The following is a 433,591-nucleotide window of genomic DNA, read 5'->3' on the forward strand; positions in this document are numbered from 1 at the left end:
GGCGCCACGCCCGCGCTCCCGCTGAGGCCGTTCGCTCAGCGGGCATACCAGCGCTGAACGTGTTCGGGCAGCCACGGCATCGGATCGATGTCCAGCGCCCGCACTCCGTCCAGCGTGTCGCGCAGGGCGCGCTCGCCCGGCCCACCGGGCATGCGCAGGCCTTCGTCTTCCGGCAGCTGCACCGCCGCCCAGTCGTGCAGCCGGTCCAGGCGCAGTTCCCATGCGGCCCGCAACCATGCCCGCAGCGGGTAGCAGCGGTAGCCCTGGTCGTTCAACGCCTCGACGGCGATCAACAGTGCCTGGTTGGCACCGCGCACCCACTCTGTGTGCCCGCCGGCCTTGTCGTGCACCGTCATCGGCGCCGGCGCGCGGTGTGCCTTCAGCGGCGTGCGCAACCGGAGCTCCAGATCGCGGGCCTCGCGCTCGTTCTCGGCCTCCACCAACAGGCCCGCATCGAGATCGAAGAACTCGAACCAGCGCCGGTGCAGTGCAGTGATGCGCCCCAGCGGATCACGGGAGAAGCCGATCTTCGCGTAGTCCTCCCATGCGCAGGGGAAGACATAGGCAAAGACCCGGCCATCGGTACGGATATCCGCGTGCATGTGCGCAGGCTGCCTGTGCTGCAGCCCGGACGCAACCGGGCGTTACCGTGGGCGCGGCAGGCCTTCCTGCACCGCGGCCGTCAGGTCCGCAACGGCCGCAGGCCGCGCTTCGATGGTGCAGCTTCATGCAGCCGCAGCGGACTATCCTTGCCGATCGCCCCTGTCATCGGCCATTGCCATGCCGTCTCCTGCGCCTGCACACCTGCCGGTCTCATCGATCACGCTCGAAGCCGGCTCCTTGGCGGTGATCCACCAGCACCATGCCGACACCGCGCGCCAGCCGGCATCGCTGACCAAGCTGATGACGGCCTACGCCACCTATGCGTGCGTTGAAGGGCGCGGACGCTGCTGGGACGACGCCGTCACCATCGCCGCCGAGGATGTGCATGCCGTAGCCGATGATGAAACACGCATGGGCCTGGTCCCAGGCGAAACGATCACGCTGGCGCGCCTGCTGGAAGGGCTGATGGTCGTCTCCGGCAATGATGCCGCGCTGGCGATCGCGCGCCACCTGGACGGATCGCAGGCCGCATTCCTGCAGCGCATGAACCACCACGCGCACCAGCTCGGCCTGCGCAGCACCTGGTTCGCCAGCGTCTCTGGCATCACCACGCCGCATCACGCCTCCAGCGCGCGCGACATGGCGGTGCTGGCCGCCTGCCTGCTGAACGATCATCCGCAGATACTGGCGATCACCGCGCAGCGCGCGTTCGCGCATCGCAGCGTCAACCGCAGCAACCAGAACGCCCTGCTTGGCGAGGACGGCGTGGATGGACTGAAGACCGGCTATACCCGGGCCGCAGGCTTCTGCCTGGCGGCGACCGCCTGCCGGCCAGTACCTGGGCGGGAGCAGCCAGTGCGCCTGGTCACCGTGGTGCTGGGCTCCGGAAGCCGCGACGCGCGCGACGCGCTGGTGCGCGACCGCCTGGCCGCAGGATTCGCTGCACTGGCCACCGCCTGAGCGGCGGTGCGCCTCAGCGCCGCTTGACCGTGGCCACGATCAGCCGCTGCAGCTCGGCTTCGGCGTTGGCCTTGTCCAGCGCGCCTGCCATCACGCCCTCCGACAGGGTCTCGGCGGCGCCGAGGATGGCCCAGCGCCCCGCCAGCGGCACGGTGCCGTCGGCGGCGAACGGCCCCAGCCAGACCTGGCAGTTGTCGATGAAGTCCTGCTGGTAGCGCCGACGTACCTCATGGAGTTCCGGCGCGCCCACCAGCGCAGCGAGGATGCCCTGCACTTCACTGCCCTGGCTGAGGACGCAGTCGATGTAGCCGGAGGCGATGGCCGCCGCACGATCGGCCAGTTGTGCCCTGGCACGGCCGATACGCTCGTGGAAGACCACGGTCTGCCGCCCGTCATAGTCATCGTAGAGCGCCGCCAGCAGTCCGTTGCGGGTCACGAAGTGATCGTAGGCCACCGGCTTGGTCACACCGGCCGCCTCAGCCAGCCGCCCCAGCGTCAATGCGTCGGTGCCTTCTTCGCCGATCAGCGCCCAGGCCACGTCCAGCAACTGGCGGGCGCGTTGCTCGCGGGTCAATCGGCGGCGCGTGGGGGCGGCGTGGGCGGGCATCGGCGGAACATGGCGATCAGTGCGTCGGAGCGCCGATTTTACGGCCGATCGCCAACGCGGTCTGCAGATGCGCGTCAGCCGCACCGGTATCGGCGTCCAGCAGCAGATCGGACGACAGCACCGGCGCACCGCAGTAATCGAAGATGCCCCTGTCGATCTGGGTCTTCATCGCCGCAGCGTAGCCACGGCGTTCGACCATCTCCGCGCCGGCGCCGCCGAGGGCCACCAGGTGCACGCGCAGCCGCTGCAGCTTCTTCTGCACTTTGCCGTCGGCGCCATCCTGGTAGGCCCAGCCCTGGGTGAAGACGCGGTCGATCCATCCCTTCAGCACTGCCGGCAACGACCACCAGTACAGCGGATAGACCAGCACCAGCGCATCACTGGCATCCAGCCGAGCGTGCTCGGCCGCGACATCGGCAGGCACCGCGCCGGTGCCGCGGAACAATGCCTGGTCGTGGCGGTTGAAGCGCGGATCGAAGCCTTCGGCGATCAGGTCGGCGTAGGCCACGGTGTTACGGCTGTCGGCGCCGCAGATGGCGTCGCCGATGCGATGCGCGATCGCGTGGGTGAGTGAACCGGGTTCCGGGTGGGCAATGACAATCAGGCTGTGCATGAGGTGCTCCGCAATCAATACCTACCAATAGTAGGTAGAGGATCGCGGGATACCAGCGTCATGCGTGGGATGCTGTTTTCGTGTCCGCCGTATAGTGCGTCGGTTGCCCGAAGGAGGTTGGAGGATGCACGCACGCCTGTCTGCGCTGTTGCTGGCCCTGCTGTGGGCCGTGCCCGCATGGCCGGCCCTGGCCGGTGAACTGGGCCCGGCCGAATCGGCCGCCCTGCGCCAGGATGCGCAGGCGATGATGGCGGCATTCGCGCGCGGCGACACCGACCTCATCATCGCGCGCACCCATCCGAGCCTGAAGCAGCTGGCCGGAGGCGACGAGGCCTATGCACAGATGGCCCGCGACACGGTCAAGGCGCTGCGCAGGGCCGGGGTCAGCGTCATCAGCGATGAAGCCGGCGTACCGGGCCGCACCTACGCGGCCGGCGACGAAGAAGTCTGCTTCGTGCCGCGCCAGTCACTGCTGCGCGTCCGCGAAGCACCGATGCGCAGCACCTCGTTCCTGGTCGCCGTGCGCCGCACCGGTACAACGCAATGGCGCTACCTGGACGGCGCGGCGATGCTGGACAACCCGGCACTGCTGCGGCAGCTGCTGCCGGCGCTGGAGCCGGGCGTGCCGCTGCCCAGCGGTGGGATGGAAGCGCTGTAGCCGCAGGCGCGCGTCCCTTCACGCACGGGGTGGCTCCATTGCAGGCCTGGGCCTGCGTCAGCGGAACAGCGTGTTCAACGCCGCGCCCGAAGCCGCCTGCTGCAGGCCATCGAAGCGGCCGTCCTGCATGATCGGCTCGACGGCCTGCATCAGCCCACCCCATGCCGCGCGCGCCAGCGCACCGCCCAGGCTGATCCGGCGCACGCCGAGGTCGGCCATCTCCTGCAGGCGCAGCGGTGTCGGTCCCCCCACCAGCAGGTTCACCGGCGTCGAGCCCGCAGCGGCGACCACGGCACGGATCTGCTCGCGCGTGCTGATACCCGGGGCGTACAGCACATCGGCGCCGGCCTCGGCATAGGCGCGCAGGCGCCGCAGGGTGTCCTCCAGGTCGGGCACGCCAACGAAGAAATTCTCGGCGCGCCCGACCAGCAGCACGTCGGCCCCGGCACGGTCGATGGCCGCACGGGCGGCGCGCAGTCGCTCCACTGCCTGGTCGATCGGACGCAGCGGTGCATCGGCCACGCCGCTGGCATCCTCGATCGACAGCGCCGCGATACCGGTGTCGATGGCCGCCGCCACCGCCTCTTCCACTGCCTGCGGCGTTGCGCCGAAACCATCGCCGAAGTCGGCATTCAACGGCAGCGACGTCGCCGCCGCCATCAGGCGCAGATGGGCCAGCGTGGCCTGCAGCGAAACCGCGCCATCCGGCCGCCCTTCGCTCCAGGCACAGCCGGCGCTGGTGGTCGCCAGCGCCTGGAAGCCTTGCCGCTGCAGGTAGCGGGCGCTGCCCACGTCCCACGGATTGGGCAGCACGAAACAACCGCGCGCATGCAGCTGGCGGAAACTTGCGCGCTTGCGCTGGGTGTCGGCATCGAGCGGGGTCATGGCGGGCTCCTGGGCAGGCAGTCCTGCACCCTAGCCCGCCCCGCGGCGGCACTCAATCACGGCGTGGGCCAAGCTGCATGAGGTGATGCCGCCTGCTTATTGGACGCCGCCGGGTGCACTGCCCGAGCGTGCTTGCCTGCCCTACAGTGCCCCACGGAGCCCCGATGCACCCGGACCCGCAGCCCCTGATCGACGCCAGCGACGATGACGCCCGCTGGGCCGACCTGCTTTCGCCCGCGCGCCGTCGCCTGATCGCGTCGGCCGGGCTGGCCGCTGGCGGCCTGGCCAGCGCGTCGGCCGCCAGCGCGGCCCCGCGCAGTGACAGCGCCGCGAACACCACCGAACCGGGGCGCCCCGGATTCCGCGCCATCGTCCCGCCGCCGGCGAAGGGCCGCAGTCCCTGGGGGCTGGCCACGGCCAGCGAACCGACCCCGCGCCCGCCCAGCGTGCGCCCTGGCGAGGCCACGCTGCCCACGGCCCCGCGCGCCTACACCGACATCAAGAGCTACCACGCGCATATCTACTTCGACGAAGACAGCTTCGAGAAGGCCGCACTGCTGCGGCGCTGGGCCGCCGAACGCTTCCCGGTGGAACTGGGCAACTGGAACCTGGAGCCGCGCGGCCCGCACGTCACCCCGTCGTTCTATTTCGGCTTCACCAACGACCTGCTGCCGGTGCTGGTGCCGTGGCTGCAGCTCAACAGCCTGGGCCTGACCATCCTGATCCACCCCAACACCGGCGATGGCCGCGCCGATCATCTGTACTACGCGTTGTGGGTGAACCGCGCGCAGCCGGTGAATGCCTACAACTGGCCGGTACCCAGACCCGGCGAACGCGAGCCGCTGGAGGAAGTCTTCCCGAACGTGGTGCCGACCGTGCCGCTGGAGACGTGAGCGCGCAGATGCACCGTGGCGGGTGCGCACCGGACCTTGGGCTGCCCCTCGGTGGGTGCGTAGCGTGCTGCGCACCGAACTTCCTTCATCCACGCATGGCGTGGATCTACTGATCGGTGGTCTCATCCACGCATGGCGTGGATCTACCGCATCGCGGCCCATGGCGACATCAGTCTTCTCCCCGCCTGCCGCCATCGTCGGCCTACGTGCATGCATCCGCCACCTGCCCGGCGTTCAGCGCGCCTTGATCCGGCGCTCGGCATACGGCCGCAAGCCCTTCGGCGAATTTCAAACGATCGATTGAAACGCTGCAAACTTCGCCGAACTGGACAGCATCCGCCGGTTCCGCCAGACTGCCGCCCTTTCCCGTCTACCGGATCCCATGGCGAAGCTGCTGGTCCTGCACGGCCCCAACCTCAACCTGCTCGGTACCCGCGAGCCGGAGGTCTACGGCCACACCACGCTGGCCGACATCGACCAGGCCCTGGCGACCCAGGCTGCCTCCGCCGGGCACGCGGTGGAAAGCCTGCAGTCCAACGCCGAGCATGTCCTGGTGGACCGCGTGCAGGCCGCGCGCAACGACGGAACCGCGTTCATCCTGATCAACCCCGCCGCCTTCACCCACACCTCGGTGGCCCTGCGCGATGCGCTGGCGGCGGTGGCGGTGCCGTTCATCGAGATCCACCTGTCCAACCCGCATGCCCGCGAACCGTTCCGCCAGCACAGCTACTTCAGTGACAAGGCGGTGGGCGTGGTATGCGGCTTCGGTGCCGACAGCTACCGCTACGCGATGGACGCGGCGTTGCTGCGCGTATCCGCCACCTGATTGTCGACCCGGGCGCCCTCGGCGCTCTCCTCACCTAGATAGAAACCAAAGAGGCCCTCATGGATCTGCGCAAAATCAAGAAGCTGATCGACCTGCTGGAAGAGTCGAACCTGGCTGAAATCGAAATCAAGGAAGGCGAAGAGTCGGTGCGCCTGTCGCGCGCCCCGGTGGCCGGCTATGCCGCCCCGGTCGCCGCGCCGGTGTATGCCGCTCCGGCCGCCCCGGCGCCGCAGGCGATGCCGATGCAGTCGCCGACCGAAGCCTCCACCGGCGGCAGCGCCAAGCCGGGCCCGGCACTGCCGGAAGGCCACGTGCTGCGCTCGCCGATGGTCGGCACCTTCTACGCCTCGTCCGCCCCGGACAAGCCGGCCTTCGTCACCGTGGGCCAGCAGGTCAAGGAAGGCGAAACCCTGGCCATCATCGAAGCGATGAAGATGTTCAACCCGATCGAAGCCGACACGTCCGGCACCATCGTTGCCATCCTCGGCGAGAACGGCCAGCCGGTGGAATTCGACCAGCCGCTGTTCGTGATCGGCTGAGGGGCGCGCCATGCTCGACAAAGTCGTCATCGCCAACCGAGGGGAGATCGCGCTGCGCATCCTGCGCGCGTGCCATACCCTCGGCATCCGCACGGTGGCCGTGCACTCCACGGTCGACCGCAACCTCAAGCACGTGGCCATGGCCGACGAGTCGGTCTGCATCGGCCCGGCGCCGTCGCCGCAGAGCTACCTCAACATCCCGGCCCTGATCGCGGCAGCGGAAGTCACCGATGCCCAGGCCATCCACCCGGGCTACGGCTTCCTGTCGGAGAACGCCGACTTCGCCGAACGCGTGGAAGAATCCGGCTTCATCTTCATCGGCCCCAAGGCCGACACCATCCGCATGATGGGTGACAAGGTCGAAGCCATCCGCGCGATGAAGGCCGCGGGCGTACCGTGCGTGCCCGGCTCGGGCGGCCCGCTCGGCGAGGACATCGTCGCCAACACCAAGATCGCCCGCGAGATCGGTTACCCGGTCATCATCAAGGCGGCCGGCGGTGGCGGTGGTCGCGGCATGCGCGTGGTGCACGCCGAAGCCTCGCTGAAGACCTCGATCGAAACCACCAAGAGCGAGGCCAAGGCCGCGTTCGGCAATGGCGAGGTCTACATGGAGAAGTTCCTGGAGAATCCGCGCCACGTGGAAATCCAGGTGCTGGCCGACGGACAGGGCAATGCCATCCACCTCGGTGAGCGCGACTGCTCGATGCAGCGCCGCCACCAGAAGGTGGTGGAAGAGGCACCGGCGCCGGGCATCACCGCCGAGCAGCGCGAGCAGATCGGCAAGGTCTGCGTGGAAGCCTGCATCCGCATCGGCTACCGCGGCGCGGGCACGTTCGAGTTCCTGTACGAGGACGGCCGCTTCTACTTCATCGAGATGAACACCCGCATCCAGGTGGAACATCCGGTCACCGAAATGGTCACCGGCATCGACCTGGTGGCCGAGCAGCTGAAGATCGCCGCCGGCCAGAAGCTGTCGATCAAGCAGAGCGACGTGGTGCTGACCGGCCATGCCATCGAGTGCCGCATCAACGCCGAAGATGCTGAAACCTTCGTACCGAGCCCGGGCACCATCACCGGCTTCCATCCGCCGGGCGGCCCCGGCGTGCGCGTGGACACCCACATCTACAGTGGCTACCGCGTGCCGTCGAACTACGACTCGATGATCGGCAAGCTGATCGTGCACGGCCCGGACCGCGAAACCGCCATCGCCCGCATGCGGGTGGCACTGAGCGAGATGGTGGTCGACGGCATCAAGACCAACATCGCGCTGCAGCAGCGGATCATGCGCGACAAGGGCTTCCAGGCCGGTGGCCAGAACATCCACTACCTGGAAAAGCGCCTGGCCGAGCGCAAGAACAAGCCGATCGCACTGACCTGATCGGCAGCAGGGACTGGACACGGAAAGGGCGGGGATATCCCCGCCCTTTTCTGTTGCTGTGGAGCCGATGCCGCAAAGCACGGCCGGGCAGGGGCTGGGCCCTGCAGCGGGCGCGTCAGCGCTTGTCGGCCACGTCGGCCGGAATCTGCGAATGGGCCAGCGGCCGCACGCCATTGGGCGAGGTCGGATCGACGATCACCATGGTTTCGGTGGAACCATCCGGCCACACCACCTGGAAGGTGCTGCCGGCCGGCAATGAAGCGAACGGCATGCCGCTCTGCGCGCGATAGACCGCAGCCACCTGGCTGGCGCCGGCGCGGCGCACGTCTTCCTGCGCCTTCACCGTGGTCAGCTCCACCTTCGACAGGTGCCGGTAGCGATCCTCGTAGGTATCGATCATCAGCAGGCCGACCGCACCGGCCGAGTACGCCACGAACAGCGCCACCCAGAACCAGAACTTGGCCCCATGCAGGAATCGACGGTAATTCATCGCCCGTCCCTCTTTCCAACCAGTCGCTTGATCCATTCCTTCATTTTCCCAGCACCTTGCCGCGATACCGCAGCGTCATACACGAAATCCCGGAAATCCTGCGCCCCATCCTGCGAACAGATCCCTCCGTTCGCGCAAAAACTGTTGACCAGCACGCTGTCGGCCCCACACGGCAGACCGAGTTCGCAGGCCGCAAGCCGCCATGCAAGCTCGCTGAGCTGCTCGCCCGCCACCAGGCCATCCAGCGCGCGGTCACCCGCCGCACGTACGCCCATGGCCGGCGCGATGGCCATGTAGGCCTCCGGATCGCGCGAGGTGCGCACGCGCTCGACCAGGTCACGGCGGTACTCGGCGCTGTCGTGCAACGGCTCGCCCTCGGCGAACAGCGACGCTTCCGCGGCCAGGTTGCCCTGCGCGGCCGCCTTGCGGCGCTCGGCCAGCACCAGTGCCGCGCCCAGCTTGTCGCCCGGGACGAAACCGCCGCACCGCTGCGCCACGCGCTCGCGCGCCTCGATCATCGCCGGCGCCGCCGTCAGCCCCAGCCCGCTCAGCACGTTGTTGTCCAGGCGGTAACCGCCCGGGTCGAGCGCGTACTGGGCGCAATAGTCATAGACGCGGCTGAGCATCCAGCGCGCTTCGTGGTTGCCGGTGTCGGCCTGCACGCGCAGGCGCTGCGCGTAGGCATACAGGTCGCTGGCGTCTTCGATGTCGGCGCGAAGGTCCAGCGGCAGGCCCGACGGCAGCATGTTGCCGCGCTCGAAGGCCGCCAGCCGCCGCGCCAGCGCCTCGGGGACCACCGGCAGCGATGCGGCGCTGTCAGCACTGGCCACTGCGGTCGGCAGCTCCGGCGATGGCGATGCCACCGCCGCCGCATGGCCGCTGGCCCGGTACCCGGCCACGCCCAGCACGGCCACCGCCGGCAGCACGAGCAACCAGGTTTTCAGGGTCGGAGCCAGGGCCATCGGCGAGGTGAGCGTTCACGGCACGCAGCAAAGCGCCGAGTTTAGCAAGGCCCGGCAGGGCTGTCTGAACTGCCCCCGTTCATATCGAGGCGGCATCTCAGGCAATACGGAGACGCCCCGATGGTCTAGCATGGCCCCCTTTCCCGCGACTGTCCCCACCGCCATGCCGTTCCTGGAACTGACCCTGCGCTGCACCGAAGCCACCCAGCCCCGCTATGAGAATGCGCTGGAGGACGTCGGCGCCCTGGCCGTGACCCTGCTCGATGCCGAAGCCGACACCAGTAACGAACAGGCCATCCTCGAACCCGGCGTGGGTGAAACGCCGCTGTGGGACACCCTGGTGCTGAGCGCACTGTTCCCCGCCGACAGCAATGCGCTGTTGCTGCTGGCCGCCCTGGAATCGTTCGATCCGGAACTGGACTGGAGCAACGGCAGCTTCCGTGCCGTCGAGGATGAGGACTGGGAACGGGCCTGGCTTGACCAGTTCCAGCCGATGGATTTCGGCAGCCGGACCTGGATCGTGCCGTGGAACCATGAACTGCCGGACGCCGCGCAGGCCGCCGATGCTGCCGTGGTGCGGCTGGACCCGGGCCTGGCCTTCGGCTCGGGCACCCATCCGACCACCGCCCTGTGCCTGCGCTGGCTGGACCAGCTGGCCGTCGATGGCCTGCTGCAGGGACAGCGCGTGCTCGACTTCGGCTGTGGCTCGGGCATCCTCGCGCTGGCCGCGTTGAAGCTGGGTGCCGCCGAAGCGATCGGCGTGGACAACGACCCGCAGGCGCTGGTCGCCACCGCCGACAATGCCGAGCGCAACGGCGAGCAGGCCCGCATGCACGTGTACCTGCCGCAGGACGAACCGGTCGCCACCTACCCCATCGTGGTTGCCAACATCCTCGCCTCGGCACTGGACGCGCTGGCCGAGCTGCTGGCCGCGCGCGTTGCCGTCGGGGGCCGCATCGCCCTGTCGGGCATCCTGCAGAGCCAGGAAGGCGAACTGCTGCAGCGCTATGCCACATGGTTCGACGACCTGCAGGCCACCCAGGATGGCGACTGGATGCGTATCACCGGCGTGCGCCGGGCCTGATCATGATTGAATGACCGCTGGATCCGAGCCCGCACCCTGAGCATGTCCGAGCCGACCCCGCCGCGCCGTCCCCTGGCCACCTTCCTGCGCCCCGCGCCGGAAGGCGAGGCCGCACCTGAGACCGACGCGCGCACGCCCGAACCGGCAATGCATGACGTTGCGGCGCCGCCCCGCGACCCGGTCGATGCGCCCGTGCCGCCCAGGGCAGAGACACAACCGTTCGACGACGCCGTCATCGCCGACGAGGCGGTCGTGGTCGAACCCGTGGTGGCGGCCCCGGTGCCGCAGGCGGTGGCCAGCGATGCGCCAAGCTTCCTGGGCACGTCACGCCCCCGCGTACTCCCGGTGCCGCGCTGGCACTGGGGGCTGGTCGCCGCGCTGGCACTGCTGCTGATCCTGCAGAGCGTGCTGGCCGATCGTGACCGGCTGGCCGCCGACGCCGGCAACCGCGCCTGGCTCGGCGCACTGTGCGGCGTGCTGCGCTGCAGCCTGCCGGTGTGGCACGAGCCGACCGCGTTCACCATGACCAGCCGCGAGATCCGCCCCCTGCCCGGGCAGGCCGGTGTGCTGCAGGTGCAGGCCAGCATCCGCAACGATGCGCGCTGGGCACAGGCCTGGCCGGACCTGCGCCTGTCACTGTCCGATGCCGATGGCCGGGTGATCGGCAGCGGCGTGTTCACGCCCGCGCAGTACCTCGGCGAAAGCCCGGGCACGACCGTGCTGGAACCGGGCCAGAGCGCGCGCATCGCGTTCCGCGTGCAGGAGCCCGCCGCGTCCACCGTCGCATTCACCTTCGACTTCCTCTGACCAAGGTAGAGGCGACCAGCCGTGGCAGGTCGGGCACGCTCGCGCTAGACTGGCCGCCACCACCTCGTCCGGCCGCGCGCTCCGCGCGCACGGGCCAACCAGATCGGGAACCCCCTTGAACGCTGTCCTCTCTCGTCCTGACAACAGTCGTGGCGCTCCCCGGCCACCGCTGCGTGAACACGTCGCCCAGTCCGTACGCCGCTACCTGCGTGACCTCGATGGCTGCGACGCGGACGATGTCTACGAGATCGTGCTGCGCGAGATGGAAATCCCGCTGTTCGTGGAAGTGCTCAACCACTGCGAAGGCAACCAGAGCCGCGCCGCAGCGATGCTGGGCATCCACCGCGCGACCCTGCGCAAGAAGCTGAAGGAATACGGCATCAGCGCGTAAGCGCGCGGGTGGGCCGTGCCGGCCGCTGGTCGGCAACCCAATGAACGATGGCAGGTTGATGTTGCTGTTGCCGGCCAGCGGCCGGCACTACCGGTGCATCCACGCCATGCGTGGATGCATCCCCGGCGGATCCCCGGCCCGTCCAGTAGATCCACGCCATGCGTGGATGAAGCCCGGCGACGTCAGCCGCCGCCGCCCGCCTTCCAGTAATACCGCACCACGTGGAAGAACACCGGCGCGGCGAAGCACACCGAATCCAGCCGGTCGAGCATGCCGCCATGGCCCTCGATCATGTGCCCCCAGTCCTTGATGCCGCGATCGCGCTTGATCGCCGACATCACCAGGCCGCCCCAGAACCCCATCAGGTTGATCAGCAGCGACAGGCCGAACGCCTGCAGCGGGGTGAACGGGGTGATCCACCACAACGCCGCGCCCAGCGCGCTGGCGCTCAGCACGCCGCCCACGAAGCCTTCCACCGTCTTCGACGGCGACAGCTTCGGTGCGATCAGGTGCCGGCCCAGCAGCTTGCCCCAGATGTACTGCAGCACGTCCGAAGACTGCACCACGATCACCAGGAAGGCGAACAGCAGCACGTTGCGCGACGGGTCATGGCCGGGCACGTGCAGGTTCAGCAGCAGCGGCACATGCGAGATGCAGAACACGCAGATCATCAGCCCCCACTGCACCTTCGCCGTGCGCTCCAGATAGTGCGTGGTATCGCCGCCGATGGTCGACAGGATCGGCAGGAACAGGAACGCATAGACCGGAATCAGCAGCGTGTACATGCCATACCAGTCGATCCACACCAGGTAGTACTGCCACGGCAGCACGATGTAGAACGCGGCCAGCAGCGCGTAGTAGTCACCCGAGCGCGTCGGCGCCAGGGTGATGAATTCGCGCAGCGCGAACAGCGAAATGACCGCGAACAGTACGATCACCCCGGCACGACCGAAGAACAGCGCCAACCCGACCACGAGCGCCATCACCCACCAGGCACGGATGCGCGAGACCAGGTTGGCGATCACTGCACTGGGCCGCCCACGCTGGCGCCAGCGCAGGGTTTCGGCGACCAGCGTGGCCAGCACCAGCACCGCACCTACGCCGGCAAACAGCAGGCCGGTCTGCTGGCCGACACTCTGCGTTGCCAGATCGCCAGATACATCCAGCACGAAACTCATGCACGACCTCCATTCGGCGCCAGGTCCAGCAGCGCCTGCCTGCTGCGGGCCAGGAATGCGGCCTTGTCCTCGTCGGCCTGCAGCCGCAGCGGCGTGCCGAAGGTGGCCGTGCACAGCAGCGGCAGCGGCAGGAACCGGCCCTTGGGCATCACCCGCTTCAGGTTGTCGATCCACACCGGCACGAACTCCAGCTCCGGCCGTTGCCGCGCCAGGTGGTAGATGCCGCTCTTGAACGGCAGCAGCGGCTCATCGCCCACGTTGCGGGTGCCTTCCGGAAACAAGATCAGCGAGCAGTCTTCGTCCACCGCGTCACGCAGCGCCTGGAGCGGATCCTGCTGGCGATGGCCGGCCTCGCGCTCGACCAGCACGCCGTGGAACACCGCATCGATCAGGTAGCGGCGCAGGCCGTCGCGCTGCCAGTACTCGGCAGCAGCCACCGGGCGCACCTGGCGCCGCAACGCCGGTGGCATCGACGACCAGATCAGCACGAAATCACCATGGCTGGCGTGGTTGCCGTAGTACACGCGGCGCTCGCTGGACGGCGCACAGCCGATCCACAGGGCGCGTGCCCCGGTCACTACATGGATCGCGCCACTGCAGGCGCGTGCAATCAGTTCGGCGAACATCGGCCCCTCCGGTTCACGTCTGCGGCCACAACACGGCAATTAGCAGCAGTGCAAACTGCACGGCCGTCAGCAGGTACTGCCGCAACAGCAGGCGGCGCATGCCGGCCCAGCGCAGGTCCCACCCGCGCAGCGGCGCGTCGGGCGGTGCGCGGCGCAGGCCACTGTCGTGCAGCAGCTGGTCGGTACGGCGCGCAGCGGCTTCGCCGTCCAGGCCTTCATCGCGCAGCAGTTGTAGCAGGCCGGCGTCCAGCCCGACCCGCCATGCGTGGTAAGCCTGTGCGATGCCCGCGGCAATGCTGAGCAGCAACAGGCCGGCGGCGATCATCGCCAGCCCGGGTTCGACGCCCAGCAGCAGCAACGCTGCCAGCAGCAGCCCCAGCGACAGCGATGCCGGCCACCGTCCCTGGCGCAGCAACAACTGCATGGTCGCCAGATCGGGCACCGGGCTCATGCGCCGGCCCCCGCCGCAGCAGCAATGGCGCGCAGATGTGCCGGGCCCAGCACGATGCCGGGGCGTGCAGCGCGCACGATCGCCACCGCCCCTTCGGCATCGGCGGCACGCCCACTGCGGAGCAGCCAGGCGGCAACTCCGGCGGCACTGCGTGAGTAACCCAATGCGCAGCACACCAGCAGCGGCCCCTGTACCCGCAGTCGCTCAATGGCCTCGGCCGCCTCGCGCAACTGGTGCGGCGTGGGCACCACCAGGTCCAGCATCGGCACGCTGGCATACGCCGCGCCCGGCGCGCGGCAGGACAGCTCGGCACAGGCATCGACCACGCCCATCAGCGGTGCTGGCAACGCCGCGCAGGGAATGCGCCCCAGCCACACGCCGTCCGTCACCGGCACCGGCTGCGGCGCACGCCGCGTCCACAGCCGCGAATTGATCCAGGCCGCGCCCAGGTACGGCGCCAGCAGCCAGCGTGCCGCCATGCTCAGGCGGCCATCGGCGCGCTTCTGGAACACCGCCGTACCGAGCCCGGCATAGGCCAGCGCCACCAGCAGCAGCGACACCACCGGCCACAGCAGCCACAACGCCATGCCGCGCAGCAGGACCACAGGCACCAGCAGCACGGCGGCGCCCAGCAGGTACAGCACCGCCCATCGCCAGCGTCTGCCATCCCGCACGGTGCGCCAGGCGCGCAACGGTGGCGTGCCCTGCTCCGGCCACAGCCACACGCACAGCCAGCCGGCCAGCAGGCCGGTCGGGATATCGATGAAATGATGCTGGAACGTGGTCAGCACCGAAACGCCGATCAGCAGCGCCCACACGTGCAGAACCCAGCGCCACACGCCGTGCAGGTACTGCGCGAACTTCACCCACAGCACGATCAACAGCACGATGTGCAGCGACGGTGCCTGGTTGAACGGCTTGTCGAAGCCCAGCAGCACATCGAACAGCCAGCCGAACATACCGCCGATCTCCGGTCGTTCGAAGCTGAAGCGCAGCGGCCACAGCAGGAAGCAGCTCACGGCGATCAGCTGCGCACTGAACAGCCGCAACGCGTGCCGGTCCAGCTCCAGGCGCTGCCGGCACAGGAAGAACGAGATCGCGTAGAACAGGTCGATCGACCAGTACGGCACGATCGTCCACGGTACGAACGGAATGTGGGTTTCCCAGGCGAACGCCATGACCGGCAGCGTGGCGTGGCGGCCGGCCATCCAGTTGGCGAAGCCATAGCTGGCGAAGAAGAACGGACCCAGCAGCGCCAGCCACAACAGGGCGCGTCGCCAGGGGCGCCCCTCTGCGGCCAGTGGGGATGCGGCGAGCGTCGCCATCACGCGGTCCGGCGCGCCAGCGACACGGTGAAGATGCCGAAGTCGTCGATACGCTGCGCCACCTTCTCGAACCCGGCCAGGCGCACCAGCTCGTCCATCTCCTGCTGGGTACGGCGGCGCATCACCCAGGCCGCGCCACCGCGGTGGCTGGTCAACGCACGGGCGATGAATTCCAGCTGCGGGTGCCAGGGCTGGCCGGTATAGGCCAGGTAGCCGCCCACCGGAACGGTCGCGGCGATGCCCATCAGCGAGCGCAGCACAGCGTCGTTGTCGGGGAACAGTTCGTACAGGCCCGAGACCACCGCCAGCGTCGGCGCCGGATCGACCCTCGCCAGCTGTGCCGGATCGAACGCATCGCCCTGCTCGAAGCGTGCGATATCAGCCGCGCCCAGGCGCTCGATCAACGCCTGGCCCTGGGCCACGTTCAGATCGCTGAAGTCGCGCAGCACGATGCGGTCGGCGCGCTGCTCGCCCTGGCCCAGCGCTTCGAGCACATAGCGGCCATGGCCGGCGGCGACGTCCAGCACGCGCACCGGCGTGCCTTGCCCGCGCAGGCGCTGTGCAGCGTCGCGCAGCAGTTCCTGCAGGTGCTGGCCACGCACGCGAATGCCCCGCCAGCCGATCGCGTCCAGGTAGTTGCGGTCGATCATCCGCCCCAACGGGCCCTTGCCGCGTGCTTCGTCGCGGTAGATGTAATCCAGCGTGCTGCCCGAATCGAAACCGGTCTGCAGGCCCAGCGCGATGCCTTCGGACAACCGGCCACCGAAGCGCAGGCCACCGCGCACTACGCGCCAGCGCAGGTCGGCCAGGCTGTTGCGCTCCGGCGGCCAGGCCAGGATCTCGGACTCTTCGAAGGTCGGCCCGTGGCGGTGCGCATCGCGCCGTGACAGCTCGCGCAACGGTTCGGCGAAACGCGCCTGGATGAAGCTGCGGATGCGCGCCAGTGCCGGTGCGCGATCGCGTTCACCCAGCGTGTCGTGGAAGAAGCCCGGCAGGTGCACGCGCTCCTTGATCGGGCTGGACAGGCGCTCGTAGAAGCGGTCCTGCGGGCCGCGATGCACCACGAAGTCGGAACCGGACACCAGCAGCTGCACCGGCACGCTGATGGCCTGCGCATCGGCGACGATGCGGTCAGCCGCTTCGTACAGGCCCAGCAGCACGCGCACCGAGATCGGCCGGGTGATCAGCGGGTCGGTGCGATAGCTTTCCACCCGCGCCGGATCATGGGTCAGCCACTGCGGCTTGACGTAGCTGTTGACGAAGAAGTTGCCGCGCAGCTTCTGCATCAAGGCCAGGCCCGGGCGCGCGAACGGTACGTACAGCTTCACCTTGAACGCCGGCGAGGCCATCACCAGCGCGCGCAGGCGTGGGGCGTAGTCGTGCACCCAGGTCGCGGCGACCACCGCGCCCACGCTCTGCGCGATCACCACGATGTCTTCCACCGCGATACCGTGCTCGGCGCCGATGTGCGCGATGAAGCTGTCCAGGTCGCGCACCAGCGCCGGGAAGCCCGGTGCATCGCCACGCGCGCCCGGCGAGCGGCCATTGCCGCGTGCATCCCAGGCGAAGAAGGCGGTGTCGGGCAGGTCCAGCTCATCGACCAGGTGGGTGACCCGCCCGGAGTGCTCATGGCCGCGGTGCAGCAGCACGATGGCCCGGGTGGCCGGCGTTGCGGTGGAGCCCGCCCAGTACCGGTAGAACAGCGGTACCTGGTCGAAGCTGTGGAATTCCCGTTCCTGCGCCTGACGCATGCAATCTCCTGATTGTCTTTTTGTATCTGCTTGATTAATTCGGCGAAACCGCCGCTTCCCGCAGTCCGCGACGGACGCGGTTGATCATCGTCAGCACGCACAGCACCGCCAGGGCCGCGGCCACGCCGGTGACCGTCGTCGCGCCAACCCACTCGAACGCCAGCAGCAGGCCCAGCACACCGATCACGAAGGCGCGGTCGCTCTTGCCCATCGGGCCGTCATAGCGACGGCTGGCACCGACCATCAGCCCCAGCACACCGGCGTACTCGCTCAGCGCCGCCGCCCAGGCCAGCAGCCACAGCGCCTCGGTGCGCACGCCCGGCACGCTGAGCAGGCTCAGGTACAGCGCCGCGTCGGCAATCACATCGCACAGCTCGTTCAGATAGGCGCCCAGCCGCGACTGCTGGCCGAACTCGCGGGCCAGCATGCCGTCCACGGCGTTGAGCGCCATGCGCAGCAGCATCCACAGCGGCAGCAGCAGGTACAGCAGGGGCTGGGCCGGCGCGCAGCACCATACGGCGGCGGCCACCAGCAGCGAGACCACGGCGGCGGCCACGGTCACCGCGTTGGCGGTGATCCCCATGCGGTACAGGCCGCGTACGGCCGGACGCAACAGGTCCTGAAAACGTCCTTTCAATGCATAGATCGACACGATCCGAACCCGCTGATCCTTGGCAGTTCCGGCACAGCCTACCCGATTGGGGCAGCGCGCCCCATCGAATTGCTTGCGGACCGCCCCCCGGCCATGCGGTGCTGAAGCGGCCAGAGGGCCATCGGTGCAGGTCGATTTTCCCCATCAGCGCCCGCCACCGGCCCCCACCGCCTACAATATCGGCCCCGCTCCGCTGCCGATTCTGTCCCATGACTGCTGATCTGTTGCCCGTCCGCCGGGCCCTCCTCTCCGTTTCCGACAAGACCGGTCTGGTCGAGCTGGCCACCGCGCTGGCCGCACGCGGCGTGGAGCTGCTGTCCACCGGCGGCACCGCCAAGGCGATCCGCGATGCGGGCCTGGCCGTGAAGGACGTGGCCGAAGTCACCGGCTTCCCGGAAATGATGGACGGCCGGGTCAAGACCCTGCACCCGATGGTGCACGGCGGCCTGCTGGGCCGTTCGGGCCTGGATGACGCGGTGATGGCCGAACACGGCATCGGCGCCATCGACCTGCTGGTGCTGAACCTGTACCCGTTCGAATCGGTCACCGCCAAGGCCGACTGCACCCTGGCCGACGCAGTCGAGAACATCGACATCGGCGGCCCGGCGATGCTGCGCTCGGCGGCCAAGAACTTCGCCCGCGTGGCAGTGGCCACCGACCCGTCGCAGTACGCCGAGCTGCTGGCCTCGCTGGAGGCCAACAACGGCCAGCTGACGGCCGCCACCCGCTTCGCATTCTCGGTGGCCGCGTTCAACCGCGTCGCCCAGTACGATGCCGCGATCAGCAACTACCTGTCGGCAGTCACCGCCACCGACGCGGCCGTGCCGGCCCGTGCCGAGTACCCGGCGCAGATGAATTCCACCTTCGTGAAGGTGATGGACCTGCGCTACGGCGAGAACCCGCACCAGAGCGGCGCGTTCTACCGCGACCTGTACCCGGTGCCGGGCACGCTGGCCACCTTCCAGCAGCTGCAGGGCAAGGAGCTGAGCTACAACAACCTGGCCGATGCCGATGCGGCGTGGGAATGCGTGCGCCAGTTCGATGCGCCGGCCTGCGTCATCGTCAAGCACGCCAACCCGTGCGGCGTGGCCGTCGGTGCCGGCAACGGCGATGCCTACGAGCTGGCCTACGCGACCGACCCGACCAGCGCGTTCGGCGGCATCATCGCCTTCAACAAGCCGCTGGACGCGGCCACCGCCAAGGTGATCCTCGACCGCCAGTTCGTCGAAGTGCTGATCGCCCCGGACTACGAGCCGGCCGCGCTGGAATACGCGCAGAAGAAGGCCAACGTGCGCGTGCTGCGCATCCCGCACGGCGACGGCCTGAACAACTTCGACAGCAAGCGCGTCGGCTCGGGCCTGCTGCTGCAGTCGTCGGACAACCGCGGCATGACCCGCGACGAACTGAAGGTGGTCAGCAAGCTGGCGCCGACCGACAGGCAGTTCACCGACCTGCTGTTCGCCTGGAAGGTGGCCAAGTTCGTCAAGTCCAACGCGATCGTCTATGCCAAGGACAACCGCACCATCGGTGTCGGCGCCGGCCAGATGAGCCGCGTGTACTCGGCCCGCATCGCCGGCATCAAGGCCGCCGATGCGAACCTGGTGGTCGAGGGCTCGGTGATGGCTTCCGATGCGTTCTTCCCGTTCCGCGACGGCATCGATGCCGCCGCTGCCGCCGGCATCAAGGCGGTCATCCAGCCGGGCGGTTCGATGCGCGATGCCGAAGTGATCGCCGCCGCCGACGAACATGGCCTGGCCATGGTGTTCACCGGCGTGCGCCACTTCCGCCACTGATCCGCATCACGAAGCCGGGCTCTGCCCGGCTTTTCTCTTCCGTACCCGAGAACCCTGTCCCATGAAGATCCTCGTCATCGGCTCTGGCGGCCGCGAACACGCCCTGGCATGGAAGCTGGCCCAGTCCTCCCGTGTCACTGAAGTGATCGTGGCGCCCGGCAATGCCGGCACCGCCAGCGAAGGCAAGTGCCGCAACGTGGCGGTCAAGGTCACCGATATCGACGGCCTGCTGGCGCTGGCCCAGGCTGAAGGCGTGGCACTGACTGTGGTCGGCCCTGAAGTACCGCTGGTGGCCGGCGTGGTCGACCGCTTCCGCGCCGCCGGCCTGCGCATCTTCGGGCCGACCGCCGCCGCCGCGCAGCTGGAAGGCAGCAAGGCCTACGCCAAGGACTTCCTGGCACGCCACAACATCCCCACCGCGTTCTATGCCGTGCACACCGACGTGGACGCCGCGCTGACGTATGTACGCGAGAAGGGCGCACCGATCGTGGTCAAGGCCGATGGCCTGGCCGCTGGCAAGGGCGTGATCGTCGCGATGAGCCTGACCGAAGCCGAAGATGCAGTGCGTGACATGCTCTCCGGCAACGCGTTCGGCGATGCCGGCGCCCGCGTGGTCATCGAGGAATTCCTCGACGGCGAGGAAGCCAGCTTCATTTCGATGGTGGACGGCGTGCATGCATTGCCGATGGCCACCTCGCAGGACCACAAGCGCGTCGGCGACGGCGACACCGGCCCGAATACCGGCGGCATGGGCGCCTACTCGCCAGCCCCGGTGGTGACGCCGGAGGTGCATGCACGCGTGATGCGCGAGGTGGTGAATCCCACCGTGCAGGGCATGATCGCCGACGGGATTCCCTTCACCGGCTTCCTCTATGCCGGCCTGATGATCGACGCCAGCGGCGCACCGAAGGTGATCGAATTCAACGTGCGCTTCGGCGACCCGGAAACCCAGCCGGTGATGCTGCGCCTGCAGTCGGACCTGGTCGCACTGGTGGAAGCCGCCATCGATGGCCGGCTGGACCAGGTCGAAGCGCAGTGGGATGCGCGCCCGTCGCTGGGCGTGGTGCTGGCGGCCAGGCCGTACCCCGAAGCGCCGATCACCGGTGAGGTGATTTCCGGCCTGGACGACGTGCCGGCCAGTGCCAAGGTGTTCCATGCCGGTACGGCATTGGATGCGCAGGGCCAGGTGGTCAGTGCCGGCGGCCGCGTGCTGTGCGTGGCCGCACTGGGCGACAGCGTGCGCGACGCGCAGGCCAATGCCTATGCCGGCGTGGCCAAGGTGAGCTGGGCCAACGAGTTCCACCGCAACGACATTGGCTGGCGCGCGATCGCACGCGAAGAGTGACGACCGCGCCGCAGCCACGCAGGGCGTGGCTCTACTGACATTGGTAGATCCACGGCATGCATGGATGAGAACGCCACCGAAAAGAAAAGGCCCGGCAATGCCGGGCCTTTTCATTGCTTCAACGCCTCCCCGCCTTACGCGGTGAACAGCGCCTTCATCTTCTTCAGCGCGTTCGCTTCAACCTGGCGGATGCGCTCGGCCGACACGCCGTACTCGTCGGCCAGCTCCTGCAGCGTCACCTTGCTGTCGGCATCCAGCCAGCGGCGGCGGATGATGTCACGCGAACGTGCATCCAGTTCCGCCAGGCCTTCGCGCAGCAGCTGCATCTGGTTGTCTTCGCTGTCCTCGCGCTCGTAGGCCATCGACGGGTCTTCGTCATCGGCGACCAGGAACGCAGCCGGCGACGGCGGTGCGTGTTCGTTGTCCTCGTCGGTCGGCGCATCGAAACCGATATCGCGGCCGGACAGGCGCGACTCCATTTCCATGACCTCGCGCTCGGACACGTTCAGGTCCTTGGCCACCGCGCTCACTTCCGCTGCGTTCATCCAGCCCAGGCGCGTCTTCGACTTGCGCAGGTTGAAGAACAGCTTGCGCTGCGCCTTGGTGGTGGCGACCTTCACGATGCGCCAGTTCTTCAGGATGAACTCGTGCATCTCGGCACGGATCCAGTGCACCGCGAAGGAAACCAGGCGCACGCCCATGTCCGGGTCGAAGCGCTTGACCGCCTTCATCAGGCCGATGTTGCCTTCCTGGATCAGGTCGCCAAGGGCGAGGCCGTAGCCGTTGTAGCCGCGGGCCACGTGCACCACGAAGCGCAGGTGCGAATGCACCAGCTCGCGGGCGGCGTCCAGATCGTTGCCATCGCGGAAGCGACGGGCCAGGTCCTGTTCGTCATCGACCGACAGCACCGGGATCTGGTGCACGGCACCGATGTAGGCGTCCAGCGAACCGAGCGCACTGGGAATCGGGAGATTGTTTGCCACAAGGGCAGTAGAGGTGTTCTGGCTCATAGGCACCCATCTTAGCAGTCCGGGATTTGGACTGCTAAAGGAGGAAAAAGTTCCAGCATCCTATTGATGCAACACTGGTCCCAAACAGAGCCCTACCGTAGCGCGATTTGATGACAGTGGCGAGCACGCTTTTCGGGATTCACAATCCCTTGGAATTCAAGCAATTACCCGCCGTAAAGCGGCCGATTCCAGTCAAGCGGAGCTGAACGGGCCGTTCTGAAGGCCCATTCAGGCCCGGGGACGTTGCCCGGTGTTCAGGCCCAGCGGCCCGCCAACGCTCAGAGTGCCGAGCGCGGCGGCAGCGACCAGTCGATCGGGGCCTGGCCGTGGCGCTGCAGGTACTCGTTGGCCATCGAGAAATGACGACAGCCGAGGAAGCCCCGATGGGCCGACAGCGGCGACGGATGCGGCGACTTCAGCACGCGATGGCGGCGGGTGTCGATCACCTTGCCCTTCTGCTGCGCATAGGCACCCCAGAGCATGAACACCAGTCCTTCGCGCTCGCGGTTGAGCACATCCACCACGTGATCGGTGAAGCCTTCCCAGCCGCGGCCCTGGTGCGCGCCGGCCTTGCCCTCTTCCACCGTCAGCACGGCATTGAGCAGCAGCACGCCGCGCTGCGCCCACGGGATCAGGCAGCCGTGGTCCGGGCGCGGGATACCGAGATCGGTCTCGATCTCCTTGTAGATGTTCAGCAGCGATGGCGGCACCGGCACGCCGGGCGGTACCGAGAAACTCAGGCCATGGGCCTGGCCGCGCCCGTGGTACGGGTCCTGGCCGAGGATCACCACCTTCACCTGCTCGAACGGCGTGGCGTCGAACGCTGCGAAGATCTGCGGCCCGGGCGGGAACACCGCCGCGCCGCTGGCCTTGCGCTGGCGCAGGAAGGCCGACAGCTCGCGCATCTGCGGCTGCAACAGGTACTCGCCGACGTGCTGCTTCCAGCTCGGTTCCAGCTGGATCGTCGGGGTGTCGGTTACTTCATCGATCATCGCAACAAGGGTCCATCATTCAATCGGGCCAGGCGCAGCTGGAACAGCACCTTGGTGACCAGCAGCCGCTCTTCGATCGGCTTCAGCACCAGGTCGTTGGCACCGGACTGCAGCAGCCCGGTCTGGTTGTGGGGGTTGCCGTCGCCGGTCATCACCAGCACGGGCAGGCGGCGCTTGCCGTAGCCGAAGTCCACCCGCACGCGCTGCACCACGTCGCGGCCGCTCAGCTCGCCCTTCAGGGTGACGTCGGTCAGCACCAGGTCGATGCGGTGGCGGCTGCGGCCCAGCGACTCGGCAGTGAGCAGGGTGAATGCCTCCTCGGCGCTGACCACGTGCAGCACGTTCAACTGCTGGCGTTCCAGCATGCGCTTGGTCGCCTCGGCCACCACGCGGCTGTCCTCGATGTAGAGGATGGTCGCGCCGGGAATGGTCTGCGGCTGTACATAGCCCCGGATGAAGGTCGCCAGCGCTTCATGGCCGAGCGCTTTGTCGAAGTAGTCGGTGACGTACTCGGTGAAACGGCGCTGCTCCAGGTGCTGCTGGGCGTCGCCGGAGACCACGATCACCGGCACGTAGGCCTGGCCGGCCGCTTCGCGCACCATCCGCGCCAGCGCCAGGCCGTCGCCATCACGCAGGGTCAGCGAGGTCGTCACCAGGTCCACCGGGCCCTGCGCGAGCGCCTGCTGCGCGTCTTCGATGCTGTCGCAGCCGATCACCTCCACGCCCGGCAGGTCGCGCTGCAGGACGTCGGCGATCAGCTTGCGGACCAGCTTCGAACCATCGACCACCATCACCCGCGTCGCGGGCCCTTCAAGGTGCTTCAGCGCTTGCGGTTGCATGCCGGTCTCAGGTGTCGGTCGGGCGGGTCTGGCGGAGGAAGTGGCCGGTGACCAGCCAGGCGCCCAGCCAGCCCAGCAGCAGCGTGCCGAGCAGGACCAGGCCACCGTGCAGCAGGTCCAGGCCGTGCAGCACGAACGGGCTGCCATAGCTGCGCGAGAGTTCGGCCAGCGGCACGCGCAGCGCGGCACCGGCCGCCCCGATCAGGCCCAGCGCGACCGCGCCGGCGCCCAGCCCGTACCACGCGCCCAGGTACAGGAAGGGACGACGGATGAAGCCATCGCTGGCGCCCAGCAGCTGCAGCACGCCGATCTCCTCGCGACGGGCCTGGATGTCCAGGCGCACCGTGTTGCCGACCACCAGCGCGGCACCCACGCCGAGCAGCACCGACAGCACCTGCACCAGCCGCGCGCCGAACGCCAGCCAGGCATCCAGGCGCTGGCGCCACAGCGCATCGTGCTGCACCAGGTCGGCCTCGGGCAGGCTTTCCAGCGCGCGCGCCAGGCGTGCGTCGTCCTTGCCCTGGCCCGGGGTGATCACCAGCAGCGAGGGCAGCGGATTGTCGTTGAGTGCGTCGATCGCCTCACCGAGGCCGGCATCGCGCAGTTCCTGCAGGCCCTGCTCGGGCGTGCGCACGTTCACTTCGGCCACGTCGTCGCGGTCGCGCAGCTGGCCGGCCAGGCGCAGCGCGCCGGGTCCATCGACGTCGCCCTTCAGGAATACATTGATGTCGCGCGACTGCTGCACGCTGCCGGCGAACTGCTTGAGGTTGTCCAGCGCGATCGACAGGCCCAGCGGCAGGGCCAGCGCCAGCGCCATGACCATCACCGTGAGCAGGGTCGCCCACGGCTTGCGGCAGGCGCGGCCCAGGCTGAACACCACGCTGTGCACGTGGTGCTGGAACCAGACGCCCACGCGCGAGGGGGCGGCGGCTTCGCTGTTTTCGTTCTTCGCCATGGCTACTCCGCCAGGTCCTGCGGCGAGATGTCATCCACCAGCCGGCCGTGGTCGAGGATCAGCACGCGCTTGCGCATGCGGCGCAGCAGCGGCAGGTCGTGGCTGACCACCAGCACGCTGGTGCCGCGCGAGGGCAGCTCGGCGAACAGGGCCATGATCTCCGCCGCCAGGGTCGGGTCGAGGTTGCCGGTCGGCTCATCGGCCACCAGCAGCTTGGGCTCGCCGACGATCGCGCGGGCGATGCCGACCCGCTGCTGTTCGCCGGCCGACAGCTGGGACGGCAACGCCTTCTCGCGATGGCCCAGGCCCATCCGTTCGAGTACCGAGCGTACGCGCTTGCTGATGTCACCACGGCGGGTGCCGCGCAGGATCAGCGGCAGCGCGACGTTCTCGGCGATCGAGCGGTCCATCAGCAGCCGGTGGTCCTGGTAGACCGCCCCGACCGCGCGTCGGTGGCGGGGCACGTCGCCACCGCGCACCTTCAGCAGGTTGCGCTCGTCGAACACCACCGCGCCGCGGCTCGGCCGCTCGTCGAGATGGATCAACTTGAGCAGGGTGCTCTTGCCCGCACCGGAATGGCCGGTGACGAACAGCATCTCGCCTGGCGCAACCTCGAAGCTGACATCGGTCAGCGCCTCGTGGCCACCGGCGTACTGTTTGCTGACATTGTCGAAGCGCAGGACACTCATGCCCCGATTATGCAGGAGCGGCGCGACGTCGTGGAGACGGTCACACGATCGGTAGTGCCGGCCGCTGGCCGGCAACCCACATGGCTGCCGGCCAGCGGCCGGCACTACCGTTCAAAGCCACCCGACCAGCGGTCGGGTGCTACCCGCTGATCGGCAGCGCCGATCAGCTGCCCGACAGCATCCGGCGGATCTTGCGGCCGATGCGGGTCAGGAACGAGTCACCGGTGTCGGCGGCCGTGCGCACCGGCTTGGCCACCACCTGCACCGGGGTCACCGGGCTGGCGCCGTTGCCGGCGTTGGCCTGTACACCCTCGGCACCCTCGACCGGACGGCCGTGGCGACGGCGACGGCGCTTGCGCGGCTTGTGTTCGCCATCCACGGCGCCTTCCGGTGCGCCTTCGGCGCGCGGCGGGCGCGGCGGACGCGGGGCCGGAGCGGCGGCGCCTTCAGCACCGGCGACCGGGGCGGCAGCGCCCTGCTCGCCTTCCACGCGCGGCTTGCGCGGGCCGCGCGAACGGCGTTCGCCGCTGCGCTCACCGTCGCGACCACCGCGCCCCCGCCACTGCCGGAACGGCCGCCGTTGCGGCCACCGCCACGACGCTCTTCCTCGGCGGCGCGGGCTTCGCGCGCTTCGCGGAAGATCTGGCCGACGCTTTCGTTGTCGTCGCCTTCCTCGCCCGCCGCCGGGGCCGGACGTTCCGGGCGCGGCAGCGGCGTCATCAGTTCCTTGGTGACCGGTTCGGACGGAATCTTCTGCTCGATGTAGGCCTCGATGTCCGGCAGGCCCATGGCGTAGCGTTCGCAGGCGAAGCTGATCGCATCACCCTCTTCGCCCAGGCGCGCGGTGCGGCCGATGCGGTGCACGTAGTCTTCGGCGTCGAACGGCAGGTCGTAGTTGTAGACGTACTTGATGCCGTCGATGTGCAGGCCGCGCGCAGCCACGTCGGTAGCCACCAGGATTTCCAGCTGGCCCTTCTGGAAGCGGTTGAGCAGGCTCTCACGCTTCTTCTGCGGCACGTCGCCGGACAGCACGCCGACGCGGTAGCCGGCCTTTTCCAGCGAACGGGCGACGCGCTCGACGAACACCTTGGTATTGACGAACACCATGGTGCGCGCGCCTTCGCTGCGCGACAGCAGGCCCAGCAGCAGCGGGATCTTCTCGTCGTCGGCCGGGAAGTAGATGCGCTGGCGCACGCGCGCAGCGGTGATGGTCTCGGCTTCGACCACCAGCTTCTGCGGCTCGTTCATGTGCTCGTAGGCCAGCTCCAGCACGCGATGGCTGAGGGTGGCGCTGAACAGCAGGGTCTGGCGGATGGTGCGTTCCGGCATGCGGCGCAGCAGGAAGCGGATGTCCTTGATGAAGCCCAGATCGAACATGCGGTCGGCTTCGTCCAGCACGCAGATCTCGCAGGCGTGCAGCGACACCACCTTGTGCTGCTTGACGTAGTCGATCAGGCGGCCCGGGGTGGCGATGATCACGTCCACGCCCTGCTGCAGCAGCTCGCGCTGCTTGTCGTAATCCACGCCGCCGTAGACCAGCGCGAAACGCAGGCCCAGGTCGGAACCGAACTTCACCGCATCCTTGTGGATCTGGATGGCCAGTTCGCGGGTCGGGGCGAGGATCAGTGCGCGCGGGTCTTCCGGCTTGCGATCGGCCAGCGCCGGGCGGGTCAGCAGGCGGTTCACGACAGCGACCAGGAAGGCCAGGGTCTTGCCGGTGCCGGTCTGCGCCTGGTAGGCGACATCACCACCGGGCAGCGCGACCGGCAATGTCAGCGCCTGGATCGGGGTGCAGCGGGTGAATCCGGCTCCTTCAAGGCCGGCCTGCAGGGCCGGATGCAGCTCGAAGGAGGAGAAGGTCAAATCGGTCAGCGGTTTGTCGCTCATGAGTCCGTCTTGGTATGGCCGCCGGCCCGTGGGGCGGCTGGCACTTCATCGTCTAGGGGCACCGTCGCAAACTGCGGCCCCTGCGGCGGGTTGGCAGGCTGGGACCACCGGTCCGCGCGCCGCACAATGCCCCAGTTTAACGCACTCGGGCAGGCAAACCGGAATGGACGGTCTCACGACGCTAGGAGACGCACTGCCTTCACCCAGCCACACCGGACTTGAACGGCCCGGCCCGGGCCGCTGGTGTCGTTCACTGCCAGCCCCATCTACAGGAGGACAGTGAAATCCGACACATACCGGGCATCGAAGCGATCACGATACGCTGGGTTCCAGCTGGCGCCTGTCCCTGCCCTGCGATAGGGGTACACTGCTTCTACCGTGAGCGTCCAGGCATCCCGCCGAACGCACCGCGGCGGTCCGCCGCGAGGCAACGACGAGGGTCGCGCCACCGGGCATGGCCCAGTTCACCCACCTCCGGCATCGCCGGGTGCAATCCAAGACGAGAAACCAAGATGAGCGACAAGGTTGTACACGTCGGCGATGCCGACTTTGATAGCGCAGTGCTGAATTCCAAGGAACCGGTGCTGGTCGATTTCTGGGCCGAATGGTGTGGCCCGTGCAAGATGATCGCCCCGGCGCTGGACGAACTGGCCGATGCCTACCAGGGCCGCGCCAAGATCGCCAAGGTCAATGTCGACCACAACCGCGCGCTGGCCGCCAAGTACCACGTGCGTTCTATTCCGTACCTGGTCGTGTTCAAGGACGGCGAGAAGGTCGGCGAGCAGATCGGTGCGGTGGGCAAGGCCCAGCTGGCCTAAGCCTGCTGGACAAGGCCCTGGCCTGATCCTGCCGGTTCCCGGCAGCCGCCGAGCGCGGCTGCCGCGGGCGCCCCGCGCCCATGATGAATGCTGTTCCCGGCGACCCTTGCATGGCGCCGCAGGCCGATGATAGTGTCGGCATATCCGGCCGCGTTCGCGTGCCGCACCCTCTGGACGCAGTTCCTTCCAGACCCATTCCCAACGTTCGCCGCCCCAGCCGGGCGCTCGCACCTTCAAGCGAGGAATAACGCTCTTGTCCGATAACACTTCTGAAACCGGCAGCGCCGATGCGCCCGCCGAAAAGCGCGTGCGCAAGCCCCGCGTGAGCAAGGCCGCCGCCCCGGCAGCCGCCGAAACCAGCGCCGCTCCGGCGCAGCCGACCCTGCCGCTGGCCGCCGCGCCCGAAGCGCCGCTGCGGCTGCAGCCCCCGCGCCGAGCGCGCCCGCCGCCGAGGCCCCTGCCAGCAGTGGCGGTAGCGAAGGCAGCGAGGGTCGCGAATCCGGCCAGCCGCGCCAGCAGAACCACCAGGGGGGCGGCCAGAACCAGGGCCAGAACCCGTACAACCAGAACGGCCAGCAGGGTCAGCAGGGTCAGCAGGGCCAAGGGCAGGGCAACCGCCGCGACCGCTTCCGCAACCGCCGCGACCGTGACCGCAACAACCGCTTCCGCGACGATGGCCTGCCCAACGATGGCGGCGAGCAGCAGCCGTTCGTGCCGCGCCCGCATGCCAACGTGCCCGAGGGCTTCCCGGTCTACTCGCTGAGCGACCTCAAGCGCATGCCGGCGCAGAAGCTGCTGGAAATCGCCGAGCAGCTGCAGATCTCCGAAGGCGTGGCCCGTGCCCGCAAGCAGGACGTGATCTTCGCGCTGCTGAAGGTGCTGACCCGCCACGGCGACGGCGTCGCCGCCGACGGCGTGCTGGAAATCCTGCCGGACGGCTTCGGCTTCCTGCGCGCGGCCGAGGCCAGCTACCTGGCCGGCCCGGACGACACCTATATCTCGCCCAGCCAGATCCGCCGCTTCAACCTGCGCACCGGCGACCACATCTCCGGCCGCATCCGCTTCCCGAAGGACGGCGAGCGCTACTTCGCGCTGAACATCGTCGACACCATCAACGGCGAGCCGATCGAAGCGTCGAAGAACAAGGTGCTGTTCGAGAACCTGACCGCGCTGTTCCCGCGCCGCCGCTTCACCCTGGAGCGTGGCAACGGTTCGTCGGAAGACATCACCGGCCGCATCCTCGATCTGATGGCACCGCAGGGCAAGGGCCAGCGCTCGCTGATCGTGTCGCAGCCGAAGGCCGGCAAGACCATGATGATGCAGCAGGTCGCCACCGCCATCACCACCAACCATCCGGACGTGCACCTGATCGTGCTGCTGATCGACGAGCGCCCGGAAGAAGTGACCGAAATGCAGCGCACCGTGCGCGGCGAGGTCATCAGTTCGACCTTCGACGAGCCGGCCGCGCGCCACGTGCAGGTGGCCGAAATGGTCATCGAGCGCGCCAAGCGCCTGGTCGAGCACAAGAAGGACGTGGTGATCCTGCTCGACTCGATCACCCGCCTGGCCCGCGCCTACAACAACGTGGTGCCGAGCTCGGGCAAGGTGCTGACCGGTGGCGTGGACGCCAACGCCCTGCATCGCCCGAAGCGCTTCTTCGGTGCCGCGCGCAACGTGGAGGAAGGCGGCAGCCTGACCATCATCGCCACCGCGCTGGTCGATACCGGCTCGAAGATGGACGAGGTGATCTACGAAGAGTTCAAGGGCACCGGCAACAGCGAAGTGCACCTGAGCCGCCGCATCGCTGAAAAGCGCGTGTTCCCGGCCATCGACATCAACCGTTCCGGCACCCGCCGCGAAGACCTGCTGATCGAACCGGAACTGCTGCAGAAGATCTGGATCCTGCGCAAGCTGCTGCATCCGATGGATGAAATGGCCGCGATGGAGTTCCTGCTCGACAAGATGAAGAACACCAAGTCCAACGACGAGTTCTTCGGTTCGATGAAGCGCTGAGTCCCGGCACTGCGTCGGAAGAAACCTGCCGCTCGCTGCGGCAGGTTTTTTTTTGCCTGCAGGGCGACCCACTTCACTTTGCCGGCGCCGACTTTTGGCGATAATTCGACCACTACCCTGCCCGGCCCTGCGGGCATGGCCACCGATTCCCGCTGTCGCCCCTTCCGGAGAACCGGTCGGGTCCAGCCTCCTGCCGGATCCGCCGACGCATGCGCACGCTGTCCCCCCGCCTCAACCTGGGCAAGCTGATCCTCGCCCTGGCCCTGCTCAGCGCCATCATCGCGCTGGCCAACACCCTGCTGGCCAGCTACCGGGTGCAGCGCGACCAGCTGGTCGGCAATACCCTGGAAGCCAACCGTGTCTATGCCACCAAGCTGGCCGAGACCACCCAGAACTTCCTGTTGGCCGCGCAGCAGGAGCTGGCCTACGCCGCCACCCGGCTGGGCCAGGGCGATCTGGACCCGGCACAGGCGCAGGATGAAGCCAGCCGACTGCAGCTGCAGACCAACAGCTTCAACTCCTCGCTGGTCGTGGATGCGGATGGGCGGGTGATCGCCACCTCGCCGCAGACCCTGCAGCTGCAGGGCGAGGTGCTGCACAGTGTCGGCAACAACGCCGCGCTGGCGGCGCGCCAGCCGATGATCAGCGACCCGTACCAGTCGACCACCGGCAAGCTGCTGGTGTCACTGTCGCACCCGATCTTCGACCGCCAGGGTCGCTACCGCGGCTACGTCAGCGGCACCCTGTACCTGCGCCAGCGCAGCGCGCTGCATACGCTGCTGGGCAAGCACTATTACCGCGATGGCTCCTACCTGTACGTGGTCGATCGCCATGGCCGCCTGCTGTATCACGCCGACGGCAAGCGGGTCGGCGACTACGTGGTCGGCAACCCGGCGGTGAAGGCGGTGGTGCGCGGAGAACGCGGCGCCCAGCAGGTGCGCAACAACCTGGGCGTGTCGATGCTGGCCGGCTATGCGCCGGTGCCGGCCACCGGCTGGGGCATCATCGCCCAGCGCCCGACAGAGGCCACGTTGCAGCCGTTGTCGCGGTTGATGACCGCGGTGATCTGGAACGCGATTCCGCTCGGCCTGCTGTCGCTGCTGGTGACCTGGTGGTTCGCGCGCCGCATTTCGATGCCGCTGTGGCAGCTGGCGCGCAACGTGGAGGGCGGCGAGGACACCGGCAATGCGATCAACCATGTCAGCGGCATCCGTGCGTGGTACTTCGAGGTCGCCCAGCTCAAGCAGGCGGTGCTGCACAGTTTCAATGCGCTGCAGGACCGCATCGGCACGCTCAACCGCGCCAGCCGCACCGATCCGCTGACCGGCCTGCTCAATCGCCGCGGCCTGCAGCAGGCGCTGGAGGCGTTGCAGGTGCAGGGCATTCCGTTCGCGATCCTGGCGCTGGACATCGATCGCTTCAAATCGATCAACGACAGCCATGGCCACGACGTCGGCGACGCGGCCATCGTCCATATTGCCGACCAGATGCGCCGCTACTCGCGCGACAGCGACTTCCTCTGCCGCGCCGGTGGCGAGGAATTCCTGCTGCTGTTGCCGGGCATCAGTACGGACTCGGCGCGCCAGGCCGGCGAGCGCCTGCGCCAGCACATCGCCGATCATCCGTTCGAACCGGTCGGGACCATCACCGTGTCACTGGGCGTGGCCCACTTCCCCAGCTTCCATGTCGATGCCGAACAAGCGCTGCGGCTGGCTGACAAGGCGCTTTACATGGCCAAGGAACAGGGCCGCAACCGGGTAGTGGTCTACCCGTACGCAGACTGAGAAGCGGCCGGCCTGGCCGACCGCTTCACGCACGCCAGGCTCAGCGCTGGGCCAGCGGCGTCAGCAGGCGCAGGCCGCGCTGGGTGCCATCGACCATGTACACGCCGCCGGCCGGCAACAGATCACTGCCCGCCTGCTCGGCGGCATCCGGCTTGCGCCACGGTGCGTCCTGGCGCGGGCCGGGAATGAAGACACGCCAGCGGCCGTAGCGTTCCGGCTGGGCGTTGCCGTTGCTGCCGGTGTTGCCGTTCAGGGCGAAGTTCACCGGCACGCGCACGGTCCAGAAGTCCCGCGTACTGTCCTCGCCGGTGGTCGGCGGGACGAAGGTCCACTTGCGCGCGCTGCTGATGCTGGCCTTGGCGAGCTGGTCGCGCATCTTGGCCATGATCCGCTCCGGCGCGACCATGGTCATGTTTACCTGTTCGGCAATGACGTCGGCCACGGTCCCGTCGCGGGCCACCTTGACCAGCAGCAGCACGTCACCCTGACCGCCAATGCGGTAGACATCCTCGGGGTAGCGCGGTGGCGGCAGGCTCTTCCGGGTCACCGAATCGGTAGCCTTCGGATCATATTCACTGAAGTCGACACTGGTCATGCTGATCTGGTAATTGCCGTCCTCCTGCTCCTTGCCCCGCAGGCGCACCCGCAACGGGGCGTGGGCGGCCACCGGCTTGCCGTCCTGCAGCGTCGGCTCGAACTGCCAGCCGCGGATGGCACCTTCCACGAACGACACGATGCCTGGTGCCAGCATGGCCCGCTGGTCCAGGACCAGCGTGCGGACCGAACCATCGGCCGCCACCTCGATGCTGCCCGACAGCACCATGCTCATCTCGGCAGTGGCGCGCACCGCGCGCGCGTTCTGGGCCACGGCGTCGGCCGGCAGCAGGGGAGCACCGGCGGCGAACGCCAGGGCCAGGGCAAGGAACAAGGGGGAGCGCATCATTGCCGGATCCATGGTGATGAAGTGAACCCTGAGCGTACCGCAGTCCGAGCGGGACCGGCAGGCGGTCCACCGCGGGCGGTCCACGCCACGCCGTTCAGGCCAGGCGATGGGCCGCCGCGTAGGGCGGCGTATCCGGGTAGTCACCGTCGGCGAAGCGCGCCTGCAGGCCCTGCCACCAAGCGGGGTCGAACAGGTGCCGGTAGTGCTCCCGCACGGCCGCCAGTTCGCTGGCAGGCAGGCCCATGAACGGGCCGAAGCGCTCCGGGAACACATCGCGTGGACCGACATGGAACCAGGGCTCGTCGGCCATGGCGTCCTCCGGCGTACGTGGCTGCGGCCAGGCGCGGAACACGCAGTCGCTGACCAGGCACAACTCGTCATAGTCGTAGAACACGGCCCGGCCATGCCGGGATACGCCGAAGTTCTTCGGCAGCATGTCGCCGGGGAAGATGTTGTTGCGCGCCATGTCGGTGATCGCCTGCGCATAGTCGAGTACCGCCGCGCGCACGGCCTCGCCGCCCTGCTCGCGCAGGTACAGGTTCAATGGCCGGAAGCGGCGCTGTACGTAGCACAGTGTCACTTCCACCTCGTCGCCATCCACGCGCACGCTCTGCGCGCACTGCTGCAGCAGCTCTTCCAGCAAGGCCGGTGCGAAACGGTCACGCGGGAAGCGCAGGTGGCGATACGGCTGCGCATCGAGCAGGCGGCCGACGCGGTCGAGGTTGAACACCAGCGCGTACTTCTCTTCCACCTGCTGCCGCGACATCGCCTTGGGCCAGGCGAAGCGGTCGCGGATCAGCTTGAACACCAGCGGATAGCTGGGCAGGGTGAACACCGCCATGACCATGCCCGGCGTGCCCTCGGCATGCACCAGCCGCTCCTGCCGGTGCTCGTTGAAGTGGCGGAAGAAGGTGCGGTAACGCTCGGTCTTGCCCTGCTTGGCACGGCCCAGCACCGTGTAGAGTTCATCGATCGGCTTGCCCGGCAGCAGGCTGCGCAGGAATACCACCGCATCGCCGACCGTTGCGAGGTTGGCCTGGAAGTAGCTGCGCGAGACACCGAACAGGTGGGCGACGTCGCGACGCCGGGTCAGCACTGCATCGGCACGCAGGCCACGTTCATCGTTGACCAGTGCGATCACGCACGGCGAGAAGCGGTGCTCGCCGAACACCCGGCCGACCAGGTAGGCGCGGCGCTCCCGGTAGAACACGGTGTCGAGCAGCTCGATGCTGCGCACCGGTGTATCGCCCCAGTGCGCCAGATCATCCTGCAGGCGCACGGCGATGGCCGCCGCGCAGCGCAACTGGTGCGCATACGGAATGTCGAAACGGTAGTCGGCCAGCACGCGCTGCAGGGCCTCCACCGGCCGCGTCGGCGAGACGGCATAGGTATGCCGGGCGACCGGATGGGTGATCGCGTCGGATGGCTCGACATCGAAGGCGATGAACTCCAGCGCCGGATCCACGCCACGGATGGAAAACAGGCGCCGCGACAACGTGTTGTAGAACGTCTTGTACAGTTCGGCGTCGATCAGTCCCCGCAGCAGTGCGCTGTACTGCGCATGCACCTGCAGCCACAGCGCGCGCTCGCCGATCACATCGCCGGCGAGGCGGCGCAGTGCATCCATCTGCTCGGCGATGCACAGGTCATACAACGCGATGCGCTCGACCGCATCCTGGCGCGCGCCCGCCCAGTCACGCTGCTCGAAGCGCTGCCGTGCACGGGCGGTGATCGCCGCGAAGCGGGCATGGTACTGCTCGAAACCATCGCGGATGGCGCCGGCGATGCGCGGCGCCAGCTCGGCAGCGATGTCAGGCTCGGACATGCAGGGCTCACCCGGAAGGACCGGCTTCACCATACGCGGGCGTGTGCAATGGCGTCGAGTGCGAAGGTAGTGCCGGCCGCTGGCCGGCAGCACCTGGACGTCGATGGATCGATGCAGACGCCGGCCAGCGGCCGGCACTACCGGCTCAGATCGCCAGTTCGGCCTCCACGTCCTGCACCTTGCGCCGGGCCAATGCCAGGTTGGACTTGGTACGGTCCAGCACGATGTAGAAGAACAGACCCTTCTTCTTCGCCACCGGGCGCATGATGTGGTACGCCTTGCCCAGCGAGATCAGGATGTCTTCGATGCTGTCGTTGAGGTTCAGCGACGCGGCGGTCTTCATCTTGGCCCGGATCACTTCGGTGTTGCCGGCGGCAGCCACTTCCATATCCATGCCGGCACCGGCCTCGCCCAGCAGCATGCCGCTTTCGTAGTCGACCAGCGCCACGGCCTGCGCGCCGTCGATACCCATCAGTGCGTTCAACGATTCATTCAATCCAGCCACGTCGCACCCCTTGTCGAAGTTGGTTCGAGCCCCTCGTTCCCCTGCGGCCGGGCTCACGATCCGCCGAGTTCGGCCAGGATCGCCTGGCCACATTCCCTGCTCTGCCACAGCACCTGTCCGATCACGCTGCGCTGGTCGCAGGCCGCCATCAGCAGCAACGGCGCGCGCCCATCAGCCTGGATCGCCAGCATCAGCACCTTGCCGCCCACGGCTTCCAGCATCAGCGTCTGCAGATCACCCAGCACCAGTTCGCGCCCGACCGCCGCGGCCAGCGCCAGCATCGCGCTGGTCATCGCGGCCAGCCGTTCACCGCGCCCGTCGGCCCCGGCGCTGACCAGGGCGAAGCCATCAACGCTGGCCAGGACCACGGTCCGTACCCCTTCTACCCGCTGCTGCAGGTCCTGCAGCAGGGGTTGCAGGCGCTCACGCTGGCCGGCGTCGGGCAATACCGCCATCTGCCCGTCAGCCATGCGCAGCCACCAGTGCGTGCGCTTCCATTTCGCTCATCAGTACGTCCATCAGCAGCAGTCCCTGTTCCCGGTCACGGGCATCGATGGCCAGCAGCGGCAGTGGCTGGTCGTCCAGGCAGGCTCGGCTGGCCCAGTCATCCAGTGCCGCCTGCGGCGCCTGATCCAGGTGGGTGACCGCCACCACCAGTGCCAGTGACGATGCAAACGGCTGCAGCACCTGCAGGTAGTCCTCCAGCTCGCTGGCCAGGCCTGCGCGGCGCGCGTCCAGCAGCAGCACCGCGCCGCGCGCGCCCTGCAGCAGGATCGGCCACAGGAAGTCGAAGCGCTGCTGGCCAGGCGTTCCGTACAAACGCAGGCGCTCGCCGTTGGGAAGGTCGATGTCTGCGTAGTCCAGCGCGACGGTGGTGGAGGCCTTGTCGGCACCCAGGCGGTCACTGTTGGCCACGTCGGTATCGATCACTGCGCCCGCAGCGATGCTGCGCACCAGGGTCGACTTGCCGCTGCCCATGCCGCCCAGCACGACCACCTTGTGCTCACGCATTGCGCTCGCTCCCGCGCAGGTGCCGCCACAGGCGGGCAAGCAATCCACTGTCGGCGCGGCTGCCGTCGGTGGCCATCATCGGCGTCGCCAGGGCGGCCTGCAGCTGCGCGTAGCCGCACAGATAGGCGGCATGGATGAAGTCGCGCACTGCCGCCGCCGGCAGTTCCAGCAGCATCGCGCACTCTTCAACCGTGCACGCACGCTTGAGCAGCAGCGAGCACAGGCGGAAACCATCGTGGTCGTGTCCCAGCACGCGGAAATCCGGCCAGCGCAGCAGCTTCACCGAGGCACCGCGCAGGCGTTCATCCAGTGCCTGCCAATGGCGGCTGCGCTGCGCCCATTGCCACAACAGCGGCCGCAGTGGCTGGCGGGGCCGGTCACCGGCCAGCGCCTGCAGGCGCGCAGGGGTCAGCGCATCCAGCTGCAGGCGCTCGAACGCATCGGCCAGGCGCTCCACCAGCGCACTCGCCGGTTCCTGCAACAGCACCGCCTGGTCGTGCTCCAGATCCATCAGCAGCAAGGGCTCGCCTGCATCGCTCAACAGTGCCTGCCCTTGCCTCAAAGGCAGCCGCTCGCGCAGCAGGCGGGTGATGGCGTGCGCACCATCGGCCAGACGGATCGGTGCAGGTGCGTGCACGGCCAGGGGCTCCGCTGCCACCTGCATGCGACGCAGCGCGCGGCCGATGGCACCATCGTCGAGTACGTCCTGGTGTCCGTCACCGTCACGCAGCTGGCCGCCGATGTCCTCGATCCAGCACTGCAGGCGCGGCCGCTGCTGGCGCATGCGCTGCGCCGCGTTGCGCAACGCCGGGGTATCGCGGATGACCAGCAGGTCGCAGTCGTCCAGGTCCTGGCTGCGGCGGATCTGGCCATCCGGCAGTGCCGAGGCCACGCGCAGCCGTTGCAGCAGCGCCTGCTCGCCCTGGATGTCGGTTCCCACTACCAGCACGCGTGCCATCCGTGTTCCCCGAGTGACCACCTCCCCGGTGGTCTCGCGTCGCCAAGGCTAGGCCATTGCCGACGAAGGCCGTCGTGATCGACTGCTCAGATTGAGTGGGGTTGCAGCGGCGTGCTGATCGGTTCTGCGACGGCCATCGCGGGCAAGTTTCATGCCCCTTTGACGGCGTTCCGACGACCGACGGATGTCACGGTTTTATCGCCTGGGGTCAGATCCCTTTTGCCATCCAAAAGGGATCTGACCCCGGAGCCCAAAAAAGAAACCCGCGCCGAAGCGCGGGTTCCAGTGTCACCACCGAACGGCGATGGATCAGCCGCGCAGCTGCTCCAGCGCGGCATTGAAGGTCGCGCTCGGGCGCATCGCCTTGCTGGCCTTGGCCACGTCCGGACGGTAGTAGCCGCCGATGTCCACGGCCTTGCCCTGCACCGCGATCAGCTCTTCGACGATCTTCTGCTCGTTGTCGGTCAGCGCCTTGGCCAGCGGGGCGAAGCGCGCCTTCAGGGCGGCGTCTTCGTCCTGCGCGGCCAGGGCCTGGGCCCAGTACAGCGCGATGTAGAAGTGGCTGCCACGGTTGTCGATGCCGCCGAGCTTGCGCGACGGCGACTTGTCGTTGTCCAGGAACTGGCCGTTGGCTTCGTCCAGCGCCTTGGCCAGCACACGGGCGGCGGCGTTGTCGTAGCGGTTGCCCAGGTGTTCCAGCGACGCGGCCAGGGCCAGGAATTCACCCAGCGAATCCCAGCGCAGGTAGTCTTCCTCGACGAACTGCTGCACGTGCTTCGGGGCCGAACCACCGGCGCCGGTCTCGAACAGGCCGCCACCGGCCATCAGCGGCACGATCGACAGCATCTTGGCGCTGGTGCCCAGCTCCATGATCGGGAACAGGTCGGTCAGGTAGTCACGCAGCACGTTGCCGGTCACCGAGATGGTGTCCTCGCCCTTGCGGATGCGGTCCAGCGAGAACGCGGTGGCTTCCACCGGCGGCAGGATGCGGATGTCCAGACCGGCAGTGTCGTGGTCCTTCAGGTACTGCTCGACCTTGGCGATGACCTGCGCGTCGTGGGCACGGGCGGCATCCAGCCAGAACACGGCCGGGGTGCTGCTCAGGCGGGCGCGCTCGACGGCCAGCTTCACCCAGTCCTGGATCGGCGCGTCCTTGGTCTGGCACATGCGCCAGATGTCACCGGCTTCGACGGCATGCTCGAACACCACGGTGCCGGCATCGTCGGTGACCTTGACCACGCCGTCGGCGGTGATCTGGAAGGTCTTGTCGTGCGAGCCGTACTCTTCGGCCTTCTGCGCCATCAGGCCGACGTTCGGCACCGAACCCATGGTGGCCGGATCGAAGGCACCGTGCGCCTTGCAGTCGTCGATGACGGCCTGGTACACGCCGGCGTAGCAGCGGTCCGGAATGACGGCCTTGGTGTCCTGCAGCTTGCCTTCGGCATTCCACATCTTGCCGGAGTCGCGGATCATCGCCGGCATCGAGGCGTCGACGATGACGTCGCTCGGCACGTGCAGGTTGGTGATGCCCTTGTCCGAGTTGACCATGGCCAGCGCCGGGCGCTGCGCGTACTCGGCCTTCAGGTCGGATTCGATGGCGGCGCGGGTAGCCTCCGGCAGCGAAGGCAGGCGTGCGACCAGGTCACCGATGCCGTTGTTGGCATCGAAGCCGGCCTGCTTGATGGCGTCGGCGTGCTTGGCCAGCACATCCTTGTAGAACTCTTCGACGACCACGCCGAACATGATCGGGTCGGAGACCTTCATCATGGTCGCCTTCAGGTGCAGCGAGAACAGCACGCCCTGGGCCTTGGCATCGGCAATCTGCTCGCCGATGAACGCGGCCAGTGCCTTGCGGCTCATCACAGCGGCGTCGACGATCTCGCCGGCCTTGACCGCCGTCTTTTCCTTCAGCACGACGGTGCTGCCGTCGTTGCCGTGGAAGGTGATCTTCAGCGAACCGGCGTTGGCCAGGGTGGCCGACTTCTCGCTTCCGTAGAAATCACCGGCGGCCATGTGCGCGACGTGCGACTTCGAATCGGCCGACCAGGCACCCATGCGGTGCGGGTGCTTGCGCGCGTAGTTCTTCACCGACAGCGGTGCGCGGCGGTCGGAGTTGCCTTCGCGCAGCACCGGGTTCACCGCGCTGCCCTTGACCTTGTCATAGCGCGCCTTGTAGTCGCGCTGCTGGTCGTCGGCCGGGGTTTCCGGGTAGTCCGGCAGCGGATAGCCCTGGTCCTGCAGTTCCTTGATGGCCGCCTTCAGCTGCGGCACCGAGGCGGAGATGTTCGGCAGCTTGATGATGTTGGCGTGCGGGGTGGTCGCCAGCTGGCCAAGCTCGGCCAGGTCGTCACTGACCTTCTGCGCGTCGGCCAGCAGTTCCGGGAACTGCGACAGGATGCGGCCGGACAGCGAGATGTCACGGGTTTCCACCACGATGCCGGCAGTGGCGGTATAGGCGTCAACGATCGGCAGCAGCGACTGGGTGGCCAGGAACGGGGCTTCGTCGGTCAGCGTGTAGAGAATCTTGGACATGGGGGACTTGGACTCTGTAGCAGTGCTCAGGGGAAGGCCGGCGCCAGCGCCGGGCCACGTGCAACCGTGTCGCGCGCGGGGCCGGGCCCCACGCTTTCCCCCGTCGCCGTCAGGGTGGGCGCGCGACGGGGAAACCCCTGCATTGTCGCGTTTTCAGCCGCGCGGGGCAAAGCCGCGCCATACGCGGCGGTACTGCAACGCAGTGATTCATCGGCTCGGGCTTGCGCCGCCGCATGACATTCCCGGTAGATCCACGCCATGCGCGGGTGAGGCCTGGGCTCGGCGCAATAAAAAAGGACGCAGCCTCGCGGCTGCGTCCATCGTGAGCCCTGCCGGGAGAGAGTCGGCAGGACTTACTTGACCTCGAACTCCTGCGGCGTTCCGGCCGCCTTGCCATCGACCATGACCTCGGCGCGGTACTTGCCGACCGGCCAGCCCTTTGCATTCTTGAACGTGACGTTGGTGGTTTCAGCGCCGCTGGTGTTCAGCGCCGCGTTCTGCTCGCCTGCCACCTGGCCATCCTGGAACGTCAGCTTGGCACCGACGTTGACGTTGTTGGCGGCGCCGTCGGTCTTGACCGAGACGATGATGTCGTCCTTCGGCGAGAACAGTGCCGCCGGTGCAACCGACTTGTCTGCGGCTGCGGTCTTGCCGACAGTGACGGCCGATACGCTGACCGCAGCGGCTTCGGCCATCGGCGGCGGCGCGCCGGTCATCGGGGCCGGCGCTGCCGGCTCGGCCGGAGCAGTGGCCGCCGGGGCGGCGGTGCTGTCGGTCGACTCTTCCTTCTTCTTGCAGCCGACCAGGGCAACGCTGCCCAGCAGTGCGGCGATCAGGGCGGTCTGGAGCGGGGTGGTCTTGATCATTCGGGGTTCCTCCCAGGGATTGTCGGACGGCGGTCGATTGCCGGCTTACTTCGGCGGCAGTTTCAGGGTCTGGCCCGGGAAGATCTTGTCCGGGTCATCAAGCACATCGCGGTTGGCTTCGAAGATCTTCTTCCAGGCATTGGCGTCGCCCAGATGCTGCTTGGCGATCTTCGACAGCGAGTCCCCCTTCTGCACGGTGTAGGTGCCGCCACTGACAACGTCGGCGGTACTGTCCACCGAGGCGCTGACGCCGGAAAAGTCCGCCTTCGGTGCCTGTTCGGCGGTACTGTCGACGCTGCTGCTGACGCCGGAGAAATCGGCTTTCTTCTCGGTACTCATCCACAACTCCCGTCTGCATGACTACGTGGCTCGCACGGTGCCATGGCGGTTGTTAAATGGGGATGGTGCAGATGTGAAGCCGCCCCCGGGGGCGGCTGAACAATCGGGGGAATGGACGCCCGGTAGTGCCGGCCGCTGGCCGGCTGTGCCAGGGGAATCGGGCCCTGGCCGATTGCCGGCCCGCGGCCGGCACCACCCGTAACCGCCTGCGAACCATGGTAGTGCCGGCCGCTGGCCGGTGCTCGCCGGGCGCCTGGCCCGGCGCAACGAGTAACCGCCTGCGGCGGTTACTGCCGCAGCTCGCGGTAGGTCGCGGCCGGGGCGGTGATGCCCGGGCTGGCACGCCAGGGATTGATGTCCAGGCCACCGCGGCGGGTGTAGCGGGCCTCCACTTCCAGCCAGTGCGGCTGGCAGCGCGCGGACACCTCGCTGAAGATCCGCTCGACGCACTGCTCGTGGAACTCGGCGTGCTCGCGATAGCTGACCAGATAGCGCAGCAGGCCGGCGCGGTCGATCTTCGGCCCACGGTAACGCAGGCTGACCGTGGCCCAGTCCGGCTGGCCGGTGACCGGGCAGTTGGACTTCAGCAGCGCCGAAACCAGGGTCTCCTCCACCACCTCGCCCGCATCGGTGGTAAGGAAGTCGGACTGCGGCGGGCCGTAGCAGTCGATCTCCACGTCCAGCCCGTCGATGGATTCACCGAGCGGCGTCTCCCGCAGGCCCGGCAGGCCGAACTCGACCTGGACCGGCGCACCGGCACAGGCCGACAGATCCGCAACGATGCGCGAGCGCAGCGCCTCGGCGCTGTCGATGCGGGTGCTGTTGAGGGAGTTCAGGTACAGCTTGAACGACTTCGACTCGATCAACCGCGGCGAGGTGCAGGGCACCTGGACGGTGGCCACGGCCACCTGCGGCTTGCCGCGCGGGTCGAGCCAGCTCAGTTCGAACGCATGCCAGCGGTCGTGGCCGACGAACGGCAGCGCGGCATCATCGAGGCCGATCTCGGCACGGGCGCCGCTGCGCGGGATGGGAAACAGCAGGCCGGGGTCGTACTGCGACGGGTAACTGACCTCGCGACCGAGGCTGGAATCCTGGGGGGTGTTCATGGGCGCCATTGTATCGCGCGGAGGGCGGGCCTTCGGCCGGGCCAGCCAACGGCGGAGCCCCTCCGTGGTGGTTGTGTTGGATGGTCGCGAAAGGCGGTCTATCGGCTTGGCCGGGTGGGCAGGCGGGCCGGGGGACGCCGTAAACCCATCCCTGGGGGCTTGGCCGCGGCATCCATGCCGCGGACACCCCCGGCCCGCCTACCCACCCGCCCCCTGACAGTTCCCTGCGCGCGGCCACCACCACGGGAAAGATCAGAGAATCAAAATCCGATCCTTCGGACATTTGCGATGTCTGCCATCCACGCATGGCGTGGATCTACCGGCAAGCCACGGGATCGGGTCTGGAGGAAAGCCCCCTGAGTCAGGGGGCGGCCGCGAAGCGGCAGGGGTCTGGAAGCTGGTAAAGGGGGGCCCACGGTTCGCGCAGCGAACCGTGGGAGCGACAGCGCGCATGCGATGTCGCGTACCCAGGGCGCAGCCCTGCCGGAAACCCTCACCCCGCCGGGGTGCCTGCACCGTGCAGGTAATCCAGGCTTACCTGCAGCAGCGCCCTCAGCCCGACGTCCAGCGCCTTCTCATCCAGCAGGAATTTCGGCGAATGGTTGGCCGGCGCCGTCGCCGGATCGATACCTACGCTGGTGGACCCGACGAAGAAGAACATCCCCGGCACTTCCTTCGCGTACAGCGAGAAATCCTCCGCGCCCATCTGCAGCGGCGGCTCGTACACATTGTCCTTGCCCACCACCGCCTGCAGGCTCGGCAGCATCTTCGCGGTCAGCGCCGGGTCGTTCACCGTGGCCGGGTTGCCCTCCGATTCGTAGATGTCGGTCACCGCCTTGGCGCCATGCGCGGCTGCCGTGTGTTCGGCCACGTTGCGCAGGTCGGCGAAGATCTGCTGGCGCATGCCTTCGTCGAAGGTGCGGATGGTGCCGACCATCTCCACTTCATCGGGAATGATGTTGTAGCGGATGCCGCCGTTGATCGCGCCGAAGGTCAGCACGGCCGGCTGCTTGGACAGGTTGGCGCGGCGGCTGACGATGGTCTGCGCGGTCCCCACCAGGTCGGCGGTGGCGACGATCGGATCAACACCGTTCCACGGCGCCGAGCCGTGCGTCTGGCGGCCGATCACCTTGATGCCGAAACGGTCCGAGGCCGCCATCAACGGGCCGCCGCGCACGGCGATCTGCCCCGCCTGCACGCTGGAGAACACGTGCAGGCCGAACACCGCCTCCGGCCTGAAATCGGCAAACAGACCTTCCTTCAGCATGAGTGCGGCGCCACCCTCTTCCGGCGGCGGGGCCCCCTCTTCGGCCGGCTGGAAGATCAGCATCACCTGGCCCGGCAGGTCCTTCTTCATCGACACCAGCGCTTCGGCCACGCCGAGCAGGGTGGCGGTATGCGCATCATGGCCGCAGGCATGCATCACGCCCACGGTCTGCCCGCGGTACTGGTCGGTCGCCCTGGAAGCGAACGGCAGGCCGGTCTGCTCGGTCACCGGCAAGGCATCCATGTCCGCGCGCAACGCGATCTTCGGGCCGGGCTTGCCGCCTTCGATGATCGCCACCACGCCGTGGTGGGCAATGCCGGTCTTCGGCTTCAGGCCCATCGCACGCAGGCGCTTGGCCACCTCGGCCGAGGTGCGCGCCTCGCGGTTGGACAACTCCGGATGCTGGTGGAAATCGCGGCGCCATTCGACCACCTTGGCCTGCAGCCGCTGCGCGGCGGCGGTCACTTCCGGGCGCTGCCCGTCCTGGGCGTGGGCAAGGGCCGGCAGGGCCAGCAGCAGGGCGGACAGCAGCAGCGAACGGCGCATCACAATCTCCACGGCAGGGGGTTCCAGCTGAATGTAGGGCAACACCGCCGCCACGGGAACCTCCGCGGCCGGATCCGGTCTTAGCGCCCGTCCCATCCGTCATGCAGGAAACGTGATGTGGCACAGGTATGCTTTGCGCATTGCCCGCCGGGCTCCGCCCGGTCCAGCCCTCTTGGAGTCCTCGTAATGTCACGTGTTTGGAAGATCGTGCTGCTGGTCGTGGCAGTGCTGGTGCTGGCCGTGGTCGGCCTGCGCGTCATCGGCGGCGGCAAGGACAAGGCTGGAAAACCCGCTGCGGGCGCGCGCCAGGGCGGCGAAGACCCGGATGCCGGCCCGGTGCCGGTCACCGTGGTGGATGCCACGCGCCAGGACGTGCCGGTGTACGCCAGCGCGCTGGGCACGGTGACTGCGATGAACACCGTGACCGTCAGCCCGCAGGTCGGCGGCCAGCTGATGAGCCTGAATTTCCGCGAAGGCCAGGAAGTGAAGCAGGGCGACGTGCTGGCGGTGATCGATCCGCGCACCGCCCAGGCCAGCTACGACCAGGCCGCTGCGGCCAAGCGCCAGAACGAGGCGCTGCTGGCCACCGCGCGCTCCAACTACCAGCGCTCGAACGCACCGGAGTATCGCCAGTACGTCGCCAAGACCGATCTGGATACACAACGAAACCAAGTGGCACAGTACGAAAGCGCGGTGGCGGCCAACGAGGCCAGCATGCGCTCGGCGCAGGTGCAGCTGCAGTACACCAAGGTCACCGCACCGATCTCCGGCATCGCCGGCATCCGGGCGGTCGATGCCGGCAACGTGGTCAACGCCGGCACCGCACTTGTCACGCTGACCCAGATCCACCCGATCCACGTGCTGTTCAACCTGCCCGAACGCCAACTCGGCGACGTGCGCCAGGCACAGGCCGCCGGCACGGTGCCAGTGGCCGCACTGGACCGCGCCGATTCGCACGTGCTGTCCGGCGACGGCAAGCTCGATGTGGTCGACAACCTGATCAGCGCGGACAGCGGCACGTTCAAGGCGCGTGCCGTGTTCGACAATGCCGACAACGGCCTGTGGCCGGGGCAGTTCGTCAACGTGCGCATGCAGCTGCGCACGATCGCCAGCGGCGTGGTCATTCCTACCCAGGCGGTACTGCGGGGTCCGGACGGCGAGTACGTCTATGTCGTGCAGGGCGACAACACGGTGAAGATGCAGACCGTGCGCAGCGGCGTGGAAGTGGGCGACAGCCAGGTGCAGATCGCCGAAGGCCTGAAGGGCGGCGAGCGGGTGGTCAGTGAGGGCCAGTTCCGCCTGAAGCCGGGCAGCAAGGTCACCGCGCTGAAGCCGGGCGAGACCCCGGCCGCACCGACCGAGGCCGAACTGAAGGCGGCCGAACAGAAGAACGCGGGCGGCGGTGGCCGTCGCGGTGGTGGCCCGCGCTGAGCGCAGGCCACTGATCTCCCTCGCGCCGGCAGACCCGCCGGCGCCGACATTGAAGTGCCAGCAAGGATCAGTCCGTGGGCTTTTCGACGATCTTCATCCGCCGCCCGATCGCCACCTCGCTGTTGATGGCGGGCCTGTTGCTGCTGGGCATCCTGGGTTACCGCAAGCTGCCGGTGTCGGCGCTGCCGGAAATCGATGCACCCAGCCTGGTGGTCACCACCCAGTACCCCGGTGCCAATGCCACCACCATGGCTTCGCTGGTCACCACCCCGCTGGAGCGCCAGTTTGGGCAGATCTCCGGGCTGGAGCTGATGACCTCCGACTCGTCGGCCGGCTTGTCCACGATCATCCTGCAGTTCTCGATGGACCGCGACATCGACATCGCCGCGCAGGACGTGCAGGCGGCGATCCGCCAGGCCACCCTGCCCTCGTCGCTGCCCTACCAGCCGGTCTACAACCGGGTGAACCCGGCCGACGCGGCCATCGTCACCCTGAAACTGACCTCTGACACGCGCCCGCTGCGCGACGTCAACAATTACGCCGACTCCATCCTGGCCCAGCGCCTGTCGCAGGTGCAGGGCGTGGGCCTGGTGTCGATTGCCGGCAACGTGCGCCCGGCCGTGCGCATCCAGGTCAACCCGGCGCAGCTGTCGAACATGGGCCTGACCCTGGAGCAGCTGCGCAGTGCGCTGACCCAGGCCAACGTCAATGCGCCGAAGGGTTCGTTGAACGGCAAGACCCAGTCCTACAGCATCGGCACCAACGACCAGCTGGCCAGCGCCGCCGAATACCGCGACACCATCATCAGCTACAAGAACGGCCGCCCGGTACGGCTGTCGGACGTGGCCGAGGTGGTGGATGGCGTGGAGAACGACCAGCTCGCCGCCTGGGCCGATGGCAAGCCGGCGGTGCTGCTGGAAGTGCGGCGCCAGCCCGGTGCCAACATCGTGCAGACCGTCGAGCGCATCCGCGCGATCCTGCCGCAATTGCAGGGCGTGCTGCCGGCAGACGTGCACCTGGAGATCTTCAACGACCGCACCGAGACCATCCGCGCCTCGGTGCATGAAGTGCAGTTCACCCTGATCCTCACCATCGGCCTGGTGGTGGCGGTGATCTTCGTGTTCCTGCGCCGGCTGTGGGCCACGATCATTCCCTCGGTGGCGGTGCCGTTGTCGCTGGCCGGCACCTTTGCGGTGATGGCGTTCGCCGGCATGTCGCTGGACAACCTCTCGCTGATGGCGCTGGTGGTGGCCACCGGCTTCGTGGTCGACGATGCGATCGTGATGATCGAGAACATCGTGCGCTACATCGAGCAGGGCAAGAGCGGCAAGGAAGCGGCCGAGATCGGTGCGCGCCAGATCGGCTTCACCGTGCTGTCGCTGACCGTCTCGCTGGTCGCCGTGTTCCTGCCGCTGCTGCTGATGCCCGGCGTCACCGGCCGCCTGTTCCATGAGTTCGCCTGGGTGTTGAGCATCGCGGTGGTGCTGTCGATGCTGATCTCGCTGACGCTCACCCCGATGATGTGCGCCTACCTGCTCAAGCCCGACGCCCTGCCCGAAGGCGAGGACGCGCATGAGCGTGCAGCCGCGGCCGGCAAGCAGAACCTGTGGACGCGCACCGTCGGCCTGTACGAGCACAGCCTGGACTGGGTGCTGGGCCACCAGCGCCTGACCCTGGCCGTGGCCGGCGGCGCGCTGGTGCTGACCGTGCTGCTGTATGTGCTGATTCCCAAGGGCCTGCTGCCCGAACAGGACACCGGACTGATCACCGGCGTGGTGCAGGCCGACCAGAACATCGCCTTCCCGCAGATGGAACAGCGCACTCGGCAGGTCGCCGAAGCGCTGCGCCAGGATCCGGACGTGACCGGCGTGTCGGCGTTCATCGGTGCCGGCAGCATGAACCCCACGCTCAACCAGGGCCAGCTGTCGATCGTGCTGAAGGAGCGCAGCCAGCGCGACGGCCTGGAGCAGATCCTGCCGCGCCTGCAGAAGGCGGTGGCCGGAATCCCGGGCGTGGCGCTGTACCTGAAGCCGGTGCAGGACGTGACCCTGGATACCCGCGTGGCCGCCACCGAGTACCAGTACTCGCTGTCGGACGTGGATTCGGCAACGGTGGCCACCCAGGCCACGCGCCTGACCGAAGCGCTGCGCAAGCGCCCGGAACTGGCTGACGTCGACAACAACCTGTCCAACCAGGGCCGCGCCCTGGAGCTGAACATCGACCGCGACAAGGCCAGCGTGCTGGGCGTGCCGATGCAGACCATCGACGACACGCTCTACGATGCGTTCGGCCAGCGCCAGATTTCCACCATCTTCACCGAGCTCAACCAGTATCGCGTGGTGCTGGAAGTGGCGCCGGAGTTCCGCACCAGCACCGCGTTGATGGAGCAGCTGGCGGTGGCCTCCAACGGCGCCGGCGCGCTGACCGGCACCAACGCCACCAGCTTCGGCCAGGTCACCTCGTCCAACTCATCGACCGCCACCGGCATCGGCGCGCAGAACACCGGCATCACCGTCGGCGCCGGCAACATCATCCCGTTGTCTGCGCTGGCCGAAGGCAAGGTCAGCAGTGCGCCGCTGGTGGTCAGCCACCAACAGCAACTGCCGGCGGTGACCGTGTCGTTCAACGTGGCACCGGGCTATTCGCTGTCCGAAGCGGTGCGGGCGATCCAGGAAACCAAGGACAGCCTGGACATGCCCACCCACCTGCATGCCGAGTTCATCGGCAAGGCGGCTGAGTTCACCGGCAGCCAGACAGACGTGGTGTGGCTGCTGCTGGCCTCGCTGGTGGTGATCTACATCGTGCTGGGCGTGCTGTACGAGAGCTACATCCACCCGATCACGATCATCTCCACGCTGCCGCCGGCCGGTGTCGGCGCGCTGCTGGCGCTGATGGTGTGCGGCCTGAGCCTGTCGGTGGATGGCATCGTCGGCATCGTGCTGCTGATCGGCATCGTCAAGAAGAACGGCATCATGATGGTGGACTTCGCGATCGAGGCGCGTCGCGCCGGCGCCAACGCGCACGAAGCGATCCGCCGTGCCTGCCTGCTGCGCTTCCGCCCGATCATGATGACCACCGCCGCGGCCATGCTCGGCGCGCTGCCGCTGGCACTGGGCACCGGCATCGGCTCGGAGCTGCGCCGCCCGCTGGGCATCGCCATCGTCGGTGGCCTGCTGCTGTCGCAGCTGGTGACCCTGTACACCACCCCGGTGATCTACCTGTACATGGAGCGTTTCTCCGAGTGGCTGGCGCGCCGCCGCGAACAGCGCGCCCTGCGCGACGGGTCGCTGCAGGAGCCGCAGGCATGATCCACGCCCCGCTGCTGCGGGGGGCCGCGCGATGAACCTGTCCGGCCCCTTCATCCGTCGCCCGATCGGCACCGCGCTGCTGGCCATCGGCCTGTTCATGGTCGGCCTGATCTGCTACCTGCGGCTGGGCGTGTCGGCATTGCCGAACATCGAGATCCCGGTGATCTTCGTGCATGCCAGCCAGTCCGGCGCCGATGCGGCGACCATGGCGTCCACGGTCACCGCGCCGCTGGAACGCCACCTCGGCCAGCTGCCGGGCATCGACCGCATGCGCTCGTCGAGCTCGGAAGGCAGCTCGCTGGTGTTCATGATCTTCCAGAGCGGCCACAACATCGACTCGGCCGCGCTGGACGTGCAGACGGCGATCAACTCGGCCCAGGCCGACCTGCCCTCGGGCATGGGGTCGCCGATGTACCAGAAGGCGAACCCGAACGACGACCCGGTGATCGCCATCGCGTTGACCTCGCAGACGCAGTCGGCCGATGAGCTGTACAACGTCGCCGATTCGCTGCTGGCACAGCGCATCCGCCAGATCAGTGGCGTCGCCTCGGTCGACATCGCCGGCGCGTCGACGCCAGCGGTGCGCGTGGACGTCAACCTGCGCCTGATGAACGCGCTGGGCCTGACCGCCGATGACCTGCGCAATGCGGTGCGTGCGGCCAACGTGACCTCGCCCACCGGCTTCCTCAGCGACGGCAACACCACCACCGCGATCATCGCCAACGATTCGGTGGCGCGTGCGGCCGACTTCGCCGACCTGGTGGTCAAGACCCAAGGCGATGGCCGGGTGATCCGCCTCAAGGACGTCGCCAACGTCTACGACGGCCAGCAGGATGCCTACCAGGCCGCGTGGTTCGACCACAAGCCGGCGGTGGTGATGTACGTGTTCACCCGTGCCGGCGCCAACATCGTGGAGACCGTGGACCGGGTCAAGGCGCAGATCCCGACCCTGCGCGACTACCTGCAGCCAGGCACCACGATGACGCCGTACTTCGACCGTACGCCGACCATCCGTTCGTCGCTGCATGAAGTGCAGATCACCCTGCTGATCAGCTTGGCGATGGTGGTGCTGACGATGGCGCTGTTCCTGCGCCGGCTGGCACCGACGCTGATCGCCGCAGTGACCGTGCCGCTGTCGCTGGCCGGTGCCGCGCTGGTGATGTACGTGATGGGCTTCACCCTGAACAACCTGAGCCTGCTGGCGCTGGTGATCGCGATCGGCTTCGTGGTCGACGATGCGATCGTGGTGATCGAGAACATCATGCGCCATCTCGACGAGGGCATGCCGCGCATGCAGGCGGCGTTGACCGGTGCGCGCGAGATCGGCTTCACCATCGTCTCGATCACCGCCTCGCTGGTGGCGGTGTTCATTCCGCTGCTGTTCGCCAGCGGCATGATGGGTGCGTTCTTCCGCGAGTTCACCGTCACCCTGGTGGCGGCCATCGTGGTCTCGATGATCGTCTCGCTGACGTTGACCCCGGCACTGTGCAGCCGCTTCCTCAGTGCGCACGACCACAGCGCGCCGCCGTCGCGTTTCGGCCGCTGGCTGGACGCCGGCCACGAGCGCATGCTGCGCATCTACACCGTGTTCCTCGACTTCTCGCTGCGCCACGCGCTGCTGTTGTCGCTGACCCCGCTGATCCTGATCGGCGTCACCGTGTTCCTGTTCGGCGCAGTGAAGAAGGGCGCGTTCCCGCCGCAGGACACCGGCCTGATCTGGGGCCGTGCCAACTCCAGTGCCACGGTGTCCTTCGAGGACATGGTCGCCCGCCAGCGCCGCATCACCGACATGCTGATGGCCGACCCGGCGGTGAAAACGGTGGGCGTGCGCCTGGGCAGTGGCCGCCAGGGCTCCAGCGCGCAGTTCAACATCGAGCTGAAATCGCGCAAGGAAGGCCGCCGTGAAACCACCGCGCATGCCCTGGCACGGCTGAGTGCGAAGGCCGACCGCTACCCTGACCTGCAGCTGCGCCTGCGCGCGATCCAGGACCTGCCCAGCAACGATGGCGGCGGCGCCAGCCAGGGTGCGCAGTACCGCATTTCCCTGCAGGGCAACGACCTGGCCGCACTGCAGGAATGGCTGCCCAAACTGCAGGCGGAACTGAAGAAGAACCCGAAGCTGCGCGACGTCGGCACCGACGTGGACAATGCCGGCCTGCGCCAGAACATCCAGATCGATCGCGCCAAGGCCGCACGCCTGGGCATCACCGTGGGTGCCATTGACGGTGCGCTGTACGGCGCGTTCGGCCAGCGGCAGATCTCGACCATCTATTCGGACATCAACCAGTACAGCGTGGTGGTCAATGCGCTGCCCTCGCAGACCGCCACGCCGGCGGCACTGGACGAGGTCTACGTGCGTGCGCGCAACGGCGACATGGTGCCGATCACCGCGGTGGCCACCCAGATGCCCGGGCTGGCACCGTCGCAGATCACCCACGAGAACCAGTACACGACGATGGACCTGAGCTACAACCTGGCTCCCAACGTGAGCATGGGTGAGGCCAAGGCGATCATCGATGCCACCGTGGCCGGCATGCGCATGCCCGGTGACATCCGCCTGGCCGACGACGCCGGCTTCGGTTTCAACTCCGATCCCAGCGACATGCTGATCCTGGTACTGGCCGCGATCCTGACCGTGTACCTGGTGCTGGGCATGCTCTACGAGAGCCTGATCCACCCGGTCACCATCCTGTCGACGTTGCCTGCGGCCGGCGTCGGCGCGCTGCTGGCGCTGTTCGGCACCAACACCGAGCTGTCGGTGATCTCGATGATCGCGCTGGTGCTGCTGATCGGCATCGTCAAGAAGAACGCGATCATGATGATCGACTTCGCCCTGGTGGCGCAGCGCGAGCATGGGCTGGCGCCGCGCGACGCTGCACGCGAAGCCAGCATCGTCCGCTTCCGCCCGATCATGATGACCACGATGGTCGCGATCCTCGCCGCCGTGCCGCTGGCGATCGGCCTGGGCGAAGGATCCGAACTGCGCCGCCCGCTGGGCATCGCGATGATCGGCGGCCTGCTGTTCTCGCAGAGCCTGACCCTGCTCAGCACGCCGGCGCTGTACGTGATCTTCTCCTGCCTGGCCGAGCGCTGGCGCGCCCGTCGCGCACGCAAGCGCGAAGCGAAGCTGCTCAAGCGCGCGCAACGCGCATAGCTCTGGTAGCGCCGGCCGCTGGCCGGCTTTGCCGATGCACCGTGCAGTCAAGCTGCCGGCCAGCGGCCGGCACTACCGTGGGTGCGGACCGTTGGCGCGCACGTCGCGTGCGCAGGCGCTCGCAACGCGCATCGCTCTGGTAGAGCCGGCCGCTGGCCGGCTTTGCCGATGCACCGTGCGGCCAAGCTGCCGGCCAGCGGCCGGCACTACCGTGGGAACGGACTGAGTGCGGACCGCTGGCGCGCGCAACGCGCATCGCTCTGGTAGAGCCGGCCGCTGGCCGGCTTTGTCGATGCACCGAGCGGCCAAGCTGCCGGCCAGCGGGCGGCACTACCGTGGGTGCGGACTGGGTGCGGACCGTTGGCCCGCACGTCGCGTGCGCAGACGCGCGCAACGCACATCGCTTTGGTAGAGCCGGCCGCTGGCCGGCTTTGCCGATGCGCCGTGCGGCCAAGCTGCCGGCCAGCGGCCGGCACTACCGTGGGGGCGGACCGCTGGCCCGCACGTCGCGTTCGCAGGCGCGCGCAACGCGCATCGCTCTGGTAGAGCCGGCCGCTGGCCGGCTTTACCGATGCACTGCAGCCAAGCTGCCGGCCAGCGGCCGGCACTACCGTGGGTGCAGACTGGGTGTGAACCGGTGGCCCGCACGTCGCGTGCGCAGGCGCGCGCAACGCACATCGCTTTGGTAGAGCCGGCCGCTGGCCGGCTTTGCCGATGCACCGTGCAGCCAAGCTGCCGGCCAGCGGCCGGCACTACCGTGGGTGCAGACCGCTGGGCCGCACTCCATATTTCACGCGCAGGCCGCAATAATGGCGGCAGATCCGTCCACCGAGCCTGCATGCCTGCCCGACAATCCCGCCTCAGCCGCCTCTGGGCCCACGAAAAGGCCAGCTATGGCCTGCGCGTGTTCATCGCGCTGGCCACCGCGGTTGCTGTGTGCTGGCAGTTCGATGCACTGACTGCCCTGCCGGGCGTGTTCCTCGGCATCATCGCCAGTGCCATCGCGGAAACCGACGACAACTGGTGGGGCCGGACCAAGGCCGTGATGCTGTCGCTGCTGTGCTTCTGCCTCGCTGCGGCCTCGGTGATCTGGCTGTTCCCGTGGCCGTGGGTCTTCATCGGCGCGCTGGCACTGTCCACCTTCGGCCTGACCCTGCTTGGCGCGCTCGGCGAGCGCTACGCGTCCATTGCCCAGGCCACGGTGACACTGGCGATCTACACCATGATCGGCCTGGAGCAGCACGGTGCCAGCGACCTGCACAGTGCGCTGGACGCGGTCAGCCACCTGCTGGCCGGTGCGGTCTGGTACGGCCTGTTGTCGATCCTGTGGACCGCGCTGTTCGCCAACCGGCCGGTGCGTGAGCGCGTTGCGCGGCTGTACCAGGAACTGGGCCGCTACCTGCAACTGAAGGCCGCGCTGTTCGAACCGGTGCGCGAAGCCGACCTGCAACGCCGCCAGCTCGACCTGGCCGAACAGAACCGCCGTGTGGTCGGTGCGTTGAACGAGGCCAAGACCGCGATCCTGGCCCGCTTCGGCCGCTCCGGCCGACCGGGGGTGAATTCCGGCCTGTACCTGCGCCTGTACTACATGGCGCAGGATTTCCACGAGCGCGCCAGTTCTTCGCACTACCCCTATGGCGCGCTGGTGGACGCGTTCTTCCACAGCGACGTGCTGTACCGCTGCCAGCGCCTGCTCGACCTGCAGGGCCAGGCCTGCGCGCGCCTGGGCGAAGCGATCCGCCTGCGCCGCCCGTTCGTGTACGGCGAAAGCAACCAGCAGGCCGGGCGTGACCTGGCCGATGCGCTGGCCTACCTGCGCGACCAGCAGCGGCCGCAATGGCAGCGCCTGCTCGGTTCACTGGACCTGCTGGTGCACAACCTGCGCAGCATCGAACGGCGGCTGCTGGATGCCGAGCGTTCCGAAGCCAGCCTCGACAACGTCGACACCCGTCTGCGCGACAGCAACCCGCACACGTTGCGCGAGATGGGCGTGCGCATCCGCCAGCAGCTCACGCCCGGCTCGGTGCTGTTCCGCCATGGCCTGCGCATGGCGCTGGCGCTGATCGCCGGCTTTGCCGCGATCCGCCTGTTCAATGCGCAGAACGGCTCGTGGGTGCTGCTGACGATCGTGTTCGTGTGCCGGCCCAACTTCGGCGCCACCCGCCAGCGCTTGGCGCAGCGCATCGTCGGCACGCTGGCCGGCCTGGTGCTGACCTGGGCGCTGCTGCAGTTGTTCCCGCAACTGCACGTGCAGCTGCTGATCGCCCTGCTGTCGGCGCTGCTGTTCTTCTTCACCCGCACCGACCGCTACCTGGTGGCGTCGGCGGCCATCACGGTGATGGCCCTGACCTGCTTCAACCTGATCGGTGATGGCTTCGTGCTGATCGTGCCGCGCATGGTCGATACGGTGCTGGGCTGCGCGATCGCCGCAGCGGCGGCGTTCCTGATCCTGCCCGACTGGCAGGGCCGCCAGCTGCACCTGGTGCTGGCGCGCGTGCTGGACACCGCCGCCCGCTACCTGGATTCAGTGCTCGGCCAGTACCGCAGCGGCATGCGCGACGACCTTGCCTACCGCATCGCCCGGCGCGACATGCACAACGCCGATGCTGCGCTGTCCACCGCGCTGTCGAACATGCTGCGCGAGCCGGGCCATGTCCGCCGCAACCTGGACGCCGGCTTCCGTTTCCTGGCGCTGTCCAACACCCTGCTCGGTCATCTGTCGGCCCTGGGCGCGCATCGCGACCAGGTGGACAGCTATGCCGGCGATCCGCTGGCATTGGCGGCCGGTGAGCGCGTGCGCAAGGCACTGCAGCAGCTGGCCTCGGCGCTGGCCGCTCGGCAACCGGTCGCCGAAGATGACAACGACGCTGACCGCGCGGTGGCCGCAGAGCTGGAGCAGATCGAGGACGCGATGCCGCCGAAACTGCAGCTGATCCGTACGCAGATGGCACTGGTCCTGCGGATGCTGCCGAAGGTGCGGGCGGCGGCCAATGAGGCGGTAACCAGTCTGACCTGATCGCGGGCAGGAATGCTAGGCTGCGCCGGTCAAGGAGGTTCCATGTCCGGTCACAACCAGTTCGCCCTGCTGCGCCAGCGCCGCTTCCTGCCGTTCTTCGTGGTGCAGGCGCTCGGTGCGTTCAATGACAACGTGTACCGGCAGGCGATCATCAGCATGCTGCTGTTCATGGCCGTGCCGGAAGAAGAACTGGGGTTGTACGCCACCCTGGCGCCGGCCATCTTCATCCTGCCGTATTTCCTGTTCTCGGCACTGGCCGGGCAGATCGCCGACAAGCTGGAGAAATCGCGCCTGATCGTGATCACCACCACCATGGAGATCGTGATCATGTCGCTGGCGGCCACCGGCTTCCTCACCCAGAGCCTGCCGGTGCTGCTGGTCGCCCTGTTCTGCACCGGCATGCAGTCGACCCTGTTCGGCCCGGTGAAGTATTCGGTCCTGCCCTCGGTGCTCAGGCCCGAAGAGCTGACCGGCGGCAACGGCCTGGTCGAGATGGGCACCTCGATGTCGATCCTCTCCGGCATGATCGTCGGTGGCCTGGTGTTTACCGTGGCCGGCAGCCACGGCACGGTGGTGGCCGCGTGCGCGATCATCGCACTGGCGATCTGCGGCAACATCGCCGCGCGCCTGATCCCGAAGGTCGATGCCGGCGACCCTACCCTGAAGATCAACTGGAACCCGCTGCCGGAATCGCTGGCGGTGCTGCGCATGGCGCGCCAGCAGAAGGCCGTGCGCAACTCGATCCTGGGCGTGTCCTGGTTCTGGTTCGTCGGCACCGTACTGACCTCCCAGCTGCCGGCCTACGCGGTCACCAACCTGGGCGGCGAGCCGACCCTGTACATCTTCGCGCTGGCCCTGTTCTCGGTCGGCACCGGCGTCGGCTCGCTGCTGTGCGAAAAGCTGTCGGCCCGTACGGTGGAAATCGGCCTGGTGCCGCTGGGCGCGTTTGGCATGACCGCGTTCCTGCTCGACCTGTACTTCGCCCGCAGCGGCGAAGCGACCGTGCACGGGCTGACCATCGGGCCGTTCCTGCAGCAGCCCGGCAGCCTGCGCATCGTCATCGACCTGATCGGCATCGGCCTGTTCACCGGCATCTTCGTGGTACCCCTGTTCGCGCTGATCCAGAGCCGCACCCCGAAGGCGCAGATGTCGCGCGTGTTCGCGGCGTTGAACATCCAGAACTCGGGCTTCATCGTCGCTGCGGCGCTGCTGTCGCTGGCCGCGCACACGCTGCTGCACTGGACCATTCCGCAGCAGTTCCTGGCGCTGGCCATCGCCAACGCGCTGGTGGCGATCTACATCTTCACCATCGTCCCCGAATTCCTGATGCGCTTCCTCAGCTGGCTGATGGTGCGCACCCTGTACCGGCTGCGCCCGCACGGCATCGAGGCCAACGTGCCGGACGAAGGTGCCGCACTGCTGGTCTGCAACCACGTCAGCTACATGGACGCGCTGATCCTGTCGGCGACGATTCCGCGCCCGGTGCGCTTCGTCATGTACTACAAGATCTTCAACATCCCGGTGATGCGCTGGATCTTCCGGACTGCCAAGGCGATCCCGATTGCCGGGGCGCGCGAGGACCCGGCGCTGATGCAGCGCGCGTTCGACGAGATCGACGCTGCGCTGGCCGAGGGTGAGCTGGTATGCATCTTCCCGGAAGGTGCGCTGACCCGCGACGGAGAGATGGCGCCGTTCAAGTCCGGCGTCGAGAAGATCCTCGAGCGACGGCCGGTGCCGGTGGTGCCGATGGCCCTGCGTGGCATGTGGTCGAGCATGTGGAGCCGGCGCGACAGCCGGCTGGGCCGCATGCGGGTGCCGCGTCGTTTCCGCGCCACCGTCGAGGTGGTGGCGGCACCGGCCGTGGATGGCCACACCACCAGCGCCCCGGTGCTGGAGGCCCAGGTGCGGGCCCTGCGTGGTGATCACGCCTGATCGGCCGCGCGGCCGCCGGTAACCCTTGCAGGCAACAGCCCCATTCCCCCTGCCACGACGGCCTCTGTTTCATTGCAGGGGCCGTCAGACGCGCCCGGTCAAGGGCCATACACGGCAGTATCTGACTGTAACCGCATACATGCAGCGCAGGTTGAGGTAGATTACGCACCCACAGGGGGGAGGTTCGGCCAATGCACCAGGGCCGGCCACCAAGGAATGGAGTCTCGCTTTGAATCAACCGCCACCGCTCAGCCGTCCGGTCTACATCCCCAACCATCTGGTCTGGGCAATCCTGACGACGCTGTTCTGCTGCCTGCCGTTGGGCGTGGTGTCGATCGTCTACGCCTCCCAGGTCGATGGCCGCCGCGCGGCGGGCGACCTGCCGGGGGCCTACAGCGCGTCGCGCAAGGCGGGCTGGTGGGCGGTGGCTTCGGCCGTGGCCCTGCCGGTCCTGTTGTTGTTGTGGTTCGGGCTGTTCGGCGGCTTGGCCGTACTGGGCGCTCTTTCCGACCAATGATTCACCACCACCACCCATCAAGGAGCTTGAACCCATGAACACCGCCACTCCGCAGGTCCCGAACAACCTGGTCTGGGCCATCCTGAGCACCCTGTTCTGCTGCCTGCCGGCCGGCATCGTGTCGATCGTCTACGCCGCGCAGGTCAACGGCAAGCTGGCCGCTGGCGACATCGCCGGTGCCCAGGAATCCTCGGCCAAGGCCAAGAAGTGGGCCATCTGGTCGGCCATCGCCGCCGTCGTGGTCGGCGTGCTGTACGGCATCCTGATCGTCGCTCTCGGCGGCATGGGTGCGATGAGCAACAGCGGCTACTGATCCGCGTGGACGGATCCGGCGCCTGCGCCGGATCCGTTGCTGCATGTCCGCACTGCCCTCCCGATCCCGACTGGCCCGCTGGGCACCGCTGCTGGCCGCCACCGGACTGGCCGCCGGTGCCGCGCTGGTGCTGCGCAACGTCAATCCCTATGTCGCCGGCAATCCGTTGCCGAGCTGCCCGCTGTACGCGCTGACCGGCCTGTACTGCCCGGGCTGTGGCAGCACCCGCTGCCTGTATTCACTGGTCCACTTCGACCTGCCCGGCGCGATGGCGATGAACCCGCTGCTGGTCATCAGCCTGCCGTTCCTGTTGCTGATGCTGCTGAACACCGCCGGCATCCGCCCGCGCGTGCTCGACCCGTTGATGCGGGTACTGGCCAATCCCACGTTCTGGCTCTGGCTGCTGCCCGGGTATGCGCTGCTGCGCAACCTGCCGTGGGCACCGTTCACCGCACTGGCACCGGTCTAGGCTTCCAGCCAACGGCGCAGCCCCTCGTGGTGGGCGGCGTTTGTCGATCATGGGATTGGCCGGGCGGGTGGACTGCGCAGGGGTCGCTGCAAGTACGTCCATGTAAGCTCGGTCGCCGCATCCATGCGGCTCACGCCCCTGCGCAGCCCACCCGCCCGGCCACGGACAGTTTCCGTGCACGTCCACCACGGAAAAGAAAGAGAAGTTCAAAAGCGGAAGCGGATCGCTTCGCTACGCTCGCTCGGAGCCAAGCATGGCTCGGCTCTGGAGAACGTCCGTGCGCGGAAAACTGTCGAAGGCGGGGTGGGTCGGATGGCGGGGGTGTGAGCCGCATGGATGCGGCGACCAAGCCTCCATGGACGGATTCACGGCGTCCCCCGCCATCCGACCCACCCCGCCAACCCGCAGCAATCCAGCGGTTGCCGTTGCTGTTGCTCTGTTGCCTCTGCAGGTGCAGGGCTGCAAGCCCTGCCAAAACACCTACGTCACCCAGCCTGCAATCACCAGCAGGGCGAGAATCGCCAGCCACAGCAGCAGCATCCGCCACACCAGGCTCATCGCATCACGCAGGTCCGGCAGCCGCTGCCACACCGGCAACAGCCCGGCTTCGGTGTAATCGTGCGCATCCTCGCGCAGCTCGGCGTTGACGCTGGCCCGCGCCACCGCGCCCAGGAAACCGACGGTGCCCGCCAGGCGCTCGCCATGGGCCTGGCGCCACGCCTTCCACGCCGTATCGAAGTTGCCCACCAGCGCCATCGAGAACGCCATCAGCTGCGCTACCGGCCACTCGATCCAGCCCAGCAGGCGCTGCGCCAGTGCCAGCGGCTCCACCGGCACGCGTGCACGCATCGGGCTTTCCGCCATCAGCGCCAGCAAGCGGTAGCCCAACGCACCGGCCGGGCCCAGCAACAGGAACCAGAACAGCACCGCGAACCACCGCCGCAGCGCATTGAGCACGGTCGCCTCGACCAGCGATGGCACGTCCTCGCGCAGGCTGCCGCCGGCGGATTGCAGGTTGCGCACGGCCGCCTGCCGCGTCGCCGCGTCATCGGCATCGATGATGGCTTCGATATCGCGATCCAGGTCGCGCGGCCCCCAGCACCAGGCCAGCACTGCCACGCCCAGCAGCAGCGACGGCAGGCCGAACAGCACCCCGCGCAGCAGCCACGCCAGCAGCGCCATCAGCAACAGCGGCGGCAGCAGCGCCAGCGCCACACCGGCCGGTCCCTGCCATGCCTTGCCGCCGTGCGCGTCCAGCCAGCCCAGCCAGCGCCGGAAGCCGTCGAAACGGCGCAGCGAAGCGGCAGCGGCGGGGGCAACATGGCCCAGGGCCAGCGCCACCAGCACGGCGGCCAGAGTGGTGAACATGGCAGGTCTCCCTACGAAACAGAACGCTCGGCGCCGCTACCTTACCTGTCGCAGCGGCCGCCTCAGCGGTGAACCGGACTGTAACCCGGGCCGTGTTCAGGTGGCGGCAATACAGCGGCCACCACGGCCCGGCGGCAGCGTCGGCTCAGCCCTGCTGCTCGCGGTACCAGTGCTCGATGAGCCCACGCGAAATCGAGATCGGCGGCGACAGGCGGATCCCCTCGCCGTCATCCTCCACATCACGGGCCAGCGCAGCGCCAACTTCGTCGGCACTGAACCAGCGCGCATCCTCCAGCTCGCCATCCACGGTCGGCAGGTCGTCCAGTGCCTGCGCACGGAAGCCGACCATCAGCGCGCCGGGGAACGGCCATGGTTGCGATCCGAGATACTGGCAGGCGGTTACCCGCACCTTGCTCTCCTCGTGGACTTCGCGCACCACGGTCTGCTCGAAGGTCTCGCCGGGTTCGACGAAGCCGGCCAGGACCGAGTAACGACGCGGGGCCCAGTTCGACTGCCGGCCCAGCAACAACCGCCCCTGGTTTTCCACCGCGACAATCACGGCCGGATCCACGCGGGGGTAATGTTCGGTGGAACACTGCGCGCAACGGCCGACGAAGCCGCCCCGGGCGAATGCCACGGCACCGCCGCACACACCGCAGAAGCGGGTGCGCGAGTGCCAGTAGGACATGCCGCGGGCATAGCTGAAGGCGGTCGCGTCAGCCGTCGACCACAGCAAGGCCGCCTGGCGCAGATCAAGGCGTCTGGGTGCGCTCACCGTGACATTGGCGGCTTCGACCGAGAACCACGCCTGTTCCCCACGCAGGCCAAGGAAGATCGCAGCACCGGGGCCACCACCGATGTCGGCGCCGGTCAGCGCCAACGGCTGGTCATCATCGCCGGTGAAGGCGCTGCCGTCCTGATCGAGGACGAGGATGCGCGCGCCCGGCCACAGGCGCGCCAATGCATCGGCATCCTCGCGCAGGGCATCGGCGCGCTCCAGGGGTTCGCCAACGAAGGCAAAACCGGAAAGCGGCGAAGGAGTATTGGGCATCCGCCAAGCGTGCCGCCAATCGAGGCGGGTGGCAAGGTCGGCACTGTGCGCAGTTTGCCCGTGTGGTCCACAGGCGCGGTCGCGGGCACCGCGCATCCACGCGTGGCGTGGATCTGCTACATGCTGAAGCTGCTGCCGCAGCCGCAGGTGGTCTTCGCGTTCGGGTTGCGGATCACGAACTGCGCACCGGTCAGGCTCTCGGTGTAATCCACCTCGGCCCCCATCAGGTACTGCAGGCTCAGCGGGTCGACCAGCAGGGTCACCCCGCTGGTCTGCACCGCCAGGTCGTCCTCGGCACGGTTCTCATCGAACTCGAACCCGTACTGGAAGCCCGAACAGCCACCGCCCTCGATGTACACGCGCAGCGCCAGGTCGGGGTTGCCCTCTTCCTGGATCAGGGATTTGACCTTGGCGGCCGCCGACTCGGTGAAGTTCAGCGGACGCTCCAGTGACTGGTAATCGGGCGCGGCAACCGGGGTGGCGCCGGGCAGGGAGACTAGCGTACTCATGCTGCCAGCATGGGGGTGCCGGCGACGGCTTTCAAGCCATCGCCTCGGCCAGCTTGCGGCGCGCGGCGGTGTCGCCCTTGTCGCCCTTGGCCTCGTCGCCGTCCGGTGCCGGCAGCGCCGCGACCGGTGCGCTGGCATGGATCAGGCGGCCGTTCAGCTGAGCCCCCGCATTCATCTCCACCACCTGGTAATGGACATTGCCATTGACCCGGGCGCTCGGGGTCAGTTCGACCTTCTCGGTGGCATGCACGTCGCCGTCCAGGCGGCCACTGATGACCACCACCTGCGCGCGGATCTCGCCCTCGATCACGCCATGCTCGGCAACCGTCAGGGTTGCACCACTGGCGCCTTCGCTGGCAATCACCTTGCCGTGGATGCGGCCTTCCACATACAGCCCCCCACTGAATTCCACGTCACCGCGGATCACCACCTGGTTGCCGATCAGGGCATCCACCACCAGCTGGCCGTCACGGTTGGATTTGCTGCTTCCGAACATCTGCCTACTCCCCTTTGCTGGCCGGCGCACCGGCCTGTTTCCAGTCGAATACCTGGGTGGTACCCCCCATACCACTCCCCAATGTCACCCGCACGCGTTGCGGGGTGAAGTCAGCCGGCAGCATCACGCTGCCGGTGAGCTGCTGGAAGTACCGGAACGAGTAATCCTGTCCCGGCACCTTGCTGCGCTGGTGCAGATCATCCCAGCTGATCGTGGCCAGCTTGCCGTTCTTCACGCCTTCCACGGTGAAGCGCATCTGCCCCTGGCTGATGGCACCGCGGTTGAGGTTCTGGGTCAGCACGGCGGTGTACTGCCAGGTGCCGGCCGCCTCCGGGCTGAACTCGATCGAATGGGTGTTCAGGCCCTTGCGCTGGCTGGTCGAGCCGACCAGTCGCTCGTAGAAGGCGACATCGGCGCGCAGCCCGGCGATTTCCTCATCGCGTTCGGCCAGCGAGGACTGCACCTCGGTGTTGGCGGCGCGGCTGATGCGGTCGGAGGCTTCCAGCGTGGCCTGCTTCTGGCGCAGCTCGGTCAACTGCGCCTGCAGCGTCTCGGCACGCTTCTCGGCGGCCTGCAGGCGCTGGCCCTGGGCATCGCGCGGGGTGGCCATCCAGCAGCCGCCAAGCACCGCCAGCACCAGGCTGAGCAGCCAGATGCCGCCGATCACCAGCAGGCGGCGACGGTCGGCAGGGGGTTGCGGCGCGCCGGGCAGGCGGACCTGCACGCGCATGGGAGGACGGTTGGTCATGGGTGGTTTCCGGGGTATCGCGAGGGCGACACCGGTACGGCCCCTGTGGCAAACGACGGGTTAGTGTATGACAGGACCAGGGGGTTTCCTGTGCCCTGGCCGGCCACGGTCTGTGGCGTTCAGGCACGCCATCGTCGATAGTGTGGCCCCCTGCACAGTTCCGTCGCCGGAGCACCGCCATGACCGAAGCCCACCTGTTCGTGATCGGCATCCTGCTGGCCTGGCTGGCCGGAATCCGCGTCTACCTCACCGTGTTCGGCGTCGGCCTGGCCGGCCTGCTCGGCTGGGTCGAGCTGCCGCCCGCCCTGCAGGCCACCGAATCCTGGTGGGTGCTGGGCACGTCGGCAGCACTGGCCATCGCCGAGTTCTTCGCCGACAAGATTCCCGGCGTGGACTCGGTCTGGGACCTGGTGCAGACGCTCGCACGCGTGCCGGCCGGCGCGTTCCTCGCAGCGGCCACCCTGTCGCCGGACGGTCAGCTCGGCGCCGGCGCACTCGCCGCCGGTGCCGGCGTCGCCCTGGCCAGCCACGGCCTGAAGGCCGGCACCCGCGCCCTGCTCAACACCTCACCGGAACCGGCCAGCAACTGGGTGGCCTCCGCTGCCGAAGACACCGTGGTGGTCGGCGGGCTGGCACTGGCGTTGGCGCATCCGTGGATCGCCCTGGTGGTGGTGCTGGCCTGCAGCCTGGCCGGCGCACTGCTGGTGTGGCTGGTCTGGCGCGCACTGTGGAAGGGCGTGCGCTGGCTGGCGCGCGGTGCATCCGCATCAGCCCCCGGGCACACCGGCAGCGGCTGAGCACCGGGCTTGTCGCATAATGGACGCGAACACCAGGAGCACCGATGGCCGCAAACGAATCCCCCGCGGGCGCCCGCCCGGGACGCGCTGAAACCCCTCCGGCCGATCATTGGCAACGCTGGACGCCGGAGGTGGCGCCGCCTGCGGTTGCCGCACCGATGGCTGCGGCCCCGCCCACCGTGGCGGCCGATGTGCCTGCCCCGGTCAACGGCGCACCGCCGCCGCTGCCCGGTCCGATCACCGCGGCCGAAGCCGGCAACAACGATCTTGCCCCACCGTCATCGGACTCGCCCTACCGCGTGCTGATCGTCGAAGACGATCGTGCGCAGGCCCTGTTCGCGCAGAGCGTGCTGCACGGCGCCGGCATGCAGGCGATCGTGCACAGCGACGCCGATGGCGCGCTGCAGGCGATCAAGGAACACCGCCCCGACCTGATCCTGATGGATCTGCACCTGCCCGGGCTGGATGGCATGCGGCTGACCGCACTGATCCGCCAGCAGCCCGGCCTGCAGCTGCTGCCGATCGTGTTCCTCAGCGGTGATCCGGATCCGGAGCGCCAGTTCGAAGTACTCGACAGCGGCGCCGACGATTACCTGAGCAAGCCGATCCGGCCCCGCCACCTGATCGCCGCGGTGGCCAACCGCATCCGCCGCGCACGCGCCCAGGCGGCGACCCTGCCTGGTGCCAGCGGCGCACCGGCCACCAGCAATCCGGAAACCGGCCTGCCGACGCGCCATCACGTGCTGCAGCAGCTCAACACCGCACTTGCCCACCGCGACCGCGGCGGCGTGTTCTTCGTCGAAGTGGCCAGCGCGCTGGGCCTGCGCGAGCGCTATGGCTATGCCGCGTTTGAACGGCTGATGGTGCAGGCCGGGCAGCGCCTGGCCGAGGCCGGGCATCCGCACCTGCTGGCCCGCCTGAACGACAACAGCTTCCTGCTGCTGGCCCGCAACGCCGACGAGGACGCGCTGGAGGGCATCGCCGCTTCCCTGCGCGAGCAGCTGTCGGCACGCGCCTTCGTGATCCGCGACGACGAATCGGTGCACCTGCGCGGCGTGGTCGGCTATGCCCCCCTGTCACCGGGCTTCGAGGATGCCAACAGTGCGCTGGAGGCGGTCGAGCGCACCACCCTTCAGGCCCGCCTGCTCAGTGCCGGCGTGGCGGGCCATGTGCATCGCCAGGCGGTCACCGAACAGGAGCATCTGGCCCTGCTGGAAGGCCAGCTGGAACTGGCCTACCAGCCGATCGTCGCCGTCGTCGGTGGCAACACCGCGCAGTACCAGCTGCTGCTGCGCCTGCGCCAGGCCGATGGCACGGTGCTGGCCGCCGGCCAGGTGATCCCGGCGGCGGAAGCAGCGGGCCGCATCGCCGACCTCGACCAGCAGGTCATGGACCACGCGCTGGGGCTGCTGGATCTGTACCGGCACGCGACGCAGCCGCTGAACCTGTTCGTCTCGCAGTCGCTGCGCACCCTGCAGCGCGATGCCTTCGCCGACTGGCTGCTGGAATCGCTGCAGCAGCGCGACCTGCCCGGCGCTGCGCTGGTGATCGACGTGCGCTTGCCCGATGCGCTGATCCACACCGTGCCGCTGCAGCAGTTCTGCCAGCGCATGGCCAGTGCCGGGGTGCGCTTCTGCCTGAGCCAGTTCGAACCCGGCGGCGAGGCCGACGCCCTGCTGACCCAGCTGCCGCTGTCGTTCGTGCGCATGGCCGCGCGCTTCTCCAGCAGCCATTCCAACCCCGCCACGCGCGAGGAACTGCGCAAGGCGATCGAACAGGCGCATGCCGCCGGACTGAAGATCATCGGCCAGCAGATCGAGGATCCGCAGGCGGCCGCGGCGATGTGGGTCGGCGGCGTGGACTACATCCAGGGCAACATGGTGCAGTCGGCCGGCAGCGACCTGAACTTCGACTTCCACAACGCGGTGCTCTGACGTGCCGCTGTGGGGCGTGCTGCTGGTTGCCCTCGCTGCAGCCGCCCCGGCGCTGGTGGTGGGCCTGCGCCTGCGCGCGCGCGCCCAGGCACTGGCCCAGCTACGGCGCGCCCACGACGCGCTCGCCGCCGAGCGCGACCAGCTGCGCCGCACCACCGAACGCCAGGGCCAGCTGGAGCAGCAGCTGCTGCAGGCCAAGCAGGCCGCCGAAGCGGCTGCGCTGGCCAAGGGCGAGTTCCTGGCCACGATGAGCCACGAGATCCGCACCCCGCTCAATGGCATCCTGCCGATGCTGGAGCTGATCGCGCGCGGGCCGCTGGGCGAAGACCAGCGACAGATGCTGGCCACTGCCTCGGCCAGTTCGCAGCAGCTGCTGCGCATCGTCGACGACATCCTCGATTACTCACGGCTGGAGGCACAGGCGCTGGAACTGGAGATCACCAGTTTCAACCTGCGCGATCTGCTCGATGGCGTCGTCCAGCTGATGCAGCGCGCGGCCGATGCCAAGGGCCTGGCCCTGGCCCTGCAGCTTGATCCATCGGTGCGCCTGCCGGTGCGCGGCGACCCGGTACGCCTGCGCCAGGTCCTGAGCAACCTGCTGGCCAACGCGATCAAGTTCACCGCGCGCGGCCACGTGCAGCTGCGCGTGCTGCGCCTGGGCGAAGGCGCCGCACAGCACCAGCTGCGCTTCGAGGTCATCGATACCGGCATCGGCATCGATGAAGCCCTGCAGGCGCGCCTGTTCCAGTCCTTCAGCCAGGCCGACGCCTCGACCACCCGCATCTATGGCGGCACCGGCCTGGGCCTGGCCATCTGCAAACGCATCATCGACCTGATGCACGGCCGCATCGGCGTGCAGTCCACGCCCGGCCAGGGTGCTACGTTCTGGTTCGAGATTCCGCTGCTGAAGGTGCCGGGCGACCTGCCCGCGATGTCGCGGGCGCCGGCCCCGCTGCTGCTGTTCAGTGCCGACGCGCCGCTGCAGGCCCGCATCGGGCGCATCGCGGCCCACCATGGGCTGCAGGTACAGGTTCTGTCGCAGCTGGACGCCGTGGTCGAACGCCTGCGCGCGGCGCCACGGCCCGGACAACCGGCACCGGCCTGGCTGCTGGTCGATGCGCGCGCGCGCCGCAGCGGCGAGGCGAGGCTGCAGCAGGCACTGGCCGAGCGCGGTGACGACGACACACTGCAGGTGCTCTGGCTGCAGGATGACGCACCGGCGCAACGACCGCGCCAGCGCCAGCTGCCCGCGCACTTCGACGATGCCGCCGTGCATGCGCTGCTGGCTGCACCGGTCACCCCTGCGCGCCCCGCAGCACTGCTGGCCAACGCGGACGACGCGCAACCGGTGGCCTCGCTGCCGCCGCTGCATCTGCGCGTGCTGCTGGTGGAGGACAACACGGTCAACCGGATGGTGGCCGAGCAGCTGCTGCGCGTGTTCCAGTGCGAGGTCCGCAATGCGGCCGATGGCGAGCAGGCACTGCTTGCCCTACGCCAGGGTGACGTGGACGTCGTATTGATGGATTGCCAGATGCCGGTGCTGGATGGCTACGCCGCCACGCGCCACTGGCGTGCCGAAGAAGCAGAAACCGGCCGTGCGCGACTGCCGATCATCGCAATGACCGCCAACGCCATGGCCGGTGACCGCGAGCGCTGCCTGCAGGCGGGGATGGACGATTACCTGTCCAAGCCGATCGACCGCGCCACGCTGCACGCGCTGCTGCAGCGCTGGGGCCGCCGGAACGCGGCGTCGTTGCCGCTGCCTTCCATAGAGCCGGCGGCAGCGGCAGGCGCGGCTGCCAACGTTGCTGGCGACGGCCTGGAGCAGGCGCCCCAAGGCGATGACGGCCCGGTCGGCACGACGCCGCAACCGGTCCTCGACCGCGGGGTGCTGGACGAACTACGCGCGGTGATCGGCGACGCTGCGACCCAGATCGTTACGGTCTTTCTGGAAGATGCACCGGTCATGGTGCAGCAGCTGCAGCAGGCCGCGCAGGCCGGTGATGAGCCGCGCCTGCAGGCGCTCGCGCACAGCCTGAAATCATCGAGCGCGAACGTGGGCGCGCTGTCGCTGTCGGCGGTTGCGCAGCGGATCGAGCACGAAGCCCGGAGTGGCAGCCTGCAGCGCCCCGCGGTCGCGGTGGCGCTGCTGGTGGCCGAATTCGCCCGGGCACGGGTGGCGCTGACCGGCTACCTGGCACAGCATCGCGCCGGCCAGTCCAGCTGATTCACTCTTCCAGCTTGCTCAGCAGGTACTTCGGCTCACCGATGCGCTCGATCAGGTCGAGCTGCGTTTCCAGCCAGTCGATGTGCTCTTCTTCCGAATCGAGAATCTTCACGAACAGCTGGCGGCTGACGTAGTCGCCGACCGAATCGGCATGGGCGACGGCCTCGCGCAGGGTGACCACGCCATCGCGTTCCAGCGACAGGTCGCACTGCAGGATCTCGGTCGGGTTTTCGCCGATGCGCAGCTTGCCCAGCGCCTGGAAGTTCGGCAGGCCTTCGAGGAACAGGATGCGGTCGGCGAGCATGTCGGCATGCTTCATCTCGTCGATCGATTCCTTGTACTCGTGTTCGGCCAGTTCCTTGATGCCCCAGTTCTTCAGCATCTTGGCGTGCAGGAAGTACTGGTTGATCGCGGTCAACTCGTTGTAGAGGACCTTGTTGAGGAATTCGATGACCTTGGTGTCGCCCTTCATGGGGATGCTCCTGCACGCTGAAAACACAGGCACTTTAACGCCTTGCGTATCGGGGTGAAGGAACGCGAATCGTGCGCATTGGCCTGCGCGGCCGCGCGTGAAGGATGCGAAAGCGCGGCGTCATTGCGCCGCGAAAGAACCGCTCAGGCGACCTGTGCCAGGCCGAGGACCGGCAGCGGCAGGTCATGGGTCGCGCGCGCCTTGGCCAGCAGATCACCCGCCATGTCCAGGCAGGAACCGCAGGTGGCACCACATCCGGTACGCATGGTCAGTTCGGCCACCGTACTGACGCCATGGCTGGCGGCTTCGCGGATCTGGTGGTCGGTGACTCCGTTGCAGATGCAGACGTACACAGGCGGGAACCGGGCTGGCAGGCCAGGAGCGGCCTGTTGGCTATTCCAATGGAAACGAGAATGGTTGTCAATCAGAGACCTGAACCATTCTCGATACCGTTCAGGCTGTCAGCTCGCCGGACCGTCGCCGGTGGCCTTCTTCGGCCAATAGCCCCGGGTTCGGGGGCGCTTGCGCGGACGGTCGTGGCCGGCGGTGTGGCCGGGCATCCAGGCCTCGGCCGCACTCTTGGGCATGGCGGTGACGCCCGGCCCGGCCACCCCGCGCGCCAACGGCGCCAGGTGTCGCAATGCGCGCGCATAGACCCCGCGCTTGAACATCACCACGTGCTCCACCGGGTACCAGAAATCGACCCAGCGCCAGTGGTCGAACTCGGGCGAGTCGGTGTGGTCCAGCTTCACGTGGGATTCGTCGCCGGTCAGGCGCAGCAGGAACCAGACCTGCTTCTGGCCGATGCAGACCTGCCGCTCGTTGCGGCGGATGGCCCGCGCCGGCAGCTTGTAGCGCAGCCAGCCGGGTGTCGCCCCGAGCACTTCCACATGCTCAGGCAGCAGGCCGGTCTCTTCCTGCAGTTCACGATACATGGCCTCGACAGGCGTCTCGTCGGTATTCATGCCGCCCTGCGGGAACTGCCAACCGTCCCGGCGCACGCGTCGTGCCCAGAACACCTGGCCGTCCTGCCGCATCAGCACGATGCCGACGTTCGGTCGATAGCCGTCCGGATCGATCACGATGCGGACTCCTAAAAAATCTACTGGTCGGGACTATCCCACGCCGTCTGTCGGCCCACAAGCACGGCACAAAAGTGTTGACAGGGGCCATACACATCCGCAGAATAGCGGGCTCACCAAGGCTATGTAGCTCAGCCGGTTAGAGCACAGCACTCATAATGCTGGGGTCGGTGGTTCGAGTCCACCCATAGCCACCACGCTGAAATTCAAGTTGTTTTTCAGTGTGAAGAGTGAGAAAATAGTTGCACGTTTTGCCCCGTCGCCAAGCGGTAAGGCACCTGACTCTGACTCAGGCATTCGGTGGTTCGAATCCATCCGGGGCAGCCAAATTAAAAGCAAAAGGCCAGATCGAAAGATCTGGCCTTTTGCTTTTAACTTGGTCGCGCATTCCACCTTATCCCCGCGCCTGTCGGCGCACCCCCCTTGAACATCAAGGGGGCTCTCCTCCAGAGAGAGGCCCGGGGCGGATCCTTTTCCAAAGGAAAGGGCTCTGACCCCACCCCTTCCGAGATGCGCAACCATGGGTAGTGCCGGCCGCCGGCCGGCAACCCGGAAATGCATCCTCCCGAAACGACAAAAGCCCGGCCGAAGCCGGGCTTTTGCTTTTCCATCCAGCGGGCCCCCGAAGGGGCCCAACCAGGCGCGGTGGATCAGCGCTTGGAGAACTGGGTGGCGCGGCGGGCCTTGTGCAGACCGACCTTCTTACGCTCGACCTCACGGGCGTCGCGGGTCATGAAGCCAGCCTTGCGCAGCTCGGACTTCAGGCTTTCGTCGTACTCGACCAGCGCACGGGCGATGCCCAGACGGATCGCACCGGCCTGGCCGGTGGTGCCGCCGCCAGCGGCGGTGACCAGGATGTCGAAGCTTTCGGTGTTCTTGGTCAGCTCGAGCGGCTGGCGCACGATCATGCGCGCGGTCTCACGACCGAAGAACTCGTCCAGCGGACGGCCATTGACGGTGATGTTGCCCGAACCCTTGCGCAGGAACACGCGAGCGGTGGAGGACTTGCGGCGGCCAGTGCCGTAGTTTTGAGTGATAGCCATGATTAGATATCCAGAACCTGCGGCTGCTGTGCGGCGTGCGGATGCTCAGTGCCGGCGTAGACCTTGAGCTTGCGGTACATCTGGCGACCCAGCGGGCCCTTCGGCAGCATGCCCTTCACGGCGATCTCGATCACGCGCTCCGGGTGGCGCTCCAGCGCCTGGGCCAGGGATTCGGTCTTCAGGTTGCCGATGTAACCGGTGAAACGGTGATACATCTTGTCCTGCAGCTTCTTGCCGGTGACGGCAATCTTTTCTGCATTGATGACGACCAGGTAGTCGCCGGTATCAACGTGCGGGGTGTAGACCGGCTTGTGCTTGCCACGCAGACGGCGGGCCAGCTCGGTGGCGAGACGGCCCAGGGTCTTGCCCTCGGCGTCGACGAGGTACCAGTCGCGCTGGACGGTCTCGTTCTTGGCAGTGAAAGTGCTCATGAAGAACTCTAGGTTAGGTCGGGCTCATTGCGGCGAAGGACTCGCCGGAACTCTGCCACGCGTTGTGAAAGGTGAAGCGCAAGAGGCGGGATTGTACGCAGGTCACGCCCGCGATGCAAGCCGGCCCCGCCGCGGGTTGGCAGGGGGACGGGGCCGGGCGAGAATCGACCGGTCTTCCGTCCCGCCGCGTACCGCCATGACCGTGCTCCGCCAGACCACCCCGCTGGACCACCTGCTGACCGAGGCGCAGCGCGCCCTGGACACCGTGTTCGGCAACCCGCCGGCGGCCCGTCCCTACCCCGCCACGGACACCGGCGAGCCCGGCATGGATCGCGCCGAGCGCCGCCACGCGGCTGGCCTGATGCGGATCAACCACGTGGGCGAGGTCTGCGCGCAGGGCCTGTATTTCGGCCAGGCCGCCGTGGCCCGTGACCCGGCCACGCGTGACCACCTGCTGGAAGCGGCCCAGGAAGAAACCGACCACCTGGCCTGGTGCGCCACCCGGCTGGCCGAACTGGACAGCCGTCCCAGCCTGTTCAACCCCCTGTGGTACGCCGGCAGCTACACCATCGGCACCTTGGCCGGGCTGCGTGGCGACGGCTGGAACCTGGGCTTCGTGGTCGAGACCGAGCGCCAGGTGGAAGCCCATCTGGACGAGCACCTGGTCGACCTGCCGGCCGGCGACCTGCGCAGCCGCGCGGTCATCCAGGTGATGAAGGAAGACGAGGCGCGCCATGCGGAGCATGCCGAGCAGGCCGGCGCACGCCGCCTGCCGTTCCCGATCCCCGGCGCGATGGCCCTGGCCTCCAGGGTGATGAAGGCCATTGCCTACCGGCTGTAGCCGCGACACGCGGTCGGCTGTGACCGCCCGGTCGTGCCGGCCAGCCAGCGGCCGGGAGCACGACCGATCAGTTCGGCGAGACCAGCTTCAGGCCGATCACGCCGGCCACGATCAGTCCCACGCAGGCCAGGCGGGCCGGCGACGCACTGTCGTTGAACAGGTAGATGCCCAGCACCGCCACGCCCATGGCTCCGATGCCGGTCCAGATCGCGTAGGCGGTGCCGACCGGGATGCTCTTCATCGCCTGGCTCATCAGGTACAGGCTGATCAGGGCCGACACCACCGTGGCAACGGTGGGCAGGGGTTTGCTGAAACCTTCCGAGTACTTCATTCCGAGGGCGAAACCGATCTCGAACAGGCCGGCCAGCAGCAGGTAGATCCAGGGCATGGGTGGGGGCTCCTTACCTTTCTTGGGAAAACAAAACGGCCCGGTGTTTTCACACCGGGCCGTGGGTCGGTACATCACCGTGGAACAATATCGCAAGTGCGACACCAGTTCCACGGGGCGGGTCGTCCCGCCTGGGGCGGCGATGCCTGCAGGCATCGCGCATGGGGCTTACTCGGACAGGTTCCGGCCGTGGAACAGCTCTTCGATCTCGCGCTTGAGCAGCGCTTCGATCTTCATGCGCTCCTTGAACGACAGATTCTTGGCCTTTTCCTCGAACAGGTACTGATCCAGGTCGAAGTCCTTCAGGTGCATCTTCGTGTGGAAGATGTTCTCCTGGTAGACGTTGACGTCGAACATCTCGTAACGCGACTTGATGTTCTTGGCCAGGAAGTTCTGGATCGAGTTGATCTTGTGGTCGATGAAGTGCTTCTTGCCCTTCACATCGCGGGTGAAGCCACGGACGCGGTAGTCCATGATCACGATGTCCGACTCAAGGCTCTCGATCAGGTAGTTCAGGGCCTTCAGCGGGGAAATGACGCCACAGGTGGCTACGTCGATGTCCGCGCGGAACGTCGCGATGCCTTCCTGCGGATGGGTTTCCGGGTAGGTATGGACAGTGATGTGGCTCTTGTCCATGTGCGCGACCACCGCGTCGGAGATCAGCTCCTTGCCGGCCAGCTTCTTGTCGATCACCGGTTCTTCGGAGATCAGGATGGTCACCGAGGCACCCTGCGGGTCGTAGTCCTGGCGGGCCACGTTCAGGATGTTGGCACCGATGATCTCGGCGACATCGGTCAAGATTTGAGTCAGCCTGTCGGCGTTGTACTCTTCATCGATGTATTCAATGTAACGCTGACGCTCCTCTTCGGTGCGCGCGTAACACACGTCATAGATGTTGAAGCTCAGCGCCTTGGTGAGGTTGTTGAAACCCTGCAGCCTCAGGCGAGGCAACGGCTTGACCACGGCGGTCGATTCCTGTGTAAGAAGGGAAAGGGGGAATTATGGGGCAAACTGCCCCCGGGGGGAACGTGAAGACGCAAGAGTTCTGGCACACTGTTTGCCCTTAACAATTGCGCTGGTTAAGCTCCGCTATCGACCCCGTGAATCCGTTCATGCGCAGAGGGAGCGCCCCTATCGTGTCAACCGTGCGCCTAGCTAGCAGTCCACTGGCCCTGGATATCGCCACAATCGATCGTTTCCTGGCGCACAGCCACAGGCGGCGATATCCCACCCGTACCGACGTCTTCCGACCCGGTGACCCGGCGGGAACCCTGTATTACGTCATCAGCGGCTCGGTTTCGATCATGGCCGAGGAAGATGACGATCGCGAGCTTGTGCTGGGCTACTTCGGTGCCGGCGAGTTCGTCGGCGAGATGGGCCTGTTCGTCGAATCGGACCGCCGCGAGGTGATCCTGCGGACCCGCACCGCCTGCGAGCTGGCTGAAATCAGCTACGAGCGCCTGCATCAGCTGTTCCTCGGCCCGCTGTCGGCCGATGCCCCGCGCCTGCTGTACGCGCTGGGCCAGCAGATCTCCAAGCGCCTGCTCGACACCAGCCGCAAGGCCAGCCGACTGGCATTCCTGGACGTCACCGACCGGATCGTGCGCACCCTGCACGACCTGGCGCAGGAACCGGAAGCAATGAGCCACCCGCAGGGCAGCCAGCTGCGCGTCTCGCGCCAGGAACTGGCGCGTCTGGTCGGCTGCTCGCGCGAAATGGCCGGCCGCGTGCTGAAGAAGCTGCAGACCGACGGCCTGCTGCATGCCCGCGGCAAGACCGTGGTGCTGTACGGCACCCGTTGACCGTTGAGCCCCGGTGGGTGCGGACCTTGGTCCGCACTCCTTCGCGCGCTAGGCTCGGGACATGGAGCTGAGCAGCGAATTCTGGTGGTTCATCCTCATCGGCCTGGGCGCACAGCTGGTCGACGGTGCGCTGGGCATGGCCTTCGGCCTGGTGTCCTCGTCGGTGATGCTGAGCATGGGCCTGCCGCCGGCGCAGGTCAGCGCGAGCATCCACACCGCCGAAGTGTTCACCACTGGTGCCTCGGCTGTGTCGCACCTCGCAGCCGGAAATGTCGATAAACGCCTGTTCCTGCGCCTGGCCCTGCCTGGCGCGGTGGGCGGTGCCGTGGGCGCGTACGTGCTCACGCAGATTCCGGGCGAGATCATCCGGCCACTGATCTACCTGTACCTGCTGGTGCTGGCGATCATCATCCTGGCCCGCGCGGCCGGACGCTGGATGCCCGAGGGCGAGATCCGCCGGGTACCGGTGCTGGGCTTCTTCGCGGGCCTGCTCGACGCCAGCGGCGGTGGCGGCTGGGGGCCGATCGCCACGTCCACCCTGCTCGCCCGTGGTGGCCAGGCGCGTACCACGATCGGTACGGTCAATGCAGCGGAGTTCGTGGTCACGCTGACGGTGTCGGCGACCTTCCTGCTGTCGATGGGGGTGCAGCACCTGCAGATCGTCGCCGGCCTGCTGATCGGCGGCATGATGGCGGCGCCGGTGGCGGCGATCCTGGTCAAGCGGGTGCAAGAGCGCTGGGTGCTGGTGGCCGTCGGCGTGCTGGTGCTGGGGATCAGCCTGTTCCAGGTCGGGCACGCGGTGTACGGGTACCTGGGGCATTGAGCGTTTGCCGGCCAGCGGCCGGCACTACCGCGACGGAGGAGGGTAGTGCCGGCCGCTGGCCGGCAGATCCGTCATCGTGCGATGGGGTCAGGCCCCCGACGGGACCTGGCCCCGGGCTACGCCTTGTCGCCGCCCCGGTCCACGCAACCCCAGTTGAGGATGCGGGTGCCGGCCGGCAGCACGCGGCGGAAGAACGCCACCCGGCCCGGCTTCGGGTTCACCACCACCGGCGCCTTGGCCGCCAGCAGCAGCGGCAGGTCGGCGGTACTGTCGGAATAGGCGATATCGATGTCGCCATAGCCGCGCTCGCGCAGCATGCGCATCTTTTCTTCGTTGTGGCAGTGACGGGTCGGGCCGACGCCGCCCAGCCGCGGGCCGACCTCGGTGCCGATCACCGGCACGTCCTGGTGGGCCACGAAGGCCAGGATCGCGCGTGCCAGCTCCGGCGGCGCGCCGGTGGCGACCACCACGCGGTCGCCCTTGGCACGGTGCGCGGCGAACACCTCCAGCGCCTGCGGCAGCAGCTTGGCGCGCATCTGCGCCTGATTGCGCAGCACGTAGGCGTCGATCACCTTGTTGAAGTCGCGGGCACGGTGCAGGCCGAAGCTGCCGATCCACACATAGACCGAGATGCCCGCACGGCGGGTCGGCAGCATCGCCACCATCGGCCCGGCGATCGGCGTGACCAGCAGTGCCGCCAGCATGCGCAACGGGTTGCGCTTGATCAGCGAGGCGAACAGGTGGGTGCCCGAATCGCCGTCGTAGAGGGTGTGGTCGAAGTCGAAGACCACCAGCGGCGCATCCTCGCGCGGCGTTGGATAGTGCGTTGTCATGCCGCGAAGAATAGCTGACGCAGGCCCTCGCCCGGCTCTTCCACGCGCATGAAGGCCTCGCCGACCAGGAAGGCATGGATCCCGGCATCGCGCATCAGCGCGACATCCTGCGGGCCGAGGATGCCGCTCTCGGTGACCAGCAGGCGGTCACGCGGCACGGCCTGCTGCATGTCCAGCGTGGTCTGCAGCGACACCTCGAACGTGCGCAGGTTGCGGTTGTTGATGCCGATCATCGGCGCCGGCACCTGCAGGGCGCGCTCCAGTTCATCGATGTCGTGCACTTCCACCAGAACGTCCATGCCCAGCGACAACGCCAGTTCGGACAACGTGGCCAGCTGGGTGTCGTCCAGCGCGGCCACGATCAGCAGGATGCAGTCGGCGCCCAGCACGCGTGCCTCGTACACCTGGTAGGCGTCGATCACGAAGTCCTTGCGCAGCACCGGCAGCGTGCAGGCCTCGCGCGCCTGCTGCAGGTAGGCGTCGGCGCCCTGGAAGAAATCCACGTCGGTCAGCACCGACAGGCAGCTGGCACCGCCGAACTCGTAGCTGACGGCGATGTCGGCCGGGCGGAAGTCCGGGCGGATGACGCCCTTGGACGGGCTGGCCTTCTTCACCTCGGCGATCACCGCCGGGTCGCCGTTGGCCACCGCCGCCTGCAACGCGCGCACGAAGCCACGTACCGGCGGGGCGCTGGCCACGGCGGCCTGCAGCGCCTCGAGCGGGCGCTGGGCGCGGCGCTGGGCCACTTCTTCGGCCTTGCGGGCCAGGATCGTCTGCAGGATGTCGCTCATCGTCTTCGGGTCGGTGCGGGGGGCGGTGAGGACGGCCATTATCGGCCATCGACGGGGTCAGGCTGAACCGCGCGCTCAGGCAACCAGCGCGCGGGTGGTTTCCACGTACTGCTGCAGGCGCTGGCGGGCGCTGCCGTTGGCAATGGCGGCACGGGCGCGGGCCAGGCCATCGCCGATGTCGCTGGCCACGCCGGCCACGTACAGGGCGGCGCCGGCATTCAACGCAACGATGTCCAGCGCCGGGCCGGACGCATTGTCCAGCACGGCGCGCAGCATCTGGATGGACTGCTCCGGGCCGTCCACGCGCAGGTTGCGGCTGGCCGACATGGCGATGCCGAAGTCCTCCGGGTGGATCTCGTACTCACGCACCTTGCCGTCGCGCAGCTCGCCGACCAGGGTGCCGGCGCCCAGCGAGATCTCGTCCATGTTGTCGCGGCCCCAGACCACCATGGCGCGCTCGGTGCCCAGCTCGCGCAGCACGCGGGCCTGGATGCCCACCAGATCGGGATGGAACACGCCCATCAGTACCGACGGCGCGCTGGCCGGATTGGTCAGCGGGCCAAGGATGTTGAAGATGGTGCGCACGCCCATTTCGCGGCGTACCGGCGCGACCACCTTCATCGAGGGGTGATGGATCGGCGCGAACATGAAGCCGATGCCGGTCCGGTCGATGGCGGCGGCCACCTGGTCCGGCTGCAGTTCGATCACCGCGCCCAGCGCTTCCAGCGCGTCGGCACTGCCGGACTTGGAAGACACGCTGCGGTTGCCGTGCTTGGCCACGCGCGCACCGGCGGCAGCGGCCACGAACATCGAGCAGGTAGAGATGTTGAAGGTGTGCGAGCCATCGCCACCGGTACCGACGATATCAACCAGGTTGGAGGTATCGGCCACCGGCACTGGCCGGGCGAATTCACGCATCACGGTGGCCGCCGCGGCGATCTCGTCCACGGTCTCCTTCTTCACCCGCAGGCCGGTGAGGATCGCCGCGGTCATCATCGGCGACACGTCGCCGCGCATGATCTGCCGCATCAGGTCGACCATTTCGTCGAAGAAGATTTCGCGATGCTCGATGGTGCGATGCAGGGCTTCCTGGGGGGAGAAGCTCATGGGAATGCTCCTTGGATCAGGCCGCCGGGCGCTGCAGGAAATTGCGCAGCAGGGCGTGGCCGTGTTCGGTGAGGATGGATTCGGGGTGGAACTGCACGCCCTCCACCGGGAACTGGCGGTGGCGCAGGCCCATGATCTCTTCGATCGAGCCGTCCTGGTTCTCGGTCCAGGCGGTCACTTCCAGCACATCGGGCAGGCTGTTCTTGTCCACCACCAGCGAGTGGTAGCGGGTGGCCTGGTAGCGGTCGGGCAGGCCGGCGAACACGCCCTTGCCTTCATGGCGGATCGGCGAGGTCTTGCCGTGCATGATGTTGCCGGCACGGATGACGGTGCCGCCGTAGACCTGGCCGATGCCCTGGTGGCCCAGGCACACGCCGAGGATCGGCGTGGTCGGGCCCAGGCGCTGGATCAATTCCAGCGACACGCCCGCTTCGTTGGGCGTGCACGGGCCAGGCGAGATGACGATGCGCTCGGGTTTCTGCGCGGCGATCTCATCCACGCTCATCGCATCATTGCGCACCACCTTCACTTCGGCGCCCAGCGTCTGCAGGTACTGCACGAGGTTGTAGGTGAAGCTGTCGTAGTTGTCGATCATCCACAACATGGTCAGGTTCCGTCGCTTATCAGGAAAATGGCGTATACGTTTTCGGTGTAGGTGATGGGGCCGGCTTCAACGGATTCGGGCTCAGCGGGCGCAGGCGCCGAGGCGGGCGCGTAGCTGCCGGTCACAGAGATCCTGTCGAGATCCCCGCCGTCTTCGCCCGGCTGCGGCCATTGCCCGGCCTGGATGCCGTAGGCGAAGTTCGGCGCCACGTCGGAGATGCTGTACAGACCGCGCAGCCGCGTGCCGTAGGCCTTGGCCAGGCCCTGCGCGGACTGGCGGGTCTGGGCTGCGGCCTCGCCCTTGAGTTCGCGCCGCAACGCCGCTTCGCCCGAGTAGGTCGGCGCCATGCTGCTGACCTGCACGTTCTCGTTGGCCTTCAACGCACCCAGGACGTCCTGCATCGCCTTCACGCTGGCAAAGCTGGCGCGCAGCTGGCGCGACACGCGGGTACCGATGAAGACCTGCCGGTTCTGCTCGTAGCGCGTCGCCGGGCCGATCCGCAGGTTGTCCGCACGCACGCTGCCCTCCACCGCCTTGTGCTGCTTGAACAGCGCCAGCACGCGGGCCACGTTGCCCTGCACGCGGCGGCGCGCCGCATCGGCGTCCATGTCGGTCTCTTCGATGTTCAACTGCAGGCCGAACCGGTCCGGCATCACCGTCCGGGTGCCCTGCCCCTTCACCAGCAGGTGCGGCTGCGAAGGAATGGTATTGGCCTGCGCCCACGCAGACGGGGCCATCGTGGCCAGCAGCGACGACCACAGCAATGCGCTCAGCAGCTTCATGCGGTACTCCTTGTCTTGAATGGGAACAGCAGGAGGTGCCGCGGCGCAGGCCACGGCAGGGAAAGGCTCACAGGCCCTTGGCAGCCTGGGCGACGGCGCGGAACAGCGCGCGGCCCTTGTTCATCGTCTCGTCCCATTCCTTGTCCGGGTCCGAGTCGTAGACGATGCCGGCACCGGCCTGCACGTACAGGCGGCCGTCCTTGATCACCGCGGTGCGGATCGCGATCGCGGTATCGGCATCGCCATGCCAGCCGATGTAGCCGATGCTGCCGGCATAGACGTTGCGCTTGATCGGTTCCAGCTCGCGGATCACTTCCAGCGCGCGGATCTTCGGCGCGCCGCTGACCGTGCCGGCCGGGAAGGTGGCACGCAGCACGTCGGCATAGCTCAGCCCCGGCTGCAGCTGCCCGGTGACTTCGCTGACGATGTGCATGACGTGGCTGTAGCGTTCGATCACGAACTGCTCGCCCACTTCCACGGTGCCGGCCTTCGAGACGCGGCCAGCATCGTTGCGGCCGAGGTCGATCAGCATCAGGTGCTCGGCGCGTTCCTTCGGGTCGGCCAGCAGCTCGGCTTCCAGCGCCAGGTCCTGCTCGACGGTGGCACCGCGCGGACGGGTGCCGGCAATCGGCCGCACGGTGACTTCGCCATCCTGCAGACGCACCAGGATTTCCGGCGAGGAACCGACCACCTGCAGGTCGCCGACATCCAGGAAGTACATGTACGGCGACGGATTCAATGCACGCAGCGCACGGTACACATCCACCGGGCGCGCCTTGAACGGCACGCTCAGGCGCTGGCTCAGCACCACCTGGAAGATGTCACCGGCGCGGATGTATTCCTTGCTGCGCTGGACCGCATCGACGAAGCCTTCGCGGGTAAACCCGGAGACGAAATCCGATTCGTCCAGCACGTCGCTGTTGAGCGGGGCGGGATAGCCGGCACCCGGTGCACGCAGCTTCGCCGTCAGGGCATCCAGGCGCGCCTGCGCCTGTTCGAAGGCACCGTCGACGCGCGGGTCGGCGTGCACGATCAGGTACAGCCGGCCCTTCAGATTGTCGAACACCGCCAGCTCGTTGGAGTCCAGCAGCAGGATGTCCGGCGTGCCCAGTTCATCGCGGCCCGCTGGCGGGGCCAGGCGCGGTTCGATGTAGCCGATGCACTCGAAACCGAACCAGCCGACCAGGCCACCGGTGAAGCCCGGCAGGCCGTCCAGCTTCGGCACCGAGTGGGCGCTGCGCAGCGCCTCGACTTCGGCGAACGGGTCGGCCACCTCGCGGGTGTCAACCACCTGGCCGTCTTCGCGCACGGTCAGCGTGTGGCCATGGAAGGCGTAAACGCGCCGCGCCGGCAGCCCGATGATCGAGTAACGACCAAAGCGCTCGCCGCCTTCGACGGATTCAAACAGGTAGGTATTGGGGCCGTCGGCGAGCTTCAGATAGACCGAGAGCGGCGTGTCCAGGTCGGACAGCACTTCACGGACGACGGGAATATGGGTGTGGCCTTCAGCGGCCTGCTGCTGAAACTGAGCGTGCGAGTTCAAGACGACTTTCCTTCCGGGACACAGCGTTATGGGGGCGGACGACGGCAACGGGCCACCATCGCCACCAACGGCGTGCGGAAGAAAGGGTATGCGGGGTCGTCAGGCTGGACACCCCTTGACTGTATCGCAGCTTGGTCGGCAGGGGAACCCTGGGAAACTGAACCACGGGACGGGCGGGGTCGGCCACGGGAACTGACGACGCGGACCGGTAGAGTCGACTGTTGGTCGACTTGCGCGCGTCGCGCGGGGTTTTATGCCGTCGGAACGAAGAGCAGTCGACTGACAGTCGACTCTACCCCCTACCCATCTAACCCCTGCCCCGCCAGCAACGGGCAACCGACCGGCAGGTGCATCCGCACCCTGCCCGGCACGCACGCGATGCGGAACTGGCGCGCCTGCACCGGTTCGCCGTCCAGGTTGAGCGTCAGCGGCCGCTCGGCTTGCACCTGCAGCCACGGCAGCCTCGCGCGCGTGGCCAATTGTTCGAGCGCGGCCTGCGTGCCGGACTTCAGCATCTGGCCGAGGGTCGCGGTGACCTCCCCTTCCAGCTCTGGCAGCACGGTGACATCCAGCAGCCCGTCGTCGATCAGGGCCTGCGGGCACAGCTGCTGGCCACCGCCGGCCTGGCGGCCATTGCCGATGCCGAGCGCGATGAAGTCGCCTTCCCAAGCGAAATCCGGGCCGGACAGGCGCGCGGTGATCGGCTCGATGCGGCCCAGCTTGGCGATGCCGGTGATCACGTAGGCCAGCCCACCCAGCATCTTCTTCAAGCCGGCATCGGTCTCCACCGTCACCTGCGTGCCAAAGCCACCGCTGGCGAGATTGGCGCACCACCAGGGCGTGCCATCGGCGTCCACGCGCAGCAGGTCGATGGCATGCGGCGGTGCCTGGCCGATCAGGGCGAAGGCCTCCTGGGGCCCGGTCGGGATGCCGGCAGCCGTGGCGAAATCGTTGGCGGTCCCCATCGGGACCAGCGCCAGAGAAGGCAGCGCCTGCGCCGGTTCATCGCGATGGGCCAGGGTTTCGGCCACCGCACTGAGCGTGCCGTCGCCACCGGCGGCCACGATCACGTCCACGCCATGGTCGATGGCTTCGGCAACGTAGCGTTCGGCGTCGCCGTCTTCCCAGGTCACCCGTACGTCCAGCTGCACGCCCTGCCCGCGCCAGTGGCCGACGGCATCGCGCAGCTCCTCGTTGCCAGCGGATTTTCCATTGAGGATCAGGCGCCAGCGCGGGGTGGTCATGCAGAGCTTCCAGGAGAGGGGGGCACAGGCTAGCAATCGCGCGTTCGCTGCCAGTGAACGCCAACGCTTGGAAGCCGTAGATCCACGCCATGCGTGGTTGATGGTGCAGGGGAGCCGACGCGGCACCGCAACCGCGATGTCATGCAGATGTCATTGCCGGCCCGGAGAATGGAAGGCCATAGCAGGGACGACGGATGGAGGCAGGATCAGCCTCCCACGCATGCAGCGAAGCCACGCCCGTGATGGGCGTGGCTTTTTTTTGCCCGGCCGTAGATCCACGCCGTGCGTGGATGCACGTCACCCGTTGGCGAAATCGTGCAGCGCCTGGCCCTGCAGCCGGTACACGGTCCACTCGTCCTGCGGCTTCGCGCCGGCAGCGGTGTAGAACGCGATGGCCGGGGTGTTCCAGTCCAGCACCGACCACTCGAAGCGGCCGCAGCCTTCGGCCACGGCCTGGCGGGCGATGTACTTCAGCAGCGCCTTGCCAGCGCCCGCGCCACGCTTTTCCTGGCTGACATACAGGTCTTCCAGGTAGATGCCCTTGCGGCCCAGCCAGGTCGAGTAGTTGTAGAAATACACGGCGTAACCGATGGCCTCGCCACCGGCTTCGCAGATCAGGGCGCGCGCCGTGGCATCGGGTCCGAACAGGCTCTCGGCGATGCCGATCTCATCGGTCTGCACCGAGTGCTCGGCCTTCTCGTAAATGGCCAGCTCGCGGATGAAATGCAGGATCAGACCGGCATCGGCCACGGTGGCCGGGCGGATGTTCAACACGGCCACCGTGCTCATGGTTCAGCCCCGCGCCGCAGCAACGTTGGCGCGCATCTGCGCGATCACGTCCTGGTAGCTGGTCTTGGCATTGAAGATGGCCGAACCGGCGACGAAGGTATCGGCGCCAGCGGCAGCGATCTGGCCGATGTTGTCGGCCTTCACGCCACCGTCGATCTCCAGGCGGATGTCCTTGCCGCTGGCGTCGATCATCTTGCGCACGACCTTCAGCTTGTCCAGCGCCGAGGGGATGAAGGCCTGGCCGCCGAAGCCCGGGTTGACCGACATCAGCAGCACCAGGTCCAGGTCCTCCAGCACCCAGTCGAGGATGTCCACCGGCGTGGCCGGATTGAGCACGATGCCCGGCTTGCAGCCCAGCGAGCGGATCAGCTGGATGGTGCGGTGCACGTGGCGGCTCGCCTCCGGATGGAAGCTGATGTAGGTGGCACCGGCCTCGGCGAAGTCCGGGATGATGCGGTCCACCGGCTCGACCATCAGGTGCACGTCGATCGGTGCGGTCACGCCGTGCTTGCGCAGCGCCTGGCAGACCATCGGGCCGATGGTCAGGTTCGGCACGTAGTGGTTGTCCATCACGTCGAAGTGGACCCAGTCCGCGCCGGCGGCGAGGACGTTGTCGACTTCCTCGCCGAGGCGGGCGAAGTTGGCGGACAGGATGGAGGGGGCGATGAGGCAGTGGGACATGGCCGGGCCTTGCAACGAGGGGAAAGGGGTCAGCGCTTGCGCAGGGTCTTGATGCGGTCGTAGGCGGCATTGATCCGCCGCGACTTCTGCTCGGCCTGCTGCTGCAGCTCGGGGGCAGCGCCGCCAAGCTTGTCGGGGTGGTACTGGGAGATCAGCTTGCGGTAGGCGCGCTCGATCTCGGCATCGGTGGCCTCGGAGGTCAGCCCCAGCTCCCGGTACGGGTTCTCCTTGTTCAGGCGGAACCAGTCCGAGTCGAAGGCGTGGCCGATCAGCAGCCCCACCACGGCGCCGAACAGCGGATTGGGCCGGAACAGCAGGGCGCCGGCGATGAATCCGAGCAGTTTTCCGTACCAGCGCATGGCGCTCCGGGGTGGACCGACGAAATGGACGCTCATTTTACGTCACAGCGGGCCCGGACCGCTTTACACTAGGCCGCCCGCTGGTCAGCGGGCCCGCCGGGTCCGTTGGGCAGCAGCCGTATCGACAACGCCCCAGGAGTGCCCGTGCCAACCACGCTGTTGCAATCCGATCTCCCCGGCCTGCCCTTGCGCCATCGCGGCAAGGTGCGTGATGTGTTCGATATCCCGCGCGAGCGGCTGCCAGCCGGAACCCCGCCGGGCGATTACCTGCTGATGGTCGCCACCGATCGCCTGTCTGCGTTCGATGTGGTGCTGCCCGACCCGATCCCGGGCAAGGGCGAGATGCTCTGCCAGGTCTCCAACTTCTGGTTCGCCAAGACCGCGCACCTGATGCCCAACCACCTGACCGGCATCGACGTGGCCAGCGTGCTGCCCGAGGGCGTGGACCCGGCCCTGTACGCCCGGCGCGCGGTGGTCACCCGCAAGCTGAAGCCGGTGCCGGTGGAAGCGATCGCGCGCGGCTACCTGATCGGCAGCGGCTGGAAGGACTACCAGCGCACCGGCAAGGTCAGCGGCATCGACCTGCCCGATGGCTTGCGCCAGGCCGAGCAGCTGCCCGAGCCGATCTTCACCCCGTCGACCAAGGCCGCCGTCGGCGACCACGACGAGAACATCGATTTTGATGCGATGGTGAAGCAGGTCGGTGCGGAACTGGCCGAGCGCGTGCGCGACGCCACCCTGCGCATCTACAAGTTCGCCGCCGATTACGCCCGCGAACGCGGCATCCTCCTGGCCGACACCAAGTTCGAGTTCGGTACCGACGCCGATGGCCGCCTGTACATCATGGACGAGATGCTGACGCCGGATTCCTCGCGTTACTGGCCGGCCGACGAGTACGAAGTGGGCACCAGCCCGCCGAGCTACGACAAGCAGTTCGTGCGCGATTACCTGGAGACGCTGGACTGGGGCAAGACCGCCCCGGGCCCGACCATCCCGGCCGAGATCATCGAGCGCACCCGCGCCAAGTACGCCGAAGCGCTGCAGCGCCTGGCCGGGATCAGCGTCGACTGATCCCCTGCGCCCCCGGCCGGAAAGGCGGGGGGCGTTCTGAACGCGGTAGTGCCGGCCGCTGGCCGGCAACCTCAGCGAACACCTGCAGCCAGGCATGGCCTGGCTCTACTGCCGGTTACCCGGGGTAGTGCCCGCTGGCTAAGCAACCTCGCGAACTCGGCTATGCTCTGGAGCGCCGCACCAGCGGCCGGCACTACCGTTGTCCGAGGAAGCGACGCAGCATGCAGACATCCACCCAGCTTGCGCGGCCGATCGACCGCTATTTCGCCAGCTACTCCGACGACCACCGCAATGTGATCAACCAGCGCATCCACGTGGTGGCGGTGCCGGCGATCCTGTGGTCGGTGGTGGCCCTGCTGTGGTGCCTGCCACCGCTGATCACCTGGTTCCAGTACGGCATCTGGTCGGCGTTGGCGATGTTCAGTGCCTGGTGCTTCTACAACAAGCTGTCGCGCCCGCTGGGCATCGGCATGCTCATCCAGTTCTTCGTGTTCGGCTGCCTGTGCCGCCTGCTGGAGGCCGAGATCGGCCTGCAGGGGCTGCGCTGGCTGGCGGTAGGGGTGTTCGTGGTGGCCTGGATCGCGCAGTTCATCGGCCACAAGTTCGAGGGCCGCAAGCCCAGCTTCCTGACCGACCTGACCTACCTGCTGATCGGCCCGGCCTGGGTGATGGCCAAGCTCTACCGCAAGCTCGACTGGCGCTACTGACCTTGCGGTGGCCGATAGTGGCCTTCGTTTCCTGAACGGGCGGATTCCGTCACCCACGCTCCACGGCGGCCCTGCCAGCCTGCGGCAGTGACTCGCTCCCCACCTCTCGCCCGTTGGCGGCAGCCCCTGTGCGACAGGGCCTGCGGTCTCACTGCGCGGGCGTAGGGTGTCCCCCGAGGGCAAGCGGGGAGGAGCAACAGGAACGCGATGCTGCGCCGCGAAAAAATGAATCAGCGGACGTTACATGCAGTTGATCGCCGTTCGATGGGTTTCGGCGACATTTCGCAGCCTGTTATCCTCCCTGACCTGCTCGTGAATCATGGATTCCCTGCATGCTCCCCAGCCTGCCCCTGCTGCTGGCCCTGCCGTTCCTGATGGCAGCGGCCGTTGCGGCCTTCCCCCGTAGTTCGCGCTCCACTGCTGCCTGGCTGGCGGCACTGGCGCCGTTGGGCGGGCTGGCCATCCTCGGCTGGCTGACCCCGTCGGTGCTCGACGGCCAGGTGGTCCGCACGCTGGTGCCGTGGCTGCCGCAGATCGGCCTGGACTTCACGCTGCGCCTGGACGGGTTGGCCTGGATGTTCGCCGGGCTGGTGCTGGGCATCGGCGCGCTGGTGGTGCTATACGCACGCTACTACTTGAGCCAGCAGGACAACGCGCACCGCTTCTACTGCTACCTGCTGCTGTTCATGGGTGCCATGCTGGGCATGGTGCTGTCGGGCAACCTGCTGCTGATGATGATCTTCTGGGAAATGACCAGCATCAGCTCGTTCCTGCTGATCGGCTTCTGGTCGCACCGCCAGGACGCGCGCGAAGGCGCACGCATGGCGCTGGTGATCACCGGCGGCGGCGGCCTGGCCCTGCTCGGTGGCGTGCTGCTGATCGGCCGCATCGTCGGCAGCTTCGACCTGGACGTGGTGCTGGCCGCTGGCGAGCAGATCCGCGCCAGCGCACTCTATCCGTACGCACTGTTGCTGGTGCTGGCCGGCATCTTCACCAAGAGCGCGCAGTTCCCGTTCCACTTCTGGCTGCCACACGCGATGGCCGCGCCGACCCCGGTCTCGGCCTACCTGCACTCGGCCACCATGGTGAAGGCCGGCGTCTTCCTGCTGGCGCGCCTGCACCCGGTGCTGGCCGGCAGCGACCTGTTCTTCTACACGGTCAGCGGCATCGGCGCGCTCACGCTGCTGATCGGTGCCTGGAACGCGATCTTCCAGCACGACCTGAAGGGCCTGCTGGCCTATTCGACGATCTCGCACCTGGGCCTGATCACCCTGCTGTTCGGCCTGTCCACGCCGATGGCGGTAGTGGCCGGCGTGTTCCATATCCTCAATCACGCCACCTTCAAGGCCTCGCTGTTCATGGCGGCCGGCATCATCGACCACGAGACCGGTACCCGCGACATGCGCAAGCTGGGCGGGCTGCGCAGGCTGATGCCGTTCACCAGCGCGCTGGCGATCATCGCCTCGCTGGCGATGGCTGGCATCCCCCTGCTCAATGGCTTCCTGTCGAAGGAAATGCTGTTCGCCGAAGCGATCACGGCCGGGGGCCCGGGAATCATGCGCACGGCGGTGTCGATCGCTGCGTTGCTGGCTGGCGTATTCGGGGTGGCGTACAGCCTGCGCTTCGTGCACGACACCTTCTTCGGCCCCGGCCCGCACGACCTGGACCGCGTGCCCCACGAACCGCCGCGCTGGATGAAGGTGCCGGTGGAACTGCTGGTGGTGATCTGCGTCGCGGTGGGCGTGGCGCCGGCACTGACCGTAGCGCCGGTGCTGCACGCCGCTGCGGCCTCGATCCTCGGCGACGCCATGCCCGAGTACAGCCTGGCGGTATGGCACGGCTTCAACCTGCCGCTGGCGATGAGCGCGATCGGCGTGGTCGGCGGCGTGGCCCTGTACTTCGGCCTGCGCAAGCTGATCAACCTGCACGCCGTGACCAACGTCAGCACTGGCCGCAATGTGTTCCATGCGCAGCTGGACGCGATCTCCGCACTGGCCATGCGGCTGACCAACGGCATCGCCAACGGCAGCCTGCAGCGCATGCTGCTGGGCCTGGTGCTGGTGGCGATCGTGGCCGCCGCCGCGCCGTTCGTGGCCAACCCCGCCTCGCCGGACTGGACCAGGCCACAGCCGATCCCGCTGCTGGGCTGGGCGCTGTGGCTGGTGATGATGGCCTGCGCGGTGGCTACCCTGCGCATCTACAAGCAGCGCCTGCTGGCGGTGCTGCTGGTCGGCGGCGTCGGCCTGATGGTGGCGCTGACCTTCGTGTTCCTGTCCGCGCCCGACCTGGCCCTGACCCAGCTGCTGGTGGAGATGGTGACGCTGGTGCTGATGCTGCTGGGCATGAACTACCTGCCGGCGCAGTCCGGGCCGGAGCGGCCGCGCTGGCGCAAGCGCCGCGATGCGGTGATCGCGATCATCGCCGGTGCCGGGCTTGGCGCGCTGGCCTACTCCGCGATGACCCTGCCGCCGAACACCATGGCCGGCGAGCTGCTCGCCCGTGCGCTGCCCGAGGCCTACGGCCAGAACGTGGTCAACGTGATCCTGGTGGACTTCCGCGGCTTCGATACCTTCGGCGAGATCACCGTGTTCGGCATCGCCGCGCTGGTGGTGCATGCGCTGCTGCGGCGTACGCGGATGGCACCGGAGCAGATCATGCCCGGCCCGCCGATCAAGCTGCCGGTGCCGGCCGACCTGGCCCAGATCATGTTCCCGCTGACCCTGACCGTGTCGATCTTCCTGTTCCTGCGCGGCCACAACGCACCGGGCGGTGGCTTCATCGCCGGCTTGGTGCTGGCGGTGCCGCTGCTGATCCAGTACGTGATCCAGGGCACCGCGTCGGTGGAGTCGCGCTTCGGCTTCGACTACATCCGTTGCATCGGCATGGGCCTGCTGATCGCCCTGCTCAGCGGCAGCGCCTCGATGCTGTTCGGCGTGCCGTTCCTGACCAGCGGCCATCTCGACCTGCACCTGCCGCTGATCGGCGAGGTGCCGCTGGCCAGTGCGATTGGTTTTGACATCGGCGTCTACCTGGTGGTGTTCGGCGGCGCCATGCTGATGCTGTCGATGATGGGCACGATCAAGCCGTCGCGTACCCGCACTGCCCGCAAGGGCGAGATCGACTTGCAACGCCGTTCGGCACGCACCGGGGAGATGCACTGATGGAACTGGCCCTGGCCACCGCGATCGGCGTGCTGACCGCCATCGGCATCTACCTGCTGCTGCGTGCGCGCAGCTTCGATGTGATCCTCGGCATGACCTTCCTGTCCTATGCGACCAACCTGCTGATCTTCGCCGGTGGCCGGGTGGTGCTGGGCAAGGCGCCGGTGCTGCAGGAAGGCGTGGACAGCCACCTCGGCAACTACACCGACCCGCTGCCGCAGGCGCTGGTGCTGACCGCGATCGTGATCGCCTTCGCGATGACCGCGGTGAGCATCGTGCTGGCCATGCGCAGCCGCAGCGACAACCATAGCGACCATGTGGACGCCCACGAGCCGGACGACGACCTGCAGGATGAACGCGCGCCGCCGCGCCAGGGCGAGGACCGCGCATGAACCATCTGGTGATCCTGCCGATCCTGATTCCGCTGCTGGGTGCCGCACTGTCGCTGTTCGTCGAACACCGCCGCTATGGCCCCCGGGTGCAGCGCGCGGTGGCCTGGAGCGCGCTGTCGGCGCTGGCGCTGGCGGTGGGCCTGCTGTTTGCCACCACCGCCGGCGGCGAGATCAACGTCTACCTGCTCGGCGACTGGCCGTCGCGGCTGGGCATCGCACTGGTGGCCGACCGGCTGTCGGCCTGGATGCTGCTGACCACCCTGCTGCTGGCCATCCCCTGCCTGCTGCATGCCTGTTCCGGCTGGGACCGCCGCGCCCCGCACTTCCACGCGTTGTTCCAGTTCCAGCTGGTCGGCCTCAACGGGGCGTTCCTGACCGGCGACATCTTCAACCTGTTCGTGTTCTTCGAGGTGATGCTGATCGCCTCCTACGGCCTGCTGCTCAGCGGCGGTCGTGGCCTGCGCATGCGCATCGGCCTGCACTACGTGGTGTTCAACGTCACCGCCTCGACCCTGTTCCTGATCGCGCTGGGCCTGCTGTACGCCACCCTGGGTTCGCTGAACATGGCCGAGCTGTCGCAGCGCATCGCGCAGGTACCGCCGGCACAGCTGACGCTGGTGAAGGCGACGATGGGCCTGTTGCTGCTGGTGTTCTGCGCCAAGGCCGCGCTGATGCCGCTCTACCTGTGGCTGCCGGAAGCCTATTCGCGCGCGCCGGCGGCGGTCGCCGCGCTGTTTGCGATCATGACCAAGGTCGGCCTGTACTCGGTGCTGCGCATCCAGATGCTGTGGTTCGGCGATGACGCAGGCGCGGTGGCCGGCTATGGCCGCGACTGGCTGCTGTGGGCCGGCGTGGCGACGCTGGTGCTCGGTGGCCTGGGTGCACTGGCCGCGACCCGCCTGCGCGTCCTGATCTCGTACCTGGTGATCGTGTCGGCGGCCACGCTGTTCATCGCCTTCTCGGTGGGCACGCCGCAGGTACTCTCGGCGGGCCTGTACTACCTGCCGCACAGCAGCTTCGTCGCCGCCGCGCTGTTCCTGATCGCCGACCTGATCCGCCGTCGTCGCGGCGGTGCCAGCGACCGCAAGGAAGTGGTGGCGCCGATGCCGGGCAAGGAAACCCCAGCGGTGCTGTTCCTGATCGGGGCAGTGTCGGTGGCCGGCCTGCCGCCACTGTCCGGCTTCCTGGCCAAGGCCGCGCTGCTGGCCGGCATGCCGGCGCAGTACACCGGGCCGGTCTGGACCGCCGTGCTGGTCAGCAGCCTGCTGGTGATCATGGGCCTGACCCGCGGCGGCATTCGCCTGTTCTGGCGCGTGCCGCCGGTCGACCCGGAGGCACCGAAGCCGCGCAAGGCTCCCCTGCGCCGGGTGGAGCTCTACGCCGCCTGCCTGTTGCTGGCCTACGGCATCGGGATGACCCTGGCCGCTGCACCGTTGATGCGCTACACCGACGCCACCGCCGCACAGCTGCTGCAACCCAGCGAGTACGTGCAGCAGCTGCGCGCGACCACGCCGGAGATCCGCCAGCCATGACTGCCCAGCGCTCCCTGTTCCGCCGCCTGATCCCCTCGCCGATGCTCAGCATCATGGTGGTGGCGTTCTGGCTGCTGATGTCCGACAGCTTCACCCTCGGCCAGATCGTGCTGGGGCTTCTGCTGGGCGTGGTGGTGCCGCTGTTCGCCGCGCGCCTGGACCGCGAGTTCGCGCGCATCGGTACGCTGCGGCCGCTGCCCAAGCTGGTGTGCGTGACCCTGTGGGACATCCTGATGTCCAACATCCGCGTCGCCCTGCAGGTGCTGGGCCCGGAAAAGAACATCCACCCGGGTTTCATCTGGCTGCCGCTGGACATCGCCAACATCCACGGCATCGCCGCGCTGACCAGCATGATCACCCTGACCCCGGGCACGGTGTCGGCCGCGCTCAGCGACGACCGCAGGTTCCTGCTGGTGCACGTGCTGCACCTGGAGGACCCCCAGGACCTGATCGATACGATCAAGCGCCGTTACGAGGCGCCGTTGATGGAGATCTTCCCATGACCGGTTTTGAAGTCATCCAGACCACCCTGGTGGTGTGCATGCACGTGGTCGGCCTGGCCATGCTGCTGGCCACCTGGCGCCTGCTGCGCGGGCCGACCGTGCCCGACCGCATTCTCGCCCTGGACACCTTGTCGGTGACCGCGATCGCCGAGCTGATGCTGTTCGGCATGTACCTCAACTCGCCGATCTATTTCGAGGCGGCGCTGATCATCGCCATGCTCGGCTTCGGCAGCACCGTGGTGCTGAGCAAGTTCGTGCTGCGCCGGGACATCGTCGAATGATCACCGCGATCCAGATCGGCCTGTCGATCCTGCTGCTGTTCGGCTGCTTCTTCATCCTGGTCGGCGCATTGGGCCTGGTGAAGCTGTCCACCTTCTTCAAGCGCCTGCACGCGCCGACCAAGGCCAGCACGCTGGGCGTGGGCTGCGTGCTGGTGTGCTCGGTGTGCTACCACATCTTCCTCGGCCAGGACCCGCAACCGCGCGAACTGCTGATTACCGTGTTCCTGTTCATCACCGCACCGATCAGCGCGCACATGATGGCCAAGGCCGCGCTGTCGCTGCTGATGGAGACCCGCCCCAGCCTGCCCGGCAACGAGCGTGCCGCCGAAGAGCAGCTGCCGCCGCCGGAACCGGCGCGGGAAGAAGACACCCCGCAGAACCGGTAGTGCCGGCCGCTGGCCGGAAGTGGCAAGGGGTCCGTCAGAGGCGATGAGGTTGCTGGCCAGCGGCCGGCACTACCTCATGCCGCGCCTACCAGCAGCAGTTCCAGCACGAACCAGCCGACGAATGCGGCCAGCAGGATGCCGCCTTCGCTGCGGCTGATCTTCAGGTCGCCGCGCAGCATCGGGTACAGCACCAGCGCGAAGGCCAGCAGCGCCGGAAGTTCCAGGCGCACGAACGAGGCCGGCAACGCCAACGGCTGCAACAGCGCCATCGCGCCGACCACCAGCAGCAGGTTGACCACGCTGGAGCCCAGCACGTGGCCGAGCACCATGTCGCCGTGGCCGCGACGGGCGGCGGCGATCGCCGCGGCCACTTCCGGCAGCGCGGTGCCGATCGCTACCGGCAGCAGGCCGACCAGCAGCGGCGTCCAGCCCAGTGCGACCGCGAAATCGGCGGCGGCTCCGACCACCAGTCGTGCGCCCCAGTAGAGGGTCAGCGCAGCGATCAGCACCCGCAGCACGTTCAACGGCAGGCTGGTGCGGCTCAGGGCGGACTCGGCGATGGTGGCCTGCACCTCCTCGCTCTCGCTGCGGCCGCGGCGCAGCAGCAGCACCTGCATGACGATGAAGCCCGCCACCAGCACGCCGCCCTCCCAGCGCACCAGGCGGCCATCCAGCCCGAACAGGACCAACAGCACGCCGGCCACCAGCAGCGACCACCACAGCACGGTCTGCAGGCGCGCGCGCAGCAGCAGGGGCGCGGCGATGGCGGCCACGGCCAGGGTCAGGCCCAGGTTGACGATGCTGCTGCCGACCGCATTGCCCAGCGCCAGCTCTGGCTGGCCCACCGCCAGCGCCCGTGCGTTGACCGCCAGTTCCGGCAACGAGGTGGCCACCCCGAGCAGCAGCAATCCGGCGGTGAACGGGCTGGCCCCGAAACGCTGGGCCAGGCCGGACACGGCCTTGACGATGGAGTCCCCGCCCAGGGCCAGCAGCAGCAGGCCAAGCAGGAACCAGGCAATGGCAATGGCGATCATCGAGCACTCCCCCAGCAGTGGTGGCGCGATTCTACGCGTGGCCCGAGCGCATGGCTGGGCGGTGGATCAAGGATCAGCCACAGCCTTCGGCGTAATCGACCTGCGGGGTCTTGCCGACGCGCCAGGCACTGACCCGTCCATCAGCGCCGAGCGCGAAGTCGATGACCGCCCCGCCCTCCTGCGCCGGCCGCACGCGCAGGTGCTGCGCCTTCTCGTCGTACTTGTCAGGACCGACGTCCGCGCGCTCGGGGTACAGCACCTGCAGCTCGCCCAGGGTCATGCCGACCTTGCCGCCGCCCGGAGCGATGATCGCCGCGCTGCGCACGTCGTAGCGCACCAGCTTGCGTGCCTCGATCATCAGGCGAGGGTCTTCGGCGCCCTGCGGACGCAGGAAGTAGCAGCCGTCGTTGCTGTCGTCGGCCGGCAAGGGCTTGCCACTGGCGTCGCTGCCCAGTCCCTGCAGCGGCGTGCCGAAGCCGCTGCGGACCTCGGCGATGCCGGCGCCCAGCGCGGCGCCGCCGAAGCCATCCAGGCGCGCCGGGCTGTCCTTGCGGAGATCGTTCGCCGGGCGGGCCGCCAGGTCGGGATCGGTCGACTGGGCCGGCCCGGTCGCCGAGGCGGTTTCTGCCGGGGTGTCGCTGCCGCTGCCGGCGGCGCCCTGCTTGTCGGGGCCACCACTGCAGGCGGCAAGCGAAAGGAGCAACAGACCAGCAATCGGGAGGTGCTTCATCGGTGCGGTTCCCTGGCACGAAGGTAGCTGCACGCTAGCGCAGCGCGCGTGCAGGCGCTGCATTGTCATCGCCGTTTCATCGCCTTCGTTCAGGCTCGGCGTGCACCGACTTGGCTGTCCCTTCCATGCAACCGCGCAAGACCGATCTCGCCCGAACCGCGCTGCAGGCCCATCGCGCGCCGCTGGACATGCGCCAGCGCCGGTTGTTGATCCTGTGCGACGGCCAGCGCACCCTGGCCGACCTGACCGGCCTGATCGGCCAGGACGCGGCGGCCATGGTCATCCAGCTGGTGCAGGCCGGTTACCTGAGCACCGGGACCGCCGCCACAACCGCACCGCCACCACCCGCAGCCACGGCAGCCACGGCAGCACCGGCGCCCGCCACGCCGGCTGCGGCACCGGCTGCGGCACCGGCTGCACCCGCAACCGGCAGCGAACGCCGCCGCTCACTGGTGGCCGCGCGCATCTACGTGCTGGGGATCCTGGAGATGCAGCGCCACCCACAGGCAGCGGCCCTGTTCCGCGAACTGCAACAGGCCCGGGCCGAGAGCGATGTGCTGCAGGTACTGCAGTCTGCGATGCGGACGCTGCCCGGGCTGGCCTCGGAAGGCTATTGCCAGCGCGTGCGGCAACGCCTGCTGGAAGCGCTGCCGCTGGAGCATTGCGACGCGTTCGCCGAGGTCGCCTGAAGAAAAAGGGGACGGAGGGGATTAAGTCGTTTCAGGCACACGTGTGCTGATTGCGGCTTAATCCCCTCCGTCCCCTTTTTCGGGTCAGCGGAAGTTGTTGCGCAGGCCGTTCCAGCACTGCTGGTAATCGCCCTGGCGGTGACCGGCGGCCAGCGCCTGTGCGGTCGGGCGGATCACCGCGCGGGTTTCGAACATGAAGGCCATGGTGTCCTTGATCACATCGGCCTTCGACAGATCCGCATTGGACGCCTTGTCGAAGGTCGGTGCGTCCGGGCCGTGGCCGCTCATGCAGTTGTGCAGCGATGCCCCGCCCGGCACGAAGCCTTCGGCCTTGGCATCGTAGGCACCGTGCACCAGGCCCATGAACTCGCTGGCGATGTTGCGGTGGAACCACGGCGGGCGGAACGTGTTCTGCGCCACCAGCCAGCGCGGCGGGAAGATCGCAAAGTCCATGTTGCTGGTTCCCGGCGTGTCGCTGGGCGAATGCAGCACCAGGAAGATCGACGGATCCGGGTGGTCGTAGCTGATCGAGCCGATGGTGTTGAAGCGGCGCAGGTCGTAGCGGTACGGCGCGTAATTGCCGTGCCAGGCCACCACGTCCAGTGGAGAATGGTCGATCGGCGCACGCCACAGGCGGCCCTCGAACTTGGCGATCAGCTCGAAATCGCCATCCACATCCTCGAACGCGGCGTGCGGGGTTTCGAAGTCGCGCGGGTTGGCCAGGCCATTGGAACCGATCGGGCCAAGGTCGGGCAGCTTCAGCAGCGCACCGTAGTTCTCGCAGAGGTAGCCGCGGCTCGGCCCATCGGGCAGTTCAACGCGGAAGCGCACGCCGCGCGGGATCACCGCGATCTGCTGCGGCTCGATCTCGATCACGCCCAGTTCGGTCAGCAGGCGCAGCGCGCCCAGCTGCGGCACGATCAGCATCTCGCCATCGGCGTTGTAGAAGTAACGGCCGACCATGTCGCGGTTGGCAGCGTAGAGATGGATGCCTACACCGGCATGCGCGTCGGGCGAGCCGTTGCCGCCCATGGTGTACAGGCCCTCGACGAAGTCGGTCGGCAGTTCCGGCAGCGGCAGCGGGCTCCAGCGCAGCTGGTTCGGCGAAGCCGGCTGTGCGCCGAAATCGCACTGCAGTTGCGACTGCGCGAACGGGGTGAACTCGCCATGGGTTACCGCCGGACGGATCCGGTACAGCCAGCTGCGGCGGTTGCTTCCGCGCGGCGCGGTGAAGGCGGTGCCGGTCAGCTGTTCGGCGTACAGGCCGTGGGCCACCTTCTGCGGTGAGTTCTGCCCGACCGGCAGCGCGCCGGCGATGGCCTCGGTGGCGAACTCGTTGCCGAAACCGGACTGGTAGCCACGGGCGGTGATGGCGGGGGACATGGGGGCTCCAGAAATGGCCGGCCAGCGGCCGGCACAAGCATTCGGACAGGCACTGCCGGCGGGAAGCCGGCAGTGCCTGCAGACCTTACAGCACGCCGCGGCGGATCTGGTCGCGCTCGATGCTCTCGAACAGCGCGGTGAAGTTGCCTTCGCCGAAGCCTTCGTTGCCCTTGCGCTGGATGATCTCGAAGAAGATCGGGCCGATGCAGTTCTGGGTGAAGATCTGCAGCAGCTTGCGCTGGTGGGTTTCCGGATCGGCATCGATCAGGATCTTGTTCTTGGCCAGGCGCGCCACGTCTTCACCGTGGTTCGGCACGCGCTGGTCGATCACATCGAAGTAGGTTTCCGGCGTGTCGAGGAAATCCACGCCCTGCGCGCGCATCGCTTCGACGGTCTCGTAGATGTTCTCGGTGAAGCAGGCGATGTGCTGGATGCCCTCGCCCTTGTATGCGTCCAGGTACTCGTTGATCTGGCTCTTCGGGTCGGACGATTCGTTCAGCGGGATGCGCACGATGCCGTCCGGCGCGGTCATCGCCTTGGACACCAGGCCGGTCTTCAGGCCCTTGATGTCGAAGTAGCGGATCTCGCGGAAGTTGAACAGGCGTTCGTAGTAGTCCGACCACTGCTGCATGTTGCCGAAATACAGGTTGTGGGTCAGGTGGTCGATGAAGGTCAGGCCGAAGCCGAACGGGTGCAGGTCGGCACCGGCGATCGGCTCGTAGTCGCCGTCGTAGATGCTGCCGGCCGCGCCATAGCGGTCGACCAGGTACAGCATGCAGTCGCCGATGCCCTTGATGACCGGTGCGCTGACCGCCTTGCTGTCCGGCTTGAAGGCGATGGCTTCGGCGCCGTTGCCCAGGGCGGTCTGGTAGACCTCCTGGCCCGGCTTCTTGAAGCGGATGGCGAAGCCACAGGCACAGGGGCCGTGCTTTTCGGCGAAGTCGGCGGCGAACGAATCGGGGTCTTCATTGACCAGGAAGTTGACGTCGCCCTGGCGATAGACGGTAATCGGACGCTGCTTGTGCTTGAGCACCGCGCTGAAGCCCATCTTCCGGAAGTACGCGTGCAGCTCCTGGCCTCGGCCGGCGGGGGCGGCGAATTCGACGAACTCGAAGCCGTCGATGCCCATCGGGTTCTCGAAGGTGGTGACCTGCATGCCGGGGTTGGGATGCGAGGCGGTCGGGACTGCGGTATTCATGGCGTGGCTCCGAATCGGTACCGCATCGGTACAAACCAGGTGCGGGCAGGTTGGGACCCGGCGAGAATGCAGGGTCTGGACCCACCCCTTATAGTTACACTTGAAACCACCAGCAAGGTGCACCGCAACATGAGCCCCGCCGATCCCGCCTCGACCCGCCTGCGTGCCTCGCACGTCCTGCTCGACCTGGAACAGTTCCTGCCCTACCGGCTGAGCGTGCTGTCCAACCGGGTCAGCGGCAACATCGCCAAGCTATACGGCGATCGTTACGGTCTGGCGATTCCCGAATGGCGGGTCATCACCATCCTGGCGCTGTACCCGGGTTCCTCGGCCAGCGAGGTCTCCGACCGCACGGCAATGGACAAGGTGGCGGTCAGCCGCGCCGTGGCCCGCCTGCTGGAGCGCGGCTTCATCAAGCGCGAGACCCACGGCGACGACCGCCGCCGCTCGGTGCTGGCGCTGTCGGCGGCCGGCTTCGAGGTCTACGAGACCATCGCACCGATGGTGATCGAGATCACCCGCAAGCTGATGTCGGTGCTGAGCGAGGAGGAAGAGCAGGTGCTGGAGAAGCTGATACTGCGCCTGGCCGGCGAAGGCCTGGAGCGGATGGGCCAAGGGGTCTGAAAGAAAAAAGGGGACGGAGGGGATTAAGTCGCTTTGGGCACCAGGGCGCGGGTGCCGACCCTGGCCGGCAGCGGAACAGTGGCTGGGCGATTGTCGTCCGCCCCCCTTTGATCCGCCGGGACCCGCTCTTGTACGGGCTGTGGGCCGACCACAAGCGATGACATTGCACGCATTCACTTCCCGCGGAATCCGTCATGAAGTGTCGCCCTCGCCCGTCGGCATTTCCGCATTGGCCCGATACGACCCGTTTCCGCGAAGCTGGTGTATCGAAACGGGCTGATCCAATGAGTTCTCTTATTGGACTGTCGGTGCGTGCGGCCGGACGGTACGCGTTCAACGGGCATCAGCCCGGCCATCCACATCGAACGGCCCCGTCATGGATGACTCGCGTTCAACGTCGCCGCATGGCCAGGATTTGCTGGCCGATCTCAGAGAGCTGATCCGCGCAGCGCGCAGCAGGATGCACAGGTCCATCAACGCCGAGTTGACGCTGCTGTACTGGCGAATCGGTCGTCGCATCCATGTTGACCAGATGGCGGGGCAGCGTGCGCGTTACGGCGAGGCTCTCTTCACCCGGATCGCCAAGGCGCTGTCTGCCGAGTTCGGCACGTCCTTCGGTGAGAAGAGCCTGCGCCGGATGGTGCAGTTCTCCATCGCATTTGCAGACGAGCAGATTGTCGTATCGCTGATACGACAATTGAGCTGGACCCATTTCATCGCGCTGATCCCACTGGCGGATCCACTCAAGCGCGATTTCTATGCCCAGATGGCCGCCACCGAGGGCTGGAGTGTACGCACGCTGCGCCAGCGCATCGATTCGATGCTGTATGAGCGCACGGCACTCTCCAGCCAGCCAGAGCAGACCATCGCCGAAGAGTTGGCGGCACTGCGCGGCAACCAGCAGCTGTCTCCAGGGCTGGTACTGCGTGATCCCTACGTACTGGACTTTCTTGGCCTCAAGGACAGCTGGGACGAGCAGGACCTTGAAACCGCGATCCTTCGCGAGATGCAGGGCTTCCTGCTTGAACTTGGTACCGGCTTCAGTTTCGTCGCCCGCCAGAAGCGCATCCAGATCGACTGCGATGACTTCCACCTGGACCTGCTGTTCTACAACCGGCGCCTGCGAAGACTCATTGCCATCGAGTTGAAGATCGGCGAGTTCAAGCCGGCCTACAAGGGACAAATGGAACTCTATCTGCGCTGGCTGGACCGCTACGAACGTGAGGACGGCGAGCAGGCGCCGTTGGGCATCATCCTCTGTACAGGGAAGAAGGCGGGCCAGATTGAACTGCTGGAGCTGGATCGCTCAGGCATCCATGTTGCGGAGTACCTGACCACGCTGCCCTCCCGTGAGGTCCTGAAGCGAAGATTACAGACTGCCATGGAGCGGGCGCGGCAACAGCTGCAGACCGCGGCGCCCGGCCTCCCGTAGATCCACGCCACGCGCGGATGGCGTTCATGCTTCAGCTCAGGTGCTTGCGGCGGGCATGGATCCACGGCACCGCGAGCGCCGCGATGGCACCACCAGCGAAGCCCAGCGAAGCGGCCACCGTGGCTGCTTCGACCACCCCCGGCAGCGCCAGCGCCGCCGCCACCAACAGCAACGAAGGCAGGCCGACGAAGGTACCCAGGAAGAAGTGCCAGCGCGGCGACCAGGTGTTGAGCTGCAGCAGGCTGACCGGCTGCCAGGCGTCGGAGGCGGCGTCCTCGGCGATCTTCGCCACCGCCTTGGCCAGGTCCACCTCCGGCAGCGCGCGCCCCAGGCGGGCGGTCGCCAGCAGCTCGGCCACCGCCTCCACCGGCGGGAAGCTGGACGGCCACGCCACCGGCGCCGGCACGCCGTAGGCGGTAAGCAGCGGCACGCTCAACCACGGCGCCACCAGCGGACGCATGCGGCGGCGTCCGTGCACGCACCAGATCTGCGGCTGGCCGTGCGCGGTGACGCTGTACAGCGCCAGTTCGTTGGCCGGCGGGTAGCCGAGCATGGTCACCCGCGCTGCCAGGCTCTCCTGGCCCATCGCGCGCAGGAAGCCGGGGCGGCTGCGGCCTTCCTGCATCCACGCCAGGCCCAATGCGCCCACCAGATACGCCTCGGCGACGTCCTTGCTGCCGGCCGTGGCGCGCTCGTCACTGGCCAGGTACCAGGCCAGCGACTTGGGTTCGGCAACATCTTCCAGGCCCCAGCGGCTGTCATCGCCCAGTACGTGGCGCACCGGCAGTCGCGCGGGGGCGGTCTCGCCACGCTCGCCGGTCTGCAGGAAGGGCAGCACGCCCTGGATGAATGTGGACAGCTCGATCGCGCGCGCGCCATGGCCTTGCCATTCGGGCGGCAGCAACCCGGCCAGCTGGCCTTCGGCGGCCAGCGCATCAAGGCGCGCCTTCTGTTCGACCAGTTTCTGCACCGCGCCCTTCAGCACCACGTTGCCGGGCAGCGCGATCTGCGGCAGGCGGTGGCGTGGCGGTGCCAGGTCGACGCTGTCCTCGCCGGTACCGGCGTCATCCAGCAGGGCCTCCTGCGCGGGCAGGGTCACACCTTCGCCTGCCCCACCGTCGGCCAGCGCACCGGCAGGGTCGGGCAATCGTTCGGCGTGGTCGCTGTGCATGGGCGTTCCGGTAGGTTGCGTCGACGGGGCGTCGACTGAGGTCCTTGCCGGTAACGGCGTGCTCACGGTGAAGTTGAGACACGGATTCAGAGAGTGTGACGGGGCGCGCAGTAGATCCGCGCAAGGCGTGGATGCGCCTCAGTGCCGACCCACGGTCGACCCCTACCGCAGCTGCCGGCCAGCGGCCGGCACTACCCTACTCCGGTTTGTCCGGTGCCCACTGCTTGAGGAAGGCGTCCACCCGCGCGGGCTGGAAGGCTTCGCCCTTGCGCAGCTCAGCAGTGGCCTGCGACACCAGCAGGCCGCCATCGGCGTCCAGCACCAGCAGGTGCGGGTAGTCGCGCTCCATCACCGGGAACTGGGCAAGGAAGGCGCTGTTGGGCTGCTCGTCGCTGGCGTTGACCTTCACCCACACGTAGTGGGCATCGCGGAAGCGACGCAGGTCGCCGTTGCCTTCCACCACGTCGTCCAGCGCCCGGCAGCGCTCACAGGCGGCGTTGCCGACCTCGAGCAGGATGCGCTTCTTGCCGCGCTGGGCTTCCACCTTGGCGGTGGCCAGGTCATCGGCGGGGTCGCGCGCCGGGTCGAACTGCGCGCCGAGCCCGGCGATGGCGGCGATGTCCGCCGCCACCGGGGTATTGCCCGAGGCCACCGGTTCGCTGGGGTCAGCGACCGGTGGCTCGGTGGGGCGGGTATCCAGCGGCTGCGTGGGCTCGGCGGCGGCAGGCGGTTGCGATTGCGAACAGGCGCCGATCAGCGCCGCACAGACCACCACTACCGCAGTACCGAGCTTGCTACGCATGCCTTCTACCCTCTCATCATCATTTGACGCCGTGCATCAGCTTGTTGATCAGCGGGGCGATCAGGAACAGCACCACGCCGGAGCCGATCAGGGCCCAGAACCCGAAGGTATACCCCTTCAGGGCCGACTCGACCGTCATGCCGCCTTCACCACTGACCACGCCAGCGAAGATGCCCGACAGGTTGTTGCCGATGCCGGTGGACAGGAACCAGCCACCCATGCCGAAGCCGACCAGGCGCACCGGGGCCAGCTTGGTCACCATCGACAGGCCGATCGGCGACAGGCACAGCTCACCGACCGACTGGATGACGTAGACCATGAACAGGGTCCAGAACGGAATCTTGCCGTCCACGACCATCTGCGACAGGGCGAACATCAGCAGGGCGAAGGCGGCGCCGTTGAACAGCAGGCCCAGGCCGAACTTGCGCGGAATGGACGGATTGGCACGGCCCATGGCCACCCAGATCCAGGCGATGACCGGCGCCAGGGTGATGATCGCCACCGAGTTGACCGACTGGAACCATGCAGTGGGGAAGGTCCAGCTGCCGAACTGGCGGTTGACGATGTTCTCGGCCAGGAAGGTGAACGAGCTGCCGGCCTGTTCGAAGAACATCCAGAACATCACGTTGAAGGCGAAGATGATCAGCATGGCGATCACGCGGTCGCGCTGCACCTTGCCCTCGCGGACGCCCTCGACCAGCAGCAGCACGGCCAGGGCGGTGAACATCGCGCCCAGGATCCAGGCCAGCGCGGTGGCGCCGGTGGCCAGCAGGAAGTACGCCACCGGGATGGCGACCACGGCACCGGCGAGCACCATGATGATGCGGCCGAAGCCTTCAGCGCCGGCCGGCGGCGCGCCGATGCCCTTCAGGCCGGCACGACCGATGTAGAACCACACCAGCGAGATCAGCATGCCCACGCCCGAAGCGATGAACACGACCTTGTAGGACGGCATCGCATCGGTACCGAACACCTTGCGGGCCAGGTACTCGGTCAGCACCGGGGCGATCATCGCGCCGATGTTGATGCCCATGTAGAAGATGGTGAAGCCCGAGTCGCGGCGCTCGTCCTTCAGGCCGTACAGCTTGCCGACCATGGTCGAGATGTTCGGCTTGAACAGGCCGTTGCCGACGATGATCGTGGCCAGGCCTAGCTTGAAGATGTGCTCCTGCGGCAGCGAGATCATGAACAGGCCGGCGGCCATGATGATCGCGCCGGTCAGGATCGAGCGCTGGTAGCCCAGCACCCGGTCGGCCACGTAGCCACCGAAGATCGCCGCGGCGTACACCAGGGCCAGGTAGGCGCCATAGATGCGGCTGGCGTCGCCTTCACCGGCAGCGCTGCCGTTGTAGAACTGGGCGACGATGTACAGCACCAAGGCCCAGCGGATGCCATAGAACGCAAAGCGCTCCCAGAACTCGGTCATGAACAGCATCCACAACGGGCGCGGGTGGCCCAGCGTGGTCTTGAAGTCCGGCAGCGCCGGCTCTGGGGTGTTCGCAGTGGCGTTTAGGCTCATGCGGATTTCCTGGTTCGGTGGATGACGAGCACGTCCGCTGTGCAGTTGGAGCAACGCGCGAGGATCACCGACTTCTGGCGTTCACGTCAAATACACGCCGTTTGAGGCAGGTGCCGGCCTGCTCGCTGAACTTGCATCTGAAACGATCCAGCCAGCGGCCGGGACCAAGCTGAATGGGGATCAGTCCAGCGCTGAGGGGGGCGCGGCCTGCAGGCTGGTGCGTACCTGGAACAGTTCGGGGAAGAAGGTCAGCTCCAGCGCCTTGGCCAGGAAGCCCACGCCGGACGAGCCGCCGGTGCCGCGCTTGAAGCCGATCACCCGCATCACCGTGCGCATGTGCCGGAATCGCCACAGCTGGAAGGCGGTCTCCAGATCCACCAGGTCCTCGCACAGCGCGTATTCGCGCCAGTAGCGGTCGGTGTCCTGGTAGATGCGCTCGAAGACCGGCTGCAGGGCGTCGTCGGCCACATGCGGCTGGGTCCAGTCATGGGCCTCGTATACCGCCGGCACGGCATGACCGAAGCGCGCCAGGTACTTCAGGAACTCTTCGTACAGGCTCGGTGCCTCCAGTACGGTGCGCAGCTGCGCCTGCCCGGCCGGATCGTGCTCGAACACCTGCAGCATCTGCGCGTTCTTGTTGCCCAGCAGGAACTCGATGTAGCGGTACTGCAGCGACTGGAAGCCCGAGGACGGGCCCAGCACGTCGCGGAAGCCCATGTACTCGGACGGGGTCAGCGTTTCCAGCACCGACCATTGCTCGGTGAGCTGGCGCAGCACCTGCTTGCTGCGGGCCAGCACCTTGCGGCACTGCCACACCTCATCGCGCTGCAGGAAGCCGATCGCCGCACGCAGTTCGTGGCCCAGCAGCTTCAGCCACAGCTCCGAGGTCTGGTGCTGGATGATGAAGAGCATCTCGTCGTGATGCGGCGGACTGGACAACGGCTGCTGCGCGCTGAGCAGCTGGTCCAGCCGCAGGTAACCACCATAGGTCAGGCGGCCCTGCAGGTCGGTGTGGATGCCGGCTTCGAGATCGCGTTGGTTGTTGTCGACGGACATGGGTGCGGCCAGATCGGGGGCGGCAAGGGTAGCGCGTTGCCAGCCGCGCGGGCAGCCGCGCCGTCCATACCGGGGCGTGCGGTGCCCCGTGGAGCATTGGCCGATGCGGGGCCTGCGCGTGGAACCGATCGGGCCGTTGCGCCGGCGGTCAGCCAGAGGCGTATTCTGATGCTTTGCAGCAACGACTGAATACGTTGTTGTTATTGGCCCCCCACCCGCCGGCAGGGGTAAAACAGGGCGTTGCCGTGTTGCGGCGCAGGAAGGCTATTCCGTACGCGTTCCTTAACATGGCGATTCATATCATTTGTAACTTCTCTGTCGAAGGTGCAGTACGCAATGACGGTTGCCGCTGAATTCAAGATCGAATACCTGCAGTACCTGGACGCGGACGGCAAGCTCGTCCGCGATGACCTGCCCGCGTCGCTGCGCGACCCCAAGGTCCTGGTACCGCTGTTCAAGCAGATGCTGTTCGTACGCACGTTCGACAGCAAGTCCATCGCGCTGCAGCGCACCGGCAAGCTGGGCACCTATGCCGCCTGCCTGGGCCACGAAGCCGCGCACGTGGGCATCGGCGCGGCGATGCAGAAGGACGACGTGTTCGCGCCTTCGTACCGCGAGTATGGCGCGATGTTCATGCGGGGCGTGCGCCCGCACGACGTGCTGATGTACTGGGGCGGCGACGAACGCGGCAACGATTACGGCGGCAACGCGGCCAAGGACTTCCCGTTCTGCGTGCCGATTTCCACCCAGTGCCTGCATGCCGCCGGCGCCGCGCTGAAGTTCAAGCTCAACAAGGAACCCCAGATCGCCGTGGCCGTGTGTGGCGATGGCGGCAGCTCCAAGACCGACTTCTATGCGGCCCTGAATTCGGCCGGCGCCTACAAGCTCCCGCTGATCCTGTGCATCGTCAACAACGGCTGGGCCATCTCGGTCCCGCGTTCGGCCCAAACCGGTGCCGAGACGCTGGCACAGAAGGGCCTGGCCGGCGGCCTGCACTGCCTGCAGGTGGACGGCAACGACCTGATCGCCGTGCTGGCGGCGATGGAACAGGCGCGCGAGCGTGCTCTGGCCGGCGACGGTGGCACGGTGCTGGAACTGATGACCTACCGCCTGTCCGACCACACCACCGCCGACGACGCGCGCCGCTACCGCGACGACGCCGAAGTGAAGGATGCCTGGCAGCGCGAGCCGATGCTGCGCCTGCGCAAGTACCTGATCAACGCCGGTGTGTGGAGCGAAGAAGAGGAAACTGCTTGGGTCGCCGAGTGCGGCGCGCGCGTGGACGAGGAAGTGAACCTGTACCTCAATACGCCGGTGCAGCCAATCGAGGCGATGTTCGACTTCCTGTATGCCGATCCGCCGCCGGACCTGCTGGCCCAGCGTGCCCAGGCGATCGCCCTGGAGAAGCGCCATGGATGAGATCAAGAACAACGCGCCCGGCGCGCACACCAACGCCGCCGACAGCGCTGCTGTCGCGCGCGGAGATGACAGCATGACCACCACCCCGATCACCCTCATCGAAGCCATCACCCAGGCGCTGGCCTGGGAGCTGGAACATGACCCGTCGGTGCTGGTGCTGGGCGAAGACGTGGGCGTCAACGGCGGCGTGTTCCGCGCCACCGCCGGTCTGCAGCAGCGCTTCGGCTCGGACCGCATCCTCGACACCCCGCTGGACGAGACCACCATCGCCGGCCTGACCATCGGCCTGGCCGCACAGGGCATGAAGCCGGTGGCCGAAGCCCAGTTCGACGGCTTTATGTACCCGATGGTCGACCATATCGTCTGCCACGCCGCGCGCCTGCGCTACCGCACCCGTGGCCGCCTGCACTGCCCGATGGTGCTGCGCGTGCCGTGGGGCGGCGGCATCCGCGCGCCGGAACACCACAGCGAAGCCAACGAGGCGATCTTCACCAACGTGCCGGGCCTGCGCGTGGTGCTGCCGTCCTCGCCGCAGCGCGCCTACGGCCTGCTGCTGGCCGCGATCCGCGAACCGGATCCGGTGATCTACATGGAGCCCAAGCGCATCTACCGCCAGTACAAGGAAGTGGTCGTCAACGACGGCGAAGCCCTGCCGCTGGACGTCTGCTTCGTGCTGCGCGACGGCACCGACGTGACCCTGGTGACCTGGGGCGCGCAGGTGAAGGAAGCGCTGGAAGCGGCCGACAAGCTGGCCGGCGAAGGCATCAGTGCCGAAGTCATCGACGTGGCCACGCTGCGTCCGCTGGACTTCGCCACCATTGCCGAGTCGGTGGCCAAGACCGGCCGCTGCGTGATCGTGCAGGAGGCCCCGAAGACCGCGGGCTTCGGCGCCGAGATTGCCGCGCGCCTGGCCGAGGAATCGATCTACGACCTGCTGGCCCCGGTCGAGCGCGTCACTGGCTACGACACCCACATTCCGCTGTTCCGCCTGGAAATGAAGTACCTGCCGAGCGTCGAGCGGATCGTGGCTGCGGCCAAGCGCGCGGTGGCGGCCGGCTGACATGCGGGCCCGCCTTCTGGGGGCTTACCGCAGCCAGTATCCCAACCCGCTCCGGTTCCACACCGGCCAGATCGTCGAAGTAGGTGTCCGTGACGAGGAATGGCCGGCGTTTGCCTGGGTACGCACCAACGATGGGCGCGCTGGATGGGCGCCCATCGCCTGGTTGCAGCTGCTGGACGAGGGTCGCGCCGAAGCCCTGTGCGACTACGACGCCCGCGAGCTGGATGTGGAAAGCGGCGAGATGGTGAAGCTTCATCACGAACACGGCGGGTGGTGGTGGTCCGAGCGCGCCAATGGCGCGACGGGTTGGCTGCCGGCCCGCGAACTGGAACTGCTGGAAGAGAACTGCAAATGAGCCAGACCAAGAACTTCAACCTGCCCGACCTGGGCGAAGGCCTGCCGGACGCGACCATCGTCGAGTGGTTCGTCAAGGAAGGCGATGTGATCAAGCTGGACGAGCCGCTGGTCTCGATGGAGACCGCCAAGGCCGTGGTGGAAGTGCCCTCGCCGTTCTCCGGCAAGGTGCTGAAGCTGTCCGGCGGTGCCGGCGACATCATCCCGACCGGCTCGGTGCTGGCCAGCTTCGAGCTGGACCCGAACCTGCCGCAGCGCGCCGATGGCCAGGACACCGGCCACAGCCATGGCCACGCAGCACCGGCCGCGCCGGGCCGCACCGACCCCGCCGCCGCTGCCGGCTGCGGCCGCTCCGGTTGCCGCCGAGGACGCCAAGCCCGCCGCGGCCGAGCGTGATGACGCCGGCACCGTGGTCGGCGCCATGCAGAGCTCCAATGCCGTGCATGCCGAACAGGCGCTGGCCGTCGGTGGCGTCAAGGCCGTGCCGGCCGTGCGTGCGATGGCGCGCAAGCTGGGCGTGGACCTGAGCCGCGTGGCCGCCACCGGCACCGATGGCGCGGTGACCATGGCCGACGTCAAGCAGGCCGCCGCCAACGGCACCGCCAAGCTCGGCGCTGCTCCGGCGCCGGTTGCTGCCGCCGCGTATGCCGCGCCGGTCCCCGCGCAGGTGTCCGCCCCGGTGCAGAGCGAAGCCCGTACCCCGCTGTCTGCCGCCGGCAAGCCGATGCGCACCCAGCCGCCGGGCGTGGTCGCCAAGGGCCAGCCGGAACCGCTGAAGGGCGTGCGCCGCAACATGGCCCGCGTGATGGCCGATGCGCACAGCAAGGTCGTGCCGACCACGCTGAACGACGACGCCGACATCCACGCCTGGCTGCCCGGCAACGACGTCACCGCCCGCCTGGTGCGCGCCATCGTCGTTGCCGCACAGAAGGTGCCGGCGATGAACGCCTGGTTCGACGGCGAAGCACTGACCCGCACCCTGCACGCGCAGGTGGACATCGGCATCGCCGTGGACACCGACGACGGCTTGTTCGTGCCGGCCCTGCGCAATGCCGACATGCTCGATGCACGCGGCATCCGCGAAGGCGTCAACCGCCTGCGCGAGCAGGTGGAATCGCGTTCGATCGCGGCGTCGGAACTGAGTGGCTACACCATCTCGCTGTCCAACTTCGGCATGTTCGCCGGTCGTTACGCAACCCCGGTCGTCGTGCCGCCGTGCGTGGCCATCGTCGGTGCCGGCCGTGCCCGCCACCAGATGACCCCGGTGATGGGCGGCGTGGAAGCGCACAAGGTGATCCCGCTGTCGGTCACCTTCGACCACCGCGCAGCCACCGGCGGTGAAGCCGCCCGCTTCCTGCGCGCGATGATGGACGACCTGGCGCTGGCCAGCTGATCGGCCACCACCTGTGAAACACGAACGCCGGGCATTGCCCGGCGTTTTTTTATGCCCGCTCTGCAAACGCATGCGATCAATCGCGCGCGACCATGCCCTCGGCGCGGCTGTACACACGCAGGCGGTGCCCATCCGGGTCTGCCCCGACGAAAGTGTGGCCGAATTCCAATGTCACCGGCGCCTGCAGGATCTCCACGCCGAGTGCACGCCACGCATCGTGCAGCTGCTGCACGACCTCCGGGTTGGGCACAACCATCGCCAGTTCGGCGGCACCGGCCTGCGCGGACACCGGCGGTTGCACGTCATCGCGTTGCCACAGGCCGAGTGCGGCGCCATCGCCGAGCAGGAACAGGGCAAAGCCGGGCGACTGCTCCACCGGCGGCTTGCCGAGGATGCCGCTGTAGAAAGTGGCGCTGGCGGTAACGTCGCGCACGTACTGCAGTAGGGTGCTGGGCTTGAACATGGGGAAGCTCCGTTGTTGGGAGCGATCATGGTGGTACGGCCCTGCTGGCAGATTCTGTCAGCAGCGTCGAGCGTGCTCGACTGCTGCTCGCGAAGATCAAAGGCGGCCGAGCAAGCTCGACCCCTACCAGGAGCAAAGTGCGAAGGCCGCCCTCCCCCAGAGGCAGGAAGCTGAACGCAGAAGCAGTCGAGCGGGCCCGATGCTACGAACGATCCAGCCAGTCCGGCGCGATGCCCTGTGCCTTCTGCCAGCGCCGCAGCAGGGTGGCACGCGGCACCCGATAGTGCTCCTCCAGCACCCGCACCTGGCGGATGCGGTCCAGCCGGAAGTGGCGGAAATCCTCGCGGCGCTCACACCAGGCCGCCAGCATCGGCACTTCATCGAAGTAGCCCAGCGCGAACGGCCAGACGATCCGTTCGCTGCGCTGGCCCTGCGCGTCCTGGTAGCCGAACTGCAGGCGCTGCTGCGCACCCACGGCTTCGCGCACGGCCTGCAGGCGTGCAGCCGGCACCTTGGCCGCAGCACGCGATGGGCCAACGCGCAGGCCGCTGTCACGCAGGGCCTCGCGGCGCGCCACGGGCAATACGTGCGCGATGCGCGCCAGGGCGTCACGTGCAGCCTCGGCCAGCGCCGGCTCGGTGCGCGCCGCGACCCAACGCAGTCCCAGCACCAGCGCGTCGATCTCGGCCGGTGGCAGGGTCATCGGCGGCAGGGTATCGCTGGGGGCCAGCAGGTAACCGACGCCGGCCTCGCCGCGCAGGTCGGCGCCCTGCTCGCGCAGGGTTTCGATATCGCGGTACAGCGTGCGCAGGCTGATACCCAGCGCATCGGCCAGCGCCTGCCCCGCCACTGGTCGCCGATGGCGGCGCAGCAGCTGCTGCAGCTGGTTCAGGCGGAGCGCACGCGACATCAGCCGACCAGCGCGCGGGATGCCACCACGTGTTCGCCCGGATGCGGGGCCAGTGCGGCCTCGACCAGCGCCCGGGCGATCTCACCCGCCGGATTGATCCGCCATGACCGCGGCAGCACTGGTCCCAGCGCGCCCAGCACCGACAGCGCCCATCGCTCTCCGCGCCGGACTTCGTTGCGTTCGCCGCCGATCAAGCCCGGCCGGACCAGGGTCAAAGAGGCAAAACCCAGCGCACGCAGATCACGTTCCAGCTCGCCCTTGACCCGGCTGTAGAAGATCAGTGACTGCGGATTGGCACCGGCGGCGGAATTCAGTGCGAAGGCGCGGGCGCCCTCGGCCCGGGCAAGACGGGCAAACGCCATCGGGTAGCCGTGGTCGATGCGACGGAAGGCTTCCCGGCTGCCGGCCTGGGCCAGGGTACTGCCCAGCGCGCAGATCACCGCGTCCACGCGGGCCCACGCCGGTGCATCGGGCAGCGCATCGAACTGCAGCACCGGCGCGTGCAGCTTCGGATCACGCAGCGCCAGCGGCCGTCGGGTGGGCGCCACGACGGCGCGGCAGCGCGGGTCATCCAGCAACATCGGCAGGACCTGCCCACCGACCAGGCCGGTCGCCCCCAGCAGCATCACGCGCATCCCCACCTCCACTACGGCATCCTGTCGCCCATCCTAGCCGTTCAAGCCCTCGGCGGCCGCGCCGATATGCTGGAACCAGACCCTGCCAGCCCCAGGATTCGCTCGATGACGGACCAGCCCGATCCCCGCCCTGCACCCGGCACCGGCCTTGGGCCGCCGGCACGCGTGCGCGCGGCGGCGGACGACGGCCGGGGTGATCGTGTGGTGCTGCAGGGCGGCGGTGGCGTGGCGCTGCAGCAGCTGTTCGCCGGGGCCGACGCGCCGGAGCCCCTGCTGGCCGCGTTCGCCAACGGCATGGCCACCCTGCCCGGCGAACTGGGCGACATGGGTGACCGCCTGCAATCGGCGCAGGCCAGTGCCGATTGGCCGCGTTACGGGCGCGCGATGCGGCAGCTGATCGACAAGTACATCCGCACCATCGAGCAGCATTCCCCGGACGGGCAGCCGGAAAGCCTGCGCCTGTCCGAGCAGCTGCGGCTGCTGTTGGGCGGCGCGGTGGTGGCGCTGCTGCAGCATGACCCGGACCTGCGCGAGCAGGCACAGGCGCTGGCCGTGCGCCTGCGCCAGTGGCAACCGGGTACCGCCCTGGAGCCGATCGAGCAGGGGGTGCGCGAGCTTGGCCACCAGGTCGGCGTGCGCGCCGAGAGCTGGCAGGAGCAGCAGGCGCTGCTGCTGGAGCTGTTCGCGCTGCTGCTGGAGAACGTGAGCGAGCTGCTGGATGACCGCAGCTGGCTGCAGGGCCAGATCGCCGCAGTACAGCAACTGCTGGACGGGCCGTTGGAAGCCGAAGCGGTCGAGCGCACCCGCGCCGAACTGCGCGAAGTGATCTACAAGCAGGGCCTGCTGCGCCAGGGCATCGACGATTCGAAGGCGGCCATGCGCGGGTTGATGGGCGAGTTCATCGAGCGCATGGATGGCATGGCCACCAGTACCGGCGAATACCATGACCGCATCGGCAGCTACGCGCTGCAGCTGCGCGAGGCACGCAGCATCGCCGACCTCAACCAGCTGCTGCAGGACGTGATGCGCGACACCGGCAAGGTGCAGCAGCAGGCCGCACAGGCCCGCGATCATCTGGCCAACGCGCGGCTGGAGGTGGAACGTGCAGAGCAGCGCATTGCCGAGCTGGAGCAGGAGCTGCGGGCTGCGGGTGACCTGGCGCGCATCGATCCACTGACCCAGGCGCTGAACCGCCGTGGCCTGGATGAACTGCTGCAGCGCGAGCTGGCCCGTGCCGCACGCAACAACGCCCCCCTGGGCGTGGCGGTGATCGACCTGGACGATTTCCACCAGACCAACGATGCACACGGCCATGCCGGTGGCGACGCGCTGCTGCAGCACCTGGTGGCCGTGTGCAAGCTGCTGCTGCGGGCGACCGATGGCATCGCACGGCTGGGCGGCGACGAGTTCGTGCTGGTACTGCCGGAAACCCAGGCGGCCGACAGCATGGCCACCGTGCAGCGCCTGCAGCGCTCGCTGGCCCATCGCGTGCTGACTGTGCAGGACCGCCGCGTGCCGGTGCACTTCAGCGCCGGCCTGTCGCAATGGCAGCCCGGCGATGATGCCGAGGCCCTGCTGCGGCGTGCGGATGACGCGTTGTATGCGGCCAAGCGACAGGGCAAGAACCGCGTGCAGGCAGGGTGATCGTGGAATGGAGCCAGATCCCTTTCCCAACGGAAAAGGCATCTGACCCCGAGGGTCCACGGGCTTACTTACCGCGCAGCTTCTGGAAGCCGGTCACTGCCGCCAGCACGATGGCACCGGCGATGATGCCCACCACCATGTTGCCGACCGCACTGACCAGCCAGCCCCACTGGCCCTGGCCGCCCAGCGCCTGCACCGCGTGGTGCAGCGCCGGCACGTTGTGGACCAGGATGCCGCCGCCGACCAGGAACATGGCGATGGTGCCGGCCACCGACAGGAACTTCATCAGCCACGGTGCCGAGGCCACCAGACCACGACCGAAGGCGGCGATGGCGCCGCCTTTGCGCGACAGGTACAGGCCGACGTCGTCGAGCTTGACGATGCCGGCCACCAGTCCGTAGACGAACACCGTCATCGCCAGCGCCACCACGGCCAGGGTGATCACCTGGTTGGTGAACGGAGCGGTGGCGACCACGCCCAGGGTCAGCACGATGATCTCGGCCGACAGGATGAAGTCGGTGCGGATCGCGCCCTTCACCTTGTCCTTCTCCCACGCGACCATGTCCACCTGCGCGTCGGCCAGCGCCTTGCGCCGCTCGGCCAGGCGCTCGGCATCGTCCTCGGAGGAATGCAGCAAACGATGCGCCAGCTTCTCCACGCCCTCAAAGCACAGGAAAGCACCGCCGATCATCATCAGCGGCACGATCAGCGGCACGTTCCAGCCACGGCCGTGCAGCCAGGCTTCCAGCGCACTGATCGCCAGTGCCGCCGGCACCAGGATCACCTTGTTGAGCAGCGAGCCCTTGGCCACCGCCCACACCACCGGCAGTTCGCGGTTGGCATTGACCCCGGTGACCTGCTGCGCGTTCAGCGCCAGATCGTCGCCGAGCACGCCGGCGGTCTTTTTCGCCGCGACCTTGGTCAGGACCGAGACATCGTCGAGCAGGGTGGCGATATCGTCGAGCAGGGCGAACAGGCTGGCACCGGCCATGGAGCGTCCAAGAAAGGGGATGAGCGGATTCTGACCGATCCGGTCTGGACTGCGGAAGACGCCGGATTCACCGCGTGCCCACCGCCGCCCGGCGACACTGGGAAACCCGGTAGTACCGGCCGCTGGCCGGCCGCCGCACAGTTTCGGACATTGCCGGCCAACGGCTGGCGCTACCTGTCTTCGTCGCATGGGAGTTCCGCTTGAGCAATCCGTCCGCCGCCAATGGCAATCCCCCGCTGGTCAAAGGCATGAACCGGCGCAGCCAGATCCTGCGCCTGCTGATGCGCTATCGCCACTCGGGCGTGTTCTCGGGCATGAACCTAGATGCGGCAAGCAGCCAGGCCGACGTGCCCGCCGACGGCAATCCGGAGCAGTTCGTCAGCGACCTGGAAGCCCTGGGGCCGACCTTCGTCAAGCTGGGCCAGATGCTGTCCACGCGGCCGGACATGGTGCCGGTGGAGTTCGCCACAGCGCTGGAGCGCATGCAGGAGAAGGTGGCGCCGATCCCCGTCGAGCGCATCCACGCGATCATCGAGCAGGAACTGGGCGTAGGGGTGAACAAGCTGTTTGCCTCGTTCGATCCCGAGCCGTTGGGCTGTGCGTCGATCGCGCAGGTGCATCGCGCGGTGCTGCACGATGGCCGCCAGGTGGCGGTGAAAGTGCAGAAGCCCGAAGTGGCCGCGCAGCTGCGCTCGGACCTGGAGGCACTGCGCAGCTTCGCGCTGGCCGCCGACCACCTGACCCAGGTGGGCCGCCGCGTGCGGTTGCGCGACTGGCTCAACGAGTTCGCCAAGACCCTGATGCAGGAGCTGGATTACCACGCCGAGGCCGAGAACCTGGCGCGCTTCGGACGGCACCTGCGGCCGTTCCGCCGGCTGTGGGTGCCGCAGCCGGTCTGGGACTACAGCAGCCAGCGCGTGCTGACGATGGAGCTTGCCACCGGCGTGCGCGTGGATGCGATCTCCGGCGTACGCCGCACCGAGCAGGACATGGACCCGTTGGCGGCCGCGCTGATCCGCGGCTACCTGGACCAGATCTTCGTGCATGGCGAGATCCATGCAGACCCGCACCCGGGCAACCTGCGGGTGATGCCCGATGGCCGGCTGGCGATCTTCGACCTGGGCATGGTCGCGCACATGCCACCGCGCCTGCGCGAGCGTCTGCTGAAGATCCTGTTCGCGGCGGTCGACGGCCGTGGCGAGGAAGTGGCCGATGACCTGATCAGCATCAGCACGCGGCTGGAGGCCTTCGATGAAGAGCGCTACCTGCGCGAAACCGGCCAGCTGATCGCGCGCTATGCGGCCAGTGGCAGCTTCTCCGAAGGCCGCGTGGTGCTGGACATGGTGCGCATCGCCACGGCCTGCGGCCTGCGCACCCCGCCGGAATTGAGCCTGCTGGGCAAAGCACTGCTCAACCTGGAAACGGTGTGCCGGCTGCTGGCACCGGAGCTGGATACCCGCCGCATCGTCGAGCGCCAGCTGCAGCACGTGATGCGCGCGCGCCTGAAGAAGTCGCTGTCCGCGGCCAACATCGCCAGCGAAGCGATGGAAATGCAGCAGCTGCTGCGCGATGGCCCCCGCAAGCTGTCGGACATCATGGCGCTGCTGGCCGAGAACCGCCTGCAGATGAAGGTGACCGGGCTGGAAGAATCACGGCTGATGGAAAACCTGCAGAAGATCGCCAACCGTGTGGCGGCCGGCATCATCAGCGCAGCACTGATCATGGCCGCCGCGCTGATGATGAAGATCGACACGGGCTGGCACCTGTTCGGCTATCCCCTCATCGCGCTGGTGCTGCTGATGATCGGCGTGGTGCTGGGCCTGGGCATCGTGACCAGTGCATTGCTGTTTGATCGTCGTGCACGCGCACGCGAGGAGCGCGGGCACCGCTAGTGCATTAGCGAAACAGCCGTATTCATGCGCTTTTTAATGCAATCCAACGCAGCATTTCACGCTCGTTTTACCTTGTGAGCGCCATTGCGCGCGCGTCATTTCAACAAACATTTCAGTCAGGTTCGTGCATGCACTATCGGGTCATCGGCCTGTCATCTGCATGTGCTTGCGGCAGCGCCGGTCGGATGGACACGCGTCGGTACGACGTCCATCACCACCACCCCGTCACTGCCGAAGCTGCCTATGCTCTGGATACTGCTGCTGTCGTTGTTGCTGCTGTGCTGGTTGTTCCTCGCCTCCGACCGGTGGGTGTGGTGGAAGGCCGGTGCGTTTTCGCTGCTGCTGCTCCTGCTCAGCGCGTGGTGGCTGATCGACAAGCTGTCCGGTGACGGGCTCAACGCCGCCACCCTGTACCACCTCGGCGCCGACATGGAAGGCGCCGGTATCGCAGACTTCAAGGGCTACATCGCCGGCTTCGTGGTGCTTGCGCTGGTCTCGCTGCTGCCGCTGTTTGCCACGCGGGTGAAGCGCTGGCGCCGGCCGGGCCACGGTGGCGGCTGGTTTGCCGGCTTCGCCGTTGTCTGGATCGCAACGATCCTGATCAGCCCACTGGCCCGCGATGGCCAGCGCCTCTACCAGCAGCTGCGCCCGGTCGATTTCGCCCGCATCGCCCCCGAGTACCAGGTGCCGACGCAGCCGCTGCAGCACCCGCGCAACATCGTCTGGATCTACGGTGAAAGCCTGGAACGCACCTACCTGGACGAAGCCGTGTTTCCCGGGCTGATGCCCAACCTCAACCGCCTCGCCAGCCAGTCGCTGGATGTGCGGGGCCTGGCCTCGGCCGAAGGCAGTGGCTGGACCATCGCCGGCCTGGTCTCATCGATGTGCGGCGTGCCGCTGACCACTTCGCAGGGCGATGAAAACAGCATGGACCGCATGGGCAGTTTCCTGCCCAAGGCGGTGTGCCTGGGCGACTACCTGAAGCAACAGGGCTACACCAACCATTATCTGGGCGGCGCCAACGGCCAGTTCGCCGGCAAGGGCCAGTTCCTGGCCAGCCATGGCTTCGACGAAGTGCATGACCTGGCGTGGTTCAAGCAGCAGAAGAAGATCGGCCGCATCCACTATTCGGCTTGGGGCGTGCACGACGACGTGCTGCTCGATACCGCCTACCAGCGCTTCGAGCAGCTCTCGCGTGCCGGTTCGCCGTTCATGCTCACCACGCTGACCATGGACACCCACCATCCGGCGGGGCACCTGCCGGTGTCGTGCAAGGGCGAGCGCTACCAGAGCGGCTACGGCAACATCGGCCTGCTCAATGCACTCAAGTGCACCGACCGGCTGATCTCGCAGCTGGTCGAGCGCATCCAGGCCAGTCCGTATGGCAAGGACACGCTGATCGTGATCGCCTCCGACCACCTGGCGATGCCCAACGACCTCAGCCACGTGCTGGCCAAGCAGAAGCGCGAGAACCTGCTGCTGTTCCTCGGCGAGGGCGTGGCGCCGCACCAGCTGGCGGTGGACGACGGTTCGACGCTGGATTCCGGCGCCACCCTGCTCAGCCTGCTGGACCCGAAACTGCGGACCATGGGCTTTGGCCGCTCGCTGCTGGATGAAACGCGCGCGCCGAGTGCCAGCGTGGCCGCGCGCCGCGACGGCGGCCGCGACTACCCGCAGTACCTGGCGTTCGCCCGTTCGCTGTGGCTGGGCGAACCGACCCGCGAACTGAAGATCGATGGCGATGACCAGGTCGTGGTTGGCCTGCAGCACGTGCAGCCACCGGTGCTGCTGGAGTACGACAAGGACTGGGGGCTGAAGTCGGTATATCTGGAAAATACCTCGCGCCAGTTCGATGACGCGGATCCGGACAACACGCTGGCCTATGTTGATCGCTGCACCGCGTTCGAGGACGGCTCGGCCGACGGCGACTGGTGTGCGCTGCTCGTCAACCGCGACAACGGCATCAAGCTCTACCGCGACGACGACCTGCGCGGTGGCATCGCGGTGGATGCACCGCTGGATGCATTCCAGGGCCCGCGCCCGAGCGTGCGCCAGGCGCACATGATCACCCAGAAGGGGCGCCGCACCCGCGCCGGCCAGTACATGCTGCAGCTGGTGGCGAGCACGCGCCCGGATCGTGGCTTCTGGATCGAAGCGGTGTCCTCGCAGCGCAAGGTGGTGCTGGCCCAGCAGTGGGTGCAGCCTGATGCCAACGGCAAGATCAACGTCTCCTTCGGGCTGGACCACGAAGTGGATGATCTGGAAATCCGCGCGTGGCTGAACCATGCCGAGAAGCTGGCGGTGGATACGTTCGCCCTGGTGCCGTCGCGCAGCCGACCACGGGGGTAAGGGTTCCTGGCAGGGCTGCGCCCTGCACCCGCGGTAGTGCTTACCGCTGGCCTACACGCTCCGGACCCACCCCGCCCTCGACAGCGTTCCGCGATCTGCCGGATGCTCGTGGGGTCAGATCCGTTTTCCGGAGGCAAACGGATCTGACCCCAGCACACTGTTGCTGCTGAGCTTGTAGCTTACCAGCGGCCGGCACTACTGCGGATCGCGGGTGATGTGGATATCGGTCGGCGTCGACAACGGGATGTTCCGCTCGGCCAGGATCTGCAGCAGGCTGAAGTACAGATCGCTGCGGGTGGCATAGACCTGTCGCGGGCTGGCCACGTAGGCGAAGCTGTTGATGGTGATCTGGCCCCCGCCGATGCTGTCGATGTACACCGTCGGCGCGGGCTGCTTCAGCACATTGGTATGTGCGCCGTAGGCCTCCAGCAGCGCCTCGCGCAGGGAGCCGACATCGGTACTGGGCGGCACCGCGAACTGGATCTGGATGCGCCCCTGGTTGTTGCCCATCGTCATGTTGCGCACGGTCTTGGTGACCAGCTCGGAGTTGGGCACGATCAACGTCGACTTGTCGCCCACCTGGATCTCGGTCGAACGTAGGCTGATGCGGCGGATGTCGCCCTCCTGGTCGCCCAGCTTCACCCAATCACCGATCTTCACCGGCCGCTCGGCCAGCAGGATCAGGCCGGAGACGAAGTTCTGGGTGATCACCTGCAGGCCGAAACCAATACCCACCGACAGCGCGCTGACCAGCAACGCGAGCTTGCTCAGCTGCAGGCCCATGGCCGACAGCGCCCAGATCACCGCGATGATGATGCCCACGTAACGGGCAACGGTACTCACCGAATTGCGTGCGCCCAGGTCCAGCTCGGTCTTGGGCAGGTAGGTGTCGGTCAGCCAGCGCTGGACCAGCTGGGTGATGGCCAGGCCGGCCAGCAGCACCAGCACCGCCAGCACGATCCGCACCGGCTCCAGTTTCGTGCCACCGACATCGAATCCCGAGGTGAACAGCGAAAAGAAGCGCTCGACCACCGCACCGATGTTGCCGAACGGCGCCACCAGCGCCAGCAGTGCCAGCAGCACCACGATCGTGCGCAGCGCGGCCGACAGCAGCACGCCGGCCTGTTCCAGCCGCGACACGCTCAGGCCGGTGCTGAGCAGGATGGTCTGGCCGACCTTGCTGTCGGCGTTGAGCATCCAGGTGCTCAGGTCATCGACGAACTTGAACAGCAGGGTCGCGGCCAGCACCACGATGCTGCCGCCGATCAGCTGCTGGTTCACGAACTTGGCAAGATTCAGGTAGCCCAGCAGGGTCGCGACGATGGCCGCCACCACCGCGATGTTGCCCGCCACCCGCGCCAGCACCAGCCAGCTGCTGCGCCGCACCGGCGTACTTGCCCCGAGGCCGTCGGCCTGCGCCTCCAGCTTGGCTTCGGCCTCGGCGGTCTGCCGGCGGTGCAGGCGCGCCAGGGTCACCAGCATGGCCATGATCAGGCCGAGGTAGGTCAGGGCGATCAGGCCGTCCAGTGCCACGGTGGTGACGTCGCTGGTGCGCGTGGCCTGATCGAGCGCGACCAGCACCGTACTCAGCCAGGCCAGCGCCGCCGCGCCCCAGGCGTACTTGCGCAGCTTCAGCGCGGCAGTGTCATCCAGGTTCAACAGCCGCCATGACGGGCGCTTGGGCACCAGCATGCAGGCACTGAGCGCGGCAATGAAGGCCGCGCGGAAGGTGGCGGTCTCCAGGCCGTCCGCCACCACCTGCAACCGTGGCGCGATCGCATCGATGGCATCCAGTGCCGCCATCAGCACCACCACGGCATAACCCGGCAGCAGCGTGCCCACCAGCAACAGCCACATGGCCAGGCCGGAGCGGCGCAGGCGGCCGTCAGGGGCGCGCTCGGACGCGGCAAACCGCCGCCCCAGCGCGCGCAGCCACAGCCGCAGCGGGAACATCATCACCAGCGCAGCCAGCAGGCCCAGCAGCGGCGTGCCCCATCCATGGCTGCGGATGCCGGCGGCCAGCGCATCGCGTCCCTGCTGGGCCAACGGCGCAACGCGGGCGATATCGATCGGCAGGCGCTCGGCCACCTTGCTCCACAACGCCGGCGACAGCGGCGAGGCGACCTTCTGGCCCAGCTCTTCAGTACGTTGCGCGGTGCGCTGCTGCTCGATATCGGTGGCCAACTGCTGCGCGCGCACGGCAGTGGCCTTGGCCTGCACCACCGAAGCGGCCAGGCCGTCGCGCTGCTTGGTGAGGGTGCGCCGCTGCGCCGCCAGCTCCGGCGGCTCAGTGGCCCCCTCGGCCGGCGTGCCCAGCTGCACCAACTGCTCGTTGAGGCGGTCCAGCTGTGGCTGCAGTGCCTTTTCCAGCGCCTCGGCGTCGCGCCGTGCCTGCGAGGCATTCTCGGACAGCATCGCCAGTGTCTCGGTGGCTTCCGCATCGCCACGCTTGCGCTCGACGTCCTTCAGGCTCGCATCGATGTCCGCCAGCTGCTGCTTCGGCGTAGGGTCCTCATCCTGCGCCAGTACGGGTGCGGACAGCAGGAAGGCAGTGCACAGCAGCAGGACCCACCAGGGCCCCCGTGCACGGATCGATCGCAGGAAGAAAGACACGCCAGACACACCGGTTCGCGCGGACCACCGCGCCTGCGCGCGACTATACGGCAGAGGCGGTAAAGGACGGATGCGCGGCAGCAGCGGCCTCGGGCCGCTCGACCGCCCCATCGGCAGTCCTCAGTACTTCAGGCGCAGCTCTTCCACCGTCGGCTGTTGCAGCGCATACCAGTCCTGGAACTCCTCCTCGGTGATCTCATCGGGCGCATACACCGCCACCGGATGCCAGTCATGATCGGTCGGCAATGGCTGGCGCGGGCCGGCACGCAGGCTGTAGCTGACGCCCTCGTAGTCGACCAGGTCATCGACCTGCGGCCACTGTTCGCGCGCGAACGCGGATTCACTCTTCAACAGGATCACCTGGTACATCGGCACCTCCACCTCGGTTGGATCAGGGAAACACGGCGCTGGCGGCAGGATACCGCCGCGCCGGTGACAACGTGCACGCCGCCGGGGCGACGCAACGTTCTGGACGTGGCCATCGCCCCGGCTTCACCCGCCCATGGCAGGGCCATCGGCATCGTGGAGGCCCACCCCCGCCCCGACTGCCGATGACCGACCACCCGCCGCTGAAGACCGTCGCCGACCTCAAGCTGCCGCGCTACCTGGGCACCTGGTACGAGATCGCACGCCTGCCGATGCGCCACGAGCCGGAAGGCTGCACCGACGTATCGGCGCACTACACCCTGCTCGACAACGGCAATGTCGGCGTCACCAACCGCTGCCGCATGGATGGCGAGATCGAAGAAGCTACCGGCGAGGCCTGTGCCGTCGACAACGACAGCGCGCGGCTGGAGGTCAGCTTCCTGCCCAAGGGCCTGCGCTGGCTGCCGTTCGCCAAGGGCGACTACTGGGTGATCCAGGTCGCCCCGGACTACAGCGTGTCGCTGGTCGGCAGCCCGGACCGCAAATACCTGTGGCTGCTGGCGCGCGAGCCGCGCCTAGATGCGACCGTGCAGGACCATTATCTGGCCGCAGCGCGCCTGCAGGGCTTCGATCTGTCCGAACTGATCCAGCCCCCGCACACCGGCCACCCCACCGCCTGAGCACCTGTCGCATGGACCTGAAAAGTGGCTACCCCTGGTGGGCGGTGCGCAACGGGCTGCTGCAGGCCTTTCCCCCGCTGGAGCAGGATCTGCGCTGCGACGTGCTGGTGGTCGGTGGCGGCATCACCGGTGCGCTGATCGCCGACGCGCTGTCCCACCACGGCCACGAGGTGGCCGTGATCGAGCAGCGCGACATCGGCTGGGGCAGCACGGCCGCGAGCACCGCGCTGCTGCAGTACGAGATCGACACCCACCTGCTGGAACTGGCCCAGCGCTATGGCAACGATGCTGCCGCCCTGGCCTACCTGGCCTGTGCCGATGCAATCCCGGCACTGGGTGAAGTGGCGCGTGGGCTGAAGGACGTGGATTTCCGGCAGATGGACAGCCTGTACCTGGCCAGCCGGCGGCGCGACGTGCCGCGCCTGATGGCCGAGGGTGCTGCGCGCCGTGATATCGGACTGGACGCTCGCTGGCTGGACCGCGAAGCGCTGCGCGAACGCTTCGACGTGGATGCGGGCGGCGCCCTGCTGACCCGCCAGGCGGCCCGGGTCGACCCCTACCGCCTCACCTACGGCCTGCTCCAGCGGCTGCGTCGCCGCGGTGGCCACGTGCACGACCGTACCGTGCTGCATACGCTCAAGCCCAGCGCTCAGGGCGTAACCGCGATGACCGAGGCCGGCGCCACGGTCCGTGCCCGCCACGTGGTCCTGGCCATGGGCTACGCCAACCAGCGCTGGCTGGAACAGCGGGTCGCGCGCAACCGCAGCAGCTATGCCTTCATCACCGATCCGATCGATGCGGACGTACTGGGCCGGCTGCAGCGCACAATGGTGTGGGAGAGCGCACGCCCGTACCTGTACCTGCGCGTCACCGGTGACCGCCGCCTGCTGGTGGGTGGCCTGGACGACGCCATCGATATCCCGGCGCGGCGCGACCGGCGCGTGCAGCGCAAGGCCGACAAGCTGATGGATCAGCTCCTGCACTGGTTCCCGCGGCTGGACCCGGTGCCCGCCTTTTCCTGGGCCGGCACCTTCGCCGAAACCGCCGACGGCCTGCCCTTCTTCGGCCCGCACGCGCAGTGGGGGCCGCGGGTCCATTTCGCCATGGCCTACGGCGGCAACGGCATCACTTATTCGATGATCGGCGCCCAGCTGCTGCGGGCCCGGATCGAGCGGCGCAGGCATGCGCTGGAAGGGCTGTTCGGGTTCGGGCGGTTGTGACCTGCAGCCGGCCGCGGCCGGCTCTACCCCAATCCGGCGCCGACAGGCATCATTCAAGCAACCCCTGCTAGCGTCGGCCTGTACCGCCGCGTGTTGCGTGGCCACCTGTCCGCTGGAGCGCCGTCATGATCCGCCCCCTGACCCTGCTGCTGTGCCTGGCCCTGCCGGGAACCGTGCTGGCCCAGTCCGCCGCTGGCGCCACTGCGCCGCAGGCCGCTGGCCTGGACCTGACGCTGCCGCAGGCGCCGATGCGCTACCTCAACGACCCGGCCCTGCAGCAGGACCCGCCCGGCACCTATTACGGTGACAAGAGCGGGCCGCGCGTGCACGACGATGCGAAGATCGCCGACGTGACCGACGACAAGGTCAAGGTGTCCGGCAGCTTCACCACCGGCATCGGCTATTCGAAGAACGGTGGCAACAGCCACTACAACGCGGCCACGCTGAACCTGAGCAAGAACTACACCACCGATGAGGGCAAGACCCATGGGGTCAACCTCAACATCCACGTGAGTGAGGGCAAGGGCCCGGGCTTCTTCGGCCCGTATGGCGGCTACTACGGCCGCGGGCCGGGCTGGGATTACCCGCCGCCGTACGGCTGGTAAGCCCCGCGCCAGGCCTGGGCCGACCAAGGTCGGTTGCTACCGCTGCGTACGCTTGGCAGGTGTCGACCTTGCATGTGCCGGTGGGTGTTGACCTGGGTCGACACGCTCTGCATTCCGTGCCGGCCAGCGGCCGGCACCTTCCCGCGCGCGAATCAATCCAGCCAGCCATCGCGCTCGCTGTGCAGGATGCGGCCGTCGTAGCCGCTCAGGCGCACTTCCACCTTCTGGTTGCGGGCATTGCGGGCTTCCAGCGACCAGGTCGCCCCGTCGCGCTCCAGCGAATGGATCTCGCGCAGGCCATGCGCCTGTGCGCGTGCCAGTACCTGCTCGGTGGTCAGCAGCGTGCGGCCGCTGTGCTCATCGAAGATCTCGCCGGTCTTCGGGTCCACGTAGACCTCGCTGAAACGGCCATCGGCACGGCTCACGTCGGCCTCCCACAGGCCGTCATCGCGTTCGATCTCGTGGATCTGGGTGTAGCCGGCCTTGCGCAGGGTCTGTTCGACCTGGGCCATGCCCAGCGGTGCGGCCTGTGCGGCCGGTGCAAGGGCCAGCAGGGCAACGGTGGCGAGGGTGAGCGACTTCAGCATGGGGGTTCTCCTGTTCGTGTTCGTGGCCGGACCATCCCGGCAACGCCACGATGCATGCCACGGCTAACAGCGCCTTAGCCGTGGCTGTTAGCCGGCCGTTAGTCATCCGCGCCACACTCGCGCCTGTACCCCTCTTTCCTTACGTACCCGCATGCTCGCCACCCTGCCCCTGCTGCTGGCCCTGGCCAACGCCCCGACCGCCGCCGCGCCCGTGCAGGATCCGGCGCAGCAGGTCGCGCGTCGCGCCGTGCAGCAGGGCCGCTACGTGCCGCTGGAAAGCGTGGTGCGCGATGCGCTCAAGCGCTACCCGGGCCAGCTGCTGGAAGTGGAGCTGGACGACGGCGTCTACGAAGTGGAGATCCTGCGCGGCGACGGCGTGGTGGTGGAGCTGGACTATGATGCGCGCAGCGGAAAGCTGCTGAAGACGGAGCTCGACGACTGATGCGCATCCTGTTGGCCGAAGACGATGTCGCACTGGCACAACGATTGGTACCGCTGCTGGAGCAGGCTGGTTATGTGGTGGAGGTGGTTGCCGATGGTCGCCACGCCGAGGAGATCGGCCAGATCGAAGACCTGCAGGCGGCCATCGTCGACCTCGGCCTGCCCGGGCTGGATGGGCTGAGCGTGATCGAGCGCTGGCGCGGCAATGGCCGCAGCTTTCCGGTGCTGGTACTGACCGCGCGCGGGCGCTGGCACGACAAACTGGCCGGCTTCGACGCCGGTGCCGACGATTACCTCACCAAGCCATTCCAGGCCGACGAACTGGTGCTGCGCCTGCGCGCCCTGATCCGCCGCAGCCATGGCCACGCCAGCCCGCGCCTGCACTGCGGCCCGCTGCAGCTGGACGTCAATGCCGGCCGCTTTGAACTGGATGGGCAGGCGCTGCCCCTCAGCCCGCAGGAGTTCCGCCTGCTCAGCTATTTCATCCACCACAGTGGGCAGGTGATCGGCCGCGACCGCCTGGGCGAACAGGTGTTCGACGGCGGCCATGACCCGGACTCCAACGCACTGGACGTGCTGCTCGGACGGGTCCGCCGCAAGCTCGGCACCGACCTGATCCAGACCGTGCGCGGCCAGGGCTGGCGGCTGGCTGCGCCATGAAGCGGCAACCGTCGCTGCGACGGCGCCTGCTGCTGGCCGGCGGCGTCGGCCTGCTGCTGGTCTCGCTGCTGGCCAGCGCGCTGCTGGGCGAGCTGTTCAAGCGCAGCGCGCGCGACCGCCTCGACCACGAACTGCAGCAGGACATGCTGACCCTGCTGGCACAGGCCGAAGTGGATGCGGACGGGCAGCTGCGCCTGCGCCAAGAACCCAATGACGCACGCTTCCAGCGCGTGTTCTCCGGTGCCTACTGGCAGATCGCCGGTGCCGATGGCCGCGTGCTGCTGCAGTCACGCTCGCTGTGGGATGAAAGCCTACCGACGCCGGCTGCCGGCCCGGCCACGCGCAACCTGCCCGGACCGTTGCAGCAATCCCTGCGCGCACGCGTGCAGCAGGTGCGCCTGCCACGCGCCAGCGAACCGTTCGTAGCCGTGGTCGCCACCGATCGCAGCGCGCTGGATGCCGATGTCGCCGCGTTCCGCAAGCGCACCGCCATCGCCCTGGGCCTGCTGGTCGCGGCGTGGCTGGCGGTGCTGGGCAGCCAGGTGCGCTTCGGCCTGCGCCCGCTGCATCGCCTCGGTGCGCAGCTGGAACAGGTACGGCGCGGCGATGCGCAGCGCATCGATACGCAGGGACTGGGAGCGGAGGTCGCACCGCTGGGTGAAGAACTCAACGCGCTGCTGGACCACCAGCAGCGCATGGTCGCGCGTGCGCGCACCAGTGCACAGGATCTGGCGCATGCGCTGAAGACACCACTGAGCGTATTGGCCACCGAGGCCGACGGCGACGGTACGCACTGGCGCGCCACCGTGCGCGAGCAGAGCGCACGCATGCAGGCCAGCATCGACCGTTACCTGGCCGCCGGGCTGGCCGCCGACCATCGCCAGCGCACCGACGTGGCGGCCGTCGCACAGGCGCTGTGCCAATTGATGGCACGCGTGCATGGCGAGCGCAGCATTGCGTTCACGGCGGAAGGCATCGATCCGGCGTTGCAGTTCGCCGGTGCCAGTGCGGACCTGGAAGAGATGCTGGGCAACCTGTTGGACAACGCCGGGCGCTGGGCGCAACAGCAGGTCACTGTCGAAGCGGAAACCAGCGAAGGGCAGCTACGCATCGAAGTGCGCGACGACGGCCCCGGCCTGGCCGCAGACGCCCTGGAACAGGTCACCCAGCGCGGCGTGCGGCTGGATGAGCGCGAGGGCAGCAGCGGGTTGGGTCTGGCGATCGTGGGGGACATCGCAGCCAGTTATGGCGGGCGCTTGGCGCTGGAGAATGCACAGCCGGGATTGCGTGCAACGTTGTGGTTGCCGGTGGCGTGACGCAGCCAACCCAACGGTGGGTAGTGCCGGCCGCTGGCTAAACGAAGCTTACCAGCCAGCGGTAAGCTCTACCAGGCGGCAATCCGGCCGGTCGCCGTGCACCCGGTAGGCGTCGACATTGGCCGACCTCACGATGGGTAGTGCCGGCCGCTGGCCGGCAACCACGTGATCACCGGGAACGCCCTGCGGAAGCCGGCCAGCGGCCGGCTCTACCGAGCGCCAATCCGGCCGGTCGCCGTGCACCCGGTAGGCGTCGACATTGGCCGACCTCACGATGGGTAGTGCCGGCCGCTGGCCGGCAGCCACGTGATCACCGGGAACACCCTGCGGAAGCCGGCCAGCGGCCGGCTCTACCAAGCGTCAATCCGACCGGTCGCCGTACACCCGGTAGGCCTCGACATCGGCCAACCTCACGATGGGTAGTGCCGGCCGCTGGCCGGCAACCACGTGGTCACAGGGAACGCCCAGCGGAAGCCGGCCAGCGGCCGGCTCTACCAAGCGGCAACCGACCGGTCGCCGTGCACCCGGTAGGCGTCGACATTGGCCAACCTAGCGATGGGTAGTGCCGGCCGCTGGCCGGCAACCACGGGATCACCGGGAACGCCCTGCGGAAGCCGGCCAGCGGCCGGCTCTACTGAGCGGCAATCCGACCGGTCGCCGTGCACCGAGCATCAACGGTGATGCATCCACCAGCAATCAATCGCGTCCAACACGATGTGGATGATCAAACCGATGCCGAACAACCGCGTTTTCTTCGGCACGCACAGCCCGGCATAGACCGCAATCGCCGGTGCAGTGTGCAGCGGATGGAAACCGATGCTGCAACGGTTGGGCGCGTAGATCGGATCGGCCAGCAGGTGGTCCAGATCGATGATCCAGCCCAGCAGCATCAGCAGCCACGCTGAGGCAAAGCGCTTGCGCCAGAACAGCCATGCCAGCAGGGCTGGCACGGCGGCATGCAGGAACAGGTGGAAGATCGCGCGCGCGCTCATCGGCAACGGTGGCACCGGGCGGGTCCGGTGCCGTCCATCACACCAGCGGTTCGTCGGACAGGTAGGTGTAACCGGTCAGGCCGGCTTCCAGCGCGTCCGACAGCTCCTGCGCGCGTTCCGGCGACAGCTGCGCCTCGGCCACGCGCTGCGCATAGGTCGCACGCAGTTCGTCCAGGCGGTAACCCACGTAGTCCAGCATCACGTCGGTGGTATCGCCGCGGCGCTGCTGGGTGATGGCGTAGCCATCGGCATCGGCCAGCACTTCCACCGCGTCGGTATCGCCGAACAGGTTGTGGATGTCGCCCAGGATTTCCTGGTAGGCGCCGACCATGAAGAAGCCGATGCGGTAGCTCTCGCCCGGCTTCATCTTGTGCAGCGGCAGCGAGCTGTCCAGGCTCTCGTTCTCGACATAGGTTTCCACCATGCCGTCCGAGTCGCAGGTCATGTCGGCGATGATGCCGCGACGGTCCGGAGCTTCGTCCAAGCGCTCGATCGGTACGATCGGGAACACCTGGTCGATCGCCCACACGTCCGGAATCGATTCGAACACGCTGAAGTTGACGAAGTACTTGTCGACCAGTCGCTCGTTCAGTTCGTCCAGCACCGGGCGATGGCTCTTCTCGTCGTAGCTCAGGCGCGCACGCACGCCGTGGGCGATGGCGTAGAACAGGTCGTCGATGCGCGCACGCTGCGGCAGGTCGATCTGGCCCAGCGCGTAGCTGGCCAGGCCTTCGGCATGGAAATGCTGCGCCTCCTGGAACAGTTCCACCGCCGGGCGCACGTCCAGCTCGTCGTGGATCTCGCGCAGGTGGCGGATCGCGGCCGGCTCGTCGTCGTGCTGGTCCGGCACGCGGCCTTCCTGCGCTTCTTCCACTTCCGACACATTGGCGATCAGCACCGCGTGGTGCGCGGTCATTGCGCGGCCGCACTCGGTGACGATGCGCGGCGGGGTCAGGCCGAACTCTTCGCAGGCATTGGCCAGCGGCTGCACGATGTTGCTGGCGTAGGAATGCAGGCCGTAGTTGATCGAGCAGAAGCTGCGCGAACGGGTGCCTTCGTAATCCACGCCCAGGCCGCCGCCCACATCGACGTGGGTGATCTTCGCGCCCAGGCGCGACAGCTCCACGAAGTAGCGGGTGGCTTCGCGCATGCCGTTGGCGATGTCGCGCACGTTGGAGATCTGCGAGCCCATGTGGAAGTGCAGCAGGTTCAGGCAGTCGGCGTACTCGGTGTCACGCAGCGACTTCCACAGGTCCAGCAGCTGGCGCGGCGACAGGCCGAACTTGGCCTTGTCGCCACCGCTGTTCTGCCACTTGCCGGCGCCCAGCGAGGCCAGGCGCATGCGCACGCCCAGGCCCGGCTTCACGTCCAGCGCCTTGGACTCTTCCAGCACCAGCTTCAGCTCGGACGGCTTCTCGATGACGATGAAGGTCTGCAGGCCCAGCTTGCGGCCGATCAGGGCCAGGCGGATGTACTCGCGGTCCTTGTAACCGTTGCAGACGATCAGGCCACCCGGGCGCGACAGCGCCAGCACGGCCATCAGCTCGGGCTTGCTGCCCGCTTCCAGGCCGAAGCCTTCGCCGTGGTGGCTGGCCAGGGTGCCGGCCACGCCGCGGGTCTGGTTGACCTTGATCGGGTACACGGCGGTGTAGCCGCCGCTGTACTCCCAGTCCTGCTGGGCCTGGGCGAAGGCCGCCTGCAGCTTGCCCAGCCGCTGGCCGAGGATGTCCGGGAAGCGCACCAGCAGCGGCAGCTTGGCACCGGCCGCGCGCGCAGCGTCCACCACCTTGGGCAGCGATACCACCGGGCCGTCCGCCCCGGTCGGTCTCACCACCATGTGCCCGGCCTGATCCACGTCGAAGTAACCATCCGCCCAATGCGGGATCGAGTAGGTCTTGCGGGCTTGGTCGAGGGACCAATCGGTCATTTCAGTCGGCCTTGTTGGCAATAAAAGGGGGGGCATGATAACGCCTATATGCCCACAGGTTCGTTATCATGCGCGCCCGCGCCCGTGACAGGTTCCAACCTGAACGGGCCGATCCGTCCGGATGTGGCATCTGTGCCACGCGGCCCCGCCCGCCAGCCCGGCTCCACCCCTCCGAACAGGACCGTTTTCCCATGACTGACAGCAACAACTGGTACATCGAACACTTCGAGCGCACCGGCTCGGCCATCGGCTACCGCATCACCGGCAAGCTGGACGAGGTGCAGTCGCCGTTCCAGAAGATCGAAATCTTCCAGACCACCGACTGGGGCAACCTGATGACCATCGACGGGGCCATCATGCTGACCAGCAAGGACAATTTCTTCTACCACGAGATGATCAGCCACCCGGTGCTGTTCACCCACGCCGCGCCCAAGCGCGTGGTGATCATCGGTGGCGGCGACTGCGGCACCCTGCGCGAAGTGCTCAAGCACAGCGGCGTGGAGAGCGTGACCCAGTGCGATATCGACGAGCAGGTCACCGTGATGGCGCGCAAGCACTTCCCGGAACTGTGCGACTCCAACGATGACGCCCGCGCCGAGCTGCTGTTCGATGACGGCGTGGCCTACATGGCCAATTGCCCGGCCGGCAGCGTGGACGTGGTGATCGTCGATTCGACCGACCCGGTCGGCCCGGGCGAAGGCCTGTTCAACAAGGCCTTCTACGAGAGCTGCTTCAAGGCCCTGAAGGACGACGGCATCCTGGTGCAGCAGTCCGAGTCGCCGCTGATGCAGCTGGAATTGATCAACGAAATGCGCACCGAAATGGGCAAGGCCGGCTTCGGTTCGTTCAAGACCCTGCCGTTCCCGCAGCCGTGCTACCCCACTGGCTGGTGGAGCGTGACCATGGCGCGCAAGGGCGACAGCAGCTTCGACTTCCGCCAGGCCGACTCGGCCGCCAAGACCTTCAACACCCTGTACTACACCGCCGCACTGCACACCGGCGTGCTGGTGACTCCGCCGTTCGTGCAGGCGGCATTGAAGGGTTGATCCAAACAAAAACCCGCGCTGGCGACAGCGCGGGTTTTTTCATGTTCCGGTAGTGCCGGCCGCTGGCCGGCAACCTCATGTAACGATCAAAGCGCCCAGATCCCGGCGATCACCGCCACCACCAGGCCCCACTTGATCAGCTGGTAGGCCACCACGCTGCGCTCGCGCAGCGCCTTGGCCTTCAGGCGCACCTTGTAGACGCTGCCAAAGGCCTTGTTGACGCCGCCGGTCGGGTCACCCGGCAGGTTCGGCGATGCACCACCGGCCAGCAGCGTGGCCGCCACCGCGCGGTTGAACAGCCCCGGCAGGCCGAAGCGCAGCGGGCGGGCGATATCGCAGAACAGGATCACGCGGTCCTGCTGCGTCTCGTTGTGCGCATGGTGGATGTAGGTCTCGTCGAACATCATCCACTCGCCGTCGCGCCAGCTCTTCTTGATGCCGTCCACTTCGATGTAGCAAGCATCGTCGTTGGGCGTGCTCAGGCCCAGATGCAGGCGCAGCGAGCCGGCGAACGGGTCGCGGTGCGGGCGCAGCTCGCTGCCCGGTGGCAGCTGCGCGAACATCGCCGCACGCACGTCCGGGATCGACTCGATCAGCGCCGTGGTCTTCGGGCACAGCGTCTTGGCCGACGGGTGCGACGGGCCGTACCACTTCAGGTAGAAGCGCTTCCAGCCACGACGGAAGAACGAATTGAAGCCGGCATCGTTGAACGTGCTGGAGGCAGCGATCTTCTGCGCGTCGCGCAGCGCCAGCGCCTCGTCGCGGATCATCTGCCAGTTCTGGCGCAGCGGCTCCAGCTGCGGGAACTCCTTGCCCGGGTCCAGGAACGGCGTGGTCGGCACCTTCGAGAACATGTACATGACCACGTTGATCGGGGCCATGAAACTGGAATGGTCCAGCAGCTGGCGCGACCAGCGCGCGCGGACCTTGCCACGGAAGTGGATGTACAGCACGCAGGCCACGAACAGCGCTGCAATGACGATTTTGATGATCAAAGCACTTTCCTCCAGCCGCGGCCGGAACGGGAAACGGGGCGATGCACGGCCTGGCGGCCAGCACCGGTGGGGAACGCGGCAGGGGACGGGGACGTGCCGGAGGGGGGCGGCCGCCGATGTCGCGGATTAACAGCTTATGGTCGGCAGGGCGTGCGCCGGGGTCAAGCCGGACGTGCGTGGCGTTCAGCGCGCCGCCGATGAATGGGCTGGACGTGCGCCCAACTCATTGATCCAGCGGGGCAAACCTTATAAGTGAGACGGAATTGTCCGATTCTGCGTGACGAACTGTTCCAGCCACGACCCCGACATTTCTCTGACAAATCGTGGAATAGCGAACTGGCGAGTACTAAAATTAACGAAAACTTAGTAACTCCCTGTAACACCGGTTCGCTTGACGCATTGCGCCACCCACCGGGTCGTCCGAGACCCCGACATGTATCTTCCTGCCCTGCCCCCCTCCTCCTGCGCCGATGGCGCCACCTCCCCGCTGCTGCTCAAGCGCGGCGAGCGTTTCCTGGCCCCCGACGTCTACCGCACCTGCCTGGACGGGCGCGAGGCGGTCATCAAGGACTATTCCCGCTACCGCGGCACTCCCGTTTCGCTGATCGCGCGACTGATGGTGCGCCGTGAAGCACGCATGCTGCAGCGCCTCGGCGGCTGGAAGCATGCCCCCGCGCTGCTCGGCACCCTCGGTGGCCTGGCGCTGGGCATGGAGTTCATCCCCGGCCAGACCCTGAGCACCGCGCAGGCCGTCGGCAATGAAGTGTTCGAGCAGCTGCAGCACGCGCTCAGCCGCCTGCACGCCGCCGGCATCACCCACAACGACCTGCACGGCACCAACGTGGTGGTCAGCGGTGGCGTACCGGTGCTGCTGGACTTCACCTCGGCCTGGCGCGCGCCTCGCTGGCTGCGCCGCAATCCACTGAGCCGGCAGATGCGCCGCAGCGACATGAAGAACCTGCTGAAGATCCGCCAGCGCGTGACCGGCCAAGCGCCGAGTGCCGCGCAGGCCGCACTGGTGGCCGACCCGGGCTGGGTCGCCGCCGTGCGGCAGGGCTGGAAGCGGTTCTATAAGTGGGCCAAGCGCCGGTAAGCGCCGCGTCTTTCGGGCGCGATTGATCGCGCGATGGGATGGGATAACGTCGTTGGGGCTGGACGCCCCGACGGGGATGATGCCTCGGCGGCAGCGTGCGCCCGACCAGGTAGAGTCGACTGTTAGTCGACTGCTCTTCCTTCCGAAGCCGGAAAACCCCGCGCTACGCGCGCAAGTCGACTCTACCTCGTCGCATTCCGGCACCCCTGTCGTGTGCCGGCAGCCCGCGGCGCACTTACAACGCGTCAGCGTCCAACTCACCGGTACGGATGCGCACCACGCTGCCCAGGTCGTACACGAACACCTTGCCGTCGCCAATCTTGCCGGTGCCGGCGGCCTTCACGATGGCCTCGACCACCGCCTCCACCTGGTCATCGGTCACCGCCACTTCCAGCTTCACCTTCGGCAGGAAATCGACCACATACTCCGCGCCACGGTACAGCTCGGTGTGGCCCTTCTGGCGACCAAAGCCCTTCACTTCCGTCACCGTGATCCCGGTAACCCCACGCTCGGCCAGCGCTTCGCGCACGTCGTCGAGCTTGAACGGCTTGATCACCGCCATGACCATCTTCATCGTCTATCTCCTGTCTTCCGGCGTGGAGGATAGCGCCTGAACGCGGCCCGTGCGAAGCCGCTGCGGCCTGTCCGGGCAGTGGGTGCCAGCAGTATCCTTGTGCCCGAATGGCCTGCCCGCGCCGGATGCACGGGCCCACCCCCACGGAGCACCCCATGATCGACCTGAACCAAATCGATGACCTCGCCCGTCGCCTCAGCGACCTGGTGCCGCCGGGCCTGCGCGAATCGCGCGAGGAACTGCAGGCCACCTTCAAGAGCGCGCTGCAGGCCGGCCTGGCCAAGCTCGACCTGGTCACCCGCGAGGAGTTCGAAGTGCAGCGCGCGGTGCTGCTGAAAACCCGCGAAAAGCTGGATGCGCTGGAAACCGCCGTGCGCGAGCTGGAAGGGCGCGGCACCGCAGAATGAAAAAAGGAGGCGCACCGCGCCTCCCGTTTACAGAGTATTTCCCGGATGGGGCCTTGCAGCAAGGCCCACCGGGCGCCCTAGACTCGCCGGCCTGTCGATCCGGCAGCATAGAGAGGGGCAGCAGCGATGGCGCAGGACACCGAATGGACACCCGTTTCGCATGACACCTGCGGCCAGGTCGCCGGGCCGTTCTATCACGGCACCCGCGCTGATCTGGCGGTGGGCGAGTTGCTGAGTGCGGGCTTCAGGTCCAACTATCGCGACAGTGTGGTGATGAACCACATCTACTTCACCACGATTGCCAAGGGCGCCGGGCTGGCTGCGGAGATGGCCAAGGGTGAGGGGCGGCCGCGTGTGTATGTGGTCGAGCCGACCGGGCCGTTTGAAGACGATCCGAACGTGACCAACAAGAAGTTTCCCGGGAACCCGACGCGGTCGTATCGGAGTACGCAGCCGTTGCGGGTGGTGGGGGAGATTGTGGAGTGGGAGCTGTATGACGCGGAGTTCGTTCGGCAGTTGAAGGCGTTTGTTGCTTCGGGGAGTGGGGAGATCATCAATTGATGACCTACTGGCGTTGGGCGTCGCGCACCTCTTCATCGGCTTCATAGATGTCCAGCCCGAGCTAATGCTCCGCTGCCCCAAGACGAGCGTGGGTGTCGCCACTACGGTGATGGCGGCAGCGATATGTATTGGTTCGAAGAAGGGCAGAACCACATGTGGCCGAGAACCAAACACAGCGAGCTGACGGGAACGTACCTGGTGGACACGCTTGTGCCGGAGCCGATGGCTACCGCTGAGCCATTGAGCCTGTCAGTGTGGATGTTCGCTTCCGGCCAGAAGCGGACGCTGGGAAGTCTTGGTGGCTATCCACCCCAGACTGGTTGCTGATCCTCGCTAAGAAAGTGTTAAACGGCGGCATCTCATCCCGCTATTCCAAGTAATCAGTCGTTTGAGCTAATTACGCTAAGTGAGCAGTCACACAGCACAGAGTCCAAGCCCTTTCCGTATCGGCGGGGAATGGTAGAAGCCTTACCCAAAGGCTAAGAATTGATGCTATTAATCTTCCCTCGTTCGACACAACCTCCGACGCCTATAGATTCCATCACTGTTTTCGAGCGGTCATCTAAGCCACGGTCCTGAGATCTATAGTCAGGTTCATCGGGTTGATATTCAATTGACGCAGCCACCTCGAAGACGACAAGCTTATAGCAGGAAGAACTCACGGCGTGCATCGGTTAAATATTCAGGGAGATCCAATGACGAATAATCCTGCCGGCTCGACCTGGAAAAAGTGGGACTTGCACGTCCATACGCCTAACTCGCTGGTGCACAACTACCCCGGCGCCAACCCGGACGAAGCCTGGGAAGCATTTTTGACAGATCTTGAGGCCCTACCCGCAGAGTTCGCGGCTATTGTCATCAACGACTACATCTTCATCGATGGCTACGAGCGCGCGCGCAAGGCGAAGCTCGAGCAAGGACGGCTCAAAAACATCGACCTCCTGCTGCCCGTCATTGAACTGCGCTTGGATAAGTTCGCTGGGGTTGTCAAGAAAGAGAAAGACGGTACATATTCGCAGTCCGGCTGGAATCGCATCAACCTACACGTCATCTTCGATGCCATAGACCCAGCGATCATCCAGCAGCAGTTCCTCAACGCGTTGACCCCGAGCTACCATCTGATTCCCGACTCCACCACTTGGCAAGGCAAGTGGAAGGGCGTCATCACCCGGGAGAGCCTGACCGAGCTAGGAGAAATGATCGTCGACTCGGCTCCGGAAGGCAAAAAAGGCGACTACGCGCCGCATCTCCGGGAGGGATTCAACAATCTTTGCGTGAGCTTAGAGAAGGTCATCGACGCCCTCGACAAGCCCTACTTCGCCGGCAAGTTCCTGATCGCCGTCGGCAAGACCGAATGGGCTAACCTCAAGTGGGACGACCAGTCCATTGCCGAGAAGCGCAACATCATCAACCGGGCCGACTTGGTATTCACCGCAGCCGCCAACCCTGCGGAGTACCACGCGGCGCGCAAGAAACTCTCGGAGTCCAATGTGAAGGCTACCTTGCTCGACTGCTCGGACGCGCACGCACCGAGGGCGTCGGAGGACAAGGACCGCGTCGGCAACTGCTTCACTTGGATCAAGGCCGATGCAACCTTCGACGGCCTCATCCAAGCCATCACCGAATTCGAAGACCGCGTGTTCGTCGGCGATACGCCGCCCAAACGGCTGCTGGTCGAGGCCAACCGTACAAAATATGCCTCGAAGATCCGAATAAAGCGCAAGGCCGGCTCCACGCTGACCGATCCTTGGTTCAACGTAGACATGCCGCTGAGCCACGATCTTGTTGCCATCATCGGCAACAAAGGCAGCGGCAAGAGCGCCATGGCCGACATCGGCGCGCTTGCTGGCGACACCAAAAACTTCAAGAGCTTCTCTTTCCTTAAGGACACGCGCTTTCGCAATCCGAGGAACAAACTTGCGCAGCACTTCGTCGGCGCTCTGGACTGGCACGACGGCTCGGAGTCTGAGCGCCAGCTCGACCAAGACCCCTCTGAGACCAGTGTCGAGCGGGTGAAGTATCTGCCGCAGAGCTATCTCGAGACGCTTTGCAACGAGCTCGGCGACGGCGGCTCGGCCACATTCGACACGGAGTTACGCAAGATCATCTACACCCACGTCCCGGACGAGGCGCGCTTGGGTTACGCATCGATGGACGACCTGCTCGGCTTCAAGGTCGCCGAGATCGACAGTGCGCGCGAGCAGCTCGTCAAGGAAATCTCTAAGGCCAACGCCGAGATCTTGCAGACGGAGCGGCGCCTGACGCCAGAGTTCAAGCAGTCGCTGCAAGAGCAGCGCGATGCCAAGGTCGCCGAGCTGAACGCTCTCGATACCTCCAAGCCCGCTCCGGTTGAAGACCCGACAGCGTCAGACGCGACCCAGGAGGAGTCAAAGGCAGCTACTGACAAGATTCAATCACTCGAAGACGAGCTCAAAGGGCTTCGCGACGAGGAGAGGCTGCTCCGAGACAGGAAGGCTGCCGAGGCGAAACGGCAAGCGGTCCTGAGCCGGATCGCCCAAGCCATCGCGAACCACAAGAAGGCCCATGATCAGTTCGTCGCCGAGTTGGCCCCCATGCTCATCGAGGCAGGCACGGAAGCGATGGTGTCCGACGTGATCGAGTTAAGGATCGACACGTCGCTGATCGACGCGCTCGGAAAGACCATCAAGGAGACCATCGCGGCCATCGACGAAACTCTCACAAGCCAAGGGCCTACCGGGCTCATCAGACGGCGCGAGGCGGCCGAGGCCTCGATGGCAGAAATTAAGAGCAAGCTCGGCGAGAAACAGCGGCTATTCATTATCTACAAGGACCAAGTCGCCAACTGGGAGCTGGCCAAAGCGAATCTCATCGGCAGCAAGGACAAGACGCAGTCCATCGAATGGATCAAGGCAGAGATCGAGTCGCTAGCCGGCCTGCCCACCAAGCTGGCGGAACTGCGCGCCCGCCGCCTGGACTTGGCCAAGACCATTCACGAGCAGTTGGCCAAGACTGTTGAGGAATACCGCCGTCTGTATGGGCCAGTGCAGGAGTTCGTCAAGTCCGCCGCACAGATGGATATGCACCTGCCGCTGGACTTCGCTGTGCGCATCGAACAGTCGGACTTCCAAGACCAGTTCTTCCCCCGAATAAACCGCCAGTCGCGTGGCAGTTTTGCCGGCGTGGACGAGAGTAACCAGCTCATGCGCAGCCTGCTTAAGGAGGTCAATTTCGTTGACGTGGACTCCACGCTGAAATTCCTCGAGACTATCGACGACATGCTCCACTTCGACCGGCGCGAGTCCGGTGGCGGCCGCGAGACTAGAATCGCCGACCAGCTCCGCAGAGGCGGAGAGCCGCAGGACATCCTCGACTATCTTTACGGCATGAGCTATCTCGAGCCGAGGTACTCGCTCACGTTCGACGGTCAGGAGATCAGCCAACTATCGCCCGGCGAGCGCGGCCTGCTCTTGCTAGTCTTCTATCTCCTCGTGGACAAAGATGACATCCCGATCATCATCGACCAGCCAGAGGAGAATCTCGATAACCAGACCATTTTTAAGGTGCTTGTCAAGTGCATTAAGGCGGCCAAGCAGCGGCGCCAGGTTATTATGGTCACGCACAACCCAAACTTGGCTGTCGTCTGCGACGCAGAGCAAATCATTTACGCGACGTGTGACAAGTCGACTAATACGTTCAACTACATCTCTGGTGGTATCGAGTCTCCAGCAATCAAGAGCATAGTCGTTGAAGTGCTTGAGGGTACCGAGCCAGCCTTCAAGAACCGAAAGCGGAAGTACGGCCTTTGATGAAGACATGGCGCCACTCAAAGACTTTGAAGCCAACGAAATTGCTAACACTGAAGGGACGCTTCGGGTCGAGGACGGACGCTGGAGCTCTTAGTGCCTTTCTCTAGCGTCAGGGCGTCTGCTTTCAGTTGGCGTGCGCGCCGGCCTGTGCAAACGTCTGAGTTCGGATCCATAGACATTTACAAACCGAATAAATTGGGAGAGGTTGCGTCATGAATGTAGGCTTGACACTCACCTGCGGGACCTGCGACGGCGACACGGATTGCCGCATCGGATTTTCGAATCGCACGATTCAACCATTGCAGCTTGCCTGCCCCCACTGTCAGACGTTGATGGAAATCACGCTGGATATCAGTCAGGCACCCGGCTACAGCCTAACCTTCAAAAACGCGAGCAATAGAGAGGACCGGTCTTACCGTGGTCCATTCGACGGGCGCAATCCCTTCTTTGACTTGCACCTCGACTTCCCTGTGCGCAGCGGCAACTACGTCGCAGGCTTCACTCCCTTCCTCGTGGCCATAGATGCACTGCGTGGAGGCGATCTTGGCGATTCGCTACCGCTGATGATGAAATTCTCTGGGAAGATGAATTTACTCAATCAGCTGGCGATGCAAGACGATGATATCCGTCGCACCATTCGCCTTTACTTTGGCGCAAATAAGCAACTATTCAAACAGCGTGCATCGACGTTCCTAGATCACGACTTTGGACCATCTTTAGATTCTGGAACTATCGATGACGTCTTGTACAGCTATTTGTCCAGGATTTCCGCTTCGCTAATCGACATTGACAAGGATGCGGAATGGACTGAGCAGGCAATGCAGCGAATTGAAGCACTGGCTGAGGCTGGCCCTGATGCTTTTGATGCACTGCTGGCGCACCTTGATGAAACACAGTTCCTAAGCAACCTTCGTCGCGACTGCATCGGCCTGTACTGTCCGACCTACAGCGCCGAAATATCACTTCGGCCTGCTATTTTTCTGGATCTGGTCCAGGGTCCTGATGGTCCACTGGTATCCGGTCGGGTGTCGTCCAAGGAATTTGGCACATACAAGGATTTGTACAAGGATATGTGTGAAGTTTACTCCCGTCAGCTCAACTTGGTTGCCGCGCTGAATAACCTCGCACATCGCGGAGACTTCAACGCGTTCGCACCCAACGAGCAGGGCGCGACCTTGAGTTCGCTTGATAGGTTTGCAGACAAAGTCTTGTCAGATAAGTTCAAGTATCTTCCGGATAGTTGGGTGCCACTCGATCCGTCTGCGGTAGATATCGGGATCCGCAACGCGATCGCGCACAACACTGTTAGATACGATGAGGTGAATCAGATCATTAGCTACTTCCCTCACAAGGAGGGAGTCCGGCAAGATCAGGAAGAAATCATCTCCTACCTTGGTTTCATGCGCAAATTGCTGATCTTGTTTCGCGACGTTCACGCCGTACACCAGCTGGTCTGGCTCCTAGGCCATCACATTTACGCTTGGCGAGCACGCACAGGCGCAGGTGCGCGGCTGGGGTGAGAGTCGGGTACAAACTGTGTAGCTGAAGCCTCCCATCGCCGCAGATTGGACTGTCTCATGAGCGACTTTGAAGGGCTACTCGGCCAACGACGTTGGTTCATTCGCTGTATTAAGCCCCTTAGACTATCGTTGTGCGATAAAAGATCCGTGCCGGCATCGCTTCATCGATGACTTGGAGCGGCACCAGGAACCACTCACGCGGCCTCACGCGGTTGCACAGACCCAGCACGACGCGCACGCAGCCACGCATCGGTGGAGTATCTATGGGAGTGGCAGGGTTCCTAGTGGGGCGACGAGTGTGTGAATTGGGTGAGTGTCCGGGAGCTTGCGAACCGCCCTCATTTCCAAGCGAACGAGACTATTTGTTACACGGTTGAAGGCCGCTTCCAGCCAGAAGCGGACTCTCACAATACTTCAACCACGCCCAATCACCACGCAGCTTGGCCCTGAAAGAATTTTCGTGCCGTTCCCTACTTGAACATCTTCAACAAATCCCTGTCTTCATGCCGCTGCTCCCACGTGGAGAGAAAACAGAAGCTCACACCACTTCGCATGGCAGCCTTCTGAAACCCGGCCAGTTCCTCCTTCGTAACCGGGTACTCAACCGGATCAAAGTGCAGAATCCCCCACGGCTTGACGAAAGAGAACCCAGGCAGGAGTTCCGAGAAGATCGCCTTGAGCTGGGGCTGGAGGGTAGAAAAGTCCTTGATAGGGCCCGCGCGATTGCCAAGGGCATGACACTGGCGACGGATGGTCCTGTCTCCACCGACCAAGCGCGCAATAAAGTGGCCCTGATGCACTTGGACGTAGATCAGCTGGCGGCGAAAGATTCTCATCTTGCTCTCAACTCCGCACGCTCAATCATCGTCCAAGTGCAGCATACCCTTCCATCAATGCGCAGGCTGCGCCTTCAGCGCGCTTGAATCCCTTCGCAGCAGATACAACGCAACCAGGAACGGCCACAGCGAGTTGATCGACGAGAACACGCGCTGGGTCACCCCCCCTGCCCCCCTCCGGATCCGCTCCCACCACGTTCAACCAGAGATAGACGATGCCCGCGATGCTCACCATAGCAGTCACGGCGTACGCCCTTCGGTTGGCCGACCACGCGCTCAGTTCGATGTGCGACATCGCCGGTGCAATGATGTTGGCGATACCGATGGTGTAGAAGCCGTGCATCGGATGGCCCATGGGCCAGAGCCCGTTGGTCAGCATGGAAATGCCAAAGACCAACCAGCAGATTGCACCTACTGCAATGCGGCGACCGGACTCCCGCCATACCCCGATGGAGAACGCCACGAAGCCCATACCGGAGCCGATAGCCGCGATCCTGCCGCAGATGCTTGCGAGCGTTGGCGCCTGCAGCAGCTCGCTGGCGTGCTGTGCAAGCGGGTTGTAGCCCGGCGCAAACACGGCGGCAACGCTGGTCCAGAACAGGAACCACGGAAGCGGGACCAGACCCGCGCAGAGAAGCGGTCGGCTGCGGCGTGACAGGTGCAGTGGTCCTTGTCTGGCCTGCGCCAGTGAGTGGAATCCAGTCGAATGCTGCCGAACCTTCCTGCTGCGGCAGGACGATCTTCAGTGACTACAGCAGTAGTCAGATTGCGCGCGGTGCTCGGTAGGTTCAATAGGCAAGAAGGCACTTAAACCACCCAGCGGGTGTCGCAGCGGTTCGGTTGCAGGAGCGATCACACATGTCCGATGGGCGAGTGCTGTCGCATTTGCCGCGCCTTACATCTGTGACGGAAGGTTCTGACGACTCCGTTCCAGAAGTGCCGCTGCGCCTAGCATGCCAAGGCTCTCGCCCCTTTCCACGCTATGCGACAATGCCAAAAACGTCTCGGGTTTTGGCGGCATTGACCCCTACCCCTTGGCATTCTCAACTACGTCAGGCAACTCTGGTATCGCCACCGAAAACGGGTGGCCGGGCCTCGAAAACCCGAGCTATTAGGATGTTGTTTGCACTTGCCAGCCGGCATCGCCTTGCGTGGTGCCGGCTGGCATTCCGTCTGCCGGCTATGGCGGGCGGGGCGTGGGGGCCTTGTGCCCGCCGGTTTCTTCCTAATAGCCCGGTTTTCGAGCCACGCTCTGCCCGCCACCTTTATCGGTGGCGGCTTCTGCCTGCATGCACGGAGCCCGCCATGTCTACACCGCACTCCCCGCCCCCGCGGCCCATCGACGAAGCGCCCTCGGCCGCTGCGGCCCTGGCCCCCAACAGCCTCATCGCCATCCTGCACGCCATCGGCGCGGGCGCTGCGGCCGACGGCCAGCCCTGGCCCGAGCGGCACCATCTACGCAGCCGGCAGATGGCGTTGTCCGACGCCGACTGCGCGCTCACCGGCCAGCGCATCGTTCAGGAGATCCTGCTGGCGGCCGAGCGCACGCGCCAGAACGGCGAGCCGGAGCAGTACGTCGGCGACCGGGTGATGGAAGGGCTGGTGATGGCCGATCTGGCGCTGACCGCCTTCATTCACGAACGGATGCGACCCAAGGACTGAGCGCGCTTATGGCGCGGACCTTTCTGCCTGTGTGCGGGGTGACGAATGAAGATGCACGGCCTTGCCGCTGCGGTGGTGTGCATCGCGGTGATCGGCGCGATGTGGGTGGAGTGGCCCGAGCCCGCGGGCGAGCAGGTGTGGGCCTACCAGAAGCTGCAGCCGGCCGATTACCGCCTGCTGCACAGTGATGCACTCGGCTTCGTGAGCGCGAAAGCCCACGAGGGTTTTGAGCTGCACGCGCGCCATGCCGGGGCGACCTCGTTCGAGATCCGGTGCAAGGGCGTGCTGGTGATGGACGTGGAGAACGCGCCCTCGCGCGTGCTGATCCGCATGCCCGCCGATGCACGGTGGCGGGCGCCGGATATCGAACGGCTGCGTGTCAGCTTCGAGCGTTGGCTGGATCTGCACCAGAGCCAGGGGCGATTGCTGGTGGAAAGTGCGGGGCATTCGTGGGTTGAGGCACGGTTCGGGCGCTTCAATGGGCTGGTGCTTGATGAGCAGCGGTGTCTGTTTGGGGCCCCAGGCCGCCGCCAGCCCCATCCCACCAACTACCTCAGCGCTGAAGTGCCTTCGTAGGCTGAAGCTCACAGTTGCGCTGTGCGTGCACCGCAAGGGGCACGGCAACCGGTCAGGGGCCGAACCCAAGTGCCATTGCAACCACTTTTCCGTCCCGAACGTAGAAGCATATGTTCGATCCGCTTTCCGAGAATCCACAGGTGCGCTCGACCTTGAAGCTGCCCAGCGTTGCCTGCTCTGTGTCCCTCTGACCATACCCGCCTGCTGCGCTGGCGGCCTTGGACGCCGGGTCACCCATGGCAACGCCTTTCAGCTTCACGCCGCGCAAGCTCTCGGTCCTGCCTGCAGCGGGTTGCCCCGCGCTGATCGATGAAACGCGGATTTCATCGATGGTTCGGAATTCCGGAGCGATGTCAGGGTTGGAGGTGATCAGCACCTCCAAGCGGGTAGCGGGATCCAGGTACCTGCGCCGTATCAGTCCTGCGGCGTCCACGACCATCTCGCCACCACCATAGCGGCGCAGGACATCCCGCTCGCTGTAGACATGGGGCATGAACCCACCATCTCGGAAGGCTTTCGATACAAAGTCCACACGTGGACCTCCTGCGGGAAAGCCTGCAGCTGCAGGCAACATACCCAGCGCAATCAAGATGAGTCTGCGTGTCTTCATGACAACTTCGTTCATCCTTCTAAAGGAATGATCACAGGACATTCGTGACTCATGCGCGGATAGCCCATTCGTTCCGGAGACGTATCACCATTTCAGATCAAGCGGAATACTCTCCGCAACACAGATTTTCCGCAACGCGGCCTCCAGCTTGCTGCCGTTTTCCAACGTTTTCAGTGTCACTGCAATCCCACCAGTGATCCCAAGCTTCCTCTGTGCACTTTCGGAGAGAGACAGCTCAAGCTCCATGCGCCGCAGAGAGATATGCACCAGACCGCCATAGCAAGGCTCAAGACCTCCACCGACCTCGATATGGGCGTGCGCCATGCCCAACTCTTCGTCCTGGTCGTCATACGCCTTCGCGTTCTGCAATACCACGTAACGAGACGGATTCGTCGAGCTGTCGGCCAAGCCAACTACGATGCAGTAGTCATCTTCCTCTATGGAAACGACTTCGGCCGTGAATCTGTACATCCCCCGGGTACTCCCTATATGTGGAAAACTCAATGTCTACTCCGCCGCTGTCCTGGTGCCGCTCTCAGGTTGCCCGTCACTGACCATCCGACCGATGTTGCAGTCGCTCCAGCCGCCGCATCCGCTTTACTTCCTTGCCTATCACAGGGTCGGATCGCAGCTCGTTCAGCAGCATCTTCGCCCTGGGGCTGCGGGACTTCTTCAGGGCGAGCAGCAGTAGCACCCGCTTGAAGCCAGCGTTGGAATCACTCGCCAGCCTGATGACATCATCAATGACGGTGTCGTCGGCTGCAGCGGACAGGATGCCAGCGGTCAGATAATCGATCTGTGGCGGTAGCGCCAGCGTGTCACTTTCATAAATTTCAACCAGGCATGGCCACCACGTTCGCGCGCCGGGTGTGGCCAGGGCGCGCAGAATTCCCTCGCGCACGCGCTCTGGATACGGGATCAGTGCATGCGCGAGAAGCACACGCAGGGCCGCATCGTTGTCACCCTTCCAGCCCACAAGGTCCCATACGGAATCGACATTCATTCCGGACCCGCGAAGCTCCCGGACCAGTCCGGCCTCCGCTTCCGCGAGGATCCCGGCGGCTTTCATCCGTTGTGCCTCTCTTTCCTGCTCACGCCGTACGAACTCCGGATCGGACATCAGCCTGTCCATCAGCTGTGAGGCGGTGATGCGTTCGCTCATGCGTTGATCTCTCGAAAGAAGTAGCGGCCCAGCGGACGACGCCAGCACATCATTCCCACTGCGTTCTGCACGGATGCGAAGTTTCAATCGCTCTGATCGCTCTTGCGACTTCTTCGCGGGGACTTACTGCTGGCGACAGGACCATTGGGCCGAGATTGGATTCAATGGGCGCCGTTTTGTCCAGCGCATCATGCAGAAGAGGCAGCACTGGACGAGCTCGACACCCCAGCATCGCCAGCATCCTGGAGGCGTAGAACCGGCCCACATCCCCATCCATCTCCAACAGAGAGGCGATCTCTCGCACGCTGGAGAGACTGGCTTCATCAAGCTGTCGTTTCTCGAGACTCGACAGACATTCAAGTAAGGCTCTCATGGCCAAGGCCCTTCGATCCGCGTTCGGCTGTGCTTTCAGCTCGCGAACCGACAGCGCAACACGCCGATTCACATCCATGAGGTCAACATGGGCACCACAGCCCTTTTCTTCGTGGATGGCCAAGGTCGATGCAGAACCAAGCCCTGTCTCATGACCATCACCGTCGTCGCTAATCGCACTGACCGGGCCAACCAGGCCAAGCCCAACAGCGAGGGCAACGCATACAGCGGCGCGTATGGAACCGCTCCGCATCCGAGAATCGGCCCCGTACCGGATAACACTTAAGATAGATACAGGAACCATTGCCACTCCTCTTATCTCCCCTACTCCATGCCAGCCTTCCATCAGTGAACCTGCGCAGGCGCAACCCGGTTGCCCGACGTACCCCGGAATCGCGTAGGTTGAATCACCTGCGATCGCTCGCTCAGGTCCACAACGACATCGTCACCCGAGAACGTCAGCCGGAACCGGAGCGCGTTGATGTTTCCGATCTCGTTGTAGTCGAAGACAAAGGTGTTGCTGCTCTCCCATCTGCCACCTACTGCTACGGGCAGACCGAAATTTCCATTGCCTGACACGCGCGGAGTGCCATCCAACCCAACCGGCCGGGATGGCTCGTGGCGGCTGTTCAATTCAAGTTGGAGCTGCGCCACCTCTGCACCCGAGAACGTGAGCATCAGCGACTTCGCGCCAAGCGGGTTCTCCGACAGTACGTACCGCTTGCCTGACACCGTGCGTGCCAGTGGCGGCATGAACGATACCGGCGGGGGCGGTCTTGCCGCGTCGCTCACCGCGGCCGCCAACCGTGCCACCGCCGCCGGATTCTCCGGCAAGGGCTGGTCAGACGTGAGCGACGCAAGAATGAAGGCGCCAATATCGCCGGGTTCGAACGTCCCGCCGGTAAACACGACGACGATATTCTTCTCTGGACTTACGCTGATACGTTGGCCACCGCGGCCATTGGCCTCGAACAGCGACGGCTTCCTGTCCGGCTGCAGCCAAAGACCGTACCCGTACTGCTCGTCGCTACCTTCCAGCTGCGCCTGCGGTCGGACCGCAGCACGCATCCATGCTGCCGGGACGAGTTGCCGGCCTTCCCAACGGCCATCGTTCAACCAGAGGTAGCCCAGCTTCGCCATGTCCAGGGGCTCAAGGTGCAGATCGCCCCACCCATACGAAACCCCGTGGCTATCGGCTGGCCAGGCCGCATGGGTGATGCCGAGTGGGCCAAACAACTCGCGACGGGCGAAGTCAAACGCACTCTGGCCCGTCGCCTTGGTGATCGCCGCAGAGAGCAGATGCATGCCGCCGGAGCAGTATTCGAAATGGCTGCCGGGCGCGTCGCGCATCGGCAGGTCCAGCATGAACCGGCTCCAGTCGCTGCTCTGCCTCATCCGCGACAGCGTGATTTCGCCCTGGCTGGCATCGCAGTCCAACCCGGAGGACATCGTCATCAGATGCTCGAGTGTCACTCGCTTCTTCCGTTCGTCCAGATTCGCGATGCCCTGGGCGGCGAAGACCGACGTCAGCGGCTGGTGCAGTTCCAGCGCGTGCTTGCCGATCGCGATGCCCGCCAGCGTGGTGGTGACACTCTTCGTCACCGACGCAACATCGTGGTACTGCCCTTTCTGGAACGGCCAGAAATAGGCATCCACCACCACATAGCCGTTGCGGATGATGGTCAGGCTGTGGATGGGCGTCTGGTGCGCGCGCACGTAGTCGAAGGCGTTGGTCAGTACCTCCGAATCTATCCCTTGCGCTTCCGGGGAGGAGTGGCGCCATTCCTGGGTCGGCCAGTAGGGTTCCTGCGCCGCTGCATCGGGGATGCCTGCGTAGCCGGAGGCCACCACGGACATTACGCACGCAGCAACGAGTCGTATCGAATATCGCACGGGATCTCCTGGGCACTGACGGCGGAGGGCACTGCGTCGCGTTGTGGATCTGCCAGCCGCCGTAGAAGGGCACGGGGCCGGCCAGCGCCGATTCTGCCACGGTAGTGGGGTGAGTCCATGGCGGTGACTGGGCGCCATTCGCCCCGCCTGCGAGCCCATCCGTATTCTTTTGTGTTCGGCCGATGCTCGATCATCAAGGGCGGCGCCAACGTCACGGGCGGTCTGTACTGACCGAAACCGAGCCGTCCTGCCGCATGCGGACGTTTACGTATGCGTCTGGCGGCGGTATCCGGTCGATCGACGCCCCTGCGGGGAGAATGTCCCAACTGGTGATCGGGCCGCAGACTGTCCTATGCACCAAACGGCTGCTATCCAACCCTCGCTTGGCAAGCTCGGCCACAACTACTTCAGGCGGCTGGCGGTCGAAGCCCTTGTAGGCGGTGCACGTCTCTCCCGTCTGGTCAATGGGATACGTTGAACTCTCCACCTCATCCCGGCACCCCGGCAGGCCCATGGCGAGCGAGAGGGCCATCAGTACTCGAATGCACTGCATTTCAGCTCGCTCCTTTCCTTCACTGCCCTGTAGTACGCCTTGTCTGACGCAACACCTGCGAGACCGCCATCGCAGAGCCGCGCTGCACAGATCATTTGCCCTCGATGCGCACGCTGCACCCTTTGCAGGCAGAAATACCCCGAGACGCATTGCCGGCAAACCCCGATAGTCCCACGCAGATTACCTGCCGCACCATCAGGCGTCTTTCTGCAGGAATCCACACATGAGCCTGGCGCTGGTCCACAGCCGTGCCCGCGCCGGGGTCGATGCCCCGCTGGTGCGGGTGGAAGTGCACCTCTCTGGCGGCCTGCCTGCGACCCAGATTGTCGGACTGGCCGAGACCAGCGTGCGCGAATCCCGCGAGCGCGTGCGTGCCGCCCTGCTCTGTGCACGCTTCGACTTTCCGCAGCGGCGCATCACGCTCAACCTCGCGCCTGCCGACCTGCCCAAGGAAGGTGGGCGCTACGACCTGGCCATCGCGCTGGGCATTCTTGCCGCGAGTGGCCAGATCGATCCGCAGTCGCTGCTGCAGTACGAGTTCCTGGGTGAGCTTGGACTGACCGGCGAACTGCGGCCGGTGGCCGGAGCGCTGCCGGCCGCGATTGCGGCGGCAGACGCCGGGCGCATTCTGGTGGTGCCGCCAGGGAATGCCGCCGAGGCAGCTTTGGCCGAGCATGCCGATGTGCGGGTAGCGCGTACGTTGCTGGAGTGCTGTGCCGGGCTGGGCAATCCACGCCTGCTGCCACCCGTGGAGCGCGTGGACACGACGCCGTTGCCGCTACCCGATCTGGCCGACGTGCGCGGGCAGGCGCATGCGCGGCGCGCGTTGGAAGTGGCGGCCGCCGGTGGGCACCATCTGTTGTTGATCGGCAGCCCTGGCTGCGGCAAGACGCTGCTGGCCTCGCGCCTACCCAGCTTGTTGCCGGATACCGAAGAGACTGAGGCGCTGCAACTGGCCGCGATTGCGTCAGTGAGTGGCGAAGGGTTGGACCCAAGACGATGGCGGCAGCGGCCCTTCCGGGCACCGCACCACAGTGCCAGCGCGGCGGCGCTGGTGGGCGGCGGCAATCCACCCTGCCCCGGCGAGATCTCGCTGGCCCATCACGGTGTCCTTTTCCTCGATGAGCTCGTCCTTAGGTCGTCAAGTTGACTGACAACACGTCGGCTTCTGACGGGAAGAGGGAGTACTCACTGCGTTTCACATAGTCACCATGTGCGGGGTCCGTTTCCGACCAGAAGCAGACAGCCACCCCCTCCCTCATGAATACCCCTAGGCCGCAGCAGACCTCGGGCCCGCTGTGGCCAAAGGGTTTTGGGGCAGACTACGCCAGTTGCCTAAATTCCCTGGGTCAGGAAGTCCAGCCCGCCCCTTCCAGGACGCTTTAGATCACGTCAAGTTGATGCATCGTCCACGCAGAAAATCCCATGCATCGCGCCCAGCAGTGCTGCAACGCGCGGGTCTTCCATGCGGTAGATGATCGACCGCGATTCCCGTCGGGTCGCTACGAGCTTTCGTTGACGGAGTTCGGCCAGTTGCTGGGAGAGCGCCGGCTGTCGAATGCCGGTGGCTTCCTCCAGTCCGCCCACCGTCATTTCACCTTGCGCGAGCTGGCATAGCAGCAACAGGCGCGAGGGGGTGGCCATGAAGCGCAGCAACTCGGCCACTTCAGGCACGCGCTCCTTCATCGTGGCTAGGTCTGACGGGCTGAATGGGGGGCTGGTCACGGGTAAGGGCAACTTGGGCAGGTGATGTGATGCAAAGACCATGCGGGCACGCGTCCAATCTAGCATATTTCAATAGTTGCACATATTACGTAACTATGTAATTCTCAGGTCGCGAAGCCTCTTGGAGCCAGCCATGATCCCATCCGTAGCGGTAGACGCCCCCTTGGACCAGGCTGTGCGCCTGGTCAGCGATGCGCGTGCCGGCCTGCTTCCCTCACCTTCCGTGAAGACGTTCTTTGACCCTGCTACGTTCACTGCCAGCCACGTCGTACGCGATCCAACTTCTTCAGCGTGCGCCATCATCGACAGCGTCCTGGACTTCGACATGGCCGCAGGCCGCACGTCCACTTCCTCCGCATCGGCGTTGGTGGACTACGTGCGTGCCGAGCGCCTGCAGGTGCAGTGGTTGCTGGAAACCCACGCGCATGCCGACCACCTGTCCGCGGCTCCATGGCTGCAGGAGCAGGTGGGAGGCGCGCTGGCTATTGGCGAACACATCACCGCAGTCCAGGAAACCTTCGGCAAGCTCTTCAATGCCGGTACTGCATTCAAGCGGGATGGCAGCCAGTTCGATCACCTGTTCGCCGACGGTGCCTCCTTCCGCATCGGTAATCTGCAGGCGATGTCGCTGCACGTGCCAGGCCATACTCCCGCTTGTCTGGCGTACGTGATCGGCGACGCCGTATTTCCTGGCGACACGCTGTTCATGCCGGACTACGGCACTGCCCGATGCGACTTCCCAGGTGGCTCAGCGCGCCAGTTGTATCGCTCGATCCAGCGCCTGCTGTTCCTGCCCGACGCCGCTCGCGTATTCCTGTGCCACGACTACAAAGCCACCGGCCGGGACCATTTCGCATGGGAAACTACCATCGGTGCCGAAAGGGCAACAAACATGCATGTGCACGAGGGCGTGAGCGAAGCCATGTTTGTGGAACTGCGGGAGGCTCGTGATGCCACACTTCCGATGCCACGGCTGATCCTGCCGTCAGTGCAGGTCAACATGTGCGCCGGCCATCTGCCCGAGCCCGAGGAAAACGGCGTGCGATATCTCAAGCTGCCGGTGGACCTGCTATGACGCTCTCTCACCTGGCCTGGTATTGGCCGCTCGCTGGCGGTGCCATGATCGGAACAGCGGCCGGAGCCTATCTACTCCTTCTCGGGCGCGTTGCTGGCATCTCGGGACTGCTTGCCAAGACACTGGGCATGACGGGTGACGGCGGGCGCAGCGGTGCAGTCCTGTTTCTGGCAGGACTTGCCCTGGCGTCAGGCTTGGCATTGGCGGCCCGACCCATACCCCTGCCGGCGCTCTCCGCAAACGGAACTGTGGTGCTGGTGATCGCCGGACTGCTGGTGGGTTACGGAACTCGCCTTGGGGCTGGCTGTACCAGTGGGCACGGTGTCTGCGGCCTGGGCCGGGCATCGCCTCGGTCGGTGGTGGCGACCTGCGTGTTCATGCTCGTGGGCATGGCCACGGCAACCCTGGTACAGATTACGACCGGGGGCCCGGCATGATCCGTCTAGCCGCGTTCCTGTGCGGCGCACTCTTCGGATTGGGCCTGGTCGTATCCGATATGGCCAACCCAGCCCGCGTGCTTGCTTTCCTTGATGTGAGCGACGCCTGGGACCCCTCCCTGGCGCTGGTCATGCTGGGCGCACTGATCCCTTCCGGCGCAGCCTACCTGTGGATACGCGCCCGCAGAACGCCGCTGCTTGCCGTATCGCTGCACATTCCCGCCCATCGCATCATCGATCGGCGCCTGGTGATCGGTGCGGCGATATTCGGCCTGGGTTGGGGTCTGGCCGGACTATGTCCCGGCCCAGCCATCGCGTTGCTGGGAACCGGCCAGCCCTTCGCGATCATCTTCGCCACGGCAATGATCGCTGGCGTGCTCCTGCATGGCCTCATTCACCGCCCCACTGCAACTACGGGAAAACCATGAACCTCAAGCCACTCTCCGCCAGCCTCAAGGTGTCCGGCCAGCTCCTGCCAAAGGACATTGAAGCCCTGAAGGAGCAGGGCTTTGCGAGCGTGATCTGCAACCGCCCCGACGATGAACAGCCGGAGCAGCCCAGTCACCATGCGCTGCAGGCCGCCTGCCACCAGGCGGGCATGCAGTTTGCCTATCTTCCTGCGCTGCCTGGCGTCATTACCGATGATCAGGTGCATACCTTTGCCAGGTTGATCGAAGCGCTGCCAAGCCCTGTTGCCGCGTACTGCAGAACCGGCACCCGTGCTGCGATGCTTTGGGCGCTGTCGGAAGTCGTTCACAATGGAGCGGCGTTTGACCACGTCCTGTCTGTTGCTTCGGATGCAGGCTATGACCTTTCTTCCATCGCAGCACGGCTGCAGCAAGGCCCGGCGTCCGGCGACTGACACATGGAAGCGCTATCTCTGCTGCAGTTGGTTCTGGGCGGCCTGTCTGGCGTCCTGGTCGGCTTCGTCCTGGGCGTGGTCGGTGGGGGCGGATCCATCCTGGCGGTACCACTGATGCTCTACGTGGTCGGAGTGGGAGATCCGCATGTGGCTATCGGCACCAGCGCCCTGGCAGTAGCGGTCAATGCGGTGTCGAATCTGGTGATACATGCCCGTAGAGGGAACGTTCGATGGCCTTGTGCCTCGGTCTTCGCTCTGGCGGGGATCGCGGGCGCATACCTGGGTTCCAGCTTGGGCAAGGCGTTCGACGGCAGGAGCCTGTTGGCGCTGTTTGCTGTGGCTATGATCGTTGTCGGCATCGCCATGCTTCGCAGGCGCAACACGCCTGGACTCACGGACGCTCGGCTCGGCAGAGGCAACGCGCCCGCGCTGATTGGGCTGGGCACCACCGCCGGCGGGCTTTCTGGCTTCTTTGGCATTGGCGGAGGCTTTCTCATCGTGCCCGCACTGGTGGCCGCGACGGGCATGCCGATGATCGCCGCAGTCGGAAGCTCGCTCGTCGCCGTCGCCGCATTTGGCATGACCACCGCACTGAACAACGCGCGTACAGGTCTGGTCAACTGGAAGCTCGCGGCAGTTTTCGTCGTTGCCGGCGTGGCTGGCGGTATTGCAGGTGCAGCAACTTCGACGAAGCTGGCCAACTATCGTGGAGCTCTGAACACGGTATTTGCAGTACTGATCTTCATTACTGCCGCATACATGCTGTGGAAGGTGAGCTGACCGGATGTGCTCCAGACCACAGCCGAGCACTGATAGCCAGCGCAGCGCTTCAAAGGCTTTGATAGGAAGATACTACGAACGGTGGTCCACATCCTCCAGAGTCAAATAAGATGCGACGGCTCGAAGCGCCTCGCGATCAGCTTCGAAATCCATGGCCAATAGGCCGCGCTCCAACGCGATGCGGGCATGCGCCTGTGATGCGACTCTTGTCGCTTCATTCGAGGACCCTGCCAACGCTGCGAAGGCCTTCTGCAGCCGGATACTGACCTCCAGGGACGCGGCGGCATCCCTGGCAATCGGAGTGAACGCGTCCTCAAACATGTCGCGTACGTCGAGACACTGCACGTGCACGCGCGGATACAGCACCTCGCCTGTCGCAGCGTCCCCTCCGTGGCTGGACCATGCACAGAGCAGCCTGACACATGTCCCGATGACGTCGATGCAGGTCCCAGGGTCGTTCACCGCAGGTGACATGGCTCGCTGGGCAATTTCCGCAAGCACGACCAGCCCGAACCGTGGGTCATTTTCGATGGAGCGCGCGTCGCTAAAGGAAATGGCTGAGATCACTTTACTCTGTACTTCAGGAAGTAGATTTCCCTCGATGGCTATCAACGGACGGGTTGGGGTTGCGAACGTACCCGGCTGGCAGAGCAGATGAACGCGTAGATCATGTTCCTGCGCAATGGCGTTGATCCGCCCGACATCCACGTGTTCAACGTAGGCCACCTGATCGCCGACCAGCTGCACCGCCCCCTCTCCTACCCGAACCGCACTGGCTCCGCCGAGCGAAGGCTCCTCGGCGCGGCGCTTCATTGCCACTTGGGTCGCCCGCTCCACCAGATCGATGGTTTCGCCGACGCGGCCAAAGCGTGAGAACTGCTCGATAGCCCGGAGCAACGTCACTGTGATGACGATGATGACCGCGATAGTTGCCCCGAACAGTACAAGCCGGCCGCTATCTCCGTAGATGCCGGTGCTGAGCGCGATGAGGCCCACGATCGAGAACAGGAAGGCACCAATGAAGGTGGCCAGCGCACCTTGGGCCCGGGTGTCTTCGATCAGCAGGCGGGCCGCGCGCGGGGTGGCGCTGCTGGACGCGGACCCGTAGGCCGAGACCATGGTGGACAGCGAGAAGGTGGTGACCGTCAGCATCGACGCGGCAAGAATGCCAAGAATGTTGCCGACGGAATCTGCGCCGATCCGCGCGGCAAGGCCGACGGGAATGAGGAACTTCAGGAACGCGCCCGCCAACGCCGTGATGATGCCTAGGGCGCCATACAGGGTCGAACGGAACCACATCCGCTTTGTAACTTTGCTGGCTGCAAGCCTCAATCTGGTGAGCATGGGCTACTTCCTGGGAAGTTCGACCATCAATAGCACGGCCGGGCGCCGAGGCCACGTCAACGCAGGGTCATGCCCGACCCAAGGCAGATGCCGCTACTCCGGGCGGCATCTGTGTGCAGATTCTACGAGCGCACCTTGTCCAGGAACTGACGGTGGCGCTCGTATTGATCGAGCACATCGTGGATGAGTTGAACCTTGGTCCATCCCATGACGTCGTAGTCCTGCCCGCCCTCCCGCAGATAGACCTCCGCACGGTAATGACGGGTACCCTCGCTGACCGGCCGACGGGGATCCTGCAGGGCGAACGTCGGCGGCTCATAGGGCTGGGGCCGTACCGAGTAGAAGAAGTCCATCTCCTCGCCATGGCCAACCTGCAGCCACGCACGACCATCCTCCCCCTTGGAGACCTGGACCGGCAGATCCTGCTTGCGCAGCTCAGCCGCAACCTCTTCCAATGCTGGGATGACACGCTGCTCGATGAAGCCGGTCACCTCGATCTTCAACGGATTGTGCGCCAGCAGGCGCAGGCGCGCCCGCCAATCCTCGCTGGTACCCGGCAAGATACGTGCCTCGCGCAGGATCGAGCGCTTGGTTGCATCCAGATGCATGGCCTTCAGCAGTCCCCAGCACATCAGGATCATGACGATCGTAAATGGCAACGCACTGGCAATGGTGGCCGCCTGCAATGATTCCAAGCCGCCGGCCACCAGCAGGGCAATCGCAAGGCCGCCGACCAGCAGCGCCCAGAAGATCCGCTGCCAGACCGGCGATTCCTGCTCACCCTTCGAGGTAAGCATGTCGATTACCAGGGCACCGGAGTCCGCTGAGGTTACGAAGAACAGCGCAACCAGGATGACCGCCAGCGAAGAGGTCAGCATGGTCAGCGGCAGGTGCTCCAGAAACTCGAAGAGCGCCATCGAGCTGTCGGTTGAGACCGCCTGCACCAACTGCTGGATGCCCTCCGCCCGCACCATGTGCAACGCGGTGTTGCCGTAGATGGTCATCCAGAGGAATGTGAAGCCAAGCGGCACAAGCAACACCCCCACCACGAACTCACGGACGGTGCGTCCACGTGAGATGCGCGCGATGAACATGCCAACGAAGGGCGACCAGGCAATCCACCAGCCCCAGTAGAACAGCGTCCAGCCACCCAGCCAACCCGTGGGTTCGTAGGCATAAAGGTTGAAGGTCATCGAGAACAGCTGGGAAACGTACATGCCGGTGTTCTGCACCAGTGCCTGCATCAGGTGCACGGTGGGTCCACAGACCAGCACGAAGGCCAGCAACGCTGCCGCCAGGATCATGTTGAGCTCGGACAGCCTGCGTACGCCGCTGTCCAGGCCAGCCACGACCGAGCCGGTCGCCACCAGTGTGATGACGGTGATCAAGCCAACCTGGACGAGCGTACTGACCTCCAGGCCGAACAGGTAGTTCAGGCCGGCGTTGATCTGCATGACGCCCAGCCCCAGCGAGGTGGCCAGGCCGAAGATGGTACCCAGCGCGGCGAACGTGTCTACAGCATGCCCCAACGGGCCGTGGATACGATCGCCGATGAGCGGATACAGTGCGGATCGGACACGCAGCGGGAGATTGTGCCGGTAGGCAAAGTACGCCAGCGACAGCGCTACCACTGCGTAGATCGCCCATGCGTGGATGCCCCAGTGGAAGAAGGTGATGCGCATGGCCTGGCGGGCAGCTGCGGCCGACTCGGGCGAGCCGACCGGCGGCGTGGCGTAGTGCATGATGGGCTCGGCAACGCCGAAGAACATCAGACCGATGCCCATGCCGGCAGCGAACAACATGGCGAACCAGGAGCCGTAGCTGTAGTCCGGCGTACTGTGGTCAGGGCCGAGTTTGATGCGGCCGTAACTGCTGATGGCGACGCCGACGACGAAGACCAGGAAGCCGGTCACCGCAAGGATGGTGAACCAGCCTGCATCATTGGCAGCCCATGACTTGGCCGCGGTGAACCACCGCGTGGCTATATCGGGCGCGATGGCAGCAAGCGCCAGCAGCGCGATGACGATGGCTGCCGTGGGAATGAACACCTGCGGAAGGATCCGCTGGCGAACGGGGGGATGTTGCGGAGCCGTGCTCTGCATGGATACCTCCGTGTTGTTGGGTGAAGAAGCCTCTGGCTTGCGCGAGGCCGATCAGAAGTAGAAGCCGATGTTGAAGTTCAGCCGTGAATGCCAGCGGGAAGGACCTCCCTCGTCGATGCCGATACCATCACCACCGGCAAACCACATGTTGCGGCCAGCGATCCAGTCGACATAGGTGAGCATGATGCCTTTCTGCAGGCTGCAACCGGTCACGTTCTGCCACGAATCACGAAGGCCCGCGCGGTGCCCGACCGGGCGGGTCATGCTGAGGTTGTTATAGCAGGTGATGTCATCCAGCCAGCCCTTCTGGCCGAACGAATAGGCGATGTTGGCGCTTGGCACATCCGCCTGCGCTGCAACCTGGAAGGGGGATTGGAACGCCGACATTGCGATGCGATCTCCGGGCACGGCATACCGGTACCGCGCCCACTGCAACTGCGCGGTCCAACCATCGCGCTGCCACTGTGCGTGGAGGGCCGCGCCCTGATGACCGTAGTGACGCCGTGTCTGAGTGTTCTGCACCTTGCCAGCAAACGCTGATGCGCCCAGCAACAGCTCGCCGCCGCCCCAGGCGCGCGCGCGCTCCACGCGTGCATGCAGTCGTTGCCGCTCACGATACGGCAACGCCTCGGTCTGCGCGACATCAAAGGAGTAGCGATCATAGCGAGCCCCGGACCCGTATTCGTCTCCGGAGAACCAGCCGAGATGCCAGGTCGTGCTGCCGGTGCGGTGAATCACTACAAGGCCCGGATCGTAATCATCCTCAATGCCCAAGTAGTAGCCGGAGCCGAACCAGAAGCTCTGCGAAACGGTAGGGAGCAGCCCGAACGGGACTTGCTGGATACCTGCCTTGAGCTGGGTAGCATCGGAGAACTGCCAGCCCGCGTAGGCGTGATGCACGGCGTCGAAGCCATCGTACCAGCGGTATTGGGCAGAGAAGGAAAACGGTCCGGTTCCAGCGTCAAGGTCTGCACGCAGCAGTTCAAGCTGCAGGCGGCTGGTCGGCCCGTAGTCGAGCCAGCCATAGTTGAACCTGACGGCGCCTCCTGGATCAAAGTAAGGATCTCTATGGAGGTTATCCTCAGAAGCCTCTGCAGCCAGCGAAGTTCCCGCCAACGCGGCAGCGACAATGAAGGGAATTGATCTCACGGTTATGCGCCTTGCCTCCCTGATCTGCTACGGAAAGCGCTTGAGTCTAACGTCGATTCATCCAATGCCTCAAACTGGCGATCTCAAAGAATTCTTGGCGGGACCACAGCAATCACTCACGGCGCATCTTTAGTCCTCAGGTCCATATGCCACGTGAAAATCATGTGCAGTGAGAGAGTAGCTAACACGATAAACTTCTTAGTAGTCGATCCTGAGATTGAGCGACTCATAGTGGACATGGAGTGACACGCAATGTCATTTGAGAATAGGCTAGGGCCTCGACATCGGGGAAGAATTCATGACTATTGATATCAGCGGCCTTTCTGCCAAGGAACTTCGCTCACTGATTGCTCAGGCGGAGAAGCAGCAGTCCAAAGTGCTGTCACGCCCTAAGGCCACAGCGATGCGCGCCAAGATCAACAAGTACGTCAAGGATCATGGATACACGATAGAGGAACTCTACGGCGCTTCAGTGATCGTGCCCTCCGAAACCGCCAAGAAGCGAGGTGATCGGAGGCCTGCCAAATCGACAGTGCCCAAGATCGCTCCCAAGTACCGCAATCCTGCAGTGCGCGGCCAGACGTGGTCCGGTCGAGGGCGGCAACCGCGATGGATAGCCGAGCTGGTAGCAAGCGGAAAATCACTGAATGACTTCCTGATCAAGTAGTGATAGCGAGGTAGCCGCACACCGGTACCGCAGCAAGTCCTGAGAATCATTAGTCATCAGATCGAACAGGATGCTGGTGCGCGGAATGCCCTGCCAGGTAGGCGATCAAAGATTTCAGCTAGTCGCAGTTGATGTGACAGCGGGCGAACAGCAGGCGCTCCCCTTGCCTTTGGAGAGTGGGCTCAGGCAGCAATGATTGCAGTATCCACTTCTGGCCGACAGCTGCCGTCCGATCTGGCAGGATCCGATTCCTAGCGGGGATTCGACGCTGCCCGGGCCATGCGTGTGGCGTGCAACCGCTCCGGGCGTCAGGCAGCCCGATCAGCCCCATGCCGAGCGGGCCGCCGATGCGCGGGCTTACCTAACTTCCCCCGGACCATTCAGCCAACTCCATTGTGAGCATGACTCTTTGCACTGTCGTGCCCGGGTGCCTGGGCCTAGGGTTGCCGGCCGGCATCGGTTCCGTCGGCACTCGCCAATCCATTTTCCAGACGACCTGGCCCAGGGAAATCCATGCTGCCTGCACTCTTGCGCACCGCCTTGCTGACCGTTGCCCTGTCGGCATGGCTTCCAGCCCAGGCGCTTGCGGCCGGTTCTCTTAAGGAAGCCAACAGCAAGGCCAGGGCCTTCATCCAGCAGGCCATGCAGAAGCAGCGGATTCCGGGCCTCCAGCTGGCAGTGGTGCAAAACGGGAAAGTAGTGCTGCTGGAGAACTACGGGTTCGCCAATGTCGAGAACCGGGTGCCTGTTACCGGCAAGACGCTGTTCCCGATCAACTCGGCCACCAAGTCGTTCACCGGCGTAGCCATGATGCAACTGGTCCAGGACGGACGGGTGGATCTGGACGCCCCCTTGTCACGCTATTTGGACGATGTGCCCGCGACCTGGCGTGGGGTGCGGATCCGGCAGCTGCTGGGGCATACATCAGGCCTTCCGGAGATCATCGACTCGCAGGGGGCCTTTGGCGGTGCGACGGAGCCGGAGGCATGGAGCGCGGTCGAGGCTCGGCCTCTGGAGGTATCGCCAGGCGAACAGTTCTCGTACAACCAGACCAACTACGGCCTGCTGTCGCGGATCATCGTCAAGTTGAGCGGGCAACCATACGAGCGATTCGTGACGCAGCGACAGTTCGATGTGGCGGGCATGCCCTCTACCACGTTCGGTGACAGCTATGACCTGGTTGCCGGAGCCGCCACGATCTACAGCTGGTCGCCGCGGGGCTCGCTGGCACCGGACGATGGTGAGCGCCTGTCGCATTGGATTTATGAAATGCCCTACAGCCTGTGGGCGGGTGGCGGAATCCAGACGACGGCCGAAGAGCTGTCGCGCTGGATCATTGCGCTGTCGCAGGACCAGTTGATTGATGATGCACATGTCCAGCGCATGTGGCAGCAAGAGCCACTGAACAGCGGGGCGAAAAGCGATTGGGCCTTAGGCTGGCCGGTTTTGAAGGCTGATCGCCCGCGCCAGGTCGCAGGCATTGGCGGTGCCCGCGCGGCATTCGTCGTCTACCCGGATGAAGACTTGGCCGTGATCGTGCTGACCAATCTTGCCGGTGCGAACCCGCAGCGGTTTGTTCGACGCATCGGCGAGTTCTACCAGTCGCGGGCGAACGACTCCACCCATTGATGCCGACGAAGCTCCGGGACGACGTGTGCTTTCGGCACGAAGCGGACGTCCACACGCACACCTTCTGGCTGGCGCCAGGGGCGGCCGCCGCGAGAACAGGGACAGGTGTGCGGCCCTCGGTGTTCGGCTATCTTGAGAGTTCTTGCCAAAACCCTTCAAGCACAGACGCATGCAAGCGATTTCGAGGATTGTTCGAAACGGGCGGTGGCTCAACTACTTCGTATTGTCCGTCGTGTTCTTGGCTGCCGGCTGCAAGGGCGAGCATGTGCCGGCAAAGGATCTCGGGGCGGACCTCGATGAGGTGGCCGCAACACTGATACAGCAGCCGTTGCTCCACTCAACCTCGATCGCAGTCGTATATCGGGGCCAGGAATTCATCCGTCATCGCGGCAACATGGAAGCCGGCAGGCTGAGCCCTCCGACCGACGCGACCCTCTACGAAATCGGTTCGTTGAGCAAGACCATGGCAGGGACCCTGATGGCCAATGCCGTCCTGGAGCGCAGGCTGGGGCTGGACGACGATGTCCGGAAGTATCTGCACGGCAATTATCCGAACCTGCAGTACAAGGGCGACCCCATCCGCATCCGTCACCTGCTGTCGCATACGAGCGGTCTTCCGAACATGTTGCCGGAACGCGCGAACACGGTGCTCGCGGACTTCACCGATCAGCGTACGCCTCGTGAACTCAATGCCATTTACGCCGGCTATGGCAAGGCGGATTTCTTCAGGGACCTGCATGCCGTCGAGATTCACCAGGTGCCCGGAAAGGATTACGCCTACTCCAGTGCTGGAACCCAACTGGCGGCGCATATTCTGGAGACGGTTTACAAGAGCGACTATGAGTCGCTGTTACGCGAATTCTTCCGCGATTCCGCGGCAATGGCGGACCTCAGAATCAGGCTGGGCGATGCTGAGGCGCCCCGGCTTGCGGTCGGCTACCACAGTGACAACGCGGTACCGACCTCGCCCATGCCGGAGTTGCCTTGGGGAGCATCGGGGAACGTAAAGGCGACCGTTCCGGAAATGGTGAAGTTCCTCAAGTTCCAGCTGGCCGGTGGGCCCGTCGTGACGGAATCACACCGTACTCTTGTCGAATTCGATTCCGAGTTCAGCATCGGCTATTTCTGGAACATCGTCGGCGGCGACCGCTTGAAGGGCACCTACTATGCCCATCATGGTGGTGTGCCCCGCTCGCAGTGCTATATCTACATCATGCCGAAGTATGACCTTGGCATTTTCGTCATCACCAACCAGAGCGGCGACAAGACTGCCCACGCCATGGAGGCGGCGATCAATACACTGGTCGAGAGAATAGCCGCGCGAGATAACATCTCTAGCTAGGGCCTGTCACGTTCGCGTCCTGCGACTCGACTTGACCGAGGGATTGTGAATGACCGCTGCTGGCCAGAAGCAGACGTTATATTGTGCTGCAGAGGCGCGCCTGATTGACCTGGCGGCGTTACCGTGGCAGGGCCCAGGTCGTCATGGCAGCCAGCAACACAACCAAGATCGGCGGTGTACGCGCGAGGGCCAGTAGCCCGAACGCAACCAGCGCCATCGCGGCATCCCATCGGTCATGGATCGCACTCGTCCACACCGGGTTGTACAACGCAGCCAGCAGAATCCCGACCACCCCGGTGTTGACGCCAGCAATCGAAGCTTGCAAAGCCTTTCGGTGGCGCAGGGCCTCCCAGAACGGCAGCGCCCCCACGAGCACAAGAAAGGCTGGCAGGAAAATGACTGCCAACAGCACAAGGCCTCCAAGCCAGCCACCCAGCGGCCCCTTGGCCAGGGCTCCCAAGTACGCCGCGAAAGTGAAGAGAGGGCCTGGCACCGCCTGCGCCGCACCGTACCCAGCGAGCAGATCCGCAGTGGTCACCGTGCCGCTTTGGACAACCGCGGTCTGCAGCAACGGCAGTACGACATGGCCGCCGCCAAAGACCAAGGCACCAGCACGGTACGTCCCCTCCAACAGCACAGCCAACGGGGAGCCACTAGCCACCACCCACACAGGCAGCAGAACAAGCGGCAGCACCAACAGCATCAGCGCTACCGAGCCCGTTCTTCGCGAGACGGGATAGCTGCAAGCGAACTGGCCCTGGGCAGGCTCGATTTTCAGCGCCCAGCGACCGAGCAGGCCGCTGCAGATGATCACCACCATCTGGCCGAAGACCGAGGGCAGTGCTAGCGTCAATACGGCGGCGACAAGCGCCATCCCTGCCCGCAGGCGGTCCGGGCATAGGGTCCGGGCCATTCCCCATACAGCCTGCGCCACCACGGCAACTGCAACGATCTTCAGGCCATGCAGCCAACCGGATTCGAGGATGCCTTGGTATCGAGCAACGCCAAATCCGAACAGGATCATCAGTACGGCCGATGGCAGGGTAAAACCTGCCCAGGCGGCCAGCAGGCCAAGCCAGCCGGCGCGAGCCAAGCCCAGCGCCATCCCAACCTGGCTGCTGGCTGGGCCTGGCAGTAACTGGCACAAGGCCACCAGATCCGAGTAGCTACGGTCCGTCAGCCACCGGCGGCGCTCGACAAACTCGAGGCGGAAGTAGCTCAGATGGGCGATCGGGCCGCCGAACGAGGTCAGTCCCAGTCGTAGGAACACCAGGAAGACACGCCACGCACTTTCGCTTTTTGCGGGATGGAGCGTCGGCATGGGGCAGGATCTCCGGTTGTTCTCAAAGGCGGCCAGCCCGGCCCAGCACCCAGACTAGGTCGCCGGGCTTCCCCTGTGCTCGGCCACCAACTCTCCATCTTCCTTCCGGAATGGTCCGGGAAGCTTCGGCAGGATCCAGCACCAGTTCGGAAGGGCGGCACAGGCGCGTGCCATTATCGGTTTGCACGAAAGGACGATTGATGAGTATTGGGTGCGCCAGCATGGCATCAAGCAGCGCGTCGTCGCTCAGTGCCGCATCGCCCAGTGCCAGCTCGTCATAAGGAGTGCCCTTCTGCCGGAGGGCGTCGCGCACGCTCAAGCCCGCGGCCCTGATGAGGTCGACCAGGCGCGCGCGGCTGGGCGGGTGGGCCAGGTAGTCGATCACTTCCGGCTCGATCCCGGCGAAGCGGATCATCGCCAGGGTGTTGCGCGAGGTGCCGCACTTGGGGTTGTGGTAGATGACCGCGTTCACGCACTTTCCTCCTCGTTCAAAACAGTTTCCACCACCCCTGCAGCGGCCGCGAGCGCCGCCGCCTCGATGGCCCCCTTGCGCTCGCTGTAACGGTCCACCAGGTAGTCGGTGCGCCCACGTACCAGCAGGGTGAACTTGACCAGTTCCTCCATGACGTCCACCACGCGATCGTAGTACGCCGAGGGTTTCATTCGACCTTCGTCGTCGAACTCCTGCCAGGCCTTGGCGACCGAGGACTGGTTGGGGATCGTCACCATCCGCATCCACCGGCCGAGCACACGCAGCGCGTTGACGACGTTGAACGACTGCGAACCGCCGCAGACCTGCATCACGGCCAGCGTGCGGCCTTGGGTGGGGCGCACGCTGCCCTCTTCCAGTGGCAGCCAGTCGATCTGGTTCTTGAATACCGCGGTAAGGGTGCCATGGCGTTCCGGGCTGACCCACACGTGTCCCTCCGACCACAGCGAGGCCTGGCGCAGCTCCTGCACCTTTGGGTGGGTGGCTGGCACCGAGTCAAGCATCGGCAGCTCATGTGGATCGAACAGGCGGGTTTCCGCCCCGAGCTGTTCCAGCAGCCGCTGCGCCTCCAGCGCCAGCTTGCGACTGAACGACTGAGGTCGCAGCGACCCGTACAGGATCAGGATGCGCGGGCGGTGCGGCTGCGCGGCCGGGTCGTTGAGCTTGGTGGCCGTCGGGATGTCCAAGGCACCTGGGACCAAGTTGGGGATCTGCTGCACGGGGTTGTCCTACGGAATCGATTCTATTATTCTAGAATCATGGAACATAACGCTGCAACCCACGCTCTTGCTGCCTTGGGCCACGCCACCCGCCTGTCGATCTTCCGCCTGCTTGTACAGGCCGGCAGCGGCGGCAAGCTGGCCGGTGACATTGCCCAGACGCTCTGCTTGCCTGGTGCCACGCTCTCCTTCCACCTGAAGGAACTGTTGGCTGCGGGCCTGATCAGCGCCGAGCAACATGGTCGGACGATCTGCTACCGGGCCGAGTTCGAGGCGATGACCGCATTGGTGGCCTATCTCACGGAGAACTGTTGTGCCGACGAACAGGCCTGCGAACGACCCGTTGGCTGCTGACCAACCCACCTTAGAGATCGCTCAGATGACCCGTCGCGTCCTGTTCTTGTGTACCGGTAATTCCGCTCGCAGCGTGTTGGCCGAATCGACCCTGAAAAAGTGGGGCCAAGGCCGCTACGAGTCCTTCAGCGCCGGCAGCCAGCCGGCCGGCCGCGTCAACCCGTTTGCCATTGCTCAGTTGCAGCGCGAGGGTTTCCCGGTGGACGGCCTTCGCAGCAAGTCGTGGGACGAGTTCGCCGAAGCGGATGCCGCGCCGATGGATCTGATCGTCACCGTCTGCGACAGCGCGGCGGCCGAGGCATGCCCGGTAGTGTTCGGCGACTTTGTACGGGTGCACTGGGGCCTGTTCGATCCGGCCGGCGTTGAAGGCTCGGACGGACAGAAAGCCGAAGCGTTCGATCGCGCGCACCAGATCATCAAGGCGCGCCTGAAGGCGTTTCTGGAGATCTCAGACAGCGTCTGGGATGACAGCGAGGCCCTCAAGGCCCGGCTCGACCCGATCGCACAGATCAACTGACCGTCTTTCCGGAAATCCCCATGACCACTGATACCTCCCGCCTGTCCTTCCTGGACCGGTATCTCACGCTCTGGATCTTCGCCGCCATGGCGCTCGGCGTCGGCATGGGGGCGTTGTTCGAAGGTGTACCCAGCGCGTTGAACAGCCTCTCCATAGGGTCGACCAACATCCCGATCGCGATTGGTCTGATCCTGATGATGTATCCGCCGCTGGCCAAGGTGAAGTACGAGGAACTGCCGCGGGTCTTCGCCGACAAACGGGTACTGATGCTCTCGCTGCTGCAGAACTGGATCGTCGGTCCGTTCCTGATGTTCGGCCTGGCCGTGCTGTTCCTGCGCGATTACCCCGAGTACATGACCGGCCTGGTCCTGATCGGGCTGGCACGGTGCATCGCCATGGTGCTGGTCTGGAATCAGCTTGCCCGCGGTGACGGCCAGTACGTCGCCGGGCTGGTGGCATTCAACTCGATCTTCCAGATTGCGCTGTTCAGCGTCTATGCGTGGTTCTTCCTGTCCTGGTTGCCGCCGGTGTTCGGTCTGCAGGGCAGCGTCATCGATGTCAGTTTCTGGACCATCGCCGAGGCTGTTCTGATCTACCTTGGTATCCCGTTCCTGGCGGGCTTCCTCACCCGCCGATGGTTGAAGGCGCGCAAGGGCGTGCAATGGTATGAAGAGACGTTCCTGCCCGCCATCAGCCCGGTAACCCTCGCCGCACTGCTGTTTACCATCGTGGCGATGTTCAGCCTGAAGGGAGGCGATGTGCTGAGGATTCCGATGGACGCGGTACGCATCGCGATCCCGCTGACGTTGTACTTCATCATCCAGTTCGTCATCAGTTTCTTCATGGGCAAGCTGATCGCCAAAGACTACCCCCGCACCACCGCGATCGCGTTCACCGCAGCAGGCAACAACTTCGAACTGGCCATCGCCGTGGCGATCGCGGCGTTCGGGCTGGCTTCCCCGGTAGCCTTCGCGGCTGTTATCGGCCCGCTGGTGGAAGTGCCCGTGCTGATTCTGCTGGTCCACGTCGCCCTGCGCCTGGGCAAAAGCTACTTTCCTGCCGATGCACGGAGCCGCTGAATCGCCTAGGTGCTGCAGCATGAGGAAGTCCCGATGGACAGCGTCGATGTCGTGGTGATCGGAGGTGGCCAGGCGGGTCTTTCGGCTGGCTACTTCCTGCGTCGCAGCGGGCTGTCCTATGTGATTCTTGATGCCGAAACGTCACCTGGCGGGGCGTGGCAGCATGCGTGGAAATCCCTGCATCTGTTCTCGCCGGCGGGCTGGAGCTCGATTCCCGGTTGGCCGATGCCTGCTACCCGGGAACCGTGCCCGTCGCAGGCGGAAGTGCTCGACTACCTCGCGCGCTACGAGCATAAGTATGCGCTGCCCGTCATCCGTCCCGTGCAGGTGAAACGCATCAGCCGCTCGGGGAGCCGGCTGCGGGTGGAAGCAGATGACGGCCGGCAGTGGCAGACACGTGCAGTGATCAGCGCCACGGGTACGTGGCGGCATCCCTGCACGCCCGGATATGAAGGTCTGGACGCTTTCGGCGGCGTGCAGCTGCACTCGGCCCACTACAGCCATCCCGAACCCTTCGCCGGAATGCGCGTGGCCATCATCGGCAGCGGCAACTCAGGCGCACAGATTCTGGCCGAGGTCTCCAAGGTGGCCAAGACCACGTGGATCACCCAGCGGGCGCCAGCCTTCCTGGCCGACGATGTCGACGGGCGCGTTCTGTTCGCACGCGCAACCGAGAAGTGGAGGGCTCAGCAGGAAGGACGTGAGCCGGATATTCAGCGGGATGGTTTTGGCGACATCGTGATGGTGCCGCCGGTGGTGGACGCACGGCGCCGCGGTGTACTGGTCTCCATGCCGCCACCCGTCCGTTTCACCGCCACCGGCATGCAGTGGGCAGATGGCAGCGAACGCAACTTCGACGCGGTGATCTGGTGCACCGGCTTCCGGCCGGTATTGTCGCACCTGGAAGGACTGGGCATTGTCAACGCTCGTGGTCGGATCGACGTGGATGACACCCAGGTTCGGTCGGTCGCAGCGCCATCGGTTTGGCTGCTCGGCTATGGCGACTGGAATGGCGCAGCATCGGCCACGCTGATCGGGGTGACCCGATACGCGCGCGAGGCAGTAAGGCAGATCAGCGACTACATCGGGGAGGCTTCTCCGGTGTTATCTGGCGCGTGAGCCTCGGCGCCATTGCCCAGCGCCCGCACCTGCGATTGCAGGGCCATGCGGTCCAGCGCTTCAGGCTTAAGCGCCAACAGCAATCCGAGACGGTGCTGGAGCTGGTGAAGCGTGCTCAGGAACGCCTTATGGACCTGATCAGCACTGCCCTGCACTGCGGCCGGGTCGGGGATGCCCCAGTGGGCGGTAGCCGGGTGGCCCGGCCACACGGGACACGCTTCACCCGCGGCACGATCGCACACCGTTACGATGAGATCCATCTGCGGTGCTTCCGGACCTGCGAATGCATCCCACGGCTTGCTCGACAGTCCGGCAACGTCGAAGCCAATCTCCGAGAGCACCTGCAGGGCCACCGGATGAACTACGCCCTTGGGATGACTGCCCGCACTGTAAGCGCGGATACGTTCGCGCCCTAAATGGCTGGCCAGTGCTTCGGCAAGAATGCTGCGCGCCGAGTTGCCTGTGCAAAGGAACAGAACATTCAGGGGACGCATGTCATCGCAACCATTTATCTAGAATAATCGAAGTATTGCCTTGCCATATGTCAACTCGATGACTGCCGAAAAGGAAGCGGGCACCCCTCGGTGCCCGCTTCGCTCATCTGTTCAATGACCCGACGACCGTGTGGCGCCTGGCGTACGATGCTTTCCCAAGCGGTCTACCAAGGTCTCACTTGCATCGTTGAGACCGAACACCTCAACGGTCGCGCCGTGCTCGCGCAGCTTCATCACTACCCGGTCGAGCGCATCAACGGCGGTCACGTCCCAGAAGTGGGCGTCCTTCAGATCGATGATGACCTCCTTGGGGACATCCAGATAGTTGAAGCTACTCACGAACTGTCCAGAAGACGCAAAGAACACCTGCCCCTTCACAACGTAGACGCGCGAGTCGGTCTCGACCTGGGTGTCGTCGATGATCAGCATCTTGCCGACCTTGCGGGTGAAGAACACCGCCGACAGGATCACGCCTGTCAACACGCCTTTGGCGAGGTCGTGGGTAGCCACGGTCACGATGACCGTGCCAATCATCACGACCGAAGAGCTCTTGGGATGAATGGCCAGCTCGCGCAGCGAGCGCCAGCTGAAGGTGCCGATGCTGACCATGATCATCACTGCGACCAGTGCGGCCATTGGAATCTGACTCACCAGGTTTGACCCATAAACAACCAGAAGGAGCAAAACCACGCCGGCCACAAGGCACGAGAGACGGCCCCGGCCACCGGAAGTGATGTTGATCACCGACTGGCCGATCATTGCACAGCCTGCCATGCCCCCAAAGAAGCCCGTTACGGTGTTAGCCAAGCCTTGGCCCGCACATTCGCGATTCTTCTGGCTCGGGGTATCGGTCATGTCTTCGACGATCTGCGCGGTCATCAGCGATTCCAACAAGCCAACGACCGCCAAAGTCGCCGAAACCGGCAGCAGGATCTGGAGTGTTTCCCAGGTGAATGGCACATCCGGAATCAGGAACGACGGCAGGCTGTCAGGCAGCGCCCCCATGTCGCCTACGGTGCGTACCTGGAAGCCGAAATACATGGAAGCGGCCGTGAGAACCACGATCGCCACCAATGCCGAAGGAACGGCTTTGGTCAGCAGCGGCAGCAGGTAGATGATTGCCAGACCCACAGCACAGATCGCATACACCATCCACGGCATGCCGATGAGCTCGGGAAGCTGCGCCATGAAAATGAGAATCGCCAGTGCATTCACAAATCCGGTCACCACCGAGCGCGACACAAAGCGCATCAGCGAGCCCAACCGCAGGGCGCCGGCCAGCATCTGCAGGACGCCGGCCAGGATGGTGGCGGCAAACAGATACTGAATGCCGTGCTCGCGCACCAGCGTGACCATCACCAACGCCATGGCGCCGGTCGCAGCCGAGATCATGCCAGGGCGGCCACCGGCGATGGCGATGATGACGGCGATGCAGAACGAGGCATACAAACCTACCCTTGGGTCGACGCCGGCGATGATGGAAAACGCGATTGCCTCAGGAATCAGGGCTAGCGCAACGACAATGCCCGACAGCAGGTCACCACGGATGTTACCGAGCCATTGCTGGCGCAGGGGATAAATTGCAGACATAGAAAATGATCTCCGCGCACAGCCGTGCGCGCCAAACGAAAGAAACAGGCACCCTTCCAGACCTATGTGTCTGGGTCGCTTCTTCAATCAAGCGTCAGGGTGGAGTCATCGCTAGCCGATCCGTTGGGTACTTGACGGTATATTGTAGACTTGCATAGCGCCTGAGGGGAAATCCGGCCGGCATCGCGGTCGCGTCGGTGTATTCTCAAGGGTAGCTTCCCAGATCCCAAGATCATTTCGCAGGCGAAGTCGACAAGCTGGTAGGCAGTTGATCAGATTGAATTGAGCTCTGACCGAATCGCCAAAGAAGAGGTGGACATTCGCCGCGGGGCCTATGTCCGCTATCGGCCAAAAGCGGTCAGTTGGACGGGTTGAACTGGGGCCGAAAGATTCTGCTCTCAGCCCCAGAAATGGCGATTAGACTGTCACCACGATCTTTCCAATCTGCTGATTGGCCTCAAGGAAACGATGGGCTTCCTGGATGTCACTCAGAGGGAAGGTCTTGGCGATTATCGGGCTCAGTGCTCCAGACTCCAGCCCCTGCAGAATAAACGCCTTGGCACGTTCAAGGACTTCTGGGTCGGCCACAATTTCTGCATAGAGATAGCCCTTGAGGGTTAGGCTTTTGCCCAGCACGGTAAACAGCGGGAATGGCGTCGGTTCCGAGCTGAGTGCACCGTATACCAGCAGAATGCCACCTCGGGCCATGCTCTGCGTGAGGGGCTCGAAGGACCGCCCGCCAACCGGGTCGAACACAACGCGGGCGCCTTGTCCGGCCGTTATCTCCATCACGCGCTCGACGATATCCTCTTCGTCACTCACGATCACATACGCGGCACCAGCATCCAGAAGGGCCTGTTTCTTCGCACGGGTTCGCGTGATTGCAATTGGTGTGGCGCCGACCATGCGTGCTATCTGGAAGGCAGCCAGACCGACACTGCTTGATGCCGCGGTGACAAGGACAAAGTCGTGTTGCCCGAGTTTGGCCTGCTCGATGAGTGCACCCCAGGCGGTGACGTACTGCATCCAGGACGCAGCAGCCTCTTCAAAGGACAACCTCTCGGGGCTCTTCACCACCAGATGAGCAGGTACATTGGCCAGCTCTCCGTAGGTGCCCCAACGGGCGATGTCCAGAGGCGGGATGAGAGCGACTGCATCACCCACCTTGATCCCGGTTACTGCGCTACCCACTGCAACCACGATGCCTGCGGCCTCGTAGCCCAGGCGGCTAGGGAACTCGGCTTCCTGTAGGTATGCGTGATTGCGAAACATCACCTCGGCTCGGTTCAAGCCAATCGCTTTGACGCCAATCTGCACCTCGTTTGCCGCCGGTGCCGATACGTCCAAATTTTCCAGCTTCAGAACACTGGCGTCACCGTATTCATGGATTCTGACAATGCGTGCCATTGCGGATACCTCGTTTTTGAATGGGCTTCGAAGTGCGCAGGAAAGGTCTGCGGCTAATCGAAGAGTGAATAAAATGTAATCATTGGTTGGTAGCGGATAAAGGCCTACTATGACGTAATATTTGAAACAGAGAGTTTTTAATGGATCGCCCGACCCAGATGGCTACGTTCGTCAGAGCTGGGATCATTCAGCCCTGCTGCGGATGACCTCAACCTATCCCCTCAGTTGGTGGGAAAGCAGGTAAAAATGCTCGAACAACACCTGGGGGTTTCCTTGCTGCATCGGACTACGCGCAGGCAAAGCCTCACCGGGAACACAATGGCGGCTATTGGCCGACACCCATCTGATGCAACAAACTCAAACCGGCCAAACGCGGTTATCTGGTAACTACAGAACCAGGGGGCGATTCACACAGCTTTTCACTCGATATAAGCGGGGCCTGACGCCGAAGCGGCAGGCCCTAAGCTCATTAGAATTCCTGCACCGTTGGGCGCAGAACGATCTCGTTAATATCCACTTCAGCAGGCTGCTCAATTGCGAAGGCGATAGCCCGAGCGACGGATTGAGCGGGAATTGCATGCTTGTAGAAGTCCACCACGAAATCGCGGCTCTGTTGGTGGGTGCTGCCGAATTTCAACTCGGAGTCCACAGCACCCGGTTCGATAGTCGTGGTGCGAATGCTGCCACCGACTTCGTGACGCAGTCCTTCGGAAATGGCCCGTACAGCAAACTTGGTGCCGCTGTACACCGTGCCGCCAGGGCTGAATACCTTCAGGCCTGCAACCGATGCGATGTTGATGAAGTGGCCACTGTTTTGTTTCTGGAAGACCGGCAATGCAGCCGCGACTCCGTACAGCAGCCCCTTGATGTTGATGTCGATCATGCGATCCCACTCGTCAGTGCGAGCATCACTGAGCGGTGCAATCGCCATCAGCCCGGCATTGTTGACCAGTACATCAATGCGCCCGTAGGTGTCCACGGTACCTTGAATGAGCGCTTTGACTTCTTCCTGAGAGGTGACATCGGTCTGATACGCGATTGCCTGACCACCTGCATTGGTCAGCTCAGTCACCAATGCGTCGAGTTTATCTTTGCGGCGTGCGGCCAGCACTACGCGCGCGCCAAGCGCAGCAAGGTGGCGTGCAGTCGCTTCACCCAAGCCACTGCTGGCGCCGGTGATAACGACAACTTTTCCAGAAATGTTATTGCTCATGTTGAGAACCTCATCGGCGGGTTTGTATTTCGCCATGGCTGATTAACCTGGCAGTGAACAAATCTTAGCCCCATGATTGATCTCAATAAATGGAAATTATTGGATTAAGCTATTCCTGAATATGGAACAAATAGGAGGGCAACATGCTTAACCGCTCAAAGCCGGCAAGGTGAGCCACACGACGGTCTACCGGTATGCACGCGAGCTCGGCTTGCACTCGCACTTGCGGCAACCGAAGCGGCGTCGCGGTTACGGCCAGCGCCGCACGGGCCGCTTCGCCGACCGCAAGCCGATTCAGGCTCGACCGCCTGAAGTCGCCGAGCGAAGCCGCATTGGCGACTGGGAAGGCGACTCGGTGCGTCCCGCACGCGGCACGGGCGCGGTGATCACATTGGTCGAGCGGCGAAGCGGCTTCGTGCGCCTGACCTGGAGTCCGGACGGCACCGCCGATGCCGTCTCGCAAGCCATCGAGTGCCGCATGGATCGGCTGGCCGACTACATCCACACCATCACCTTCGATCGAGGCAGCGAGTTCGCCGAGGACCGCAGGCTGGAGAGATCACTCAAGGCTGCGATCTACTTCGCCGATCCGCACAGCCCGTGGCAACGCGGCTGCAACGAGAACCTCAACGGCCTGCTGCCACAGTATTTCCCGCGCAGCCGCGACTTCTCGACCATCACCATGGAAGAGCTACAAGCCGCCGAGGATCGTCTCAACGACAGGCCCAGAAAGAGGCTCGGCTACCTAACCCCAAGCGAGGTATTCTTCAACCCCAACCACATTGCACTTCAACGTTGAATTCGCCGGGGGATTACCATTCAACCGGAGGGGTGAGCCACCGAGCCTCAGTGCCCCGCTTTTCAAGGTGTGTGCCCTACAGAGTCTTGCGACGCGTCAGGGCAAAGCTGGCAACGATCCAACGGCGACCAGCATTTCATCAAATACCGCTCGAACCCTTCCCGGAATTGGGCCACGCTGAGGCCGATAGACGTACAACCCCCATGCCGGAGGTTCTTCGTTCTCCAGCACTTGCACGAGCTTCCCGCTGGCAATGTAGGGGGCGGCCATGTAGTCCGCCAGTTGCGCGAACGCGATCCCGGCCAGCGCCGCTCCCATTTCCATGTCGGCATTGTCGGCGACGAGAGTGGGTGCGGTAGGTGTCCACTGGCGTCCCGCCTTGAAGTGCCAAGGCCAGGGACGGCCGGTATTGATATCCAAGGCCACGGTAACTGGCAGGCTGCTTAGCGCATCGATTTTTGCAGGTACGCCCACTTTCTTGATCAGGCGCGGAGCGGCAACGATGGGGAGTCGCATGTCGGCGGCCTTGCGTGCGACGAAGCGGCTATCGCGCATGAATCCGACCCTGATCCCGACGTCAATCCCTTCGTCAACCGTATTGCTGATGCGATCGGACAGGCGCACATCCAGCGTGATGCCCGGATGACGCTCGGCCACGCGCTCCAGTGCCGGTAGCACCGCTCTGGTGCCCAGGCTGTGCGGTGCGGTGATGCGAACCGTACCGGACAGAGAGGCCTGCTGGTCGGAGCCAGGCGTTCGCCACAGATCCTCGAACTGCTCCAATGCGGGGCGCACTCGGTCTAGCAGCCCTTCGCCGAAGGCGGTGATGCGCACCTGGCGCGTGCTTCGATGAAACAACACCTCGCCGTAGTGTTGCTCCAGTTGCTGGATGGCACGGGTTACACCTTGCGGAGAAGTCCCCAGCCGGGCGGCCGCATCGCGAAAACTGCTGCTTTCGGCCGCCACCCGAAAGATACGCAGTAGTTCCATTTCCTTGTTCATGACGCACGCCTCATGGCCGGTTCTGCTGCTCGTTGATTGTTCCAGATTGTGAAATTATAAAATCGAAACAATTCCATGTACAAGCGGGGAGCGGTTGCCCAGACTAACAGCACCCCGGAATGCTCCGCTCCGAACAACCCAATAAGGAACGCGAATGAACGCTGCCACTCTCATCACTGCCTACTACGACGCCTTCAACCGCGGCGACCGCGAGGCCATGCTGTCCATGTTGACCGATGACGTCGCGCACGACTTGAACCAGGGCGCTCGTGAGGTCGGTCGCGAAGCCTTCCGCGCCTTCCTGCAGCGCATGGACCGCTGCTATGGCGAGCAACTGCGCGGGATCGTGGTGATGGTCAGCGCCGACGGCCTGCGCGCAGGCGCGGAGTACGTGGTGCATGGCGAATACAAAGTGACGGACGACGGGCTGCCGGAAGCCAAGGGCCAGCGTTACGTGCTGCCGGGTGGCGCGTTCTTCGACATCCGCGATGGCAAGATCGCTCGTGTCACCAACTACTACAACCTCGGCGACTGGATCGCACAGGTTGGAGGGGACGCCTGAGATGACCAGCGACGTGCAGGTGCTGGTTCGTCGTGGTCCGGACATTGCCGAATGGTTCGATGCCGTGGCAGGCCTGCGGGCGAGCGTCTTCCGCAGCTTTCCTTACCTGTACGAGGGCGACACCGAATACGAGAAGCACTACCTCGCTATGTACGCCCGTTCGGCAGACAGCCTGCTGGTACTCGCGCTCGCTGATGACGTGGTCGTGGGTGCGTCCACGGGATTGCCGCTCGGCGATGCGGAGCCGGCCTTCCACGTGCCGTTCGCCGATCGAGGAATCCCGATGGAGACAGTGTTTTACTGCGGCGAATCAGTCCTGCTTCCGGCCTTCCGGGGCCTTGGCCTGGGCCATCGCTTCTTTGACGAACGCGAAGCGCATGCCCGTTCGTTGGGGGGCATGCAGTGGACATCGTTCGCGTCGGTGGATCGAGCAGACGACGATCCCCGGCGTCCTTCCAACTACCGCAGTAATGATCCCTTCTGGACCCGTCGTGGCTACGTGCGGCAGTCGGACATGAAGGTTACGCTGCCCTGGAAACAGGTGGGTGAGCCGAGCGAAACCGAGCAGACGCTCACGATGTGGCTGCGCCCCCTGGAGAACGCGAAATGAAAGTAGCAGTTGCGAAATACGCCGTGGGTCAGCCCACGGACTTCGAGGCATTCGCAGCGCGGCAGCGGCAGGTTCTGGAGGAGGCGAGCCGTGCCGGAGCGGAACTGGCCGTGTTGCCCGAATATCTGTCCCTCGAACTGGCTGCGATGTTCGAGCCTGGCATCCGCCAGGATTTCAACGCCTCGCTGGCCGCGCTGCAGGCCTTGCAGCCTGCGTGGCTGGACCTGTACACCGACCTGGCGCGCGAGCTGCGCATGACCATTCAGGCTGGTACGTTCTTGACCCGGGTTGGACCGGATCGCTATCGCAACCGCGCGTGGTGGTTTGCGCCGGACGGCACGCGTGATTACCAGGACAAATTGCAGTTGACGGGGTTCGAGAAAGACACTGGCGTCATCGAGGGGGGCGACGAACTCAAGGTGTTCGACCTGAATGGCGTGCGTGCCGGCATCGCTGTTTGCTACGACAGTGAGTTTCCATTGCCCGTGCGAGCCCAGCGAGAGGCGGGTGCACGCCTGCTGTTGGTCCCGAGCTGTACGGACACGAGGGCAGGTGCAACCCGGGTTCGTGTGGGCTGCATGGCGCGGGCACTGGAGAACCGGATGTTCGTCGCACAGGCCGTGACGACGGGAGCCGCTGACTGGAGTCCGGCGCTGGACACGAACACTGGCGAGGCCACGATCTATGCACCCATGGATCGTGGATTCCCCGAGGACGGCATTCTCGCGACTACTTGCGGCACGCAGACATGGGCGATCAGTGATCTTGACGTTGAGGCACTGGAACGAAACCAAGAACAGGCCCAGGTTGCGGTCGATCGTGACTGGGACGGACAGATGTTGCCTGCACTGCGGAAAGCTCGCCACTCGGGTCATCAGGTCGCCTAGCGACTCTTGAGCAAGCGCTTGATGCAGGTGCGCAATGCCCTGCAGCTGCTCAGCAGCTTGCGGCCGTTCGTGGAGCAGTCAACGGATGGATGGAAACCGTTCTGGAGAGCTATCTGCGGGAAGAATTTCCCAGTAGCGAAATCAGGAGCGATTCGCAGAACAAGTCCATTGACGAGACCATCTCTATCGTCCGCTCCTATCTGCGATAGAGGCACCAGGGTGCCCTCGATGAGGGCAAATTCAGTTAGGCAGTAAAGGAAGCGACATCATGAAATCACGTGCAGCAGTAGCCTTCGGGCCAGGAAAGCCGCTGGAAATCGTCGAGATCGACGTCGAGCCACCACGCAAGGGCGAGGTGCTCATCAAGATCACGAATACCGGCGTTTGCCATACCGACGCCTTCACCCTGTCGGGCGAGGACCCCGAAGGTATCTTCCCGGTCGTGCTGGGTCATGAAGGTGCGGGTATCGTCGTGGAGGTGGGTGAAGGTGTGACCAGCGTGAAGCCTGGCGATCACGTCATTCCGCTCTACACCGCCGAATGCGGCGAGTGCCTGTTCTGCAAGTCCGGCAAGACCAACCTGTGTGTCGCGGTTCGCGCAACCCAGGGCAAGGGGCTGATGCCCGATGGTACGACTCGCTTCTCGTACAACGGTCAGCCGGTTTACCACTACATGGGCTGCTCGACCTTCAGCGAATACACGGTCGTCGCCGAAGTCTCGCTGGCCAAGATCAACCCGGACGCCAACCACGAGCACGTCTGCCTGCTGGGCTGCGGCGTGACCACCGGCATCGGTGCCGTGCACAACACGGCCAAGGTACAGCCCGGCGACTCGGTGGCCATCTTCGGCCTCGGCGGCATCGGTCTGGCTGCGATTCAAGGTGCACGCCAGGCCAAAGCGGGGCGCATCATCGCCATCGATACCAATCCGGCGAAGTTCGAACTGGCTCGTACCTTCGGCGCGACCGAATGTCTCAACCCGAAGGACTTCGACAAGCCGATTCACGAGGTTCTGATCGAGATGACCGGCTGGGGTGTCGATCACACCTTCGAGTGCATCGGCAACGTCGACGTGATGCGTTCGGCTCTGGAAGCTGCCCACCGCGGCTGGGGCCAGTCGATCGTCATCGGCGTGGCTGGTGCTGGCAAGGAAATTTCGACCCGCCCGTTCCAGTTGGTCACCGGTCGCACCTGGAAGGGTTCGGCGTTCGGTGGGGTCAAGGGCCGCACTCAGCTTCCCGGCATGGTGGAAGACGCAATGAAAGGCGAGATCGATCTCGCCCCGTTCGTCACCCACACCATGGGCCTGGACGACATCAACAAGGCCTTCGACCTGATGCATGAAGGCAAGTCGATTCGCACGGTGATCCACTACTGATCACCCACTATCCATTCAACATCAGCCACCAAGGAAATCAACCATGTCCAATCCTGTCATTTCCGGCGACGGCATCTTCTCGCACGTCTTCGTCGGCGCCGCCGACCTCCAGGAGTCGACCGCGTTCTATGACGCCGCTCTGGGTGCTCTCGGCATCAAGAACCTCGGTCCTTTCGGCAACGGATGGGTGCTTTTCGGTCGCGAAAAGCCGGCTTTCATCATCGCCCGTCCGGGCAATGGTGAAGCGTCTTCCAGCAACGGCGTGACGGTCGGCTTTGCGGCCGCCACTCCCGCCGAAGTGGACGCCTTCCACGCCGCCGGCCTTGCCGCAGGCGGTACCGACGAGGGCCAGCCCGGCCCGCGTGGCCACCTGCCGGGTGCCTATGCGGCCTACCTGCGTGATCCGGCGGGCAACAAGGTCTGCGCGTACACCTTCGTCTGAAAGCCCGGAAGCTGAGGGCGTTCTGAAAAGGCCAGCACAAGCCTCTAGACGGCCAGCCTATTGGACGGACCGTGTAGAGCGGTGCCCGCTCATGAAGATGGCCCGCAGCCATGTGCCAAACGCATGGCTGCGGGCATTTGCTTTGAAGCGTGTTTTTTCACCAAGAAGAAATGAGGTCGTTGTGAAAGAGCCGGCCAACATCAATACGACGACCGTACACCCCACTGCGACCGCCACCGTGTACGGCATGCCGGCCTATACCGATCGTGCTGCCGCCGCGGGTGAAGTGCACGCGCGCCCGCATCTGTTGATTCAGGCCCCCCGCGGCATATTGCAGCTCGCTTTCATGACCGAAGGCGACCAGGCCAGGGATCAGATGGCGATGAGCGAGTTGTCCCATCGCTTCGGCGTTGCCGAACCCGACCATGCTACGCCGCTTCACGGCGTGACATGGGATGAAGGAGACCTGCACTGCGAAAAGCACACCGAGTTCTCGACGTATCTCTGGTGCGCTTCGCTGGATTCCGAGACGGGAGAGCCGTGCGGCGAAAATCCGTTCAAGCATGGATTTGTTCCTCCCGGCCCGGTCGTATCCGGCATCCGTTTGAGACTTCTTCCGTGGACGCAGGAAACGGAGAAGGAGGTCGATCGCTTCGATCCTGCCAGCCTGTGCTACTCGCTGGTGGAGAACGGCTCAGCGTCGCTTTGAGCTGGGTATGGAACCACAGCATCGGCTACCGCGGCTCTCGCATCATCATGCATGCGATTGCCGACAAAGAGCCCACGGCGTTGGACAAATCCGGCTCCCTGGATTGAGGTGCCAACGTTATCGGAACGTCAACTATCACAGATGCCAGGGTGAGGAACTTGGCCGATCTATTCACGACAAAGCCCAAGCCTCCCTTGGCCGAACTCCTGCGGCCCAAGGCGCTGGATGAATTCGTTGGGCAACGGCACTTGCTCGGCCCCGGCAAGCCGCTGCGTCTCGCGTTCGAGGCGGGCAAGTTGCACTCGTTCATCCTCTGGGGGCCGCCAGGCGTGGGCAAGACCACCCTGGGGCGCCTGGCCGCCAGTGCGACCAACAGCCGATTCATCGCCATCTCGGCCGTGCTGGCCGGGGTGAAGGACATCCGGCAAGCCATCGACGAGGCCCAGGCTGAACTGGACAACCATGGTCGATCGACGGTGCTTTTCGTCGATGAGATCCATCGCTTCAACAAGGCGCAGCAGGATGCCCTGCTGCCCCATGTCGAGTCCGGTCTCCTGACCCTGGTGGGGGGGACGACCGAGCATCCGGGGTTGGCGGTCAATTCCGCACTGCTCTCGCGCGCACAGGTCTATACCCTCGAACCGCTGTCCAGCGACGAACTGAACCAGCTCTACGAACGCGCACTGCCGCATCTCCAGGGCGTCACGCTGGACGCGGACGCGCTTGACCTGCTCAAGGGCTTTGCCGATGGCGATGGCAGGCGCTTCCTCAATCTGCTTGAGCAGGTGACGAATGCGGCGTCGGGCGCTGGCAAGACCGTGGTCGATGGCGAGTTTGCCAGGCTGTCCACCAGTCCATCGCTGCGCAGGTTCGACAAGGGCGGTGACGAGTTCTACTGGCAGCTCTCAGCCTTCCACAAGTCGCTACGGGGCTCCGACCCCGATGCGGCCCTGTATTGGCTGGCCCGCATCCTCGACGGCAGCGGCGACGTAAGCCAGGTGACCCGCCGCATGGTGGTGATGGCCAGCGAAGACATCGGCAATGCCGACCCGCAGGCGCTGCAACTGGCACTCAATGCCGCGCTGGCCTACGACAGGCTGGGCTCACCCGAAGGTGAGATACCGCTGGCCCAGGCGGTGACTTACCTCGCACTGACCCCCAAGTCGAATGCCGCCTATGCGGCCTGGGATCAGGCCAAGGCATTCGTCAAGCGCAGCGGTTCCCAGCCAGTGCCACTCCATCTTCGCAATGCGCCGACGAAGCTGATGAAGCAGATGGGCTATCGCGAAGGCTACCGCTACGCGCATGATGAGCCCAACGGCTATGCCGCTGGGCAAACCTATTTTCCCGAGGGCGTGGCGCGGCCGGGCTGGTACCAGCCAACGGACAGGGCGTCGAGCGAAGGCTGGGAGAAAGGCTTGCTTGGCTGCGCTCGCTCGATGACGCGACGCCGCCAAGCCCGGACGCTTGACCGACATCCCCCCGAAATCGGCCCATTGCTACCTCACGAACTACAGGATAAGAATATGCCAGACGCTTCTCTCGGTGAATCCTCTGCGAATATCAGACGGAGTCGAGTTGCCCGCTATCTACGCACGGAGTCTGGGGCGGCGGTGCTGCTGGTGATCGTCACGGTTGTGGCGCTGGCGTGGGCGAACTCGCCGCTATCCGATGCCTATTTCGGGTTGTGGCACCTGGACGTCGGGTTCAACTTTGGGCCGCTGGGCCTGCACATGGACCTGCATCACTGGGTCAACGATGGCCTGATGGTCATCTTCTTCTTCCTGATCGGCCTGGAGGTGCGTCAGGAATTCGCCCACGGGTCGCTCAGGGACCCCAGCCGTGCCCGTCTCGCCCTGATCGCGGGGGTCGCGGGTGTTGTGCTTCCCGCGCTGGTGTACGTCCTGCTCGTGGGGCTGGCCGGAGGTCAGGGCCTGCACGGGTGGGGGGCGGTGGTCGGCACCGATACGGCGTTCATGCTGGGCACCCTGGCGATCGTCGGTCCGCGGCTGTCTGGTCAATTGCGTGTGTTCCTGCTCACCCTGACCGTGGTCGATGACTTCCTCGCCGTGTCCATCATCGGCATCGTCTATAGCGAGGAGATCCGCGTCGTCCCGTTGTTGATCGCCCTTGCCAGTCTCGTCGGGTTGTGGTTGCTGGGGCGCACCCGCCAGTGGCGGGCAATGCCGTATGTGCTGATCGTGATCGTGCTGTGGCTCGCAACCGTGTATTCCGGCATCCATGCCTCCCTCGCCGGGATGGCCGCGGGGCTGCTGATCCCCGCCTATGCGACGCAACGTCACGGGGTCGTTGCGGCAAGACAGTTGTTCCGTGACTTCTGGCAGTCTCCGAGTGCCGCATCGGCCCGCGCGGTGGACTACGGGCTGTCCCGGGGTATCTCGGTGAACGAGCGGCTGCACGAGTTCCTGCGGCTGCCGACGGCGCTGCTGATCGTGCCGGTGTTCGCCTTGGCGAACGCCGGGGTGGACCTGCGTGGCGGGCTGCTCGCCGAGGCCTTTGGCTCGCCAGTCACGTGGGGCATCATCGCAGGGCTCGTGCTCGGCAAGCTCCTGGGCATCGGGCTCACCACGCTCGTCGCCATCCGTCTCGGCCTGGGCCGGCTGCCCGAGGGCGTCGGGGTGGGGAGCGTGTTCGGTGGGGCGGCGCTGTCCGGGATCGGCTTTACCGTGTCGCTGCTGATCATCGGGCTCGCGTTCGGCACGACCTCGGACCTGGGCCGCCAGGCGACGGTCGGCGTGCTCGTGTCGATGGTGTTCGCCACGTTGCTCGGGTGGCTCATCTTCAAGGTCGCCGCCCAGCGGTGGGGTGAGAAGACCGCGGACCTGCCGATGGTGCTTGAGCCGCCGGTCGATCCGGAGATCGATCACATCCGCGGGCCGGAGGACGCGCAGCTCACACTCGTCGAGTACGTGGACTTCGAGTGCGAGTACTGTGCGCACGCCACCGGTTCGTGGGACGATCTTCGCGCCCACTTCGGTGACGACCTGCGGTATGTGGTGCGCCATCTTCCGCACCACCCGCACGGGCCGATTGCCGCGCGTGCGTCCGAGGCAGCGGCGAACCAGGGGATGTTCTGGCCGTGGCTGGACTTCGTGTTCACCCGTCAGCACGCGCTGGAGCGCGAGGATCTGATCGGCTACGCCGCAGAGCTTGGGCTCGACGTCGATCGGTTCATCGCCGATCTCGACAGCCCTGCGGTGATCGAGCGTGTCGAGCGCGACCTCGCCAGTGCGGTCGCCAGCGGTGCGCACGCCACGCCGACGTTCTTCGTCGAGGGTCGCCGCCTGCGCGGCAGCTACGACGCCCGCTCTGTCACCGCAGCACTGGAAGCCAGCCGCCGCGGCACCCGAACTCAGGAAGTCCCGTCCTGAGCGGGACGAACTACAAGTCAAGAACATGCCAAACAATTCTTTCGGTGAATCCTCTTGTGCCGCTGCGGCCAGCGGCCTCGTGCAGGTGCGTGGCGCGCGCGAGAACAACCTCAAGGAGGTGGACGTCTCCATCCCGCGTAACGCGCTGGTGGTGTTCTCGGGTGTCTCCGGCTCCGGCAAGTCCTCGCTGGCCTTTGGCACCATCTATGCCGAGGCCCAGCGGCGCTACTTCGAGTCGGTGGCTCCCTATGCGCGGCGACTGATCGACCAGGCCGGCGTGCCGGACGTCGATGCGATCGACGGCCTGCCGCCGGCGGTGGCGCTGCAGCAGCAGCGAGGCTCCAGCAACGCGCGTTCCTCCGTGGGCAGTGTCACCACCCTGTCCAGCCTGGTGCGGATGATGTATTCGCGTGCCGGCGCCTATCCGGCCAACCAGCCGATGCTGTACGCCGAGGATTTTTCGCCCAACACGCCGCAGGGAGCGTGCCCGACCTGCCACGGCCTGGGCCATGTGTACGAGGTGACCGAGGCGAACATGGTGCCCGACCCCTCCCTGAGCATCCGCGAGCGGGCGATCGCCTCCTGGCCCCCCGCCTGGCAAGGCCAGAACCTGCGCGACATCCTGGTCAGCATGGGCTACGACGTTGACCGACCGTGGAAGGACCTGCCGAAGAAGGATCGCGACTGGATTCTGTTCACCGAGGAAACACCGACGGTGCCGGTGTACGCCGGCCTCACGCCGGCCGAGACCCGCGCCGCGCTCAAGCGCAAGATGGAGCCGAGCTACATGGGCACCTTCACCGGCGCCCGACGGTATGTGCTGCAGACCTTTGCCAACACCCAGAGCGCGCTGATGAGAAAGCGCGTGTCCCGGTTCATGGAGGGCAAACCGTGCCCCACCTGCCACGGCAAGCGGCTCAAGCCCGAGGCGCTGTCGGTCACGTTCGCCGGCGTGGACATCGGCGAGTTCATGCAGGTGCCGCTGGACCAGTTGGCGGCCTTGCTCGAACCCATCGCCCAGGGCGATTTCCGCGCCCATGCAGCGGGGGCGGCTACGGACAAGGAAGCGACCCTACGCGACCGTGCCGAACGCGCGGCCTCCGGCCGCGCCGTCCATGCGGTATCGCCCGACGTGCGCCGCACCTCGGCGCTATCGGAAGAAAAGCGCCTCGCCGCGCAGCGCCTGGCCGGTGGCGTGATGGCGCGCCTGCGTCAACTGCGTGGGCTGGGTTTGGGTTACCTGACGCTGGACCGAGCCACGCCGACGCTTTCAGCCGGCGAGTTGCAGCGCCTGCGGCTGGCGACGCAATTGAGTTCCATGCTGTTCGGTGTCGTGTACGTACTCGACGAACCCTCGGCGGGCCTGCACCCCTCCGACAGCCAAGCCCTGTACGACGCGCTCGACCGTCTGCGCGAGGCCGGCAACTCGGTGTTCGTGGTGGAGCACGACTTGGACCTGATGCGCCGTGCACAATGGCTCGTGGATGTCGGGCCGGATGCCGGCGAGCGTGGCGGCCGCGTGCTCTACAGCGGCGAGCCGGATGGCCTGCGCAAGATTGCCGAATCGCGTACTGCACGCTACCTGTTCGATGAGATCCCCGCGCCGGGAAGCCGGGCACGCGAAGCGACCGGCTGGCTGGAGCTGCAGGACATTCACCGCCACAACCTGCATGGCGTGAATGCGCGCATTCCGCTGGGCGTGCTGACGGCCGTCACCGGCATCTCCGGCTCGGGCAAGTCCAGCCTCGTCGCGCAGGCCCTGCCGGAGCTGGTGCTGCTGCACCTGGGCCACGAGCCGGAAGACGATGCGGCCGAAACCGCCACCAGCGAAGGGCCGACAGTGATCGAAGCGACTGGCGGTCGTCTGGCAGGCGACGTGGACGCCATACAGCGAATGGTGCAGGTGGACCAGAAACCGATCGGGCGCACGCCGCGGTCGAACCTGGCCACCTACACCGGCCTGTTCGACCATGTGCGCAAGCTGTTCGCTGCCACGCCCGATGCGCGACGCCGCCGCTATGACGCCGGGCGCTTCTCGTTCAACGTCGCCAAGGGGCGCTGCGAGACCTGCGAGGGCGAGGGCTTCGTCAGCGTGGAACTGCTGTTCATGCCCAGCGTGTACGCGCCGTGCCCGACGTGCCATGGCGCACGCTACAACGAGGCCACGCTGAAGGTGCAATGGAACGGGCGCAACATCGCCGAGGTGCTGCAGATGACCGTGGACGAAGCCAGCGAATTCTTCGCGGGTGAAGACGCTGTGGCAAGGCCACTGCAACTGCTGCGCGATATCGGACTGGGCTACCTGCGCCTGGGGCAACCGGCCACCGAGCTTTCCGGTGGCGAGGCGCAGCGTATCAAGCTGGCGACCGAGCTTCAGCGCAGCCAGCGCGGCCGAAGCCTGTACGTGCTCGACGAGCCGACTACCGGGCTGCATGCGTCGGACGCCGACCGGCTGCTGGTACAGTTGCAGCGCCTGGTCGATGCCGGCAATACCGTAGTGATGATCGAACACGATATGCGCGCGGTGGCCCAGGCCGATTGGGTGATCGACGTGGGGCCTGGTGCAGGCGCTGCCGGCGGCAGCATCGTGGTGGCGGGCTCCCTTCAGCAGGTGGCCCGAACGTCTGGCAGCAGAACCGCTCCGTTCCTTGCACAGGAGTTGGCGCGGGCCGAGTAGCTCAGTTCGCCAAATGTTGCCAATTTTCGCGGGGACTTGATCGTCGCCACACGACGGTGGCGATCAATGCCCGAATCGCGTCATCCTTCCTGAGTCAGAGCAAGATGGGGGTTGTTGGGCGGTATTTCGGCGAGTGCCAAGGACCCATCTTCGAGGAGGTAGCCATGCAGTCGGCGGGACTTCCTCGGGCCCGTGACTTCACAGGTCCAAGTGTTCAGTCCTGGGCTGCTTTCGATGTAGCTGCAGCTTCTCGAAGCTCTTCTGCACCCACTGCCAATCCTGTTGATTCTCCTGCTTGGCGAGTGCGGCCACTTCGGGATGCTCCTGCGCATAGCGTGTGGAACACACCCGGGCTGACCAGGCAGGCCGTGTCATTCACCGTATGCACGAGTACCTTCGCGTCGTTGATGATGAACCGTCGTGAGGCGATTCCCTGCTTCAGCCAAACCATGAACTGTTCCCCGGATGGCTTCGTTGCCGATGGCCCAGGCGTAGGCGCGGGTGCAGGCGATGGAATGGACGTCGCGGCTGTTGCTGGCGCGGGGGTGTGGAGGAACTCCTCGGCATCCTGGCCAACGCCGGCCGAATCACCCAAGCCCACCATCGCGAGCAAATCCTCCATGACGTCGGGCACGGGCTGGGCTGCGGGCGGTGAAACGATGGTGGTGCTGTCGCCCTCCCAAATCGGCCTCGGCACTACCTGAGCCGGAGACGATGTACGAGTTCGGCGGGCGGCGAAGCAAACCGAGGCAACTTATCAATTAAAGATCGTGATGGCGCACAACACTCGGTAGACGCCATCGATTCACAGCTTCGCAAGATCGAAGGGCAGAGCCTTGGGTATAAAGTGGCTCGTTTCTTCGGTCTTCTGGGGCGGTGACTTACGCGACCTGCAGTGTCGGATAGTCTGTATAGCCCTTGGCGCCACCTGCGTAGAACGTGTTGGAGTCAGGCGCGTTCAGCGGTGCCTTGGCCCTGATGCGTGCGGGCAGGTCCGGGTTAGCCAGGAAGGCGGTGCCAAAGGCCACAGCGTCAAGCTTACCTTCGGCAATAGCTGCTTCTGCCTCATCAGCGCTGTAACCCATATTGCCCACCAACACACCCTTGTACTTTTCACGCGCTACGGGCATGACATCGGCCTTCTGCACGCCGAAGAAATCGGCGCGCATCACGTGCAGGTAGGCTAGCTTGAAGGCATTGAGCCTATCGGCCACGAAGCCGATGAAGGCCAGCGGGTCGCTGTCTTTCATGCTGTTGAAGCTGTTGAGGGGCGACAGGCGCAGACCCACACGTTCGGAACCGATCGCCTGGGTCACGGCAGTGAGTACCTCGAACAGCAAACGTGCACGGTTTTCCGGCGATCCGCCGTAAGCATCGGTGCGCTGGTTGGGCGTGTCGCGCAGAAACTGGTCAATCAGGTAGCCGTTGGCGCCGTGTACTTCCACACCATCAAAGCCGGCGGAAATGGCGTTGCGTGCGCCTTGAGCAAGCGCAGCCACGATGCCGGGAATCTCTTCGACGGCCAGGGGGCGGGGCACCGCGTGCGGCACCTTGCCTTGGGGCGTGTGGATCTCACCCTCAATAGCGGTGGCGCTGCTGGAGACAATGGGGGCGCCATCGGCAGCGCCAGGGTAGGCTGCGCGGCCAGCGTGCCAGATCTGCATGAAGATGCGTCCGCCCTTGGCGTGCACCGCGTCGGTCACCTGCCTCCAGGCTGCAATCTGCGCGTCGTTGTAGATGCCAGGCTCATTGACGAAGGCCGATGTACCGGGCGCCACCATGGTGCATTCGGAAATCAGCAGGCCGCCGGTGGCTCGCTGGCTGTAGTACTCGGCCATCAGCGCGTTGGGCATGTGGCCAGCGTCGGCACGGGCGCGTGTCAGTGGTGCCAGAAGGATGCGGTTGGGCAGGTTGAGAGAACCTACTTGAAGTGGATTGAATAGCATGTGGATGAAAACCCAGATTAGTGAACAGAAAACAGTGGTAAAGCTAACAGTATTCCCAATACTCTGACCTTTGAAAGGTCACTGAAAACTATTTTGGCACGGCTGGTGCTTTCGCACCCAACGCACGATGTAGTAGACGCAAGTGGGTAGGCCTTTGCTTCGGACAGTTTCCCGGCGGTCTCCAGCCGTACATACACCAAACGCCTCTGGTCATCCACCGCGTCGCAACTCCCTGACACCCCGGCCCAGCTTACGGCGCAACAGGGCCCGCAGGGTCACCCCATCCGAGTACCCGACCTGTGCGGCGACCTGGTCGACGCTCGCGTTTCCGGTGCGCAGGAGATGCACGGCATGTTCCACGCGCAGGTCCTGGAAATACGACAGCGGTGTCTTGCCCAAAACGCTTTGCAGCCGCCGCGCCAAGGTACGCTCGCTTGTGCCCGCGGCGCTGGCCGCCTCGGCGAGCGAGAACCCCTTCGCGAGCCGACGTCTGGCCCAGCACTCGAAGCGCTCCACCATCGGGTCGGCATGCGCAAGGTGGTCGGGAATCACGAACTCGGCTTGCGAACTGCGTGTCTCGACCAGCAGATAGCGTGCCACCAGGGCCGCCAGCGCCGGACTGCGCTCCCGGATGATGCGCAAGGCCAGGTCGACGTGGGCCAAAGCGGCACCCGCGGTGGTGAAGCGTGTCGAGTTCACGATCATGCGTGACTCGTCCAGCGTGACGTTCGGATAGCGCTGCCGAAACATCGGCCCCAGCCACCATGACGTCGTCGCACGATGCCCATCAAGCAGGCCACTCTCTGCAAGCAAGAAACTACCGGAGCAAGCGGCACCTAGGTGCGCGCCAGCGGTGGACCACTGCTGTAGCGCCGCGACCGCGTCGGGCACGTCGGGGCGTGTGAGCCGAGCCGAGAGCGTGTCAGGCATCTTGTCACCAAACGCGGGCACAAGCACGACGTCTGGTTCCGGCATACCACGCGCAGTGACCACGGGGACCGTCAAGCCTTGCGCAGTTCGGATGCGACGCCGCACGCCCACCAGCGTGAGCTCTATGTGCGCGGGAGCCTGTGGCAGCGAGCCCGCCATCGCATTGGCCAAGCCCACTGTGTCAGTGAGCGCCGCAAGCCCCAGATCAAACACGCCATCACAAACAAGGATGTGGAGTTTCATGGCAACAATGATATCAAAGTTGTCATTATTGCCTATAGAGATGGTTGTTATGAGGATTTAGATTGCAGGCTCGTTGATCCATTCACCTAACCCATTTACCCAAAGGAATACATCATGACCAAGCTCGCTCTGTTTGTTCGCCTCGAAGCCAAACCCGGCCAGGAGGCTGCGCTTGCCGACTTCCTGGCCAGCGCACTGCCGCTCGCCAACGCCGAGTCCGGCACCACGGCCTGGTTCGCATTGAAGTTTGGCCCCTCGACGTTTGGTGTGTTCGATGCCTTTGCCGATGAGGCAGGTCGCCAGGCGCATCTGAACGGCCAGATCGCCGCGGCCTTGATGGCCAACGCCGTGACCTTGCTCAGTTCTCCGCCCAATATCGAGAAGGTCGAACTGCTTGCAGCCAAACTGCCTGCATGACAACTCGGCCTTGGCCCAATCAGCTCACGCTGCAGGATGGGGGTCACACAGCCCTACGTGCGACCCCTCACTCGTGTGATGACGAATGAGTTTCTCAATAGCCTCGGGTGGGACTTTCGTATGGTAGCTGTGCGCACGATACGCCTGGGCGTTCTTCCCAGCGCGGAGGCCCTCCTGTCTTGACCGCAGTTCCTTGGACCCGGTGTAGCGTAAGCCTGAATCGCCCCGGGATTCCCGGAGGCTCGTTGGCGTGAGTCACGTCTCCGTGACGTGCTGTCGCTGTTGATAGTAGTTCGCTTCGGCTTCGGCGGGTAGGATGTAGCCGATCGATCCGAGTAGTCGCCGGTGGTTGTACCAATCCACCCAGCGCAGCGTGGCCAGTTCCAGCTCTTCGCGACTGCGCCAGGAACGACGATGCACGACCTCGGCCTTTTACAACCCATTGATCGTTTCGGCCAGCGCGTTGTCGTAGCTGTCTCCGACGCTTCCGACAGACGGCTCGATGCCGGCTTCGGCCAGGCGCTCGGTGTAGCGAATCGACACATATTGCGATCCGCGGTCGCTGTGATGCACCAGCGCGTCGCCCGGACGCCGCGCGTGAAGCGCCTGTTCGAGCGCATCGAGCACGAATTGGGTCTGTTGGCTCGACGACAGCTTCCAGCCGACGATTCGCCGTGCGTAGACGTCGATGATGAAGGCGACGTAGGCGAATCCCTGCCAAGTCGAAACAAAGGTGTAGTCGCTGACCCACAGTTGGTCCGGACGGTCCGCTTTGAACGTGCGATGCACCAGGTCCAGCGGACAGGGTCGGGCCGGATCCGGATGCGTCGTCCGAACCGACTTTCCGCGCACAACCCCGGCAATCCCGAGTTTTCGCATCAAGCGTTCGACCGTGCATCGCGCCACCTCAATCGCCTCGCGGTTCATCTGGCGCCACGTCTTGTCGGCCCCGTAGACCTCGTGGTTCTCCGTCCAGACACGCTGAATCTCCGGCATGAGCGCAAGGTCACGCCGGACGCGCGGCGACGCCCGGAGCGTGTCCCGGCGCCGCGCAGCATGCTCCCGGTACGACGACGGAGCGATCTGCAGAACGCGGCAGATCGGCTCGACTCCGTAGACGTCGCGGTGCTCGTCGACGAACGAGCGCATCACTTGGTGCGGCGGTCGAGCTCCGCCTGGGCAAAATACGCCGACGCCTTGCGCAGGATCTCGTTCGCCTGGCGCAGTTCGCGGTTCTCGCGCTCGAGCTGCTTCAATCGCTCCAGATCCGACGTCGTCGGCCCGGCACGCATGCCTTGGTCACGCTCGGCCTGCCGAACCCAACGACGAAGGGTCTCGGCCGTGCAGCCGATCTTGCCGCTGATCGAACCGATCGCGGCCCACTGCGAGTCGTGGTCCTTCTGGTGCTCCAGCACCATCCGGACGGCCCGCTCCTGTACCTCGGGGGAAACTTCGACTTTCTCATGGCTCCATCCTCTCAAGTGATGGAGCCTCCGGGGAAGCCGGGGCGATTCATACAGTCAAACGAGTGACTTGTTCAGACCTTCCCTAAGGCAAAGCCGGCAACGACCCAATAGCTGTCTGCAATTCATCGAACACGACCCGGACTCTCGCTGGCACAGGGGCGCGCTGAGGCCGATAGACATACAAGCCCCAAGCCGGGGGCTCTTCCTTCTGCAGAACCCGCACCAGTTTTCCACTGGCGATATAGGGGGCCGCCATGTAGTCCGCCAATTGAGCAAACGCAATTCCGGCCAATGCGGCGCCCATTTCCATGTCGGCGTTGTCCGCGATGAAGGCTGGCGACACAGGCGTCCACTGGCGTCCTGCACTGAAGTGCCAGGACCACGGTCGCCCGGTAATGATGTCGATGGCCGCTGTCACCGGAGAACCGGCCAGTTCATCGACTCCATCCGGTGTTCCCACCTTCTTGGTCAGACGCGGAGCTGCAACGATTGTAAGGCGCATATCGGCAGCCTTGCGCGCGACGAAACGACTGTCGCGCATGAACCCGACCCTGACCCCGACATCGATCTTGTCGTCGACCGCATTGCTGATGCGATCAGACAAGCGCACACCAACATGATGTCGGGATGACGTTTGGCAAAGCCCATCTCTCCGGCAAGGTTGCGGCGGCCTTGATGGCAAAGGCCGGGGAATTATTCTCCGAGCCGCCGACCATCGAGAAGGTAGAGGTGCTTGCGGCAAAGCTGCCCGGCTAGGCAACTCGGCAGGCGTAGACAGCCGAAACCGCCTTCGGGCGGTTTCAATGGCTGCTGGCTCGAAAACAGGGGCCAGTGCAAATAAAACCACCCCTTCGATGGGCGGCTCGACAGAATTGCAGAGGCGCACGACACATCGTCCGCTTTGGGTCGGTAGCGGACATTGCCACCTTCCCTTACGGTCGGTCTGGGCCCATGTCCGCTTTCCGCCAGAAGCAGACTCTAGGGGGAACTCCAAGCAATCGTATGCATCATCATGCCGACTGAGCGGACGCGGACGAGCTGATCGAGATCGGCCGGGCCGGTGTACTGGACTAAGCACGCTCACGCGATTCGATCACCCAAATTAGTGTCGATCAGTTCTGCTACGAGGTAGATTCCTGGATGAAATCGTTGTTGCAGTGCGTTGAGTGCACCAAGTCGGGCAGCGTCCAACCGTACCTGTTTGTAGGCGACTACTACGATGGACACACGGTCGAGGCCACATGTCCGCTCGGCCACGCAGCATTCTCCATCGTCCAGAACCCAAAGTTCGAAACGCTGCTGACCGCTGCCGCAGACGCATTGATCCATGATCAGACGCTTCAAGCTGTCGCATGCCTGGCTGCGTCGCGCGAGCGACTTTTCGAGCTTGCGATCCGTGTCTTCGCCCGGTCCAGCGGTGTTGATCCGGGCAACTTCGAGGCTTCGTGGAAGGAGGTGGCCTCGCAGTCTGAGCGGCAGTTCGGTGCTTTCTTGTTTCTCTATCTTGCTGCGACCGGAAAGCCCTACGAGTTCGACAAGAAACTGGCTACTGCCCGGTACGCGGCGCTCCACAAAGGCGAGATTCCAACGACAGGCGAAGCATTCGATTACGCAGGCAAGGTCTACCAAGAGATCTCGAACTTGGCGAACTACCTGCGGACTGATCACAAAGAGTCGCTGCGTGCCGTGCTCCACGAAGAGAACATGCGTAAAGCCGGCCGAGCTCCCAAGGGTGTTCCAGTAGGAACCATTGCACTCTTCAGCATCTACGGAATCGAGGCAGAAGAGAACAGGGCAAATTTCAAGGAAGCGTTCGATCAGTACAGAGACTGGTTGCCCGCGCTACCGGAAGTTGCGGAATCGACACAAAAGGCTTCTGGCGTGCATACGACAAGGAGTCATCCGCCGCACTCCGAATAGAACCTTGCTTCCATGGTTCGCTGAGGCGGGATCCGCTTCGTACGCATTCCGATTCATGTGACGTCACATGATTGGACGTTAATTGAGCACTTCAGAGTGTCTCGGTTCGGAGGCACGTATTTTCGACAAGGCATACTACAGATACTATTTGGCAACAGGCATACTTGATTCACCTCAGTAACCTTCTCACTCGCACATGTCGAGCTTTCTCAACCCTGACGCTCTGCGGCTCTTCTTCGGCCCCCATTTCGACGTGGATGTCGCCATGGACGCGGTCATGCGGTACCAAGGCGTGAATGTCCTCAAAGGCGAACTTCGTGATTCAGCGACCACAGGTGTCCCGCACACGGGTATCCGGCTTGTCGGCCATCACGACGTGGACACCGGGTCTTCGATTTTCACTTTGATGCTGGAGCCCGGTCATATGAGCGGGGTAAGTTTTTTCGCTGAAAGCAAACATCGCTTGTTCGGAGGCAGCACACTGGTGTGCGTGCCCCTGCTTTACTGCTCGACGGAGTACACACCTACCGGTGATCACATCGTCTATCGGCATACCTACAAACGGCCACTGTTCACTCAAGAAGAGCTTGAGAGAATTAAAAAGAGTGGAACCGCAGAAGAGCAAGTTAAGGCGTTTGTTTTCACCAAAAGCCGTATCGGCTACGAGACGATCAAAGGCATGAGCTATGTCGGCCGATCTCGGCGCTCGTGGCAGCAAAGATACATGGAGCACGTTGAAGAAGCGCTGGAAAAGAACTCGAACCGCCGCTTTCACGAGGCTATGCGGGGGATGCAGGGCCAGAACGTGATCTGTGTGCACGACATCTCGGCTTATGGGATCCCTGAGGCCTCAGCCAAAATGATCGAAAGGCAACTGATCAAGACTTCCACGTTGTATCCGATGGGACTAAATATGCGGATCTAGACCCGTGAGAGTTCATCCGCAACGTCATCTTTCTGGTGGCAGGAAATCGACCACTGGCGCAGTGTCCGCTTCCGGCCAAGACTGGACCTCGACTATCCAAAGGTGCACAAATTGAGGTGTTCTCGACACTCTGCAGTAGAATCTAAGCAGATTTTTCCGGGGACTCAGCTCTCCATCTAGCAGTGACAATCCTCTTCGATCAGCAACATAGGCGGGTGTAGGCGTCCTTCACGAAGGAAACTACCTTCGGTGCCAAGCAACGGTGGCTTCCCGATCCCTACAACACGATTGGCTGGCGCGGTGATCGGTACCGGGTTACTCGCGTGCTCCTGCTACCCGCACCTAGCTTAAGGCAGGGCTGATAGCGACGGTGCTACAAGTCTCTACCGGCACCTGTCGCGGGTCTCCGCCGCTTGGTGCACCTCTACGCCTACTATAGATTGAGGTCCATCAGCGAGATTCCATCGGCGAAGGGTGGCGACCTCTCAGAGGCCCCCCCCTGCCGGAAGTCCAGGCCTAAGTGACCGCATCAGCTTTCCGAGCCATCCGTACGGCCCGTGCAATGTGACAGCTGATCGGTCTCAGTTGGCTCTAGCCGATCTGGCCGAACCCGACTGGCGGTGCAGCCCCACGCCGAGCTGCACTGCCAAATTACAGGATACGCTGGCATCTAGGCCAAACTGATGTTCCACAATATCCCCCGGCCGACGTCTTGGATCTTGCCACTCTGACTCGGGGAAATCTGGCTTCGAACCGCAAAGAATGACCTAGGAAGCTCGAACTAAAAATTAGGAGAGAGAGAGAATGGAAAAGCTCAAGCTCCAACTGGAGAACTGCTACGGAATCCGCAAGTTGGACGTCGTGCTGGACTTCGCCGGCACGGCAGCTATCGCCATCTACGCACCAAACGGCTCGATGAAGAGCTCTTTGGCATGCACCCTTCAGGACATCGCCAATGGAAACCCATCGCGCGACAGAATTTTCCCGAACCGCGCGACGGTCCGCGTGGTCAGCGATGAGAACAATGCCGACCTCGTTGCTAGCGATGTACTCGTGCTTAGGCCATTTGAGGATTTCGCCAGCAATGGAAACGCCACCGCTACGCTCTTGGTGAATGCCACACTTCGTGAGGAGTATGAAGCGCTGCACACTGGAATCACCGCTGCGCGAGCAGCACTTGTCATGGCGATCAAGACCACCTCGAAAACCAGGCGCTCTGTGGAGCGCGAGATTCTGTCAACGTTTGCGCCTGCAGACGGAGATTTCAACACTGCTTTGGTTGAGCTTAAGGATGAGCTGTCAAAGGACTTGAAGCCAGACTTCAAGGATGTCCCCTACGACGTGCTAAACGATGAGAAAGTCGTGGCATTCTTGGGCCAAGGTGATTTCCGCACGGCGATCAACGAGTACACGAAGAAGTACAACGAGTTGCTCGCCGCGTCGAAGTACTTCAAGAAGGGAGGCTTCAACTATTACGCGGCTACCAACGTCGCCAAGGAGCTGAAGATCAGTGGCTTCTTTAAGGCAAATCATACCGTTCGACTCAGCGGAGACGAAGAGAAGGAGATCAAATCCGAGACAGAGCTCCAAGCTCTTGTTGATGCAGAGCGCGCCAAAATCTCTGAGGATGCTGCTCTTCGGAGGAAGTACGAAGAGCTTGAAAAGCAGATCCAGAAGAACGCGCAGGTTCGCGAGTTTGAGGCGTACATGCAGGGGCACGAGGAACTGCTGCCCGAGCTGGCCGATCCAGCGGCCCTGAACAAGAAGCTCTGGCTGTCCTATCTGAAGGCGAATCACGATCTATACACTGACCTCATCAACAAGATCGAGAACGCTGCGGTTCGCTCAGCCAAGATTGAGGCGCAGGCCGGCCAAGAGCACACACAATGGCAGGGTGTGATTGATATCTTCAATAGCCGCTTCATCGTCCCGTTCCATCTCGAGGTGGCCAACAAGGTTCAAATTGTTTTGGGAACGGAGACAGCACCGCGCCTGGGCTTTGTCTTCAAGGAGGGGGGTGATCAAGCACAAGTCGAACGAGACACGCTTCTACAGACGTTAAGTACTGGAGAAAGAAGAGCGTTTCACGTATTGACTATGTTGTTTGACATTGAGGTACGCGGCTCGGCAGGCAAGCAGACACTCCTAGTTGTTGACGACATCGCCGACTCTTTTGACTACAAGAACAAGTACGCCATCATCCAGTACCTTTCCGACTTGGCTGAAGGCCAGAATTTCAAACTGCTCATCTTGACCCACAACTTTGATTTCTATCGGACCATCGAGAGCCGTCGTCTCGTTCATCGGAAGAACTGCTTCATGGTGTCAAAGACAGCCACTGGGATAAGTCTGGAGGCTGCCCAGGGCGTGCGTAACGTCTTCATCAATGTGTGGAAACCCGCATTTTTCACCGATAACCGCAAGAAAATCTGCTGTATTCCCTTCATGCGCAACCTGATTGAGTACATGAAGGACGAACAAGATCCAGACTATCTTCTCCTCACGTCCCTGCTTCACTGGAAGGCCGGTACAGATCAGATCACCGTGGCGGATCTTGATGGCATCTACTCCAGGCTCTTTGGCATCAACGGACAGTCTGGCAACCCTGGAGAGCGACTCATCGATATTCTAGGCATTGAAGTCGCTACTTGTCTGCAGGCCCCGGATGGAATCAACTTCGAGAATAAGGTTGTGCTGGCGATTGCTACGCGCCTGCAAGCAGAGCGATTCATGGCGGGGAGGATCAACGATTCAGCTTGGCTGGCTGCGATCACAACCAACCAGACTCAGGCGCTACTGAAGCGCTATCGGAACGACTTTCCTGCCGAACTTCCCAACATTGGCGTCATTCAGCGCGTCCTACTGATGACGCCGGAGAACATTCATCTGAACTCTTTCATGTATGAGCCAATCTTGGACATGTCCGATCAGCATCTTCGCCGCGTCTACACGGAAGTCGCCGCATTGGTCTAGCGGCGGAGGCTGTGCTTCCTGCATTACGGCGACCAGCGCACCGCCGCCGATGACCACGAACTAGTCCCGGAGTTTCGCAAACCACTGGCCAAACTCCGGCGCGCCGGCGATCAAGCGAAGACCTCATCGAGCAGGTCCCGCAGCGCGCCGTCCAGTCTCGGGTCGCCCTGTCCCTGCAGGGACAAGTACAGCGACAACCGGTCCACGGCGGCGCCCGCGCCGCCCAAGCGGGTGGAATAGGCCCAATGCTGCACATCTGCGTAGCCCTCGCCGGCCACGGGGAACCATTCTGGTTCCGGATGCCCACGGAAGTAGTCTCGCGGAATCGCCGCGACCGGCCGCGCTGGCGCTGCCAGTTCGGTGAACACGGACAGACCGGTTTCCCCTGCAGCACGACAATCATCGGCCGGCAGCATGGCCAAGCCACCCTTGCCGATGCCGGTTGTGCGCAGCACCGGCGAGCGCAGCCGCCGCAGCGCCGCCTCCCACAAGGACCGTCGCGTTTGCAGGAACCGCAGGCTCGTCTCCCGTCCCTTGCGCCGGGCGCTGACCAAGTTAGCCGCCACCAGTTCGCGGGCTACCCGCGAGGCGGTCATTCGCGAATAGCCTGCCTCGCGCGCAAGTTCGAGCGGCACCCACGGGACGCTCCCAGGGATGCCGCGCTCCTCAAAATCGGGCCGCAGTAGAGCGGCGATCAGAACTGCTTGCGCTGGGTGGCTCAGGTGCTTCCCAACGGATAGGGGCACCGGTGGAGACGAATCGCGCTCGCGCAGGCTCATCAGGAAACTCGGAGCGAACAGCTGGCTGCCAGGCACAACGAAATCCACACGAGACTCGATGAGCCTGGAGCGAGTGTATGGCGACACGCCCGAGAGCACGAGAACGACCCTCAAGCCGGCCTTTTCAGCCAGCAGGTGCACCTGTGCGATCAGCCGAGAAGGTGGCGTGGGTTCCGCCTGTGTCGGGACCTTGGCCAGCAGCACCCGCAGGCCCAGCAGATCAATCTCGGCTAGGCGGAACATGCTGTTGAGAGAGTGGGGCAAGAAGCGCGCCTTGGAACTAGGCCTGGGCTCGAACTCCGCGACCATGTCGGGTAGTAAGTTCTGGAGGTAGTGGGCAGCAGCCTGGAGGTCGTTCATACAACCGTATGTAACAAAGTAATCTGACAGTATCACAGAGCGGTTACGATCTAATCTGTCCGTTACAATCCCGTGCATGATTTACCCTGCTACCTAGGCAGGCGAGCGCTCCACTCAGACTCGAGTTGCTTCCTCCTGCTCACTGGGGAGTTGACGAAGGGCCGCAAGCAGCAGGTCATACGGGAACTGGGGGTGTGCCCCCCTCGCGCCAAGCGGTCATCCGACGGCCTTGAATCCATTCGGCGCACTAGCTTGGCATTGCGCGGATGCATCTGAACTGGCCAATAGACTCGGCATCTAGAGGCAATTGGACACTTACGCGTGCCCGTGCGCTCACGCGCCATTCTGCCGGGCGTACCAGGAGGCTCACGATGTGGACAAGGCCGCTCGATGCGCGCAATGTGCGCTGTGACCATTTGTAAGACGGAACTTCCCGTGCGGCCGACCATACTCGCATTGGATCTTGAGGGAACTCTCATATCCAATGCCATCAGCCAGATCCCCCGACCAGGTTTGCGTAGCTTTCTGGACGAAATGCGTTCAAATTTTGACAGTCTTGTCCTTTTTACCACCGTGCCGAAAGATCGTGCGCAAGCAATTGGAACTCTCTTAGCGAAAGAAGGCAGCGTCCCTGCTTGGTTCTCTGGGCTTCAATACATTGATTGGTCGGGAAAAACCAAGGACCTGCGCTACGTCTCCCCATACCTTGGCAATGCGCTGCTACTCGATGACCATGGTCCGTACGTCCATCCCGGACAAGAACATCTCTGGGTTGAGATTCCACTCTTCGGGTCTCCTTATCCGCCAGACGATGACGGACTAGAGGTAGCCTCGCGCCTTATTCGCGCACGAATCAGCGAGCTTATCAGCGCGAGCAACGAAACTCGCCGAACAGAGCCGCATTGAACATGCGTCGGCCCTGCAGCTATCCGCGACCGCCATGGCGGCGTTCGGCCCTCAACCCCATGAACGGCCGACGCTATACTGGGCGCAAGCCGTCCCGGCATGTCCTTCCATACACTACGGCTCTTTCTGTCGCCGAAATCGCGTACTGAATGAAGCGCCAGGTCGGCCGAAGTTCGGTGTGCTATCGACCACCTGGAGCGCTATGACCACAAGGACCTTGCAACTGGTTCGAGCCTCAAGTAATCAGCCAATGTCGGGGAATTGTTACTCGTGCAGCGCAGGCGCCGACCCAAGGCCGCTCCAACCTCTAGCTCGCCCGGCTGCGCAATCGCTTAGCCTTCAGCATGGCCATTGGACTAACGGTGGGCACTGGTACTAGCGTGGTCAGGTGCTGTTCTAATCCCAATGCCTTGAGGACAGAGATCAGCGTGTGAACCGTTGATCCTTGCCCACTCTCAAGCTGCACCAATGCTCTGCGAGAGATCCCGGCTTTATCGGCCAACGCTGCCTGGGACACGTTGGAGAGAAGGCGACGCGCCCTCAACCGCTTTCCCAGGGCTTCCGCAATCTCTTCAGGAGACTGGACTGGCATGTGACTCATTTGCGCGCAAAAGTGCTCATTAGGGCCTCTCTTCACAGGTTGTGCGCGGAATGCTGCGCAATCCCAGCCTCTCCGTGCCCCGTAAAAATGGCAATGAAAGCAAGGCAGCGCCCCATTGTTACACTCGGATAAGGGCAGCCAGCTTAGCGGTTCCGACTAATGCTCGCACTGTAGCGACCATCATGTCCTCCCGAGGGCAAGCGGGCGGCCGCCATGACCATGCGGCGGCCGAGTTCTTCTCTAGCGCTAGCGCCTCGGAGCCGGTGCTCCTGAGGAGGTCGGGCTACGTGCCATTTAGTGCTGGACGCTATTTCTGAGGCGTCTAAGATCATCGATAGCACAGCTTCCGGGCGCCTCAGCGCGGTGCACGACGTCCACCTATCCCATGAGGGCTATCAGAGACGGTTGAGCCTGTACCTCAATGGCACAGTGGTTGACCGGAGAACGAGCACCGTTGACCGCACGATTGCTATTGGCGCGTCGCTCTCAGGCTTCGTCACACGGCCGGATGACGAGCTAGGCCTATCCATCGCAACCAGCCATCTGAACAGCCGGGTTTCAGCAGACCGCCGCTTGCGGGAAGTCTACGGATCTGGCGTCCGGCCAGGCAACGATGAGTTCGCGGCGGAGTTCTACTACCGAGTGAAACTCGGGCCGCACCTGTCATTCAGCCCAGATCTCCAGTGGATCAAAAGGCCCGGCGGCAACGGAGACCGTGGAGATGTCGTCATCATCGGTGCCCGTACGTCCGTATCGTTCTGAGGCCGCTAGAAGCGTAGGTAGGTGATCATCCGCTTGCGCGCCATCGGTTCTGCACGCCTTTCGGCGTAAGTAGCTTACTTCAGAACCAAAAACGTGTCTGACGGTAGTGCCCGTATCGCTTGCTAGTTCCCCCTCAAGTTCTCTACTTCATTTGGGCGGCGACAGAGCCTCCCATATGAAGCTCGTGTGAGCTGGCATGAGATTCCTTATGGCAATAATGCTCAAAAAGCGACCGCAGCCAATCTAGTCATCCACGACTTCCTGAGGACGTACGCATGCGGCTTACTAGCGCGACCATTCTTGCCAGCTCCGTCTTTCTGACTGCCGTTTCGACGTCATACGCCGAGGACATTCTGGTGGAAGGCGGATATGTGATGACGATGGATCCCGGCGTCGGCGATCTAGAACAGACTGACGTTCTGATAAAGGGAGGACGCATTGTTGCCATCGGCAGAGGCCTCAAGGCGGGCACCGCTAGGCGCATCCAAGCAAAGGGTGCGATCGTGTTGCCGGGATTCGTTGACACCCACTCCCATCTTTACGTCACGACAATGCGTGGTCAGTTCCGGAACAAGGAAGGTCAGTTCTTTCCTGTGAGCTCGAAGCTTGCAGGATCAATGACACCACATGATGTCGAAACCGCAATGCATCTTGGTGCACTGGAGCTGATCAGCAGCGGAATCACCACCACGGCAGACTTTTTCGACAACGTTATTGGCCCCGCGCATGGGGAGGCGGGATTGCGCGCACTTCAGCGATCTGGAATTCGTGGGACGCTGTACTACGGGGGACCAGATAAGACCACGAAGCACCCGATGAATCTCGATCAACTTCGCTCTATTGCCTCTAGGCTGGACAAGAGTGCCCAAGTGGGCGTCGGCTTGGCGTGGCGGCTACCACGTAATCGTACCGATGCTCGCAACTGGGCCATGCGTCAGCAAGAGTTCGATACAGCAAATGAGCTGGGACTGCCTATCCAGGTGCATGTGAGTGGCGAACCTGGCCCAATGCTTGATGCACTCATTGAGCGTGAGTACCTATATCCAAACCTGACCGTGGTTCATGCCCCGGATGCCAGCGCGGAACAACTCAGAGTTCTAGAGGCAGCTGGCAGCAGCCTGGCCGTGACGCCTATCAGCGAACAGCGCGTTGGATACGGGTTAACCCGCTTTGATCAGTTCGCACTCGTCAGTAAGCAAGGGCTCGGCATCGATGGTAATTCGCTAGCTGGCAACGCGGAGATGTTCGCCACCATGAGACTTGCATCCCTTACTTGGAGTGGCGGGGCACGTAGCGAAACGGCACCGGATGCGCGGTCCTTGCTTGAATTGGCAACGATAGGCGGCGCAGAGGTCGTCGGTATGGCAAGCGAAATTGGCACACTGTCCGTGGGTAAGCGCGCTGACCTGCAGATCATCCGCTTGGACTCGTTGAATCTCGCAGGCTTTGGCGGCGGAGACCCTTCAGCCTTGCTGGTCCACTCGGCACACCCAAGCGACGTTGACACAGTGATAATCGGCGGACGGGTAGTCAAGATCGATGGCGACTTGGTCGATGTAGATCGACCCAAGCTTCTGCAGGATGCGGAAGGATCTGCGCGTGCTCTTACGTCAAGGGTAGCGGAACGCGATTGATAGCCTTCGAGGACATCCACGTCCCAGCTAGTAGTGCTAAGTGCTATCCCCAATAGAGGGCTCGAGAGATTGGTGGGAACACGCCCCGCGAGAGGAAATGAATAGGTGCATGGCCTGCCTTGACTCCATGGCCTCCAATGGCAGCTCGATTCTCAATCGATAGCAGATTGATCTTGCATAGGCGATCTGGGCTTTGGTTGGCCGCTTTATGTCCCAGTCCAATAGCTCCGGCACCAGGCGCGAGAATTCGGCAGCCAGTCGCCTCGAGATCGCACCTGAATGGCCTCCCTGCTGGAGCTTCTCGAGCTGACGACGTAGGTCGAGCTCCGACTCTTTGGTTAGGGAGAGCTCCAACGTGAACTCTGAGTCTGAATCCACCAAGAAGAAGCTCATTTCAGCACCCCAGCAGGTTACGGGACAGTCACCAGCGCCAAGGCCTCGATCACCAGTGCCGGCCGGACGCTACCGTAAGTACTGTAGACCAAAAGTACTGCACGACGAAAGCTTAGGGCGTGAAAGCGCCACCGCCCCAGCAAGCTCTAGGGACTGCCATTAAGGAGGGCAGGCTGGCGCTGGGCGTCTCCCAGGAAGAGTTTGCAGCTCAACTCGGTATGCATCGGACGCAGCTTGGCCATATCGAGCAAGGCAAGAAGGACTGCCGGCTCTCCACGATCATCCGGATTGCAACGGCTCTGGATGTGCCGGCTTCGTCCTTACTTACATCAGCTGGCCTTTGATGGGCCAACCAGTCACGCCAGCAAGTTGGCGCTAGCACGCGGGGTCGTGACGTTAGCGACACGACTACCGATGAGGATCCAACTATCGAACTAGCTTCGGTCCTTTGTCGGTACGCCGCTTGAGCCTGTCACTACGCGCACGCTCCTGCGCGAGCTTCTCGCGAACATCTGTCAGCTCGCAGGCCAGCTCCCCACACAGCGTTGTAAGTACCTTCACTTTCGCCTTCTCAGATTCATATCTGACTCTCAACATCTCCAGCTTCAGAGCATCAGCCGCCCGGGCGCTCGGAGCATCCTGCGCAGATACCGCATCATTGAGCTTGCCCAAGGCCACTCTGTGTGATTTATAGAAAGCTTGTCTACTGATACCGCATGCGGAAGCGATGGAGACCACCGTAGGCTTAGGGCCACCCGCCCTCCAGCGAGCAATCTGCGCCTCAGTCTCGGCTAGAACTATCTGGCGCATCAGAGGCTACTCCCTATTTTCTTCAGGATCAGCTCCGTCGAAGCCAGGCGCTCTTCAGCAATGCGACGAGACTGCTCGGGAATTCCCCTCAGCTTGAGGAAACTGATCAGATCTTGCCTTCGCAACTCCCACCAAGGGGCGTGCTTGGCTGTAGCCGTAAAGTTGAGACAACCAGCACATGTGGAAGGAGTGCGCTTGCCGGGATTTGGGCCATTCGCATCGCCGTCACAGCGACTTCGCGCCTCGCGATAGAAGCAATAGCCCCAGTCGCAAGGACCGAGTACCACACCGGCACCCAGCATCCTCATCACTTCAAGATTTGTCGATGCTCGCTCCAAGACCCCGTTCATCCGTGAAATGCTTTCCGCGATAACAGGTGTAGGCAAGTTCGTATAGACGTGCTCAGCACTAATCAAATCATCCATAGCGCTCACTACCTCATTTGCGTTCTCCTCCTCAAGCAAAGTTGAGAGATCACGATCCAGACCAACATAGTAGGTGTCAGTGATCCTGGCTTCCAAGTGTCCGTACTGATATGCCAGAGCACCCAAACTCGAGCGGTCGCGCCGCGCAATGAAGCGCGCCATGAATCGGCGTAATGGTCGAAAGTTCAATTTCTCAGAATCAAGCCCAGGAATACTAGCCTCAGCGAATGCTCTCATGCTCCTGCGGAGTGCAACATAGCCATCGACTCTAGCACCACGCTGATCATCTCGAGCTTCAGCCGGTCCGCGTCCTCTATACATATTCAGCACGAAGAGCGCGGCGGTCCCGACATGATCACGAATCGGGCGCCCCAATCGCTCCAAGAATGCAATTGCGTCAGAGACTGCTGGCGCTGCGACCCATTCATGCGGCCTACCAGATTTGCTCAGAACCCCTTCGATCAAATCGGAGGTCTCTGCACCCGCCGGCATACCGAGCGCATTGGATGGCTTTACGCTTGCAGTCGTGAGCCGACGAGATTCGGATGGCCTCATGGAACTGAGCAAAGATATAATGAAGATCGCCGCTCCCTCAGCGATCTTCAGCATTATTTGCTCGCCATAGCCAACTCTTGGATCCAACTTAGCTAGAGCTTTTGACCTGAAACCATTGAAGGGCAAAGATCGCTTAGCGATGTAGAAGGAGTTCATCCTTCGGCCTGCTGAGCACAGCCTCCCAGCCTCTATCGCCATTACCTCACCCATGAAGGCTTCTATTGTGGGCCCATCTTCCTCTATTAGCTTGATTGCATCTGCCAAGAGCATGAGACATTCCTGCTCACTCAGGTCGTCATCCACCTTTCTTTTCTTAGCTGCAACTGATGCCTCCTTCGACATCCTTTTTCCTACGCGGACCATCTCTGCGCGCACTACTGCAGACACATCTCCCACGTTGAGTAGAAAATCCTCGACACAGATGAATTTGGCCCGCATCCGAGTAGCACCCGCCTCCACACGGCCGACTGCGCGACTAGCATCGGTCCATGGGCAAATGAGCTCGGGACTCAGATCGCTTGGCGAATCCACGCCTTCCTCATAACACCAAACGGCAAAGCTTCTAAGGACGATAAATCGTTCGTAGAGGACAAGAGCATAGCGTGTCGATCGTTCCAGCCTACCAAGCATAGCAAGTGCCAAATAGATCTTTATCGGCACTTTCCAGCCATCAGGGATGCACGAGAAATCGAGCCTTCGCGTCTCCACAATCCCGTCGATAACGTTTCGTCTGAGGAACCACTCATCATCCTCGAAGTTGATACCGAGACCGTCGAGAGACAATTCGCTGACCGGCGGCGTGGCTTGGCGCAAGGATTTCATGGCTACTCCAGACCAATAACAGGGACAGATACGGAGAGCTTCTCTGCTTCACGAAGAACCACTTTCGTAACCCTGCCAAGCAACGCAGACAGGATTTCGTGCGAATTCTCGTACGCGTGCTTGTACCTGGCAGCCACGTCACGAGAGGTCACCGCCAGTCTCTTGATTTCGTCAAGTTCCCGTTGAGCAGCAATCATGCGTGCAACGTGCCGCGGACTATCCAGCACAGCTACGCTATTGGGGCAGAAGGCGCAGTAAAGGAAATCCAGGCACTTCTGACCCTTCTTGGATGCGGGCGCTTCACCTGAGAGCGCGTCGGTGCAGTCGTAACCCTGGGTAGTCTCGTAGTTTCTTGGATGCAAGCCCACCGCTTTTGCGGACTGGACTACCTTCCCCATAAATCCCAACAATTTCGCTTGTGCGGCCCCCTTGCGCTCAGGCGACCTAATATAGAGGCCGATGGTCTTGGAATTCTTGTGCTGAAGCTCGGATTGGACTCGCTCAATCTTCTCGCCTCGATTCCCAAGGAGCCTCGCGCCGGACAACCTCAAGTCAACAAAATTGAAGTCGGGTAGGCCATGCCGGTCTATGAACAGCGCCAGTTCGTTGTGCCATGACTGAATCGACACGCGACCTATGCTGCCACGACACAAACTAAGGAAGACCGTGTCCGCACGAGCACCCGCAGCGATACGAAGTACCGAAGTGAATTCGACTACCTCGCCGATCAATTTTGGGATGGCGTACGCACCTTCGGTACTGACTGAAGCCGAGCTCTGCTCAGTCGCCCTGAATTTATCCCAGGTGAATTCTTTCTTTAATGGGTCGACGGCATGATCACTGATGCAATCAACGCATAAGGCCATCAAACCCCCAGGATTCCCGCCCGTTTCGATTGCTATGTACAGCAGGTATGGGATGTAGTCGCAGATCTCTAGAAATAGGTACCTCTTTAGAGGCCGGTACTTTACGCTGTATGGCGTAAAGCCCGCCGCACAGAGATTTATCTTTCCGAGTACGCCTTGGGCCATCCCTCGACGCATGCCATCTAGGTCAGCTCTATCCTTGGCTGTAAGGCATTGCACATCAGCTCCATTTGCCAATGACGCCATCACCCTTGTACGCGCCCTTACCTCATCGATCCCCTTCTTTGAAGCGATGAGAATGCCACGCATCTCCTCTTCGGAAAGGATGTTTTCTCGAGAACACTCCTCTTCCCTCTGGAACTGACCTCGGGGGAAGTATATGTTCATCCATGTCACCGAGTTCTCGGTGTCGTTAGTGGCGAGCCAAGCATATATCTGTCGAAGCAGGTTAAAATGGCTTCCCCCAGTCTTTAGCAAGAGCTTCGCCTTAAGCCACTCCGCGTATCTCTGCGAGATCGTAGAGGACCTCATATTCTTCCACGGGTCGCCGTCCAGCTCGGTCAGAAAGTTTGCGAACTTTCGGATTGAGCCCCATGCTTGCTTTCGACTCTGCACCCTGTAAGTAGAGGTCACGCCGGTGAAGGCATTCAGCAACGCGTGAGTGGGCTTGCGGGGAAGGCCTAGCCGGGAGAAGTCATAGATGTTGACTGGGTCGCCAGGCGCATCGCCGGCGAAGACGGCCTCCGAGACGCCACTCATCCCAATGCCTCCTCTGTCTCAAGGATTGCCCTAAGCGTGCCTGAATCTATGGAGCTGACGGAGGCCAAGTAAAGCTCGGTTGTCTCTGCACTGTTGTGCGCAAGAAGATGCTGAATGACCTTGATCGAGTTGATGTTTGCACCTCGCCTCTCCATCTCCTCGAGACGACTCTTCATATGCGCGGCGAAGGTATGTCGCGACATGTGCGGTGTCACGTTCAGGCCAAGCACTTTCGCAGCTCGCCTGAAGGCTTGGTAGTAGGACTTCGATGTGACCGGCCTGCCTCTCGAGTTCAGAAAGACCCGGCTTGTTTTCTCAGTGGAGTTCGCAGCTGCCTTGTTCCTACTTGTCTGGCAGTAATCGAGTGTTCGTTGTGCCAAGCGGGAGGTCACCACCAGATTGATGACTTTTCCGCCCTTCGTCCGAGTCTCGATGTAGTTGACATTCAGTGCGTTCTTTGGAAGCTGTGTGAGATCGAGATCTGCAACGGTGGTGCGACGAGCGCCCGTCCCGAGAGTCCAAAGGAACATCAGTGAGTAAGGCATTTTCAGGGTTGCCGCCATGAGCGAAGTCTCCTCCGGACTCATGGCACGCACTTTTCTCTTGTAAGCCTTTGCCCGCCGCAGCCGACTAGTTCGAGCGAGGAACTGTTTGATCGGCTCCGTCTCCCAGGACCCGCCTGAGTCTGCCAGGCCCTCACCGTCCCAATGCTCCAGAAACTTGTAGAACTCTCGAACGGTGGTCGTCCGTAGGTTGATCGTTTCGCTAGCTAGTCTTCTCTTTCGATTCGGTGCCGTGGACAAGAAGCGACGGTACTCGCTGAGCAGCAATGCAGTCGGCCTCGTCCAGTCGCCTCCGTTGCATTCGACGAATTCCAGCCAGCTCTTCAGCCCTTCGGCGTAAGTGGAGAGCGTCTTCTCCCTGCTACGGGTGGAGTCGATTCGAAATGTGTCCAGGAGAAACGCAAAGGCCCCCCAATGAAGCTGCCCTTCTTCAGAAACCAGAAGGGGGAAGCGGGGCTCGAGTCTCGGGAGGGGAGTCTCTTCAAGCGCCGCAGAAGCCGGAATGAGCTTGTTCAGCTCGGTAAGCGGGATCTCTGAAGTCCGCAGCAGATGCATTGAGCACTCCTCGGGGGTTTACATGTACCATGCTACCCTAATTCCGGAGTGGAACCGCAGTGCGTTGGAGACTCTGCGAGAGCCGCTGGAATCCGGCCACATTCGCATCGCCCGCGCGGCACGCAGCGTGCAGTATCCCGCGCGATTCCAGCTGGTGGCGGCGATGAACCCCTGCCCGTGCGGCTGGGCCGGTGACCGCAGCAACCGCTGCCTGTGCAGCGACGAGCGTATCAACCGTTACCGTGCGCGGGTGTCTGGTCCGTTGCTGGACCGTATCGACCTGCATATCAGTGTGGCGCGCATGGACGCAGTGGAGTTGCGGGAGAGCACGCCGCTGGGGGAGCCCAGTGCTGCGGTACGTGCACGGGTGGAAGCCGCCCATGCCAAGCAGCAGGTGCGTGGCGGGCTCAACGCGCATCTGCCGCCGGCGGCACTGCGGGCCTGTACCCGACTGAGCGAGGCAGATCAGGACATGCTGGAACAGGCCATCGAGCGCCTGCAGCTGTCTGCGCGGGCGATGCACCGGATTCTGCGGGTGGCGCGCACGATTGCCGATCTGGCGGGTTGCGAAACGATCCAGACAGCGCATCTGGCCGAGGCCATTGGCTACCGGCAGTTGGACCGCGGGAAGGCGAGCACGTAATCGCAGCGGGCAGAATCAAGCCGCGTCATGCGGGCACACGTTCAAAAAGATCCGGCAGCCATTCCGGCTTGAACAGGGAAGCAGGCTGTTCTCTCATCTCTTCTACGCGCCACCATTTCCACGCCCTGATCGTGGCATTTTCCTCCTCCGTCCACCCGTCACGCTGGATGTCGGGCTGGTTGGGGCTGCGGACCAGAAAATATTCTTCCAGCCATCGCGCGGGCGTTGATCGGGCGACCGCGTAGACGGCATCGCGCTTTTCCAGCCGCACGCCTATCGGCAGATCCAATCCGGTCTCCTCCCTGAGCTCACGCCGTGCGGCGTCCACATATCCCTCCCCGGGCAGAAGCTCCCCGCCCGGTGTAGCCCAGAAGGGAGCGTGGTGTTCATCGTGATACCGGAACAGCAACACCGCATCCTCAGCAACGATCACAAGGCGTGCAGATCGTCTGATTTCCATCGTTTCCCGTCCTTACCGGCCCGCCCCAGAATAGGCCAAAAGCAGGCGGACCAAGAGAAAGCCATCAACGCGTGTCGATTCCTGGCCAGTGATTCACTTTCCCGGCGTGGGCGCTTGTCGCCGGACGGCAACGGACGCCATGCGGCGGCTGACAAGGCCGAAGAGGTCCTGCAGTTCGGCTGCGCGCTCGGGCGTGCTGTTGCTACCGAAAAGCACACGCGCCAGCGCGGCTTCACGGGTGTCATGCGGGAACCGCAGGCGGTCCCGGTACACCTTCTGGCACACCAGCCAGGCCCGGCGCAGCCCGCCGCCGGGCAGCGGGCGGACCACGCGTTCGTAGACCTGCCAGAACTGGTACTCGCCCTGCAGATCAATCGCCGGCGCCACGGAAAGCGCCTGCCGGGGCCGTCGTGGGCCGCCGATGCCGAGCAAACGGGTTGGCGGGGTGTGCTGTGCCATGCCGACAGGATGACCCAGCAACATTGTGGGAACCTTGCGTCGCTGCCAGAAAACCCCTGTTGTTTGCGCAAGGCGGGTTTCTAGGCGGGTTTTGGGGGTCAGAGCCCTTTGCTGCGCAAAGGGGTCTGACCCCTATCATGGGATGGCTGCGGGGTCGGATCCCTTTGCGCAGCAAAGGGCTCTGACCCCACCCTCGCCGCCTCAGAACGCCATCGAGGTGCTGATCATCAGCTGCCGTGGCGCGCTGCGCTGCAGGGTCTGGTAATCCCCCGAGAACGACGAGCCGGCAATGGTGGCGGTGCCGATGTTGTGGCGGTTGAACAGGTTGCTCACGTCCAGCCGCAGCTCCAGGCCGGGCACGGCGCTGTCGGCACCGAAGCGGTAGGCGGCATAGGTGTTGACCTGCCAGAACGTCGGCACGCGGATGTCGTTCTCGTAGGTGAAGGGTTGGCGCAGGTACGAGGTGCTGGTGGCCCCCAAACGCCAGTCACCGAAATGCGCCGACAGGTCGCTGACCAGCGAGATCTGCGGGTAGCCCGGCTGGGCGTTGCCCTTGATCGGGTACACCGTGTCGCCCACCACGAAATCGCTGTCGTAGTACGAACGGGCCACGGCCACGCCCTGATAGAACTGCAGGTGGTCGGTCAGGTCGGCGGTGATGCCGAGGTCGGCGCCGATCACGTGCATCTTCGGCATCAGCCGCACGGTGTTGATCTGCGCGAACTGGGTGCCGATGGCGGCCGACAGCAGGCGGTTGCGGATGTCGTTGTAGAACACGTCGCCGGTGATCGTCAGCCGGTCGACACGATGCGAGGCGCCCACGGTCAGGTTCCAGTTCTTCTCCGGGCGCAGCGTGCCGGCCACGCGGTCGAACTCTTCCTGATCGGTGATGGTCCAGGCCGAGGCGGTGTAGCCGATGTTGCCGCGCTGGGCGACGCGATAGCCGTTCATGGTGTTGGCCAGGTCGATGAAGGCATCGGTGGATTCGGTCGGGCTCCAGAACAGCGAGACATGCGGCAGGAAGTTGCTTTTCGCGCGCAGCGTGCCGTTCACCGGCCGGTCCTTGGCATCGCCGAGGCCGCCTCCACTGGTGCGGAAGTCCACGGCCTTGAAGCCAACGCCCAGCTTCAGCGTGTCGTTCAACACGATGTCGTCCTGCAGGTAGAACTGGCGCGAGCGGGTCACCCAGCTCGATGCGTTGTCGGTCTTGAACGCGGGGCCATACACATCGAACGGGCCGATGGCCTTCAGCGGTGGGCCCTCGCCCAGCAGCGGCTGCTGGTACCACTCGGTCTTGGCCGCGGCCTTGCTCTTCTCCTGCCAGAAACCGGCGGTGACAGTGTGCGCGCCCGCCTCGAACTGCAGGTTGAGCATGCCGCCCAGCCGGTTGAGGCGCGGGGTCTGCACCTGTTCGGAGAACGGCGCGCCGTTGGGCGATGGCACGTTCGGGTCGGTGAGCGTGGCCTGGGTGTGGCTGTTGGCGTTGTACAGCTGCACGTTGCCGCTCAGCGCCGGGCTGATCTGGAAGCGATGGTTGATCGAGGACACCCGGTCGCGGGTGCTCTGGCCGGTGTCGTACGGAATCAGCCCGGACAGTTCACCACAGGTGTAGGCGCCGCAGGATTTGTCTGCGTTCTCCGGCGAGGCCACGTAATACGCCCACGCATAGTCCGGATAGAAGATGTCGGCCTTCCAGCCCAGTTTGCGGATCATGTCGAAGGAGATGTTGTTGTAGCCCCAGACCTGGGCCTTGCTGTCGGAGACGAACACGGTGAAATCGCCCCACGCCACATCCTGCTGCAGCTTCAGGTCACCGCGCAGGAAGTTCTGCGTGCCCTCGCCCTGGTACTTGTCGGCGGACACGCGCTGCAGGTCGACCAGCACTTTCGGGCCATGCTCGCCGAGCTGGCCGCTCTGCCCGGATACGGTGGTGACCAGCGTGTTGTTGCTGCCCACGCCCTGCTTCACGCGCAGGCTGGGCGTGTCCTGCAGGTCGCGCAGCCGGTATTCCAGGCTGCCGCCGTTGACGCTGCTGGAGAACACGCTGACCGGTGCGCCACCGGGGCTGACCGTGATCGCGCCGATGCCATCGGGCACGCCCACGTTCACCACGCTGGTGCCGGTGAGCGAGAGGAAGCCGTTGTCGTTCAGCGGCACGCCTTCGAAGGTGATGCCCATTTCATTCATGCGGAAGCCGCGCACGAACAGGCTGGTGGCCGAGATATCCAGGCCCAGCCCGTCGGTGGCGGTGTAGCTGGCACCGGGCACCTGTTTCAGCATGGCCAGGCCGTTGTTGCCGGTGACCATCGCGTCGAGGTCTTCGGCCTTGATGATGTAGCGGTTGGGGCCGACCACCTGGGTCGGTGCCACGGCCGCACCGCGCGGCGTGGCGATGACCTGCAGGGCGTTGAGCGTGGTGGGCGTGTCGAGCGCGGCGTCGTGCGTGTCTGCGGCGTACGCAGGTGCGGTGATGGCCGCGATGATGGCCAGGGCGAGGCGCGTCGTGGGTGGGGTGTTCATGGCAGTAAATCCAAGTGCAGGGAGAGAGCGGCGCAGGCGCACGCCCAGCGCGATGCAGCACCGGTGTCGGCGCCCTGGCTGGCGATGCGGTTGCGTTGAAGGCGTGACCGCGCGGTGCGTGCCGGTCAGTGGCAGACGAAGACGATCATCTGCCGTGGGATTCGGTGGGGTGATTTCGACGTGCGGAATTCTTGCATCGCACTGCCGCATCCGCCATTGCACCGTGGTACAGCGCGAATGGCGGTGGGGATAGGTGGGCTATACGTGGGTATAGCCCCGGCGTGGTGGGGGCCGACCTTGGTCGGCGCTCGTGTGCCAACCAAGGTTGGCACCTATCAGGGCATAGGGACGCGTGGTTACTGCAGGACGAAACGCTCGATCGCGCGCGCCACGCCTTCGTCGGCATTGCTGCTGGTCTCGAACCGCGCCACCGCCTTCACCGCATCGATGGCATTGCCCATCGCCACGCTGGTACCGGCGTATTGCAGCATGGTCAGGTCGTTTTCCTGGTCACCGATGGCCATCACGTTGGCGCGGTCGATACCCAGGTGCTCGGCCAGCGTCTGCAGGCTCGGCCCCTTGCCTGCGCGGTGGTCGAACACTTCCAGGAAGTACGGCGCGCTCTTCAATACTGCGAAGCGCTCGGTCAGCGCGCTGGGCAGGCGCGCGATGGCGGCGTCCAGCACCTCGGGTTCGTCGATCATCATCAGCTTGATGAAGGACATCGACGGGTCCATGTCTTCCACGCGGCGATACGACAGCGGCATCCGCGAAAGATGCGAGTCGGCCACGGTGTAGTAGCTGATGTCCTGGTTGGGCGTGTACATGCGCTGGCTGTCCAGCGCCTGGAAGTGCACGCCCAGGTCGCGGGCGACCTGTTCGCAGAAGAGGAAGTCGTCGAAGCTGAGCGGATACGCGACCACGGTTTCGCGCGTGCCGATGCGCTGCACCAGGCCGCCATTGCAGGCGATGCAGTAGTCGTCGTTGCCGGTGATGCCGAGCTCGTGCAGGTACGGCGCCAGGCCCGGAACCGGGCGGCCACTGGTCAGCACGATGTGCACGCCCAGCGCCCGCGCCTGCGCGATGGCCTTCCGGGCGCGGGGGGTGAGCTGGTGCGACGGGTCCAGCAGCGTGCCATCCATGTCGATGGCGACCAGTTCGATGGTCGATTGCCTGCGGCCCATGTCCATTGCATTCAACTCGTGCGGGGCACGCCAGTTTACCCCCTCATGCCCGGTTCACCTCTTTGCCCACGTTGGCCGGGATACTTCAGGGGCCTGTGCGTCCCCCACCGCAGGACGGCCCGCTGACCGCCCTTCCCTGGAGAACCTTGCGACGCATGACCTACCGTGCCCCCGAAACCAACGACAGCGCGCCTCTGGCCCAGCAGATCGAGCAGATGATCGAGGAGCTGCCCGGCGACCAGGTGCGCGTCGGCACCCTGCTCAGCGCGCTGGGCGATGAGGGCCTGCTGCTGATCGTGATCCTGCTCTCGGCCATCTTCATCATCCCGGTGTCGATTCCAGGGCTGAGCACCGTGTTTGGCGCCTCGATCCTGCTGATCGGCCTGAGCCGTGTGCGCGACCGCCCGCTGTGGGTGCCGCAGAAGCTGGCGCGCCGCGAGATCGCCACCGACAAGCTGAAGGCCAACCTGGGCCGTGCGCTGAAGTGGGTGCACCGCATGGAGCGGCTGTCGCGGCCGATGCGGCTGGCGGTGATGGTGCGCTCGAAGAAGATGATGCGCCTGAACAACCTGATGCTGGTGTTTGCGACCCTGCTGCTGATGGCGCCGGCCGGGCCGATTCCCTTCAGCAACACGCTGCCGGCGTTGGCGCTGATGTCGTTTGCGATTGGCTTCATCCAGCGCGATGGTGCGGCGGTGGCAGCCGGCTACGGCTTCGTGGTGGCCACGGTGGTGTATTTCGGCGTGCTGCTGGGCGGCGTGGGATTTGCCGCCGAGTCGGTGTTCAGCGGGTTCCGGGCACGCTGAACCCGGTGGTTGAGCCGACGGGGTGGAGTCGACAGGGTAGAGTCGACTGCTCTTCGCTGCTCACAGGAAAAGCACGCGCTGCGCGCGCGAGTCGACTGACAGTCGACTCTACCGGATGTCCTTCGGCCATGGCTCAACGCTACACAGCTACTTGGCTGAGACCCGCCACACCACGTCGCCCACGTCGTCGGCCACCAGCAGCGCGCCCTCGGCATCCATGGCCATGCCGACCGGTGCGCCCATCAGGGTCTTCTCGTCCTTCGAAGTGAAGCCGCTGACCACGGTCTGCGGCCGCCCGGTCGGCTTGCCGTCCTTGAACGGTACGTAGACCACTTCGTAGCCACTCAGTGGCGAGCGGTCCCAGCTGCCGTGCTCGCCGATGAAGGCGCCGCCGTGGTACTGCGCCGGCAATGCCTGGCCGGTGTAGAACAGCAGGCCCAGCGGCGCCACGTGCGAGCCGATGGCGTAGTCCGGCACGATCGCCTTGGCCACCAGGTCCGGCCGCTGCGGCTGCACGCGCTCGTCCACGTGCTGGCCGTAGTAGCTGTAGGGCCAGCCGTAGAAGCCATCTTCCTTCACCGAGGTGAGGTAATCCGGCACCAGGTCGGCGCCGATCTCATCACGCTCGTTGGCCACTGCCCACAACTGGCCAGTGCTCGGCTCCCAGTCCAGCCCGGTCGGGTTGCGGATGCCCGACGCGTAGATGCGGCTGCCACGGGTGGCCACGTCCACTTCCAGCACGACCGCGCGGCGGTATTCGACGGCCAGGCCGTTCTCGGTGATGTTGCTGTTGGACCCCACGCCCACGTACAGCTTGCGGCCATCGCGGCTGGCCAGCAGTTCCTTGGTCCAGTGGTGGTTGATGGTGCTGGGCAGGTCGGTGAACTCCCGGCCCTTGTCAGACATGCGGGTTTCACCGGGCACGTAGTGGTACTGCATGATGTTGCCGGTGTTGGCCACGTACAGCGTGTTACCGATCAGCTGGATGCCGAACGGCGAGTGCAGGCCTTCGATGTAGACGTGCTGGGTCCAGGTGTTCGTGCCTGGCGAGCGGCGCAGCAGGGTGACCCGGTTGCCGCCCTTGCCCGCCTTGCCCGAGCGCGCCTTCACCTTGCCGGCAATCCACTGCTTGGGCGTGGTGACCGGCTCTTCGCCGGGGCCATTGCCTTCCACCACCAGTACGTCGCCGTTGGGCAGGGTCAGCAGCCGGCGCGGGTGCTGCAGGTTGGCGGCGATGCGCTCGATCTTCAGGCCTTGGGCCACCGTGGGGGCCTGGCCGTCGGCCCAGCCCACGCCCTTGGGCACCTGCATCGGCGGCATCAGGAAGTTGGCCGGCTTGGGCAGTGGCGGCTGCGGTCCCGACTGGTCGGCCGGATGGTATTCGGCCTTGCCGGCGCAGGCCGAGAGGGTGACGGCCAGTGCCAGCGCGGCCACGGTGGGCAGGATGTGCTTAGCCATGACGACCTCCCTGCAGCACCGGCGGCTGCAGGGACAGCAGGATCAGGCCCAGCGCGATCAGGGCCACGGTCAGCGCCGACAGAATCGTGCCCGGCACAGCAACGGCGTACGCATCACGGCTGTGCACGAAGGCGTTCCAGATGGCCAGCACCACCGCGACCAGGTTCAGGAAGAAGTCGATGCGGTCGATGCGGGTGGCCGTGCCGTTGCGGCGCCAGACCGCGAACAGGTTGATCAGGCGCGGCACGATGGCGATCAGCAGGCCGAACGTGATCAGCCAGGCGGCGGCCTTGCCCCACATCACCTCGGCGCTGTTGAGATAGGTCGCGTCGAAGATCAGTGCGCCGACGAAGAAGCCGAAGGGTATCGGATTCAACAGGCTGAACAGCGTGGTGCCAAGGCCGCGATGGGCCTGGGCGAGCGGATTGACCATCATCGTGCTCCGTGCGGAAGGGTGCAGGGCTGTAGTAGCACAGCCGGGTGTGAGGGCCGCGCCGAGACACGGTGGATACACACCCTGTGTGGATGCAGGTGCCAGAAGGTTTGCCTCCCCATATGCCGACCGCAGCCGTCGTCATTGCCGCGCCTCATAAGTGTCTGTGACGAAATTCGCACTTCTGCATCTTTCGGGTGTGAAGAGGTAGGGGGTTCTTCGTTGTGTCGCGTTTGGCTCGTTGCGATGGGGCAGTTCCGCCCCGCCGTCCTGCCATGCCGATTCACAACAGAAGGATTCGTGTATGAAGCGACACACGCAACGCTCCGCGCCACCGCGCTCTGCGCGCCTGGCCCTTGCCACTGCCCTGGTGCTGGGCAGCCTGGCCGCCACCGCGCAGGCCCAACAGGCCGACCCGCTGGCGGGTATCCAGTGGCACCTGCTCAACACCGGGCAGACCGTCCCGGCCGACACCCGGCCGGTGGCCGGCAACGACCTGAACGTCGATGGCCTGTTCCGCAACGGCATCCGCGGCCAGGGCGTCACCATCGCCATCGTCGACGATGGCCTGCAGATCGCGCACCCGGACCTGGCCGCCAACGTGGCGGCGGTGGCCGGCAAGAACTTCACCAACGGCTCGAACAACCCCACCCCGACCAACCCGGATGTCGACAACCACGGCACCATGGTCGGCGGCATTGCAGGCGCGGTGGGCGCCAACAACCTGGGCGTGCGCGGTGTAGCCCCGGCGGCGACGCTGAAGGGCTTCAACCCGATTTCGCGCTCGGCCCTGGGCAACCAGCAGAGCAACATCGAGTACGCCTGGTGGGACGGCGCGGAATCGGCCGACGTGCAGGTCTTCAACAACAGCTGGGGCGCCGGCCCGGGCAATCCGAACCTGCCGCTGGCGTACAGCGAAAACACGATTCGTTCGTATGAGCAGGCCCTATCGGGCACGCGCGGTGGCCGCGGCGGCATCTACGTGAAGTCGGCCGGCAACAACTTCAACAATGCCTCGATCAGCCAGACCCAGGATGTCTGCACCACCGACACCAAGAACCGCAACACCGGCTGCGTGCCGGCTGGCCGTGATCCGCGCAACAACCTGTTCAACGTGATCACCGTAGGCGCGGTGCGTGCCGATGGCGTGCGCTCGTCCTACTCCTCCACCGGCTCGGCGCTGTGGGTCTCGGCCTTTGGCGGTGAGTACGGCCTGCAGGCCCAGTACGCACCCGGCCTGGTGGCACGCGCGTACGACCCGGCCATCGTCACCACCGGCGTGACCGGATGCGCGCAGGGCAGCAACACCAACACCAACCGCCAGAACACTCTGGACAGCAACCTGTCGGCCATCGACAGCACCTGCAACTACACCGCCAAGATGAACGGCACCTCGGCGTCGGCGCCGATGGTATCGGGCGTGGCGGCGCTGGTGCTGGAAGCCAATCCGAACCTGTCCTATCGCGATGTGAAGTACATCCTGGCCACCACCGCCACCCGCAACCACCCGAACCAGCCGGCGGTGACGCTGGCCGACGGCCGCACGCTGGTGCCGGGCTGGACGGTGAATGCTGCCGGCCGTGCCTACAGCAACTGGTATGGCTTCGGCGTGGTCAACGCTGCACGCGCGGTGCAGGTGGCCGAGAACTTCCAGTCGCTCGGTGCGCTGGTCGACAGCGGCTGGCGCAACACCACGCGTACCGTGGCCATCGGCAACACCTCGGCCGCCGCCGCACGCCTGACCTTCCAGTTGGCCAACGGCGCGCGCAACATCGAAAGCGTGCAGCTGGGCTTCCGGGTCAACCACCGCAACACGCGCCAGCTGCAGTTCGTGCTGGTGTCGCCCAGCGGCACGCGCAGCGTGGTACAGCCGGCGTTCACCGCGATCGGTTCGGGCACGGGTGGCGCGCAGAGCAACTTCACCAGCTGGGACCTGCTGTCCAGCAATGCCTTCCTGGATGAGAACGCCACGGGCACCTGGACGCTGGAAGTGACCGACATGGGGCAGGCCGCGACCGCTGCATCGCGTGGCAACCTCGAATTCTTCAAGATCCGCGTTCTGGGGCACTGATGATGAAGACGACCATTCTGTTGAGCACGCTCGCCTTCGCGGCGATGACCTCCCCTGCCTGGGCACAGAGCTCGGGGCAGACCCCTCCGGCCAGGACCCTGTCGACCGTGGATGCGCAGGAACTGAAGGCGTCCGCTACCGGTCGCACGTTCGACGTGGGCGGTACGCGTTTCCAGCTGTCGCCCTCGGCAACGGTAAAGCAGGCCAGCGGCGGCCAGTTCACGATCACCCCGCAAGCGGCGGCGACCACCAGCGCGCGTACCAAGCGTTCGCTGGATGGCGCCACCGCCGCGCCTGCTGATGCCGGTGCCGGCAAGTTCGCGGCGGCGGTGTCCCGTGACGGCGCGCCAGTGGTGGCGACGTCGCGGGTCAAGGTGTTCTTCACCGACGCAGCATCGGCCCAGCGCGCGGCTACCGCCACCGGCGGCACCGTGGTGAAGGTGTCGAAGGCGTCGGGCCAGGCGATCGTGGAGTACCCGTCGGTGAACGCGGCGCTGGATGCGAGCACCAAGCTGCTGTCCACCGCCGGTATCCGCGCCACCGAGCCGGACGTGGTGCAGTGGGAAGAGACCAAGTGAGGCGTTGAGTGGTGCCCCGGCCGGCTGGCTCTCCTGGCTGGCCGGGGATCGGTGTGCCGAGGGGTAGGCCCCACCCGATCGGTAGTGGTCAGGCCAGGGCGGAGAGTGCCGTCACCAACGCATCCATCTGCTCGGGCCGGGTGAACACCGACGGTGTCACCCGCACGCAGGCGCCGGAGTCCAACCCGTCGCGATGGGTGGTGAACACGCGATGCTCGTCCAGCAGGCGCTTCTGCAGCGCGATGTTGTCAGCCACGCTGGCGCGCCCGCGCAGGCGGAAGCTGGCCAATGCACTCGCCAGCGCCGGGTCCGGCGAAGACAGCACTTCGATGTGCGCCATCTGCCGCGCGGGCACCGTCCAGCGCTCGCGCAGGTAGCGCAGGCGCGCCTGCTTGTTGGCCGCGCCGATGCGCTGGTGCAGCGCGATCGCCTCCGGCAGCGCCAGGTAAGCGGCGAAGTTGACCGTACCGGTGTGCACACGGCTGCCCACGCGGCCATCGTCGGTCTCGCCCATGTACGGGTCGAGGTCCGCAACGCGGCCCTTGCGCACATACATCGCGCCGACGCCGACCGGCGCACCGATCCACTTGTGCAGGTTGATGCCGACGAAGTCGGCCTTGAGCTGCGGCACCGCGTAGTCGATCTGGCCGAACCCGTGCGCCGCATCGACGATCACGTCGATACCGCGTGCGCGTGCACGCTCGGCGATCTCCGCCACCGGCAGCACCAGCCCATGGCGATGGCTGACCTGGGTCAGCAGCACCAGCTTCAGGCGTGGCAGCCGCGCGAACGCGGCCTCGTAGGCCTGCAGGATCTGCGCATGGTTGGGCACCACCGGCAGCGCAATGCGCTCGACCTGCACGCCACGGCGCTGCTGCAGCCAACGCATCGCGCCGATCATGCTGTCGTAGTCGATGTCGGCGTACAGCACCTGGTCGCCAGGCCGCAGGCGGTTGTAGCCACCGATCAGCGCAAGCATCGCCTCGGTGGCGCCTCGGGTCAGTGCGATCTCGTCGGCGCCCACGCCCAGCAGTTCGGCCACCTGCCGCTGCACCGCCATGTACTGCGCCGGGAACGCATGACGGCCGTACCAGGCATTGCCACGGTTCACTTCAGCGGTATGACGCTGGTAACTGGCCAGCGTTTCGCGGCCCATCGCGCCCCAGTAGCCATTCTCCAGGTGGTTCACTTCGTCGGTGATGTCGAAGTGGCTGGCCACGGCGGCCCAGTAGCTCTCATCGCGGGCCAGCACATCCGGTGCGGCCGAAGAAATGGGGATCTGCATGGACCCAGCGTAGCGCGCGGCGGCGGTGGCGGGCAGTGAAGACAGGGCGGCGGCCGGCAGCAGGGTGCCAGCACGCAGCAGGGAGCGGCGCGTGCGGTCCATCAGAAGCTCAGCCGATACTGCGCGTACAGATTGGCACCGTCGGTGTCATAGGGGGCGTTGCGCGAGTAGACCAGGCCGCGGCTGGCCTGGAAAGTCGCCTCGTCCGGATACCTGTCCAGCACATTGTCGGCACCTACGCGCAGGCTGTGATGTTCGTTGATGCGATAGCCGACGGCCAGGTCGAGGAAGCTCATCGCGCCGAAGCGCTGGTAGATGTCGCCCACTGCATTGCCGCTGGAATCGGTCCAGGCGCCGTAGTAGCGCACGCGCGCCATCAGCGACCATGCGCCCACGTCCCAGTTGCCGGTGAAGCTGCCCTTGTGCTCGGGCAGGCGGTCTTCGAACAGCACGCGCTGGGTCTCATTGGTGGCCACCGAGGTGCTGCCGTTGTCCACGCGGGTGCGGTTGTAGTTGTAGGCCAGGGTCAGCGTCATGCGGCCGGCGCCGAGGTCGCGCAGGTAGTTGCCGACCACGTCCACGCCGGTGGTGGTGGTGTCGAAGTCGTTGGTGAAGTAGTTCACCGAGGTGTAGCCCAGTGGATTGGGCGTACCGGCCGGAATGGCGAAACTGGCCGACTGGCTGAAGCGGTCGGTGAGCTTGATCTGGTAGACATCCACCGAGCCGGACAGGCCCTGATCGGTGCGCCAGGTCAGGCCCAGCGACGCAGTACGCGATTCTTCCGGCTTCAGCGGCCTGGCGCCGAGCAGCTGCGCCAGCGGATCGTTCGGTGACAGGCGACCGCTGGTGAAGATCTGCAGCGTGCGGGTATCCAACCCCTGGGTGGTGCTGGTGGTGTTGAGCTGCGCCGGCGTCGGCGCGCGGAAGCCGCTGGACACGGTGCCGCGCAGGGCCAGGTCCGGCGTGATCGCGAAGCGCGCCGAGAGCTTGCCGTCCAGCGTGCTGCCGAAGCTGGAGAAGTCCTCGTAGCGGCTGGCTGCACCGATGCTCCAACGCTCGCCCAGCGGCACTTCCATGTCCACGTAGGCGGCCTTGCTGCGCTGGCTCCACTGCCCGGCCTGGCTGGCCGAGAAACCCGGCGCGCCATTGGAGTTGGCCTCCAGGCCCGCGGCCGCGCCCGGACCCACCGCGTACGAGGCCGGATCACCGGCGCGCACCTGGTAGGTTTCCTGGCGGAACTCGCCACCGAAGGCGACGTTGATCGGCTTGGACAGCGCAGCCACGTCCCATTCGTAGTTGAAGTCGGCGTTGGCGTTCTTCTCGGTCTGGGTCAGGCGACCGAGGTCGAATGCGGTCGGGCTGGCCGGGCCCAGCGAGGCATTGATCGAGTTTTTAAGACTGTAGTCGATGGCATTGCGGCCATACGACGCGCTGGCATCCCAGCGCAGCTTGGGCGTGATCTCGCCACGCAGGCCGCCGACCAGCTGCAGGTCGTTCTGGACGTTGCCGTACTGCGGGCTGAAGCCCACCGGATACAGCGAACGCAGGTTCCAGCCTGGGAAAATGGCGGTGGTGCGGTAGGCACCGGTGGTGGTGTCCGGGTTGCGCCAGTTGAAATCGCTGACGCCATCGCTGTGGCTGTACAGGCCGAACGCATACAGCTCCAGCGTCTCGCTGGCGTTGGCCTTGACGTTGAAGCCGACGCGGCGGCTTTCCAGTTCCGGCTGGCCCCAGCGCTGCACCGGGTTGGGCACGTCCAGCTCCGGATGCGCAGCCTGGAAGGCGATCGCGTCCGGGCGCTGGCGGGTGCGCGAGGTGGCGTCGGAGTTGGACGATTCGGCAAACAGCACCAGGCTGCCGTAGTCACCCAGCGACCAGCCGGTGCGTGCGCTGAAATCGCGCGAGGCGCCATCGCCCTGCGCATACTGCGAGTAGCCGGCGGTGATCTCGGTGCCCGGACCATCCTCAAGGATGATGTTGATGACGCCGGCGATGGCGTCCGAGCCGTACTGCGCCGACGCACCATCACGCAGCACCTCGATGCGCTTGATCGCACTGGTGGGAATCTGTGCCAGGTCAGCGGCCTGCGCACCGCGGTTGCCGAGCAGCGCGCTGCGATGGAAGCGGCGACCGTTGACCAGCACCAGGGTCTGGTCCGGCGACAGGCCACGCAGCGTCGCCGGGCGCACGAACACCTGGCCGTCCGCCATCGGCAGGCGCTGCACCACGAATGATGGCACCAGCTGCGCCAGCACGTCCTTCAGGTCGGTGGATTCAACGGACCTGATGTCTTCCTTGCTGAACACATCCACCGGCGCCAGCGTTTCGAACTGGGTGCGGTTGGACGCGCGCGTACCGGTGACCAGCATCGCGTCGAGCTGGGTGGGCGCGGCGCGGCTGCCGCCGGCGGCATCGACCGCATCGGCCTCCGCTGCGATCGCGCCTCCTGCGCTGGCCATGGAAAGGGCAAGGAGGATGGAACGCGAAAGCTTCGAACGATGCACGGCAGGGCTCCGGGAGGACGCGGCAGGGCCAGCACCTGCGGGGGTAGCGCAGGCCTGGACAAGGCGCGCAGTCTCGGCGCGATCTGTGAAGGAGGCATGACGTCAGTGCGACAGCTTGATGCGCCAACCAAGATCGGCCCCTGCCAAGGCTCATCCGTAGATCCACGCCATGCATGGATGGGCAATGCAGACCCACGCCCCATCCCCGCACACAGCGGCTAGCCGTTGCCGTTGCCGTTGCCGTCGTCGCCAAAGCCGAAACGGGCCGGCCGTGCCGTTCGCAGCGGAACGAACATCATGGCGGCGAACACCACCAAGGCGGGGGTGGACATGATCCAGATGCCCCTGTTGCGAATCCCGATCCCCATGAAGCCGATCTGCAGATCGCCGATCCACTGCAGCTGCGTCAGTATCATCACCAGCCCGCCGATAGTCGCGCACGGCAACCCACCGTGACCGGCCCCCAACAACGTCGGTGTCAGAAACCCGCCCAGCAACGCGAAGCCGACACGGTACACCCAGGGATTACCGCGCCACCGTGGCGCGCTGAACAACATCAGCAGCATCAGCGCCAGGGTCAACAGACTGGGAAGTACCCAGAGGGCAAGCAGCATTTCGATCATCTCGATCATCGGCCGGGCTCCGCTGGCATGGCATCCCACGTCGTCGATCGCATCCTTGCCCCTCATCACGTCCATGAAGCACGCATTGTTGCGGGTACGCAGGCAGACGCAAGGCCCCGGCAGCGCAAGAACTGCTAAACGCCGCGCCTGCCGATCCGCTACTGTGCCGGCATTGGATCCGGGGAACGGCAGGATGAGCGCGGCAGGCAAGGCGTTGTGGCACATCGAAACCCATGCGGACCAGCCCTTGGCGCTGGCCGACATTGCCGCTGCGGCCGGCCTGTCGCCGTTTCATCTGTCACGCCTGTTCCAGGCCCGCACCGGCACCTCGGTGGTGCGCTACCTGCGCGGGCGCCGCCTGACCGCTGCCGCGCAGCGGTTGGCCAACGGCGCCGGCGACATCCTGCAGGTGGCGCTGGGGGCCGGCTACACCACCCATGCCGCCTTTACCCGGGCCTTCAGCGAACAGTTCGGGCAGACACCGGAACGGGTACGCGAACAGGGCACCGATGGGCTGGCGCTGGTGCAGGCGATCCGCCTGGACGAGGCCCCGTCAGCCTGCATTGAAGCCCCCCGGCTGCTCGATACGCCCGCGTTCCAGGTGGCAGGCGTCGGCATGCGGCATACCCGCGACAGCAGCGGCGCGATTCCGGGCCAATGGGCCCAGCTCAACCGCGAGTGGCCGACGCCGGCACCGGTCAGCTTCGGCGTGTGCTGCAACAGTGATGACGATGGTGGCTTCGACTACATCGCGGCAGTGCCGGCAAGCACGGTGCCGAGCGTGCCCGCGCACTGGCGACGCGTGGACATCCCGGCGCGCCGCTACCTGGTGGCCTGGCACGGCGGACACATCTCGGCCATCCGCTCGACCTGGTTCTGGTTGCTGGATCATTATCTCCCTGCGTCCAACCTGAGCCTTGCCAATGCGCCGGACCTGGAGCGCTACGACGCCCGGTTCGACGAGCACAGCGGCCAGGGCGGCGTGGAAATCTGGCTGCCGGTCGAAGAACGTCCCCACTGACAAGGAGTTGAAGATGCGCATGACCGCTGCTGTGCTGGGAGGAATGCTGCTGGCTTTCGCGAGCGTCGGCGCCGCCCGTGAAAGCGGCGTCGCCGGCGAGCGCCACGGCACGACGACGCTGGCCAGCGCCGCCGTGCGCGACGCAGGGCACCGCGACGCGCTGCGCTACACGGTCTGGTATCCGGCACCGGCCGGCAGCCGCGAAACCGCGCTGACCATCGGTCCACCCGACGCGCCGCTGTTCGACGTCGGCCGGTCGGCCAAGGATGCGCCGGTCGCGGGTAATCGCCTGCCGACCCTGCTGCTCTCGCATGGCAACGGCGGCAGCGCGCGCATGATGGGCTGGCTGGGCACGGCGCTGGCGCGGGCCGGGTATCTGGTGATTGCGGTGGATCATCCAGGCAACAACGGCGTAGACACCCTGACCCTGCCCGGCAGCCTTCTGACCTGGTTGCGCGCCGATGACCTGCGTGCCGCACTGGCGGCCGTGCAGGCCGATCCGGTGCTGGGCCCACATGTCGATCCTGAGCGCCTGGGGGTCGCCGGCTTCTCGGCCGGTGGCTACACCGCGCTGCTGGCAGCCGGTGCGCGACCGGACCTGCAGCGATTGCGGGACTTCTGCACCGCACATCCGGATGACGGCGTCTGCCGGCCCCAACAGGAGGCGGCAACGCACACGATGGAGGCGCGCGTTGCCGCTGCGGCGTCGCCCGCGCTGTCGCCCTGGATGTCCCACGCCAACGACGCACGCGCCATTCCCGGCGTGCGCGCGGTGTTCCTGCTGGCGCCGGCAATCGTGCAGGCCTTTGCGCCCGAGCAGCTCTCCTCGCTGAAACAGCCGGTGTCGATCGTGCTGGGCCAGGCGGACACGGTCGCGCCACCGCAGACCAACGGCGAGGCTGCGCGTGCGGTGATTGCGGGCGCTGTACTGCAGGTGCTGCCCGGTGTCGGCCATTACGATTTCCTCGCCGCATGCACCCCGACCGGACAGCAGCGGCTGCAGGACCTGTGCAGCACGTCGGTGCCGAAGGCGGAGACCCACGCGCAGGCAGCGGACGCGGCAATACGGTTCTTCAACCATTCGCTGCGCTAGTGGCCGCCGGGCATGTCCCGGCGCTACAGTGGGTGCGTCCACGGAGGATCGATCATGCGCCTGCTGCACCTCACTCTGCCGGTATCCGACGTCGCTTCCGTGGCTACATACTTCCACGATGTGCTGCAGCAGCGCGTGGTCGGCAACCATGTGCACATCGGCTGGAGCACGATCGAACTGCAGCCGGCGGGTGGTCACCCCGTCGGTGGCGTGCACCTGGCCTTCAACGTACCGGACAACCGCTTCGGCGAGGCGATGGCCTGGTTGCGCGAACGTACTCCGCTGCAACGTAATCCTGAGGGCCTGGATTACTTTGCGCTGGAGAGCAGCTGGCAGTCGCAGTCGGTGTACTTCACCGGTCCCGATGGCCTGATCCTCGAATTGATCGGCCGCCGCCGTCTGCCGGTCAGCACGCGGGCAGGCGCCTTCCATGGCAGCGAGCTGACGTGCCTGAGCGAGGTCGGCCTGCCCAGCCACGGTGTCGATGCGGTGCGTGAACAGTCCAGCCAGCGCTTCGGCCTGCAACCGATCAGCCCGCCTTCGCCGCAGTTCGCGCCGATGGGCGACGACGAGGGCCTGCTGATCGTGGTTGCGGCGGATCGACGGTGGTTCCCCGAGCAGAAAGACCTGCCCAATGCGCAGGGCGTGCAGCTGCAGGTGGGTGATGTGGGCGGTAGCGGCGAACTGCGTGATGCCGCGCTGGGCTGGCGGGTGTGGGCGGCCTGAGCCACCAGCCGCCCGAAGCGCCGCCGCCGCTGCGACCACCACCGGACCAGCCGCCGGAACTGCTCGAGGACGAGCTCGACGACGAGGTACTGGACGAGGAACGGTAGCCTTGGGACGACCCTCGCGTCAGGGCAACGACGGAATCGTCTGTGCGCCAATCCGCGGGCAACAGGTTGCATGCGGAGGACACTTCCGAGGGCGGCAGCTGCTCGCCATCGATCAGCGCCACCAGCAGCTTGCTGCCGTCCAGCATGCCCTGGTCCAGGCTCCCTCGCGCAGGCGCAGCACGCTGTGCATCCTGCGAAGCGGCGTCCGTGGATGTCCTCCCCCATGAACGGAAAAAGCCGGCCGGATCGCTCCGGCCGGCCTCCTTTACCACACGCCTGTCAACACGCAGCGGTCAACGGCCCATGGCTACTCGCTGCTGCTCGTCCTGCACGTGTTGCGGCGAAGGCTCGTGCTTGGCCAGCATTGCAGCGCTGGTCTCCTGCAGGCTCGGTGCCGTCTGCGTCATGTCCACCGCAGTACGGAAGCCGGGGACGGTGCCCATGACGAAGGCCTTGCCATCCTGCACGGTGACGCCCTGCAGCTTTTCCGGCGAATCGATGCCGGCGGCCTTGGCCTGGGCGGTCACATGCGCGCTCATCTCGTTGCAGATCATGCCCGGCAGGTGGCCACGGATCGCATTGTGCAGCGGCGTATCCGGATGCGCCTTGTCGCCCAGTTGCGGCCCCTTCGGCGCCGCCTCGGCGTGGCTGCGGCCTTCGGCCAGCTTGGCCAGCGTCGCCGGACCCGCCACGCCATCGGCGGAGAGCCCGTGCTGCTTCTGGTAGGCGGTCAGAGCGTCCTTGGTATTGGCACCGAACTTGCCATCCTCGCTCAGCCGGTTGCCATGGCCGTCGCGCACGCCCAAGCGGTTGAGTTCCTTCTGCAGTGCAGTTACTTCCTCGCCCTTGGCGCCCTGGCGCAGCACACCGTTGTGGTCGGCCTCATGCGAATGGCCACCCTTGCCGGTTTCCTTGAGCTTGCCGTGGTCCCAGAAGTCCTGCGGGCTGAGCAGCTTGCCGTGCGGATCCTTCAACTGGTAATGCACGTGCTGGGCATACTGCCCCGCACCGCCCGGGCCACGCCCGCCCATGGTGCCGATCGGCTCGCCCGCCTTGATCGGCTGGCCTTCCTTCACCTGGGTCGACTGCAGGTGCAGGATCTCGTGCGAGTTGCCCTGTGCATCCCTGATCTTCACCGTGCCGTAGTCGCCACCGACGAACGTCACCGTTCCGGAGATCGGTGCGTGGACGGTCGGGTGCTGCAGATTACGGCCGTGCTGGCCGCCGACATAGTTGAAGTCGGTGCCACCGTGCGGCTTGTGCGCGCGGTGTTCGCCGAACTCACCGGTAACGTGCGGCTTGACTCCGTTCTGCGGGGGCAGCATCACCTGCATCGTCTGCTCGAAGGTGCGGGTCTGGCCTTCGGCGTGCGCCGCTGCCGGCTTGGCCTGCGCATGCGTGGCCGCAGCTGCGGCGGGGGCCGCGTGGCTGCCTTGGGACTGGCCGTGGGTCAGTCCCAGGCGCTGCTCCACGAACCGCTCGTACTTGTCCACGTACGGCATCACCTTCTTTTCAGACAGGTTGAGGCCGCCGTAATCGCGGGTCGGGCCGTCGTGGTGGTACTTGTAGATGTACTCCTCACCCTGGCCGCGCTTGTGCGCCAGCGTGCGGTTGTCGATGTAATGGTCAACCAGTGCATCGGACTGTGCGCCGACGTCGAAGCGGTTGCGGTTGTTGAGGTGGTAGTGGTTGCCGGTCTTGTCGATGAACTGGCCCAGGCCCGAGGCCGAGGTGGTGCCAGCGGCGGCATCGGGGTTGAAGCCCGATTCAACGCGGGCGATGGCCAGTACGTGCGCCGTTTCGCGCGGGGTCAGGCCCTTCTCGCGCGCCGACTCGATGATCGTGTCGATCACCCGTGACTGTACTTCCGGGGTCGCATCGCCCCACCGGCGGGAATTGCCATGCAGGCGGCCGTCGCTCTGGTCGATCGGCTCCCGGTAGTGGCTCCACGGTTTGATGCGGTCACTGCTGTAGGCCGCCCCGCGGGGCTGGACCATGTCCTGGTAGATGTCTGCCATGTCTGTGCTATCCATTCTATGAAAAGGGGGATTTCCTTAAGGGGTACTGCTCCTGGTACTTCGGGTACTGCGGTACTGCGGTGCTGCGTTCACAGCGCGCGTGCGACGTCCTGCCGCTGCGCTCAGTCTTCGATGTAGTTCACCTCCGGATGCTTGATGCCGAGCGAGTTGATCAACTTCTCGTACTCGTCGTTGTTGGGCTCCTGCTCCTCGCCTTCCGCGCCGCGCAGCGGCGGTGTGCTGTGGGTCAACTGGCGGCCACTGGCGTCGTACAGGTAGTACCACTCGCAGAAGCTGCAGCCGAACGGCAGTTCACCGTACTGCACGACGAAGTACGGCGTGCCGCTGCGGTCCTGCACGCAGGCCAGGCCAACGGCGGTATAGCCGTCCATCTCCTTGGGCGCAGCAATGGCCTGGCGTGCGCCGTCCTTTTCGATTTCCAGCGTGGTCAGCCGGGAAGCGTCCGTGTCTTGGGTGGGCTGGGCCGCCAGGTGCAGGCGGGTGCCTTGGCAATCGATATGCATGCCGGTCTCGTCGCGCGTAAGAGAGGTGGGAAGGTCCGCAACGGCAGCCGCAGGTGCGGCCGGCGCCGCTGCCGGGTCAGTGGATGCGGGGGGCGCCGCCGGTGCAGCCGCCTCAGGGCCGCTGCAGGCAGCAAGCATCAGGGCCAGCACGGGGGCAACGGGAGACAGACGCATGCGGTGCTCCTTGGGTGAATCACACGACCGCCCGCAAGCGGTCGCTCAGGGGTCAGATCGATTCGTCCTCACGCTTGACCAGCTGCCAGCACGGCCTCTGGGCAAAGGTGTAGACCTGCTGGTCGCTGGTATCGGGGGTGCGCATCTGCACCTGCACCTGGCCGTCGGGCAGGCGGGTGATCTGCATCTCGCGGCCCTGCCGCTGCAGCGTGGCCGGGTCCGGCATCACCGGCCATTCGACCTTGGCAAGCGGCACCTTCTTCTCCACCTTGCGTGGCTCCGGCTCGGCTTCGCCGTCGATGTGGCTGTCCAGCAGCGGATCGGCAGTGGACGTTTCCTGCAGCGCGATCTCGTTGCCGAAATGCTTGAGGAAGTCGTCGAAGACCGGATGGGGGCAGCTGGTAGAAGCGTCTGCCGGGGCCGCCGCAACCGGCGTGGCAGGCGCCGTGGCGGCGGCCGTGCTGGCCGGAGCCGGTGCGGCGGCGCCAGCGGGGGCCGCCTGGGGAGCAGGCTTGCAGCCCGACAGCGCAAGCCCCAGGGCAAGCGCAAGCAGGGCAACGGGGCGGAGCTGGTTCACGGGATCCTCCTGATTCCGGGTGGTCGCGCGCGGTTCCGGCGCGGTGGGGAGGCAAGGATAGCCATGCCTCCGTCAATTCAGTTTCAACATCCGCTGTCAGGAATATCCCGACATGCTGAATTGAGACTCATATCACACTAATGCTGAAATCAGCGTCACCGCGGCAGCCGGTAGACTACGCCGCACACGCTTCGACCCTGGCCCCATGCGCGGATTCCTGCTTGCCCTCTCGCTGTTGATGCCAATGCTGTGGCCTGGTGTTGTGGCCGCGCTGGAGGTCCGGGAAGGCGACCTGCTGTTCGTCACCGCCGGCCGCAGCGGCCTCAGCGCGGCCATCGACGATGCCACCGGCAAGCAGGGCGCACCCAGCTTCGATCACGTGGCCCTGGTCGCTGCGGCGCCAGACGGCTGGCCAGACGGCTGGGAGGTACTGCATGCGGACGAGAAAGGATCGCGCCGGCAATCGCTGGTCGAGTTCCGCCAGGACGCCCGGGCCAAGCAGCGGCACATCGTGGTCTATCGCCTGCGCGCACCGCAGCAGGCCGCCGTCAAGGATGCGGTCGCGACCGCACGCACGATGCTGGGCAAACCGTACAACACGTCATACGTATTGAACGAGGACAGCTACTACTGCTCGGACTTCATCGAGCGCGCGTTCCGTGCGCATCACGTGTTCGCGCTGCAGCCGATGAACTTCCGCAACCCGCAGACCGGTCAGATCGCCCAGCACTGGGTGGATCTGTACCGTGGCATGGGCATGGACGTGCCGCAGGACCAGCCCGGCACCAATCCCAATGACATGTCAGCGGCGCCGGTGCTGCAGCGCATCGGCGTACTGGAATAAGCGAAGCCCCGCGCGCGGCGGGGCTTCGGGGGTTACCCAGGGTGGGTACCGAAGTCACTCTTCCTCGTCCTGCCCACCTTGCTGCTGATTGCGCTGGTTGCGCTGCTGCTGTTCCTGCTGCTGTTGCTGCTGCTGGTCGCGGCCACGACCCTGCTGCTGATCCTGCTGGTTCTGCTGGCCCTGCTGCTTCTGGTTCGGGTTCTGGTTCTGCTGTGCCATGTCCGATCTCCAAAGCCACGCGCGGAATGCGGTGGACGGGGCCATCGTCTGCAGCGGTTGGTTAATCAGGCGTGGGTGGGCGGCTACATTGGTGTGTACGCGCGTGAATGAACGCGCAGAAGCCCTTGCGGCACAAGCCACTGAAGGATTCATGCGGGTTCGGCATGTGCTCATGCGGTTATCCATGCCGCGCGCATTCATGGCGCGTGTGGTCGGAAACCCGCGCTGAACGGGGCTGGTTTCATGACGCTCTGCAGCCAGACCCGCAGTCAGGGCATCACCGGCGGCACATACGCCAAGGTCATGCCCAGCAGCCACAGCAGGCCCAGTACCAGCGGGATGTGCACCAGCAACTGGATGAAGGTGAAGCCCACGATGTCGCGTGCCTTCAGCCCCAACACGCCCAGCAGCGGCAGCATCCAGAACGGGTTGATCAGGTTGGGCAGGGCTTCGGCCGCGTTGTAGACCTGCACCGCCCAGCCCAGGTGCGCCTTCAGCTCGTTTGCGGCCTGCATCACGTACGGCGCCTCGATGATCCACTTGCCGCCCCCGGACGGCACGAAGAAGCCCAGCACCGCCGAGTACACGCCCATCACCAGCGCGAAGGTATCGGTACTGGCCACGTGCACGAACAGGCTCGACAGCCGGTGCGCCAGCGTCTGCCCGTCGCCACCGGCGGCGTGGGTGAGGATCATCGCGATGCCGCCATACAGCGGGAACTGGATCAGCACGCCGGTCGTACTCGGCACCGCCTTGGCCACCGCGTTCAGGAAGCTGCGCGGCCGCCAGTGCAGCAGCAGGCCCAGCGAAATGAACAGGAAGTTGTAGGTGTTGAGGTTGGCGATGGCGGTGACCACCGGCTTGTTGGCGAACTCGTTGAACAGCCAGCCGAACGCCAGGAGCGAGAGCAGCACGGTCAGCAACGGGCTGTACTCCAGCCATTCGCCCGGGCGCGTGCGTCGCTGCAGCGGCTCCGGCTCCGCCTGCGCGGCGCCGGGGAATTCCTCGGCAGTACGCGCACTGCCGGCGGCAGGCGCGGTCAGCCAGGCGATCAGCAGCGAGACCAGGATCAGCACCGCGGTCAGCGCGATCGACTGCCACAGGAAGATGGTTTCGGTGAACGGCAGCACGCCGGTGATCTCCACCAGCCCCGGCGGCATGCTGGCCGGATTGGCCTGCAGCTGCGCGGCCGAGGAACTCAGCCCCATGGCCCACACCGCGCCCAGGCCAAGATATGCCGACGCACCGGCCGCGCGGTAGTCCATGCGCAGTTCGGTGCGACGGGCCAGCGCGCGCACCAGCAGGCCACCGAACACCAGCGAAAAGCCCCAGCTGAGCAGCGAGGCCAGCATGCTGACCAGGCCCACGTACACCACCGCACCGCGACCGGTGCGCGGCACCCGGGCCAGGAAGTCGATGAAGCGCGCGACCACCGGCGCGGTGGCCACGGCGTAGCCACCGATGACCACGAAGGCCATCTGCATGGTGAAGGGAATCAGGCTCCAGAAGCCGTCACCGAAGGCGCTGGCAGTGGCCTGCGGGGTCGAGCCGAAACCCATCGCGGCCAGCGCGACGATGACCACGCCCAGCACCGCGAACACATACGCGTCGGGGAACCACTTTTCCGCCCAGGCGGCCGAGCGCAGCGCTGCGCGCGCCATCCAGCCGTCCTGTACTGCTGCCGTCGAGGCCATCGCCTACCCTCCCAGGTTCGATGGATCGATTCTGGGCGGTGGGGTGCAGGCTGTCAGCCACCTATTGGTCGTAGGTGATACAGAACGGCAGTGCCGGCCGCTGGCCGGCAACCCTCGGGATCACACACGGGCGCAGCCGGCCAGCGGCCGGCTCTACCATGCCCGGGAATCGTCGTAGCTGGCGGAGGACGGTAGTGCCGGCCGCTGGCCGGCAATTTCCCGATCGGGATGGTCGTGCAGCCGGCCAGCGGCCGGCTCTACCAGGCCCGGGAATCGCGGTAGCTGGCGGAGGACGGTAGTGCCGGCCGCTGGCCGGCAATTTTCCGATCGGGATGGTCGTGCAGCCGGCCAGCGGCCGGCTCTACCAGGCATTGGGATCAACGCAGCGCCAGGTCCACGGCGATGCCGGCAAACAGCGCGCCGCCCACCCAGTTGTTGTGCAGGAACGCCTTGAAACAGGGACCGCGCTCGCGATTGCGGCAGATCCAGAACTCGTACACCACCAGCGCGGTGGCCACGGCCACGCCGGCCAGGTAGTACCCGCCCAGCCCGCCACGCACGCCTACCAGCGCCATGGTGGCCAGGAACAGCGCGTACAGCACGCCCTGGATGACCAGGTCGAGATCACCGAACAGGATCGCGGTGGAGTGCGAGCCCATCTTCAGGTCGTCCTCGCGGTCGACCATGGCGTACCAGGTGTCGTAGGCGGTGGACCACAGGATGTTGCCGGCATACAGCAGCCAGCCCAGCATCGGCACCTCGCCCTGCACGGCGGCGAACGCCATCGGGATGCCCCAGCCGAACGACATGCCCAGGTAGACCTGCGGCAGATGGGTGTAGCGCTTCAGGTACGGATAGCTGGCGGCCAGGAACACGCCGATGAAGCTCAGGCCGATGGTCAGCCCGTTCAGGGTCAGCACCAGCCCGAACGCCACCAGCATCAGCACGGCAAACAGCGCCAGCGCGGCACGGCCGCTGATAGCGCCGGTGGCCAGCGGGCGCGCCTTGGTGCGCTCCACGTGCGGGTCAAGCCAGCGGTCGGCGTAGTCATTGATGACGCAACCGGCCGAGCGGGTCAGCCACACGCCGGCGGTGAACACAAACAGCGTCCACAGCGGCGGCAGGCCGCCCGCGGCCAGCCACAACGCCCACCAGGTGGGCCACAGCAGCAGCAACGTGCCGATCGGGCGATCAGCGCGCATCAGACTCCAGTAATGCCGCCAACGCGGCGTCGCCGGCGACTGCGGCGAAGTGAGGGGGGTATCAGCCATGGCGATAGGATACTCCTGCCCCTCTGGCAGGGCTTTGCCGTTGGGGGGAGATTTGTTCGACGAAAGTGGATAGAATGCCGGTCCCGCACCGCTTCATGGCGCTGCGATGCCCGCCCCGGCACCGGCCGACGGCGCGGCGGTTCTACAACGCGCCCGTAGCTCAGCCGGATAGAGTAGTGGCTTCCGAAGCCATTGGTCGGGGGTTCGAATCCCTCCGGGCGCGCCATTTTCTTGTCGGCTTCGGCCTGCCACTCACCCGGCAGATTCGCCCGCGCATGTCTCCGTTCTCAGTTTATGAGTCCCGCAGGGCGCAGAATGTGACTCTGTACTCCAGCTCCATTCCGATTGAGTAGACTCGGCGCCATGGGTATCGCCTTGCCAGCACAGGACAGCCTCGGCGTCGGTCTCTATTCCTACGCCGATGCCGCGCGCTTCATTGGCGGCAGCTCGTCGGAACTGCGCCGGTGGCTGAAGGGCTACCATGGCCGGAAGCACGGGAAGCCGGAAGCCCACCCTCCCCTGTGGAAGTCGCAATGGGCTGATTCAGAGATCGACGGCATTGGCTTTCGCGATCTGATCGAGCTGCGCTTCGTCCGCACATTCGTCGCATGTGGCGTGCCACTCAACCTGGTGCGGCGAACCATTGTCGAGCTGAACGAGCGGCTCGGTAAGGAGTACCCCTTCACCAGCACGAGCTTCAAGACCGATGGGCGCCGCATTTTCATGGAGCTCGTGGGCGACAGCGGCGATGCCGCACTGGTGGATGTGGTGAAGCGCCAGGACGTGATGCGCAAGGTCATCGCACCTTCGCTGCGTGACGGCATCGAACTGGGCATCGATGATCGAGCCGAACGATGGTTCCCACTGAAGGGCTCCCGTGCGGTGGTATTTGATCCACAGCGCAGTTTTGGTCAGCCCATCCTTGCCGAATCGGGCGTTCCTACCATCGCCATTGTCGAGGCGCTGCGCGCCGAAGGTGGCGATGAGCGTCGCGTGGCCAGGCTGTATGACCTACCTCTGACTGCAGTGAAGAAAGCACTGCAGTTCGAGAATCGAGCCGCGCCTTGAAGGCGCAGATCGATGAGAATCTTCCGCCCGCGCTGGCCCGGGCCATCGACGCCATTGCAGGAACGGACGAACACGAAGTCTTCCACGTAAGGGAGTTCGTGATGCCCGGTACTACTGACCTGGAGCTCTTCGACGCGGCCACCCAGCGTGGCATCCGCATACACGTTACCCAGGATCATCATCATCGCAAGCCCGCAGAGCGCGAGGCGATCGCACGCCTCGGCCTGACCGTATTCGTTCTGGCCAAGGGCTGGAGCACCTTCAACCACTACGAGCGCGCAGCGCGGCTTCTGGAGTGGTGGCCCAAGATGATGCAGCAAGCCGAACTCGTGCAACCTGGTGCAATGTTCCGCGTACCGCATGCCAGGGCGTCCGGGGGACGGCTGACGCAGATCAAGGTGTCACGGTAACCGCTTCGCGCGTCAACCCTCATCATCCGTGAAACCATGCTGTGCACGCAGCATCGGGTCGGTCTCGATCATGAACATATGGAACAGGTGTTTATGGTCCCGCGGCCAGCTCCCCTGCAACAGACGCCACGACGCCACATCCACGCGCGGCAGCTTCCGTTCCAAGTAGTAGACGCGGCTGCAATCGCCCGAGAAGTGTCCATCCAGCAGCCGCCAGCGCGCGTGATCCACGCCGGGCTGAGGCTTCCCGTCGCAATAGACGCTGCTGTCGTCAACGGCGTACAGCGCGTCCTGCGGGATTGTCTGCAGCAGGTCGCCGCGCAGGCAATGCTCCATGCGTCGGCCGCAGTACCAGCCGCCGTGATCGTCGGCACCGTAGCCGCCCATACTGCGGAAGGTGGCGCAGTTGGCCTCGGCCGAGGCTTTCAGCGAAGTCCCGGATTCGAAGTAGACATTTCGCTTGTTCAGCCAGTAATCACCGCATTGGCGGAAGCTGTCGCGGTCAGTCGCGGGTGGAAAGACAGCCAAGCGTGGTTTCGGCTCTATGGATGCCAATGCATCAATGCAAACAGAAACGCCGGGCATCGCCCGGCATTTCAGTCACAGCATGGAAGGGGTAAACCTCAGTACTTGCCGTCAAACGCAAATATCGGCTTGCGCGTCTTCCACGCACCAGCAGTAAAGTCGGGGAACTCCAGCGTCTGGAAACCGTTGGCGATCGACTGCTCGCTCAGCGGCGTGATCGCACTCCAGGTCACCGCATCGTAGATGTCGATCGGCATCGGTGCCTTGGCCTTCAGCGCTTCAACAAAGGCATGGATGACGAACCAGTCCATGCCACCGTGGCCGGCGCTGGCGGCGGTGTCGGCGTTCTGCTTCCACAGCGGGTGCTCGTACTGGTCCTGGTACTTCTTGAACTCCTCCCACTGGTGCGGCGGGCTACGGCCTTCGATGTGGATCGAATGGTTCACGTCCATCCACAGGCCCTTGGTGCCCTGCACGCGGAAACCCATCGAGTACGGGCGCGGCAACGAGGTGTCGTGCTGCAGCAGGATGGTCTCGCCGTTCTCGCAGGCCAGCGTGGTGGTGACGATATCGCCCAGCTTGAACTTCACCTGGGTGCTGGGGTGGGTGGTGCCGCCACTCTTGGCCACGGTGTATTCGTGCAGGCCGCGCGCCTTGGTCGCAAAAGCATTGATGTGGGTGAAGCGGTTGCCACGGTTGATGCCGGTGTACATCGCGCACGGGCCGATGCCGTGGCTGGGATACAGCTCACCGTTGCGCTGCACCGAATGCTCGGTGCGCCAGCGTGCTTCGCTCCAGCCCTTGGGCCCGAATTCCACGCCGCTGTCGTAGGGCTGGTTCGGGTCGCCGGAATTGAACTTCACGCCGCGCAGGTCGTGCTGGTAGCCGGCCTGCAGATGCACCAGCTCGCCGAACAGCCCCTGGCGCACCATCTGCAACGCCGCCATCACGTCGCGACGGTAGCAGACGTTCTCCAGCAGCATGTACGGGGTGCCGGTACTCAGCTGGGTCTTCAGCACGTCCCAGTGGTCCTGCAGGGTGATGCCGGCCACCACTTCGCAGCCGACGGCCACGCCGGCCTGCATCGCGGCTATCGCCATCGGTGCGTGGTATTCCCACGGCGTGGCGATGATCACGCCATCGATGCCCTTCTGTTCCAGCAGTCGCTTCCACGCGTTGGTGTCGCGGTCCTGGCCATAGGTCTTCGGCGCCGGCTTGCCCGCCTTGGCCACCATCTCTGTGGCACGGCCCAGCATGATCGGCTCGATATCGCAGAGGGCGACCACTTCGACGTCGTCGCGGCGCACCAGCTCCTTCAGCAGCACCAGCCCGCGCATGCCGGTGCCGATCATGGCCAGGCGCACCTTGCGCCCGCGTGCCCAGGCCGGGCTCTGCGGCAGCAGGCTGCTGGCGGCGACAGCGGCGCTGGCCGCGATGAATTCCCTACGCTTCATGGCAGACATCTCTCCTCTTGGCAGCGTGCCCACCACAGCCGGCACGCCAGGTCACGCAAACGGAATTACTTGAACCGGTAGCCGATGGTCACACTGTAACCACGGCCGAAGATGGTTGCGTAGTCACTGGAGTCACCCAGGAAGCTGTTCGGGTCGTAGAACGGCAGGCGGTTGAACAGGTTCTTGACGGTGAAGCTCAGGTTCCAGGCATCATCCGGGCGCCAGGTGACGCTCATGTTGGCGGTCCACCACGACGGTGCACCATCGCACTTGCTCTTCTGCAGGGCCAGGTAGCCGCCGGTGCAGGTTTCCTTGTTGTTGCTCTCTTCGTCGATCTGGTCGGTGGCCCACTTGGTGCCGCCGACGTAGTTGACGAACATGCTGGTGGTCACCTGCTTGTAGGTCCAGTCGGCATTGAGCGTGGCGCGCAGGCGCGGGTTGTTGTAGTAGCCCACCACGTCGCCGTAGTACCAGCCGTTCTCCGCGTCCATGTAGAAGCGGTTGCGGTTGGCGATGGTGCCGGCCAGGCCGATGTTCAGGTTGCCCCAGTCGCCCAGCGAGAAGCGGCTGCGTGCGTCGATGTCGAAGCCGTCGATCAGCGTCTTGCCACGGTTCTTGTACTGGCCCACCACGCTGGCCACGTTGCCGGCCGAATAACCCGGCAGCACCGACGGGCAGCTCACGCCGCTGGCCGGATCGGCGCACATGGCCGCCAGCTGCGCCAGGTTGGCACGGTCGCTGTCGGTGATCGGCGAGCGCGACATCGAGATAATGTCTTCCATGCGGCGATAGTCCGGCGCGACGATTTCATTGTTGCGGTAGATGAACCAGTAGTCGGCCGACACCGACAGCCAGCTGGCCGGCTCGTAGACGAAGCCGAGGGTGGCGATCTTCGCCTTCTCCGGCTTCAGGTCCTTGTTCGGCTGGGTCATGCGCGCCACGGTACGGCTGCAATCGACGTTCAGCAGGGTCTTGCCGAGATCGACGTCGCCCGGCCTCTGCGACTTCAGCAGCAGGTTGGCGATGGCATTGGTCTCGCCGCAGCGCAGTTCGTCACGGAAGCCACCGAGCTGTGCGAACACGCCGCCATTGCCGGACTCGGCCAGGCTCGGTGCGCGGAAGCCGGTGGAATAGGTGCCGCGCAGCATCAGCTGGTCGAACGCCTGGTACTTGAAGCCGATCTTCGGCGCGACGTTGGCGCTGAAGTTCGGGTACTTGTCCACGCGGACCGCCGCATCCAGTTCCAGCTTCTCGGTGATCGGTGCCACGGTCTCGGCGAACAGCGCGTAGGTGTTGCGCTTGCCATCGAACCACGAGCCACCCTGCTGGGTGATCAGGCCGTTGGCCGCGTCGGCATTGCCCGGGGTGTAGAAGGTCTCACGGCTGGCATTGAAGCCGAACGCGGCGCGCATCTCGCCAGCCGGCAGCTGGAACAGCGGGCCTTCGATCTTGCCATCCAGGGTATGCAGGCGGGTCCACGACTGGATGTCGAAGGTCGGGAACGCTTCACGGATCAGCGCGGCGTTGGCTTCGCTGATCTCGCCGAACTTGTACGCCGGATGATCGGAGATGATCACCCGACCGGTGCCCGGATCGATCGTGTATGGGCCGAAGGCCTTCTCGAAGCCCTTGGTGTTGACGTTGATCGTCTGGTAGGTGGTGGAGTGGGTACCAGCGCTGGCGAATGCGGTTTCCCAGTTCCAGTCACCCACATTGCCACGTGCGCCCGCCAGTACCCGGTAGCTCTTGTCAGTGTTGCGCTGGCCGAAGTAGTTCGGGCCGGCATCCTGCAGCAGATAGTTCAGGCCGACCACGCCGCCCATCATTGCCTTCAGCTGCGGGCTGGCGTGGTTGTATTCGTTGTTGGGGCCCAGGAACGGGTACAGGAACTGATTGACGGTGTTGCCGGTATTGCGCGAGAACCAGCTGGTCGGGTTGCCGGTGGTGGTGCCGTAGGTGCGCGGCGTACCGCCGTTGGCGCGCAGGTCGATGTCGGTGTAGGTGGCCTCGGCAAAGATCTCGGTGTTGTCGCCGACCAGGAACGTGCCGTTGAGGTAGGCGGTGTTGCGCTCGGACTTGGCGCCGGCATCGATCTCGTTGTTCATCCAGGTTTCCCAGACGCAACGCGGGCCGGCCGCTTCACTGGTCAGCACGTTCCTGCAGCCCGGCGCGGCTTCCTGCACGCGGCGGCCGGTGACCGGATCGAACGCGAAGTAGGTACCCGGGTTGAACTCGCCCGGCTTGCTGCCCACGCCCAGGCGCAGGTTGTTGAGGTAGTTCGGGTTGTTGACGTAATACTGGTCGGGCCGCTTGTCGTAGAAGTCGCTGAGCGGAATCGCGTCGCGGCGGTACATGTTCACCGCGCCGTAGATGTTGAAGCGGTTCTCGGCCAGGTCACCGAAGCCGGCGGTGATGCTGGCCTGGCGCTCGCCGTAGGAGTCGATGCGCGAGGACGTATCGTTGGTGAAGCTGACCTCGGCACCCTGGAAGTTGCGCTTGGTGATCACGTTGATCACGCCGGCCACCGCGTCGGTGCCGTAGACCGCCGAGGCGCCGTCGGTCAGCACTTCCATGCGCTCGATGGCCGCCGCCGGGATCGCATCGATGTTGACGAACTGGGTCTGGAAGCCGGCCGGCGCGCCGTAGTACGACAGGCGACGGCCGTTCAGCAGCACCAGCGTGCCCTGCGCGCCCAGGCCACGCAGGTTGGCCTGCGAGGCACCGTCGGAACCGGTGAACAGCGAACGCGCATCCTGCTGCGCCGGGCGTGCGGCTGGCAGGTTGTCGAGCACCTGCAGCAGCGTGCGCGCGCCCATGTTCTGGATGTCCTGCTTGCTGATCACCTGCACCGGCGAGGCGGTTTCGACGTCGGTGCGGCGGATGTTGGAGCCGGTGACCTCGATGCGGGCCAGGTCGGTGGCCTTGTCCTTGCTGTCCTGGGCGAAGGCGGGAACGGCGACCGACAGCAGCGCGCCGGCGATGGCCAGCGACAGCGGAGCGATCGAACGACAGGGGGGGCGGTGGTGGCGAGCGGGCAACATCGGGGTTCTCTCCTGGCAGGGGTGCAGCGCGATAAGTGAGCGCGTAGGCGTTCGGCGGGCAAAACGCTCCCGGGCCACGGCCGTCAGGGCCGCAGTCGGAATGGGCGGGGGAGGAGCGGTGTTACGTGGGGGTCATGGGGCGACGATGCTGGCGGAGTCGCCCTCCTGGCCGATCAGTACGGCATTGGCCCAGTTGGCGCAGACCTGGGCGGGTTGACTGCCCTGCGCACCCAGCGTGCGCAGGCTCAGGGTGGAAAGGCCACGGATGTCCAGCTCCGGCTTGACCACGCCGGGCGCCTTCACCAGGCCGCTGTCGTACAGCAGGCGGTTGTCGCCCCAGACCTGGAACTGCAGGCCACCGGCGTTGCGGCAGGCGTCATCGATACCGAGATCGGCGCGCAGCAGGTGCCAGCCGCCCTGCAGGCGCAGGTCGATCCGGCTGTTGGCGCCAACACCCAGGCCCCGGCGGAACTGCAGGCCGTTCATGCGCATGCCGGCGTCGCCACGGAACGACTGGTCGGCGCGCAGCTGGCTGGCCAGCGCGGCCGGCACCGGCAGCTCGGAGAGATAGCGCTGCCGGGCCGGTCGTTCTGGTTCCTGGTGTTCGAGGATGTGGAAAGTGGACAGCGCGATCGGGCCGACGTCGCGCGGCTGCAGTGCATCGAACGCGCGCGCGCTGCCCTGGGCGGCGGTGACCATCGGGTCGGTGCTGCTGGCGCCGTCGCCTTCCGGGTTCTGCACGCTCAGTACGCGGAAGCGCAGCAGGCGGCCGGCATGCGCCGGGAAGTCGATGCGCTGCACGCCCTCCTTCAACTGCAGGCGGCCGCGGGCGATCGGCTCGCCCCACTCACCGTTGCTGTCGCCCAGGTACACCTCATAGTCGCGTACCTGGCCATGCTTCCAGTTCTTGTCGTTGCGTGGCGCGATGTCGATGCCATCGATCATTTTCCGCTCACCGAAGCCGATCACCCACTCGTGGGCGCCGGTGCGCACGGCCTGGTTGCGCACACTACGGAACCAGGTGGCCGGATCGTCGTCGAAGGCGTTCTCCAGTGCGTGGCCGGGCTCTTCGGCCGGGCGATTGACCACCAGCAGGCTGTCGGCCGGCAGTTCGCGGCCCAGCACCGGTGCGGCCGGGTAGGCATCATCGGCGGCCGCTGCCGCCACCGCGAAGTCCAGCTGCAGCTGCAGCGGCTGGCGGATGTCCTGGGTGGCGGTACGCACATGCAGCGTGCCACGGCGCTCCTTGGCATCGAAGTACCAGCCTTCGCTGGCGTTGTTGAGCGCTGCCGCATCGGCCAGCGCCGGCAGCACGCGGCCACCGGCCTGCACCGCACGTGGTGCCTGCCGGCTGAGTACGCGCAGGCCGTAGCGGCGCTGGGCCAGCTGGCCGTTGTACTGGCCCTGCACCGGATCGATCTGCACCTGCACCGGGCCACTGCCCTGCGCCGGCGCCTGCACGCGGATCTGCTGCGTGCTCGACTCACCCTGCTGGTAGCGGCGCGTGTTGCCATCGTCTTCGTACAGCGTGTACTGCGAGTCGCCCTGCGGGTACAGGTCGAAGGTCACTTCATCCAGCGGTTTTTCGCCATCGAACAGCATCGACGGGTACATCGGCAGGATCGCACCGGCACGCACGAACACCGGCAGCGTGGCCAGGTCCACCTGGCGGTCCAGCTGACGGCCGTCGGCACCGGCCAGCACGCGACGGCCATCCCAGTAGTCGATCCAGCCGCCGGCCGGCAGGTGGATGTCGCGGCGCCAGCCACGGCTGGCCGCCTGGCTGCGGTACACCGGCGCCACCAGCAGGTCGCGGCCGAGCAGGAACTGGTATTTGTAGGTCTCATCCTGCGCATGCGGATCGCGCGGGTGGTCCCACATCAGGCCACGCACCGGCGGTGCACCGGTCTGCGCGGCCTCGTGCACCAGCCCATACATGTATGGCGTCAGGCGCATCTTCAGCTTCAGGTAGTCGCGGTTGATGCTGCGGTAGGGCTCGTCATACCACCAGGGGTGCTTGCGCGCGTTCGACGACCAGCCGCTCATGCCCATCAGCACCGGGGTGAACGCCTTCCACTGCAGGTCGCGGGTGAAGGTCTCGGCGCTGCCGCCGAAGATCGCATCGACATCGCCGCTGGCGTAGGCCATGCCGGACAGTCCCGAACCGACCAGGGTCGGCACGTGCCAGCGGATGTAGTCCCAGCTGCTGCTCTGGTCACCGGTCCACGCTACGGCGTAGCGCTGGATGCCAGCCCAGCCCATCACCGTCCACAGGAACGGACGCGAATCGGAGTTGTCGAGGATGCCGTTGAAGGCCTGGCGGTTGGCGTCCATCGCGAACTGGTAACCCTTGCCGGTCCAGGCCACGTCCAGCTTCTGCACGCGGCTGCCGGCCTTGCCCACTTCCCAGGCGATCTTGTCGACGCCGTTCTCGGTCCACAGGCCGGTGCGGAAACCGTAGCCAGCCAGCCCCTTCACTGTTTCCGGCAACTGCTTGTAGCCGCAGCCATAGCCATCGTTGGGCAGGATCCAGCCACCGGGCATGTCGTGGGCGCGGTACTGCTTGGCCACGCTGTCGATCACATCGGGCGTGGTGCCGGTCGGGCCGTCGCTCCAGCCTTCGGGCACGGTGCCGGGCTTCTTGCTGTTGTCGCCGTCGTTGTAGCAATCGGCATCGCCGTAAGACAGCGCCCAGCGCGCGACCATGTTCGGGCGGCCGGTCAGCTGGGTATAGCGTTCGATCAGCTTGGGCAGGTCCGCGCCGACGAAGTAGTAGGCATCGAAGCGGTCTTCGCGATGCAGCAGCGTGGCCTGGTCGCTCTGGCGCAGGTCGTAGCTGCCATCGCTCCAGGTATTGCGCAGCATGCCCCAGCCACGGCTGCTGAGCAGCATCGGCGCCGGGCTCGGCCGATCACCTTCTTCCCAGCCACCGGAATAGGACACGTCCAGCTCGCGGCCCTTGAACTGGTAACGGCCGTTCTGCTGGCCACCACCGAAATAGCCCTCATCGGCCTGCGAGGACAGCACCTGCACGCTCTGCGTGGCATCCAGGTCCAGCGGCTGCAGTTCCTGCCACAGCGCGGTGGGCTGGCCGTTGTCCAGCCGTTCCAGGCGCAGGCGCAGCGGCTGCCGCTGTACGTGCAGCACCAGCGCGTCGGTGCGCACGCGGATTTCCTGCGCGTCTTCTTCCAGCTGTGCCTGCACGTTCGCCTTGGGCTGTGGCAGCACGATCGGTGCGGCCTTGTCGCCGGCGCCGGTCAGCGTGCCGTTGCGGCCGGCCTGCACGCGGATGATGTCGGTGGCCGGCAGTTCGATGCGGATCCGCGCGCCCTTGTCGGTCTGCAGGTCCCAGCCCTGCACGCCGTCGCGGCTGTCGCTGGCGCTGACCGAACGCAGGTTGCCGACCGGCTCGGCCCGGGACGGCATGGACGCCAGCATCAGTGCCGGCAACAGGGCCAGCATCAGCGGCGAGCGACGAACGCAGTTTTCCACGCGGACTCCCAACCCGTTCACCGGGCGTTTCGAAAGCGGTTGGGCCGACTCTAGGGCAGCGATTCGAAAGATGTCAACAAATTGAAAGGAAAAAGGAAGATATATTCCAGTGAAACGAAAGTTGTTGCGTTGCAGTACTTTGTGTAAGCGCTTGCAGACGCCTGTTAAGTATTGTGCGATACGGCATTCCGCCCACCCTTTCGTTTTCCTGCGGACCGCGCGCCGGGAAAAGTCGCCCACCTGTTTTCTTTCTTTTTACTTTCGATGTTTGACATTTCGAAAGAAAACGCAGATGGTGCGCTGGCCCAACTGGAACCTCCGAATGGACGCCACCCTGCTTTCCGATGTCCCCGCCTGGCAGCGCCTGGGCGGAGCCGATACCGCTACCGAAATCGCCCAGCAGCCTGCGCTGTGGGAAGCCCTTGCGCTGGACCTGTCGCGTGCCCGCGACCGCCTGCAGGCCTTCCTTGGCGACAGCCTCAACGACCCCCACCAGCGCGTGCTGTTCACCGGCGCTGGCAGCTCCGGCTTCATTGCCGAGATGGTGGCCGATGCGATCAACGCGCAGTGGCCGGCCGAGGTGCGCGTGGTGCACACCACCAGCCTGCTGACCCACCCGGCGCTGTACCTGCAGCGCGACCGCCCGACCCTGCTGGTCTCGTTCGGCCGCAGCGGTTCCAGCCCGGAAAGCGTGGCAGCGGTGGATCGCGTGCGCAGCGACGTGGATGACGCGCGCTTCCTCGACATCACCTGCAACGCCGATGGCGAACTGGCCCGCCGTGGCGCCGGCCGTGCCGATACCTGCACCCTGCTGATGCCGTCGGCCAGCTGCGACCGCGCCTTCGCCATGACCAGCAGCCTGACCTGCATGCTGCTGGCCGCACTGACGGTGTTCGATCGCTCTCCGTGGGATGCGCGCGTGGCGCGCCTAAAGCAGATCGCCGCGCTGGCCCGCGAAGGCCTGGCACAGTGGGATGCACCGGTGGCCGCGCTGGCGCAAGGCCCGTTCAACCGTGTGATCTACCTCGGCAGTGGCCCGCTGGAAGCGCTGGCGCGCGAGTGCGCGCTGAAGGTGCTGGAACTGACCGCCGGCCGCGTGCTGGCACTGGCCAACACGCCGCTGGGCTTCCGCCATGGCCCCAAGTCGACGCTGGATGGCAACACCCTGGTGGCGGTGCTGCGCAGCGTGCAGCCACTGGCGCGCCGCTACGAGCAGGACCTGCTGGAAGAGCTGCGCCGCGACGGCGTAGCGGGCCAGGTGCTGGCGATCGGTCCGCATTCGGACATCGGCGCCGACGACGACTACACCCTCAGCGTGCCGCCGCTGGACGATCCGTGGCTGGCGCCGGTGTGGCTGGGCTTTGCGCAGCTGTTCGCACTGCAGCGCTCGGCCGCGCTGGGACTGACCCCGGACAACCCGTTCCCGGACGGCACCGTCAACCGCGTCGTCAAGGGCGTCACCATCCACCATGGCTGAGCTGATCGCCCACGCCTGCTATGGCATCGACATCGGCGGCACCAAGATCGAGCTGGTGGCATGCGATGCGGCGATGCAGGTCACCTGGCGCCGCCGCGTGGCCACCCCACAGGGTGACTACGACGGCTTCCTGCAGGCGGTGGTGGCGCTGGTCGCCGAGGCGGACGCTGCCCTCGGCCGCAGCGATGCGCCCATCGGCATCGCCCTGCCCGGCGTGCGCGACCGCCGCAGTGGCCGCCAGCTCAGCGCGAACGTGCCCGCACTGACCGGCCAATGCGTGGCGCAGGATCTGCAGGCGCGGCTGCAACGCCCACTGCATTTCGGCAACGACCTGCAGTGCTTTGCCTTGTCTGAAGCGCACGGCGGCGCGGCTGACGGTTACCCCAGCATGTTCGGCGCCATCCTCGGCACCGGTGCCGGTGGCGGCTTCTGCCTGCAGGGCCGGCTGCTGTCCGGCTTCAACGGCCTGGCCGGCGAATGGGGCCACTGGAGCGTGCCCGGCCACCTGCTGCAGCGCCACGGCCTGCCGCTGCTGGACTGCGGTTGCGGCCTGCAGGGCTGCGTGGAGCGCTATGTCTCCGGCAGTGGCGTAGCAATGATCGAACGCCATCTCGGTGGCAGCGCCGCCAACGCCAGCGCGGTGATTGCCCTGGCCGAGGCCGGCGATGCGCGCGCACGCAAGGCGCTGGACATCCATCGTGACCTGCTCGGCCACAGCCTGGCCGCGCTGGTGCTGGCGCTGGACCCGCATGTGATCGTGCTCGGCGGCGGCCTCTCGCAGTACGCGCCGCTGTACCAGCAGCTGCCGGCGGCCATCGCGGCCCATCTGTTCCATGGCGTGCAGGTACCACCGATCGTGCCGCCGCGGTTCGGCGATGCCGGTGGCGCACGCGGTGCCGCGCTGCTCGCCTGCCAACCCTCGTTTTCCTGATGTCCGGAGCCTGACCATGTCCCCGCTGCAGACCCTGCTTGCCTCCCACCGCGCCGGCGCCAACGTCGGCCTGTACAGCGTCTGCTGCAGCAACGAGCAGGTGCTGCGCGCCGCCATGCACGTGGCGCTGGCCCATGGCACCGTGCTGCTGATCGAGGCCACCTCCAACCAGGTCGACCAGTTCGGCGGCTACACCGGCATGACCCCGCCGCAGTACCGCGATTACGTCGGCGCCCTGGCCGATGAACAAGGCTTCCCGCGCGAGCGGCTGATCCTGGGCGGCGACCACCTCGGCCCGAATGCCTGGCAGAAGCGCCCGGCTGCCGAAGCGATGACCCACGCGCGCGTGCTGATCGAAGCCTACGTCGCCGCCGGTTTCCACAAGATCCACCTGGACTGCAGCATGTCCTGCGCCGATGACCCGGTGCCGCTGCCCGATGCCGTCGTCGCCGCGCGCTCGGCCGAGCTGGCCGAGATTGCCGAACGCACCGCCGCCGAACACGGCCTGCCGCCGCCGGTCTACGTGATCGGTACCGAGGTGCCGATTCCCGGGGGCGAAGCCTCGCTGGCCGAGGGCCTGCAGGTGACCACGCCGGCCGCCGCCGCGCAGACCCTGGCCATCCACCAGCAGGCGTTCGATACGCCACAGCTGCGCGATGCATGGCAGCGCGTGATCGCGATGGTGGTGCAACCGGGCGTGGACTTCGACCACAGCAGCGTGCACGAGTACAACCCGGAGGCCGCCCATGCGCTGGCCGACTTCCTCGAGCGGCAGCCGCGCATCGTGTTCGAAGCGCACTCCACCGACTACCAGCGCGAAAGCGGCCTGCACGCCCTGGTGCGCGACCACTTCGCCATCCTCAAGGTCGGCCCGGCGGCCACCTTCGCCTATCGCGAAGCGCTGTTCGCGCTGGCTGCGATCGAGGCCGAACTGCTGCCGGCTGCACAATGCTCGCGCCTGCCGCAGGTGCTGGACGCGGTGATGGTGGCGCAGCCGAAGTACTGGCAGTCCTACTACCACGGCGATGACGCCACACTGCGCCTGCTGCGCAGCTACTCCTTCAGCGACCGCTGCCGTTACTACTGGGGCGAGCCGGCGCTGGTGCAGGCGGTGCAGACCCTGTTCGCCAACCTGGAACAGCACGCGCCGCCGCTGGTGCTGCTCAGCCAGTACCTGCCGGAGCAGTACCGCGCCGTGCGCGAGGGCACGCTGGCCAACACCCCCACCGCACTGGTCCAGCACCGCATCGGCCTGTGCCTGGGCGAATATGCCCGCGCCTGCAGCGGCAACCGCGCCGGTAACCGCAGGCACGACGCAGCTTCGGCTGCCGGCGTTCCTGCGAACGGCTAATCTCTACCTTCCCCGCGAAACCGAGAATGGCCATGCGCAACACCCGCTCCCGCCGGCAACAGATCCTGCAGCTGCTGATCGAGCACGGCTCGGTGCAGGTGGCCGATCTGGTCGAGCGCTTCGGCGTGTCGGCGGTGACCATCCGTGCCGATCTGACCCACTTCGAGTCGCAGGGCCTGGCCAACCGTACCCACGGTGGTGCCACGCTGGTGCGCACCCCGCCACAGGAGCAGGACATCCACGAGAAGGATGCGCTGAACCTGCCACTGAAGGAGTCCATCGGCGCCTGTGCGGCGCGCCTGGTGCAGCCGGGCGACAACATCATCATCGACTCGGGCTCGACCACGATGACGCTGGCCCGTCACCTGCGCGCGCATCGCGACGTGACGGTGATGACCAATGGCTTGAACATCGCCTGGGAACTGGCCAACGCGCCGGGCATCAACGTGCTGCTGACCGGCGGCCTGCTGCGCCAGCAATCGCTCTCGCTGCAGGGCAGCCAGGCCGAAGCCAGCCTCAACTCGTACAGCTTCGACACCCTGTTCCTGGGCGTGGATGGCCTGGACCTGCAGTTCGGGCTGACCACCCATGACGAAGCCGAAGCCCGCCTTAACCACCGCATGGTCGAACGCGCGCGTCGCATCGTGGTGCTGACCGACGCCTCCAAGTTCGGCCGCGTCAGCCTGCACCGCATCGCCCGCCTGGACCAGATCCACGCCATCATCACCGACGCCGGCATCGACGACGCAACCCGCGAGGGACTGCAGCGGCTGGGCATCGACGTGATCATCGCCGAGCCTCCCGCATGACCGATACCCGTTCCCTGCACGGCCGCATCCTCACCCCACTGGGTTGGCGGCGCGGCCACGTCCATTTTGATTCGCATGTGCGCCAAATGCAGGTGGATGACCACAGCGGCGCTGATGACCCGCAGCTGCCGGTGATCCTGCCCGGCTTCATCGACCTGCATGTGCACGGTGCGGCCGGCGTGGACCTGATGCAGGGCGGCGACGTGGCGCGCACCATCGCCCGCACCCATCTGCGCTTCGGCACCACCACGCTGCTGGCCACCACCATGACCGCCGGCCTGGACGAGATCGCGCACGCGCTGCAGGGTGTGGCCGCCGCCATGGCCGCGCCCGACGCCGATGCGGCATGCATCGCCGGCGTGCATCTGGAAGGCCCCTTCATCAGCCCGCAGCGATTGGGCGCGCAACCCAACCGCACCATCGAGGCGACGCTGGCGCTGGTACAGCAGCTGCACGCGCTGGCGCCGATCCGGGTGATGACACTGGCGCCGGAAATCGGCGAGCACACCGCGCTGATTCCCGCACTGTCGGCACTGGGCATCCGCGTGCAGCTCGGCCACAGTGCGGGCACTTACGAAGAGGGCGTGGCTGCCCTGCAAGCGGGTGCCTCCGGCTTCACCCACCTGTTCAACGGCATGACCGGCGTCGATCACTATCGCCCAGGCATCGCTGCGGCCGCGCTGGCGCATGCGCAGTACGCCGAGATCATCCCCGACCTGCAGCACATCCACCCCGGTGTGACCCGCCTGGCTGCGCGCGCGATCCCGCGCCTGTACGCGGTGACCGATGCCACTGCCGCCACCGGCATGCCCGATGGCGAGTACGCACTGGGCGAGCAGCGCGTGCACAAGTGTGGCGGTTGCGTGCGCCTGGCCACCGGCTCGCTGGCCGGCAGCGCGCTGACCATGGACCAGGCACTGCGCAACCTGGTGCGCGTCGGCCTGGACCTGGCCGATGCCTCGCAGCGGGTTTCCACCTTCCCGGCCGACTACCTGGGCCTGGGCGATCGCGGCCGCATCGCGCCCGACGCCCGCGCCGACCTGGTGGTGCTGGACGCCGAGCTGCGCCTGCAGCAGGTGGTGGTCGGTGGGCGGGTAGTCGATCTGAACGCCGCAGACGCTTGAGATCTGCGTTCATGTAGAGCCGAGCCATGCTCGGCTGCTTTTCGTACCGACATCGATGACGTCCGCGCCGTGCTTCGCGCGGCAAGCCGAGCATGGCCCGGCTTTACATGAAGCGCGCAAGCGAAATGCCCCAGCCACGCACCATCCCCGTTATTCCAGGAATACGCCGATGACCGCAGCCGCCGCCCCTGCCGTACCCGCTTCCCCCACCCCGCGCTGGCCCGTGCGCTACCTGCTCTTCATCGGCGGCCTCGGTGGCCTGCTGTACGGCATCGACATCGGCATCATCGCCGGTGCCCTGCCCTACCTGGAAGCAACGGCCAGCCACGCCTGGCAGCTCAGCAGCCAGCAGCTCGGCTTCGTGGTGGCGGCGGTACTGCTGGGCAGCGTGCTGTCCTCGCTGTTCGCCGGCATGGTCGCCGACCTGATCGGTCGCCGCGGTGCGATGCTGCTGGCCGGCCTGCTGTTCACCGCCTCCATCCCGATCATGGCGCTGGCCTCCGGCTATACGCCGCTGCTGCTGGGCCGCCTGCTTCAAGGCGTCAGCGGTGGCCTGATCGGCGTGGTGGTGCCGCTGTACCTGGCCGAGGTCCTCAGTCCCGAGCGACGTGGCCGGGGTGCGGCAATGTTCCAGCTGCTGCTGACCATTGGCCTGGTGCTGGCCGCACTGATCGGGCTGTACCACGCACATGCGGTGGATGCCGCCGCCGAAGCGGTGCGCTCGCTGCCGCTTGCACAGCAGGCGCAGGAACTGTTCACGGTGAAGGATCATGCCTGGCGCACCATCTTCTGGAGTTGCCTGGCGCCGGGCCTGTTGTTCTGCGCGGGCATTTTCTGGCTGTCCGAATCGCCGCGCTGGCTGGTGCGTCGCGGTCGCATCGACGACGCCCGCCGCAGCCTGCAGCGTGTGCTTCCCAGCGCAGACGTCGAGCCCACGCTGGCCCAGATCCAGGCGCCGGAATCGAGCAGCAGCGACGGCAGGCGCGACCCCCTGCTCAGCCGCCGCTATGTGGTGCCGTTCCTGCTGGCCTGCGTGGTGCTGGCCTGCACCCAGGCCACCGGCATCAACTCAGTGCTGGCCTACGCGGTGAACATCCTCAACCAGGCTGGCCTGTCCGGCTCGGTCGCCAACGGCGCCGACGTGGCAATCAAGCTGCTCAACGCGGTGATGACCGTGGTCGCCCTGCTGCTGGTCGACCGCAAAGGTCGCAAGTTCCTGCTGATGCTCGGCAGCGGCGGCATCTGCGTGGCGCTGCTGGCCGCCGCCACCCTGTTCTTCCAGGCCGAGCACGGCCGTGCTGACGTGCAGCCGCAGCTGCAGGCGGCGGTCAGCGGCGACGGCCTGCAGCTGGTGCTGGACGACGCGCAGTGGCAGCGCCTGGGCAATGGCATCGACAGCCAGGGCCGGCCGATGCAGCTGACCGTGTCGTACGCCTATGGTGACTTCACCAATGTGCGCGCCCTGCGCAGCGACAACCTGACAGATCGCGAGCTGCGCATCGCGCGCGCCGGCACCGTGCAGGCCGACAGCGTGATCGGTGCCTTCTTCCGCAAACTGCATCTGAACCCGTTTGCCGACCCGGCCAGTGCCGCGCAGGCACCGCTGCGCATCGAGCAGGCCCGTATCGGCCCGGTACCGCCGCCGGCCCATGGCTGGGCGGTCGCTGCCTGCATCCTGGTGTTCGTCGCGTTCTTCGCGGTCGGCCCCGGCGTGTGCGTGTGGCTGGCGCTGTCAGAACTGATGCCCAACCGCATCCGCTCCAACGGCATGAGCATCGCCCTGCTGATCAACCAGTTCGTGTCGACCACCATCGCCGCGATCTTCCTGCCGACGGTGGGCCACTACGGCTACGCCAGCATGTTCGTGTTCTGGGCAGCGTGCACCTTCGTGTTCTTCCTGGTGGCCGCGTTCTGGCTGCCGGAGACCAAGGGCAAGTCACTCGAGGAAATCGAAGCACGGTTCGCACGGTAGCGGTCGACCTTGGTCGACCTCCGCGCGTAGCGCGGTGGTGTTGGCGCGCCCGTCACTGACCGGTGATGTGCCTGGCCAGCGCCTGCGCCTCGGCAACGCTCGGCAGCCCGCTCAGCATCATCGATTCCCCGAACGGGCCTTTCACCGTCGCCACCATCAGCACGCGGCCATCCACGCTGATCGCCGCTCGCTGGCCGACCAGTGCTGCCGTGCCATCGTGGATGCGCTGGTGCGCTTCGGGTCGATAGCGGATCTGCAGGCCAGGTTGCTTGTCCTGATCCAGCACGTAGCGCACATCGGCGATGTCGGCGCTGCCGGCAATCGGCGGCTCGCGCAGGGCCAGGGTTTCACCTTGCCAGCGCGCCGGAGTGCCGTTGCCGGCCGCATCGACCGCGCTCAGGCGCACGTCCACACCGGCGCGCGGCGGCTGATCCTTGCCACCGGTCAGCGCGTGCGGAAGGCCGCCCGGCGCGCAACCGCTCAGGGCCAGTGCCATCCCCAGCAACAACGATGGCACCGCCCTCATTTCAGCTTCCGCAGCTTGAACGCCACCAGCACCTGCAGCAGCCCGTACAGCAGGCTGCCAATGCCGATCCACAGCGTGGTCACCGCCACGCCCGCATACGGGTTGGCCGCGAACAGCAGCCCCAGCACCACTGCCAGCACGCCACTGAGGATCAGCAGCCACTCGCCCTGGATCTGCTTGCGCACGCGAACGGCGAAGACGATGCGATAGATGCCGGCCACCAGCAGCCATGCCGCCAGGAACAGTACCAGCACGCTGGCGGTGGCCAGCGGGTTGATCACCGCCAGGATGCCGAAGCCCAGCGAGGCGATGGCATACAGCGCCAGCCAGCCGCGCGAGGCACCGCTGCCGCCGCTGATCAGTGCGAACAGGCTGATGACGCCTTCGATGATGGCCATCACGCCCAGCGTCCAGGCCAATGCCATGGCTGCGGACAGCGGCCAACCGATGGCGATGATGCCGAAGCCGAGCGCGACCAGGCCATACAGCAGCAGGATCCACCAGCTACGGCCAACCGCCGACAACAAGGGAGACAGGGGGGAATTCATGGCCACTCCTTCGATCCGGAATCGGCTTCATCCTAGCCCGTTGCGATGAAGGGAGCGATCACGGCACCCGCGCGCACACCCACACCCGCACCTCTTCGGCGCCCACGCAGCGCAGGGTTTCGGCGATTTCCGTTACCGTGCTGCCGGTGGTCATCACGTCGTCGACCACCGTCAGACGCGTAGGCACCGGACCGTGGACATCGAACGCGTCGAACAGGTTTTCCCTGCGCTGTTCGGCCGTGCGTTCGGACTGCGGCGCTGTGTGCCGCCGCCGGTACAGCCCCTGCCAGACCGGCAACGGCAGCAGCCGGCACAGCTCGGCAGCCTGGTTGTAACCGCGCTGGCGCAGGCGCCGGCGGTGCAGCGGCACCGGCACCAGCGGCGGGCATGACCAGGGCGGTGGTGCGCGCTGCATCAACTGCGCCAGCAGGCGACCAGCCGCCAGGTCCTGATGGAACTTGTAGCGCAGCAGCAGCTGGTCCACCGGCGGCAGGTACAGCAGGCTGGCATGCGTGGCCGTCTGCGGCGGTGCTTCCTCGCGGCAGCTGCCGCAGACGATCAGGGCCGCGTCCGGCAACGGCAGCGCACAACGCAGGCAGGCACGACCGGCCCAGGGCAGTTCGGCAAGGCAGGCGCGGCACAGATCGAGATCATCATGGCCCGGATCGCCGCAGACCAGGCAGCGGAGAGGCAGCAGGATGCCCAGCAGTGCGCGGGAGACACGGGTTGCCGAATGCAGGAGATCAATACGCATCCCCCATGCTTCATCGCGCCCCGCCGTGCGGCCATCGGCGAAGGACCGATGGCAGTGTCGGGGCTGCCCGCAACAGCGGAGGGTGCTGCCGATCAGGAAGGGCGTTCGCCCTGCACAGGCCCGGTTGATGCAACGGCCGACGTCAGCAACACCTCCGCCATCCCTCGGTAGATCGGCACCCGGCATACCAGCCCGGACACGCCACGCGCGATCAGCACCGTGGCCAGGATCGGCAGCAGCAGATCACCACTATCGGTCAGCTCCAGCGAGATCACTGCCGAGGTCAGCGGTGCCTGGGTGACGCCGGTCAGGTAGGCACACATGCCCAGCAGCACGAACGCACGCGGATCCACGCCCGGCATCAGCACCGCCAGGTTGTGGCCCAGTCCCGCACCGACCGCCAACGCCGGCGAGAACAGGCCGCCGGGAATACCGGCCACGTACGATGCGAGGTTGGCCAGCAGCTTCATCGACCCGAACTCGTGGCCGACCATCGCCTGCCCCTGCACCAGGCTGCGCGCCTGCTCGTAGCCGGTACCGAACGCGCCGTCGCCGAAGGTCAACGCCAGCGCCACCACCACCAGGCCGCAGCCTGCCGCCAGCAGCACCGGATGCCGCTGCCGCAGCTGGCCCAGCCAACGCGGGCGGCCCGCCGCACTGGCCAGCACCGCGCGCGCGAAAAGGCCGCCCAGCAACCCGGCCACCACGCCGCACAGCAGGATCGCCAGCCAGCCCTGTCCCAGCGGCAACCGCGCGCTCACATGGCCGAAGTAGGTGTAGTTGCCGAGCAGGCCCAGCGACACCACGCCGCCGACAATCACCGCGGTCAGCAGGGTGCCGGAGAACCGATGCTCGAAACGGCCGCTGAGCTCCTCGATGGCGAAGACGATACCGGCCAGCGGCGTGTTGAACGCTGCGGCAATGCCCGCTGCACCACCCGCCAGCAGGAAGTGCGAGAGCTCGCGTGGATCCTTGAAGCCGAACCAGCGGCCGAACAGGTACATCAGGCTGGCACCCACATGCACGGTCGGGCCCTCGCGGCCAACGGACGCGCCACCGAGCAGCGACAACGACGTCAGCAGCAGCTTGCCGGCTGAGACCGCAGGCGAAAGATTGGTCTTCCGGAAGGGCTCATCGGGCTTGTCCAACGCAGCGATGACCTGCGGAATGCCGCTGCCCCGCGTGGGTTTCAGCACACCGGACGTGAGCCAGGCCAGCAGCGCGAAGATGCCGGGCGTTAACAGCAGGGCCCACCATGGCGAGTGCGCGGTGATGCGCTGGAACAGATGGAAGGCCGCGTCGCTGGCCTTGGCGAACAGGATGGCCACCAGCGCCACGGCCACAGCGCCGCCCCAGAGCGCGGCACGACGGCGCCAGGCTTCGCTGAGAACCAGCGCGGTGATGCGGCCGCGGAGGCGATGGAGATCGGTCATGGGGCACAGTCTGCGCGCCAGCGCTTCCGTTGGGCAGCGGCTATTGTGGCTGCAGGCCTTGCAGGATGCGGTGAAACGCGCAAGTGCGGGTGCTCGCCGATAGCACCTGCCGTGTGCAGATACCTACGCGTGCAGACGCTCTCGCCACCGGCGCTTCTCCACCGCACGCACGTTGGGCTGCTGCCGCAGCCACTCCAGATATCGCTGCAGATGGGCCAGCTCGTCATCAGCCGGATCACCGGTGAACTCACGCACCTCGACCAGATTTCCGTAGTTTCTGGCGTACTTGCCGGGCGTGTCATCGATACCGATCATCTGCTCCAAACGGAAGCCGTGGCGCTTCAGCTTGCCCAGCCGCTTCTGCGAGGTGTAACCGCCGGTTTCCCAATCACGGGCCATGCTGCACCGCGGCGCGGACCACAGGAACGCCAGCGGACGCCCCGGCATCAGCCGGTCCACCAGCGGTTCGGCGTACAGTTGCCCGGACGACGTCCACACACCCACCGTGAAATGGGCAAACGCATAGTCGAGGAATGCCTGCAGATGGGGCCGCAGGTAGACGTGGTAGCCGACGAGGCGGAAATCCGCGGGTCGCTCCAGTTCACGCTCGCTGGCATGCACCAGCGTCTCATCCAGATCGAGTATCAGCAGCTTTCCGCCCTGCATCGTGTCCGGTTCCATGCGCATCCTTCTTTCATTGCCTTAGCTGCCTCCATCTTCTGGATGGACTTCAGCATGTGTCCTTCCAGCAGGTAGATGTAAGCACAGTTCCAACGAGGTCTTGGTTGGCGCAAGCCTACTGCCGGATGCGCACTTCGCAGCAGCCCATCCGCGTGAGGTCGCCCTGCGCCTGCAACACGCCCCGTTCCACCAGCATGCGTACACGCTGTGCATAGAACACATCGGGAATTCCTGATCGGCACTTCGGTTGCAGCGACATGACCATGCCCACAATGTAGGCGATCTTTCGGAACTGCCCGTCGCAGAGGGAGAACAGCTGCTCATCGATCGAGGCGATGTCCTCGTTGGTCAGCGCGGCGATGTTCTGCCGCGCCTGGTCAGTGAGATGGGCATCGTTGTCGGAGCGCTCGTCCGTATCACGCAGGCAGCCATTGATGGCCAACAGGCGAACCAGAACATAGTGGCCGAAAGCCTCGAGCTCCTCTTTCGGCAATGTCGCCGGATCAAGCTGCCCTGCCGGGTAATCCTTGAAGGTCACGAAGACGTGGTTCTTCCAATGCCCTGGCGTGTCGGACTGGCGCAGATCATCCAGCACCACGCGCAGGCCGCCGTCGGGCAGTTCGGCAAGACTGCACAGGACGGCATCACGGCGGGGCGGGTAGGTCTGATAGCTGTCCAAGCGAAACTCGCGAATCCGTATGCAGCAGCAAACGTACACCGCAGAGTGTCGTTTTAGCACCCTATTTACACCGTAAACTACGAAATAGGAAATTTGGTTGACAGGCCGAGGGCGCCCCACCCACACTGCCGCCCTCGCTCCACTCGTACCCAAGGTCCCGCCATGGCTGCTGCCATCCGCCACGACTGGCAACACGACGAACTGCAGGCGCTGTTCGATCTGCCGTTCCCCGAGCTGCTGTTCCGCGCCGCCGCGGTCCATCGCGAGCACTTCGACCCGTCGCAGGTGCAGGTGTCCACCCTGCTGTCGGTGAAGACCGGCGGCTGCCCGGAAGATTGCGCGTACTGCCCGCAGGCACAGCGCTACAGCACCGGGGTGAACGCGCAGAAGCTGATGGACACCGACGCGGTGCTGGCCAAGGCACGCCAGGCCAAGGCCGCTGGCGCATCGCGCTTCTGCATGGGTGCCGCGTGGCGATCGCCGAAGGACCGCGACATCCCGAAGGTGGCGGCGATGATCGCCGGGGTGAAAGCACTGGGCCTGGAGACCTGCGCCACGCTGGGCATGCTCAGTGGCGAACAGGCGCGCGCGTTGAAGGACGCCGGCCTGGACTACTACAACCACAACCTCGACACCGCGCCGGATTACTACGATTCGATCATCCACACGCGCCAGTACCAGGACCGCCTGGACACGCTGGAGCACGTGCGCGATGCCGGCCTGAAGACCTGCTGCGGCGGCATCGTCGGCATGGGCGAGACGCGCGCGCAGCGCGTCGGCCTGCTGCTGGCACTGGCCACGCTGCCGGCGCATCCCGATTCGGTGCCGATCAACAAGCTGGTGCAGGTGGCGGGCACGCCGCTGCATGGCAGTGCCGAACTGGACCCGTTCGAGTTCGTGCGCATGATCGCGGTGGCGCGCATCGCCATGCCGCGTTCGATGGTGCGGCTGTCGGCCGGGCGCGAAGCCATGAGCGACGAACTGCAGGCGCTGTGCTTCGTGGCCGGTGCCAACTCGATCTTCTACGGGGACAAGCTGCTGACCACCGGCAACCCGGAGAGCGAACGCGACCTGGCCCTGTTCGCGCGGCTGGGGCTGCAACCGATGGCGGTGCAGGTGGATGCCGAGGGCCACGACCACGGTGGCACCGTGCACGCCGATATCAGCGCCGAAGCGCCCGCCTGTGGCTGCGCTCACGCGGCCTGAGACGGGCCGCAAGCAGGCGTCGCGGCAACGCGCTACCCTAGCCGCCCCGTCGCTGCATTCAGCCGCCATGGCCCGCCCCGACCTGACCGCCCGCCTCCACGCCCAGCGCGCCCTGCGCGATGCCCAAGGCCGTCGCCGCACGCGGCGCACGGTCAGCCGCCGTGATGGCGTCCGCCTGGAGGTGGACGGCCAGTGGCTGACCGGCTTCTGCAGCAATGATTACCTGGGCCTGGCCCAGCAGTTCAGCGTGGTCAATGCGTTGCAGGATGCAGCGGCGCGCGAAGGCGCCGGTGCCGGCGCCTCGCACCTGGTCTGCGGCCACCACGCCCTGCATGACGCGCTGGAACGCGAAATGGCCGAGTGGCTGGGCTATCCGCGTGCACTGCTGTTCGGCAGTGGCTTCGCCGCCAACCTGGCCGTGCAGCAGGCGCTGCTGAGCGAAGAGAACGACGTCTGCGTGCAGGACAAGCTCAACCACGCCAGCCTGCTCGATGCGACGCGGCTGGCCGGGGCACGCCTGCGCCGCTATCCGCACCTTGATGCCGAAGGCGCGATGCGCCAGCTCAAGCATGCGCCTGACGGTGCGGCGATGCTGGCCACCGACGGTGTCTTCAGCATGGACGGCGACATCGCACCGCTGCGCGCATTGTCGCTGGTGGCGCGCCTGCAGCAGGCGCTGTTCTATGTGGACGATGCGCACGGCGTGGGCGTGGTCGGTGACGGCCGCGGTGCCGTGGCCGCCGCCGGACTGGGCGTGGACGATGTGCCGCTGCAGCTGGTCACGCTGGGCAAGGCACTGGGCGGTTCCGGCGCGCTGGTGCTGGGCCGCGACGACCTGGTCGAACACCTGGCCGAAACCGCACGCCCGTACATCTACACCACTGCGATGCCACCGCCGCTGGCCGCGGCTGCACTGGAAGCGGTGCGCCTGGCGCGCCGTGACAACTGGCGCCGTTCCAAACTGACCGACCTGATCGCGCTGTTCCGCGGCGAAGCGCGCCGCCACGGACTGGACCTGATGGCCTCGGAAACGCCGATCCAGCCGCTGCTGTGTGGTGACGATCATCGCGCCATGGCGATGTCCAGGGCACTGGAACAGGCCGGTTGGCTGGTCGGCGCGATCCGCCCGCCCACCGTGCCCGAAGGCAAGGCACGCCTGCGCGTCACCCTGTCCGCGCTGCACACCCCCGAGCAGGTGCGTGGCCTGGTGGAGGCCATCGCCAGCGCGCGCGACCGCGTGGACCTGGCGATGCGCGACGCCGCGCCGCCGCCATTGCCTGTCTTTGCCTGAGCCTGCTGTCGTTTTCCCATGCATATCGATGTCACCGGCCAGGGGCCGGACCTGGTACTGATCCATGGCTGGGCCCTGCAGGGCGGTGTGTTCGCGCCGCTGGTGCAACGCCTGGCCGACCGGTTCACCCTGCATTGCGTTGATCTGCCGGGCCATGGCCACAGCCGCGAAGACACCACGCCGTTGCGCCTGCCGTTCGTGGTCAACGCCATTGCCGCAGCCACGCCGCCGGCGGTGTGGTGCGGCTGGTCGCTGGGCGGCCTGTTCGCGCTGCACGCCGCCGCGACACTGCCGAAGGTGCGTGGGCTGGCGATGATCGCGGCCACGCCACGCTTCGTGCGTGGCGATGACTGGCCGCATGCGGTGGAGCCGGCGGTGTTCGAGCAGTTCGGGCGCGAGCTGGCCACCGACTTCGGTGGCACCCTGGAACGCTTCCTGGCGCTGGACGTGATGGGCTCGGCGCACGCCCGCGAGGAGCTGCGCACGCTGCGCCAGCGCCTGGTCGAGCGTGGCGCGCCCAGCGAACGCGCCCTGCTGGAAGGCCTGCGCCTGCTGGAGAGCAGCGACCTGCGCGGGGCACTTCCGACGCTGGGCAAACCCAGCCTGTGGATCGCCGGCCAGCGTGACCGGCTGGTGTCGCCGGCGGCGATGCAGGCCGCCGCGGCACTGGCCCCGGGTGCGCAGGCGCTGACCATCGCCCATGGCGGCCATGCGCCGTTCCTCGGCCATGCCGACGAGGTAGCCAGCGCCCTGCAACACTTCGTTGCCGGCCTGTCACCGGTCGATGGCGGACAATGAGTCCCCTCCGAATTCCGCAGGATTGACGCATGAATCTGGGTATCAACGGCCGCTGGGCACTGGTCTGCGGCGCAAGCAAGGGGTTGGGCCTGGGCTGCGCGCGGGCGCTGGTGCGCGAGGGCGTCAACGTGGTGATCGTGGCCCGTGGTGAGGCAGCGCTGCAGGCCGCAGCCGAAGGGCTGCGCGCCCTGCCCGGCGCGGCGGAGATCCGCGCGGTCGCCGCCGACGTCACCACCGAGGCCGGCCGTGCCGCGGCGCTGGCCGCATGCCCTCAGGTGGACATCCTGGTCACCAACGCCGGCGGCCCACCGCCCGGCGACTTCCGCAGCTTCGAGCGCGATGACTGGATCGCCGCACTGGACGCCAACATGCTGGCACCGATCGCGCTGATCCGCGCCACCGTCGACGCGATGATCGCGCGCGGCTTCGGCCGTATCGTCAACATCACCTCGTCGGCAGTGAAAGCGCCGATCGACATCCTGGCGTTGTCCAACGGCGCGCGCAGCGGCCTGACCGGCTTCGTCGCCGGTCTGTCGCGCCGTACCGTCGCGCACAACGTCACGATCAACAACCTGCTGCCCGGCCAGTTCGACACCGACCGCCTGCGCGCCAACTTCGCCCACAGTGCGGGCAAGGACGGCAATGCTGCGGAAGTGGCCGAACGCCGCCGCCAGCAGATCCCCGCCGGCCGCTTCGGCACGGCGGACGAATTCGGCGCCGCCTGCGCCTTCCTGTGCAGTGCGCAGGCCGGTTACCTCACCGGGCAGAACCTGCTGATCGACGGCGGCGCCTACCCCGGTACGTTCTAAGAGACTCTCGCAATGCCGTCCCATTTCGATGCCCGCCATGTCCGCCGCGCGTTCGCCCGCGCTGCCAACAGCTACGACGCCGCCGCCGCTCTGCAGCGCGAGGTGCAGGCTCGGCTGGTGGAATCGCTGGACTACCTGGAGGCGCGCAAGCCCGAGGTCGTGCTGGACATTGGTGCGGGCACCGGCCACGCCAGCGCGCTGATGAAGAAGCGCTGGCCGAAGGCGCAGGTCATCGCGCTGGACGTCGCATTGCCGATGCTGGACCAGGCCAAGCGCCAGGCCGGGTGGTGGAAGCCGTTCCAGCGCCTGTGCGGCGATGCCGCCGCGCTGCCGCTGGCCGACAACAGCGTCGACGTGATCTTCAGCAACCTGTGCCTGCAGTGGGTGGACGACCTGCCGGCGGTATTCGCCGGATTCCGTCGCGTGCTCAAGCCCGGGGGCCTGCTGTTGTGCTCCACCTTCGGCCCGGACACGCTGGTCGAGCTCAACGAAGCCTTTGCGGCCGCCGATGACCGTCCGCACGTGAGCCGCTTCGCGCAGATCGCCCAGTTCGGCGATGCGCTGATGATGGCCGGCTTCCGCGACCCGGTGCTGGACCGCGACCTGTTCACCCTGACCTATGACGACCTGCCCTCGCTAATGCGCGAGCTGCGCGCGATGGGCGCGACCAACGCACGGGTGGACCGCCGCCATACGCTGACCGGGCGTGGCCGTTTCGCCGCAGCGGCAGCGGCGTATGAACCGATGCGCCGCGCCGACGGCAAGCTGCCCAGCAGCTGGGAAGTGATCTATGCCCACGCCTGGGCACCGGACCCCGGCGCGCCGATCCGCGAAGGCGGGCATGAAGTCGCCTCGGTGCCGGTGTCGGCGATTCCGATCCGGCGCAAGCAGACCTGATCGCCCGGTCGTGCCGGCCGCTGGCCTACACCTCATGATTCCCCGGTGGGCATCTGCTAGGCCAGCGGCGGCACTACCACATGCCACGCCGTACGCAGGGTTGGCACCCACCAGACCCGCGCCGTGTCGGCGGCTGATCGCCCGGTAGTGCGCCGGCCGCTGGCCTACAACCTCACGATTCCCCGGTGGGCATCTGCGCTACCAGCGGCACTACCACATGCCACGCCGTACGCAGGGTTGGCACCCACCAGACCCGCGCCGTGTCGGCGGCTGATCGCCCGGTAGTGCCGCTGGGCCTACACCTCATGATTCCCCGGTGGACCTCTGTAGAGGCGGCGCTACACTACCCCGTGCCACGCCGTACGCAGGGTTGGCACTCACCAGATCCGCGCCGTGTCGGCGGCTGATCGCCCGGTAGTGTAGGCCGCTGGCCTACACCTCATGATTCCCTGGTGGACCTCTGTAGAGTAGGCATGGCCTACACTACCCCGTGCCACGCCGTGCGCAGGGTTGGCACGCACCAGACCCGCGCCGTGTCGGCGGCTGATCGCCCGGTCGTGTAGGCCGCTGGCCTACAACCTCATGATTCCCCGGTGGACCTCTGCCGGCGTACGGCCGCACTACCCCGTGCCACGCCGTGCGCAGGGTTGGCACGCACCAGACCCGCGCCGTGTCGGCGGCTGATCGCCCGGTAGTGTAGGCCGCTGGTAAGGCACCTCATGATTCCCTGGTGGGCCTCTGTAGGCCAGCGGCCGCACTACCGCATGACACCCGTCCAGAACAGGTTTCCGCGCTCAGGTATTGGCCGGCGAGCTCAGCGGCGGGCGCACCAGGTCGCGGTGGAAGAAATAGATCTCCTGCACCAGGAAGCGCCAGCTGGTGTGGAAACTGCGGAAGCGCGTGCTGGGCGTGGACGAGGCCAGCGCGTCGATGCCCAGCGCCCTGCTCAACCGCAACGCGCGTGCCATGTGCAGCGGATCGCTGACGATGATCACCCGGTGCAGGTCGCGCTGGTCCATCAGTCGTTTGGCTTCCACCAGGTTCTGCACGGTGTTGCGCGAGGCGGTCTCGATCAGGATCGCATCGTCCGGCACGCCATGCCTGAGCGCGTAGCGCCGCGCCACCTGCGACTCGGAAAAGCGCGCGCCGGTGCCACCATAGCCGCCGGTGAAGATCAGCAGCGGCGCGTAGCGGGCTTCGTACAGGTCCAGGCCGTGGCGGATGCGCTCCTCGAATACCGGTGACGGCTTGGCGTCATAGGCCGCCGCACCCAGCACGATGATGGCGTCGGCCTTGGCCGCCTGGTCGCGCTCGCCGACCCAGACGATCCAGGCGGTCACGCCCAGCAGCCAGATCACCAGCACCACGAACAGCCGCCACAGCCAACCCAGCAGGCCGGTGCGGGGGCGGTGCCGGTCGCGGCTCATGCCGCCCCCCAGCGCAGTGCGGGCAGGTCGACGTTGCCGCCGGACAGCACCAGGCCCACGCGCAGGCCCGCGAACCGCTGTGGTTGTGCCAGCACGGCGGCCAGCACGGTGGCCGAGGACGGCTCGACCACCTGCTTGAGCACGTCCCACAGCAGGCGCATCGCGGCCATCGTCGCCGCGTCATCGACCACGATCACCTCGGCGTTGGCGTTGCGCAGCAGTTCGAAGTTGGGCGCGCCGACCAGGGTACGCAGGCCATCGCAGATCGTGTCCGGGGTGAACGCGGCCTGGCGCTCGCCTGCGGCCAGCGAGCGCGCGGTGTCGTCGGCACCGGCCGGTTCGGCCAGCACCAGCCGGGTCTGGGGACTGGCCAGCTGCAGGGCCAGCGCGGTACCGCTGGCCAGGCCGCCCCCTCCGACCGGGACCACCAGCACGTCGAACGGACCGTCGCTGTGCAGCAGCTCCAGGGCCGCGGTGCCCTGCCCGGCCATCACCGCCGGGTCGGTGTACGGGTGGACCAGTGACGCGCCGGTATCGGCCTGCACTCTGGCGCAGGTGGCCTCACGGTCGGCGATGGTCGGCGGGCAGCGCCAGAGCGTGGCGCCATGGCGGGCAATGTTGGCCAGCTTGGCCGCGACCGCGCCTTCCGGCACCACCACGTGGCACGGAATGCCGCGGGTGCGCGCCGCCAGCGCCAGCGCGGCGCCGTGGTTGCCGGACGAATGGGTAACCACGCCGGCACTGGCGCGATCGGCATCCAGCGACCACACCGCGTTGCAGGCGCCGCGGAACTTGAATGCGCCGCCGCGCTGCAGGTGCTCGGCCTTGAAGGCCAGCTGCGCGCCGGCCAGCGCATCGAGCGTGCGCGAGCGCAGCACCGGGGTCACGCTGGCGTGCGGCGCGATCCGCGCAGCGGCAGCCAGGACATCGTCGGCACGGGGCAACAGTGAATCGCTCATGACGCAAGATTAACGTATGCCCCCGCGCTGGCGACCCCGGCACAGGTCATGCCAGCATGAGGGCCTTCGCCTCCATTCATCCTGGCCAGTGAAGTTAAGGGCAGATTCAATGCCTGCGCACGAAGCTGGCAGCACAACCCGTCCTCTGGGGGGACCCACCATGAAAACGCGCCTGATGCTTGCCGGTGGCCTGCTGCTGGCCCTGACCGGCTGCACCACCTACGACTATGTCGGCGGTGGCCGCAGCGGCGGCTACTACCACGGTGCGCCGTCGGTGGAGTACCGCTACCCGGCCGGTTATCCCTACAACTACGGCTACCCCTACTACGGCGGTTATGGCGGCTACTACGGCGGCTATGGCAACCCGTACTACTCGCGCCCGATCTACCGCCCGCCGCACAACCACCGTCCGCCACCGCGCCCACCCGGCAACAGTGGCGAGAACCGTCCGCCGCCGCCGCCGCGGCCGTCGAACAACGGTGGTTCGCCGTGGCGGAACATGGACTCGATGCGTCGCCCGCCGCAGTCGAACATCCAGCCGTCGGCGCCGCCACCGCCGGCCCGTCCGGCCCCGGCGCCGAGCGCGCCGAGGATGAACGGTTCCCCGTGGCGCAACATGGATCGTGGGACGCAGCGCACAGTTGAGCGCTGAACCGTCTTGCATTTCACCCGGTCCAGGTTGCACTCTACGGAACCGGTGACGGCCCGCGTCACAAAGTGACAAAAACGACACGGGCCGCCGCAAAAAGCTCTACGTCGATATCCGACAGGAACATCTGGATCCCCCCTGTTCCGGCCCTGTCGGATGTCGGCACCTCTGAAGACAGACGGCCCCGCACTGCGGGGCCGTTTGTTTCTGGGGCACGTTGTTCTGGTGCCGCCACCACGGCATCCACGCATGGCGTGGATCCACCCAAGGCCCGTCATCAGTAGATCCACGCCATGCGTGGATGGAGCTCTCCGGACAGCCTCCAGAAAAAACAGGGCCGGACAGTCCCCCGACTGCCGGCCCCCTGCTTCCCCACCGTGCGCCTGTACCGGCCCCTGTTCCAATTCCGGTCACGGGCGCCTGCGGCGCCAGCCACGGTGGGTGCTATTGGGTTATCTGCAAAAATCCTGCCAACTTTAGCGCTGATTTCGGCGCCGGCCGGCCGACGCCCACGTCCGGGCCCCGAATGGCGCTAAAATCGCCACCCCTGCGCCGGCCCCGGCCGCGCCCGCCCCAGCCGCGCCCGCCCCAGCTGAACAGCCCCCATGAACCCGTCCTTCCATCGTTACGACGTCATTGTCATTGGCGGTGGCCACGCCGGCACCGAAGCCGCGCTGGCCGCGGCCCGTACCGGCGTGCGCACCCTGCTGCTGACCCACAACATCGAAACGGTGGGCGCGATGAGCTGCAACCCGGCCATCGGCGGTATCGGCAAGGGCCATCTGGTCAAGGAAATCGACGCCCTGGGTGGTGCGATGGCGCATGCCGCCGACCGTGCCGGCATCCAGTGGCGCACCCTCAACGCCTCCAAGGGCCCGGCCGTGCGCGCCACCCGCTGCCAGGCCGACCGCAACCTGTACCGCATGGCGATCCGCGCCATCGTTGAAGGCCAGGCCAACCTGACCGTGTTCCAGGCTGCCGTCGATGACCTGGTCATCGAAGGCGACGCCGTGCGCGGGGTCATCACCCAGACCGGCCTGCGCTTCGATGCCGAGGCCGTGGTGCTGACCGCTGGCACCTTCCTGGCCGGCAAGATCCACGTCGGCCCGACCCAGTACGCCGCCGGCCGCATGGGCGACCCGCCGGCCACTACGCTGGCGGCGCGCCTGCGCGAGCGTCCGTTCCAGGTCGACCGCCTGAAGACCGGCACGCCACCGCGCATCGACGGCCGTTCGCTGGACTACAGCGTGATGGACGAGCAGCCCGGCGATTCGCCGCGCCCGGTGATGTCCTTCCTCGGCTCGGTGGACGAGCATCCGCAGCAGGTCAGCTGCTGGATCACCCACACCACCGAACGGACCCACCAGATCATCCGCGACGCGCTGCACCGCTCGCCACTGTACAGCGGCCAGATCGAAGGCATCGGTCCGCGCTACTGCCCGTCCATCGAGGACAAGGTGGTGCGCTTCGCCGAGAAGGCCAGCCACCAGATCTTCGTCGAACCCGAAGGCCTGGGCATCGTCGAGATCTACCCCAACGGCATCTCCACCTCGCTGCCGTTCGACGTGCAGCTGGAGATGGTGCGCAGCATCCGCGGCTTCGAGAACGCACACATCACCCGCCCAGGCTACGCGATCGAGTACGACTTCTTCGATCCGCGCGGGCTGAAGGCCTCGCTGGAAACCAAGCTGGTCAACGGCCTGTTCTTCGCCGGCCAGATCAACGGCACCACCGGCTACGAAGAGGCTGCTGCACAGGGCCTGCTGGCCGGTCTCAACGCTGCGCGCCAGGTGCGCGGGCTGGACGGCTGGTGCCCGCGCCGCGACGAGGCGTACCTGGGCGTGCTGGTGGATGACCTGATCACCCACGGCACCAACGAGCCGTACCGCATGTTCACCAGCCGCGCCGAGTACCGCCTGCAGCTGCGTGAGGATAATGCCGACCAGCGCCTGACCCCGGCCGGCCGCGAAATGGGCCTGGTGGATGATCACCGCTGGAGCGCGTTCGAGACCAAGCAGGCCGCCGTCGCCGCCGAGCGCGCGCGCCTGGGCGCGCTGTGGGCAACCCCGGCCAATGCACTGGGCCGCGAGGTACAGGACACGCTGGGCGTTGCGGTCAGCCGCGAAACCAACGTGCTGGACCTGATCAAGCGCCCCGAACTGGATTACGCGCAGCTGATGCAGGTGCCGTCACTGGGCCCGGCGGTGGCCGACGCCAAGGTGGCCGAGCAGGTGGAGATCGGCGTGAAGTACGCCGGCTACCTGGACCGCCAGCGCGAGGAGATCGAGCGCCAGCAGCGGCATGAAGCCACGCCGATCGCCGAAGGCTTCGACTACGCCACGGTGCGCGGGCTGTCGGCCGAAGCGCTGCAGAAACTGGAGCGCGTGCGCCCGCAGACCATCGGCCAGGCGCAGCGCATCCCGGGCATGACCCCGGCGGCGATCTCGCTGCTGCTGGTGCACCTGGAGCGTGCCCGCCGCGGCCGCGTGGCGTAAGCGGTCGCACCTGCTTCTGGTGGGTGCCGACCAAGGTCGGCACCTACCAAGGCCTCCCGCCCCGGTAGATCCACGCCATGCGTGGATGAAGGCCTTTATGCCGACCCAGGTCGGTACCCACCGGAGCGGAAGACACACCCACATTGGCGGGCGCGTTACCGTGCGTCCGCGCCACCGCCCAGCACCTTGAACAGCGTCACCCGGTTTGCCGCTTCCTGCTGCTGCAGCGCGATCAGGTCCTGCTGCGCGGCAAACAGGCTGCGCTGCGCATCCAATGCCTGCAGATAGCCGTCCAGCCCGGTGCGGTAGCGCGCCTCGGCCAGCGTGTAGCTGCGCTGGCTGGCGGCGACCAGTGCCCGTTGTGCCTCCATCTGCGCGCCCAGGTGATCGCGCGAGGCCAGGGCATCGGCCACTTCAGTGAAGGCCTGCTGGATCGCCTTCTGGTACTGCGCGATGCCGATGTCCCTGCCGATCTTCGAGGCATCCAACGATGCCTTCAGCGCGCCGGCATGGAAGATCGGTGCGGTGATGCCGGGCGCGAACGACCAGCCGCGGGTACCGGCCGAGAACAGCGTCGACAACGCGGTGGAACTGTGGCCGTAATTGGCGGTCAGCGTCAGCGTCGGGAAGAACGCGGCGCGCGCGGCGCCGATATCGGCGTTGGCCGCCTGCAACGCGTGCTCGGCCGACAGCACGTCCGGGCGCTGCAGCAGCACGCTTGAGGGCAGGTTGGCAGGCAGCGGTGCCAGCGCCACGCTGCCGTCCAGTGCCTGCGCGCCGGGCAGCAGTGCCGCCTCCAGCGGCGCGCCCACCAGCAACTGCAGCGCATCACGATCCTGCGCCTGCTGGGCCTGCAGCCTGGCCAGCGCTCCGCGCGCGGCGTCCACGCTGGTCTGCACCTGCGACAGGTCCAGGCCGGAGGCCAGGCCCTGGGCATGGCGGGCTTCGGTGCGCTGCAGGGTCTGCTGCTGGCTGTCCAGGGTCTGCCGGGTGAACGCCAGTGACTGTTCGTCGGCCGCCAGCGCCAGCCAGGCCGTGGCCACTTCAGCCACCAGGCTGGTGCGCGCGGCACGCTGGTTCTCGGCGCTGGCCAGCCAGTTTTGCAGGGCCTCGTCCTTCAGGCTGCGGATGCGCCCGAACAGATCCAGCTCCCAACTGCTGATCCCCACCTGCACGGCATCGGATTCGGTCACCTGGGTAGCGCCGGTTTCGCTGTTGGCATCACTCACCCGCGCACGGGTGACGCTGCCGCTGGCGTCCACCGACGGCAGCAGCGCAGCGCGCTGGATGCGGTACTGCGCGCGTTCCTTCTCCACCTGCAGCACCGCCACGCGCAGGTCGCGGTTGTTCTGCAGCGCCAGCGCGATGACCTGCTGCAGGCGCGGTTCCAGGAACACGTCGCGCCAGGCCGGCATCGCCAGTACCGGTTCGGCCGCGCCGGTAGCGGCATTGCCGAACTGCGCCGGCACCGGTGCCTCGGGACGCTGGTAGTGCGGGGCCATGCTCACGCAGCCGCTCAGCACGGTGGTCATCGTTGCGGCCGCCAGGGCGCGCAGCAGCATCGGCTTCATGGGCTTGCCTCCGGGACAGTGGCGTCGGCCGGCGCGCGGCCCGGGAACAGGCGGCGCACCAGCAGGTAGAACAACGGCACGAAGAACATGCCCAGCACCATCGAGGCGACCGTACCGCCGGCCACGCCCGTGCCCAGCGACCGGCGCGCGGCCGAACCGGCGCCGGTGGCGAACACCAGCGGCAACACGCCCATCAGGAACGCCAGCGAGGTCATCACGATCGGCCGCAGCCGCAGGTAGACCGCCTGCAGGATTGCGTCGCGGGTGTTCCTGCCCTGCTGTTCGAGGATGCGCGCGAACTCGACGATCAGGATGCCGTTCTTCGCTGCCAGGCCAATCGTGGTCAGCAGGCCGACCTGGAAGTACACGTCGTTGTTGAGGCCACGCAGGTTCATCATCAGCACGGCGCCGAACACGCCCACCGGCACCGCCAGCATCACCGCGAACGGCACCGCCCAACTTTCATACAGCGCGGCCAGGCACAGGAACACGAACAGCAGCGAGATGGCGTACAGCATCGGCGCCTGGTTGCCCGACAGCTGTTCCTGGTAGGCCATGTCCGACCAGGCATGGCTGAAGCCTTCCGGCAGCGTGTCGGCCAGGCGCGCGATCTCGGCCATCGCCTCGCCGGAACTGACGCCCGGTGCCGGCTGGCCGGTGATCTCCATCGCCGAGACGCCGTTGTAGCGTTGCAATGCGGCCGGGGCGCTGGTCCAGTGCGCGCTGACCAGCGACGACAGCGGCACCATCTGCCCAGCCTGGTTGCGCACGCTCCAGCGCTCGATGTCCTGCGGCTGCATGCGGGCTTCGGCCGTGCCCTGGATGAACACCTTCTTGATGCGGCCCTTGTAGATGAAGTTGTTGACGAAGTCGCCACCCAGCGCTGCGTTCAAGGTGTCGTTGATGTCCTGCGGATTCACGCCCATCGCCTGCGCCTTGGCGTCGTCCACCTTCACCGCATACACCGGCGCGTCTTCCAGGCTGGCGTAGCGCACGTTGACCAGCTTCGGGTCGCTGGCGGCCTTCTTCAGCAGTGTGTTGCGCGCGGCCACGGCGGCGGCATGGCCGGCACCGCCTTCGTCCTGCAGTTCCAGGGTGAAACCGCCGGCATCGCCCAGGCCGAGGATCGCCGGTGGCGAGGTGATGAACACCTGCGCATCGGGCACGCTGGCCATGGCCCGGGTGAGTCGTGCGGCGATGGTATCGGCGTCATCCTTGCGGTCGTCCCAGTCCTTCAGGCGGATGAACGCCTGGCCCACGTTCTGGCCGCTGCCGGTCACACTGAAACCTGCGGTGGCCTGGATCGACAGCACGCTGTCGTCCTTCACTGCCGCCGCACTGAGGCGGTCCATCACGGCACGCGTCTGCTCCAGGGTGGACCCGGCCGGCAGCTTCACCAGCGCGTTGAGCATGCCCTGGTCTTCATCGGGCAGGAAGGCGCCCGGCAGGTGCCACAGCAGCAGGCCGGTGGCCACGCTCAGCACCAGGTAGAACAGGACGCCCAGCGTGCGCCGGCCGAGGAAGCGGTCGACGCGATGGCGCAGGCCGTTGGAGGTGCGCTCGAAGCGATGGTTGAACCAGATGAAGAACTTGCCCAGCAGGCTGGGCTCGCCAGCGGGGTCGCCATGCGGATGGCCGCCCTTGGGAATCGGGTGCAGGATGCTGCCGCACAGCGCCGGGGTGATGGTCATCGCCACCAGCACCGACAGGATCATCGCGGCGGCGATCGTCACCGAGAACTGGCGATAGATCACGCCGGTGACACCGCTGAAGAACGCCATCGGCAGGAACACCGCGGTCAGCACCAGCACGATGCCGACCAGCGCGCCGGTGATCTGGCCCATCGCCTTCAGCGTGGCTGGCTTGGGTGCCAGCCCTTCGAAGGTCATCACCCGCTCCACGTTCTCCACCACCACGATGGCGTCGTCCACCAGCAGGCCGATGGCCAGCACCAGCGCGAACATGGTCAGGGTATTGATCGAATAGCCGAAGGCGGCCAGCACGCCGAAGGTTCCCAGCAGCACCACCGGCACTGCGATGGTCGGGATCAGCGTGGCCCGCCAGTTCTGCAGGAACAGGTACATCACCAGCACGACCAGCGCGATCGCCTCGATCAGGGTGATCACCACTTCCTTCAGCGAGATGGTCACGAACGGCGTGGTGGTGAATGCCACGTGGTAGGTGTAGCCGTGCGGCCAGTACTTCTGCAGCTGCTGCAGCCGTGCCTCGACGGCCTTGGACACGGCGATGGCGTTGGCACCGGCATTGAGCTCGATGCCCAGCGAGGCCGACGGCTTGCCGTTGAACGTGCTGATGCTGTCGTAGCTCTCAGGGCCCAGCCCGATCGTCGCCACGTCGCCCAGGTGCACCACGCTGCCGTTGGCATCGGCCTTGAGCACTACCTGCGCGAACTGCTCGGGGGTGTGCAGGCGGCTGCGCGCGGTCACGGTTGCGTCCAGCTGCTGGCCCTTCAGTGCCGGCTGGCCGCCCAGCTCACCGGCCGATACGTCGGTGTTCTGCGCCTGCAGGGCGGTCTCGATGTCCGACGGCATCAGTGCGTACTGGCGCATCTTTTCCGGGTCCAGCCAGATGCGCATGGCGTATTCCTGGCCGATCGGCTGGATGTTGCCGACGCCGCTGACGCGGCTGATCTGGTCATCGATGCGCGCCTCCATGAAGTTGGCGACATCGAAGTTGTCCATGCTGCCGTCTTCGCTGGTGAACGACAGCACCTCGAAGATCGAGCCACTGGACTTGGTGATGGTCAGGCCGTTCTGCTGCACCGCCTGCGGCAGCGTGGCCATCGCGGCCTGCAGCTGGTTCTGCACCTGCACCTGCGCGGTGTCCGGGTTGGTGCCGGTGGCGAAGACCAGGTTGACCTGCGCCGAGCCATCGGAAGCACTGGTCGAGGTCATGTACATCAGGTGGTCCAGGCTCTGCTGGGACTGCTCGATGACCTGGGTGACCGCGTTTTCCACGGTCTGCGACGAGGCGCCGGTGTAGGTGGCGCGGATGGTGATGGTGGGCGGGGCGATCTGCGGGTAGCGGTCCACCGGCAGGATCAGGATCGCGAGCAGGCCGAGCAGGCTGACCGCGATGGCGATCACCCAGGCGAAGATCGGCCGGTCGATGAAGAAACGAACCATGCGCGGCAGGCCTCAGTGCGACTTTTCGTCGGTGTTGCCGTTCGGGTCGACCGCCGGCATTGCAGCCAGCTGCGCCGTGGTGGCGGCCACCGGCTTCACCTGCTGGCCCAGCGATACCGCACTGCCGTTGCTGACGATCACCCGCTCGCCGGCCTTCAGGCCCTGGGTGATCTGCCACTGGTTGCCCACCACCTGGCCGGTGCTGACCCGGCGCTCGACCACGTGGTCCCTGGCATCGAGCAGGCGCAGCAGCGGCTCGCCGCGCTCATTGCGCAGCACCGCCTTCTGCGGCACCAGCAAAGCGCGCGCATCGGTGGCCATCGGCAGCACCGCCTTCAGGTACATGCCCGGCAGCAGCAGGCCCTCCGGGTTCGGAATGACCGCGCGCAGCACCACGTTGCCGGTGCCCGGATCGACCGCGCTGCCGACGAACTCCAGCGTGCCTTCATGGGCATAGCTGCTGCCGTCCTCCAGCAGCACCTTCACCTGGGCCTTGCCGTCGATGGCCTTCACCAGGCCGGCATCGAGCTGCTTGCGCAGCGCCAGCATCTGCGTGCTGGACTGGGTCACGTCCAGATAGACCGGGTCCAACCGTTGAATGGTCGCCAGCGCGGCATCCTGGCCGGCGGCAACCAGCGCGCCGGCGGTGACGCTGGAGGTACCGATGCGGCCGTCGATCGGTGCGGTCACCCGGGTGTAGTCGAGGTTGATGCGGGCGGCCTGCAGTGCAGCGCGCGCAGCAATCACGTTGGCCTGTGCCTGCTTCAGCGCCGAGGTGGCATCGTCGGCATCCTGCTTGCTGGCCGCATCCATGCCCAGCAGCGCGCGGGTGCGCTCGGCCTTGGGCTGCGCCGACAGCACGCTGGCCTCGGCCTGCGCCAGTTGGCCGCGGGCGGTATCGAACGCAGCCTGGTACGGCGCCGGATCGATCTGGTACAGCAGCTGGCCGGCCTTGACCTGCTGGCCTTCGGTGAACAGCCGCTGGCGGACCAGTCCGCCGACCTGCGGCCGCACCTCGGACACCTCGAACGGCACCGCACGGCCGGGCAGGGTCTGCTGCAGTGACAGCGGCTGCGCGCGGGCGGTGATGACGCCCACTTCGGGAGCAGCCGGAGGTTCGGTCCGGCCCGCCGAGCAGGCCGCCAGGGCCAGCAGCAGGGGCAACATCAGCGGACGGGGGGAGCGGGACAGCGGGCGCAGGAATGACATGGGGGGGCGTGGGGGCTTGCGTTGACCCGTGCACGCTGCCGTGAAAGTGTGCAGAGAATATGGAGATTGTGCGACCGGCTCAGCGGGCGCTTGCTTTCGGCGCCGCATGCGCCGCTAATGGCCCGGCGATGGCGAAGATACGACTCAAATTCGGCCTGACCGCGAAGACCTTCCTCGCAATCTTCACCGCCTGCCTGCTGGTGCTGGCAGTGAACGGTATTGCCAGCCGCGTGGCATTCCAGACCGGCTTCCTGGACTACCTCAACGACCAGGGCGATCTGCGCATGCAGCGCGTGATGCCACACCTGCAGCGCGAGTACCGCACGCACGGCGGCTGGGAGCATCTGCGCGGTGACAGTGACCGCTGGGCGCGGCTGCTGCGCCCGGATCTGGCCCATGGGCACGAGGGGCCCGTGCCGCCGCTGTCCGACCAGACCGGCGTTCCCTCCCGCCTGGGCCTGTTCGATGCACAGCATCGGTTCGTGGCCGGCAACCCGGACGCGACCAGCGACGACGAGCCGCACGCCGTGCAGGTCGATGGGCACACGGTCGGCTGGCTGGGCATGGTGCCGTTCCAGACCGTGATCGCCACCAATGACCTGAATTTCTACAACACCCAGATGCGTGCGTGGTGGGTGATCGGCATCGCGCTGCTGCTGGTGACGGTGCTGCTGGCCTGGCTGGTATCGCGCGCGCTCCGGCAACGCCTGGCCAAGCTGGCCGCAGCCACCCATCGGCTCGCTGCCGGCGACTACGCCACCCGCATCGAGCGCACCAGCGATGACGAGCTGGACGCCCTGGTCAACGACTTCAACCGGATGGCGCAGGCGCTGGATGATACCGAACGCAACCGCCGCGCCTTCATCGCCGATATCTCGCACGAACTGCGCACGCCGCTGGCGGTGGTGCGTGCCGAACTGGAAGCCATCGAGGACGGCATCCGCCCGCTGGACCGCGCCAACCTCGGTGCCCTGCAGGGCGAGATCCGCCAGCTGGGCAAGCTGATCGACGACCTGCACGACCTGTCGATGACCCAGTCCGGCGGCCTGGCTTACCGTTTTGCCCCACTGGACGTGGCGGCGCTGCTGCGCAGCGAGCTCAATGGCATGCGCGTGCGCTTCTCCACAGCGGGGCTGGCGCTGGAGGAGGATCTGCCGGCCGCGCCGCTGCAGGTCTCCGGCGACGAGCGGCGGCTGCAGCAGGTGCTGGCCAACCTGCTGGAAAACGCGCTGCGCTATACCCATGCCGGCGGCCGCGTGCGCGTGCAGGCTGCGCGCGCTCCCGCCGGCGTGCAGCTGATCGTGGAAGACACCGCGCCGGGCGTACCGGCCGACAAGTGCGCGCTGCTGTTCGAGCGCTTCTACCGCGTGGAGAGTTCGCGCAACCGCGCCAGCGGCGGCAGCGGGCTGGGCCTGGCCATCAGCCACAACATCATCCTCGCCCACCACGGTCATATCCACGCCGAGCCCTCGCCGCTGGGCGGGCTGCGCGTGGTCGTCACCCTGCCGGAGTCCGCATGAGTCTGTCCCCCGCCGCGTCCGCGAAGATCCTGATCGTCGAGGATGAGCCACGCCTGGCCTCGGTGCTGCGCGACTACCTGGCGGCCGCCGGCATGACCAGCGAATGGGTGGACGATGGCGGCCAGGTGATCGACGCATTCGCGCGCTACCAACCCGATCTGGTGCTGCTGGACCTGATGCTGCCGCAGCGTGATGGCGTGGACCTGTGCCGCGAACTGCGCGCCAGCAGCGATGTGCCGGTGATCATGGTCACTGCGCGGGTGGAAGAGATCGACCGCCTGCTGGGCCTGGACATCGGCGCCGACGATTACATCTGCAAGCCCTTCAGCCCGCGCGAAGTGGTGGCGCGGGTGGTGGCGGTGCTGCGCCGCTACCGTCCGGACCCGGCTGCACGCGCCAACAGCGGGCTGCACATCGACGAACCGGCGGCGCGCGCCACCTGGAACGGCAGGGGCCTGGACCTGACGCCGGTGGAGTACCGCCTGCTGCGCACCCTGTTGGCTACGCCAGGCCGGATCTGGGCGCGCGATGAACTGCTCGACCGCCTGTACCTGGACCATCGCGTGGTGGTCGACCGTACCGTCGACAGCCATGTACGCAACCTGCGCCGCAAGCTGGCCGACGCTGGCATGGAAGGTGAACCGATCCGCTCGGTGTACGGGATGGGTTACAGCTACGAACCCTAGCCGGTAGTGCCGGCCGCTGGCCGGCAACCGCAGAATTCCAGGTGCGCCCATCAGGTTGCCGGCCAGCGGCCGGTACTACCGGTGCGCAACTGCGTTACAGTCGAGCACGCTCGACATCAACGGATCACGACTGCATGGACGACATCCACCCGATCGCGCCGGACAAGCGCGCCGCCATTCTTTCCAGCCTCGCCGACATCGAACAGCGCCACGACGTGCGCGTTCTGCTGGCGTGCGAGTCCGGCAGCCGTGGCTGGGGCTTCTCGTCGCCGGATAGCGACTACGATGCACGCTTCATCTACGTGCATCGCCAGCCGTGGTATCTCACCGTCAACGAGAGCACCGGCCCCGGCGATGCGCAGCGGGACGTGATCGAGCTGCCGATCGACGATGCGCTCGATGTCAGCGGCTGGGATCTGCGCAAGGCGCTGCGACTGGTTTCAAAGTCCAACCCGACGCTGATCGAGTGGCTGCGCTCGCCGATCGTGTACCGGCAGGACGACGCCGCCGTGGCGCAGCTGTGGGAGGCAGCAAAGGCCTTCTATTCGCCGCTGGGCACGTGGTGGCACTACTTCAACATGGCGCGCTCGAATCATCGCGGTTACCTGCGTGGTGATACGGTGCGCACCAAGAAGTACCTGTATGTGCTGCGCCCGCTGCTGGCCTGCCAGTGGATCGAGCACGAGCAGACGCCACCGCCGATGGCCTTCGAGGATCTGCTGGACCGGCGGCTGCCGGAGGGCCCCGTGCGTGAAGCGATCGATGCCCTGCTGGTGGTCAAGCGCGCCAGCGCTGAGGTCGCCGCGGGACCGCGCATTGCGGCGATCAGCGACTTCATCGAGGGTGAGCTGGCTGCCCGCGCAGCACAGGCCCCATCGTTGCCCGCCGGACAGGGCGACAGCGCCTGGCTGGACACGCTGTTCCGGCAGATGCTGGCCGAGCACGCGCCTGCGTAGGCGACCGCGCCTGCGTCTGGTAGTGCCGGCCGCTGGCCGGCAACCTCATGGGCGCATCTGGATTTCTGCGGTTGCCGGCCAGCGGCCGGCACTACCACGCGGTGTGCGGACCACGCAGGTATCATCGGTGCGAACGCCCTGATTTCCGGAGAAACCGATGAACCCGCTGCGCCCCTTCCGCGACAAGATGCCCGTCCTCGGCGAGCGCGTGTACATCGATCCGGCCTGCACCGTCATCGGCGACGTGGAACTGGCCGAGGACGTGTCGGTGTGGCCGGGCACGATCATCCGCGGCGACGTCAATTTCGTGCGCATCGGTGCACGCACCAACGTGCAGGACGGCACCATCATCCACGTCAGCCACCACAGTCCCTACAACAAGGCCGGCTACCCGACCCTGATCGGCGAAGGCGTGACCGTCGGCCATGGCTGCATCATCCATGCCTGCAGCATCGGTGATTACAGCCTGATCGGCATGGGCGCCTGCATCCTCGACGGCGCCCGGGTCGAGCGCCATGGCTTCGTCGGCGCCGGTGCGGTGGTCGGCCCGGGCAAGGTGGTCGGCGAAGGCGAGCTGTGGGTGGGCAACCCGGCACGCCCGGCGCGCACGCTGAGCGACAAGGAGATCGAGTCGCTGCACTACTCGGCCGACCACTACGTGCGGCTGAAGGACGAATACCTGGGCTGAGCGGCCAACGCCGCCATGCGGCTCTGCTAAAGTCTGGGCCCGACCAGGACCTGTCGAGACCCCCCATGCCTGTGGCTGCCTGCCGGAGAGGACTCCGGCGCCCACAACGAAGGCCATCGCGCTGATGGCCGCACCGATGCTCGATACCTACCGCGAGGTGGTGACGCCGGAGGGTGTGCCGCTGCAGCTGCCGGCGGCCGGCCCGGTGCCCCGGGCGATGGCCTGGCTGATCGATCTGGGCGTGCGCATCGCGGTGCTGGTGCTGATGTCGATCCCGCTGGCGCTGCTGGACACGTTCGGCTCCGGGCTCGGCCTGGTGCTGATGTTCCTGGTCTACTGGGCCTACCCGATCGTCTGCGAAGCGCGGTGGGGCCGCACCCTGGGCAAGCGCGCACTGGGGCTGCGCGTGCTCGCGCGCGACGGCGCGCCGGTGGGCTGGATGGCCGCCATCACCCGCAACCTGCTACGGACCGTGGACATGCTGCCATTCGGCTACGCGCTGGGCCTGGTCAGCAGCCTGTTCGATCCGCATGGCCGCCGCCTCGGCGACCTGGTCGCCGGCACCGTGGTGGTGCATGCACCGGTACTGTACCTGCCGCCGCCGCCGACCATCGACAGCGCGCTGGCGCCGCCACAGCCACTGCGGCCGGAGGAACAGGCCGCGCTGATGGCCTTCGCCGAGCGCGCACCGCGGCTGTCGTCGGCACGCCAGCAGGAACTGGCCGGCATTGCCGAACCCCTGACCGGCACCCACGGCCAGGTCGGCGTGCTGCGCCTGTATGCCATGGCCAACTGGTTGCTGGGGCGGCGATGAAGCAGGAACAGTTCGTCGCCCGCTACCAGCAGGAATGGCAGGACCTGGAGCACTGGCTGCTGCTGCGGGCCGGCGCTTCGCGCCGCAAGCGCCGCCAGCGCAGCGAGCTGGCACTGGACGACAGCGCGTTCCCGCAGCGCTACCGGCGCCTGTGCCAGCAGCTGGCGCTGGCCCGCGAGCGCGGCTACAGCCCGCAGCTGGTGCAGCGCCTGCAGCAGCTGATGCAGCAGGGCCACAGCGTGCTGTACCGCACGCCGCCGACGCGCTGGCGCAGTGCGCTGGAATTCCTGGTGGCCGACTTCCCGCTGCTGGTGCGCAGCCAGGCGCGCAGCATGTGGGTGGCGCTGGCGATGTTCGCGCTGCCGGCGGTGGCCTGCTTCGTGCTGGTGCAGGTCTACCCGGACCTGATCCACATGGTGATGGACAACCGCCAGATCGCCGAGATGGAGCGCATGTACGATCCCGCCGCCGAGCGCCTCGGGCGTGACAGCGGGACCGACTGGATGATGTTCGGCCACTACATCCTCAACAACATCAGCATCGCCCTGCGCACCTTCGCCAGCGGCCTGCTGGCCGGGCTGGGCACGCTGTTGGTGCTGCTGTTCAACGGCGTGATCATCGGTTCGGTGGCCGGCCACCTGCAGCACATCGGCCATGGCGATCCGTTCTGGCGCTTCGTCGCAGGCCATGGGGCCTTCGAGCTGACCGCGATCGTGATCGCCGGCGGTGCCGGCCTGCAGCTGGGCATGAAACTGCTGGCCCCCGGCCGGCGCAGCCGCCTGGACGCGCTGGTCGAGGGCGGCCGCATCGGTGCCCGCCTGTGCCTGGGCGTGGCGTTCATGCTGCTGGTGGCTGCGTTCATCGAAGCGTTCTGGTCGTCGATTGCCGAAGTGCCGGCGTGGGCCAAGTTCAGCGTGGCCGGCGTGCTGTGGGCCGGTGTGCTGCTGTGGCTGTGGCGCGGCGGGCGCGGAGGCGGCCATGCGCATTGACCGCCTGGACGTGGTGCTGCGCGCGCGCAGTGGCTGGGAAGCGATGGAGCTGGGCAGTGCCCTGTCGCGCCGCCACGCACGCGCGGTGTGGGGCAGCTGGCTGCTGGCCAGTGCGCCGCTGTTCGTGGTCTTCAACGCGCTGGGCTGGTGGCTGGATGCATTTGGCTGGGCGTGGCTGGCAATGTGGTGGTGCAAGCCGCTGTTCGAACGGGCGCCGCTGTACGTGCTGTCACGTGGCATCTTCGGCGAGCCGGTGGGTACGCTGGCGGCGCTGCGCGCGCAGCGCCGCTGGGGCAACACCGGCTTCTGGGGCTACCTGGGCTGGCGCCGCTTCAGCGTGCTGCGCAGCCTGTGCCTGCCGGTGAACCTGCTGGAGGGCAATGCGCCGGCCCAGCGCGGCGCACGCCGCCGTGCCGTGGCCGCTGGCGCGGCGGGTGCCGCTGCCGTGCTGACCGTGGCCTGCATGGCGTTTGAAGCGGTGCTGGTGTCCGGTGCGATCGGCGCGGTGTTCATGTTCATGCCACTGGAGCTGATGTCCGAATCGTGGCGGGCCGCATGGGACATGATCGGCCAGGACACGCCGGCCTGGGCGCAGCTGGGCTTCAACCTGGCGTGCTGGCTGGCCTCGGTGCTGATCGGTCCGTTCTACGTCGGCGCCGGGTTCGGCCTGTACTTGAACCGGCGCACGCAGATGGAAGCCTGGGACGTGGAGATCGCCCTGCGCCGCCTGCGCGAGCGCCTGCTGCCGGCGGCATCGACGCTGGCCCTGCTGCTCTGCCTTGCGCTGCCGCTGGCCTGCGCGCCCGCGCACGCGCAGGACGCGCAGACGGTCGCTGCGCAGCCCGACGATGCCGAAGCGAACGACGACAGTGCGGAAGAACCGGCCACCGCGGAGAACGACCCGGCCAACACGCCCACCGTGATCTTCGGCGCGGCGCCGGTGGATACCGCCGGTTTCCGCCAGGCGGTGAACCGCGCCTATGAAGATCCGCTGCAGCGCCCGACCCGCCAAGTCACGCGCTGGAAGCCGATCGAACAGGCCGAGGACAAAAAGAAGGAAGAGAAGACGCTGCAGCGCGAACGCAGCGACACCGGTGAGCGCAGCAACCGCAAGGCCGGCATCGCCTGGCTGGCGCGCCTGGCCGAATGGGGCCTGTGGGGCCTGCTCGGCGTCCTGCTGCTGGTCCTGCTGTTGACCGCGCGGCTGTGGCTGCCGTGGCTGCGCGGCAGTGGCCGGCGCAAGGCCGAGGCTGCACCGCAGGTGGTGGAGGAACAGGTGGAGCTGCCGGTCGTGCTGCCGCCGGACGTGGCGACCCAGGCCGGGCTGCTGTGGGACCAGGGCCGGCCGCGGCAGGCGCTGGCCCTGCTGTACCGCGCCAGCGTGCGCACCGTGGGCGAGCGCAGCGGCATCGCGCTTCCGCCCGGCGCCACCGAAGCGCAATGCCTGCGCGCCTCGCGGCGCATGCCCGACGCCACCGACCGTGACCTGTTCGCGCGCATCGTGCGCATGTGGCAGTACGCCGCCTACGGTGGCCGCCTGCCCAGCCGCGCCGATTTCGATGCGTTGGCCGACACGCTGCGCCAGCAGTACAGGTGGCTGGCATGAGCCCGCGCCTGTTCTGGTCGCTGCTGCTAGGCGCGCTGGTGCTGTTCGGCGTACCGCTGACGATCCTCTACCTGCGCACGCATGAGCGGGTCACCGAGACCGTGCAGCTGCCGCCGCAGGGCGAGGCCGGCTACAACCCGCTGTACGTGCTGGGCCAGGCACTGCGCGCCGATGGCATCGAGGTGCACTCGCGCCCCCGGCTGGAGCTGCAGCAGATGGCACTGGGCCGGCACGATACGGTGGTGCTGCTGCAGGACAGCAGCGAGCTGCCGGCACCGACGGCCAGAGCCCTGCTGGACTGGGTGGATGGCGGTGGCCATCTGCTGGTGCGCACGCCACCACCGGCCGAGGACGACGCCAGCAGCACGCAGGGCCCCCTGCTGGACCAGCTGGGCGTGGACAGCCTGTACCAGCGCAGCCACTGCCAGCCATTCCACGTCATCGATGATCCCAGCCACGTCGAGTTCTGCGGCGGCCGTCGCTTCACGCTGGGTTTTGCCGCCAGTGCGCGGGCTGAACGGCGCTGGGGCAACGAGCACGGCCTGGTGTTCGCACGCCTGCACCATGGCCAGGGCAAGGTGAGCGTGCTGGCCGACATGGAATTCATGCGCGGCGAGGTGGAGTCGCCGGCGGCACGCCTGGCGTCGGCTGCGGGCAAGGCCAGCGACGGACTGCACGACCTCTCGCACCGCGACCTGACCCGTTACCTGCTCGACCCGAATTACGGCAAGGGTGCATTCTGGCTGGTCTATGCCAGCCGCCCGCCGTCGCTGTGGGCGCGCCTGTTCTACCAGGGCTGGCCGCTGTGGGCGCCGCTGCTGCTGGCCCTGCTGGGGTGGTTGTGGGCGCGTTCGCAACGCTTCGGCAGCCTGCTGCCGTCGCCGGTGCTGGAACGCCGCTCGCTGCTGGAACACGTGCGTGCCAGTGGCGAGCTGCTGCTGCGCTTCGGCCACGGCACGCGCCTGTACGACGCCGTGCGCGCCCTGTTCCTGCATCGCCTGCGGCTGCGCGCACCGGTAGCCGCTGCCCTGGACGGTGCGCCGCGCGATCAGGCCATCGCCGAACTGCTGAAATGGCCGCAAGGCCGTGTTGCCAGCGCGCTCACGCCCCCGCCACCGCACGATTCCTCCGCCCTGCGCGAGCGCATCCGCTTGCTGCTCCAGATGAGATCCCTGCTATGACCGAAGTCCCCGAGCTGCCGGCGGCCGCCAACGCCCGCCTGATCGAACGCGTCGATGCCATCCGCACCGCCGTTGGACACGCCTTCATCGGCCAGGCCGATGTACTGGACCAGATCCTGGTGGCGCTGCTGGCCGGTGGCCACGTGCTGATCGAGGGCGTGCCCGGGCTGGGCAAGACCCTGCTGGTGCGCGCACTGGCACAGGCCCTGGAGCTGGACTACGGGCGCGTGCAGTTCACCCCCGACCTGATGCCCAGCGACGTCAGCGGCCACGCGGTGTACGACCCGAAGAGCGAGAGCTTCAAGATCCGGCGCGGCCCGGTGTTCACCAACCTGCTGCTGGCCGACGAGATCAACCGTGCCCCGGCCAAGACCCAGTCGGCCCTGCTGGAAGTGATGCAGGAAGGCCAGGTGACCATCGAGGGCAAGGCCTTCACCCTGGCGCCGCCCTTCATGGCGCTGGCCACGCAGAACCCGCTGGAGCAGGAAGGCACCTACCCGCTGCCGGAAGCACAGCTGGACCGCTTCCTGCTGAAGGTGCTGATCGACTACCCGCAGCTGGAGGACGAGAAGCGCATGGTGACCGCGATCACCAGCGGCCGCGCTGCCAGCGATTTCGACCTGAGCCAGGTGCCGCGTGTGCTCGGTGCCGGCGAGCTGCTGGAACTGCAGCGTGCCACTGCGGCGATCACCGTCGATGACGAAGTGATCGACTACGCGGTGCGCATCGTCGCCGCCACCCGGCAGTGGCCGGGCATCGCGGTCGGCGCCGGTCCGCGCGGCAGCATCGCGCTGGTGCGTGCCTCGCGCGCACAGGCCGTGCTGGCCGGCCGCGACTTCGTCACGCCGGACGACGTGCGCGATATCGCCCGCCCCGCGTTGCGCCACCGCATCGCACTGGCGCCGGAACTGCAGATCGAGGGCCAGGGCGCCGACGACGTGCTGGGCGCGCTGCTGGCCAAGGTGGAAGCGCCGCGCCGATGAGGCCGGCCCCGCTGCTGCTGGCGCTGCTGCTGGCCTGGGCCACCCTGGGCGGGCTGGTGCTGGGCGGATGGCTGCCGCGCTGGAGCTGGGCACTGGCAGCCGTGGCCATCGCGTTGCCTGCCCTGTGGGACCTGTGGCGGCAGTGGCGGCGTGCATCGCCGCAGGTGCAGCGCGAGCTGCCCGAGGCGCTGGCACTGGGCGTGCGCCGCGAGGCGGCGTTGCGTCTGCAGGCCGAGCAATCGATGACCGTGCAGGTGTTCGACCTGGTGCCCGGCGGCTGGCCGCTGGAATCGCTGCCGCAGCGCGTGCGCCTGCAGGCCGGTACGGCGTCCACCCTGCACTACCACCTGCAGCCGCTGCAGCGTGGGCACTTCCGCTTCGAGGGGGTGCACCTGCGCATGCGTTCGCCGTGGCGCCTGTGGTGGCAGCAACGCACGCTGCCGCCGGCGCTGGAGGTGCGGGTCTATCCGAACTTCGTGCCGCTCACCCGCTTCGCATTGTTCAGTGCCGACCAGGCCTCGCGGCTGGTCGGTGCGCACGTGAAGCGCCGCCGTGGCGAAGGCACCGACTTCCACCAGATGCGCGAGTACCGCATCGGCGACAGCCTGCGCCAGCTGGACTGGAAGGCCACCGCACGTGCGCGCAAGCTGATCTCGCGCGAGTACCAGGACGAGAAGAACCAGCAGCTGCTGCTGATGCTGGACAGTGGCCGGCGCATGCTGGCCAGCGAAGGCGGACTCTCGCATTTCGACCACGCATTGAACGCCTCGCTGGTGGTGGCTTACCTGGCGCTGCGCCAGGGCGATGCCGCTGGCCTGTACGCTGCCGGGGGCGAACGCCGCTGGGTGGCGCCGCAGCGCGGTATGGGCACGGTCGAGCACCTGCTGCGCGCCAGCTACGACCTGCAGCCGCGCGCGGTGGCCACCGACTATCTGGCGGCCGCCACCGACGTCTCGCTGCGCCAGCGCCGGCGCGCGCTGGTGATGCTGGTCAGCAACGTGCGCGACGAGGACATCGAAGACCTGCTGGCGGCCGTGCGCCTGCTGCAGCGACGCCACCTGGTATGCGTGGCCAGCCTGCGCGAGCGCGAGCTGGACGGCGCGATGGAGGGCGACGTGCAGACGCTGGAGGAGGCCGCGCGCGCCGGTGCCGCCGCCCTGTACCTGCAGCAGCGCGCGAAGGCACACGAGGCACTACGCAGCGAAAAGGTGATGGTGCTGGATGTAACCGCCGACGCCCTGCCCGGTGCGCTGGTGGAGCGCTACCTGGCGGTGAAGCGCGAAGGGTTGCTCTGAGCCGAGCGTGGGCTCGGCTCTACACGAATCGGGTTGTCTGTAGCGCCGAGCCCTTGCTCGGCTGCCGGCCAGCGGCCGGCACTACCCCTGCAACAACCGCCGCTGCAACCGCGCCACCGCGCGCTGCAGCAGCACCCGGTTGCGGGCCAGCTTCATCCACTGCGGCAGGCGCGAGAACATGGATCGATGATGGCCGCGGCCCTCGCGCAGCGTCGCGCTCGCGTATTCGTGCAGTGCCTGCAGATGTTCGGCGTTGTAAGCCCAAAACAGGCCCGCGCGGGTCGATTCGACCAGTCGCAGCGGCAGCCCGAAATGCGGATCGGCCGGCTCCGCGTCACGCAGGGGGCGCGTCGAGACGGTGACCTCGGTGCTGCGGTCGCACTGCGCGCATCGGGCGGGGAACGATGCAGGCGCAGGCATGCCAGCGGGAATCCGCCGGCATACATGCAGCCACTGATGCCCACAGAATCCACAGGGCTGGCGGCCCAGCATGCAGACCGCCCCCACCCAGTCGCCGCTGTCCAGCGCAGAACTGCAACCGGTGCAGCGGAAACGCGCGGTCCACCGATAGGGTTCCCAGCGGGCGATCACCCAACCGGGAGTGTCACAGCGATGGCAGCAGACGGCGACGCGGTCCGCGAAGGCCTGCAGGCTGCGCCCGTCATCGAAATGCCGACCCGGCACGGGCGTGGCACGCCCATGCCGGCCAGGCCAGCGCCGCACCGTCATCAGACGTAGATCCGCGTCGGCGCCTCGTCGACGATCGCGTGCGGCACGAAGCGCGCACTGTCGCGGGTGATCGCGCTGTCGTCCTCGCGGATGCCGATGCCGCAGGCGTGGTCACCGATCACCCAGCTGCCGATCAGCGGGTAGCCGCCTTCGAAGCGGGTCAGCGGATGGGCGCGCTGGATGATCGCCGGGCCATCGTAGGGACCGTCGCTGCGCTGGGTGCTACCATCGGCCAGGTGCATCTCGATGTTGGCGCCTTCGCGCGAGAACAGCGGCTTGCGCACCCAGCCCGAGGCCAGCGTGCTGCCATCGTCGAAATGCGCTTCCAGCAGGTTCGGATGGCCGACGTTGCGCTGCCACAGCAGCGGCAGGATGCCCTTGTTGCTCAGCACCGCCTTCCACGCCGGTTCCAGCAGCTGCACGCCCGAGCCGGGCAGCGCGCGGCCGAACTCTTCGGCCATCAGGTCTTCCAGCGGGTACAGCTTGAACAGCGTGCCGATCACCGAATCATCCAGCGCGGTGAAGCGGCGGTCCTCGGACAGGCCAATGTCCTCGATGGCGATGGCCTGGCCATGCAGGCCGGCCTGGGATGCGCAGTCACGCAGGTACTCGACCGTGCCACGGTCTTCCTCCGAACTGCCGACCGCGCTGAAGTACAGCGGCGGCGGCAGCTGCGCGGCGAGTTCGCCGAAACGCTCGACCAGCGCTTCGTGGATCGCGTTGAACTGGTCGGCATGCTGCGGCAGGCGACCGGCATTGCGCTGGTCTTCCAGCCACTGCCACTGGAAGAAGCTGGCCTCGAACAGCGAGGTCGGCGTGTCGTAGTTCAGTTCGTACAGCTTGGCCGGGCCGGTACCATCGTAGGCCAGGTCCAGGCGCCCATAGAGGTGCGGCTGGCGCTGGCGCCAGCTGTCGGCGATCCAGTCACGGTAGTGCGACGGAATCGCCAGCTGGTCCATCAGGCGCTCGCTGGCGATGACATCGCCAACCAGGTCCAGCGCCATCTGGTGCAGCTCGGCGCTGGGGTCTTCGATGTCCTGTTCGATCTGACGCAGGGTGAACGCGTAATACGCGCGTTCATCCCAGTACGGCTGGCCGTCGATGGTATGGAAGCGGAAACCCGCCTCTTCCGCGCGCGCCCGCCACTGGGCACGCTCGGCAATCCGGATGCGCTGCATGGGTCGATCAGCCGCCGTAGCTGCCGCTGCTGCTGCGGCGTGCGCTGGTGTTGCCGAAGCCACCACGGCTGGCAGTGACCGCACGGTTCGGTTCGCTGGTGACCGGCGCCAGGCCGGCCTTGCCGGCGCCGATGCCGCTGGCGGTGTTCAAGCCACCGGTGCCACCCGGTGCCGGGCGCGCCCAACCCGCATTCCTGTCCTGGTAGGCCGGCGCCGACGCCGGTGCCTGCGGCGCCAGGCCGCCGCGGTTGCTCAGCATCTGCGACATGAAGAAGCCCATCATCATCGGGCCGATGAACGACGTGCCTGCCGAGGTGTGCTGCTGCACGCACTGCTCCGGCTTGTAGTCCTTCTCGCAGGCTTCCTTGCTGGCGTACTTCGGCGCCGCATCGGCGGCCTGCTTCTGCGCTTCGGCGAAGGCGTTGCGGCACGACGAGGGATCGCCGGTAGCCTCGGTGCAGGCCTCGACGGAGGTATACAGGCCTTCCTGCACCTTCACCTCCGGTTCCTTCTGGCAGGCGGTGAACAGCAGCGGCGCGGCGCTCATCAGCAGCAGCGCGGTGGTGCGGGAACGTTTCATGGCCTCATGCCCTGTCGACGGATCAATGCCCCAATGATGCCAAATCCGGGCCAGCAACCGGAATCGGCAAAGTGCGAAAGATGAACGGCCTTTCATCTTCGTCGCTCTCCATCATCGACGCATGGCGTGGATCTACCGTGTCGACCAGGGTCGACACCTGCCAAGAGCAACGCAGAGCGCCGTCCCCCGCAGCCGGACCCACCCCGCCATCCCACGGATAGCCCCGCTGTTGCTGTTGAGGTTGCCGGCCAGCGGCCGGCACTACCGCGGGTGCGGGCGCAGCCCGGCCGGACCACCTCCGGTGGTTGCAGCAGCAACCGAAAAAATTGGCCATGATCGGGCGACCCCCACGTCGTACGGCCCGCCCGTTCCGCCCGCCATGCCCGAATACCGTTCCCGTACCTCCACCGCCGGCCGCAACATGGCCGGCGCCCGCGCCCTGTGGCGTGCCACCGGCATGAAGGACGGCGACTTCCACAAGCCGATCATCGCCATCGCCAACTCCTTCACCCAGTTCGTGCCCGGCCACGTGCACCTGAAGGACCTCGGCCAGCTGGTCGCGCGCGAGATCGAACAGGTCGGCGGCGTCGCCAAGGAATTCAACACCATCGCCGTGGACGACGGCATCGCGATGGGCCACGACGGCATGCTGTATTCGCTGCCCAGCCGCGAGATCATCGCCGACGCCGTGGAATACATGGTCAACGCGCACTGCGCCGACGCGCTGGTGTGCATCAGCAACTGCGACAAGATCACCCCCGGCATGCTGATGGCCGCGCTGCGCCTCAACATCCCGGTGGTGTTCGTCTCCGGCGGCCCGATGGAAGCGGGCAAGACCAAGCTGTCCGAGCACAAGCTGGACCTGGTCGATGCGATGGTGGTGGCCGCCGATGACAGCGCCTCCGATGAGAAGGTGGCCGCGTTCGAGCGCAGCGCCTGCCCCACCTGCGGTTCCTGCTCGGGCATGTTCACCGCCAACTCGATGAACTGCCTGACCGAAGCGCTGGGCCTGTCGCTGCCGGGCAACGGCACCACGCTGGCCACCCACGCCGACCGCGAAGCGCTGTTCCGCCGCGCCGGCCGCCTGATCGTCGAACTCTGCCACCGCTGGTATGGCGGCGAGGATCCGACGGCACTGCCGCGTGGCATCGCCACCCAGGCCGCGTTCGCCAATGCAATGACCCTGGACATCGCCATGGGCGGTTCCACCAACACCATCCTGCACCTGCTGGCCGCTGCGCAGGAGGCGGAGGTCGACTTCGACCTGACCCACATCGACGCGCTGTCGCGGCGCGTGCCGCAGCTGTGCAAGGTGGCGCCGAACACGCCCAAGTACCACATCGAGGACGTGCACCGCGCCGGTGGTGTGTTCGGCATCCTGGGTGAACTGGACCGTGCCGGCCTGCTCGATACGACGGTGCCGACCGTGCACAGCGCCAGCCTGGCCGACGCACTGGAACGCTGGGACGTGGTGCGCAGTGACAACGACACCCTGCATACCTTCTTCAAGGCCGGCCCGGCCGGCATTCCCACCCAGGAAGCTTTCAGCCAGGCCACGCGCTGGCCGACGCTGGACGTGGACCGCGCCGAGGGCTGCATCCGCTCGCTGCAGCATGCGTACTCACTGGAAGGCGGCCTCGCCGTATTGCGCGGCAACCTGGCCGTGGATGGCTGCGTGGTGAAGACCGCCGGCGTGGACGAGTCGATCCACGTGTTCGAAGGCCCCGCGCGCGTCTACGAAAGCCAGGACGCCGCCGTCGCCGGCATCCTCGCCGACGAGGTGCAGCCGGGCGAGGTGGTGGTGATCCGCTACGAAGGTCCGAAAGGCGGCCCCGGCATGCAGGAGATGCTGTACCCGACCAGCTACCTGAAATCGAAGGGGCTGGGCAAGCAGTGCGCGCTGCTCACCGACGGCCGTTTCTCCGGCGGTACCTCGGGCCTGTCGATCGGCCACGTCTCGCCGGAAGCCGCCAGCGGCGGCACGATCGGCCTGGTGGAAGACGGCGACCGCATCCGCATCGACATCCCGGCCCGCCGCATCGACCTGCTGCTGGATGAGGCCACGCTGGCCCAGCGCCGCGCCCATGCCGATGCACGCGGCTGGAAGCCGCGCGCGCCGCGCCCACGCAAGGTCACCAGCGCGTTGAAGGCCTACGCCCTGCTGGCCACCAGCGCCGACAAGGGCGCCGTACGCAACACCGCCCTGCTCGGCGATTGATGCCGATCCGGTAGTGCCGGCCGCTGGCCGGCATCTGGAAAAAGGGGACGGAGGGGATTAAGTCGTTTGTGCCTAAAACGACTTAATCCCCTCCGTCCCCTTTTTGCCCGTCCCCTTTTTGCCCGTCCCCTTTTTGCCCGTCCCCTTTTTGCCGGCCAGCGGCCGGCACTACCGGTCAGCCGATCACGCGCTTGAACGGTGGCAGCGCGTCGATGATGCGCTTGCCGTAGCGGCGGGTCAGCAGCCGCGAGTCGAGGATCACCACGCGGCCGGTGTCGGTGGAGGTGCGGATCAGGCGGCCGGCGAACTGGGTCAGCGTGCGCAACGCATGCGGAATGGCGATCAGGTTGAAGGCATTCAGCCCACGCCCCTCGAACCATTCACTGAGGGTAGCGGTCTGCGGGTCGGTCGGCACCGCGAACGGCACCTGGGTGATCACTACGGTGGTGCAGGCTTCGCCGGGCAGGTCGAGGCCCTCGCCGAACGAGTTCAGGCCGAACAGCACCGAACCCTCGCCTGCCTCGACACGCCGCAGGTGTTCCTCGATCAGCCGGGTCTTGGACATCTCGCCCTGCACCAGCACCTGCTTGCGGCGCGCGGCCGGCATCAGGCCGGCCACCTTCTCCATCTTCCAGCGCGAAGTGAACAGCACCATCGAGCCCTTGGCCCAGTCCAGCTCGGTGTCGAGATAGCGCGCCACTTCGCGCGGATGGCCCTCGCGGTCGTCCGGCGTGACCGGGAATTTCGGCACGATCAGCTCGGCCTGGTTGGGCAGGTCGAACGGCGAGGACAGCGAGACCATCTCGGCGTCTTCGGGGATGCCGTTGTCGATCGCCAGCGACTGGAAATCGCCACCACCGGTCAACGTCGCCGAGGTCATCACCACCGAGTCCACTTCATCCCACAGCAGCTTGCGCAGCACGTGCGCGGCCGACACCGGCGAGCCGTGCAGCACCAGGTCGCCATCGCGGGTGGCGGTGACCCAGCGCGCCATCGGCGGCGCGCCATCCTTGTCCTCGCGGCGCCAGGCCTGCCACAGGTTGTACTGCTGCTCGATCATCTCCAGCGCCATGCCCAGGTTGCGCTGCAGGCGCTCGCGCGCGGCATCGTCCGGCTTGCCCTTGGCTACCTGCGCGGTGGCCGCATGCGCCCAGTTGTAGAGGCTGCGGGTATCGTCGGCCAGCGCCTCGATCGGCTCGCGCCAAGCCTCGGGCAGGCGCCCGTTGGCCGCGCGCCACATCGGCTCTTCGTCCGCCGGCGCCGGCATCCACACCCGCTCGACGTGGTCACGGAACGCGCGCAGCTGCTTGGCGACGTTGCTGGCGACTTCGATCGCTTCGTTCGGCAGCAGGTTGCCGAGGCGGTCCTTGTCGACCGCGCGGTAGGCGCCGGCAATCAGGATCTGCAGGCGGCCGGTACGCTTGGCCATCTCGTCCAGCGCCAGGCTGGCCGCGCCCTGGTCGATCGCCACGTTGCCGATGTGATGGCCCTCATCCAGCACCAGCAGCATGTCCGACGGCGGGGCGATCAACGGCTGGCCGTTGTCACTGTCACCGATCGACAGCGCCGACAGCAGCAGCGCATGGTTGGTGACCACGATCTGCGCATCGCGCACCGTGTTGCGCGAGCGCAGCACCGCGCACTGCGCCGAGTAGGCACAGCGGCGCCCGGCGCAGCCCGAGGCCGGCGTGGTGATGCGGCTGCGCAGGCCGGGGCTGATGGTCTCCGGCGCATTGTCGATATCGCCATCCCAGCTGCCGCTGGTGAAGGCGTCGGTCAGGCGCTTGGCGATGTCCATCTCGATCGGCGCCAGCGGCCGGTCGAACAGTGGCGCGTCGTCCTCGAACATGCCGCCCTGCGAGCCCTCGCCCTGCGCCTCGGCGGCATTGCGCGTGCACAGGTAGCGGGTGCGTCCCTTGGCCAGCGCCACGGTCGCTTCCAGGCCGGTGGCCTTGAGGAAATTGGGAATATCGCGCTCGACCAGCTGCGATTGCAGCGCCACGGTGCCGGTGCTGATCACCAGCTTCTTCTTGGTGGCCAGCGCAATCGGCACGCCCGCGGTGAGGTAACCCAGGCTCTTGCCGACGCCGGTGGGCGCCTCGACCACGCCAACGCCACCGCTCTTCGACAGCGCGCGCGACACCACGCCGATCATCTGGCTCTGCGAGCGGCGAGTGGAGAAGCCGGGCGTATTGGCCTGCAGCGTCGTGTACGCCTTGCGGATCGCGTCCTTCAAGGGGTCATCGAGCGTGCGCGGAGCGGCGACGGTTTCGGTCACGCCGGGAGTTACCGTGGCTGGATCAGGCCGGCCATTGTCGCATGGCCGGCCGCGTTCACTGTTGCCGGCACCCTGAACGAGCCAGCGACGACGCCCGCCGGCGCGCACGGTCCGAAGCCCGCGCCGCACAGGGGCGAAACACGCCGGGCGTGGCCCGGCGCCAGCGCTCAGGCGACCGGGGTGGGACGGCTACGCAGCAGGCGCACCAGCGCCCACACCAGCAGCACCACGCCGATGGCCTCGACCATGGCCAGTGCGAAATGCAGCACGCCGAGGATGGCACCCATGCCCGACACGGCGCTGAAATTACCACTGCTGACCAGCCACATCGGCAGCATGCCCGCCGCCAGGCCGCCCAGGCTGGACAGCAGCAACAGCAGCAGGCCGACCAGGGCACCGGTGCGGGTGGCATCGCGCGGCGCGCCGACCACCCAGACCAGGCCGATGCACAGCGCGATCAGCACCGGCAGGCGCACGCCGACCATGCTCAGCACGGTCACCATCAACGTCGTGCTGTCCATCGATCAGTCCTCGCCGGCCAGCACGGCCGAGCCCTGGCGCAGCGACTCGTAGACCTCGTCGGTCTGCGGGCGCACGCCGTGCCACTGCAGGAAGCTCTCGGCCGCCTGCTCGACCAGCATGCCCAGGCCATCCACGGTATTGCGGCAGTTCGCCGCACGGGCCCAGGCCAGGAAAGCGATGGCCGCCTCGCCGTAGTTCAGGTCGACGGCGGTGGTCATCGAATTGACCAGCGACAGCGGCAGCTTGAACTCGACGTCGCGGTCGCGGCCGGCCGAGGTGGCATTGACGATCAGTTCGAAGTCGCCCAGCTCGCGCAGGTCTTCCCAGTAGCGGCTGATCGCGCGGCCCGGCTCGCCCATCGCGTCGATCAGTTCGTCGGCGCGCTCCGGCGTGCGGTTCACCACCACCAGCTCGGTGATGCCGGCATCCAGCAGCGCCGGTGCAACGCTGCGCGCCGAGCCACCGGCACCGATCATCAGCACGCGGCGGCCACGCAGGTCCAGGCCATGGCGGTCGGTCAGGTCGCGCACCAGGCCGATGCCATCGGTGGTGTCGCCGTGCCAGCGGTCGCCCTTGCGCAGCAGCGTGTTGACCGAGCCGGCGCGGCGCGCCCGTGCGGTCAGCGTGGTGCACACCGAGAACGCGGCTTCCTTGTGTGGCAGGGTGACGTTGGCGCCGACACCGCCCTCGGCGGCGAAGGCTTCCAGCCCGGCCAGGAAGGCATCCGGCGCCAGGTCGATCGCACGGTAGTCGATGGCGATGCCTTCCTGGCGACCGAACGTCGCGTGGATCTGCGGCGACTTCGAGTGGGCAACGGGGTGTCCGAAGACGGCGTAACGGTCGGTCATGGAATCCTCAAGCTGGCTAGACTGATGCTCTTTCATGCACGGATCTGGATGATGCGCATCACCCCGCCCCTGCTGGTGCTCGCCGCCAGTCTACTCTCTGCCCCCGTGGCGATGGCGTTGAACGAGTACGGCATCGAAGGCATGGGCGTGGTCTCGACCCGCGCCGACGAGGGCCGCGCCACGATCAGTGCCGATGGCCAGCGCATCGTCTTCGCCCGCCGCGGCGAGGCCGGCTGGGGCCTGTGGCAGGCACGCGTGGTCGATGGCCGCTGGCAGCAGGCACAGGCGCTGCCGGTGGGCGTGGCTGGCGAGGCCCGCGATCCCTACTTCAGCCGTGACGGCCGCTGGCTGCTGTTCGCGGCCGGCCGCGAGGGCGCGCTGGCGCTGTACCGCGCCGCGTTGGCCGCCGACGGCCAGCTGGGCCCTGCGCAGCCGCTGGCCGGTGACGGCGGGCACCGGGAAGAGCGCGGGCCGGCGCTGAGCGTGGACGGCAAGCAGCTGCTGTTTGCCCGCCAGCAGGGCCGCGGCGCTGGCTGGGATCTGTTCGTGGCGCCGCTGGATGCGAACGGCAGGCGCGGCCCGGCCAGCGCGCTGAGCGCATTGAACAGCGCCGACGATGAAACCGACGGCGACTGGCTGGGCCAGGACGGCGCCGTGGTGTTCAGCCGCGGCAGCGGCGCGACCGCGCAGGTGTGGAGCAGCGGCTGTGCGTGGAGCGGCGCGGCGCTGCAACCGTTGGGGCTGTCGTTCAACCAGGCCGGCGGCTGGACCGGCGCGCCGGTGATCGACCACGCCAAGCCGGCGGAGATGCTGGTCGCCAGCAGCGCGGCGAAGGCCCCGCGTGCCGGTGGCGTGGACGTGTACCGGTTGGCGGTGCCGAAGGTGGCGGCGGTGGCCGGGTGCGTGCGGTAGATCCACGTCATGCGTGGATGGCGCCCGCGAAGGGGTCAGAGCGCTTTCCTGCGGGAAGGGATCCGACCCCGGGCATTGCCCGTCAGCGCGACAACACCTTGGCGCGCTGCTGCTCGTACTCCAGCTCACTCAGCTGGCCGTTGTCCTTGCGCTGGTTCAACGCGGCCAGCTCGGCCTGCACGCTGTCCGGCAGCGCCTGCTCACGGGCCACGCGGCGGGCAGCGGAGAGCTGTTCCGGCGGGCGCTTGCCGGCCCGCCACGCGGCGATGAAGACACCGACGATGATGGCGCCGAACACCAGCGTACCGGTGCCCCAGATCAGCCATTGCATCCATCCCAGTTCGGGTCCCATCGCGCAGTCCTCCGTCTATCGTGGCGCTATTGTCAGCGCTCGCGCAGCCATCGCGCCACCTGCGGCGCGAAATAGGTCAGTACGCCGTCGGCACCGGCCCGCTTGAAGCCCAGCAGCGACTCCAGCACGCAGGCACGCTCGTCCAGCCAGCCGTTGGCGAAGGCGGCCTTCATCATCGCGTACTCGCCACTGACCTGATAAGCGAAGGTCGGCACGCCGAAGGTCTCCTTCACCCGGCGCACCAGGTCCAGGTAGGGCATGCCCGGCTTGACCATCACCATGTCGGCGCCCTCTTCCAGGTCCAGCGCGATCTCGCGCAGGGCCTCGTCGCCGTTGGCTGGGTCCATCTGGTAGGTCTTCTTGTCGGCCTTGCCGAGGCTGGCCGCGCTGCCCACCGCATCACGGAACGGGCCGTAGAATGCCGAGGCGTACTTGGCCGAGTAGGCCATGATGCGCACGTTGATGTGGTTCTCGGCATCCAGCGCACGGCGGATCGCGCCGATGCGGCCGTCCATCATGTCCGACGGCGAGACGATGTCGACGCCGGCCTCGGCGTGCGACACCGACTGCTTGACCAGCGCTTCGACCGTGATGTCGTTGAGCACGTAGCCCTTGTCGTCGATGATGCCGTCCTGGCCGTGGGTGGTGTACGGGTCCAGCGCCACGTCGGTCATCACTCCCAGTTCCGGGAAGCGCGACTTCAGCGCGCGGATCGCACGCTGCGCCAGGCCATCCTCGGCCCACGCCGCCGATGCGTCCAGCGACTTCAGCGACGGGTCGATCACCGGGAACAGGTCGATCACCGGAATGCCCAGCTCCAGCGCCTCTTCGGCCACTTTCAGCAGCTCTTCGATCGACAGCCGCTCCACGCCCGGCATCGACGGCACTGCGGTGCGGCCCGCCAGTTCGTGCACGAACACCGGGTAGATCAGGTCATCGGTGGTCAGCGTGTTCTCGCGCATCAGGCGACGCGAGAACTCGTCGTGGCGCATGCGGCGCGGGCGGTAAAGCGGATGGGACATGGCAGGCTCCGAAGAGTGGCTATTGCAACAGGTAGCCCTGCGGCAGCAGGGGTTCGGGCAATGGGCGTTCGCCGAGCGCGTCGAGCTGGTCGATCTCGATCGTGCGCACCAGCGCGTCCAGCGGCAGGTCGTTCGGCTCCAGGCCGAACGGGTCTTCCATTTCTTCGCCCAGCTGGTCCAGGCCGAAGAAGGCATAGGCCAGCACCGCCGACAGCACCGGCGTGCCCCAGCCCAGCGAACTGGCCAGGCCGAACGGCAGCAGCACGCAGAACATCCACGCGCAGCGGTGCAGCAGCAGGGTGTAGGCGAACGGCAGCGGCGTGGTGAGGATGCGCTCGCAGCCGGCCTGGATCGACGACATGGCGTGCAGCCGCTCCTCCAGCTGGGTGTAGAGGATCGGATCAAGCTCGCCGGCGCGCAGCGCCTGGGCCAGCTCGGCCGCGATCATCGACAGCAGGGCATCGGGCACGTTCTCGCGCTGGCCCAGCTGCTCGCGCTGCGGCTTGTCCAGCCATGGCAAGGCGGCCAGGGCCACGATGCGCCCACGCAGGCGTGCGGCCAGCGCATGGGCGAACGCAGTGGTGAGATAGGCGATGCGACGGCGGCGGCCGGGGTCATCGGCCAGCAGCAGGTTCACCTGGCGGGCCAGCGAACGCGATTCGTAGACCAGCTGGCCCCACAGCTTGCGGCCTTCCCACCAGCGCTCGTAGCAGGCGCTGTTGCGGAAGCTGAGGAAGATCGACAGGACCAGGCCGAGCAGGGTGAACGGCGTGACCGACACGCGCTCGATGCCGGTCGGCGGGGCCAGCTCCACCACCGCCGCCACGGCGATGGACAGGATCAGGATGGCCAGCACCTTCGGCGCGATCGCTTTGACGATCGAGCCGCGCAGGATGTACAGCAGTTGCCAGCCGTGGGGACGGGGTCGGATGATCATCGGGCAGCCGCGCCGGGCGCGGATTCACAGGCACGCGGGGGGCTCGCGCAGCCGCTCATTGTACGCCCCTGCCCGGCCGGCAGCCGTGCACCTGCGACGCCCTGTCGCACCCGGCGCCGGGGTCAGATCACGCCGCCCCCCAGGCCCAGGCGCAGGATGCCGACCACCACCACGATGCCGTTCAGAACCAGCCCGGCCCAGGCCCGGCCGCGCTTGCTGGGGTGGGTGAACAGGATGCCCAGCGCGGCGATCACCGCACCGACGGCGGCGAACGGGATCAGGAACCAGTTGCCCCAGCCGAGCAGCGGAATCAGCGCCAGGATCATCCACAGCAGCGCCAGCACGCCCCACAACAGACTGATCACACCCATTCCGCTCTCCCGTCGTTGGTTCCTGTCCCCACCATAGTCGTTCCCGCTGCCGCCGCCTACTGCCCTTGGCGGGGCTGTCACCCGCACCGTGATAGCGTGCGGCCGTGGCTGCCCTGGCCGGGGGGTTGGCACCGATTCAGAGTAGCCCGCCGATGATCGCAACCAGTCCTACAGGGGTCGTGCCATGAACATCCGTTGGGCCGCGTTGGCGGCCATCCTGCTGGTCGCCGCCGGTTGTGCCAGCACCTCCAAGGTCATGCTGGGCCGCGCCCGCGCGCCGATCGATCCGGCACTGGTCCAGATCTATTCCACGCCACCGGCCGGCTCCCAGGAAATCGCGCAGCTGGAATCGGCGTCTGCCGTGGGCTTCGGCACGCAGGGCCAGACCGACGCTGCAGTGGCGCGCCTGAAGCGTGAAGCCGCAGCACTGGGCGCCAATGGCGTGGTGCTGATGGGCGTGGGCAGCAGCGGCTCGCCGGTGGGCATGTCGGTGGGCGCCGGCACATTCGGCTCGCACGTGGGTGGCGGCGTCGGCATTGGTATTCCGACCACGCAGAAGCGCGCCGCCGGCGTGGCGATCTGGGTACCCAACCCGGAACCGCCGGCGCGGTTGCCGACGCAGGTGATCACGCCGCAGCGGTGACGCGGCAGCCTCACCGCAGGTAGTGCCGGCCGCTGGCCGGCAACCTCAGAAATCCTCTCTACGCCAAGGGAATGCCGGCCGCTGGCCGGCAACCTCAGGAATGCTCTCTACGCCAAGGGAATGCCGGCCGCTGGCCGGCAACCTCGGGAATCCTCTCTACGCCAGGGGAATGCCGGCCAGCGGCCGGCACTACCGGAGGGCGTTCAGCGCTTGTACTTCGGCACAAACACCTTGTTCACCGCGTCGGCCAGCTGGTCCGGCGGCAGCAGGCCCTGGTCGAGCAGGAAGTTGTTGAACGCGAGGCGATCGAACTTCGCACCCAGTGCCAGCTCGGTCTGCATGCGCAGCTCCAGGATGCGGGTGTAACCGTAGAAGTAGCTGCCGGCCTGGCCCGGCATGCGCACCATGTAGCGGTCCAGTTCCTGGGTGGCCATCGCCTTGGACAGGCCGACCTGCTCCATCAGCACGCGCTCGCCGTTGGCGCGGTCGGTCAGGCCCAGGTTGAGCATCGGGTCGAGCATTGCGCGCGCGGCGCGCAGCAGGCGGAACTGCAGGGCGATCATCTGCCCGTCCAGCGGTTCGTAGGGCACCATCTCGGCCTCGGCATACAGCGCCCAGCCTTCCACGTTCACCGAATTGAACGCGAACATGGTGCGTGCCAGCGACACGCCACGCTCGACCATCGCGGTGAACTGCAGCTCGTGGCCGGGGCGGCCTTCATGCGCGCTCAGCGTCCACGCCGCCGCACCGAAGTTGAAGTCGTCGTACTGCGCGCCCGGGCCCGCCGCCGGATTGCCCAGCGGCAGCACGAAGGTGCCCTGCTGCCCGGTGTTGTTGACCAGGGGTGCCGGCAGGAAGTGCGGTGCCGGGCTGGCCGCGCTCTCGGCGGCCGAACCCAGCCGCATCTGCATCGCGCGCTTGGGCACGTCGACGATGGCGTGCTCGCGGATCAGCGGATCGATCGCGTCGATCACCTTGCGGTAGTGCCCTTCCAGATGGTCGTCGGCGATCTTGTCGGCCTTCAGCGCGCGGATCACCGCCACCGGATCGCTGGGATCGGCCACCTTCAGGCCCTTGTCCTTCACCACCAGCGGCGCCAGCTGCTGCATCGCCGAGCGGGTTTCCATGAACTCCAGCTGCGCGCGCTGCATCAGCAGCTTCGGATCGATGTCGATGCCGACCTGCTTGAGCTGGTAGGCGTACAGCGGCGCCGGCAGGCGCGCATCGGCGCGTGCCTTCGGCAGCACTTCCTTGCGGGTCCAGGCGGCGTAGTCCTTCATCTGCCCGGCCAGGGTTTTCATCGCCTCGTCAGCGCCGGCGATCTGGTACTTCTTCAGCAGCGACTCGATGCCGGTGATGTAGGTCTCGACGTTGTCCAGCGACTGCTGCACTTCGATCTTCGTCGGCTGCAGCAGGCTGCTGTCCTTCAAGCGCTCTTCGTAGCGCTGGCGGGCCAGCGTGGTGAACGCGGTGCCGCCCGGCTGCAGGCCGGCATAGGCCTTGAGGCGGTCAAGTGCCTTGGCACGGCGCTCGGCCGGCACCTGGTCGGACAGCAGCAGGTTGAGGCCGCTGAACACCGTCTGCGGCGCATCGCTCCACGGCAGCAGGTACTTCTCGTTGAGCTCGCTGCCTTCGATGTTCTGGTTGGCGGCATGGATCATGATCTCCAGGTCCTGGCGGACGTTGGGATCCTTCTCGGTGGCCAGCTTCGCGTTCAGCTCATCGCGGGCCTTGGCCATCGCGGCACGGTAGCGCTTGCCGTTGTCGGGGCCGAGGTCGGCGACCTTGTCGTCGTAGCCGGGCACGCCGAAGAAGCCGGTTTCTTCCGGCTGGAACGGGCCCTGTGCATCGAGCAGGATCTGCGCCAGCGCATTGCTGCGGGCCACCCAGGCCGGGCTGGCCGGCGTGGCGGCCTTGGCGGCGGGTGCGGCCAGCGCCGGCGGTGCGGACAGCAGCGGGGCAGCGGTCAGGGCCAGGGCAACGGCCAACGCGATCGGCTTCATGGTGCACTCCAGGACAGGGTTGCCCGCACCCTACGCGCTCAGCGCGGTGGCGACAATCGGCGGGAAGTCATGGCGGGCTGGTTGTGCAGCCGGGGCTCCGCGGAAGCCCGCCGGCGTAGAGTCGACTGTCAGTCGACTATCGCGCGCAGCGCGGGGGTTTCGCTATCTGATCGAAGAGCAGTCGACTGACAGTCGACTCTACCCGGTCGACTCTACCCCGTCGACGTCCCGCAGTTGCCTGCCCGTGGAGGTCACATCGCAGCCGTCGGCGGGCATTCGCCGCGCTCGCGGCAGGCCTGCAGTTCGCATTCCTGCGCGGCCTCATCGTCGTCCAGCGCGGTCAGGTCGAAGGTCTGCCTGTCCTCGCCCAGCACGTACATCACCGGGTAGTCCCACACGTCGTCACTGCGGGTGCCCTTCACGAACAGCCGGCCGTGCGCGCGGGGCCCTTCCAGGGCCACGGTCAGGCCGACGTCACGCTGGCCGTTGATCGCGGTCTGCATGCTGCCCAGCGGCATCGATTCGGCACGCAGCGGCTCGCCGAAGGCTTCCACCAGTTCGATGCTGCAGCCGGCGCGACGCAGCGCTTCGCGCATCGGTGGGCTCTCGCGTGCCGCCTCGCTCCAGCGCAGCACGCTCCAGGCCACCGTGCCACCGGCCCCGCCCAGCACCAGCAGCACGGCCACGGGCATCGCCCAGCGCCAGTGGCGGGACCACCAGCCGGCGGGCTTCGGGCCGTGGGTGGGAATCGGCGGCGGCAGTGTCATCGGCGGGCTCCTTCCCGTCTGTGTTTCAAGGCTTCAGGCAGCGCCCCAGGAAGGCTTCGGCCACACGGTAGCGATGCAGGGCATCGGCGCCGGACAGGCCATGCTTGGCACCCGGGTAGGTCATCAGCTCGAACGGCTGGCCGCGCTTCTGCAGCGCGCTCATCAAGCTGGTCGAATTGGTGAACAGCACGTTGTCGTCCGCCATGCCGTGGATCAGCAGCAGCGGCGAACGCAGGCCATCGATGTGGGTCAGCACGCGCGCTTCACGGTAACCGGCGTCGTTGCGCGCCGGCAGGTCCATGTAGCGCTCGGTGTAATGGCTGTCGTACAGGCCCCAGTCGGTGACCGGGGCGCCGGCCACGCCGCAGGCGTACTGGTTCGACGCCTTGGCCAGCAGCATCAGGGTCATGTAGCCGCCGTTGGACCAGCCCTGCACGCCGATGCGCGCCGGGTCCACCCACGGCTGCTGCTTGAGCCAGGCCACGCCACGCAGCTGGTCGGTCACTTCCACCGTGCCCTGCTTCCCGTACAGCGCACCCCCGAAGTCGCGGCCGCGGCGCGGGGTGCCGCGGTTGTCCAGCGAGAACACCACGTAGCCCTGCTGGGCCAGGTACTGGTTGAACAGATGGTCGCCGCGGCCGGGCCAGCTGTCGGTGACGGTCTGGCTGGCCGGGCCGCCATAGACATACACCGCCACCGGGTAGCGCCTGGACGGATCGAAGCCGGCCGGCTTGATCAGGCTGTAGTGCAGCGGCGTCTTGCCGTCGGCGGCGGTGAGCGTGCCGAACTCGACCGGGCGCTGCGCGTCGCGGTAGCGCGCATACGGGTGCTTGGGATCGGCCAGATCGTTCTCCACCAGCGTGGCGATCTTCTCGCCGTTGGCGCGGAACAGCTCGATCTGCGGCGGTGTGGTGCTGTTGGACCAGCTGTCCACATAGACGCTGGCGTTGCGGGCGAAGCTGGCGCTGTGCATGCCTGGCGCCTTCGACAGGCGCTGCGGCTCGCCGCCCTGCAGCGAGACCGCGTAGATCTGGCTTTCGCGCGGGCTTTCGATGCCGGCACGGAAGTAGGCCTTGCCGGCCGTCTCATCCACCGCCAGCAGCTCGTCCACCGGCCAGTTGCCGTGGGTCAGCGCGGTGGTCTTGCCCTTGCTGTCGATGCGGTACAGGTGCTGGAAGCCCGTGCGCTCGGACGACCACAGCACGCTGCCGTCTTCAAGGAAGCGCAGGCTGTTGTGCAGCGGTACCCAGGTCGGGCTGGTTTCGTGGGCGAGTACGCGCTGGCGGTTGGAGTCGAGTGCCACTTCCACCAGGTCCAGCTGCTTCTGGTCGCGCGACTGGCGCTGGAAGCTCAGGTGCCGCGGATCGCGCCAGTCGACGCGGGCCAGGTAGATGTCCTGTTCCTTGCCCAGGTCGATCCAGCGCGGCTGCGCATCGGCGGCCGGTGCGATCACGCCCAACTGCACGCGCACGTTGGCGTCGCCGGCGGCCGGGTAACGCTGTTCGATCACATCGGTGCGGTCGGCGTAGACCTCGTAGCGCTTCTGCACCGGCACCGGCGCCTCGTCGATACGGGCAAAGGCAATCGCCGAATCATCCGGTGCCCACCAGTAACCGGTGTGGCGGTCCATCTCTTCATCGGCGACGAACTCGGCCACGCCGTTGCCGATGGTGGTGCTGCCGTCGTGGGTCAGCTGCAGCTGCCTGCCGCTGGCCAGGTCGATCACCCACAGGTTGCGGCCACGGATGAAGCTGACGAAGCCGCCCTTGGGCGACAGCTTGGCGTCGGTGGCGAAGCCCTCACCGTGGGTCAGCTGGCGCACGGCCGCCGCGCCCTGCTGCTTGAGGTCGTACAGGTACAGCTCGCCGCCCAACGGGAACAGCAGGCGCTGTGCGTCCGGCGACCACTGGTAATCGACGATGCCGGTCATGGCTGCGATGCGCTGGCGCTCGCGGCGCGCCTTTTCCTCATCGCTGAGGGTCTCGGTGCCGGGCAGCACCACCTTGGAATCAACCAGCAACCGGGTCTGGCCACTGCCGATGTCGTAGGTCCACAGATCCAGCTGGTTGCGATCGCTGTCCTTGCCGCGCAGGAAACTGACCTGCGAACCGTCCGGCGCCACCTTGGGCTTCATCAGGGTCGGGCCGGACAGCGGCAGCGGGCCGGTGATGGCCTCCAGGGTCAGCTTTTCGGCGTGGGCGGCGGTACTGGTGGCGAGCATGAGGGCAAGCGAAGCGAACAGGTGGCGCATGGAGGATCCCGGCAAACGGCAGGTCCGCCCGGCGGCAGGCGCGGGGCGGTCGTTCCTCCATCCTAACCAAGCCCGTGCGGGAAGGCAGCATGACCTTCTGCCCATGGCGGCGCACTGGAGGGTCAGCGCCCTTTGCGCTGCAAAGGGATCCGACCCTCTGGGGCCGCCTGCCGGGGTCAGCGCTGGCCGAACAGGTGCTTGCGCTCTTCGTCGCTGAGCGGCTTGCCGGCGTTCGGGTTCACCTGCTGGCGCAGCGCATAGGCGCGCTGGGTGGCCGGGCGCGCGGCGATGGCCTCGTGCCAGCGCTTGAGGTTCGGGAACGCGGCGAAGTCCACCGGCAGCTTGTCGTAGGCGCCGACCCACGGGTAGCTGGCCATGTCGGCGATGGTGTACGCATCGCCGGCCAGGAAGGCGTGCTGTGCCAGGCGCTTGTCCATCACCCCGTGCAGGCGGCGCACCTCGTTGTCGTAGCGCTCGATGGCATAGGGAATCTTCTCCGGCGCGTACACATTGAAATGGCCCATCTGGCCACTCATCGGGCCCAAGCCCGCCATCTGCCAGAACAGCCATTCCAGCGTGGTCACGCGGCCACGCGCGTCGCTGGGCAGGAAGCGGCCGGTCTTCTCGGCCAGGTACAGCAGGATCGCGCCGGACTCGAACACGCTCTGCGGGGCGCCGCCATCGGCCGGGGCGTGGTCGACGATGGCCGGCATCTTGTTGTTGGGCGAGATGGCCAGGAACTCTGGCTTGAACTGGTCACCCGAGCCGATGTTGACCGGGTGGATGCGGTACTCCAGGCCGGCTTCCTCCAACAGCAGGGTCACTTTGTGGCCGTTCGGGGTGGGCCAGTAATACAGGTCGATCATGGCGTCGGCTCGGGGTGCGGAAAGGAACCTGAAGTCTAGTGCGTGAGTTGGGTTGGCACCGTCATGGCGGGCCGGTAACCTCGCCTCTCCCCCGAAACGCAGCATCCCCCGCATGAGTGCAAACCGCCCGCCGCTCTCCCCGTTGTCCACGCTGATCTTCGCCTCGCGCTGGCTGCAGCTGCCGCTGTACCTGGGCCTGATCGTGGCGCAGTGCGTCTACGTGTTCCTGTTCGGCAAGGAACTGTGGCACCTGATCTCGCATTCGGTGTCGATGGGCGAGCAGCAGATCATGCTGATCGTGCTGGGCCTGATCGACGTGGTGATGATCTCCAACCTGCTGGTCATGGTGATCGTCGGCGGCTATGAGACCTTCGTCTCGCGCCTGCGCCTGGAAGGCCACCCGGACCAGCCGGAATGGCTGAGCCACGTCAATGCCAGCGTGCTGAAGGTGAAGCTGGCGATGGCGATCATCGGCATCTCCTCGATCCACCTGCTGAAGACCTTCATCGCCAGTGGCGCGTTGAATGGCATCCCGCTGTGCACGCCGGAGCAGATGAGCGTGGCCGCCGCCAACATCGGTGTCGCCCGCTGCTCGATGCTGACCCCTGACGGCGTGCTGTGGCAGACCATCATCCACTGCGTGTTCATCCTGTCGGCGATCGGCATCGCCTGGACCGACAAGCTGATGTCCAACGGCCACAGCAAGCCGCACGACAAGGCCCACGACCACTGAGGTCGCCGCCAGCCACGGCATGATGGCCGCGGGCCCACCCGGCCACCACCCCTTGTGCGGGGCGGTGGCCGGGATGCTAGATTGCATCCTCGCCGTTGCCGGCAGTGGCGTCGGGAAACGCCACCCTGCCGCGCCTGGACCACGGGTCCCGGCCATGCATATCAATGATTTACGTCACGTCGTCTTCTAAAGGGGAGCAGGATGTCGCACGTCTCAACGATCACCGCCGCGCGCCGGTGGCTGCCGGTTGCCCTGGCACTGGCGCTGGCCGCCTGCTCGGGCAAGGAAGAAACCGCTGCACCGGCCCCGGCCTCCGCACCCGCCGCCGCTGCGCCGGCCGCACCGGTGGTCGCCGCCAAGGTGCAGTCGATGGGCACCGAGCAGCTGCGTGAGTCGGCCACCCAGGCCCTGCGCGAGAACCGCATGTACGCGCCGGCCGGCGACAACGCCATCGAGTACTACCTCGCCCTGCGCGACAAGACCCCGGACGACGCCTCGGTGAAGAGCGCGCTGACCGACCTGCTGCCGTACACGCTGATCGCCGCCGAACAGCACCTGGGGCGCGAGGACTACACCGAAGCACAGCGGCTGGTGGCGCTGATCGAGAAGGTCGATGCCTCCGCGCCGGCCCTGCCGCGCCTGAAGGACGGCCTGGCCAAGGGCGTGCAGAACGCGGCCAAGCGCACCGAGGCCGAAGCCGAGAAGGCCAAGAAGGACGCCGAGGACCGCAGCAAGCAGCAGACCGAACAGCAGCGCCTGGCCGAGCAGCGTGCCAAGGAAGCCGACGCGGCCAAGCAGATCGCTGCCCAGCAGGACGCCGCCCGCCGCGACAACGAGCGCCAGGAAGCCGAGCGCCAGGCTGCGGCCCGCCGCGAAGCCGAGCAGAAGCAGCAGCAGGCTGCCGCCCAGCAGGCCAGCGCGGCACGCCAGGCCGCAGCGCCTGCGGCCGCTGCGGCACCCAACCTGCGCCCGGTCAGCACGCCGGCACCGCGCTATCCGTCCGAGGCGCTGCGTGCCGGCACCTCGGGCGAGGTGCTGGTGGAGATCACCGTCGGCACCGACGGTTCGGTGACCAATGCCCGTGTGCTGCGCGCAACGCCATCGCGCGTCTTCGATCGCGAGGCCATGAACGCGGTCAAGCGCTGGCGCTTCGAGCCGGTCAGCGCACCGGTCACCACCCGCCGGACCCTGGTGTTCGCCCCGGGCGGCAGCTGACCGCAAAAAAAGGGGACGGAGGGGATTAAGTCGTTTCCGCCCCGCAATGACGACAAGGCCCGGCATGTCCGGGCCTTGTCCGTTTCAGCGGGCACTGTCGATCAGGCGCTGCAGTGCCGGATCGCGCGCGGCCAGCACCTGGAACAGGCCAAGCGCATGCAGGCCCGGCAGCAGCGCACGCAGGTCGGCTTCGGCGGCGGCGCGGGTGGCGTCGTTGCTGGCGGCGTCCTGCCAGTCGCGGACACTGGCGAGGAAGGCGCCGACGCTGCCCTTGCGCACGGTGAGGCCGTTTACCTGTACTTCGTTCTGGTGGTCGGGAAGGATGTCCTGGGGCTGCATCGGGGCGGCTCGTGTTGGAATGGGCGCCCAGTGTGGCGCGCGCGGGTCGGCGCTTCTGCCGTATAACTGCCAATGGATATGGCAGATCAGACACCGACCGGCTTGATTGATCCGGCATTGGCGGACGCCGACGACGGCCCCATCGTGCTGGCCGGCCAGCTGCGCGTGCCCGGAAGGCGGCGCACCGCCCGCCACCAACACCGGCGCGGTCAATTGCTGGGCGCCCATCAGGGCCTGTTGCGGATCGAAGCCGGGAATCTGCAGTGGCTGCTTCCGGCCGGGCACGTTGCCTGGATACCGCCGCTGCTGCCCCATGCGCTGCTCGGGGCAGACGGGTTCGATGGCTGGAGCCTGTACGTCCGCGCCGATGCCGGCCTGGATCTGCCCCCGCTGCCCCGTATTTTCCAACCCGATGCGCTGTTGCAGGCGGCGGTGACGCGCGCACTGCGCTGGCCGCATCAGGCACTGGACGCTGCGCAGGCACGCCTGGGCGGCGTCATTGCCGATGAGATCCGTGCCAGCACTCCCTTGCCACTTGCCCTGCCACAGCCGCGGGATCGCCGGTTGCGGCGGATCGCGGCGGCGCTGGCGCGATCGCCGGACGACCTGCGCAGTGTCGAAGCGTGGGCGGCCACCGGCGGCCTGTCCAGCCGCAGCCTCGCCCGCCGGTGGCAGGCCGAAACAGGCATGACCCTGGGCCATTGGCGGCAGCGCCTGCGCGTGCTGCTGTCGCTGCCACGCCTGCTGGCCGGCGAGCCGGTGACCCGCGTCGCGCTGTCGATGGGATACGACACCCCAAGCGCGTTCATCACCGTGTTCAAGCGCGAGATGGGTGTGACGCCCGCGCGGTACGGAAAAGGGGACGGAGGGGATTAAGTCGCTTCTGACTCCTCCGATACCGCTGCGCGGCATTACCTGATGCCCCACGCCACGGTGCCGATGCCAGGCTGAGGCCCCCTTCGACCTGGGAATCCCATGCCCCGACAAGCGCGCCTGATGCTGGCCGGCCAGGCCTATCACGTGATCCAGCGCGGTGTGAACAAGGGTGCGATCTTCGTCGACGACATCGACCGGCAACTGTTCCTGCATCTGCTGCACAGCGCTTTCCTCAAGCACCGCGTCGCACTGCATGCCTACGTGCTGATGGACAACCACGTCCACCTGCTGGCCACGCCATCCACGCAGCGTGGGCTGGCCGATGCAATGCGCATGCAGGGCAACAACTATGTGCAGGCTTTCAACCAGCGGCACGGCCGCACCGGTCCCCTGTGGCAGGGCCGCTTCCATTCCTCAATGATCGACAGCGACGGCTACCTGCTCAGCGTATACCGCTACATCGAACGCAATCCCGTTCGTGCCGGCATTGCTGTCAGCGCTGAAGATCATCCGTGGTCCAGCGTGCACGGCAACCTTCAACGACGCGCTGATCCCATGCTGACCCCGCATCCCGCATTCAGAGCGTTGGCCGCGACCGCTCGCAACAGGACGACGGTGTATGCGCGATTCCTGCGCGATGTGAATGCGTCCGCCGATCTGCCCGCAATCCGCAGTCATAGCGCCAAACAGCGCCCGTTGGGGGATGCTGCCTTCCTGCGGATGGTAGAGCAGACGCTCGGGCGCCCGGTGGCGATGCGAAGACAAGGCCGCCCGCGCAAGGAGGGGACGGGAGGGGCAGAAACGACTTAATCCCCTCCGTCCCCTTTTTCTGGTCAACCCGAGATGGCCAGGCGCTCGTTGTGATAGCGGCGCACGGCGGCGAACCACAGTACGGCGGCCAGGCCGAGGCTGGCGCCGAGGTAGATCGCCCAGACTGCGGGGGTGATGGTCTCGTGGCGAATCACCTTCAGCAGCATCTGGTTCTGCGACAGGAACGGCACGGCGTACTGCCACAGTTCGCTCTTCAGCGGATAGGCCACCAGTGCGTAGCCGGGCAGCATCGGCAGCAGCATCAGCCAGGTCATGTGGCTCTGCGCTTCCTTCATGCTCTTGGCCGCGGCCGACAGGAAGGTCAGCAGCGAGGTGCCGATCAGCAGCATCGGCAGCATCACCAGCAGCATCTGCAGCATCGAGCCGACGTTCATGTTGAACTGGCGGCCGATGTTGCCGGGTGCGATCTGCGCGCTCACCTTGAAGGCGACCAGGGTCAGCAGCAGCGACACGAAACCGACCACGCAGGCGGCGGCGATCTTGCCGCTGACGATTGCGCTGCGCGAGCCCGGCGTAGCCAGCAGGGGTTCCAGCGACTGCCGCTCGCGCTCGCCGGCGGTGGCGTCCATCACCAGGTAGGCGCCACCGATGAACGAGGTCAGTGTCAGCAGCACCGGTAGCAGCATCGACAGGATCATGCCGCGCTTGGCTTCGGCACTGGCCAGGTCCTGGCGCGCCACGTCCAGCGGGCGGGCCACCTGTGCGTCGATGCCGCGTGCCATCAGGCGCAAGGCACCGACCTGGCCGTTGTAGGTGGCCAGCGCCGCCTCCAGGCGTGCGCTGGGTACTTCGGCCGCGCGACGCGTGCTGTCCTTGATCACCTCCACCAGCGCCGGCTTGCCCTCGGCCCAGTCCTTGCCGAAGTCATCGCTGATGCGCAGCGCTACATCGATGTCCTGGCTGCGGATGGCCTCGGCCAGGTCCTTCGGTGCCGGCGCGGCATTGAGGCCCTGTGCAGCGAGGAAGCGCACCAGGTTGGGTGCGTTCTCCGCACCGATGGTGGGAATCTGCAACGGCGCTTCGATCTGGGTGCGCACCCGGCTCTCGGCCAGCTTGCCCATGCCCAGCAGCAGCATCGGGTACAGCAGTGGCCCGAACAGCAGGGTCAGCAGCAGCGTGCGCCGGTCACGCGACAGGTCAAGCAGCTCCTTGCGCATCACCGTCATCAGGGTCGACATCATGCTCATGCGTGCAGGCCCTCTTCGCTGCCGATCAGTTTCACGAACGCGTCCTCAAGATTGGCTTCACCGGCCTGCGCACGCAGCTCGTCGGCGCTGCCGGCGGCCATCACCGTGCCCTTGGCAATGATCACGATGTGGTCACACAACGCGCCCACCTCCTGCATGATGTGGCTGGACAGGATCACGCAGCGCCCTTCTTCGCGCAGGCCCAGCAGGAAGCGGCGCAGCGCACGCGTGGTCATCACATCCAGGCCGTTGGTCGGTTCATCGAGGATGACGTTGCGCGGGTCGTGCACCAGCGCGCGGGCGATCGCGGTCTTGGTGCGCTGGCCCTGCGAGAAACCGTCGGTCTGGCGGTCGAGGATGTCGCCCATGTCCAGCGCGTGCGACAGCACCTCGATGCGTTCGCGGATGCGCTCGGCCGACAGGCCATGCAGCTCGCCAAAGTAGGCGATGTTCTCGCGCGCGGTCAGGCGCTTGTAGACGCCACGTGCATCGGGCAGCACACCCAGGTGGCGACGCACCTCGACGGGATTGCGTGCCGCATCGATGCCATCGACAGTGATGCTGCCCTGGTCCGGCGTCATCAGCGTGTAGAGCATGCGCATGGTGGTGGTCTTGCCGGCACCGTTGGGGCCGAGCAGGCCGGTGATCTGTCCGTCGCCGGCGCGGAAGCCGACGTTGGAGACCGCCTGGATGCGGCCCGTGCGGGTATCGAAGGCCTTGTGCAGGCTGTCGGCGACGATCATGGTTCCCATCCGTTGAACGAGGTGAACGCCGGCACGTAGCTCAGCGAGTCCAGGCAGCCGGCATCCAGCGCCTTGGCATCGGTCGTGTCGATGAACTGGCCGAGCAGGCGCGGCATGCAGCCGGCGGCCAGGGTGCCATGGCCCTGGCCACGGGCGACCAGTGCGCGGCCGTTGGGCAGGCCCTTGAGTACCTGCGCGGCATAGCGCGGCGGCGTCACCGGGTCCAGCTCACCGGACAGCAACAGCGCCGGCACGTTGCTGCGCAGTGGCACCGCATCGGTCGCCGGCGCCGGCCGGTGTGGCCACACCGGGCAGGCGGCGAAGAAGGTACTGGCCACCTCGTTGCCGAACAGCCGCGCCGGATCCTCGGCCGGCGCGTGGTAGCGCGGTGCATCCTCGCTGCAGATCACCGACCACTGCATGCCGCGGTTGATCTGGAAATCCATGCTGCGGTTCGCACCGCGGGCCAACGACGCCAGCGGCGCGTAGCGGCCATGAGCGGCCTCATCCAGCACCAGCGGCAACAGCGAGGAATACTGCGGCAAGTACGAGAAGGCGAAGGCCAGGCCGACCACACTGTCCGGCGTCAGGACATCCTGCCGCGGTGCGTTGGTACCCGGGTCGCGATACTCGACCGGGACCGGCGCACGGCGCAGGGTGTCGACCACGCTGCGCAGCTGCGCGCGGGTATCGGTCGGGAAACGCTTGCTGCAGGCGGCGTCCTTGCGGCACTGCGCCGACTGCAGGGCGATCGCATCCTCGAACGTGGTCGCGAAGTCACCGCCGACCACCAGTTCGTTCGGTATCACGCCATCGATGACGATGCTGCGCGTGTGCTGCGGGTAGGCACCGGCGTAGCGCTGGGCCACGCGGGTGCCGTAGGAACCGCCGACCAGGTTGACCTTGTCCACGCCGAGCGCCGCCCGCACCGCATCCAGGTCGGCGATGGCTTCGGTGGTGGTATAGAAGCGCGCGTCGGCGCGCCCCTGCAGCGACGCGGCGCAGCGTTGGGCGTAGTCGCGCAGCGAGGCCTCCGAAGACGCGTCATCTTCGCCCATCGGCAGATCCTTGCCGTCCGCGCCCAGGCAGCTGAGCGGGTTCGAGCCGCCGGTGCCGCGCTGGTCGATCAGGAACACGTCACGCTGCTTGCGTACCTGGCGCAGCGCGGTGTCGACGACGACGGCCACTTCGCTGGCCGCCTGGCCAGGGCCACCGGCGAGGAAGAACACCGGATCGGGCTGGCTGGAACCGCTGCTGCCCGATTCCAGCCAGGCGATGCGCAGGTCGATGCGGCGAGCCTCAGGCCGGGCCCGGTCCTCCGGCACCTGCAGAGTGGCGCACTGCGCTTCCACGTTGGCGCTGGCGCCGACGGTGGACAGCGTGCAGGGCTGGAAGTCGATCGTGCCGAAGCGGCGGCTGGGTGCATCGCTGGCGCTGCCGGCGTCGGCCGCCGGCGACGGGCTGCACCCGGCAAGCAACAGGCTGGCCAGCATTCCGGCCAGCGCGAGGTGGTGTCTTTGCATCGTGCTCGTTTCCCCTGGAGGACGTTCCTGTCGACCACGACGGGCTGCCGCGGAAGATGTGACTCAACTTACACGGGCAGCGCGCCGGGGGCGATGGGCAATGGCGAATCGGCCGCCGGCGGCGCGCAGACCAGGCGGTCCCGCCCTTCGGCCTTGGCCCGGTACAGGGCGGCATCGGCAGCGGCCAGCAACGTCGACAGATCGCCCTGCCCCGCGTCCATCGCCAGGCCGACGCTGGCGGTGACCCACACCGGCCCGTCGGCCAGCAGTGCCGGCCGCTGCTGCAGTCGCGCGCGGATCGCCGCGGCCCGTTCCATGGCTTCGCCGCGCGTGCCTCCAGCCAGCACCAGCACGAATTCTTCGCCACCGTAACGGCCCAGCAGGTGCTCATGGCCCTGCACGCAGTGCTGCAGCGTCGCCGCGAAATGGCGCAGCACCTGGTCGCCGGCCAGATGGCCCCAGCGATCATTGATCTTCTTGAAGTGGTCCACGTCGACCAGCAGCAACGCCAGCGGCCGGCGCTGGCGGCGCAGCTTCTGCAGTTGCGCCTGGCCATCGGCCAGCACTGCGCTGCGGTTGAGCAGGCCGGTCAGGCCGTCGGTGCGGGCCGCGCGGCGCAGGTCCACCAGCATGCGCTCGACCAGCAGCAGTACCATCGCGAAGCAACGCGCCAGTTCCAGCATCACCCCCGCGATATAGGTGGCGAACATCGGCGAGCCGGTCCGCATGATGTCCTCACCGGCATCGGGCGCCACCGGCAGGAACAGGCGAACCGCGTACAACGCAGCCTCTGCCAGGAACACGGCAGCAGCCAGGCGGCAGCTGGTGCGCTGCTGTGGCGGTGCATGCCGCAGCAGCAACGCGGCGATCCAGCCGTCGACCATCAGTGCGAACACGCTGAACACCAGCAGCCGCATGCCCAGGTCCGGCCACGGCACCAGGAAGGCGAAGATGCAGGCCATGAACGCGGTCGCTATCAGCAGCGGCCACCACAGCGGCAACGGCCGTTGCAGATGCAGGGCCATGCCGCGCAGCATCATCCACCCGCAGCCGGCCATCGCCGCATTGCCGGCCAGCACCGCCGGCACCAGCGGCAGGTAGGGCCGCAGCGCCAGCAGGGTCACCCCCAGGGTCAACAGCCACAGGCTGATGGTCCACTGCCGCAGCACCGGTTGCCCGCGCAGTACGACCAGCAGCAGCGAGAAGCCCACCGCAATGCCGACGCAGAGCAGGAAGCCAAGCACGGTGATGGTGGGGAAATCCAGGGACATGCGGCACTCGTCGGCCGGGGCGGCGCGCGCATCTTAGCGCCTTGCCGCGCGATCCCTGTCGCCCGCTCCGGCCCGACGGCGATGCGGGGTCTGAAAACGGCGAGCACGACGGCCGGCGCTTGCGCACTATCCGCTGGAAACCCAAGGAGACGCCCATGCACACGTGGTACCTCGGTGGCATCGACCACCGCCCGTTCCTGCACCTGTTCGAACTGAGCGACAGCGCGCTCGCCGCGCTCGGCATCCAGCGCCGCTGGGCGGGCGACAGCGGCGGCCATCCCTGCCGGGTCAGCCTGACCGATCCGCCGCCGGGCAGCGAACTGCTCCTGCTGCCCCACGTCCACCTGCCACTGCACTCGCCGTATCGCGCCTCCGGCCCGATCTTCGTGCAGCGCGGCGTGACCCGCTGCGTGCTGCCACCGGGCGAAGTGCCCCCGTACGTGCAGCGCCGGATGATCTCGGTGCGCGCCTATGACCACGCCGCGCTGATGCGCGGTGCCGAGGTCTGCGCGGGCAGCGACGTTGCCGACCGGCTGGATGCGCTGTTCGCCGACCCCGCAGTGGCCTTTGTCCAGTTGCACAACGCCGCGCATGGCTGCTTCTCGTGCCAGGCGGATCGGGTGGACAGGCAGACCACGTCGGGCAACCTCCATGACGTGATCGATGCCACGCCGGTCACGTGACGTCCAGCGCATCCGTTCAGCCCGGCGTGAAGCCTGCGGGAAGGGCTTCACATGCGCAGTCACGGATCGGCACTGCGCGGGTTCCGTCGCCCGCATCACGACTCGATACTCGCCGTGGTGCCGCCGAAAGCCCGCAACGCCGTGCAGCTCCTGCGGTCACCGTCCCCTTTCGACGACCACAAGGATGCGCCATGTCATTCCGATCCACACCGCTGCTGCTGACCACCGCGTTCGCGGCTGCGGGCCTGTGCCTGGCCGGCAACGCGTTCGCCCACGGCACCATGACCACGCCGGTCAGCCGCGTCTATGCCTGCTTCCAGGGCAATCCCGAGAACCCGACCAATCCGGCCTGCGCCGCCGCCAAGGCGATTGGCGGTTCGCAGGCGTTCTACGACTGGAACGGCATCAACCAGGCCAACGCCAACGGCAACCACCAGGCCCTGGTACCCGACGGCAAGCTGTGCAGCGGCAACAACCCGACCTTCCGCGGCCTGGACGTGAACCGCAGTGACTGGCCGACCACGCCGATCCAGCCCGATGCCAATGGGAAGTTCACCTTCGTGTTCAAGGCGACCGCACCGCACGCCACCCGTGACTGGCGCTTCTTCGTCACCCGCGAAGGCTGGCAGCCGGGCAGCCCGCTGCGCTGGGCCGACCTGCAGGAGTTCTGCACGCTGGGCAACACGCCGCTGTCGGCCGATGGCACCTACAAGCTGCAGTGCACGTTGCCGCAGCGCAGCGGCCAGCATGTGATCTACAACACCTGGCAGCGCTCGGATTCCACCGAGGCGTTCTACACCTGCATGGACGTGCGCTTCGAGGGCGGTGCTGGGGGGACGACACCGGCACCGCAGTGGCAGGATGCCGGCCCGGTCACCGCGCGCGGCGAGCTGCCGGTGGGAACCACCCTGGCGCTGCGCGTGTTCAATGCCGGCGGCAACGATGTCGAACGCGTGGAGGTCACGCTGGCCAGTGGCCAGACCACGGCGGCGCAGTGGCCGTTGGCGCTGGCCCGCAAGGTCAATGCCAGCGCGCAGCATGCACGCGTCGGCGTGCTCAGCAATGGCGTGATCACGCCGGCAGCCTCGGCCACCGACAACCGCGTGTACCTGAAAGACGGCAACCGCTTCCAGCTCGATACCCGCGTGCCGGACCCGGGCACGCCGTCGCCCGGCGGTGACTTCGACCACGTGTATCCGGCGGGCATCGGCAGCTATGTGCCGGGCCAGACCGTGGTGAAGGGCAGCGACGGCAAGCTGTATGCCTGCCGCCCGTTCCCGGAGGGCGCGTGGTGCAACGTCAATGCCGAGGCGTACCGGCCGGGCGTGGGCGCGGCCTGGCGCGATGCCTGGATCGCTTACTGAGAACACGCGCAGGGAACGGTGGTCGAGCACCGTTCCCTGCAAAGCGTGAGGCAAGCCAGCGGGTGAGTGTGAAGCCGCTCTCAGGCGACGCCATCCGCGTCGCCTTTCAAAGTAATCCGATGGATACGGGCAGTGCGCATGCCGAGACTTCGCGGGGTTCCACCACCCGCAGGAGATCTGCATGCATCTGTCCCATCGGACGTTTTTCGCGCTGTCTGCGCTTGCCGGCATCGTCGCCTCCGGCAGCGCGTTCGCCCACGGCACCCTGTCCAAACCCTCCAGCCGCGTCTACGCCTGTTACCAGGGGAATCCTGAAAACCCGACCCATCCGGCCTGCGCCGCCGCCAAGGCGATCGGTGGTGCGCAACCGTTCTACGACTGGGCCGGGATCAACCAGGCCGAGGCCGATGGCAACCACCAGGCCGTCGTGCCGGATGGCGAGCTGTGCAGCGGTGGCAACAGCAAGTACCGCGGCCTGGACCTGAACCGCAGCGATTGGCAGACTTCGCCGATCCGCGCCGACGCACGTGGCCGCTACACATTCGAGTTCAAGGCACCGGCACCGCACGCCACCCGCGACTGGACGTTCTACGTCACCCGCGAGGGCTGGCAGCCGGGCAGCCCGCTGCGCTGGGCCGATCTGGAGGCGTTCTGCACGCTGGGCAACGTGCCGCTTTCGGGCGATGTCTACAAGTTGGACTGCCCACTGCCCAAGCGCAGCGGCCAGCACGTGATCTACAACACGTGGCAGCGCTCCGATTCGAAGGAAGCGTTCTATACCTGTGCCGACGTCCGTTTTGAGGGGGGTGACATCACCCCGCCACCGGAGTGGGAAGACGCGGGGGCGATCACCGCGCGGGGGGAACTGGAGACCGGTACCACCCTGACCGTGCGCGTGTTCAACGCCAGCGGCAATGACCTGGAAAGCCCGAAGATCACCCTTGCCGCCGGGGAGACCTCCGCCACGCAATGGCCGCTGGCGCTGGGCCGCAAGGTCAATGCTTCTGCCCAGCATGCGCGGGTGGGCGTACTGAACAACGGCATCATCACCCCCATCGCCTCGGCCACCGGGAACCGCGTCTACCTGAAGCCGGGCCATCGCTTCCAGCTCGACACGGCGTTGCCGGATCCGGTCGATCCGCCGCCGGGTGACTACGACTTCGTGTATCCGGAAGGTATCGGCAGCTATAAGCCCGGCGAAACCGTGGTCAAGGGCTCGGACGGCAAGCTCTACGCCTGCCGCCCGTTCCCGGAGGGCGCCTGGTGCAATGTCAACGCCGAAGCCTACCGTCCGGGTACCGGCTCTGCCTGGCGCGATGCCTGGATCGAGTACTGAAGGCAGGGCACCGGGGGCGGCGTAGGGTCGCCTCCGGTTTCCAGGGTTGCCGGCCAGTGCCATTGCCGGCCAGCGGCCGGCACTACCCGGGGTTCATGCGATTGCCGGCCAGCGGCCGGCACTACCGGCTTCATGCAATTGCCGGCCAGCGGCCGGCACTACCCGGGGTTCTTGCGGTTGCCGGCCAGCGGCCGGCACGACCCGGACTTACTTGCTGCTGACGTACTTCTCGCGGCGGATCTGCGGGTTGCCCAGGCCGGCGGCCTTCAGCAGCTCGGCGCAGGCATCGACCATGTCCGGGTTGCCGCACAGGTAGGCGATGTCGGTGGCCGGGTCCGGCGTGAAGCCGGCCAGCGCCTGCTGCACGTAGCCATGCTGCACGTCCGGGTGCGGGTTGGCCGGCAGCTCGCGCGACAGGCACGGAACATAGCGGAAGTTCGGGTGCTTTTCGGCGAAGCTGTAGAAATCTTCGCTGTACAGCAGCTCGCCCGGGCTGCGCGCGCCCTGCAGCAGCACGATCTTCACACCGCGTTCGGCCATGGCCTTTTCCAGCAGCGGCAGCATCGAGCGGTAGGGGGTGACGCCCGTACCGGTGGCGATCAGCAGGTAGCGGCCGTTGTGGTCGCCGGGGTGCAGGCAGAACCGCCCGTACGGGCCCGACGCGTTGATCCGGCTGCCGTGCTCCAGCGCCTCGAACAGCGCCGTGGCAGCGCCACCGGGCACGAAACTGACCGCGATGTCGACCGCCTCGCCCGGGCCCAGCGCGTGGTCGTGGATGGTCGCCAGCGAGTAGCTGCGCTTGGTTTCGGTGCCGTCGGCGTAGCTGAAATGGACCTGGATGAACTGGCCGGGCTGGAAATCCAGCGGCTGTCCATCATCACGCACGAACTGGTAGTGGCCGACGGTCGGGGCCAGCATGCGGCGGCCGACCAGCTTGAGGGGGAATTGAACAGGCACGACTTTTCGGGACAGTGTGTAGCCGGGGCAAGCCCTCGGGGTCTTCTATAATAGCCCCTCCCCGCCCCTCTCCAGCGCCAGCCCATGGGCGCGAAGGCTTCGAGCTTGGCATCCCAGAACGATACGGCGCCCGCCCTGCGCGTGCGCGACCTGCGCAAGACCTACGACAACGGCACCCAGGCCCTGAAGGGCGTTTCCCTGGAAGTGGCCCCGGGCGACTTCTTCGCCCTGCTTGGCCCCAACGGGGCCGGCAAGTCGACCCTGATCGGCATCATCAGCTCCCTGGTCAACCTCAGCGAAGGCAAGGTGGAGGTGTTCGGCAGCGACCTGGTGGGCAACCGCAGCGCCACCATGCGCCTGATCGGGCTGGTGCCGCAGGAAATCAACTTCAACCTGTTCGAGAAGCCCTTCGACATCCTGGTGAACTACGCCGGTTTCTACGGCGTGCCCCGCGAGGAGGCCGAGCAGCGCGCCGAAGAGGAACTCAAGCGCGCACACCTGTGGGAAAAAGCACAGGTGATGAGCCGCACGCTGTCCGGCGGCATGAAGCGCCGGCTGATGATCGCCCGCGCGATGATGACCCGCCCGCGCCTGCTGATCCTGGACGAACCGACCGCCGGCGTGGACATCGAGATCCGCCGCGACATGTGGCGCGTGCTGAAGGAGATCAATGCCGCAGGCACCACGATCATCCTCACCACCCACTACCTGGAAGAAGCCGAATACCTGTGCCGCCACCTGGCGATCATCAACCACGGCCAGATCGTCGAGCAGGGGCCGATGCGCACCCTGCTGGCCAAGCTGGACGTGGAAGGCTTCCTGCTGGACATCGACGGCGACCTGCCGGCGCAGCTGCCGGTGATCGAAGGCGCGACGCTGACCGCGCCGGACCCGCACACCCTGGACATCGACATGCCGCGTGCGATGGACCTCAACCGCGTGTTCGCCACGCTCAACGCGTCCGGCATCCGCGTGCGTTCGATGCGTACCAAGAGCAACCGCCTGGAGGAGCTGTTCGTGCGCCTCACCGGCAACCTGGAGAAGCCTGCATGAGCACCACCGAGCTGACCGACGGCCAGCGCAACCGCATCGCACTGATGACCATCGTGCGTCGCGAAGTCGCCCGCATCATGCGCATCTGGGGCCAGACCCTGGTGCCGCCGGCGATCACCATGACCCTGTACTTCCTGATCTTCGGCAACCTGATCGGGTCGCGCGTGGGTGACATGGGCGGCTACACCTACATGCAGTTCATCGTGCCGGGCCTGGTGATGATGAGCGTGATCCAGAACAGCTACGGCAACATCAGTTCCTCGTTCTTCGGTGCCAAGTTCGGCCGCCACGTCGAAGAACTGCTGGTCAGCCCGATGCCGAACTGGGTGATCCTGTGGGGCTACGTGGCCGGTGCCGTGCTGCGCGGCCTGATGGTGGGCGTGATCGTGCTGATCATCGCGATGTTCTTCACCCCGGTGCGCATCCCGCACCCGCTGGTGACGCTGACCACGGTGCTGCTGGGCGCGACGATCTTCTCGCTGGCCGGCTTCATCAACGCGGTGTACGCCAAGAAGTTCGATGACGTGGCGATCGTGCCGACCTTCATCCTGACCCCGCTGACCTACCTGGGCGGCGTGTTCTATTCGGTGAAGCTGCTGCCGGGCTGGGCCGAAGCGGCCACGCACGCGAACCCGATCTTCTACATGGTCAATGCGTTCCGCTATGGCCTGCTGGGCAGCAGCGACGTGCCGGTGACGGTGGCGTATGCACTCATGGTCGGTTTCGTGGTGGTACTGACCTTGGTGGCGCTGTGGCTGCTGCGCCGTGGCGTGGGCATGCGCAGTTGAGACCTGCGTGGTAGTGCCGGCCGCTGGCCGGCGACACTGGATCCACGCCATGCGCGGATGCAGCAGCCTGTAGAGCCGAGCCTGTGCTCGGCTCTTTTTTGCCTGCAATCTCCGGCACAATCGCAGTTCTGATTCCCCCAGAACACGGTGAACGTGCAATGCGCATCCTGATCCTCGGCGCCGGCGGTACCGGCGGATACTTCGGTGGTCGCCTGGCCCAGGCCGGCGTCGATGTCACCTTCCTGGTGCGCCCGGCACGCGCCGCACAGCTGGACCGCGACGGCCTGGTCATCCGCAGCCCGCTGGGCGATGCCCGCTTCCCGGTGCAGCACGTCACCGCCGATGCGCTGCCCGCGCTCGCTGCGGAGACACCGTTCGATCTGGTCATCCTCAGCTGCAAGGCCTACGACCTGGACAGCTCCATTGACGCCATTGCCCCGGCCGTTGGCGCGGGCACCACGGTGCTGCCGATCCTCAATGGCCTGCATCACTACCACGCGCTGGACGCGCGCTTCGGCCACGAGGCCGTGCTCGGCGGCCTGTGCTTCATCAGCGCCACCAAGGCACCCGATGGCGCGGTGCTGCACCTGGGCAAACCGGCCAAGCTGACGTTCGGCGAGCGTGATGGCGGTGCGGATTCCGCGCGCGTGCACGCCTTCGCTGCGGTCTGCGCGAAGGCCAACCTGGACCACGTAGCCAGCGACCGCATCGGCCAGGAACAGTGGATCAAGTACACCTTCCTGACCGCGCTGGCGGCGGCAACCTGCCTGCTGCGTGCCGACATCGGCACCATCGTCGCCACCGATGATGGCCAGGCCATCGTGCGCGGCCTGTACGACGAATGCCTGGCCGTTGCCGAAGCCGCCGGCGAACCGATTCCCGAGGCCGCGCAGGACACCGCGCGCGGCACCCTGACCCAGGCCGGCTCGGCACTGAAGGCATCGATGCTGCGTGACCTGGAAGCGGGCCAGCAGGTGGAGGCCGAGCAGATCGTCGGCGACATGCTGGCGCGTGCGCGCAAGGCCGACCAGGAAGCGCTGCTGCTGCAGGTGGCCTACAGCAGCCTGCAGGCCTACCAGGCATTGCGCGGCGCGTGAGCCTCAGCCCGCAGGCGAGCGCGCTGCCGGGACGGGTGCTGATCCTCGGCCTGGGCTGGAGCGGACGCGTGCTGGCCGCGCAGCTGCAGGCGCGCGGCGTGCAGGTTGCCGGGACAGTACGTGATCCGGCAGCGTCGCCCGACGATGGCCTGCGTCGGTACCCGTTGCAGGCCGGTACCCCGCCTGCGCCCGGCCTGCTCGAGGAGATCGCGCGCGCCGGGGCCGTACTGTGCAGCGTACCGCCCGATGCCGAGGGTGACCCGGCGCTGCGCATGCTGCTGCCGGCGCTGCACGCCAGCCCGGCCTTGCGCTGGGTCGGCTATCTGTCATCGACCTCGGTGTATGCCGACCGGGCCGGCGGCTGGATCGACGAATCCAGCGTGGCGGACGCCACTGAAGCCGTCGGCGTGCAGCGTCGGCTCGCGGAAGCCCAGTGGCGTGCGCTGGCCGAGCAACGGGGCATTGCCTCTGCGGTACTGCGCCTGCCCGGCCTTTACGGACCGGGTCGCAATGCGCTGCTGCAGCTGGCGCAGGGGCGTGCACGCCACGTGGTGCGCCCCGGCCTGGTGTTCAACCGCCTGCACGTGCAGGATCTGGCCGCGGTGATCATCGCGGCGATGCAGCGACCGGTAGCGCAGGGGATGTACCTGCCCAGCGATGACGAGCCAGCACCGCCGCAGGACGTGCTGGCCTTCGCCGCGCAGCTGGGGGGATTTGCGATGCCACCCGCCGTGGCCTGGGATGACCCGGCGCTGAGCCCGGCCCTGCGGCGCTTCTACCAGAGCAGCAAGCGCATCAACAGTCGCGGCACGCGTGCCGCGCTGGGGTGGCAGCCGCGATTCCCCAGCTACCGTGAGGGCCTGCGCGACCTGCTCCGGTAGTGCCGGCCGCTGGCCGGCAATCAGGATGTGCTGCCGGCCAGCGGCCGGCACTACCATCAAGCCGCGTCGGGCAGGCGGAAGAACGCACGCGTGGCGGCAGTGGCATTGGCCGCAGTCACGGCCACGTCCTCGCCCCGGTCACGGGCCAGTTCTTCCACGATGTGCGAGAGGAACATCGGTTCATTGCGGCGATCCTTCGGCATCGGCTTCAGCGTGCGCGGCAGCAGGTACGGTGCGTCGGTCTCGATCATCAGGCGGTTGGCCGGGATGTTCTTCACCAGTTCGCGCAGGTGCGCGCCACGGCGCTCGTCACACAGCCAACCAGTGATGCCGATGTACCAGTCCTGGTCCAGGTAGTCGAACAGCTCATCGCGTTCGCCGGTGAAGCAATGCACCACCGCCGGGCCGATGCGCCCTTCAAAGTTCTTCATCTGCGCCATGAAATCGGCGTGCGCGTCGCGCTGGTGCAGGAACAGGGGCTTGCCGTTGTCCGCCGCCAGCTGCAGCTGGCGCTCGAACGCACGGTGCTGGGCCGGGCGCGGCGAGAAGTCACGGAAGTAGTCCAGCCCGCACTCGCCTACCGCCACCACTTCGGGGTGGGCATGCAGCGCGCGCATTTCGGCATCGCATTCCTCGGTGTATTCCACCGCGTGGTGCGGGTGCACGCCGGCAGTGGCGTACAGGAAGCCCGGATGCTGCTGCGCCAGCTGCAGGGCCAGCGGCGAGTGCTCGCGGCTGGCGCCGGTGATGACCATCTGCACCACGCCGGCCTGGCGCGCGCGGTCCAGCACGGCGTCGCGGTCGCGGTCGAAGGAGTCGTGGGTCAGGTTGGCGCCGATATCGATCAGGTGCATGGGGGGCTACTGGGCAGTATTCGTGCACATTGTAGCCCCCGCCTCGGCGGTGATCGGCGGGTCAATGCGTGTGGCGGTCGTGGCGCTCCCAGCGCTCCGGCAAGTTGAGCGCAGCGCAGGGCTCGCACACCAGGTCGCCATTTCGTTGGCGGATGAACCGCATCCCCGCGTCGGGGCGTGCTGCGCAGGACTGGCGCGATCCACCTCCGACCAACAGCCGGAAGCCGTCTGGATTGTGGCACACGGTCAAGGTATTGAAGGTCGGCCCCATCCTGCTGCGCGCGAACTGGGCGAAGAAGATGAAAGCCTGGTCGCCGGAGATTTCCAGCGAAGGAAAGTCCGGCGAACGCAGAATGCCCTGTTCATAGGCACGCCGGATCGACAGTTCATCGCTCATGCCCTGCGGCAGGTAGCGCTGCTGAACGTCCGCACCCAGCAGGCGCGCCATCGGGTGGGCTGTGTCGGACGGCGCGGCGCTGGCACTGTTGCACGTAGGCAGCAGCAGGAGTGAGGCAAGCAGGAGGCTGGGACGCATGGGCAGGCCGGAGGCAGGGCGCGTTACCAGAACACCCCGACCTTGCGGGGTCAAGCCACGTCGGCGCCGGGACGTTTATCCTTGGAACATGAAACCGCCTGTTTTCCCGATCTCCGCGCTGATTCCGCAGGTCCTGGACGTACTTCGACAGCACTCTCGATTGGTGCTGGAAGCGCCACCTGGCGCCGGCAAGACCACCCAGGTGCCACTGGCGCTGCTCGATGCACCGTGGCTGCAGGGGCGGAAGATCATCCTGCTGGAGCCGCGCCGGGTCGCTGCACGCAGCGCCGCGCTGTTCATGGCGCGACAGCTCGGCGAGGACGTCGGCGGCACGGTCGGCTACCGCATCCGCTTCGAGAATAGGATCTCGTCACGCACGCGCATCGAAGTCGTCACCGAAGGCATCCTGACCCGCATGCTGCAGGACGACCCGATGCTGGAAGAGGTCGGTGCGATCCTGTTCGACGAATTCCACGAGCGCCACCTCAGTGGCGACCTCGGGCTGGCGCTGGCGCTGGACGTGCAGGCGCAGCTGCGTGACGACCTGCGCCTGGTGGTGATATCGGCCACGCTGGACGGCGAGCGGCTGGCACGCTTCCTCGACGCACCGCGGCTGAGCAGCGAGGGCCGCAGTTATCCGGTGGCGATCAGCCACTTCCCGGCGCGCCGCGATGAAGCCCTGGAACTGCAGGTGCGCCGCGCCGTACAGCAGGCGCTGGCCGAGCATCCGGGTGACCTGCTGGTGTTCCTGCCCGGCCAGCGCGAGATCGCGCGGGTGCAAGCGGGCCTGCAGGAATCGCTGGATGACGGCGTGGAGGTGCTGGCCCTGCACGGTGAACTGCCGGTGGAACAGCAGGCGCGCGTACTGCAGGCGGCCAGCGATGGGCGCCGCCGCGTGGTGCTGGCCACCAACGTCGCCGAGTCGTCGGTGACGCTGCCCGGCGTGCGCGTGGTGATCGACAGCGGCCAGGCGCGCGAGCCGCGCTACGACCCCAACAGCGGCTTCACCCGGCTGGACGTGGTGGCCATCGCACAGGCCTCGGCGGACCAGCGCGCGGGCCGTGCCGGCCGCGTGGCCGAAGGCGTGGCCTGGCGGTTGTGGCCGCAGTCGCAGCGGCTGGAGCCGCAACGCCGCGCCGAGATCGACCAGGTGGAACTGGCCGGACTGGCGCTGGAACTGGCCGCCTGGGGCAGCACTGACCTGCGCTTCCTCGATCCGCCACCTGCCGGCCCGATGGGCGCGGCGCGCGAACTGCTGCAGCGGCTGGGCGCGCTGTCCAGCACTGGCGCGATCACCGCACTCGGCCGGCGCGTACTGGCGCTGGGCACGCATCCACGGATGGCGGCAATGCTGCTGGCAGCGCCCGATGCACGTGCGCAGGCCCTGGCCGCCGATCTGGCCGCCCTGCTGGAAGCGCGCGACCCGTTGCGCCAGGGCGGTGACGCGCTGGCGGCCCGCTGGCGCGCACTGGCCGCGTTCCGCAACGGCCGCGCGCCGGTGGACGCCAATCCCAGCGGGCTGGCCGCCATCGATGCTGCCGCCAAGCAGTGGCGACGACGCCTGCGCTGCGAGACCGCGCCGCCGTCCAGCATCGAGGCGCACGAACTCGGTGACCTGCTCGCACACGCTTTCCCCGACCGGATCGGTTTCCAGCATCCCAGCGATCCCCTGCGCTACCTGCTGGCCAATGGTCGCAGCGCGCGCCTGCACGAGCTGAGCGACCTGCGTGGTGAACCGTGGCTGGTGGCCAGCGAACTGCGCTTCGAAGCGCGCGATGCGCTGCTGCTGCGTGCCGCCCCGGTGGATGAGGGCCGGCTGCGCAACGCGTGGCCGGAACGCTTCGTCACTGAAGACGTGGTGCGCTGGGACAGTGAACGCCGCGCCCTGGTGGCGCTGCGCGAGACCCGTTTCGACCGCATCGTGCTCGACAGCCGCTCCGCTGGCCGGGTCGATCCGCAGCACGCCGCGCAGGCGCTGACCGATGCGGTGGCCGAACTCGGCCTGCAGGCCCTGCCGTGGACCGAAAGCCTGCGCCAGTGGCAGGCCCGAGTCGAATCGCTTCGACGCTGGATGCCGGAACTGGATCTACCCGACTGCAGCGACACGGCCCTGCTGGCCAACCGCGCACAGTGGCTGCAGCCCGCGTTTGCCGGCAAGAGCCGCCTGGATGCGCTGGACGAGTCCAGTTTCGGCGAGGCGCTGAAGTCACCGTTGGAGTGGTCACAACGCCAGCTGATCGAGCGTCATGCACCCACGCGCATCACCGTGCCGTCCGGACTGGAGCGGCCGATCACCTATGCGCTGGACAGCGATAGCGGCGATCCGCTGCCGCCGGTGCTGGCGGTGAAGCTGCAGGAACTGTTCGGTCTGGCCGATACGCCGCGCATCGCCGATGGCCGCGTGCCGCTGACCCTGCACCTGCTCTCCCCCGGCGGCCGCCCGCTCCAGGTCACCCAGGATCTGCGCAACTTCTGGGAGAACACCTACGCCGAAGTAAAAAAGGAAATGAAGGGCCGCTACCCGCGCCATCCGTGGCCGGATGATCCGTGGACGGCCACGGCCACGCACCGGGCCAAGCCGCGCGGTACCTGACGGGTAGTGCCGGCCGCTGGCCGACAGCCGCGTGGCACCAGGTGAAGCGCATTGCCGGCCAGCGGCCGGCACTCCCGCCAGCGGACCCTGCCTGATCCTGAATGGCTACGCTGAAGTCACACCGCCTGCGTCCCCGACTGACATACCGTTTACGGGCAACACGCGACACTGGACTTCGACCCGAGGCAAAGGACCCCCGCATGAGCAAGCTGACCGTGATCACCGACCGCGCTCTGGAGCGCGCCCTGGACCTGGCCCATAGTGCCGGCGACGGCCTGAAGAGCGCCGGTGGCAGCCTGCGCCATCTTGGCCCGCAGGCCAGTGACTGGATCAAGACCGGCGCGGCGCTGGGCGCCGTCAAGACCGGTGGCAAGGTCGCCACCAAGTTCGCCCGCCGCAACCCGGCCGTGACCATCGCCGCCGCTGCAGTGGGCGTCGGCCTGCTTGGCTATGCGCTGTACCGCAAGCAGCAGAAGAAGAAGGCCGCCAACGGCCACGTGGTGAATGGGCAGGCGCAGCGCATCAGCGCGCGTGACCGCCGCAACGATACCGTGGTGGACGAGCACAGCGATATCGGCAGCGACGCGTGAATCCACCGGGGTCGGATCCCTTCCGCGGGAAGGGCTCTGACCCCAAGGCAGCGCATGAGGGTCGGGCGCCGCAAGGCCTCCGGCCCTTTCTGTCTCAACCGATCTGCCGCCACTGTCCGGGCTGCAGGTCGTCCAGCCGGTAGGGCCCCATCGACACCCGCACCAGCCGCAGTGTCGGCAGGTTCACCGCCGCCGTCATCCGCCGCACCTGGCGGTTGCGCCCCTCGCGGATCGTGATCGCCAGCCAGCTGTCAGGCACGGTCTTGCGGAAGCGTACCGGCGGATCGCGCGTCCACAACGCGGGGGCCGGATCAAGGCGTTCGATCTTCGCCGGCCGGGTCGGCCCGTCATTCAGTTCCACCCCATCGCGCAACCGCTGCAACTGCTCGTCACCGGGCGTGCCTTCCACCTGCACCCAGTAGGTCTTGTCGGCCTTGTGCCGGGGGTCGGTGAGCTTGTGCGCCAGGGTGCCGTTGTCGGTCAGCAGCAGCAGGCCCTCGCTGTCATGGTCCAGGCGGCCGGCGGCATACACGCGCGGCGGCAGGCCGAACCCGGCCAGGGTCGGCCGTGGCGGCACACTGCGGTCGGTGAACTGGCAGAGCACGTTGAAGGGCTTGTTGAAGGCGATCAGCATTGCAGGCACGGCAGGCGGCGGGTGCAAGCATTGTCCCATGCCGCGCTGCCCGCTCGCCGAGCGCGGCCCGGCGCTACCGGGCATCACGCCCGCCGAAGCTGCGACGCGATCAACCGAAGACCTTCCACTCCAGCAGGAAAGAGCCCAGCACCAGTGCGATGCCGCACGCCGCGATGACATTGGCCCGGCGCCGCAGGCGAACCGGCGGCGGATTCATGGCCCGCGCGCGCTCCTCCAGCAGCGCACCGGCAAACAGCACGACAAACCCCACCGTCGCCACCAGGTCGTAGGCATGGCCACCGTAGAACACGAAATCAATCAGCCGCGCCAACACCAGCACTGCAACAGCGATATAGAACACCTTCTTCAACTGTCCACTCCATTGGCAGCAGGGCCGGGCAACGCCCGGCGGATACACCTTACGTCCATTGTGACGCCGCAGCGCTCACCGGGCGCAGCCCGGCGCCGCACTTACGGCTTGATGAAGCGCAGGGTCATGCGGTCGCTTTCGCCGATCGCCTGGTACTTCGCATCATCGGCCTTGTCGTGCTGGTTGGTCGGCGGAAGCGTCCACACGCCGTTCGGGTGGTCCTTGGTGTCACGCGGGTTGGCGTTGACCTCGCTGCGCGCGTCCAGTTTGAAGCCGGCGGCTTCGGCCATTGCGATCACCTGCTGCTGGCCGACATAGCCGGTGTCATCGTCATCGGCCACGTCGGCCTTGGCGCGATGCTCGACCACGCCCAGCACGCCGCCCGGCTTGAGCACGTTGAAGAAGCCCTGGAACATGCCCTGCGCCTGGCCAGCCTTGCGCCAGTTGTGCACGTTGCGGAAGGTCAGCACCACATCGGCTGAATTGGCCGGGCCGAACACCGGCTTGGCCGGATCATAGGCCACCACGGCAGTCTTGCCGAACTGTGCCGGCGCGCCGGCGTACTTCTTTTCCAGGCTGTCGCGGCTGCGCTGCTGGTAGTCACGGCCGCGACCCTCGGGCACCGCCATCGGATCGACCACGGCAGCCACGTAGCGGCCCTTGTCCTGCAGCAGCGGCGCCAGGATCTCCGAATACCAGCCGTTGCCGGGCGTGATCTCGATGACGGTCTTCTCCGGCGTCACCTTGAAGAACGACAGCGTCTGCGCCGGGTGGCGGAAGCCGTCGCGCTTGACGTTGTTGGCATCACGGGTGGGTGCCTTCACCGCCGCCTCGATCGCCGGTGACACCTGGATCTTCGCCGGCGCCACCGTGGCCGGTGCGGCGAACGCAGGAACAGCGGCAATCAGGGCCGAAGCAAGCAGCAGGCGGCAACCACGCAGGGACGAAACAGGCATCATCGGAGCGACTCCAGCGGAAGATGCGGCGAGACTAGCAGCCGCGGCGCACCAGGTGTTCACAAAACGTTAGCTGCGCGCCTGACGCGGAACACTGTTTTGTGGTTGCCGCCGCAGCACGGTCACACAACGCGTTCTATTCTGGAGCACTTCCCCCAAGGAGTCCGTGCCCATGACGGCAACCCGCGAACTGGGCCGTTCCGGCCTGCATGTACGTCCGCTCGCCTTCGGTGGCAACGTGTTCGGCTGGAGCGCCGATGAGAAGGCCAGCTTCGCCCTGCTCGATGCCTTCGTTGACGCCGGTTTCAATCTGGTCGACACCGCCGACGTGTACTCGGCCTGGGTGCCGGGCAATGCCGGCGGCGAATCGGAAACGCTGATCGGCAAGTGGTTTGCCCGCAGCGGCAAGCGCGACAAGGTGGTGCTGGCGACCAAGGTGGCCAAGTGGGCCGAGCGCCCTGGCCTGACCCCGGACAACATCAATGCGGCGGTCGAGGATTCGCTGCGCCGGCTGCAGACCGACGTGATCGATCTGTACCAGGCCCACGAGGATGACGAGGCGACGCCGCTGGAAGCGACGCTGGCCGCGTTCGGGCGGCTGATCGAAGCCGGCAAGGTGCGCGCCATCGGTGCGTCCAACTACAGCGCCACGCGCCTGGCCGATGCCCTGAAGGTGTCCACCGACTACAAGTTGCCGCGTTACGAAACGCTGCAGCCGGAGTACAACCTGTATGACCGTGCCGGCTACGAAAAGGAGCTGGAACCCCTGGTGCAGCGCGAACAGATCGGCGTGATCGGCTACTACGCGCTGGCCAGCGGCTTCCTCAGCGGCAAGTACCGCACGCCGGCCGATGCAGCCAAGAGCCCGGCGCGTGGCGAGACCGTGGTGAAGCGCTATCTGAATCCGCGCGGCCTGCGCATCCTGCAGGCGCTGGACGACGTGGCCAGCAAGCACAGCGCAAGCGCTGCGCAGATCGCACTGGCATGGCAGATCGCGCGGCCGTCGGTCACCGCACCGATCGTCAGCGCCACCAGTGTCGAGCAGCTGCACGACCTGCTGGCAGCGGCCAACCTGTCGCTGAGCGTGCAGGACATCGCGCAACTTGACGCCGCCAGCGCCGAAGCCTGAGACCCGGTGGTGCCGGCCGCCGGCCGGCATCACACAGTCAGGTAGTGCCGGTCGCTGGCCGGCATGACACAGTCAGGTAGTGCCGGCCGCTGGCCGGCATGACACAGTCAGGTAGTGCCGGTCGCTGGCCGGCATGACACAGTCAGGTGGTGCCGGCCGCTGGCCGGCATGACACAGTCAGGTAGTGCCGGTCGCTGGCCGGCATCGCGCGGTAAAGAAGAAAATAATTGAACAAAATGGTTGCGCGCGACTAAATCGTGGTTTATCGTGCGCACCTCGTTTCAGCAACCACTGGAAACTTCCCTTGAACGCGCATTCCGTCGCCATCGCCAAACTGCTGCCATGCCTTCGCATGGACGTGCTGGCGCGCGCGTTCGGCAAGGAAGCCCAGCTGACAACGGCCTGATACCCGCCCTGCGGAGATCGGCCACCCCGATCTCCGAGGCCTGACGACGCCCTCGGAACGCAAGTCCCGGGGGCGTTTTCGTTTGCGTCGGCACAAGGACCCGCGATGCCAGAACTGCACCCCGCGCGGCAACCCGCCGCTCACTGACCCAGGATTTCCCCGCCCCGCGGAAGGATTTACTTCGCGCGAGTGGCGGCGCCTGGACATTATCTGCATCGCTCCCAAACATTATCGCTCGCGATAATGTCGGTGGCCTGCACCCTCGATTCTCCAACGGTCCCGTTTCCACCACGGGCTGGTGCGCGCGGCGTTGCCGTGGCGTATGCCGGAGGTCGCGGACATGCCATCGCCTGGATCGCCTGCTGGAGGCAGGCGCCGGTTCGCCGGTACGCGGTTCGATTCCGCGCGGTCCCCAACTGGATAGCTCAGCTTGGTCAGAGCAACGGATCCGTAATCCGTCTGTCGTGGGTTCGACTCCCACTCCAAACCACATGACCTGTCACGTCATGACCTGAAGCAACACCCGGGGCGCAAGCCCCAGCGGCCATCGTCGCCGTCCACCGCCATCGCCTTCGGGCGGGGCGTGGACGGCAACGGACCGCACGCCGGGCCCCGGCCCGCCGCCACTGCCAGCCACGTTCCGCCCTGGTGCTGCCTGCAGGGAACGACGATGGCAGCACTGCCGGTGCACCGAAGGCTCCGCGCGCGGACCGTCCGCCGATGGCCGCCCTCTTCCGCTGCCTGCACGTGGTGTGCAGGCGGCCGCGCCACGACCTGATCGACCCGGGTCATGGCGATTCATCCGCAACGGGTCGAACCACCAGAGCCATACAAGGAGAGACTCCCATGTTCTGGACCATCAAGGTCGTGATCGGCGACGGCGAGCGCGGCCTGGTGTATCGCAACCGTCGTTTCCAGCAGATCCTGCTGCCGGGCGTGCACCGCCTGTCGCTGTTCGGCGGTCGCCCGCAGGTAGACATCCACACCGCATCGAAGGGCGCGGCCTACACCGGCAGCGACCAGGACAGCCTGATCGAAGCGCTGGGCGCACAGCTGGACACCCACTTCGTGCTGGCCAATGTCGGCGCCACCGAGGTCGGCCTGGTGCTGCGCAATGGCCGCATCGATGAAGTCCTGCCGCCGGGCAGCCGTCGCCTGTACTGGCGCGGTTCGGTCGACACCCAGGTGCGCGTGATGGCGCTGGGTGACGAGCCGCGCATTCCGGTGGACGTGCAGCAGCGCCTGGGCCAGCTGGGCGTGCTGCCGCGCGTGGCGGTGATCAGCACCGTGCCGAGCGAGTCGGTGGGCCTGCTGTTCATCGATGGCACGCTGCGGCAGACGCTGGACGCCGGCCTGCACGCGTTCTGGAACTTCAACGGCAACGTGTCGGTGGAGCGCGTGGAACTGCGTGCACGTTCGCTGGACGTGTCCGGCCAGGAGCTGCTCAGCCGTGACAAGGTGACCCTGCGGGTGAACCTGGCCGCGACCGTGCAGGTGGTCGACCCGGTGCGTGCACACCGCACGCTCAGCAATGCCGATGAGTTCGTCTACCGGCAGCTGCAGTTCGGCCTGCGCCAGGCGATTGCCGCGCGCAGCCTGGACGAGCTGCTGGGCGACAAGGCAGCACTGGACGGTGAGATCGCCGCCCATGTGCAGGCGGCGATCGAGGGCCACGGCGTGCGCTTGCTCGGCGTCGGCATCAAGGACGTGATCCTGCCGGGCGAGATGAAGGAGATCCTCAACGGCGTGGTGCTGGCCGAGAAGCAGGCCCAGGCCAGCGTGATCCGTCGCCGCGAGGAGGCCAACGCCACGCGTTCGCAGCTCAACACTGCAAAGCTGATCGAGGACAATCCGGTGCTGATGCGCTTGAAGGAGCTGGAGGCACTGGAGAAGGTCACCGAGAAGATCGACACGCTCACCGTGTTCGGCGGCCTGGATGGCGTGCTGAAGCAGCTGGTGACGATCAGGTAGGGGGTCGCGGCGGCGCAGGGACGCGCCGCCGGCCCATCAAGGACATACACGAAGACATGGACACGCAACACAACTATCAATGGCTGCACGCCGAGGGCACCACGCCGATCAAGGGCTGGGTCAACGGTGTGCCGCTGGAAGCGCAGGCGCATGAGCAGCTGCGCAACATCGCCGCGATCCCGTTCGTCGGGCCGTGGGTGGCCGTGATGCCGGACGTGCACCTGGGCAAGGGCGCGACCGTGGGCTCGGTGATCCCGACCCGCGGTGCGATCATCCCGGCCGCAGTCGGCGTCGACATCGGCTGCGGCATGGCGGCCGTACGCACCACGCTGCGCGCCAACGACCTGCCCGATGACCTGCGGCAGCTGCGCAACAGCATCGAGCGCAGCATTCCGGTCGGCAATGGGCGTGGCGGCGAGCATCACCGCATGCCCGACAGCATCCACACCCGGCTGGTGCAGTCCGGGCTGGCCGCCGGCCTGGAGAAGATCAAGGACAAGCACCGCAGGATCCGCACCGACAAGCTCGACCGCCAGCTGGGTACGCTGGGTGGTGGCAACCACTTCATTGAACTGTGCCTGGACGAGGCGGATACGTTGTGGGTGATGCTGCACAGCGGGTCGCGCGGCACCGGCAACCTGATCGGTACCTACTTCATCGAGAAGGCGCGCGAGGAACTGGCCCGGCGCGTGCTCGGCTTCCACCTGCCGGACAAGGACCTGGCGTTCTTCATGGAAGGCGAGCCGCTGTTCGATGACTACGTCGAAGCCGTGTCGTGGGCGCAGGACTATGCCCGGCAGAACCGCGAGGCGATGATGTCGCGCGTGCTGGCCGAGATGCGCCACCGGTTGCCGAAGTTCCAGCTGGCGGCGATGGCGGTGAACTGCCACCACAACTACGTGCAGAAGGAAACGCACCACGGGCAGGAGCTGCTGGTGACCCGGAAGGGGGCTGTCAGTGCCCGCGAGGGTGAGCTGGGCGTCATTCCCGGCAGCATGGGCACGCGCAGCTACATCGTGCGTGGCAAGGGCAACGCAGACAGCTTCCACAGCTGCAGCCACGGTGCCGGCCGGGTGATGAGCCGTGGCGCCGCGCGCCAGCAGATCACGCTGGCCCAGCACCGCGAGGCCACCGCGCACGTGGAATGCCGCAAGGACAGCGGCGTGCTGGACGAGTCACCGGCCGCGTACAAGTCGATCGACGATGTGATGGCCGCGCAGCTGGACCTGGTCGAGGTGGTGCACACCCTGCGCCAGGTGCTGTGCGTGAAGGGGTAACCGAGCGGTGCCGGCCAAGGCCGGCCGCTACCAGAGCAGCACGTCGCGTCGGGGGTCAGATCCCTTTCTGCGAAAGGGATCTGACCCCGGCACATTCAGCGCGGCACGCTGTCTTCGGCCACCAGCGCGTGGTGCACGCCGATACCCGCGCGCACGCCTTCGGCCATGGCCAGGGTGATGTTGCCGACCGTGGTCGCATCGCCTGCGGCGTACACGTTGGGCACCGAGGTCTGCTTCATCATGTCGACCTCGATCAGCTCGCCCAGCGGGCTCTCGGCCAATGTGCAGCCCAGTTGTTGCACCAGCGGTGTGGCCATCACCTGGGTGGCCGGCACGAACAGCGCCCGCTGGGCGATGCGGCGGCCGTCGGCCAGCTCCACCTCCAGCCAGGTCGGCTGGTCGCCCTGCACGCGCAGCACCGGTGACGTCTCGATCTGCACCCCGCGCTGCTGCATGGCGGCGCGTTCCTCATCGGTGATGTCCCGTCCCATGCTGAAGAACGTGACATTGCCCCAGTCGGCGAACAACGGTGCCTTGCTGGCGGACATCGGATGGCCACCAAGCAGGCCGATGGCGCCGCCACCCACTTCGTAACCGTGGCAGTAGGGGCAGTGCAGCACGGTGCTGCCCCAGCGCTCGGCCAGGCCCGGCAGCGCCGGCAGCTGGTCGGCGATGCCGCTGGCCAGCAGCAGCTTGCGCGCGGCCAGCACCTGGCCATCGGCGGTCCGCACTTCCACGCCCTCTGCGCTGGCGTTGGCCTGCACGGCCTCGGCATGCACCCAGCGCACCGTGGGGTAGTCCAGCAGCTGCTGGCGCGCGGTCTTCAGCAGCTCGGCACCGCTGATGCCATCCAGGCCTGGCACGCCGTGCGAATGGCTGGCGAAGCGGTTGCGCGGCGAGCCGGCGTCAATGATGGTGACCGGGCGGCGGGCACGGGCCAGGATCAGGCCGGCGGCAATGCCGGCATAGCTGCCGCCGACGATGAGCACATCAGGATTCATGGTGAGCTTCCAGGGAACGGTGATGGGCGAGATGGCGGGCGAAGTCGGCGCCGAGCTGGTCCAGCGTGGTCGCCCGCAGGCGCGCCTCCAGCAGCCGCTGTGCCTCGCGTGCCCCCTCCAGCAGCGCGCTGTTGACCAGCTGCTGGATCGGGCAGCCGCGGCCGGCGTCGCGGGTACCGACCTGCACCAGGGGCGGTGCGCCCACGGCCAGGTAGATGTCATGCAGGGTGATCGCCGCCGCATCGCGGGCCAGCTGGCTGCCACCCCCATGGCCGCGGGTGCTGCGTACCAGGCCGGCCTTGTGCAGTTGCGCCAGCAGGCGGCGGATCACCACTGGATGGGTCGGCAGGCAGGACGCCAGCTGCTCGGAGGTGCGTGGGCCATCCTGGCCGACCAGGTGCGCCATCACGTGCAGGGCGTCAGAGAGCGGATTCGCGGATTTCATGTAACTACATTAGTTACATTTATATCCCCTGTCCAGGGTCCGTATTTGTTCCATATGGACACATTTGTCCTATGAAACACTTCCTTCACATCACTAAACGAAACGCTAATGTGATGCTCGTCGCACTTCAGCGGAAGCGTAGCGGGTCGATACCGCATTGCCCCTTCCCGAGAGTGCTTCCCGATGAATGCGTCTGTCCGTGCTCCGCGCCTGCAGTCCAAGCTGCTCGGCGCGGTTTCTGTTGGCTTGGCCGTGGTCCTGCTGTGCGCGCTGGCAGGCCTGGCCTCCGCCTGGTTGAAGTTGTCCACCGAGGTCCCGCCCGAAGTCGCGCACAGCCGCGATGCCGAACGCCTGCAGCGTGAGTTCCGTGGCCAGGTGCAGGAATGGAAGAACGTGCTGCTGCGCGGGCACGACGACGCGCTGCGCCAACGCCACCTGGATGGCTTCGACAGCGAAGGCCGCCTGGTCGAGCAACTGGCCAAGGGTCTGGCCACCAGCCCGGACCCGCGCACGCGTGAGCTGGCGCAGGCGTTCGTTGGCCTGCACGCGCAGCTGCAGCAGGACTATCACGCGGCGCTGCAGGCATTTGCCGCGGCCGGCTACGATCCCGCGGCCGGCGACAACCTGGTGCGCGGCAAGGATCGCCCGGTGGCGATGGCACTGGATGCGCTGAGCACGCACGCCACGCAGGTGGCTGAAGCAGCGGTGGCGTCCCGTTCGCAGCAGGCCCGGCAGACCCTGCTGCTGTGCGCGGCACTGACCGTACTGGCCGCCGTGCTGCTGCTGATCGGCCTGGCCTGGTGGCTGCGGCGCGCGGTGGTGCAGCCGGTGCTGGCGGTGGAAGCCGCTGCACGTGCAGTGGCCGCCGGCGACCTGCAGCACGTGGTGCAGGTGCGCAGCCGCGATGAGATCGGCCGCCTCGCGCAGGCCATGCAAGCGGTGCAGTCCACCCTGCGCAGGGTACTGGATGCCCAGGCCGCGATGGCACAGGCGCACGAGGCCGGCACCATCAGCCATCGCATGGAGGCCGATGCATTCCCCGGCGCGTTCGGCACCATGGTGGCCGACTGCAACACGCTGGTCGATGCGCATATCCAGGTGAAGATGCGCGCGATCTCGATCATGGGCCGCTATGCGGTCGGCGACCTCAGCCAGGACATGGAACGCCTGCCCGGCGAGAAGGCGGTGATCACCGAAGCGCTGGACATGGCCAAGCACAACCTCGGCAGGATCAATGGCGAGATCCGGCGCCTGGCCGAAGCTGCCGGCGCGGGAGACTTCAGCCAGCGTGGCGACAGCGCGCGCTTCGAGCATGACTTCCGCGCGATGGTCGATGGCCTGAACCGCCTGATGCAGACCACCGAACTGAACCTCGGCGAAGTCTCGACGATGCTGCGCGCGATCGCCGATGGCCGCCTCGGTGCGCGCATGCACGGTGATTTCCAGGGTGTGTTCGCGCGTATCGCCAGCGATGCCAATACCACCGCCACGCAGCTGGCGACCATCGTCACCGACATCAAGCACGCCTCCGGCAACATCCACACCGCCGCCGCGGAGATCGCCGCCGGCAACAATGACCTGTCGCGCCGCACCGAGCAGCAGGCCGCCAACCTGGAAGAGACGGCAGCATCGATGGAAGAACTGACCTCCACTGTGCGCCAGAACGCCGAGCACGCACGCCAGGCCAACCAGCTGGCGATCGGCGCACACACGGTCGCCTCGCACGGCGGCAGCGTGGTCGGCCAGGTGGTGGCGACGATGGGCGCGATCGAGACCTCGTCGCGGCAGATCGCCGACATCATCAGCGTGATCGACGGCATCGCCTTCCAGACCAACATCCTGGCGCTGAATGCCGCCGTCGAAGCGGCACGGGCCGGTGAACAGGGCCGCGGCTTTGCGGTGGTCGCCAGTGAAGTGCGCACACTGGCGCAGCGTTCGGCGGCGGCCGCCAAGGAAATCAAGTCGCTGATCGAGGCCTCGGTGGAACAGGTCGGACAGGGCGCGCAGCGCGTGCGTGAGGCCGGCGACACCATGGCCGAGATTGTCGCATCGGTGCAGCGGGTGACCGACATCATGGCTGAGATCTCCGCGGCCTCGCAGGAACAGAGCGCGGGTATCGAACAGGTCAGCCAGACCGTGGTCCAGATGGATGGCACCACCCAGCAGAATGCCGCGCTGGTGGAAGAAGCCAGCGCTGCCGCGCGCAGCCTTGAGCAACAGGCCAACCGCCTGATCGATGCGGTGGATGTGTTCGACCTGTCGACCACGGCGGCGGCGAAGGACGCGTTGGCGCGCGCGGCCTGAGCAATCTTCCGGGTTCCCCACGTCGCGGGGATCGGTGGCTCCCGACCGTGGGTCGGGCGACGGCGGGAATCGGTGCGGACCCACGGTCCGCACCCACCAGGGCCTGCGGCGAACCTGCGGTCGTATACGGCGGCGCAATGCACCGTTGCCGGCATGCACACGGCGACTGGCCTACCCTTTCGTGGACATTCCCGCCTCCCTCCCCCTCTGCTGGAGCCCCCCATGACTGTCCCCGCCTTCGGTCTCGGCACCTTCCGCCTGAAAGACCAGACCGTGATCGATTCCGTGCGCAACGCGCTGGAGGTCGGCTACCGCGCCATCGATACCGCGCAGATCTACGGCAACGAAGCCGAGGTCGGCCAGGCCATCGCCGATTCCGGCGTGCCGCGCGACGACATCTACCTGACCACCAAGGTCTGGATCACCGCGTTCAAGCGCGATGCGCTGCTGGCCAGCCTGCGCACGAGCCTGGAAAAGCTGCGCACCGAGTACGTCGACCTGGCGCTGATCCACTGGCCATCGCCGAACGACAAGGTTGACGTGCCGATGGAGGAGTACCTGTCCGCACTGGCTGAAGCCAAGGCGCAGGGCCTGACCCGCGAGATCGGCATCTCCAACTTCACCATCGCGCAGACCCGCAAGGCGATCAGCATCCTCGGCGCCGATGCCATCGCCACCAACCAGATCGAAATCCACCCCTACCTGCAGAATCGCCTGCTGGTGAAGTTCCTGCAGGACAACGGCATCCACATCACCGCCTACATGAGCCTGGCCTATGGCGAGGTGATCAAGGACCCGGTGATCCAGGCCATCGCCGGACGCCACCAGGCCACGCCGGCGCAGGTCGCGCTGGCCTGGGCGCTGCAGCAGGGCTTCTCGGTCATTCCGTCCTCGACCAAGCGCGAGAACCTGGCCAGCAACCTTGAAGCAGCAGCGATCCGCCTGACCGACGAAGACATGGCACAGATCGCCAAGCTCGACCGCGGCCATCGCCTGGCGAACCCGGAAGGCATCGCGCCGGCCTGGGATTGATTCCAACGACGGCGCGCAACTGCTCTGGTAGACGCCGACCTTGGTCGGCGCAGACGTCTGATCGATCATTGAAACACGGTGCGAACCAAGGTTCGCACCGACCAGAAGCGGCTTTGGCCTAGGCCTGCAGCAACCACCCACGCATTGCCGCACTGACCTCCTCCGGCTTTTCCATCGGTGCCAGGTGCCCACAATCGGGCACCACCACCAGTTGCGAGTGCGGCACCAGCGCGTGCATTTCTTCGCTTACCGCCAACGGCGTGATCCGATCATTGGCGCCGCACACGATCAGCAGCGGATCGCGGTAACCAGCCAGCACATCATGGCCGTCACGGCGCTCCAGTGCGCTCTGCCGCAGGAAGACGTCCGCACCGAGGCGGGCGGTCATGTCGCGCACGCGCTGCACCAGCACGTAGTCGTCCAGCCGCGACGCATCGATGTAGCTGCGCATCAGCACATCACCGAAACCATGGAACTTTCCGGGCAGGCGCACGCTGGCGCGCTGGCTGCGGCGCTGCTCGGCACGTTCCGGTGAATCGGCGTGGATCGAGGTATCGATCAGCGCCAGCTGCAGCACGCGCTCTGGCGCAATGCGCAGGATCTGCTGGGCGACGAAGCCGCCCAGTGAGAAGCCAGCCAGCGCAAAGCGCGCCGGTGCCTGTGCGAGCACGTCCTCGGCCACCGCCTGCAGGGTCTCGCCACGGGTCTGGTCGCCGACCGTGCAGTCAGCGATGTCGGCCAGGTCAGCCAACTGCGCGCGCCACAGCTCGGCATCGTTGAGCAGGCCAGGCAGCAGGAGCAGGGGGATACGCTCGGTCATGGCGGTATTGTCGCGCCGGTGCGGTGAGGGAACCATGCCGCAACGGGCGGTTGCGTTGTAGAGTCGAGCAAGTTCGACTCTCCGATACGGACGCGACCATGGCAGACCCCTACAACAGCGGTACCCCCACCCCACCCGCGCTGCGCTTCGACGATTCGCTGGTCACCACCGCCTTCGAGCTGCCCGGCCATCGCGTCGTGCGCAACCTGGGTGTGGTGCGCGGCATCACCGTACGCTCGCGCTCGATCGTCGGCAACTTCCTCGGCGGTATCCAGACGATCTTCGGCGGCAACATCACCATCTACACGGAGCTGTGCGAACAGGCTCGCGAGGAAACCTACCGCGACATGGTCAAGCACGCGCGGCAGCTGGGTGCCAACGCAATCATCGGCATGCGCTACGACGCCACCGATGTGATGACCGGGCTGACCGAGGTGCTGTGCTACGGCACGGCGGTGGTGGTGGAACCCACGCGTTGAAGCTGTAGAGCCGAGCCCATGCTCGGCTCAGGCGTGCCCGTATGATGCTAGGCAGCCGAGCGTGGGCTCGGCGCTACACCGGGACGTCGGGCACCTCGACCTGCTGCACCGGCAGCGTCACCACCATCACCGTCGGGTCATCCGGGTCCAGCCGGGTCTTGAAGCCCAGGCTCTGGCACATCGCCAGCATGGTGCTGTTCTCGCGCAGCACCTGGCCTTCGACCACGTCCAGCCCCAGCCACTTGGCGTACTCGATCATGATCGCCATCAGCCGCCAGCCGATGCCATGGCCCTTCAGGTCCGAGCGGATCAGGATGCCGTACTCGCCACGGTGGTAATCGGCATCGGCGTGCAGGCGCACCGCGCCGAGCATTTCGCCACTGCGCGGCTCGATCGCCACCAGCGCAATCGAGCGCGCGTAGTCGAGCTGGGTCAGGCGCGCGATGAATTCGTGGCTGAAGTGCTTCACCGACTGGAAGAAGCGCAGGCGCAGGTCTTCGTCGCTGACGCGGGCGAAGAACGCGCGGAACAGCGCATCGTCTTCCGGCCGCACCGGGCGCACGAACGCGCGGCCGCCATCGGACAGTTCGATGGTGCGCTCCCACTCCTTCGGGTACGGGAACACCGAGAAGCGCGGATGGCCGCGGCCCTTGTGCAAGATGCGCGACGGCGCCACCGCCACGCGCGCGTCGAGGGCGAGGATGCCCTTGCCGTCGACCAGCAGCGGGTTGATGTCCAGCGTGCGTACTTCGGGAATGTCGGCGGCCAGCTGCGCCAGCTTGACCAGCGCCAGCGCCAGTGCGCGCTCGTCGGCGGCGGGCACATCGCCGTAGGCCTTGAGGATGCGCGAGGCGCGGGTCTGGCCGATCAGTTCATGGGCCAGGCGCAGGTCGAGCGGCGGCAGTGCCAGCGCCTTGTCGTTGATCACTTCGACCGCAGTACCGCCACGACCGACCACGATCACCGGGCCGAACGTTGCGTCATCGGCAATGCCGACGATCAGTTCGCGCGCTTTCGGGCGCACGATGGTCGGCTGTACCAGCAGGCCGTCGATGCGCGCGTCCGGCCGCAACTGGCGCGCACGTGACAGGATCGCGTTGGCCGCGCTCTGCACCGCCGGCAGCGTGGACAGGTTCAGGCGCACGCCGTCCACTTCGGACTTGTGCGGAATGTCCGGCGAGAGGATCTTCAGCGCTACGGACGCACCGCGTTCCAGCAGTGGCTGCGCTAGGTCCATCGCTTCGTGCGCATCGCGCGCGTGCATCACCGGCGCGGACGGAATGCCGTAGGCCTTGAGCAGCTCGTGCGTGGCCAGCGGGTCCAGCCACTGCTGCCCATTGGCCAGCGCGGCATCGACCAGCGTTCGCGCGGCCGCCGCATCGACGTTGAAGTCCTGCGGCAGGCTGGGCGGCGTTTCCATCAACGCGTTCTGCGCCTCGCGGTAACGCACCAGATGCTGGAAGCCGCGTACCGCCTCGGCCTCGGTCGGATAGGTCGGCACCCGTGCCGCGTTGAGCGTGGCGGTGGCCTGGTCGTCGTTGCCCAGCCACACCGCGAACACCGGCTTGTCGCGATGATGGCGCGGACGCAGGCCGAGCGTGCGGGTGAGCGCCTGCGCAGCGTCTGCAGACGACGTGAATGCGGTGGGGACGTTGACCACCATCACCGCGTCGTTCTCGTTGTCGGCCAGCAGCGCTTCGATGGCCGCGGCATAGCGCTCGCCATCGGCATCGACCACGATGTCGACCGGATTGCTGCGCGACCAGCCCTGCGGCAATACCGCATCGAGCTTCTGCACCGTGCTGTCGGACAGGGTGGCCAGCGTGCCACGCAGCGCGATCAGCTGGTCCACGGCGAGGCGGCCGACGCCGCCACCATTGCTGAGGATGGCCAGGCGGCGGCCAGGGAACGTGCCCAGCCGCCCGAGCGATTCGGCGGCGGTGAACAGCTCGTCCAGCGCGCCGACGCGCAGCAGGCCGGCGCGGTTGAAGGCGGCGCCGTACACATCATCGGCACGGGCCAGGGCCTGCACATGGGTATCGCGGCTGCCCGGCTGCACGCGCTCGGCGCGGCCCGACTTCACCACCACCACCGGCTTGGCGCGGGCGGCGGCACGCGCGGCCGACATGAACTTGCGCGCGTCCTTGATCTGCTCGACGTAGAGCAGGATGGCGCGGGTACGGTAGTCGGTGGCGAAGTAGTCGAGCAGGTCGCCGAAGTCGACGTCCATCGTGTCGCCCAGCGAGACCACCGCGGAAAACCCGACCGAGCGCGCCACGCCCCACTCCACCAGCGCGGCGGCAATGGCCGAGGATTCGGAGATCAGCGCGAGGTCGCCGGCCTGCGGGAAATGTGCGGCGATGCTGGCATTGAGCCGCGCATGCGGCGCGATCACGCCCAGGCAATGCGGGCCGAGGATGCGCAGGCCATGCTTGCGGGCCACCGCCTCTACCTGTGCCGACAGCGAGCCGGGGCCTTCGCCCAGGTGCGCGGTGAGGATGATCGCGGCCTGCACGCCGCGCTCGGCGGCGGTGCGCACCACCTGCGGCACGATTGCCGCTGGTGCCGTGATCACCACCAGGTCAGGCACCCAGTCCAGGTCCTTCAGCCGCTTGACCGTGCGGATGCCATCGATGTCGGCGTGCCGCGGGTTGATCCACGCCACCTTGCCGGGGAAACCGGTGCCGCGCAGGTTGCGCATCACCGCACGGCCGGCCGAGCGCTCACGCGGGCTGCCGCCGATCACCGCGACCGACTGCGGACGGAACACGGACTGCAGGTGGTAGGTACTCATGCGCCTACGGTACCCAAAAAAGGGGACGGAGGGGATTAAGTCGTTTGTGCACAAACGACTTAATCCCCTCCGTCCCCTTTTTTCGTTACAGCAGCGTGCCGTGCAGGATCAGCGCGGCGATGCTGAAATAGATCACCAGGCCGGTGACATCCACCAGGGTGGCCACGAACGGCGCCGAGGCGCTGGCCGGATCGAAGCCGAGCCGCTTCAGGACGAAGGGCAGCATCGAGCCGGACAGCGAACCGAAGGTGACGATGCCGACCAGTGCAGCGCCGATGGTGATTGCCAGCAGGATCCAGTGCTCGCCGTAATCATGCAGGCCGCCCAGCTGCCAGATCACGATGCGCACGATGGCCAGGCAGCCGAGGATCGCGCCGAGCACCATGCCGGTCGGAATCTCGCGCAAGGCCACCTTCCACCAGTCGCGCAGGCGCAGCTCGCGCAGTGCCAGGCTGCGGATCAGCAGCGACGTGGCCTGCGAGCCGGAGTTGCCACCCGAGCTCATGATCAGCGGAATGAACAGGGTCAGCACCACCGCCCGCGCCAGTTCGTCCTCGTAGTGCTGCATCGCGCTGGCGGTCAGCATCTCGCCCAGGAACAGCACGCTCAGCCAACCGGCGCGCTTGCGCAGCATCTCGAAGAAGCTGATCTGCATGTACGGCTTGTCCAAGGCTTCCATGCCGCCGAACTTGTGCGCGTCCTCGGTGGATTCCTCGATCAGCGCGTCGAGCACGTCGTCCACGGTGACGATGCCCAGCATCTGCTGCTGCGCATCGACCACCGGGATCGCCAGCAGGTCGTGGCGGCGGATCAGCCGCGCGACTTCCTCCTGGTCCATCAGTGCATCCACTGTTACCGGCGGATTGACCTGGGCCACGTCCAGGATCGACTCCTCCGGCAGGCCGGTGATCAGCCGGCGCATGGTCACCACCTGCTGCAGCTGCTGGCTGGCCGGGTCCAGCACGTAGATCGCGTACACCGTTTCACGCGTGCGCTCGACCTGGCGGATGTGCTGCAGGGTCTGCGCCACGGTCCAGCTGGCGGGCACCGCCACGTATTCGGTGGTCATCAGCGCGCCGGCGGTGTTCGGCGGGTAGCTCAGCAGCTTCTGGATGACCTGGCGGGCGTCGCTGCCCAGCAGCGGGATCAGCCGTGCGCGCTCTTCCTCATCCAGCTCGTGGACGATGTCGGTGGCGCGGTCATCGGCCATCAGCCCCAGCAGGGCGGCGGCACGGGCCGGTGGCAGCGCGGCCACCAGCTCGCCGCTGCGCTGCAGCTCGGGTGCTTCCAGCATTTTCACTGCACGCGGCAACGGCAGCGCGGCCAGCGTTTCCGCGGCGCGGGTCAGTTCCAGCGTGTTGAGGAATTCCACCGCATCGGCGGTGTTGTAGTTCGCCAGTGGTGCGGCCAGGGCAGCGGCATCGGCCACCGGGCGCAGCAATTGCTTCTGGTTCATCGGTTCTGCCTTGTGGGGTGCGACCTCGCGCAACGCCAACGCAGGCAGACCGTCCCGATGTCAGGCGGTGGCCATCGCTGGCGTCGAACGAGGTCGACTTCTACTGTCGCTGGACATGGGTTGGGGACTCCGGGATGCGTGTGCCGGCGGTCGGGCCGCCAGCGGCGGGCAGTCTGGACCCGCGCGCCATGCAGGTCAACCCGCTGGCCCTGCGCCAGGCGCCGGCATGGCAGGTTGTTCTCGTGCCTGCACCGGCCGGCGCGCATAATGGGGCCGTGGCGCTCGCCACGCCTTTCCCCCGAACGGACGCACTGCGGGCTTCCCCGATGACCAGGTATTCCCATGCATAGCGGTGGTCTGGAACTGGCCCTGGTGCTGTTGCTGGCAGCGGTCATCGCCGTGCCGGTGTTCAAGAAGTTCGGCTTCGGCGCGGTGCTGGGCTATCTGGCGGCGGGCGTGGTGCTGGGCCCGGACGGGTTGGGCTTCGTGCAGGATGCCGACCGCATCCTCGGCGCGGCCGAGATCGGGGTGGTGATGCTGCTGTTCGTGATCGGCCTGGAGCTGTCGCCGGCGCGCCTGAAGGTGATGCGGCGCTCGGTGTTCGGTGCCGGTGCGGCGCAGGTGGCGCTGTCCGGGCTGGTGCTCGGTGGCCTGCTGCTGCTCGACCATTTCCAGTGGAAGAGCGCGCTGGTGGTGGGCGTGGCGCTGGCGCTGTCGTCCACCGCGGTGGGCCTGCAGCTGCTGTCCGAGCACAAGGCGATCAACAGCGACCATGGCCGGCTGGGCTTTGCCATCCTGCTGTTCCAGGACCTGATCGCGATTCCGCTGCTGGCTGCCATCCCGCTGCTGGGCGGGGTGAAGAACGAGACCCTGCGCATCGAGGATGCAATGGTGGCGCTGGGCTCGCTGGCCGTGGTGATCCTGTGCGGGCGGCCGGTCCTGCGCCGGGTATTTGGCATCATCGCGCGCACCCGCAGCCCGGAAGTGTTCACCGCCACCGCCCTGCTGGTGGTGCTGGGCACCGCCTGGTTCATGCAGGAAGCCGGCCTCAGCCCCAGCCTGGGCGCGTTCCTGGCCGGCGTGCTGCTGTCCGATTCGGAATTCCGGCATGAACTGGAAGCGCAGATCGAGCCGTTCAAGGGCCTGCTGCTGGGCCTGTTCTTCATTGCCGTGGGCATGGGCATCGACCTTGACCGCATTGCCGCCGAGCCGTGGCTGATCGCGGCCGGCGTCGCGATCCTGCTGGTGGTCAAATTCAGCCTGCTGTACGTGATCGGCCGCATCGCCCGGCTCAGCCGGCGACAGTCGCTGCTGCTGGGCAGCGTGCTGTGGCTGGGGGGCGAGTTCGCCTTCGTGGTGTTCAACGAAGCGCAGCGCGCGCACCTGCTGGGCAATGCCAACCACGACCGGCTGGTGGCCATCGTCGGCCTGTCGATGGCGATCACGCCGCTGCTGATGATCGTGCTGCTCAAGCTGCTCGGCCAGGAGAAGACCACACCGCGCGAGGCGGCCGAGGCCGACAAGGTGGCACCCGACAACCGGCCCAAGGTGCTGATCGCCGGCATGGGGCGTTTCGGCCAGGTGATCGCGCGCCTGCTGACCGCGCAGAAGGTGCCGTTCGTTGCGCTGGAGGCGAACCCGGACACCGTGGCCGACCTGCGCCGCTTCGGCAACCAGCTCTACTACGGCGATCCGACCCGGCCGGAGATGCTGCGCGCCGCCGGCGGCGAGCACATCGATGTGTTCGTGATCACCGTGGACGACCCGGAGACCAACCTGCGCGCCGTGCGCATGGTGCGCCGGCTGTACCCGGACGCGAAAGTGCTGGCGCGCGCGCGCAATCGCCAGCATGCGTGGCGCCTGATGGACATGTCGGCCGAGCCGTTCCGCGAGGTGTTCGGTACCAGCCTGGAGATGAGCGGCCGCGTGTTGACCGCGCTGGGCGTGGCACCGGACGTGGCCGAGCGCCATGTGCAGCGCTTCCGCGAACACGACGAACAGCTGCTGCGCGACCAGTACCTGGTGTACGACGACGAGGCGGCGGTGATCCAGACCTCGCGCGATGCACGCAATGACCTGATGCACCTGTTCGAGGCCGACGCGGAAAGCGACGACACGTAGGAGTGTCGATCGAGGACGGACCCGGTAGTGCCGGCCGCTGGCCGGCAGCCTCGGTATCCCGGAGGTCTCAGGAGATTGCCGGCCAGCGGCCGGCACTACCCACTGCGGATTCCGACCCCGACCCTCAGCCGTTGTCGCGCAGGAACCGCGCCATCGACGAGACACCCGGCACGCGTGGTTCGAATTCGCCGGCCACGTCGATGAAGCCACGCATCACTGCGATCTCGCGCGGACTGCGGTTGAGGCTGTCCCGCGCCTCCGGATCGGCACCGGCACGCAGCAGGCGCTGCACCAGCAACGGCAGGCCATGCAGCGCGGCCAGGTGCAGCGGGCCGAAGCCGCGCGGGTCACGCACGTCCAGGCTGACGTCCTCATCCAGAAGCCGTTCCACCGCCGCCATCACCACCTGCTCGTCGCAGGCGGTGCCCGGCTCGGCACGTGCGCCCAGCAGCAGCAGCAACGGCGTGACCGAGCCCGCCGCCGCCTGGTCCGGTTCGGCACCGGCCAGCAGCAGGGTGTCGAGCAGGGCCAGCAGGCGGGAGCGGTCGCGGGCGCTGAAGCCATACAGCGCGGCACAGTGCAGCGGCCCCAGTTGCTGCGCGTCACCGGCATGCACGTCGGCACCGGCGGTGAGCAGGCGCGCGGCGATGTCCGGCAGGCCCAGCGCCGAGGCCAGCATCAGCACGGTCACCCCGCCCGGCAGGCGGTGTTCCAGCTTGGCGCCGGCATCAAGCAGAGCCGAGACAATGTCCACCTGGCGCATGCTGACCGCGGCCGACAACGGCGTCGCGCCACTGGCGGCAGCGTGCTGCGGATCGGCGCCGCGCGCCAGCAGCAGGTCGGTCACCGCCAGGTGGCCACCGCCGGCGGCACGCAGCAGTGCCGTGCAGCCCTGTGCATCGACGGCGTCGACGGCAAATCCCAGATCGATCAGGCGACGCACCGCGTCGACATCGCCGGCCATGGCCGCGGCCGGCAGATCCGCTTCGCGCAGGGTACGGCGCGGCAGCGGCCACACCCGCCAGTCCAGCCAGTCGGCCAGATCGCGGCGGCCGATCGACAGCGCCACGCCCAGCGGCGTCTGGCCGTCGGCAGCACGCGCTTCCGGCGAGGCACCGTGCTGCACCAGCAGCTTCAGTGCGCCTTCGCGGGCCAGCGCGGTGGCCAGGTGCAGTGCGGTCATGCCATGACTGTCGCGCGCCTCGCGATCGACGCCCGCCTTGAGCAGGGCCTGCTGCAGGCGCAGCCAGCCCAGGCGTACCGCCAGCGACAGCGGTGGGTCACCGGCCGGCGAGGCCGCGAACGGGTCCGCGCCACGTTCCAGCAGTTCCAGCGCCAGCTGTTCCAGGCCGCGGGCGGCCTGGTCGTGCTGCGCGCAGGCGGCCAGGAAGCGTGCCAGCCCACCGCGGCCGGCCGGTGACAGGCCGCGCTGCAGCATCACCTGCAGCGCCGGCACCGCGTCGATCCCGCGCGACAGCAGCGCGAACATCGGCGTATCGGCGCAGGCGTCGCGCACATAGGGGTCGGCACCGTGGGCCAGCAGCCAATCGACCGCGCGCGGCTCCAGTGCCAGCTCCGGATCGAGCAGCAGGCCGCCGAGTTCCTCCGGCTGGCACAGCTTGGCCAGCGCGGCCATGCCATCGGTGTTGCCGAAGCCCAGCGCTTCGCGCAGCAGGGTCAGCGGCGGACGGTCCGGCAACAGGCCGCTGGCGCTGGCCGCTTCACCGCGCTCGGCCAGCCCATCACTGACGGCTGCCGGCAGCGGATAGGACGGGTCCAGCAGGGCCACGATCGCCCAGCGGCCCGCTTCGGCCGCGTAGTCCACCGCGCGGCGGCCGACCGGGTCGGTGGCGTCGGCGGCGATGCCCAGTTCGACCAGGCGCTTGATCAGCAGCGGCGAGACATCCTCGGCCATCACCGCCAGCTGCACCGCATTGCGGCCTTCGCCGTCCACCGCGACCAGGTCCGGCTTGTGCGGCAGCAGGTGCTCGACCACGGCGGCACGGCCGGCACGGGCGGCTTCCAGCCACGGCGTGCGGCCCAGTGCATCGCGCGCTTCCAGGTTGGCGCCGGCGCCCAGCAGCACGCCGATGATCTCCACGTGGCCGGCCAGCGCTGCCTCGTGCAGCGCGCTGCGGCGCTGGCGATCACGCGCGTCGGCGCGTGCCTTGTGCTTGAGCAGCAGCTGCACGCCGGCCGGATCGTCGTCCTCGGTGGCGGCGGCGGCCAGCAGCACCGGGGTGCCCTCGGCCGGTTCGCTGCGTGCACCGCGCTCGAGCAGGAAGCGGGCCAGGCGCCAGTTGCCGACCTGGCAGGCCACCGCCAGCGGCGACCAGCCGTCGCGGTTGAGTGCATCCACTTCGGCTGCGGCATCGCGCAGCAACGCCGCCACACCCGGGTCGGAACTGCGCGCGGCATGGTGCAGCGGGGTGTTGCCGTCGCTGTCGGTGGCGCGCGAATCGGCGCCGTTGGCGAGCAGGGTCATCACCGCTTCGGGACGGCCATGCCAGCTGTCGCGGGTGGCCGCCAACAGCGGCGTCATGCCCCGGTGGGGCGCATTCACATCGACGCCGCGGGCAATCAGTTCGCGCAGCAGGCGCAGGTCCGGCAGCACTGCGGCCAGCACCGCCAGGCTGCGCTGGTCACGCCAGTCCGGGTCCGGCAGCGCGTAGGGGTCGGCGCCGGCCTGCAGCAGCTGCAGGGCACGGTCGACGCGGCCGTGGCGGGCGGCTTCATACAGCGCAGGGGTCAGTTCCTGCGGCGCCATGGCTTCCAGCGGCGCGGTGTCCGCCACCGCTGCGAACATCGGCTCGTGGTCGCTGCTGGCCGCCGCCAACGGGCTGGGCCGCAACGCCACCAGCGGCGCGGGCGCGACCCGCTGCAGCAGCAGGTGCAGCAGCGGCGACAGCACCACCACCGCCAGCGCAGCCGGCCAGCGTGCGCTGTCCGGCAACAGGCCCGGCCAGGCCGGCAGCACCACCAGTGCGGCCAAGGCGATCACCAGCGCGGCCACGCCAAGACCACGCCAGGCGGTCAGGTCGCGGCCGGCCAGTGCCTGCCAGTGCTGGGCCAGGCTGCCATCCAGGCGTTCGACATCGTTCCACAGCGGCCAGGTGCGCCAGGCCGCCAGCAGGCCGGCACTGACCAGCACGCTCAGGCCCAGCACCGCAGCCAGGCTGCCGCTGTCACGCAGTGCCGCCAGCGGCCAGGCCAGCAGCAGGGCCAGCAGCAGCGGCGCGGCGGCCCACAGCGCCAGCAGCGCCGGCAGGTCCTGGCGAGCCACCAGCGCCAGCGGCCGCAGCGCGCGGCTGCGGCGCCACCACGACACCGCCAGCGCGAACGCCGGCTGCGCCAATGCGGCAAGCAGGGCACCCGGAACGCCGCCCACTGCGGCGCCCAGCGCCAGCACGGCACCGGCGGCGAAGGCGATCGACAGGACGCGCGGTCGGGAGGCGTCAGTCATAGTGACGCGGCATCAGGCTGGCCACCGACGGCGGCACCTGCAGATAGAACCCGCGTTCGCTCATTTCACTGCGGACCTTTTCCGGATCGGCCTGGGCCAGGCGGCGCTGGGCATCCAGGGCCACTTCCAGGACGAAGGCGAGCGCCCCCAGCGAGCTCAGCAGCGGCGCGGGCAGCGCACTGAAATCATCGCGTCGGGGAACGTAGACGTAGGTGTCCGGCTTGAGTTGGCTTTTATAGACGTAGGCGTGCATGTCCGCGGGACGATAACCCGGGAAGAGCCATGATTGTGTCGGAAAGCCGACAGCGGGGAAAGCCGTCAGCCGACGATGGCGGCGTGATCGGCGGCGTTTCCCCGGCGGGGTTCAACAATGTGGCGGCGACGTTCAGCCAGCGCCGCCGCCACACGGGCGCTTACTTGACCTTGGCGTAGGTGCCCTTCAGCGCGACACCGGCGAGGATGGCGCCGGCGTAGCACTCGTAGTTGGTGCTGCTCTTGAACTCGTTCTTCTTGTAATAGCTGACGATGTCGACCACGGCGTTGGCGCCGCGCGACTTGGCACCGTCCTGCAGCGCGCGCAGCGCCGACAGCGCGACCCAGCGGCAGGCCTCGGCATCGCTCTTGTTGGCCGCGTTGGTCTTCTTGTTGGTCACGTCTTCGCCCAGGCGCTGCTGCACGCTGACCGGCTGGCCGGCCAGGTAGAAGCGCACGCTGCCGTCAATGCCGACGTCCTTGGCGGCCTGCGAATTGACCAGTTCCTGCAGGGACTGTTCGACACGCGTGTCGCGGGCAGAGGCGGTGGAGGTCAGGGCCAGCAGCGCGGTGGCAGTGGCGATCATGAGAGTGCGGCGCATCGAAACTTCTCCTTGTCAGGGGTGCGGGTGGGTAGCGGAAACAGTGCGGTGGGACGGTGGGTCACTCGCGCCAGCGGCGGAACACCAGCGAGGTGTTGATGCCGCCGAAAGCGAAGTTGTTGCTCATCACGTACTCGGCCTGCAGTTCGCGACCCTGCCCGGTGATGAAGTCGAGCTGGCCACAGCGCGGGTCGACCTCGGCCAGGTTCAGGGTGGGCGCGAACCAGCCGGCGCGCATCATCTCGATGCTCACCCAGGCCTCGAACGCGCCACAGGCACCCAGCATGTGGCCGACGTAGCTCTTCAGCGAGCTGATCGGCACGCGGTTGCCGAACACCTGCGCGGTGGCCTGGGTTTCGGCGATGTCACCGTGGTCGGTGGCGGTGCCGTGCGCGTTGACGTAGTCGATCTGCGCCGCGTCCAGGCCGGCATCTTCCAGCGCCAGGCGCATGGCCTGGGCCATGGTGTCGGCGCTGGGCTGGGTGACGTGCTGGCCATCGCTGTTGGTTCCGTAGCCGACCACCTCGGCCAGGATGGTGGCGCCACGCGCCTGCGCGTGTTCCAGGTCCTCCAGGATCAGCGTGCAGGCGCCCTCGCCCAGTACCAGGCCATCACGGCCGGCATCGAACGGGCGCGGCGTGGTCTGCGGCGCGTCATTGCGCACGCTGGTGGCGAACAGCGTGTCGAACACCGCCGCAGCGGTGGCATCGAGCTGCTCGGCACCGCCGGCCACCATCACCGTCTGCTTGCCGCTGCGGATCGCTTCATAGGCCGCACCCACGCCCTGGCTGCCGGAAGTGCAGGCACTGGACGTGGTGTACACGCGCCCGGACAGGCCGAAGAACACGCCGATGTTGACCGGCGCGGTGTGGCTCATCATCTTCAGGTAGGTGGTGGCACTGATGCCATCGGTGGTGAACTCGTTGAGCATGCGCCCGAATTCACCGGTGGCCTCATGGCTGCCCGACGAGGAACCATAGGCCACGCCGGTACGGCCGCTGCGCAGCACCGGGTGCTCGTGCAGGCCTGCCTCGCGCAGCGCCACCTCGGTGGCACGCACCGACATGATCGCGACCTTGCCCATCGAGCGGGTGGTCTTGCGGTTGTAGTTCGGCGGCAGCTCGAAGTCCTGCGCCGGCGCGGCCAGCTTGGTGTTCAGGCCGGCATACACATCCCACTCGGGCATTGCACGCACGGCATTGCGGCAGCTGCGCAGGTGCGCTTCGATGGTGGACCAGTCGTGGCCGAGCGGACTGATGGCGGCGGCGCCGGTGACCACCACGCGACGATCGGCGGCCATCAGATCATGCCTCCGTTCACCGAGATCACCTGGCGGGTGATGTAGCCGGCCGGCTCGGACAGCAGGAACGCCACCGTCGCCGCCACTTCGTCGGGACGACCGACGCGGCCGACGGGAATCAGCTTGAGCGCGTGTTCAACCACTTCATCGTTGAGCATTTCGGTCTCGATCAGGCCCGGGGCCACGCAATTGACGGTGATCTGGCGGCTGGCCAGTTCCAGCGCCAGCGCCTTGGTGGCCCCGATGATGCCGGCCTTGGCGGCGCTGTAGTTGACCTGCCCGCGGTTCCCGGCGAGCCCGGATACCGACGACAGGGTGACGATGCGGCCCGGCTTGCGCCGCCGCACCATCGGCATGATCAGGGGATGCAGCACGTTGTAGAAGCCATCCAGGTTGGTGTGGATGACCTGGTCCCAGTCGTCGGCCGACAACGCCGGGAAGGCGCCGTCACGGGCGATGCCGGCATTGCAGACCACGCCGTAGTAAGCGCCATGCGCTTCGACATCGGCCTCCAGCGCGGCCCGCGCAGACGCGCGGTCGGCCACGTCGAACACCAGCACGCGGGCCTGCTGGCCCAGTGCCTCGATCTCGGCGACCACCGCCTGCGCTTCATCCACGCGGCTGCGGCAATGCACCACCACGTCGAAGCCGTCACGCGCGATGCGCAGCGCGATGGCCCGGCCAATGCCCCGGCTGGCGCCGGTCACCAGCACGCTTCGATTCCCTGTCATGCCTGTCCACTCTCCAGATAGGCCATCGCGTCGGCCGGTTCGAACACCGACACGTTGGCTGTCGCCCATTCGTCCTCGCCTGCCAGGATGCGGCAGGCGAACATCCCCAATCCATTGTCGCCCAACAGCTCGCAGCGCGCCTGCACGCGCAGCCGCGATCCGCTGGGAAAGCTGCTGCGCGGGCTGCTGTAGCGGCGGCTGCCAAGCAGGAAGCCCAACTGCGGCGGCTTGCCGGCCGCACGCGCACGGCAACCGGCCCAGGCCGCGATGGCCTGCGCCATGTATTCGATGCCGACCCACGCCGGCACCTGGCCCTCCTCGACGAACAGGCCCGCGTCGGGCACCACCAGTTCGGCCTCGATGGTGTCCTGGTCCCAGTGCGTGATGCGCTCCAGCAGGCACATGTCCTGGCGGTGCGGCACCACCTCTTCGATCGCGTACAGCGTGTTCATCGACGCTCCAGCGCCAGCACGGCATTGCTGCCGCCGAAGGCGAACGAATTGCTCAGTACCCGCCGCGCCGGATGCGCCAGGCGGGTGGCCGGTGCGACCAGCGGCAGCACCGGCAATGCGGGGTCGGCCACGCCGTCCCACCAGTGAGGTGGCAGCTGCTGCTGCGGGTTCTCGGCCAGCACGATCCAGCACAGCGCTGCCTCGATCGCGCCCGAAGCACCCAGCGTGTGGCCGGTCAGCGGTTTGGTTGAACTGGCCGGCACGCCGTTGCCCAGCACCTGCGCCACCGCTAGGCTTTCCATCGCATCGTTGTGGCCGGTGGCGGTGCCATGCAGGTTCACGTAATCCACCTCATCGGCCGCCCAGCCAGCGCGCAGCAACGCCTGCTGCAGGGCATCGATGGCGCCAAGCCCCTGCGGGTCGGGGGCGGACATGTGGTGCGCGTCGGCCGACTCACCCCAGCCGGCCAGGCATACCGGGCCGGGCTCGCGGGTGAGCAGGAACAGCGCGGCGCCCTCGCCGATGTTGATGCCGGCGCGATGCTGCGAGAATGGATTGCAGCGCAGCGCCGAGACCGATTCCAGCGCGCTGAAGCCGGCCACGGTGAAGCGGCACAGCGAATCGGCACCGCCGGCGATCACTGCATCGACGATGCCCGCGCGCAGCATGCGTGCGGCCGACATCAAGGCCTTGGCGCTGGACGAGCAGGCGGTGGACAGCGTCCATGCCGGGCCCTGCGCGCCACTGCGCTGGCGCACGAACTGCGCGGCGGTGCCCATTTCCTGCTGGGAGTAATCGAACCCGGGCGGCCATTGGCCCTGTTCGGCATGGGTGCGCAGGGCCTGCTCGGATTCACCGATGCCCGAGGTACTGGTGCCCAGCACGACCGCCACGCGTTCGGCGCCGTGGCGGGCGATCGCGGCGGCCACCGCCGGTGCGATCTGCGCCAGCGCCACGTCAAGCAGGGCGTTGTTGCGCCCGCGCAGGGCGGCCGGCAGTTCTTCCAGCGTCGGCAGCGGTGTACGCACCTGCCCCAGCGCCAGGGTGTGTCCCGGCAGCAGGGTATCGTTGTCGCTGAGCCCGCCCGGCACGCCGGCGAACATCGCCGACGCCACCGCGTCGCGGCCATCGCCGAGCGCGCAGACCACGCCCAGGTCGTTCAGGTAGATCGGTGCACTCATCGATCCGGCCCGGCCATGTCGATCGATTCGATGCGCAGCGCATAGCCTTCGGCCCGGTTGTCCAGCTGCACGCTGCCATCGTCCAGGCGCTGCAGCTGCAGCCACACCGTGCCATCGCGCGACAGGCTGCGCTGATGGCCATCGTCACGGACCTGCCAGCCGGCCGGCAGCGCGGCGGCGATGGCCGCGGTCGGCCACAGCGCGAACTGCAGGTCATCCAGCACGCGCTCGGCGCGCACCTGCGGCGGCAGCCACGGCGCGCGCTGCTGGGTCAGCTGCTGGCCGTCCCACTGCAGGCGCACACCGGTCTGGCCCATCGCCTGCACGGCCAGCTGCACCTGCTGCGCATCGGCTTCCAGCAGCGCATCGAGGTCGCGTTCATGGCTGCCGAAACGGAAATGCAGCTGCTGCTGCAACGCCAGCGGCGCCGGCAGGCTGGCCGGCGACAGGCGCAGCGGCGGCAGTTCCACCAACGGCTTCGGCATGCGGCCGGCGCAGGCCGCCAGCAGCAGGCTCAGCAGCAGTGCCGTGGCAGGGGCGATCAGGCGCCGCACAGCTGCTCCAGCACGCGCATCCGGCGGCCACTGTCATCGGCCACGTACGGGTTGTTGGTGTCCCAGGCGTAACCGGCCAGGATGGAGCTGATCATGTCGCGCACTTCGGGCTGCTGCTGCGGGTGGTAGATGATCTTCTGGAAACCGCCTTCGTACCAGCTTTCGACGAAGCGGCGGAAGGTCTTCACGCCCGCCCGCAGCGGGACCGAGAACTCCGCTTCCCAGTCCACGGCTTCGCCGGCGTAGCGGCGCGCCAGGCATGCGCTGGCCAGCTGCGCGGACTTGAAGGCGATGGTCACGCCGGACGAGAACACCGGGTCGAGGAACTCGCCGGCATTGCCCAGCAGGGCATAGCCCGGCCCCCACAACGAACTGACATTGGCCGAGTAGCCGGTGATGCGGCGTACCGGCAGCACCGCCCATTCGGCATTGGCCAGCAGCCGGGTCAGGTTCGGGTCCTCGCCGACGATCGCCTGCAGCTTCTGCAGGTCGTCGCCGTCGTAGCGTTCGAAGAACGACGGCTCGGCCACCACGCCCAGCGAGCAGCAGCCGTTGGAGAACGGGATGGTCCAGTACCAGACGTCGACGTGCTCGGGGTGGGTGGTGATCAGGATCTTGTTGCGATCGAAGTCCGCTTCGGCCGGGATGTTGTCGCGCACATGGCAGAAGATCGCGCCGCGCACCGGGAAGTTGGACGGCGACTCCAGCTGCAGCAGGCGCGGCAGCAGGCGCGCGAAGCCCGAGGCGTCGAGGATGAAATCGGCCTCGATGCGGTACTCGCTGCCTTCCGGGCGGCGCACCGTCACCGCCGGCTGCTCGCCGGGCTCGACCGACAGCACCTCGTCGCCGAAACGCAGCGTGGCCCCCATGCGCTCGGCACCGCGCGCCAGCACGTTGTCGAAGTCGGCGCGCTGCACCTGATAGGTGGTGCCCCAGCCCGGCGAGAACTTCTTCCTGAAGTCGAATGCGGTACGCGCTTCGCCGTGCACGAAGGCGGCCCCGTTCTTGTGCTGGAAGCCCGCCTCGACCACGTCCTGCAGCAGGCCGGCCGCCTCGATGTACTCCATGCTCTGCGGCAGCAGGCTTTCGCCGATGGAAAAGCGCGGGAACTGCTGGCGTTCCAGCATCAGGACCTGGCGGCCCTGCTGGCGCAGCATCGCCGCGGCCACCGAGCCGGCCGGTCCGGCGCCGATGATCAGGATCTCGGTACGTTCGACAGCATCCACAGCAGTGTTCATCGGTGCGTCCTTGTTGCTCGATCAAGTGGAAAAAAAGAAGTCGGGAAAACCGCAGTCAGGCCGGCGGCAGATCGTGCGGCGGCGGCCGGAACAGCGGCGAGATCAGCCAGACCAGGCCGATGCCGAACAACAGGGTCAGGCCGAAGGCGCGCAGCGCCGGCGTCTGCGACAGGCCGAGCAGGCCGAACGACAGCCAGGTGCTGGCCGCGCCCACGCACACGGCCAGCCACGCGCTGGCGTCGCCGCGGTGCTCGATCAGGAAGATGCCGTAGTCGATGCCCATGCCCAGCAGCAGCATCAGCGCCAGCACGTTGAACAGCTGCAGCGGCTGGCCGAACAGGCCCAGCAGGCCCAGGGTCAACGCACCGGCAACCAGGGTCGGTGCGAACACGCGCCAGGCCTGGCGGCGGTAGCGCAGCCACAGCGCACCGAACACCAGCACGATGCCGACCAGCAGCAGCCCCCCCATCAGCTTGCGGTAGTGGCCCAGCAGCTGCGAGAAGTCGGCGGTGCGATCCACCCAGCGCACGCCGGGCAAGCCCTCGGCCGCGCCACGCAGGGTCGCCAGCGCATCGGCGCGCGACAGGTCGTCGACCATCACCACGCTGATCATCTGCCCGCCGACCTCACCCACCCACAGGTAGCGGAACGGCTGCGACGCCGGCGAGGCCAGGAACGCCTCGGCGGTCAGCGGCGTGGTGGCGAAGTCCGGGCGCGGCAAGGGTTCTCCGACTGCATCGGACACGGCCTGCAGCACGCCCGGTTCCACCTTGGCGGTCAGCGCGGCGTCGGCCTGCTGGCGTGCCGGCGACGGCAGCCAGTCACTGATCGCGCGGTAACCGCCGATGCGCTTGTCGGCGGCCAGCGCACGCAGGCGTCCGGTCAACGCCTCTTCGCGCTGCAGCAGCTGCGCAGCGTCGCTGCCCTGCACGAGGTAGAACTGCGCCGGGCTGGGCATCCCCAGCAACTGGCTCAGGCGGATCTGCTGCGCCATCAACGCCGGCGGCGAGGACTGCAGGCTGCGCAGGTCGTCGTCGCTGTGCAGGCGGGTGATGCCGATGGCCGAAAGCACCACGGTGGCACCGAGGAACACCATCACCGGCCGGCGCCCCTGCAGGCGCGGGAAGCGCTCCAGCGTGTTGCCCAGCCACTGCGAGAAACGGGTCTTGCGGATCTCGCCGCCATCCAGCCACGGGAACCAGAAGATCACCGTGAGGAACGCGGCCGCCAGGCCGACTACCGAGAACAGCGCCATCTGGCGCAGGCCCGGGAACGGTGCCAGGCCCAGTGCCAGGTAGGCCAGCGCGCTGGTCAGCAGGGCCAGCCACAGGCCCGGCAGCAGGTGACGCAGCAGTTTCCAGCGGCGATCGGCCGGCTCGGCCTGGCGCGATGCAAACCAGTGGATGCCATAGTCCTCGGCCACGCCCACCAGCGATGCGCCGAACACCAGGGTCAGCACGTGCACCTTGCCGAACACCAGCACGGTCACCGCCAGCGCCACGCCACAGCCGATCAGCAGCGACGCGGCGACCAGCAGGATCGGGCGCAGCGAACGGAACGCCAGCCACACCAGCAGCAGCACCGCGGCCAGCGAGCCCCAGCCGATGGTATTGATCTCACGGTTGGCCTGCACTGCGGCCGCCTCGGCATGCAACGGCACGCCGGCATGCAGGATTTCCAGCTCCGGCGCTGCCGTCCTGGCGGCCTGCCCGGCACGTTCCAGCAGGCCATCGAGATGGCGCTCGCCATCCAGCTGGAACGCCGACCCCGGCGTATCGAACTGCAGCACGGCCCAGTGCCTGCCCTCGGCTTCGAGCAGGCCGTCATCGCCCAGCCGCAACCCCGAGCCCTGCGCCTGCTGCTGCCACCATTGCGGCCACAGCGACAGCGGGTCTTGCCGCCAGTCGGTCAGGCGCGGGGCGCCCATCGGGCCATACAGTGCAGCCAGCGCCTGCTCGGCCAGCGCGCCCGGCTCGCTGCCCTGCAGCTGCTCGCGCTGGGCCGGCGTCAGCAGGCGGTCGCGGTACGGCGCGTAGAACGCGCGCGCCTCGTCGAACCAGCCTTCGATCGAACCACTGGGCACCAGCAATGCATGGTCAACGTCCTCGGCCATGGCCGCAGCGAAGGCCGCCTGCGCGCGCTTGGCGGCAGCGCCATCCTTGCTGCCCAGCAGCACCACCACCTGCCGCGAGCTGCCGTCGGCAATGCGCCGGGTGACGTCGCTCAACAGGCGGTCATGGGCATCCTGCGGCAGCAGCGCGAGGATGTCGGTGTCGATCCGCGACTGCTGGCTCCACAGGTGCCACTGCTGCGCGCCCAAGCCCAGCAGCAGCACCAGCCAGGCGATGCCCAGCCAGTGCCACCAGCGCCGCAGTCGCGCCGCTGCGTTCGATGCGACGGCCTCACTCAAAGCGGCGTGCCTCGTCGGCGCTGAGGGTGGCCGGTGCCTCGCTCAGCGCGCTGAACTGGATCTGCGTGCGGTCCTTGTTGGCCTCGACGATCTCGACCTGGCGCACGTAGCGGTCACCCTGCAGGGTCAGCGACTGGAAGGCCTTGGCCAGCATCGCCGACTTCGGCGTCAGGCGCAGCCGCCAGCCCTGCCCTTCGCGGCTGGCCGCCACATTGAACTGGCTCGACAGCGCCTGCACGTCGCCGCTCATCAGCGCGAACATGATCGCGTTCACCGAACGCATCGCCGGCTGCTGCCGTGCGTCGAGCTCGACACGGGTGCTGCCATCGCGCTGGCGGCTGAGGATGCGGTCGGCAGTGACCACCACTTCGGAAGGGAACGGCTTGAGCGTGGTCCAGATCACGCCGTGCTGGCGCGCGACCACGAACTGGCCCTGCGAGCGCAGCGGGTTCTTGAAGCCGCTGACCTGCTTTTCCTGGCTGAACTGGCCACGCAGTACCTCCGGCCGCGCCACCGCCTGGGTGATCGCATCGATGGCGGGGTCGGCGGCCTGCACCTGTGGTGCGGCAACGAAGATCAGCGCGCACAGCAGCACGCTCGAAAGACGGACAAGGGTGTTCACGGTGCAGGCACTCCCAGGCGTTCCCACAGTACCGGCGGGCACTGGTACAGCATTTCCTTGCTGGCCGCGTCCACCGCGACCTGGATGGTCATCGCGCGGGTCAGCACCTGGCCGCTCTGCGCATCGAGGATTTCATACTCGATCTTCAGCCGGTTCTCCCATTCCACGATGCGCGCGACCACGCGCAGGGCCTGGTTGAACAGCAGCGGCCGCACGTACTTCACCCGCGCATCGACCACCGGCCACAGGTAGCCCGATTCGAGCATCTGTGGATAGTCGTAGTCGTAGCGCCCGAGCAGCGCGCAGCGCGCGATCTCGAAGTACTTGAAGTAGTTGCCATGCCAGACCACGTTCATCGGATCGCAGTCATGGAAGGCAGGGGTCAACGCGATTTCGCCAACCCGTTCGATGGCCTCATTCACCGGCGTACAGCTCCCAACGTTGCGCGCGGATCTCCACCAGCAGTTCCCGCAGTTCGCGATCCAGCGCGCGGTCTTCTTCGACCAGGGCGATGCGCTGCCCCAGGTCGGCGTACATGGCGGCCAGACTGCCATGCAGCTGCGCATTCAGGCCAACCCGTTCGCGCAGCGCCAGGCCCTGGCGGGCAGCGATCAGCATCGCGGCCACCACCTGCTCGGTCAGCTCGATCACGCGCAGGCAGTCGCGCGCGGCAATGGTGCCCATGCTGACCTTGTCCTGGTTGTGGCACTCGGTGGAGCGCGAGAACACGCTGGCCGGCATGGTCTGCTTCAGCGCTTCGGCGGTCCAGGCCGAAACGCTGATCTGCAGCGCCTTCAGGCCATGGTTGATGGCCGCGCGCGGGCCGGTGGCTGCCGACAGGTTGGCCGGCAGGCCATGGCTGTAGCGGGCATCGACCACCAGCGCCAGCTGCCGGTCAAGCAGATCGGCAACGTTGGCCACGGTGTTCTTCAGGGTGTCCATCGCCAGTGCGATGTGGCCCCCGTAGAAGTGGCCGCCGTGCAGGATGCGCTCGCCATCGGCATCGATCAGCGGGTTGTCGTTGGCGCTGTTCAGCTCGGTTTCGATCAGCTGGCGCAGGAACGGCAGGCTATCTTCCAGCACGCCGATGACGTGCGGCGCGCAGCGCAACGAGTAGCGGTCCTGCAGGCGCTGTTCGTTGCGCGGCGGGCGTTCGCTGTGCAGGTCGCTGCGCAGGCGCGCAGCGATGCGGCCCTGGCCCGGGTGTGGCTTGGCGGCGAACAGAGTTTCGTCGAAGTGGTGCGCGTTGCCGTCGCTGGCGAGCACGTTGAACGCGGTCAACCGCGTGGCCATGCGGGCCAGGTAATCGGCGCGCTGCCAGGCCAGGCAGGCCAGGCCGGTCATCACCGCGGTGCCGTTCATGATCGCCAGACCTTCCTTCGGCCGCAGCTTCAGCGGGGTCATGCCGATCTTCGCCAGCACTTCGGCCGCCGGCTGCACGCGGCCGTCGTGCAGCACCTCGCGCTCGCCGCACAGCACCGCCGCCACGTACGACAGCGGGGTCAGGTCCCCGCTGGCACCGACCGAGCCTTCGGCCGGGATCATCGGCAGCACATCGTGCTGCAGCAGCGTGGCCAGGCCTTCCAGCAGCGGCACGCTGACGCCGGACATGCCGCGCACCAGCGAGGCCAGGCGCGCAGCCAGCACCGCACGGGTCTCGACCGGGTCCAGGTAACGGCCCAGGCCGCAGCCGTGATAGGTGTACAGGTGGTGCGGCAGCTCGGCCACCAGCGCCGGCGGGATGTTCACCGTGCACGAGTCGCCGTAGCCGGTGGTCACGCCGTAGATCACGCCATCCTCGCGCAACAGGCGGTCGAGGAAGTCGGCACCGCGCTGGATGTGCGCGCGGAAGCCCGGTGCGTCGCTCAGTGCGGCCTGGCACTGGCGCTGGGCCAGGGCAACCACGTCTTCGATGGTCAACGGTGCATCGCCAAAGCGGCACACGGGTACGGCGTCAGTCGTCATGCGGAGCCTGATCCCAGAAGGGGAAGAAATTGAACCAGTCCAACGGGGACTGGATGACCTGGAGTTCCAGCCAGCGCGCGAAGCGCTGTGCCTGCTCGGCCAGCGCGGCGTCGCGCGAGCCACGCGGCAGTACGATGCGTTCGGCGAACTGTTCGAATGCCACTCGATAGCCGTCGCCCTCGTGCAGGCAGGCCATGGTGTAGACCGGGCACCCCAGTGCCGCGGCGAGCACATAGGCGCCGATCGGGAACGGCGCGCGGTGGCCCAGGAAATCGGCGGTGACGCTGCGGCCACCCTGTACCGGCGTGCGGTCGCCGACGATGGCAACGAAGCCCCCCGCCGCCACGCGCTCGGCCAGCATCACCGCCGTGGCCGGCCCCATTTCGGTCACCTGCACCAGTTCCACCGCCGCCAGCGGGTCCAGCCGCTGCAGCAAACGGTTGAAGCGCTGCGCGTGCGCGGTATGCACCAGCACGGTGATGCGGAATCCCGGCACCTGCTCGGCAAGCACCTGGCACAGCTCCAGGCAGCCGATGTGCGCGGTGAGGATCAGCCCGCCCTCGCGGCGCGCGATCTTCTGCAATACCAGGTCGCGGTGCAGGTGGATGCGGTCGGCCGGGTAGCGCCCGCCCAGGCCGAGGATCTTGTCCAGCATCGTGTCGGCGAAGGCGAAGAAGTGGCGCAGGCTGTCACGCCGTGTCGGCGCGCGGCCGAGCACGCCGCTGTGCGCCTGCAGCCGCTGCAGGTACTGCATCGAGGCCTGGCGCCCTACACGGTTGCCCAGCCAATGGCAGGCCACCACTGGCCACACGCACAGGCGGAACGGCCAGCGCCCGAACCAGCGGTGCACCCAGCACAGGAACAGCACGCCGGCCACCGACGTCGATTCGCCGATGTCGGCCCAGTGCGGGGCGCCCTGCGCGGCCGCCATCTCAGCGCTGCCCCCGCAGGCGGCGCCACAGCAGGCGCGGCGCACGCCAGAGCATGCCGAAGAACAGGCGGGTATGCATGCGGCTGATGCGCACGTTGTCGCGCCACACATCGAAGTGCGACACGCCATCGGACGGATAGGTCACCCGCGTGGCCAAGTGCTCGACCGGCAGCCGGCGCCAGTACAGGCGCACCATTATTTCGGTATCGAAATCCATGCGCCGGCCGATGGTCTCTTCACCGATCAGGCGCAGCACCGGCGGCAGCGGATACACGCGGAAACCGCACATGGTGTCGCGCAGGTGCAGCGACAGCGTGTTGATCCAGACCCAGATGTGGGTGGCGTAGCGGCCATACAGGCGCGCCTTGGGAACACTGGCGTCGTAAGCCGGAATGCCGCAGATCACCGCCTCGGGATGGGCGCGCGCGGCTTCGATGAAGCGTGGCAGGTCAGCGGTATCGTGCTGGCCGTCGGCATCGATCTGCAGCACGTGGCTGTAGCCACGCGCGCCGGCCTCGGCAAAACCGGCCAGCATCGCCCCGCCCTTGCCCTGGTTGATGTCCAGGCGCAGCAGGTCGACGCCCTGGCGCTGTGCCAGCGCGCGCAGCACCGCCGCGCAGCCATCATGCGAACCATCGTCGACCAGCAGGCAGGGCAGCCCCGCGGCCTGCACGCCATCGACCACCGCCGCGATGGCGTGCTCGTGGTCATAGACGGGAATCACCACCAGTGGCGCGAATGCGGCACCGGCAACGGCCGGATCAGTCCGCATCAGCGAAAACCACCCTGCCGCTGGCATGCACACCGTGGCTGGAGGTGTAGCGGAAGGCCAGCACGTTGCGTGCGGCATCCCAGTCCAGCTGCAGGGTCAACTCGTCACCGGGGCGGGCAACATGCTGGAATTTCACCGCATCCATGCGCACGAACGCGGCCGGCATCACGAACGCCTGCCGGGCGAAGCGCACCGCCCAGTCCAGCTGCGCCACGCCGGGCAGGATTGCCGCCTGTGGGAAGTGGCCCTGGAACGGCCGCAGCGCCGGGTCCAGGGTCATGCGCAGGGTGGCGCTGGCGGCATCGCGGTGATCCCACGCCGGCACCGGCATCAACGGCTGGAACAGCGCCGCCAGCGCGGCCTGGGTCACCTTGCCCTGCGCATTGATCGGCAGCGCCTGCACCAGCCGCCAGCGGCGCGGACGGGTCACCGCGTCATGCGCGTTGGCCAGGCGTGCGCCCAGGCGCTGGCCCAGCGCCCGCCGCGCAGCGTCGCCGCCCTCCAGCAGCGCCGGGTCGGCCGGCACCACCACGGCGGCCAGCTGCTCGCGATGGCCCGGCAGGACCAGTACACGCGCGTCATCCACCTCGGCGTCCTCGCGCAGCGCGCGTTCCAGCGCATCCAGCGATACCCGGCGTTCCTCGATCTTGACGATGCGGTCGGCCCGGCCCAACAGGCGGAAGCGGCCGTCGGCCAGGGCTTCAACACGGTCCTGGGTGCGCCACCAGTCAGGGGTGTCCAGATGCGCGGAGGCCACCGCCAGGCAGCCGTCGTCGATCCGCCACTGCACGCCCGGCAACGGCTGCCACGGCGGCAGGTCGGTGTCCCAGCGGCGCCAGGCGATGCCGCCGGTCTCGCTGCTGCCGTAGACCTCGGTCGGGGCCACGCCCAGCCACTGCCGCACCTGTCGTGCCGCTTCTTCCGGCAGTGGGCCACCGGAGGAGAACACCGCGCGCAGGCGGCCGTGCAGGCTGGCCCAGTCGAGCTGCTCGGGCAGGCGCTTGAGGTGGGCCGGCGTTGCCACCAGCACCGTGTCGGTACCGGCCAGCGCGCCGACCAGGTCTTCGTGGAAGAACCGGCGCGGATGGATCAGGCGGCCGGCGGCCAGTGGCCACAGCACGCGGAACAACAGCCCGTAGATGTGCTGGTGGGAGACCGTGCCATGGACCTGCACACCCTCCATCTGCGCGCCGAACGCGGCCTGCAGCGCCTCCACCTCGCGCGCCAGCTGGTCCAGCCGCTTGCCGATCGCACTGGGCTGGCCGGTGCTGCCGGAGGTGAACACGCACAGCTCGCAGGCGCGCTCGTCCAGCGCCTGCAGCCCGTCGTCCAGCACAGCATCCGGTGCGGCCAGCGGGCGGTAATCGGCACAGACATCACCGGCGAAACCGCTCACCTGCGGCTGCAACGCCTGCAGCGTGGCCGGCAGGTTGTCGGCGGCCAGGAACACCCGCTTGCCGGCATGCCAGGCACCGAACAGCGCCGCGGCAAAGGCCACGGCGTCATCGAAGTACAGGGCCCAGTCGCGGCCTTCGGCCGCCGCAAAGGCGGCGCGCCAGGCCAGCACGCGCTGGCGGAAGCCGGCATGGTCGATCACCTCGCCATTGCAGAGGCCGACGCTGCGCTGCGGCCGGGCCTCCAGCAGCAGCCGGTCCAGGGCAATCCACTCAGCCATGCGCGTGCGCCGCCTTCACCCGCCGCCGCACCAGCCACTCCCCTGTGAACAACACGCCCATCATCACGTACGCCAACAATCCGTTGTAGAGCATCCAGGCCCGGTCCGACGCGTACAGCGCGGTCAGCAGGGCCAGGCTGCCGTTGAGAACGAAAAAGCCGCACCACACCTGGGTGACGCGGCGGGTATAGGCCACCGCGAACGGGGGCAGGTCCGGCTCCTGCAGTCGCGCCAGGCGCTCCACCAGCGGCGGCCCGAAGCGCAGGCTGGTGCCGAACACCGCCAGCATCACCGCATTGACCAGCACCGGGTACAGCTTCAGCGGCAGGGCCTGGTTGAGCACGGTGGCCAGCACGGCCAGCAGGCCAGCCCCGGCCGCGGCGGCCCACCACAATGGCTGGCGCGTGGTCAGCGCGCGCAGCAGCGCCAGGGTGAACAGCAGCAGCGACAGCCAGCGCGGCTCGAAGCGGCCCATCGCCAGGTACACCAGCAGCGGGTAGGCGAGCGAGATCGCTGCCACCACGACGGTACGTGCGCGAGCCATGGCGAAGCCGCCGGCGCTGCGGTCAGGCGGCTGCCTGGTCCGGCAGCAGTCCATGCACGACATCAACGATGTCCTGCACGGTGCGCACGGCCTTGAACGCTTCCGGCTGCAGGTTGCGGCCGAGCAGGGGCTTGAGCTGCACGATCAGGTCGACCGCATCGATGCTGTCGATGTCCAGGTCGTCATACAGGCGCGCCTCGGGGGTGATCCGGGCGGCGTCGATCTCGAAGCTGTCGGTCAGGATGCTGACGATGCGTTCGAACAGTTCATTCTTGGTCATGGCAATTCCTGGCGCCGTTACGACTGGCGGGCGGCGACGAACTCGCCGAGCGCGCGCACGCTGGAGAAATGGCGACGGGTTTCTTCCGAGTCGGCCGACAGGCTGACACCGTACTTCTTCTGCAGTGCCAGGCCCAGCTCCAGCGCGTCGATCGAATCCAGGCCGAGGCCCTCGACGAACAGCGGCGCGGTCGGATCGATGTCCTCCGGCGTGATGTCCTCCAGCGAAAGGGAGGAAATGATCAATTCCTTGATCTCGTGCTCAAGTGCTTGCACGGGGCGGATCTCCAGACAGGTCGAAATAACGAGAAAGGTGCTCGGTGACGCGGCGTGCTGCCAAGGCATCCCCCCTTGGCGAGTCGTCATCGGCCAAGAAGGGCGCGATCGGGATATCTTCGCCGATCTGCAGCCGAACGTGAAAGCGACGTGAGGGTACACGATACCACTTCTGCCCCTTGGTCAACGTGGGCGGGGTGCAGGTGATCCGCACCGGGGTGATGTCCAGCCGGCCGCGGACGGCGATGTTGGCGGCCCCGCGCTGCAGCCGCGGCGGCTGGCCCGGCACGCTGCGGGTGCCCTCCGGGAAGATCACCAGGGTGCCGCCCGCATGCACCGCGGCCACGCAGTCATCGACCAGGCCCGCCCCGTCGTCGTTGGCGATGTAGCCGGCCGCCCGCACCGGGCCGCGCATGAACGGGTTGCAGGCCACGGCCCGCTTCACCACGCAGTCGGCGTTGGGCAGCAGCGAGATCAGGCAGACCACATCGATCAGGGTCGGATGATTGGCCAGCACCAGCAGGCCGTCGCGCTGCAGGCGCTCTCCGCCCTCGATCTGGTAGGTCATCACCCCCAGCGCACGCATCAGGCGCAGGTGGCTGGCAAAGGCGACCTGGACCACGCGGCGGGCGCGGCGGCGGCGGACCACCGGGTCGCGCATCAGCAGCAGCACCGGCATCACCAGCACGCCCAGCAGCAGGCCGCCCACGCCGAACGCGGCAAAGCTCAGGCCGGTGCCGAGCACCCGCCAGGCGTGATCGAGGCGGCGCAGCGCCTCAGCCACGGCGTCCCCAGCGCCAGCGCTGGCCCTGGGCCACATGTTCCAGCGCCGGCGCGCCGGACAGCAGGAAGCGGTGCAGGTCCAACGCGTGCGGCAGCGTGCCCGGGGCGGTGTCGGCCGTGGCCGGCGCCGCGTCCCACTGCAGCGAGAGCACCGGCTGACCCGCTGTCGGTGCCGTCAATCGCCAGCACCAGGCAAAGAACGGGTCGGGTTCATCAGCGAACGTCGCGTAAATCTCGGGAAGGGGCGACTCGTAGACGACCACCCGCACCTCGCGCGCACCATCGGCCAGCAGACCGGCGGCCTCCAGGCAGGCGGCCTCGACCGTGGCCTGTCCAGCGGCCAGCGCCAGGTAGTTGCCGCGGTGGCCGCGGGCGATCGAGTACAGGGCAGCGATCGCGTTGTGCACCGACAGGCCGAACCCGGTCGGGGACAAAGGCTGATCGCTGGCCAGCGCCCCCAGCAGGTCCATCGAACGGGCCACGTCACCGTGGCGGCTGGCGAACACCAACGGGACCTGGCTGTCCGCGCCCTGCCCATCCTCGCACCAGCAGGCGGTCTGGATCGCCATCCGGCCCAGCCGCTCGATGCGGCGGCGCTGCATCGCCGGGATCTCGGCCAGCGCCGGCGTGTCTTCGCCCTGCGGCAGGTATGGCGCACCGGCCCAGCCCAACCACTGGCTACGCTCGCTCAGGCCGGGCGCCCAGGCGGCCCAGTCGACGATGGAGAATTCAATCATTTAGCGACGGTGCTTCAATGGGAGAACGATAGGCACGAGCCATTACGGCGACGCGCGGCGGCCCCCCATTCCTGCAGCCGTGCGTCCGTCCAGGACGTCGCCGGCTGCCCCCCTGGCTGCCGGAAAGGAGCGCACGCTAGCACGTCCTGCCCGGGGTGTGCAGGTTTCACATTCCCCAACACGGGGCCCGGCACCGGCGGGCCCCGCTTTCAACCCATCAGTGGTAGCCGGTATCGGCGTGCACCTTGCCGCGGAACACCCGGTACGACCACGCCGTATAGCCGAGGATGACCGGCAGCAGAATGACCAGCCCGACCAGGGTGAAGCCCAGCGAGGAGGCCGGCGCGGCGGCCTGCCACAGGGTCATCGACGGCGGCAGCAGGTACGGCCACATGCCCAGTACCAGGCCAAGGAAACCGAGCACGAACAGGGCCAGGCTGAGCAGGAACGGTGGCAGGTCGCGGCGCGGATGGGTCGCGCTGCGCCACAGCGCGGCAGCCACCGCCAGGGTCAGGAGCGGCACCGGCGAGAGCCACCAGAAGTTGCCGTCGCTGAACCAGCGTGCCATCAGCCGCGAATCGAGGAACGGCAGCCAACTGCTGACCAGCCCCATCGCCGCGATCACCGCCACCACCAGCGGGCGGGTCATCTGCCGCGCCAGCGCCTGTACGCGCCCTTCGGTCTTCAGGATCAGCCAGGTGCTGCCCAGCAGCGCATAGCCGGCCACCAGCGCAGCACCGGTCAGCATCGCGAACGGGCTGAACCAGGCGAACGCGCCGCCCTGGTAGGCACCGTCCACCAGCGGGATGCCCTGCACCAGGGTGCCCAGGATCACGCCCTGGGCAAAGGTCGCCAACAGCGAGCCGAGGCCGAACGCCACGCTCCACAGCCGGCGCGACCGGTGTGCCTTGAAGCGGAACTCGAACGCCACGCCGCGGAACACCAGCGCCACCACCAGCAGCAGCACCGGCAGGTACAACGCCGACAACAGCACCGCATAGGCCTTCGGGAACGCCGCCAGCAGCCCGGCGCCGCCCAGTACCAGCCAGGTCTCGTTGCCGTCCCAGATCGGCGCGGCGGTGTTCATCATCAGGTCCAGCTGCTCCTCGTCCTCGGCGAACGGGGCCAGGATGCCGATGCCGAGCACGAAGCCGTCCAGCACCACGTACATCAGCACGCCGAAGCCGATCACCGCGAACCACGCCACCGGCAGCCAGGTCATCAGGTCCATGTCAGCGCTCCTCCAGCGGTTCGTCGGCCGCCGACAGCGGGCGTGCCGGGGTGTGGCTGCCATGGTCCAGCGACGGCCCCTCGGCATACGGCTGCGGCCCGTGGCGCAGGATCTTCACCAGGTACCAGATGCCCCAGCCGAACACGAAGGCATAGCCAACCACGTACACGCCCAGCGACAACGCCGTCATCCACGCGCTCTGCGGGCCGACCGCATCGGCGGTGCGCAGCAGGCCATACACCACCCATGGCTGTCGGCCCATCTCGGTGACGAACCAGCCGGACAGCAGCGCGATGAAGCCGCTGGGCAGCATCCAGTTCCAGCCGCGCAGCAGCCACGGCGAATCGAGCAGCCTGTTCCGCCACAGCTGGAACGCCGATACCCAGGCCAGCAGCAGCATCAGCGTGCCCAGCCCGACCATGATGCGGAAGGCGAAGAACACCGGCGTCACCGGCGGCCGCTCGCTGGCCGGTACCGAGGTCAGCGGGTCGAAGGTGCCGTCCAGGCTGTGGGTCAGGATCACGCTGCCCAGCTTCGGGATGGCCACTTCGAAATCGTTGCGCTCTTCCTTCTCGTTGGGCAGCGCGAACACCACCAGCGGTACGCCCTCGCCTTCCCGGGTTTCATGCCAGTGCGCTTCCACCGCCGCGATCTTCATCGGCTGGTGCTTGAGCGTGTTCAGGCCATGCATGTCGCCGACGAAGATCTGCACCGGCACGGTCAGCGCGGCGAATGCAACGGCGGCGATCAGCATGCGCCGGCCCGCTTCCACGTGCGTGCCCCTGCGCAGGTACCACGCACCCACGCCACCGATCACGAAACAGGTGGTGATGAACGAGCCCAGCGCCATGTGCGCCAGGCGGTAGGGGAACGAGGGATTGAACACCACCCGCCACCAGTCCACCGGATGCACGATGCCGTTGACCATCTCGTAGCCGGCCGGCGTATGCAGCCAGCTGTTGGACGACAGGATCCAGAACGTGGAGAACAGCGTGCCCAGCGCGACCATGCAGGTGGACAGGAAATGCAGGCGCGGCGAGACGCGGCCCCAGCCGAACATCATCACGCCGAGGAAGCTGGCTTCCAGGAAGAACGCGGTCAGCACCTCGTAGGTCAGCAGCGGGCCGATGACCGTACCGGCCACCTCGCTCAGCCGCGGCCAGTTGGTGCCGAACTGGAACGCCATGACGATGCCGCTGACCACGCCCATGCCGAACGACACCGCGAAGATCTTCTGCCAGAAGAAATACAGCTCGCGCCACACGGGCAACTTCGTGCGCAGCCAGCGCCATTCGATGAAGGCCAGCCAGCTGGCCGTGCCGATGGTGAAGGCCGGAAACAGCACGTGGAAACTGATGACGAATCCGAACTGGATCCGGGACAACAACAACGCGTCCAAGGGACGCCTCCTGCCTGCGACCGGTGGGATACCGGACCACTTTAGGAGGATTTCGTTAAGGTGGGATGCGACCGGGTGACGCGCTGCTTCACTTTGTCGCAGGCGGAAGGCCTGCCAGGCATGGCCCAACACCACGGATTAAGCGCTTTGGTAGCTGCCAACCTTGGTTGGCACACACACCCAAACGCCGACCAAGGTCGGCATCTACCAGCAGCGATTGGAGCGGCCCATCACCCGGCGGGTGCCTCAGTGCCAGAAATACCAGGCCGCTGCAGCCAGCAGCGCGCCAAACAACAGCACCTGCACCACCACATAGACCACACCACTGTCGCGCGACTCAGCGGCAATGCGCTTCTGCAGCGCCTCGCTCACATCCGGCGTTGCTTCCTGCTGCGCCTGCTCACGCAACGCCTGTGCCAGCGCGCGCGCTTCCGCATCGCGAGGGTCGGTCGGTCGGTTCACAGCAGCTCTCCGGCGGTGGCATGCCGCGTCAGTTCCTGCTTCAGGACCTGGCGCGCGCGGTGCAGGTGGCTCTTGATGGTACCGCGTGCCAGCCCGGTCACCTGTTCGATCTCGGCCAGATCGAAATCCTCCAGGTAATGCAGGCCGACGATCAGGCGCTGCGGCGCGCTCAGCCGTTCCAGTGCCGCGCCAAGCTGGCGCCCGGCCTGCAGGGCCTCGCTCAACTCGGCGGGCCCGGGGCCTTCATCGCCGATCCCCAGTTCCTCCGGCACCTCCACCGCCACCATCCATTGCGCCTCCAGCCGCCGCCGGCGCAGATGCTGCAGTGCAGTGGTGTAGGCGACCCGGGAAACCCAGGTGCGCAGCGAGGATTCAAAACGAAACCGGTGCAGCTGGCGGAACACCGCAAGGAAGGTTTCCTGCAGCAGGTCGGCGACCTGGTCGCGGTCGCCCACCATGCGTCCGATCACATGCGCGCAGGTGCGCTGGTGGGTCTCCACCAGCTGCGCGAAGGCCGCCTGCGAGCCATCGATGATGGCCCGCACCAGGGCCTGGTCCGCATCCAGCGGTTCGGCGGGTGCCGCCGTCGCCGCTGCATCGTGGCGGCGGCGGCCCCGCAGTGCCGACAGCGCTTCGCCGAGCAGGCTCATGCGCGGGGCGCCCCCTGTGCCCGTGGCATGTCCTGGCTCAGCCCTTGCGTGCGGCGGGACGGGTGAAGTGCCAGGCCAGCAGCTGGCCCAGGCCGGCACTGCCGACCAGCGCGGCGGCGGCGCCAAAGGTCAGGTCACGGGCACCGATGGCTTCCAGCAGGGCCATGGCCAGGGCCAGGCAGACCAGGCTGATGCCCCAGCGAAGCGCGCCCTGGCGGCGGCGCTCTTCTTCCAGCACGGCCAGCGAGCGGATCACTTCCTCCGGCACGTGCGGGGCCACCAGCTTGCTGCGCGCGCGGGCATCGGCAATGGCGTGGATCGCGTAGGCGATGCAGATGAAGAGGGTGATCGGGATCAGTTCCTGCATGGTCGGGCTCCTGTTCGGTGGATGATGCGGGTTCAGGAGAATGGATGCGCGAGGCCGGCCAGCGGTTGCACTACTTTGCCAATCCCGCTGCCATGACCTGTGGCCCCTGCCCCCGGCCCTTGCGGCTGCTACGCTTGGCCGGTTTTCCTCTACTGGTGCCGTCCGCCCATGTCCCGAGTGCTGCCCCTGTCCCTCCTGCTGTCGGCCGTGCTGGCCGCACCGGCCGCGCATGCCGCGCCGACGCCGATCACCATCGAACAGGCCATGGCCGACCCGGACTGGATCGGCCCGCCAGTCGAGAAGGCCTGGTGGTCGTGGAACAGCCAGCAGGTGGAGTACCAGCTCAAGCGCAACGGCAGCCCGGTACGCGATACCTTCCGCCAGCCGGTGGCCGGTGGCGTGGCCACACAGGTGGCCGATGACCAGCGCGGCACCCTGGACGTGGCCGAGCCGGTCTACGACCGCAGCCGCAGCCGCAACGCCTTCGTGCGCAATGGCGATGTGTTCGTGCGCGACCTGCGCAGCGGTGCGCTGACCCAGCTCACCCGCAGCAACGAGCGCGCGGGCAACGTGAACTTCGCCGCCGACAATGGCGTGATCTGGCGCGTCGGCCAGAACTGGTTCCACTGGACCGCCGCCAGCGGCGTGCAGCAGGTGGCCAGCCTGAAGGCCGAAAAGGATCCGCGTACGCCGCCGAAGGCCGACGTGCTGCGCGACCAGCAGCTGCGCACGCTGGAAACCCTGCGCCGCGACCGCGAGCAGCGCGAAGCACTGAAGGACCAGGACCAGCGCTGGCGCCAGGCCGACCCGACCCGCGCACCGGGCCCGGTGTACCTGGGCGCCGACCTGGAGATCGCCGACAGCGTGCTGTCGCCTGACCTGACCCACCTGATCGTGGTGACCAAGCCGAAGGACTTCGATGACGGCCGTGGCGGCAAGATGCCGCTGTACGTGACCGAGTCGGGCTACGAGGAAACCGAGGACACCCGCACCCGCGTCGGCCGTAACGGCTTCGAGCCGCACACGCTCTGGTACGTGGACGTGCGCACCGGCAAGGCCGAAAAGCTCTCGCTGGCCAGCCTGCCGGGCATCAGCACCGACCCGCTGGCCGAACTGCGCCGCAAGGCCGGCAAGGACGCGCTGAAGGGCGAGCGCAGCGTGCAGGTGATGAGCGACTTCATGGGCGGTGGCATCCGCTGGAGCGCCGATGGCCAGCAGGCCGCCGTGATGCTGCGTGCCAACGACAACAAGGACCGCTGGATCATCAGCGTCAATGCCGCCGACGGCCGCGTGCAGAACCGCCACCGCCTGACCGACAACGCCTGGATCAACTGGGGCTTCAACGATTTCGGCTGGATGGCCGATGGCCGCACGCTGTGGCTGCTGTCCGAGGAATCGGGCTTCTCGCACCTGTACACCCAGGCCGGCACCGCCAAGCCGCAGGCGCTGACCAGCGGCAAGTGGGAAACCTCGGCGCCGGTGCCGTCGGCCGATGGCAAGGGCTTCTACTTCCTGTGCAACCAGCAGGCGCCGCATGACTACGAAGTCTGCGCGGTCGACACCGGCAGCCGCCAGGTGCGCGAGCTGACCAGCCTCAACGGCGTGGAGGATTTCTCGCTGTCGCCGGACGGCCAGCAGCTGCTGGTGCGTTACTCCGGTGCCTACCTGCCGCCGCAGCTGGCGGTGTTGCCCAGTGCCGGTGGCCAGGCACGCGTGCTGACCGACACCCGCACCGCCGACTACAAGGCACGCCAGTGGATCCAGCCGAAGCTGGTCGCGGTACCGTCCAAGCACGGTGCCGGCGTGGTCTGGGCCAAGTACTACGAGCCGGAAAACAAGGAACCGGGGAAGAAGTACCCGATCGTGATGTTCGTGCACGGCGCCGGCTACCTGCAGAACGTGCACCAGCGCTACCCGGCCTACTTCCGAGAGCAGATGTTCCACAACCTGCTGGTGCAGAAGGGCTACATCGTGCTGGACATGGATTACCGCGGCAGCGAGGGCTACGGCCGCGACTGGCGCACGGCCATCTACCGCAACATGGGCCACCCGGAACTGGAGGACTACAAGGACGGCCTGGACTGGCTGGTCGACACCCAGCAGGGCGACCGTGACCACGCCGGTATCTACGGTGGCTCCTACGGCGGTTTCATGACCTTCATGGCGCTGTTCCGTGCGCCGGGCACCTTCAAGGCCGGCGCCGCGCTGCGCCCGGTGGTCGACTGGCACAACTACAACCACGGCTACACCAGCAACATCCTCAACACGCCGGACATCGACCCGGAGGCGTACCGTGTGTCCTCGCCGATCGAGTACGCGCAGAACCTGCAGGACAACCTGCTGATCGCCCACGGCATGATGGATGACAACGTGTTCTTCCAGGATTCGGTGAACCTGACCCAGCGCCTGATCGAGCTGCACAAGGACAACTGGTCGATCGCGCCGTACCCGCTGGAACGCCACGGCTACGTGCGCGCCGATTCCTGGCTGGACCAGTACAAGCGCATCCTCAAGCTGTTCGAGCAGAACCTGAAGTGAGCACCACCGCGGCCACGATCCGGATCGTGGCCGCAGTCATCCTGGATGACCGCGGCCGGGCGCTGCTGGTGCGCAAGCACGGTGCCCGCCGCTTCATCCAGCCCGGTGGCAAGCCCGAACCCGGCGAAGCACCGCTGCAGGCGCTGGCCCGCGAGCTGGACGAAGAACTGGGCGTACAACTGTGCGCCGATGCCGCCATCGCGCTGGGCACGTTCGAGGACTGGGCGGTGAACGAGCCCGGCCATCGCGTGCAGGCACAGGCGTGGTGGGTGCAGGTGCACGGCACGCCGCAGGCACGCGCCGAGATCACCGAACTGGCCTGGGTGCCGCTGCAGCCGCCGCATGGCCTGCCCTTGGCACCCTTGAGCGAACACCATATCCTGCCGGCGGTCGCCACCCGGGTGACGGCCCGCTGAGCAGGCGGGCGCCGACTGCAAGGACATCGGATGTCAATGTCGATCCCGTCGATCCCCTCGCCGCCGTCCCCGGCCTATCACGCCTGGGTGCGCCCGGTGGCACAGGCCTCGTTCTGGCTGTCACTGCTGCTGACGGTCTACTTCGTGCTGCAGGGACTGGTGCTGTGGCCGCTGCACAACCTCGCGCTGTGGCGCCTGGTGGAAAGCGAAGTGCAGCACCAGCAGCTGCACAGCCTGATCTGGCTGCTGGCGCATCCGGTCGCCGCATCAATGGTCGTCGCGCTGTTGTGCCTGGCCTCGACGGTGTCCAGCTGGGGCCTGCTGCGTGAACGTCGCTGGGGCCTGTGGAGCTTCGTGGTACTGCTGCTGCTGAGTGGCTTGACCAACTTCGCGGCCGCCTGGTGGCTGGACCTGTTCATGGGCGACTTCATTCCGCTGCTGGCCGATGACCCGGCCCTGCTGCAGGAGCTGCAGCTGAAACGCTGGCTGATCACGCTGACCGTGGTCGGCATGTCGTTCGTGCTTCTCGGCCTGCAGGGCTGGCTGGCCTGGCGCCTGCTGCGACCGGATGTGCGCTCGCGCTTCCACTGACTCCAACCCGGCGTGCGCGGGTCCCCGGCACCGCCCGGCGTTCTTCCTTTGATCGTCAAGGAGACGACATGCGCACAATGCGCTCACTCACGCCGTACCGCCACTGGATGGCCTGGGCGTTGCTGCTCGCCGCGCCGGTAGCCGCCGCCGCACAGTCGCCGCAATGTGGCCTGTTCAAGGCCGACGAAGGCAGCAGCACGCTGCGCGTCAGCTCATCCAACCGTGGCGAGCAGAAGCACTTCGGCAGCGCACCCACGCCGGTCGCTTTCCAGCAGATCGAAGGGAAGCTGCAACTGGTCAATCTGGAATACGGCCTGCCCAGCGCGCTGCAGGTGCGCGACCGTGGCCGCACCCTCGAGGTGGACGGCACGATCTACAACCTGCAGGCGCCTGCACAGTGCGCCGCAGCCGCCACGCCGGCTGCGGGCAGCTGCCTGGCCGATGCGGCGGCCTGCCTGGACAACCGCCACGAGGCGACCCCGACCGCGCTGGAAGCGGCGTGCCGGGAAGGCGTGCCGGGCATGTGCCTGCAGCTGGCCGATCGCTGGCATGACGAGGCCAGGGCGCCGGCCACGCCGGATGAGGCGCAACAACAGGCCATCCTCGATACCGCACTGGCCGGCATCGCACTGCCTGCGCCGTGCCGGGATGGCGGCTTCAGCAACGAAACACCGGCCTGTGCAGCGGCGCTGGAAGCGGATCCGGCGCTGCAGGAGCAGATCGTCAAGGCCGCGATGGGCGCGGCGATGGTCGAAGCCGTGAGCTCCGTGCTGTCACCATCCACGCCGGTGGTGATGCCAGCCGTGCAGCGCCAGCAGCTGTTGCAGTTGTGCCAGCAGGTCAGCCATGGCGGCTTCTGCAGCCGCGCGGCCGAGCTCTCGTGGGAGTCCGGAGATCACTTGCAGGCGGTGCAGGCACTGGCCGTAGCGTGCGCACCCGGCAATGACAGCGCCGCCTGTGAGCGCCTGCCTGCGTTGCAGGCGCTGGGCACCTCGTTGCGGCCGCAGCCGGCAACGGCACTGCCCTGTGGCAACTTCCACGCCGAGGGTGGCCTGATGGACACGCTGGACTTCGGCGATGCGGGACGGGTCGGCATCGGCTGGGACAGCCAGCTGCGTGCCCGTGTCGAAGACGGCGACATCCGCATCCGCCACGACAAGGGCGGTGACTTCGTGCTGCGCCCGTTGCCCGGGGGGCAGCTGCTGGGCCTGGACACGTGGACCCGCTTCCAGGTATTCGTGCCGACCGGCGAGGGCGCGAGCACCTGCAGCCCGCCGAAACACTACACGGTGCTGCCGCTGCCACGGGACTGCCCGCAGGCACTGGCCAGCGGCGGTGCCGAAGCGTGCTGCGCGGAGGGCAAGCTGCAGGGCTGCAACATCCTCGGTAACCGCCTTGCCCTGTCCGGCCAGTGGCGACAGGCCGCAGAGCACTACGCCACCGTGTGCCGTGCCGGTGTCCGCGAGGGCTGCGAGAACCTGGTCGCGGCGCAGGGCCACAGCGGCGACGTCGATGCCCACGCGACGCTGGAGCGGCTGTGCACTGCCGACCGCAGCGGGCGCCACGTCGCCTGCGACGTGCTGGACACCGGAAACTGGAGCGCCCTGGAGCTGGGTCGCGTCCTGCAGGAGGCGGTGGACGGTGCCGCCGCGGGCGACACTCCGGCGCCGCGTGCTTCCAACCGCAAGCGCTGAGCCTGCCAGCGCCTGTCCGCAGCGTTGCCCGGGCCCTGCGGTAAAGTAGCGCCATGAACGAATTCGAGCGCGTGCGCGCCTACCTCACCGAGCTGCAGGACCGCATCTGTGCGGCGATCGAGGCCGTCGATGGCCGGGCCCGCTTCCAGGAAGACCTGTGGCAGCGTGCCGAGGGTGGTGGTGGGCGTACCCGCGTGCTGCGCGACGGCGCGGTATTCGAGCAGGCCGGCATCGGCTTCTCCGACGTGGCCGGCAGCCGCCTGCCGCCGTCGGCCTCGGCCAACCGCCCGGAACTGGCCGGCGCCTCCTGGCGCGCCACCGGCGTGTCGCTGGTGTTCCACCCGCTCAATCCCTACGTGCCGACCACCCATGCCAACGTGCGCTTCTTCCAGGCGCAGCGCGACGGCGAAGTGGTGGCCAGCTGGTTCGGCGGCGGCTTCGACCTGACCCCGTTCTACCCGTTCGACGAGGACGTGCAGCATTGGCACCGGGTCGCACGCGACCTGTGCACGCCGTTCGGCGAAGAACGCTATGCCGCGCACAAGCGCTGGTGCGACGAGTACTTCTTCCTGCGCCACCGCAATGAAACGCGCGGCGTCGGCGGCCTGTTCTTCGATGACCTGCACGGCGACTTCGAGCGCGATTTCGCTTATCTGCGTGCGGTCGGCGATGGCTTCCTCGATGCGTACCTGCCGATCGTGCAGCAGCGCAAGGACGCCCTCTATGGCGAGCGCGAACGCGAGTTCCAGCTGTACCGCCGCGGCCGCTACGTGGAATTCAACCTGGTCTATGACCGCGGCACCCTGTTCGGGCTGCAGAGCGGCGGCCGCAGCGAAAGCATCCTGATGAGCCTGCCGCCGCGGGTGCGCTGGGAGTACGGCTTCTCGCCTGAACCCGGCAGTGCCGAATCGCGCCTGGCCGACTACCTGGTGCCGCGCGACTGGCTCTGAGGGATGTCGTCGTGCGGGGCGTGGGCTCGGCGCTGCTCAGCTGCCCTTCCGCGCGATGATGGTGATGTGCCCGGTCGTCTCCAGCAGGGCGATCTGTACGTCTTCGATCTGCAGCCCGCCCTGCTGGCGCAGCGCGGCGTCGAAATCTGCACGGCTGATCAGTTCGCGGCGGAGAACGCCCTCCAACAGCCGGCCATCACGCGCGATCACGGTGGGCTCTCCTTCGATCATCCGCTCCATGCGCCGATTGCGGGTGGTCAACCAGCCCACCCCATAGTTCAGCACGATCAGGGTGGCCGCCAGCAGCAGGCCACCGCCCAGCGAGGTGTCGGTGCCCAGCAGCGCGTTCTGCACCGCGTTGCCCAGCAGCACGATCAGCAGCACGTCGAAGGGCGTGATCTGCCCCAGAGCCCGCTTGCCGCCCAGCCGGACCATGCCCAGCACCACGACATAGACCACGACCGCGCGCAGGATGAATTCCCACCACGGCATGGCCAGGGCGAACAGGTCGGGCATGGTCTTCCCCTGGGGAGCGATGGCCCAGCCTAGCACCTGGGGTCAGATCCCTTTGCCCGACGGGCAAAGGGATCTGACCCCATCCGAGGTTCCGGCGGCACAAATAAAAAGCCCCGCTGACCAGGGGGAGGTCAACGGGGCCGGGGAACGGGCACTTGGGGAGGAGTCCCCGTTCCGAGATCTGCTCCAGGGGATGGGAGAGATCCACAACAGGCATTGCGCCTGTCGGGAGTTATAGAAGCACTCCGAACACTAACGGTTCGTGAAGGGGCCCCATTTAATGAATTTCAATCGGGGCAACATTCATAGTCGAGTCAGAAACACCCGACTCATGAACAAATTCACGTCGTTTTCGGCCTGAAACACCGTCAGTGTGCTTCGTCCCAGTTGTTGCCGACGCCCGTGTCGACCACCAGCGGCACCCGCAGTTTGGCCGCTTGCGACATGCGCTTCACCACCTGCAAACGCAAGTCTTCAACAAAACTGCTTTCGGTTTCGAACACCAGTTCATCGTGCACCTGCAGGATCATCCGTGCCGGTGCCCCGCTGTCGCGCAGCCACTGGTCCACATCCACCATCGCGCGCTTGATGATGTCGGCGGCAGTGCCCTGCATCGGCGCGTTGATCGCCGCGCGCTCCGCACCGGCGCGCAGGCCCTGGTTGCGGGCATGAATGTCGTTCAGGTACAGGCGGCGGCCGAACAGGGTTTCCACGTAGCCCTGGTCACGGGCCTGCTGGCGCATCCGCTCCATGAAGTCGCGCACGCCGGGGTAGCGGCTGAAGTACAGGGCCACGTAGTCCTGCGCCTGGCCACGGTCGATGCCCAGGTTGCGGGCCAGGCCGAACGCGCTCATGCCATACATCAGGCCGAAGTTGATCGCCTTGGCGGCGCGGCGCTCGTTCGGGGTCACCTCCTCCAGCGTGCGCCCGAACACCTCGGCGGCGGTGGCGCGGTGCACGTCGGCACCCTGCTCGAAGGCACGCACCAGGCCCGGGTCTTCGGAAAGGTGCGCCATGATCCGCAGCTCGATCTGCGAATAGTCGGCCGCCAGCAGCTGGAAGCCTTCCGGCGCCACGAACGCGCGGCGGATACGGCGGCCATCCTCGGTGCGGATCGGGATGTTCTGCAGGTTCGGGTCCGAGGAGGACAGGCGGCCGGTGGCGGCACCGGACTGGTGGTAGCTGGTATGCACCCGGCCGGTGTCCGGGTTGACCATCTCCGGCAGCTTGTCGGTGTAGGTGCTGCGCAGCTTGGCCAGCCCGCGGTAGTCGAGGATCACCCGCGGCAGCTCATGCTGGTCGGCAATCGCCTCCAGCGCCTCTTCATTGGTGCTGGGCTGGCCCTTCGGGGTCTTCACCACCGCCGGCAGCTTCAGCTCGTCGAACAGCACCGCCTGCAGCTGCTTGGGCGAATCCAGGTTGAAGCTGCGCCCGGCCAGCTCGGTGGCCTTCTGCTGCGCGGCCAGCATGCGCGAGGACAGGTCCTGGCTCTGCCGGCGAAGTTCGTCGGTGTCGATCCGCACGCCATTGGCTTCAATGCTGGCCAGCACCGGCACCAGCGGCATCTCGATGTTGCGGTACACGCTGTCCAGCGCCGGCTCGGCCAGCAGCTGCGGCTGCAACGCGTGGTGCAGGCGCAGGGTGATGTCGGCGTCTTCGGCCGCATAGCGGCTGGCTTCGTCGATGCCTACCTGCGAGAACGGGATCTGCTTGGCGCCCTTGCCGGCCACGTCCTCGAACTTGATGGTGCTGTAGCCCAGGTAACGCAGGGCCAGCGAATCCATGTCGTGGCGGGTGGCGGTGGAATTGAGCACGAAGCTCTCGAGCATGGTGTCATCGTGGTAGCCCTGCACCGCCACGCCGTGGCGGCGCAGCACATGCAGGTCGTACTTGCCGTGCTGGCCCAGCTTCTTCTTCGCCGGGTCCTGCAGCGCCGGGCGCAGTGCGTCCAGCACCTGCTGCATCGGCAGCTGGGCCGGCGCACCCGGGTAATCGTGGCCGACCGGAATGTACGCCGCCCTGCCCGGCTCGACGGCCAGGCTGATGCCCACCAGGCGCGCGCGCATCGCGTCCAGCGCGTCGGTCTCGGTATCGAAGCTGATCAGGTCGGCCTGCTGCAGGCGTTCGACCCAGGCCTGCAGCTGCTCGGCGGTCAGCACGGTCTCGTATTCACCCGGCACGGACAGTGCCGGATCCAGCGTGCCGGCGGCGGGCGCCTCGACGCTGCCTCGCGCGAAGCCGGCCGCAGTGCCACGCAGGCTCGGGGTCGCCTCGCTGGCGGCCACCGGTGCCGGCACCGGCGCGCCCAGCTCCTTCAGCGCCTGGGTGAAGCCATAGCGCGTATACAGCTCGGTCAGCTCCGGCACATCCTGCTCGCGCAGGGCCAGCGTGGTCGGGCTGGCGTCCAGCTGCACGTCGGTACGGATGGTCACCAGCTCGCGGTTCAGCGGCAGCCGCTCCAGTGCGGCGCGCAGGTTCTCGCCGATCTTGCCCTTCATGGCCGGCGCGGCTGCCATCACGCCGTCCAAGTGCTGGTACTCGGCCAGCCACTTGGCGGCGGTCTTCGGCCCGCACTTCTCCACGCCCGGCACGTTGTCGACCGCGTCGCCCATCAGCGCCAGCAGGTCGATGATCTGGTCGGCGCGCACGCCGAACTTCTCCATCACCGCCGCGTCCGAATCCATGCGGCTGCCGGTCATGGTGTTGACCAGCTCGATGCCCGGGCGCACCAGCTGGGCGAAGTCCTTGTCGCCGGTGGAAATGGTCACCTTCAGGTCCTGCGCCAGGCCCTGAAGGGCGAGCGTGCCGATCACATCGTCGGCTTCCACGCCGGGGACGCGCAGGATGCTGATGCCCAGCGCTTCGACGATGCGGCACATCGGCTCGACCTGGCTGCGCAGCTCATCGGGCATCGGCGGGCGGTTGGCCTTGTACTGGTCGTACAGGTCGTCACGGAAGGTCTTGCCCGGCGCGTCGACCACGAACGCGACGTAGGCCGGGCGCTCCTTCAGCGTCGAACGCAGCATGTTGACCACGCCGAACAGCGCGCCGGTGGGTTCACCCTGTGCATTGGACAGGGGCGGCAGCGCGTGGAACGCGCGGTACAGGTAACTGGACCCGTCGATCAGGACTAATCTGCTCATGGGCCGATTCTACGCGCCCGTGCCTGCACCGCGGCGACACGGCGCGCACACCGCGATGGGGCATAATCAGGGCTCTTTCCAGGCAAAGGCCCCCGCCGATGAAGACCCTGATGCTGGCTTCCCTGCTCCTGCTCGCTGGCTGCGCCAGCATGGGTGGCGCGGGTGCTCCCCCGGTGGACGTCAAGGGCGCGGATGTATCCAAGCGCACCATGGACAACGGTGACACCATCGAGGAATACCGTGTGTCCGGCCAGCTGCGCATGGTCAAGGTGACCCCGTCGCGCGGTGCCCCGTTCTACATGTACGACAAGAACGGCGACGGCCGCATGGACAACGACAAGGACGGCGTGTCGCCGGTCTACTGGAAGCTGTACAGCTGGTGAGGTGACCGGGGTTGTGACCGGGGCCGGATCCCTTTCCACAGGAAAGGGCTCTGACCCCCTCGGGGCCGTCGGCACGGCCCCCGATCCCCCACAAAAAACAACGCCGGCGCGCATCCTGCGGCCGGCGTCGGGTCCCCTCCCCGGGAACGCTTGAATCAGCGGGTATGGATCAGCGGATGACCAGCACCGGCAGCGTGCTGCGCGCCAGCACTTCTGCGGTCTGGCTGCCCAGCAGTACACGGGTCACGCCACGGCGGCCGTGCGAGGTCATCACGATCAGGTCGCTGTTGCGCTCGCCGGCGGTCTCGATGATGCCGTCGGCCGCGTAGCGGTCCAGCACGTGTACCGGGTTGGCGGTGATGCCCTGCTCGGCGGCCTTGGCCAGCGCCGGCTGCAGCACCTTCTGCGCCCCTTCCTCGCGGTCGGCCTTGTACTCGGGGCTGTTCATGTAGCCCACGCTCCAGCCCATGGCGTCGTACATGCCGACGGCCCACGGCTCGGAAACAGTGACGATATCGACCTCGGCGTTGAGGTCCTTGGCCAGCTCCAAGCCCTTCGCCAGGCCCTTGTCGGCCAGCTCGGACCCGTCGGTGGCAATCAGGATGCGCTTGTACATGGTGGGGCTCCGTGGCGGTCTGCCAGATGGGAACGACACCATTGCACACCGGATGTGGAGGCGGCGCCTTGAGCAGGATCAATCCGGCGTCGCGCAGCGGCCTGTGCGCATCGTCACGTGGTCCGGGGGACAGGCCCGGCCCGCCCTTCTCTGTAGAGCCGAGCCCGTGCTCGGCTGCTTCTGGCGGGAAAGGCAGCCGAGCATGGGCTCGGCTCTACGACAACGTCGCTCAGGCGATCTGCACGATGCGCGCGTTCTGACACAGCGGGTAGCTGGCCACGAATTCGGCGATCGCATCGCGCATCGCCTCGAACGATTGGCCGTACATGTACAGCGCGGTCTCGGTCGGGCCCTGCCACCAGCTGCAGATCTCGCCCAGGCCGTCGATGCTCTCCGACAGCTGCTCGAACACGTGGTTGGAATCGCACTGCTCGTAGACTTCGTCCGGCAGGTTCAGGCCATCCAGGTAGATGCCCAGGCCCTCGGTCACGCCGAAGCTGCGGTCGGCCTCGCCTGCGCCGTGGATCTTCGAGCCCTTCGGTGCACCCAACTGCTCCAGCAGGTCGATCAGCTTCGGCACGCCATCGGCATCGACCAGCGCCACTTCGATGTCGCCGTATTCGACCTCACCCAGATCGGACATCGCAGTGCCGCCGCCCGTCAGCTCGCCCACCTGGGCCGCCTGCAACAACGCGTCAAGCGGATCCTCGAACAGTTCATGGCGATGTTCGGGTTGCAGCTTGGCATTCAACGTCACGGTGACGTGCAGCGTGGGTTCGGTCATGGGGGCGTTCCTGGAAGAAGTGCCGCCTATTGTAGAGCCGGGCCGATGCTCGGCTGCTTTTCGCGCCAGATGCAGTCGAGCATCGGCTCGGCTCTGCAACAGCCCGTCAACGCAGGAAGGGCGTGACCTTGCGCTTCAGCAGCTCAACCAGCACCGGGTCCATGTACTCGTAGTCGTCCGGGATATCCAGGCAGATCACCCGCTTGCCGTTCAGCCATGCTTTGTAGCGGCTGGACAGCCGGTTGCGGTGGGCGCGCTCCATCACGAACACGATATCGGCCCACTGCAGCAGCTCGGGGCTGAGCACTTCCTCGGCATCGGCCAGCAACCCGGCCGAGGCGGTCTCGATGCCCGGCCAATCGGCGAATACCTGCTCGGCCGTCGGACTGCGCAGGCGGTTCTGGCTGCAGAGGAAGAGCACGTTGCGGGTCATGCGCGCAGCCTAATCGGGGCCGGATCCCTTTTCCAACGGAAAAGGCTCCGGCCCCAACCACGTGCATTCCGCGATGGGGTCAGAGCCCTCCCTGCGGGAGGGATCCGACCCCTGAACGGTGATCAGATCACCGTCAGGTTGGCGTAGGCCATCACCAGCCACTTGCTGCCGGCATCAGCAAACTCGACCTGCACGCGGGCGTGCGCGCCGCTGCCTTCATAGTCGGTCACCATGCCTTCGCCGAACTTGGGATGGGTGACCAGCGCGCCGAGCTTGACTGGCGGCGCCTCGATCGAGGCATGGCCCATCACCCGGCTGGCGCCCATCGAGGCCGGCCGCGAGACCTGCACCTTCGGGCGCACTTCGTGCAGCAGCTCGCGCGGAATCTCGCGCAGGAAGCGCGACGGCAGGCTGTAGTTGTCCTGGCCGTGGATGCGGCGCGACTCGGCGTAGCTCAGCACCAGCTTCTGGCGCGCGCGGGTGATGCCGACGTAGGCCAGGCGGCGCTCTTCCTCCAGCCGCCCGCTTTCTTCCAGCGAACGTGCGCTGGGGAACAGGCCGTCTTCCATGCCCGCCAGGAACACCAGCGGGAATTCCAGGCCCTTGGCCGAATGCAGGGTCATCAACTGCACACCGTCCTCGCCGGCCTGCGCCTGGCCTTCACCGGCCTCCAGCGCGGCATAGGCCAGGAACGCGACCAGCTCGTCCATGTCCTCGCCCACTTCCTCGATGTCGTCGGCGCGGCGCACGAAGCGCGAGGCGACCGAGACCAGTTCGTCGAGGTTGTCGGTGCGCGATTCCGAATCCAGCGAATTGCGGCTTTCCTTGCTCCAGTGCTCGCGCAGCTGCGAGCGGGCCAGCACGTGGTCCACGCGCTCGGCCAGGGTCATGTGCACGGTCTGCGCCTGCAGCTCGTTGACCAGCCCCAGGAAGCCGGCCAGCGCATTGCGCGCGCGTGCGGCCAGCGTGTTGCCCTGGGTGACCAGCATCGTTGCTTCCCACAGCGAGATGCCCTGCGCGCGCGCCTCGCGACGCACTTCGTCCAGCGTACGGTCGCCGATGCCCCGGGTGGGCGTGTTGACCGCGCGCTCGAAGGCGGCGTCATCGTTGCGGTTGGACAGCAGGCGCAGGTAGGCCAGCGCGTCCTTGATTTCGGCACGCTCGAAGAAGCGCATGCCGCCATACACGCGGTACGGCACCTGCTCGCTCAGCAGCGCCTCTTCCAGCGCGCGCGACTGCGCGTTGCTGCGGTAAAGCACGGCCACTTCGGTGTAGCTGCCCCCGTCGCGCACCCATTGGCGGGCACGCTCGACGATATAACGCGCCTCGTCCATCTCGTTGTACGCGGCGTACAGGTCGATCGGCTCGCCGTCGCCGCTGTCGGTCCACAGCTGCTTGCCGATGCGATCCGGGTTGTGCGCGATCACCGCGTTGGCAGCGCCGAGGATGTTGGCGGTGGAGCGGTAGTTCTGCTCCAGGCGGATGGTCTGCGCGCCCGGGAAATCGCGCAGGAAGCCCTGCACGTTCTCGACCTTGGCGCCGCGCCAGCCGTAGATGGCCTGGTCATCGTCGCCGACCACGAACACGTGGCCGGAATCACCGGCCAGCACGCGCACGAAGGCGTACTGGATGGCGTTGGTGTCCTGGAACTCGTCCACCAGGATCTCGCGGAAGCGGGCGCGGTAGTGCGACAGCAGCGCCGGGTTGTCGCGCAGCAGTTCATGCGCGCGCAGCAGCAGCTCGGCGAAGTCGACCAGCCCGGCGCGGTCGCAGCGCGCCTGATACTCGATGTAGGCCTGGCGCATGGTTTCCAGCCACGCGTCGTGCGGTTCGGGCTGGATGTGCTGCGGGCGGCGGCCCTCGTCCTTCTGCGCGTTGATCCACCACGCGATCTGCTTGGGCGGGTACTTGCCGTCGTCCAGCTCCAGCGCCTGCACCACGCGCTTGACCAGCCGCAGCTGGTCGTCCGAATCCATCACCTGGAAGCCTTCGGGCAGCTTCGCGTCCTGCCAGTGCAGGCGCAGCAGGCGGTTGGCCAGGCCGTGGAAGGTACCGATCCACATGCCACGGCTGCCATGGGGCAGCTGTGCATCGATGCGGTGGCGCATCTCGCCGGCCGCCTTGTTGGTGAAGGTCACCGCGAAAATGCCGTGGGTCGGCACGCCGTCGACTTCATGCAGCCAGGCGATGCGGTGGGTGAGTACGCGGGTCTTGCCGGAACCGGCACCGGCCAGCACCAGGTGGTGGCCGGGGGGAGCGGAGACGGCTTCGCGCTGGGCCGGGTTCAGGCCATCAAGCAGGTGGGAGACATCCATGCCCCCATTTTACGGCATCGCCGTCGCGGCTCCTGCGACCACCTGGGTGGCCAGTGCCTGCGCCTGCTGACGCAGTTCAGGCACCGCCAGGCTTTCCCACAGGCTGCCGATGCGCAGGCTGCCGAGTACGCCCAGCCGTGCCTGCGACTGGCCACCGGCCGCACGCAGGCGGTCGCCCGGCACCGTGCTGTCCAGGCCCAGCCCATGCGGGCCGGGGCGGGCCAGGCCATCGGCCTGCAGCTGCTGCAGCAGCGGATTGCGCAGCGCGCTGGCGCGGGTTTCCACACCGGTGGCGTTGATCACCCCGCTGATCGTCCACTGCTGATCCTTGCCGGAGGCATCGCGACCCGACAGCCGCAGGGCATCGCCTTCGCGGCCGATGCGTTGCAGGCGGGACCGGTGAATACGCAGTTGGCCGCTTTCGATCAGCGCCTGCAGCTGTGCGTCGACCTCTTCGGCGATGCGGTGGCGGTGTACGTCCCAGTAGCGCACCACATGGCGCAGGAAGCGGCGCTGGTCGGCCGCGTCGAGGCTGCACCACAGTGCCTGCCCGTGCGGACGGATGCGGTCCATCACGCCCTGCCACGGCAGGCCGTCGGCCTGCGCCTGGCGCGCGAACCGGCGCAACGCGCGCAGGCGCTGGCGCAGGCTCATCGGCAGCAGCGCAGCCGGATCGAACGTGGGCAGGCCGCCATGCGCATGCGGCAGCGGCAGCAGCCCGTGGCGCGAGATCACATGCAGCGGGCCGGTGTGGCCGGCTGCAACCAGCGCCAGCACGGTGTCGGCCATGCTCAGGCCGGAGCCGACGATGGCCACGGCCTGCTCACCGGCCAGGGTGCGCACGCCGTCGTAGTCCCAGGCCTCGATCACATCGTCGGCGGGCAGTGCCTTGGCACCGGCTACCGGCAGCGGCCGCATGCTGTTGCCGGTGGCCAGTGCCACCTGCGCGGCATGCAGCGTCTGTCCATCGCCGAGTGCCAGCTGGTAGCCGTGGTCATCCGGCTGCAGGCCCAGCACCGGCTGCGCGATCACCTGCAGCTGCGCCGGGCTGGCTGCGGCGGCCTCCTGCAGGCGCTGCTGCAGGTACGCCGCAAAGTAGTGGCGGCACACGTAGCGCTCGCCCAGCACCTCGCGCGCCTCGCCCGGGTAGGCGTTGGCGGCCATCAGGTAGTCGAGGAAATCGCCAGGCTGGTCGGCAAACGCACTCATCTTCGCCGCCGGCACGTTCAGCAGGTGCTCCGGCCACGGCGTGGCATAGGCGATGCCCTGCGCCAGCTGCGAGGCGGGTTCGAAGATGGCAATCGCCAGCGGCGCCTGGGCCTGGCGCAGCACCTGGATCGCCACCAGCACCCCGGCCGCACCACCGCCGATGATCGCCAGGTCCAGTTCGCCATTACGCGGTGAATCAGTCATGCGCCGATTGTAGGCCATCGGCGATGACGGGCCGGGTTGCCGAAGCGGGCGGGAACGACCGCTGTAATGACGGAAACGTCGGCAACGTCGGAAGTGACAGGGTAGAGTCGACTGTTAGTCGACTGCTCTTGCGATAAAAATCCCGTGCTGCGCGCGATAGTCGACTAACAGTCGACTCTACCCCGCCGGTTGCATCCACCCCATCGGTTGCATCCCCCCTGCCGCTTGCATCTACCCCGCCGGTTGCGCGCTCCGCTCACATCAACGCATCGGCCAGCCGTGCGATGCCTTCGCGGCTGCGCCGCCACGTGGGGCGGCTGCGCCACTGCTGCAGGTCCAGCTGCCGCGACTCGCGCAGGTAGCCATCCTCGATCGCGCACAGCTGCTGCACCAGCGCGCGGTCGTAGCAGACCAGGCCGATCTCGGCATTCAGCGCGAACGAGCGGATGTCCATGTTGATCGAGCCGAGCACGGCGATGTCCTCGTCCACGCTCATGTGCTTGGCGTGCAGGAACTGCGGCTCGTACAGCGCGATGCGCACGCCGCAGCGCAGCAGCTCGTCGTAGTACGCCTCCTGCGCCCACGAGGTCAGCTGCTGGTTGTTGCTGGCCGACAGAATCAGCTGCACCTGCACGCCGGACAAGGCCGCGATGCGCAGCGCGCTCAGCGTGGCCTCGTCAGGCACGAAGTACGGGGTGACCATCACCAGCCGGCGCCGCGCCAGGTGGATCAGCGCCGCCACCGCATCGCGTGCGTTGCTGTAGGGATAGGCGGGACCGCTGGGCAGCAGCTGGGTGGCGATGTCGTCACTGCACTCGGGCACATCGGCGATCACGTCCAGGCGCTGGCCGGTTTCCATGTACCAGTCGCTGGCGAACACCGCTTCCAGATGCGCCACGGCCGGGCCACGCACGCGCGCCACCAGCTCGCGGTTCGGGTGGCCGGGCACGAACTGCGGGCCGGCCAGGTTCTGCGAACCGACATAGGCCACTTCGTTGTCGATCACCGCGATCTTGCGATGGTTGCGCAGGTCCATGCGCCCGCTGCGGCGCCAGCGCAGGCCACCGGGCAGCATCGCGCGCACCTCGATGTCGCGCGCTTCCAGGCGCTTGCGATAGGCGCGCAGGCCGCGCTTGGCGCCTACCGCATCGAGCAGCACGCGGCATTGCACGCCACGTGCAGCCGCACGCTGCAGCGCCTCGACGATCGCCTCGCCCACCGCGTCGTCGAACATCAGGTAGTACAGCAGGTGCACGCGGTCTTCGGCCTGGTCGATATCGGCGATCAGCGTGTGCAGCGATTCGTCGTAGTCGGTCAGCAGGTCGACCGCGTTGCCGTGCACCGGCATGAAGTCGCCCTGGCGCTGCACCAGCGGCACGATCTCGGCGCTGGCGGTGTCCGGCTGCGGTGTCCAGCGCAGGCGATGCTGCAGCGCCTGTTCTTCGCGGATGACTTGCGAGGCCTCGGCCTGGCGGCGGATGCGCTCGCGCGACAGCCACGGGTGGCCGAACAGCAGGTACAGCGGCAGGCCCAGCAGCGGCACGAAGCCGACCAGCAGCAGCCAGCTGCGCGCGGCCCCCGGCGTGGTGCGGGTGGGAATCCAGCACAGCGCGACCAGCCGGATCAGCCAGTCGATCAGCAGCAGGTAGGAACCCAGCAACCACTCGAACAGCATCGTGTCGCCCGTCGGGAGGTGATGGGCCATTCTGCCCACCGGCCCTTGTGGAGTCGAGCCGCGCTCGACGGCCTTCCGGTCCGGCGGCACAGCAGCCGAGCGTGGGCTCGGCTCTACAGGACGGCTCAATGCCGCACCGCGTCGGCATGGCGGCGGCCGTTGAGCGCCATGCAGGCAATGCCCGAACGTTCGGCACCCGCATCAGGATGCCAGGCATGAAAAAACCCGCCACAAGGGCGGGTTTCTTCGCGGGGACCAGCAATCCGTGCGGATTACTTGATCTTGCCTTCCTTGTACAGGACGTGCTTGCGCACGACCGGATCGTACTTCAGGAATTCCATCTTCCCCGGGGTGTTCTTCTTGTTCTTGTCGGTCGTGTAGAAGTGGCCGGTACCGGCCGAGGAAATCATACGGACCTTATCGCGCTTGCCTGCCATGATGCTTTACTCCTCAGACCTTTTCGCCGCGCGCACGCAGCTCAGCCAGAACGGAATCGATGCCGTTCTTGTCGATGGTGCGCAGTGCATGCGCGGAAACACGAAGCTTGACCCAGCGGTTCTCGCTGGCCACCCAGAAACGGCGCTCGTGCAGATTCGGCAGGAAACGACGACGGGTCTTGTTGTTGGCGTGCGAGACGTTGTTACCCGTCTGCACTCGCTTGCCGGAAACCTGGCATACGCGGGACATTGCGCACCTCGATAGTAGTAGTTGTCAGCCCGTAGCCCGGGCGACGGCGGCCTCGATGGTTGCCCACCACACGTCAAGAGAATCAAAGGGTTACGCTGGCGTTGGGCGGCCGGGGACGTGCTCCCGGGGGCGCCGCCCGGTAGAAAACCGGACACAGCGAGCCGCGCATTATGCACGGGTTCAAGCACTTGCGCAAGTTACCCACAGGCGGGGACTGAACCGGCAGGGCCGGGGGGACTCCGCCAACCGGCATACTGGCCCGGATCACTGCGGAGCTTTCCATGCGGCTGCTGGCCCTGACCTACGGAACCGAAGGCGATACGCGTCCGCTGGCCATGCTCTGCCATGGGCTGATCGGCGCAGGCCACACGGTGACACTGCTGGCCGATGGCGGCACCCTGGGCAGCGCGCAGGCCCTGGATGTGCCCCACGCGGCCCTTGAAGGTGACATCCATGACGAAGTGGTCGCCCTGGTGTCGCGTGGCAACGGTGTTGCCGCCGCCAGTTCCGGTCTGGCACGGATGGCGCTGCAGCATGTCAGCGGCTGGATGCGCCAGGCCGATGCGGCCGCAGAAGGCTGCGATGCGATTCTGACCGGCGGACTGGCGGCCTTCGTCGGCATGAGCGTGGGCGAACGCCGCGGAATGCCGGTCATCGGCACCGGCATGATCCCGCTGACCCCGACGCGGGCCTTCCGCTCTCCGTTCCTGCCGCCCGGACGTTCGCCGGGCTGGTTGAACCGCGCCAGCTATGGGCTGGTCAACGGCCTGATCTGGCGCCAGTTCCGCCGGCAGATCAACGCGGCACGCCAGCAACTGGGGCAATCGCCGCGTCGCGCGCTGTGGTCCGGCCTGCCGATGCTCTATGGCATCTCGCCGCAGCTGCTGCCCCCACCGGCGGACTGGCCGGCCGACCACATCGCCTGTGGCCAATGGCGGCTACCTGATGCGCCCTGGACGCCGCCAGCCGATCTGCAGGCCTTCCTCGATGCCGGGCCGCCGCCGGTCTATCTGGGCTTTGGCAGCATGACCGGATTCGATCGCGAGCGCGTGCTGCCGGCCCTGCTGCAGGCGCTGGCACCGCGCCGGGTGCTGCTGTTTCCAGGGTGGGCCGGATTGCCGACGGGTGCGCTGCCAGCAGATGTGTTCGTGATCGGCCCGGCGCCACACGAAGCACTGTTCCCGCATTGCGCACTTGCCATCCACCATGGTGGCAGCGGCACCACGCATTCGGCCTGCCGCGCCGGCATTCCCTCGCTGGTGATGCCGTTCGCCGCGGATCAGTTCTTCTGGGCCGATCGCCTGCATCGGTTGGGCGTGGCACCGGCACCGTTGTCACCGAAGCGACTGGATGCAGCAACGCTGGCGGCAGCCATCACCTTCGCTGAAACCGACGCAACACGCGCACGCGCGACGGCCCTGGGCGCGGCGATGAGCCATGAGGACGGGGTGGCACATGGCGTGGCAATGATCGAGCGCTGGTTGCGGCCGGTGTAACAGCGGCCAGGCCTCAGCGCAGGTGCGGGATGACTTGGGCCAGTAGATGGGCATCCTTGAGCGCGCCGTGCAGGCCGCGCTGGCTGGGAATGCGCAGGCGCTGCAGCACATCATCCAGCTTGTTGCCTTGGCCCGGCCAGCGCCCGCGCGCCAGCTTCAGGCTGCAGGTGATGCGGCAGTGCTGGGCCAGCGTGCCGGGGATACCGGACAGACGCAGCTCGTTGTCCAGGAAGCCCACATCGAAGGTGGCGTTGTGCGCGACCATCTCGCTGCCGCGCAGGAAGTCGAGCAGTTCAGCAGCCTTGCTGGAAAACAGTGGCTTGCCCACCAGCATCGCGTCGCTGATGCCATGCACGCGCTGTGCGCCCCAGTCGACCCTGCGCTGCGGCTGCAGGTAGGTGTGGAACTGGCGGCCGCTGAGCTGGCCATCGATCAGTTCGACGGCACCGATTTCGATCACCCGGTGCCCCAGGCGGTGGGAGATGCCGGTGGTTTCGGTATCCAGTGCGACGATGCGGCTCATCAGGGTGTGCGTTCTCCAGTACGTGCACGCCGATTTTCGCACGCGACCGATGCACTCACCCCAGCGCTTCCACCACCCAATCAATGAACACCCGCAACCGCTGGCTCATGTGCCGGTTCGGCGGGAACATCACGTGCATCGGCATCGACGGCAGTTGCCAGTCCTCCAGTACCGGCAGCAACTCGCCATGCGCCACGTGCGGGTCGGCCATGTAGCTGGGCAGCGCCACCACGCCGAGTCCGGCCAACGCAGCGGCCAGATAGGCGTTGCCGTCATCGAAGCCGACCGTATAGCGGCCCTGCACCTCGACGCGTTCATCGCCGCGCTGCGCGCTGAACACCCGCGCCCGGCCACTGCGCGGGCTGAGGAAGCCGACCATGTGGTGGTCGGGGCCTTGCAGCGCGCGCGGATCGGTCGGCAGGCCGAAACGCTGCACATAGCCGGGGCTGGCGTGGAAACCGATCGGCAGCGCCGCCAGCGGCCGCGCCACCAGTGCCGGGTCGGTCGGGGTGCCACCCCGGATCACACAGTCGACGTTGTCGGCGATGACATCGACCTCGCGGTCGCTGACGCCGACGTCCAGCTGGATGTCCGGGTAGCGCGCCTGGAAGTCCGGCAGCGCCGGCACCAGCCGAAGTCGCGCGTAGGGTCCGGGCACATCCACGCGCAGGCGGCCGCGCGGCTGGCTGGCTGCGTCACCCAGCCCGCCCTCCACCTCTTCCAGCTCGGCCAGCAGGCGGACGATGCGCGGGTAGTAGGCCGCGCCGTCGGCGGTGACGCTGACCCGGCGCGTGGTGCGGTTGAGCAGGCGCAGCCGCAGGTGTGCCTCCAGCTGCTGCACCAGCTGGGTGACCGTCGTGCGGCTGATCTGCAGCGTGTGCGCGGCGCGGGTGAAGCTGCCGGTTTCCACGACCCGGGCAAACGCCCGCATCGCCTCGAAACGGTCCATGGCGGGCCATGATTGTTTGGAATTGACAATCAATCTAGGCTGATCATCACGGTTTATCCAGACAGCACTGGCGCGGAGGATGGCGTTCTCTCCCAAGGGATCTTCCCCATGTCACAGCGTGATGTCGTTTTCCCCACCGGCCGCCAGGCCCTGTACGAGCGCAACCGCTACTCGCCGGCGATCCGATCCAACGGTTTCCTGTTCGTCTCCGGCCAGGTCGGCAGCCGCGAGGACGGCTCGCCCGAACCGGACTTCGAAACCCAGGTGCGCCGCGCCTTCGAGAATCTCAACGCCGTGTTGGCTGCTGCGGGCTGCACGTTCGATGACGTGATCGACGTGACCGTGTTCCTGGTCGATCCAGAGAAGAACTTTGAGAAGGCCTGGGCGATCGTGCCGGAGTATTGGGGCGAGGCGCCGCACCCGACCCTGACCGGTATCGGCGTGACCTGGCTGTATGGGTTCCAGTTCGAGATCAAGGTGATCGCGAAGCTGCCGTGATACGGGTAGTGCCGGCCGCTGGCCTACAACGCGGTGGGGTCGAAAAGCGTGTCGACCAAGGTCGACACCTACCAGAGCACATGTGCGCGGCGCACCCGAACGATGTGGTGGGGTCAGAGCCCTTTCCGGCGGAAAGGGATCCGACCCCGCGCCCGGCCCAGCTGAACGGGAGATTCCGACGAATTCCCGAAGCGGCCATTGATATTGTATCCGTCGAAAACCGCTTGCTAGCCTCCCGTCCATGCGCCGGATCGCCCGCCACCTCCGCTCGACCCTGCTGATGCTGCTGATGGCGGCATTCGTGGTCGTGCCGGTGGCCGACGTGCTGGCCTGCGCGGTTGAACCGCACGACACCACTGCGGTGCACGTGGAAAGCAACGCCGATGATGCCGAGGGTGACAGTGACGGCAAGCACACCGGTGCCTGCAGCCACAACCACTGCCACCACTCCAACCTGAGCCTGCCGGCCAGCACCCTCGCCGCCTTCGGTGCGCCGCTGCCGGCGCGCTGGATGAATGCCGGCGACGCGGCGACCTATGCGGTCGCCCAGGATGAATTGACGCGTCCCCCCCGGGCGTGAGTTGAGCGCGTCCCGCGATTGCGGGCTCCCGTTTCACTCACAACCGGAATCCCCCTATGTCGATCCTGACACCTCGGTCGCTGCGTGCGGCCGGGCGGGTCGTCGCCGTGTTGCTGGGCCTGGCCCCAGCGGCAGCGGTGATGGCGCAAGCCGCCCCTTCCTATGACACCCTGCTTGAACGCCTGGACCAGCTGCCCGGCACCCGCGTCGGTGCGGCGCTGGCCGAGGCCGCCGATGCGCGCGCCGAGCAGGCCCGCGCACTACCCAACCCTTCTCTCTCCTACTCCGCTGAAAACGCCTGGGGTACCGGCTCCTATGGCGGCATGGGCAGGGCCGACAGCGTGCTTACCCTGTCCCAGCCATTGGAGGTCTGGGGCCAGCGCGGCGCGCGCGTCCGTGCGGCCCGCGCCGAGGCACAGGCGGCCAACCTGCGAGGCACGCAGAGCCGCAGCGACGTGGCCAGCCAGCTGGCGGTGGTCTATGCACAGGCGGAAAGTGCACTGCGCCGCTACACCCTGGCCGAAGAGGCACTGAGCCTCACCCGCGATGACGCCAACGCGGTCAACGCGTTGGTCAAGCAGGGCCGCGAACCGCAGCTGCGTGCGGTGCAGGCGCAGAGCGAAGTGGCCAATGCCAGCGCCGCGCTGGATGAGGCGCAGGCCTTCCGCGACGCCGCGCTGGCCCGCCTGGCCGGCACCGCGCTGCTGGATGCGCCGGTGCAATCGATCGACGACAGCCTGCTCGACCGTGCGCCGCCGCTTCCACGCGGTGCCATCGATACCGCACTGGCAGTGCGCATCGCGGAAGCCGAGGCCGATGCGGCGGGCAAGCGGGTCGACGTGGAGCGCAAGCGCGCCCTGCCCGATCTGAGCGTCACCGCCGCGCAGACCCGCTTCCGCGAAGGCGGCGAGCGTGCCTACAACCTCGGGGTCAGCCTCAGCATTCCGCTGTTCGACCGCAACCGCGGGGGCATCCGCGCCGCCAATGCCGACCAGCGCGCGGCCGAGGCACGCCTGGACCAGCAGCGCCGCGACAGCGAGGCCGCACGCCTCTCCGCCGTGGCCGGACTGAAGGCGGCCGGCAGCCGTACCCGCGCCGCCGATGAAAGCGTGGTCGCCGCCGAGGAGGCGTATCGCCTGGCTCGCATTGGCTTCGACGCCGGACGCATCTCGCAGCTGGAACTGCGCAGCACGCGCAGCGCCCTCATCGCCGCCCGCGGCACCGCCGTGGATGCGCGCCTGTCCCGCGTCGCCGCGGAAATCGATCTTGCCCGCCTGGAAGGGCGCGCACCTTTTGTGGAGGCCCCATGACTCTCTCCCGTACTGTCCCGCTGATCGGCGGCGCGCTGCTGGCCGTGGTGCTGGCCGGCTGCGCTGGCAATGCGCAGACGCCTGCAAATGAAGACCCGGCTGCGGCCAAGGCCGGCACCGACGACGGCCATGGCCACGCGTCCGACAGCAAGGAAGCCAAGGCCGAATCCGCAAAGGCGCCCGCCGATGCGGATGAGGGTGTCGTGCAGTTGACCCCCGAGCAGATCAAGGCGTCCGGTATCGAAGTGGTCGCGGTCGGTCGTGGTGGCGGTGGTTCCACGCGCCTGTCCGGCCGCGTCGAACCGTCGGTCGGTGCACGTGCCTCGGTGGCTTCGACCGTCACCGGCCGCGTCGAACGCGTGCTGGTCGCGCCGGGCACCGCGGTGAAGCAGAACCAGGCACTGGCCATCGTAGTCAGTGGCGAAGCCGCGGTGTTCCGCGCCAATGCGCTGGCCGCATCGGCCGAAGCCGAGGCTGCGCGCCTGGCCTATGGCCGCGACAAGGCATTGGTCGAGCAGGGCGTGGTCGCCCGCCAGGAAATGGAAGCCTCGCGCGCACGTTCGCTGGCGGCACAGGCCCAGGCCGCCGCCGCGCAGGCCCAGGCCGCCGCCAACGGTTCGCCGGACAGCAGCGGCCGTGTGCGCATCACCAGTCCGGTGGCCGGCATCGTCGGCAACGTGCAGGTCACCCCGGGTGGCGTGGTCGCCGCCGGCAGCGCGGTGGCCGATGTCGCCGACCCGACGATGAACGAGCTGGTGTTCACCGCACCGCCAGCGCTGGCGGCACAGGTCACGCCGGGCATGACACTGGAAGTGAGCGCGCCGGGTGGCAGCTTCACCGCCACCGTCACCGGTTCGGCCGCCGATGTGCGCCAGCAGGGCGGCGTCGCGGTGATCCGCGCCGCGCCGGTGGATGCGTCGCTGCCGCCGGCCGGTTCGCCGGTTTCGGCCGTGGTCGTCACCGAGGGCCAGGATGGCTCGCTCAGCGTGCCGGCCGATGCGGTGCAGAACGTCGATGGCAGCAGCGCGGTGTTCGTCGCCGTCGAAGGTGGCTTCAAGGCACAGCCGGTCCTGGCCGGGCGCCGTGCCGGTGACCGCATCGAGATCCTCGGTGGGCTGACCGGCAGCGAGCGCATCGTCGGTGCCAATGCCTTCCTGCTCAAGGCCGAGCTGGCCAAGGGCGAAGCCGAGCACGGCCACTGAGGAGGCGACCATGTTCAAGCTGATCATTGAAACAGCGGTGCGCCACCGCTGGCTGGTGGTGTTCATGGCCGCGCTGATCGCCGCCGTGGGCCTGTTCCAGCTGGGCAAGCTGCCGATCGACGCGGTGCCGGACATCACCAACCGCCAGGTGCAGATCAACACGGTGGCACCGGCGCTGACCCCGGAGCAGATCGAGCGGCAGGTGACCTATCCGCTGGAAACCGCGCTGGCCGGCATTCCCGGCCTGACCACCACGCGTTCGCTGTCGCGCAATGGCTTCTCGCAGGTCACCGCGATCTTCACCGATGCCACCGACATCTACTTCGCCCGCCAGCAGGTGGCCGAGCGCATGCGCGAGGCGTCCGAAGACCTGCCCGACGGTGCATCGCCGATGCTGTCGCCGGTCACCACCGGGCTTGGCGAGGTGCTGATGTGGACGGTGGACTTCACCGCGTTCGACCCGGCCAAGCTGGCCAAGCCCGGTGAAGCCGGCTGGCAGGCCGGCGAGGTCTACCGCACGCCGGAAGGCAACCTGCTGCGTACGCCCGAAGAACGTGCGACCTACCTGCGCACCGTGCAGGACTGGATCATCGCGCCGCAGATGCGTTCCAGCCCGGGGCTGGCCGGGGTCGATACGGTTGGCGGCTACGTCAAGGAGTACGGCGTGCATCCGGACAGCGCCAGACTGGCCGCGCATGGCCTCGGCCTGGCCGACCTGGTCACCGCCCTGCAGCGTTCCAACGTGCAGGCCGGTGCCGGCTTCGTGCAGCGTGCCGGCGAAGGCCTGGTGGTGCGTGCCGATGGCCTGGCGCTGACCACCGACGACCTGGCGCAGGCCCCGGTGGCGACCCGCAATGGCGTGGTGGTGCGCGTGGCCGATGTAGCCAAGGTGGAACTGAGCCGCGCGCCGCGGCTGGGCGCGGCCAGCCGCAACGGCCATGAAGCCGTGCTGGGTACCGCGCTGATGATCGCCGGTGGCAACAGCCGCACCGTGGCGCAGGCAGCGGCCGCGCGCCTGGAACAGGTAAACAAGTCACTGCCGGCCGACATCGTGGCGGCACCGGTGCTGGACCGCAGCGTGCTGGTCAATTCCACCATCAAGACCGTGGCCAAGAACCTCACCGAGGGCGCGCTGCTGGTGGTGGTGGTGCTGTTCCTGCTGCTGGGCAACCTGCGTGCGGCGACGATCACTGCGCTGGTGATTCCGCTGTCGTTCCTGTTCGCAGTGATCGGCATGAACCGCTTCGGCATCAGTGGCAACCTGATGAGCCTGGGTGCACTGGACTTCGGCATCCTGGTGGACGGTGCGGTGATCGTGGTCGAGTCGACGCTGCTGATGCTGGGCCAGCGCCGCGCTGAACTGGGTCGTGCGCTGACCGCGATGGAACGGCTGCGCGTGGCCGCCGATGCAGCGCTGAAAATGGCGCGACCGGCGGCGTTCGGCCAGCTGATCATCCTGCTGGTGTTCGCGCCGATCCTCACTCTGGAGGGCGTGGAGGGCAAGACGTTCCACCCGATGGCGGCCACGTTCATGCTGGCCCTGGTCGGTGCCTTCCTGTTCTCCTTCACCTTCGTGCCGGCAATGGCCGCGCTGCTGGTGCGCGAGCCCAAGGTGAAAGAAGGTGACGCACATGCTGACGATGGCGAGCACGAAACCAGGCTGATCCGCGTGCTGCGTGCGCGCATCGAACCGGTGGTGCGCAAGGCCGTGGCGCACCCGCGCACGGTGCTGGCCGGTGCGGTGATGATGGTGGTGGTGGGCATCGGCGCGTTCTCGCTGCTGGGCCGCGAGTTCATGCCGACGCTGGATGAAGGCAACGTGGCGATGCAGGCCCTGCGCGTGCCGTCGACTTCGCTGGAGCAGTCGCTGGCGATGCAGCTGGCGCTGGAGAAGGCGATCGCCAAAGAGCCGGAGGTGGAAACCGTGTTCTCGCGCACCGGTACCGCCGAGGCGGCCATCGACCCGATGCCGACCAACATCTCCGACAGCGTGATCGTACTGAAGCCGCGCAAGGACTGGCCCGATCCGACGCTGGCCAAGGACGCACTGGTGGCGCGCTTCGAGAAGCTGGCCGGGCAGCAGCTGGGCAACAGCTTCGAGTTCAGCCAGCCGATCGAGCTGCGCTTCAACGAGCTGATTTCCGGCGTGCGGACCGACCTGGCGGTGATGATCTTCGGTGATGACTTCAGCCAGCTGCAGAAGGTGGCCGACCAGGTGGCGCTGAAGCTGCGTGCGGTGAACGGCGCGGCCGACGTGCGGGTGGAACAGATCTCCGGCCTGCCCACGCTCAACGTGGCGATCGACCACGTAGCGGCGGCACAGTACGGGCTGACCGCCGCGGATGTGAGTGATGCGCTGTCCACCGGCATCGGCGGTACTGCGGCTGGCAAGATCTTCGAAGGTGATCGCCGCTTCAACGTGGTGGTGCGCCTGGACGATGCCTCGCGCAACGATCCGGACCAGTTGGCGTCGCTGCCGATCGCTACGCCATCTGGGCTGGTGATTCCGCTGTCGTCGGTGGCGCGCATCACGGTCAGTGAAGGACCGAACCAGATCAGCCGCAACAACGGCAGCCGCCGCGTGGTGGTGCAGGCCAACGTGCGCGGTCGCGACCTGGGCGGCTTCGTCGGCGAGGCACAGGCCGCGGTGGCCGACGTGGCGCTGCCGCCGGGTGCGTACCTGACCTGGGGCGGTCAGTTCGAGAACCTGCAGCGCGCGGAGAAGCGGCTGGCGACGGTGGTACCGGTCGTGTTCCTGCTGATCGGCAGCCTGCTGTTCATGGCCCTGCGCAGTGGCAAGGAAGCCATTCTGGTGTTCAGCTGCGTGCCGTTGGCGCTGGTTGGCGGCATCCTCGCGCTGCTGCTGCGGGGCATGCCGTTCTCGGTATCGGCGGCGGTTGGCTTCATCGCCGTCTCCGGCGTGGCCACGTTGAACGGCCTGGTGCTGATGCAGGCGATCCGCGAACGCCTGGACGCCGGTGACCTGCCGCTGCAGGCAGCGATCAACGGTGCCTCCAGCCGCATCCGCGCGGTGCTGACCACGGCGCTGGTGGCCATCGTCGGCTTCATCCCGATGGCGATTGCCAGCGGTTCCGGTGCGGAGGTGCAGAAGCCGCTGGCGACGGTGGTGATCGGCGGACTGATCACCGCCACCGTGCTGACCCTGCTGGTGCTGCCGACCTTCGCTGCACGGGTGGCCAAGCCACGGGCGGTGGGTTGAGGTGAGAGGGGGTCGGAGCCCTTTCCGTGGGGAAGGGATCCGACCCCGTGACCGGGACGGATTGCCGGCCAGCGGCCGGCACTACCCGGTAACGGTCAGGCCTTCTTGCGTTCGGCGATGTAGGCCTGGATCTGCTGTTCCAGCACCGGCAGCGGCACCGAGCCCTGCTTGAGCAGGGTGTCATGGAACCCCTTGATGTCGAACTTGTCGCCCAGCTCCTTCTCGGCCTGCGCACGCAGGCGCACGATGGCGATCTCACCCAGCTTGTAGCTCAGCGCCTGGCCCGGCCAGGAAATGTAGCGGTCCACTTCGGTGGTCACTTCATGCTCGCTCAGCGCGGTGTGGTCACGCAGGTAGGCCAGCGCCTGTTCGCGGGTCCAGCCCTTGCTGTGCACGCCGGTGTCGATCACCAGGCGCGCCGCGCGCCACATCTCATAGGTCAGGCGGCCGAAATCCTCGTACGGGGTTTCGTAGATGCCCATCTCCACGCCCAGCTTCTCGCAGTACAGCGCCCAGCCTTCGCCATAGGCGGAGATGTAGGCGTTGCGGCGGAACTCGGGCAGGTTCTTCTGCTCGGCGGCGATCGCACCCTGCAGCGAATGGCCCGGATCGGATTCATGCAGGGTCAGCGCCGGCAGGTTGTACAGCGGGCGCGAAGGCAGGTTGTAGGTGTTGAGCCAGTAGGTGCCCATGCCACCGCGGCCGGCCGTCCAGAACGGTGCGATGTCCGGCGGCACCGGCACGATGGTGAAGCGTGCGCGCGGCAACGTCATGTACTTGCCGAGCTGGCCGTCCGCCCGCTTGGAGATCCACGCGGCACGCGACAGCAGCTCTTCCGGCGTCTTGGCATAGAACTGCGGATCGGTGCGCAGGAAGGTCAGGAACTCGGCGAAGCTGCCCTTGAACTTCACCCGCTTGATGATGTCGTTCATCTCGCTCTGGATGCGGGCGACTTCCTCCAGGCCGATCCGATGGATCTCGTCCGGCGACAGGTCCAGCGTGGTGTATTCGTGGATCTGCTGCCGGTAGTACGCCTTGCCATCGGGCATCGCTTCGGCGGCCAGAGTGGTACGCGCCTGCGGCACGTATTCGTTGACGAAGAAGGTGCGCAGCTGCTGGAACGCCGGCACCACCTTGCCGCTGATCGCCGCACGCGCCTGCGCCTGCAGCCTGGCCTGTTCGGCGGCCGGGAGGGTGGTGGGCAGCTTCTTGAACGGCGCGTACAGCGGCGATTCGGTAGGGTCCTTCAGCTCGGCGACGGTGGCGATGGACACTTCGCGGCCGTCGAGCACCGCGCGCGGCACGCTGAAGCCACGCTTCAGGCCGGCACGCATGTTTTCGGTCTGCTGGCCGAAGTAGCGCGGCACATCGTTCAGGCGCGCGATGTAGTTCTGGTAGTCCTGCACGGTCTTCATCTCGCGCCGCGCCATGAAGGACAGGTTGGACCAGAACGAGGAGTCGGCGTTGAACGGCATCTCGTAGGCGCGCAGGCGCACTTCCTCGGCCAGGTTGAACACCTGGTCGTGGTAGATCGCGTAGTTGACCTGGTTGTCGGCCGACAGGGTCTTCGGGTCGATCTTCTTCAGCGCGGCCAGGGTCTCGTCCCACACCTTCAGGCGCGCCTGCTGCGCGGCCGGGCCGACGTCGGGCATGCGGGTGGCGTTGGCGGGCGCGTCTTCATCCTCGCTGGCCTCGCCACCTCCCTGCTGGCGCCACTTCCACTCCTTCTCGTACAGCGCGCGGAAGGCGGCATCGGCGGGCGATTCGGTGGCCACGCTGGCCGGTGCGGCAGTGGCGGACGGCGCGGCCAGGGCCACGGTGGGGGCGGACAGGGCGAGCAGCAGGGCGACAGCAAGACGGGTTTTCACGAGCACAGGTTCCCGGGAAGGCAGGCCCCGATGATGGCACCCCCCACCGCCCGTGGCATGGGACGAAGGTCCTGCCTGCAGCGCCGGAGGCGCGTGGTAGAGCCGACTGGGTAGAGCCGACTGTTAGTCGGCTGCTCTTCCGCCACATGTAGCAAAGCCCGCGCTCCGCGCGAAAGTCGACTGACCGTCGACGCTACCCATGGCAGGCACCCCGCAGGCCTCAGTGGCTGCCCTTGTCGCGCTTCCAGCCGCGGTGCTTGATGTCCAGGTGCAGGCTGTACAGCGCGGTGAACGCCGGGAACAGGTTCTGCAGCACGCCCACCGAATCCTGCTTGGCCGAGAACAGGAAGTAGCTCAGCGTCATCAGGCTGCCGAGCACGCTCATGTACCAGAACAGGCGCGGGATCACCGGCTTGCCGGCGCGCTTGGACGCGACGAACTGGACCAGCCAGCGGCCGCCGAACATCAGCGCGCCGGTATAGCCGATCAGCTTCCAGCCGGTCACGTGCAGGCCGGTCCAGTACAGCCAGGTCAGCGGCTGGTCGAGCCAATGCAGCTCCAGATCCATCAACGCTCCTCCACCGCGGTGCGCTTGCTGCGGGTGATCAGCCAGGCCACGCCACGCAGGTCACGGATGCCGACCAGCGCGCGGCCGAGGTTGTTGTACTTGGACACGCCAGCGGTGCGGTGGCGGTGGTTGACCGGCACGCTGGTGGTCTTCCAGCCGGCGCGCTGCATCAGCGCCGGCAGGTAGCGGTGCATGTGGTCGAAGTACGGCAGGTCGAGGAAAGCGCTGCGCTCGAACAGCTTGATGCCACAGCCGGTATCGGGCGTGTCATCGCGCAGCATGCGGGCGCGGATGCGGTTGGCCCAGCGGCTGGCCCAGCGCTTGCTGCCACTGTCCTGGCGGTTGACGCGCCAGCCAGCGAACAGCTTCACCTGCGCGTCTGCAGCGTCGCGCGCGGCCAGCAGCTTGGGGATATCGGCCGGATCGTTCTGGCCATCGCCATCTAGGGTCGCGATCCACGGCGCCCGCGCATGCTTGACGCCGGTGCGCACGGCGGTGCTCTGCCCGCTCTGGTTCACGTGATGCAGTACCCGCAGTTCCGGCGTGGTCGCCTTCAGTCCCTGCAGCACCGCCAGGGTGTCATCGCGCGAGTGATCGTCGATGTAGACGATCTCGAACGGCAGCCGGCCACGCAGCGCAGCGGTGATTTCGGCGACCAGCGGGGCGACATTGTCGCGCTCGTTGAACACCGGGACGACAACGGAAAGCTCGGGTTGGCTCATAAGGCACTCGGCCAAAGGGGGGACAAAGACCGCGCATTCTCCGCAGCCGAGGTTATCCGAAGATGAACCCGGCAGCGTGAGGATCCGTCCTCAGGCGCGATCACCAAAATACTCGCGGCACCACTGCACCACCGGCGGCAGCCCTGCTTCGATCGGGGTCACCGCATCGAAGCCGAAAGCGTCATGCGCGCGCCGGGTATCGGCCATCGTGCGCACCATGTCGCCGGGCTGCATGGGCTTGTAGACCTTCTGCGCGGGGCGGCCGGCAGCCTGCTCGATCACGCTGATGAAGCGCTCCAGCTCGACCGGCGTATGGTTGCCGAGGTTGAACACCCGGTGCGGCACCGGACCATCGGACGGATGCGCGAGCGCGCCGAGGATACCCGACACGATGTCGGAGACATGTGTGAAATCGCGCTGCATGCGGCCTTCGTTGAACACGTCGATCGGGCGCCCGGCCAGCACCGCGCGCGAAAACAGCAGCGGCGCCATGTCCGGCCGGCCCCACGGGCCGTAGACGGTGAAGAAGCGCAGGCCGGTGGCATGCAGGCCGTACAGCTGCGCATAGGTATGTGCCATCAGCTCGTTGGCGGCCTTGGTCGCCGCGTACAGCGAGCGCGGCTGGTCCACGCGCTGGTCCTCGGAGAACGGCGGCGTGGCCGAATCGCCGTAGACCGAGCTGCTGGAGGCGTACACCAGGTGCTGCACGCCACCGTGGCGGCACAGCTCGAGCATGTTGACGAAGCCGACCAGGTTGCTGTCGACGTAGGCGTGCGGGTTTTCCAGCGAATAGCGCACGCCGGCCTGCGCGGCCAGGTGGATCACCGCGCTCGGCTTCACTTCATCGAACAGTGCGGCCAGGCCTTCGCGGTCGGTCAGGTCCAGGGTGCGCAGGTCCAGCGACGGGCACAGCGCGGCCACGCGGTCGCGCTTGATCTGCGGATCGTAGTAATCGTTGAAGTTGTCCAGGCCGACCACCGACTGGCCGGCCTCCAGCAGGGCGCGGGCGGTGTAGGCACCGATGAAGCCGGCAGCGCCGGTGAGCAGGAGGGTCATTGCAGTTGCCTGGATTTCAATGAGGACAGGTGCAGAGGATACGCCGCAGGCTCAGAACAGCCCGAAACGCTTCCTGGCCACGTTGGTGCGGCCGGGTTCGATCACGTCCTGGATCTTCTTCGCATCGAAGCGGTCGAGCAGCGCCTCGGCGCCCTTCTTCAGCTTCAGGTCCATCTCTTCCGGATACAGCGGAACCAGGGTCATGAAGCTGATGGTCCTGCCGTCGTCCAGTTCCAGCGTGGCGAAGTCATCCGGGGTAGTCACCGGCGGCAGCACGATGGCGCCGTCGAAGCCCACGCCCGGCGCATAGGGCTCGCTGGGATGGCCGTTGGGAATGGTGTGGCCGAAGCCCAGCCAGGTGTCGTACTCGTGCGGCAGCCGCGCCATGCCCTTCAGCAGGCGCACCGGCCAGTAGTTGCGTTCGTCCTCGAAAGCCTCCTGCGTGATCGGCCAGTCGGCCGGCAGGGTCACCATCAGTTCCATGTAGCGCGGCACGTCCGCACCGACTTCGGCGGGCACGGTCATCGGCAGGTCGCTCATGCCGGAAGTGACCAGGCGCAGGTACGGGAACTGGTCATTGGCCGGCACCACGTGCACGTCGATGTGCACCAGGTCGGAGATGATCTCGTGGAAGACGCCGGACACCGGGCCCAGATGGCGTTCGAGGTGGGCGCTGATCGCCTCGATATGCGCTTCACCCTGCGGCGGGGTGAAGTCCTTCTGGCGGCTGTGCACCAGGATCGGGCTACCGCCCGGGCTGACGTCGTCGAATGGGTGGCTCATGTCCTGCTCCCTGGATGAAGCCACGGACCGGAGAGCAGTGCATCCCCCGGTGCGCGCGGCGGTGCGTTCCCTGGCAGTGAAGGAACGCGGCAGGAACAGGCCGCATCCCCTGTCGCGGCGCCGGGCTCAGCCCTGGCGCGTACGCAGCTTTTCCAGCACGCCGTCCAGGGTGTCCAGGTCGGTGTAGTGGATGATCAGCTTGCCCTTGCCACCGCGGCCATGATTGATCGCCACCTTGGCGCCCAATGCTTCGGACAGCTCGGTTTCCAGCGAGGCGATGTCGGCCTGCTGCACCTTCGGCGTGGCCGCCGGGCGGTTGCTCGGCACCTTGCCGGCGGCAAAGGCCTGCGCACGGCGCTCGACCTCGCGTACCGACCAGCCTTCATCGGCCGCTTCCTGGGCCAGCTTGCCGGCCAGCTCGGGGGCCAGGGTCAGCAGCGCGCGGGCGTGGCCCATTTCCAGGCGGCGGGTTTCCAGCAGCAGGCGGATCGCCACCGGCAGCTCCAGCAGGCGCAGCAGGTTGGACACCGCCGCGCGCGAGCGGCCGACGGCCTCGGCGGCCTCGGCATGGGTCAGGGTGAACTCGCTGATCAGGCGCTGCAGCGCTTCGGCCTCTTCCAGCGGGTTGAGGTCTTCGCGCTGGATGTTTTCGATCAGGGCCATCGCGATGACGGTGCGGTCTTCCAGCTCGCGCACCACCACCGGCACTTCATCCAGCCCGGCCAGCTGCGATGCGCGCCAGCGGCGTTCACCGGCGACGATTTCGTAGTTGCCTGCCGGCAGCTGGCGCACCAGGATCGGCTGGATCACGCCCTGCGACTTGATCGAGTCGGCCAGCTCGGACAGCTTGCCCTCGTCCATCTCGCGGCGCGGCTGGTACTTGCCCGGCTGCAGCTGGCCGACCGGCAACTTGCGCAGCACTTCACCCGGCAGCGGCTCGATCACCGCAGTGGTGGCCTGCACCTGGCTGACCGCGCCTTTCGGGCCCAGCAGCGCGTCCAGGCCACGGCCGAGGCCTCGCTTCTTGGCTGCCGGCTTGCTGCTGGTCATCAGACGATCTCCACGGCCTTGCCGGCCTTGTTGCGTTCGTTGTTGCGGCGGATGATCTCGCCGGCCAGGCCCAGGTAGGCCACGCCGCCGCGCGAGGCGCGGTCGTAGCCGACGATGCTCTGGCCATGGCTGGGCGCCTCGGCCAGGCGCACGTTGCGCGGCACGATGGTGCGGAACACGCGGTCGCCGAAGTGCTCGGTGAGCTCGGCCGACACTGCGTTGGCCAGGTTGTTGCGCACGTCGAACATGGTGCGCAGCACGCCTTCGATCTCCAGCGCCGGGTTCAGGCTGGTGCGCAGCGCTTCGATGGTTTCCACCAGCGCGCTCAGGCCTTCCAGTGCGTAGTACTCGCACTGCATCGGCACGATCACTGAATCGGCGGCGGCCAGCGCGTTGAGCGTCAGCAGCGACAGCGCCGGCGGGCAGTCGATCAGGATGTAGTCGTACTCGTCGCGGATCGGCGCCAGCGCGCGCTTCAGGCGCTGCTCGCGCTCGCTCTGGCCCATCAGCTGGATCTCGGCGGCGGTCAGGTCGATGTTGCCGGGCAGCAGGTCGTACCCCTCGGCGGTCTGCACGCGCACGTCGGCGGCACTGTTCTCGCCCAGCAGCAGGTCACAGGTGGAGGCGGCCAGCTCGCGTTTGTCCACGCCACTGCCCATGGTCGCGTTGCCCTGCGAATCCAGGTCGACCAACAGCACGCGCTTGGGTGCGTTGGCCAGGGAAGCGGCCAGGTTGACGGCGGTCGTGGTCTTGCCGACGCCACCCTTCTGGTTGGCGATGGCGATGATGCGGGCCATGCGGGTGTGCCTCGTCGACGTGTGCTGGGACCGGTCATTATGCGTACAACCGGCCCCTTGCGGAAATCGTGGATCGCCAACCCGTTGTTCCACAAGGGGCTGGCGCCGGGAATCAGGGGCCTGTAACGGTAACCAGGTGGCGTTCGCCGGCCAGGCCGGGCACGTTCAGCGGGGTCACCTCGCGCACCTGCCAGCCCGCCGGCAGGTCCGCGATCTCCTCATGCGGGTAGACGCCTTTCATGGCCAGCAGCACGCCACCGGGCCGCAACAGGTGGCCACCGACGCGGACGATGCCGGCCAGGGTGTCCATCGCGCGCGCGGTCAGCTGGTCGTAGCGGCCGGGCTCGTCCAGCGCCTCGGCGCGCGATTCGGCCACGCGGGCGTTGTCCAGGCCGAGCTGGCGCACGGCCTCGCGCATGAAGCGCGCCTTCTTGCCATTGCTCTCGACCAGGGTGACCTGCAGGCCCGGGCAGGCGATCGCCAGCGGGATGCCGGGCAACCCGGGGCCGGTGCCGAGGTCGGCCAGGCTGCCATCGGCCACGAACGGCTGCATCGCCAGCGAGTCGAGCAGGTGGCGGGTGACCATCTCCTGCGGGTCGCGGATGGCGGTGAGGTTGTAGGTGCCGTTCCAGCGGTGCAGCAGGGCCAGGTAGCGCAGCAGCGGCGGCGCCAGCGCGGCATCCAGGCCCATGCTGGCCAGGCCCTGTTCCAGCGTGGTGGCCACGCTGGCGGGAAGTGGGTGTTCGCTCATGCCGGCATTATCGCCGGTTTTGCACGCCGATTCCCCGCTTCAGTGCGGATACCAGGCCAATGCGGCGCGGAACTGGCCGCTGGCCTGCCACTCGTGCAGGTGCCAGCGCGCGGCCTCGCCCAGCTCCGGGTCGCACCAGTGCAGGTGCAGGGCGCCGTCGGCCCCCGGCGCCAGCTGCAGGCGGTGCAGGCCGAACGAGATGCCCTGCCCGTGCGCCTTCAGGATGGCCTCCTTGACGCACCACACGCGGAAGAACCAGTGCTCGCGGTCGGCCTCGTCCAGGCGTTCCAGCCAGGCCACCTCCTGGGGGTGGAAGAAGCGCCGCACGATCTCCAGCAGCCGCGGCCGCGGCCGCAGCAGCTCCAGGTCCACGCCCAGCCGCACGCCTTCGCCCAGCGCCACCAGCAGCACCTCGCCGCTGTGGCTCCAGCCGGTGCCGTAGTGGGCCAACGGGCCGCTCAGCTCCGGCCGGCCCTTGTCATCGCGGACCAGCGGCAGCGTCTCCGGATCAGCCCCGAGGGCCTGCGCCAGCACCTGCCGCGCCTGCGGTTCACCCCGCTGGCCGGGCACATGGGGGCGCCGCCAGACGGTCACCGGACCGAAGCGCCACGGGCCGTCGAGGGTGGCTGGCAGGCTCATCCGCACGCGCCCGTCACGCAATTGCACGACGGGTTCACGGCCGTGCGCGTCAACTGGTCACAGTTCCCCACCGGAGGTTCGATCATGGGCATCATCATCTGGCTGATCGTCGGCGGCATCGTAGGCTGGCTGGCCAGCATCATCATGAAGCGCGATGCCCAGCAGGGCATCATCCTCAACATCGTGGTCGGCATCGTCGGCGCGCTGATTTCCGGCTGGCTGTTCGGCGGCGGCATCAACGAAGCGATCACCCTTCGCACCTTCCTGTTCTCGCTGATCGGTGCGGTGATCCTGCTGGCGATCGTCAACCTGTTCACCCGCAAGAGCATACGGTGATCTGAGGGTAGTGCCGGCCGCTGGCCGGCAGATGTTCCAGAACGGGCCCGGCAATCGTCGGGCCCCGTTCGTTCAACCGATCTGGACCCACGCCGGCGCGTGGTCGCTCGGGCGTTCCCAGGTGCGCGGCTCGCGGTCGATGCCCGAGGCAACCGCACTGCCCTTCAGCGCCTCTGAGACCAGGGTCAGGTCGATGCGCAGGCCGAGGTTGCGGCGGAAACCGGCCGCCCGGTAATCCCACCAGCTGAAGGTACCCGCCTCGTCGTTGTGCAGGCGGAAGCCATCGTGCAGGCCCAGCTGCAGCAGCTTGGTGAGCGCGCCGCGCTCGGCGGTGGAGGTCAGGATGTGGTTGTCGTTCCACACCTCCGGGTCGTGCACGTCGCGGGCGTCCGGGGCGATGTTGAAGTCGCCCATCACGATCAGCTTCGGGTGGCGCTGCAGCTCCTGCGCGACCCACGCATGCACCGCTTCCAGCCAGCGCAGCTTGTACGCGTACTTGTCGGTGCCGATGTCCTGGCCGTTGACCACGTACAGGTTGATCACCCGCAGGTCGCCGAAGGTGCCGGCGATGACGCGCTTCTGCTCGTCCTCGAAACCGGGAATGCCGATCTGCACGTCCTGCGCCGGCTCACGCGACAGCAGCGCCACGCCGTTGTAGGTCTTCTGGCCGGCGAACACGCTGCGGTAGCCGGCGGCGATCAGCGCCGAATCGGGGAACTTGTGGTCCTCCAGCTTGGTTTCCTGGATGCCGACGATGTCCGGGCCGAAGTCCTTGAGCCACTGCTCCAGGTGCGGCAGGCGGACATTGAGCGAATTGACGTTCCACGAGGCGATTTTCATGCGGGCATTCTACCCGGGTGCGCTTGGCACGCGTGCCACCCCAGGTGGGCACCCACCGGTAGTGTAGACCGCTGGTAAGCAACCCCATGAACCGTCGGCAAGACCCCGCAGTTGCCGGCCAGCGGCCGGCACTACCGAAGCAGCAGCTTCAACAACCCCGCAATCTTTGAGTACGGCGGGCGCAGCCGGTCGCTGGCGGCCCAGCGCGACTGCCACAGCACCGGCAGCCGCTTGCTCATCGCATCGAACCCGGCCCGGCCATGGTACGCACCCATGCCGCTGGCCCCGACCCCGCCAAACGGCAATCCATCGGCGGCGAAGTGCAGCAGCGTGTCATTCACCGTCACCCCGCCGGCCACCACCTGGCCGAGGATGCGCTCCACCGTCGCCGTGTCGTGGCTGAAGGGATACAGCGCCAGCGGCCGGTCGCGGGACAGCACGTCGGCCAGCGCCGCCTCCAGGTCCGGATAGGCCCGCACCGGCAGCATCGGCCCGAAGATCTCCTCGCGCATCAGGTCCAGGTCGTCCGGCGGGTCCAGCACCACGGTCGGCACCAGCAGGCGCTCGCGGTCGGCGCGCGCGTCGTCCACCTGCGCCAGCGGAATCACCGGCACCCCGCGCTGCCGCGCCTGTGCCAGGTAGCCCTGCAGGCGCCGGTACTGGCCTTCATTGATGATGCGGGTGTAGTCGTCGGCATCGCTGAAGTCGCCATAGCGCTCGCGCACCTGCTGCTGCAGCGCCTGTACGAACTCGCGCTGGCGGACCGTATCGATCAGCACGTAATCCGGCGCGATGCAGGTCTGGCCCGCGTTGAACCACTTGCCGGTGGCCAGCCGTGCGGCGGCTTTGTCCAGCGGGAAATCACGGCAGACGATGGCCGGCGACTTGCCGCCCAGTTCCAGCGTGACCGGTACCAGATGCTCAGCCGCGGCGGCCATCACCTTGCGGCCGACCGCCGTCGAGCCGGTGAACAGCAGATGGTCCAGCGGCAGCGAAGACACCGCAGCTGCCACGTCCGCCCCACCCTGCACCACTGCCACCCGATCGGGCGGGAACACGCTGGCCAGCAGATCGGCCAGGAACGCACTGGTGCGCGGCGTGTGTTCCGAAGGCTTCAGCAATACGTGGTTGCCGGCCGCAATCGCGGTGGCCAGCGGCACCAGCGCCAGCGTGACCGGGTAGTTCCAGGGCGAGATCACCCCGACCACGCCCAGCGGCGTCGGCCGCAGCTGCGCGCGCGCTGGCCACAGCTTCCATCCCGCCGATGCCCGCTGCGGCTTCGACCAGCGCCGCAGGTGGCGACGCAGGTGGTCGATGGCCGACAGCACGCTCATGCCATCGGCCAGCTTCGATTCAACGTGGGCGCGGTGGCCGAAGTCTTCGGCGATGGCCTGCGCCATTTCGTCCAGGCGGGGCTTCAAGGCCTCGCGCAGGCGGCGCAGGTCGGCTTCGCGCTGGTCGAGCGTGGGCCGCTGCGACTGCCAGGCGCTGCGCAGGGTGTGCAGGAGAGCGGGGAGGTCTTCCGGCGTAGTGGTGGTCATGGGCCGACTATACGGGGTGCTGCGCAACGCAATGGTAGTGCCGGCCGCTGGCCGGCAAGGGCTTCATGTGCGCGGCGATTCAGGAGGTTGCCGGCCAGCGGCCGGCACTACCGGATGCGGGCCGAGTGGGCACACCCCACAAACAGAAAGGCCGCGGTCTGCACCGCGGCCTTTCCTTCACTGCATGGAACCCACCGGTTACTGGGTGATATCCACGTCCTTGGTCTCACGCAGGAACAGGCCGCCGATCACCACCGACATCAGCGCGATGATGATGGGGTACCACAGGCCGTAGTACAGGTTGCCGGTACCGGCCACCAGCGCGAACGAGATCGCCGGCAGGAAGCCACCGAACCAGCCGTTGCCGATGTGGTACGGCAGCGACATCGAGGTGTAGCGGATGCGGGTCGGGAAGAGTTCGACCAGATAAGCGGCAATCGGACCGTAGACCATGGTCACGTACAGCACCAGCAGCCACAGCATGAAGATGGTGCCGGCGATGTTGATGCGGGCGCCGTCGGCCTTGGCCGGGTAGCCGGCGGTGGTCAGGGCGGTCTTCAGTTCCGCACCGAACGCATCGGCCTTGGCCTTGCCTTCTTCCTTGGTCAGGCCAGCGGCCTCATACGAGGTGACGCTGGCACTGCCCACGTTCACCATCGCCAGCGAACCGGCGGCGGCGGGCTGCACGTCGTACGGCACACCGGCCTTGGTCAGCGCGGCGGTGGCCACGTCGCAGGAGCTGGTGAACTTGCGCAGGCCCACCGGATCGAACTGGAACGAGCAGGTGTTCGGATCGGCCACGACCAGCGCCGGCGAGCTGCTGCGGGCTTCTTCGATGGCCGGGTTGGCGAAGTGGGTCAGGCCCTTGAAGATCGGGATGTAGGTAACAGCCGCCAGCAGGCAGCCGGCCAGGATGATCTTCTTGCGGCCGATACGGTCGGACAGCCAGCCGAAGAAGATGAAGAACGGCACGCCCAGCGCCAGCGCCGCCGCGATCAGTAGGTAGGAGGTGGTGGCATCAACCTTCAGCATGCTGCTGAGGAAGAACAACGCGTAGAACTGGCCGCCGTACCAGACCACGGCCTGGCCGGCCGCCGCACCGAGCAGGACCAGCAGCATCAGCTTCAGGTTGCCGCCCTTCAGGCTGTCACGGAACGGCGTCTTGGAGCCCTTGCCCTCGGACTTCATCTGCTGGAACAGCGGCGATTCGCTCAGCTGCAGGCGGATCCATACCGACACGCCCAGCAGCAGGATTGATACCAGGAACGGGATGCGCCAGCCCCAGGCTTCGAAGGCTTCATTGCCCAGGAAGTAGCGGCAGGCCAGGATGATCAGCAGCGACATGAACAGGCCGAGCGTGGCTGTGCACTGGATGAAGCTGGTGTACAGGCCGCGCTTGTCGTCCGGCGCATGCTCGGCCACGTAGGTGGCAGCACCGCCGTACTCGCCGCCCATCGCCAGGCCCTGGGCCAGGCGCAGGATGATCAGGATCACCGGCGCGGCGAAACCGATCGAAGCGTAGTTGGGCAGTACGCCGACCAGGAAGGTCGAGATGCCCATGATCAGGATGGTGACCAGGAAGGTGTACTTGCGGCCGATGCGGTCGCCGAGGCTGCCGAAGAAGGCCGCACCGAACGGGCGCACGAAGAAGCCGGCGGCGAACGCCAGCAGGGCGAAGATCATGCCCGTGGTTTCATTGACGCCACTGAAGAACTGCTTGGCGATGATGGCCGCGAGCGAGCCGTACAGGAAGAAGTCATACCACTCGAAGACCGTGCCGAGGCTCGAGGCGAAGATGACCTTCTTGTGGCCCTTGGTCAGGGTGCCCGCTTTATGTGCGGTGCTGGGTGTACTGGACATGGGACGTTTTCCCTCTGTAGGTGCCGACCGCCGGTCGGCACTCAATCTCGGTAGGTGCCGGTCACCGGACCGGCTCCGCTTTGGGTAGGTGCCGGCCGCTGGACCGGCTTCGTTCTGGGTAGGTGCCGGCCGCTGGACCGGCTCCGCTTTGGGTAGGTGCCGGCCGCTGGCCGGCACGCTCTTAGAAGCTGTACTTGGTGGTGAACTGCAACCGGGTGATGTCACCCTTGTTGCCGTTCTCCACTTCGCGACGGCCGTACATCAGCTCGGCGCCGATATCGACCTTGGGCAGTGGTGAATAGAAGATGTTGCCGCGGATGCTCTGCACGCTCTTGGTCACCAGCGGGCCGAGGATGCTGTCGTTGTCGTAGTCGCTGCGCGCGTAGATCAGGTTGGTGCGCAGCTTCGGCGAGAACGCATGCCGCCAGCCGACATAGCCGGCCAGCACGCCGGTCGGGTTGAGCTCATCGCGGGCCACGTCGTAGGCGCTGTCGGCGGTGATGCCCAGGCCGATGTAGCGGGCGATGCCTTCGCCGCCGGTCAGCTGGTAGTGCAGCGAGTCGCTGTCACCCATCACCCACTTGCCGCCCAGGGTAAGGCCGCCGGCCACCTTGTCGGCCTTCGCGCCGGTGGCCTGGTTGTCCACCTTCAACTGGCGGACGATGCCACCGACACCGAAGGTGCCCCAGTCGCCCTTCCAGCCATAGCGCAGAGTCAGGTCGGGCAGGCTGCCACGGTCGGAGTTGGCGCTGGCGTTGGTCCAGGCACCGGTGACCGGGTTGCGGGTGCCGGTGAGGGTGGTGGTTTCCGGGTTTTCCAGCGCGACGCTGAAGCCGCCCTGGGTGTAGCGCACCTGGGCCTGGCGCACGAAGATCACGCCATCGGTGGGGCCGACGAAGTCGACCGCTTCGGGCAGTGCGGCCGCGTCCATGAAGTTGGACCAGGTCTGGCCGGCCAGCCAGTTGTTCCAGTACATGTAGGCGTGGCGCAGGGTCACGCCATAGGTGTTGGTGGCGGTCTGGTTGCCCAGCGAGTTGCCGAAGAAGTCCATCTCGAAGAACGCACCGGCCTTGTTGCCCGATTCGCTCACGTTGTCGATGCCCAGGTTGAAGCGCGAGAACTTGGCATGGGCGTTGAAGTCGGTGCCCGACCGCTTGCCGCTGCCGCCGGCGCCTTCCACCGGGGTCTGGCCAGGCAGGTACAGCGAGCGGCCGGTGGCGTCGTCGGCCAGCTGTCCATCGCTGGTCTGGGTGGCCAGGAAGTCGGCCTTGATGAAGCCGCCGATCTTGACCGTGGTGCCCGGTGCGGCGCCCGGGGTGAGGGTGGTGACCTGGATCGGCTGCTTGCCGGCCGGCACCTGTGCGACCGGCTTCTGCTCGGCCTGCACCGTGCGCACTTCGGTCACCGCCTGCTGGGTCTGGCTGATCTGGGTCTGTTGTTGTTGCTGCGAAGACAGCAGCAGCTGGACCTGGCGTTCCAGTTCGGCAACGCGTGCTTCCAGTGCTTTCTCTTTGGCGGTCTCTGCGAACGCCATGCCCGGTGCGACCAGGGCGACCAGCAGGCAGGCCGCCAAAGGTGTGCGCACGGCTTTCAACGTACGGTGGCTCATGTTGCCCTCTCTCCCAAGTGGCAAGGTGATGCCGCGCGTGGGGCACGGTCGAGCCGAGACTGCGGGGCGATTATGTACAGCGGCTATTCGCCATTGGTCGAACCCGCCCCTGCTGGGCGCTCACTTTCGACCATCGTCTAACCAAGGTGGTGACGCGACCGGGGGTGGATGGGGCAAACTGAGGGGAATCGGTCGCTGCGATGCTGCGACCGCACATACAAAGTCAACGTGCAAGTGAGGGTGCCATGGCTGATATCTACCCCGTCGATCCGCAGTTCGCCGCCAAGGCACGCATCGACAAGACGTCGTACGAACAGCAGTACCAGGCATCGGTGACCGACCCGGATGGTTTCTGGGGCAAGGCCGCCGAGCGCCTGCAATGGATGCGCAAGCCGACGAAGATCAAGAACGTCAGCTATGACCTGTCCAACTTCCACATCAAGTGGTTCGAAGATGGCGAGCTCAATGCCAGCGTGAACTGCCTGGATCGGCAGTTGGAAACGCGCGGCGACAAGACCGCCCTGCTGTTCGAGCCGGACGGCCCGGATGCACCGGCCCAGCATGTGACCTATCGCGAGCTGTACGAGCGCACCTGCCGCCTCGGCAACGCGCTGCGCAACCTCGGCGTCAAGAAGGGCGACCGGGTCACCATCTACCTGCCGATGATCGTCGACGCCGCGGTGGCCATGCTGGCCTGCGCGCGCATCGGTGCGATCCACTCGGTGGTGTTCGGTGGCTTCGCGCCGAACTCGATCGCCGACCGTGTCAGCGACTGCCAGAGCAAGCTGATCATCACCGCCGACGAAGGCCTGCGCGGTGGCCGCAGGATCCCGCTGAAGGCCAACGTCGATGCCGCGCTGAAGCTGCCGGGCACGAACACCGTGGAGACCGTGCTGGTGGTGCGCCACACCGGCGGCGCGGTGGACATGCAGGCCCCGCGCGACCGCTGGTTCCACGATGTGGTGGACAGCCAGCCGTCCACCTGCGAACCGGAACGCATGAACGCGGAAGATCCGCTGTTCATCCTCTACACCTCCGGTTCCACCGGCAAGCCGAAGGGTGTGCTGCACACCACCGGCGGCTACCTGCTGTACGCGGCCTACACCCATGAAGCGGTGTTCGACCTGCGCGAAGACGATATCTACTGGTGCACCGCCGACGTCGGCTGGGTCACCGGCCACAGCTACATCGTGTACGGGCCGCTGGCCAACGGCGCGACCTCGCTGATGTTCGAAGGCGTGCCGAACTACCCGGACACCTCGCGCTTCTGGAACGTCATCGACAAGCACAAGGTGACCATCTTCTACACCGCCCCGACCGCCATCCGTGCGCTGATGCGCGAAGGCGAGGAGCCGGTGAAGAAGACCTCGCGCGCGTCGCTGCGCCTGCTCGGCAGCGTCGGCGAGCCGATCAATCCGGAAGCCTGGCGCTGGTACTACGAAGTGGTCGGCGACAGCCGCTGCCCGATCGTCGATACCTGGTGGCAGACCGAGACCGGCGGCATCCTGATCTCGCCGCTGGCCGGCGCGATGGACCTCAAGCCCGGTTCGGCCACCCTGCCCTTCTTCGGCGTGCAGCCGGCGCTGGTCAATGCCGATGGCGAGATCCAGGACGGCCCGACCGAAGGCAACCTGATCATCCGCGATTCCTGGCCGGGCCAGATGCGCACGGTGTACGGCGACCACCAGCGCTTCATCGACACCTATTTCCGCACCTACCCGGGCAGCTACTTCACCGGCGACGGTTGCCGCCGCGACGAGGACGGCTATTACTGGATCACCGGCCGCGTCGATGACGTGATCAATGTGTCCGGCCACCGCATCGGCACCGCCGAAGTGGAAAGCGCGCTGGTCTCTCACCCGAAGGTGGCCGAAGCGGCGGTCGTGGGCTTCCCGCACGACGTGAAGGGCCAGGGTATCTACGCCTACGTCACGCTGGTGGCCGAAGAGGCGCCGAGCGACGAGCTGCACAAGGAGCTGATCGCCTGGGTGCGCAAGGAGATCGGCCCGATCGCCACGCCGGACCACCTGCAGTGGGCGCCGGGCCTGCCGAAGACCCGCTCGGGCAAGATCATGCGCCGCATCCTGCGCAAGATCGCCGAGAACGCGCCGGACCAGCTGGGCGACACCTCGACCCTGGCCGACCCGTCGGTGGTGGCCTCGCTGGTGGACGAACGCAAGGTGCGCTGACGTACGACCCGGGGCCGGACCCCGGGGTCGGATCCCGTTCCGCCAGGAACGGGCTCTGCCCCCCGGAGGGTCTGGCCCCATGCAGTTTCCCCCCACGGTTCCCCCCGACCATGACCACCCTCCTGATTGCCGATGACCACCCGCTGTTCCGCGAAGCCCTGCGCGGGGCGGTGCAGCGGGTCATCCCCGGCGTGCAGTTGTTCGAGGCCGACAGCGTGGAAGCGCTGTACGCACTGGCCGACCAGCACAACGACGCCGACCTGGTCCTGATGGACCTCAACATGCCTGGCGCACAGGGTTTCAACGCGCTGGTGCACATGCGCTCGCTGCACCCGCACCTGCCGGTGGTGGTGGTGTCCGCGCGCGAAGAAGCCACGGTGATGCGCCGCGCGCTCGACCACGGCGCGCTCGGCTTCATTCCCAAATCGGCCGACTCGGACACCATCGGCCATGCACTCGGCACCATCCTCGATGGCGAGACCTGGGCACCGCCGGAAGCGCACAACGTGCCGCCCACCGGCAGCGAAGAACGCGAAGTCGGCCAGCGCCTGCGTGAGCTGACCCCGCAGCAGTTCCGCGTGCTGCAGATGCTGGGCGCAGGTCGCTTGAACAAGCAGATCGCCTACGACCTCAACGTCTCCGAAGCGACGATCAAGGCCCACGTCACCGCCATCCTGCGCAAGCTGGGCGTGACCAACCGCACCCAGGCCGTGCTGATGGCCGGCAAGCTGGCGATCGACGACGACGCCATCGTGCTGCCGCCGGAAGAAGATTGAGGGAGTGCCGGCCGCTGGCCGGCAGTCACCTGGAACGCCTGAAAACGCCCTGGTAGGTGCCAAGCTTGCTTGGCACGCGTCTACCGACGCAGCTGCCGGCCAGCGGCCGGCACTACCCGGCACCGCTGCGCTCGCGATATAGCCATCGCTATACAAACCAGCCCTGCCTGCGCGTTTCGCTGGAAATGCGCCACGCGCGAATCGCGGTGCTAAGCTTCGCGTCCCCTTGGGGAGTAGCCGGATTCCTTCGCAGGAATCGTCCACGTCAACATACTCGGCCAGTGCGCCGTGGCGTGGACAACCATGATGGTTGGCGAGACCAGCGGCCCGCGCGCGCAACGTCAGGTTGGGCGCGAGCGCGAGCCGTGCGTCCGTCCTTGCCCGACCTCAGCAGCTGTCCATGTCCCCCATTTCGATCCTCCTGATCGGCTTTGCCATGTCCACCGATGCCTTCGCTGCGGCGATCGGCAAGGGTGCGGCCATGCGCAAGCCGGTGTTCCGCGACGCACTGCGTGCCGGCATCATCTTCGGCGTCATCGAGGCGATCACGCCCATCATCGGCTGGCTGCTGGGCCGCGCCGCGCTGCAGTACGTCGAAGCCTTCGACCACTGGATCGCCTTCGGCCTGCTCGGCGCGCTGGGCATCCACATGATCTACAACGGCCTGCGCCCGGACAGTGCCGAGGACGACGAAGACCCTTCGCAGCATCACGGCTTCTGGAAGCTGGCGCTGACCGGTTTCGCCACCAGCATCGACGCGATGGCGGTGGGTATCGGCCTGGCCTTCATGGACGTGCATATCGGCGTGATGGCCACGGTCATCGGCCTGTGCACGCTGACCATGGTCACCGTCGGCATCATGCTCGGCCGCGTGCTGGGCAGCATGGTCGGCAAGCGTGCCGAGATCATCGGTGGCGTGATCCTGGTGATCATCGGCGCGACGATCCTGTACGAGCACCTGCACGGCGTGGGGTAAAACGCCGAGAGCGAGCGATTGCGTGGTTGCCGGCCAGCGGCCGGCACTACCAGACGTCACATCCACGCATGGCGTGGATCTACTGCCGGGCTGATGAAGCTCTGGTAGATGCCAGGCTTGCCCGGCATGGTTTCACGTCGTGGTTGCCGGCCAGCGGCCGGCACTACTGCGCGTCGCGCAGCGCGCCCAGGAAGGCACGCAGCGAGGCCGGCTTGATCGGCTTGGTCAGCACGCGGTAGCCGCGTTCGCGTGCCATCCGCTTCAGTTCGTCACGCCCATCGGCGGTCAGCAGCGCACCCGGCAGTGGGTAACCGGCTGCTTGGCGCAACGCCACCAGCGCGTCCAGGCCGTCCATGCGGTCGTGCAGGTGGTAGTCCACCAGCATCACCTGCGGGCGCTCGGCGATCTTCTCCAGTGCCTGGTCAACGGTGGCGGCAGTGATCACCTGTACCTGCCAGCGACCGAGCAGCGCACGCATGCCGTCGAGGATCTCCTCGTCGTTGTCCACGCAGAGCACGCGCAGGCCCGCCAGGGAGTCGCTGCGCACGGGTGCCGCTACAGCCTGTACCGGCGCGGCCAGGTCCGTATAGCCCGGCAGCGCTGCCACCCGCGGCAGGATGATCGAGAACATCGAGCCCTTGCCGACCCGGCTGCGCGCGCTGAGGCGATGGTCGAGCAGGCGCGAGATGCGCTGGCAGATCGACAGGCCCAGGCCCAATCCCTGCTCACCCCAGTCGAACGGCTGCTGGTAGCGATGGAATTCATCGAAGATCTGCCGCATGTGGTGCTCGGGAATGCCCGGGCCGGTATCCCAGACCTGCAGCTCCACTTCATCACCACGCTGGCGCACCGCCAGCACGATGCGGCCCTGGCGGGTATAGCGCAGCGCGTTGGCCAGGAAGTTCTGCAGCACGCGCCGCAGCAGGCGGCGGTCGCTGCGCACCCAGGCCGGACGCGTGAACAGGTCCAGGCGCAGGCCACGGCCGGCGGCGACCGGGGTGTACTGCGCGGCCAGTTCGCGCATCAACGCACTCACGTCGAATTCGCCGATCACCGGGTGCAGGCCACCGGCATCGAGCCGGGAGACATCCAGCAGGCCATCGAGCAGTTCTTCGGCCGCACGCAGCGACGCATCCACGCGTTCGGCCAGGTGCTTCTGTTCATCGCTCACGTGGTCGCTGTCGCGGAGTGCGGAAGCAAACAGGCGCGCAGCGTTCAGCGGCTGCAGCACGTCGTGGCTGATCGCCGCCAGGAAGCGGGTCTTCGACTGCTGCGCGACCTCGGCCTCATGCGAGCGCTCGGCCACGCGCTGTTCCAGCGTTTCGTTGGCTTCCAGCAGCGCCTTCTCCGCGTGCTTGTAGTCGGTGATGTCGTTGTAGCTGGTCACGTAACCGCCGCCGGGCAGCGCCTGGCCGCGCATTTCGATCACCTTGCCGTCGCTGCGCGTGCGCTCGAACACATGCGGCGAACCGGCGCGCATGTAGCCGATGCGGCGATTGATCTGCACTTCGATATCGCCCTCGCCCAGCTCGCCGCGCTCGGCGTTGTAGCGGATCAGGTCAGCGACCGGGCGGCCCACATAGAGCATGCCGTCGGGGTAGCCGAACATGTCCTGGTAACGGCGGTTCCACGCGGTCAGGCGCATGTCCGGATCGACCACGCTGACCCCGGCGCTGATGTTCTCCAGCGTGGTCGACAGGATCTCGCGGTTGAAGCGCAGCTCCTGCCCGGCTTCGTCGAGCACCGCCACCACTTCGCCCAGGTCCATGCCCGAACCACGCAGCAGGCTGGTCAGCAGCAGGCGCGCCGAGGCCGCACCAATCGACGCGGCCAGCAGGCGTTCGGTGAACTGCACCCACGGCCGGTCCGCAGGCGCCGAAGACTGCAGCTCGCGGCCCAGCGACTGCGCCTGCTCGAAGAACGAGCGCCGTGCATGGCGCTCGCCGACCACGCGCGAGGCCAGCGCCAGCAGGTCGCCCACGTGCACGTGGCCGGGCCAGCCACCGGCCACCGACGGGCGCTCGGCATACGGGTCGAGGAACGGTGCGGCGCGCAGGCGCTCGTCGACACCGGGTCGCCAGCGTGCGGACACCAGCATCATCGTCGCCGCATTGACCAGCAGCGACCAGAACGTGCCGTGGGTCAGCGGATCCCAACCGGTCATGCCGAACAACTGCTGCGGGCGCAGCCACTCGATGCCGAACGGGCCGTGCTGCACCCAGGCGGCATCGACCCAGCCGGCCATGGTCATCGCCGGCAGCAGCAGGGTGTACAGCCAGGTGGCGAAGCCCAGCAGCATGCCCACCTCGACGCCGCGTCGGCTGGCACCGCGCCAGTACAGGCCGCCGATCAGGCCGGGCGCGAACTGCGCTACCGCCGCGAACGCCATCAGACCGTACGAGGCCAGCGTGCTGTCGTTGCTGCTGGTGCGGTAGTAGCTGTAGGCCATCAGCGCCAGCAGCAGGATCGCCAGGCGGCGGATCCACAGCACGCGCGAGGCAACGTCGGCCGCCTCCTGGTGGTCGCCGCTGCGACGCAGCAGCACCGGCATCACCAGGTCGTTGCTGACCATGGTGGCCAGCGCGATGGACGACACGATGACCATGCCGGTGGCCGCCGAGAAGCCGCCCACGTAGGCGATCAGCGCCAGCGCGTTGCGGCCCTCGGCCAGCGGCAGGGCCAGCACCATCGAGTCGTCGGCCACGCTGCCACCGGTACCGAACAGGGTCACGCCGGCGGTGGCGATCGGCAGCACCATGCCGGAGATCAGCACCAGGTAACCGCCGAACATCCAGCGCGCGCGGCGCACGTCGCGTACGTCACCGCACTCGACCACGGCCACGTGGAACTGGCGTGGCAGGCAGATGATGGCGAGGAAACTGAGCAGCGTCTGCGAGATGAAGCCCACCGGCGGCAGGCCGGTGAACAGCGTATGCACTGACTGCACCACCGCGTCGGTGCGGTTGCTCAGCCACAGGTAGGCGAACACGCCCACGGCCAGCATCGCCAGCAGCTTGATCACCGATTCGAAGGCAATCGCCAGCATCATGCCGTGGTGGTGCTCGGTGGCATCGACCTGGCGGGTACCGAACAGGGTGGCGAACAGCGCCATCAGCAGGGCCACGTACAGCGCCGGATCGGTGAAGAAGCCGGTGGGACCGGTGTTGCCGGTCAGCACCTGCAGGCTCATCGCCACCGCTTTGTACTGCAGGGCCAGGTACGGGATGATGCCGATCAGCGCGATGATCGCCACCAGCGCCGCCAGTCGCCGCGAGCGGCCGAAGCGCGAGGAGATGAAATCGGCGATGGAGACCACGTTCTGGCTGCGCGCGATCAGCGCCAGGCGCTCGATGATGCGCCAGCCGAACAGCAGCAGCAGCAGCGGGCCGATGTAGATCGGCAGGTAGCCCACGCCGTTGCGCACGGCGGTGCCGACCGCGCCGTAGAAGGTCCACGACGAGCAGTACACGGCCAGTGCCAGGCTGTAGACCACCGGCCGCAGCCACGGCCGGTCGGGGTACATCGGCCGACGGTCGCCCCACCACGCCACGCCGAACAGCAGCGCGGCATAGGCAACCGAGACCAGCAGCAGGATCCAGCTGGAGACCACGCGCGCGTTTCCGTCGGAAGAACCCGCAGTGTAGGCCAGGCGTGGCCGGGGGTGCGGGCGCGTTGGGGGCAACCACCCCCACCAGGGTGGGGGCCTACGTGGTGCGGGCCACGACCGTGGGTCGTGGCCGGCGTCTTACTGGGCCGGCACGCCCATTTCCTTCAGCAGTTCCGGTGCCGGGTAGACCTTGGCCAGCAGCCAGCGCAGGTAGCGCATGTCCACGTGCACGGCGCGCTTGTAGCGCGGGTCGAACCACCAGCTGGCGCTGACCGACTCCCAGTTGCTGTCGAAGTTCAGGCCGATCAGCTCACCCTTGGCATTGAGCACCGGCGAGCCGGAGTTGCCGCCGGTGGTGTCCAGGTTGGTCAGGAAGTTGACCGTCTGGGTGTTCAGCGCCGGGTCGGCGGTGCTGCCGAAGTCACCCTTGGCGATCGCCGCCAGCAGCGGCTTGGGCGCATCGAACGGATAGGCGTTGGTGTTCTTTTCGACGATGCCGGCCACGGTGGTCACCGGCGAGTAGGTCACGCCATCGCGCGGGTGCAGCGCCTCGACCTTGCCGTAGCTGATGCGCAGGGTGCGGTTGGCATCCGGGTACACCGCGCGGCCCTGCTTGGCACGCCAGGCGAACAGCGCCTGCATGTACGCCGGGCGCAGGCGCAGCTGCTCGCCTTCGCGGGTCTTGCTCTCGTTCTCGATGCGCAGCTGCGCGGCCACCAGCGGGCCGGCCACGGCGATCAGCGGGTCGGCGGCCAGGGCCTTGCCTTCGCGCGCAGCCGCGAAACGCGACAGGCGCTGCGCCTCATCGCCCAGCTGGGTCCCGGCATACAGGGTGTCCAGCGCCGTGGCCAACTGCTGCGGGGTACGGCCGAAGGCCGCGTCGAACTCGGCCACGCGCTGCGCGTCGGGCAGCTGCTGGTAGCGGGTCAGCAGGGTGGTCAGCAGGGCCTTCTCGACCTCGGGCGCGTAGCGACGCTGGACCTGCTTGAGCACGCCTTCGATCATCGCCTGGTCGCGCTGCTGGTAGCCGCTCTCGCGCTGTGCGTCCGGCTTGGCCGATTCGATCCGCAGGCGTTCCAGCAGCAGCGCCGAGCGCAGCAGCTGGCTCTGTGCGGCCATCTGTTCCAGCAGCAGGTCGCGCTCGCCCACCGCCGCGCCCTGCGACAGGTTGGCCAGCAGCGCCTTGATGTCGCCCTGGTACCTGCGGTCGGTGGCGGCCAGCATGGCCCGCTCGTCGGCGGCACGCTGGGCCTTGGCGTCGCTGCGCAGCAGGCCTTCCAGCTCGCCGGCGGCGCGCTTGCGGTTGTTCTTCAGCGACTGCAGCTGCGAGGCGTAGCGGGTGCGGGCCTGCGCGTCCTTGGCGCTGGCCGCTTCGATGGTGTCGATCATCTGCTGGAACACCGACACCCGGCGCGGCAGCACGGTATCGATCTGGCCGGCGAATTCGGCCGCGGTGCGGTGGCGATAGGTGATGCCCGGGTAGCCGGCCAGCATCGCGTAGTCGCCTTCCTTCGGGCCCTCGACCGACATCTGCAGGTGCGCCGGCGCCTGGTAGGGCACGTTGTCCTTGCTGTAGGGGGCCGGCTTGCCGTCCTTGCCCACGTAGGCGCGCAGCAGGGTGAAGTCGCCGGTGTGGCGCGGCCACATGAAGTTGTCGATCTCATCGCCGTAGTTGCCGATCGCACGCGGCGGCGCGTACACCAGGCGCACGTCGCTCAGTTCCAGCTGGGCGATGCGGTAGAAGTCGGTGCCGTAGTACATGTTGGCCACCGAGCAGCGCACGCTGCCGTCCTTCTCGCACTCGGCCACGATCTGCTTGCTGGCCGCATCCACGGCATCGAAGTAGGCACGGCCGGTCTTGCCCCGCGCCTGCGCCAGCACCTGGTCGGTCACCTTGTCGAAGCCGACGGTGACCAGCACGCGAAAGTCCGGGTTGGCCGGGCGCTCGTCGGCACGGCCGTTGGCGATGAAGCCGCCGTTGATCAGGTCGTGCTCGGGCGAGCTGTTGTACTGGATCACGCCCATCGCCACGTGGTGGTTGGTCAGCAGCAGGCCGTCGGCGGACACGAAGGAGCCGGTGCCGCCACCGGCGCGCACCACCGCGCTCAGCGGCGGCGCGGTGACATTGGCCAGGTCGGCCGGATTGCCCTTGAAGCCTGCCGCCTGCAGCGGCTTGGCCAGGTCCGGCAGCTGGGTCGGCATCCACATGCCTTCATCGGCGTGGGCACCGGCGGCGAGGGTCAGGCCCAGGGCCAGGGCGGTGGGAAGGGCTTTGCGGGCAGACATCGGCGTTTCCGGCAGTACAGAACAGCCCGGGACCATAGCCGCTGGGGACCGATGGGGCAACGGCCGATGGTTGGGGCGACGCCAGCGGTAGTGCCGGCCGCTGGCCGGCAATCACCGCAGCCACGCATGGCGTGGCTCTATTTCTCCCGCCGCCAGTTGATCGACCCACGGTTTTCCACCGTGCTCGATTCCACTTCCACATCAAACCCGCGGCGCAGCAGGTACTTCAGCGTGATCACCGAACCGGCACCGACCAGCGACACGCCGTAACCCACGTACAGCTTGGGCGAGATGTACTTGCCGACGCCGATCACCGAGCCGCCCAGCGCGCGCGACTGGCTCACGCCGGCATCGTCCAGGCCCAGCTTGGCACCCAGCTGCGACGCCAGCAGGCCACTGCCGGCCGAGAGCGCCGCCGAGGCCGCGTTGACCTGCTGCGCCTGGTCGCTGCTGGCACCGGTCAGGCTGCGTCCCAGCACCAGATAGGCCAGTGCCTCGGACTGCGACATCGCCGGATCGGACCACACGTCCGCCCGCGGCTGCTGCGCACGCCCGGTCACGTCGATGCCGGCGGTGACATCACCGATCCGGCGCTCGGCGCGGATGTTGATGCGCGGGTCGGACACCGCGTTGTAGTTCCAGTTGAGGTTGCCGCGGGTGATGGTCAGGTCCTGCCCATACGCCTTGTAGCGGCCACTCACTTCCAGGCCGCCATTGGCGGTCATTTCGCGGCCGGGCTTGGCCCAGACCTGCATCTTGCCGGTCAGCGCGCCCTTCAGGCCGAACCCGGTCATCTTCACCTTGTCGCCGAGGCTGACCGTCAGGTCCATGTCCAGCGGCGAGGTGCGCGACTCTTCCGGATCGGCCGGGTCCAGCACCACCACGTCCTCGGACACCGAGGTGCCGCGGTCCAGGCGCTCCAGGTCGATGTCGGCCTCGGGCACGTGCACGGTGCCGCGCAGCTCCATCGCCGCCTTGGCCAGGGTGAAGTCGAGGTTGGGGTTGGCGACGATGCGCAGCTCGCTGGTGTTGGACAGCAGCACGTTCTCGCCGTGGATCTTCAGCTGCAGCGGCTGTGCATCACCGAACCACGACAGGCCGCCATCCACGTACAGCGTGCCCTGGCCCGAATTGGCCTGCGCGGTGATCTTGGCCGAACCGTCGGGCTGGGCCACGAAACTACCCTTGCCCTGGTCGAAGGTCAGGCCCAGCGCGGGGAATTCGCCCTTGAAGTTGCTCAGCTGCGCGTCGCCGCCCAGCGACGGCTGCCCGCGCGTACCGCGCAGGCTGACGTGGCCTTCGATCAGGCCGGTCGGGCGCACGATGTCCGGCGAGAACAGCTCCAGCCAGTACAGCCGCGACATGTTGAGGTAGAGCTCACCGTTCAACGGTGCACTGGCTTCCCAGCCGGTCTGCATCTTGGCGTCGACGAATCCATTGCCCTGGAAGCCCATGCCCAGGTAGCCCTTGATGCTAGCCGGGGTCATGTCGAGCTTCAGCGAGAACTGGTCATAGCGCACCAGCTCGCCACGGGTGGTATCGCCCACGGTGTTGCGGTTCTCGCCCAGGCGCACGCCGCCTTCCTTCGAGCGCACTTCCACATGGCCTTCCCAGGCCGCGCCACGCGGGCGGATCTGCGCGTCCAGGCTGACGTCGCCGCGCAGGTAGATGCGGCGGCCGGACTGCGGCGGCAGCCACGGCTGCACCAGCGCCAGCGGCAGCGCGTCACTGCGCACCACCAGGCCTTCGCGCGGCCAGTTGGCCTGTGCGCACAGCGCGCCGCTGCTGGCGGCGGCCAGGCAGGCTTCGGACAGGGTGTAGGTGCTGCCGTTGATCGCGAACGCCGCCGGTGCACGCAGCGACCAGGCATCGCCCTTCACCGGTGCGACGCGCAGCGAGGCCAGCTCGCCACGCCACTGCGCACCCTGCTGGCGCACGCTGCCCTGCAGCTCGATCGCGCCCATCTCATTGCGGGTCTGCGCAGCCAGGCGCAGGTTGGACACACTGCCCTGCGCATCCACGTTCAAGCGCTCCAGCAGCATGCCGGCGTTGACCTGCTGGCCCTGCACCGCCAGCGCGCCGCTGTCGCCGCGCCACGGCAGGTGGCCCTTGATGCTCACGCTCTCGGCGCCGTAGCCGTCCCAGTTGAGGTTGTTGCCGACCAGGTCGGCGGTGATGTCCGGCGCATCGCGCGGCCCCTTCACCTGTACCTGGCCACGCAGGCCACCATCGGCACCGGGCAGCAGATCACTCAGCTGCAACGGTTCGAAACGTGCATCGATGTCGAGGCGGTCGCCGACCTTGCCCGACGCGGTCACCCGGCTGCTGCCCAGCGACAGCTTCAGGTCACCCTGGCCCTGCGCGCCCTGCAGTGCGAACTTGCCCTGTGCATCAAGGTTGCGCTGGCGCAGGATGCCCTTCAGCGACGGCAGGTCGACGGTGGCTTCCAGCGTGCCGGCCGTGCCCGGTGCAGCGTTGGCTGGAGGCGGCAGCTGCCGTCCCTTCGAGGCCAGGTTGCCGGACAGGCGGCCGTTCCAGCCCGGCACGAAGTAGCCGGGGTCGAAATCCTTCAGCGTGGCCTTGGCATCCCAGTCGAGCTGCGGTGCCCAGGCCACCTGCCCTTCCACCTGCAGCTGGCCACCCGGCGTCTGCGCCTGCAGCTGGTGGATCGACGCGGCCTGGTCATTGCCGCGTACGTCGAACTGCAGCTGCGCCTTCTGCGCCTCGCGTTCGATCTCGGCACGGCCGATCGCCGCCCAGGCCTTCAGGGTACCGGCCAGGCCGAAGCGTGCTTCCTTCAGGGTGACCGGCACCGGTGCGCTGCCAGCCGTGTTCGGGTCGGGTGCCGGCACGTAGGTCAGATCGCGTGCGACCACGGAGAAATTGAGTTTCTGCTGGCCTTCCTGGCTGAAGTCAGCGGTGCCCTCCAGGCGGGCTTCGCCGCCGAGGCCCTTCACCAGCAGCGGTGAGACCTTCAGCACCTGGTCCTGCAGCGACACCACCGACGGTGCCAGTTCCAGTTCCTGATCGCCCTGCTTCACCCTGCCGCGCAGGTTGGCATTGCCGCCCTTGCCGGCGGCGGTGAAGTCCAGCGACAACGGCGCAATCGCCGAGCTCGCCAATGCCGGCGAGAGCAGCGACAGATCCAGTTCGTCGCTGCGTACCGTGGCATTCCAGGTCGGGTCGGTGCGGCCGTCGAATACCAGCATCGCCTGCAGCGGCTTCGGCGCGCGCCCGGCTACGGCCACTTCCATGTGCGACAGGTCGCCACGTGCGACCAGGCCCACCGTAGCGGCGGTGCGCCCGCGCGGCGCCGGCAGCACTGCGGTCACGGTCACGTCGGTGTCGTAGTCCTTGGCCGGGATGTAGCGGCCCTGGGCCGTAAAGTTGCCCAGGTCACTGTCCACGACCAGCTTGTGCGCCTGGAACTCGCCGTTGGCGATCTCGATGCCGCCACGCACGCGGCTGATGTCGATCACCGGCTCGTTGGCCTGGCTGATGCGGAAGCCATCGATGGCGATGACATCGGCCTGGATCGCCAGCGGCATCTCGATCTGCGGCAACGAATCGGGCCACGACGGCAGCTTGAAGGGCTCATCGCTCTTGGCCAGGTTCAACGTCGCGTTGGTCAGCTCCAGCTTGTCCAGCAGCAGCTTGCGGCCCAGCAGCGGGCGCAGGTCCGGCTCCAGGTGCGCGCGCTCGGCGTGGAAGTGGATGTCGTCGTAGCGGAAGTCGACGTTGTACAGGGTCAGCGGGCCAGCCACCGGGCCGTCCACCTTGTCCCAGGTGAAGCTGGCGCCCACCGGCAGGCGCGCCACCACCTGGGCCAGCAGCACATCGCGGCCGGCCACGGTCTGCAGCAGCCAGTACACCGCCAGCAGGGCCAGCAGCACCAGGCCGATCACGCCCACCCCGGACCATGCCCAGAAGCGGCGGCGGCGGTAGAAGCGCACGCGCGGCGGCGGCGTGCTCGGGGTCGGTGCGGGCATGCTCACAGGTCCGCTCCGATGTTTAGGTACAGCTGGAACTGCGAATCCGGGTTGTTCAGGCCATGCGCCACGTCGATGCGCACCGGGCCCACCGGCGATTTCCAGCGCACGCCGAAGCCGACGCCGGTGTGCAGGTCGATGGTGTTGTCAAAGGCGCTGCCGGTATCGACGAACACCGCCGCGCCCCAGGGGCCGCCATTGAAATAGTGTTCGTATTCGGCCGAGCCGATCACCAGGTTCTTGGCGCCCAGCGCGTATTTGTCGGGTTTGGGCGTGCGCGGGCCGACTTCGCGGTAGGCGTAGCCACGGATGCTGCGGTCACCGCCGGCGAAGTAGCGCAGGCTCGGCGGCATCGCCACCAGGTCACTGGTCCAGGTGGTGCCGCCTTCACCGCGCAGGATCAGGCGGTTGCTTTCACCCACCGGGATGTACCAGCGCAGCACGGCGTTGGCCTGCACGAAGCTGGTATCCGAGCCAGCGCCTTCCACGCCGGCACGCACCGTCGCCGCGCCGCTGATGCCCTTGCGCGGGAACATCTCGTCGTCGACGTTGACGTAGTCGGCAACCATCTGCGGGTACACCAGCGTCGAGGTGTTGTAGACGGCATCGGTGAATTCGGTGCCGGATGCGTAGCGCCAGCGCTCGCGCAGTGCGTTGATCGAGGCGATCGCGGTCCAGTGCTCGTTGATCTCGCCGCTGCGGCTGGCGATCAGCTTGAAGTTGCGCAGATCGATGTAGTCGGTCTGCTCGTCGTACGCGCTGGCGGCGAAGGTGTACCAGCCGTCGAGCCAGTTGAAGGCCGGAATGCGGTAGCTGGTGACCAGGCTCTTGCGCTTCTGCGCATAGTCCAGCTGCGTGTTCATCTTGTGGCCGCGGTTGTTCAGGAAGCGCCGCTCGATGCCACCGCGCACACCCGGGCCGCTCTCGCTGCCGTAGCTCAGGCCGGCGGTGTAGATGGTGCGCTTGGCGCGCGTCAGCTTCACATCCACCGGCACTTCGCCGTTCTCGTCGGCCTGGTCCGGGCGCGGCTGGATGTCGATCACGCTGAAGTAGTCCAGCTTGGTCAGCGACTCGCGCAACCGGTCCAGCTTGCCCTCGTGGTAGTAACTGCCCTGGTCCCAGTAGACCAGTGGATCGAACAGCTTATCGACGAAGTAGTCCTGCTGGAAGCGCACCGGGCCCATGTTGTAGCGGCGGCCGCTGTCCCAGGTCAGATCGATGTCGGCGGCGTTGTCGGCGCGGGTGATCTGCACCTGGCGCTGGGTGTAGTCGGCGTCGAAGTAGCCGCGCTCGGCCAGGCGCCGGGTGATGGTGATCTTGCTGGCTTCGTACTGGGTGTGCTCGAAGCGCTGGCCCTTGCGCGGCTTGAAGGCGGCCAGGTCGTCCTGCAGGTACTGGTCGTACATCGCCGGCCCGGTGATGTCGATGTGCTCGCGGCGCACGGTCACCGGGGTGCCCTTGTCGACATGGATCAAGACGCGCACATGCTCATCCTCGCGCGGCGCCTCGACCTTGATCACAGGGTTGTAGTACCCGAACGGTTCCAGCGCCTGGCGGGTCTGCCGCTCGGCCTGCGACAGCAGGTACTCCAGGCGCGATTCGCCCTGTTCCTTGCCGATCGTGTCGTACAGCGACAGCGATTCCTGGATGTTCTCGATGATTGCGGCGTCGTCGCCCTTGTCCAATCCCTTGATGTCCACCTTGTCGATGGTGCCGCGCGCGTGGGCCACGGAGGTGGCGGCCAGCGACAGGACCATCAGCGGCAGGGCGTATTTCTTTGGCTGCATGCGGGACAGCATACCGACCGAAGGTGACGATGCGAAATGCATCACGCCATTGGGGATCGGTTGTTAAGTGGCGGTCAAAATACGCGCCTCTGTGGCGATCATCGCAATCGCAGGCGAGGATGCCGGCATCGTGCGCGATGCCGGCGATGACCCCGATGGACATCCGCCGGCCGCTGGCCGGCAATCCACAGGTCGATGCGATGCGCGGTGGCAATGCCGGCCAGCGGCCGGCACTACCGATACGGGCATCAGCTCGACAGATGCTCGATCGCCGCCACCTTGCCCAGGCGCTCGCCCAGCATCGTCAGCAGCGCAAGGCGATTGCCGCGCAGTGCCGGATCCTCGGCATTGACCATCACGCCATCGAAGAACGCGTCGACCTGCGGACGCAGGCGGGCCAGGCGCGCCAGCACCGCCACGTAGTCCTTGTGCTGCAGGCTGGCGCCGGTGTCGTCGATGGCGGCGGTGACCGCTTCGGCCAGCGCGCGCTCGGCGTCCTCCTGCAGCAGCGCCGGGTCGATCTGCGCCGGAATGTCGCCCTCGGCCTTGCGCAGGATGTTGCGGATGCGCTTGTTGGCCGCAGCCAGTGCTTCGGCTTCCGGCAGTGCGGCGAAGGTGCCGATCGCATCCAGGCGGCGGTCGAAGTCGTACAGCGAGGCCGGCTTCAGTTCGGCCACCGCGTTGAAGTGCGTGGCCGGCACGCCCTTGTCGCCGTAATAGCCCTTCAGGCGGTCGAGGATGAAGTCGTACAGCTCGCCGACATCGGCCTGCACGTTGCGCGCGGCCAGGCCGGCGTTGGCGCTGGCCAGCAGCGCGCGCAGGTCCAGCTCGAAGCCGCTTTCGATGATCGTGCGGGCCAGGCCCAGCGCATTGCGGCGCAGGGCGAACGGGTCCTTGTTGCCGGTCGGCTTCAGGCCCGCGGCGAAACCACCGGCCAGCGTGTCGACGCGTTCGGCGATGGCCAGCACCTTGCCCAGCGGCGACAGCGCGATGTCATCACCGCCGAAGCGCGGCTGGTAGGCCTCGTCGATGGCCAGCGCCACCTCTTCCGGCTCACCACCGGCCACGGCGTAGTGGCGGCCCGCGATGCCCTGCAGCTCCGGGAACTCGTTGACCATGCGCGACTGCAGGTCGTTCTTGGCCAGCTCGGCAGCCCGCCTGGCCTGCACCGGATCAGCGCCGACCTGCGGCGCGATCACCTCGGCCAGGACCGCCACGCGCGCCACCTTGTCGGCCACGCTCCCCAGCTTGGCCTGGTAGGTTACCGTCTTCAGGCCGTCGCCCATCGACGCCAGGCCCTGCTTCAGGTCCTCGTCGAAGAAGAACTTGGCATCGGCAAAGCGCGGGCGGATCACCCGCTCGTAGCCCTTGGCCACCTCGGCCACGTCCTTCGATTCGATATTGGCGATGCCGATGAACTTCTCGGTCAGGGTGCCGGCGGCATCCAGCACCGGGAAGAACTTCTGGTTGATCTCCATCGTTTCGATCAGTGCTTCCTGCGGCACTGCCAGGAAGGCGCGTTCGAAGCTGCACAGCACCGCCGACGGCCACTCGACCAGGTTCACCACCTGCTCCAGGTTGTCGTCGCTGATGCGGGCGCTGCCACCGGCCTTGGCCGCGGCAGCCTCGACCTCGGCGACGATGCGCGCGCGGCGCTCGCTCGGGTCGACCAGCACGAAGGCGGCGCGCAGGGCTTCAACGTAATCCTGCGGCTGGGCCAGCGACACGGGCTGGTCGTGGTGGAAGCGATGGCCACGGCTGATACGGCCGGCCTGCAGGCCGAACAGCTCGGCCTCCACCACCTCGGTACCGTGCAGCAGCACCAGCCAGTGCGCCGGGCGCGCAAAGCCCCAGGTGTGGTCGCCCCAGCGCATCGGCTTGGGAATCGGCATCGCCGCAATCGCCTCGCGCAGGATCTCCGGCAGCAGGCTGGCGGTGCGCGCGCCCGGGGTCACCGCACGGTGCACGAAGCGCTCACCCTTGTTGTCGGTGGTCTTCTCCAGCGCGGTCCAGTCGATCCCGGCCTTGGCGGCGAAGCCCAGCAACGCCTTGGTTGGCTGGCCTTCGGCGTCCAGTGCGATGTTCAGGTACGGGCCCAGCACTTCGCTGTGCTGTTCCGGCTGTTCCAGGCCAACGCCCGGCAGCAGCACGGCCAGCCGGCGCGGGGTCGACAGCGGGCGTGCATCGCCCAGGTCCAGTGCGACGCCGCGCGTGCGCAGCCCTTCGACAATACCGTCGAAGAACGCCTGGGCCAGGCCCGGCAGCGCCTTGACCGGCAGCTCCTCGGTGCCCAGTTCGATCAGCAGGGGGGACAGTTGGCTCATCGGTTCGATCCTGTGGTGGGGGCGCAGCGCGCGACGCGTCCGGCGCCCCGGGTAGTTGATGAAAAGCGGGTGGCTGCGGACGGCCCGTCAGGCCTTCTTCGCGCCCGGGAAGCCCAGCTTCTCGCGCTGCTCGTAGTACGCCTTGGCCACCGCCTGGGCCAGCGCGCGCACGCGCAGGATGTAGCGCTGGCGCTCGGTCACGCTGATCGCGCGGCGTGCATCGAGCAGGTTGAAGGTGTGGCTGGCCTTCATCACCTGCTCGTAGGCCGGCAACGGCAAGCCCACCTCGACCAGCTTCTGCGCTTCACGCTCGCAGGCATCGAAGCGGTGGAACATTTCGTCCACGTCGGCGTATTCGAAGTTGTAGGTGCTCTGCTCGACTTCGTTCTGGTGGTAGACGTCGCCATAGGTCACCGGCTGCCCGTCCGGGCCGTAGGTCCAGACCAGGTCGTAGACGTTGTCGCAGTTCTGCAGGTACATGCACAGGCGTTCGAGGCCGTAGGTGATCTCGCCCAGCACCGGGCGGCACTCCAGGCCACCGGCCTGCTGGAAGTAGGTGAACTGGGTCACTTCCATGCCGTTGAGCCAGACTTCCCAGCCCAGGCCCCAGGCGCCCAGCGTCGGCGATTCCCAGTTGTCCTCGACGAAACGCAGGTCGTGCACCAGCGGGTCGATGCCCAGCGCCTTCAGCGAATCCAGGTACAGCTGCTGGATGTTGTCCGGCGCCGGCTTCATCGCCACCTGGTACTGGTAGTAGCGCTGCAGGCGGTTGGGGTTCTCGCCGTAGCGGCCGTCGGTCGGGCGGCGCGAGGGCTGCACGTAGGCCGCGTTCCAGCGTTCCGGACCGATCGCACGCAGGAAGGTGGCCGGGTGGAAGGTACCGGCGCCCACCTCCAGGTCGAGCGGCTGGATGAGCACGCAGCCCTGCTGGGCCCAGAACTGGTTCAGGGTCTGGATCAGGCCCTGGAAGGTGATCGGAACGGTCGGGGTCGCGGACATGCGTACGAGTCTTGGCCGGCAAGGGGGTGCGTTAGTATAACGGCCGACCTGCGGGGCATTCCGTACCCGGGAGGAGCAGGCAGATGGAACATCGGCTGCCGGTGGGCACGCCCGGCGAGCCAGGCGACATCCCGCTGCCGTGGGGACGCCTGCATTTCGAACAGGTCTGCGCAGCGCTGCTGGCCGATGGCCTGGTCGCCGAGCACGACGTCGAGCGCATGCGGTTTTCCGCACAGGGCGCCCGCAATGCCAGCGAAGTGCACCCGCTGGTGCTGCTGTCCAACCTCAAGCTGGCCGCCCACGACGGTGGCGAACTGACCCTGGAACGCCTGACCGAATGGCTGGCCCGGCGCACCGGCAGCCGCTACCTGCGCATCGATCCGACCCGGGTCGACGTCGCCGCGGTCACCGCGCTGGTCTCCCACGCCTACGCCCGCCGCCATCGCTTCCTGCCGCTGGCGGTGGATGCCGAACGGGTGCTGGTGGCCACCAGCGAGCCGCTGGTGCAGGAGTGGCGCCGCGACCTGCAGCACCTGACCCGCCGCAGCATCGAGCTGGCGGTGGTCAATCCGCTCGACCTGCACCGCTACACCATGGAGTTCTACGGGGTGACCCGCTCGGTGCGTGGCGCGCGCGGCGATGTCCGCGGCGAAGCCAGCACCACCCTGCCCAGCTTCGAGCAGCTGGTCGAGCTGGGCCGCACCGGCGACGTCAATGCCGACGACCAGCACATCGTGCACATCGTCGACTGGCTGCTGCAGTACGCCTACGAACAGCGCGCCTCGGACATCCACCTGGAACCGCGCCGCGAGATGGGGCGCATGCGCTTCCGCATCGATGGCGTGCTGCACAAGGTGTTCGAGGTGCCACCGGCGGTGATGACCGCCGTGGTCAGCCGCATCAAGGTGCTCGGCCGCATGGACCTGGCCGAACGCCGGCGCCCGCAGGACGGCCGCATCAAGACCCGCTCGCCGGGTGGCCGCGAAGTCGAGATGCGCCTGTCGACCATGCCTACCGCCTTCGGCGAGAAGTGCGTGATGCGCATCTTCGACCCGGATGCCGCCTTCAAGAGCATCGACCAGCTCGGCTTCAGCCCGCAGGAGGCCGCCGGCTGGAACGCCCTGGTCGAACGCCCGCACGGCATCGTGCTGGTCACCGGCCCGACCGGCTCGGGCAAGACCACCACCCTGTATTCGACGCTGAAGCGGCTGGCCACGCCCGACGTGAACGTGTGCACGGTGGAGGACCCGATCGAGATGATCGCGCCCGAGTTCAACCAGATGCAGGTGCAGGCCAACATCGACCTGGATTTCGCCAGTGGCGTGCGCACGCTGCTGCGGCAGGACCCGGACATCATCATGATCGGCGAGATCCGCGACCTGGAAACCGCGCAGATGGCGGTGCAGGCCTCGCTGACCGGCCACCTGGTGCTGTCCACGCTGCATACCAACGACGCGCCGTCGGCGGTCACCCGCCTGCTCGACCTGGGCGTGCCGCACTACCTGCTGGCCAGCACCCTCAACGGCATCCTCGCCCAGCGCCTGGTGCGCACGCTGTGCCCGCACTGCAAGCAGCCGCACACCCTTGGTGCTGCCGACTGGGCGGTGCTGGCTGATAGCCAAGCTGCATATCCAGATGCCGCCACGCCCTGTCGTCCGGTCGGTTGCCTGGAGTGCCGGCGCACCGGATTCCTCGGCCGCATCGGCCTGTATGAGTTGCTGCCATTGGGCTCGCGGCTGCGTGGGCAGATCCGCGCTGACATGGATCTGGCCGGTTTCACCCGTGCCGCGCGGGCTGAAGGGCTGCGAACCCTGCGCCAGGCCGGGCTTGAAAAGGTGGCGCAGGGGCTGACTACAATCGAGGAAGTCCTGTCAGTCCTGCCGCCCCCGGATGAACCCAGCCCCGTTCCTGATCCTTGAAACCGGCCGCCCGGTGCCGTCGCTGCGCCGCTACGGGCGCTTTCCGCACTGGATCCGCGTGGCCGCCGGGCTGGAAGAACACCAGACCGTGGTGGTCGACGTCGAACACGGCGGTGCACTGCCCGATCCGCACGCCTTCGCCGGCGTGCTGGTGACCGGCTCGGCCGCCTTCGTCACCGACCACGCCGAATGGAGTGAGCGCAGCGCCGCATGGCTGCGCCAGACCGCCCATGCCGGCCTGCCGGTGTTCGGCATCTGCTACGGCCACCAGCTGCTGGCGCACGCGCTGGGCGGGGAAGTGGCCTACAACCCGGCCGGGCGCGAGTCCGGCACGATCGAACTGGAGCTGCAGCCGCAGGCGGCGCAGGACCCGCTGTTCCAGGGCCTGCCGCAGCACTTTGCCGCCCACGCCACCCACCTGCAGACTGTGCTGCGCGCGCCGGACGGCGCCGAAGTGCTGGCACGCTCGCCGCTGGATGGCTGCCATGCCTTCCGCTGGGGGCGCCAGGCCTGGGGCGTACAGTTCCACCCCGAGTTCGCCACCCACCACATGCGCGGCTACGTGCGTGCCCGCGCCGACTGCATCGGCCGCCATGGCGGCTGCGCCCGCAGCATCGAGCGCGCGGTCAGCGCCGCACCGCTGGCCCGCCAGCTGCTGCGCCGCTTCGTTCGCCAGGCGCGGCTGTCTTCAGCCCAGCCGGCGGCAAAACAGGGATAATCGGCGGCACGGGCAAGCGCCCGGCCCCTCCTGTCCTTCCCGGATGTCCATGAAAGAGATTCGCAAGCTGCCGGCCTCGGCGGGCGCCCAGTGGTTGCTGGATACGTTCTCGCTGTACCGGCGTGCGCCGCTGCAGCTGGCCCGGATCGGCCTGGCCTGGCTGCTGGTGAGCTGGGTGGTCACGCTGTTGTCGACGCTGATTCCCGGCGCCGCCGGCATGGCCGTGCAGCTGATGACCCTGGCCATCTCGCCGATCATGTTCGGCGGCATGCTGTACGCCGTGGGCGAGATCGACGAAGGCCGCCCGGGCCTGTCCTCGCACCTGCTGCAGCCGATCCGCGACCACCGCGTCAGCCACCTGCTGGTGCCGCTGGCGATCCAGGTGTTGGCGGTGCTGCTGCTGGGCGCGCTGCTGTTCCTGATGATCGGCCGCGAAGGTTTCACCGCCTTCAGCGAGGTCATGACCAAGATGGAAGAGATCAGCCGCAGTGGCCAGCAGATCAAGCCGGACGATGCTGCGGCGCTGGTGGCCGACCTGCCGGCCAAGCGCATCGCGCTGTGGATGCTGCTGGTGTTCCTGAGCGCGGTCGCACTGTCGCTGGCAATGTTCACCCAGCCGGCGCTGGTGGTGTTCGACAAGCAGAGCGGCATGCACGCGCTGCGCCTGAGCCTGCAGGGCTGCATCGAGAACATCGGCGCGATGATCGTGTTCGCCGTGCTGGGCCTGATCGCCGCGTTCTGCATCTACATCCTGTTCGTGATCGTGATCCAGATCGCGATGCTGATCGGCGGCCCGCTGGCGGCCGCCTTCATCGCGCAGCTGGTGCTGACCACGGTGCTGATGCCGCTGTATGTCGGTGCGGTCTATGCCGCATGGAAGCAGATGTTCGTGCACCGCGGCAGCCGCGCAGCGCCGCCGATCCCGACCACGCCGACCTCGAGCGACATCTTCCACGCCTGACGGAAAAAAGGGGACGGAGGGGATTAAGTCGTTTATGCCCAGCGTGTGCAGCTAACGACTTAATCCCCTCCGTCCCCTTTTGGCTTTTCAGGCGGCGGGCTTCTTGACTGCCGATGACGGCACCAGCCAGCGTGCGGCGTGAATGCCCAGCTCGTAGAGCAGGCACATCGGGATCGCCAGCATCAGCTGCGAGACCACGTCCGGCGGAGTCAGCACCGCTGCCAGCACGAAGATGCCGACGATCGCGTAGCCGCGGCCTTCCTTGAACTGCTGCGGCGTCACCCAGCCCAGCAGGACCAGGATCACCATCGCCACCGGCAGTTCGAAACTGCCACCGAAGGCGAAGAAGATCGCCAGCACGAAATCCAGGTAGGCGTTCGCATCCGGGGTGATCGCGATCACGTCCGGGCTGAAGGTGGTCAGGAAATGGAACACCGCCGGCAGCACCAGGAAGTAGGCGAAGGCACAGCCGGTGTAGAACAGCAGTACCGAAGACACCAGCAGCGGCACCGCCAGGCGCTTCTCACGCGCATACAGTCCCGGGGCGACGAAGGCCCACAGCTGGTACAGCAGCCACGGCACCGCCACGAACAGGGCCACGAAGAACGTCAGCTTCAAGGGCGCGAAGAAGGCGCCGGCCGGATTGGTCGCGATCATCGTCTGCCCATTGGGCAGCTGCGAGACCAGAGGTTCGGCCAGGGCGTTGTAGAGTTTCTGGGTGAACGGCAGCAGCGCCAGCAGCACCACGCCCAGGCCAAGCAGGGCGCGCACCAGACGGCCGCGCAGTTCCACCAGATGTTCGACCAGCGAGCTCTCGCCGAAATCCTGTTCGCTCATGGCTGGCGCTCCGTGCGCTGCGTCGGCGCCGCCGCACCGGCGTCAGCGGCGGTGGTCGCGTCGGGTGCAGCAGGCTCCTGTGCGGGTGCCTCCGCGGCAGGCCCGCCCAGGTGCGGCGGAACGTCCGCCTGCGCGGGTGCGCGTACTTCCTGTACCAGCTCATCGCCCTGCCGCTGCGCCTGCTGGGCTTCGCGACGCAGTGCCTCGCCGCTGGCACGCAACTGGTTCTCGGTGTCCTGCATGCCCTGGCGCACGTCCTGCATCTGCCGCTTGATCTCTTCGGCCTGCAGTTCGCGTTCCAGTTCCTGTTTCACCGAATCCCACTGGTTGCGGGCACGCCGTACCCACAGGCCGGCGAAGCGGGCCGCCTTGGGCAGGCGCTCGGGACCGAGCACCACCAGGGCGACCACCGCGATCACCAGCAGTTCGCTGAAGCCGATATCAAACACCGCGACCGCTCCGGATCAGCGAGGGCTGCGGTCGTGCTCGTCCTGCGCGGTGCGCGAGGCGTCCTGGCTGCGCGATTCATCGCCCAGCTGCGCGTTCGGCTTGTCGTCGTCGCGCATGCCCTTCTTGAATTCCTTGACCGCCGAACCGAGGTCCTTGGCGCCGCTGGTCAGGCGCTTGGTGCCGAACACCAGCAGGACGATGGCCAGCACGACCAACCAATGCCAGATGCTGAAACTGCCCATAAAGACGCTCGTTACGTTAGTGATCAGGCTGTCGAGCATAGCGCACCGGCTGTTAGCCGGCGCGCGTGACGAAAGTCAGTTCCCGCCCAGCGTTTCCGTGCGGATTTCGCCGTCGTTGACCGGCTGGAAGCCCTGCTGCTGCGGCGGCGGCGTCTGCGGCACGTTCTGCAGCGGCGCAGTGGTCGCTTCGGCCGGGGCCGCAGGGGCTGCCTGAACAGGCACAGGAGCCGCCGCCGGGGCCGGACGCGGCGCAGTGCCAGCCGTGCCGTTGCGGTTGTTGCGCGCGGCGTAGGTGGCCTCCTCCAGGCGATCGCGGAAGGCGACCACATCCATCGACGGCGAACCGGCAACCCGCCCTTCGAAGATCATCCGCGGCGTGGTGTTGCTGCCATAAGCCTCCAGGTTGGCGGCATCGTCGATCTGCAGCACCGCGCCATCCAGGGCGACACCGGCGAACAGCCCGCGGGCGCGCGACCACGACCAGATCTCGGCCTTCAGCTGGCCGTCGGTGGCCGCCGCGGCATTGCGGCCCACCGGGCCGGCGGCAACGCCGGCATCGGCACCGAGGGTGAATTTACCGTTGACCAGGTTGTCCAGGCTGCGGTCGTTGCGGAACACCAGCACCACGTCCGAAGACTGGACGCCGGCCTGGAAGCCGATGCTGCCACCGGTCAGCTTGACGAACACCGGGCTCGACCACGCGCCATTGGGCATGCGCACCGACATCAGCCCGTGGCCGCGACGACCGCCAATGACCAGGCCGGCCTTGATCGTGTCGGGAATGACGATGACTGCGCGGCCTTCGTCGAGCAATTTGTCCGGAATACCCTGTTCAGGGATTTCCTGGATTTCGGCCAGCACGCGCACGGCGTTGCGGGCGCGCTGGTCTTCCTGCGGTCCGGCCATGGCCTGGCTGGACAGCAGGCTGGCGGCGATCAGCAGGGCTTGGATCGGGCGACGCATGGCAGGCTCCAGAAGTCAGTCCATAGGAAGATATAGCAAGTGACTGAAATTAGTGGCGTTGTCATGAATCGCCAATGAGCGTTGCCTGCCCGCATTGACGCGGCCTATGCCGGCCTTCCGAACCCTGCATCCCGGCGCGGCGCCGGATCGGCGACAATGCTCCCATGCTCGACGCACCCGATACCGCCGTGCTGGCGGTCAACCTAGGCACGCCCGAGACGCCGACGGCCCCCGCCGTACGTCGTTACCTGGCCGAATTCCTGTCCGATCCCCGTGTGGTCGCGATTCCGGCGCTGCTGTGGCAGCCGCTGCTGCGCGGACTGATCCTGCCGCTGCGCAGCGGCCGGTCCGCGGCCAAGTATACGCAGGTCTGGCTACCGGACGGGTCGCCGTTGATGGTTCATACCCGTCAACTGGCGGAGGCGATGCAGTCCCTGCTGCCGACGCTGAAGGTCCGCCATGCGATGCGCTACGGCGAACCGGCACTGGCCGGCGAGCTCGACCGCCTCGCCGCCGAAGGCGCACGCCGCATCGTAGTGCTGCCGCTGTACCCGCAGTACTCCACCACCACCACCGCCTCGGTCGAGGACCGGGTCGATGCCTGGCAGCGGCGCAACCCGGGCGTGACCGTCAGCCTGGTACGCGACTACTCGGTCGACCCGGGCTGGGTCGAGGCCGTTGCCGGCTCGATCCGCCGCTACTGGGAACAGCACGGCCGCGGCCAGAAACTGATGTTCTCCTTCCACGGCATCCCGCAGCGCCTGGCCGACGCGGGTGATCCGTATCCGCAGCGCTGCGCGGCCAGCGCGCAGGCCATCGCCCATGCACTGGGCCTGGGCAAGGACGACTGGCAGATGGGTTACCAGTCGCGCTTCGGCCGCGAGCGCTGGCTGCAGCCGTATGCCGAACCCAGCCTGTGGGCGCTGGCCGAATCCGGCGTGAAGCAGATCGATGTGGTCTGCCCCGGATTCGCCACCGACTGCCTGGAAACGCTGGAAGAGGTCGCGCTGGGCTTCACCGAAACGCTGGCCGAGCGCGGCGCAACGATGCGCTACATTCCTTGCCTCAACGCCGATCCGGAGCACGCGCGCGCGCTGGCGCGGCTGGCCGTGTCCTCGCTGGCATGAGTCTGCAACCGTTTGAACTCCAGGTCGGGGGCGCACGCGTCGCCGGCCTGCGCACCGCCGGTGACGGCCCGCGCGTGCTGGCCCTGCATGGCTGGCTCGACAACGCCGCCAGCTTCGTGCCGCTGGCCCCGCACCTCCTGTCGTTGCAGCTGGTGGCGGTCGACCTGCCTGGCCACGGCCACAGCGCCCATCTTCCGGCCGGCGCAAGCTACACCACGGCCGCTGCCATCTGCCACGTACTCGACGTCGCCGACGCGTTGGGCTGGGACCGCTTCAGCCTGCTCGGCCATTCGATGGGCGCCGGCATCGCCAGCCTCACCGCCGCAGTCAGTGACCGCGTCGAGCGCCTGGTGGCGATCGAAGCACTCGGTGGCCTGCGTGGCCCCGAAGAGGACACCGCGCATCGCCTGCGCGAACACGTGAACGCGACGCGGGCGCTGGCACGCAAGCAGCTGCGCGTGTTCCCCGACCTCGCTGCGCCGATCCGCGCGCGGATGATGACCAATCAGCTCAGCGAACACTGCGCGCGGCTGCTGGTCGAGCGTGGCGTGGAGCCCGTCGAGGGTGGCTATCGCTGGTGCAGTGATCCACGGTTGATGCTGCCCACGGCGATCCGCCTCAGCGAGGGCCAGATCGACAACCTGCTGCAGGCGATCACCTGCCCGACGCAGGTGATCTACGCCACTCCCGCGCAGCCCTACTATCCCGAACCGATGCGCAGCGATCGCCTGCGGCACCTGCGCGATGGACGGCTGGCGGTGTTTCCCGGCAACCATCACCTGCACATGGAAGATCCGGCGCGGGTCGCCGAAGTGATCCTGCGCTTCTTCAGCAACGACAACGCCGGCTGAGCGCAGGCGAGCACGCGCTTCACTCTGCGCGTTCGCGGCCGATACACCAGTTGCGGGCCCTTGCGCCCGCTGCACGCGGGCCCGGTCGGGCCTGCGGCGTGTGTCTGGTTCTGCAAGGAAGTCCGCATGCCCGCTCTGCTGCACCGTCACCCACAGGATGTGGCCACGGTGTCCCGTCTCCGCGTCGCTGATCGCGCCGCATTCCTCGAATTCCCGACACATGCCCCGGTCACGCCCTGCTGCGTGCGCTGCGGCGTGGTCGTTGTCGTCTGCTGATCCAGGAGCCTCCGATGTCCATTGCATCCTCCCGTCCCCCCGATGCCGCCCGCCTGCCGCATCTGCAGCAACTCGCCCGCGGCGCTGACCGTCGACTGTTGATCGGCAGCGCGACACTGGCCGTCGCAGGCCTGGCGTTGGCCCTGCGTGGCCCGCAGGTCGTGGCCGCTGCGTGCATGGCGGCTGCGGTGCTGCCGGCGCTGTGGCTGGCAGGTCCATTGGCCGGCCGCAGCATCGCCCGCAACGGCCTGGCGGTCCTGGTCGCGCTGCAGTTGGCCCTGGCATGCACCATCGTCGGCCTGTCGCCGGCGCTGCCGATCGCCGTGCTGCTGGGGATGCTGCTCGGCCATCGCGATCGTTTGCCGGTGTGGCTGGCCGGCAGCGTCGGCACGCTCGCGCTGCTGGTACCGCCGCAGGCGGGTGCTGCACTGTGGCCGACGCTGCTGCAGGCCGCGATGCTCGCGGGGCTGACCCTGTTCCTCGGCCAGGTCGCGCAGCGGCTGCGCCAGCAGACCGAAGCACTGGGCCATGGCCCGCGTCGGCTTGCCGCACTCGCACGCGATATCGCCACGGGTGCCGATCTTGGGGCACATGCCGATACCGGCGCCTATGCACCGGGTTCGCTGGCCCACGCGCTGGCCGACACTGCGCGCCACGTGCAGGCCCAGCGGGGACGCGAAGCCGCGTCGCATGCCGAGAACGCGCAGATCCGCCAGGCACTGGATGCGTCGCGCACGGCGATGATGATTGCCGACAACGACCATGTGATCCGCTACGTGAACCGCTCGGTGGTCGCGCTGCTGCGCAACCAGCAGGCGACGTTGCGCCAGGCCTTTCCTGATTTCGACGCCGAGCGCCTGGTCGGCAGCAGCATCCATCGCTTCCACGCCAACCCGGACCGCATCCGCGCGATCCTCAACGGCCTGCAGGTCGCGCACAACGGCAAGGTGCAGATCGGCCCGGTGCACTTCGCGCAGGTGGTCACACCGGTGTTCGACGCGCAAGGCGTGCGCCTGGGCTTTGCCGTGGAGTGGCATGACCGCACCCAGGAGCTCAAGCTGGAGAATGCCGTCGCGGACATCGTCGCCGCCGCCGCCGCTGGCGACCTTGACCAGCGCCTGCAGCCAGCGGAGGGCGCCAGCTTCCTGGATGGCCTGACCGGTGGCATCAACCAGCTGCTGGATACGCTGGGCAGCACTGTCGACGAAGTGCGGCAGATGCTCTCGGCGCTGGCCAGCGGCGATCTTGATCGGCGCATGCATGGCGAGCATCACGGTGCGTTCGCCGCGATCCAGCGTGATGCCAACGCCACCGCCGCCCAGTTGGCACGCATGGTCGGTCGCATCCAGGAATGCGCGTCTTCGATCAGTACCGCGGCCAGCGAGATCGCTGCCGGCAACGGCGCATTGTCCGAGCGCAGCGAGCGCCAGGCCGCGCATCTGCAGGAGACCGCTGCGTCGATGGAAGAGCTGACCGCCACCGTGCGCCAGAATGCCGCCCATGCACGCGAGGCCAGCCAGCTGGCGGTCACTACCCAGGCCGCCGCCAGCGACGGCAATGTCGCCATGCAGCGGGTGGTCGACACCATGCAGGCGATCGAAGGCGCCTCGAAGCGGATCGGCGACATCACCGGCGTCATCGATGGCATCGCGTTCCAGACCAACATCCTCGCGCTCAACGCAGCGGTCGAGGCCGCACGCGCCGGTGAGCAGGGCCGCGGCTTCGCGGTGGTCGCCAGTGAGGTGCGCGTGCTGGCGCAGCGATCGGCCGCCGCGGCACAGGAGATCAAGAAGCTGATCGATGAGGCCGGCCGCCAGGTCGGCGAGGGTGCCCAGCTGGTGGCCGATGCCGGCCTGCGCATGCAGGGCATTGTCGGCGGCGTGGAGAATGTCAGCCACTTGATGCATGAGATCTCCGCGGCCTCGCAGGAGCAGTCGATCGGCATCGAGCAGATCAACCAGACCGTCGTGCAGATGGACCAGGCCACGCAGCAGAATGCCGCGCTGGTGGAGGAAGCGACCGCCGCCGCACGCGAGCTGCAGTCGCAGGCAGGCACGCTCACCGAGGCGGTGTCGGTGTTCCGCCAGCAGGAACTGCACGGAGTGTCGCGGGCAGCGTGATGAGGTCCTGCGTCGCGCGTTGAGGAAAACGGCGCCCGCAGGGCGCCGTTTTTTTATTGCTTAGGCTTGTCGCAGGAACAACCCATGCACGCATGACGTGGTTCTAACGGTAGTGCCGGCCGCTGGCCGGCTGGGCCTGCGAAGCGTAGCTGCCACCCTTGGTTGGCATCGCTTTTTGCAGGAACACCCCATCCACGCATGGCGTGGATCTACTCTTGATCCGCCTGCCCTCGGTAGCTGCGAACCTTGGTTGGCACCGTGGTTGCGCGTGGAGCCCCCCCCACGCATCGCGTGAATCTCCCGGGACGATGCTGGGCCATGGGGTTGCCGGCCAGCGGCCGGCACTACCCGCATGTTCTGCGCACAAAGAAAAACCCCGCTGCGTGAGCAGCGGGGTTTTGGGTATAAACCCTGGCGATGACCTACTCTCGCATGGCTTGAGCCACACTACCATCGGCGCAGCTGCGTTTCACTTCCGAGTTCGGGATGGGATCGGGTGGTTCCACAGCGCTAATTTCACCAGGGAGGCTTTTGGAGAGTCGCACTCGTCCCTAGGGGACAAGGCGCCAGCCTCGCATAGTTCTTGTGACGTAGCGTGCACTTGGATGCTCTTACGACGTTGTCGTAAAGCCAAGGCAACTTGAGGTTATATGGTCAAGCCGCACGGATCATTAGTATCAGTTAGCTCAATACATTGCTGTACTTACACACCTGACCTATCAACCACGTAGTCTACATGGTTCCTTCAGGGGGCTTGTGCCCCGGGAGATCTCATCTTGAGGCGCGCTTCCCGCTTAGATGCTTTCAGCGGTTATCGCTTCCGAACATAGCTACCCGGCAATGCCACTGGCGTGACAACCGGAACACCAGAGGTTCGTCCACTCCGGTCCTCTCGTACTAGGAGCAGCCCCTCTCAAATCTCCAACGCCCATGGCAGATAGGGACCGAACTGTCTCACGACGTTCTGAACCCAGCTCGCGTACCACTTTAAATGGCGAACAGCCATACCCTTGGGACCGACTACAGCCCCAGGATGTGATGAGCCGACATCGAGGTGCCAAACACCGCCGTCGATATGAACTCTTGGGCGGTATCAGCCTGTTATCCCCGGAGTACCTTTTATCCGTTGAGCGATGGCCCTTCCATACAGAACCACCGGATCACTAAGTCCTAGTTTCCTACCTGCTTGATCCGTCG

Annotated in this window: 378 protein-coding genes, 4 tRNA genes, 2 rRNA genes, 15 pseudogenes, 1 riboswitch and 1 other annotated feature (2 of these 401 cut by a window edge); of the genes and pseudogenes, 176 read left to right on the top strand and 223 right to left on the bottom strand. The window is 66.8% G+C overall.

Annotation, left to right across the window (positions count from 1 at the left end; genetic code table 11):
* Nucleotides 1-25: the 3' portion of a hypothetical protein gene (locus NSQ78_RS19475; protein WP_176422033.1), read on the top strand. It extends 119 nt beyond the left edge of the window; the window shows 25 of its 144 coding nt (coding positions 120-144); its start codon lies beyond the left edge, outside the window; its stop codon occupies nucleotides 23-25.
* Nucleotides 26-35: 10 nt separating this feature from the next.
* Here NSQ78_RS19475 and NSQ78_RS19480 read toward each other — a convergent pair whose 3' ends face one another.
* Nucleotides 36-602, bottom strand: coding sequence for a GIY-YIG nuclease family protein (locus NSQ78_RS19480; RefSeq protein ID WP_053461537.1), 567 nt, complete (start codon nucleotides 600-602; stop codon nucleotides 36-38).
* A 178-nt stretch (nucleotides 603-780) separates the two neighbouring features.
* Between NSQ78_RS19480 and NSQ78_RS19485 the strand changes: the two genes are divergently transcribed.
* Nucleotides 781-1,563, top strand: a complete 783-nt coding sequence (locus tag NSQ78_RS19485) for a D-alanyl-D-alanine carboxypeptidase family protein (RefSeq protein WP_057495257.1) — start codon at nucleotides 781-783, stop codon at nucleotides 1,561-1,563.
* Between the two features lie 13 nt (nucleotides 1,564-1,576).
* Here the strand turns inward: NSQ78_RS19485 and NSQ78_RS19490 are convergent, their stop codons facing one another.
* A complete protein-coding gene (locus tag NSQ78_RS19490; protein ID WP_049470907.1) occupies nucleotides 1,577-2,170 on the bottom strand; it encodes a TetR/AcrR family transcriptional regulator in 594 nt (197 codons plus the stop codon).
* 16 nt (nucleotides 2,171-2,186) lie between these two features.
* Nucleotides 2,187-2,783: an NAD(P)H-dependent oxidoreductase gene (locus NSQ78_RS19495; RefSeq protein WP_057494889.1), complete on the bottom strand. Its 597-nt coding sequence runs from the start codon at nucleotides 2,781-2,783 to the stop codon at nucleotides 2,187-2,189.
* Nucleotides 2,784-2,907: 124 nt separating this feature from the next.
* Between NSQ78_RS19495 and NSQ78_RS19500 the strand changes: the two genes are divergently transcribed.
* Entirely contained in the window at nucleotides 2,908-3,441 is a 534-nt protein-coding gene (locus NSQ78_RS19500; RefSeq protein WP_053461541.1) for a hypothetical protein, read from the top strand.
* Nucleotides 3,442-3,498: 57 nt separating this feature from the next.
* Here NSQ78_RS19500 and NSQ78_RS19505 read toward each other — a convergent pair whose 3' ends face one another.
* A complete protein-coding gene (locus NSQ78_RS19505) occupies nucleotides 3,499-4,326 on the bottom strand; it encodes an isocitrate lyase/phosphoenolpyruvate mutase family protein (RefSeq protein ID WP_064239369.1) in 828 nt (275 codons plus the stop codon).
* Between the two features lie 164 nt (nucleotides 4,327-4,490).
* Here NSQ78_RS19505 and NSQ78_RS19510 point away from each other — a divergent pair, with 164 nt between their 5' ends.
* From NSQ78_RS19510 to accC, 5 genes are all read left to right on the top strand, one after another.
* Nucleotides 4,491-5,219 (top strand): DOPA 4,5-dioxygenase family protein, encoded by a 729-nt coding sequence (locus NSQ78_RS19510; protein WP_064239370.1) that lies wholly within the window; start codon nucleotides 4,491-4,493, stop codon nucleotides 5,217-5,219.
* A gap of 64 nt (nucleotides 5,220-5,283) precedes the next feature.
* Entirely contained in the window at nucleotides 5,284-5,523 is a 240-nt protein-coding gene (locus NSQ78_RS19515) for a hypothetical protein (RefSeq protein ID WP_149901755.1), read from the top strand.
* A 78-nt stretch (nucleotides 5,524-5,601) separates the two neighbouring features.
* A complete protein-coding gene (gene aroQ, locus NSQ78_RS19520) occupies nucleotides 5,602-6,045 on the top strand; it encodes a type II 3-dehydroquinate dehydratase (protein ID WP_053461544.1) in 444 nt (147 codons plus the stop codon).
* 59 nt (nucleotides 6,046-6,104) lie between these two features.
* A complete protein-coding gene (gene accB, locus NSQ78_RS19525; RefSeq protein ID WP_005419696.1) occupies nucleotides 6,105-6,584 on the top strand; it encodes an acetyl-CoA carboxylase biotin carboxyl carrier protein in 480 nt (159 codons plus the stop codon).
* A 10-nt stretch (nucleotides 6,585-6,594) separates the two neighbouring features.
* A complete protein-coding gene (gene accC / locus NSQ78_RS19530; RefSeq protein WP_014648613.1) occupies nucleotides 6,595-7,962 on the top strand; it encodes an acetyl-CoA carboxylase biotin carboxylase subunit in 1,368 nt (455 codons plus the stop codon).
* A gap of 115 nt (nucleotides 7,963-8,077) precedes the next feature.
* Here the strand turns inward: accC and NSQ78_RS19535 are convergent, their stop codons facing one another.
* Complete coding sequence (locus NSQ78_RS19535) at nucleotides 8,078-8,452, bottom strand: hypothetical protein (RefSeq protein ID WP_032959077.1); 375 nt, start codon at nucleotides 8,450-8,452, stop codon at nucleotides 8,078-8,080.
* Complete coding sequence (locus NSQ78_RS19540) at nucleotides 8,449-9,414, bottom strand: hypothetical protein (RefSeq protein WP_064239371.1); 966 nt, start codon at nucleotides 9,412-9,414, stop codon at nucleotides 8,449-8,451. The genes NSQ78_RS19535 and NSQ78_RS19540 overlap by 4 nt, the downstream gene beginning before the upstream one ends.
* Nucleotides 9,415-9,577: 163 nt before the next feature.
* Between NSQ78_RS19540 and prmA the strand changes: the two genes are divergently transcribed.
* The 3 genes from prmA to fis all read left to right on the top strand — a co-directional run bounded on the left by prmA (nucleotide 9,578) and on the right by fis (nucleotide 11,696).
* A complete protein-coding gene (prmA, locus tag NSQ78_RS19545) occupies nucleotides 9,578-10,498 on the top strand; it encodes a 50S ribosomal protein L11 methyltransferase (protein ID WP_064239372.1) in 921 nt (306 codons plus the stop codon).
* Between the two features lie 42 nt (nucleotides 10,499-10,540).
* Entirely contained in the window at nucleotides 10,541-11,305 is a 765-nt protein-coding gene (locus NSQ78_RS19550; protein WP_064239373.1) for a DUF3426 domain-containing protein, read from the top strand.
* Between the two features lie 115 nt (nucleotides 11,306-11,420).
* A complete protein-coding gene (fis, locus tag NSQ78_RS19555; RefSeq protein ID WP_005419706.1) occupies nucleotides 11,421-11,696 on the top strand; it encodes a DNA-binding transcriptional regulator Fis in 276 nt (91 codons plus the stop codon).
* A gap of 182 nt (nucleotides 11,697-11,878) precedes the next feature.
* Here the strand turns inward: fis and NSQ78_RS19560 are convergent, their stop codons facing one another.
* Genes NSQ78_RS19560 through NSQ78_RS19585 form a run of 6 tightly spaced genes read right to left on the bottom strand, consistent with a single transcriptional unit; the run spans nucleotide 11,879 to nucleotide 17,679 of the window.
* Nucleotides 11,879-12,874: a phosphatidate cytidylyltransferase gene (locus NSQ78_RS19560; protein ID WP_053461548.1), complete on the bottom strand. Its 996-nt coding sequence runs from the start codon at nucleotides 12,872-12,874 to the stop codon at nucleotides 11,879-11,881.
* Nucleotides 12,871-13,500: a lysophospholipid acyltransferase family protein gene (locus NSQ78_RS19565; RefSeq protein WP_064239374.1), complete on the bottom strand. Its 630-nt coding sequence runs from the start codon at nucleotides 13,498-13,500 to the stop codon at nucleotides 12,871-12,873. Before NSQ78_RS19565 ends, NSQ78_RS19560 begins: the two co-directional genes overlap by 4 nt.
* Nucleotides 13,501-13,513: 13 nt before the next feature.
* On the bottom strand, nucleotides 13,514-13,951 hold the full coding sequence (locus NSQ78_RS19570) for a hypothetical protein (RefSeq protein WP_064239375.1): 438 nt from the start codon (nucleotides 13,949-13,951) through the stop codon (nucleotides 13,514-13,516).
* On the bottom strand, nucleotides 13,948-15,252 hold the full coding sequence (locus NSQ78_RS19575; protein WP_188238315.1) for a phosphatase PAP2/dual specificity phosphatase family protein: 1,305 nt from the start codon (nucleotides 15,250-15,252) through the stop codon (nucleotides 13,948-13,950). The genes NSQ78_RS19570 and NSQ78_RS19575 overlap by 4 nt, the downstream gene beginning before the upstream one ends.
* A gap of 23 nt (nucleotides 15,253-15,275) precedes the next feature.
* A complete protein-coding gene (locus tag NSQ78_RS19580; protein WP_053461551.1) occupies nucleotides 15,276-17,027 on the bottom strand; it encodes a bifunctional alpha/beta hydrolase/class I SAM-dependent methyltransferase in 1,752 nt (583 codons plus the stop codon).
* Nucleotides 17,028-17,061: 34 nt separating this feature from the next.
* Nucleotides 17,062-17,679 carry a CDP-alcohol phosphatidyltransferase family protein gene (locus tag NSQ78_RS19585; RefSeq protein ID WP_057495067.1) on the bottom strand — a complete coding sequence of 206 codons (618 nt, stop codon included), beginning with the start codon at nucleotides 17,677-17,679 and terminating at the stop codon, nucleotides 17,062-17,064.
* Between the two features lie 209 nt (nucleotides 17,680-17,888).
* Here NSQ78_RS19585 and purH point away from each other — a divergent pair, with 209 nt between their 5' ends.
* Both purH and purD read left to right on the top strand, forming a co-directional pair.
* On the top strand, nucleotides 17,889-19,472 hold the full coding sequence (gene purH, locus NSQ78_RS19590) for a bifunctional phosphoribosylaminoimidazolecarboxamide formyltransferase/IMP cyclohydrolase (RefSeq protein ID WP_057495068.1): 1,584 nt from the start codon (nucleotides 17,889-17,891) through the stop codon (nucleotides 19,470-19,472).
* Between the two features lie 61 nt (nucleotides 19,473-19,533).
* Nucleotides 19,534-20,817 (top strand): phosphoribosylamine--glycine ligase, encoded by a 1,284-nt coding sequence (purD, locus tag NSQ78_RS19595; protein ID WP_064239377.1) that lies wholly within the window; start codon nucleotides 19,534-19,536, stop codon nucleotides 20,815-20,817.
* Between the two features lie 134 nt (nucleotides 20,818-20,951).
* Here the strand turns inward: purD and rpoH are convergent, their stop codons facing one another.
* From rpoH to rhlB (NSQ78_RS19630), 7 genes and pseudogenes are all read right to left on the bottom strand, one after another.
* Complete coding sequence (gene rpoH / locus NSQ78_RS19600) at nucleotides 20,952-21,827, bottom strand: RNA polymerase sigma factor RpoH (protein ID WP_005411269.1); 876 nt, start codon at nucleotides 21,825-21,827, stop codon at nucleotides 20,952-20,954.
* Nucleotides 21,828-22,105: 278 nt separating this feature from the next.
* Nucleotides 22,106-22,819, bottom strand: a complete 714-nt coding sequence (gene ung / locus NSQ78_RS19605; RefSeq protein WP_049470865.1) for a uracil-DNA glycosylase — start codon at nucleotides 22,817-22,819, stop codon at nucleotides 22,106-22,108.
* Nucleotides 22,816-23,658, bottom strand: coding sequence for a response regulator (locus NSQ78_RS19610; RefSeq protein WP_049424094.1), 843 nt, complete (start codon nucleotides 23,656-23,658; stop codon nucleotides 22,816-22,818). The genes ung and NSQ78_RS19610 overlap by 4 nt, the downstream gene beginning before the upstream one ends.
* Before the next feature lie 7 nt (nucleotides 23,659-23,665).
* Nucleotides 23,666-24,613: a permease-like cell division protein FtsX gene (gene ftsX, locus NSQ78_RS19615; protein WP_053461558.1), complete on the bottom strand. Its 948-nt coding sequence runs from the start codon at nucleotides 24,611-24,613 to the stop codon at nucleotides 23,666-23,668.
* A gap of 2 nt (nucleotides 24,614-24,615) precedes the next feature.
* Nucleotides 24,616-25,302: a cell division ATP-binding protein FtsE gene (ftsE, locus tag NSQ78_RS19620; RefSeq protein ID WP_049424090.1), complete on the bottom strand. Its 687-nt coding sequence runs from the start codon at nucleotides 25,300-25,302 to the stop codon at nucleotides 24,616-24,618.
* A gap of 289 nt (nucleotides 25,303-25,591) precedes the next feature.
* Nucleotides 25,592-25,798 (bottom strand): annotated as a pseudogene (rhlB, locus tag NSQ78_RS19625) (ATP-dependent RNA helicase RhlB); the annotation flags it as partial.
* Nucleotides 25,792-27,189 (bottom strand): annotated as a pseudogene (gene rhlB, locus NSQ78_RS19630) (ATP-dependent RNA helicase RhlB); the annotation flags it as partial. The pseudogenes rhlB (NSQ78_RS19625) and rhlB (NSQ78_RS19630), both read right to left, overlap by 7 nt.
* 512 nt (nucleotides 27,190-27,701) lie before the next feature.
* Here rhlB (NSQ78_RS19630) and trxA point away from each other — a divergent pair.
* The 3 genes and pseudogenes from trxA to NSQ78_RS19645 all read left to right on the top strand — a co-directional run bounded on the left by trxA (nucleotide 27,702) and on the right by NSQ78_RS19645 (nucleotide 31,804).
* Nucleotides 27,702-28,007, top strand: coding sequence for a thioredoxin (gene trxA / locus NSQ78_RS19635; RefSeq protein WP_279946730.1), 306 nt, complete (start codon nucleotides 27,702-27,704; stop codon nucleotides 28,005-28,007).
* A gap of 253 nt (nucleotides 28,008-28,260) precedes the next feature.
* A pseudogene (gene rho, locus NSQ78_RS19640) lies at nucleotides 28,261-30,020 on the top strand (transcription termination factor Rho).
* A 209-nt stretch (nucleotides 30,021-30,229) separates the two neighbouring features.
* Complete coding sequence (locus NSQ78_RS19645; RefSeq protein WP_064239379.1) at nucleotides 30,230-31,804, top strand: sensor domain-containing diguanylate cyclase; 1,575 nt, start codon at nucleotides 30,230-30,232, stop codon at nucleotides 31,802-31,804.
* A gap of 40 nt (nucleotides 31,805-31,844) precedes the next feature.
* Here the strand turns inward: NSQ78_RS19645 and NSQ78_RS19650 are convergent, their stop codons facing one another.
* The 11 genes from NSQ78_RS19650 to NSQ78_RS19700 all read right to left on the bottom strand — a co-directional run bounded on the left by NSQ78_RS19650 (nucleotide 31,845) and on the right by NSQ78_RS19700 (nucleotide 43,702).
* The gene (locus tag NSQ78_RS19650) at nucleotides 31,845-32,747 is read right to left on the bottom strand and encodes a hypothetical protein (protein ID WP_057495072.1); all 903 of its coding nucleotides are present in this window, start codon (nucleotides 32,745-32,747) and stop codon (nucleotides 31,845-31,847) included.
* 94 nt (nucleotides 32,748-32,841) lie between these two features.
* Entirely contained in the window at nucleotides 32,842-34,572 is a 1,731-nt protein-coding gene (gene aceK / locus NSQ78_RS19655) for a bifunctional isocitrate dehydrogenase kinase/phosphatase (protein ID WP_064239701.1), read from the bottom strand.
* Nucleotides 34,573-34,717: 145 nt separating this feature from the next.
* The gene (locus tag NSQ78_RS19660; RefSeq protein ID WP_005419760.1) at nucleotides 34,718-35,077 is read right to left on the bottom strand and encodes a hypothetical protein; all 360 of its coding nucleotides are present in this window, start codon (nucleotides 35,075-35,077) and stop codon (nucleotides 34,718-34,720) included.
* A 53-nt stretch (nucleotides 35,078-35,130) separates the two neighbouring features.
* Nucleotides 35,131-35,547: a roadblock/LC7 domain-containing protein gene (locus NSQ78_RS19665; protein WP_057495073.1), complete on the bottom strand. Its 417-nt coding sequence runs from the start codon at nucleotides 35,545-35,547 to the stop codon at nucleotides 35,131-35,133.
* A complete protein-coding gene (locus NSQ78_RS19670; protein ID WP_049467598.1) occupies nucleotides 35,540-36,088 on the bottom strand; it encodes an ATP/GTP-binding protein in 549 nt (182 codons plus the stop codon). Before NSQ78_RS19670 ends, NSQ78_RS19665 begins: the two co-directional genes overlap by 8 nt.
* Nucleotides 36,081-37,046, bottom strand: coding sequence for a hypothetical protein (locus NSQ78_RS19675; protein ID WP_064239381.1), 966 nt, complete (start codon nucleotides 37,044-37,046; stop codon nucleotides 36,081-36,083). Before NSQ78_RS19675 ends, NSQ78_RS19670 begins: the two co-directional genes overlap by 8 nt.
* 309 nt (nucleotides 37,047-37,355) lie before the next feature.
* Nucleotides 37,356-39,578, bottom strand: a complete 2,223-nt coding sequence (locus NSQ78_RS19680; RefSeq protein ID WP_064239382.1) for an NADP-dependent isocitrate dehydrogenase — start codon at nucleotides 39,576-39,578, stop codon at nucleotides 37,356-37,358.
* A gap of 353 nt (nucleotides 39,579-39,931) precedes the next feature.
* Entirely contained in the window at nucleotides 39,932-40,444 is a 513-nt protein-coding gene (locus NSQ78_RS19685; protein WP_049467593.1) for a hypothetical protein, read from the bottom strand.
* Between the two features lie 45 nt (nucleotides 40,445-40,489).
* A complete protein-coding gene (locus tag NSQ78_RS19690; protein WP_049410686.1) occupies nucleotides 40,490-40,783 on the bottom strand; it encodes a LysM peptidoglycan-binding domain-containing protein in 294 nt (97 codons plus the stop codon).
* A gap of 287 nt (nucleotides 40,784-41,070) precedes the next feature.
* Complete coding sequence (gene queF, locus NSQ78_RS19695; protein ID WP_064239383.1) at nucleotides 41,071-41,889, bottom strand: NADPH-dependent 7-cyano-7-deazaguanine reductase QueF; 819 nt, start codon at nucleotides 41,887-41,889, stop codon at nucleotides 41,071-41,073.
* Nucleotides 41,890-42,382: 493 nt separating this feature from the next.
* On the bottom strand, nucleotides 42,383-43,702 hold the full coding sequence (locus NSQ78_RS19700) for a M20 family metallopeptidase (RefSeq protein ID WP_103282175.1): 1,320 nt from the start codon (nucleotides 43,700-43,702) through the stop codon (nucleotides 42,383-42,385).
* 186 nt (nucleotides 43,703-43,888) lie between these two features.
* Between NSQ78_RS19700 and NSQ78_RS19705 the strand changes: the two genes are divergently transcribed.
* The 8 genes from NSQ78_RS19705 (at nucleotide 43,889) to NSQ78_RS19740 (ending at nucleotide 57,842) form a co-directional block, all read left to right on the top strand.
* A complete protein-coding gene (locus tag NSQ78_RS19705) occupies nucleotides 43,889-45,133 on the top strand; it encodes an efflux RND transporter periplasmic adaptor subunit (RefSeq protein WP_049466411.1) in 1,245 nt (414 codons plus the stop codon).
* A gap of 74 nt (nucleotides 45,134-45,207) precedes the next feature.
* Nucleotides 45,208-48,441: an efflux RND transporter permease subunit gene (locus NSQ78_RS19710; RefSeq protein ID WP_049466413.1), complete on the top strand. Its 3,234-nt coding sequence runs from the start codon at nucleotides 45,208-45,210 to the stop codon at nucleotides 48,439-48,441.
* A gap of 31 nt (nucleotides 48,442-48,472) precedes the next feature.
* Nucleotides 48,473-51,595: an efflux RND transporter permease subunit gene (locus tag NSQ78_RS19715; protein ID WP_064239384.1), complete on the top strand. Its 3,123-nt coding sequence runs from the start codon at nucleotides 48,473-48,475 to the stop codon at nucleotides 51,593-51,595.
* Between the two features lie 838 nt (nucleotides 51,596-52,433).
* Nucleotides 52,434-54,611 (top strand): YccS family putative transporter, encoded by a 2,178-nt coding sequence (gene yccS, locus NSQ78_RS19720; protein WP_049468608.1) that lies wholly within the window; start codon nucleotides 52,434-52,436, stop codon nucleotides 54,609-54,611.
* Nucleotides 54,612-54,653: 42 nt separating this feature from the next.
* The gene (locus NSQ78_RS19725) at nucleotides 54,654-56,543 is read left to right on the top strand and encodes an MFS transporter (RefSeq protein ID WP_053504873.1); all 1,890 of its coding nucleotides are present in this window, start codon (nucleotides 54,654-54,656) and stop codon (nucleotides 56,541-56,543) included.
* A gap of 229 nt (nucleotides 56,544-56,772) precedes the next feature.
* Entirely contained in the window at nucleotides 56,773-57,060 is a 288-nt protein-coding gene (locus NSQ78_RS19730; protein ID WP_005419784.1) for a CD225/dispanin family protein, read from the top strand.
* A gap of 34 nt (nucleotides 57,061-57,094) precedes the next feature.
* Complete coding sequence (locus NSQ78_RS19735; RefSeq protein WP_005419785.1) at nucleotides 57,095-57,373, top strand: CD225/dispanin family protein; 279 nt, start codon at nucleotides 57,095-57,097, stop codon at nucleotides 57,371-57,373.
* 43 nt (nucleotides 57,374-57,416) lie between these two features.
* Nucleotides 57,417-57,842, top strand: coding sequence for a DUF2752 domain-containing protein (locus tag NSQ78_RS19740; RefSeq protein ID WP_049468614.1), 426 nt, complete (start codon nucleotides 57,417-57,419; stop codon nucleotides 57,840-57,842).
* 480 nt (nucleotides 57,843-58,322) lie between these two features.
* On the opposite strand, the gene ampE is transcribed toward NSQ78_RS19740, so the two are convergent.
* The 5 genes from ampE to NSQ78_RS19765 all read right to left on the bottom strand — a co-directional run bounded on the left by ampE (nucleotide 58,323) and on the right by NSQ78_RS19765 (nucleotide 62,014).
* Nucleotides 58,323-59,210: a regulatory signaling modulator protein AmpE gene (gene ampE / locus NSQ78_RS19745; protein ID WP_064239385.1), complete on the bottom strand. Its 888-nt coding sequence runs from the start codon at nucleotides 59,208-59,210 to the stop codon at nucleotides 58,323-58,325.
* Between the two features lie 145 nt (nucleotides 59,211-59,355).
* Nucleotides 59,356-60,261 (bottom strand): NAD(+) diphosphatase, encoded by a 906-nt coding sequence (nudC, locus tag NSQ78_RS19750; protein ID WP_049467998.1) that lies wholly within the window; start codon nucleotides 60,259-60,261, stop codon nucleotides 59,356-59,358.
* Nucleotides 60,262-60,377: 116 nt separating this feature from the next.
* Nucleotides 60,378-60,770, bottom strand: coding sequence for an iron-sulfur cluster insertion protein ErpA (gene erpA / locus NSQ78_RS19755; RefSeq protein WP_005419789.1), 393 nt, complete (start codon nucleotides 60,768-60,770; stop codon nucleotides 60,378-60,380).
* A gap of 31 nt (nucleotides 60,771-60,801) precedes the next feature.
* Complete coding sequence (locus tag NSQ78_RS19760; protein WP_049467999.1) at nucleotides 60,802-61,266, bottom strand: polymer-forming cytoskeletal protein; 465 nt, start codon at nucleotides 61,264-61,266, stop codon at nucleotides 60,802-60,804.
* A 4-nt stretch (nucleotides 61,267-61,270) separates the two neighbouring features.
* Nucleotides 61,271-62,014, bottom strand: coding sequence for a DUF6776 family protein (locus tag NSQ78_RS19765; RefSeq protein WP_339207290.1), 744 nt, complete (start codon nucleotides 62,012-62,014; stop codon nucleotides 61,271-61,273).
* A gap of 179 nt (nucleotides 62,015-62,193) precedes the next feature.
* Between NSQ78_RS19765 and NSQ78_RS19770 the strand changes: the two genes are divergently transcribed.
* The 3 genes from NSQ78_RS19770 to NSQ78_RS19780 are packed head-to-tail and all read left to right on the top strand — an operon-like array spanning nucleotide 62,194 to nucleotide 66,972.
* Entirely contained in the window at nucleotides 62,194-62,811 is a 618-nt protein-coding gene (locus NSQ78_RS19770; protein ID WP_053461578.1) for a DUF4126 domain-containing protein, read from the top strand.
* 44 nt (nucleotides 62,812-62,855) lie between these two features.
* A complete protein-coding gene (locus tag NSQ78_RS19775) occupies nucleotides 62,856-64,745 on the top strand; it encodes an EAL domain-containing protein (protein WP_064239386.1) in 1,890 nt (629 codons plus the stop codon).
* Between the two features lies 1 nt (nucleotide 64,746).
* Entirely contained in the window at nucleotides 64,747-66,972 is a 2,226-nt protein-coding gene (locus NSQ78_RS19780; protein WP_064239387.1) for a hybrid sensor histidine kinase/response regulator, read from the top strand.
* Nucleotide 66,973: 1 nt separating this feature from the next.
* On the opposite strand, the gene bfr is transcribed toward NSQ78_RS19780, so the two are convergent.
* The 3 genes from bfr to NSQ78_RS19795 all read right to left on the bottom strand — a co-directional run bounded on the left by bfr (nucleotide 66,974) and on the right by NSQ78_RS19795 (nucleotide 68,526).
* Nucleotides 66,974-67,444 carry a bacterioferritin gene (bfr, locus tag NSQ78_RS19785; RefSeq protein ID WP_033833577.1) on the bottom strand — a complete coding sequence of 157 codons (471 nt, stop codon included), beginning with the start codon at nucleotides 67,442-67,444 and terminating at the stop codon, nucleotides 66,974-66,976.
* A gap of 143 nt (nucleotides 67,445-67,587) precedes the next feature.
* Entirely contained in the window at nucleotides 67,588-67,797 is a 210-nt protein-coding gene (locus NSQ78_RS19790) for a bacterioferritin-associated ferredoxin (RefSeq protein ID WP_005411309.1), read from the bottom strand.
* Nucleotides 67,798-67,905: 108 nt separating this feature from the next.
* Nucleotides 67,906-68,526, bottom strand: coding sequence for an RNA pyrophosphohydrolase (locus NSQ78_RS19795; RefSeq protein WP_033833578.1), 621 nt, complete (start codon nucleotides 68,524-68,526; stop codon nucleotides 67,906-67,908).
* Nucleotides 68,527-68,646: 120 nt separating this feature from the next.
* Between NSQ78_RS19795 and NSQ78_RS19800 the strand changes: the two genes are divergently transcribed.
* A tRNA-Met gene (locus tag NSQ78_RS19800) sits at nucleotides 68,647-68,723 on the top strand.
* Nucleotides 68,724-68,778: 55 nt separating this feature from the next.
* Nucleotides 68,779-68,853 (top strand) — tRNA-Gln (locus NSQ78_RS19805).
* A 323-nt stretch (nucleotides 68,854-69,176) separates the two neighbouring features.
* Here the strand turns inward: NSQ78_RS19805 and rpsI are convergent.
* Nucleotides 69,177-69,569, bottom strand: coding sequence for a 30S ribosomal protein S9 (rpsI, locus tag NSQ78_RS19810; protein ID WP_019661502.1), 393 nt, complete (start codon nucleotides 69,567-69,569; stop codon nucleotides 69,177-69,179).
* Nucleotides 69,570-69,571: 2 nt separating this feature from the next.
* Nucleotides 69,572-70,000 carry a 50S ribosomal protein L13 gene (gene rplM / locus NSQ78_RS19815; RefSeq protein WP_005414692.1) on the bottom strand — a complete coding sequence of 143 codons (429 nt, stop codon included), beginning with the start codon at nucleotides 69,998-70,000 and terminating at the stop codon, nucleotides 69,572-69,574.
* 196 nt (nucleotides 70,001-70,196) lie between these two features.
* On the opposite strand from rplM, the gene coq7 reads away from it, so the two are divergent.
* Nucleotides 70,197-70,841 carry a 2-polyprenyl-3-methyl-6-methoxy-1,4-benzoquinone monooxygenase gene (coq7, locus tag NSQ78_RS19820; RefSeq protein WP_033833579.1) on the top strand — a complete coding sequence of 215 codons (645 nt, stop codon included), beginning with the start codon at nucleotides 70,197-70,199 and terminating at the stop codon, nucleotides 70,839-70,841.
* Nucleotides 70,842-70,908: 67 nt separating this feature from the next.
* Here coq7 and sugE read toward each other — a convergent pair whose 3' ends face one another.
* Both sugE and speD read right to left on the bottom strand, forming a co-directional pair.
* Complete coding sequence (sugE, locus tag NSQ78_RS19825) at nucleotides 70,909-71,229, bottom strand: quaternary ammonium compound efflux SMR transporter SugE (RefSeq protein ID WP_005419816.1); 321 nt, start codon at nucleotides 71,227-71,229, stop codon at nucleotides 70,909-70,911.
* A gap of 168 nt (nucleotides 71,230-71,397) precedes the next feature.
* Entirely contained in the window at nucleotides 71,398-72,192 is a 795-nt protein-coding gene (speD, locus tag NSQ78_RS19830) for an adenosylmethionine decarboxylase (protein ID WP_005411315.1), read from the bottom strand.
* Nucleotides 72,193-72,341: 149 nt separating this feature from the next.
* On the opposite strand from speD, the gene crp reads away from it, so the two are divergent.
* A complete protein-coding gene (gene crp / locus NSQ78_RS19835; RefSeq protein WP_010482649.1) occupies nucleotides 72,342-73,031 on the top strand; it encodes a cAMP-activated global transcriptional regulator CRP in 690 nt (229 codons plus the stop codon).
* A gap of 61 nt (nucleotides 73,032-73,092) precedes the next feature.
* Nucleotides 73,093-73,854: a sulfite exporter TauE/SafE family protein gene (locus tag NSQ78_RS19840; RefSeq protein WP_339207301.1), complete on the top strand. Its 762-nt coding sequence runs from the start codon at nucleotides 73,093-73,095 to the stop codon at nucleotides 73,852-73,854.
* A 116-nt stretch (nucleotides 73,855-73,970) separates the two neighbouring features.
* Here NSQ78_RS19840 and NSQ78_RS19845 read toward each other — a convergent pair whose 3' ends face one another.
* The 10 genes from NSQ78_RS19845 to NSQ78_RS19890 form a co-directional block, all read right to left on the bottom strand.
* Nucleotides 73,971-74,687, bottom strand: a complete 717-nt coding sequence (locus tag NSQ78_RS19845) for a haloacid dehalogenase-like hydrolase (RefSeq protein WP_005419826.1) — start codon at nucleotides 74,685-74,687, stop codon at nucleotides 73,971-73,973.
* Entirely contained in the window at nucleotides 74,684-75,478 is a 795-nt protein-coding gene (gene trpC, locus NSQ78_RS19850) for an indole-3-glycerol phosphate synthase TrpC (protein WP_049432395.1), read from the bottom strand. Before trpC ends, NSQ78_RS19845 begins: the two co-directional genes overlap by 4 nt.
* Before the next feature lie 75 nt (nucleotides 75,479-75,553).
* Nucleotides 75,554-76,585, bottom strand: coding sequence for an anthranilate phosphoribosyltransferase (gene trpD / locus NSQ78_RS19855; RefSeq protein WP_064239389.1), 1,032 nt, complete (start codon nucleotides 76,583-76,585; stop codon nucleotides 75,554-75,556).
* Nucleotides 76,586-76,601: 16 nt separating this feature from the next.
* Nucleotides 76,602-77,189 carry an aminodeoxychorismate/anthranilate synthase component II gene (locus NSQ78_RS19860; protein ID WP_064239390.1) on the bottom strand — a complete coding sequence of 196 codons (588 nt, stop codon included), beginning with the start codon at nucleotides 77,187-77,189 and terminating at the stop codon, nucleotides 76,602-76,604.
* A 2-nt stretch (nucleotides 77,190-77,191) separates the two neighbouring features.
* Nucleotides 77,192-77,971, bottom strand: a complete 780-nt coding sequence (locus NSQ78_RS19865) for an SIMPL domain-containing protein (protein ID WP_049468014.1) — start codon at nucleotides 77,969-77,971, stop codon at nucleotides 77,192-77,194.
* A gap of 67 nt (nucleotides 77,972-78,038) precedes the next feature.
* Complete coding sequence (trpE, locus tag NSQ78_RS19870; protein ID WP_057494325.1) at nucleotides 78,039-79,514, bottom strand: anthranilate synthase component I; 1,476 nt, start codon at nucleotides 79,512-79,514, stop codon at nucleotides 78,039-78,041.
* 299 nt (nucleotides 79,515-79,813) lie between these two features.
* The gene (yegS, locus tag NSQ78_RS19875; RefSeq protein WP_057494326.1) at nucleotides 79,814-80,758 is read right to left on the bottom strand and encodes a lipid kinase YegS; all 945 of its coding nucleotides are present in this window, start codon (nucleotides 80,756-80,758) and stop codon (nucleotides 79,814-79,816) included.
* A 297-nt stretch (nucleotides 80,759-81,055) separates the two neighbouring features.
* Nucleotides 81,056-81,538, bottom strand: coding sequence for a GNAT family N-acetyltransferase (locus tag NSQ78_RS19880; protein WP_049468075.1), 483 nt, complete (start codon nucleotides 81,536-81,538; stop codon nucleotides 81,056-81,058).
* Between the two features lie 12 nt (nucleotides 81,539-81,550).
* A complete protein-coding gene (rpe, locus tag NSQ78_RS19885; protein WP_064239392.1) occupies nucleotides 81,551-82,228 on the bottom strand; it encodes a ribulose-phosphate 3-epimerase in 678 nt (225 codons plus the stop codon).
* 29 nt (nucleotides 82,229-82,257) lie between these two features.
* The gene (locus NSQ78_RS19890) at nucleotides 82,258-82,587 is read right to left on the bottom strand and encodes a DnaJ domain-containing protein (RefSeq protein WP_008265098.1); all 330 of its coding nucleotides are present in this window, start codon (nucleotides 82,585-82,587) and stop codon (nucleotides 82,258-82,260) included.
* Between the two features lie 144 nt (nucleotides 82,588-82,731).
* Here NSQ78_RS19890 and NSQ78_RS19895 point away from each other — a divergent pair, with 144 nt between their 5' ends.
* The 8 genes from NSQ78_RS19895 (at nucleotide 82,732) to NSQ78_RS19930 (ending at nucleotide 90,620) form a co-directional block, all read left to right on the top strand.
* The gene (locus tag NSQ78_RS19895; RefSeq protein WP_049468023.1) at nucleotides 82,732-83,658 is read left to right on the top strand and encodes a phosphoribosylaminoimidazolesuccinocarboxamide synthase; all 927 of its coding nucleotides are present in this window, start codon (nucleotides 82,732-82,734) and stop codon (nucleotides 83,656-83,658) included.
* A gap of 221 nt (nucleotides 83,659-83,879) precedes the next feature.
* On the top strand, nucleotides 83,880-84,365 hold the full coding sequence (locus NSQ78_RS19900) for an Mpo1-like protein (RefSeq protein ID WP_049468026.1): 486 nt from the start codon (nucleotides 83,880-83,882) through the stop codon (nucleotides 84,363-84,365).
* Nucleotides 84,366-84,697: 332 nt separating this feature from the next.
* Nucleotides 84,698-87,526: a monovalent cation/H+ antiporter subunit A gene (locus tag NSQ78_RS19905; RefSeq protein ID WP_064239393.1), complete on the top strand. Its 2,829-nt coding sequence runs from the start codon at nucleotides 84,698-84,700 to the stop codon at nucleotides 87,524-87,526.
* Nucleotides 87,526-87,918 (top strand): Na+/H+ antiporter subunit C, encoded by a 393-nt coding sequence (locus NSQ78_RS19910; protein ID WP_049468031.1) that lies wholly within the window; start codon nucleotides 87,526-87,528, stop codon nucleotides 87,916-87,918. Before NSQ78_RS19905 ends, NSQ78_RS19910 begins: the two co-directional genes overlap by 1 nt.
* Nucleotides 87,915-89,450 (top strand): monovalent cation/H+ antiporter subunit D, encoded by a 1,536-nt coding sequence (locus tag NSQ78_RS19915; RefSeq protein WP_064239394.1) that lies wholly within the window; start codon nucleotides 87,915-87,917, stop codon nucleotides 89,448-89,450. Before NSQ78_RS19910 ends, NSQ78_RS19915 begins: the two co-directional genes overlap by 4 nt.
* On the top strand, nucleotides 89,447-89,953 hold the full coding sequence (locus NSQ78_RS19920; protein ID WP_049468035.1) for a Na+/H+ antiporter subunit E: 507 nt from the start codon (nucleotides 89,447-89,449) through the stop codon (nucleotides 89,951-89,953). The genes NSQ78_RS19915 and NSQ78_RS19920 overlap by 4 nt, the downstream gene beginning before the upstream one ends.
* Entirely contained in the window at nucleotides 89,950-90,234 is a 285-nt protein-coding gene (locus NSQ78_RS19925) for a K+/H+ antiporter subunit F (protein ID WP_005411334.1), read from the top strand. Before NSQ78_RS19920 ends, NSQ78_RS19925 begins: the two co-directional genes overlap by 4 nt.
* Nucleotides 90,231-90,620: a Na+/H+ antiporter subunit G gene (locus NSQ78_RS19930; protein ID WP_049468036.1), complete on the top strand. Its 390-nt coding sequence runs from the start codon at nucleotides 90,231-90,233 to the stop codon at nucleotides 90,618-90,620. Before NSQ78_RS19925 ends, NSQ78_RS19930 begins: the two co-directional genes overlap by 4 nt.
* A 74-nt stretch (nucleotides 90,621-90,694) precedes the next feature.
* Here NSQ78_RS19930 and NSQ78_RS19935 read toward each other — a convergent pair whose 3' ends face one another.
* Together NSQ78_RS19935 and NSQ78_RS19940 are read right to left on the bottom strand one after the other, a co-directional pair.
* Complete coding sequence (locus tag NSQ78_RS19935; protein WP_064239395.1) at nucleotides 90,695-91,654, bottom strand: sodium:calcium antiporter; 960 nt, start codon at nucleotides 91,652-91,654, stop codon at nucleotides 90,695-90,697.
* A gap of 73 nt (nucleotides 91,655-91,727) precedes the next feature.
* Entirely contained in the window at nucleotides 91,728-92,384 is a 657-nt protein-coding gene (locus NSQ78_RS19940; RefSeq protein ID WP_064239396.1) for a hypothetical protein, read from the bottom strand.
* Nucleotides 92,385-92,509: 125 nt separating this feature from the next.
* Between NSQ78_RS19940 and NSQ78_RS19945 the strand changes: the two genes are divergently transcribed.
* Nucleotides 92,510-93,073, top strand: coding sequence for a hypothetical protein (locus NSQ78_RS19945; RefSeq protein WP_064239397.1), 564 nt, complete (start codon nucleotides 92,510-92,512; stop codon nucleotides 93,071-93,073).
* Between the two features lie 84 nt (nucleotides 93,074-93,157).
* Here the strand turns inward: NSQ78_RS19945 and hmgA are convergent, their stop codons facing one another.
* Entirely contained in the window at nucleotides 93,158-94,456 is a 1,299-nt protein-coding gene (gene hmgA / locus NSQ78_RS19950; RefSeq protein ID WP_049468044.1) for a homogentisate 1,2-dioxygenase, read from the bottom strand.
* Between the two features lie 85 nt (nucleotides 94,457-94,541).
* Entirely contained in the window at nucleotides 94,542-95,654 is a 1,113-nt protein-coding gene (hppD, locus tag NSQ78_RS19955; RefSeq protein ID WP_176422034.1) for a 4-hydroxyphenylpyruvate dioxygenase, read from the bottom strand.
* 129 nt (nucleotides 95,655-95,783) lie between these two features.
* Between hppD and NSQ78_RS19960 the strand changes: the two genes are divergently transcribed.
* Nucleotides 95,784-96,278, top strand: a complete 495-nt coding sequence (locus tag NSQ78_RS19960) for a MarR family winged helix-turn-helix transcriptional regulator (protein ID WP_053461595.1) — start codon at nucleotides 95,784-95,786, stop codon at nucleotides 96,276-96,278.
* A 376-nt stretch (nucleotides 96,279-96,654) separates the two neighbouring features.
* Nucleotides 96,655-97,710 carry a PDDEXK nuclease domain-containing protein gene (locus NSQ78_RS19965; protein ID WP_064239398.1) on the top strand — a complete coding sequence of 352 codons (1,056 nt, stop codon included), beginning with the start codon at nucleotides 96,655-96,657 and terminating at the stop codon, nucleotides 97,708-97,710.
* Between the two features lie 31 nt (nucleotides 97,711-97,741).
* On the opposite strand, the gene NSQ78_RS19970 is transcribed toward NSQ78_RS19965, so the two are convergent.
* The 4 genes from NSQ78_RS19970 to NSQ78_RS19985 form a co-directional block, all read right to left on the bottom strand.
* Nucleotides 97,742-98,881: a hypothetical protein gene (locus tag NSQ78_RS19970; RefSeq protein ID WP_064239399.1), complete on the bottom strand. Its 1,140-nt coding sequence runs from the start codon at nucleotides 98,879-98,881 to the stop codon at nucleotides 97,742-97,744.
* A gap of 196 nt (nucleotides 98,882-99,077) precedes the next feature.
* On the bottom strand, nucleotides 99,078-99,683 hold the full coding sequence (locus NSQ78_RS19975; protein WP_064239400.1) for a thioredoxin family protein: 606 nt from the start codon (nucleotides 99,681-99,683) through the stop codon (nucleotides 99,078-99,080).
* A gap of 19 nt (nucleotides 99,684-99,702) precedes the next feature.
* A complete protein-coding gene (locus NSQ78_RS19980) occupies nucleotides 99,703-101,202 on the bottom strand; it encodes an oligopeptide:H+ symporter (RefSeq protein WP_049468052.1) in 1,500 nt (499 codons plus the stop codon).
* Nucleotides 101,203-101,382: 180 nt separating this feature from the next.
* Nucleotides 101,383-102,258: a tryptophan 2,3-dioxygenase family protein gene (locus NSQ78_RS19985; protein WP_049468053.1), complete on the bottom strand. Its 876-nt coding sequence runs from the start codon at nucleotides 102,256-102,258 to the stop codon at nucleotides 101,383-101,385.
* 336 nt (nucleotides 102,259-102,594) lie between these two features.
* Here NSQ78_RS19985 and pdhA point away from each other — a divergent pair, with 336 nt between their 5' ends.
* The 4 genes and pseudogenes from pdhA (at nucleotide 102,595) to NSQ78_RS20005 (ending at nucleotide 106,484) form a co-directional block, all read left to right on the top strand.
* Nucleotides 102,595-103,677 carry a pyruvate dehydrogenase (acetyl-transferring) E1 component subunit alpha gene (pdhA, locus tag NSQ78_RS19990; protein ID WP_064239401.1) on the top strand — a complete coding sequence of 361 codons (1,083 nt, stop codon included), beginning with the start codon at nucleotides 102,595-102,597 and terminating at the stop codon, nucleotides 103,675-103,677.
* Nucleotides 103,670-104,737, top strand: a complete 1,068-nt coding sequence (locus NSQ78_RS19995) for an alpha-ketoacid dehydrogenase subunit beta (RefSeq protein WP_049468055.1) — start codon at nucleotides 103,670-103,672, stop codon at nucleotides 104,735-104,737. The genes pdhA and NSQ78_RS19995 overlap by 8 nt, the downstream gene beginning before the upstream one ends.
* 1 nt (nucleotide 104,738) lies before the next feature.
* The gene (locus NSQ78_RS20000) at nucleotides 104,739-105,092 is read left to right on the top strand and encodes an SH3 domain-containing protein (protein ID WP_005411349.1); all 354 of its coding nucleotides are present in this window, start codon (nucleotides 104,739-104,741) and stop codon (nucleotides 105,090-105,092) included.
* Nucleotides 105,089-106,484, top strand: a pseudogene (locus NSQ78_RS20005) (dihydrolipoamide acetyltransferase family protein). Before NSQ78_RS20000 ends, NSQ78_RS20005 begins: the two are co-directional and overlap by 4 nt.
* 76 nt (nucleotides 106,485-106,560) lie before the next feature.
* Here NSQ78_RS20005 and NSQ78_RS20010 read toward each other — a convergent pair.
* The 3 genes from NSQ78_RS20010 to NSQ78_RS20020 form a co-directional block, all read right to left on the bottom strand.
* Complete coding sequence (locus tag NSQ78_RS20010; protein WP_064239402.1) at nucleotides 106,561-106,947, bottom strand: VOC family protein; 387 nt, start codon at nucleotides 106,945-106,947, stop codon at nucleotides 106,561-106,563.
* A gap of 202 nt (nucleotides 106,948-107,149) precedes the next feature.
* Nucleotides 107,150-107,857 carry a YafY family protein gene (locus tag NSQ78_RS20015; protein WP_049468061.1) on the bottom strand — a complete coding sequence of 236 codons (708 nt, stop codon included), beginning with the start codon at nucleotides 107,855-107,857 and terminating at the stop codon, nucleotides 107,150-107,152.
* Nucleotides 107,857-108,492 (bottom strand): NAD(P)H-binding protein, encoded by a 636-nt coding sequence (locus NSQ78_RS20020; RefSeq protein ID WP_049468062.1) that lies wholly within the window; start codon nucleotides 108,490-108,492, stop codon nucleotides 107,857-107,859. Before NSQ78_RS20020 ends, NSQ78_RS20015 begins: the two co-directional genes overlap by 1 nt.
* A gap of 105 nt (nucleotides 108,493-108,597) precedes the next feature.
* Between NSQ78_RS20020 and NSQ78_RS20025 the strand changes: the two genes are divergently transcribed.
* On the top strand, nucleotides 108,598-110,136 hold the full coding sequence (locus NSQ78_RS20025) for a GGDEF domain-containing protein (protein WP_149901747.1): 1,539 nt from the start codon (nucleotides 108,598-108,600) through the stop codon (nucleotides 110,134-110,136).
* 64 nt (nucleotides 110,137-110,200) lie between these two features.
* On the opposite strand, the gene NSQ78_RS20030 is transcribed toward NSQ78_RS20025, so the two are convergent.
* A complete protein-coding gene (locus tag NSQ78_RS20030; protein WP_339207328.1) occupies nucleotides 110,201-111,127 on the bottom strand; it encodes a DUF808 domain-containing protein in 927 nt (308 codons plus the stop codon).
* A gap of 248 nt (nucleotides 111,128-111,375) precedes the next feature.
* Here NSQ78_RS20030 and NSQ78_RS20035 point away from each other — a divergent pair, with 248 nt between their 5' ends.
* Together NSQ78_RS20035 and NSQ78_RS20040 are read left to right on the top strand one after the other, a co-directional pair.
* On the top strand, nucleotides 111,376-113,019 hold the full coding sequence (locus NSQ78_RS20035; RefSeq protein ID WP_223224771.1) for an AarF/UbiB family protein: 1,644 nt from the start codon (nucleotides 111,376-111,378) through the stop codon (nucleotides 113,017-113,019).
* Between the two features lie 243 nt (nucleotides 113,020-113,262).
* On the top strand, nucleotides 113,263-115,368 hold the full coding sequence (locus tag NSQ78_RS20040) for a phosphoglycerol transferase I (RefSeq protein WP_064239405.1): 2,106 nt from the start codon (nucleotides 113,263-113,265) through the stop codon (nucleotides 115,366-115,368).
* A 195-nt stretch (nucleotides 115,369-115,563) separates the two neighbouring features.
* Here NSQ78_RS20040 and NSQ78_RS20045 read toward each other — a convergent pair whose 3' ends face one another.
* Nucleotides 115,564-117,990, bottom strand: coding sequence for a DUF3772 domain-containing protein (locus NSQ78_RS20045; protein WP_064239406.1), 2,427 nt, complete (start codon nucleotides 117,988-117,990; stop codon nucleotides 115,564-115,566).
* Between the two features lie 111 nt (nucleotides 117,991-118,101).
* Nucleotides 118,102-118,350, bottom strand: coding sequence for a hypothetical protein (locus NSQ78_RS20050; RefSeq protein WP_006474562.1), 249 nt, complete (start codon nucleotides 118,348-118,350; stop codon nucleotides 118,102-118,104).
* Between the two features lie 182 nt (nucleotides 118,351-118,532).
* Between NSQ78_RS20050 and NSQ78_RS20055 the strand changes: the two genes are divergently transcribed.
* The 3 genes from NSQ78_RS20055 (at nucleotide 118,533) to NSQ78_RS20065 (ending at nucleotide 120,852) form a co-directional block, all read left to right on the top strand.
* Nucleotides 118,533-119,027, top strand: a complete 495-nt coding sequence (locus tag NSQ78_RS20055) for a lipocalin family protein (RefSeq protein ID WP_064239407.1) — start codon at nucleotides 118,533-118,535, stop codon at nucleotides 119,025-119,027.
* Nucleotides 119,028-119,038: 11 nt separating this feature from the next.
* The gene (locus NSQ78_RS20060) at nucleotides 119,039-120,247 is read left to right on the top strand and encodes an FAD-dependent oxidoreductase (RefSeq protein WP_064239408.1); all 1,209 of its coding nucleotides are present in this window, start codon (nucleotides 119,039-119,041) and stop codon (nucleotides 120,245-120,247) included.
* Nucleotides 120,248-120,372: 125 nt separating this feature from the next.
* A complete protein-coding gene (locus NSQ78_RS20065; RefSeq protein WP_014038776.1) occupies nucleotides 120,373-120,852 on the top strand; it encodes a hypothetical protein in 480 nt (159 codons plus the stop codon).
* A 152-nt stretch (nucleotides 120,853-121,004) separates the two neighbouring features.
* On the opposite strand, the gene NSQ78_RS20070 is transcribed toward NSQ78_RS20065, so the two are convergent.
* Complete coding sequence (locus NSQ78_RS20070) at nucleotides 121,005-121,439, bottom strand: PepSY domain-containing protein (RefSeq protein ID WP_064239409.1); 435 nt, start codon at nucleotides 121,437-121,439, stop codon at nucleotides 121,005-121,007.
* A gap of 151 nt (nucleotides 121,440-121,590) precedes the next feature.
* Here NSQ78_RS20070 and NSQ78_RS20075 point away from each other — a divergent pair, with 151 nt between their 5' ends.
* Genes NSQ78_RS20075 through NSQ78_RS20085 form a run of 3 tightly spaced genes read left to right on the top strand, consistent with a single transcriptional unit; the run spans nucleotide 121,591 to nucleotide 123,856 of the window.
* Nucleotides 121,591-121,881: a PepSY domain-containing protein gene (locus NSQ78_RS20075; RefSeq protein WP_057494342.1), complete on the top strand. Its 291-nt coding sequence runs from the start codon at nucleotides 121,591-121,593 to the stop codon at nucleotides 121,879-121,881.
* Nucleotides 121,881-122,540 (top strand): response regulator transcription factor, encoded by a 660-nt coding sequence (locus tag NSQ78_RS20080; protein WP_064239410.1) that lies wholly within the window; start codon nucleotides 121,881-121,883, stop codon nucleotides 122,538-122,540. The genes NSQ78_RS20075 and NSQ78_RS20080 overlap by 1 nt, the downstream gene beginning before the upstream one ends.
* Nucleotides 122,537-123,856 carry a HAMP domain-containing sensor histidine kinase gene (locus tag NSQ78_RS20085; protein ID WP_064239411.1) on the top strand — a complete coding sequence of 440 codons (1,320 nt, stop codon included), beginning with the start codon at nucleotides 122,537-122,539 and terminating at the stop codon, nucleotides 123,854-123,856. The genes NSQ78_RS20080 and NSQ78_RS20085 overlap by 4 nt, the downstream gene beginning before the upstream one ends.
* 671 nt (nucleotides 123,857-124,527) lie before the next feature.
* Here the strand turns inward: NSQ78_RS20085 and NSQ78_RS20090 are convergent.
* Both NSQ78_RS20090 and speA read right to left on the bottom strand, forming a co-directional pair.
* Entirely contained in the window at nucleotides 124,528-124,848 is a 321-nt protein-coding gene (locus NSQ78_RS20090) for a DUF6122 family protein (RefSeq protein ID WP_005411369.1), read from the bottom strand.
* 37 nt (nucleotides 124,849-124,885) lie between these two features.
* Nucleotides 124,886-126,775, bottom strand: coding sequence for an arginine decarboxylase (gene speA, locus NSQ78_RS20095; protein ID WP_058978929.1), 1,890 nt, complete (start codon nucleotides 126,773-126,775; stop codon nucleotides 124,886-124,888).
* A 191-nt stretch (nucleotides 126,776-126,966) separates the two neighbouring features.
* Here speA and speE point away from each other — a divergent pair, with 191 nt between their 5' ends.
* Nucleotides 126,967-127,821 carry a polyamine aminopropyltransferase gene (gene speE, locus NSQ78_RS20100; protein ID WP_049471480.1) on the top strand — a complete coding sequence of 285 codons (855 nt, stop codon included), beginning with the start codon at nucleotides 126,967-126,969 and terminating at the stop codon, nucleotides 127,819-127,821.
* Between the two features lie 86 nt (nucleotides 127,822-127,907).
* On the opposite strand, the gene NSQ78_RS20105 is transcribed toward speE, so the two are convergent.
* On the bottom strand, nucleotides 127,908-128,813 hold the full coding sequence (locus NSQ78_RS20105) for an aspartyl/asparaginyl beta-hydroxylase domain-containing protein (protein WP_032954620.1): 906 nt from the start codon (nucleotides 128,811-128,813) through the stop codon (nucleotides 127,908-127,910).
* Between the two features lie 436 nt (nucleotides 128,814-129,249).
* Here NSQ78_RS20105 and NSQ78_RS20110 point away from each other — a divergent pair, with 436 nt between their 5' ends.
* Entirely contained in the window at nucleotides 129,250-129,909 is a 660-nt protein-coding gene (locus NSQ78_RS20110; RefSeq protein WP_064239412.1) for an RIO1 family regulatory kinase/ATPase, read from the top strand.
* Nucleotides 129,910-130,144: 235 nt separating this feature from the next.
* On the opposite strand, the gene NSQ78_RS20115 is transcribed toward NSQ78_RS20110, so the two are convergent.
* The gene (locus NSQ78_RS20115) at nucleotides 130,145-130,483 is read right to left on the bottom strand and encodes a P-II family nitrogen regulator (protein ID WP_005411374.1); all 339 of its coding nucleotides are present in this window, start codon (nucleotides 130,481-130,483) and stop codon (nucleotides 130,145-130,147) included.
* A gap of 155 nt (nucleotides 130,484-130,638) precedes the next feature.
* On the opposite strand from NSQ78_RS20115, the gene NSQ78_RS20120 reads away from it, so the two are divergent.
* From NSQ78_RS20120 to NSQ78_RS20135, 4 genes are all read left to right on the top strand, one after another.
* Nucleotides 130,639-130,890, top strand: a complete 252-nt coding sequence (locus NSQ78_RS20120) for an accessory factor UbiK family protein (RefSeq protein WP_012512353.1) — start codon at nucleotides 130,639-130,641, stop codon at nucleotides 130,888-130,890.
* Between the two features lie 126 nt (nucleotides 130,891-131,016).
* A complete protein-coding gene (arr, locus tag NSQ78_RS20125) occupies nucleotides 131,017-131,451 on the top strand; it encodes an NAD(+)--rifampin ADP-ribosyltransferase (RefSeq protein WP_064239413.1) in 435 nt (144 codons plus the stop codon).
* Between the two features lie 695 nt (nucleotides 131,452-132,146).
* Nucleotides 132,147-135,239, top strand: coding sequence for a TrlF family AAA-like ATPase (locus NSQ78_RS20130; RefSeq protein ID WP_339207344.1), 3,093 nt, complete (start codon nucleotides 132,147-132,149; stop codon nucleotides 135,237-135,239).
* 212 nt (nucleotides 135,240-135,451) lie between these two features.
* Nucleotides 135,452-136,759: a hypothetical protein gene (locus NSQ78_RS20135; RefSeq protein ID WP_064239415.1), complete on the top strand. Its 1,308-nt coding sequence runs from the start codon at nucleotides 135,452-135,454 to the stop codon at nucleotides 136,757-136,759.
* 470 nt (nucleotides 136,760-137,229) lie between these two features.
* Here NSQ78_RS20135 and NSQ78_RS20140 read toward each other — a convergent pair whose 3' ends face one another.
* Both NSQ78_RS20140 and NSQ78_RS20145 read right to left on the bottom strand, forming a co-directional pair.
* Nucleotides 137,230-137,595, bottom strand: coding sequence for a hypothetical protein (locus NSQ78_RS20140; RefSeq protein WP_064239416.1), 366 nt, complete (start codon nucleotides 137,593-137,595; stop codon nucleotides 137,230-137,232).
* 54 nt (nucleotides 137,596-137,649) lie between these two features.
* Nucleotides 137,650-138,253 (bottom strand): annotated as a pseudogene (locus NSQ78_RS20145) (DUF998 domain-containing protein).
* A gap of 647 nt (nucleotides 138,254-138,900) precedes the next feature.
* Between NSQ78_RS20145 and NSQ78_RS20150 the strand changes: the two are divergent.
* Nucleotides 138,901-139,257, top strand: a complete 357-nt coding sequence (locus NSQ78_RS20150) for a hypothetical protein (RefSeq protein ID WP_064239417.1) — start codon at nucleotides 138,901-138,903, stop codon at nucleotides 139,255-139,257.
* 45 nt (nucleotides 139,258-139,302) lie between these two features.
* Nucleotides 139,303-139,833, top strand: a complete 531-nt coding sequence (locus NSQ78_RS20155; RefSeq protein WP_064239418.1) for a hypothetical protein — start codon at nucleotides 139,303-139,305, stop codon at nucleotides 139,831-139,833.
* A 52-nt stretch (nucleotides 139,834-139,885) separates the two neighbouring features.
* Here the strand turns inward: NSQ78_RS20155 and NSQ78_RS20160 are convergent, their stop codons facing one another.
* The 5 genes from NSQ78_RS20160 to NSQ78_RS20180 form a co-directional block, all read right to left on the bottom strand.
* Nucleotides 139,886-140,443, bottom strand: a complete 558-nt coding sequence (locus tag NSQ78_RS20160) for a hypothetical protein (RefSeq protein WP_149901746.1) — start codon at nucleotides 140,441-140,443, stop codon at nucleotides 139,886-139,888.
* Nucleotides 140,444-140,527: 84 nt separating this feature from the next.
* Nucleotides 140,528-140,914, bottom strand: a complete 387-nt coding sequence (locus NSQ78_RS20165; protein WP_064239420.1) for an Imm10 family immunity protein — start codon at nucleotides 140,912-140,914, stop codon at nucleotides 140,528-140,530.
* Nucleotides 140,915-140,990: 76 nt separating this feature from the next.
* Entirely contained in the window at nucleotides 140,991-141,605 is a 615-nt protein-coding gene (locus NSQ78_RS20170; RefSeq protein ID WP_064239421.1) for a hypothetical protein, read from the bottom strand.
* 49 nt (nucleotides 141,606-141,654) lie between these two features.
* Nucleotides 141,655-142,101, bottom strand: coding sequence for a hypothetical protein (locus tag NSQ78_RS20175; protein WP_149901745.1), 447 nt, complete (start codon nucleotides 142,099-142,101; stop codon nucleotides 141,655-141,657).
* A gap of 221 nt (nucleotides 142,102-142,322) precedes the next feature.
* Nucleotides 142,323-143,834 (bottom strand): serine hydrolase, encoded by a 1,512-nt coding sequence (locus tag NSQ78_RS20180; RefSeq protein ID WP_064239422.1) that lies wholly within the window; start codon nucleotides 143,832-143,834, stop codon nucleotides 142,323-142,325.
* An 812-nt stretch (nucleotides 143,835-144,646) separates the two neighbouring features.
* Between NSQ78_RS20180 and NSQ78_RS20185 the strand changes: the two are divergent.
* Nucleotides 144,647-145,552, top strand: a pseudogene (locus NSQ78_RS20185) (YifB family Mg chelatase-like AAA ATPase); the annotation flags it as partial.
* Between the two features lie 263 nt (nucleotides 145,553-145,815).
* On the opposite strand, the gene NSQ78_RS20190 reads toward NSQ78_RS20185, so the two are convergent.
* The gene (locus NSQ78_RS20190) at nucleotides 145,816-146,109 is read right to left on the bottom strand and encodes a metalloregulator ArsR/SmtB family transcription factor (RefSeq protein WP_024957933.1); all 294 of its coding nucleotides are present in this window, start codon (nucleotides 146,107-146,109) and stop codon (nucleotides 145,816-145,818) included.
* A 172-nt stretch (nucleotides 146,110-146,281) separates the two neighbouring features.
* On the opposite strand from NSQ78_RS20190, the gene NSQ78_RS20195 reads away from it, so the two are divergent.
* From NSQ78_RS20195 to NSQ78_RS20215, 5 genes are read left to right on the top strand one after another with little or no spacing between them, the layout of a single operon-like run.
* Nucleotides 146,282-147,223, top strand: a complete 942-nt coding sequence (locus tag NSQ78_RS20195; RefSeq protein WP_223224754.1) for an MBL fold metallo-hydrolase — start codon at nucleotides 146,282-146,284, stop codon at nucleotides 147,221-147,223.
* Entirely contained in the window at nucleotides 147,220-147,660 is a 441-nt protein-coding gene (locus tag NSQ78_RS20200; RefSeq protein WP_033834872.1) for a membrane protein, read from the top strand. The genes NSQ78_RS20195 and NSQ78_RS20200 overlap by 4 nt, the downstream gene beginning before the upstream one ends.
* Nucleotides 147,657-148,088, top strand: coding sequence for a DUF6691 family protein (locus NSQ78_RS20205; RefSeq protein WP_033834873.1), 432 nt, complete (start codon nucleotides 147,657-147,659; stop codon nucleotides 148,086-148,088). Before NSQ78_RS20200 ends, NSQ78_RS20205 begins: the two co-directional genes overlap by 4 nt.
* A complete protein-coding gene (locus NSQ78_RS20210) occupies nucleotides 148,085-148,522 on the top strand; it encodes a TIGR01244 family sulfur transferase (protein WP_033834874.1) in 438 nt (145 codons plus the stop codon). The genes NSQ78_RS20205 and NSQ78_RS20210 overlap by 4 nt, the downstream gene beginning before the upstream one ends.
* 18 nt (nucleotides 148,523-148,540) lie before the next feature.
* The gene (locus tag NSQ78_RS20215; RefSeq protein ID WP_308306363.1) at nucleotides 148,541-149,302 is read left to right on the top strand and encodes a sulfite exporter TauE/SafE family protein; all 762 of its coding nucleotides are present in this window, start codon (nucleotides 148,541-148,543) and stop codon (nucleotides 149,300-149,302) included.
* A 72-nt stretch (nucleotides 149,303-149,374) separates the two neighbouring features.
* Here NSQ78_RS20215 and NSQ78_RS20220 read toward each other — a convergent pair whose 3' ends face one another.
* The 3 genes from NSQ78_RS20220 to NSQ78_RS20230 form a co-directional block, all read right to left on the bottom strand.
* Nucleotides 149,375-150,646, bottom strand: a complete 1,272-nt coding sequence (locus NSQ78_RS20220) for a DUF2254 domain-containing protein (protein WP_024957939.1) — start codon at nucleotides 150,644-150,646, stop codon at nucleotides 149,375-149,377.
* A gap of 122 nt (nucleotides 150,647-150,768) precedes the next feature.
* Nucleotides 150,769-152,748: a choline BCCT transporter BetT gene (betT, locus tag NSQ78_RS20225; RefSeq protein WP_339207360.1), complete on the bottom strand. Its 1,980-nt coding sequence runs from the start codon at nucleotides 152,746-152,748 to the stop codon at nucleotides 150,769-150,771.
* 51 nt (nucleotides 152,749-152,799) lie between these two features.
* The gene (locus NSQ78_RS20230) at nucleotides 152,800-153,897 is read right to left on the bottom strand and encodes a hypothetical protein (RefSeq protein WP_033834877.1); all 1,098 of its coding nucleotides are present in this window, start codon (nucleotides 153,895-153,897) and stop codon (nucleotides 152,800-152,802) included.
* A 298-nt stretch (nucleotides 153,898-154,195) separates the two neighbouring features.
* On the opposite strand from NSQ78_RS20230, the gene NSQ78_RS20235 reads away from it, so the two are divergent.
* The 3 genes from NSQ78_RS20235 to NSQ78_RS20245 all read left to right on the top strand — a co-directional run bounded on the left by NSQ78_RS20235 (nucleotide 154,196) and on the right by NSQ78_RS20245 (nucleotide 157,535).
* Nucleotides 154,196-154,564 (top strand): H-NS histone family protein, encoded by a 369-nt coding sequence (locus tag NSQ78_RS20235; protein ID WP_049461414.1) that lies wholly within the window; start codon nucleotides 154,196-154,198, stop codon nucleotides 154,562-154,564.
* A gap of 513 nt (nucleotides 154,565-155,077) precedes the next feature.
* A complete protein-coding gene (locus NSQ78_RS20240; RefSeq protein ID WP_050426964.1) occupies nucleotides 155,078-156,193 on the top strand; it encodes a serine hydrolase domain-containing protein in 1,116 nt (371 codons plus the stop codon).
* A gap of 169 nt (nucleotides 156,194-156,362) precedes the next feature.
* Nucleotides 156,363-157,535 (top strand): serine hydrolase domain-containing protein, encoded by a 1,173-nt coding sequence (locus tag NSQ78_RS20245; protein WP_024957943.1) that lies wholly within the window; start codon nucleotides 156,363-156,365, stop codon nucleotides 157,533-157,535.
* A gap of 118 nt (nucleotides 157,536-157,653) precedes the next feature.
* Here the strand turns inward: NSQ78_RS20245 and chrA are convergent, their stop codons facing one another.
* The 3 genes and pseudogenes from chrA to arsH all read right to left on the bottom strand — a co-directional run bounded on the left by chrA (nucleotide 157,654) and on the right by arsH (nucleotide 160,065).
* Entirely contained in the window at nucleotides 157,654-158,856 is a 1,203-nt protein-coding gene (gene chrA, locus NSQ78_RS20250) for a chromate efflux transporter (RefSeq protein ID WP_024957944.1), read from the bottom strand.
* A gap of 54 nt (nucleotides 158,857-158,910) precedes the next feature.
* Nucleotides 158,911-159,328, bottom strand: a pseudogene (gene arsC / locus NSQ78_RS20255) (arsenate reductase (glutaredoxin)).
* Nucleotides 159,325-160,065 (bottom strand): arsenical resistance protein ArsH, encoded by a 741-nt coding sequence (gene arsH / locus NSQ78_RS20260; protein ID WP_024957945.1) that lies wholly within the window; start codon nucleotides 160,063-160,065, stop codon nucleotides 159,325-159,327. The pseudogene arsC and the gene arsH overlap by 4 nt, the downstream one beginning before the upstream one ends.
* A gap of 39 nt (nucleotides 160,066-160,104) precedes the next feature.
* Between arsH and NSQ78_RS20265 the strand changes: the two genes are divergently transcribed.
* The 4 genes from NSQ78_RS20265 to NSQ78_RS20280 are packed head-to-tail and all read left to right on the top strand — an operon-like array spanning nucleotide 160,105 to nucleotide 163,134.
* On the top strand, nucleotides 160,105-160,419 hold the full coding sequence (locus NSQ78_RS20265) for a metalloregulator ArsR/SmtB family transcription factor (RefSeq protein WP_024957946.1): 315 nt from the start codon (nucleotides 160,105-160,107) through the stop codon (nucleotides 160,417-160,419).
* A 25-nt stretch (nucleotides 160,420-160,444) separates the two neighbouring features.
* Nucleotides 160,445-160,936 carry an arsenate reductase ArsC gene (locus NSQ78_RS20270; protein WP_024957947.1) on the top strand — a complete coding sequence of 164 codons (492 nt, stop codon included), beginning with the start codon at nucleotides 160,445-160,447 and terminating at the stop codon, nucleotides 160,934-160,936.
* A 20-nt stretch (nucleotides 160,937-160,956) separates the two neighbouring features.
* A complete protein-coding gene (gene arsB, locus NSQ78_RS20275; protein ID WP_033834878.1) occupies nucleotides 160,957-162,015 on the top strand; it encodes an ACR3 family arsenite efflux transporter in 1,059 nt (352 codons plus the stop codon).
* Between the two features lie 33 nt (nucleotides 162,016-162,048).
* Nucleotides 162,049-163,134, top strand: coding sequence for an ArsO family NAD(P)H-dependent flavin-containing monooxygenase (locus NSQ78_RS20280; RefSeq protein ID WP_033834879.1), 1,086 nt, complete (start codon nucleotides 162,049-162,051; stop codon nucleotides 163,132-163,134).
* Here NSQ78_RS20280 and NSQ78_RS20285 read toward each other — a convergent pair.
* The 3 genes from NSQ78_RS20285 to NSQ78_RS20295 all read right to left on the bottom strand — a co-directional run bounded on the left by NSQ78_RS20285 (nucleotide 163,095) and on the right by NSQ78_RS20295 (nucleotide 166,625).
* Nucleotides 163,095-163,628, bottom strand: coding sequence for an arsenate reductase ArsC (locus NSQ78_RS20285; RefSeq protein ID WP_072167338.1), 534 nt, complete (start codon nucleotides 163,626-163,628; stop codon nucleotides 163,095-163,097). The two genes, NSQ78_RS20280 and NSQ78_RS20285, sit on opposite strands and share 40 nt — an antisense overlap.
* A gap of 111 nt (nucleotides 163,629-163,739) precedes the next feature.
* A complete protein-coding gene (locus NSQ78_RS20290) occupies nucleotides 163,740-165,218 on the bottom strand; it encodes a SulP family inorganic anion transporter (RefSeq protein ID WP_033834881.1) in 1,479 nt (492 codons plus the stop codon).
* A 417-nt stretch (nucleotides 165,219-165,635) separates the two neighbouring features.
* On the bottom strand, nucleotides 165,636-166,625 hold the full coding sequence (locus tag NSQ78_RS20295) for a zinc-dependent alcohol dehydrogenase family protein (protein ID WP_024957952.1): 990 nt from the start codon (nucleotides 166,623-166,625) through the stop codon (nucleotides 165,636-165,638).
* 144 nt (nucleotides 166,626-166,769) lie between these two features.
* On the opposite strand from NSQ78_RS20295, the pseudogene NSQ78_RS20300 reads away from it, so the two are divergent.
* Nucleotides 166,770-166,934, top strand: a pseudogene (locus NSQ78_RS20300) (LysR family transcriptional regulator); the annotation flags it as partial.
* 160 nt (nucleotides 166,935-167,094) lie between these two features.
* Here NSQ78_RS20300 and NSQ78_RS20305 read toward each other — a convergent pair.
* On the bottom strand, nucleotides 167,095-167,838 hold the full coding sequence (locus NSQ78_RS20305) for an SDR family oxidoreductase (RefSeq protein ID WP_033835953.1): 744 nt from the start codon (nucleotides 167,836-167,838) through the stop codon (nucleotides 167,095-167,097).
* Nucleotides 167,839-168,007: 169 nt separating this feature from the next.
* On the opposite strand from NSQ78_RS20305, the gene NSQ78_RS20310 reads away from it, so the two are divergent.
* The gene (locus NSQ78_RS20310) at nucleotides 168,008-168,637 is read left to right on the top strand and encodes an IS30 family transposase (RefSeq protein WP_024957954.1); all 630 of its coding nucleotides are present in this window, start codon (nucleotides 168,008-168,010) and stop codon (nucleotides 168,635-168,637) included.
* 96 nt (nucleotides 168,638-168,733) lie between these two features.
* Here NSQ78_RS20310 and NSQ78_RS20315 read toward each other — a convergent pair whose 3' ends face one another.
* Complete coding sequence (locus NSQ78_RS20315) at nucleotides 168,734-169,639, bottom strand: LysR family transcriptional regulator (RefSeq protein WP_024957955.1); 906 nt, start codon at nucleotides 169,637-169,639, stop codon at nucleotides 168,734-168,736.
* Between the two features lie 154 nt (nucleotides 169,640-169,793).
* Between NSQ78_RS20315 and NSQ78_RS20320 the strand changes: the two genes are divergently transcribed.
* The 10 genes and pseudogenes from NSQ78_RS20320 to NSQ78_RS20365 all read left to right on the top strand — a co-directional run bounded on the left by NSQ78_RS20320 (nucleotide 169,794) and on the right by NSQ78_RS20365 (nucleotide 180,296).
* Nucleotides 169,794-170,201 carry a ketosteroid isomerase-related protein gene (locus NSQ78_RS20320; RefSeq protein ID WP_024957956.1) on the top strand — a complete coding sequence of 136 codons (408 nt, stop codon included), beginning with the start codon at nucleotides 169,794-169,796 and terminating at the stop codon, nucleotides 170,199-170,201.
* Nucleotide 170,202: 1 nt separating this feature from the next.
* Entirely contained in the window at nucleotides 170,203-170,811 is a 609-nt protein-coding gene (locus tag NSQ78_RS20325) for a GNAT family N-acetyltransferase (RefSeq protein ID WP_024957957.1), read from the top strand.
* On the top strand, nucleotides 170,808-171,698 hold the full coding sequence (locus NSQ78_RS20330; protein WP_024957958.1) for a carbon-nitrogen hydrolase family protein: 891 nt from the start codon (nucleotides 170,808-170,810) through the stop codon (nucleotides 171,696-171,698). Before NSQ78_RS20325 ends, NSQ78_RS20330 begins: the two co-directional genes overlap by 4 nt.
* A complete protein-coding gene (locus tag NSQ78_RS20335; RefSeq protein ID WP_050426966.1) occupies nucleotides 171,635-171,907 on the top strand; it encodes a metal-sensing transcriptional repressor in 273 nt (90 codons plus the stop codon). Before NSQ78_RS20330 ends, NSQ78_RS20335 begins: the two co-directional genes overlap by 64 nt.
* A gap of 59 nt (nucleotides 171,908-171,966) precedes the next feature.
* Entirely contained in the window at nucleotides 171,967-173,076 is a 1,110-nt protein-coding gene (locus NSQ78_RS20340; protein ID WP_024957959.1) for an S-(hydroxymethyl)glutathione dehydrogenase/class III alcohol dehydrogenase, read from the top strand.
* A 43-nt stretch (nucleotides 173,077-173,119) separates the two neighbouring features.
* Entirely contained in the window at nucleotides 173,120-173,518 is a 399-nt protein-coding gene (locus NSQ78_RS20345) for a VOC family protein (protein WP_024957960.1), read from the top strand.
* Between the two features lie 181 nt (nucleotides 173,519-173,699).
* Nucleotides 173,700-174,224: pseudogene (locus NSQ78_RS20350) on the top strand (DUF3422 family protein); the annotation flags it as partial.
* Nucleotides 174,225-174,385: 161 nt separating this feature from the next.
* Nucleotides 174,386-175,698: pseudogene (locus NSQ78_RS20355) on the top strand (replication-associated recombination protein A).
* 172 nt (nucleotides 175,699-175,870) lie between these two features.
* Nucleotides 175,871-177,619: pseudogene (nhaA, locus tag NSQ78_RS20360) on the top strand (Na+/H+ antiporter NhaA); the annotation flags it as partial.
* 25 nt (nucleotides 177,620-177,644) lie between these two features.
* Complete coding sequence (locus NSQ78_RS20365; protein WP_053451507.1) at nucleotides 177,645-180,296, top strand: excinuclease ABC subunit UvrA; 2,652 nt, start codon at nucleotides 177,645-177,647, stop codon at nucleotides 180,294-180,296.
* Between the two features lie 80 nt (nucleotides 180,297-180,376).
* Here the strand turns inward: NSQ78_RS20365 and NSQ78_RS20370 are convergent.
* The 3 genes and pseudogenes from NSQ78_RS20370 to NSQ78_RS20380 all read right to left on the bottom strand — a co-directional run.
* Nucleotides 180,377-180,978 (bottom strand): annotated as a pseudogene (locus NSQ78_RS20370) (DNA-binding domain-containing protein); the annotation flags it as partial.
* 199 nt (nucleotides 180,979-181,177) lie between these two features.
* Nucleotides 181,178-182,242, bottom strand: a complete 1,065-nt coding sequence (locus NSQ78_RS20375) for an alkene reductase (RefSeq protein WP_053451506.1) — start codon at nucleotides 182,240-182,242, stop codon at nucleotides 181,178-181,180.
* 210 nt (nucleotides 182,243-182,452) lie between these two features.
* Nucleotides 182,453-183,415, bottom strand: a complete 963-nt coding sequence (locus tag NSQ78_RS20380) for a helix-turn-helix domain-containing protein (RefSeq protein ID WP_049460453.1) — start codon at nucleotides 183,413-183,415, stop codon at nucleotides 182,453-182,455.
* Nucleotides 183,416-183,529: 114 nt separating this feature from the next.
* Here NSQ78_RS20380 and NSQ78_RS20385 point away from each other — a divergent pair, with 114 nt between their 5' ends.
* The gene (locus tag NSQ78_RS20385; RefSeq protein WP_024957965.1) at nucleotides 183,530-183,832 is read left to right on the top strand and encodes an antibiotic biosynthesis monooxygenase; all 303 of its coding nucleotides are present in this window, start codon (nucleotides 183,530-183,532) and stop codon (nucleotides 183,830-183,832) included.
* Between the two features lie 255 nt (nucleotides 183,833-184,087).
* Here NSQ78_RS20385 and NSQ78_RS20390 read toward each other — a convergent pair.
* Both NSQ78_RS20390 and NSQ78_RS20395 read right to left on the bottom strand, forming a co-directional pair.
* A pseudogene (locus NSQ78_RS20390) lies at nucleotides 184,088-185,250 on the bottom strand (IS3 family transposase).
* Nucleotides 184,907-185,023: a sequence feature (AL1L pseudoknot), on the bottom strand. Its footprint overlaps the pseudogene before it by 117 nt.
* A 130-nt stretch (nucleotides 185,251-185,380) precedes the next feature.
* Nucleotides 185,381-185,902 (bottom strand): substrate binding domain-containing protein, encoded by a 522-nt coding sequence (locus NSQ78_RS20395; protein WP_223224751.1) that lies wholly within the window; start codon nucleotides 185,900-185,902, stop codon nucleotides 185,381-185,383.
* A gap of 35 nt (nucleotides 185,903-185,937) precedes the next feature.
* Between NSQ78_RS20395 and NSQ78_RS20400 the strand changes: the two are divergent.
* The 4 genes and pseudogenes from NSQ78_RS20400 to NSQ78_RS20415 all read left to right on the top strand — a co-directional run.
* Nucleotides 185,938-186,054 (top strand): annotated as a pseudogene (locus tag NSQ78_RS20400) (antibiotic biosynthesis monooxygenase); the annotation flags it as partial.
* A gap of 384 nt (nucleotides 186,055-186,438) precedes the next feature.
* Nucleotides 186,439-187,218, top strand: coding sequence for a hypothetical protein (locus NSQ78_RS20405; protein WP_125358468.1), 780 nt, complete (start codon nucleotides 186,439-186,441; stop codon nucleotides 187,216-187,218).
* 196 nt (nucleotides 187,219-187,414) lie between these two features.
* A complete protein-coding gene (locus tag NSQ78_RS20410) occupies nucleotides 187,415-188,143 on the top strand; it encodes a hypothetical protein (protein ID WP_024957969.1) in 729 nt (242 codons plus the stop codon).
* A gap of 804 nt (nucleotides 188,144-188,947) precedes the next feature.
* Nucleotides 188,948-191,116: an AAA family ATPase gene (locus NSQ78_RS20415; RefSeq protein ID WP_339207377.1), complete on the top strand. Its 2,169-nt coding sequence runs from the start codon at nucleotides 188,948-188,950 to the stop codon at nucleotides 191,114-191,116.
* A 110-nt stretch (nucleotides 191,117-191,226) separates the two neighbouring features.
* Here NSQ78_RS20415 and NSQ78_RS20420 read toward each other — a convergent pair whose 3' ends face one another.
* A complete protein-coding gene (locus NSQ78_RS20420) occupies nucleotides 191,227-192,255 on the bottom strand; it encodes a hypothetical protein (RefSeq protein WP_053451504.1) in 1,029 nt (342 codons plus the stop codon).
* A 399-nt stretch (nucleotides 192,256-192,654) separates the two neighbouring features.
* On the opposite strand from NSQ78_RS20420, the gene NSQ78_RS20425 reads away from it, so the two are divergent.
* Nucleotides 192,655-193,161, top strand: coding sequence for an NIF family HAD-type phosphatase (locus tag NSQ78_RS20425; RefSeq protein ID WP_194434212.1), 507 nt, complete (start codon nucleotides 192,655-192,657; stop codon nucleotides 193,159-193,161).
* A gap of 307 nt (nucleotides 193,162-193,468) precedes the next feature.
* On the opposite strand, the gene NSQ78_RS20430 is transcribed toward NSQ78_RS20425, so the two are convergent.
* Nucleotides 193,469-193,762 (bottom strand): helix-turn-helix transcriptional regulator, encoded by a 294-nt coding sequence (locus tag NSQ78_RS20430; RefSeq protein ID WP_075076580.1) that lies wholly within the window; start codon nucleotides 193,760-193,762, stop codon nucleotides 193,469-193,471.
* A 1,037-nt stretch (nucleotides 193,763-194,799) separates the two neighbouring features.
* On the opposite strand from NSQ78_RS20430, the gene NSQ78_RS20435 reads away from it, so the two are divergent.
* A complete protein-coding gene (locus NSQ78_RS20435) occupies nucleotides 194,800-196,158 on the top strand; it encodes an amidohydrolase family protein (protein WP_339207382.1) in 1,359 nt (452 codons plus the stop codon).
* 1,202 nt (nucleotides 196,159-197,360) lie between these two features.
* Here NSQ78_RS20435 and NSQ78_RS20440 read toward each other — a convergent pair.
* From NSQ78_RS20440 to NSQ78_RS20450, 3 genes are read right to left on the bottom strand one after another with little or no spacing between them, the layout of a single operon-like run.
* Nucleotides 197,361-199,163 (bottom strand): hypothetical protein, encoded by a 1,803-nt coding sequence (locus tag NSQ78_RS20440; RefSeq protein WP_032964222.1) that lies wholly within the window; start codon nucleotides 199,161-199,163, stop codon nucleotides 197,361-197,363.
* A 2-nt stretch (nucleotides 199,164-199,165) separates the two neighbouring features.
* Nucleotides 199,166-200,788 carry a hypothetical protein gene (locus tag NSQ78_RS20445; protein ID WP_064239425.1) on the bottom strand — a complete coding sequence of 541 codons (1,623 nt, stop codon included), beginning with the start codon at nucleotides 200,786-200,788 and terminating at the stop codon, nucleotides 199,166-199,168.
* The gene (locus tag NSQ78_RS20450) at nucleotides 200,785-201,906 is read right to left on the bottom strand and encodes a tyrosine-type recombinase/integrase (protein ID WP_053451501.1); all 1,122 of its coding nucleotides are present in this window, start codon (nucleotides 201,904-201,906) and stop codon (nucleotides 200,785-200,787) included. The genes NSQ78_RS20445 and NSQ78_RS20450 overlap by 4 nt, the downstream gene beginning before the upstream one ends.
* 40 nt (nucleotides 201,907-201,946) lie before the next feature.
* Between NSQ78_RS20450 and NSQ78_RS20455 the strand changes: the two are divergent.
* A pseudogene (locus NSQ78_RS20455) lies at nucleotides 201,947-202,549 on the top strand (ATP-binding protein); the annotation flags it as partial.
* 25 nt (nucleotides 202,550-202,574) lie between these two features.
* Here the strand turns inward: NSQ78_RS20455 and NSQ78_RS20460 are convergent.
* The 4 genes from NSQ78_RS20460 to yidA all read right to left on the bottom strand — a co-directional run bounded on the left by NSQ78_RS20460 (nucleotide 202,575) and on the right by yidA (nucleotide 207,178).
* Nucleotides 202,575-203,009, bottom strand: a complete 435-nt coding sequence (locus NSQ78_RS20460; RefSeq protein ID WP_057494364.1) for an NUDIX domain-containing protein — start codon at nucleotides 203,007-203,009, stop codon at nucleotides 202,575-202,577.
* A gap of 93 nt (nucleotides 203,010-203,102) precedes the next feature.
* Entirely contained in the window at nucleotides 203,103-203,492 is a 390-nt protein-coding gene (locus NSQ78_RS20465; RefSeq protein ID WP_064239426.1) for a hypothetical protein, read from the bottom strand.
* Between the two features lie 177 nt (nucleotides 203,493-203,669).
* Complete coding sequence (locus NSQ78_RS20470; RefSeq protein ID WP_064239427.1) at nucleotides 203,670-205,988, bottom strand: TonB-dependent receptor; 2,319 nt, start codon at nucleotides 205,986-205,988, stop codon at nucleotides 203,670-203,672.
* A 356-nt stretch (nucleotides 205,989-206,344) separates the two neighbouring features.
* Nucleotides 206,345-207,178 carry a sugar-phosphatase gene (gene yidA / locus NSQ78_RS20475; protein ID WP_064239428.1) on the bottom strand — a complete coding sequence of 278 codons (834 nt, stop codon included), beginning with the start codon at nucleotides 207,176-207,178 and terminating at the stop codon, nucleotides 206,345-206,347.
* A gap of 149 nt (nucleotides 207,179-207,327) precedes the next feature.
* Between yidA and NSQ78_RS20480 the strand changes: the two genes are divergently transcribed.
* Nucleotides 207,328-207,978 carry an exopolysaccharide biosynthesis protein gene (locus tag NSQ78_RS20480; protein WP_057494367.1) on the top strand — a complete coding sequence of 217 codons (651 nt, stop codon included), beginning with the start codon at nucleotides 207,328-207,330 and terminating at the stop codon, nucleotides 207,976-207,978.
* Nucleotides 207,979-208,125: 147 nt separating this feature from the next.
* Here NSQ78_RS20480 and NSQ78_RS20485 read toward each other — a convergent pair whose 3' ends face one another.
* Nucleotides 208,126-209,436, bottom strand: a complete 1,311-nt coding sequence (locus tag NSQ78_RS20485; RefSeq protein ID WP_064239429.1) for a sorbosone dehydrogenase family protein — start codon at nucleotides 209,434-209,436, stop codon at nucleotides 208,126-208,128.
* On the bottom strand, nucleotides 209,429-209,869 hold the full coding sequence (locus tag NSQ78_RS20490) for a DUF2231 domain-containing protein (protein ID WP_064239430.1): 441 nt from the start codon (nucleotides 209,867-209,869) through the stop codon (nucleotides 209,429-209,431). Before NSQ78_RS20490 ends, NSQ78_RS20485 begins: the two co-directional genes overlap by 8 nt.
* Before the next feature lie 304 nt (nucleotides 209,870-210,173).
* Between NSQ78_RS20490 and NSQ78_RS20495 the strand changes: the two genes are divergently transcribed.
* Together NSQ78_RS20495 and NSQ78_RS20500 are read left to right on the top strand one after the other, a co-directional pair.
* Nucleotides 210,174-211,940: a S8 family serine peptidase gene (locus tag NSQ78_RS20495; protein ID WP_339207389.1), complete on the top strand. Its 1,767-nt coding sequence runs from the start codon at nucleotides 210,174-210,176 to the stop codon at nucleotides 211,938-211,940.
* Nucleotides 211,940-212,518 (top strand): hypothetical protein, encoded by a 579-nt coding sequence (locus tag NSQ78_RS20500; RefSeq protein WP_049468883.1) that lies wholly within the window; start codon nucleotides 211,940-211,942, stop codon nucleotides 212,516-212,518. The genes NSQ78_RS20495 and NSQ78_RS20500 overlap by 1 nt, the downstream gene beginning before the upstream one ends.
* Nucleotides 212,519-212,606: 88 nt before the next feature.
* Here the strand turns inward: NSQ78_RS20500 and NSQ78_RS20505 are convergent, their stop codons facing one another.
* From NSQ78_RS20505 to NSQ78_RS20515, 3 genes are all read right to left on the bottom strand, one after another.
* Nucleotides 212,607-213,905, bottom strand: a complete 1,299-nt coding sequence (locus NSQ78_RS20505) for an aminotransferase class V-fold PLP-dependent enzyme (RefSeq protein ID WP_149901739.1) — start codon at nucleotides 213,903-213,905, stop codon at nucleotides 212,607-212,609.
* Nucleotides 213,905-216,307 carry a TonB-dependent receptor gene (locus NSQ78_RS20510; protein ID WP_080473177.1) on the bottom strand — a complete coding sequence of 801 codons (2,403 nt, stop codon included), beginning with the start codon at nucleotides 216,305-216,307 and terminating at the stop codon, nucleotides 213,905-213,907. Before NSQ78_RS20510 ends, NSQ78_RS20505 begins: the two co-directional genes overlap by 1 nt.
* A gap of 218 nt (nucleotides 216,308-216,525) precedes the next feature.
* Complete coding sequence (locus NSQ78_RS20515; protein WP_223224750.1) at nucleotides 216,526-217,155, bottom strand: hypothetical protein; 630 nt, start codon at nucleotides 217,153-217,155, stop codon at nucleotides 216,526-216,528.
* Between NSQ78_RS20515 and NSQ78_RS20520 the strand changes: the two genes are divergently transcribed.
* The 3 genes from NSQ78_RS20520 to NSQ78_RS20530 are packed head-to-tail and all read left to right on the top strand — an operon-like array spanning nucleotide 217,124 to nucleotide 219,770.
* Nucleotides 217,124-217,951, top strand: coding sequence for an AraC family transcriptional regulator (locus NSQ78_RS20520; protein WP_064239433.1), 828 nt, complete (start codon nucleotides 217,124-217,126; stop codon nucleotides 217,949-217,951). The two genes, NSQ78_RS20515 and NSQ78_RS20520, sit on opposite strands and share 32 nt — an antisense overlap.
* A 13-nt stretch (nucleotides 217,952-217,964) precedes the next feature.
* Entirely contained in the window at nucleotides 217,965-219,044 is a 1,080-nt protein-coding gene (locus tag NSQ78_RS20525; RefSeq protein ID WP_064239434.1) for an alpha/beta fold hydrolase, read from the top strand.
* Between the two features lie 54 nt (nucleotides 219,045-219,098).
* Nucleotides 219,099-219,770 carry a VOC family protein gene (locus NSQ78_RS20530; RefSeq protein WP_064239435.1) on the top strand — a complete coding sequence of 224 codons (672 nt, stop codon included), beginning with the start codon at nucleotides 219,099-219,101 and terminating at the stop codon, nucleotides 219,768-219,770.
* 400 nt (nucleotides 219,771-220,170) lie between these two features.
* Here the strand turns inward: NSQ78_RS20530 and NSQ78_RS20535 are convergent, their stop codons facing one another.
* From NSQ78_RS20535 to NSQ78_RS20545, 3 genes are all read right to left on the bottom strand, one after another.
* The gene (locus tag NSQ78_RS20535; protein WP_064239436.1) at nucleotides 220,171-221,895 is read right to left on the bottom strand and encodes a peptidoglycan-binding protein; all 1,725 of its coding nucleotides are present in this window, start codon (nucleotides 221,893-221,895) and stop codon (nucleotides 220,171-220,173) included.
* 122 nt (nucleotides 221,896-222,017) lie between these two features.
* A complete protein-coding gene (locus NSQ78_RS20540) occupies nucleotides 222,018-222,419 on the bottom strand; it encodes a hypothetical protein (protein WP_064239437.1) in 402 nt (133 codons plus the stop codon).
* 226 nt (nucleotides 222,420-222,645) lie between these two features.
* Entirely contained in the window at nucleotides 222,646-223,170 is a 525-nt protein-coding gene (locus NSQ78_RS20545) for a hypothetical protein (protein ID WP_064239438.1), read from the bottom strand.
* A 238-nt stretch (nucleotides 223,171-223,408) separates the two neighbouring features.
* On the opposite strand from NSQ78_RS20545, the gene NSQ78_RS20550 reads away from it, so the two are divergent.
* Nucleotides 223,409-224,014 (top strand): YiiX/YebB-like N1pC/P60 family cysteine hydrolase, encoded by a 606-nt coding sequence (locus NSQ78_RS20550; RefSeq protein WP_223224769.1) that lies wholly within the window; start codon nucleotides 223,409-223,411, stop codon nucleotides 224,012-224,014.
* Between the two features lie 54 nt (nucleotides 224,015-224,068).
* Here the strand turns inward: NSQ78_RS20550 and NSQ78_RS20555 are convergent, their stop codons facing one another.
* The 3 genes from NSQ78_RS20555 to ubiA all read right to left on the bottom strand — a co-directional run bounded on the left by NSQ78_RS20555 (nucleotide 224,069) and on the right by ubiA (nucleotide 227,198).
* Nucleotides 224,069-224,233, bottom strand: coding sequence for a hypothetical protein (locus NSQ78_RS20555; RefSeq protein ID WP_005414774.1), 165 nt, complete (start codon nucleotides 224,231-224,233; stop codon nucleotides 224,069-224,071).
* Between the two features lie 269 nt (nucleotides 224,234-224,502).
* On the bottom strand, nucleotides 224,503-225,927 hold the full coding sequence (locus NSQ78_RS20560; protein ID WP_180995876.1) for a TIGR00366 family protein: 1,425 nt from the start codon (nucleotides 225,925-225,927) through the stop codon (nucleotides 224,503-224,505).
* Nucleotides 225,928-226,304: 377 nt separating this feature from the next.
* A complete protein-coding gene (ubiA, locus tag NSQ78_RS20565; protein WP_064239440.1) occupies nucleotides 226,305-227,198 on the bottom strand; it encodes a 4-hydroxybenzoate octaprenyltransferase in 894 nt (297 codons plus the stop codon).
* A gap of 149 nt (nucleotides 227,199-227,347) precedes the next feature.
* On the opposite strand from ubiA, the gene NSQ78_RS20570 reads away from it, so the two are divergent.
* The 3 genes from NSQ78_RS20570 to NSQ78_RS20580 all read left to right on the top strand — a co-directional run bounded on the left by NSQ78_RS20570 (nucleotide 227,348) and on the right by NSQ78_RS20580 (nucleotide 228,676).
* A tRNA-Arg gene (locus tag NSQ78_RS20570) sits at nucleotides 227,348-227,424 on the top strand.
* 137 nt (nucleotides 227,425-227,561) lie between these two features.
* Nucleotides 227,562-228,266, top strand: coding sequence for a DUF433 domain-containing protein (locus NSQ78_RS20575; protein WP_049468866.1), 705 nt, complete (start codon nucleotides 227,562-227,564; stop codon nucleotides 228,264-228,266).
* The gene (locus tag NSQ78_RS20580; RefSeq protein ID WP_064239441.1) at nucleotides 228,263-228,676 is read left to right on the top strand and encodes a DUF5615 family PIN-like protein; all 414 of its coding nucleotides are present in this window, start codon (nucleotides 228,263-228,265) and stop codon (nucleotides 228,674-228,676) included. The genes NSQ78_RS20575 and NSQ78_RS20580 overlap by 4 nt, the downstream gene beginning before the upstream one ends.
* A gap of 12 nt (nucleotides 228,677-228,688) precedes the next feature.
* Here NSQ78_RS20580 and NSQ78_RS20585 read toward each other — a convergent pair whose 3' ends face one another.
* The 4 genes from NSQ78_RS20585 to NSQ78_RS20600 all read right to left on the bottom strand — a co-directional run bounded on the left by NSQ78_RS20585 (nucleotide 228,689) and on the right by NSQ78_RS20600 (nucleotide 237,188).
* Nucleotides 228,689-229,261, bottom strand: a complete 573-nt coding sequence (locus NSQ78_RS20585; protein WP_149901738.1) for a DKNYY domain-containing protein — start codon at nucleotides 229,259-229,261, stop codon at nucleotides 228,689-228,691.
* Nucleotides 229,262-229,299: 38 nt separating this feature from the next.
* Nucleotides 229,300-230,655 (bottom strand): Gfo/Idh/MocA family oxidoreductase, encoded by a 1,356-nt coding sequence (locus NSQ78_RS20590; protein WP_064239443.1) that lies wholly within the window; start codon nucleotides 230,653-230,655, stop codon nucleotides 229,300-229,302.
* Between the two features lie 65 nt (nucleotides 230,656-230,720).
* The gene (locus NSQ78_RS20595; protein WP_064239444.1) at nucleotides 230,721-233,696 is read right to left on the bottom strand and encodes a TonB-dependent receptor; all 2,976 of its coding nucleotides are present in this window, start codon (nucleotides 233,694-233,696) and stop codon (nucleotides 230,721-230,723) included.
* Nucleotides 233,697-233,828: 132 nt separating this feature from the next.
* The gene (locus NSQ78_RS20600) at nucleotides 233,829-237,188 is read right to left on the bottom strand and encodes a TIM-barrel domain-containing protein (protein WP_064239445.1); all 3,360 of its coding nucleotides are present in this window, start codon (nucleotides 237,186-237,188) and stop codon (nucleotides 233,829-233,831) included.
* A gap of 322 nt (nucleotides 237,189-237,510) precedes the next feature.
* On the opposite strand from NSQ78_RS20600, the gene NSQ78_RS20605 reads away from it, so the two are divergent.
* From NSQ78_RS20605 to NSQ78_RS20630, 6 genes are all read left to right on the top strand, one after another.
* Nucleotides 237,511-238,665 carry an SIS domain-containing protein gene (locus NSQ78_RS20605; protein ID WP_064239446.1) on the top strand — a complete coding sequence of 385 codons (1,155 nt, stop codon included), beginning with the start codon at nucleotides 237,511-237,513 and terminating at the stop codon, nucleotides 238,663-238,665.
* Entirely contained in the window at nucleotides 238,658-239,596 is a 939-nt protein-coding gene (locus NSQ78_RS20610) for an ROK family protein (protein WP_064239447.1), read from the top strand. The genes NSQ78_RS20605 and NSQ78_RS20610 overlap by 8 nt, the downstream gene beginning before the upstream one ends.
* Before the next feature lie 16 nt (nucleotides 239,597-239,612).
* Nucleotides 239,613-240,947: a D-tagatose-bisphosphate aldolase, class II, non-catalytic subunit gene (locus tag NSQ78_RS20615; protein WP_064239448.1), complete on the top strand. Its 1,335-nt coding sequence runs from the start codon at nucleotides 239,613-239,615 to the stop codon at nucleotides 240,945-240,947.
* 32 nt (nucleotides 240,948-240,979) lie between these two features.
* On the top strand, nucleotides 240,980-241,756 hold the full coding sequence (locus NSQ78_RS20620) for a DeoR family transcriptional regulator (RefSeq protein ID WP_049468965.1): 777 nt from the start codon (nucleotides 240,980-240,982) through the stop codon (nucleotides 241,754-241,756).
* Nucleotides 241,753-242,880: an amidohydrolase family protein gene (locus NSQ78_RS20625; RefSeq protein WP_339207403.1), complete on the top strand. Its 1,128-nt coding sequence runs from the start codon at nucleotides 241,753-241,755 to the stop codon at nucleotides 242,878-242,880. The genes NSQ78_RS20620 and NSQ78_RS20625 overlap by 4 nt, the downstream gene beginning before the upstream one ends.
* 169 nt (nucleotides 242,881-243,049) lie before the next feature.
* Complete coding sequence (locus NSQ78_RS20630; protein WP_064239450.1) at nucleotides 243,050-244,852, top strand: MFS transporter; 1,803 nt, start codon at nucleotides 243,050-243,052, stop codon at nucleotides 244,850-244,852.
* A 52-nt stretch (nucleotides 244,853-244,904) separates the two neighbouring features.
* Here NSQ78_RS20630 and NSQ78_RS20635 read toward each other — a convergent pair whose 3' ends face one another.
* From NSQ78_RS20635 to NSQ78_RS20660, 6 genes are all read right to left on the bottom strand, one after another.
* Nucleotides 244,905-245,378: a hypothetical protein gene (locus NSQ78_RS20635; RefSeq protein ID WP_064239451.1), complete on the bottom strand. Its 474-nt coding sequence runs from the start codon at nucleotides 245,376-245,378 to the stop codon at nucleotides 244,905-244,907.
* Nucleotides 245,375-245,926, bottom strand: a complete 552-nt coding sequence (locus tag NSQ78_RS20640) for an HdeD family acid-resistance protein (RefSeq protein ID WP_064239452.1) — start codon at nucleotides 245,924-245,926, stop codon at nucleotides 245,375-245,377. The genes NSQ78_RS20635 and NSQ78_RS20640 overlap by 4 nt, the downstream gene beginning before the upstream one ends.
* A gap of 58 nt (nucleotides 245,927-245,984) precedes the next feature.
* Nucleotides 245,985-246,680: a ComF family protein gene (locus tag NSQ78_RS20645; protein WP_064239453.1), complete on the bottom strand. Its 696-nt coding sequence runs from the start codon at nucleotides 246,678-246,680 to the stop codon at nucleotides 245,985-245,987.
* Nucleotides 246,681-246,772: 92 nt separating this feature from the next.
* Complete coding sequence (locus tag NSQ78_RS20650) at nucleotides 246,773-248,113, bottom strand: chloride channel protein (RefSeq protein WP_339207407.1); 1,341 nt, start codon at nucleotides 248,111-248,113, stop codon at nucleotides 246,773-246,775.
* A gap of 123 nt (nucleotides 248,114-248,236) precedes the next feature.
* Nucleotides 248,237-248,794, bottom strand: a complete 558-nt coding sequence (locus NSQ78_RS20655; RefSeq protein ID WP_197591042.1) for an HAD family hydrolase — start codon at nucleotides 248,792-248,794, stop codon at nucleotides 248,237-248,239.
* A 115-nt stretch (nucleotides 248,795-248,909) separates the two neighbouring features.
* Nucleotides 248,910-249,473 carry a DUF3658 domain-containing protein gene (locus NSQ78_RS20660; RefSeq protein ID WP_064239456.1) on the bottom strand — a complete coding sequence of 188 codons (564 nt, stop codon included), beginning with the start codon at nucleotides 249,471-249,473 and terminating at the stop codon, nucleotides 248,910-248,912.
* A gap of 162 nt (nucleotides 249,474-249,635) precedes the next feature.
* Between NSQ78_RS20660 and bioB the strand changes: the two genes are divergently transcribed.
* From bioB to bioC, 5 genes are all read left to right on the top strand, one after another.
* Nucleotides 249,636-250,679, top strand: a complete 1,044-nt coding sequence (bioB, locus tag NSQ78_RS20665) for a biotin synthase BioB (RefSeq protein WP_064239457.1) — start codon at nucleotides 249,636-249,638, stop codon at nucleotides 250,677-250,679.
* Between the two features lie 67 nt (nucleotides 250,680-250,746).
* A complete protein-coding gene (bioF, locus tag NSQ78_RS20670) occupies nucleotides 250,747-251,970 on the top strand; it encodes an 8-amino-7-oxononanoate synthase (protein ID WP_049461379.1) in 1,224 nt (407 codons plus the stop codon).
* 18 nt (nucleotides 251,971-251,988) lie between these two features.
* Nucleotides 251,989-252,768, top strand: coding sequence for a pimeloyl-ACP methyl ester esterase BioH (bioH, locus tag NSQ78_RS20675; RefSeq protein ID WP_053461639.1), 780 nt, complete (start codon nucleotides 251,989-251,991; stop codon nucleotides 252,766-252,768).
* A 29-nt stretch (nucleotides 252,769-252,797) separates the two neighbouring features.
* Entirely contained in the window at nucleotides 252,798-253,577 is a 780-nt protein-coding gene (locus tag NSQ78_RS20680) for an SDR family oxidoreductase (protein ID WP_064239458.1), read from the top strand.
* Nucleotides 253,578-253,589: 12 nt separating this feature from the next.
* Complete coding sequence (gene bioC / locus NSQ78_RS20685) at nucleotides 253,590-254,474, top strand: malonyl-ACP O-methyltransferase BioC (protein WP_064239459.1); 885 nt, start codon at nucleotides 253,590-253,592, stop codon at nucleotides 254,472-254,474.
* Between the two features lie 794 nt (nucleotides 254,475-255,268).
* Here the strand turns inward: bioC and NSQ78_RS20690 are convergent.
* Together NSQ78_RS20690 and NSQ78_RS20695 are read right to left on the bottom strand one after the other, a co-directional pair.
* Nucleotides 255,269-255,913, bottom strand: coding sequence for a YdcF family protein (locus NSQ78_RS20690; RefSeq protein ID WP_064239703.1), 645 nt, complete (start codon nucleotides 255,911-255,913; stop codon nucleotides 255,269-255,271).
* On the bottom strand, nucleotides 255,898-256,860 hold the full coding sequence (locus NSQ78_RS20695; RefSeq protein WP_064239460.1) for a pyridoxal-phosphate dependent enzyme: 963 nt from the start codon (nucleotides 256,858-256,860) through the stop codon (nucleotides 255,898-255,900). The genes NSQ78_RS20690 and NSQ78_RS20695 overlap by 16 nt, the downstream gene beginning before the upstream one ends.
* Nucleotides 256,861-257,020: 160 nt before the next feature.
* On the opposite strand from NSQ78_RS20695, the gene NSQ78_RS20700 reads away from it, so the two are divergent.
* Nucleotides 257,021-257,512 (top strand): hypothetical protein, encoded by a 492-nt coding sequence (locus NSQ78_RS20700; protein WP_064239461.1) that lies wholly within the window; start codon nucleotides 257,021-257,023, stop codon nucleotides 257,510-257,512.
* 602 nt (nucleotides 257,513-258,114) lie between these two features.
* On the top strand, nucleotides 258,115-260,004 hold the full coding sequence (mnmG, locus tag NSQ78_RS20705) for a tRNA uridine-5-carboxymethylaminomethyl(34) synthesis enzyme MnmG (RefSeq protein WP_064239462.1): 1,890 nt from the start codon (nucleotides 258,115-258,117) through the stop codon (nucleotides 260,002-260,004).
* Between the two features lie 155 nt (nucleotides 260,005-260,159).
* On the opposite strand, the gene smeC is transcribed toward mnmG, so the two are convergent.
* Genes smeC through smeA form a run of 3 tightly spaced genes read right to left on the bottom strand, consistent with a single transcriptional unit; the run spans nucleotide 260,160 to nucleotide 265,930 of the window.
* Nucleotides 260,160-261,575, bottom strand: coding sequence for a multidrug efflux transporter outer membrane subunit SmeC (gene smeC / locus NSQ78_RS20710; protein ID WP_064239463.1), 1,416 nt, complete (start codon nucleotides 261,573-261,575; stop codon nucleotides 260,160-260,162).
* On the bottom strand, nucleotides 261,572-264,721 hold the full coding sequence (gene smeB, locus NSQ78_RS20715; protein WP_064239464.1) for a multidrug efflux RND transporter permease subunit SmeB: 3,150 nt from the start codon (nucleotides 264,719-264,721) through the stop codon (nucleotides 261,572-261,574). Before smeB ends, smeC begins: the two co-directional genes overlap by 4 nt.
* A 12-nt stretch (nucleotides 264,722-264,733) precedes the next feature.
* Nucleotides 264,734-265,930: a multidrug efflux RND transporter periplasmic adaptor subunit SmeA gene (gene smeA / locus NSQ78_RS20720; RefSeq protein ID WP_064239465.1), complete on the bottom strand. Its 1,197-nt coding sequence runs from the start codon at nucleotides 265,928-265,930 to the stop codon at nucleotides 264,734-264,736.
* 128 nt (nucleotides 265,931-266,058) lie between these two features.
* Here smeA and baeS point away from each other — a divergent pair, with 128 nt between their 5' ends.
* The 10 genes from baeS (at nucleotide 266,059) to NSQ78_RS20770 (ending at nucleotide 276,648) form a co-directional block, all read left to right on the top strand.
* Nucleotides 266,059-267,450 (top strand): sensor histidine kinase efflux regulator BaeS, encoded by a 1,392-nt coding sequence (gene baeS / locus NSQ78_RS20725; RefSeq protein WP_064239466.1) that lies wholly within the window; start codon nucleotides 266,059-266,061, stop codon nucleotides 267,448-267,450.
* Nucleotides 267,447-268,136 carry a response regulator gene (locus tag NSQ78_RS20730; protein WP_057493948.1) on the top strand — a complete coding sequence of 230 codons (690 nt, stop codon included), beginning with the start codon at nucleotides 267,447-267,449 and terminating at the stop codon, nucleotides 268,134-268,136. Before baeS ends, NSQ78_RS20730 begins: the two co-directional genes overlap by 4 nt.
* A 134-nt stretch (nucleotides 268,137-268,270) precedes the next feature.
* Nucleotides 268,271-269,092, top strand: a complete 822-nt coding sequence (locus NSQ78_RS20735) for a nucleotidyltransferase domain-containing protein (protein ID WP_057493949.1) — start codon at nucleotides 268,271-268,273, stop codon at nucleotides 269,090-269,092.
* A gap of 157 nt (nucleotides 269,093-269,249) precedes the next feature.
* Entirely contained in the window at nucleotides 269,250-269,780 is a 531-nt protein-coding gene (locus tag NSQ78_RS20740) for a gamma carbonic anhydrase family protein (protein ID WP_064239467.1), read from the top strand.
* A gap of 124 nt (nucleotides 269,781-269,904) precedes the next feature.
* Nucleotides 269,905-270,594, top strand: coding sequence for an RDD family protein (locus NSQ78_RS20745; protein WP_049465276.1), 690 nt, complete (start codon nucleotides 269,905-269,907; stop codon nucleotides 270,592-270,594).
* Complete coding sequence (locus tag NSQ78_RS20750) at nucleotides 270,591-271,583, top strand: stage II sporulation protein M (protein ID WP_064239468.1); 993 nt, start codon at nucleotides 270,591-270,593, stop codon at nucleotides 271,581-271,583. The genes NSQ78_RS20745 and NSQ78_RS20750 overlap by 4 nt, the downstream gene beginning before the upstream one ends.
* Nucleotides 271,573-273,189: a DUF4129 domain-containing protein gene (locus tag NSQ78_RS20755; protein ID WP_064239469.1), complete on the top strand. Its 1,617-nt coding sequence runs from the start codon at nucleotides 271,573-271,575 to the stop codon at nucleotides 273,187-273,189. Before NSQ78_RS20750 ends, NSQ78_RS20755 begins: the two co-directional genes overlap by 11 nt.
* Nucleotides 273,186-274,370, top strand: a complete 1,185-nt coding sequence (locus NSQ78_RS20760; protein ID WP_064239470.1) for a DUF4350 domain-containing protein — start codon at nucleotides 273,186-273,188, stop codon at nucleotides 274,368-274,370. The genes NSQ78_RS20755 and NSQ78_RS20760 overlap by 4 nt, the downstream gene beginning before the upstream one ends.
* Entirely contained in the window at nucleotides 274,367-275,353 is a 987-nt protein-coding gene (locus NSQ78_RS20765; protein ID WP_049465272.1) for a MoxR family ATPase, read from the top strand. Before NSQ78_RS20760 ends, NSQ78_RS20765 begins: the two co-directional genes overlap by 4 nt.
* Nucleotides 275,350-276,648, top strand: a complete 1,299-nt coding sequence (locus tag NSQ78_RS20770) for a DUF58 domain-containing protein (protein ID WP_064239471.1) — start codon at nucleotides 275,350-275,352, stop codon at nucleotides 276,646-276,648. The genes NSQ78_RS20765 and NSQ78_RS20770 overlap by 4 nt, the downstream gene beginning before the upstream one ends.
* An 81-nt stretch (nucleotides 276,649-276,729) precedes the next feature.
* On the opposite strand, the gene NSQ78_RS20775 is transcribed toward NSQ78_RS20770, so the two are convergent.
* The 3 genes from NSQ78_RS20775 to NSQ78_RS20785 are packed head-to-tail and all read right to left on the bottom strand — an operon-like array spanning nucleotide 276,730 to nucleotide 279,135.
* Nucleotides 276,730-277,377, bottom strand: coding sequence for a hypothetical protein (locus NSQ78_RS20775; protein ID WP_064239472.1), 648 nt, complete (start codon nucleotides 277,375-277,377; stop codon nucleotides 276,730-276,732).
* Nucleotides 277,377-278,555: a glutathionylspermidine synthase family protein gene (locus tag NSQ78_RS20780; protein ID WP_308306510.1), complete on the bottom strand. Its 1,179-nt coding sequence runs from the start codon at nucleotides 278,553-278,555 to the stop codon at nucleotides 277,377-277,379. Before NSQ78_RS20780 ends, NSQ78_RS20775 begins: the two co-directional genes overlap by 1 nt.
* 7 nt (nucleotides 278,556-278,562) lie before the next feature.
* Complete coding sequence (locus tag NSQ78_RS20785; RefSeq protein WP_049465264.1) at nucleotides 278,563-279,135, bottom strand: DUF1190 domain-containing protein; 573 nt, start codon at nucleotides 279,133-279,135, stop codon at nucleotides 278,563-278,565.
* A gap of 379 nt (nucleotides 279,136-279,514) precedes the next feature.
* On the opposite strand from NSQ78_RS20785, the gene ilvD reads away from it, so the two are divergent.
* Nucleotides 279,515-281,353: a dihydroxy-acid dehydratase gene (gene ilvD, locus NSQ78_RS20790; protein WP_053505438.1), complete on the top strand. Its 1,839-nt coding sequence runs from the start codon at nucleotides 279,515-279,517 to the stop codon at nucleotides 281,351-281,353.
* Nucleotides 281,354-281,528: 175 nt separating this feature from the next.
* On the opposite strand, the gene dinG is transcribed toward ilvD, so the two are convergent.
* The 3 genes from dinG to aroE form a co-directional block, all read right to left on the bottom strand.
* Nucleotides 281,529-283,631 (bottom strand): ATP-dependent DNA helicase DinG, encoded by a 2,103-nt coding sequence (gene dinG / locus NSQ78_RS20795; RefSeq protein WP_049465259.1) that lies wholly within the window; start codon nucleotides 283,629-283,631, stop codon nucleotides 281,529-281,531.
* 167 nt (nucleotides 283,632-283,798) lie between these two features.
* Entirely contained in the window at nucleotides 283,799-284,152 is a 354-nt protein-coding gene (locus NSQ78_RS20800) for a hypothetical protein (RefSeq protein WP_064239474.1), read from the bottom strand.
* Nucleotides 284,153-284,155: 3 nt separating this feature from the next.
* Nucleotides 284,156-285,001, bottom strand: a complete 846-nt coding sequence (gene aroE, locus NSQ78_RS20805) for a shikimate dehydrogenase (RefSeq protein WP_064239475.1) — start codon at nucleotides 284,999-285,001, stop codon at nucleotides 284,156-284,158.
* 48 nt (nucleotides 285,002-285,049) lie between these two features.
* Between aroE and NSQ78_RS20810 the strand changes: the two genes are divergently transcribed.
* Nucleotides 285,050-285,913, top strand: coding sequence for a PD40 domain-containing protein (locus tag NSQ78_RS20810; protein WP_064239704.1), 864 nt, complete (start codon nucleotides 285,050-285,052; stop codon nucleotides 285,911-285,913).
* Nucleotides 285,914-285,995: 82 nt separating this feature from the next.
* On the opposite strand, the gene NSQ78_RS20815 is transcribed toward NSQ78_RS20810, so the two are convergent.
* From NSQ78_RS20815 to NSQ78_RS20830, 4 genes are all read right to left on the bottom strand, one after another.
* On the bottom strand, nucleotides 285,996-286,265 hold the full coding sequence (locus NSQ78_RS20815; protein ID WP_049465253.1) for a hypothetical protein: 270 nt from the start codon (nucleotides 286,263-286,265) through the stop codon (nucleotides 285,996-285,998).
* A 32-nt stretch (nucleotides 286,266-286,297) separates the two neighbouring features.
* Nucleotides 286,298-287,287 carry a porphobilinogen synthase gene (gene hemB, locus NSQ78_RS20820; RefSeq protein WP_049459543.1) on the bottom strand — a complete coding sequence of 330 codons (990 nt, stop codon included), beginning with the start codon at nucleotides 287,285-287,287 and terminating at the stop codon, nucleotides 286,298-286,300.
* A 19-nt stretch (nucleotides 287,288-287,306) separates the two neighbouring features.
* Nucleotides 287,307-288,224: a bestrophin family ion channel gene (locus NSQ78_RS20825; RefSeq protein ID WP_049459544.1), complete on the bottom strand. Its 918-nt coding sequence runs from the start codon at nucleotides 288,222-288,224 to the stop codon at nucleotides 287,307-287,309.
* Between the two features lie 122 nt (nucleotides 288,225-288,346).
* On the bottom strand, nucleotides 288,347-288,595 hold the full coding sequence (locus tag NSQ78_RS20830) for a hypothetical protein (RefSeq protein ID WP_006475755.1): 249 nt from the start codon (nucleotides 288,593-288,595) through the stop codon (nucleotides 288,347-288,349).
* 184 nt (nucleotides 288,596-288,779) lie between these two features.
* Here NSQ78_RS20830 and NSQ78_RS20835 point away from each other — a divergent pair, with 184 nt between their 5' ends.
* Nucleotides 288,780-289,238 carry a hypothetical protein gene (locus tag NSQ78_RS20835; protein WP_005420187.1) on the top strand — a complete coding sequence of 153 codons (459 nt, stop codon included), beginning with the start codon at nucleotides 288,780-288,782 and terminating at the stop codon, nucleotides 289,236-289,238.
* A gap of 203 nt (nucleotides 289,239-289,441) precedes the next feature.
* Here NSQ78_RS20835 and NSQ78_RS20840 read toward each other — a convergent pair whose 3' ends face one another.
* From NSQ78_RS20840 to NSQ78_RS20855, 4 genes are all read right to left on the bottom strand, one after another.
* Nucleotides 289,442-291,241 (bottom strand): DUF885 domain-containing protein, encoded by a 1,800-nt coding sequence (locus NSQ78_RS20840; RefSeq protein WP_064239476.1) that lies wholly within the window; start codon nucleotides 291,239-291,241, stop codon nucleotides 289,442-289,444.
* A 251-nt stretch (nucleotides 291,242-291,492) separates the two neighbouring features.
* The gene (locus NSQ78_RS20845; RefSeq protein ID WP_049465248.1) at nucleotides 291,493-292,008 is read right to left on the bottom strand and encodes a cytochrome c oxidase assembly factor Coa1 family protein; all 516 of its coding nucleotides are present in this window, start codon (nucleotides 292,006-292,008) and stop codon (nucleotides 291,493-291,495) included.
* A 25-nt stretch (nucleotides 292,009-292,033) separates the two neighbouring features.
* The gene (locus NSQ78_RS20850) at nucleotides 292,034-294,259 is read right to left on the bottom strand and encodes a S9 family peptidase (protein WP_064239477.1); all 2,226 of its coding nucleotides are present in this window, start codon (nucleotides 294,257-294,259) and stop codon (nucleotides 292,034-292,036) included.
* 176 nt (nucleotides 294,260-294,435) lie between these two features.
* Nucleotides 294,436-295,125 (bottom strand): glutathione binding-like protein, encoded by a 690-nt coding sequence (locus NSQ78_RS20855; protein WP_049459553.1) that lies wholly within the window; start codon nucleotides 295,123-295,125, stop codon nucleotides 294,436-294,438.
* A gap of 112 nt (nucleotides 295,126-295,237) precedes the next feature.
* On the opposite strand from NSQ78_RS20855, the gene NSQ78_RS20860 reads away from it, so the two are divergent.
* Nucleotides 295,238-295,858, top strand: a complete 621-nt coding sequence (locus NSQ78_RS20860; protein WP_064239478.1) for a TIGR00645 family protein — start codon at nucleotides 295,238-295,240, stop codon at nucleotides 295,856-295,858.
* Nucleotides 295,859-296,059: 201 nt separating this feature from the next.
* Nucleotides 296,060-297,073 carry an energy transducer TonB gene (locus tag NSQ78_RS20865; RefSeq protein ID WP_049459556.1) on the top strand — a complete coding sequence of 338 codons (1,014 nt, stop codon included), beginning with the start codon at nucleotides 296,060-296,062 and terminating at the stop codon, nucleotides 297,071-297,073.
* 84 nt (nucleotides 297,074-297,157) lie between these two features.
* Here the strand turns inward: NSQ78_RS20865 and NSQ78_RS20870 are convergent, their stop codons facing one another.
* Nucleotides 297,158-297,412: a hypothetical protein gene (locus NSQ78_RS20870; RefSeq protein ID WP_049465240.1), complete on the bottom strand. Its 255-nt coding sequence runs from the start codon at nucleotides 297,410-297,412 to the stop codon at nucleotides 297,158-297,160.
* A gap of 78 nt (nucleotides 297,413-297,490) precedes the next feature.
* Between NSQ78_RS20870 and NSQ78_RS20875 the strand changes: the two genes are divergently transcribed.
* Together NSQ78_RS20875 and NSQ78_RS20880 are read left to right on the top strand one after the other, a co-directional pair.
* Nucleotides 297,491-298,288 carry a helix-turn-helix transcriptional regulator gene (locus NSQ78_RS20875; protein ID WP_064239479.1) on the top strand — a complete coding sequence of 266 codons (798 nt, stop codon included), beginning with the start codon at nucleotides 297,491-297,493 and terminating at the stop codon, nucleotides 298,286-298,288.
* 99 nt (nucleotides 298,289-298,387) lie between these two features.
* Nucleotides 298,388-299,098 (top strand): transposase, encoded by a 711-nt coding sequence (locus NSQ78_RS20880; protein ID WP_064239480.1) that lies wholly within the window; start codon nucleotides 298,388-298,390, stop codon nucleotides 299,096-299,098.
* A 23-nt stretch (nucleotides 299,099-299,121) separates the two neighbouring features.
* Here NSQ78_RS20880 and NSQ78_RS20885 read toward each other — a convergent pair whose 3' ends face one another.
* From NSQ78_RS20885 to NSQ78_RS20900, 4 genes are all read right to left on the bottom strand, one after another.
* Nucleotides 299,122-300,306: an ABC transporter permease gene (locus NSQ78_RS20885; protein ID WP_064239481.1), complete on the bottom strand. Its 1,185-nt coding sequence runs from the start codon at nucleotides 300,304-300,306 to the stop codon at nucleotides 299,122-299,124.
* A complete protein-coding gene (locus NSQ78_RS20890; protein ID WP_049465232.1) occupies nucleotides 300,303-301,049 on the bottom strand; it encodes an ATP-binding cassette domain-containing protein in 747 nt (248 codons plus the stop codon). The genes NSQ78_RS20885 and NSQ78_RS20890 overlap by 4 nt, the downstream gene beginning before the upstream one ends.
* A complete protein-coding gene (locus tag NSQ78_RS20895) occupies nucleotides 301,046-302,572 on the bottom strand; it encodes an alpha/beta fold hydrolase (RefSeq protein WP_064239482.1) in 1,527 nt (508 codons plus the stop codon). The genes NSQ78_RS20890 and NSQ78_RS20895 overlap by 4 nt, the downstream gene beginning before the upstream one ends.
* A 68-nt stretch (nucleotides 302,573-302,640) precedes the next feature.
* Nucleotides 302,641-303,843, bottom strand: coding sequence for a GGDEF domain-containing protein (locus NSQ78_RS20900; protein WP_064239483.1), 1,203 nt, complete (start codon nucleotides 303,841-303,843; stop codon nucleotides 302,641-302,643).
* A gap of 155 nt (nucleotides 303,844-303,998) precedes the next feature.
* Here NSQ78_RS20900 and NSQ78_RS20905 point away from each other — a divergent pair, with 155 nt between their 5' ends.
* The 3 genes from NSQ78_RS20905 to NSQ78_RS20915 all read left to right on the top strand — a co-directional run bounded on the left by NSQ78_RS20905 (nucleotide 303,999) and on the right by NSQ78_RS20915 (nucleotide 307,226).
* The gene (locus NSQ78_RS20905; protein ID WP_064239484.1) at nucleotides 303,999-304,526 is read left to right on the top strand and encodes a DUF1203 domain-containing protein; all 528 of its coding nucleotides are present in this window, start codon (nucleotides 303,999-304,001) and stop codon (nucleotides 304,524-304,526) included.
* Nucleotides 304,527-304,717: 191 nt separating this feature from the next.
* Nucleotides 304,718-305,890, top strand: a complete 1,173-nt coding sequence (locus NSQ78_RS20910) for a lytic polysaccharide monooxygenase (protein ID WP_064239485.1) — start codon at nucleotides 304,718-304,720, stop codon at nucleotides 305,888-305,890.
* Between the two features lie 181 nt (nucleotides 305,891-306,071).
* On the top strand, nucleotides 306,072-307,226 hold the full coding sequence (locus NSQ78_RS20915; protein ID WP_064239486.1) for a lytic polysaccharide monooxygenase: 1,155 nt from the start codon (nucleotides 306,072-306,074) through the stop codon (nucleotides 307,224-307,226).
* Between the two features lie 207 nt (nucleotides 307,227-307,433).
* On the opposite strand, the gene NSQ78_RS20920 is transcribed toward NSQ78_RS20915, so the two are convergent.
* Nucleotides 307,434-308,183 carry a ferredoxin--NADP reductase gene (locus tag NSQ78_RS20920; RefSeq protein ID WP_074725694.1) on the bottom strand — a complete coding sequence of 250 codons (750 nt, stop codon included), beginning with the start codon at nucleotides 308,181-308,183 and terminating at the stop codon, nucleotides 307,434-307,436.
* A gap of 84 nt (nucleotides 308,184-308,267) precedes the next feature.
* Between NSQ78_RS20920 and NSQ78_RS20925 the strand changes: the two genes are divergently transcribed.
* From NSQ78_RS20925 to NSQ78_RS20940, 4 genes are all read left to right on the top strand, one after another.
* The gene (locus NSQ78_RS20925; protein ID WP_049459866.1) at nucleotides 308,268-309,236 is read left to right on the top strand and encodes an ABC transporter ATP-binding protein; all 969 of its coding nucleotides are present in this window, start codon (nucleotides 308,268-308,270) and stop codon (nucleotides 309,234-309,236) included.
* Nucleotides 309,233-310,024: an ABC transporter permease gene (locus tag NSQ78_RS20930; RefSeq protein ID WP_049459865.1), complete on the top strand. Its 792-nt coding sequence runs from the start codon at nucleotides 309,233-309,235 to the stop codon at nucleotides 310,022-310,024. Before NSQ78_RS20925 ends, NSQ78_RS20930 begins: the two co-directional genes overlap by 4 nt.
* A 158-nt stretch (nucleotides 310,025-310,182) precedes the next feature.
* Nucleotides 310,183-311,121, top strand: a complete 939-nt coding sequence (panE, locus tag NSQ78_RS20935; RefSeq protein WP_064239488.1) for a 2-dehydropantoate 2-reductase — start codon at nucleotides 310,183-310,185, stop codon at nucleotides 311,119-311,121.
* Nucleotides 311,118-312,002, top strand: coding sequence for an NAD-dependent epimerase/dehydratase family protein (locus NSQ78_RS20940; protein WP_064239489.1), 885 nt, complete (start codon nucleotides 311,118-311,120; stop codon nucleotides 312,000-312,002). Before panE ends, NSQ78_RS20940 begins: the two co-directional genes overlap by 4 nt.
* Before the next feature lie 56 nt (nucleotides 312,003-312,058).
* On the opposite strand, the gene NSQ78_RS20945 is transcribed toward NSQ78_RS20940, so the two are convergent.
* Nucleotides 312,059-312,856, bottom strand: coding sequence for a TatD family hydrolase (locus NSQ78_RS20945; RefSeq protein ID WP_049470782.1), 798 nt, complete (start codon nucleotides 312,854-312,856; stop codon nucleotides 312,059-312,061).
* 61 nt (nucleotides 312,857-312,917) lie between these two features.
* On the bottom strand, nucleotides 312,918-313,304 hold the full coding sequence (locus NSQ78_RS20950) for a hypothetical protein (RefSeq protein ID WP_123959211.1): 387 nt from the start codon (nucleotides 313,302-313,304) through the stop codon (nucleotides 312,918-312,920).
* A gap of 175 nt (nucleotides 313,305-313,479) precedes the next feature.
* On the opposite strand from NSQ78_RS20950, the gene hrpB reads away from it, so the two are divergent.
* A complete protein-coding gene (hrpB, locus tag NSQ78_RS20955) occupies nucleotides 313,480-315,984 on the top strand; it encodes an ATP-dependent helicase HrpB (RefSeq protein ID WP_308306481.1) in 2,505 nt (834 codons plus the stop codon).
* Nucleotides 315,985-316,184: 200 nt separating this feature from the next.
* Nucleotides 316,185-316,574 (top strand): hypothetical protein, encoded by a 390-nt coding sequence (locus NSQ78_RS20960; RefSeq protein ID WP_049459858.1) that lies wholly within the window; start codon nucleotides 316,185-316,187, stop codon nucleotides 316,572-316,574.
* A 94-nt stretch (nucleotides 316,575-316,668) separates the two neighbouring features.
* On the opposite strand, the gene NSQ78_RS20965 is transcribed toward NSQ78_RS20960, so the two are convergent.
* From NSQ78_RS20965 to NSQ78_RS20975, 3 genes are all read right to left on the bottom strand, one after another.
* Complete coding sequence (locus tag NSQ78_RS20965; RefSeq protein WP_064239492.1) at nucleotides 316,669-317,208, bottom strand: pseudouridine synthase; 540 nt, start codon at nucleotides 317,206-317,208, stop codon at nucleotides 316,669-316,671.
* A 109-nt stretch (nucleotides 317,209-317,317) separates the two neighbouring features.
* Nucleotides 317,318-317,569, bottom strand: coding sequence for a hypothetical protein (locus NSQ78_RS20970; protein ID WP_223224768.1), 252 nt, complete (start codon nucleotides 317,567-317,569; stop codon nucleotides 317,318-317,320).
* Between the two features lie 110 nt (nucleotides 317,570-317,679).
* On the bottom strand, nucleotides 317,680-318,537 hold the full coding sequence (locus NSQ78_RS20975; RefSeq protein ID WP_064239493.1) for a class I SAM-dependent methyltransferase: 858 nt from the start codon (nucleotides 318,535-318,537) through the stop codon (nucleotides 317,680-317,682).
* 169 nt (nucleotides 318,538-318,706) lie between these two features.
* Here NSQ78_RS20975 and NSQ78_RS20980 point away from each other — a divergent pair, with 169 nt between their 5' ends.
* From NSQ78_RS20980 to NSQ78_RS20995, 4 genes are all read left to right on the top strand, one after another.
* Nucleotides 318,707-319,663: an aldo/keto reductase gene (locus tag NSQ78_RS20980; RefSeq protein ID WP_049470769.1), complete on the top strand. Its 957-nt coding sequence runs from the start codon at nucleotides 318,707-318,709 to the stop codon at nucleotides 319,661-319,663.
* A gap of 822 nt (nucleotides 319,664-320,485) precedes the next feature.
* A tRNA-Thr gene (locus NSQ78_RS20985) sits at nucleotides 320,486-320,559 on the top strand.
* A 356-nt stretch (nucleotides 320,560-320,915) separates the two neighbouring features.
* Nucleotides 320,916-322,040 (top strand): slipin family protein, encoded by a 1,125-nt coding sequence (locus tag NSQ78_RS20990; RefSeq protein WP_064239494.1) that lies wholly within the window; start codon nucleotides 320,916-320,918, stop codon nucleotides 322,038-322,040.
* A gap of 56 nt (nucleotides 322,041-322,096) precedes the next feature.
* Nucleotides 322,097-323,317, top strand: coding sequence for an RtcB family protein (locus NSQ78_RS20995; protein ID WP_064239495.1), 1,221 nt, complete (start codon nucleotides 322,097-322,099; stop codon nucleotides 323,315-323,317).
* A gap of 95 nt (nucleotides 323,318-323,412) precedes the next feature.
* Here the strand turns inward: NSQ78_RS20995 and NSQ78_RS21000 are convergent, their stop codons facing one another.
* Together NSQ78_RS21000 and NSQ78_RS21005 are read right to left on the bottom strand one after the other, a co-directional pair.
* Nucleotides 323,413-324,318: an NAD(P)/FAD-dependent oxidoreductase gene (locus tag NSQ78_RS21000; protein WP_064239496.1), complete on the bottom strand. Its 906-nt coding sequence runs from the start codon at nucleotides 324,316-324,318 to the stop codon at nucleotides 323,413-323,415.
* On the bottom strand, nucleotides 324,308-324,763 hold the full coding sequence (locus NSQ78_RS21005) for an Rrf2 family transcriptional regulator (protein WP_064239497.1): 456 nt from the start codon (nucleotides 324,761-324,763) through the stop codon (nucleotides 324,308-324,310). Before NSQ78_RS21005 ends, NSQ78_RS21000 begins: the two co-directional genes overlap by 11 nt.
* Before the next feature lie 183 nt (nucleotides 324,764-324,946).
* Between NSQ78_RS21005 and NSQ78_RS21010 the strand changes: the two genes are divergently transcribed.
* Together NSQ78_RS21010 and dkgB are read left to right on the top strand one after the other, a co-directional pair.
* Entirely contained in the window at nucleotides 324,947-327,067 is a 2,121-nt protein-coding gene (locus NSQ78_RS21010; RefSeq protein WP_064239498.1) for a methyl-accepting chemotaxis protein, read from the top strand.
* A gap of 222 nt (nucleotides 327,068-327,289) precedes the next feature.
* Nucleotides 327,290-328,099, top strand: a complete 810-nt coding sequence (dkgB, locus tag NSQ78_RS21015; protein ID WP_049470749.1) for a 2,5-didehydrogluconate reductase DkgB — start codon at nucleotides 327,290-327,292, stop codon at nucleotides 328,097-328,099.
* Between the two features lie 118 nt (nucleotides 328,100-328,217).
* On the opposite strand, the gene NSQ78_RS21020 is transcribed toward dkgB, so the two are convergent.
* A complete protein-coding gene (locus NSQ78_RS21020) occupies nucleotides 328,218-328,919 on the bottom strand; it encodes an alpha/beta hydrolase (protein ID WP_064239499.1) in 702 nt (233 codons plus the stop codon).
* A 98-nt stretch (nucleotides 328,920-329,017) separates the two neighbouring features.
* On the opposite strand from NSQ78_RS21020, the gene NSQ78_RS21025 reads away from it, so the two are divergent.
* A complete protein-coding gene (locus NSQ78_RS21025) occupies nucleotides 329,018-329,398 on the top strand; it encodes a YbjQ family protein (RefSeq protein ID WP_049470734.1) in 381 nt (126 codons plus the stop codon).
* A 73-nt stretch (nucleotides 329,399-329,471) separates the two neighbouring features.
* Here NSQ78_RS21025 and NSQ78_RS21030 read toward each other — a convergent pair whose 3' ends face one another.
* Together NSQ78_RS21030 and mgtE are read right to left on the bottom strand one after the other, a co-directional pair.
* Nucleotides 329,472-332,192: a bifunctional acetate--CoA ligase family protein/GNAT family N-acetyltransferase gene (locus NSQ78_RS21030; protein WP_064239500.1), complete on the bottom strand. Its 2,721-nt coding sequence runs from the start codon at nucleotides 332,190-332,192 to the stop codon at nucleotides 329,472-329,474.
* Between the two features lie 85 nt (nucleotides 332,193-332,277).
* Nucleotides 332,278-333,648 (bottom strand): magnesium transporter, encoded by a 1,371-nt coding sequence (gene mgtE, locus NSQ78_RS21035; protein ID WP_149902052.1) that lies wholly within the window; start codon nucleotides 333,646-333,648, stop codon nucleotides 332,278-332,280.
* Between the two features lie 342 nt (nucleotides 333,649-333,990).
* On the opposite strand from mgtE, the gene NSQ78_RS21040 reads away from it, so the two are divergent.
* Nucleotides 333,991-335,769 carry a monovalent cation:proton antiporter-2 (CPA2) family protein gene (locus NSQ78_RS21040; protein WP_064239501.1) on the top strand — a complete coding sequence of 593 codons (1,779 nt, stop codon included), beginning with the start codon at nucleotides 333,991-333,993 and terminating at the stop codon, nucleotides 335,767-335,769.
* Nucleotides 335,770-335,893: 124 nt separating this feature from the next.
* Here NSQ78_RS21040 and NSQ78_RS21045 read toward each other — a convergent pair whose 3' ends face one another.
* The 26 genes from NSQ78_RS21045 to NSQ78_RS21170 form a co-directional block, all read right to left on the bottom strand.
* Nucleotides 335,894-339,232 (bottom strand): ankyrin repeat domain-containing protein, encoded by a 3,339-nt coding sequence (locus NSQ78_RS21045; RefSeq protein WP_064239502.1) that lies wholly within the window; start codon nucleotides 339,230-339,232, stop codon nucleotides 335,894-335,896.
* The gene (locus NSQ78_RS21050; protein WP_049459612.1) at nucleotides 339,225-339,485 is read right to left on the bottom strand and encodes a YcgL domain-containing protein; all 261 of its coding nucleotides are present in this window, start codon (nucleotides 339,483-339,485) and stop codon (nucleotides 339,225-339,227) included. Before NSQ78_RS21050 ends, NSQ78_RS21045 begins: the two co-directional genes overlap by 8 nt.
* A gap of 160 nt (nucleotides 339,486-339,645) precedes the next feature.
* Complete coding sequence (locus NSQ78_RS21055; protein ID WP_339207451.1) at nucleotides 339,646-340,086, bottom strand: excinuclease ATPase subunit; 441 nt, start codon at nucleotides 340,084-340,086, stop codon at nucleotides 339,646-339,648.
* Nucleotides 340,087-340,147: 61 nt separating this feature from the next.
* Nucleotides 340,148-341,386, bottom strand: a complete 1,239-nt coding sequence (locus NSQ78_RS21060) for a beta-ketoacyl-ACP synthase (RefSeq protein ID WP_049471207.1) — start codon at nucleotides 341,384-341,386, stop codon at nucleotides 340,148-340,150.
* Nucleotides 341,386-342,117 carry a 3-ketoacyl-ACP reductase FabG2 gene (locus tag NSQ78_RS21065; protein WP_064239503.1) on the bottom strand — a complete coding sequence of 244 codons (732 nt, stop codon included), beginning with the start codon at nucleotides 342,115-342,117 and terminating at the stop codon, nucleotides 341,386-341,388. The genes NSQ78_RS21060 and NSQ78_RS21065 overlap by 1 nt, the downstream gene beginning before the upstream one ends.
* Entirely contained in the window at nucleotides 342,114-342,569 is a 456-nt protein-coding gene (locus tag NSQ78_RS21070; protein WP_032960608.1) for a dehydratase, read from the bottom strand. The genes NSQ78_RS21065 and NSQ78_RS21070 overlap by 4 nt, the downstream gene beginning before the upstream one ends.
* Nucleotides 342,566-343,750 carry a beta-ketoacyl-[acyl-carrier-protein] synthase family protein gene (locus NSQ78_RS21075; protein WP_064239504.1) on the bottom strand — a complete coding sequence of 395 codons (1,185 nt, stop codon included), beginning with the start codon at nucleotides 343,748-343,750 and terminating at the stop codon, nucleotides 342,566-342,568. The genes NSQ78_RS21070 and NSQ78_RS21075 overlap by 4 nt, the downstream gene beginning before the upstream one ends.
* Nucleotides 343,747-344,304 (bottom strand): DUF3261 domain-containing protein, encoded by a 558-nt coding sequence (locus tag NSQ78_RS21080; protein ID WP_064239505.1) that lies wholly within the window; start codon nucleotides 344,302-344,304, stop codon nucleotides 343,747-343,749. The genes NSQ78_RS21075 and NSQ78_RS21080 overlap by 4 nt, the downstream gene beginning before the upstream one ends.
* Complete coding sequence (locus tag NSQ78_RS21085; protein WP_064239506.1) at nucleotides 344,292-345,542, bottom strand: NAD(P)/FAD-dependent oxidoreductase; 1,251 nt, start codon at nucleotides 345,540-345,542, stop codon at nucleotides 344,292-344,294. The genes NSQ78_RS21080 and NSQ78_RS21085 overlap by 13 nt, the downstream gene beginning before the upstream one ends.
* 55 nt (nucleotides 345,543-345,597) lie before the next feature.
* Nucleotides 345,598-347,952, bottom strand: a complete 2,355-nt coding sequence (locus NSQ78_RS21090; protein WP_064239507.1) for an MMPL family transporter — start codon at nucleotides 347,950-347,952, stop codon at nucleotides 345,598-345,600.
* Complete coding sequence (locus NSQ78_RS21095; protein WP_053461657.1) at nucleotides 347,945-348,574, bottom strand: outer membrane lipoprotein carrier protein LolA; 630 nt, start codon at nucleotides 348,572-348,574, stop codon at nucleotides 347,945-347,947. The genes NSQ78_RS21090 and NSQ78_RS21095 overlap by 8 nt, the downstream gene beginning before the upstream one ends.
* Nucleotides 348,571-348,996, bottom strand: coding sequence for an acyl-CoA thioesterase (locus NSQ78_RS21100; protein WP_014648843.1), 426 nt, complete (start codon nucleotides 348,994-348,996; stop codon nucleotides 348,571-348,573). The genes NSQ78_RS21095 and NSQ78_RS21100 overlap by 4 nt, the downstream gene beginning before the upstream one ends.
* Nucleotides 348,989-350,539, bottom strand: a complete 1,551-nt coding sequence (locus NSQ78_RS21105) for an aromatic amino acid ammonia-lyase (protein WP_064239508.1) — start codon at nucleotides 350,537-350,539, stop codon at nucleotides 348,989-348,991. Before NSQ78_RS21105 ends, NSQ78_RS21100 begins: the two co-directional genes overlap by 8 nt.
* Nucleotides 350,529-351,470, bottom strand: coding sequence for an acyltransferase (locus NSQ78_RS21110; RefSeq protein ID WP_053462596.1), 942 nt, complete (start codon nucleotides 351,468-351,470; stop codon nucleotides 350,529-350,531). Before NSQ78_RS21110 ends, NSQ78_RS21105 begins: the two co-directional genes overlap by 11 nt.
* A gap of 1 nt (nucleotide 351,471) precedes the next feature.
* Nucleotides 351,472-352,242, bottom strand: a complete 771-nt coding sequence (locus tag NSQ78_RS21115; RefSeq protein ID WP_049471187.1) for a glycosyltransferase family 2 protein — start codon at nucleotides 352,240-352,242, stop codon at nucleotides 351,472-351,474.
* Nucleotides 352,232-353,917, bottom strand: a complete 1,686-nt coding sequence (locus NSQ78_RS21120; RefSeq protein ID WP_064239509.1) for an AMP-binding protein — start codon at nucleotides 353,915-353,917, stop codon at nucleotides 352,232-352,234. Before NSQ78_RS21120 ends, NSQ78_RS21115 begins: the two co-directional genes overlap by 11 nt.
* Nucleotides 353,910-354,461 (bottom strand): hypothetical protein, encoded by a 552-nt coding sequence (locus NSQ78_RS21125; protein WP_339207459.1) that lies wholly within the window; start codon nucleotides 354,459-354,461, stop codon nucleotides 353,910-353,912. Before NSQ78_RS21125 ends, NSQ78_RS21120 begins: the two co-directional genes overlap by 8 nt.
* A 22-nt stretch (nucleotides 354,462-354,483) precedes the next feature.
* Complete coding sequence (locus tag NSQ78_RS21130; RefSeq protein ID WP_049471185.1) at nucleotides 354,484-354,741, bottom strand: acyl carrier protein; 258 nt, start codon at nucleotides 354,739-354,741, stop codon at nucleotides 354,484-354,486.
* Between the two features lie 17 nt (nucleotides 354,742-354,758).
* Nucleotides 354,759-355,016 (bottom strand): phosphopantetheine-binding protein, encoded by a 258-nt coding sequence (locus NSQ78_RS21135; RefSeq protein WP_005411610.1) that lies wholly within the window; start codon nucleotides 355,014-355,016, stop codon nucleotides 354,759-354,761.
* A complete protein-coding gene (locus NSQ78_RS21140) occupies nucleotides 355,003-355,800 on the bottom strand; it encodes a lysophospholipid acyltransferase family protein (RefSeq protein WP_049416042.1) in 798 nt (265 codons plus the stop codon). Before NSQ78_RS21140 ends, NSQ78_RS21135 begins: the two co-directional genes overlap by 14 nt.
* Nucleotides 355,793-356,536: a beta-ketoacyl synthase chain length factor gene (locus tag NSQ78_RS21145; RefSeq protein ID WP_057494048.1), complete on the bottom strand. Its 744-nt coding sequence runs from the start codon at nucleotides 356,534-356,536 to the stop codon at nucleotides 355,793-355,795. The genes NSQ78_RS21140 and NSQ78_RS21145 overlap by 8 nt, the downstream gene beginning before the upstream one ends.
* Before the next feature lie 217 nt (nucleotides 356,537-356,753).
* The gene (gene cydB / locus NSQ78_RS21150; protein WP_049471180.1) at nucleotides 356,754-357,767 is read right to left on the bottom strand and encodes a cytochrome d ubiquinol oxidase subunit II; all 1,014 of its coding nucleotides are present in this window, start codon (nucleotides 357,765-357,767) and stop codon (nucleotides 356,754-356,756) included.
* A gap of 1 nt (nucleotide 357,768) precedes the next feature.
* Entirely contained in the window at nucleotides 357,769-359,166 is a 1,398-nt protein-coding gene (locus NSQ78_RS21155) for a cytochrome ubiquinol oxidase subunit I (RefSeq protein ID WP_064239510.1), read from the bottom strand.
* A gap of 246 nt (nucleotides 359,167-359,412) precedes the next feature.
* Nucleotides 359,413-359,628 (bottom strand): hypothetical protein, encoded by a 216-nt coding sequence (locus NSQ78_RS21160; RefSeq protein ID WP_064239511.1) that lies wholly within the window; start codon nucleotides 359,626-359,628, stop codon nucleotides 359,413-359,415.
* A complete protein-coding gene (locus NSQ78_RS21165) occupies nucleotides 359,625-360,278 on the bottom strand; it encodes a sigma-70 family RNA polymerase sigma factor (RefSeq protein ID WP_064239512.1) in 654 nt (217 codons plus the stop codon). Before NSQ78_RS21165 ends, NSQ78_RS21160 begins: the two co-directional genes overlap by 4 nt.
* A gap of 37 nt (nucleotides 360,279-360,315) precedes the next feature.
* Nucleotides 360,316-360,645: a hypothetical protein gene (locus NSQ78_RS21170; protein WP_005414880.1), complete on the bottom strand. Its 330-nt coding sequence runs from the start codon at nucleotides 360,643-360,645 to the stop codon at nucleotides 360,316-360,318.
* Nucleotides 360,646-360,813: 168 nt separating this feature from the next.
* Between NSQ78_RS21170 and NSQ78_RS21175 the strand changes: the two genes are divergently transcribed.
* From NSQ78_RS21175 to hemF, 5 genes are all read left to right on the top strand, one after another.
* The gene (locus tag NSQ78_RS21175; protein WP_064239513.1) at nucleotides 360,814-363,183 is read left to right on the top strand and encodes a S9 family peptidase; all 2,370 of its coding nucleotides are present in this window, start codon (nucleotides 360,814-360,816) and stop codon (nucleotides 363,181-363,183) included.
* Nucleotides 363,180-363,599, top strand: a complete 420-nt coding sequence (locus NSQ78_RS21180) for an NUDIX domain-containing protein (protein WP_064239514.1) — start codon at nucleotides 363,180-363,182, stop codon at nucleotides 363,597-363,599. The genes NSQ78_RS21175 and NSQ78_RS21180 overlap by 4 nt, the downstream gene beginning before the upstream one ends.
* 30 nt (nucleotides 363,600-363,629) lie before the next feature.
* Entirely contained in the window at nucleotides 363,630-364,190 is a 561-nt protein-coding gene (locus tag NSQ78_RS21185; protein ID WP_049471165.1) for a hypothetical protein, read from the top strand.
* Between the two features lie 77 nt (nucleotides 364,191-364,267).
* Nucleotides 364,268-365,884: a hypothetical protein gene (locus NSQ78_RS21190; RefSeq protein WP_064239515.1), complete on the top strand. Its 1,617-nt coding sequence runs from the start codon at nucleotides 364,268-364,270 to the stop codon at nucleotides 365,882-365,884.
* 53 nt (nucleotides 365,885-365,937) lie between these two features.
* Nucleotides 365,938-366,834 carry an oxygen-dependent coproporphyrinogen oxidase gene (hemF, locus tag NSQ78_RS21195; protein WP_049471163.1) on the top strand — a complete coding sequence of 299 codons (897 nt, stop codon included), beginning with the start codon at nucleotides 365,938-365,940 and terminating at the stop codon, nucleotides 366,832-366,834.
* Between the two features lie 36 nt (nucleotides 366,835-366,870).
* Here hemF and NSQ78_RS21200 read toward each other — a convergent pair whose 3' ends face one another.
* Together NSQ78_RS21200 and polA are read right to left on the bottom strand one after the other, a co-directional pair.
* On the bottom strand, nucleotides 366,871-367,350 hold the full coding sequence (locus NSQ78_RS21200) for a YetF domain-containing protein (protein ID WP_049471161.1): 480 nt from the start codon (nucleotides 367,348-367,350) through the stop codon (nucleotides 366,871-366,873).
* A 368-nt stretch (nucleotides 367,351-367,718) separates the two neighbouring features.
* Nucleotides 367,719-370,493, bottom strand: coding sequence for a DNA polymerase I (gene polA, locus NSQ78_RS21205; protein WP_064239517.1), 2,775 nt, complete (start codon nucleotides 370,491-370,493; stop codon nucleotides 367,719-367,721).
* Between the two features lie 98 nt (nucleotides 370,494-370,591).
* Here polA and NSQ78_RS21210 point away from each other — a divergent pair, with 98 nt between their 5' ends.
* On the top strand, nucleotides 370,592-370,876 hold the full coding sequence (locus NSQ78_RS21210; RefSeq protein ID WP_014038952.1) for a DUF2782 domain-containing protein: 285 nt from the start codon (nucleotides 370,592-370,594) through the stop codon (nucleotides 370,874-370,876).
* 169 nt (nucleotides 370,877-371,045) lie between these two features.
* Here NSQ78_RS21210 and NSQ78_RS21215 read toward each other — a convergent pair whose 3' ends face one another.
* The 8 genes from NSQ78_RS21215 to rpmB form a co-directional block, all read right to left on the bottom strand.
* On the bottom strand, nucleotides 371,046-371,492 hold the full coding sequence (locus NSQ78_RS21215) for a universal stress protein (protein WP_005411629.1): 447 nt from the start codon (nucleotides 371,490-371,492) through the stop codon (nucleotides 371,046-371,048).
* Between the two features lie 229 nt (nucleotides 371,493-371,721).
* The gene (locus tag NSQ78_RS21220; RefSeq protein ID WP_064239518.1) at nucleotides 371,722-372,276 is read right to left on the bottom strand and encodes a hypothetical protein; all 555 of its coding nucleotides are present in this window, start codon (nucleotides 372,274-372,276) and stop codon (nucleotides 371,722-371,724) included.
* 106 nt (nucleotides 372,277-372,382) lie between these two features.
* Nucleotides 372,383-372,709: a low molecular weight protein tyrosine phosphatase family protein gene (locus NSQ78_RS21225; RefSeq protein WP_032960648.1), complete on the bottom strand. Its 327-nt coding sequence runs from the start codon at nucleotides 372,707-372,709 to the stop codon at nucleotides 372,383-372,385.
* A gap of 122 nt (nucleotides 372,710-372,831) precedes the next feature.
* Entirely contained in the window at nucleotides 372,832-375,024 is a 2,193-nt protein-coding gene (uvrD, locus tag NSQ78_RS21230) for a DNA helicase II (RefSeq protein ID WP_064239519.1), read from the bottom strand.
* Nucleotides 375,025-375,033: 9 nt separating this feature from the next.
* Nucleotides 375,034-376,455 carry an FAD/NAD(P)-binding protein gene (locus NSQ78_RS21235; protein WP_064239520.1) on the bottom strand — a complete coding sequence of 474 codons (1,422 nt, stop codon included), beginning with the start codon at nucleotides 376,453-376,455 and terminating at the stop codon, nucleotides 375,034-375,036.
* Nucleotides 376,456-376,693: 238 nt separating this feature from the next.
* Nucleotides 376,694-378,112 (bottom strand): cardiolipin synthase, encoded by a 1,419-nt coding sequence (cls, locus tag NSQ78_RS21240; protein WP_064239521.1) that lies wholly within the window; start codon nucleotides 378,110-378,112, stop codon nucleotides 376,694-376,696.
* A gap of 272 nt (nucleotides 378,113-378,384) precedes the next feature.
* Nucleotides 378,385-378,552: a 50S ribosomal protein L33 gene (gene rpmG / locus NSQ78_RS21245; RefSeq protein WP_169411268.1), complete on the bottom strand. Its 168-nt coding sequence runs from the start codon at nucleotides 378,550-378,552 to the stop codon at nucleotides 378,385-378,387.
* Between the two features lie 10 nt (nucleotides 378,553-378,562).
* Nucleotides 378,563-378,799 carry a 50S ribosomal protein L28 gene (gene rpmB, locus NSQ78_RS21250; protein ID WP_005411638.1) on the bottom strand — a complete coding sequence of 79 codons (237 nt, stop codon included), beginning with the start codon at nucleotides 378,797-378,799 and terminating at the stop codon, nucleotides 378,563-378,565.
* A gap of 281 nt (nucleotides 378,800-379,080) precedes the next feature.
* Between rpmB and NSQ78_RS21255 the strand changes: the two genes are divergently transcribed.
* Nucleotides 379,081-380,295 carry a glycosyltransferase gene (locus tag NSQ78_RS21255; RefSeq protein WP_064239522.1) on the top strand — a complete coding sequence of 405 codons (1,215 nt, stop codon included), beginning with the start codon at nucleotides 379,081-379,083 and terminating at the stop codon, nucleotides 380,293-380,295.
* Nucleotides 380,296-380,308: 13 nt separating this feature from the next.
* Here NSQ78_RS21255 and dnaQ read toward each other — a convergent pair whose 3' ends face one another.
* Together dnaQ and NSQ78_RS21265 are read right to left on the bottom strand one after the other, a co-directional pair.
* Entirely contained in the window at nucleotides 380,309-380,818 is a 510-nt protein-coding gene (gene dnaQ, locus NSQ78_RS21260) for a DNA polymerase III subunit epsilon (RefSeq protein ID WP_058979216.1), read from the bottom strand.
* A 55-nt stretch (nucleotides 380,819-380,873) separates the two neighbouring features.
* Nucleotides 380,874-381,767: a LysR family transcriptional regulator gene (locus NSQ78_RS21265; protein ID WP_064239523.1), complete on the bottom strand. Its 894-nt coding sequence runs from the start codon at nucleotides 381,765-381,767 to the stop codon at nucleotides 380,874-380,876.
* A 108-nt stretch (nucleotides 381,768-381,875) separates the two neighbouring features.
* Between NSQ78_RS21265 and NSQ78_RS21270 the strand changes: the two genes are divergently transcribed.
* From NSQ78_RS21270 to NSQ78_RS21290, 5 genes are all read left to right on the top strand, one after another.
* Nucleotides 381,876-382,265 carry a RidA family protein gene (locus NSQ78_RS21270; protein ID WP_053504789.1) on the top strand — a complete coding sequence of 130 codons (390 nt, stop codon included), beginning with the start codon at nucleotides 381,876-381,878 and terminating at the stop codon, nucleotides 382,263-382,265.
* 241 nt (nucleotides 382,266-382,506) lie between these two features.
* Nucleotides 382,507-382,845, top strand: a complete 339-nt coding sequence (locus tag NSQ78_RS21275) for a hypothetical protein (RefSeq protein ID WP_057494028.1) — start codon at nucleotides 382,507-382,509, stop codon at nucleotides 382,843-382,845.
* A gap of 56 nt (nucleotides 382,846-382,901) precedes the next feature.
* Complete coding sequence (locus NSQ78_RS21280; RefSeq protein WP_064239524.1) at nucleotides 382,902-384,155, top strand: TolC family protein; 1,254 nt, start codon at nucleotides 382,902-382,904, stop codon at nucleotides 384,153-384,155.
* Nucleotides 384,152-385,357 carry an efflux RND transporter periplasmic adaptor subunit gene (locus tag NSQ78_RS21285; protein WP_064239525.1) on the top strand — a complete coding sequence of 402 codons (1,206 nt, stop codon included), beginning with the start codon at nucleotides 384,152-384,154 and terminating at the stop codon, nucleotides 385,355-385,357. The genes NSQ78_RS21280 and NSQ78_RS21285 overlap by 4 nt, the downstream gene beginning before the upstream one ends.
* Nucleotides 385,358-385,367: 10 nt before the next feature.
* Nucleotides 385,368-388,577, top strand: coding sequence for a CusA/CzcA family heavy metal efflux RND transporter (locus tag NSQ78_RS21290; RefSeq protein WP_064239526.1), 3,210 nt, complete (start codon nucleotides 385,368-385,370; stop codon nucleotides 388,575-388,577).
* Between the two features lie 95 nt (nucleotides 388,578-388,672).
* Here NSQ78_RS21290 and NSQ78_RS21295 read toward each other — a convergent pair whose 3' ends face one another.
* The 9 genes from NSQ78_RS21295 to NSQ78_RS21335 form a co-directional block, all read right to left on the bottom strand.
* A complete protein-coding gene (locus NSQ78_RS21295; protein WP_064239527.1) occupies nucleotides 388,673-390,445 on the bottom strand; it encodes a DUF885 family protein in 1,773 nt (590 codons plus the stop codon).
* Between the two features lie 220 nt (nucleotides 390,446-390,665).
* Nucleotides 390,666-391,013: a lipid-A-disaccharide synthase N-terminal domain-containing protein gene (locus tag NSQ78_RS21300; protein ID WP_064239528.1), complete on the bottom strand. Its 348-nt coding sequence runs from the start codon at nucleotides 391,011-391,013 to the stop codon at nucleotides 390,666-390,668.
* A complete protein-coding gene (locus NSQ78_RS21305) occupies nucleotides 391,013-391,735 on the bottom strand; it encodes a glycosyltransferase family 2 protein (protein WP_049471128.1) in 723 nt (240 codons plus the stop codon). The genes NSQ78_RS21300 and NSQ78_RS21305 overlap by 1 nt, the downstream gene beginning before the upstream one ends.
* A 90-nt stretch (nucleotides 391,736-391,825) precedes the next feature.
* Nucleotides 391,826-392,791 (bottom strand): NAD-dependent epimerase/dehydratase family protein, encoded by a 966-nt coding sequence (locus NSQ78_RS21310; protein ID WP_049471125.1) that lies wholly within the window; start codon nucleotides 392,789-392,791, stop codon nucleotides 391,826-391,828.
* Nucleotides 392,792-392,842: 51 nt separating this feature from the next.
* Nucleotides 392,843-393,574 (bottom strand): suppressor of fused domain protein, encoded by a 732-nt coding sequence (locus tag NSQ78_RS21315; RefSeq protein WP_064239529.1) that lies wholly within the window; start codon nucleotides 393,572-393,574, stop codon nucleotides 392,843-392,845.
* 126 nt (nucleotides 393,575-393,700) lie between these two features.
* Nucleotides 393,701-394,624: a ParB/RepB/Spo0J family partition protein gene (locus tag NSQ78_RS21320; RefSeq protein WP_014648883.1), complete on the bottom strand. Its 924-nt coding sequence runs from the start codon at nucleotides 394,622-394,624 to the stop codon at nucleotides 393,701-393,703.
* Nucleotides 394,624-395,421, bottom strand: coding sequence for a ParA family protein (locus NSQ78_RS21325; RefSeq protein ID WP_014648884.1), 798 nt, complete (start codon nucleotides 395,419-395,421; stop codon nucleotides 394,624-394,626). The genes NSQ78_RS21320 and NSQ78_RS21325 overlap by 1 nt, the downstream gene beginning before the upstream one ends.
* A 112-nt stretch (nucleotides 395,422-395,533) precedes the next feature.
* Nucleotides 395,534-396,172 carry a 16S rRNA (guanine(527)-N(7))-methyltransferase RsmG gene (rsmG, locus tag NSQ78_RS21330; RefSeq protein ID WP_064239530.1) on the bottom strand — a complete coding sequence of 213 codons (639 nt, stop codon included), beginning with the start codon at nucleotides 396,170-396,172 and terminating at the stop codon, nucleotides 395,534-395,536.
* A 39-nt stretch (nucleotides 396,173-396,211) separates the two neighbouring features.
* The gene (locus tag NSQ78_RS21335; protein ID WP_049471120.1) at nucleotides 396,212-396,811 is read right to left on the bottom strand and encodes a 4'-phosphopantetheinyl transferase superfamily protein; all 600 of its coding nucleotides are present in this window, start codon (nucleotides 396,809-396,811) and stop codon (nucleotides 396,212-396,214) included.
* An 84-nt stretch (nucleotides 396,812-396,895) separates the two neighbouring features.
* Between NSQ78_RS21335 and NSQ78_RS21340 the strand changes: the two genes are divergently transcribed.
* Nucleotides 396,896-397,147 carry a GlsB/YeaQ/YmgE family stress response membrane protein gene (locus NSQ78_RS21340; RefSeq protein ID WP_014648887.1) on the top strand — a complete coding sequence of 84 codons (252 nt, stop codon included), beginning with the start codon at nucleotides 396,896-396,898 and terminating at the stop codon, nucleotides 397,145-397,147.
* A gap of 72 nt (nucleotides 397,148-397,219) precedes the next feature.
* Here NSQ78_RS21340 and xth read toward each other — a convergent pair whose 3' ends face one another.
* From xth to NSQ78_RS21360, 4 genes are all read right to left on the bottom strand, one after another.
* Nucleotides 397,220-397,987, bottom strand: coding sequence for an exodeoxyribonuclease III (gene xth / locus NSQ78_RS21345; protein ID WP_064239531.1), 768 nt, complete (start codon nucleotides 397,985-397,987; stop codon nucleotides 397,220-397,222).
* Between the two features lie 131 nt (nucleotides 397,988-398,118).
* Complete coding sequence (locus tag NSQ78_RS21350) at nucleotides 398,119-399,528, bottom strand: coniferyl aldehyde dehydrogenase (protein WP_308306375.1); 1,410 nt, start codon at nucleotides 399,526-399,528, stop codon at nucleotides 398,119-398,121.
* Between the two features lie 198 nt (nucleotides 399,529-399,726).
* Nucleotides 399,727-401,388: an MFS transporter gene (locus NSQ78_RS21355; protein ID WP_049471113.1), complete on the bottom strand. Its 1,662-nt coding sequence runs from the start codon at nucleotides 401,386-401,388 to the stop codon at nucleotides 399,727-399,729.
* A gap of 181 nt (nucleotides 401,389-401,569) precedes the next feature.
* The gene (locus tag NSQ78_RS21360) at nucleotides 401,570-402,997 is read right to left on the bottom strand and encodes a DcaP family trimeric outer membrane transporter (protein WP_053461689.1); all 1,428 of its coding nucleotides are present in this window, start codon (nucleotides 402,995-402,997) and stop codon (nucleotides 401,570-401,572) included.
* A gap of 245 nt (nucleotides 402,998-403,242) precedes the next feature.
* Here NSQ78_RS21360 and acs point away from each other — a divergent pair, with 245 nt between their 5' ends.
* The 3 genes from acs to NSQ78_RS21375 all read left to right on the top strand — a co-directional run bounded on the left by acs (nucleotide 403,243) and on the right by NSQ78_RS21375 (nucleotide 406,938).
* A complete protein-coding gene (gene acs, locus NSQ78_RS21365) occupies nucleotides 403,243-405,186 on the top strand; it encodes an acetate--CoA ligase (RefSeq protein ID WP_049471109.1) in 1,944 nt (647 codons plus the stop codon).
* Nucleotides 405,187-405,296: 110 nt separating this feature from the next.
* Nucleotides 405,297-405,962: a response regulator transcription factor gene (locus NSQ78_RS21370; protein WP_006477308.1), complete on the top strand. Its 666-nt coding sequence runs from the start codon at nucleotides 405,297-405,299 to the stop codon at nucleotides 405,960-405,962.
* 222 nt (nucleotides 405,963-406,184) lie between these two features.
* Nucleotides 406,185-406,274, top strand: a riboswitch (yybP-ykoY riboswitch).
* 88 nt (nucleotides 406,275-406,362) lie between these two features.
* Complete coding sequence (locus NSQ78_RS21375) at nucleotides 406,363-406,938, top strand: manganese efflux pump MntP family protein (protein ID WP_049471108.1); 576 nt, start codon at nucleotides 406,363-406,365, stop codon at nucleotides 406,936-406,938.
* A 163-nt stretch (nucleotides 406,939-407,101) separates the two neighbouring features.
* Here NSQ78_RS21375 and NSQ78_RS21380 read toward each other — a convergent pair whose 3' ends face one another.
* The 6 genes from NSQ78_RS21380 to glyQ form a co-directional block, all read right to left on the bottom strand.
* Entirely contained in the window at nucleotides 407,102-410,548 is a 3,447-nt protein-coding gene (locus NSQ78_RS21380; RefSeq protein WP_064239533.1) for a PAS domain-containing hybrid sensor histidine kinase/response regulator, read from the bottom strand.
* A gap of 135 nt (nucleotides 410,549-410,683) precedes the next feature.
* Entirely contained in the window at nucleotides 410,684-412,831 is a 2,148-nt protein-coding gene (locus tag NSQ78_RS21385) for a S46 family peptidase (RefSeq protein WP_064239534.1), read from the bottom strand.
* Nucleotides 412,832-412,968: 137 nt separating this feature from the next.
* Nucleotides 412,969-416,820, bottom strand: coding sequence for a translocation/assembly module TamB domain-containing protein (locus tag NSQ78_RS21390; protein ID WP_064239535.1), 3,852 nt, complete (start codon nucleotides 416,818-416,820; stop codon nucleotides 412,969-412,971).
* Nucleotides 416,821-416,822: 2 nt separating this feature from the next.
* The gene (locus tag NSQ78_RS21395; protein WP_064239536.1) at nucleotides 416,823-418,619 is read right to left on the bottom strand and encodes an autotransporter assembly complex family protein; all 1,797 of its coding nucleotides are present in this window, start codon (nucleotides 418,617-418,619) and stop codon (nucleotides 416,823-416,825) included.
* Nucleotides 418,620-418,855: 236 nt separating this feature from the next.
* Nucleotides 418,856-420,931 carry a glycine--tRNA ligase subunit beta gene (gene glyS, locus NSQ78_RS21400; RefSeq protein ID WP_064239537.1) on the bottom strand — a complete coding sequence of 692 codons (2,076 nt, stop codon included), beginning with the start codon at nucleotides 420,929-420,931 and terminating at the stop codon, nucleotides 418,856-418,858.
* Between the two features lie 87 nt (nucleotides 420,932-421,018).
* Nucleotides 421,019-421,930, bottom strand: a complete 912-nt coding sequence (gene glyQ / locus NSQ78_RS21405) for a glycine--tRNA ligase subunit alpha (protein ID WP_014648902.1) — start codon at nucleotides 421,928-421,930, stop codon at nucleotides 421,019-421,021.
* Between the two features lie 83 nt (nucleotides 421,931-422,013).
* Here glyQ and NSQ78_RS21410 point away from each other — a divergent pair, with 83 nt between their 5' ends.
* Genes NSQ78_RS21410 through NSQ78_RS21420 form a run of 3 tightly spaced genes read left to right on the top strand, consistent with a single transcriptional unit; the run spans nucleotide 422,014 to nucleotide 425,528 of the window.
* The gene (locus NSQ78_RS21410) at nucleotides 422,014-423,849 is read left to right on the top strand and encodes a GspE/PulE family protein (protein WP_049471097.1); all 1,836 of its coding nucleotides are present in this window, start codon (nucleotides 422,014-422,016) and stop codon (nucleotides 423,847-423,849) included.
* Nucleotides 423,821-424,567 carry a glutamine amidotransferase gene (locus NSQ78_RS21415; protein ID WP_049471095.1) on the top strand — a complete coding sequence of 249 codons (747 nt, stop codon included), beginning with the start codon at nucleotides 423,821-423,823 and terminating at the stop codon, nucleotides 424,565-424,567. Before NSQ78_RS21410 ends, NSQ78_RS21415 begins: the two co-directional genes overlap by 29 nt.
* Before the next feature lie 49 nt (nucleotides 424,568-424,616).
* Nucleotides 424,617-425,528 (top strand): BPSS1780 family membrane protein, encoded by a 912-nt coding sequence (locus NSQ78_RS21420; RefSeq protein WP_064239539.1) that lies wholly within the window; start codon nucleotides 424,617-424,619, stop codon nucleotides 425,526-425,528.
* An 87-nt stretch (nucleotides 425,529-425,615) separates the two neighbouring features.
* Here NSQ78_RS21420 and tatC read toward each other — a convergent pair whose 3' ends face one another.
* The 4 genes from tatC to NSQ78_RS21440 all read right to left on the bottom strand — a co-directional run bounded on the left by tatC (nucleotide 425,616) and on the right by NSQ78_RS21440 (nucleotide 428,020).
* Nucleotides 425,616-426,365, bottom strand: a complete 750-nt coding sequence (gene tatC / locus NSQ78_RS21425; RefSeq protein WP_005420449.1) for a twin-arginine translocase subunit TatC — start codon at nucleotides 426,363-426,365, stop codon at nucleotides 425,616-425,618.
* Nucleotides 426,362-426,814 (bottom strand): Sec-independent protein translocase protein TatB, encoded by a 453-nt coding sequence (gene tatB, locus NSQ78_RS21430; RefSeq protein ID WP_049471089.1) that lies wholly within the window; start codon nucleotides 426,812-426,814, stop codon nucleotides 426,362-426,364. The genes tatC and tatB overlap by 4 nt, the downstream gene beginning before the upstream one ends.
* Before the next feature lie 15 nt (nucleotides 426,815-426,829).
* Entirely contained in the window at nucleotides 426,830-427,057 is a 228-nt protein-coding gene (tatA, locus tag NSQ78_RS21435) for a Sec-independent protein translocase subunit TatA (protein ID WP_049471087.1), read from the bottom strand.
* Between the two features lie 75 nt (nucleotides 427,058-427,132).
* A complete protein-coding gene (locus NSQ78_RS21440; protein WP_049471086.1) occupies nucleotides 427,133-428,020 on the bottom strand; it encodes a YSC84-related protein in 888 nt (295 codons plus the stop codon).
* A gap of 164 nt (nucleotides 428,021-428,184) precedes the next feature.
* Here NSQ78_RS21440 and hemH point away from each other — a divergent pair, with 164 nt between their 5' ends.
* The 3 genes from hemH to NSQ78_RS21455 all read left to right on the top strand — a co-directional run bounded on the left by hemH (nucleotide 428,185) and on the right by NSQ78_RS21455 (nucleotide 432,394).
* Nucleotides 428,185-429,147, top strand: a complete 963-nt coding sequence (gene hemH / locus NSQ78_RS21445) for a ferrochelatase (RefSeq protein WP_064239540.1) — start codon at nucleotides 428,185-428,187, stop codon at nucleotides 429,145-429,147.
* The gene (locus tag NSQ78_RS21450) at nucleotides 429,144-429,998 is read left to right on the top strand and encodes an alpha/beta hydrolase (RefSeq protein ID WP_064239541.1); all 855 of its coding nucleotides are present in this window, start codon (nucleotides 429,144-429,146) and stop codon (nucleotides 429,996-429,998) included. The genes hemH and NSQ78_RS21450 overlap by 4 nt, the downstream gene beginning before the upstream one ends.
* A gap of 290 nt (nucleotides 429,999-430,288) precedes the next feature.
* Nucleotides 430,289-432,394 (top strand): methyl-accepting chemotaxis protein, encoded by a 2,106-nt coding sequence (locus NSQ78_RS21455; RefSeq protein ID WP_064239542.1) that lies wholly within the window; start codon nucleotides 430,289-430,291, stop codon nucleotides 432,392-432,394.
* 409 nt (nucleotides 432,395-432,803) lie between these two features.
* Here NSQ78_RS21455 and rrf read toward each other — a convergent pair.
* Nucleotides 432,804-432,918: ribosomal RNA gene (gene rrf, locus NSQ78_RS21460) — 5S ribosomal RNA — on the bottom strand.
* A 126-nt stretch (nucleotides 432,919-433,044) separates the two neighbouring features.
* A 23S ribosomal RNA gene (locus tag NSQ78_RS21465) occupies nucleotides 433,045-433,591 on the bottom strand (it continues 2,333 nt past the right edge of the window).

This window comes from Stenotrophomonas sp. FSL W7-1447 (assembly GCF_037966425.1).
GTDB classification, from domain to species: Bacteria; Pseudomonadota; Gammaproteobacteria; order Xanthomonadales; family Xanthomonadaceae; genus Stenotrophomonas; species Stenotrophomonas pavanii.

Coding starts and splice junctions, on each gene's coding strand:
- NSQ78_RS20830 (WP_006475755.1), bottom strand. CDS start 288,595: ATGGGTGTGATCAGTCTGTTGTGGGGCGTGCTGGCGCTGCTGTGGATG.
- NSQ78_RS21145 (WP_057494048.1), bottom strand. CDS start 356,536: ATGATTGAATTCTCCATCGTCGACTGGGCCGCCTGGGCGCCCGGCCTG.
- NSQ78_RS20535 (WP_064239436.1), bottom strand. CDS start 221,895: ATGGCAGACATCTACCAGGACATGGTCCAGCCCCGCGGGGCGGCCTAC.
- yccS (WP_049468608.1), top strand. CDS start 52,434: ATGCCTGCCCGACAATCCCGCCTCAGCCGCCTCTGGGCCCACGAAAAG.
- NSQ78_RS20825 (WP_049459544.1), bottom strand. CDS start 288,224: ATGATCATCCGACCCCGTCCCCACGGCTGGCAACTGCTGTACATCCTG.
- NSQ78_RS20640 (WP_064239452.1), bottom strand. CDS start 245,926: ATGAATTCCCCCCTGTCTCCCTTGTTGTCGGCGGTTGGCCGTAGCTGG.
- NSQ78_RS20515 (WP_223224750.1), bottom strand. CDS start 217,155: ATGTGCCACAACGCCTTGCCTGCCGCGCTCATCCTGCCGTTCCCCGGA.
- chrA (WP_024957944.1), bottom strand. CDS start 158,856: ATGCCGACGCTCCATCCCGCAAAAAGCGAAAGTGCGTGGCGTGTCTTC.
- NSQ78_RS20050 (WP_006474562.1), bottom strand. CDS start 118,350: ATGTACCAGGTGATCCTGTTGAAGAGTGAATCCGCGTTCGCGCGCGAA.
- NSQ78_RS19580 (WP_053461551.1), bottom strand. CDS start 17,027: ATGCGTCAGGCGCAGGAACGGGAATTCCACAGCTTCGACCAGGTACCG.
- betT (WP_339207360.1), bottom strand. CDS start 152,748: ATGCAGAGCACGGCTCCGCAACATCCCCCCGTTCGCCAGCGGATCCTT.
- aroE (WP_064239475.1), bottom strand. CDS start 285,001: ATGACCGACCGTTACGCCGTCTTCGGACACCCCGTTGCCCACTCGAAG.
- NSQ78_RS20405 (WP_125358468.1), top strand. CDS start 186,439: ATGAAATCGTTGTTGCAGTGCGTTGAGTGCACCAAGTCGGGCAGCGTC.
- NSQ78_RS19910 (WP_049468031.1), top strand. CDS start 87,526: ATGGAACTGGCCCTGGCCACCGCGATCGGCGTGCTGACCGCCATCGGC.
- cydB (WP_049471180.1), bottom strand. CDS start 357,767: ATGGACCTGATGACCTGGCTGCCGGTGGCGTGGTTCGCGGTGATCGGC.
- NSQ78_RS20195 (WP_223224754.1), top strand. CDS start 146,282: ATGATCCCATCCGTAGCGGTAGACGCCCCCTTGGACCAGGCTGTGCGC.
- NSQ78_RS19715 (WP_064239384.1), top strand. CDS start 48,473: ATGAACCTGTCCGGCCCCTTCATCCGTCGCCCGATCGGCACCGCGCTG.
- NSQ78_RS19930 (WP_049468036.1), top strand. CDS start 90,231: ATGATCACCGCGATCCAGATCGGCCTGTCGATCCTGCTGCTGTTCGGC.
- NSQ78_RS21385 (WP_064239534.1), bottom strand. CDS start 412,831: ATGTCTGCCCGCAAAGCCCTTCCCACCGCCCTGGCCCTGGGCCTGACC.
- NSQ78_RS21225 (WP_032960648.1), bottom strand. CDS start 372,709: ATGACCCGCAACGTGCTCTTCCTCTGCAGCCAGAACCGCCTGCGCAGT.
- hmgA (WP_049468044.1), bottom strand. CDS start 94,456: ATGTCCCCCGCCATCACCGCCCGTGGCTACCAGTCCGGTTTCGGCAAC.
- NSQ78_RS19560 (WP_053461548.1), bottom strand. CDS start 12,874: ATGAGTTTCGTGCTGGATGTATCTGGCGATCTGGCAACGCAGAGTGTC.
- NSQ78_RS20245 (WP_024957943.1), top strand. CDS start 156,363: ATGCAAGCGATTTCGAGGATTGTTCGAAACGGGCGGTGGCTCAACTAC.
- NSQ78_RS19760 (WP_049467999.1), bottom strand. CDS start 61,266: ATGTTCGGAAGCAGCAAATCCAACCGTGACGGCCAGCTGGTGGTGGAT.
- hemB (WP_049459543.1), bottom strand. CDS start 287,287: ATGTCCCATCCGCTTTACCGCCCGCGCCGCATGCGCCACGACGAGTTC.
- NSQ78_RS19980 (WP_049468052.1), bottom strand. CDS start 101,202: ATGAGCCTAAACGCCACTGCGAACACCCCAGAGCCGGCGCTGCCGGAC.
- NSQ78_RS19960 (WP_053461595.1), top strand. CDS start 95,784: ATGAGCCCCGCCGATCCCGCCTCGACCCGCCTGCGTGCCTCGCACGTC.
- NSQ78_RS20375 (WP_053451506.1), bottom strand. CDS start 182,242: ATGCTATTCAATCCACTTCAAGTAGGTTCTCTCAACCTGCCCAACCGC.
- NSQ78_RS21280 (WP_064239524.1), top strand. CDS start 382,902: ATGTCGATCCTGACACCTCGGTCGCTGCGTGCGGCCGGGCGGGTCGTC.
- mnmG (WP_064239462.1), top strand. CDS start 258,115: ATGAACCCGTCCTTCCATCGTTACGACGTCATTGTCATTGGCGGTGGC.
- NSQ78_RS20135 (WP_064239415.1), top strand. CDS start 135,452: ATGAATGTAGGCTTGACACTCACCTGCGGGACCTGCGACGGCGACACG.
- trpC (WP_049432395.1), bottom strand. CDS start 75,478: ATGAGCGACATCCTGCAGACGATCCTGGCCCGCAAGGCCGAAGAAGTG.
- NSQ78_RS20090 (WP_005411369.1), bottom strand. CDS start 124,848: ATGAGCGCGCGCGCGATCTTCCACCTGTTCCTGCATGCCGCCGTGCCA.
- rsmG (WP_064239530.1), bottom strand. CDS start 396,172: ATGAGCGAACACCCACTTCCCGCCAGCGTGGCCACCACGCTGGAACAG.
- hrpB (WP_308306481.1), top strand. CDS start 313,480: ATGAAACCGCCTGTTTTCCCGATCTCCGCGCTGATTCCGCAGGTCCTG.
- coq7 (WP_033833579.1), top strand. CDS start 70,197: ATGACCGTGCTCCGCCAGACCACCCCGCTGGACCACCTGCTGACCGAG.
- NSQ78_RS20850 (WP_064239477.1), bottom strand. CDS start 294,259: ATGCGCCACCTGTTCGCTTCGCTTGCCCTCATGCTCGCCACCAGTACC.
- NSQ78_RS21265 (WP_064239523.1), bottom strand. CDS start 381,767: ATGGACCGTTTCGAGGCGATGCGGGCGTTTGCCCGGGTCGTGGAAACC.
- NSQ78_RS19550 (WP_064239373.1), top strand. CDS start 10,541: ATGTCCGAGCCGACCCCGCCGCGCCGTCCCCTGGCCACCTTCCTGCGC.
- pdhA (WP_064239401.1), top strand. CDS start 102,595: ATGACGGTTGCCGCTGAATTCAAGATCGAATACCTGCAGTACCTGGAC.
- NSQ78_RS20810 (WP_064239704.1), top strand. CDS start 285,050: ATGATGCGCATCACCCCGCCCCTGCTGGTGCTCGCCGCCAGTCTACTC.
- NSQ78_RS20890 (WP_049465232.1), bottom strand. CDS start 301,049: ATGATCGTCGCCGACAGCCTGCACAAGGCCTTCGATACCCGCACGGGC.
- glyQ (WP_014648902.1), bottom strand. CDS start 421,930: ATGTCCGCGACCCCGACCGTTCCGATCACCTTCCAGGGCCTGATCCAG.
- NSQ78_RS19645 (WP_064239379.1), top strand. CDS start 30,230: ATGCGCACGCTGTCCCCCCGCCTCAACCTGGGCAAGCTGATCCTCGCC.
- NSQ78_RS20910 (WP_064239485.1), top strand. CDS start 304,718: ATGTCATTCCGATCCACACCGCTGCTGCTGACCACCGCGTTCGCGGCT.
- rplM (WP_005414692.1), bottom strand. CDS start 70,000: ATGAGCACTTTCACTGCCAAGAACGAGACCGTCCAGCGCGACTGGTAC.
- NSQ78_RS21275 (WP_057494028.1), top strand. CDS start 382,507: ATGCGCCGGATCGCCCGCCACCTCCGCTCGACCCTGCTGATGCTGCTG.
- bioC (WP_064239459.1), top strand. CDS start 253,590: ATGCCGTCCCATTTCGATGCCCGCCATGTCCGCCGCGCGTTCGCCCGC.
- queF (WP_064239383.1), bottom strand. CDS start 41,889: ATGAACACCCCCCAGGATTCCAGCCTCGGTCGCGAGGTCAGTTACCCG.
- NSQ78_RS19690 (WP_049410686.1), bottom strand. CDS start 40,783: ATGAGTACCGAGAAGAAAGCCGATTTCTCCGGCGTCAGCAGCAGCGTC.
- NSQ78_RS21285 (WP_064239525.1), top strand. CDS start 384,152: ATGACTCTCTCCCGTACTGTCCCGCTGATCGGCGGCGCGCTGCTGGCC.
- NSQ78_RS20990 (WP_064239494.1), top strand. CDS start 320,916: ATGTTCTGGACCATCAAGGTCGTGATCGGCGACGGCGAGCGCGGCCTG.
- NSQ78_RS21030 (WP_064239500.1), bottom strand. CDS start 332,192: ATGAGTACCTACCACCTGCAGTCCGTGTTCCGTCCGCAGTCGGTCGCG.
- NSQ78_RS21075 (WP_064239504.1), bottom strand. CDS start 343,750: ATGAGTGCACCGATCTACCTGAACGACCTGGGCGTGGTCTGCGCGCTC.
- NSQ78_RS20835 (WP_005420187.1), top strand. CDS start 288,780: ATGAACATCCGTTGGGCCGCGTTGGCGGCCATCCTGCTGGTCGCCGCC.
- NSQ78_RS20765 (WP_049465272.1), top strand. CDS start 274,367: ATGACCGAAGTCCCCGAGCTGCCGGCGGCCGCCAACGCCCGCCTGATC.
- NSQ78_RS19725 (WP_053504873.1), top strand. CDS start 54,654: ATGTCCGGTCACAACCAGTTCGCCCTGCTGCGCCAGCGCCGCTTCCTG.
- NSQ78_RS20340 (WP_024957959.1), top strand. CDS start 171,967: ATGAAATCACGTGCAGCAGTAGCCTTCGGGCCAGGAAAGCCGCTGGAA.
- tatA (WP_049471087.1), bottom strand. CDS start 427,057: ATGGGCAGTTTCAGCATCTGGCATTGGTTGGTCGTGCTGGCCATCGTC.
- NSQ78_RS21105 (WP_064239508.1), bottom strand. CDS start 350,539: ATGACGACTGACGCCGTACCCGTGTGCCGCTTTGGCGATGCACCGTTG.
- NSQ78_RS20465 (WP_064239426.1), bottom strand. CDS start 203,492: ATGTTGCTGGGTCATCCTGTCGGCATGGCACAGCACACCCCGCCAACC.
- panE (WP_064239488.1), top strand. CDS start 310,183: ATGCGCATCCTGATCCTCGGCGCCGGCGGTACCGGCGGATACTTCGGT.
- purD (WP_064239377.1), top strand. CDS start 19,534: ATGAAGATCCTCGTCATCGGCTCTGGCGGCCGCGAACACGCCCTGGCA.
- NSQ78_RS21235 (WP_064239520.1), bottom strand. CDS start 376,455: ATGGCCTACAATCGGCGCATGACTGATTCACCGCGTAATGGCGAACTG.
- NSQ78_RS20085 (WP_064239411.1), top strand. CDS start 122,537: ATGAAGCGGCAACCGTCGCTGCGACGGCGCCTGCTGCTGGCCGGCGGC.
- NSQ78_RS21320 (WP_014648883.1), bottom strand. CDS start 394,624: ATGACCAGCAGCAAGCCGGCAGCCAAGAAGCGAGGCCTCGGCCGTGGC.
- baeS (WP_064239466.1), top strand. CDS start 266,059: ATGGCGAAGATACGACTCAAATTCGGCCTGACCGCGAAGACCTTCCTC.
- NSQ78_RS20995 (WP_064239495.1), top strand. CDS start 322,097: ATGGACACGCAACACAACTATCAATGGCTGCACGCCGAGGGCACCACG.
- NSQ78_RS21130 (WP_049471185.1), bottom strand. CDS start 354,741: ATGACCAAGAATGAACTGTTCGAACGCATCGTCAGCATCCTGACCGAC.
- ftsX (WP_053461558.1), bottom strand. CDS start 24,613: ATGGCGAAGAACGAAAACAGCGAAGCCGCCGCCCCCTCGCGCGTGGGC.
- NSQ78_RS20055 (WP_064239407.1), top strand. CDS start 118,533: ATGACCGACCACCCGCCGCTGAAGACCGTCGCCGACCTCAAGCTGCCG.
- NSQ78_RS20650 (WP_339207407.1), bottom strand. CDS start 248,113: ATGACCGATCTCCATCGCCTCCGCGGCCGCATCACCGCGCTGGTTCTC.
- NSQ78_RS21165 (WP_064239512.1), bottom strand. CDS start 360,278: ATGAGCCTGCTCGGCGAAGCGCTGTCGGCACTGCGGGGCCGCCGCCGC.
- NSQ78_RS21360 (WP_053461689.1), bottom strand. CDS start 402,997: ATGAGCCACCGTACGTTGAAAGCCGTGCGCACACCTTTGGCGGCCTGC.
- NSQ78_RS20420 (WP_053451504.1), bottom strand. CDS start 192,255: ATGAACGACCTCCAGGCTGCTGCCCACTACCTCCAGAACTTACTACCC.
- NSQ78_RS20655 (WP_197591042.1), bottom strand. CDS start 248,794: ATGGAACCGGACACGATGCAGGGCGGAAAGCTGCTGATACTCGATCTG.
- NSQ78_RS20885 (WP_064239481.1), bottom strand. CDS start 300,306: ATGAGCATGATGTCGACCCTGATGACGGTGATGCGCAAGGAGCTGCTT.
- NSQ78_RS20855 (WP_049459553.1), bottom strand. CDS start 295,125: ATGATCGACCTGTATTACTGGCCCACCCCGAACGGCCACAAAGTGACC.
- NSQ78_RS20180 (WP_064239422.1), bottom strand. CDS start 143,834: ATGTCCGTGGTGGCCTCCGGCTACGCAGGCATCCCCGATGCAGCGGCG.
- NSQ78_RS19480 (WP_053461537.1), bottom strand. CDS start 602: ATGCACGCGGATATCCGTACCGATGGCCGGGTCTTTGCCTATGTCTTC.
- NSQ78_RS20900 (WP_064239483.1), bottom strand. CDS start 303,843: ATGTCCCTGGATTTCCCCACCATCACCGTGCTTGGCTTCCTGCTCTGC.
- NSQ78_RS20285 (WP_072167338.1), bottom strand. CDS start 163,628: ATGCGTCCCCTGAATGTTCTGTTCCTTTGCACAGGCAACTCGGCGCGC.
- hemH (WP_064239540.1), top strand. CDS start 428,185: ATGCTCGACGCACCCGATACCGCCGTGCTGGCGGTCAACCTAGGCACG.
- prmA (WP_064239372.1), top strand. CDS start 9,578: ATGCCGTTCCTGGAACTGACCCTGCGCTGCACCGAAGCCACCCAGCCC.
- NSQ78_RS20470 (WP_064239427.1), bottom strand. CDS start 205,988: ATGAACACCCCACCCACGACGCGCCTCGCCCTGGCCATCATCGCGGCC.
- NSQ78_RS19570 (WP_064239375.1), bottom strand. CDS start 13,951: ATGAGCCCGGTGCCCGATCTGGCGACCATGCAGTTGTTGCTGCGCCAG.
- NSQ78_RS20505 (WP_149901739.1), bottom strand. CDS start 213,905: ATGGACCGCACGCGCCGCTCCCTGCTGCGTGCTGGCACCCTGCTGCCG.
- NSQ78_RS20160 (WP_149901746.1), bottom strand. CDS start 140,443: ATGAAGACACGCAGACTCATCTTGATTGCGCTGGGTATGTTGCCTGCA.
- NSQ78_RS20345 (WP_024957960.1), top strand. CDS start 173,120: ATGTCCAATCCTGTCATTTCCGGCGACGGCATCTTCTCGCACGTCTTC.
- NSQ78_RS21290 (WP_064239526.1), top strand. CDS start 385,368: ATGTTCAAGCTGATCATTGAAACAGCGGTGCGCCACCGCTGGCTGGTG.
- NSQ78_RS20750 (WP_064239468.1), top strand. CDS start 270,591: ATGAAGCAGGAACAGTTCGTCGCCCGCTACCAGCAGGAATGGCAGGAC.
- NSQ78_RS19900 (WP_049468026.1), top strand. CDS start 83,880: ATGCAGACATCCACCCAGCTTGCGCGGCCGATCGACCGCTATTTCGCC.
- NSQ78_RS20190 (WP_024957933.1), bottom strand. CDS start 146,109: ATGAAGGAGCGCGTGCCTGAAGTGGCCGAGTTGCTGCGCTTCATGGCC.
- sugE (WP_005419816.1), bottom strand. CDS start 71,229: ATGCCCTGGATCTACCTGCTGCTGGCCGGCCTGTTCGAGATCGGTTTC.
- NSQ78_RS20130 (WP_339207344.1), top strand. CDS start 132,147: ATGACGAATAATCCTGCCGGCTCGACCTGGAAAAAGTGGGACTTGCAC.
- NSQ78_RS20480 (WP_057494367.1), top strand. CDS start 207,328: ATGACCTACCGTGCCCCCGAAACCAACGACAGCGCGCCTCTGGCCCAG.
- NSQ78_RS20220 (WP_024957939.1), bottom strand. CDS start 150,646: ATGCTCACCAGATTGAGGCTTGCAGCCAGCAAAGTTACAAAGCGGATG.
- NSQ78_RS21375 (WP_049471108.1), top strand. CDS start 406,363: ATGTCCCCCATTTCGATCCTCCTGATCGGCTTTGCCATGTCCACCGAT.
- NSQ78_RS20140 (WP_064239416.1), bottom strand. CDS start 137,595: ATGAGAATCTTTCGCCGCCAGCTGATCTACGTCCAAGTGCATCAGGGC.
- NSQ78_RS19770 (WP_053461578.1), top strand. CDS start 62,194: ATGACCGAAGCCCACCTGTTCGTGATCGGCATCCTGCTGGCCTGGCTG.
- NSQ78_RS19920 (WP_049468035.1), top strand. CDS start 89,447: ATGACTGCCCAGCGCTCCCTGTTCCGCCGCCTGATCCCCTCGCCGATG.
- ampE (WP_064239385.1), bottom strand. CDS start 59,210: ATGTTCACCACTCTGGCCGCCGTGCTGGTGGCGCTGGCCCTGGGCCAT.
- NSQ78_RS19765 (WP_339207290.1), bottom strand. CDS start 62,014: ATGACCAACCGTCCTCCCATGCGCGTGCAGGTCCGCCTGCCCGGCGCG.
- NSQ78_RS20205 (WP_033834873.1), top strand. CDS start 147,657: ATGATCCGTCTAGCCGCGTTCCTGTGCGGCGCACTCTTCGGATTGGGC.
- NSQ78_RS20960 (WP_049459858.1), top strand. CDS start 316,185: ATGAGCAAGCTGACCGTGATCACCGACCGCGCTCTGGAGCGCGCCCTG.
- NSQ78_RS21040 (WP_064239501.1), top strand. CDS start 333,991: ATGCATAGCGGTGGTCTGGAACTGGCCCTGGTGCTGTTGCTGGCAGCG.
- NSQ78_RS20425 (WP_194434212.1), top strand. CDS start 192,655: ATGTGCGCTGTGACCATTTGTAAGACGGAACTTCCCGTGCGGCCGACC.
- NSQ78_RS20635 (WP_064239451.1), bottom strand. CDS start 245,378: ATGAGGGCGGTGCCATCGTTGTTGCTGGGGATGGCACTGGCCCTGAGC.
- NSQ78_RS20200 (WP_033834872.1), top strand. CDS start 147,220: ATGACGCTCTCTCACCTGGCCTGGTATTGGCCGCTCGCTGGCGGTGCC.
- NSQ78_RS20625 (WP_339207403.1), top strand. CDS start 241,753: ATGACCGATACCCGTTCCCTGCACGGCCGCATCCTCACCCCACTGGGT.
- NSQ78_RS19975 (WP_064239400.1), bottom strand. CDS start 99,683: ATGCGTAGCAAGCTCGGTACTGCGGTAGTGGTGGTCTGTGCGGCGCTG.
- NSQ78_RS20755 (WP_064239469.1), top strand. CDS start 271,573: ATGCGCATTGACCGCCTGGACGTGGTGCTGCGCGCGCGCAGTGGCTGG.
- NSQ78_RS20115 (WP_005411374.1), bottom strand. CDS start 130,483: ATGAAGATGGTCATGGCGGTGATCAAGCCGTTCAAGCTCGACGACGTG.
- NSQ78_RS21025 (WP_049470734.1), top strand. CDS start 329,018: ATGGCAGACCCCTACAACAGCGGTACCCCCACCCCACCCGCGCTGCGC.
- NSQ78_RS21300 (WP_064239528.1), bottom strand. CDS start 391,013: ATGGATCTGGAGCTGCATTGGCTCGACCAGCCGCTGACCTGGCTGTAC.
- NSQ78_RS20490 (WP_064239430.1), bottom strand. CDS start 209,869: ATGGTCAATCCGCTCGCCCAGGCCCATCGCGGCCTTGGCACCACGCTG.
- NSQ78_RS20460 (WP_057494364.1), bottom strand. CDS start 203,009: ATGGAAATCAGACGATCTGCACGCCTTGTGATCGTTGCTGAGGATGCG.
- NSQ78_RS20450 (WP_053451501.1), bottom strand. CDS start 201,906: ATGCATCTGCTGCGGACTTCAGAGATCCCGCTTACCGAGCTGAACAAG.
- NSQ78_RS20015 (WP_049468061.1), bottom strand. CDS start 107,857: ATGTCGCGTGCGCTCCGCCTGAACCAGCTGCAGCAGCTGCTGCGCCGC.
- aceK (WP_064239701.1), bottom strand. CDS start 34,572: ATGTCCGAGCCTGACATCGCTGCCGAGCTGGCGCCGCGCATCGCCGGC.
- NSQ78_RS19965 (WP_064239398.1), top strand. CDS start 96,655: ATGGATGACTCGCGTTCAACGTCGCCGCATGGCCAGGATTTGCTGGCC.
- NSQ78_RS19915 (WP_064239394.1), top strand. CDS start 87,915: ATGAACCATCTGGTGATCCTGCCGATCCTGATTCCGCTGCTGGGTGCC.
- NSQ78_RS20610 (WP_064239447.1), top strand. CDS start 238,658: ATGGCTGAGCTGATCGCCCACGCCTGCTATGGCATCGACATCGGCGGC.
- NSQ78_RS20605 (WP_064239446.1), top strand. CDS start 237,511: ATGGACGCCACCCTGCTTTCCGATGTCCCCGCCTGGCAGCGCCTGGGC.
- NSQ78_RS20070 (WP_064239409.1), bottom strand. CDS start 121,439: ATGCTGAAGTCGCTCACCCTCGCCACCGTTGCCCTGCTGGCCCTTGCA.
- NSQ78_RS21215 (WP_005411629.1), bottom strand. CDS start 371,492: ATGTACAAGCGCATCCTGATTGCCACCGACGGGTCCGAGCTGGCCGAC.
- erpA (WP_005419789.1), bottom strand. CDS start 60,770: ATGAGTACGCTAGTCTCCCTGCCCGGCGCCACCCCGGTTGCCGCGCCC.
- NSQ78_RS21200 (WP_049471161.1), bottom strand. CDS start 367,350: ATGCCCGACCTGTTCGCCCTGGCCATGCCGTGGTGGGAATTCATCCTG.
- NSQ78_RS20240 (WP_050426964.1), top strand. CDS start 155,078: ATGCTGCCTGCACTCTTGCGCACCGCCTTGCTGACCGTTGCCCTGTCG.
- ftsE (WP_049424090.1), bottom strand. CDS start 25,302: ATGAGTGTCCTGCGCTTCGACAATGTCAGCAAACAGTACGCCGGTGGC.
- NSQ78_RS19500 (WP_053461541.1), top strand. CDS start 2,908: ATGCACGCACGCCTGTCTGCGCTGTTGCTGGCCCTGCTGTGGGCCGTG.
- hemF (WP_049471163.1), top strand. CDS start 365,938: ATGAACGAATTCGAGCGCGTGCGCGCCTACCTCACCGAGCTGCAGGAC.
- purH (WP_057495068.1), top strand. CDS start 17,889: ATGACTGCTGATCTGTTGCCCGTCCGCCGGGCCCTCCTCTCCGTTTCC.
- NSQ78_RS20415 (WP_339207377.1), top strand. CDS start 188,948: ATGGAAAAGCTCAAGCTCCAACTGGAGAACTGCTACGGAATCCGCAAG.
- NSQ78_RS20265 (WP_024957946.1), top strand. CDS start 160,105: ATGGAACATAACGCTGCAACCCACGCTCTTGCTGCCTTGGGCCACGCC.
- NSQ78_RS21185 (WP_049471165.1), top strand. CDS start 363,630: ATGTCAATGTCGATCCCGTCGATCCCCTCGCCGCCGTCCCCGGCCTAT.
- NSQ78_RS20485 (WP_064239429.1), bottom strand. CDS start 209,436: ATGGCTAAGCACATCCTGCCCACCGTGGCCGCGCTGGCACTGGCCGTC.
- smeB (WP_064239464.1), bottom strand. CDS start 264,721: ATGGTTCGTTTCTTCATCGACCGGCCGATCTTCGCCTGGGTGATCGCC.
- NSQ78_RS20280 (WP_033834879.1), top strand. CDS start 162,049: ATGGACAGCGTCGATGTCGTGGTGATCGGAGGTGGCCAGGCGGGTCTT.
- NSQ78_RS19665 (WP_057495073.1), bottom strand. CDS start 35,547: ATGGCTGACGGGCAGATGGCGGTATTGCCCGACGCCGGCCAGCGTGAG.
- NSQ78_RS20865 (WP_049459556.1), top strand. CDS start 296,060: ATGTCGCACGTCTCAACGATCACCGCCGCGCGCCGGTGGCTGCCGGTT.
- dkgB (WP_049470749.1), top strand. CDS start 327,290: ATGACTGTCCCCGCCTTCGGTCTCGGCACCTTCCGCCTGAAAGACCAG.
- NSQ78_RS21010 (WP_064239498.1), top strand. CDS start 324,947: ATGAATGCGTCTGTCCGTGCTCCGCGCCTGCAGTCCAAGCTGCTCGGC.
- NSQ78_RS20440 (WP_032964222.1), bottom strand. CDS start 199,163: ATGAAATCCTTGCGCCAAGCCACGCCGCCGGTCAGCGAATTGTCTCTC.
- NSQ78_RS20845 (WP_049465248.1), bottom strand. CDS start 292,008: ATGACACTGCCGCCGCCGATTCCCACCCACGGCCCGAAGCCCGCCGGC.
- NSQ78_RS20410 (WP_024957969.1), top strand. CDS start 187,415: ATGTCGAGCTTTCTCAACCCTGACGCTCTGCGGCTCTTCTTCGGCCCC.
- NSQ78_RS20065 (WP_014038776.1), top strand. CDS start 120,373: ATGATCCGCCCCCTGACCCTGCTGCTGTGCCTGGCCCTGCCGGGAACC.
- rpmB (WP_005411638.1), bottom strand. CDS start 378,799: ATGTCCCGCGTATGCCAGGTTTCCGGCAAGCGAGTGCAGACGGGTAAC.
- NSQ78_RS20030 (WP_339207328.1), bottom strand. CDS start 111,127: ATGGCCGGTGCCAGCCTGTTCGCCCTGCTCGACGATATCGCCACCCTG.
- NSQ78_RS19985 (WP_049468053.1), bottom strand. CDS start 102,258: ATGTCCGTCGACAACAACCAACGCGATCTCGAAGCCGGCATCCACACC.
- NSQ78_RS20775 (WP_064239472.1), bottom strand. CDS start 277,377: ATGACGGTGCGGCGCTGGCCTGGCCGGCATGGGCGTGCCACGCCCGTG.
- NSQ78_RS20165 (WP_064239420.1), bottom strand. CDS start 140,914: ATGTACAGATTCACGGCCGAAGTCGTTTCCATAGAGGAAGATGACTAC.
- NSQ78_RS21210 (WP_014038952.1), top strand. CDS start 370,592: ATGAAGACCCTGATGCTGGCTTCCCTGCTCCTGCTCGCTGGCTGCGCC.
- NSQ78_RS21175 (WP_064239513.1), top strand. CDS start 360,814: ATGTCCCGAGTGCTGCCCCTGTCCCTCCTGCTGTCGGCCGTGCTGGCC.
- NSQ78_RS21065 (WP_064239503.1), bottom strand. CDS start 342,117: ATGACAGGGAATCGAAGCGTGCTGGTGACCGGCGCCAGCCGGGGCATT.
- NSQ78_RS19650 (WP_057495072.1), bottom strand. CDS start 32,747: ATGATGCGCTCCCCCTTGTTCCTTGCCCTGGCCCTGGCGTTCGCCGCC.
- NSQ78_RS21220 (WP_064239518.1), bottom strand. CDS start 372,276: ATGACCGAACCCACGCTGCACGTCACCGTGACGTTGAATGCCAAGCTG.
- NSQ78_RS21115 (WP_049471187.1), bottom strand. CDS start 352,242: ATGCGGACTGATCCGGCCGTTGCCGGTGCCGCATTCGCGCCACTGGTG.
- NSQ78_RS20770 (WP_064239471.1), top strand. CDS start 275,350: ATGAGGCCGGCCCCGCTGCTGCTGGCGCTGCTGCTGGCCTGGGCCACC.
- NSQ78_RS20295 (WP_024957952.1), bottom strand. CDS start 166,625: ATGGCACGCATTGTCAGAATCCATGAATACGGTGACGCCAGTGTTCTG.
- NSQ78_RS20155 (WP_064239418.1), top strand. CDS start 139,303: ATGAAGATGCACGGCCTTGCCGCTGCGGTGGTGTGCATCGCGGTGATC.
- NSQ78_RS20730 (WP_057493948.1), top strand. CDS start 267,447: ATGAGTCTGTCCCCCGCCGCGTCCGCGAAGATCCTGATCGTCGAGGAT.
- NSQ78_RS19735 (WP_005419785.1), top strand. CDS start 57,095: ATGAACACCGCCACTCCGCAGGTCCCGAACAACCTGGTCTGGGCCATC.
- NSQ78_RS21055 (WP_339207451.1), bottom strand. CDS start 340,086: ATGCGCCGCACTCTCATGATCGCCACTGCCACCGCGCTGCTGGCCCTG.
- NSQ78_RS19890 (WP_008265098.1), bottom strand. CDS start 82,587: ATGCGCTGGTACGGAAAACTGCTCGGATTCATCGCCGGCGCCCTGCTG.
- NSQ78_RS21120 (WP_064239509.1), bottom strand. CDS start 353,917: ATGGCTGAGTGGATTGCCCTGGACCGGCTGCTGCTGGAGGCCCGGCCG.
- NSQ78_RS19940 (WP_064239396.1), bottom strand. CDS start 92,384: ATGAAGCACCTCCCGATTGCTGGTCTGTTGCTCCTTTCGCTTGCCGCC.
- aroQ (WP_053461544.1), top strand. CDS start 5,602: ATGGCGAAGCTGCTGGTCCTGCACGGCCCCAACCTCAACCTGCTCGGT.
- NSQ78_RS20290 (WP_033834881.1), bottom strand. CDS start 165,218: ATGTCTGCAATTTATCCCCTGCGCCAGCAATGGCTCGGTAACATCCGT.
- bioH (WP_053461639.1), top strand. CDS start 251,989: ATGCATATCGATGTCACCGGCCAGGGGCCGGACCTGGTACTGATCCAT.
- NSQ78_RS20950 (WP_123959211.1), bottom strand. CDS start 313,304: ATGGCGCGCCTGCTGGGTGCGGACGTTCAGCAGCGCTACCTGCCGCAG.
- smeA (WP_064239465.1), bottom strand. CDS start 265,930: ATGTCATTCCTGCGCCCGCTGTCCCGCTCCCCCCGTCCGCTGATGTTG.
- NSQ78_RS21335 (WP_049471120.1), bottom strand. CDS start 396,811: ATGAGCCTGCCAGCCACCCTCGACGGCCCGTGGCGCTTCGGTCCGGTG.
- NSQ78_RS20785 (WP_049465264.1), bottom strand. CDS start 279,135: ATGAAACGTTCCCGCACCACCGCGCTGCTGCTGATGAGCGCCGCGCCG.
- NSQ78_RS21125 (WP_339207459.1), bottom strand. CDS start 354,461: ATGGCTCGCGCACGTACCGTCGTGGTGGCAGCGATCTCGCTCGCCTAC.
- NSQ78_RS21060 (WP_049471207.1), bottom strand. CDS start 341,386: ATGGCCGCCGATCGTCGCGTGGTGGTCACCGGCGCCGCCGCCATCAGT.
- NSQ78_RS20020 (WP_049468062.1), bottom strand. CDS start 108,492: ATGCGCGTGATGCTGCTGGGGGCGACCGGCCTGGTCGGTGGGCAGGTC.
- NSQ78_RS19845 (WP_005419826.1), bottom strand. CDS start 74,687: ATGACAACGCACTATCCAACGCCGCGCGAGGATGCGCCGCTGGTGGTC.
- dnaQ (WP_058979216.1), bottom strand. CDS start 380,818: ATGAGCCGCATCGTCGCACTGGATACCGAAACCACCGGCATCTCCCAC.
- NSQ78_RS20385 (WP_024957965.1), top strand. CDS start 183,530: ATGACCAAGCTCGCTCTGTTTGTTCGCCTCGAAGCCAAACCCGGCCAG.
- NSQ78_RS21355 (WP_049471113.1), bottom strand. CDS start 401,388: ATGTCCAGTACACCCAGCACCGCACATAAAGCGGGCACCCTGACCAAG.
- NSQ78_RS20965 (WP_064239492.1), bottom strand. CDS start 317,208: ATGCTGATCGCCTTCAACAAGCCCTTCAACGTGCTCTGCCAGTTCACC.
- NSQ78_RS20320 (WP_024957956.1), top strand. CDS start 169,794: ATGAACGCTGCCACTCTCATCACTGCCTACTACGACGCCTTCAACCGC.
- NSQ78_RS20615 (WP_064239448.1), top strand. CDS start 239,613: ATGTCCCCGCTGCAGACCCTGCTTGCCTCCCACCGCGCCGGCGCCAAC.
- NSQ78_RS20870 (WP_049465240.1), bottom strand. CDS start 297,412: ATGCAGCCCCAGGACATCCTTCCCGACCACCAGAACGAAGTACAGGTA.
- NSQ78_RS20880 (WP_064239480.1), top strand. CDS start 298,388: ATGCCCCGACAAGCGCGCCTGATGCTGGCCGGCCAGGCCTATCACGTG.
- NSQ78_RS21110 (WP_053462596.1), bottom strand. CDS start 351,470: ATGGCGGCCGCGCAGGGCGCCCCGCACTGGGCCGACATCGGCGAATCG.
- NSQ78_RS20875 (WP_064239479.1), top strand. CDS start 297,491: ATGGCAGATCAGACACCGACCGGCTTGATTGATCCGGCATTGGCGGAC.
- tatC (WP_005420449.1), bottom strand. CDS start 426,365: ATGAGCGAACAGGATTTCGGCGAGAGCTCGCTGGTCGAACATCTGGTG.
- NSQ78_RS21190 (WP_064239515.1), top strand. CDS start 364,268: ATGCGCTCACTCACGCCGTACCGCCACTGGATGGCCTGGGCGTTGCTG.
- NSQ78_RS20210 (WP_033834874.1), top strand. CDS start 148,085: ATGAACCTCAAGCCACTCTCCGCCAGCCTCAAGGTGTCCGGCCAGCTC.
- yegS (WP_057494326.1), bottom strand. CDS start 80,758: ATGACCACCCCGCGCTGGCGCCTGATCCTCAATGGAAAATCCGCTGGC.
- NSQ78_RS20000 (WP_005411349.1), top strand. CDS start 104,739: ATGCGGGCCCGCCTTCTGGGGGCTTACCGCAGCCAGTATCCCAACCCG.
- NSQ78_RS20500 (WP_049468883.1), top strand. CDS start 211,940: ATGATGAAGACGACCATTCTGTTGAGCACGCTCGCCTTCGCGGCGATG.
- rpoH (WP_005411269.1), bottom strand. CDS start 21,827: ATGAGCCAGAACACCTCTACTGCCCTTGTGGCAAACAATCTCCCGATT.
- NSQ78_RS21045 (WP_064239502.1), bottom strand. CDS start 339,232: ATGACTGACGCCTCCCGACCGCGCGTCCTGTCGATCGCCTTCGCCGCC.
- NSQ78_RS19945 (WP_064239397.1), top strand. CDS start 92,510: ATGCAACCGCGCAAGACCGATCTCGCCCGAACCGCGCTGCAGGCCCAT.
- arr (WP_064239413.1), top strand. CDS start 131,017: ATGGCGCAGGACACCGAATGGACACCCGTTTCGCATGACACCTGCGGC.
- NSQ78_RS21420 (WP_064239539.1), top strand. CDS start 424,617: ATGAAAGAGATTCGCAAGCTGCCGGCCTCGGCGGGCGCCCAGTGGTTG.
- NSQ78_RS19670 (WP_049467598.1), bottom strand. CDS start 36,088: ATGCGTGAGCACAAGGTGGTCGTGCTGGGCGGCATGGGCAGCGGCAAG.
- NSQ78_RS20010 (WP_064239402.1), bottom strand. CDS start 106,947: ATGTTCAAGCCCAGCACCCTACTGCAGTACGTGCGCGACGTTACCGCC.
- NSQ78_RS20495 (WP_339207389.1), top strand. CDS start 210,174: ATGAAGCGACACACGCAACGCTCCGCGCCACCGCGCTCTGCGCGCCTG.
- trxA (WP_279946730.1), top strand. CDS start 27,702: ATGAGCGACAAGGTTGTACACGTCGGCGATGCCGACTTTGATAGCGCA.
- NSQ78_RS19540 (WP_064239371.1), bottom strand. CDS start 9,414: ATGGCCCTGGCTCCGACCCTGAAAACCTGGTTGCTCGTGCTGCCGGCG.
- NSQ78_RS20975 (WP_064239493.1), bottom strand. CDS start 318,537: ATGATGCCTGTTTCGTCCCTGCGTGGTTGCCGCCTGCTGCTTGCTTCG.
- NSQ78_RS20645 (WP_064239453.1), bottom strand. CDS start 246,680: ATGCGTATTGATCTCCTGCATTCGGCAACCCGTGTCTCCCGCGCACTG.
- NSQ78_RS19840 (WP_339207301.1), top strand. CDS start 73,093: ATGGAGCTGAGCAGCGAATTCTGGTGGTTCATCCTCATCGGCCTGGGC.
- NSQ78_RS21005 (WP_064239497.1), bottom strand. CDS start 324,763: ATGAAATCCGCGAATCCGCTCTCTGACGCCCTGCACGTGATGGCGCAC.
- NSQ78_RS21255 (WP_064239522.1), top strand. CDS start 379,081: ATGCGGCTGCTGGCCCTGACCTACGGAACCGAAGGCGATACGCGTCCG.
- bioB (WP_064239457.1), top strand. CDS start 249,636: ATGGCTGCTGCCATCCGCCACGACTGGCAACACGACGAACTGCAGGCG.
- NSQ78_RS20585 (WP_149901738.1), bottom strand. CDS start 229,261: ATGCCCGGCGTTTCTGTTTGCATTGATGCATTGGCATCCATAGAGCCG.
- NSQ78_RS19510 (WP_064239370.1), top strand. CDS start 4,491: ATGCACCCGGACCCGCAGCCCCTGATCGACGCCAGCGACGATGACGCC.
- NSQ78_RS20150 (WP_064239417.1), top strand. CDS start 138,901: ATGTCTACACCGCACTCCCCGCCCCCGCGGCCCATCGACGAAGCGCCC.
- NSQ78_RS20915 (WP_064239486.1), top strand. CDS start 306,072: ATGCATCTGTCCCATCGGACGTTTTTCGCGCTGTCTGCGCTTGCCGGC.
- polA (WP_064239517.1), bottom strand. CDS start 370,493: ATGAGCAGATTAGTCCTGATCGACGGGTCCAGTTACCTGTACCGCGCG.
- NSQ78_RS20040 (WP_064239405.1), top strand. CDS start 113,263: ATGCTCTGGATACTGCTGCTGTCGTTGTTGCTGCTGTGCTGGTTGTTC.
- NSQ78_RS20305 (WP_033835953.1), bottom strand. CDS start 167,838: ATGAGCAATAACATTTCTGGAAAAGTTGTCGTTATCACCGGCGCCAGC.
- accC (WP_014648613.1), top strand. CDS start 6,595: ATGCTCGACAAAGTCGTCATCGCCAACCGAGGGGAGATCGCGCTGCGC.
- NSQ78_RS20760 (WP_064239470.1), top strand. CDS start 273,186: ATGAGCCCGCGCCTGTTCTGGTCGCTGCTGCTAGGCGCGCTGGTGCTG.
- NSQ78_RS19675 (WP_064239381.1), bottom strand. CDS start 37,046: ATGGCACGCGTGCTGGTAGTGGGAACCGACATCCAGGGCGAGCAGGCG.
- NSQ78_RS21390 (WP_064239535.1), bottom strand. CDS start 416,820: ATGCCCGCACCGACCCCGAGCACGCCGCCGCCGCGCGTGCGCTTCTAC.
- NSQ78_RS21350 (WP_308306375.1), bottom strand. CDS start 399,528: ATGACCACCACTACGCCGGAAGACCTCCCCGCTCTCCTGCACACCCTG.
- NSQ78_RS20550 (WP_223224769.1), top strand. CDS start 223,409: ATGCCAATGCTGTGGCCTGGTGTTGTGGCCGCGCTGGAGGTCCGGGAA.
- xth (WP_064239531.1), bottom strand. CDS start 397,987: ATGAAAATCGCCTCGTGGAACGTCAATTCGCTCAATGTCCGCCTGCCG.
- NSQ78_RS19685 (WP_049467593.1), bottom strand. CDS start 40,444: ATGATCAAGACCACCCCGCTCCAGACCGCCCTGATCGCCGCACTGCTG.
- NSQ78_RS20075 (WP_057494342.1), top strand. CDS start 121,591: ATGCTCGCCACCCTGCCCCTGCTGCTGGCCCTGGCCAACGCCCCGACC.
- NSQ78_RS20325 (WP_024957957.1), top strand. CDS start 170,203: ATGACCAGCGACGTGCAGGTGCTGGTTCGTCGTGGTCCGGACATTGCC.
- NSQ78_RS20695 (WP_064239460.1), bottom strand. CDS start 256,860: ATGAGCGATTCACTGTTGCCCCGTGCCGACGATGTCCTGGCTGCCGCT.
- trpD (WP_064239389.1), bottom strand. CDS start 76,585: ATGAGCTTCTCCCCCCAGGAAGCCCTGCATCGCACCATCGAGCATCGC.
- NSQ78_RS20430 (WP_075076580.1), bottom strand. CDS start 193,762: ATGAGTCACATGCCAGTCCAGTCTCCTGAAGAGATTGCGGAAGCCCTG.
- mgtE (WP_149902052.1), bottom strand. CDS start 333,648: ATGAACCAGAAGCAATTGCTGCGCCCGGTGGCCGATGCCGCTGCCCTG.
- rpsI (WP_019661502.1), bottom strand. CDS start 69,569: ATGGCTATCACTCAAAACTACGGCACTGGCCGCCGCAAGTCCTCCACC.
- NSQ78_RS21440 (WP_049471086.1), bottom strand. CDS start 428,020: ATGCGTCGCCCGATCCAAGCCCTGCTGATCGCCGCCAGCCTGCTGTCC.
- NSQ78_RS20445 (WP_064239425.1), bottom strand. CDS start 200,788: ATGAGTGGCGTCTCGGAGGCCGTCTTCGCCGGCGATGCGCCTGGCGAC.
- NSQ78_RS19860 (WP_064239390.1), bottom strand. CDS start 77,189: ATGTTGTGGATGATCGACAACTACGACAGCTTCACCTACAACCTCGTG.
- speE (WP_049471480.1), top strand. CDS start 126,967: ATGACTGACAGCAACAACTGGTACATCGAACACTTCGAGCGCACCGGC.
- NSQ78_RS20560 (WP_180995876.1), bottom strand. CDS start 225,927: ATGGCCTCGACGGCAGCAGTACAGGACGGCTGGATGGCGCGCGCAGCG.
- NSQ78_RS20840 (WP_064239476.1), bottom strand. CDS start 291,241: ATGAAGCCGATCGCGTTGGCCGTTGCCCTGGCCCTGACCGCTGCCCCG.
- NSQ78_RS19705 (WP_049466411.1), top strand. CDS start 43,889: ATGTCACGTGTTTGGAAGATCGTGCTGCTGGTCGTGGCAGTGCTGGTG.
- NSQ78_RS19995 (WP_049468055.1), top strand. CDS start 103,670: ATGGATGAGATCAAGAACAACGCGCCCGGCGCGCACACCAACGCCGCC.
- NSQ78_RS21000 (WP_064239496.1), bottom strand. CDS start 324,318: ATGAATCCTGATGTGCTCATCGTCGGCGGCAGCTATGCCGGCATTGCC.
- NSQ78_RS21315 (WP_064239529.1), bottom strand. CDS start 393,574: ATGAGCCACCCATTCGACGACGTCAGCCCGGGCGGTAGCCCGATCCTG.
- NSQ78_RS20780 (WP_308306510.1), bottom strand. CDS start 278,555: ATGCAGCGCATCCGGATTGCCGAGCGTGCCCAGTGGCGGGCGCGCGCG.
- NSQ78_RS20435 (WP_339207382.1), top strand. CDS start 194,800: ATGCGGCTTACTAGCGCGACCATTCTTGCCAGCTCCGTCTTTCTGACT.
- NSQ78_RS20530 (WP_064239435.1), top strand. CDS start 219,099: ATGCGCCTGCTGCACCTCACTCTGCCGGTATCCGACGTCGCTTCCGTG.
- NSQ78_RS20945 (WP_049470782.1), bottom strand. CDS start 312,856: ATGCACCTGATCGATATCGGCGCCAACCTGACCCACGACTCCTTCGAC.
- NSQ78_RS19970 (WP_064239399.1), bottom strand. CDS start 98,881: ATGCACAGCGACCACGCCGAACGATTGCCCGACCCTGCCGGTGCGCTG.
- NSQ78_RS19680 (WP_064239382.1), bottom strand. CDS start 39,578: ATGTCCAAGATTCTCTACACGCTGACCGACGAAGCCCCGTTCCTGGCC.
- NSQ78_RS19905 (WP_064239393.1), top strand. CDS start 84,698: ATGCTCCCCAGCCTGCCCCTGCTGCTGGCCCTGCCGTTCCTGATGGCA.
- NSQ78_RS19485 (WP_057495257.1), top strand. CDS start 781: ATGCCGTCTCCTGCGCCTGCACACCTGCCGGTCTCATCGATCACGCTC.
- NSQ78_RS19925 (WP_005411334.1), top strand. CDS start 89,950: ATGACCGGTTTTGAAGTCATCCAGACCACCCTGGTGGTGTGCATGCAC.
- NSQ78_RS21455 (WP_064239542.1), top strand. CDS start 430,289: ATGTCCATTGCATCCTCCCGTCCCCCCGATGCCGCCCGCCTGCCGCAT.
- NSQ78_RS20540 (WP_064239437.1), bottom strand. CDS start 222,419: ATGCATATCGATTGCCAAGGCACCCGCCTGCACCTGGCGGCCCAGCCC.
- NSQ78_RS21170 (WP_005414880.1), bottom strand. CDS start 360,645: ATGCAGGAACTGATCCCGATCACCCTCTTCATCTGCATCGCCTACGCG.
- NSQ78_RS20270 (WP_024957947.1), top strand. CDS start 160,445: ATGACCCGTCGCGTCCTGTTCTTGTGTACCGGTAATTCCGCTCGCAGC.
- NSQ78_RS20860 (WP_064239478.1), top strand. CDS start 295,238: ATGAGTGCAAACCGCCCGCCGCTCTCCCCGTTGTCCACGCTGATCTTC.
- NSQ78_RS20745 (WP_049465276.1), top strand. CDS start 269,905: ATGGCCGCACCGATGCTCGATACCTACCGCGAGGTGGTGACGCCGGAG.
- crp (WP_010482649.1), top strand. CDS start 72,342: ATGCGCAGAGGGAGCGCCCCTATCGTGTCAACCGTGCGCCTAGCTAGC.
- acs (WP_049471109.1), top strand. CDS start 403,243: ATGGCTGATATCTACCCCGTCGATCCGCAGTTCGCCGCCAAGGCACGC.
- NSQ78_RS19495 (WP_057494889.1), bottom strand. CDS start 2,783: ATGCACAGCCTGATTGTCATTGCCCACCCGGAACCCGGTTCACTCACC.
- NSQ78_RS21070 (WP_032960608.1), bottom strand. CDS start 342,569: ATGAACACGCTGTACGCGATCGAAGAGGTGGTGCCGCACCGCCAGGAC.
- NSQ78_RS21310 (WP_049471125.1), bottom strand. CDS start 392,791: ATGACCCTCCTGCTCACCGGCGCTGCCGGCTTCATCGGTGCCTACACC.
- NSQ78_RS21085 (WP_064239506.1), bottom strand. CDS start 345,542: ATGAACACTGCTGTGGATGCTGTCGAACGTACCGAGATCCTGATCATC.
- NSQ78_RS20060 (WP_064239408.1), top strand. CDS start 119,039: ATGGACCTGAAAAGTGGCTACCCCTGGTGGGCGGTGCGCAACGGGCTG.
- NSQ78_RS20555 (WP_005414774.1), bottom strand. CDS start 224,233: ATGGCACAGCAGAACCAGAACCCGAACCAGAAGCAGCAGGGCCAGCAG.
- NSQ78_RS20120 (WP_012512353.1), top strand. CDS start 130,639: ATGATCGACCTGAACCAAATCGATGACCTCGCCCGTCGCCTCAGCGAC.
- NSQ78_RS20700 (WP_064239461.1), top strand. CDS start 257,021: ATGAAAACGCGCCTGATGCTTGCCGGTGGCCTGCTGCTGGCCCTGACC.
- NSQ78_RS20800 (WP_064239474.1), bottom strand. CDS start 284,152: ATGGACAGCACGACGTTGATGGTGACCGTGCTGAGCATGGTCGGCGTG.
- NSQ78_RS20380 (WP_049460453.1), bottom strand. CDS start 183,415: ATGAAACTCCACATCCTTGTTTGTGATGGCGTGTTTGATCTGGGGCTT.
- ubiA (WP_064239440.1), bottom strand. CDS start 227,198: ATGGCTGATACCCCCCTCACTTCGCCGCAGTCGCCGGCGACGCCGCGT.
- NSQ78_RS20905 (WP_064239484.1), top strand. CDS start 303,999: ATGCACACGTGGTACCTCGGTGGCATCGACCACCGCCCGTTCCTGCAC.
- NSQ78_RS19505 (WP_064239369.1), bottom strand. CDS start 4,326: ATGACCCCGCTCGATGCCGACACCCAGCGCAAGCGCGCAAGTTTCCGC.
- NSQ78_RS20630 (WP_064239450.1), top strand. CDS start 243,050: ATGACCGCAGCCGCCGCCCCTGCCGTACCCGCTTCCCCCACCCCGCGC.
- NSQ78_RS21370 (WP_006477308.1), top strand. CDS start 405,297: ATGACCACCCTCCTGATTGCCGATGACCACCCGCTGTTCCGCGAAGCC.
- NSQ78_RS20590 (WP_064239443.1), bottom strand. CDS start 230,655: ATGAAGCGTAGGGAATTCATCGCGGCCAGCGCCGCTGTCGCCGCCAGC.
- NSQ78_RS20930 (WP_049459865.1), top strand. CDS start 309,233: ATGAGCACCACCGAGCTGACCGACGGCCAGCGCAACCGCATCGCACTG.
- NSQ78_RS21415 (WP_049471095.1), top strand. CDS start 423,821: ATGAACCCAGCCCCGTTCCTGATCCTTGAAACCGGCCGCCCGGTGCCG.
- bioF (WP_049461379.1), top strand. CDS start 250,747: ATGGCCCGCCCCGACCTGACCGCCCGCCTCCACGCCCAGCGCGCCCTG.
- NSQ78_RS20315 (WP_024957955.1), bottom strand. CDS start 169,639: ATGAACAAGGAAATGGAACTACTGCGTATCTTTCGGGTGGCGGCCGAA.
- speA (WP_058978929.1), bottom strand. CDS start 126,775: ATGACCGATTGGTCCCTCGACCAAGCCCGCAAGACCTACTCGATCCCG.
- NSQ78_RS20680 (WP_064239458.1), top strand. CDS start 252,798: ATGAATCTGGGTATCAACGGCCGCTGGGCACTGGTCTGCGGCGCAAGC.
- NSQ78_RS21410 (WP_049471097.1), top strand. CDS start 422,014: ATGGAACATCGGCTGCCGGTGGGCACGCCCGGCGAGCCAGGCGACATC.
- NSQ78_RS19610 (WP_049424094.1), bottom strand. CDS start 23,658: ATGCAACCGCAAGCGCTGAAGCACCTTGAAGGGCCCGCGACGCGGGTG.
- smeC (WP_064239463.1), bottom strand. CDS start 261,575: ATGAAGCCGATGCTGCTGCGCGCCCTGGCGGCCGCAACGATGACCACC.
- NSQ78_RS21340 (WP_014648887.1), top strand. CDS start 396,896: ATGGGCATCATCATCTGGCTGATCGTCGGCGGCATCGTAGGCTGGCTG.
- NSQ78_RS19775 (WP_064239386.1), top strand. CDS start 62,856: ATGGCCGCAAACGAATCCCCCGCGGGCGCCCGCCCGGGACGCGCTGAA.
- NSQ78_RS20980 (WP_049470769.1), top strand. CDS start 318,707: ATGACGGCAACCCGCGAACTGGGCCGTTCCGGCCTGCATGTACGTCCG.
- yidA (WP_064239428.1), bottom strand. CDS start 207,178: ATGGACATGGGCCGCAGGCAATCGACCATCGAACTGGTCGCCATCGAC.
- bfr (WP_033833577.1), bottom strand. CDS start 67,444: ATGAAGGGCGACACCAAGGTCATCGAATTCCTCAACAAGGTCCTCTAC.
- NSQ78_RS21450 (WP_064239541.1), top strand. CDS start 429,144: ATGAGTCTGCAACCGTTTGAACTCCAGGTCGGGGGCGCACGCGTCGCC.
- NSQ78_RS19535 (WP_032959077.1), bottom strand. CDS start 8,452: ATGAATTACCGTCGATTCCTGCATGGGGCCAAGTTCTGGTTCTGGGTG.
- NSQ78_RS20025 (WP_149901747.1), top strand. CDS start 108,598: ATGACGGACCAGCCCGATCCCCGCCCTGCACCCGGCACCGGCCTTGGG.
- uvrD (WP_064239519.1), bottom strand. CDS start 375,024: ATGGATGTCTCCCACCTGCTTGATGGCCTGAACCCGGCCCAGCGCGAA.
- NSQ78_RS20235 (WP_049461414.1), top strand. CDS start 154,196: ATGACTATTGATATCAGCGGCCTTTCTGCCAAGGAACTTCGCTCACTG.
- accB (WP_005419696.1), top strand. CDS start 6,105: ATGGATCTGCGCAAAATCAAGAAGCTGATCGACCTGCTGGAAGAGTCG.
- hppD (WP_176422034.1), bottom strand. CDS start 95,654: ATGAATACCGCAGTCCCGACCGCCTCGCATCCCAACCCCGGCATGCAG.
- NSQ78_RS20595 (WP_064239444.1), bottom strand. CDS start 233,696: ATGTTGCCCGCTCGCCACCACCGCCCCCCCTGTCGTTCGATCGCTCCG.
- NSQ78_RS20080 (WP_064239410.1), top strand. CDS start 121,881: ATGCGCATCCTGTTGGCCGAAGACGATGTCGCACTGGCACAACGATTG.
- ilvD (WP_053505438.1), top strand. CDS start 279,515: ATGCCCGAATACCGTTCCCGTACCTCCACCGCCGGCCGCAACATGGCC.
- NSQ78_RS20925 (WP_049459866.1), top strand. CDS start 308,268: ATGGGCGCGAAGGCTTCGAGCTTGGCATCCCAGAACGATACGGCGCCC.
- cls (WP_064239521.1), bottom strand. CDS start 378,112: ATGCTGTTCGAGTGGTTGCTGGGTTCCTACCTGCTGCTGATCGACTGG.
- NSQ78_RS20330 (WP_024957958.1), top strand. CDS start 170,808: ATGAAAGTAGCAGTTGCGAAATACGCCGTGGGTCAGCCCACGGACTTC.
- NSQ78_RS20815 (WP_049465253.1), bottom strand. CDS start 286,265: ATGGGACCCGAACTGGGATGGATGCAATGGCTGATCTGGGGCACCGGT.
- NSQ78_RS20525 (WP_064239434.1), top strand. CDS start 217,965: ATGCGCATGACCGCTGCTGTGCTGGGAGGAATGCTGCTGGCTTTCGCG.
- NSQ78_RS20575 (WP_049468866.1), top strand. CDS start 227,562: ATGGGTATCGCCTTGCCAGCACAGGACAGCCTCGGCGTCGGTCTCTAT.
- rpe (WP_064239392.1), bottom strand. CDS start 82,228: ATGTCCCACTGCCTCATCGCCCCCTCCATCCTGTCCGCCAACTTCGCC.
- NSQ78_RS21305 (WP_049471128.1), bottom strand. CDS start 391,735: ATGAGCCAACCCGAGCTTTCCGTTGTCGTCCCGGTGTTCAACGAGCGC.
- NSQ78_RS19490 (WP_049470907.1), bottom strand. CDS start 2,170: ATGCCCGCCCACGCCGCCCCCACGCGCCGCCGATTGACCCGCGAGCAA.
- NSQ78_RS19935 (WP_064239395.1), bottom strand. CDS start 91,654: ATGATCGCCATTGCCATTGCCTGGTTCCTGCTTGGCCTGCTGCTGCTG.
- NSQ78_RS21325 (WP_014648884.1), bottom strand. CDS start 395,421: ATGGCCCGCATCATCGCCATCGCCAACCAGAAGGGTGGCGTCGGCAAG.
- NSQ78_RS20895 (WP_064239482.1), bottom strand. CDS start 302,572: ATGCAAAGACACCACCTCGCGCTGGCCGGAATGCTGGCCAGCCTGTTG.
- NSQ78_RS20735 (WP_057493949.1), top strand. CDS start 268,271: ATGGACGACATCCACCCGATCGCGCCGGACAAGCGCGCCGCCATTCTT.
- NSQ78_RS20620 (WP_049468965.1), top strand. CDS start 240,980: ATGCGCAACACCCGCTCCCGCCGGCAACAGATCCTGCAGCTGCTGATC.
- NSQ78_RS20035 (WP_223224771.1), top strand. CDS start 111,376: ATGAACCGGCGCAGCCAGATCCTGCGCCTGCTGATGCGCTATCGCCAC.
- NSQ78_RS19865 (WP_049468014.1), bottom strand. CDS start 77,971: ATGAAGCTGCTGAGCGCATTGCTGTGGTCGTCGCTGCTGGCCACGATG.
- ung (WP_049470865.1), bottom strand. CDS start 22,819: ATGATCGATGAAGTAACCGACACCCCGACGATCCAGCTGGAACCGAGC.
- nudC (WP_049467998.1), bottom strand. CDS start 60,261: ATGCCCAATACTCCTTCGCCGCTTTCCGGTTTTGCCTTCGTTGGCGAA.
- glyS (WP_064239537.1), bottom strand. CDS start 420,931: ATGAGCCAACTGTCCCCCCTGCTGATCGAACTGGGCACCGAGGAGCTG.
- NSQ78_RS21050 (WP_049459612.1), bottom strand. CDS start 339,485: ATGCACGCCTACGTCTATAAAAGCCAACTCAAGCCGGACACCTACGTC.
- NSQ78_RS20170 (WP_064239421.1), bottom strand. CDS start 141,605: ATGAGCGAACGCATCACCGCCTCACAGCTGATGGACAGGCTGATGTCC.
- NSQ78_RS21395 (WP_064239536.1), bottom strand. CDS start 418,619: ATGCTGTCCCGCATGCAGCCAAAGAAATACGCCCTGCCGCTGATGGTC.
- NSQ78_RS19740 (WP_049468614.1), top strand. CDS start 57,417: ATGTCCGCACTGCCCTCCCGATCCCGACTGGCCCGCTGGGCACCGCTG.
- NSQ78_RS20520 (WP_064239433.1), top strand. CDS start 217,124: ATGAGCGCGGCAGGCAAGGCGTTGTGGCACATCGAAACCCATGCGGAC.
- NSQ78_RS19700 (WP_103282175.1), bottom strand. CDS start 43,702: ATGCGCCGTTCGCTGCTGCTGTCCGCCCTGCTGCTGGCCCTGCCGGCC.
- NSQ78_RS20365 (WP_053451507.1), top strand. CDS start 177,645: ATGCCAAACAATTCTTTCGGTGAATCCTCTTGTGCCGCTGCGGCCAGC.
- NSQ78_RS20110 (WP_064239412.1), top strand. CDS start 129,250: ATGTATCTTCCTGCCCTGCCCCCCTCCTCCTGCGCCGATGGCGCCACC.
- arsB (WP_033834878.1), top strand. CDS start 160,957: ATGACCACTGATACCTCCCGCCTGTCCTTCCTGGACCGGTATCTCACG.
- NSQ78_RS21020 (WP_064239499.1), bottom strand. CDS start 328,919: ATGACCGAGCGTATCCCCCTGCTCCTGCTGCCTGGCCTGCTCAACGAT.
- NSQ78_RS19565 (WP_064239374.1), bottom strand. CDS start 13,500: ATGTTCGCCGAACTGATTGCACGCGCCTGCAGTGGCGCGATCCATGTA.
- NSQ78_RS20740 (WP_064239467.1), top strand. CDS start 269,250: ATGAACCCGCTGCGCCCCTTCCGCGACAAGATGCCCGTCCTCGGCGAG.
- NSQ78_RS21270 (WP_053504789.1), top strand. CDS start 381,876: ATGTCACAGCGTGATGTCGTTTTCCCCACCGGCCGCCAGGCCCTGTAC.